The following is a 452077-nucleotide window of genomic DNA, read 5'->3' on the forward strand; positions in this document are numbered from 1 at the left end:
CTCGGTAGTCGTCGTGGTCGTCGGAGTCTCGGTCGTCGTCGGTTGTTCAGTCGTCGTGGTAGTCGGCGTCGCAGTGGTCGTCCGGGTCGTCGTGGTGTCCGGTTGCTCGGTCGTCGTGGTGGTCGTGTCGGCTTGGACTCCGGGCTGTTCGGTCGTGGTGGTGGTCGTCGGTTGCTCAGTGGTCGTCGTTGGTTGTTCGGTGGTCGTGGTAGCGGTCGTTGTCGTCTCTGTGGTCGTCGTTGTCGTCTCGGGAACCGTCGTGACGACCGGAGTCGTGGTCGGGCCGGGCGCGGTCGTCGTCTCCGTCGTCGTGGTCTCCGGTTCCGGAGCGGTCTCGACGACCTCCGCCGCCACCGCTGCGGCCGTCTCGCGGAGTTGCGCCGGGTCGGCCTCCGGTGACTCCGCGACGACCTGTGTCGCCTCCTCGGCACCCTCGGCCGCGGCCGTCACGATGAGTTGCGGGGCGGTCACGTCGGCTTCCACCGCGGCCGCGGCCGCGCCGACCGCCGCGCCCTGCGCGACGGCGAGCGTCTGGGCCGGGTCGAGCGCCGCTATCTCGCCGAGTTGCTCGACGGTCCCGGCCGAGGCACCGTTCGCGGCCGCCTGAATCTGGACCACGCTCGCGGTCTGACTCTGGGAGACGGCCCCCGTGGCCGCACCCTGCGCGGCGACCTGTATCTGGGTCACGTCCACCCGCTGGCGCTGGCTGGCGACGACCGCACCGTCGGCCGCCCCCTGCGCGGCGGCCTGAATCTGGGTGACGCTGGCGTTCTGCGACTGGACGAGCGACCCGAACGCCGCACCCCGACACGCGGCCTGCACTTGCTGGACGTTCACGCTCTGGACCTGCGTCACGCCGCCCTTGGCCGCGCCGAGCGCGGCGGCCTGCACCTGCCTGACCGAGACCGACTGGCGCTGGACGGTGGCCGCGAGCGACCCGGCGGCCGCGCCCTGCGCGGCGACCTGAATCTGGACGACGTTGACTATCTGGACCTGTATCACGGTCACTTGGACCAGCGCGCCGCGGGCCGCGCCGAGCGCGGCGGCCTGCACCTGCTGGACGGACACCTGCTGAATCTGGGTGAGTATCGCGCCCTGCGCGGCACCCTCGGCCGCCAACTGAATCTGCTCGACCGTGACGCGCTGGGTCTGGCTGACCGCGCCGGTCGCCGCGCCCCTGCATCCGGCCTCGACCTTCTCGGCGGGCACTTCCTTCGGCTCTTTCACGCCGCCCTTGGCCGCGCCGAGCGCCGCGACCTGTATCTGTTTCACGTCCGCGCGCTGGACCTGCACCAGCGCCCCGGACGCGGAGCCTCGGGCGGCGGCTTGGAGTTGCGACACCTCGACGCGCTGGCGCTGGGCGAGCGACCCGTACGCCGCGCCCTGTGCGGCCTCCTGAACTTTCCCGACCGCGTCCACGTCTCGGCGAACCGCCGAGCGCGAAGCGCCCTCGGCCGCCGCCTGCGAGGCGAACTGAATCTGGGAGACGCTGGCCTGCTGGCGCTGGGCCACCGCGCCGTGGGCCGCGCCGTAGGACGCGCCCTGAACCTGCGCGACGTTCGCCTCCTGCGTCTGTACCAGCGCACCGGCGGTGCCGCCCCGGACCGCGGCCCGGACGGGGGCGACGGTGGGGCCGCGCTCGGCCGCCTGCGACCGGAAGTGCAAGAGCGCACCGTGGGCAGCACCGCGCGCGGCGACCAGTAGTTGCGCGACGTTCACGTCGGACTTTCGCTGGGACGCCGCGACCGCCCCGCGAACCGCGGCCTGCCGACGCTCGGGCGTCACGGTCGCGCCCTGTATCTCCGCGAGTTGCGCGCCCTGACGCGCCCCGAGCGCGGCCGCCTCCCGCGGCGTGAGGTTACCAACGTCCTGACGCGAGAGCGGACCCTCGGTCACGTCGAACTGGGGACGGTCTGTTACTGTCTGAGGGAGCGTCTGCGGTGCGTCGAGTGATTCCGACGCACGGGTCCGTGACGAATCTATCCGTGAGTCGTCGGTCGCCGCTTCGTCGCCTCGACGGTCGGCGTCGGCCGGGCCGCCCACGGCGGGCGGGGCGAACCCGGCGGCGAGCAGCGAGGCGACGACGAGCAGTACCGTGAAGCGTCGGAGCGATGGCATAGGCTGTCCACAGTCGGTCCGGATTTGAATCCCGGCAACGGTTACGCTCCGTTCGCACGCCCCGAGCGGCGGCAACGAGCCGTGTCCGGACGACAACGAGGAGTACCGACCAGTATCGGGCCGTTACCGCGTGCGAATCCGCAACCACAAAGGCGCGCGGGTTCGACCCTCCCGGCATGGAGAATCGAACGCGCGTGTTCGCGGCCGTCGGGTTGACCGTCACGATGTTTCTCTTGGTCCAACTCGGCGCGCTAGTGCTGGTCGAGCCGTTCCAGCAGGCGGGGTATCAGCAGGTCGAGAACCCTTCTGACCCGACGAACAGTCTAGTCTACGTCGGGGCGGTGCTGGTCATGACCGGCATCATGCTCGCCATCATCAAACTCGACGTGCAGTGGTTGCTCCGCGGGGCGCTCATCTTCACGAGCGGTCTGCTCTCGTGGTACGTTTTCTCGGTCGTAATTCCGGGGTGGCTCGTCGTCTCGGTCGGGGGCGCGCCGGTCAACGTGGTCGCGCTGGCCGCCGCGGGCGCGGTCGCGCTGGCGCTGGCGGTCCATCCCGAGTGGTACGTCATCGACGCCGCGGGCGTCCTGATGGGGGCGGGCGCGGCCGGACTGTTCGGCATCAGTTTCGGCCTCCTCCCGGCCATCCTCCTGCTGACCGTGCTGGCGGTCTACGACGCCATCAGCGTCTACGGCACCGAACACATGCTGACGCTGGCCTCGGGCGTGATGGACCTCAAGATACCGGTCATCCTCGTGATTCCGCTCTCGGCGTCCTACTCGTTCCTCGACGACGACGGCGGGGCCGAAGCGACGGAGACCGGGGGAGAGAGCGAAGCCAGCGCGGCCGACGGCGGGCGAACGGAGGAGGAGACTGCGGCCGAGGCCGAGCGCCCGGAGATGGACGAGCGCGACGTCTTCTTCATCGGACTCGGCGACGCCGTGATGCCCTCGGTGATGGTCGCAAGCGCGGCGTTCTTCGCCCCTCCGGAACCGCTGGTCTCGGGCATCGCGCTGAACCTGCCCGCGCTGACCTCGATGGTCGGTACGATTGCGGGTCTGCTGGTCCTCCTCTGGATGGTCCTGAAGGGGCGCGCGCACGCCGGGCTTCCCCTGCTGAACGGCGGCGCTATCGGCGGCTATCTGGTCGGCGCGCTGGCCAGCGGGATGACGCTGATGCAGGCCCTGGGTCTGTAGACCGGACTGCGCGTTTCGATGCAGTTCACTCTTTCTGACCTCAGAACCGCTCGCTCACCGGCGGAATCACGCCCAGTGTCACTGCGCCGAGGTAGAGGCCGAGGGCGGTGACGAGACCTCCGAACACCGTCACGGCCGGCCCTCCAGTCCGCGTCATCGTTCCGACGCCGGCCAAGACGATTACGAGCGCGACCCCGACCAGAAGCAGCGTTCCGAGTACGCCGAGGATGGCGTCTTCTACTGCCTTGCGAACGACTCCGTAGAGCGCTGCCTCGTCGAACTCGGCGGGCGTACTGTCGTCCGATGTCGAATCCATACGGCGGGTTCGAATCTCCGGGCCAGAAAAGATGTCGCTATCCGAAGGTGTCTGGCGGGCCTCGAAACCCTTGGTGCGGTATGCCATCACAACTGATTTGCGAGCCTCTCGCAGACTCGTATGCGAAACAACATACTCAAGAGTGAGTGAACATTTTATATGTGTATGCAGTGGCAGCACCCCCGAAACATGTCCGACGCAGAGCGCAAGAAGAACGAGACCAAGGCCGGAACCGATTCGTCGTTCATCGCGGCGATGATGCTGGCGGCCTGAAGCAGTTGTCTCGCCCCCACGACTACCGGTTTCTTCGAATTACTTCCTAACTTCGCGGACGACGTACTGAGAGGTCCGCGGACGATTTTCCGTAGAATTTTCGACTACTTGCCGGTGAGCGCTTCGCTCGCGGGCGCGAACGAGATTTCGGACCCGAGACCCTCCGATTTCGCTCGCTCGTAGAGCATGTGGGCCGCGGCGACCGTCTCGATGCCCGTCCCACCGCTGTCGAAGACCGTAATTTCGTCGTCGGACTCTCGGCCCGGTGCGTTCCCGGCGACGATGTCGCCGAGTTCGGCGTGGACGTAGTCCTCCGAAATCGCGCCCTCGTCGAGCGCCGCGATGAACGACCCGGCGTCCTGCTGGACGCGTTCGCGGAGGTCCGGGACGTAGGTAGCGCGCTCGACGGTCGCCGTGTCGAGTTCGCGCTTGTTGGGGTGGTACTGGCCCATCGCGGTGACGTGCGTGCCGTCCGCGAGGAGGTCGCCGTCGAAGACCGGTTCGCTCGCGGTCGTGGCCGTAATCACGATGTCGGCTTCCTCGACCGCGGCGGCGCTGGAAGCGACCGCGGCGACCGACGGGTCGAGGCGCTCGTTCATCTCCCCGGCGAACGACTCGCGGGACTCCTTGGTCGGCGAGTAGACCCAGACGCTTTCGAGGTCGCGGACGGCCGTCACCGCTCGCAGTTGCCCACGGGCCTGCGAGCCAGCGCCGATGAGCGCGAGGGTCTCGGCGTCGTCCCGTGCCAAGACGTCGGTTCCGACCGCGCCCACCGCGCCCGTCTTGAACGGGTTCATGCTCGCGCCGTCGAGCAGGGCGAGCGGTTCGCCCGACTCGGCGTCGAACAGCGGGGACATGAACCACGCGTCCTCCTCGCCGAACCCGGCGGCGTACATGTACCCGCCCATCGCACCGGTCTCGGGCAACACGGCCGAGTAGTCGGTGAGCATCCCCGGCGGGTCCTCGTTGGTGAGTTTCGCGCGGGGTCTGGCGGGCGCGCCCTCGCCGCGCTGTCGGTAGCCTTCGCGGACCGCCTCCACGTACTCGGCGGGCGAGGCCAGTCCGGAAACGTCGTCGCTCGTCAGAAACAGTGCGTCCGTCATGGCCGGGATAACACAGTCCAGACTGAAAACGGTTGAGGTAGCCCTCGTACGTGCCATAAAATTCGAGGGACGATACCAAGAACCGCGCCGGACGTCTCGGTGACGAACGGCCGACCGCTACCGAACTGACGGCGCCGAATCGGTGTGTGACTCGACCGCTCGCCAGAAGCGTGCTACGGACGGAGAGTAACGCGGCCTCACGAAAAAAAGAGCGGGTGAACAACCCCAATCGGAGCGGTTCAGTCGGCCGGTTCGAAGGACGCCGAGGACGACGCGTCCACCGTCTCCGTCGGGGACTGGGTATCGTCGACGGGACTGTTGACGAAGAGCGCGTGTCCGATGAGCGCCACGGGAACGCTGGCAGCGAGCGGCACGGCGGCGGTTATCGAGACGCCGATGACGCTCAGCACACCGGTTACGCCGATTAACGAAAGCGGAATGAGTCCGAGGATGAGGTCGTAGTACCCAGTCATAATCTATTACAGAATATGCGGTATGGGTATATAATTCTTTCCCGTAGTTGAGCGAAGCATTTCTTATAGGCGAATTCTATCTGACTCATGGGTTTCTCATAAGTTATGGATACGCTACGAGACTGTTTCCGTGCGTAAAATGCCCGAGAGTAGCAGTACGGCAGTTCTCAGAGGACCACGAAAAATTTCTCTCAGTAATTCCATCGCGGCGAGGGACACGACAGTGAGACTCCCAAATCGAACGGGGTTGCGAGGTACGGGTCAGTGAGTGACACCGAGAGGGTGATAGTTTCGAACGTCACCGACAGTTCGCAGTCAGAGCGGTCTCGACTCGGAATCCGAACCGAAATTCGAATCGCGCGGAACGCCTCGTCGGTCGCACTTCTCGAAGGCTGGGAAGAAACGGTAGCCGAGACGAGTTAGCCGGGCGAGTATCACGACGCCGTCGGCCGCTATCAGAGACTTCCTACTCGAACTACTCCACCGCTACGCGGTCGGGTCACGGAGTAGCAACGCGGCGAGACCCGCCAGCACCGCGAGCGCGCCACCGAGTGCGAACGCCGTGGGCCAGTCGGTCCGGGTCACGAGCCATCCGGTCACGCCGCCGCCGAAGATGCCGCCCCACATCTTGCCGGAGTACAGCAGGGCGTAGTTGGCCGAGGAGTGGCGCTGGCCGTAGTAGTCGCCGACGACGCTCGGGAAGAGCGTGTACTGGGGACTCCAGAAGAACGTCGCGAGGACGACCGCGGCGAGGAACCCGAGCGCGGTGTTGGTCACGCCGAACCAGACCACCGCGAACAGGCCCAGTCCGCAGAGCGTGAACGAAATCGCCATCGCGCGCTCGCGGTCCACCCTGTCGGAGAGGTCGCCGACGACGAGGCGGCCGACGCCGCCCGCGATGGGGAGGACCGTCGCCCCGGCAGTCGCGGTCAGGGCGTTCAGTCCCACGTTCTGGGCGAACGAGACCACCTTCGCGGTCAGCATCAGTCCCGCCCCGCTGACGAAGACGAACATGACGTACATCAGCCAGAACTGCCACGTCCGGAGCATCTCACGGGACGTGTACTGGCTCTCAGTGGCGCGAGTCGATTCCGAACCGGCCTCGGTCTCTCCGTCAGCGGCCTCGGACACGTCGTCGGTAGCGACGTCCCCGCCGACCCACCCCGTCGGCGGTCTCGGAGAACCAGCGCGCCGACGAGGATGCCGACGCCGATGAGGATACCCATGTTCCGAAGCACGTCGGAGTAGCCCGTGACGGTCGCGTTCGCCCGGACGTAGGGGACGACGAGCGCGCTTCCACCGGCGAACGCCATCGTGCCGAGACCCGTGGTGAGACCCCGCCGGTCGGGGAACCACTTCAGGGCGGTGTTGACCGCGACGGTGTAGACGATGCCGACGCCGACCGCACCGACCGAGTAGAGGACGTAGAGGTGCCAGAGTTCGGTCGCGTAGGCCAGTCCGAGGTAGCCGCCGCCCGCCAGTACGCCCGCGAGAAGCGTCAGGCCGCGCGGTCCGTGACGGTCCCGGTACCACCCGACTGGGAACTGGGACCCGGCCTGAAAGATGACGAACAGGGTGAACACGAACCCGAGCGCGGTCGGGTCGAGTTCGAGCGACCGAGCGATTGGAGATTCGATGGACGACCAGACGTACTGGTACGGACTGATGAGTCCCATCATCACCGCGGCGGCCGCGACCTGCCACCACCGCGAGAACCCCAGCACGTCCCGCGCCCGAGCGGCGTAGTCAGTATCGGACTGCGACGACGCTGTCATTGGTTGGTGGTTACGGGCCGCTCCAATCAGCGTTGTGCTTTCGGCAGTCTCTCGTGGCAAGTTGGAGATGGGCTTCGCTGTCGGTCGGTGACGCCGGGCGCTCAGCGCCGCGAGAAGGGTCGCCAGTCGGTGTCCTCGCCGACGCCTCGTACTCGGAGTTCGGACTGACCGTCGTCGCCCTCCCGGACCTCTATCTGCCCGTCGAACAACTGCTTGAGGGTACTCGTCGTCTGCTGGTCGTGGGCCGTCGAGTCGATGACGAAGATGCCGAGCGCGTCGGCGCTCTGGACTCGGCCCGTGAAGACGTGGAGAAACCGGAACACGGTCTGGAGGTTCGAGTACATCAACAGCATCGAGAGCGAGTGCAACAGGATGCGGTTTCGCTTGACGCCGCCGTCCTTGTAGAACGCCTGCAGGAACTCCGAGAGCTGAATCCCGATGCCCGTCATGTCTTTGGGCGAGGAGGCGTACGTGATTTCGTCGCTCGGGGAGGGACTCATCCCCTGTTGCTTGGAGACGCAGTCCACGATGCCCAACGGACCGGTCTCGTCGCGGCCGAGTAGCTCACGGAGGCTCTCGCGGACGTCCTCGCCGCCATCCTTCGTCGTGACGACGATAGAACCGTCCCCGTGACGGCTACCGTGCGCGAGAATCTCCAGAGCGAGAGTTCGTTTGCCCGTCATCGGTGGCCCGGTCACCAGGAGATTCGTCCCCGGTTCGACCTCGACCCCCGGACAGACCTCACCCAGTCCATACATGGCAATTTCTCTCGGTGAAGTTGCGACCGGAGCGGAGCCTCGGCCGTTCTCGGCCCCGGTGTCGTCTGGCAGTAAAATATCCTGTTCCGCTTATATTCTTTTTGATTACTATCGCGGCGTTGGCATACGCCCGTTCGATTTGGACCCTCACGCGCTCAGACCCTCGATTCTGTCGAGCGACTGCTGGCGGATGTACTCGATGGCGATGCGTGTCAGGTGGTCGTCTGCGGCGGCGCAGTCGTCGGCGCGGTCGAGGTACGCTTCGACGATACGTCTGATTCGCGCCACCCCCGTCGCCCGATTCTCGGCGACGTTCAGTTCCGCGGTGACCGGCGTGAGCTGTGTCCCCCTGTCTTCGGGGTAGTCGTCGGTGTCGTCGAGTCCGATTTGTGCGCCGAGGACCATCAGCACGATGGCGCGCTTGAACCCCTCGCCCAACTCCACGCCGAGGTCGGCCTCGTACATGTTGAGCATGTCTTCGTAGAGGACGCCGACGCGGGCGTACTGGGTCGCGAAGTAGGGGAGGTCGGTCGCCTCCTCGAAGAGGTCCGCGTCCTCGGCGTCGGCGAACTTGTACTCCTCGCGGATGGCATCCACGACCGCCTCGCGCTCCTCGGACCCGGCCGCCGAGTCGTGGAATCGCTCGAGGAGTCGTCGGAACGCTTCGTCCTCGTCCTGATGCCGTTCCGAGAGTTCGACCGCGTGTTCGTAGGACGCTCGGACCGCGTCGGGAGTATCGTCGGCGTCGAACCACGCTTCGACGCCCTCCTGTAAGCTCTGCTGTGCGAGTTCGGCGACGCGCTCGCGCGGCCGGAGGTTCGTCTCGAAGTCCTCGTACTCGTCGTCGTTGATGGCGTCGCGCATGTCGCCGTCCAGCAGCGCCCGGACGACGTTTCGAGTGGTCTCGCGGCCGCGGGCGACGAACTCGCGGTCCACGTCTCGACCGACGCGCACGAGGGGAACGTCTCCCGCCTCGACGTGGATGCGGCCGAGCGTCAACATCGCGGGTAGGACGAGGCGCGTGTCGTAGTCGAATCGGGCCTGCTCGTCGGCCGCCCCGGGTGCAGAGTCGAGTTCGCCCGCCTCGCGGGCGCGTTGGAGGTCGCGCTCGACGCTCAGGAACAGGCGTTCGGTCATGGACTCGATTTCGGACTCGACCTCGTTGCGGAGCAACACCATGGCGACCACGCGCGGGTCGTAGGTCTCGGCGAGGTGAGTCGCCAGCGCTCTCGCCGCCGCCGGAATTCGTGACCGAACGCTACCCATATGGTCGGAGAGTCGCCCGCCGCGGTATATCAGGGTTGTGGAACCGTCGCCGGGGAGTCTTTCCGCTTTCGGACGTTTCCGATTCTGGGAGCGGTTCCGGTGTCTGTTCATCTCCCGTGTCTGTCCGCCTCCGCGCGCGGAAACGAGTTATTTATCTAGGTGACGCCGGGTTATGGGCCTGTATGACGAGTTTCGACGGCGTCGCGCGCCGACTCGGTCGCGTCGGTCGCGGGGTTACGTTGGCCGCTCGAACCGTGGTACCCGTGGACACGAACCCGGTTCCGGCGGACTGGACACACGTCACCAAGGTAGACCCCGAGGACGCCAAGAAAATCCCGCTGCTGTACCCCCTCTACCTGCGGCACACGAGCGCGGTGTCGGTCGGCGGGTCGGCCGACGTGACCGCACGCAACACCGAGGAGACGTTCGCCCTCCTCGGTCCCGCTTCGGTACCGGTCTTCCACGAACCCAGCGGTCCGCGCCACGTCACGCTTCGGACCCGCGAGCAGGCCGACCTGCTCGCCATCCCCGAGGTGCTGAACGGCGACTCGGAGGCGCTCGTCGGGCAGTTGGGCGAGGCCACCGAGTACGTCCGCGAGGAGATGGTGCCCGACCTACTTGCCGACCGGACCCCGTGGCTCCCCGACTTCGCGGCCGACGCGCTCGCCGACTTCGCCACCTCGTGGCTGCTCGCCGACGCTATCTTCGAGGCCTACGTCATCCAGAACCCCGACAGCGCCGCGGCCCGCGAGGCCAACGTCACCGAGACCGACCTGCTCACGCCTCGCGAATCCAAACAGCGAGCCATGGCGGCCGAGCGCCACCTCGAGAGCGAACTCGTCTACCTCGAATACTCGGGCACCTACGGCGGCGACGACGCCGCGGAGGCGTTGGCCACCATCTCCGAGGGGCTGACGTGGTCGCGACTCTGGTACGGCGGCGGAATCGACTCCCGCGAACGCGCCACCGCGATGCTCGACGCCGGCGCGGACGCCATCGTCGTCGGCGACGCCTTCCACCGCGTGGCCGACGAGGAGGCCGAACTCTGCGAGCGGGCGGCCGAGGAACTCGACCCGGCAACTCCTTCGTCTGCCGTCAGAGAGTGGGTCGACGAGAACCTCGCCGTCGCCGACTCTCACGCCGCGGCCTACCTCGCCACGATTCCGTCCGTCCCGCACCCCGAACGAGTGGCCGAGCGCTACTTGACCGCGACGGTCCGAACGTGGCTCCGCCTGCGCGAACTGGTGGCAGACGGCGCTAGCGTCCGGGCGAGTTCCACGGAGCGGTCGGAGAACGGTCTGGACCTCGGGCGGACGCTCGGCGAGGACGCGAGCGACGAACTCGGGTCGGCCGACGCCGAACTGGTCCGACGCTGTCTGCTCGCACTCGTTGCCGACCGGAGCGACGCCGACGGTGTCTCGTCTCTCGACGTTCCGACCGACCACTTCGCACTCTCGCCGTCGTCGCTGTAGTGGGTAGACGCTCGTCGTTGCTCTGAACGACGATACAACGGCTTCTGCAGGGGTTTTACGACCCGTTTATCGGCGAACGAATGAAAAGCGTCTTAACTCAGTTTGTCAAAACGGATGTTCGTGGCGGTACACTACGCATGAGTCTCGCCCGAAAACTCGCCCGTGTGGTCTGTGCTACCGACCCCGGTTCGGAGGAGACCTACGAGTGCAAGACCTGCGGTGCGACGTTCTCGCTCGACCGACAGACGTGCCCAGACTGCGGCGGTTGCACCATCGACCGCACCGACTGGGACGTCGTCGTCTCGGGATGAGGGTTCGGTACGCCAGCACACGCCCGGTCGAAACCGCGGCGTTTAAAATGGACCGGCCAGTAGGATAGGGTGCGGGCGCTTAGCTCAGTCTGGACAGAGTACTTGGCTTCGGACCAAGCTGTCGCGGGTTCAAATCCTGCAGCGCCCATTCGTTTTCCGAACGGTCTACGTTCGCGAGACGACGGTACATCGTTTTTAAATAAAACCGCCGTGCACACGTCTGATTCCGACCACAGTTCGGTATGCCCACGACGGAGTCATCATCTACGCTTCGGTAGTGGCGCCGCCGCCGAGGAAGTTCAGTGCCGCGAGTTCGTCGCCCGCCTCTGTGAGGTGGTCGCACTCCCCCTCGGCCATGTGGCCATCTTCGACGAGAACCGTTCCTCGTTCGGAGAACCGATTCCTGTAATCTGTCGTGAGAACGAAGGCCGCGTGAAACCGTGAACTGGTGGCCGTTTTCGAGTTCAATACGATACAGGTACCCTTCTCGAATCGGTTCGTCCGATGCGGGTATAGTGCCGAGACTGCACGTGGTTCGCTGAGGACGAAGGACTGATAACGTTGGTCTGGTTCCGTTCGAACAGCATGGGGATTCGCTTCATCGGTCATAAGAAAAAACTCGTTTCTGATATCGTCTCTATTATCGACTCTACTGTCGAGGACGGAACACAGGTTGGCGATTTTTTCACAGGAACCGGGAGTGTAGCTGCTTCACTCAAAAACGCCGGTTACTCGGTCGTAGCGAACGACCTCCTGACCCACTGCTGTATCTCTGCTCGCGCGCAACTTCGAAATCCTCCCCAACCGGAGTTCGAAATGCTCCTCGAGCAAGTCCCCGCAGTACAGGATGCAGGCAACCAGTTCATTCAACGGTCGGGTTACACACAGGTCTTGTCTTATCTGAATCAGCTAGATGGTGTAGAGGGTTTCATTTACTCGACCTACTCACCGGGCGGTACGTCGAATCGAGAAGAGCCTCGCCAATATTTTACCGACGAGAACGCCAAAGCAATCGACGCGTGCCGCCAGAGAATTCACCGGTGGCACGACCAAAACTATCTATCCGACGATGAACACGCACTCCTACTATACGACCTCATTCGAGCCACGAACGAGGTTGCGAACACTGCGGGAACGTACGGTGCTTATCTCAAATCTTGGTACGAACGGGCGAAGGAACCACTCGAACTCACTCCCGCCGAACTCCCGGAGGGTCCGTTAGAGCACGAGATTCAGCAACGAGATGCGAACGAGTTAGCGAGAGAAACATCGTTATCAGCAGTGTATTTGGACCCGCCGTACACTAAGAGGCAGTACGCGTCTTACTATCATCTGCCAGAGACCATCGCCAAGAAGGAGAACCCATCTGTCTCTGGTAAAACTGGCCTACCAAACTGGGAGTCGAAGAGTTCCGATTATTGCCACAAGCGAAGGGCTTCGGGTCAGTTAGACGATTTGCTGTCCGCTTTGGATGCGGAGTACGTCTTTCTCAGCTACAGCGACGAAGGGCATATTACGCCAGACGAATTAAACGAGATTCTCTCGGAACACGGGGAGGTCGAACTACACACGTTCGACCACCGGAGGTACAAGAGCAATACCGAAGCAGATTCGGGCGACCTTACCGAGGCGCTCTACGTCGTCCAGTCGACTTCCTGACCTCCTTGTCTTGGTATTATATGATAGTAGGCACTTCGAACCACCATGGATACCCGTAACGTCGACCAAGTTCTCTGGAAATATCTGACGATTACCGATTTCGGTGGGATGAACGGAATCTGGGAGGGCGATGACGGAGGCTCTGCGAAGCATATCCCGTTGTGGCCCTCCAAGCGGGACGAAATCGCCGAATTCTTCGATGTCGCTCCGTTCCCACCGGAAGACCAGGACGTCGTTGACGAGCAAATCAATCTCGAACCGGTCGAGGGAGTTCCAGATTCCGAAGGGCCAATTAAAGTTTCCTGCAAACTCGACCGACGAGAAGGAGAGTGGCGGATAGCGAACCAGCACAACGACCGCTACGTACTTTGGACTCCGGAGCACGGGTTCCCGGCCAAGAACGAACTACCAGTTGAAGATGAGGACGATTACTACGATAGTAATCCACCGATTATCTACTTCGTGAAGGACGAGCAAGGAAACTTCCACGCACGGTCGGTAAACGACAGTTCGTACGAATCCCTCGAAGAGTACCCCGCGGAACTAGTACAATACTGGGAGAACGCAGGTAAGAGTAACAGCTTCGGAATCATCGATTTCCACGAGGACTCTGTCAAATCTCTCTAACATGAGTCGGCCTTCTGTCACTACCCTCCGTGAGCGACTCGCTGCGAATCTAAACGTACTACTGTATGGGCCACCGGGAACCGGTAAAACCGACTTGATGCTAGAGTTACAGCAACAGTTGGAGACCGAATCCGAAGCTGAGAGAGGTCCGAGCAGGGAATTTGATGCATCCTCAGTCGATAACCCCTTCGCCACGGGACCCCAAACCAACCGGGATAGGGATTTCCCCGGCGAGATTAGGACGGCGTGGTTGACGTTCCACGAAAGTACAGGACACGAAGAGTTCGTCGTCGGCCTACGTCCGAAGCCCTCCGGGTCGGGGGTCGAATTACAACCTCGTGCCGGCACTCTGTTGTCATTAGCGGAGCATGCTCGTAATGGAAATACGAGCGTCCTCTTCATCGACGAGATTAACCGGGCGAACGTGTCCAAAGTATTCGGTCAATTTATCACGCTCATGGAGCCTGATAAACGTCTGGACTCGGACGGCAACGCACAGCCGACTACAGTGGGGGTTACCTTTCAACAACTGAACGATGGGCAGGACATCGAGAACCCGCTGGGTGACGATTTCAGTATCGAATTCCCTTATCGACTCCCTCGGAATCTCTACGTTGTGGCTTCGATGAACTCCCTCGACCGCTCGACTGCGCCTCTAGACTCGGCTCTCGCGCGGAGATTTGACCAAATAAGTGTCTCACCGGATTACCAAGCACTGGCAGACTATCTGGGAATCGATAGTGACCCCGCAGAGATTAATCTCCCCGATGATGCAGAACGGGCTTCACCCGAAGAGATATCGATTGCGCTACTGTGGCGCATTAACCAGTTCCTTCGGAGTATCTACGGTGACGACTTTCAGTTGGGTCCGGGATACGTTTGGTCAGTCGGTGAGACCGAAAGCGAGGAAGATGCTATCCACGCTCTCACCGAATCGTGGGATAGCCGCGTTCTTCCGAAGCTACGCGAGGTTTTCCGATCGAGAACCGACCAACTCGCTACCGTTCTGAAAGCCGGGGAGTCCCTAAACGGGGTCGAAAACCCCTACAAGCGTGACGAAATTCCTGCCGAATGGGGGAAAGTTGGAGCGGACGACCCACTTTCGTTACCGGAGTTACAGCAACAACCAGATGGGAACAAGCGAGCTATTCTTCACGGTCTAGCCGTCACTGAGTGAATCTGAAGATGGTGCTCGTTCAGGAATACGGTGATTCCGTGCAAATCGAGGGCGACCCGGGCCGCCTCGTTCAGGCCTTCGACCACGCAGAGGAACACTGGTCGGCCCGACTCGGAACAGACGCTGTTTTCGATGTGTCTGCTACTGCTAAAGGGGTTGAAGTTAGACCCCTCGGTGTAACTGGTCAGGTCACGGTTGCGGGCGAGACTATCGAAATCGTCCCGAAATATCTGTTTCCAGAGGACATCGACGACTGGCACGGAAGTATTGCGGACATACTCGCGTTCTCGCAAACAGAGAGTTTCGACTTAGTAAGTAGTGCATCAGGCGACCGAGACGTTTCTACGTTCGTCGATTTGCTTGCTGGTGCGTTTGCTGAGGAACTACGTGACAGCCTCCAGCATGGCCTTCCAACCGAGTACGTCCGGACCCGAGAAACTCGTGATACGGTCCGCGGACGACTGGTCACCGAAGAACTGTATCCACAGGTTTTGAAGGACCCTACGAAGGTCGTCTGTGAGACGGACGAACTGTCCGTAGACACTGTGTTGGGACAGACACTCCGCTGGGCGGCTTACGAATATGCGCACCTCACCACGGACCCAACTGTTCGCGGTGAACTGCTGGAATTAGAGACGCAGTTGTCAGAAGCCACACGAAGAACTCCCAGTTTAGCTGAATTAAATCGGTTATTCATCCCTCCCCAGTATCGGCGGTTTGAGCGAGCTGTCGAACTCGCCACTTGGCTTCGACGAAACGAGGGACCCACACTACGGGAGAGTGAACTCGAACTTCGGGGCGTTTTGATAAACACTCACGAGCTGTTCCAAGATTTCGTCGATGCCTGTCTGAGCTTTATAGCACACACCAGGTCGTGGGAGTTCGATTCGGAACCGTCGACTCATCTCGCTACGTCTCCTTCGAAACTAACCGCGTATCCGGACCACGTGATTCAGACGGCAGACGGTGGGATGGTCTTAGACTCGAAATACGTCGTCTCTGCGGACTGGTCGGACCCCGAATCTCGCGGGGAGGAGAGACCGAACCTGAACGAAGTGTACCAAGTCGTTGCGGCGGGACGCGCCATGGAAATCGAGGAAGTCGGCTTGGTGTATCCAGCTGTCGCAGGAGACTACGAAGGGCCATGGCAACTCGAAGGGTCGGGTCCCACCGTCAATCTCCACCTGATAGAAATAGACCCCTCGAGATTCGAGTTCGAAAATATCGAAGCGTTCACCGACAGAACTCACTCGGCCTTGCAGGCGCTCATTCGAGGTTGAGTTTCGCTTCGATATCTCTGAACGAAGAGAGGACTCGAGTTTTGTATTCGTAGTCCCCGTTCTCGTCTTCGTCTCGTCGACGAAGTGCACCGAAACTGTCGACGACGTATTCGACCTCTTCTTCGGTTAAATCGTACAGATTGAAGAACAGGCCGTCCAGCTCAGCCCGAATCTGACGTCGTCGACTGGAATCCCACTCGTATGGTTCGGACTGAAAACCCAGATTACTGCCCCACGCGTCTAAGTCCCGCGCAGTGTACGTCAACTCTGCAACGCGACTGCTTATCCAGTCCACGAGCGGTTCACCCTGAATTGTAGCGTCGTATCTCTCTGGAGGGAACACGGGAGTTTGTCGAACGATGTACCAGTTCAGGGTCACGTTCCCTATCTTTTGTCTGCACGCGAAATCGTACGCCATCGAGTTGAGATTTGCCAAGAGACAGGCGACGTAGCGGGGCGGTTCCGAGGTCAGAAGAAGGGGAAGCTTGTTCCCGACGGCCGTTCTGGGCAGGACAGAGGCAATCATCGTCCGCGAATTAGTCGCACTGGTGATATCCTTGAAGCCGATAAACCAATCGTACTGATAGCCGTCCGGAATCGCGGACTCGACCGTATCCTCGGGGAGGTAGTATCGGGCATTCACCGTGAAATCCGGGTCAGAGAGGCTATCTCTCTCCGTCGGTTCCTTCGTACCGGAGCGAAAGAGGTTACCGCTGGCGTCTTTCGCGTGTGAGGCGCGGTGGTTGTATTGATTTACCATCCGGCCTTCATATAGACGAAGGTACGCTTCATCGTCGAGTGTAATCTGGCCTTTCGAATCTCTCTGGCCCTCGGAGAGGTTCGTAATCGGCACAAATTTGTCGGAGTCCGTCGACATATCGAACATTCGCTCGTAAGAAACGTCCCACGGATTCACGTCCGCGTCAGTTCGGGATACTTCCGCATCACCGACGAGAATGGGCGCCTGCTGATGTTGCTTCTGGAGGATTTCGAGAGCGTTTTTCCCTCGGACGAGAGGTGCAGTCTTTGTTAGCGGGTTCAGTTCACCTATTTCGTCGGGGGACAGGCGAACGTGTTTAGCCGAATCGTCGATATCCGATGGCGTGTGAGCGAAGAACACGTAGTCCGCCGCTTCAGACTCGGGCCGATTTGTGAGCGTGAGCAGCGAGAATCGGGTTCTTCCGTCGACGTCGTCGAAGAGTTTCTCGCGGTTCTCGAAGTCGTAGAGTGAAACCAATTTACCTTCGGTGGTGAGGTGTTCGAAGAAGTCGCTCGTGTAGTAGTCCGTCGCGATACCGGTGGGCACGATGAGCGAGCAATACCCATCGGGTGCAGCCAGTTGGAGAGAACGTTCCACGAACAAGCTGTAGAGGTTTAACATTCCGACATTAGTCCACTGGTAGTCCGAGGAATTTCGAATCTCGTTCGCGTATGCCTTCGCCTGCTCGCGTGCCTGCTCCAAATCAGCCTGTATCTCCTCGTAATCGCCGTTCGAAATTTTGGAACCTCGTGCCGCAGACGTTGCAATTTCGGCGAGTTGAGGCTGACGGGCGGCTAAGAACTCGCGGGTTTGAACCTTCACCCGCTCCCAAGGAGGGTTCGTGATGACGATGTCGAACCCGTCGGTTGCAGAAAAGACACTGTTGAACTCCTCGCCCCAGTTAATTTGCTGGAGTTCTTCGCGATAGGTAGTTCCTTCTTCACCACCCGCAACAACGTCGGAGAGGCGTTGTTGTCTAACAGGTCCGCGGAGAGAATCACCGACCACGAACCGGTCTGGATTGGGTCCGGGAGCAGTTAGGTCAAACTGTCCCTCGAACCAGAGAGCGGCTAAACAAGCCTCCGTAGAGAGACGATTAGCGTCGGCGCCGTAGAGGGATTCCTGTATAATCTCCTGTTTCGCGCGTTTGGTCGCCTTTCTACTCGGGTTGGAAGACCCTTCGATAGATTCTGCCACTGCTGGACTCAGCGTGTCTATGACGCCGAGTAGCATACTGCCAGTTCCGCAAGCCGGGTCCACGACACTGAGTGAGGAGAGGACGTCTCGAATCTTAGAGAAGTCCGTATTCTCGAAGGAGTTGCCTTCCCCGGGCCAGCAACCATAGCGTTCGCAGCGCTCGCGGAACTTCCGTTCTACCGCTTCCGTCGCGGCGCGCGTAGCCAACTCGACTGGTGTAAGATACGTTCCAGAGACGCGACGGTCGTCGTTGGCCGGTTCGTATCTCAGACTACCATCCGAATCTACTTGCGGTTGGTACTCCGTGAACGACTCGAGGGCATCACTAACTGCTTGGAAGACCACGCGATAGTCGTCCTGCCACGTACTGGAGTGAGCCGAAAGAATCTCAGCGACAGGCAGCGACTCTAAGTCGATAGCGTCGGTGTCGAAAAGCGGGAACAGAGCGTGCTGTGGATTTGAGGAGGCTTCTCGCCGAAGACTCTCCCACGCCTCTACTGGTTCGATATCGTTCTCTCTAGCGTACCCTGCGACGAGAATCGATTGGAGAACGGCGCGTTTGCAATCGCGTTCAATCGCCTCGAAACTGTGTGTGGAACGGTCGACTTCGTCGATAGCCGTACGTACATATGTAGACAGAGCGTCGACGACAGGGGGAACAGTATTGTTTCCTACCATGTTTCCTCAGACGAAGGGTTGTCTCTAACTGGGGCGATGTCTGGCTAAAAGGTATGGTTTCTACGACGCCGGTTCGCCGGCCTATCTTCATCCAGCGCTAAATCAAAAACCGTGTTCGTCAGAAGAGTTCGCTTGTCGGAATTACTCGTTGCACTCACAACCCCGGATACAGGGTCCGAGATACCATAAGACGTCGGAACGAGTCGTTATCTCCACGACGCGACGACTGCGGGGACTGGCGAGTGTTCAATGTGGTCACCCTCCGACAGCATCGATGGGGAACTCGGACCTACTCCGAGCGTCCGTCTAGATGAATTCACGTGCCCATCTCGACTCGGTCACGGGAATCGGGTCGCGTAAGTAACCGTAGAATCCGAAGATGGTGACAACTATCCGCAAATAAAACGTGAGATGAGGGGTTTAGAAACCGACCCGGAGTCCCACGTGTCCAGTCGGAGAACTCACGCTCTCGTCTCGGGGACGACCCCCAAACGGGCTTTATACCCGGTTGTTCGATGTGGACGCTCGTTCGTACGTGTGAACGACGCGAAACGACCACCGAGGCACCGACGCGGGGTCGCGCTCACCCGCTCTCGTAGCCGCCGTCGACGACCAGACCGTGGCCGGTCACGTACGACGCGTGCTCGGAGAGGAGGAAGGCGACGCAGTCCGCGACTTCCTCGGGGTCGCCCAGTCGCTTGAGCGGGTACTGGTCGGCCATCTGCTCGCGCGCCCGGTCGGGATTCTCCCGGCCCTCGAAATACGTGTCGGTCAGCGGCGTGTCGACGAAGCCCGGACACACCGCGTTCACCCGGACGCCGTGTGGCCCGGCCTCTTGTGCAGCAGCTCGCGAGAAGTTCAGTACGGCACCTTTCGTCAGCGAGTACACCGACTGGCCGGGGAGACCGAGTTTCCCCGCGATGGAGGACATGTTGACGACGGAGCCGTGTCCCTGTTCCTTCAGGAGCGGCAGGGCGGCGTGACAGCAGTTCCAGACGCCGTTGATGTTGACGTCCATCACGAAGTCGCGGACGCTCTCCTCGACATCCTCGATGGACTCGCCGGGGTGACCCACTCCCGCGTTGTTGAAGAGTCCGTCCAGACCGTACTCTTCGTGGGCGGCCTCGATTACACTCACTACCTGCTCGGGGTCGGTCACGTCGAGTTCGTGAGCCTCCGCCTCGCCTCCGTCTCCCCGGATGGTCTCGGCGACCTCTTCGGCACCGCCGGTGTTCACGTCGGTGACGAGCACCCTCGCGCCGTACTCGCCGCACCGTTTCGCCGTCGCCGCGCCGATTCCAGACGCTGCACCCGTAACGAGCACTGTCTTGCCATCTAGTCGCATACCTTACCTACGCACTCCTGTCGTATAACTTTACAACTCGTAGCGATGGTTCGATGGACCTTCGACGGGAGTACAGTACGACTGGTCGAGGACAGGGTGTGCGTCTTCGTCGGACACCGACTCACTCGCTTACCGCCGCTCTACCCGTCCTCGGAACACGGTCCCCTCGAATCCCCGTGGTCGAGATGCTCTCGCAGCGCCGATTCGCTTCCCACGTGAATCGTGCGGGCGTTGTCTGGATTCCCCGGCGGTCTGTGACAGACCGTATACGACCCCTGCTCCTCCTCTTTCTTCCTTTCTTTCTCGCTCTGCTCCTCTTCTTTCCCTCCCTCGCTCTCCTTCCCTTCTTCCTTTTCCCCACCCTCGCTCTCGTTGCCACGCTTCTTCTCCTGCCCGCCTCCGCTCCGCTCGCAACTCCCTGTCGTGATTCGTATCGGTTCGCTCATGTCGAGCGAGACGCGGTCCGGGTCGTCCGGGAACCCCGAGAGGAACTGCCAGTCGGTGACCGTGCCATTGTAGTATTCGTCGTAGAGGGCGGCGTCCTCGTTGAAGGCCGGGTCGATGACTACCTCGAAGTCGTCGCCCAGTCCGCGGAACACGCCGCCGTCCGCGCCGCCGCCTCCCCACGTCCAATCGATGCGGTGGTCGGTTCCATCGACGTGCCACCTATCGTAGTTCTCCTGTTCCCCGCTGTTGGGGTCACGGTAGAGGTCGTCCTTGACGACCCAGTCACCGTCTTCTGGAAGTCCAGTGATTTCGAACGTCGCCGAACCCCTTCCCGAGTCTCCGGAGGACCCGTGGACGAAAACGAGACTCAGTCCTTTGGGACCCTGATAGAGGAAGACGATACTCGTCTGACGGCGCTGGAAGTCCAGCGTGCCCGCCGACGCGTACGGTGCAGTATCTCCGACGGACGCGCCGTTGGCGTCGCTGATGTACTCCTCCGGGAGTTGGTAATCGTAGAACGTCTTCACGGGCAACTGGCGGCGCATCGGTCGGACCGGGACGCACGTATCGCCCTGCACGAGGACGTATTGGGACTCCGTCCCGCGCGTCGCCACGGCCTCGGTTCCGAGTACTCCCGCGGCGAAACCGGTTCCGATGGTAGATAACAAGGTCCGCCGCGTCGGCGTCGATTTTCGCTTACCCATACCCGCCTGTAGCATCGGACAGGCTCCGCTTTGTTATCCGGTACTTACAGCCGGTTCGTTCCGTTTCGTTCCGTTCCGGGGAAAATAGAGTTGCAATGCGAACTGAGTCAGTAAACACGCGCTCCGTTTTACTCGTCGCCGCTCTAGTCCAGTCAGTGAGTGCGAGTCCCCATGAAGCGGTTAGTTCGGAGACCAGCGCTCGGTCGTCCGTGTGTCGGGAATACCGACACACGGCAGGTCCGTGAGTTAAGCCCGTCCTACGTCTGCGGTCCGAGGTAGCCCCACGCGTGGAGACGGTCGCCCTCCCCGTCCGTCCACCGCTCTCCGATGTCGTCTCGGTAGTAGAGGTTCGGGATGACGATGTCGTCGATTCGCTCGTAGCATCGCTCACGGGCCTCCTGCATCGTCTCACCCTTCCCCGTCACGACGAGGGGCATCCCGTTGTCGCCCGCGACCCGCCACTGCCCCTCGACGTTCTTGGCGTCCTCGACGTGAATCCCCTCGCGGCTCTCGGTCTCGAAGACGACGGCGGCGTTGCGCGAACTCTCGTCGTAGGTCTCCTCGTCGTCGAACGGGAACGGCGGGAGCACGATTCGAACGCCTATCTGGTAGCCCGTGTGAACCTCCAGTTCCGGGTCGTTACCGTGTGCGAGGTCGTAGAAGAACCGGCCGGTCGAGGACTCGAACGACTCCTCCTGCAGGGCGATGGTCGGGTAGCCGAACCGCGGGGTGAACTCCAGCGGATAGATGCCGGTCTCGTTGACGATGCAGTTGATGTCGATGCTCCCGACGTACCCCTCCTCGGCGAGCCAGCCGTCCAGTTTGCCGAGCGTCTCCTCGAACAGTTCGTTGTGGCCTGCCCAGAACATCGCCGTCCCCATCTCGCCGGTCGAGGGGCCGATGTTTCCGGGGAACAGCTTCTTGTGTTCGAAGTTGAAGTTCACCTCGTCGACGAACTGCTCGCCGTCGAAGAACCCGCAGACCGCGACCTCGACGCCGTCGACCTTCCGCTGGAGTTGGAACCCCTTCATGCGGTGGCCCCACGCCTTCTCGTAGGCTCTCAGCACGTCGATTACGTCGCTGCCGTCGTCCTCGGTCCCGACGTAGAGGAGGCGCTTGACGTTCTGGACCTCACCGAGCGGTTTGATAACGTAGGCGGCGGGGTTCTGCTGGACGTACTCGATTCCCTCGCCGAAGTCGTGGAACACCTGATGCTCGATGGTGTTCACTCCGTGGTCCTCCAGCACGTCCATCGCGTATCCGCGGTCCTCTTCGAGGCGGTCCTGTTCGGCGTGCCGCCGACCACGGCCGTCCCCTGTTCGCGGAGTTCCTGAGCGAGTTTCCCGGTTCCGATATCGGAACCCACCCAGATGTCGTCGAAGACGACGACGTCGGCCCACTCGACCTCCGACCGCCAGTCGTCGGTCTTCGGGACGAACCCGTCCCCGATTTCGCGGTCGCTCTCGGACTCGATGTAGTACTTGACGTCGTGACCTTCGCGGTGGACCTGCCACGCGAGGTCGGTAATCAGTGCGGCGTCGGCGGAGACGAAGAGGAAGCGCTTGGAGTTCATCGGTCTACAGTACGTACGCGCAACCGCGCCACTTGAATTACCGTGTTGACGGGTTCACCGGGTCGGTGGTTCTCGGAAGCGACTTCGGCGGCGAGAGCGACGGAGTACGGGCCGACGAGACCGCTCGGGGCCATCACGCCTAACAGAATCAGGGCCGAGAAAACCTGTTGGGGGAAACGTATGTCCGACGAAAGCCAGACCACGACAGACCACGACGAGATTCGGGAGTGGGTCGAAGAGCGCGACGGCCAACCGGCCTACGTGGAGGACACCGAGGACGGCGACAGCGGACTGCTCCGAATCGACTTCCCGGACGAGGGGGACGACGACGAGAACCTCGACGACATCTCGTGGGACGAGTTCTTCGAGACGTTCGAGGAGAACGACCTCGCGTTCCTGTATCAGGACGAGACCGACGACGGCGAGACCAGTTACTTCAGCAAGTTCGTGAGTCGGGAGGACTGATAGAGCGTGGCCACGAGCGACAGAACGACGGCCCGGACCGAAGGCGTCGAACGGGCCGCGAGCGCTATCGAGGAGCGGGCCGAACCGCTCGACGAAGAGGCGGTCTCGCGCCTCGCCGACGAAGTCGAGGACGCGGCGTTCGTCCTGCTGGGCGAGGCGAGTCACGGCACCTCCGAGTACTATCGGTGGCGGGCGCGTCTGACCGCGGAACTCGTCGAACGCGGCGAGGCGTCGTTCGTCGCCGTCGAGGGCGACTGGACAGACTGTTACGAGGTGAACCGGTACGTGCGCGGCGCGAAGCGCCGCGAAACGCGAGCGAGGAGCGACGACTCGCGAACGGGCCAGCGCGACGCCTCGCGGGCGACCGACGTCCTCGCCGAGTTCGACCGTTGGCCGACGTGGATGTGGGCCAACTGGGAAGTCGCGGCGTTCGTGGACCGCCTCCGGGGGTACAACGAGGGGCGCTCGCACGACGAACAGGTCGGGTTCTACGGACTCGACGTGTACAGTCTGTTCGAGTCGATGGAGGCGGTCGTCGAGTTCCTCGAGGAGTACGACCCGGAGGCCGCCGAGCGGGCGCGAGACGCCTACAAGTGCTTCGAACCTTACGGGGAAGACGCCCGGGAGTACGGGCGCTCGACTCGCCTCGCGCCCGACGACTGCGAGGACGAGGTGGTCGAGATTCTGGCCGACCTCGCGAGCGACGGCAGCGAGTACGACGACACCGAGGCCCGGTTCAGCGCCGAACAGAACGCCCTCGTGGCGAAGAACGCCGAGGAGTACTACCGCTCGATGGTGAAGGGGAGCGCCGAGTCGTGGAACGTCCGGGACGACCACATGATGGCGACGCTTGACCGCCTCGCCGACCACCACGGCGGCACCGCAGTCGTCTGGGCGCACAACACCCACGTCGGCGACGCCCGCGCTACGGACATGCGCGACCGCGGCAAACACAACCTCGGCCAACTCGCCCGGGAGAACCACCCGGGGGACTGCCATCTGGTCGGGTTCGGCACCCACCGCGGCGAGGTAATCGCGGGAGAGGCGTGGGACGCCGAGATGGAGGAGATGCGCGTCCCCCCGGCGAGGGAGGGGAGCGTCGGCGACGCCTTCCACCGGGCGACCGGCGACGACTGCCTGCTCGCGGACACCGACGCGCCCGCCCTCCGCGAGCGTCGGGGCCACCGCGCCATCGGCGTCGTCTACGACCCGCACCGCGAGGCGTACAACTACGTGCCGACGAACCTCGCCGAGCGCTACGACTCGTTCGTCCACGTCGAGGACTCGACCGCGCTCCACCCGCTCGGCGTCGATGCCGACTCGACGCGACCGCCGGAGTCCTATCCGTGGGGCGTGTGACCGGCCTCGAAAAACGAAATTCTGTCGTAAAATTACGGCTCAGACGCTCTGCCCGTCACGGACCCCTTCGACCTCGGCGACCGACATCGCGTAGTATCTGGCGTCGCCGGGCACGTCCACCTCCATCTCGACTCGCTCTTGGTCCCCCTCGGGGACGACGAACTCCGGCCCTCGGAGAGTCTCTATCTCGTCGCCGTCGTCGCCGTAGAAACTGACGAACGCGACCACCTCGGCGGGGTCGCCGGTGTTGGCCACGGTCGCGGCCATCGTCACCTGCCCGACCGGAAGTTCCTCGTGGGTGTCGTCGATGTCGTGCTGGCGGACGTCGGTCTCCACCACCGCGAGGTTCTCGTCGGTCTCCTCGACCGAGTCCCGGTAGATGTGGAGTCGGTTTCGAGCGGCCTGCAGTGCGCGGACGGCCTCGTCGTCGTCGCGCTGGTTCAGTCGCTCCTCGACCCGGAGCAGTTGGTTGTCCACCTCGTCTACGATGCCCTGCCGGTCGGCGACGTCCCGTTCTTCGAAGGCGTCGAGTCGGTCCAGCACCGTCTCTATCTCCTCGGCGACGGCGTCGTCCTCGCCGGTCGCCTCCAGCGCGCGGTACAGGTCGTCGCGGATGTCGAGAATTGCCGGTAGTGCCACGGTCCCCACCTGTCGGCAACTACCGGATACTGGGGGAAGTGTTCTCCGGCCGCGTGACTCGCCGTCAGGGGCACAACCGATTTCCCGGCCGTCGTCGTACCGCCGACGATGTTCGTCAGCGTCGTCCTCCCGACGTATCACCGGGCGTCCGTCCTCGGGGACGCCGTGGAGAGCGTCCTCGGCCAGACCCACGACGACCTCGAACTCCTCGTCGTGGACGACGGCGACGACGACGCCACGCCGGAACTCGTCTCGTCGTTCGACGACGACCGACTCCGGTACGTCCGCCGCGACGAGTCCGCCCGGCGCGACGACTCGGCGGGCGTCTCTTCGGCCAGAAACGAGGGCGTCCGCCGGACCGACGGCGACGTCGTCGCCTTCGTCGATTCCGACGACCGCTGGCACCCCGACAAACTCCGGCGACAGGTTCGCGCCCTCCGACAGGCGGGCGATGCGGACGACGGGCCGTCGAGCGACGAGTACGGCGTCGTCTACGCCCCCGTCACCAAGCGCGACGGCGAACCCCGGACCCGCGAGTGCGCGTCGGGCGACGTGTTCGAGGCGGTTCGCACCATGTCGGTGCCGACATACACCTCGACGCTGCTGGTCCGCCGGGAGGCGTTCGAGCAGGTCGGCGGGTTCGACGAGCGACTGGGCTGTTTCGAGGACTGGGACCTCTGCCTGCGCCTCGCCCGGGACTGGCGGTTCGAGTGCGTGGACGCGCCGCTGGTGCTGAAAGGCACCGAGGCAGGGAACGTCTCGGCCGACCCCGACCGCCTCGCGCGGTCGGTCGAGCGACTCTTCGAGGTCCACGACCTGCCCGACGAGGCCCGCGCCCGACTCCTCGCGGACGCCGGGACGACCTACTGCGAGGCGGGCCGCCTCGCCGAGGGGCGGCCCTACCTCCGGCGCGCGCTCGGACTCGACTTCCGGCCGAACGCAGCGGCGGCGCTCGCGCTCTCGCTGTCGGCGTCGCCGCGGGCGTTCGACGCCGGGATGGGCGCGGTCTACGGCGTCGAGCAGTTGCTCGCCGGTCGGGGGTGAGAGAGGACGCTCGGAGACGACGTGACAATCGGTCCTCGGGGGCGACTCACGGCGTTCTCCGACACGGTCCACAGCGTTCTCCAGCACGGCCCACAGCGTTACGGCGGAAGCCGCCGTCCCACGAGTCCATGGGGGAGCGGAAGCCGAACGTCCTACTGCTGGTTATCGACGCCTGTCGCTTCGACTACCTCCGGGGACCGAAGGCCGAGACGCCGAATTGCGACGCGCTGGCCGACGAGGGAACCGACTTCCGGCGGGCGGTCAGCGCCGCGCCGTGGACCCTCCCGAGCGTGACGAGTCTGCTGACCGGGGAGTACCCGCACGAACACGGGGCCGACTCCCGCGGGTTCGAGATGGACCGGGGCCGGACCGTCACCGCCGACCTGCGGGAGGCGGGCTATCGGTGTCTCCACCTCTCGCCGAAGACGTGGATAGGCGACTGGCTCCCGCAGGGCCGGGGGTTCCACCGCGTCGCGGAGTTCACCGGACCGGACCACCGCCACTTCGACGGCGGCGCGGACGTTCGCCGCCTCTCGGCGGGCGTGGCCCGCGGTCCCGAGTGGTACGCGACCGTCGTCCGGCGCGCGCTCGAATCCGAGAACCCGGCGCTGAGTCTCGCCAACGCCGCGATGTACAAGTACCGCGAGGCGACCGAGGACGCGTGGCTCGACGACGTGCGGGCCAGCGAGCGCGCCGCGCGAACCGCCGACGAGTGGTTCGCCGAGTTCGCTAACGCCGAGGACCCGTTCTTCGCGTACGCCCACCTGATGGACCCGCACCTGCCGTTCTACGTGCCAGGGGAGTTCCGGTCTCCGGTCCGGCCGCCCGACTGCGCCACCTACGACGAGGAACTCGACTACCTCGACGACCTGATGGACGACCTCTGGGCGATTCGACTCGGCGAGCGCCGCCTCTCGGACGCCGAACTCGACTACCTCCGACGGCGGTACGCCGACGAGGTGACGTACGCCGACGCCGTCGTCGGCCGGATTCTCGACGGCCTCGACGAGCGCGGACTCGCCGACGACACGCTGGTCGTGCTGACTGCAGACCACGGCGAACACCTCGGCGAGGGCGACGACCGGACTCTGCTCGACCACCAGACGTCGGTGGGGTTCCCGCTCCTGCGCGTTCCGCTTGTCGCGCGCTATCCCGGCGAGTTCGAGGGCGGCGAGCGTCGGGATAACCTCGTCCAGACGACCGACGTCGCCGAGACGATTCGGGCGCTCGCGGGACTGGAACACGACCCTGCGCGCTCACTGCTGGCCGCGGACGTGGAGTTCGATACCGGCGAGGGGCGCGGCGAACGCCGACCGGAGGCGGCGTCGCGGAGTACGCCGGGGTGGTCCGCTCGCATCCGCCCGACGAGGTGGCCGACGAGCGCCTCTTCCGGACCCGGCGGACCGCAATCGCCGACGAGTGGAAACTCGACTGGGTCGGCGGCGAGTTGTGCGCTCGCCGCGTCGATTGGGCCGCCAACGAGACCGAGTCCGTCCCGCTCGACGCCGTCCCCGACGCCGTGCGGGAGCGACTGACCGAGGCGATTCCGTCTGGAAGCGACGGTGTCGGCGGGGGCGACCGGAGTGACCGAGGCGAGCGCGACCGGAACGAGACCGACCCCTCGGTCCCCGCCGACGTGGAAGCGAACCTCCGCGAACTCGGGTACCGCTGATGCGCGTCGCCGTGCTCTCCGACGGCTATCCGCCGTGGGACCGCGGCGGCGCGCAGCGAATCGCGGCCCAACTCGCGGAGGGCTACGACGAACGCGGCCACGAAGTCGCGGTCGTCACCGCGGTCGAGAACCGTGCCGACGCCGGGCGGGCGACCACGAACGGAGTCGCGGTCCGCAAACTCTGGTCGCCGAAACCCCGGTCGGTCCTGCCGTATCTCACCCTCCACAACCCCTTCGTCGTCCGGAGAATCGGACGAGTCCTCGACGCGTTCGACCCCGACGCGGTCCACGCGCACAACGTCCACTACCTCTCGAACGCGGGTCTCCGGGCGGCCGCCGAGCGCGCTCCCGTGGTCGAGACGTACCACGACGCCGGGACCGTCTCCTACGGCGAACTGACGGGCTATCTCGACGACCCGCCTGCGGGCGACCGGCCGATTCCGGCCGAGGAGTACCGGGTCAGTCCGCGGCGGCAGTTCCGGCGCGAGGGGCTTCGGTACAACCCCGTCCGGAATCCGGCGAACCGACGGACACGCCGCCGCCACGTCGAGTACGGCGTGGCGGTCAGCGACGCGCTCCGGACCGCGCTCCGGGCGAACGGCGTCCCCTGTCACGAGACCATTCGGAACGGCGTGGACGCCGCGGCGGTCGCGGAGGCGGGCTACCCGGCGGCGTTTCGGGCCGACTACGGACTCGGCGACGCGCCGGTCGCGCTGTTCGGCGGTCGAACCGGCTACAACAAGGGCGGCGCGCACCTCGCGCGGGCGTTCGCCGAAGTCCTCGCGGACGTGCCCGACGCGCGACTCGTGGTGACCGGCGACGACGAGTACGTCTCGCGGATGCGCGAGATTGCAGAGAGCGAGACGAAAGGAGCCCGGAATCGCATCGTGACGACGGGGTGGCTCGACCGAGACGAACTCTGCGGGGCGCTCCGGGCCGCGACGGTAGTCGCCACGCCGTCGGTCCACCTCGACCCGTTCCCGACGCTGAATCTGGAGGCGTTCGCGGCCGGGACCCCGGTCGTGACCTCGCGGTTCGGCGGCGCGGACGAACTCGTGGCCGACGGCGAGGACGGGTTCGTCGTGAACCCCTTCGAGGTGTCGGCGCTCGCGGACGCCCTCCGGCGACTGCTCGCCGACCGGGAGACCGCGACTCGGTTCGGCCAGCGCGGTCGGCGGAAGGTGCGCCGGGAGTTCACGGTCGGGCGGCAGGTCGAGTCGTACCTCCGAGTCCTCCGGTCGGCGGCGGGTCGCGACGCGGACTCGGGGACCGAGACGACGGTGAGCGTCCGCGACTGACCCGCCATCACACTCTTTCCGATTCGCCGGGTAATGACTCCGTTGTCGGGGGCGGGACGGTCCGCGAACACTCCGGTGCGGACGGTCTCAGGGGCGAGCGCGGACGGTCCGACCGGAGCGCGGCCGAAGGCGGACTGCGGAACGCGGCGGACTCCGAGGGAACCGGAACGATGGGTCAGGGAACCGACGAACGTTCGGATGACCGCTCGACAGTGCGAGTGAGCGACGCGCTTCGCCACGAGAGCAGTTCCGGGTCGGTGTGGGAGTGGTTGCGGAGGTTCGAACTCTGGTTGTTCGTCGACGCCCACCGCTGGTCGATAATCGGACTGCTCACGGCGTCCGTGTTCTTCGCGGTCGTTCTCGGCGTGGTACTCGCCCCGCCGTCCGTGATGGAGTATCTCGTGAGAGGGACCGCGCTCGCCAAGGGGTACGTGGAGTTACAGACCATCGACGTGACCGTCATCACCATCGTCCTCTCCATCAACCAACTCGTCCTCTCGCCCGAACTCGGGACGGTGGGCGAACAGCAGTCGCGCCTCGACGAGGTGCTCGACAACCGGACGAACGCCGAGGAACTCGGCGACCGACCGACGACGCCGATGGCCCCCAACGAGTACCTCCAGTTTCTGGTCGAGACCACGCGCGGACGCGTGGAGCGACTGCGCGAGACGGTCGCCGAGGGCGGCGACCGGACTCTCCGGCGCAACGTCGAAGCGTACGCCGACGACGTGGTCCGGGAGACCGACCGCGTCGCCGCGGCGCTCGACGACCGGCAGTTCGGGACCATCGAACTCATGGGTGCCGCGATGCACTTCACCACCGCCGAGAAGATACACGCGGTACGGGACCTCCATGAGCGACACGCCGAATCGTTGTCCGACGAGGAGGCCGAGGCGTTCGACGACGTGCTGGACGCGCTCGAACTGTACACTGTCGCCCGGGAGTACTTCCGCGCGCTCTACGTCCGGTGGGAGTTCATCGACTTCAGTCGCGCGATTCTCTACCTCGGACTTCCGGCGGTCGTCGTCGCCCACGTCTCCATCGGGTTCATCGGCGCGCAGGCGTTCGCCGGGACGCTGTTCGGCCTCCCGACGTTGTTCCTGTACGAGGCCGCGGCGTTCACCGTCGCCATGGTTCCGGTCGTCGTCGTGATAAGCTACGCCGCCCGACTCAGCACGCTGGCGAAGGCCGGTATCTTCGTCAGCCCGTTCAGCCCGGAACGCGAGGGCGGTCACTGGGAGGAGTAGCCCGCCACTCGGTGGGGGCGTCTACGAGGGACGAGAACAGCCACCGTACCGATACCACGGAATCCGTTACCGCGACTATGGTGTTCGCGTTCGACGCGCTGCTCGTCGCCCAGACGTCGGGGTCCGGGGGACTGTCGGGCGGATTGCTCTCCAATCCGTGGTTCTACGCCGCCTTCTCGGCGCTCGCGCTGATAGTCGGGTCGGCGGTCGGCGTCTGGGCCGACCCCGAGCGTCGGTGGCAGGCGATACTGCTCGCGGTCGGTGGCGGGTCGCTCATCATCTCGCTGGCCTTCGAGTTGTACGACCCGGCGGTCCGCAACATCGGCAAGTGGAGCGCGTCGCTGTTCTTCGTTTGCGGCGTCCTCGCGTTCGGGGGTCTCGACATCGCCATCGACCGCGTGGCCGACGAGGAATCTAAGGAGAACGGATGGGGACTGTGGGCCAGCGTGACGACCGACGGCATCCATGAGAACGCGGCGATGGGGTCGCTGCTCGTCGGTAACGTCCACGGGGCGCTGGCCTTCCTGTTCGCGCTGGTCGTGACCAACGGTTCGCAGTCGATGATGTCGGGGACCAACATGAAGCAGAACCACAGTCGCGTCGTGACCCTCGGCGCGTGGGTCGTGACCGGGTTCGTGGTCGGCGGGGCGGTGCTGCTGGGCTACTGGTTCATCCCGCCCCTGCCGAATTACTGGCTCGGTGCCGTGCGGGCGTTCGCCGCGGGAGCCATCCTCTCGTCGCTCGCCGGAGAAATCTACCCCGACGCCTACGAGCAGGCCGGACCGTACGTCACGCTCGCCACGGCGGTCGGGTTCCTCGGCACCTTCCTCCTGTAGCCTCGTCGTCGTGTCATCGGTCCTACTACCCAATTCAGTTCCGACAGGAGACGCGCCGACGCCCGACCGCTCGGCGGACGAGTCCCGCGAATCGGCCAGCGTGTTTATCGGGATTCGTGTCGTATCGATAGAACGGATTTATAAGATGGAGTCCGCCGACGGAGTAAAGGTCGCGGACGACGCCGCGAGGGAATCAAACGGGGGAACGATGTACGGAAAAATCGCACTCGACCGGGGGTACAGCGCGAACGACAGGCCGTCCGGAGGGGGTGGTTCGACGTGACCGACGTCGGCGTCTGGCTCGTCGGCGCACGCGGGAACATCGCCACCACGGCGATGGTCGGGGCGCGCGCGGTGGCCCGGGACGAGACCGACGAAACGGGGCTCGTGACGGCACGAGAACCGTACGCCGACCTCGACCTCCCGGCCGTGGAGTCGTTCGACTTCGGCGGCCACGACGTTCGGGAGGGGAGCGTCCTCGGGTCGGCCCGGCGTCTCGCCGAGCGAAACGGGACGCCCGAGCAGTCGGTCGTGGACGCGGTGGCCGACGACCTCCGGGCGATAGACGACCGCGTCCGGCGCGGAACCGCGCTCAACTGCGGCGAGCGCATCGCCGACCTCGCCGACGTCGAACCGCTGGAGACCGACCGGAGCGCGGCCGAGGTGGTCGAGCAGTTGCGCGAGGACCTCCGGACCTTCCGGCGCGAGCGCGGCCTCGACACCGTCGTGGTCGTCAACGTGGCCTCGACCGAACCGGAGGTGTCGAACCCCGAGCGATTCGACACCCGCGACGCCGTGGCGTCCGCGGTCGAGTCGGACGAGACCGACCTCCCGGCGAGTTCGCTCTACGCCTACGCAGCGTTCGCGGAGGGGTGTCCGTACGCCAACTTCACGCCGAGCGCGGGGGCCTCCTTGGCGGGCCTCCGCGAGATGGCCCGCGAGGAGGGCGTCCCACACGCGGGCGACGACGGCAAGACCGGCGAGTCGCTGACGAAGGCGGCGCTCGCGCCGATGTTCGCGGGGCGCAACCTCCGGGTGATGTCGTGGGAGGGCCACAACATCCTCGGGAACACCGACGGCGCGGTGCTCGAAGACGAGCGCAACAAGGCCGGAAAGCTGGCGAGCAAGGGCGACATCTTGGACGGCATCCTGCCCGACATCGGCCACAACCGGGTGCGAATCGACTACACGCCGTCGCTGGGCGACTGGAAGACCGCATGGGACTACATTCACTTCGAGGGGTTCCTCGATACCGAGATGAAGATGCAGTTCACGTGGGAGGGGTCGGACTCGGCGCTGGCCGCGCCCCTCGTCCTCGACCTCGCGCGCCTGCTGACCTACGCCGACGAACGCGGCGAGGCGGGCGTCCAGCGCCACCTCGCGTCGTTCTTCAAGGCTCCGCTCGGCGTGGAGGAACACGACCTCTCCCGGCAGTTCGAGATGCTCGACGAGTACGTCCGGGAGTGTCTCGCCGACCGAGAGCGCGACGACGCCGAGACCGACCGGGGCAACGGCGCGACCGAGGACCGACGGGAGCGTGGCGACGCCGGCGACGGACCGGCCACCCCGGAAGCCACTCCCGAGACGACCGACTGACGATGCGTGTCCTTCAGGTCGCCCACGCCCTGCCGCCCGCGACTTACGGCGGAACCGAACTCTACACCCGCGACCTCGCCGAGGCGCTCGCCGGGCGCGGTCACGAGGTGGCGGTCGCCGCACCGCGAGGCGCCGACGAGTCGTCGGGGAGCGACCCGTGTTGGGAGTCCGACCGCGAGAGACCCGCCGTCGAGACGTTCGACCTCCCCGACCCCGGCGGGGAGACCGCGCCCGCGGTCGGCGAGCGACCGCTCGACGCGGTCGTGCGTCCCGCGGTGGACGACCGATTCCGGGACCTCCTCGCGGAGTGGGACCCGGACGTGGTCCACCTCCAGCACGTCAAGCACCTCTCGGCGACCCTCCCGTCTCTCTGCGAGTCGCAGGGGGTCGCCAGCGTCGCCACCCTCCACGACTTCTGGACCATCTGTCACCGCGAACAGCTCTACCGACCGGAGGAGCGACCGTGCTCCGGTCCCGCGTCGGTCGAGAAGTGCGCCGACTGCTACCGGCGGGCCGCGGTCGAGGACGGGCGCGCGACCGACGGCGGGACCGCGGGACGCGCAAGCGACGACCGCGCAGTCGATGTGGTCGCGCGCCGGGACGAAGCGCTTCGGGAGGCTCTCTCGGCGACCAACCGACTCGTCGCGCCCTCGCGGTTCCTCCGCGACACGTTCGTCGCGTTCGGCGCGTCCGCGGAGCGCGTCGAGCAGTGCCGCAACGGGATTCGGGTCGAACGCTTCGAGGACACCGGCTTCGACCCCGATAGCCGACTCCGAATCGGGTACGCGGGTCGCGTCACCGAGCGAAAGGGCGTCCACCTGCTCGCGGCGGCCGCTGGCGAGGTCGAGGCGGCGGACCTCCACATCTTCGGTCGGTTCGACCCCGAGTCCGACGACTACCACGCTCGACTGGCGGCGACGGCCGACGAGGCGACGACGTTCCACGGGTGGTACGCCGACCGGGCGACTCCCTACCGCGAGATGGACGTGCTAGTCCTCCCTTCGGTCTGGTACGAGAACAGCCCCCTCGTGATTCAGGAGGCGTTCGCTTCGGGCGTTCCGGTGGTGACCGCAGACGTGGGCGGGATGGCCGAACTGGTCCGGGACGGCGAGGACGGCCTGACGTTCCCGGTCGGCGACGCCGACGGACTCCGGGACGCGCTCTCGCGACTCGCCCGGAACGCGGACCTCGTGGCCGACCTGCGCGACGGCGTGACCGAACCGAAGCGCCTCCGCGACCACGCCGCGGAAATCGCCGACCTGTACGCCGACTGCGTCGGCGCGAGTGAGGCGGGCGCGGGTGAGGGCGGCGAGGGGAGTCGATAGCGTGGCCACCGTCCTCGTCCTCGCGCGTGAGACGCCCTCCCCCCCGAACGCGGGCGACCGGGTGGTCACTCACGGGTTCGTCCGCGGTCTGGCCGAACGCGGCCACGCGGTCCACGTCGTCGCCTACGGGGACGAGTCAGACCGCGAGCGCGCCGAATCGCTGGCGGACTTCGCGGCGTCGGTCCGACTCGTTCCGCGCGCCAAGAGCGACCTGCCGCCGCGACTGCGAAAGCTCCGGAGCTACGCGACCGGCCGGTCGGACGTGATGGCGATGTTCGAGTCGCCGTCGCTGGTCGCGGCGACCCGGGACCGGATTCGGACCCTCGCGCCCGACGCCGTCCTCGCCCAGCACCCCTACATCGGACAGGCGTTCCGAGACTCGGGAGTCCGGCGCGCGGCGGACGAGGCGGACGCGACGCTCGTGACGAACGCGCACGTCGTGGAGTTCGCGGTCCACCGCCGGTATCGCACTCTCGCCTCGGACCTCGAAACACGGGCCGAACTGGCGCTGGAAACCCCGCGACTCCGCCGGGAGGAACTCGCGGTCTACGAGGCCTCCGACCGCGTGCTGGTGCTGGGGTCGGAGGACCGCGCCGAACTCGTCGAGGCGGGCGTCTCGACGCCGATAGCGACCCAACACGTCGCGCTCGACCCCGCCGAGTACGAGGTCCGGGACCGGCGGGCGGCCCGCCGCGACTCGGACGCCACGGACCTGCTGTTCTTCGGGTCGTACGGTTGGTTCCCGAACGAGGACGCGGTCACGACGTTCGCGGCGTCGGCGTGGCCCCGGATTCGGGCCGAGCGCCCCGACGCCCGCTTCGTCGTCGCGGGCCGGGACGCGCCCGATTCGGTGCGGGAACTGGCCGCGCGACCCGGCGTCGAGTTCGCCGGCGAGATACCCGACCTCGGGCGGGCGGTCCGGGACGCCGCCGCGGTGGTCGCGCCGCTCCGAATCGGCGGGGGGACGCGGCTCAAAGTGCTGGAGTCGATGGCGTGGGGCGCGCCGGTCGTCGCGACCGCGGCGGGGTTCGAGGGCGTGGACGCCCGCCCCGGCGCGGAGGTCGCAGTGGCGGACGACTGGTCGGGGGTCGCCGCGAAGACGGTCGAACTGCTCGACTCGCCGGAGCGTCGGGCGCGCCTCGGCCGTAACGCCCGGCGTCGAATCGAGCAGGTGTACGCGCTGGATGAGGCCGCCGGGGAACTGGAGGCGAACCTCGGACTGTCGAAGGGGAGGTGATTCGGTCTCGGGACCTCGTCCCGCGTCACCCGATTTCGTAGACGGCGACGCGCCCGTTGCTCTCGACGCTGACCTCGTAGTCGCGGACCGCGAACGTGACCGACCACCCTTCGTCGGACGAGGAGTGACGATACAGGGCGTCCAGCGCCTCCGGGTCGAGGTAGTCGTAGAGTTCGAAGTCGAGGTCGGTCGGTTCGACGCCTTCCGCACCGGCGAGCGCCGCGAAGACGGTTCGGCTCAGTGGTTCGGACGCGGCGGGCGGGTGGTGTCGTTCGGCGACGGGCATCGAGTCGGGTTCTCGTGGAGGTGTCGTGATTGCCACGTCGGTAGAAGGGGCGATTCGGACAAAAAACCCTATCAGACGACCGTCAGACGGACGTGAGACGGAGTTCTCAGAATTCGAAATCGGTCGATGACTCCCGTCGCGCGCTCAGTCGGTCGCCGTGTCCTCGCGCGCTCGCTCCGCTGCGGCGTCCTCGACCCCGGTCTCTGCGGGGTCCGCCCTCGCGTCCTCGCGTACCTGCTCCATCAGTTCGAGGACCCACCGACTGTGCGCCAGCGGGACCGGCGGTTGCTCGCCGCGTTCGAGGGCCTTCGCGGCCTCGTTGAACAGGTAGTAGTGGCCGTCCACGCTGTCCTCGCGGTGGTAGTCCAGCGTCTCCTCCGCGCGGTCGAGCCCGTACTCCCGGATGGTGTCGGCGACCCCGCGGACGACGCTCCGGCCCGTGGTCGCGCTCCGGCCGAGTTGCTCGCTCAGGAGGTGGAACGGTCCCTCGTCGGCGTCGTGGGCGTCGATGGTGTTGGTCGGGATGTCCACCGTCGCAGACCGCTCGGTTCCGAGGACGCGGAGTTCGTTGTTCGGCGCGGACCCGCCGACGAACGTGACCGAGCAGAGCGCGTCGTCGTCGGTGGTCCACTGGAGGGCGGTCCCGTCGTAGTCGAACCCGTCGTAGTCGCGGACGCGCGGGTCTGGACGTCCACGCTCTCGGCGTCTCGGGGCACCCCGCCGAGCGCGAGCGTTAGATAGAGCGGGTGGGGCATCCCCTCCTCCACGTCGCCGCCGGGAAGGTCGTAGACCCACTCGCCACGGTAGGTGTCGTCCGGGCGGCCCTCCCCCGAGAAGGTGGCCTCGACGGCGCGAATCTCGCCGAACTCGCCCGCCGCGATGCGCCGCCGGAGGTCCCGGACCACGGGGTAGAACAGCCAGTTGTGGACGACCGAGACCGGGACCTCCCTCTCCGCAGCGAGGTCCCGCAGGTCGTCGAGTTCCTCGCGGGTGGTCGTCGCGGGTTTCTGGACCGTCACCGGAATCCCGCGCTCGACCGCCGCGCTGGCGAGGTCGAAGTGGCTCTGGACCGGCGTGGCGACGTGGACCCAGTCGAGGGTCTCCGCCGCGAACATCGCCTCGGCGTCCGCGTAGGCCCGTCCGCCGTACTCGCCGACTGCTCCCGGACGGCCGACTCGTCGCGGTCGCAGACCGCCGCGAGTTCGGTCCGGGGGTTGCGACTCACCGCCGGGAGGTGGTTGTTCTGGGAGACGATGCCCGCGCCGACGATTCCGGTTCGCAAGGCCATGACCGACGGAGGAACGACGGAGACGAGGAAAGGGGTTGTGGCTCCGTCGGCTATCGCGGTCGAGGGGTCGGAGTCGCGCTGGCGGTACTCACGCCAGCGCGTCGGCCACGACCGCCCGAATCTCGCGCTGGAACCGGTCGCGGCCGTACTCGCGCTCGATTTCGGCCGCGTCCCGCCGGAGGTCGTTCGCCGTATCGGGGTTCGACAGCACGCGGTCGATTCGCTCGACGGCCTCCGGAACCGTGTCGTAGGTCAGGCGGTCGCTCCCGACGATTTCGCGCTGGCCGCCGTTGTCCGGCACGAAGGGGACGGTGCCGCCCGCGACGAGTTCGGCGACCGCCATCCCGAAGTGCTCGTGGCGCTTGCCGTGGAGTCCGTAGCGGTGCCGACAGACGATTTCGACCAGTTCCTCGCGGGAACACTCTCCCTCGACGCTGACGTAGTCGCGTTCGCTGGCGGCCCGTTTCACTTCGCGGGCGTACTCGTCGTCGTACCCCGGCCCGACGAGGTGGAGGTGGACGTCGTGACCGCGCTCCCTGACCCGGTCGATTATCTCGACGTTGTCGAGGACGTTCTTGTACCGGGCGAGGCGACCGATGGTCACGAACCCCGGTTCGCGCTCGCTCCACGGTCGGTCCCCGCGCTCGGCGAACCCGCGGGTGTCCACCGGCGGGTGGACCACCTCGGGCGCGCCCCGTAGGCGTCCTGCACCACGTCGGCCATCCACTCGGAGTTCGAGAGGATGGCGCTCGACCGGATTCGCTCGGGGTCGAACCCGCCGACGCGCCAACTGAATCGGTCGTAGGCGTGGTCGGCGAAGGCGTCCTCGCCGACGCGCTTGGAGACGACGAGTCGCGCGAACCGCGGCGTGTGGACGTACTGGACCAGCGGCTGCGCGACGCTGAGTTCGTTGTCGGTCCCGACCGCGAGGTCGAACCGCTCGCGCTCGCGGGCGACGAACCGATTCAGGAGCGCGTTCCGGAGGTTGTACCGCGGATTGTCGAGCCAATCGAGGAACGCCTCGACGTACGCGGGCGTCCGGACTCGCACGTCCCGGACCTCGGTCTGAAAGTAGTCGTTCAGTTCCCGGAGGTCGGGGTCGGTCAGCGTGAGCAGGGTCAGGTCGTGGTCGTCCTGCAGGGCTTCGAGGACGTTCATGCAGACGCCTTCTCCGCCGCCCTTCGCCATCAGGTCCGTGTGCGCGACTGCTATCCGTGCCATAGTAGTATCGTCGTACCCGTTCGACGGCCTCCGTCTCGGAGCGATGCCACGGGACCCACGCCCCGGCGGAAAGTAAGCGTGTGGGCCGGTCGGTACGTTCGGTCCTCGGTCCGGCGCCAGCGGAGTCTAATCGAGGGACACGAATCGGTCTCAGAGCAGTAACGGACCGTGGCGGAACCGGAAATCAGGTTCGGAAAGCCCTCGCCCCTTTCGGTCCCGCCCCAAACTGGTCGGTCCGCCTCCGTGAGTCGCTGGCCTACCGGCTGTCCCCAGTCCTCACCGATACCCCAAGTCGGCCAGTCGGCGCTCGACCGACCGGCTCGGGGAGGCGTCGCGCTCTCGGCGGGGAGCAGTCGAATCCTCGCCCGGGAACGCGGGCAGCGCGTCGCGGAGGTCCGACTCGACTCCGGCCGGGAGTTCGACCGACTCCTCGTCGGGCACCGAGAACCCCTCGGCGTAGTCGTCGCCCCGTGACGCGACCAGTTTGTACCCTCGTGCGTAGGCGGCCTTCTTCTCGTAGCCGTACCGCGCGCTCTCGACCAGAACCGTCCGGTCCTCGGGGACGCCGTCCAGCAGGGAGACGCCGTCGGCCTCTACTCCCGCGTCGGGGTCGCGGTCGAGTCCCGCGGCGTCGGCCAGCGTCGGGGCCACATCCACCAGCGAAACCGGCGTTCGGTCTCGGTCGGAGCCGCCGGTCTGCGGACCCCCGCGGGAGGAGGAGCGCCCCGCGTCGAAGGCCTCGGACACGTCGAGACCGGAGACGAGGAGCGGGACTCGGGTCAGCACCTCGTAGGGCGCGCCGCCGTGGCCGACGCAGTAGGCCGGGCGCGAGTCCCCGAAGTGGCGGGCGGCGTGGTCGGCGCGCTCCCAGAACCCCTCGCCGTGGTCGCGACGACGATGAGCGCGACGTCGCCGGAGAGCAGGTCGGAGATACGGCGGTGGTAGGCCGCGAGGCGGTTGTTCACGTACTCGACAGCGGCGCGGTAGAGGCGGCGGCGGTGCTCGCGGTAGCGTTCCGCGGCGGGCGTGGTCTCGGTCACCGCCTCGTAGCGCCACTTGCGAATCCCCGGAATCGAGGCGTCCACGTCGTGGGCCCGCCAGTAGTCGGCGGGCGGGGCCACGGGTTCGTGGAGGTCCGCGAGGTGGAGATACGAAAGCGTCCGGCGGTCGCGCCGGGGTTCGAGCCACGAGCGGTGGTCGGACAGCACCCGGTCGGCCGAGGCGTCGGCGCGGAGTCGATGCGCGGCGAATCTGCCCGAGAGCGCGAGGAAGGGGACGAGCATGCCGAACCCGGCGTAGGTGTCGTACCCCGCTCCGGCGAACCGTCCGGCGACGCCCGTCTCGTCGCTGGTCGGCGGGAGACCGATGACGTCGGCGACCGAATCCTCGAAGTCGTCGGTCTGCCGGATTGCACCGTGATTGTGGGGGTACTGCCCGGTCAGCAGGGACGTGACCGACGGGACGGTCCACGTCGCCGGGGCGATTGCGGTACCTCCGGCCAGCGAGTCGAGGAAGGGCGTCGGCGCGCCGAGCGAGTCCGACTCCGAATCGCCCGTCACCTCGGACCACGAGTCGTCCGCCGCCCCCGCAGGTGCTTTCTCCACCGCGTCGGCGCGGAGCGCGTCCACCACGACCACGACGACGTGGTCCGGGGCGTCGCCGGTCTGGCGCTCGGTCGGGAGCGACCGCGACCGGAACCGGCGGTCGGCGCGCCGTTCGCGGTATCGGTCGGCCAGTCGCGTGTCGGCGTCGAGGCCCGTCTCGGCGACGCTATCGAGGGCCGCGAGCGCGTCCGTTTGCCACGCCATGTCCCGAGGAGGGACGACGGAGACCGCCAAAGAACTGGTGGCACAGCGGTTTAGTCGCTCTCGGTCGAACGCACTCCGAGGAGCTATGGAGGGGGAGACGGTCTCGGTCGTCGTCCCGACCTACTACCGCAACGACCGACTCCGGGCGGCGCTCGACAGCGTCGCCGACCAGACGTACCGCACGGTCGAGACCATCGTCGTGGACGGGTCCGGCGAGTCCCGCGCTCGCCCGGTGGTCGAGGCGTTCAACGCCGAGAACCCGGACTTCGACTGCACCTACGTCGCGCAGGACCGCGACGAAGGCCCGCAGGCCGCAAGAAGTCTGGGCGCGGAGCGAGCGACCGGCGGGTACGTCCAGTTTCTGGACGACGACGACCGCCTCCTGCCCGAGAAGTTCGAGGCGCAGGTGTCGCGACTCGACGCAGACGAGGACGTGGGCGTCGTTTACTGCGGACTCCGGGACGAGGAGTGGGGCGAGATTCGACCCGACGACCCGATTCGGGGCGACGCGCTCGAACGCGCGCTCCGAATCGACACCTTCCCGGCCATCCCCTCCACGATGCTCGTGGACGCCGACGTGCTGGCGGGGATGCTCCCGCTGGGCAACCGCCACGGGGCGGACGACTCCGGGATGAAAATCGAACTCGCGCGCCGGACCGACTTCGACTACGTGGACCGCGTGCTGGTCGAACGCGGTAAACCCGAGAACCCGCTGTCGTCGTCGTGGGCGCACGTCGAAGGCCGGAAACGCCTCGTGGAGAAGTACGCCGACCTCTACGACCGATTTCCGGCGGAGGTTCGCCGGACCGCGGTCCGCCAGACCTACTACCGGCAGGGCCGCAAGTATCTGGAGGAGAACTACTGGTCGCCCGCCGCCGTCGCTTCGCTCGCTCGCGCGGCCTACCACACGCCCGAGGACCGACCGGAGTACGTCGCGGACGCGCTCGCCTCGGTGTTCGGGAGACCCGGGGTTCGGATGGCCGACCGACTGAAATAGCGTCTCCGTGTGAGGAGGGTGTTCCGAGACGGGTTCGAGTATCGGCCCCGAGTCTACGTCGAGTCAGGCGACTCGACCGGCCGCTCGTCAGCGCCGTCGCCGACCTCGCCACCACTTCCTTCCCGGTCCGTCTCGCCGTCTTCGCCTGCGTCGCCGCTTCCGTCTTCGCCGCCGGTATCCCCTGCGCCGTCCTCTCCTGCGCCGCCGTCGTCCGCATCGCTGTCACCTGCGTGGTCGATTCCGTCGAGGACCGCGTCGGGGTCGTCGGGGTCCGCGGGAAGCGAAAGTCCCTCGCCGGACTCGCTCGGCAGGTCGGTCTCGTCGGCGAGCGACCGCTCGGCACTGGCGTCGGTCTCGAAGCGGTCGAGGGCCGCCGAGAGGCGTTCGGCCTGCGCGGTCAGGTCGTTGGCCGACCGCGAGACCGCAGTGAGCGCCGAGGTCTGCTCCTCGGCGGCCGCCGCGACGTTCGACGCCTCCTCGGTCGTCGCCTCGCTGATTCCGGCCACCTCGTCGAACATCGTGACCACTTCCTCGGTGGTGTCGGCCTGCTCCTCGGTCGCCTCGCTGATGCTCTGGATGCCGGTGTTAGTCTCTTGGGCGTAATCCGCAATCTCTTCGAGCGCCTCGACCGCGTGAGAAATCGAGTCGGTGTGTTCGGATATCTGGTCGCTCGCCGACTGGACCTCCTCGCCGGTGCGCTCGGTCTGGGTCTTGATTCGGTCGAGACGCTGTTCGATGTCCTCGGCCGCGATTTTGGCCTCCTCCGCGAGGTCCTTTATTTTGTTCGCCACCGCCGCGAACCCCTCGGGGTTACCCCCGCCGGTGCTGGACCGCGACACCTCGATGCTGGCGTTCAGCGCGAGCATGTTGGTCTGGGTGGCTATCTCGCGGATGAACTCGATGAGTTCGTCCACCTCCGTCACTTCGTCTTCGAGTCGCTCTATCTGGGCGACCGCCTCGTCTGACTCGGTCTCTATCCGGTCGAGACCCCGAATCGCGTCCCGCGCGGCCTCGCGGCCCTCGCGGCCGGTCTCGGCGGTCTCGGCCGCCAGTTCGGCGACCTGATTCGAGGAGGCGGCTATCTCCTCGGTCGTCGCGGACAGGCCGCTGAGTTCGTCCGCGACCGTCTGTAACTGCTCGTTCTGGCTGTCGGCGCCCGCCGAAATCTCCTGAATCGAGTCGGTGACCTGCTCGCTCGCCGAGTACACCTCCTCGGAGGAGGCGGTCACGACCTCGCTGGCCGTGGCGACCTCGTCGGCGAACGCGTTGAGGTCGGCCATCGTCGCCTCGATGTCGCCCATCATCTCGTTGAACGCCTCGGCGATGGCGGTCATCGCCTCGTTGTCGCTCTCGGGGTCCAACCGCCGGGTGAGGTCGCCGTCGGCGCACTCCGCCATCACGCCGTGGTACTCGTCGGCCTTGCGTTCGAGGTGGCGGTTGAGTCGCTCGGTGGTCTCTATCTGGTCGCGCAACTCGTCGCGCATACTGGCGAACGCCGCGTAGAGTCGGCCGAACTCGTCCTCGCGGTGGGTTTCGAGGCTCACGTCGAGTTCGCCCTGCTCCATACGCTGACTCCGTTCGCGGAGGTCCGCGAGCGGTCGGACCGTCCGACGCCCGAGGACGAGACCGACGCCCAGCAGCGAGAGCAGACTCGCGCCGACGAGCAGTCCGATGTTCCGGCCGACCGCCGTACTCAGCGCGTACGCCTCCTGCTTGCGAATCACCGTCGCCGCGACCCAGTCGGTGCCCTCGATGGGCGAGTAGGCCAGCACGTAGTCGCCGCGCTCCCGCACCTCGACCGGCGAGGTCCCGGAGCCGTCGGTGGTCTCGACGGCGGCGGACCCGTCGCCGGTCGCGGACCCGTCACTGCTCGTTTCGGCGAGGTCGCCGGTCCCGGCCAGCACACCCGACGAGGAGATGTTGGTCGCACCGCTCTTCAGCACGGTCTCGCCGTCCGTGTCCACTATCCACGTCGTCTGGTTCGTCGCCGGTTGGTGAAGTTGGCGAACCCTGTCGTCGATGCCACCGGCCACGACCAGATACGTGCCGTCGGCACCGGCGACCGGACTGGCGACCGCCATGAACTTGTGGTCGTCCGTGTACCACGGCGAATCCTCGTCGGTCCACGTCGTCGTCTTCGAGACGTAGGCGTGGGAGGTCCACACGTCGTCCCCGCTCTCGAACGACGACGCGACCGACGCGTTCGACCACGGCATCTCGACGCGGTCGAGCGACCAGCCTTCGACGTTCGGCTTCGTGCTGGCGGTGACGACGCCGCGCTCGGCGTCGACCAGATACATCGCCCGCACCCCGTTCGACGACCGATTCATGGCCGCCTCCAGTCGTTGCCGTTTCTCGGTCCGGTTGCCCGCCGCGAGCGACCGCTGGGCCGACAGCGTCCGGGTCTGCGTTCGGAGTCCCTCTATCCAGTCGCTCAGGGAGTCGGCCTGTAGCGTCACCGTGGACTCGACCTGCGCCGTCGCCTCGTCGCGAGCCATGTTCCTCGCGTCCACGTACGTCGTCGCGCCCGCCGCGCCGACGACGAGGATTATCAGCGTTATCGAGAGTGTGAACTTGGCCGCGTAGCGCCGCCGGACCGCCGCCGGCGTCACCGCGGCGACGAACCGACTCCACAGCGAGCGACTCCCCGACTCCGGCGGCTCCTGACCGGATGTCGCTTCGCTGTTACGTTCATCGTTCATGTATGTGTTCGTCTTTCCGATAGTCCCTGTATAAATCTAATTGCCGCTTAATTATCTAAAATTTCGAGAGAGTCGCCGACAGGTCGTCCGTCTATCCGTGTCTGATAGCGGTTTCCGTGTCTCCGGTCCGTGGTAGTTCCGTAGCGGTTCGTTCCCCACGCGGCGACGGACGGCTCTGTCACGGGGGTGTCAATCGCGGTTTCTCGCCGTTCTCCTGATAGTTCCTCGCCCGCGTCTTCGTTCGCGGTGGTAGCTGTCCTCCGAACCGAGTACGCGGCCGACGCGAGTTCACCCCTCCGAACGCCGAACGACGTACCCCTCCGAACGCCGGCGTGCTTCCTCTACCAGACGACGGAGTACGCACCCATCCAATGCCGGGGACCGGCTCGCCGGAACACGGTCTCTTTAGACGGTCGGCGTTCAACTCGGACGCATGGACGACCGCGACGAACTGCTGATGACGCCCGGGCCGACTGCCGTCCCGCCAGACGTGCGCGAGGCGATGAGTCGCCAGCTAATCAACCCCGACGTGGAGGCCGAGTTCTCGTCGTTCTATCGGGACCTGTTGGAGAAACTCGCGACCGTCTACGACACCGACGACGACGTCCTGGTGCTGAGCGGCGAGGGGATGCTCGGACTGGAGGCCAGCGTCGCCTCGCTGGTCGAACCCGGCGACGAGGTGCTGTGTCTCGCGAACGGCATCTTCGGCGAGGGGTTCGCGGACTTCGTGGAGATGCACGGCGGGGAGGCCGTGGTTCACGAGGCACCGTTCGACTCCGGGTTCGACGCCGATGCAGTGGCGGACCTCGTCGAGGACCGCGACTTCGCCGCCGCGACGATGGTCCACTGCGAGACGCCGACCGGGGTTCTGAACGACCTCGACGAGGTTCTGGCGACGTTGCAGGACGCGGGCGTCCTGACCATTGTCGACGCCGTCTCGTCGCTCGGCGGGACTCCGGTACCCACCGACCGCATCGACGTGTGTCTGGGGGCGTCCCAGAAGTGTTTCAGTTCCCCGCCGGGGCTGACGACGCTGTCGGTCAGCGACCGGGCGTGGGCGAAGGTCGAGGAGACCGAGCAGGGCACCTTCTACACCAGTCTCGCGCCGTGGCAGGACGTGGACCTGCCCGACGATAACCCGCCGCACCTGCCGTACACGCACGCGGTTTCGAATCTCTATGCGCTGGAGGCGTCGCTGGACCGACTGCTCGACGAGGGCGTGGAGAACGTCTACGACCGCCACGAGGAGGTCGCTCGGCAGTGCCGCGAGCGCGGCCGGGACCTCGGACTGGAACCGTTCGCCGAGTCGGAAGCGCTCTGCTCGCCGACCGTGACCGCGTTCCGAACCGAAGGGCAGGCCGAGAATCTCCAGCAGCGACTCGAAACCGACCACGGCATCGTCGTCGCGACCAGTCTCGGCGAGTTGGCGGACGACGTACTCCGGGTCGGTCACATGGGCTACAACGCCGACACACAGCGCGTCGAGCGCACGATGGACGCGCTCGCCGACGTCCTCGACTGAGCGCGAGTTCCTCGCTGGCCGACCGGACCTCGCGCGTTCAGACGAACAGCAGGACGGCCGCGTAGACCGCCGCCCCGCCGCCGAACGCCCAGAAGTTGCTCTGGCGCTCCTCGGGGAGTTCCTCCTTGACGACGTTGAGGATGATGCCACCCGCGAGGAGCGCGAACAGGGCCGACACCGCCGCTTCCGTGACCGTGGTCGCTATCCCGACGACGGTCCCCGCGAGGACGCCCCCGGCGAGCAGCCACCGACCCGTGTCGTCGTAGGCGTCGTGGTGGTGGTTGCGGAGTCCGTGGTCGTTCACGGCGAAGTGCAGGGCCATGGCGACGACGAAGAGCGCGAGACTCGCCGGTCCGCCCTCGGTCCGGTGGACGAGCAGATAACCGACGAGGACGTTGTACGCCGTGAACGACCCGACGTGAACCCAGAAGACGCCCGCGGAGGTCTCGGTCCGCTCACCGCCGACGGTCTCGGGACTCCGGGACTTCTGTGCGAGGCGTTCCAGTCCGTAGAACGCCGCGAACCCAGCCAGCGCGAGGAGGTAGACGTGGCGTTCGAGGAACGCGAACGCCGTCTCCTCGAACGCCCGCTGGTGTTCGCCCAACTCCGGGAGGACGTGGACGAACACGTAGGCCACCGAGACGCCGCCCGCCCCCGAGAGCCAGTAACTCCGCGGGACGGCCCGGAAGTGGAGGCGGCCGACGAACAGGTGGACGATTGCCAGTGCCGCGCTGAACGACCCGACCAGTATCGAGGAGAGTACCTCGGCCACGTGCCGTCTTCGGCGACGGCGTGGTAACGAGTTACGGCCCGATTCGCCACTGCTTCGACGGGTTTAAGTTCCAGATGACCCTTCTTCCGGAACGAGACAGGCCTAGCCTGTTTCACTGACCCGTAGGAGCGTCCTGCGTACTACGGAGGTGAACAATGGCAGATCAGGAGATAGAGCAAGCAGTCTCTCGCGCACTCGAGGACTCCCCCAAGCGGAACTTCCGCGAAACGGTAGACCTCGCGATTAACTTGCGCGACCTCGATTTGAACGAGCCGTCGAACCGTGTAGACGAAAGTGTCGTCCTTCCTGCCGGAACCGGACAGGAGACGAAAATCGTCGTGTTCGCGGAGGGCGAGACCGCCCTGCGCGCCGAAGACGTCGCCGACGAAGTCTTCGATGGAGACGACCTCGAAGACCTCGGTGACGACGACGACGAAGCGAAGGACCTCGCCGACGAGACCGACTTCTTCATCGCGGAAGCGTCGCTGATGCAAGACATCGGTCGGTACCTCGGTACCATCCTCGGTCCGCGAGGGAAGATGCCCGAACCGCTCCAGCCCGACGACGACGTCGTCGAGACCGTCAATCGGATGAAGAACGTGGTTCAGCTTCGGAGCGGCGACCGGCGAACCTTCCACACTCGCGTCGGCGCGGAGGACATGAGCGCGGAGGAGATTTCCGACAACATCGACGTCATTCTCCGACGCCTCGAAGCGAACTTGGAGAAGGGTCCACTCAACATCGACACGATTTACGTGAAGACGACGATGGGTCCCTCCGTGGAGGTAGCCTAAGATGTCAGCCGAAGCCGAACGCAAGACGGAGACGATTCCCCAGTGGAAGCAGGAGGAGGTTGACGACATCGTGGACCTGCTCGAGGGGTACAGCAGCGTCGGCATCGTCAAGGTTGCGGGCATTCCGTCCAAGCAGTTGCAGACGATGCGCCGCAACCTTCACGGGAGCGCCGAACTCCGCATCAGCCGGAACACGCTCGTCAACCGCGCCCTCGACGAAGTGAACGAGGGCATCGAGGAGCTGAAGCAGTACGTCTCCGGCGAAGTCGGACTCATCGGCACGAACGACAACCCCTTCGGACTGTACAAACAGCTCGAAGCGTCGAAGAGTCCGGCCCCCATCAGTGCGGGCGAAGTCGCGCCCAACGACATCCTCATCCCCGAGGGTGACACGGGCGTCGACCCGGGTCCGTTCGTGGGCGAACTCCAGAGCATCGGCGCGTCGGCGCGCATCATGGAAGGGTCCATCCACGTCACCGAGGACAGCGTCGTCGCCGAGGAAGGCGACGAGGTGTCCGAGAACTGGCCAACGTCCTCGCGGAACTCGGCATGGAGCCGAAGGAAGTGGGACTGGACCTTCAGGGCGTGTTCTCCGACGGCGTCCTCTTCGAGGCCGACGAACTGGCCATCGACGTCGAGGAGTACCGCGCGGACATCGAGTCCGCCGCGGCCCGCGCTCGGAACCTCTCGGTCAACGCGACCTACCCGACCGCCCAGACCGCGCCGACGCTCGTCCAGAAGGCCGAGGGCGAGGCCAAGAGCCTCGGTCTGCAGGCCGAAATCGAGAGTCCGGACGTCGTGCCGGACCTCGTGAGCAAGGCCGACGGACAGCTTCGCGCGCTCGCCGCGCAGATTGACGACGAGGAGGCCCTGCCCGAGGAACTCTCCGACGTGGAGGCTCCCGCCGCAGGTGCCGCCGACGAAGAATCGACTGACGAAGACACCGAATCCGAACCCGAGGACGAGGCCGACGCCGAAGAAGACGAAGCCGACGACGACGATGACGACGAAGGCGACGGTGACGCTCTCGGTGCGATGTTCGGATAACCAACTTCCCAACACTACTACCCATGGAATACGTTTACGCTGCACTCATCCTGAACGAATCGGGCGAAGAAATCAACGAAGACAACCTCACCAACGTGCTCGACGCCGCCGGCGTCGACGTCGAGGAATCCCGCGTCAAGGCGCTCGTCGCCGCGCTGGAGGATGTCGACATCGACGACGCCGTCGAGCAGGCCGCGGCCGTGCCCGCCGGCGGTGCCGCCGCAGGCGCGCTGCCGCAGAGGGCGGTGCCGAGGAAGCCGAGGAAGAGGAAGCCGCCGACGAAGAAGAGGAAGCCGCCGACGAAGACGAGGGCGACGACGAGGACGACGAGGCCAGCGGCGAGGGTCTCGGCGAACTCTTCGGTTAAGCCGTCTCGACTTCTCGGAACTCGATTCCACGGAACTCGATTTTCTTTCGCGCTCAGTTCGGGTAGCGGTAGCGATAGAAACGGTCACGATGTCCCCGACGGTAGGCCACTCGCGAGCGATGCGTACGGCCGAACCGTAATCATCTCTGAATCGCGTCGCCGAGGCGAAACGCGCCGTAGAACAGGAGACAGCCGACCGCCGTCAGTGCGAGGACATCGACGACTAACGGGAGTTCTGGGACGTATTCGCTTACCGTCTCCGCACCCCTCAGGACGAGGACGATGACCGCGATAGCGCCGACGAAGGCGAACGGGATGGCGACGACGCGACTGATGGACCCGCTCGCCTGTATGTCTTCTCCGGGGGCACCGCTATCTCCGGGCATACTTGGGTGTACCCTGTCACTGTCACGTAAGCTTTCGGTTCGCAGGAACGTCGGTAGCGGCTCCGAACGACCGATACTGCCGTCCCTACCGGCTGTGAACGGACGGGCCTCTCGCGCACGAACGTTTAAACCCGAAGCCGCGACGAAAGTGCCTCGATGGAGGCGCTCGGCGTTCGAATCGCGTTCGGTCCGGTCGCGTCGGCCACGGCGCTGGCGTTCGTGTTCGGCGGGGTCGCGCTCGGGACGCTCAGCGGACTCACGCCCGGCCTGCACGTCAACAACCTCGCGCTGTTGCTTGCGTCCGTCGCACCCGCAGTTCCCGGTCCGCCGAGGTTCGTCGGCGCGGCGATGCTCGCTGCGGGCGTCGTCCACTCGTTCCTCGACGCGGTGCCCGCCCTCGCGCTCGGGGTCCCCGACGCCGCGATGGCCGCGACCGCGTTACCGGGCCACCGCCTCGTGATTGCGGGACGGGGCCGGGAGGCGGTGCGACTCTCGGCGCTCGGGAGCGGGTTGGCCGTCGCGTTCGCGGTCCCGCTCGCGGTTCCCGTCACGCACGGAATGACGGTCGCCTACCCGGTCGTGCGCGCCCACCTCCCGGTCGTTCTCGGCGTCGTCGTCGCCGTCCTCCTGCTTACGGAAGGGTCGGTTCGGGCGTTCGTCGGCGGCGCGGCGGCCTTCCTCGGGAGCGCGACGCTCGGCCACGCGACGCTCGATTTGACCCCCGCCGCGCCGCTCGACGCCGGCGGAATGCTCACGCCGCTGTTCGCGGGTCTGTTCGGCGCACCGGTCCTGCTGGAGGCCGCCTCCGGGTCGGGCGTCCCCGAACAGGACGACGCCGCCGTCGCGGCCTCGCGGCGCACCGTCGCGGTGACCGCGCTGACCGGGAGCGTCGCCGGTGCGGTCGTGGGCTACCTGCCGGGCGTCTCCGCCGCCGTCGCCGCGGTATTGGCGCTCGCGGTCCTCCCCGGTTCCACCGAGGCCCGGGGGTTCGTGGTGGCGACCAGCGGCGTCAACACCGCCAACACCGTCTTCGCGCTCTTCGCCTTGGCGGCGCTCGGCACGCCGAGAACGGGGGTCATGGTCGCGCTCCGAGAAGCGAACGCCCCCGTGAACCTCCCGCTCCTGCTCGCCACCGCCGGAATCGCTGGCGTCGCGGGGTTCCTGCTCGTCCTCGCCCTCGGCGACCGCTACCTCCGGACGGTGGGTGCGCTCGACCAACTCCGACTCTCGGCGGGGGTCCTCGTCCTGCTGGCGGCACTCAGTTGGTCGTTCGCCGGTCTCATCGGCGTCGTCGTCCTCGGAGTGGCGACGCTGGTGGGACTCGTCCCGGCGAGGTACGGCGCGCGCCGGGTCCACCTGATGGGGGTGTTACTCGGTCCGCTGATAGTCGGAACCTGAGCGGTATCGGTGGGTTCAGCGGACGCCGGTCTCCAGAACCCGTTTGGTCCGGCGATGGCGGTCGCGGAACATCGGTTCGAATCCGAACCAACCGAGCGGACCGAGGAGGTCCCCGACCACCGGGAGTTCGTACTCCACTCGGTCCCGGACGATGGTCTCGTCGTCGCTGACAGCGTAGAAGGAGTGGGTGTGTCGCCACGTCGGAAACGGGCCGCCTTCCATCACGTCCTCGAAGACGGCGGTGCCGTCGCCCTCCTCCCGGCGGGTGATGCGCGACGTCCATCGCTGGCGGGGTCCGACGTCGAACGGCCGGAGGGACATCCGGACCTCCGTCCCCGTGTCCAGCACAGCAGTGGCGTCACGCTCGTCTCCGTCCCGTCCGCGCACCTCTTCGACTCGGAGGTGCATCCAGTCGGGCGTGAGCGCTTCCAGTCCGCCGACTCGGGAGTGAAACTCCCAGACCTCGTCGAGGGGCGCGCCGACTCGGACCTCGCGCTGATACGTAGGCATACCCGACAGTTGCGTCACCGCGACCAAAACTCTCCCGCTGGCAAATACTGACTGTCACATCGAAGCTTTATATGCCTAGTCCCGTTCTCCACTGCACATGGTATCGGAGCGCGCGACTCGGACGACCCCGTTCGCCGCGATGGACGTACTCGAACGGGCCAATCGCATGGACGACGTGGTACATCTCGAAGTAGGCGAACCCGACTTCGACACACCCGCAGCAGTCACCGATGCAGCAGTCGCGGCGCTCCGTGCAGGCGAGACGAGTTACACCTCCTCGAAGGGCAAACCGGAACTCCGACGCGCCATCGCGGACTACTACGACCGGCAGTACGGCGTGGACGTCTCGCCCGAGCGAATCGTCGTCACCTCCGGGTCCTCGCCCGCGCTCTTGCTGGCGTTCTCGACGCTGGTGGACCCCGGCGACGAAGTGGTCCTGACCGACCCCTACTACGCCTGCTATCCGAACTTCGTCCGCCAGACCGGCGGCCGCATCTCGACGGTGCCGCTGTCGGCCGAGGAGGGGTTCCGCCCGCGCGTGAGCGAGTTCGCCCGCGTGATGGACTCTGATACGGAAGCGCTGCTGCTCAACTCGCCCGCGAACCCGACCGGCGCGGTCCTCGACGGCGGAACGCTGGAGGAACTGGTGGCGCTGGCAGACGAGGCGGACGCGACCGTCATCTCCGACGAGGTGTACCACGGCCTGACCTACGAGGGCGAGGACCACACCGTGTTGGAGTACACCGACGACGCGTTCGTCCTCGACGGCTTCTCCAAGCGGTTCGCCATGACCGGGTGGCGACTCGGATGGATGGTCGCGCCGCCGGAGTACGTCGGCCACGTCAACCGAATCGCCCAGAACACGCTCATCTGCGCGCCCAACTTCGTCCAGTCGGGCGGCATTGCAGCGCTCGAATCGGGCGCGGACTTCCTCGACGAGGTTCGGGAAACCTACCGCGAGCGCCGAGACTACCTCGTGAGCGAAGTCGAGGACTGGGGCCTGAGCATGGGGTACACGCCGGGCGGCGCGTACTACCTGCTCGTGGACGTGAGCGACCTGCCGGGCGACGCCTTCGACGCCGCGGACTTCTTCCTCGAAGACGCGGGCGTGGCGATGACGCCCGGGCCGGACTTCGGGACGAACGCCGAGGAGTGTCTCCGGGTGTCGTACGCCAACAGCGCCGAACGACTGGCCGAGGCGTCCGAGCGCATCCAGCGCGCACTGGACTCCGTCGAGATTTCGGTCGCGGACTGACGGGTCCTCCCGGCGTTCGGCGAGGAGACGTATTTCGAGTTACGGGCAGACGGTATCCGTCGTACGGAACGAGAATTTTCTATCGATGGTCGGCAATCGTTGGTCCGAGAACCGGTGATATCGAGAGACGTCACGCTCGGCGTCCCGACGAACCGTTCGGCTTCGAAGCGGAACGCCCCACTTGAACGCGAAGTACACCCCCGAGTGAATCGGTTACTCTGCGGCCCTACTTCAGTCGTTCTTGGAGGAACGACGGGTGCGCGGCCGTCACGCCCTCGATGTCGAGAATCTTCTCACTGATGACGTCCCCGACCGCGTCCCCGTCCGCGGCGCGGACCTCGGCCATGAGCATGTGGTCACCCGACGAGGAGTAGAGGGTCTCGACCTCGTCCAGATTCTTCAACTCGCGGGTCGCTTCGACGTACTCCTCGCTGGCGACGTCGATTCCGACCATCGCGATGGACTTGCTGGAGAGCTTCTTCGGGTCGATTTCGGCGGAGTACCCCACGATGACCCCCTCCTCCTCGAGTTTCTCGATGTACTTTCGGACCGTGGGCTTCGAGACGTTCGCCCGGTCGGCTATCTCGGCGTAGGACGCTTGGGCGTCCTCTTCGAGGACCGACAGAATTCGGTCCTCCGTAGACTGCGTACTCATTACCAGTCTATTTCGGATACGGGAAAAAATACCTTCCGAATGGGAAAACGGTTTGCGTTCCGACCGAACGCCCGTTCGACTCGGTTGGTTTGGGCCTAATTCGCCAGTGAACACCGGAATGTCTCGTTACGGCGAGCGAACGACCGCAATCCATCGAACGGTGCGGGACGGTGCGGTCCTTTTTCGGAGTCCGGGACCGAAGCGGTCGCATGGCACGACGCTCGCGCCGACGATTCCTTCAGGTCTCGCTCGCTGGACTCGCCGCCGGTCTCGCCGGATGCGGAATGCCCGGCGGCGGCGAGGAAGGAGGTGGCGGCGAAGAAGGCGGAGAGGAGGAAGGTGGCGGCGAAGAAGGCGGAGAAGAGGAAGGGAGCAGAGACGCACCCGTCGGCCCTGCAGAGTGAGGCAGTCGCTGTCGGCGTTTCGGTATTCGCAGAAAAATCGGTGAAACGGCGGTTCGGACGATTCGACGTTACTTGTGGCGGTCGAGCAGGTCGTAGCTACGCTCCCACTCGTAGTCCTCGTCGAAGTACCGCTCGGCCAGCGGTTCCTCGGGCATGTCGCCCGTGGCCTGCTTCTCCTGCTGGTAAGAGGGCCGGTCCTCGTCGTGGTAGAACCGACCGGTCAGGACCTCGCCCTCGTAGAGCGCGTCCTCGGCCTTCTGCATCATCTCCGAGGCCTCGCCGCGGTCGGTGATGTCGAAGTCGTAGTCGTCGCTGTCCTGCACGTCGATGTACGGGACGTACTGCTTGGCGTCCTTGTTCCACGTCGGGCACTGCGTGAGGAAGTCCACGTGGGCGAACCCGTCGTGTTCCATCGCCTCCGTGAGAATCTCCTTGGCCTGATTCGGGTTGACCGCCGCGGTCCGGGCGACGTAGGACGCACCCGAGGTCAGCGCGAGCGACAGCGGTCGAATCGGCTGTTTGGCGCTGCCGTGAGGCTGGGTCTTCGACTTGTGACCCTTCGGACTGGTCGGGGAGGTCTGGCCCTTCGTCAGCCCGAAGATTTCGTTGTCGAAGACGATGTAGGTCATGTCGTGGTTCTCGCGGGCGGTGTGCATGAAGTGGTTCCCGCCGATGCCGTAGCCGTCACCGTCGCCACCTGCGGCGACGACTTCGAGGTCGGGGTTGGCCATCTTGGCCGCGCGAGCGACCGGCAGGGCGCGGCCGTGGATGGAGTGGAAGCCGTAGCTCCGGAAGTAGCTCGACAGCTTCCCCGAACAGCCGATGCCCGTCACGAGGAGCGTCTCCTCGGGGTTACGACCGACTTCCGGCATGGCCTGTTTCAGCGCCTTCAGCACGCCGAAGTCGCCACAGCCCGGACACCACGTCGCCTGCGGTTCGATTTCCGGGGTGAACTCGTCTCGGTCTATCTCGCGGTCCTCGCCGATTGCGTTGAATACACTCATGGTTAATCACCCGTTGCGGATTCGATGCGAACGTTGTACTGGCTCAGGTCGGTCCCCTCGCCGATGCGGCTCTCGAAGCCGGAGACGACCTCTTCCGGTTCGAAGGGGTTGCCGTCGTACTTGAGCAGGCTGTACAGCTTCTCGCCGAACCGACCGAGTTGGCCCTGAATGTGTCGGCGGAACTGGGCCGTCGCGTTCATCTCGACGACCAGCGCCTCGTCCACGCTCTCGAGGAACTCGGTCACTTCGTCCTTGGCGAACGGCATGATGTCGCTGACGTTCATCGCCTTGACCGAGTGACCGGCCTCGTTCAGTCGGTCCACCGCCTCCTCGGCGACGCCCTTCGTGGAACCGAAGCTGAGGATACCGTAGTCGGCGTCCTCCGGACCGTAGACCGGTTGGTGGTCCGCGTTCTCCGCGAGTTCCTCGCGGATGGAGTCGAGCTTGGACATCCGTCGGTTCATCTGGAGGACGCGGTTGGTCGGGTCCTCGCTGATGTGGCCGACTTCGTTGTGTTCGTTACCCGAGGCGAGGTAGTTCCCGCCCTTCTGGCCGGGGAGCGAGCGCGGACTGACGCCGCCGCGCTCGCCGTCGTCGTCGTACATGTACCGCTTGAACCGACCGGCTTCCTGCACGGCCGCTTCGAGGTCTTCCTCGGTGACGACGCTGCCGATGTCGGGGTTCGGCTCTTCGTCGAAGACTCTCTCGGGGACGGTCTGGTGGCCGCCCGAGAGTTTCTGGTCGTAGAGGACGATAGCCGGAATCTGGTACTCGTAGGCGATTTCGAACGCCTTGCGGGTCTGTTCGTAACACTCGGCCGCGTCGCCGGGTGCGAACACGACGCGGTTGGAGTCGCCCTGACTCGTGTACAGGACGTGTTCGAGGTCGCCCTGTTCGGGCTTGGTCGGCATCCCGGTCGAACCGCCCGCGCGCATCGACTCCACGAGCACGATGGGCGTCTCGGTCATCTCCGCGAGACCGAGCGGTTCGGACATCAGCGCGAACCCGCCGCCCGACGACCCGGACATCGCCTTCACGCCGGAGTGGCTCGCACCGATGGCCAGCGACGCCGCGGCGATTTCGTCCTCGACCTGCTCGGAGATACCGCCCATGTCCGGCAGGTGCTGGGTCATGATGGTGAACACGTCGGTCCACGGCGTCATGGGGTAACCCGAGATGAACCGACAGCCCTCGTCGAGGGCACCGTACGCGATACCGTGGGACCCCGAGACGAGGACCTGCTCCTCGTCCTGCGTCCCGGTCGGAGCGCGCAGGTCGTGGCTGTGGTCGTAGTCGTCCTGGACGGACTCGTAGGCCTCTTCGAGAATCTGGAGGTTCGCTTCGAGCACGTCGCCGCTCATCGCGTCCTCCATCAGGTCCTCGATGTACTGGAGGTCCATGTCGAGCAGCGCCGCGGTGGCACCGACGCCCGCGGTGTTACGCATGACCTCTCGACCGTGTTCCTTGGCGAGTCCTCGGAGGTCGAGGTCGTAGACGTGCCAGTCGTTCTCCTCGACGCGCTCGTCGAAGTTCTCGATTTCGTCGGTGTCGAGCAGGCCCGTGTCGTACACGATGATGCCGCCCTCGCGGAGTTCGTCGAGGTTCTCGCTCAGCGGCTTTATCTCCTCGTTGCCGTAGTAGGCCTCCTCCTGCGGGTTCCGGGCGAAACTGTCGCCCAGCGCGAGCAGGAAATTGTAGCCGTCTCCCCGCGACTTTACCTCCTCGTCGCTCGCCCGAATCTCTACGTACGTGTGGCCGCCGCGGATGCGCGACGGGTAGTGTCGGTGCGTGAAGACGTTCAGGCCCGAGCGCATCAGCGCTTTGGCGAAGTTCTGGCTCGTCGAGTCGATTCCGTCTCCGGAACCGCCCGCGATTCGCCAGATGAGTTCGTCGTTAGTCATATTGGTCTCTCACGGCCGTTAGGCCCAGTGATTGAAGATAAATCGGGGAATCAGTAAAGCCTTTGCTATAGATTAGCAAGGATTGTTCATGAGGGTTACCCAGTAATGTCTAGTTTACCACCGTTTTCGTCCGCGTGTGACCCTCTCGTCTCGTCCGTGTTTTCGAATACTCACCCCCATTAATTGGCAAATCTCCAAACACTTAGTTTATATGTAAAAGGGTGGCAAACAACCCGCATGTCGAAGTGGATGCTGGTCGCCCTCGTCGTGCTACTCGTCGTGACGCCAGTCACTTCCGGAACACTCCGTCCAAAGGACAGTGCGTCTCCCAACGAAACTCCGCTCGCAGATGCTGGACTCGACCAAGAGGTGAAGAAGGGTGCGACGGTGCTGTTCGACGGTACTGGCTCTCGTGATTCGGACGGACGAATTAAACGGTACAACTGGTCGATTCGGACGCCGGGTAACGAGACACTTGGCCCCGACTGTCCGACCTGCGCTCGAACGCGGTTCACGCCGAACGAAATCGGTCGGTACCGCGTCACGCTCACGGTAACCGACGATAGCGGTACCACGAGTTCTGATACGCTCTACGTCGATGTCGCGTCCGGTACAGGTCCGACAATCTCCCTCTCCGGGCCGGACCGCCCGGACGTTGGTTCTACGGTGAACTACACTGCGAACCTCGACTCGGGGGCCGCTTCGCTCGGGTACGTCGTCTGGACCGCCGATGGTATCGTGATTGCCAATCACACCCTCTCGGCGGACCAACAGTCTGACACGGCGAGCAAGCACTTCCCGACCGCGGGCGAACGCACGATTACGGCGACCGTCTACGACACCGATAATCGTTCGAGTACGGCGTCGATATCGGTCGATGTACGGACGGACCCCCCGGATGAATCGCCGGGAACGAACCCTTCCATCGCAAACCGGAGTTCACCGACGGTAACTGGCGATAAAATCGTCACGGGGGGAGAACCGCTCCGAGGTGAGTACTCTGTTCGCCTCGATGCGGCCACTGACTCAATCGATTCCATTCGGTGGCGAAACGCGGCCGGTCGCGTCGGAACTGGGCGGTCGATAACTCGAACGTGGGAACCCGGTGACCACGAACTGTACGCTGTCGTAACGTACACCGACGGGTCGGAGAGCGTCGCGACGTTCGCCGACGGAACGACCACGGTCGTAGCCGACCCCCGACCGAACGTCTCAGTCACGTCGCTCGACGGACACGGTTCCATCTCGGGCAGTGTAACCGGTATCGACGAGTATCGAAATCTCGACGCACTCGCCGTCCAAATCGACGGGGAGACCGTCGCAACTGCGCGCCCGACCCGCCGTGGTCACCGCCGGTTCGATTTCGACCGTCGGCGACAGGTCCACTTCTCACACACTGACTTTACGCCCGGTGAACGTCACTCGGTGACGGTCGTCGCTACCGACGAGCGCGGACAGACGACACGCGTAAGTCGAGACCTCGTTCCCGTCAAGCAACCGGAAGTCGTCCGGTCCGAGTTCGTCAACGACCCCGTTGATTCGTACCACTCACGTATTGACCCGAAACGGTACGCAGCGCATCACGTGTTGGAGATTAATCTAAATGGTGTCGAACCTAGTAATCTGAGTATAAGTACCGACCACGAGGACGAGTTTATAAAGGTTCTCGAAGATGGTGCGTATACGAGAGAAAGAGAGTACAGCAATGGGAATCTTCTCGTACATACGTACTGGGCCGGCGAGAAGCCTAAGGAATACGACCTGAGTATTCATCTATCTGCACTTTCACCAAGTAAAGAAACGAATTGGTCAAGTAGATACTCCGATAGCTTCAAAGTCACACCTAGTAAACCCGAACTGAGACTGAACATCGTCAACGATGGGACGAAGAAATACATCACTAGGGAACACGGTATCCTAGTCGATGCGACCCGGTCGTTCGACCCCGACGGGACGAACCTCAAGTACATCTGGAAGTACGGCGCTGAACCGACGAAACCCGACAACACGACGGCCAAGTTCAGTGCTTACGAGCGAGCAGCGAGTATCGTCGAGGACCAGTACGACCTCAGAACGAAGCGGAACTTCGACTTCCTGAACTACTTCGTACCCGATATATCGGAGAGTACCGCTCTCGGTGACGGGCCGCACTATCAGAACGAGACGGTACGCGTCCGAGTGCAGACGGAACCGTACCACTTCTCCAAACAGACGTACTACCGCGATTTCTCGCTGGGTATCTCCGTGTCGAATCCCGCTGCGAGCGTTGTCGAGTGGAAAACCGTCGAGGCATCGAATAGTCGCCATTCCGAACCGACTGAAGACGCGTATCGATACGTCGGAATCGTCGAGATTCCTGCCGAGATACTCTCGACCGCTTCTGGGAGACCGACAGTAACCATCTACAACGAGCAGAATACGAGAAAGAGAGTCCGTACGCAAATCCCCGAAATCGGTATTCTGGTCGAAGACGAGCGGTACTGGTCCAACGTCTCCGTACGGAATCTCACGTACTTGGTGGAGAAGCATCGCGTGCGCGAAGTCAAGGTCAACGACGAGCAACGACGTGATGAACTCCTCGAAGATGGGTACCGCGTGCAGGAAGTGGATAACAATACGAAATACGTCCTCGAAGAGTGGACCAAGGTTCGAGACGCGAAGTACGAGAAAGTAACAAAGACGTTCTCGGACAGACGTCAGCGGAACATGTTCCTCTCGTCGTCACCATCTTGGTATCGTGACGGGACGGTCCGAAAGGAGGAGACGCGGACGAGGGAGTACTCCAAGTGGTTCGACTCTTCGACGACGCCGTCCCCAAGACGGTGGTTCGATTCGAGTTTAGAGAACGGCGAACGGACTGGAGCGACGCGTCGGGTCCAAGTCGAATCCGCCGAGTACAGAACGTTACGCCAGTACCGATACGATTACGAAGTCCAACGGACGGGAACCAGAACGGAAACCCGCTGTAGCCTCCGATTTGGATGCCGTGATGTAACCGTGAGGTACACGTACACGGTCACGAAGTCATCGACGTACTGGGCTAGTTCTAGTTACGGTGCGGGTCACACCTTTACGGGCAAAACGAAGCGGCGGAAGGTCGAGGACGCAGTGTACGAAACACGGTTCGAGGTGCGGTATCAGACACAGTTTACCGAACTGGTCACGTACTTCAACGTGGCGCGAGACGAACAAGTGCAACCGGCCCAGTACGAGTGGAAAGCGAAAGCATCGACGATGGACTACGTGGCCGCTCGGAAGCAAGCGAGAACCAGCGATAGTTGGCGAATCGCTACGGAGACCGTGAAGAGATGGACTCTCGTTCGTAACGAGAGTACGTCGTCCTTCTGGACCTCTGTCTACTCGAACGAGAGTGAAGTGGTGAAGACGAAGGCGGTAGTCGCCGGTGAGTTCTCGAAGCAGTACTACAACTCGAAGACGGGGGAAACAGTCGAAAAAAGCGGCTATCGTTCGGTGGAACTCGTATATCCGACAGCGTGGCGGAGTGAAGCCATAATAGAAAAACTAACTAAAGAACAAGAAACTAATGAGTGGTGTGAAATAAAGCCTGCTTGCTCAGAGCAGGGGAGCTAGCCACTGGCATGAACTGGAAGACCTCGTACGTCGTCGCGTTGATGGTACTCGCTCTACTGACTTGCTTACAAGTCGGTGCAATCGACACTAGATACGCGAACAATGCCGAGACTCCGGCAGAAGTTTCGTCGTCTGGTGGCGTCGAATATCGCGTCTCACTCGATACTAACGCCTCCACAGTGTTGGTCGAGTACGAGAATCCGTCTGACGATGAAATTGAACATGCAGGATATGTTGTAACAGTAGATAGACAGCAAGTATATGAGTCAGAATTCAACCTCTCGGAAGAGGAACACCGAACAAAGAGGATAAACATCACGTCTGGAATAAATGTTAATCAGGACGAACACACCGTCACGTTCTCGACGTTCGGCGGACATGCGTATCTCAATTTCACCCGGAGTATCGACTCCGCCGACTCGGGTCAGATACCGACCCCGTACATCTCGGACGTGAACCTCACGAAGGGAACAGTCGATGGTGCGCCGTCAGCAGTCGCAAACGTGACCCTCGTGAATCCCTCGAAACAACTCTACGGGACCAAACTCATGGTCCACACCACCGGGACCGACGGAAGTTACTATCCCGCGTCGGTCCGACCGGGTGACTCGCGGACCATCACGGTCGAACTCCTCGACAATCGCGGTGCGAAAATCGCGGGCGAGGCGCGCCTCTACACTGGCAACATGACGACGAGAGAGGGTGCTATCGACCAAGTCGAGTTCGCCGGGCAAACGAGAACGGAGACTCGCGTATGGAATAGTTCGTACGAGCCTGTCAAACCGACGTGGATGGACGACCACTACCAGTATCACAACGACAGTTACGCTCGAAGCCGCGCCGAGAAAATCAGCGGCGGTCACGAAGTGGCTGGCGTACCACTGGCGTATTTCGCTGTGGCGGTTTTCGTCGGGTTGGTAGTTCTCCGAAGACTCCGCTGAAACGACCTACGACTCCTTCGTGCGGATAATCTCCCGCATGTTGACGTAGATGTCCCGCGGCGACGTTTCCTCGTCAGGGTCGTAGAGGTCACTCACGCGGTAGAGCATCGCGGCGACTAGCTTGCTCTCCGAACTCTCGCCGCGAATCTCCTCGCCGATTTCACGGAGCGTCTCTGCACGCTCTTCGTCCGGTCCGTAGGTGCCTTCGTCGTGCGACATGGTTCAGCGTTGTTGGCGTCGCCTGATAACGCCGACGTTGTTGGCGACGTTCTCGGTCAGCACGCGGAAGGCGTCGCCGGTCTCGCTGTCCTCGTCCAACACGATGGGTTTGCCCTCGTCCCCGCCGGTCCGAACCGACGGGTCGATGGGGATGGACCCGAGGAACGGCATGTCGTTCTCCTCGGCGAACTTCGCACCGCCGCCCCGACCGAAGATGTCGTGTTCGGACCCGCAGTCGGGGCACCGGAACGTGGACATGTTCTCGGCGATGCCGAGGACGTTGGTGTCGTGCTTGCCGAACATCCGGAGACCTTTGCGAGCGTCGTCGATGGCGACTTCTTGAGGCGTCGTCACGATGACCGCGCCGGTGACCGGGACGCTCTGGAGGAGCGTGAGCTGGGCGTCGCCGGTCCCCGGCGGGAGGTCCACGACCATGTAGTCGAGGTGGCCCCACTCCACGTCCTCCCAGAGTTGGGTGAGGACCTTGTGGACCATCGGACCGCGCCAGATGACGGGGTCGTCCTCGCCGACGAGGAACGCCATGCTCATGAGTTTCACGCCGAACTGCTCGGGCGGAATCATGGTCTCGTCTTCGGTGGCCTTCGGTACCTCGTCGGCGTCCACCATCCGGGGGACGTTCGGGCCGTACACGTCGGCGTCGAACAGTCCGACGCGCGCGCCGAGTTGCGAGAGACCCGCCGCGATGTTGACCGCGACGGTCGATTTGCCGACGCCGCCTTTCCCGGAGGCGACCGCGATGATGTTCTTGACGTTCGGTAGAACCTGCTCATCCGCGGAGACGTCCTCGTCAACGCGGGCCGAGAGTTCGACCTCGACGCCGTGGTCCGAGAGGACTTCTCTGACGCGGTTGGCGATTTGGGTTTCGTTAGGCGAGTACGGTGCACCCAGCGCCAGCGATACAGTGACGGTGTCGTCGTCGACCGACACGTCGTTGACGAGACCCAGCGAGACGATGTCGTCCCGGAGGTCGGGGTCTTCGACCTCTCGCAGCAAGTCACGTACCTCTGATTCGTCCATGCCGGGATATTTGGAGCGAGGAGTCGATAAGCCTTGTCAACTCTCGGGTTGGTTGCGGCGACCCGCGTAATCGAAATCGGTTACGTCAGTCCCGTTTTCGACAGCGATTTTAAGGACTCTCACGCGAAACCTCCAAGAGTGATGTTGGAGGACGATTTCGGGCGTGAGGTCTCGGGCGTTCGGGTCTCGCTCACCGACCGGTGTAACTTCGACTGCGTCTACTGCCACAACGAGGGATTAGGCGACACGCGCGGTCCGATGGACGCCCAAGACGACGAGATGACCGCCGACGAAGTCGTCCGATTCCTCGAGGTCGCCAGCGAGTTCGACGTGGGGAAGGTCAAGTTCACCGGCGGCGAACCGATGCTGCGGCAGGACCTCGAAGAGATTATCCGACGAACGCCCGACGAAATGGAGGTCTCGCTCACGACCAACGGGACGTTCCTCCCCGGTCGCGCGCCCGACCTCGTGGAGGCCGGGTTAGAACGTGTGAACGTCTCCCAGGACGCGCTCGACCCCGAGGCGTTCGCGGAGGTCACGCAGAGCGGAGCCTACGACAAGGTCATCGAAGGAGTCCACGCCGCGGTGGACGCCGGACTCGACCCGGTCAAACTGAACATGGTCGTGTTCGAGCACACGGCGGGCTACGTCGAAGAGATGGTCGAACACGTCGCCGAGAACGACGGTCTCCAACTGCAACTCATCCAGTACATGCCGGAACTCACCGGGAAGCCCGAGTGGAACATCGACATCCAGCGTGTCCACGACTGGCTCGGCGATATCGCCGACGAAGTGGAGACCCGCGAGATGCACAACCGCCGCCGGTACTGGGTGGGCGGAACCGCGTCCGACGGTGGCATGGTCGAAATCGTAGACCCCGTCGAGAACCCGCAGTTCTGTGCGAACTGCCATCGGGTGCGCGTCACGCACGAAGGATATCTAAAAGGGTGTCTGAATCGCAACGACGACCTCCGCTCGATGGGCGAGATGACCAAAGACGAGATACGGGACACGTTCCGCGAAACCGTGGCCAACCGCGTGCCGTACTACGGCGAGTACATGGTGCGGGGCGACGACGACGAGTGGGAAATCAACGACGAGTACGTCGGTAACGCCGAGGCTTGACCCTTCTCGCGTCCGGATTGTCCCTCTTGTAGAGGCCCCAACGTTACGACCGACCGGCCCGCACACTTAACCTCGGCTTTGGTGATATTCGAATTATGAGCGAAACCGACCTCGTCACGCCGTTCGCCGAGGCCGAACAGAACGACTACGTTCGCGTCACGCTCTCGGATGGGACTACCTTCGAGGGTCCCGCGAGTCCCATCGACTACGTGCCCGAGGAGTCGCTCAGGGTCGAAGTCCGACCGGAGGGCGGCACGACCGAACGATACGAGATATCTGGCGAATACGACGACGACTGGAGCGAATTGACGGTTCGAGGCGTCTCGATGGAGGGCGAGGACTCCGAGTGGGAAGACCTCGGCGAGGTCGAATCGGTCGAGTTCGCTGACGAGAACGACAACTAAAACTGCGACACGGCGGACGAGTGAGACGCCGACCCAGAGCAACCGCGTTTCGTTGTATTTATATACCCGTCGCCGGTACGTTTACTCGCAAACCTGTAGGGGCGTCGGGTCCCGAGTCCGGAAGGGCGACAGTGAATGCAAGCGTGTCGAGGTAGCCTAGTCTGGCCCACGGCGCAGGGTTGCTAACTCTGTGGCGTCAAGCCTCGAGGGTTCAAATCCCTCCCTCGACGCTTTCCAGAATCCAAACTATGAGCACGGAAGAACCACAGGAGGAAGACGAGGACCTCCAGTACTTCGTCCGCATCGGGCAAACGGACCTCGATGGGACGAAGTCGGTCGAACGGTCCCTGAGCGAACTGAACGGGATCGGTCGCCGAGCGGCGCGGATTATCGCCGACGAAACCGGCGTAGACCGCACGGCGACGTTCGGCCGTCTCGACGACGACGTAATCGAACGCGTCGTCGAGGCCGTCGAGAACTTCGGCGACGAGGTCCCTGAATGGCTCGCGAACCACCGAAACGAGTACTTCTCCGGCGAGACGACCCACCAGACGGGCAACGACCTGAACATGACCCGTCGGCAGGACATCAACCGGATGAAGATGATCGACTCGTACAAGGGCGTCCGCCACAAGCGCGGCCAGAAGGTCCGCGGTCAGCGGACCCGCTCGACGGGCCGTACCGAAGGCACCATCGGCGTCAACGTCGAGGAGATTAAAGAAGAGCAGGCGGCCGAAGAGGCCGCCGAAGAAGAGGGTGGTGAGGAATAATGGCGCTCGGCGAGAACACCAAGTTCTACGAGACGCCCAACCATCCGTTCCAGGGCGAACGTATCTCCGAGGAGCGCAGCCTCGTGGACCGCTACGGCCTGCAGAACAAGCAGGAACTCTGGCGCGCCCAGAGCCAACTTCGCGGCTACCGCCGTGAAGCCCGGAACGTCCTCGCGCAGCAAGCGCAGGGTGAGGACGAGGTCACGGGTGGCGAGGAGTTCGTCGCCCACCTCCAGCGAATCGGCGTCCTCGACGACGGCGACGAACTGGACGACGTGCTGCTGCTCGACGTGACCGACGTGCTGGAGCGCCGTCTCCAGACCGTCGCCTACCGGAAGGGTCTGGGCAACACGCCGAATCAGGCGCGACAGTTCGTCGTCCACGGACACGTTACCGTGGACGGCCAGCGCGTGCAGGCTCCCTCGTACAAGGTCGAAGTGGACGAGGAAGCGACCGTCGCGTTCGACGAGAACAGTCCCCTCGCGGACGAACTGCACCCCGAACGAGCGGAGGGTAACGAATGAGCGCAAACGACGACGAAAAATGGGGCGTAGCCCACGTTCACGCATCGTTCAACAACACCATCATCACGGTCACTGACCTGACCGGTGCGGAGACCATCGCCAAGTCCAGCGGCGGGACGGTCGTCAAGCAGAACCGCGACGAGTCCTCGCCGTACGCCGCGATGCAGATGGCCGAGACGGTCGCCGAGGAGGTCAAGGCCGCGGGCATCGACGGCGTTCACGTCAACGTTCGCGGTCCCGGCGGCAATCTCCAGCAGAACCCCGGCCCGGGTGCGCAGGCGACTATCCGCGCCCTCGCACGTGCTGGACTCGAAATCGGTCGCATCGAGGACGTGACCCCCATCCCGCACGACGGTACCCGCGCCCCCAAGGGCAAGAGTGGATTCTAACCCATGACAGGAGAGTACGAGGTCGAGTTCGTCGAACGCGGGGACCGAAAGGCTCGGTTCCTCGTTCGAGGCGTGACCCCGGCGTTCGCCAACGGGATTCGTCGGGCCATCGTCGCCGACGTGCCGACCCTCTCCATCGAGACGGTTCGGATGGTGGAGAACTCGTCGGTGATGTTCGACGAGCAGATTGGTCTGCGACTCGGTCTCGTCCCTCTCAGTACGCCGCTCGGCGAGTTCGAGGAGGGCGACACCGTTACGCTCAGTCTCGACGTGTCGGGACCGAGTACCGCCTACTCGGGCGACCTCGTGAGTTCCGACGAGATGGTCCAACCGGCGGACGACAACGTTCCCATCATCGACCTCAAAGACGACCAGCGGCTCGAACTCGAAGCCGACGCCGTCCTCTCGACGGGGAAGGACCACGCCAAACATCAGGGCGGCGTGGCCGTCGGCTACCGACACCTCCAGCGCGTGGAGGTCGCCGGCGACCGAGACGAGTACGACGAGGAGGAGACGAACATCCTCCGCGGCGTCATCGAGGACGACGGCGAACTGATTCCGACCGAGGAGTTCGACCACGACCTCACGAACCGCTACCCCGGTAAGGAGGTCGAGGTCCACGACGTGCCGAACGCATTCGTGTTCCACGTCGAGACCGACGGGTCGCTGTCAATCGACGACCTCGTGACGGCGGCCGCCGCCTCGATTGGCGAGCGCGCGGACGAACTCGAAGAAGCTGTACAGCTATAGAATCATGCAAGGCACTTCAGACCACGTTTCGGCGTTCGCGGGCCTCCGAAAGTCGCAAGACTCCGTGACGGCAGGGGCCGAAGACGCCAGTCGTTTCGAAACTGGTTTGAAGGGCCACCCACAACACACAGTTGCCCGCGAAGGGTTGCACGTGTGTTCTACGTGCAGGGATAGCCAAGTCAGGCCAACGGCGCAGCGTTCAGGGCGCTGTCTCGTAGGAGTCCGCAGGTTCAAATCCTGCTCCCTGCACTTCAGTTCTTATTCCCATCAGGAGGAAGTATTATGAGCAAGACGAATCCGAGGCTCACCAGTCTCATCGCTGACCTGAAGTCGGTGTCCCGCGATTCGGACGCCGATGTGTGGAGTACTGTCGCGGACCGCCTCGAGAAGCCACGGAGTACGCACGCGGAAGTCAACCTCGGTCGCATCGAGCGATATGCCGAGGAAGACGAGACCGTCATCGTACCCGGTAAGGTTCTCGGTAGTGGGGTCCTGCAGAAGACGGTAACCGTCGCCGCAGTGGACTTCTCGTCCAGCGCGGAGACCAAGATTCAGCAAGCGGACGGTGAGGCTCTCGAACTCGAACAGGCTATCGAACAGAATCCAGACGGCTCGAACGTGCGGGTGATTCGATGAGTCTCGCAGAATTCGACGCAGACGTAGTGGTCGACGCGCGCGACTGTATCCTCGGTCGCGTGGCGAGCCAAGTTGCACAGCGTGCGCTCGACGGCGAACGCGTCGCGGTGGTCAACGCCGAAGACGCGGTCATCACCGGAAGCGAAGACGACGTGATGGAGACCTACGAGACGCGCGCCGAACTGGGGTCGGACAGCGGTCCGTACTACCCCAAGCGCCCCGACATGATTTTCAAGCGCGCCATCCGCGGGATGGTCCCGTACAAAGAGGACCGCGGCCGCGAGGCGTTCGAGAACATCCGAGTCTACGTCGGCAACCCGTTCGACGAGGACGGCGACGTCCTCGACGGCACGTCGCTGGACCGGCTATCGAACATTCGCTTCGTCCAACTGGGCGACGTCAGTGAAAATCTGGGTGCTAACGTCACATGGTAACCAACACGAGCGGAAAGAAGAAGACGGCCATCGCCCGCGCCACGGTCACGGACGGCGAGGGCCGCGTGCGAATCAACTCCCAGCCCGTCGAGCTGTCGAACCGGAGACGGCACAGCTGAAGATGCTGGAGCCGTTCCGCATCGCGGGCGACGAGGCTCGCGATGACGTGGACGTGGAAGTCGACGTGCAGGGCGGCGGCATCAGCGGACAGGCCGACGCGGTCCGCACCGCCATCGCCCGCGGACTCGTCCAGTACACCAACGACGCCGAGCTTCGGGACGCGTTCATCGAGTTCGACCGGTCGCTGCTGGTCAACGACTCGCGGCGTTCCGAACCCAAGAAGTGGGGCGGTCCCGGCGCTCGCGCCCGCTACCAGAAGTCCTACCGTTGATTACCATGACAGGAAACCCGCGGTTCCGAACGGAGACACGATAACCCATGATGGTACCAGTCCGCTGTTTCACGTGCGGCATGGTCGTCGGGGAGTACTGGGAAGAGTTCAAAGCACGGTCGGCGACGAAAGAGGGCGACGAGGACCCGGAGAAGGTCCTCGACGAACTCGGCGTCGAACGGCAGTGCTGTCGCCGGATGCTCGTCTCGCACAAGGACCTCGTCGATATCGTCGCTCCCTACCAGTAATGGCTCGACAACGCTACTCCCGATACGAGAAGGCTCGAATTATCGGGGCACGCGCCTTGCAGGTGTCGTACGGCGCACCCGTGCTGACCGACACCGACCGGACCGAGCCGATACTCATCGCGGCCGACGAGTACGACGCTGGCGTCCTGCCGTTCACGGTGCGCCGAGGTGAGAAATGACGCTCGTCAGCGAGGTTCGACTCCGACAGATTCTCGACTCCCGAGGCAATCGGACGGTCGAGGCCGACGTCGTCACCGAGAGCGGTGGGTTCGGTCGGGCGGCCGCACCGAGCGGTGCCTCGACCGGGGAGTACGAAGCCATCGAACTCGACCCGAGCGAGGCCATCGCCTCGGCTCGCGAACACGCCGTCCCGCGACTCGAAGGGTCGTCTTCGTCGGCGACCAGCGCGACGTGGACCGCACGCTGCGAGCGGCCGACGGGACCGACGACTTCTCGGAGATTGGTGCCAACAGCGCCGTCGCCATCAGCATGGCGGCCGCGAAGGCCGCGGCCGACGTCATCGGTGCGCCGCTGTACCAGCACCTCGGCGGAGCGTTCCGCGGCGAGGAGTTCCCGACCCCGCTGGGCAACGTCGTCGGCGGCGGCGAACACGCCGCGGACGCGACCGCGATTCAGGAGTTCCTCTCCGTGCCGGTCGGCGCTCCGAGCGTGCAGGACGCGGTGTTCGCCAACGCCGCGGTCCATAGCGCGGTCCACGACCTCCTCACGGAACGCGACATCGCCGCCGGAAAAGGCGACGAAGGTGCGTGGGCACCGTCCATCGACGACGACGAGGCGTTCGAAATCGTCGCGGAGGCCACCGACACCGTCGCCGACGAGTTCGGCTTCGACGTGAGATTCGGGTTGGACGTGGCGGCCTCGGAGATGTACGACGACGACGCCGAGGAGTACGCCTACCGCGACACGACTCGCTCGGCCGACGAGCAAATCGATTACATCGCGGACCTCGTGGACGAGTACGACCTCGCCTACGTGGAGGACCCGCTGGACGAGAACGACTACGAGGGCTTCGCCGAACTGACCGAACGAGTCGGCGACCGGACGCTCGTCTGCGGTGACGACCTGTTCGTCACCAACGTCGAGCGACTCCGGACCGGAATCGAGCAGGGTGCCGGTAACAGTATCCTGGTCAAACCCAATCAGATTGGGACGCTCTCGGACGCCGTGGACGCCGTGGAACTCGCGGTCGAGAACGGCTACGAGCCGGTCATCTCTCACCGGAGCGGAGAGACCGAAGACACGACCATCGCACACCTCGCCGTGGCGACCGGCGCGCCGTACATCAAGACGGGCGCGGTCGGCGGCGAGCGAACTGCCAAACTGAACGAACTCATTCGCATCGAGCAAAACGTTTCGAGATTATGAGCGAGAACGAATCCGAACAGGTAGACGACGAAGGACTCGACGCCGCGGAATCGGAGATTGACTCCGAACCCGAGGGCGCTGGCGGCGCGGAGCCGGCAGAGCAGCCCGACGAGGACGTGGCGGCGCAGGCCGACGACGAACAGGCAACCGAAGACGTGGAAGACGAGGGACCGAACCTCGACGAAAACGTGATGGACAACCAGGAGGAGGCCGACCTCCTCATCCCCGTCGAGGACTACCTCGGCGCCGGTGTCCACATCGGTACCCAACAGAAGACGCAGGACATGGAGCGGTTCATCCACCGCGTCCGCACGGACGGACTGTACGTCCTCGACGTGTCCCAGACCGACCAGCGCATCCGGACGGCGGCGGACTTCCTCGCCAACTACAACCCGGAGCAGATTCTGGTGACGAGTTCGCGACAGTACGGTCGCTTCCCCGCCGAGAAGTTCGCGGAAGCGGTCGGTGCGCGTGCCCGGACGGGTCGGTTCATCCCCGGTACGCTCACCAACCCCAAGTACGAGGGCTACATCGAACCCGACGTGCTGGTCGTCACGGACCCCATCGGTGACGCGCAGGCCGTCAAGGAGGCCATCACGGTGGGCATCCCGGTCATCGCGATGTGCGACTCCAACAACAACACCAGTAACGTGGACCTCGTGGTCCCGACGAACAACAAGGGTCGAAAGGCGCTGTCGGTCGTCTACTGGCTACTCGCCAACGAGACGCTCGACCGCCGCGGTGCCGAACCGACGTACGGTCTCGACGACTTCGAGAGCGAGATTTAAGCGACGTTTTTGGGTTTCGTTTTGCGGGGTTTTCGGTTCACAACGGTCCGTAGCTACGCGTCCGAAATACGCGTAGAGCGCCTGTCGAACCGGAAGACGCGACGCGCGGTGTGTCGGCGCGGTGGAGTTGGCCATCCAACTTTTGCGTCACGAGATGGTGGTCGCCACGTGGAGACCAATGAGTAACGACGACATCGTCTCACGACTCACCGGCGGCGAGTCGCGACGTCGGTTCCTGAAGAACGGAACGCTCGCAACCCTCGGAGCGAGCATCGTCGGTTCCGGACACGTCGCCGGACAGGACGGCGACGGGGGCGACGACGAGAACATCAACGTGGACGACGAGGTGTTCAAGGTCGGGACGTTCCAAAACGACTTCCGTCCGCAGGCGAAGTTCGTCATCGTGTCGGACGTCATCGACTGGACGCCCGACGTTCCCGAGAACCTCGGCACGTCGCTGAACGAGTACAACACCCACATGGTGGTGTACCTGAACACCGGCGAGCGCGTTCCGATGTTCATCATCGAACAAGCCGAACTCACTGCCGAGTACGCGTCCGAACAGGGCTACTTCGTGGACCCGAACGACGACGCGACCGACGGGTTCCACCAGCCACAGGTGTACGAGACGAGTAACGAGTTCTCGCTGTACGAACAGACCGACCGAATCGTCACGCTGCTGGCCAGTCCGCTGGAGGAGGACGCGGAGAATCGTCTCTTCTCGGGCGAAGGACTGGATAGCCGCGAGGAGTTCCAGCAGTTCCTCTTCTGACGCGGGGGCGCGGGCCGACCCGTCGTCAGTCTTCGAGACAGTCTTCGATGGGTTCGAGTATCTCGTCGGCGACCGAGTAGGGGTCGGTCTCGCGCCGCCGGACGCTCTCGACAAGGTCGTCCATACCGCCGTGACGCTCGATTTCCTCCTCCAGCAGACCGCCCACGTCGTCGCGCAGCAGGTTCCGAATCTCCTCGGCGTAGCGCATCCGCTCTTTCCCTTCGAGCAGTCCCGACTCCTCCAGATACGCCCGGTGGTCGGCGAGCGTCTCGACCAGTTCTTCGACGCCCTCGCCGTCCTTGGCGACCGTCTCGACGATTCGGGGTTCCCACCCGTCCTCGTCGTCCCCGTCGTCGTGACCGTGGTCGGCGTCGGTCGCGCCCGCGCCGTGGTGGCCGGTGGCGAGACCCGCGGTGTGGTCGTTCTGCATGTGAATCATCTCGCGCAGTTCTTGGGCCGTCCGGTCGGCCCCAGCGAGGTCGGCCTTGTTGACGACGAACACGTCGCCGATTTCGAGGATTCCGGCCTTGAGCATCTGCACGTCGTCGCCGCTCCCCGGCGGGACCAGCACCGCCACCGTGTCGGCGGACTTCACGATGTCTATCTCGTTCTGGCCCGCGCCGACGGTCTCGATGAGTATCTTGTCCTTGCCGAAGGCGTCGAGGGCCTTCACCGCGTCCGTGGTCGCCGTCGAGAGACCGCCGAGGGTGCCTCGGGCCGACATCGACCGGAAGAACACGTCCATGTCGCCGACGTTGCTCGCCATGCGGATGCGGTCGCCCAGCACCGCACCGCCGGTGAACGGCGAGGAGGGGTCCACCGCGATGACGCCGACTGTCTCGCCGCGCTCGCGGTAGTAGTTGGCCATCTTGTCCACGAGCGTGGACTTGCCCGCGCCCGGACTCCCCGTGATGCCGACGACTTCGGCGTGGCCGGTGTGTCTGTGGAGTCGAGAGACGAGGTCCCGGTACCCCGGCGCGCGGTTCTCGATTTTGGTGATGGTCCGGGCCAGCGCGCGGTGTTCGCCCGCCAGCAGGTCCTCGACCAGTTCGGCGTGGTCTGACTCCGCGCTCATCGCTTCGGAGCGTTTTCGCGGACGAACTCGATGGTCTCCTCCATCGGCGTGCCGGGACCGAACACCTCGGCGACGCCCATCTCCTTGAGTTCGGCCTTGTCGTCGTCGGGCACGACCCCGCCGACGAGGATGAGGGTGTCCTCGAACGCGCCGTACTCTTTGAGTCCGTCGATGACCTTGGGCACGAGGGTGTTGTGCGCCCCCGAGAGGATGGAGATGCCGAGGACGTTCACGTCCTCTTGGACGGCCGCCTGCACGATTTCGTCGGGCGCGTTGTGCAGGCCCGAGTAGATGACCTCGAACCCGGCGTCGCGGAAGGCGCGGGCGATGACGTGTGCACCCCGGTCGTGTCCGTCGAGTCCGACCTTGGCGACGAGGCAGCGAATCGACTGCTGTTCCTGGTCTGCGCTCATATCCGTCGTTTCGACACGTTCGGCTTTGACAGTTACGGAAATCTTGCCGAAAGTTCGTTTTAGTTCGTGCAAGCGGGCTTGATGAACGAGGAGTTACGCGAGAGTCGGGACGAACACCAAGCGCGCTCGGTCTCAGGGGTCAACGGGCAAGCAGTAGATAGCTCGGTTCGCTCCTCTTCCTCTCCATTCTCTGCTCTTTCTCCCCGTTCTGACCTCTTTCATCGCTTCCCGTCTATCGACTCCGACGTTCGTGCCAACTAGCGTCGAGCGGTTGGTCGAGACAGCCGTCCAACCGTCAGGACACGACGTCCTGCACGTCCGGATGGTCGGCGTACTCCCGCAGTTCGCCGGACAGTTCCGAGACCGACCGTCCGCTCATCTCGTCGCGCTTGCGCTGCCACTCCTCGTATCTCCGGACCACGTACACCGGGATTTCATCGACGCCCAGAATCGAGGAGAGTAGCAGCCTGTGGTAGCCCTCGTTCCACCGAATATCGCCCGAGCGACCGACGACGACGAGTGGCTCCAAATCGCTCACGCGCTCGACCTCGCTCGGGTCGTCGTACAGCGTCTCGTCGTTCGGCCTGTAGCCGTCACGTCGGATGCTGTCGTACAGGTCGTCGATGGCCGTCAATCGCTCGTCTCGGAACTGCTCCAGCGTCTCGTGTCCCCGGACAGCGTTGCCCTCGCCAGTCTCGTCCCCTTCCTCGAACTTCCCTTTCGCCCACTCGTAGTAGACCGTCTCCTCCCACGCTCGGCCCTCCTCGAATCGCTGGCGGAGGCCCCTCGCGGTCACCGTTTCGTCCAACTCCTCGCAGTTCTCCGGGCGGTCCCACTCACCGCCGCGGACCCTGCCGAGGCCCCACTTTAGCGAGACGGTCACGTAGTACTCCACCTCGGAGGGGTCCACCAACACGACGTTCCACGGGTCGGCGGGCGCGGCGTAGCGACGCCGGTTGGCGGCGTGGTTCCAGCGCGTGTAGTACCGGAAGTAGTCGAGGGACACGCCGGATGAGTTGTCCGAGCGTCGATAAAAGCGTTCGTGGTTTCCCGGACGGATACGCTGGACCTACTGGCTGACTCCTCGTAGACAGCAACACACTTGGGACGATAGTTCCAAACGTCCGTACATGGCCACTGCAACCGCGAAGCGCCGGGTCAAGGATAACCCGCGGGCCGCCACCGCGGTCCTCTCGATACTCGGATACGTGCTCGTCCTCGGGACGTTCGCCGGACTCATCCCCATCTACCCGGAGATATCCCGAAGCACCGTGGACTTACTGAGCCACGCCATCGCGGTCGTCAACACCGTCGCGCTCACGTCGCTCCTGCTCGGGTGGCGCTGGATTCGCCGCGGCGAGGTCCGCAAGCACCGCGCCGCGATGCTGACCGCGTTCGTGATGATTCTGACCTTCCTCGCGCTCTATCTCGTGAAGATAGGCGGGGGCGGCGAGAAGTCAATCGCGGTCGAGGGACTGGTTTACTACGCCTACCTCGTGATGCTGGCGATACACATCGCTCTCTCGGTAATCGCCGTGCCCGTGGTCGTCTACGCCGTGGTCCTCGGACTGACCCACACGCCCGCGGAACTCCGGAACACGCCCCACGCCAGAGTCGGGCGCTGGGCGGCGGGAGCGTGGGGACTCAGCCTCGCGCTCGGCATCGTCACCTACCTGATGTTGAACCACGTCTACGGAGTCGACGAGTACATGGCCGCGCTCGTTCCCCTCGTACTCGTTCGGCGACGATGAGCGACCGGCGAACCGAACCGTCGATTCGAACGCAGGTCGCCGACGCGCTCGGGGTCGGGGTCGAATCTGCCACCGAACTCGACGGCGGCGAGGTCGGACGCGTCGAACGAGTGTCGCTCGCCGACGGCCGGACCGTGGCGGCCAAGACCGGCGAGACGCCCCTCGACGTCGAGGCGTTCATGCTCTCGGTTCTCGCCGACCGCGGCCTACCGGTTCCGGAAGTACTCCACTGGAGCGACGACCTGCTGGTGATGGAGTACGTCGAGGGCGACGGCGAGTTCACCCCGGCCGCCGAACGCGACGTGGCTCGGCACCTCGCCGCGCTCCACGAGCGACGACCGAGGGAGTCCAGCGGAGAGATGCGGGACGCCGCGGACGGTCGGTTCGGCTTTCCGCGCGACACCCTGACCGGACCGTATCGGCAACCCAACTCGTGGACCGAGTCGTGGGTGGCGTTCTTCCGGGACCGCCGTCTCCGCCACTTCGCCGGGATGGCCGCCGAAGCGGGCGTCCTCTCCCCGGAACTCGCCGACCGCATCGACGCGCTCGCCGCGGACCTCGACTCGTGGCTCCCCGATTCTCCGGCGCCCTCGTTGCTCCACGGCGACGCGTGGGCGAACAACATCGTCGTGCGCGACGGCCGCGTCCGGGCGTTCCTCGACCCGGCGTCGTCGTTCGGCCACGCGGAGGTCGAACTCGCCTACGTCGATTTCGTCGGGTCGTTCGGCGACGCTTTCTTCGAGACCTACCGCGACGAGCGCGGTATCGACGCCGGGTTCGAGGAGGGTCGCCGGGATGTGTACCAACTCGTGCCGCTACTCGAACATCTGCTCTACTTCGAAGACGACGGATACGCCGCGGGAATCCGGCAGCGACTAACCGAACTCGGCTACTGACCGACGGCCGGTGCGGCCGGCCGTACCGCTGGGTCTAAGGGACGTGACGGCGGATTGTCACTCGTGACCGACGAGTGGACGTTTCGGACGGCGACGGGGACCGCGACCGCCACCGACGGCGAACTCCGCGTCTCGGGGTCGGTTCGGCGAGTGGTCGTCGAGAAGTGGCGCGACGGCTGGGAGCGCAACGACCGGGACCGGCGGTTGCTGTTCGTCGTCTCGGTTCTCGGTTCCGGAGGGTTCGTGGCTCGTACGATTGCGAGCGCCCGCGACGTGCTGACGGGGAACGCCGACGCGCTGTCGCTGTTGGTTCTCGCCTGCGCCGCCTTCATCGTCGGTCTAGTGGCGTACCGGGACGTCCGGAATCGGACGGTTTCTCTGCGACAGGTCGAGGCGGTCCGACGTGTGGACGAAGACGAACTCCGAGTCGTGTGCGAGGGCGACCGTGACGACCTCGAAATCGAGACCCCGACGGAGGCCGACGCCGACGAGGCGGTCGAGATACTCCGCCTCCGCGGGGTCTCGGTCGGAGAGACCGCGGATACGGACGACGACCCCGGGTTCCGAGAGCGCCTCCGCGCGAAAATCGAGTGAGACGACCGACAAGCCACGGTCTCGGCGGTCGGTCTTGTTCTGCAGAAGGCGAGGCGCGCGTTCCGTGACGGTTCGAGGTCAGTCCGTCCGCGGAATCGCGTAGGTCCCCGCGGCGAAGAAGACCACCGTGAGGACCGCCAGCACCGCGAGGTTGGACTCCCACCCGGCGAGCGCCGCCTCCGCGAGCGGTTCCGCGCCCGACGCCGACATTCGGTAGGTCAGTTCCCGAACGCCGCGCGCGAAGTAGGTCAGCGGCGAGAGGTTCATCGCGGGTCGGAACCACGCCGGGAGCAGGCCGGGCGTGACGAAGGTGTCCGAGAGGAACAGCAGCGGCAGCGCGATGGTGTTGCTCGCGGCGATGACGCCGTCTTGGGAGTCGGCGAGTCCGCCGAGGACCGCGCCGAGACCGCAGAACAGCGCGACCGCGAATCCGACGAACGCCGCCACCAGCGCGAGGTTCGCCGGGCCGAGCGCGAGCGACGCCGTCCCCGTCACCAGCGCCATCAGTCCGAGGATGAGCAGACCGGCGATGCCGATGATGGCGACGTTGACCAGCGTGTGGGCCAGGAGCCACTCGGCGCGCGACAGCGGCGTCGTCGCCAGTTTCTCGAAGCGGTTGCCCTCGCGGTGGCGTGCGACCTCCGACCCCACTCGCGAGAGCGGTGTGAAGAGGACGACCACGGCGAGATACCCCGGCAGGTAGTAGCCCGGCGGTTCCGCGAACAGTCCGCCGCCGGTCGGGTTCGTCTGGACCAGCACCGCGAAGATGAGGATGAGGATGACCGGGAAGAAGAACGTGAAGAACACCGCGGTCCGCCGCCGGACGAACGAGCGCCACGCCGCACTCGCTTCCGACCGGACCCGGCCGGTGGCGCTCATCGCTCGCCCCCCGCGAAGGCGGGTTCGCCCTCGCGGTTGGTCCCGACCGAGATGCCTTCCCCGCCCGCGACCGACTTCCCGGTCACCCGGAGGAAGGCGTCTTCGAGCGTGGGTTGCTTCCACGCCAGCGACTCGTAGGCGACCCCGCGGTCGTTCAGCGCCGAAACCACGTCGCCGATGTCCTCGGGTTCGACCCCACCGACGACCAGTCGGCCCTCGCTCGACTCGACTTCGAAGTCGGTCCCGGCGAAGGCGTCGGCGACCGCACTCACGTCGGCGTCGGTCTCGACCACGATTCGCGTCCGGCCGCCGTGTTCGGCCACGAGCGCCGACGGGGACCCCGCCGCGGCGACTTCGCCGTCGGCGAGCAGTGCCACCCGGTCGGCGAGTCGCTCGGCCTCCGCCATGTAGTGGGTCGTCAGGAAGACGGTCGTCCCGCGGTCGGCCAACTCCTCTATGAGCGACCAGAGCGCCCGCCGCCCGGCCGGGTCGATGCCCGTGGTCGGTTCGTCGAGGAACAGCAGGTCGGGGTCGTTGACCAGCGCCGTACCGACGCAAGCGCGGCGTCGCTGGCCGCCAGAGAGGTTCTCGTACCACGTCTCGTCGGCGTCCGCCATCCCGACCTCCGCGAGGACCGCCTCCGGGTCGCGGGCCTCGTCGTAGAGTCCGGCGTAGTACTCGACCAGTTCGCGCGCGGTCAGTCGCTCCGGCGGGTCGAACGCCTGCGGGAGGAGTCCCAGACGCTGGGGGTCGGCCGACTCCGGGTCGGTCCCGAACACCGACACCGACCCCGAGTCCGGGTCGGTCGTCCCGGTCAGCGCCCGGACGAGGGTGGTCTTGCCCGCGCCGTTAGGACCGATGAGCGCGAACACCTCGCCCTCGCCGACCGACAGCGACACGCCGGCCAGCGCCGCGGTGTCGCCGTAGGTCTTCCGGAGGTCCTCGGCGACCAGTACGTCGTTCATGGTCCGGGATTGTGGCGGTTCGCTGGTAAGCGGTTCGATTCCGACGCCAGTAGGTATTTGTGTCATCGGTCGGATACGGCCGATATGACCGACGCCACCGACCGCTTTCGGAGGGAAGTCGAGACCAGAATCGCCGCCGAGTTCGGGTCGGAACGCGACGCCGAACGAGTCGCCGACGCGGCGGTTCGACTCCGGGAGTCCGAGGGCGTCGAGTGGAGTCCGCCGTTCGTCGCCGAGCGTATGGCCGACGCGCCCGGCGACCGGAGCGTCCCCGAGAAGTGGAACTGGTTGCTCGGATACGTCGGCACTGAGGTCGAGAATATCGACGAGTACAGACTGCGCGGCGGACCGTGATTTACGGCCCTCGAACGCCCAGATTCACTCGTCCAGTAGGTCCTCCTTGCGACGCTGGAACTCCTCCTCGTCGATGAGTCCGCGCGACTTGGCGTCGCCGAGTCGTTCGAGTCGGTCGCGCAGACTCTGGGGTTCGTCCGGCGACGCCGACCCGCCACCCCCGGTGTCGGGCGACTCGGCTTTGGAACGGTAGGTCACGTACTCGGCGGCGCGGGCCACGTCGTCGGCGTCGAGTGCGGCCGGAAGCCAGAGGAAGTACTTGGCGTCCGCGACCGCGAGGTCGATGCGGTGGCGTCGAACTCCGTCACGCGAGCGAACGCCGACGATATCGCCGTAGGGGAGACTCACCGACTCGTCTCCACCCTCGACGCCCAACTGGAGGTACACCCGGCGGTCGGTGAACAGGTAGACGCCGCCCCGTTCGGGGGTCACGGTGGACTCCGGGTCGTCGAACCCGACGCCCTCGTCGCCGCACTCGAAGCAGAACTCGGGTTCCTCGCCGGCGACGAGGCGGGTCACGAGCGCCGATTCGAGGTCACTGACGGCGTCGGCCGTCCCCGCCAGTCGGTCGGCCGTGACCGACGGGTGGTCGGCGCGGTCGGCGAGCATCGACGCGAACCGTCGGTCGTCGCCGGTCGGTGACATGACTGTCAGACGAACGTCTGACGCGAACCCGGTTATACTTGCCGACTATTATCACGGAAAATAACTCGCATCAGCGCGCCGTCAGAATCGACCGCCGACGGTGGGCCGCCACCGCAACAGCGCGACGGTCAGGACGAACGCGAGTGTCCCGAGCGTGTACGACCATTCGCTGGCCGCGGCCGCCACCCCGGTTCCGGTCCCCGCCACTCCGGCCGCGAGCGTGGCGACGACCGGCCACGCGCAACTGACGCAGGAGACCAACCCGACGAGACCCGACACCGCCGACCCCGCCGTGTCCAGCACTGTGTCGTAGACGAGATACGCGAGGGTCAGGTAGCCCACGAGTTTGTACGGCATCAGCGAGAGGTTCACCGCCGACCCGGTGTAGAGGACGGCGGGACCCCATCCCGGCGGGAGCCACGCGATTCGCCACCCGAGGGCGTGGCTCCCGCCGGGTTCGACGAGACCGCCGACGTACGCCAGCAGGAGGAAGTAGCCGACCGCCACGGCCGCACCGATGGAGCGAGTGCGCCGCGAGTCGGCCACCGGGTCGGCCCGCAGCAGCGCCCACGCGCTGACGTTTATCCAGACGAACGGGAAGACGAGGAAGCGCCACTCGGTCACCGTCACGTCCGCGAGCAACAGATACGCGAACGTCAGGACGAGTTCGGTGTTGACCAGCAGGCCGGTCCACAGCAGGGCGTCGCGACTCGGCCGAAGTCGGTCCAGCGAGAGGTCGAGAGTCCGTGTCATAGTTGGTCGTTTCGGGTGTCAGAACACGAGCGCGTCCACGACGACCGCGAGCAACAGCGCGCCGAGGTACGCGTTCGAGGCGTGGAACGACCGGAACGCCGCCTGCTCGGTTCGCTCGTGGTGGAGGCGGACGACCGCCCACAGGAAGAGCGCGCCGAACGCGACGCTGGTCCCTGCGTAGACCAGTCCGAGCGTCGTGACCGCGGAGAGCAGACCCGCCGCGAGCAGGGTCGCACCGAGGTAGAGCAGAATGTGCTTGCGGGTGACCGCCTCGCCTCGGACCACGGGCATCATCGGGAACCCGCCGCGGGCGTAGTCGTCCTTGTACGCCAGCGCGAGGTTGTAGAAGTGAGCGGGGGTCCAGAGGAAGATGACGCCCGCCAGCACGACTGCGGGCAGGCCGATTCTGCCCGTGACGGCGGCCCCGCCGATGAGCGCCGGGAGCGCCCCGGCGAAACCGCCGATGACCGTGTTCTGGACGGTGTTGGGCTTGAGCAACAGCGTGTAGATGACGCTGTAGAACAGGATGGCGAACATCCCCAGCGCGGCCGCCAACACGTTCACCGTCAGGAACGCACCCAGTGAGAGCGCGACCAGCAGGACGCCGAACGCCACGGCGTTCCGGACCGGAATCTGGTCGGTCGCCGCGGGGCGGTCTGCGGTCCGGTTCATCTTCTTGTCCACGTCGCGTTCGAGGACGTGATTGAAGGTCCCCGACGCGCCGATGGAGAGGACGCCGCCCGTGAGAGTGGCGACCACCGTCTCGACCTGTAGGGCCGACGACGACCCGGCAGCGAGCGCCATCGCCGCCGACGCGACGAGACAGAGCAGCCACATCAGTCGGGGCTTCATCAGTCGGAAGTAGGCGAACCCGGTCCGCTTGGCTCGCGCGAGGAGGCCGTCGGGTCGGGCCGCGGTCGGTGCCGGAGACGGTTCGTGCGCGTCGGGTACCTCCTCGGGGTCCTCGACACCGGTGGGTTCGTCGAACGTCTCGGGTTCGAGCGTCCACGCGAGCGCGACGACGATGCCGCCGAAGATGGCCATGCCGACGACGAGGTGGACCGCCGACAGCAGGGCGGGCGTGGCGGTGGTCGCCGCGAACGCGCCGAGTCCGACCTGCGCCGGGTAGAGGACCGCCGAGGTGGTGAGCGCGGCCCGGACTCTCCCTTCGGTGTCCGTCGCCCACGCGAGGGCGGTCGTCGCCGCGAGCGCGAGGGCGACGCCGAGCGCGGCGACCCGGTGGCCCCACGCGACTGCGAGTTTCGGCCGGTCCAGCGGGACCAGCCAGCGACCGTGACACGCGGGCCACGTCGGGCAGGCGGCAGCGGCGTCGGTCAGTGCCGTGGTCGCACCGACGACCACCAGCAGGTAGACGCCGATGGCGGTGCCAGCGAGCATCGAGACGAACCGACGAGATGGGTGTCCGGTCACGCGAATCTCCTAGCTAACGTTGCGGACTCGTCGTATTTAGAAGAACCGAATCGAGGGGAACGCAGACCGTCTAACCCGCTGACCCGAACAGGGAAGTCAGTAGGTATTTATGAGTCTCGTCCTAATTCGCAACCAGCATGAGTTCAAAGCGGACAGCGTTCGCAACGCTACTGGGGGTCGCGGCGCTCGCCCTGTTCGCGGACCCGGTACTTGCGCAGGGATACGACTCCACCACGGAGGCGCTGATACAGTCGCTGAACACCCAGCTGCTGTACATGGCGATTCCCATCACGGTGCTGGTCGAGGGCATCCTCATCTACACCGTGTGGAAGTACCGCAACAACGACGACCCCAAACCGACCAAGGAGAACCGCCGCCTCGAAATCTCGTGGACCATCGCCACGGCGCTGGTCCTGCTGGTCGTCGGCTACGCCTCCTACGGCGTGATGGCCAACGAGTACGTCTCGCAGGCGAGTGGCGAAATCGAACCCGAAAACTCGAACGCCGTGACGGTAGACGTCTACGGCCAGAAGTACCTCTGGGAGTACAACTACACCGGCCAGAACGTCACGACGACGGGCACTCTCGTCCTGCCGAAGGGGAAGGACGTCATCCTCAGGATAACCTCGCGGGACTGGCTCCACTCCTTCCACGTCCCCGAACTCGGACTGAAACAGGACGCGCTCCCCGGACAGTACGAGACCATCAAGACGAAACCGACCGAGACGGGAACCTATCAACTCTACTGCGCCGAGTACTGCGGCGTCGGTCACTCCAAGATGCTCGGTGAAGTTCGTATCGTGAGCCAGCAGGAGTACCAGAACTGGCTCGACGAACAGCAGGGCAACAGTTCGAGCTAACTCGCGTTCCCCGCTTTTTCCGCCCGGCACCGACCGCCTAGCCGCGTCGTCGCCGAGCGCGTGCGAACCACCCCCACGGGACCACACGATTTTTCGACAAGGTGTTCGAACCGTCCCGGTATGCCGACGCCCCCGGACTGGACTGCCGACCCGCCGCCGACCCGCCGCGAACCCGTCACCGAGGAGTTCCACGGAACCGAAGTCGCCGACCCCTACCGATGGCTGGAGCGCGACGACGAGGCGGTCCGCGAGTGGACCGCCGCGCAGAACGAGTACGCCGACACGCTCCTCGCCGCACCCGTGCGGGACCGCCTCCGGTCGGAGATGCGCTCGCTGACCGCTGTCTCGGAGTACGGTACCGTCGAGGCCGCGAACGGCCGGTACTTCCGGACCGTCCGCGACCCCGGCGACGACCACGCGCGACTCGTGGTCAGTGAGTCCCCGGACGGCGACTGGACGCGACTCGTGGACCCCGACGAGACCGGAGACGCGCCCACCCGCTCGATGGCGTGGTTCCTGCCAGCACCGGACGGCGAACACGTCGCCTACGGCGTCGCGGGCGGCGACGAGCGCGTGGACATTCGCGTCGCGAGCGTACCCGACGGCGAGGACGTGGCCGTGTTGGACGACTGCGGGCGGGTCAGTCGCGCGTTCGTGGGATACGACCCCGCGAGTCCCGGCACGGTCGCGTGGGACGCCGACAGCGAGGGGTTGTACTACGTCGCCACCGAACCGGCGTCGGGCGGCGGTACCGAGACGGAACTGCGCCGCTGGCGCTTCGACGGGAGCGAGGAGGTCCTCTTCGCTCCGGACGACCCGGACGGGTGGCCGCTGGTCAGGACCGACCCCGCCTCCGGGACGCTGGCGGTGGCGGTCCACGACGCGTCGGGCACCGACTGGTGGGTCCGGGCGGACGGCGAGTTCCGGCCCGTCCTCACCGACAGCGACGCCGAGACGTTCGCGGTGTTCGGCGACGGACGCGTCTTCGTTCAGACCGACCACGAGGCCCCCCGCAAGCGCGTGGTGGCCTGCTCGCTGTCGCGGTTCCGCGCGGGCGACCTCTCGCTGGCCGACTGCGAGACAATCCTCCCCGAGCGAGAGGCGGTCCTCCAGTCGGTCGCCGCGACGCCCGACTCCCTCGTCGCCCAGTACTCCGAGGACGCCTGCGCCCGCCTCGCGGTCTACGACCACGAGGGCGGCCACCGCCGGGACCTCCCACTTCCGGAGTTCTCGTCGGTGTCGAAACTCCGGACCGACTCCGATGCCGAGGCGGCGTTCTATCTGGTCGAAGGCTTCGACCGGCCGCCGACGCTGGTCCGCGCCGACCTCGGGACGGGCGACCGCCGGGAACTGGCGAGCGTCGAGGTGGCGACGCCCGACGACCTCGTGGTTCGCCGGACGTTCGTGGAGTCGTCGGGCGGCGTCGAGGTGCCGGTGTTCGTCTGCCACCGAGCGAGCGTCGAGTGCGACGGCGATAACCCGGCGGTGCTCCACGGCTACGGCGGGTTCCGCTCCAGCAGGCCGCCGGACTTCGACCGGTTCCGACTGCCGTTTCTCGCGGACGGCGGCGTGTACGCGCGCGTCTGTGCGCGCGGCGGTCACGAGTACGGCGAGGAGTGGCACGAGGACGGGATGGGCGCGGCGAAACGGCACACCTTCGACGACTTCGTTGCGGCGGGCGAGTACCTCTGTTCGGCGGGGTACACCAGTCCCGACCGACTCGCGGTCACCGGACGGTCGAACGGCGGTCTGTCGGTCGGCGCGGTCGTGACTCGGCGACCGGACCTCTGGGCCGCGGCGCGGTGTTCGGTACCGCTACTGGACCTGCTCCGGTTCCACCGATTGGGGATGGGCGCGGCGTGGACGCCCGAGTACGGCGACCCGGACGACCCCGAGGCGTTCGACTACCTCCGGGCGTACTCGCCGTACCACGACGTCGAGGAGGGCGTCGAGTATCCGCCGGTCCTGTTCGCGACCGGCGAGAGCGACACGCGCGTCCACCCGGGTCACGCCCGGAAGATGGCCGCTCGGATGCAGGCGGAGGCCGACGGCGGCCCGTTCCTCCTGCGGACGACCGCCGACGCCGGTCACGGCGGCGGCGAGACCGCCGAGACCGTTGCGACAGAGCAGACCGACAAGTGGACGTTCCTCTACGAGGCGCTGGGAGTGGACGAGTAAAAAGGACGGAACCGCTCAGACCGTGATTTCCGCGCCGGCGTACAGCACGACGACGAGGAATATCCAGACTGCGTCCACGAAGTGCCAGTACATCGAGACCGTCGTGACCGAGACGTGGCGGTCGGCGGAGTACTGTCCGTAGAGCGCGCGGACGAACACGATGCCGATGAGGACCGCGCCCATCGAGACGTGGAGTCCGTGCAGGCCGGTCAGGCCGTAGAACGCGGACGCGAAGATGCCCGAGGTGAGGGTGAAGCCCTCGTGCTGGATGAACTCGTAGTACTCCAGCACCTGCCCGCCGATGAAGACGACGCCGAGCAGGAGCGTGGCCGCGAGACCGACGAGGAAGTTCTTCCGGTTACCCTTCCGGAGTTCGACGTGGCCCCAGTGGAGCGTGAAACTCGACAGTATCAGGAGTGCGGTGTTGATGAGGACCAGCGACCCGAGCAGGTGCGGGAGTCCCTCGGTGGACCAAGTGCCGACGCGGATGAAGAAGTAGTAGACGAACCCGGCGCTGAACGTGGCTATCTCCGAACCGAGGAACAGCGTCATTCCCCATCTGAGCGCGCTGTCGCCGTGGCCGTCACTCGACCAGAACGCCTTGACGAAGGCGTGGTAGACCCACCCGTACAGGCCCGCGAGGAACAGGCCGACCGACCCGATGAAGACGACGGGACCGAAGATTGGGTCGACTATCGGTTGCTGGCCCTGCGCGAGCAGGAACAGTGCGGCCCCGACGTAGATGCCCGCACCGCCGAGGGCGGTGACGAAGGGCCACCAACTCGCCTCGCCGAACCCTCGCGGCCAGTCTTCGACGGCCGGAAGGTGATGGCCGTGCTCTTCCGTTGAATCGTCCGCTACTGTCATACGAGACGATTGCGGGTCGAATAGTAAAAAGGCACCTGAACGCGTCCGCGAAGCGAGTGGACTCCGGCGGTATTTCCGGAGCTAACGTGTCTCCGTTCTGGACCGATAGCGTATCGAACGTCCCGCCAGAGGCTACCCCTCGCGACGTACGCAGAACGCCCCAGGATGTGGGCGACCCCGGTCCGCGGAGTCGCGCCTGCGGCTATCGCTCGACTTCCGGGTCGTCGACGACCTGCTGGCGCTGTCGTTCGAGCGACTCGGGCGTCCGCGCGTAGACGTGTTCGAAAATGTCGTCCACGTCGAGACCTGTTCGGTCCTTGACGCCCTCGACGGCGTCGGCGACCCGGTCGTCGGCCCACGAGCGGAGTTGGCGCTCGTCCTCGTCGGTCCAGTCGTGAGTCTCCGCGAGATACTCCCGAGTCCGTTCGACCGGGTCCTCCTTCCGCCACTCCTCGACCTCCTCGTCGTCGCGGTACTTCGACGGGTCGTCGGTGGTCGTGTGGGCACCCCGCCGGTAGGTGACGGCTTCGATGAGTCGGGGACCCTCGCCGTCTTTCGCGGCTTCGAGCGCGTCTTCGACCGCGCCGTACACTGCCAGCACGTCGTTGCCGTCCACGCGGACGCCCTCGAACCCGTAGGCGTCGGCCTTCTGGGCGATGGTCGCGGAGGCAGTCTGGCGCTCGCGGGGCACCGAAATGGCCCACTGGTTGTTCTGGCAGAAGAACACCGTCGGCGTCTCGAACACGCCCGCGAAGTTCATCCCCTCGTGGAAGTCGCCTTCGCTGGTCGCGCCGTCGCCGAAACTCACCAGCGTGGCGCAGTCGTCGCCCCGGTAGTCTGCCGCCATGCTCGTCCCGACCGCGTGGGGGAGTTGGGTGGCGATGGGTATCGTCGGCGGGAAGGTCCGGAGTCCGTCGGGGTCCTCGCGGTCCACGTAGTTGCCCTCCCCGAGCAGGTATACCAACACGTCTTCGAGGTCGAGACCACGCGTCAGATACATCGCGTGGTCGCGGTACGTCGGGAAGCAGTAGTCCGACTCCGAGAGCGCGTAGGCCGCGCCGACCTGCGCGGCCTCCTGTCCTTGGAGGGGCGCGTACGTTCCGATGCGTCCCTGCCGGTGGAGTTTTACCGCCTTCTCGTCGAACGTCCGGGCGAGTACCTGTAGCCGGTACAGGTCGGTTACCGCCGACGCCGAGAGGTCGGGGTCCGTCCGTTCGTCGATGGTACCGTCCGGGTCGACCACGCGGGTAACGTCTGGTGCCTGTATTGCCATTGTCGTCAATCACCGACCGTCTGTTAGAAAATGAACATCCAGCGTTATAAAGTATCGTTGGGCAACTGAAATGCCGAAAATCGGTCACGAGATTTAAAAGCAGAGTTGCGATTCGTCTACGCGAAGCCCTCAGAACCGCCCGTCGAGTGACGAATCGTCGGAACTTTCGATTCGAAAAGCTTACGCCGCCGCCGGAGTCATGCGGTGGTATGACACAGTGGATAGGTCGGACGTTCACCAGCGACGCTGGATGGAACCACTTGGAGGAACTCGTGGACATCGGCGACCGTATGGCGGGAACTGACGGCGAGCGAGAGGCCGCCGAGTCCACTCGGGACGCGCTCGAACGCGTCGGCGCGCGGGACGCCCGAATCGAGGAGTTCGACGTGCAGGGCTGGACTCGCGGCGACAGCGAGATTCGGGCGGGCGACGGCGTTCAGTCGTCCATCGCGCTCCCGCGAAGCCCCGACGCGACCGCGGCGGGCGAACTCGTGGACCTCGGCTACGGCCTGCCCGAGGACTTCGAGGAGACCGACATCGAGGGGAAGGTCGTGATGGCCGCCTCGAACGTCCCCGACTACTACGACCGGTTCATCCACCGACGCGAGAAGTACTACTACGCCGTCGAGGGCGGCGCGGCCGCGTTCGTCTTCCGCAACCACGTCGAAGGCTGTCTCCCGCCGACCGGAAGCGTCGGAACCGACGAGGACCCCATCGGCGACGTCCCCGCGGTGGGCGTCTCGAAGGAGGTCGGGTCCCGACTCTCGCGGCGCTGGGAGGGCGAGGAGGTCGAGGTGGCGGTGGACGCGGACGTCTACGACGCGACGAGCCAGAACGTCCACGCCGAACTCGGCCCCGACACCGACGAGGAAGTCCTCGTCACGAGCCACGTGGACGCCCACGACATCGCGGAGGGCGCCATGGACAACGGCGCGGGCACCGCGATGGTCGTGGAGATGGCCCGCGCGCTCGCGGAGCGCGAGGACGAACTCGACACGAAGATTCACTTCGTCGCGTACGGTGCCGAGGAGGTCGGTCTCGTCGGGTCGAACGTCGACGCCGAGAACCGCGACCTCGACTCTATCGCGGCCATCGTCAACAACGACGGCGTGGTCCGCGGGCGCACGCTCTCGTTCTACACCCACGGGTTCGACGCGCTGGCGGACGCGGCCGAGGAGGTGGGTGACGACCTCGGCCACCCCGTGAAGACGATTCCCGAGCAGGGTCCCCACAGCGACCACTGGCCCTACGTCGAGTGGGGCGTCCCCGGCTACCACGTCATGAGCGAGACCGGCGACGAGGGCCGCGGGTGGGGCCACACCTACGCGGACACGCTCGACAAACTCGAAGTCCGGGACCTCCGCGAGCAGGCGATTCTGCTGACCGAACTGACCGTCCGTCTCGCTGGCGAGGAGTTCGAAGCCGAACGCAAGGACCCAGAGGAGATTGCCGCGGCGCTCGAAGCCGAGGACCAAGCCGAAGGCATGAAGATAATCGGCGACTGGCCCTACGACGAGTAGCGCCAGCCGAACCGCCGGCTTTCTTTCGCACGGAGCGCGACCGACGACCGCGACCGGCGGGTTCTCAGGACCGCCGCCGACCCTCCGCGACCGACGTTGCGGAGTCGGAACCCGGTCTACCGTACCGCGGTCGTCCGACTCCGTACCCTTTTCACGGATGGCGCTCCAAGGGCAGTTCGATGGGTAGCGCGAACGTCGAGGGGGTCGGAAGCGTATGACGCTCGGAATCGTGGGCGAGAGTGCGCTCGCGGACTGGATTCGCGACGCCGCCGAACCCGAGGCGGACGTGGCTCACGCCTCGGCGAGCGAAGTCGTCGCCGCCGACCCCGAGTCGGTCGTCGCGGTTGGCGAGTCGGCCCTGCTCGCGGTCGGCCGCGAAGGTCCGGACGCGCCCGTCCTCCCCGTGAACGCCGGTCCCGGCTACGGCGGCGTCTCGCTCGACGCGAGCGACTCCGACATCAGCGGCGACGATTCGGACTCCACGGACAGCTCGACCCCGACGAAGGCCGAACGAGAGCGACTGTCGAGCGCGCTCGACGCCCTGCTCGCGCGGGAGTTCGAGACCGACTCGCGGACGCTCCTCGCGGTCACGGTCGACGGCGAGCGCGTAGGTCCCGCGCTGGCAGACGTGATGCTGGTCACCGCCGAACCCGCGCGAATCTCCGAATACGCCGTCCGCTCCCGCGGGGAACGGGTAGCTCGATTCCGCGCGGACGGCGTGGTCGTCTCGACGCCGACCGGAAGCCACGGGTACGGTCGGAGCGCGGGCGGTCCCCTGCTCGAACCCGGGTCGGGCGTCGTCGGCGTCGTCCCGGTCGCCCCGTTCGCCGTGAACGTGGACCACTGGGTACTGTCGGCCGACCGGCCGGTGACGCTGACGGTCGAACGTGACGAGGGCGAGGTCTCGCTGCTGCTCGACGACCGAACGGTCCGCCGCGTCTCACCGCATACGGCCGTCGAGGTGGTCGAAGACGGGTCGCTCGACGTGGTCCGAGTGACCGAGAGTCGCCCCTTCTTCGAGCGGTAGTCGGCGGGTCGTGGGCGAACGCGACGTTGGTTACGGAAAGCGACCGACGGACTCGGAAATCAAGGTTTAATACGCCGCCTTCCCGATTATCGGGTATGGAACCGCTGTCACTGCTCGGACCGATTGACACGCTCTTCGCGGACGTCATCGAGTACGTGGTGTTCGCCCTCGTGTTGGTCAACATGGGCACGCGCTGGTGGGCGTACCGCGACTACCGAAAGCAAGCACGGAGCGACGAGTACGACGAGGAACTCGACCGTAACGTGCTCCACGAGGTGTCGAACGTCGTCCTCGTCCTCGGGTCGTTCTACCTGCTCACGCTCCACCACCACGCCGGTATCGTCCTCTCGACGCTCGTCCTCGGACTGTTCATCACGGACTTCTTCGAGTTCGAGGCCAAGGAGGTCGAACTCCGTCAGGACGAGAACCTCTCCAGCCCCAAAGGCTCGGTGACCGCCTCGTTCGTGGTGTTCCTCTACGCGGGCTATATCAGTCTGTTCTACGTCATCGAACCGCTCTGGAACTCCGTCGTCTGACGGCCGCGGTCGTTTTTCTCGCTCGGCTCTCGGTTCGAGCGCCGTCGCCGTTCGCGGCGCTCCGACGGTAGGCCGATGTCGCTCTCGTCAGGGTGACTTGCACTCGTCGTGAAGCCGGTTCATTCACCATCGTGGACCGCGGCACTCGTCGGCGAGGTGCGTCTACGTGCTCCGCTTTCTGACGTCGTTACCACGCGAGTCGGGCGACGCGTCGGTTCCAAAAGAGCATCAACAGGACGAACGACTGCAGGCGTTCGAGCGCCGGACCGGAAACTCGGACGGGTCGGTCTCGCTATCGCTCGCGGACCAAGGACGAGAGACGGACGAGTGCCGTCGCTCCAACGCAGGCGTCGAAAGGAAGAGGCGACTGTCGGTTCTACGCGGACGATTTCCGGAGCTCTTCGACGACCGGGATGACGACCCAGAACGTCAGGACGCCGACGACCACGAACCAGAACATCACTTCCCGGAGCATGATGGCGGCCTGCCCGTACGCATCGAGGTTACCGGGAATCTCGCCGACGAGTTGCGCGTCCTCGAAGCCCGGCGTGGTGAACCATCCCGACAGTACCATCCAGATGAGACCGCCACCCGTCAGGATACCGAATCCCTTTGCGAATTCGTCAGCCATTGTTCGATTGTTCGTCGGCGTCGTCTTTAGGTTTTCCCATTCCTTCGGCGCGGAACCGGGTCGCGAAGGCGTATATCGTCGCGCCCCCGGCTATCATCGCCACGCCGAGGACGGCGAGAGGCAGGTCTATCTCCGAGAGGGAGAGTTCCGCGCGCTGGGTCGCCGTGTCGAGCACGATGAACCCGCCCACGACGAACGCCACCGCGAACATGGTCGAGAACACGGTGACGACCTTGTACAGTCGGAGCGGCACCTCGACTTCGCGAGCGCCAGACTCCCCACCGGCGTCGGTGTCGTTGGTACGTGAATCCATGAAAAGAGAACCCTCGGCGTTACTTCGGCGGTCGGAGCCGATAGTACCGCCGGTTAAGGTCGAACATGTACCCCTCGCGCATCGACCGCAGGACGGCGTACGTGATGGTCCCGACGACGATGGGCAGGAGGAACGCGAGGTCGAACAGCAGGTGCGAGTCGATGGGGATGAGGTTCTTGATGGACACCGCGCTGATGGTCCACGCGAACGTGAACCCTGCCATCCCGACTGCGGCCCAGAACGGCTGCTCGACAGGACGGCGCGCGCTCCCCTTGTTCAGGAACGGCACCATGGCGATGAACCCGACCACGATGATGTTGGCGATGACGCCGTACGTCCGGTCGGCCGTCAGCTTCTGGCCGCCAAGAATCGCCAGTTCGGGGTTGAGCGGACCGAGCTTCAGTAGCCCGAACGACCAGTAGAGGTACCAGTCGGGCAGGATGACCGCCGGGGTCGAACTCGGGTCGGCGGGTGCCCCGAGGTGGGGCGGGAGCGTCGCCGCCAAGAAGATAATCATCCCGACGAAGAAACTCGTCAGCGAGAGGTTTCGAATCATCTCGTGGGGCCACACCGGGAACGCCAGCACGTCGCGCTCGACGTAACTGGACTCCTGTCGGAGGTCTTGGTCCTCGCGGCGTGCGCGCTCGAAGTACTCGTACGTCAACCGCGAGAGACCCTCGGTGCGCTGCTTGCGCTCGCTCCACGTCGGGGTCTCGTCGTCCGGCGGAACGATACCCGTTCCACCGCCGTCGGTCTGTGCTTCTCCGCTGCCGTCGGTTTTCGTTTGTTCGTCAGACATGGTTTAGTGGGGTTCCGCGATGCCCTGAATCCACACGATGGCGATGTGGACCGCGATGAGCGTCGTGACGACGAACGGGAGCAGGAACACGTGCATGATGTACATGCGCTGGAGCGTCGCCGCTCCCGGGCTGAACCCGCCGAACACCAACTGTGCGACCCATTCGCCGATGAGCGGTATCGAGAGGCTCATCTCGACGCCAATCTGACTGGCCCAGAACGCTAGCTGGTCCCAGGTGAGCAGGTATCCGGAGTAACCGAACACCATCGTCAGACTGATGAGGATGATACCGAGTATCCAGTTCAGTTCGCGGGGTTCCTTGTACGCTCCGGTGAAGTACACGCGGAGCATGTGGAGGAACACCGCCGCCACCATGACCTGCGCGGCCCATCGGTGGATGGACCGGAGCATGAACCCGAAGTTCAAGTCGGTCATGATGAACACCAACTGGTTGTACGCTAACGACGCGTCGCCCGTCGCCGAAACCGTTCCCGGGGCGTAGTAGAACCCGAGCAACGCGCCACTCAGCGCCGCGACGACGTAGGCGATGGTCGAGAAGCTACCGAGCGCGTACAGCGGGTACCAGTACCAGAACTTGTTGTCGAGGTTGTACTGCTCGGTGTGGCTCTTCGGCATCTGCATGTTGACCCTGTAGTAGAGGGTCTCCAGTATCTCGAGGTAGTCCACGATGCGGAAGCGCTTGTCCATCCAGATGAGCGCCGTCAGGAACGTCGTCTCTACCGGCGTGAGTTCCTTCTTCTGCATCCACTCGCCGTGGTCGTATTCGTCTTTGCGTTCGATACTCATTGATTATTCCTCCGGGCGCGGGAGCGCCACGAACGATTTCTTGACGATGTTGAACGGGTCGTACACCGACTGGTGGCACTGACAGTATATCTTGTCCTGTGCGCTCGCGACCGCCGACCCCGCCAACCCCTTGAACGACGGCACGCAACAAAAGTGCGTGCATTTGTTCAGGTTGGCGATGAATCCTTCCGACGTGCTGGCCGAGAGCCACTCGTCGTTCTGGGCCATCTTCTCGATGCGCTTGCTCCGGATGACCTGAATCGGCATCGTGCCGCTCGGCGGCACGTCCTGCGAGCGCCACGACCCTTGCGCGGGCTTCCCGAGACCGCTCTGGCCGATGCCGTTGCCCCAAGTCTCGTAGTCGCTGAAGTCGTCGACGTGCATCTTGTCGCCTTCGCTCACCGCGTCGTTTTGCCACTCGAACTTGGAGTTACCGCTGTAGCGGAAGTAGTTGTCTTGGTCGGCCTTCGGTTGGACGCCGGGGTAGGTCTGGACGCCGCAGTACTGGAACCACTCGCTGGAGTACGTGACGCCGCCCAGTTCCATCTCGGCGACCGTTATCTCGCGGCCCTGCTGGGTCTTGGTCTTCACTTCGGGCCAGATGCCCTTGAGATACCCTTCCGAGTCCACTTCGACCGGAATCTGGGGCATCCCGCGCGGCGCGGGACCGGCCGTGTTCTCCATCGCCATGAACTGTCGGATACCACCGCCGGCACCGCTCGGTGCGGTGGCCGAGTTGATACCTGCCGCCGTCGCGGTACCGACTCCGGCGAGCGATGCGCTGCCGACGACGCCCTTGACGAAGCGTCGGCGACCTGTGCTTTCCGGATACTTGTCGTCTTCTTCTGGCATAGTTATCGTTTGTAGTACGGGTAGACTGCCTGCTTGAACTGGTCCCACGCGTTACCGAGGGTCTCGGTACCGTATTGCTGGTCTTCGCGAATGTAGAGGTCTTCCCACTTGCGACGACGCTTCTTGACAATCATCACGTCGGGGAGGAACTCCTTGCGATACAACAGGAGGATGAACGCGAGGTCGATGAAGATGACCGCGAGGACGAACCCGAGGTACATGTTCCCAATCTCGCTGTACCCCCAACCGCTCACCAGTCCGTAGGTGAAGAGACCGACGAACACGACTTCGACCACCGTCAGGAGGACGATGGCGATGGCCGCGGCGGTGCTCTCTCGGGCGGGTTCGTAGCGATGAATGTCGCCGTACGTTGAGCCTGTGGATGACATGGTTATCGGTTACCCCCACTCGCGTGCGGTGATTCGCCGTACTTCAGGAGGAAGAACGTGTAGACGAGCGAGACGGCCATCATCAGGAGGGTCGCCAGACCGACGAAGTGGGCCTGAAACGGCACGCCCATGTGTTCGGGGTCGGCCTCCGCTTGTCCACCGCCGCCGCCAGACGAAATGTTCTCTTTGACGACGACAGTGCCGACCATCCCGGCGGTCTTGTGGGGCTGGCAGAAGTACTCGTACGTCCCCAGCGTGTCGAAGGTGTGGGAGTACTCGTAGCCAGTGTTGTAGGTCTTGCTCGGGGCACCGGGCGTCCCCTCCCAGTTCGCCTCTTCTGGTTGACTCTCGGGGACGACGTTGTGGTTGTCCGACTCCCAGACCCACTTGATAGTGGTTCCGGGAGTGATGGTTATCTCGGCGGGTTCGAACACCAGACTCCCGCCGGGACCGACTATCACCTCTTCCGTCGGACCGCCACCGCCGGACGAACCTCCGCTCGTCGTCGTCCCGTTGGTGGCGGTCGTGGTCTCGTTTCCGGAGGCAGTGGCGTTGCCGGACGACGTGGTGGTCGTCTCCTGTGCCGCGGCGGCCGTTACGCCCGCCCCAGCGCCGCCCGCAACACCGGTTGCTGCCGTCAGAAAGTCCCGCCTCTTCATACGGTAGAAAGTCAGGACAGGAATTGCTTAAAGCCACCGATGCCGCCGTAGCGGGGTTTCCGACGCCGACGCGCCGAGTGAGGTCCTAATTCGCACTGTCGGACGCCGACGAAACGCCGGTTCCGGTCGCCCCGTCACCCTCCTCGTCGGGCGACGAGTCGCTGGTCTCGGCGTCGTCCGGGAGTCGGTCGCCGTCGTCGAGGAGGAACTCGGGGCGCTCGTCGTCTTCCAACCCAACCGCACGGAGTCGGTTGCGGTACTCCTCGGCGCGGAATCGGTCGGAGAGTCGAGCGTTCGCCACCAGCAGGAAGACGAACACGCCGAAGAACAGGAATCCGAGCGCGGCCACGGCCGCCACGATGGGGAGTCCCACGGCGACCCACGACGCGAGCAGCGCGACGCCGGCGAGGACGTGGACGGCCGCGATAATCTGCATCAACTGGTTGCCGAGTTTCCCCGAGCCTTCGGGCACCTCGGCGGGGTCGGGTAGCACGTCGCCCTCCGGGGATTCAGGTACCTCGTAGCTCTCCATCGACGCCAGCGCGACCGAGGGTTTCACGTCCCGGAGGACCGTCCCGCTCCCCTCGACTGACCCGTCGGGGTAGACCACGGCGTACCCCTCGTCGGAGTACGCCAGCAGTTGGGGTTCGCCCTCGCGCTCGATGCGCTCGACCACGGCGAACACGTCGCGGTCGGCGACGCGACTGTTGAGGTCGGTCTCCACCCTGTCGAGGAGTTGCTCGCCGGTAATCCACGAGTCGTGGTCGAACGCGACCTGCCACTCCTCGTAGCTCATCTCGGCCATGTCTCGCGGACCGAAGTCCTCGAAGTCGTACTTCTCCTCGACTTCCTCGGGAGTCGGCCCGTCGCCGTCCTCGTCGGCGGCGGCCACCTGCTCGTCACGCTCCTCGTCGGGCGAGGAGTCGGTCCGCCTCTCGGGGCTACCCTCACCCCGCGTCGCCGTCGCGTCCGCGGGTGATTCGCCCGCCGGGTCGTCCGAGGCGTCGGTCATCGTCCGAAACTCAGACCTGAAGCCGCATAAACACCCCGACGTCGCGTCGCACCCCGAGTTCGCGGTCAGAACGGCGTCCACTCTCGGGGTTGGTCGGCGAGTCCCCGAACTCGCATTTCCCGCGTACCGTCGCCGCGCACCCGAACGTCCACCCGGCCGTCGCAGAGTTGCGTGATGGTGTTGACCACGCGCTCGTCCTGCGTGGACGGGTCGATGAGGAACACGCCGAGACCGTCCGTCGCCCCGATGCGACCGGCGACGGTGTGGACGAACCGGGAGACGGTCTGGAACTCGGTGTACATCAGCAGCGTCGAGAGCGAGAACAGTCCCGCCCGGACGCGCTCGGTCGTCTCCCGATGGACGCTCTGATACAGTCCCGAGAACTCGATGCCGATGCCCGTCAGGTCGCCGGGACTCGACACCGTCTCGATGCGCTCCGACGTCTGCTCGCGTCCCTGCTTCTTGCTGACGCAGTCCACGACGCCGAAGGTACTCTGCTGGAGGCCAGTACACAGTTTGTCGCACTCCGACAGGATTTTCCCGCCGCTCTTGGTCGTCGTGACCAGTACTAACCCCTCCTCCCGGTCGCTCCCGGCGGTGACGAGACGGAGCGCGAGGTCTCTGGCACCGCCCATCGTCGGCCCGGCCACGAGGAGGTTCGACCCGGGTTCGACGCCCTCTATCGGCAGGTCGTCGGCGAACTCGTACGCGCTCGTCTGGCGCTGAGTCACGTCGGACCACCGTCCCCTTCGGCCGCCTCCCGGACGTCGCGCTCGTCAGAGTGGTCCTCCGCTCGGTCTTCTCTCAGTTGCGCGACTTCGAGGTGCAGGTCGAGGACGTTGACCGTCACGTCCGCGAGCGTGCTGAGGTACTCCCTGTCGCCGTCCGTGAACGTCCGGGGTTCCTCGTCGTACGCGCAGAGGGTTCCGATAGTGAGTCCGTCGGGGGTCGTCAGGTCGGCCCCCACGTACGAACGGATGTTCATGTCGTCGAGGCTCTCGTTGTGTTCGAATCGCGGGTCGGCCTTCACGTCCTCTATCACGGTCACGTCGCCGTCTTCGACTATCGCGTACGTGCAGATGGAGTCCTCGCGGGGCGTCGGCGTCCAGTCCGCGCCGTGGCACACGAGGAACTGCTGACTGTGTTCCCGTATCATGTTCACCGACGCCATCGGCACGTCGAGGTACTGGGCCGCGAGGTCGGTGATTCGCTCGACGTCGGTCTGCAGCGCCGCCCCGTCCACGTCGTACGCGTCGAGCGCGTCGAGTCGGTCTTCCTCGTCCTGCGGCAGCGGGTACGGAGTCTGGGGCCGGAACGCCGACGTGAAATCCACGAGGTTCCACAGCGTTTCCCCGGCGTTCGCCGCATCCTTGGCGACGTACTCGGTGACGGTTTCGGTGGTCTCGTCGGTGTCGAGCGCCGCGCGGTCGGTCGCGGTGTAGAGGACGCACCCGATGTCCGGTCGAACGTCGCGGGCGCGTGCCGCGAGTTCGAGTCCGGTCCCGTCGGGCAGTTCGTACTCCGTCACGACGCAGTCGACGTCCTCGTCGTTCAGTTCGCCCACGGCGTCCGCGAGCGAGGCCGCCCGAAGGACGCGCAGGTCCGGCGCTTCGGTCCGGAGCAGTTCGGCGGTTTCCGCTCGGGCCGACTCGTCGGGGTCCACGCACAGTACAGTTCTCATCTGAGTCGCTCGTCCGGAGCGTCACGACTCCGTGTGCATTAGTTTTGGCAATACAAGTCGGGGAACTGTCTGTTCGATTTCGAACCGGTCGGTCCCGAACCGCTTTCGGGTTCCTTATCCACCAGCGCTCCTAACCGCCGCGCATGGCGAGTGAGACGCTGGTCGCGGCCGTGGTCGCCCTCGTCGTCACTGCCAGCTTTCCGTTCTACCTCTACGGCGCGTGGTACATCCTCGACCAGGAGGTCGTGACGTGGGACGTGCTGATGCACCACCTCAAGTTCATCGTGGTCGGACTCCTGCTGACGACGATACCGATGCTGACGTGGATGGTCCCCCGATTCCTCGACCAACTCGGCGGGTTCGCGGCACTGCACGCCTTTCTTGGGTTGCAGGCCTACGCGATGCTGCTGGTCGCGCTGACGGGTATCGTCCGCATCTTTCAGGTCAAGTACCAGCACGACATGTACGACTCGGACGCGCGCGAGGAGGACGTGGACATCGGCGAACTCCACGAGAACATGGGCGCGTGGCGGGGTCGCCTCCGCATCGGCGTCGTCGGGTACGTCCTCTTCTGGCTTCTCGCGTGGCTGGTCGGGATGATTCGGTTCGTCATGGACTACGTGCTGTACTGACCGCCCGCTCCAGTCGCGGTCCCGGGTCTCGGTGGCATCGGCGGCTCTGCCTACCCCGCTCTTCGGTGGGAGTGTCGGCGATATTCGAGCGGGCGGTCAGTCCCACTCCTCGCCGCTGGCGAGGTCCACGTCGTGGTCGAGTTTCGAGGACGGACAGAGGTCCTCGACCACGCAGTCGCCGCAGTCGGGGTTCCGCGCGGTGCAGGTCGCCCGGCCGTGACTGATGCACAGGTGGGTGTACTGCTGCCAGTGCTCCTCGGGGACGACGCCCATCAGGTCCTCCTCGATGGTCTCCGGGCGCTCGTCCTCAGTGATACCGAGGCGACGGGAGAGGCGCTGGACGTGGGTGTCCACGACGATGCCCTCCACGATGTCGTGGCCGTGCTGGAGGACGACGTTGGCGGTCTTGCGGCCGACGCCCTTCAGTTCGGTCAGTTCGTCCATCGTGTCGGGGACCTCGCCGTCGTGTTCCGCCAGCATGGTCTGTGCCGAGGAAACGATGTAGTCGGCCTTGCTGTTGTGGTAGGTGATAGAGCCGATGTCCTCCGAGAGTTCGTCTACGTCGGCGTTCGCGTAGTCCTCGACGGTCTCGTACTTCTCGAAGAGGTCGGCGGTCTCCTCGTTCACGCGCTCGTCAGTACACTGGGCCGACAGCATCACGGCGATGAGGAGTTCGAGTCGGTTCGAGAAGTTGAGCGAGATAGTCGAATCGGGATACTCGTCGTAGAGTCTGTCGATGACTTCCTCCACTTGGGCGTCGCGCGAGTCGAGTGGCTCTCCCATGTTCGTGACGTTGCACGGGAGGGGTTTGAGCTATTCGGCTCCGACTTCACGCCGCGGGTCAACAGGCGCGGTTGTCCTCGAACGCGTTACCTCTCGGTTGTTCGGGCCTGACGATGGCCCGCCGGTTCCCGCAGAACGCGTTGTCCGAGACCACGTTATTGTTGGAGTTCGACACGGCCACGCCCAGTCGATTGTCCCGAATCACGTTCCCGACGACACGGTTCGCCCTGCTCCCGGTCGTGAGACTGATGCCCACTTGGTTGTCCGCGACCACGTTGTCGGCGACGACGCTCTCGCGCGTGGTCGAGACGTCGATTCCGGCGTCTGAGTTGTTCGTCGCGTTCGACCCGGCGATGCGAACCGCCCGCGAACTCCGGACCGTGATTCCGAAGTCGCTGTCGTTCACGCTGACGTTTCGCACCCGCGACTCGGTGACTCCCCGGAGGTAGACGCCCGCGTACCCCCAGTCGGTGAGCGTCACGTTCGACACGACCACGTCACTCGCGCCGGTCGCTCGGATTCCGGTGTGCCGTGCGAACCGCGAGTCCGACCCGTCGAGGGTGTGGCCCGCCCCGCGGAGGCGAACGCGGTCGGCCTTGATTTCGATGCACGTCTCCGACGCGTTCTCGACGTCCGCGACCAGTACGTACTCGCCCGGTTCGGTGATGGTCGTACACGAGCGCACCTCGGTCGCACCGTCGGTCTGCTGGGTGGTCGCGCCTATACCGCTCGGAGCGACTGCGGGCGTCGCTCCCGCGACTCCCGACGCGGCCAACAGCAGGACGGCGGCGAGGACGACCAGTCGAAACGAGGCGGGGTCACCGCCGGTTCGACGCGCTGATTCTGCCCTCATCCTGCGTGGTGTCAGCACGCCGGGCGTGTAAGTCGTTCCGGCCGTCGAGACCGCTCGTGCGACGGGTTGCGGGGAGGCGTTCGACGGGGAGCGGCGTGGTCGGTTTCGGGGAATTTAAGCGGGCATCGCTCTCCCTTCCACCCATGAAAACGACCGCGAAGGCTCACCCGATTCAGGGACTCGTCAAGTATCACGGGATGCGCGACGAGAAACTCCGCTTGCCCTACCACGATTCCATCAGCGTCTGCACCGCGCCGAGTCACACCAAGACCACCGTCGAGTTCGACCCCGACCTCGACTCGGACACCTTCGTCGTCGGCGGCGAGCGACTGGCCGACCACGAGGCCGACCGCGTCGCCAACGTCGTCGCTCGCGTGCGAGAGTTGGCCGACGCCGACTACGTCGAGAACCCCGTCCGACTGGAGAGCGAGAACTCGTTCCCGTCGAACGTAGGACTCGGGTCTTCCTCGTCCGGGTTCGCCGCCGCGGCGATGGCACTCGCCGAGGCCGCGGACCTCGGTCTCTCCCGACCGGAGATTTCGACCATCGCCCGCCGGGGGTCGTCGTCGGCCGCCCGCGCCGTGACGGGCGGGTTCTCCGACCTCCACGCCGGTCTCAACGACGAGGACTGTCGCTCCGAGCGCCTCGACTCGCCGCTCGAAGACGACCTGCGCATCGTGGCGGGACTCGTGCCCGCTTACAAGGAGACCGAACACGCCCACCGCGAGGCCGCCGACAGTCACATGTTCGAGGCGCGACTCGCGCACATCCACGACCAACTCGCCGAGGTGCGCGACGCGCTCCGCGAGGGCGACTTCCAGCGCGTCTTCGAGACCGCCGAACACGACTCGCTGTCACTGGCCGCGACGACCATGACCGGCCCGTCCGGGTGGGTCTACTGGAAGCCCGACACGCTGGAGGTCTTCAACGCGGTTCGGGACCTCCGCGAGGAGGGCGTTCCGGTCTACTTCTCGACCGACACGGGCGCGAGCGTCTACGTCAACACGACGGCCGAACACGTCGAGCGCGTCGAGGAAGTCGTCGCGGAGTGCGGCGTCGAGACGATGGTCTGGGAGGTCGGCGGTCCCGCCGAAGTCCTTCCGGAGAACGAGGCCCTGTTCTAACTACCGCGTTACTTCGCACTCGGCGCTCGGGACCCGCCTTCGACGCCCGAGAATTCGAAGCGCGCCCCGCCCGACTCGCTCTCGGTCACGGTACAGTCCCACTCGTACGTCTCGGCGAGCTGCGCGACGAAGGTCAACCCGAGACCGATGCCGGCGTCGTCGGTGGTGTGTCCGGCCTCGAAGACGGCGTCGCGGTCCGCCGCCGGGATGCCCGGCCCGTCGTCGGCCACGTAGAACCCGCCGGAAGACTCGCTCTGCTCGTCTTCCGAGCCTCCGCTCGCTTCGTCTTCTCGCGGGCTTTGCCCGCTCGAACGGTCCGAGGGACTTCGTCCCTCGCTACTCGAGGAGACGTCTTCGAGGTCGCCGACGCGGACGGTCACGTCGTCCCCGCCATGCTCGACCGCGTTCCGGAGCAGATTTTCGAGGAGATGCCAGATGTGGACCGGGTCGGTCCGAATCGTGCGGTCGGCCTCGACGACGAGGTCTGCGCTCTCGGGCGCCACTTCCGCCCACGCCTCCGCGGCGGCGGTCGCGAGCGCCACCGACTCGCACTCGGCGTTCGAGTCGCTTCCCCGGGCCGTGACGAGCAACACGTCTATCATCTCCTCGATGCGGTCGAGCGCGGTATCGACCTTCTCGGTGGCGGTCTCGTCGCCCTCGACCGCCGACTGGAGGTATATCTGGGCGATGGTGAGCGGGTTGCGGAGTTCGTGGGCCAGCATGCTCGCGAACGATTCGAGGCGGTCGTTCTGGCGCTGGAGTTCGCGTTCGCGCTCGCGGAGACTCACGGTCGCGGTCGTTCGGTCCCGGAGCGAGTCGAGCATCCGGTCCACCTCGCGGGCGGGCCGGTCGGGACCGAAGAACTCCTCGGGCGGCGTGTAGTAGGCGTTGTGACAGACCGTGTTGTCGTAGACGAGGTGCGGGTGCGTGCGGACGACGTCTCGCAGGACCTCGGCCGGGAACCTGTTCCGGTTGTACTGGCAGAGCGCGATGCCGTTCTCGTCGGGGAGGAGGCGGTTGAGTTTCCCCTCGTACTCCACGAGGTCGGCGATTTCCGGGTCGTCGCCGAAAATCCACGTCATCTCGCCCGTGACCCGGAGCGCCTCGTACTCCTCGGTGGCCGCCTCGATTTCGGCCGCGAGGAACGCAATCATGTCGTCGGGGTCGAACCCGCCGTTCCGACAGTACGTGTCCTGCTTGGTGTGGAGGGTCAGCGCGCCCGACTCGCGGGCCGCGTCCGCGTCCACGCCCGCGTCGCGCATCGCCGCCAACACTTCCGTCTTCGAGTTCTCGTCGGCGATGTAGAGGCATCGCTCGTTCCGGTCGAGTCCCTGTTCCACGAAGGGAATCGCGGCCGAGAACTGCTCCTCGGTGGTCTCGTAGACCAGCGCGAGGTGGTCGTGGGAGTCGTGGTCGCCCAGCGGTTCGACCGGCCCGCGGAACGTCGGACTGTTGCGTAACGCCTCCAGTCCGCTCTCCAGTCCGAGTGTCTTCCCCTCGTCGGAGGGCGTGAGTGTGTGTTGGCTCATGATAGTTCAGGGCGCTTCCGGAGGCGGTCGGCGTGCGTCGCCGAACTCGTCGCGACGAACCACGCGTCGCTGTCGGGCCGTCGTATCGAACGTCACCAGTACAGTCTCCCCCGAAACGTACCTTCGAAGAGGCAGGGAAGACACTTAAACACGATAGGACTGCAGGAGAAACAACACCGTCCGCTGATACGTGAGTCCCCGTGCCGCGGGGACCGACCGCACTTCTAAACCCCCTCGGTCCCTACGTCCGGCCGAATGCGAATCTGCGTCCTCGGCGCGGGTTACGCCGGACTGACCCTCGCCCGAAAACTGGAGCGCACCGTCCCCGACGACGTCGAGATTCTTGTGATTGAACGGACCGGGAGCCACCTCGTCCAGCACGAACTCCACCGGGTCGTCCGCCGACCGTCGCTCGCGGACGAAATCGTGGTGGACCTCGAAGACGTGCTGGACCGCGCGACGGTCCGGCAGGCCGAAGTCGCCGGGGTGGACCCGGAGACGGGCGTCGTCTCGCTCGACTCGGGCGAGACCATCGACTACGACTACGGTGCGGTCTGCCTCGGGGCCGAGACCGCCTTCTACGACCTGCCGGGCGTCGAGGAGCACGCCACGCCCCTGAAGACGCTCGACCACGCCGAGCGCATCCGGGCCGACTTCCTCGACGCGGTCGAAGCCGGGAGTCCCGATTCGCCGGCTAACGTGGTCGTCGGCGGTGCGGGCCTGTCGGGCGTGCAGGTCGCCGGCGAACTCGCGGCGTTCGCTCGCGAAGAGGAGTCCCGCGAGTCCGTCACCGTCACCCTCCTCGAACAGTTCGAGAGCGTCGCGCCCGCGTTCCCCGAGAACTTTCAGGCCGCGGTCCGCGACCAACTCGAAGCCCGCGACGTGGAGATACGGACGGGAACCGCGGTCGCCTCGGCGGACGAGTCGGCCGTCGAACTCGACTCGGGCGAGCGACTCGACTACGACCAGTTCGTCTGGACCGGGGGTATCCGCGGTCCCGCGGCGCTGGACGGCGAGCGCCCCGAGGTCGAGAACACCCTTCGACTCGGCGACGGCACGTTCGTCGTCGGCGACGCGGCGCGCGTGGTGGACGCAGACGGGGAACCCGTCCCCGCTAGCGCGCAGGCCGCGGTCCGAGAGGCCCGTGCGGTCGCCGAGAACGTCGCCAGCCTCGTGGAGTACGACCGCGAGGGCGACGACATCTTCGAACCCCGACTCGAACCGTTCGCGTTCGACTCGCCGGGGTGGCTGGTATCGGTCGGTGACGGCGCGGTCGCTCAGGTCGGCCCGACGGTTCTCACGGGGACCGCCGCGAAGGCGCTGAAGACGACCGTCGGGGCCGGATACCTCTCGTCGGTCGGTGCGATACGCAACGCCGCGGACCTCGTGAGCGAAGAACTAGGGTACGAGCGGTAGTCAGAGCGGGGTGCGTGCGGTAGTTCGGAACGAGAGTCCGACCGGGAATCAGAAACCGGGGATGCCGAGCGCACCGGCCGCGATGATTTCGAGGCTTTCCAGCACGACGAGGACGACCCAGACGGCGAGCCACGCGACCACGCCGATGCCGATAGCGTTGCCCCAACCGCCCGGATACCGGGCGTTGATGACGTACACCCACGCGACGAGTCCGAAGACCGCGCCGACGAGTCCGCCGACGAACGGAATCAGGCCGAACAGTCCGGTGATTAGCCACCAGACGAACGCGCCGACGAGCGCGGTGAGAATGGCGTACTCGTAGTCGTCCCTGTCGGCGATGACGCGCGCACCGACGTAGATGCCGAACGCGCCGATGAGGAGGCTCACGACGAATCCGATGACGTAGTTCAGGAACCCTACCATGTAGTCGTATTTGCTTCGACTGGGCATTTATAGGTGGCGTCTGTCCGTCGGCCGACGCGCCCACGGAACCAACGACGCCTGTCACGTGTTCTCGTCCGTCTCGAAGGTCGCGTCGTCAGCGTCGCGGGTATTCCGCGACCTGCTCCGCCTTTCGACGTGGTCGCGCGCGCTCTCGGGCGTCTCGGTTTCGAGGAGGGCCTCGACCTTCCGCTCGAACTCCGCCTCGGTGAGGTCGCCGCGGGCGTACCGGTCCCGGAGCGTGTCGAGCGCGTCCTGCTTCGAATCGGATTCGTCGGCGCTCCGGGTCTCGGGTCGTTGGTCGCGTTCGTCCGGGACCGCGTCGTCGCCGAACCGGTTGGTGAGGACATCCACCATCGGGAGGAGGACGCCGAAACCGAGGACGAACGCCATCCAGAACCACTCGTACCCCAGAAACAGCGCGGTGAGTCCGACGCCCAGGACGACGAACACGGTGAGGTTCACGAGCACGTTATCGTCGTCGTCGAGCGAGTCGTCCATGCGACTGGCTACCGGCGACGGTGACAAAAAGGTTTCATCTTCTCCGACTCGTCGTGATTCTGTTGGTCTCCCGCCGTCAATGGGTTTAAGTTTGTGGGCCAACCTCCCGAGCGCATGGCACGCGACACTGGGTTGCTAGACAAGGCGCTCGCGGGGGCGGTCGGTCTCGCCGCCGGAGCGGTAATCGGAAGGCACGCGCTGCGGCGGTACCGCAGCACCGACGATACGACCATCGTCTGTACCGAATGCGGGGAAGCGATGCCGGTCGGTGACGTTCTCGACCCTGCAGTGACCTGCAACTGCGTCGCACCGCGCGACTCTCACGACTTCTGGTAGCGAGGCGTTTACCCTCGTTGCACCGTAACACCACCTATGGACGACGAGCGCACGGACGGCGAGGCGGCATTGGACGACGACGACCTCCGCGAACGACTCGAACAGCGCCTGATGAGCCACGGCGTCTACGTAACCGACCTCGAAACCGAGGCGGGGACGCTCCGGGTGAACTACGAGACGGCGACGCCGGGCACCGGGGTCCCCCACCGAGAGGTGGGTCGCGTCCTCAATCGCCTGCTGGCGCTGCAGGACGAGGGGTGGTCCCCCACCGACGTGCGGGGCACCGTCGCCGACATCGACGGCGGTCGCCGCGGAACGTGGCGGGCCGACGAAGAGTGGCTGGCGGCCCACGCACGCGGCGACCTCTCTGACGTGGACCTCTCTCAGCGAGTTCTCGACACTATCGAGGAGGCGTGAGAAAGCGACCACCCGCACGGATTCTCCTCCTCTTAGCCTTCGGCCCCGAGTCGGTGGTTACTCTCGGCTCTCGGTTCTGAGTCGGTCGCGTTCCTCTCAGTCGCCGAGCGACCGGCACCGATTTCGAACCCCAAGCCAGCCCCCTCCGCCGACTCGAATACGTCGCTCGCGACTGCCCGCGCTCGACTGAACACCACCGTGAGCGCGTCCGCCGGAAGTTTTACGCCGCGTTCGTTCCAAATCCGACACCGTGGACAGCGTCGAACTCAGCACCGTCGTCTACGTGTCGCCCGAGGAAGCCTACGAGTTCCTCGCGGACTTTCAGGGGTACGCCAACTACTCCGAGTATCTCGACCGGGTGACGCGTCACGGCGAGGGCGGTCCCGGCACGGAGTACGACATCCACCTCCAGTGGTGGAAACTGAACTACGTCGTCCGGTCGGAGGTGACGGACTTCGACCCGCCAGAGCGAATCGCGTGGCGCGTCGTCAAGGACCTCCGCGCGAACGGCGAGTGGCTGGTCGAACCCGACCCCGAGGCGGCCCCGCCCGAACGGGAGACGGCCTCGCGGGTTCGACTGGTCATCGAGTTCGACGCCGACTCGGCGAGTTCCGACATGCTCGACCTGCCGCGCCTCGTCTCGCTCGACTGGGTAATCGGCAAGGTCAGACCGCTCGTGCTGAAGGAGGCCGAGAAGGTCGTCGCGCGCATCGTCGAGGACCTCGAAGGCGAGCGCCGCGACGTCGAACTGACGCTCCACGACTCGCCCGATACGATATAGCCGACGCTTCGACGCGCCGGACCGGCCGCTCCGTCGCCGAGAGACCGAAAGAAGTCGCGAACCGCGCTACTACTCTGCCTGTCCGTAGTCGCCGCCGTACTTCATGAAGAAGTAGGCGAGACCGAGGGTGAACACCAGCGCCGCCGTCGTGGCGATGCCGAGCGTCTTGGCGCTGCTCGGAATCGCGGGACCGCTACTGCCGGTCTTTGCGCCGCCCTCTTGGACGACGACGGTGCCGACCATCCCGGCGGTCTTGTGGGGCTGGCAGAAGTACTCGTAGGTGCCGGTGGTTTCGAAGGTGTGAGAGTACTCGTAGCCGGTGTTGTACGTCTTGCTCGCGCCGCCGGGCGTCCCCTCCCAGTTCGCGCCGTCCGGTTGGCTCTCGGGGACGACGTTGTGGTTGTCCGACTCCCAGACCCACTTGACCGTGGTTCCGGGGGCGACGGTTACCTCGGCCGGTTCGAAGACGAGGCTACCGCCGGGACCGACGATGACTTCCTTTGTCCCGCCGCCTCCGCCGCTCTCACCGGAGGTCGTCTCCTTGCTCTCGGCCGATGCGGTCCCCGCCGCACCTGCGGCGCCGCGGTCCCCGTGGCGGCACGCATGAATCCACGCCGCGTGACCGACTCGCTTCCTTCCGTGCTCATAGTCGGGGCTAGCGGTGGTGGGTACTCTATACTTTCGATACGACCCCACATTCTTCGTCGTCGGGTGTCCCCGCCCGCTCCCTCCGGTCGCTCGCAGCAGAGATATCGAAATCGGGATAGAAGACGAGGGAGAGCGCGAGAATCCGGTTTTCGCGGGGCTACAGGCTGTAGTCGTGGTCGCCCGTCTCGGTTTCGAGGAAGGCGGTCAGGAGGTCGATGGTCGCCTCCACGTCGGCGTGGTGGGCGCTCTCGGTGACGGTGTGGAGGTAGCGAGTCGGCACTGAGATGGCTCCCACCGGTTTCGCGCCGTGGGTGTTCTGGAATCCCGAGGTGTCGGTGGCCCCCGAGGGAAGGACCTCCAGTTGGTGGTCGATGCCCCGCTCCTCGGCGACCGAGCGCATCCGGCGGTGGACCTTCGGCGTCGTCACGACGCTGGAGTCCTTGAGCTTTATCGCCGCGCCCTCGCCGAGTTCGGTGACGTACCCGCTCTCGTTCTCCACCGCGGGGATGTCGTTGGCGACCGTCACGTCGAGCGCGACGGCGAGGTCCGGGTCGAGGTCCACGCCGAGCGCGGGCGCGCCGCGGACGCCGAGTTCCTCCTGTGCGGTCGCACAGAAGTGAATCGTCACGTCGGGGTCCTCGATGCGTCGGGCCGCTTCGAGCATGGCCAGCAGGCAGACGCGGTCGTCCAGCGCCTTGCCGGTCACGTTGTCGCCGATTCGGGTCGTCGTCTGTTCCATGCTCACGAGGTCGCCGACAGAGACGCGCTCGGCGGCGTCCTCGGCGGGGAGTCCGAGGTCGATGGCCACGTCGTCGATGGAGAACTCCTCGTCGTCGTCCTGCACGTGGGTCGGGACGGACCCGATGACGCCGGTGAGGTCCTCGGCGTCCGTGTGGACCGTCACGCGCTGGGCGCGGAGCACGTCGGGGTCCCACCCGCCGAGGGTGTCGATTTCGAGGAATCCGTCGTCGGTGACGTGCTTTACCATAAAGCCAATTTCGTCCATGTGCGCGGCGACGGCCACCTCGTAGTCGCTCGACCCCTCCACCGTCCCGACGACGTTGCCCATCGCGTCGGTGTGGACCGAGTCCGCGACGCCGTCGAGTTCCCGACGAACGACGTCGCGTACCCGGTCTTCGTACCCCGGCACGCCGTCCGTCTCTGTGAGTTCGCGTAGCAGTTCGAAGTCGAAATCCATGCGAGTTACTGACGACCCGCCGGGCTTAAACCCCGTCTTTTCAGTCTCCCGGCAGAACCCGCCTCGCCGTTCGGACTCCCCGCCGTTCGGGATGGTTAACTCGGCGGTTGGTTGCGTATACCGACCCGACGGCGACGCTTGTTCCGGGTTACACTAACCCGTCGAATCGGCAGACGGCGTATAACAAAACCCGTTAGAGGGCTATTACGCATCGACGCGGCCGTGCGAGGAGCCGAATTGCGCGGTCAGCAACCTCCAGCGTGACACCGAACATGTACAACGGAAACACAGTCGGCGTCGTCGTACCGGCGTACAACGAGCGAGGATTCGTCGGCGAGGTCATCGACACGCTCCCCGAATTCGTGGACCGCGCGTACGTCGTGGACGACCAATCGACCGACGGGACGTGGCAGGAGATACAGGAACACGCGGAAGCGGCCAATCGCGCCGCGGCGGAACCCGAAGGCGAACCGAGACTCGCGGACGGCGGCGTCGGTTTCACCCGAAAGGTCGTGCCGATTCGCCACGAGACGAACCGGGGCGTCGGCGGCGCGATAAAGACCGGGTATCGCCGGGCGTACGCCGACGGGATGGACGTGACGGCGGTGATGGCGGGAGACGGCCAGATGGACCCCGACTCGCTCCCCCGACTCCTCGACCCAATCGTGGACGGGGACGCGGATTACGCCAAGAGTACTCGACTCCTCGACGCCGAGTACCGCGAGGAGATGCCGCCGTTCCGGCTGTTCGGCAATCGACTGCTCTCGGTACTCACCAAGATAGCGAGCGGCTACTGGCAGACGACCGACCCGCAGAACGGTTACACTGCCATCTCGCGCGAAGCCCTCGCCGACCTCGACATCGACAGCCTCTACGACGACTACGGCTTCGCCAACGAACTCCTCGTCCGCCTGAACTGCCACGGGATGACCGTCGCCGACGTGGCGGTTCCGGCCGTCTACGGCGACGAGGAGAGTACAATCCGGTACCGTAGCTTCGTCCCGAAACTGTCGTGGCTCCTCCTCACCAACTTCCTCCACCGACAGCGGGCGCAGTTCGCCGAGTCGGGCGCTCGCGCAACGCCGCTCTGCTACGCGCTCGGCCTGTCGGGAATTCTCGCCGCCGTCGCCGCCGGACTAATCGGCGACGCGGACCTCCTCGCCGCGCTCGTCGTCGGGAGCTATCTGTCGCTCGGGTTCGCAATTCACCGGGACCGCCAAGGCGACGAGGGATTGGAGATGCGGGTGACCGACGACGAGTAGTCGGAAGGGCCTCCTCTTTCTCGGGTCGAGTCGGCGATAGACTCCCCCTCCTTTTTAGCCGAACCGGCGTTCGCCGGGGTTCGACCGACGCGTCGTCGAACGTCGGGAGAGACGCGTCGGCGGCGGTCAGATGGGCGTTTCCGTCGGCATCAGATTGTAGGTCCGCTTGGTCGGGAGCGACCTGAGCATCGTCTGGTCGGTCGCCACTCGTACCACGAGGTCGGTGAGGTTCACCTTGTCGTCGAGGAACTCCTCGCGCTTGCGCGCCCACTCGTCGGCGACGCCCGGCCGCGCGAGCAGGTCGGTCGCCCTGTCCAGCACCGCGTCGAACGCCCGGAGGTTGTAAATCAGGCCCTCGCGTTCGAGTTCGGCGAAGTTGCCCATGTCGCCGTCGCCGACGAAGGAGTTCGAGCGAATCGCGGGGGTACCGAGGAGCGCGGCCTCCGTCACCATCGTCTGGGTATCGGCGACCAGCAGGGACGCCTCGGCCAGCGCGTCGTGGAGCAGCGCCGGATGGAGGTCGAACGGTCGGGCGGGGACCGACGAGAAGTCCATCGCGTCGCCCTCGTCGGAGACGAAGACCGTCACGTCCTCGGCGAGGCGCTCGACGAGTTCACGGCGCTTCTCGGGCGTGAACCCGTCGTGTCCCACGTCGTGATGCGACCCGAAGGCGTTCAACCGGACGATGGCGAACTCCTCGTCCGGGCCGACGCCCAACTCCTCGCGGACGTCGGTCTGTGGCTCCCACTCTTCGGGGTGGAGGTAGGCGCACTCCTTGAACCCGCGGAAGACGTGGTGGTCCTCGCCGAGGTCTTTGTCGAAGGTGTGAGGTGTGAGGTAGGCGTCGGCGAAGGGCCGCGAGATGGCGTGGTCGAGGTGGGTGTTCTCTGAGTCCGTGATGAGAACGACCGGCGCGTCGGTCACGGTCCCCGCGTGGGCGGCGTACGCGCCGACGCCGAATATCTTGTCGGGGTCGTACTCTCGGGTCTTCCGGAGGATGGTGAGGTAGTGACTCGGGAGTTGGCGAGCCAACGAGGACTTGCTGGTCGCCAGTTCGCCGTAGACGACGTGAGGCAGGTCGTAGTAGTCGAGCAGGTCGAGGGTACACCCGTAGTCGCGGGCCAATATCAAGGCTCCGTGACCGCGCTCTTGCAGCTCCGCGATGGCGTTACGATAGAGATGGACGTGTGCCGGCGTGTTCGTGAAGAACAGGTAATCCATGTCTCGAACGCGTATCGGGTCTGCGAGCGTATTGTTCTGCGCCGCGTTCCCCCGCGGTAGTCCGAATCAACCGACTACTCGGGAGAGAGTACGTCCGGGTTGACCTGTCGGTAACTGTCCCCTGTCGCTGCTTCCTTCCAGAAACGGCGACCGCCGTCGGTCGAGACGCGTCGAATCACGGTCGAAGAACCGCATGACCGTCAGCAAAATTCGGAAACGGAGCCTTCGTCTGCGGAACCGGTTCAGGACCCGTCTTCGACGTTCACGGTCGCGGGGCCGTCGAGTCGGAAGGCCGTAATCTCGCCGGAGAACCGGAAGCCGTCCTTCCCGCCGATGACGCGTCCGGATATCTGACCGTCCGAGACGGTGTCGCGGTCGTTGACCGACCCGAGCGCCGCGCTCTTGCGTGCCTCTCCGCTGACCTCGAACGTGTAGGTGCTGGCCACGCCGGGCGCGTTGCTCCCGTCGATGACGAGTTTGTTCGGCAGGACGAGGTCCGAGACCGAGACCTCCTGCCCGCCCCACCGGAGCGTCCAGTCGCTCTCGTCGAGGCTCACCGACACCACGTCGCCGTCCACGAGGAACGAGTCGCCGTAGCCGTTGCCCGCGACGCCGGAGACGGTCACCGTGCCGTCGCCGTTGTCGGTGGCGCTGTCGTTGCCCTCGGCCGCCACGTCGCCCGCCGACGTGCGCTTCGTGACGCTTCCCTCGACCGTGAACTCGTAGGAGACGCTCGACGTGTTCAACCCCGCGACCAGTTCCAGCACCGTCCCGGAGGCGTCCGAGTCGGAGTCACTGGTCGTCGATTCGGAGCCGGAACCGCCGCTACTCGCGCTGGAGGTGCCGCTGGCGGCCTCTTCGGCCGTCATGGGGACGCCCGACGGGACCCTGCTGGTGTCGGCCTCCGACCCCCAGCGCGTGTTCTTCGAGATAATCTCGGGGTTGCCCGCTCGATTGTCCTGTTCGCGCCGCGCGGGGGAACTCCCGATGTCGGAGTTGCTCACTTCGACCGGTCCCCACCACGCCCAGACGCCGCGGCTGTTGGTCGCGCCCGGACTCGAACACCCGACGTCGCACGGGCGCGTGGTCCCGCCCTTCACGACGCAGTTATCGACGTAGCAGGTCCGACCGTCGATGGACCCGACGCGGATGTTGGCGATGTTGTTGCTGTCGAAGTAGCTGTCGTAGACGTTCACCACGCCGCCGTGGCTCCCGTGGTACGAGTACCCGGAGTCGGTGCCGTACAGACCGTTGTCGATGAAGTGCGCGATGTGGACGTTGCGGAAGTTCAGCGTCCCGTAGTGGTCGTTACCGTTGACCCAGATACCGCCCTTGCCCGACCCCGCGGTCTGACCGTCGCCCATGTAGAGGTTCTCGACGGTGGCGGTGCCGCCCTTCGAGACGGCAGGAGTGAACAGGTAGTGTCCGCCGGGGTGGTTCCCCTTGAACGCGACGTTGCGGACCGTCCACCCGTCGCCGTTCGCGTAAATCTTCGCCGACGCGCCGTCGGCGGTCATGTCGATGAGGAGGTTCTCCAGCGTCTCTCCACTCCCCACACTGAAGGTTCGGGTGTTTCCGGCCGAGACCGTGACCGTCCGGTACTCCGCCGCGTCGCTCGCGCTCGATAGTGTCCCGACGCCGAGGGCGGCGGTGACGCCGGCACCGGCGACTCCGAGGAAGGAGCGTCGGTCCACCGTTGCGTCTCGCTGTTCGGATTCGCGTGCTGTTTCGTCGCGTGCCATGCCACCTTCAAGGCTTCACTACTATATTACAAGCTTTCCGGTTTCGCTTCAATGGTAGATTAACGATTTATACCTATTGTTGGTCGTGTCGATTCGGTATCAGCCCGAGACGAGGAACGGCCAATCACCGCAAACGCGCTACGCGGCGACTACCAGACGCCAGAACGGGGTTCAACGACCGGTTAACGCGACCATTCTACCGGTAATTCGGGCTTGTAACGGTCGGAAGGCGGCCGGGTCGGCTACGGCGCCTCGACGAGAACGGCCGAAGCGAATCGTCAGCAACCTCTCCTTCGACCGGACGGTCGCCGGACGTGGAACCCGGTCCGACGATGGAAAAACAGTCCACGAGTTCTGTGTTGTTCCGGAACGCTTTTGCCCGGACCGCTATACAACAACGGATATGGCAGACGAACAAGCAGAAGCCGAACTCCGCGACCAGTTCACCGAAGCGTTCGAAGGCGCAGACTTCCCGGTCACCAACCCGATGGACCTCGTGCCCGCGCTTCCTGACGGGCCGGGCACGCGCTTCGAGGCGGGCGACGTCAACTTCACCGCGATGGAACTCTCGACGAAGCTCTCGGACATTCAGGACTTCCCCTACGAGGACGTCGAGAGCCTCGTGGACGACCTCATCGAGGGTCTGAAACAGAAGGATATGCTGTAACTACTCGTCTTCCTCTTCTTCCTCGTCCTCTTCGCCCGGAAGCGCGACCAGCAGGACCTCCCACACGTCGTACTGCTCGTTGAAGTGGCTGTCGAGCACCCGGTCCTTCTCGCCGATGGGAATCGGCTGCTGCGGATGGGACACTTCGAGCCACGTCACGGTCGGTTCGGTGATGTCCATCTCGGCGATGTCGTCCGGTTGCTGGGCGGCGTCGGTCGGTTCGCCCGTGCCGCGCTCTCCTGACCCTATCGGCGTGTCTTGGCGTTCCACGATAATCTCCCCCGAGGCTCGGTACCACAGCGTTCTATAAAACGCTGCTGGCGAGGGACCGAGTCCGGAAACGACAAGTCCCGACCGCGCCAACGTCCGGTGATGAGACGGTCGAACGTCCGGACGCTCGCAGTGGCGGGCAACGCACTGCTCGCTACGACGCTACTCGCCGGAACCGCGCTCGCCCACGGCGGCGGTCTCCGCGCGGCCGCAGGTACCCTCTCAGTCCCGACGTGGCTGTTCCTGCTGACCGGCGGCGGCGTCGTCGGCGCGTCGTTCCTGCTCGCCAGTTTCGTCACCGACCGGGCGTTCATCCGCGCGGTCCACGGCTGGCGGCGGGTCGCAGGGATGCGATTCGACGGCGTGGCGACGCTCACCCGCGTCCTCTCGGTCGCGGCCCTGCTCGGGGTCGTCGTCGTCGGTCTCGAAGGCCCGCAGTCGATGTTCCGGAACGCCGCGATTCTGTTCGTCTGGGTGGGCTGGTGGGCCGGATACGTCGCCACGGTCTACCTCGTGGGCAACAGTTGGCCCGCGCTCAACCCGTGGCGGGCCGTGAGCGAGTGGGTGCCCTCGCTCGACCGCGCCTACCCCGAGCGACTGGGCGCGTGGCCCAGCGTGGTCGGTCTCCTCGCGTTGGTTTGGTTAGAAGTCGTGAGTCCGCTGGCCGACGACCCGCGGCTACTGGCGTGGGTCGTGGTGGGCTACTCGGTTATCACGCTGGCGGGGGCGCACGTCTTCGGTCCGGACCGATGGTTCGGGAGCGTGGACCCCGTGGCGCGACTGTTCCGGTACTACGGCCGGGTCGCGCCGATTCAGCGCGGCGAAGACGGGTTGGCCGTCGGGCCGCCGGGCGCGGCGCTGACCGACGCTCGACTCGCGGACGGCCGCGACGAAGTGGCCTTCGTGGTGGCGATTCTGTGGGTCACGACGTACGACGGGTTCGTCGGGACGCCCCTCTGGGTGGACATGGCGCAGACTGCGGTCGGCGTCGGCGTCCCCGCGGTCGTCCTCTACCCGGCCGCACTGCTCGCCGGATACGCCCTCTTTCTGGGCGTCTACTGGCTCGCGGCCCGGTCGGCCCGCGAGACCGCCGAGACGTACCTGACGCCGGACGCCATCGCCCGACGGTTCGCGCCGTCGCTGTTGCCCATCGCGGCCGGATACCACCTCGCGCACTTCCTCGGCCTGTTCGTCTCGCTGTCACCCGCGCTGCTCGCGGCGCTGTCGAACCCCCTGAACCCGCCGATAAACCCCTCGGTGGTCGTCCTGCCGAGTTGGTTCGGGATGCTCGCGGTGGCGTTCGTCCTGCTCGGACACCTGCTGGCGGTCTGGGTCGCGCACACGAGCGCGTACGAGGTGTTCCCCGGCCGGTTGCAGGCGGTCCGGAGTCAGTACCCCTTCGTGGTCGTCATGGTGCTGTACACCATGACGAGCCTCTGGATAGTGTCCGCACCGAGTGCCGAACCGCCGTTCGTCTGAGTATGACCGGAGAGACCACCACCGACGAGACCGAGGTACCGCCCGGCGAATCGCCAGCGGAGTGTCCGTACTGCGGTCGCCCGCTGGAAAGCGAGGAGTTGCTGGTCCTCCACGAGGGCATCGACCACTGGGACCGACTCGACGACGACCGGCGCGAGGCGTTCCGCGAGACCTACCAGCGGGAGAACGACGACCTGCGCACCTTCCGGCTGAAACTGCTCGGCCTGTTGGTGCTGGTGTACTTCGTCTTCCTGTTCGTCTACTCGGTGGAGACCACGGACCCCTACAGCGTCGTCGCGGTGATACCAGTTTGAGGGGCGTTCCGGCGTCGCGAGTCCGGTCGGACGCGAAGACGTTCGGACGACGCCTGAAGGCCCCCTGATTCGGGAACGGTGCCCTTTAGTCGTTACTCCCCCGAGTCGTAGCTATGGACGAACAACCCGGATTGAGTGACGAATACCGCAAAGCGAGTCCGTGGCCGCTGTTCGTCGCCTTCGGACTCGCCATCTTCGAGGTCGGCATCGTGTGGCCGCTCTTCCCCGTGGCGGTCGGCGGTCTCCTGCTGTTCGTCGGGAGCGTCGTCGGCATCCTCCGCGAGTCGGGGTACATCGCCGACCCGTGGAAGGGACTGGTCACCGCGTCGGTCTTCTGTCTCGCGGCCGGCGGCGTCATCACCTACGCGACGTCGGGGTCGATACACCTCCGCGGTCTCGCCATCCTCGTCGGCGGCGTCATCATCCTCTTCGGCGGCGTCTTCGGGTCGTTCTGGCAACCCCAGAGCGTCTGACTCGACGCGCCCGGCCCGAACGCACGGGTCGGCCGAGACGAATCGGCAACCTATTTGGGACCCCCGTGGTTACCGTCGTACATGGCAACCCCCATCTTCGACCGGGAGACGTGGCTCGACATTTCGGTCAACATCATCCCGCTCTGCATCATCGGCTTCTTCGTCGTGCTGTTCACCGTCGCGTCGCCGTGGGCCATCGAGGGGCTGACCTCGTCCATCGGGTTCGCACTGCTGGTCGTCCCCTTCGCACTGCTGGCGTACCTGACCTACTTCTCGGCGAAACTCATCGAGGACGCCGAGTCGGAGTAACCCGTCGATTCTGCCTCGGTCGTCTCGGTAACTGCCGGGCAAGCGTCGCACTCCCGATAGTGAATCGTGACTGACTCGTCGCGCTAATCTTTGGCAGTCGTTCGCACGAAACTCCCCGATGCAGTCGGGTCGTATCCTAACCTTTCTTTACCTTGTAGTCCTGACCTCGGCGTATGGTAGAAGCCGGACAAATAGCACTCACCGTCGTCATGGGGGTACTCCTCTTTGGAGTCGCCGCGTTCCTCTCGAGACTCGAGGACTGGCGCTCCTACACGCCCCTCACGACCGGCGGCGGGTACGTCGGCGAACAGACGGGGCAGGTACATCACGAGAAGCCTGCCGGAATCGTGCGTTGGTTGACCACCGTGGACCACAAGGACATCGGCATCCTCTACGGTATCTACGGGCTGTTCGCGTTCGCGTGGGGCGGCATCGCGGTCCTGCTGATGCGGGCCGAACTGGCCGCGCCCGCCGAGAACTTCATCGGCGCGAACTTCTACAACGCCCTGCTGACGACCCACGGCATCACGATGCTGTTCCTGTTCGGAACGCCCATCATCGCGGCGTTCGGGAACTACTTCGTCCCGCTGCTCATCGACGCGGACGACATGGCGTTCCCCCGAATCAACGCCATCGCGTTCTGGCTCCTCCCGCCCGCGGCGGTTCTCATCTGGGCCGGGTTCCCGCTGGCGACGCTGACCAGCGGCGATGTCCAACCCGCCCAGACCTCGTGGACGATGTACACGCCGCTCTCGGTCGAGCAGACCAACCCCGGCGTGGACCTGATGTTGCTCGGTCTCCACCTCTCGGGGGTCTCGGCGACGATGGGTGCGATAAACTTCATCGCGACAATCTTCACCGAGCGCGGCGACGACGTCGGCTGGGAGAACCTCGACATCTTCTCGTGGACGATGATTACCCAGTCGGGCCTCATCCTGTTCTCGTTCCCGCTGCTCGGGAGCGCGCTCGTGATGCTCCTGCTCGACCGGAACTTCGGTACCCTGTTCTTCGCCGCGGAGGGTGGCGGTCCCATCCTCTGGCAACACCTGTTCTGGTTCTTCGGCCACCCGGAGGTGTACATCCTCGTGCTGCCGCCGATGGGACTGGTAAGTCTCATCCTGCCGCGGTTCTCGGGCCGGAAGCTGTTCGGGTTTAAGTTCGTGGTCTACTCGACGCTGGCAATCGGGGTCCTGAGTTTCGGCGTCTGGGCGCACCACATGTTCGCCACCGGTATCGACCCGCGCATCCGAGCGAGCTTCATGGCGGTGTCACTCGCCATCGCGGTACCCAGCGCGGTCAAGACGTTCAACTGGATAACGACCATGTGGAACGGTCGGCTCCGACTGACCGCGCCGATGCTGTTCTGCATCGGGTTCGTCCAGAACTTCATCATCGGTGGCGTCACGGGGGTCTTCCTCGCGTCCATCCCGGTTGACCTCGTCCTCCACGACACCTACTACGTGGTCGGACACTTCCACTTCATCGTGATGGGTGCCATCGCCGTCGCCGGGTTCGCGGGCATCTACTACTGGTTCCCGCTCGTCACGGGCCGGATGTACCAGCGCACTCTCGCCAAGTGGCACTTCTGGCTCACCATGATTGGCAGCAACGTGACGTTCATCGCCATGCTCCTGCTCGGCTACGGCGGGATGCCCCGGCGCTACGCCACCTACGTCTTCGGTAACTCGGAGTTGGTATCGATGTTCACCAACCTCCACGTCATCGCGACGGTCGGCGCGTTCATCATGGGCTTCGGCCAACTCATCTTCGTCTACAACATCGTCACGTCGTGGCTCGAAGGTGCCCGCGTCCGCAGCGGCGACCCGTGGGACCTCGAAGACGACGGCATGAAGACCAAGGAGTGGACGTGGTTCGAGCGCAAGCGTGAGACCGCACTCGCAGACGGCGGTGAGGAAGTCGCCACCGACGGCGGCGAAGCGGTCGAAGAAGACGAGTAGAAGGCGTTCGCCTCCGCAGTTCTCGATTCGGTTCGATTCTTCGTTTTTCGGTTCTTCGTATCGGACAGCGCTAGCTACGGAAACTCGTCGGGTAGTCGGGGAGGTACGCCCGGCGTATCCGGGGAAGACGGTCCAACGTGCGCGACGCGTCGTCGGTCACGTCACCGCCAGTACGATTCCCATCGTGAACATGAGGATGGCGATGCCGCCGAGGATGTAAGCCAGCATGTCCTTCTCGGTCATAGTGGAGGTAGGGCGCGAGCGGATGAAAAGGCTAATCCTTCCGCCGTCCCGACTTGCGACCGTGAGCGAGACGTTCGGCGGACGGTCGTTCGTGGTCGCGTTCTACGCGCTCATCGTCGCCATCACCGGCGTCGTCGGCGCGGTGCTGGGCGTGGCCGGTCCCGACGACCTCACACCGGTCACACTCCTCGGACTGGTCGAACTCCAACCGACGCCGCTCGGTCTCGCGGTGTACGGCATGGTCACGGTCGGACTGGCGCTCGGCGTCCCGCTTGCGCTGGTCGTCGTCGTCTCGAAGCGCGCCGACGCCGAGCGCCCCGGCGAGAACCCCTGAACGCGGCGGCCTGCGCGCGAACGCGAGTCCGATGCTCCGGGACGGAGCGGACGACGGTTCGAGGACGAACTACTTCTGCGGTGCGTATCGAACCGAAAGAGAACGCTCTCGAACGTCCGATTTCCAAGGCCAACACCTAAGGTCGCCTTCGTCGTCGTTGGAAACATGTATCACGTCGTCATCGCCGTGGACGAAGAGTCAGACCGTGCGCGCAGACAGGCCCGAGCAGTCGCCGACCTCCCCAGCGCGGCCGACGAGGTGCGAGCGACCTTGCTCCACGTCTTCACCGAGAACCCCGGCGGCGCGTCGGCGACGCAGGTCGGGTCGGTCCGTCGCGCCGAGGAGATGCTCGACGAGGCGGGCGTCGAGGTCGAGGTCGCGGAGCGCAGCGGCGAACCCGCCGCGACCGTCCTCGACTTCGCCCAGAGCGAGGACGCCGACTGCATCTGCGTCGGCGGGCGGAGTCGCTCGCCCGCCGGAAAGGCCATCTTCGGGAGCGTCTCCCAGTCGGTCATCCTGCAGTCCGACCGGCCGGTCATCGTATCGGGTTCGACTGAGGAGTAGGCAGGCGGCAGACGAGATGGCTATGCCCGGTCGCGGAGGACCGCCTGCAGGCGCTCGGCCACCGCGTCGGCGTCGCTCTCGCGGACCGTCGAACGGTCGTCGCCGTCCACGACGACGAACCCCGGTGCCGACGCCACGTCGTGGTTCCGGCAGAACTCGACCGCCACCTCGCCGTCGATGCCGGCGACCGCGACCCCGTCGGGTACCGCGTCCAGAATCGTCTCGAGGTCGGCCTTCGTCGCTTCGCAGGGGTCGCAGAAGCGCTTCCAGACCGACACCACCGCTCGGTCGCGTCCGGCGAGGAACGCGTCGGGGTCGTCGGTCACGTCCGCGATTGTTGACGGGACCGGCGAGTCCGGGACCGCCTCGTGGACCATTCCGGCCATCGCGGCGAGGTCGGTCGCGGAACGCGACTCGGCGTCGTCGAGGTGGGACTGCACGGCGAGGTAGCAGACGAACTCCGAGCGAGTCACCTCGCGTTCGGCGATGAGGTCCGCCGCGGCGTCGGCGTCCGGCAGGCCGAACGTCGCGGCCACCGCCTCGTGGAACTCGGCGTCGCTCACTCCGACGTAGGAGTCGTGGTAGACGGCGCGGGTGTCGTCGAACGCGTCGGTCGTCCGGACCCCGGCCTCGCCGACCGCGAGTACGTCCGCCGCGACCAGCGCGTCGAACAGCGCCTCCGCTTCGTCGGTCGTCACCGCCGTTCGAGTTCGTTCGTCGCTCGCTGCCTCAGACGCCGAGGTATCGGTCTCTCGTTTCGTCATCCTCACGTAGTGCGGCCGCGGTTCCCTCGAAGACGATGCTCCCCTGGTCGACGACGTAACACCGGTCGGCGATGTCCATCGCGGCGACCGCGTTCTGCTCGACCAGCAGAATCGTGGTGCCCGAGTCGCGGATGCGCCGGATGGCGTCCTCCACGTCCGCGATAATCTGGGGTGCCAGTCCTTCGTACGGTTCGTCGAGCAGGAGCAGGTCGGTGTTCTGCTTCAGCGCGCGGGCGATGGCGAGCATCTGCTGTTCGCCGCCCGACAGCGTCCCGGCTTTCTGGGTCTTGCGCTCGCGCAGGCGCGGGAACTCCTCGTACACCTGCTCGGTCGTCATGCCGACGTGTTCGACCTGCACCTGCCCGAGCGACCGCCCGACGGTGTTCGAGCGGTTCTCCGAGACCTCCGCGAGGTGGAGGTTCTCGGCCACGGTGAGGTTCGGGAAGACGCGCCGCTCCTCGGGCACCAGCGAGATGCCCCGCGCCGAGATGTCCTCGGGGTCCATCGCGGTGACGTCCTCGCCCTTGAACGAGATGCGACCCGCTCGAACGTCGGGCGGGCGCGCCCCCGAGATGGACCGTAAGGTGGTGGTCTTGCCCGCGCCGTTCCGCCCGAGGAGCGCGCAGACCTCTCCCTCCTCGACGCTCAGCGACACGTCCCGGAGGATGTGGCTCTCGCCGTAGTAGGCGTCGACGCCGTCGAGTTCGAGCAGACTCATCGTAAGTCCTCCCTCACGCCTCGACACCTCCGAGGTACGCCTCCTGCACGTCGGGGTCGCCCTGAACTTCTTCGGGAGACCCCTCGGCGATGACGCTCCCGCGGTTCAGCACGACGATGCGGTCCGAGACGTTGAACACAACCTCCATGTCGTGTTCGACCAGCAGGATGGTCAGGCCGAGTTCCTCCTTGACCTCCTCTATCAGTGCCACCGTGTCGGCGGTCTCCTCGGGCGACATCCCCGCGGTTGGTTCGTCCATCAGCAGCAGGTCCGGTTCGCTCGCCAGCGCGATGCCAATCTCCAAGCGGCGCTTGTCGCCGTACGGCAGGTCCGCGGCCGCCACGTCGCGCTGACCGAGCAGTCCCACCGCGTCCAGCGTCCGGCGGGCCAGCGCGTCCACCTCGCCGTAGTTGTCGCGGTGCCGGAGGAAGTTGAAACGGAACGAGCCGTGTTCGGCCGCTAGCGCCGCGATTTGGGCGTTCTCCTCGACCGAGAGTTCCGGGAAGATGGAGGCGGTCTGGAACGACCGGCTCACCCCCTTCTGGACCACCTCGTGGGGGTCGTCGCGGAGTATCGACTCGCCCTTGAACGAGATGTCGCCCTCGGTCGCGTCGAGCATCCGCGTCACGAGGTTGATGAACGTGGACTTGCCCGCGCCGTTCGGCCCGATGACCGAGATGGACTCGCCCTGCTCGATGGAGAGGTCCACGTCGTCCACCGCCACGAGTCCGCCGAACGACTTGGTGAGACCCCGGGTCTCCAGCAGCGCCATCACCGACCACCTCCCAGCCGCCTGAGGGCGCTCCCCGCGTCCTCTAACAGTCCCCAGATGCCCCGCGGGAACAGGACGACGACCGCGACGAACACCAGTCCGAGGATGAGGTGCCAGTACGCCCCGAAACCGTCGAGCAGGACGATGGGTTCTTCGACCAGCGTCAGATACTCCGAAGGACCCGTGAACGGCACGGTCAGCTTCTGGACCCCGCTGACGATGTTCTCGACGTAGAGGTACACCCCCGCGCCGAGTATCGGGCCGAACAGCGACCCGACGCCGCCCAGCACCGACATGATGACCACCTCGCCGCTGGTCGTCCAGTAGAACGACGACAACGGGACGTACGCGCTGTAGATGGTGAACAGGCTCCCCGCGACGCCCGCGAAGGTGCCCGAGATGACGAACGCCATCAGTTTGTAGCGCCAGACGTTCAGGCCGACGAACTCGGCGCGCTGGTCGTTCTCCCGGATGGCTCGGAACACCATCCCGTACGGCGAGTGGAGGATGCGGTTGGCGGCCGCCACGCACAGAATCGCGACCGCCCCGACCAGCACGTACTTCCACGTCCCGACCAACCAACCGAGTCCCGGCACCGGATACCGGAGGTGGAACACCCCCAGTAACTTCCCGAGTTGGACGCCCGTGAAGCCGTTCTCCCCGCCCGTAATCCACGCCAGCGGCGACAGCGCCATGTAGTAGGCCATCTGGCCGAACGCCAGCGTCAGGATGGCGAAGTAGATGCCGCCGCGCCGGAGCGAGACGAACCCCAGCACCCACGCCGACAGCGCCGCGAACGTCGTGCCCGCGAGGATGACGAGAATCGGACTCGACGACACCTGCGCGCTGAACACGCCCGCGGCGTAGGCCGCCCCGCCCCAGAACGCGGCGTGGCCGAACGACAGCAGGCCGGTGTAGCCCAGCAGGAGGTTGAACCCCATGGCGAAGATACCCCAGATGAGGATGAGCGTGGCGAGGTCCTGATACCCCCGCAGGACGCCGCTGACTACCGGCGCGCGGGCGAACAACCACGGGAAGAGCGCGACCGCGACCGTGGTCACGCCGACGACGAACCACTCGCTCTCGGTGACGCGTTCCCACGAGGGGAGTTCGCGGTCGGTCCGCTCGACGACGGTCCCGGCGTCCTCGGCGGCGTCGGCCGTCTCGGTCGGTTCGTCGCTCACGGGGCCACCTCCTCGGTCCCGAGCAGCCCCTGCGGCCGGGCCAACAGGACGACCGCGGCCAGCACGTAGATGCCGACCTGCGACCACTGGGGCGCGACGGCGACCATGACCGCCAGCGTCTCGCCGATGAGGATGCCCCCGAGGACCGCGCCTGTGATGGAACCGACCCCGCCGATGACCACGACGAGGAACGAGGGCACCAGCACCTCGGTCCCGATGTTGGGGTTGACGGCGTACAGCGGCCCGCCGACCACGCCAGCGACGCCCGCCAGCGCCGCGCCGACGCCGAACACCATCAGGTAGGGTCGCGAGAGTTTGATGCCCAGTAGTTCGACCATCTCGGCGTCGCGCGTCCCCGCGCGCACGACCAGACCGAAGTCGGTGTACTCGATGAGACCGTAGACCAGTACGACGACCCCGGCCGTGATGGCGATGATGTACAGTCGCCACTCGGGGAAGGTGCCCACGATGGGGAGGTTGACTTGTCCGCTGGCCCACGCCGGTCGGGCGAAGTTGTAGCTCTGGCCGCCGAACAGGATTTTGAACACCTCCTGCACCACGATGGCCAACCCGAACGTGAGCAGAATCTGGTCGGTGTCGGGCCGGTCGTAGAACGGTCGGGCGACGAATCGCTCCATCAACAGGCCGAGGGCGAACACGAGTATCGGGACGAGAACCAGCGCCGGGAGGAACCCCCACCCGAGACCCAGCGTCGTGTACCCCCAGTCGGCGAGTTTCCCGCCGGTCGGAGTGATTTTGAGTGTGATGAGCAGTCCGGCGTAGGTCCCGACGAGGTAGAGCGCCCCGTGGGCGAAGTTGACGAACTTCAGCGTCCCGAGAATGATGGACAGTCCGATTGCGACGAGGACGTAGATAGCGCCCTGCTGTAGCCCGTTCAGGAACGTCTCTACCACCGCCTCGACGAACAGCGGCCCGCCGACGAGCGTCACGGTCTCACCCCCGCTCGGCCTTCGACTCTCGAACCACGATACGTTCTCCCCACCATGTCTGTGTGATATCCTCTCGCAAGCATAAAGGTTAGTTCCTTCATTTGAACCCCGAGGAGGGGTCGGACTACGTCACTGGTACGGTCCGAGGTCGCACTCGGCGGCAGGTCCTTGGTCGCAGGCGTAGCCGAGTTGTCCTTTCGGCGTGAGGTTGACTATCTCGTAGAACTGGCCCTGCTGTTGCTCGTCCGCGGACAGGCCCTTCACGACCGGAACGGCGCGCTGGGCCTGATGGTCGCACTTCCGCATGGTCTCCTCGCCCATCCCGATGTTGCTGTACTGGTAGCCCTCCAACTGCTTGATGACCTCCGGCGGGTAGAAGGTGCCAGCGCGCTCCACCGCGGCGGCGTACTGGAGCGTCTGGGCGTAGGCCAACTGGGCGACCCCCGACGGGACGCGGTTGTACTTCTGCTGGAAGGCCTGCGAAAACTGGTTCGACGGCGGGTTGTCTATCTGGGAGTCCCACGCGACGGTGCCGTACACGCCCTCGATGGCCCCGCCCGCGGCCTGCGCCATCGGGCGGTTGTACAGCGGGACGATTATCTCCATGTCTTGGTCCAGTCCCATCTCCTTGGCCTGCGTCAGCGAGTTCGACCCGTCCAGACCGTAGTGGTCGAGGAACAGCACGTCGGTCTTCTCTCGGGGCACCTGCGAGAGGTACGACGAGAAGTCCTTGGTTCCCAGCGGCGTTGCGACGCTGTTCAGTTCGGTCCACCCCGCCTCGCCGAAGAACTTGCTCATCGACGATTGGACGGTCTGGCCCCACGTGTAGTCGGCGTACAACTGGTAGAAGTTGTTGTTCTGGCCGTACTCCTGCGTGACCGGCGGGACGAGCGCCTGCGCGGTCATGTAGGCGTTGAACATCTCCCGGAAGGAGTAGCGGACGCAGGACTTGCCCGTGGTGTCGTTCGAGTGGGTCAGACAGCACATGTACTGGACCTTCTCGCGCTGGGCCAACTCCTGAATCGCGATGGCCACCGCGCTCGAGGACCCGCCCGAGAGCATGATGGCTTGGTCGCGTTGAATCATCCGGCGGGCGGTCTGTCGGGCGGTGTCGGCGTCGGTCGCGGTGTCCCCCGTGACGAACTCGACTTGGTCGCCCAGAACCCCGTCGCCCGACAGGTCGCTCCAGTTGTCCACCCAACCGCCCCCGTTGTTGAGGTGTTCGACCGCTAACTTGTACGCCCGAAGCTCGTCCTGTCCCTCCGACGAGTACGGTCCGGACTGCGGGACCGTGAACCCGAACGTCGGTTGGCCCTGAACCGGGAAGTTCCCGATGGGCGGATACTCCTGTGCGCTCGCGCTCCCGGCTACTCCCGCGATTCCGGCGAGACCGGACGCTCCGGCCATCTTCACCACGTCTCTGCGCGACACGTCGATTTTGTCTCCCCGTGCCATGCTATCACAGGACGAGAACATCATTAATAATTATACGGGAATATTCCGGCGGAACAGATGTAAAATATCGGTGGAATCGGCAGGTAGCGAAGATGTGGCGCCGGTTCTCGTAATACTTGCCCGAACCCAACAATTATTACGTAGAATAGAGTTTCTGTCGGGGAGTATACAGGATGCCGAGGCAGTTACGCGATAGATAGTCGCGTCCGAGTCAGCGAACCGCCCGTCGCTCCGCGAGTTACCCCTGCCCGACCATGCGGTCCTCGTCGTCCCATTCGCGCTCGCGGAGTTCGTACTTCTGTATCTTCCCCGTCGCGGTCGCGGGGAGGTCCTCGACGAACTCCACGCGGCGGACCGCCTTGTAGGAGGCCATGCGTTCCCTCGTGAACTCGCGTATCTCCTGCTCGGTCACGCCGGGGTCGTCGGGGTCGCCCGACGCCGGAACCACGAACGCCTTGGGCGTCTCGCCCCACTCGTCGCTCGGGGCCGGGATGACCGCGACGTCCGAGACCGCCTCGTGGTCGAACAGCGTGTCCTCGATTTCGATGCTGGAGATGTTCTCGCCGCCCGAGACGATGATGTCCTTCTTGCGGTCCTGAATCGAGACCGTGCCGTGGTCGTCGATGACCGCGAGGTCGCCGGTGTGGAACCACCCCTCGCGGCGCTCGTTGAACGCCCGCTGGGTCGCCTCGGGTTTGTTCCAGTAGCCGTCCATCACCTGATTGCCCCGGACCACGATTTCGCCGATGGTCGAGTCGTCGCGGGGAACGTCCTCGCCGTCTTCGTCTACGACGGCGACCTCCGTGCCCAGCACGCCCATTCCTTGGCGCTTCTTGAGGGCGAAGCGACTGTCGTCCTCGGCGCCCATCAGGCGGCGGGCGTCCGAGATGGTGACCAGCGGGCCGGTCTCGGTCAGTCCGTAGAGGTGCTTGAGGTACCACCCGAACTCGTCCTCGACGGCCCGTATCGTCGCCTCCGGCGGGGCCGACCCCGCGGTCGTGACCCGAACGTCGTTGTCGCCGGTCATCTCGGGTCGGTCGTTCCCCTCGTAGTAATCGACGAGCATGTTGAGGACGGTCGGTGCGCCACAGAGGAACGATACGTCTTCGGTCCGAATCGCCTCGACGACGCCCTCGGCGTCCACCCCGCGTGTACAGACGTGCTTGGCTCCCATCCCGGTAATCGCGTAGATATGGCCCCACCCGTTGACGTGGAACATCGGCAGGGTCCAGAGGTAGACGTCGTCGTCGTAGAGTTCGTGGTGGACCGAGAGGACGTACGCGTGGAGCGTCTCGGTCCGGTGGGTCCGCATCACGCCCTTCGGGTCGCCCGTGGTCCCGGAGGTGTAGTTGATGGTGACGACCTCGTCCTCGGCCATCTCCGGCCGCCGGAAGCCGTCGGGGTCGGCGTCGGCGACCACTTCGTCGAACTCCTCCCAATCGCCCTCCGTCGCGTCGGCGTCGTTGCTGATGAAGACCTCCGTGGGCACGTCGTCGCGCACGGTCTCTATCTTGTCGGCGTACTCGTAGTCGGCGACCACGGCGTCGACCTCGGCGTCGTTCAGGATGTACTCGTAGTCGTCCGGCGTCAGTCGGTAGTTCAGCGGGGTGTGGACCGCACCCAACTCGAAGGCCGCGTAGGCCGATTCGAGGTGGTAGTGCGTGTTGGGGTCCAGCACGGCCACCCGGTCGCCCTTCTCGACGCCCCGGTCGGCCAGCGCGGCCGCGAGTCGGTCCACCCGGTCGCCCAACTCGTCGTAGGTGTAGCGCTCGCCGGTCGTCGCCACGACGGCCTCTTGGTCGCCGTAGTGGGTCCGCGCTCTGTCGAGGAAGTCCGTCACCAGCAGGGGTTTGTGCATGCGGCATCGTTCATCAACTTTCACGATATAAATTGGGGTGGCGGTAAGTAATTCGACGGACGACGAGACTGCGGACGACACCTCGCTGTACTTTCGCCGGTGATAGAACGCGCCGGGGTGAACATCCGGCCTCCGTACAACTGCGACGTGACCTCGACGCCCGGGAACGCCCATCAAGTATTCCCCCGCGAACCGACAAACTCTGCCGTGAGCATCACGCAATCGATGCGCGATATCGACCGCGCCGTCGAGGACGCCGTCGGAACTCGCGAGCGCTACGAGTCCGAGCGAAGAGGTCGCTCTCGCCGCCGCGTCTACGAGAAGTCCATCGAGGAAGTGCGCAGGACCGCGGGCGAGACCGAGGCCGAGCGATTGGCGCAGTGGATAGAGACGAGGATTCGAGACAGGAGGGAACTGCCGTCGAGTCGCAGAGTGCGCAAGAAGGGCGCGGAGTTCTGCCGCGACGTGGGCGAGTCTGTCTCCGCGAACGACTGGCTCGGGACGTGAACCCGCAACCCGTTCTCAGTCGTCATTCTGAGGCGGCCGGTCGCCCGTCCGCATCCGGCGGAGTTCGGCTTCGAGTCGCTCCGCGTCCCCGTCGAGGGTCTCCCGCGCGAAGTACCAGACCCCCTGATTGAACGCGACGGGACAGACCCCGTTCTCGGCGCACGCCTCGACGATTCGTTTCGCCAGCGTCTCGTCGTCGGCGTCTCCGAGTTCCGGCCAAAGCAGTCGGGCGGTCCGCGCCACCCACGTGGTCGTCGGTTGGAGTCGGTGGCGGTCTTCACGCCTGAGGTCGGACGCCGCGCCCGAGAGCCACACGGCGTCCCGGAGGAAGAACCTCGCGATGCCCGGTCCGACGCCGCGAATCGACGTGAGTCGTCGTAGGGAACGGTCAACCGACCGTGGTCGCCGAGTTCCCTCCCGACCCACCGGAACAGGTTGCCCTCGCGGTTGGCGAGTCGCGCGGCGTCCGTGACGACGCCGCGGTTGAGTCGCTCGTAGACGCCCGTGTCGGTGCGTTCGCACTCCCGTCGGAAGTTGTCCCACAGTTCGTCCGGGTCGATTTCGCCCCCGGGGTCCGTCCGTTCGAGGGCCGACACTGCGCGGTGCTGGTACCCGGCTTTCATCGCACCGGCGCGGTTGAACCCGTACATCCGGAAGAAGAGTTTCAGACTCGTCCGTGCGTCGGCGGAGGCGGCGGTGGCCCGGTCTATCTCGAAATCGCTGACCAACTCGTCGAACGTCCGCCGCCGGTACTGCTCCGAGAATCTCGCCAGTCGGCATACCGCAGGGTCGGTTTCGACCATACCAGCGAGTTCGTGCGCGTCGGCGAAAAGTAAAACCCGATTACCCCGAGCGTAGCCGGTCTCTACCCCCGCCCTCTGAGGGGCCGCGCCGGTCGCGGTCAGTCGCCGCTGACCTTCCGCTGGATGTCCTCGACCACGTCCGGGTTCCGGAGCGTGGAGGTGTTGCCCAGTTCCTCGTCGTTGGCGATGTCTTCGAGGAGTCGGCGCATGATTTTGCCCGAGCGGGTCTTGGGGAGTTCTGGGGTGAAGATAACGGCCTCGGGTCGCGCGATAGGACCGATGGCGTCTTCGACACCCTCGACGATGCGGTCGCGCATCTCGTCGTCTTCCTCGTAGCCGTCCTCGGTGATGACGTAGGCGTAGACCGCTTCGCCTTTCACGTCGTGCTTGCCGCCGACGACGGCGGCCTCGGCGACGCCTTCGACGCCGACGATGGCCGACTCGATTTCCATCGTGCCGAGGCGGTGGCCCGAGACGTTCAGTACGTCGTCCACGCGCCCGAGGACCGTGATGTAGCCGTCCTCGTCGATTTTCGCACCGTCTTCCGGGAAGTAGACCCAGTCGTCGGGGTCGTCGCTGTCGGTGTCGGAGTACTCCGCCCAGTACTCCTGCACGTAGCGCTCGTCGTTCCGGTAGAGCGTCCGGAGCATCCCCGGCCACGGCTTCTGGACCGTCAGATATCCGGCCCGCCCGGCCTCAACCTGCTCACCCTCGGTGTCCACCACTTGCGCGTCTACGCCCGGCAATGGCGGTCCCGCGCTCCCGGGTTTCATCGTGTTGACGCCCGGCAGAGTCGTGACCATCATGCCGCCGGTCTCGGTCTGCCACCACGTGTCCACGATGGGACAGCTCTCGCCGCCGACGTGCTTGTAGTACCATTTCCAAGCCTTGGGGTTGATTGGCTCGCCGACCGTCCCGAGCAGGCGCAGACTCGACAGGTCGTGCTGGTCGGGGTAGTCGGTGCCCCACTTCATGAACGCTCGAATCGCGGTCGGCGCGGTGTAGAGTTGCGTCGCCTCGTACTCCTCGATAATCTCCCAGAGGCGGTCGCGTTCGGGGTGGTCGGGCGTCCCCTCGTACATCATCGTGGTCGTCCCGAGCGTGAGCGGGCCGTAGACGATGTAGGAGTGGCCGGTAATCCAGCCGATGTCCGCCGAGCAGAAGTACGTGTCTTCGGCCTTCACGTCCAGCACGGCCTGCGACGTCCACGCCGTCCACGCCAGATAACCGCCGGTGGTGTGTTTGACGCCCTTCGGTTGTCCGGTGGTTCCCGAAGTGTACATCAGGAACAGCATGTCCTCCGCGTCGCGTGAGACGGGGTCGACTTCCGCGCCCTGCTGTTCCTCGACGAGGTCCTGATAGTAGTGCTCGTTGTCTTCGAGGTCGTGGCCGTGACCGTGTTCGCCGAGTCGGTCTACGACCACCACGTCACTGACTTCGTGGCCCACGTCGGCGAGACCCTCGCGGGTCTTCTCGTAGTGGTCGAGCGCGTCGCCCCGCCGGAAGTAGCCGTTGGCGGTCACCAGATACTCGGAGTCCGCGCTCTCCATCCGAGTGGCGAGGGCGTCCGCGGAGAAGCCCGCGAAGACGACGCTGTGGGGTGCGCCGATGCGGGCGCACGCCAGCATGGCGATGGGGAGTTCCGGAATCATCGGCATGTACATCGTCACCACGTCGTCCTCGCCGACGCCCATCTCCTGTAGCGCGGCCGCGAACTCGTTGACCTCGCGGTGGAGTTCCTCGTAGGTGTAGGTACGATTCTCCTCGTCGGTGGGTTCGCCGACCCACTCGATTGCGGCCTCGTCGCCCCGGTCGTCGAGGTGGCGGTCGAGGCAGTTCGCCGAGGCGTTCAGCTTCCCGCCGGTGAACCACTCGTAGAACGGCGGATTCGAGTCGTCCAGCACCGTGTCGTACTCCTCGTCCCAGTCGAGGAGTTCGGCCGCCCGCTCCCAGCACTCGGGCCACTCCTCCTCGAACGTCTCGTAGACGGAGGCGTCCGAGACGTTCGCCTGCGAGACGAACTCCTCGGGCGGCTCGAACTCGTCCTGTTCTTCGAGCCGTGCTTCGAGTTCGGCGGTATCGTCTGGCATAGGTCAGTTCGAATACTCACTCAGGAGAGCAATAAATGTTGGCGAGAGTTAGCACACCTGATGGCGGGGAACGCGACGTTCCCGAACGCAGGTCCCGAGACTTCGCGATTGCGTACCGCCCGCGTGACTTGGTTCGACCTCGCGTCGTCCACCCACTCGACTCACGTCGCTCAGTTCAGCGCGTCCACTTCGTCGGTGAGGTCTCCGGGTTCGTCCACCGGTCCCCTGACGAACAGGCTGTGGGCGATGACCAGCGCGGCGACCACGCCCGCGATTATCACGGCGGTCGGGAGCGCGAGCGAGGTCAGCACGCCGACGACAGCGCCGACTCCCATCGTGGCGAAGATGGCGACCAACACGAGGTCGTAGTACTGCACGGTGTAGTCCATACAGAGTTATCGGGGGCGACCCTGAAGAGGATTCGGTGCGTTCTAGCAGGTTCCCCGCGAGTGAGTTAGAATCACCCCTTCGCTATTGTCCTGTACGCGGATAATGACGCTCAGACAGTCGCTTTCTTCGGGATTTTCGAGCGTTCGTTGTCGCCATTGCCCATCGTCTACTTTCACCGCGATAGTGTGCTTCCCAGGTTCCTTCTCCCATCCCTCAGATACGACGTACCCTCCCGTAACCTCGTCTTCCTGTGCACTTGCGGTCCGCTGGTCGGAGAAGACGACCGAATTCTGTTTCAGAAGGACGATACGTACCTCGTGTCGTCTCTGGTCCGAGTTGATGACCCGTACCGACCGAATGCGTGTCTCGTCCGTCCTCTCGGCGAACGACGCGCAACCGCTAAGTGCGAGAACAGTTGCGAGACCCGTCGTGAGAAACTCCCGTCTCGTTTTCATGGTGTGGTATTTGTGTCATCTCTCGGTGAGACGGGAAGTAAGATGTGTCTACTGCTTCTTCGACAGCACGTCCCAAAGGCTTCTACCCTTCGAGCAGAAGTAACCGACCGCGTTCAGTTCAGTTCGGTTTCGGCGAGAGGTTCGTCGGCTTCGACGGGACTCGTACCCTCCGCAGTGGCACACTCGACGCAGTAGACGTTGTGGTTCTCCGAGAGCGTGAAGACCGGTACTCCGGCGACGTACCACTCCTCACGATACCGCCGAACGGCCCCCTGATTCGACTGTCCTCCGCAAACGACGCAATCGTCCGTTAGCTCCTCTTCGGAGTGAAGGACCCGAGTATCGACCTCTCGGGTCCGCCCGAACTGAGTGGGTGATTGCCGACGGTCCACTCGACGACGGAGGCGAGGAGTCACGAGGATGCCCAGAGTGAGAGACGACAACGAGAATAGAACGACGACCACCGATAGCGTGGGGTCAGACGGTACTGATTCACGGACTATTCGGAGAGCCGTTACGACGAGTCCGAAACCACCCAATCCGAGCAACAGTCCGCCAGCGATAGTGTAGAGAAGTTCCGAAACGGTGTCCGCGAGTCTGACGAGTTTGGAGGGACCCGTGGTCATATCTCAAGACAACCGTTACACCTACGCCAAATTAACGGTCTCCTGATAGCTCCCGTACTCGGTCTCGAACACCTGCATGATTTCGCCCATCGTCGCGTAGGCCTTCACCGCGTCGACGATGGCGGGCATCACGTTCTCGCCGTCGTCGATGGCGTCCTGCAGGTCGTCCAACGCGGTCTCGACCGCGGCGTCGTCGCGCTCCTCCTTGACCTCGGCGAGGCGGTCGAGTTGGCGCTGTTGGGTCTCCTCGTCCACCTTGAGGATGTCGGGTCGGGTGTCTTCCTCCATCTCGTACTTGTTGACGCCGACGACCGTCTCCTCGCCCGCCTCGACGCGCTCCTGATACTCGTAGGAGGCGTCCTGAATCTCTCGGTGGAAGTAGCCCTGCTCGATGCCTTCGAGGACGCCGTCGCGGACCGACCCGTCGCCCATCTCCTTTATCTCCTCGATGTAGGTCATCGCCTTCTCCTCGACCTCGTCGGTCAGGCTCTCGACGGCGAACGACCCGCCGAGCGGGTCGGCGATGTCGGCCGCGCCCGACTCGTCGGCGATTATCTGCTGGGTGCGGAGCGCGACCCGAACGGCCTTCTCGGAGGGGAGCGCGAGCGCCTCGTCGAAGCTGTTGGTGTGGAGGCTCTGGGTGCCGCCGAGGACCCCGGCGAGCGCCTGAATCGTCACTCGGACCACGTTGTTCAGGGGCTGCTGGGCGGTCAGGCTCTGGCCCGCGGTCTGGGTGTGGAACTTGAGTTGCTTGCTGGCCTCGGCCTCGGCACCGTACCACTCGTCCATGACGTTGGCGTAGATGCGCCGGGCCGCGCGGAACTTGGCGACCTCCTCGAAGATGGAGTTGTGGGAGTTGAAGAAGAAAGAGAGTTGCGGGGCGAACTCGTCCACGTCGAGACCCCGCTCCATCACGTCCTCGACGTAGGCGAACCCGTCGGCGAGCGTGAACGCGAGTTCCTGCACTGCGGTCGAACCGGCCTCGCGGATGTGGTAGCCCGAGATGGAGACCGGCTTGAACTTGGGGGTCTCCTCGACGGCGAACTCGATGGTGTCGGTGACGATGTCGAGGCTGGGTTCGGGCGGAATCACCCACTCCTTCTGGGCGATGAACTCCTTGAGCATGTCGTTCTGGAGGGTGCCTCGAATCTCCTCGCGGGGGACGCCCTGTTTGTCGGCCAGCGCGATGTACATCGCGTAGATGACCGGCGCGGAGGGGTTGATAGTGAAGGAGGTTGAGACTTCGGCGAGGTCGATGCCGTCGAACAGAATCTCCATGTCACGGAGGGTGTCCACCGCCACGCCCTCCTTGCCGACCTCGCCGTCCGAGAGGGGGTCGTCGCTGTCCTTGCCCATCAGACTCGGCATGTCGAACGCGGTAGAGAGACCGGTCTGGCCCTCGTCGATGAGGTAGTGGAAGCGCTCGTTGGTCTCCTCGGCCGTGCCGAACCCGGCGAACTGGCGCATCGTCCACGTCCGCCCGCGGTACATCGTGGGGTAGACCCCGCGGGTGTAGGGGTCCTCGCCGGGGAAGCCGAGGTCCTCCTCGTAGTCGATGTCGGCCACGTCGTCGGGGGTGTACAGCCGGTCTACTTCGAGGTTCGACACCGTGGCGAACCGGTCCTTGCGCTCGCCGTAGGCGTCGAGTACGGGACCGAGGGTCTCTTCCTCCCACTCCTCCTTCGCGTCGCGTATCTCCGCGAGGTCGTCCTCGTCGTACATGCGTTCAAGTATTGCCCGAAGGATAATGAAGTTGCGTGAATCGCGGTGCTTCAGGCGACGCGGCGACGGCGCACGAACAGTGCGAGACCGAGGAGTAGGACCGCCGCGACTCCGTAGCTGGCGACCGTGTGCGGCGGCGCGCTCGTGACCCCGGAGTAGTCTATCGCCGTCGTCCGGTTCGCGGGACCGAGATACCACAGCAGGAGATAGCCGATTTCGAAGAGTCGCGACGACTTCGAGACGACGCCCGCGGCGAGCGCCAGCGATGGGACGAAGACGACGCCGACCGCCAGTGCGGCCAATCGCGTTGCTTCTCCGGTCAGCGCGAGTCCGGCCGCGGCCGGGGCCACGAAGAGTACGGCGACGACGACGCCCGCCAGCCACGTCGCGGCGAGTTGCGCGACCGGGTAGTTCGACGAGAACACCAGCGACTCGGTGCGGTAGCGGTGTTCGCGCGCACCGAGTCCCGACCAGACGAACATCGGCCACACCCACGCGACGACGAGGAGGCCGCCGGTCGCGGCCTGGGGTCCAGCGACGAGACCGCCGCCGACGAGGACGGCCGCCCCGAGATACCAGAGCTTCGACCGGCCCCGAACCGCCATCCGGAGTTCGGCCCCGAGCAGTCGGAGCGGTCGCATCGATTGTGCGGCTCCGTCGAACTCGGGAAGATTCGCGACCGAGTCGCCGGTCGAACCGGCGGTCGCCGTCTCCTCGTCGCCGGTGGGGTCGGCCACAGAGCGGTCGTCCGCGGGCGAGTCGCCGCCGGTCGCGTCGCCGCGTCCGAGGAGCGCCGACAGTCGGGACGCACCCGGCAGGGTCGGCCCCGCGGCGGGGTCGAATCGGCGGAAGGGAACCGCCGCGATGGCGATGAGCGCGACGGCGACCGTCAGATAGGCGACGCGGTGGACCAGCAGTTCGCGAGTCACGTCGAGACCGCTCCACCGGAAGGTTCCGACCGACCCGGCGACCTGTCCGAACACGTAGCCGCTCCCGTCGTAGGCCGGATGTTGGGCGACGAGTGCGGTCTCCATGCTCTCTTTGACCAGCGTCCCGCCGAGCGGGTCGACCGGCGACTGGACGACGAGGACGACGAGGCCGAAGAAGTAGACGACGTTCCCCAGCGACCCGCGGAGGACGGGCGTCGTCTCGAAGAGGACGGCCACCGCGGCGACCAACGCGGCGACCGGAAACGCGACGAAGACGAACGGCACGACGACGTCCGAGACGACCACGGGTCCGGTGCCCCGAAGCCAGAGGAGCGCGACGACCGACCCGGCCATGACGACCATCAGCGACGCGAGGACCGCGAGGTTGCTCGCCCATTTCCCGAAGAGGTACTCAAGGTCGCTAATCGACGACGAGGCGACGAGCTGGCCGGGACCGTCGCCTTCGTCGCGGGCGACCGCGTCTTTGACGAGGTAGAAGCCGAACACCGCCATCGCGGCGCTCGCGGTGAGCGCCATCACCGTCCCAATCCACGCGGCGTTGTAGACACCGCGATACCGGGGGTCGCCGAGGACGAGTTGGACGTCCCCGACCGTCGTCAGGTGACCGAGATAGACGCTTGCCACGACGACGGCGAACAGTCGTCGGTCGCGGACGCGCGCGAGGAAGTCGGCCTTGGCGACGTGGTAGCACTTCCGAAACACGTCAGACCGCTCCTCGACCTCCGAGTACCGAGAGGTACGCATCTTCGAGCGACGGGTCGACCGGCGTCGCGTCGGACGCGGGCGCGGTCGGCGACACCGCGCGGACCCGTATCCCGCCGTCGCTCCGGGCGGTCTTCGTCACCGAGTACTCGGCCTTGACTGCGTCGAGGTCGTCGGTCGACACCGTCCACTGCCACACGTCGCCCTCGACCTGCTCGATTAGGCCTTCCGGTGTCGTCTGCGTCTGGAGTCGGCCCTCGTCGAGAATCACGAGGTCCGTCGCGGTCGCCTCGATGTCGGAGACGATGTGAGTCGAGAGCAACACGATTCGGTCCTCGGACAGGTCGGCGACGACGTTCCGGAACCGGACGCGCTCCTCGGGGTCGAGACCCACCGTCGGTTCGTCCACGACCAGCAGGTCCGGGTCGTTCAACAGCGCCTGCGCGATGCCGACGCGTTGGCGCATCCCGCCCGAGTACGTCTCCAAACGTCGGTCGCGCACGTCTTCTAGGTTCGTAAGCGCGAGGAGCGCGTCGATGCGGTCGGTCGCGACGTCCGAGGGCATCCCTTTCAGCGCGGCGACGTATTCGAGGAACTCCTCGGCGGTCAGGCTGGGATAGACGCCGAAGTCCTGTGGGAGGTATCCCAACACCGACCGCAACTGGTCGGGGGACTCCGTCACGTCGGTTCCGTTCCACCGAATCTCACCCTTCGTCGGTTTCGTGACGGTAGTTATCATCTGCATGAGCGTCGACTTGCCGGCGCCGTTCGGCCCGAGGAGTCCGAAGACGCCCGGTTCCAACTCGATGCTCACGTCTCGAAGCCCCCATACATCGGGACCCCAACGCTTTCCAAGGTTCGAAAGGGATAGATGCATCGTTCCTTCCATCGATTTTATCGCGGATTGTATTTGTTGTTCATGTTTCCGTGGGTGAATTACCGGTCTCGAATCGCGTCGATGGTCTCTCGGCAGGTCTCGGTGGTCGGAGAGAGTAGTTGTTCCGCGAAGCTCTCCTCGTCGTGGTCTTCGTCCATCGAGAGATACACTCGCTTCTCGTCGGTCCAGAAGCCGAACTCGCCGTCCGGGCGTTGCTGGGCTTCGAGGAATTCGACCGCGAACTCGAAGACGTCGGGGTAGGCCGCCGCTGTCGGTGTGTCCGCGAGGTCGCGGAGTCGGTCCGCGCTCTCTCGCAGGTCGTAGTCCGCCAGCGAGTCGAACACCGCGCCGAGTTCGTAGAGGTTCTCGGCCTCCTCGTCGTAGTTGAGGTCGCGTCGGTTCTCCTCGCGGTCGATTTCGGGCCACGCCTCGCCGAGGATGCGACCCATCGACGCCGCGACCAGCGTCGGGTGATAGTGTCGTCCCCACTTCGCGCTTTCGTCGTCCCACGTGCCCATATCTAGGTCCGTGAGTCCGTCCGACTCGGCAACCGCGCTGATGGGAAGGCCGTCGGCGGGACTCGGCACGTACCCCTCGTCCGCGACCTGTTCGAGGAGCCATCCGAGGGCGAACCGAGCGAGTCCCGGCGGGAGTTGACGCTGGAGCGCCGCGGAGTAGAGGAGTTCGCCCACTAGGTCACAGTCGTCGGCCGCGATGAAGCGCAGAAGCAGCCCGTGGAGCGTCTCGGGGTGGTCGTACGACACCGCGTCGCCGGGGAACCCGTCTCCGGGGTTCCCGAAGTTGTGGTAGAACAGGAAGTTGTGAGTCAGCGCGTACACCTCGCGCCGAGTCATCTCGACCGGATTCAGCCGATAGCTCGCACAGCTCTGGTCCACGAGAGCGTCGAAGTCAGGCGTGTCGTACGGGACGTCGTAGCCGTACATCCGTGCGAGGTGTTGGAGGTCGAGCTTTCGGAACGGCGGGAGTTCGGTCGCCCACACCGTCTGACGGTCGAGGGTCCGGTGTAGCATCTCGCGGGCCTCGTCCGAGAGTTCGCCGTGGGTCGATGCGTAGACGAGGGGATACCCGAACTTGTGGACCTCCTGAGGGTTGCGCGCCAATAGCTGCTGGTACTCGAAGTCGTTCGACCGCTCTATCAGTAACTGCTTCAGCCGTTCTGCTCTCGGTTCGCCCTCACGCTCGGCGACGTGGAGGTAGAGCGCCGACTCGCCGAAGGCCTTGCGGCGAACGCTCCGCTGCTCGATGTCGCCCCAGTTCATCGGGTCGAACTGGTCGGCGTGGGCCTCAATCCACTCGTCCGCCCGGACCGTGAGGTCTCGAAGTTCGGACTCGAACTTCGAGGCGGGGACGGGGTCGGGCATAGGGGTCGTTTCGGCTTTCATACAACTATTCTAATACCCACATCATATTTAATCTTCGATATTTGCGAATACGTATTATGTGGAGGTCCCGCGATTCTACCCACGGAGTATCGCGAAAAATTTTGCGGTTACGTCGCTGAAGTGCTACGAATCCGCCGGTTCAGTTCTTGACGTCGTAAACGTAGCTGCCACCGACGAAGGTGTAGTCTTCGGGGTTGGTGATGGTGCTGGTCTGTGCGACTTCGGTCAGGTCACTGAGGGAGATGTTGTTACTCATTGGTTAGTCCTTGACGTAGAGCGTGTGGTTGTCGCCCGAGTAGATGTAGTCCTGCGGGTTGGTGATGCTGGTCTGTGCGACTTCGGTCAGGTCGCTGAGGGAAACGTGTTCAGACATTGGTTGTCCACGGCGGTGAGTGTCACCGCCATATCATTACCTGTTCTGTTATATGTTAAATCTTTCTGTTATAAAATATTTTATTCATGTGGACAGAAGAAAACCTAGTCGTCGCTCTCGTCGAGAACGCGGTCTATCGGTCGCTGCCGGTCGTACTTGATTATGAACGCGCCTTTCTGGCCGTTGAACACGTACGACCGCGAAAAGGGGATTTTCACGTGGAGTTTCTCGGTCAGACTCTTGAGCGTAACGTCGTCCGGTTCGCTCACTCGCTCCTCGTCGCTCATTGATATATCTATGTTATTATAATAACTTAAAATTTGCCAAAATTTTAGTATTCGCCCAGTACGCCTCGCTCACGCGCCGTCCGCTGGACGAACCGAAACGCGCCGTACCCGATTCCGAGGTAGACGACGCCCACGGCGACGAGGAGTCCGAGGTCAGCGGCCGGGAGCTCCAGCAGGCTCTTTTGCTGACCCATCGCCTCGCGGAGCAGGTAGCTACCGAGCGAGAACGGCGCGAACTTGAACAGCGGGAACTGCTCGACGGGAGCCGCAACGAGACCGACGAACGCGAACTGCATGAGTTGGAACGCGCTCTCGACCCGTTTGTACAGGAGGGCGAGACCGCCGAAGATGTACCCCAGTCCGACCGCGGGGGCCAGCGTCAGGACGACTATCGGGACGACGGTGAGGGGGTCGAGGCTCAGCGCGACACCGCCCGACACCACCTCCATCGTCGCGAGCATCAAGACGAGCAGCGTCGTCGAGACGAGCAGGCTCACGGCGACGTTGACCACTGTCTTGACGCCGACGACTCGGTCGAATCCGAGCGGTGACATGTAGAGCTGTTCGAGCGTCCCCCACTGGGCTTCGTTCGTGATGTTACCTGCGATGGACGAGTAGGCGCTCATGATGAGCATCCAGAGGAAGTATCCCACGATGATGCCGTCTATCGACTCGGTGATGGCCGCGCCAGCGACCTGTTGGCCGCCGAAGAACATGACCGCGAACAGCATGTACATGCTGACGATTTGGGCGACCGTGTTGAAGAGGTAGCGCCGCATCAGGATGAGCGACTTGAACAGCGACGCTCGCGTGAAGAGGTAGAGATGTCCCGCGCTCATGCTCGGGTCTCCACCATCTCGGGCGCGTCGTCCGTTCTGGTCTCGTCGGCGCCGTCGGCGGTCACTTCGAGGAAGACCTCTTCGAGGTCGGGTTGGACGACCGACACCGACCGGGGCGTCAGGTCGAACTCCTCGAGAACGGCCATCAGGTCGTGGACCCGCTCGCGTTCGGTCATCGAAACCTCACAGACCATCCAGTCGCCGCGCTCGCGCCACTCGTTCACGTCGAACTCACGTTCGAGCGCTCGCTGCGCCGCCGTCGGAGCGTCGTCTTCGACCACGACTTCGTACGATTCGGTCTGGAACAGGTCTACGAGTTCCGAGACGGACTCGTCGGTCACGATTTCCCCGTCGTCCATGATGATGACGCGGTCACAGAGGTCCTGCACCACGTCCATGTCGTGGCTGCTCAGGATGACCGTCCGATTCTCCTGAGTAACGAGTCGGTCGAGTTCCTGCCGTAGGTCGTGAGACGCCTCCACGTCGAGTCCGAGCGTCGGTTCGTCCAGAAAGAGGACCGGCGTCTGGCGGACGAGCGCACAGGCCAGTGCAGTCTTCTGTTTCATGCCCCGCGAGAGGTTCTTGACCACCTCGTCGGCCTTGTGGTCGATGTTCAGTAATTCCAGCAACTCCTCGTGCTCCTCGCGGTGGTCTCGCGGGTCGATGCCCTGTAGCTGCGAGAAGAACGAGAGGTTCTCCTTGACTGTCAACCGCCAGTAGACGTTTCGAGCGCCTTCGAGGACGGCGCTCACTTTCCGGTAGGTCTCGCTGCTCTCGTCGTGGACGTTCACGCCATCGACTTCGACGTCACCCTCTTCTGGAAGGACGATACCGAGGATGGATTTGATGGTCGAGGTCTTTCCGGCTCCGTTCGGTCCGAGGAGTCCGACGACGGAGCCGCGTTCGACGGAGAACGACACGTCGTCGACGGCGACCACACTGCCGTCGCCGTACGTCTTTCGGAGTCCATCGACCGAGAGGACTGGATTTTCCTGTCTGTGTTCTGGTGAATCCATGCTTATGGAAATAGGGCAGGGACGTGTAAAATTTTCCCATCCGACCGTTCGACTCTCCAGTGAACGTCGGCGGTCGCTTCGTCACGTCGGAAAACGCAGGGCGTACGAAACTCGTCCCGACTCGACCCCGCCGCGGCAGAGAAAAGAGCTATTGCAATCGCTTCGTCGTCTCCACGAGGGGGTGGCGAGCGTAGTCCACGACCGTCACGTCGTCCAGCGAGTCGAGACCCTCCTTCTCGGCGGTCTTCTCCATCCCGAGTTCCACGTCCTCGTCCACGAGGATGACGTAGGCGTCCATCTCCTCGACGTCGAGTCTGTCGGCCGCCATCACGCGGTGGTGGCCGTCGGCCAGCAGGAAGTCGCCGCCGGCGCTGTTCGGCGCGGCGTCTATCACGACGAGCGGTTCGGCCAGTCCGCGTTCGAGTTCGTAGGTCCGGCCCTCCAACTCGTCGGCGTAGACCTTCCCCTGCGTCGGGGTGAGGTCGTCTAGCGGGACCTCCTTGCGGGTCTGTTCGACCTCGGTGTCGTGGATGGATTCGAGGGTCCGCATGAGTTTACCGACCTTCTCGGGCGTCGCTCGCTCTATCTGGGAGCGAATCACGTCGGTGTTGGAGATGATGCCCACGAGGTTGCCCGCGTCGTCCACCACGGGGAGTTTCTGGATGCCCGACCGGAGGATGACGCGCGCGGCGTCGTTCACGTTCATGTCGGGGTGGGCCACGATGAGGTCCTTGCTCATCACCTTGAATATCGGTTCGCGGTCGTCGGCGAGCAGGAGGTCGCGCGCGCTGACGAATCCCTCGACCCGCCGTCCGTCACAGACGGGGTAGCCGTTGTGTTCGTCGCTCTCGACGATGCGACGCGCGACCTCGTCCACGGTGGCGTCGGGCGATACCGTCGCCACGTCGCGGGTCATGTAGTCTTTGACCTTCGGCTTGCCGTCGGCAGTCCCGCCGTCCGCTACGGCCACGTCCATGACTGGTTGGATGCGGTCGCGGGTCAAAAGGATTCCCGCTTCACGTCCCGTCCGAGACCCCTCCCGGTGCCGTCAGTCCTCGCGTTCGACGACGGTCGTTTCGAAACTCGCCTCGCCGCCCCGGGCGTACTCGCTGTCGGTCTCTGGCGACGACTGAATCGTCTCGAAGAAGCGGTCCGTAATCACGTCGCTGACGATGTCGGTCAGCGAGGACTCCTCTTCCTTCTCGACTTCGCCGAGCAGACCGAGCGAAATCTGAGCACCCGCCATGTCGGCGTGGCCGCCCGCGCTCCCGATTTGGCCGAACGCCGCCCGCACCGTCTCGCCGAGGTCGATGGCGGTTCCGCGGGCGCGCGCGGAGACGAACACCGTCCCGTCGCGGAACCCGTACACCAGCGTCGTGGTTATCCCTTCCATGTCGAGGAGTTGGTCGGCCGCCTGCGCGAGCGCGTCGCGGTCCGAGAGCTTTCCGACGCAGGTCGCCAGCACGGTGCCTTCGACCCGGCGGTTGTCGATGGCCCGCGCCATCGTCTCGAACGTGTCGGCACTGACCGACGGACTCTCGACGCGCTCCAGTGTCCCAACGTCGGCGTGGGGAAGCAGGAAAGAGGCGGCCTCGAAGTCGGCCGTCGAGACTTCCCGGGAGAAGTCCTTCGTATCGACGCGGATACCGTAGAGGAGACCGGTCGCCACCGACTCCGAGAGGTCGATACCGAGCCGTTGGATGTGCTCGGACAACAGGGTGGAAGTCGCACCGACGTCGCTCCGGAGGTCCACGAACCCCGCTTCGACCGGTTCCTTCGGCGGGTGGTGGTCCACCACGATGTCCACGACGGTGTCGGTCGGGAGTTGGTCGTTGACGCCGGGGCGAGAGTGGTCCACCAGCGCGATGCCCCCGAACTCCGAGAGGTCGAGTTCGGGTCCCGCCTCGAGATTCCGGAGGTCCAGTTCGAGCAGGTTGACGAACGCCCGGTTCTCCTGATGGGATATCTCGCCGAAGTAGCAGGGAACCGCATCGACGCCGACCTCCTCCGCGATGCGACAGAGCGCCACCGCGCTGGCGATGGCGTCGGGGTCGGGGTTGTCGTGCATGAAGACGGCCAGCGTCCCGTCTATCGACCGGAGCGTCCGCTGGAGGTTCGCCGTCAGGTCCGCGTGTTCGCCGAGCGAGACCCCCAACACCTGCTGGACGATGGCCTCGTTCGGGTCGATGACCCGGTCGGCCAGCGCGACGATGCGCTCGCGCTGGTCGGAGTCGTAGTCTCTGCCGAGGTAACTGACGACGTACGCGTCGGGGAACAACTCGACCGCGAGTTCCGTGGCTCGCCGATTGGTCTCGGAGTCGCAGTCCGCGACGACGACCATGTCGGGTTCGTCAGCGCTCGCTCGCACCGTCTCGCGGTCGGTCGGGTCGCCGAGCGTCGCCGACACGCCCTCCTCGCGGAGCGCCTCGATGCGGTTCTCGGCGTCGTCGACGACCAACAGACTCCCGGGACCGTCGGCTAACGCCTCTACGATGTTCTGACCGACGGTTCCACACCCCAACACCAACCGGGAGACCATCCTAATCCGCGCTTTCTGTTGCGCGGCCTAAAGTCTACCGTCTAGCGGCTAAAATCGGTACTCGCTCGCGGTTCCTCGGTTGCGTCAGTGGGTTCCCGTGGTCGCAGGCGGTGTCGTTCGGTTCCGGCACTGGGCGATTCTCCGGGTAGACGAGCGTTACACTGCGGGACCCGCCGTCCCGCGACTGCACGACAGTTCGGTCGCGACGGGCGGTTCAGTCGTGCCGTAGCGTCCGAGTCCTGCGGCTACGTCGAAACAGCGTCAAAAAACGATAACGGTTCGACGTCGTTCTACGCCACGAGCGCCGCCGCGGCGTCGGTGGCGTACTGCCAGACCGGACCGAACCCGGGGAGCAGCAGCACCGTCACGACCGCGGCCGCGGCCAGCGCGGCGTAGAGACCCACGGGCTTGGACTCGATGTCGAACTCGCCCGAGGAGTCCTCTATCCACATCGCCTTCACGACCCGCGAGTAGTAGTACAGCGACAGCGCGCTGTTGATGGCACCCACGGCGGCGAGCCACCAGAAGCCCGCGCCCACGGCGGCCGCGAACAGGAAGTACTTGCTCACGAAGCCGCCGAACGGCGGGAGTCCCGCGAGGCTGAACATGAAGACGGTCATGGCCACGCAGGCGAACGGCGCTTGCGTGGCGAGACCGTTGTAGTCCTCGAACGTCCGGCCGACAGACCAGTACTCGGCGAGGGCGATGAACAGGAACGCGCCCGTGTTCATGAACCCGTAGACGAGCAGGTGGGCCATGCTCGCGCCGAGGACGAACTGGTCGTTACCGCCCGACAGCGCCGCGAGACCGATGAGCGCGTAGCCCGCGTGCCCGATGGACGAGTACGCGAGCATGCGCTTGACCTCGTCTTGGGTCGCGGCCGCGAAGTTACCGAGCGTCATCGTCACGACAGCGAGAATCTGGGCCGCGAGGACCCAGTCCACGCCCGCGGTCGCGCCCGTGACGAGTTCCTCGACCGGGAACGCGACAGTGAACACGCGGAACGCAACGGCGAACCCGGCGGCCTTCGAAGCCGACGAGAGGAACGCCGAGACGGGCGCGGGTGCACCCTCGTACGCCTCGGGTGCCCAGAAGTGGAACGGGACCGACGCGGTCTTGTACGCGAACCCGCCCAGCATCATCAACACGCCGAGACCGAGGACGCCCGTCAGCTCCGTCCCGCCGACGCCGCTGGCGATTTCGGGCAGCAGCAGCGAGCCGGTGACGCCGTAGACGAGGCTGACGCCGTAGACGAAGATGGCCGACGAGAGCGCGCCGATGAGGAAGTACTTCAACCCGGCTTCGACGCTCCCGCGGTTCTTCTTCAGGATGGCGACCAGCGCGAACGACGGCAGGCTGGAGAGTTCGAGGCTGACGAACACCACCGCGAGACTGTTCGCGGCGGCCATCAGCGTCATGCCCGTCGCCGCGAGGGTGACGAGCGCGTAGTACTCCGCCTGATACGTGTGGTCGCGCATGTAGTCGTAGCTGGCGACGCAGACCAGCGTGGTCACGCTGGCGAACACGAACGCGAAGAACAGGCTCATCGTGTCCACGACGAGCGAGTTCTGGTAGAGCCGAATCGGCTCCGCGCCCGTGCCGGCGAACAGGTACCACGCCGAGAGACCGACCGCGACGAGCGACCCGAGGGTCGCCGTTCCGGCCAGCAGCCCGCGGTTAGTCGAGTCCGAGAAACTGTCGATGACCAACAGGAGCAGTCCCGTCAGTGCGAACGCCAGCGTCGGACCGAGCGCCATCCACGTCGGAAGTTGGAACGCCATCTATACACCACCTCCGGCCGCCGGAACCAGCGGATTCACTGCGTCCTGAATCATCGTGTAGAAGATGCTCGGTTCGACGCCCAGCAGGATGACCAGCAGGATGAGGACCACGAGGGGGGCCACGTCGTGGAACGAGGCCGGACCGACCTCGTAGTCGGTCTCCAACTCGAACGGACCGAACAGCGTGCGCTGCATGGCGAACAGCAGGTAGCCCGCGACCACGACGATGCCGAACATCGCGGCGGCCGTGAACCACACCGAGCCGGCGAACGCGCCGAATGAGCCGAGGAAGATGAACAGCTCCGCGGCGAATCCGGCCATCAGCGGCAGGCCCATGTAACCGAACGCGCCCGCGACGAACACGGCCACGGTGATGGGCATCTTGCTCGCCAGTCCGGACATGTCCGAGACCATCCGGGTGTGAGTCGTGTTGTAGATGACGCCGACCGACATGAACATCAGTCCCGAGATGAGACCGTGGGCGACCATCTGGAAGGTCGCACCGCCCATGCCGTACAGCGTGTAGGCGACGAGACCGAGGATGACGTACCCCATCGAAGAGACCGAGGAGTACGCCACGATGCGCTTGAGGTCCGACTGAGCCAGCGCCAGCATCGCGCCGTAGATGACGCTAATCACCGCGAACAGCGCGATGATGGGCGCGTTGTTCTGCGCGACCTCCGGCAGCATCGTGAAGTTGAACCGGAGCAGGGCGTACGTACCCATCTTCAGCAGGACCCCGGCAAGCATGATGGAGACCGGCGTCGGGGCCTCGACGTGGGCGTCCGGCAGCCACGTGTGGAACGGAACGACCGGGACCTTCACCGCGAATCCGGCGAACATGGCGACGAACGCCACCGTCTTCAGGGTACCCGCGCCGACCGGTCCCAGACTACCGAGTTCGCCCGCGCGTAGCGCCTGCGCGACGGCGGGCAGGTCGAGGGTCGTCACCGAGTCGCCGAGACCGAACACCAGCGCGATGAACCCGATGAACATCACGAGCGAGGCGATGTTCGTGTAGACGAACATCTTGATGGCCGCGTACTTGCGGCGCGGACCGCCCCAGACGCCGATGAGGACGTACATCGGCACCAGCACCATCTCCCAGAAGACGAACCACTGGAAGAAGTCGAGCGCCGAGAAGACGCCCAGCAGGCTGGCTTCGAGGAAGAGCATCAGGCCGTAGAACTGGCTCTGACGCTCGTCGATGGGTGTCCACGACGCCAGCAGCGCCAGCGACGTGAGTACCGTGGTCAGCGCGACCAGCGGCATGCTGATACCGTCGAGACCGACGTGCCAGTTGAGCGCGTACGGTCCCGCCGTGACCCACGTGAAGCTCTCTTCGAAGGCCAGTTCGCTACCCTCCAAGAGGGCGTTACCGCTGGCCTCGTACGTGCTGTACATCCAGAGGCTCCCGGCGAGCGGGAGCAGACTGAGCGCGAACGCGAGCTTCTCCGCCACCTTGTTCGGGGCGACGAACACCACGAGCGCGCTCAGCATCGTGACCGCGATAAGTGCTTCAATCCACATTCAGAACCAACCTCCCACGAGACCGATGGCGACGAGCAGCACGACGAAACTCGCCGTCAGCAGGAAGGCGTAGTTCGACACCACGCCGGTCTGGATTCGCCTGATGCGACTCCCGCCGAACAGGCTCACGCTGGAGACGCCGTCGACCACGCCGTCGATGACGCCTTGGTCGAACTTGTCCGCGGCGCGGGCCAGCGGCAGGGTGAGACCCTCCGCGAGCCAGACCTGATACTCGTCTTGATAGTAGTTGTTGAACAGCACCGTCTTCGCACCGCCGAGTTTGTCGGTGTGCTCCTCGGGCGAGGGAACGGCGTAGAGCTTCCACGCGAGTCCCGCGCCGGCCAGCGCGAGCGCCAGCGAGACGAGACCCGGAACGATGGGCGACAGTTCTGCGTGATGGACGCCCGCCTCTTCGAGGATGTGCGTGTAGGTGTGGACCGACGTCGCTTCGAGCGAACCGCCGAGCCAGTTGTGCAGATACTCGATGTGGAGTCCCGTCACGTCGGCGACCGGGGTCATGTTGACCAGACCGGCCACCGCCGCCAGAATCCCGAGGACGGCGAGCGGGAACTTGACGTTCCAGCGCACGCCGTGGGGGTCGCGGGCGGTGTCGGTCCGGGGTTCACCGTGGAAGGTCAGCGCGACCATCCGGAAGGTGTAGAACCCGGTGAAGAACACCGCGAGCAGTCCCATCGCGTAGGCCGCCAGTAGGATGGGGTTCTCCATCCCGCGGGCGAGCGCCTCGTAGAGAATCTCGTCTTTCGACCAGAAGCCGGAGAACGGGACGATGCCCGCGAGCGCGAGCGACCCCGAGAGGAACGTGTAGTAGGTCACGGGCATCCGGTCTTTGAGACCGCCCATGTCCCACATGTCCTCGTTGTGGTGCATCGCGATGATGACCGACCCGGCACCGAGGAACAGCAGCGCCTTGAAGAACGCGTGGGTCATCAGGTGGAAGGTCGCGGCGACGTACCCGCCAGCGCCCAGTCCGAGCATCATGTACCCGTACTGGGAGATGGTCGAGTACGCCAGCACCTGCTTTATCTCCTTCTTGACGACGCCCATCGTCGCCGCGAACAGGGCTGTGAAGCCGCCGACGAACGCGATGAGCGCCAGCACCTGCGGCAGGAGGGCGTAGAACCCGTAGATGCGCGCGACGAGGTAGACGCCCGCCGCGACCATCGTCGCCGCGTGAATAAGCGCGGAGACCGGGGTCGGACCCTCCATGGCGTCGGGCAGCCACGTGTGCAGCGGGAACTGCGCGGACTTACCGACGACGCCGCCGAGGATGAGCAGACCCAGAACCGCGAACCAAGCCTGCGGGTCGAGACCGAGATACGTGGTTATCTCGCCCGTGTGGCCTTCGAGCAACGCCTGTTCGGCCATGTGGGGGAACGAGTGGACCGCGTGTTCGCCCTCGCCGCCGACGAACATCGACGTGCCGAAGGTGGCGAAGACGCCGACGAGGCCGACGAGGAAGAAGTAGTCACCGAAGCGGGTGACGAGGAACGCCTTCTTCGCCGCGCTCGGCGGCGCGTCGTCGCGGAACCAGAAGCCGATGAGGAGCCACGAACACAGGCCCACCAGCTCGAAGAACATGAACGCCATCAGGAGGTTGTCCGCGAACACGAACGAGAGCATGCTCGCGGTGAACAGACCGAGTCCGGCGTAGTACCGGGGCAGGCCCGTCTCTCCTTCGTCGTTCATGTACCCGAGGCTGAAGATGTGGACGAGGAACGCCACCAGCGAGACGATGATGAGCATCATCGACGACAGCGGGTCGACGAGGACGCCCAGATGGAGGTCGAACGTCGCTTCGCCAGCGCCCGCGACCCACGTGATGTACTCGTGGTAGGTCTCGCCGCCCGACACCGTGAGGAAGACCCACAGCGACAGGAGTAGCGAGCCACCCGTGGCGAGGATGCCGGGAATCGCGCCGCCCTTGGGGAGCAGTCGCGGGGCGAACGCGCCGACGAACAACGCGATTAGGAACGATACGAACGGCAGGGCCGCGATGGCCGGAGTCAGTTCGAATGGGAGTGCTGCCATCGTTTCACCACCTCATCGTTGCCGCTTCAGTTACGTCCACGTCTGCGAAGTTGCGATACAGGACGAGGATGATGCCGAGACCGACCGCGACTTCGGCGGCCGCCAGCGCCAGCGTGAACAGGCTGAACGTCTGGCCCGTCAGGTTACCGTGGAACCGCGAGAACGCGACGAGGTTGATGTTCGCCGCGTTCAGCATCAGCTCCACGCTCATCAGGAACAACAGCGCGTTCCGACGGGTCAGGATGCCGAAGATACCGATTGCGAAGATAGCGGCCGAGAGCAGGAGGTAGTACTGTATCGGAACCATCACTGCTCACCTCCGTCCGCTTTGCCCCCGTCCGCGACGACGTCCTGCGTGGAGGTCTCTTGCTCGACCGCGTCCGAGCGAAGCGCCGTCGTTATCTCGCCGCCTTCCTCGCGTCGCGCCAGCATGACCGCGCCGACGAGCGCCGCGACCAGCACGAGGTCGATAATCTCGAACGGAATCAGGAATCCCTCGCTCGGGATTGCGTTCTCCGCCGGGATGTTGAACATCGCGTACCCGATGCTGGCGGTAATCGACGCGCCGTCCGGGAAGCCAGCGGCCTCGCTGAACTCGGCACCGACGAAGACCCACGCCAGCACTCCGAACAGCGCCACCGCGGCCACGCCGGGCCACTTTCGACCTCTGTCGTCGATGCCGACCTCGGGTTCGGTACTTACTTCGCGCCGGTCCCTATCGTCGTCGTACTTACTCATACGTTCGATACCTCCTCTGTCTTGGCCTGGCGCGTCAGCATCACGGCGAACGTGATGAGGACGAGTACCCCGCCCACGTAGACGAGGACCTGCATCGCTGCGAGGAACTCCGCCTGCAGCATCACGTAGTGGACCGCGACGGAGAGTAACGCGACACCCAGCAGTAACGCCGAGTGCCAAATGTCCCGCACCAGGACGACGCCCAGACTGCTCGCTATCGTGACGAGAGCGAACAGCCCGAACGTGAGTGTCTCGTATGCCATTTCAGTCACCTTGAAGTTCTCGTAATCGGCCTTTTAACGTTTCGAGACGGACTTACTGGTAGTCCACCTCACCCTCGCCTTCGCCAATCCACGCACCACGGTCGGGTTCGCGGGATTCGAGGGGGTCGATGTCCTTGTACCACGGGACGTTCTTCAACTGTTCTTTGTTGTACACGAGGTCGTCTTTGGTGTCGCCCGTGAACTCGAAGTTCTCCGTCAGGAGGATGGCGTCTACCGGGCAGACCTCCTCGCACAACCGACAGTAGACGCACTGTCCGATGTGGAGGTTGTACTGCTCGCCGTTGCGCTGGTCGTCCTGAACGATTTGAATCGTGTCGTTCGGACAGACGTTCTCGCACTGGCGACACCAGATGCAACGCTCCTGACTGAACTTGTGGACCCCGCGGAATCGGGGGCTTACTTCGGGAGCCACGTCGGGGTACTCGACCGTGAACGTGGACCCGTCCAGTGCGTGCTTCAGCGTCGTCGCCATTGATTTGAGGACTCCAATCATTAGAGCATCACTCCAACGATGATGGCCGTCAGGACGAGGTTAGCGAAGCTCAGCACCAGCATGCCCTTCCAGCCGACTTCGATGAGTTGGTCGATGCGAAGACGCGGGACCGCCGAGCGCGCCCACTGCGTGAACAGGAAGACGGCCCATATCTTGACCACGAACCAGACGAAGTTCAGCGACTCCGGCAGGAACGGGCCGCTCGGACCGCCGAGGAAGAGGGTCGCGATGATTGCGCCCCCGAGGAAGATGTGGAGGAACTCGCCGAGGTAGAACAGCACGAAGTACACCGACGAGTACTCCGTCTGGTACCCGGCGACGATTTCGGTCGGGGCCTCCGGGATGTCGAACGGGTTCCGACGACCTCCGCGAGGTTCGCGACCACGAACAGCACGAACGCGAACGGGTTCACGAATGCGAACCACGACGGAATCGTGATGCCCGCGAGCGTGAACAGCGGTTCCTGCTGTGCCGCGACAATCTGGCTCATCTGCAGCGAGTCGGTGAACAGCACGACCGACGCCGCGGTCACGACCAGCGGAATCTCGTAGGCGATGTTCTGCGCGATGGCGCGGAGACCGCCCATCAGCGAGTACTTGTTGTTCGAGGCGTAGCCGGCCATCGCCAGCGCGAGCGTGGCGATGGAGGCCACCGCGAAGACGTAGGCCATCCCGATTTCGGGGTCGGCGAGGTGGAGATTGACGCCGAAGATGTGACCCATCGGGATGACCGCGAAGCCGAGCAGTGCCGACCCCGCCATCACGATGGGCGCGAGGTCGAAGGCCGGACGGTCGACCCCGTCCGGGATGATGAGTTCCTTGCTCAGCAGGCGGACCGCGTCGGCCACGATGATGAGCAGACCGGCGGGACCGACCCGGTTGACCGCGATGCGGTCGGTGAACGCTGCGGTTATCTTCCGCTTCGCCCACGGACCGGCGACGCCCGTCATCGCCAGCATGATGTTGCCGATGACGAACGCCGCGAGGAACGCCGCGACGGCCTCCTGCCACGGAGCCATGTTCGCGCCGAACAGGAACTTGCCGATGGTCTCGGGGAGCAGCGGTTCCGCCTGTCCCTGGAGGGGGACCAGCGCCGTCATCAGCGGTCCACCTCCCCGAGAATCACGTCGAGGCTACCCAGTGCGGCCACGAGGTCGGGCACGTACTCGCCCTCGGCCATCGCCTCCAGCGAGTGGAGGTTGTTGAAGCACGGACTCCGAATCTTGAACCGGCCGGGCTTGTCGGTGCCGTCCGACCGGATGTAGATGCCGAGTTCGCCCTTCGCGCCCTCGACCGCCCGGTAGACTTCGGTGTCCGGGTCGGGCTTGAGGGTCCGCGGGACGTTGCTCTGGATGTTGCGCTCGTCCTCGGGCCAGTCTTCGAGCAGGTCGACACACTGGCTGATTATCTTGGCCGACTCCTCGACCTCGCGCATCCGGACGAGCAGTCGAGCGAAGTTGTCACACCCGTCCTCGGTCACGACGTCCCAGTCGAGTTCGTCGTAGTAGCCGTAGGGGTCGTCGCGACGCAGGTCGTAGTCGATGCCCGACGCGCGAGCGACCGGTCCCGTACAGCCGTACTGCTTGGCCGTCTCGGGTTCGAGGACGCCGGTGTCGATGGTCCGCTTCTGGAATATCTCGTTGCTCGTGATGAGGTCGTGGTACTCCTCCAGCGTCTCGGGCAGGTCGTCGATGAAGTCCCGGACCTTCCCGAAGAACTCCTCGCGGGGTTCGGGCAGGTCCCAGACGACCCCGCCGAGGCGGAAGTAGTTGAACATCATGCGCTGGCCCGTCAGGTCCTCCAGAATGTTCTGGACCTTCTCGCGGTCGCGCATGGCGTACATGAAGATGGCCGTGAAGTCGCCGTAGATGTCCAGACAGAACGTCCCGAGCGCCAGCATGTGCGCCGCGATGCGGCAGAGTTCGGCGCTCATCGTCCGGATTATCTGGGCGTACTCGGGCACCTCGATGTCGTTGAGGTCCTCCGCCACGCGAGCGTAGGCCCACTCGTTGAGCAGGCCCGCTGAGGAGTAGTCCCACCGGTCGGGGTACGGCATAATCTGGTGGCGGTAGGTGCCCTGCTGGCACATCTGCTCCTCGCAGCGGTGGAGGTAGCCGATGTCGGGTTCCACGTCCGCGACCTGCTCGCCGTCCAGCACCGTCTTGACGTGGAGCACGCCGTGGGTCGCCGGGTGGTGCGGACCGATGTTCAGGAACATCGTGTCCGACTCGCTGTCCTCCTGACTCTCGGCAAGCGGATTGACGTGCTCGTCCAGCGTGACGAGCTGGGGCTTATCTTGGTCGTAGTCCGAACTCAGCGGGTGACCCTGCCACGTCTCGGGCAACAGGATGCGCCGCAGGTCCGGGTGGTTCTCGTAGTCGATACCGACGAGGTCGTAGGCCTCACGTTCGTGCCACTCCGCCGTCTTGTACACCGACGCGGCCGACTCGCTGGTCGGATTCTCCGGGTCGGTCGGCACGACCACGCTGACCTCCTGGGTCCGGTCGTCGTACTTGGTCAGGTGGTAGATGCTCTCGTAGCGGTCCTCGTAGTCTTGGGCCGTGAGCATCGAGAGGTGGTCGAACCCGGCCTCGTCGCGGAGGAGTTCGAGCGTCTCCTCGACCTCGTCGGGGCGGACGACGAACCCCTCGGCGTTGAGGTGGGTCTCGCGTCGAATCACGCGGTCGCCGAGCAGGTCCTCGATAGCGTCGTAATCGACGCCCGCGACCTGCATCTCCTCGGTCTGCACTGACTCTTCCTGCGAACTCATGGTGAATCAGCCCAGTTGTACCGCATCACGAGGGTGTCCTCGTCGATGTCGTCGGCGAGTTTGTCGATGAGTTCGTCGCGTTCGAGGTCGCCGAACTGTTCGAGTTCGTAGGGCTTGACCGTCACCGGACTCGTCTCGCCGTTGGCGATGCGCTCCTGCATCTTCACGACGCCGTAGATGAGCGCCTCGGGACGGGGCGGGCAACCGGGGACGTGGATGTCCACCGGGATGACCTCCTCCGCGCCCTTGATGACGTTGTAGCCCTCTTGGAACGGGCCGCCGGAGATTGCGCACGACCCCATGTTGACGACGAACTTGGGTTCGGGCATCTGGTCGTAGACGCGCTTCATCCGAGGGGCGAACTTCGAGACGATTGTCCCCGGAACAATCATCACGTCTGCCTGTCTCGGGGACGCGCGCGGGACGCCCGACCCGAAGCGGTCGAGGTCGTGCTTGACCGCGTAAGTGTGCATCATCTCGATGCTGCAGCACGCGATACCGAACTGCAGCATGAACATCGAGGACCCCCGCACCCAGTTCATGAACTTGTCGAACTTCGTGAGGATGAACGGCGTCGAGCCGAACGCCTCCCGAAGCTTCGAGTTGAACCGACTGTCCACACCCTCCATCCGGGCCTCGCGGGTCTTGGTCTGCGGGTCTGTGCTACCGTGAATCGTCTCCCGTGGTTCGTTACTCATTATCGTTTCACGCTCCGTTGCGAACGGTCGGGATTGCGGACCCACCGTACGGCACCGTTACGCCACGCCCAGCCGAGACCGACGACGAGGACGCCGATGAACACCAGCATCGGCAACAGGGTCTTGGCCAGTCCGACGCCCTCCATCGAGACCGCGCTCCGGTAGATAACCGTCCAAGGGAAGATGAGGACGGTCTCGATGTCGAAGACGACGAACAGCAACGCGACCATGTAGTACTGGATGTTGAAGCGGATACGCGTCCCGCCCGTCGGCACCTCGCCGCTCTCGTAGGTGGCGGTTTTTCCTTTCTCGGGCACGGTAGGCCGGAGCAGGCTGGAGACCGCCATCATTCCGAGCGGTATCAACAGCCCCACCAGCGCCAACGCGCCAATCGCTATCCATGGATTCATGCCGATATTCTCCTACCATCCCGAGATTATGAGCGCACCCCTATAAGCGTTGATTCTTGCGATTCCAACGAATCTGGCCGCCTCACGCGCCTTTCGACGGCTTGACGGTTCCTGTCGAGAAACGGAATGTTTCCCTCCGAATCCGGAACCTCGCGAGTTTCACCGACGCTACACCGCGGTTATCAGCGCCTCGGACTGACAATAAGCAGAGTAAACCGAGGAAACCCGGGAGAAAACGGCCGCTAAGCGGAGACGTACCTCATCTTTCGTCCGGAATAACGGGGCTGTTCGACGGGAGAGAGATGGGGTGGCGACAGACAGTTTGCACCGCCAGAGGTCCCGGCCGTGCGAACGCTTCGCGGCTACTCCTCCTCGTCACGGAACCCCGGCGTCCCCCGTTCGTGGAGACGCCGAGAGACGGTAGCCACGTCCTCCTGCAGTTCGTCGTGATACGTCACGAGGCGGTCTCGGAGGTCGCCGTGCTGGCGCGCGAGAATCTGGACCGCCGACAGCGCCGCGTTGAACGACTTGCCCGCGTCCACCGCGACGATAGGGGCGCCCGTGGGCATCCCGACCACCGAGGGCAGTGACTTCTCCTGCACCGGCACGCCGACCACGGGCAGCGGGTACGCCAACGAGGCGGTCATGTTCGGCAGGTCCGCCGACTTCCCGCCGGCACCCGCGATTATCACGTCGAGACCTCTCTCCTCGGCGGTCTCGGCGTAGGCGTACATCAGTTCGGGAGTGCGGTGGGCCGATACCACGTACGTCTCGAACGTGAATCGGGCCTCGGGCGGGTCGTCGTAATCGGTGATTTCCTCGAATCCTACCTCCGTGAGGGCGTCGTAGGCCCCCTCGGAGTCGTCCGACCCGGCCATCACGTCGAGGTCCGAGTCGCTCCCCATCACGATGCCGATTTCGGGGGTGTCCTCGGGGTCTCTGTCGCGCTGTGCCTCCGCTCGCAGGTCGTCGATGAGTCGCTGGAGTTCGCTCATTCGAAAGTCACCTCGTCGCGCAGGTCGCGGGCGGTGCGAAGCAGGTCGTCCACGTCGTCGTCGCGCGAGTCGCGGCCGCCGACGACGGTCAGGTGGCCCATCTTGCGCAGGGGGTACACCTCGTGTTTACCGTACCAGTGGAGACTCGCGTCCGGGTGGGACAGAACCGCGTCGTCGCCGGAGTGGTCGGCGGGCCGGCGCTCCTCGCCGCCGCCCAAGAGGTTGGCCGACGCCACGGGACTCCGGAGGTCGGTCGCGCCGAGCGGTCGCCCCGTCACGGCGCGGGCGTGCTGTTCGAACTGGGAGGTCAACGCGCCTTCGATGGTGTAGTGGCCCGAGTTGTGGGGTCGCGGGGCGATTTCGTTCACCAGAATCTCACCCTCGCTCGTCTCGAACATCTCGATGCCGTAGACGCCCCGACCGGAGAGCAGGTCGAGTACGTCCTCGGCGACTTCCCCGGCGCGCTCGGCGACCGCGTCGTCGGTCCGGGCCGGAACGACCGTCTCGCGCAGAATCTCCTCGCGGTGGACGTTCTCGCCGAGCGGGAACGTGGCGCTCTCGTCGGTCCCCTCGACGCCGATTACCGAGACTTCGCGCTCGAAGTCCACGAACTCCTCGACCACCGCGTGGACGCCGTCGGCGTCGATTTCGGCCAGCGCCTCGTCCACGTCGGTCTCGTCTTCGACGGGGACGTTGCCGCGGCCGTCGTACCCGCCCTCTCGGGCTTTGAGCATGACGGGGTAGCCGAACTCGTCGAGCGCCGCCTCTAAGTCCGCCCGGTCGTCCACCCGGCGGAACTCGGGCACGGGGACCCCCGCCTCGGCCAGCGTCTGGTTCTGGACGAGTTTGTCCTGTATCGTCCGGAGCGTCCCGGGGTCGGGGTTCACGGGGACGCCGTACTCGGCTTCCACGGTCTCCAGCAGGTCGGGGTCGGCCAACTCGATTTCGTACGTCAGGTAGTCCGACCGCGCGGCCAGTTCCCGGACGGCCTCCTCGTCGGTGAACTCGCCGACTATCTGGTCGCGGGCGACCGGCGAGGCCGGGCAGTTCGGCGTCGGGTCGAGGACGACAACTTCCACGCCGAGCGGGGCGGCCGCCTCCGCCAGCATCCGGCCGAGTTGGCCACCGCCGACGACGCCGAGCGTCTCTGTGTCGGTCATCTGCGCGTCAATTGTGGACGCCCCTGCATAAGATTTGCCAACTCGGACGGGCGTTGTCCAAGAACGTGGGTACTCGGAGTTCCTACGCGTCGGTCACGTTGCCCCCGCCGCTCGCCGACGGGAGGTAGTCCTCGTCCACGAAGAACACCGTCTCGCTCCCCCAGAGGGTCAGTTCCTCCTCGAAGGCGCGGTAGCCGTCGAGTCGCTCGGCGACCTGCGAGCGGTCCCCGGCGCGCGCCACGACCACGGGCGGCGGGTTCGACCCGACTACGTCGAGTTCCGTGGTGCTATCGACCGCCGCGCCGTACATCTCGGTGTACCACGGTATCGGCAACCGGTCGTACCAGCCACCGCCCGCGGCCCAGCGGTCGTTCTCGGACTCGTTGGCGACGTAGAAGTCCGACCCGTAGTAGAGCACGTCGGTACCGTCGTTGTGCGCCGCGGCGTAGCGCACCCGTTCGAGGGTCGGCCGGATGCCCGCCGCGGGTTGGCCGTACTGGACCAGTCGATTCTCGTCCTGTTCGGCGTCGTCCACGTAGTGGTCGGCCGGGTGCAGGTAGGTGGAGTTGACCGCGGTGGCTCCGACCTGCCCGGCGAGCAGCAACACGAGCAGGGCCGCGAACGTGGCGCTCACGGCGTCCCCGTCGGCGACGGCCTCCGAACCCCACCGGACGAGGATGGCGAGACCGACGCCCGCGGGAATCGCCAGCGGGACCACGGCGTGGACGACCTCCCACGGGAAGGCGTTCTCCACGATGACCGGGTAGCCGAGGACGCTGACGAACCCCCAGTAACTGGCGAACGACACCACGTCTCGCGGCCGGTCACCGACGTATCGGTCCGCGACGAAGCCGACCACCGACAGCGCGAGGAGGACGGCCGCGCCCTCCCAGAGAACCGCGCCGAGCGACTTGAACGTCGAGAGGTACGACGACTCGTTGCCGCCGCCCCACTTATCGACGAACGACTCCCACGACCCCACGGTGGCTTCTTCGATGACTGCGGGGAACAGCCCCGGATTCGAGAACGCCTTCCAGAGACCGGGGTCGGAGGTGGGTCCGGCCCGCGGCGCGTAGAAGAAGATGACGACTGCGAAGAAGAAGACGAGGGCGAGGACGAGGTGGAGCGCCCACCAGTCGTGCCAGAGAGCGTCCCACGCCCTGCGGGCGCGGTCGCGGAGGAACGCCTTCCGGTCGTCGGCGCGCGCGGCCAGCACGAGACGATGGTCGAACAACAGGACCGCCGCGCCGACCCACGTCACGACGTAGACCAGCACGTTCTCCTTGGTGGTGAACGCCAGCGCGAGCATCAGCGTCCCGATGTAGAGGTATCGCGGCTTCCGGGTGTCGAACAGCCGGGTGTAGAACGCCAGCGCGTACACCATGAACGCCGCCAGCAACACGTCGTTGCGCATGAACCGCGAGTAGTAGAGGACGACGGGGTTGACGGCGAGGAACAGGCCGACCGCAATCATCTCGACCCGACGGAGTCGCTCGCGGAACAGCCACGCGGTCAGCGGGAGCAGGCCCGAGACCACGGCGATGGGGACGCGGGCCACGAAGTCGCTCGCGCCGAACAACTGGAACAGGTACTTGTTCACGTGGTAGAGGAACGGGCCGTGGATGACGGCGTGATACTCCCAAATGCCGTTCTCCGCGTAGCGCAGAATCCAGTAGCCGACCCTGCCCTCGTCCCAGTGGAACACCCGGGAACCGAGCGCGAAGAACCGGAGCGACAGCGACAGGAGGGTCACGCCGAGGACGGCGGCCGCGGTCCGCGCGCCGACCGTCCGACCGAACGCGTTCACGGAATCGGGGAGCCATCGCCGAGCGTCCGCGGACTTCTCGTCTGCGGTCATCACTTCCGGAATCCATCCGGAGGGATACAAGTTTTCCGGAGAACGGTAGTTCTTTTACTCGCCCAGACTTCGGACCCAACATGGTTTCCCTCGGTCTCGTCGTCTCGCGGTTCAACCGCGAGGTCACCGAACAGATGGAAGAACGCGCCAACGAGGCCGCCGCCGACCGCGGTGCCGAGGTGGTCGAGACGCTGCGCGTCCCCGGCGCGTACGACGCGCCGCTGGCGGCCGACCGCCTCGCCAGACGCGACGAAATCGACGCCGTGGCGGTGGTCGGGACCATCGTGACCGGCGACACGGACCACGATAAAGTCATCGCCGACGCCGCCGCGAAGGGCCTGACCGACGTGAGCCTCGACCGGGACACGCCGGTCACCTTCGGCGTGAGCGGTCCGGGCATGTCCGGAGCGGAGGCCCGCGAGCGCGTGGACAAAGGCACGGAAGCGGTAGACGCGGCAGTCGAACTTGCGGAGGAACTCTAAGATGCACTTCTCAGACCGAATTCAGCGAGTCGAACCGAGCGCGACCCTCGCCATCAGCAACCTCGCGGCCGAACTGGAGGCCGATGGCGCGGACGTCGTGGACCTGAGCGTCGGCGAACCCGACTTCCCGACGCCCGAGAACATCGTCGACGCGGGACAGGAGGCGATGGACGCGGGCCACACCGGCTACACGTCCTCGAACGGCATCCCGGAACTCCGCGAGGCCATCGCCGAGAACCTTCGAGGCGACGGACTCGACTACGAGGCGGAGAACGTCATCGTCACCCCGGGCGCGAAGCAGGCGCTCTACGAGACTGTCCAGACCCTCGTGGACGACGGCGACGAAGTCGTCCTGCTCGACCCCGCGTGGGTCTCCTACGAGGCGATGGTCAAACTCGCGGGCGGAAGCCTGAACCGCGTGGACCTCGCGCCCCACGACTTCCAACTCGAACCCGCGCTGGACGACCTCGGCGAGGCCGTCTCGGACGAGACCGAACTGCTCGTCGTCAACTCGCCGAGCAACCCCACGGGCGCGGTCTACTCCGACGCCGCGCTGGAGGGCGTCCGCGACCTCGCGGTCGAACACGACGTGACCGTCATCAGCGACGAAATCTACCAGCAGATAACCTACGGCGCGGAACCGACCAGCCTCGGCACCTTCGACGGAATGGCCGAGCGCACGGTCACGGTCAACGGCTTCTCGAAGGCCTACTCGATGACCGGGTGGCGACTCGGCTACTTCGCCGGGCCGGAAGAGCTGATTTCGGAGGCCGGAAAGCTCCACTCCCACTCGGTCTCCTGCGCCACCAACTTCGTCCAGCACGCGGGCGTCGAGGCCCTGGAAAACACCGACGACGCGATAGACGAGATGGTCGAGGCGTTCGCCGAGCGCCGCGAGTTCCTGCTCGACCGCCTCGGCGAGGAGGGCGTCGAGGCCCCCGAACCTGACGGCGCGTTCTACCTCATGATGCCGGTCGCAGACGACGACCAGCAGTGGTGCGAGGACGCGCTGGAAGAGGCCCACGTCGCCACCGTCCCCGGCAGCGCCTTCGGCGCGCAGGGCTACGCCCGCATCTCCTACGCCAACAGCAAGGAGCGTATCGGCGAAGCCGTGGACAGACTCGTGGACGCAGACCTGCTGTAATCGAGCGAACTCCGTTTTGCGGTCGGGGATTCCGTTCTCCGGTTTTGTTCTTCGACCCGATAGCTACGTCAAGTGATGCCAGTCGTACAGCTAATAGGCTATTCTCCGACGACGAAATACGGTTCCCTCATGCGAAAATCCATAACGAACGAGCATTAACTACAACCGTAGTAATAAATTCAAAAGCTTCGTTACCGACCGACCGGAACAGTCCGAATTGGTCCTTCCATGTCCACAACCGATACATCGGGTGCCGGCGGCGCTGGCCGTAACCGATTCATCTACGTCACCGCCGCGCTGGCCGCCCTCAACGGACTGTTGTTCGGATTCGACACGGGAATCATCTCCGGCGCGTTCCTGTACATCAAACAGACGTTCGTCATGTCGCCGCTGGTCCGCGGCATCGTGGTCAGTGGCGCGATGGCGGGTGCCGCGGCCGGGGCGGCGCTCGGCGGGAAACTCGCCGACCGCATCGGTCGCCGCCGACTCATCCTGCTCGGCGCGGCCGTGTTCTTCGTCGGGTCGTTCACGATGGCCGTCGCGCCGAACGTCCCGGTGCTCGTGCTGGGCCGACTCATCGACGGGGTCGCCATCGGCTTCGCGTCCATCGTCGGTCCGCTCTACATCTCCGAAATCGCGCCGCCGAAGATTCGGGGCGCGCTCACCTCGCTCAACCAACTCATGGTCACGGTGGGTATCCTCGTCTCCTACTTCGTGAACTACGCGTTCGCCGACGCGGGCGCGTGGCGCTGGATGCTCGGGGCCGGGATGGTTCCGGCGGTCGTCCTCGCTGTGGGGATGGTCAAGATGCCCGAGAGTCCACGCTGGCTCTTCGAACACGGTCGCCGCGACGAGGCCCGCGAGGTCCTCGAACGCACCCGCGAGGGGAGCGTCGAGGCGGAACTGTCCGAAATCTCCGAGACCGTCGAGAAACAGTCGGGCACGGGACTCGGCGACCTGCTGCAACCGTGGCTTCGCCCGGCGCTGGTCGTCGGTCTCGGACTCGCGGTGTTCCAGCAGGTCACTGGCATCAACGCCGTCATGTACTACGCGCCGACGGTCCTCGAATCGACCGGGTTCGGCAGCGCGACATCGATTCTGGCGACCGTGGGTATCGGCGTCATCAACGTCGTCATGACCGTCGTTGCCATCGCGCTCATCGACCGCGTCGGGCGGCGCGTCCTCCTGCTCGTCGGGGTCGGCGGGATGGTCGTCACGCTCGCCGTCCTCGGTGCCGTGTTCTATCTGCCCGGGTTCTCCGGGGCGCTGGGGTGGTTCGCCACCGGCAGTCTCATGCTGTACGTCGCGTTCTTCGCCATCGGTCTCGGGCCGGTGTTCTGGCTCCTCATCTCCGAGATTTACCCGCTGTCGGCCCGCGGTACCGCGATGGGGGCGGTGACGGTCGCCAACTGGGGTGCCAACCTCGTGGTCTCGCTGACGTTCCCGATGCTGACCGCCAACGTCGGCACCTCCGTCACGTTCTGGCTGTTCGGCGCGTTCAGTCTCGCCGCGCTGGTGTTCACCTACTACGTCGTCCCTGAGACCAAGGGTCGCTCGCTCGAAGCGATAGAGGCCGACCTCCGCGAGAACGTCGCCACCACGTCGGTCGGTGACGCGGCGAGCGAGTCGCCGGAAACCGGCGACGACTGACGCCCGGGTTCAGTCGGACTCAGCCTACGGTGCCACCGCTCGACGCCTACCTCGTCCGTTCCCACGTTTTTACTTCGTCGGGTGTTCTCACGTCCTCGCTTCACTCGGACGTTGGGGGTACCCCTCTCTGCTCACGGCTCCGCCGTTCGCACGGTACGAGGGGCTTAACCCCTCGCTACTTGTAAAAACGTGGATGAAAACGGGACGCTCGCTCCCGCCGGTCGCTCGCGTCTCGACAGTCGGAGTGTTACTCCAGACTCAGGCCCGGGTGCCACCGCTCGACGCCCGCCTCTTCTTTCACCTCGTCCATCTGCGCCAGAAGCTTCACCGCGAGGCTGGCCGTCTCGGCGGCCCGGTTCTCGCCCTCGGTCAGGAACTCGCCCGTCTCGCGGTTGGCGAACACCGAGCAGACCGCTCCCGCCCGCAGCCCGTAGATGTTGGCGAGGGTCATGATGGCGCTGGCCTCCATCTCGATGTTCTTGACGTTCGCGTTCTTGAGACCCTCGACGAGTTCGTCGCTCCCGGCGGCCTCGAACCCCTCGAACCCGGGGCGTCCCTGTCCGGCGTAGAAACTGTCGGCGCTCATCGTGATGCCGGTGTGATACTCGTAGTCGAGGCGTTCGGCGGCCGCGACCAGCGCCGAGACGACTTCGTAGTCGGCGACCGCGGGGTAGTCCTCGCGGACGTACGCGTCGCTCGTGCCCTCTTGGCGGACGCCGCCGGTCGTGATGACGAGGTCCCCGACCTCCATGTCGGGTTGAATCGCGCCGCAGGACCCGACGCGGAGGAAGGTGTCCGCGCCGACGCGGGCCAACTCCTCGACCGCGATTGCGGCCGAGGGGCTTCCGATGCCGGTCGAAGCGACGCTGATGGGCGTCCCGTCGTAGTCGCCCGTGACGGTCCGGTACTCGCGGTGGTGACCCATCTCCTCGGCAGAGTCCCAGAACTGGGTTATCTTCTCGATGCGCTCGGGGTTGCCGGGCAGGAGGACGGCGTCGGCCACGTCTCCTTCGCCGACTTCGAGGTGGTACTGCACGTCGTCGTTCGGGTCTTCGCTGTCGCCGGTCATGCCGTTGGCTGACTCGGCGGCGCGGCTTAAAGGGTTCGTCGCGGCCTCGAATTCGGGGCGGGCCGACGGAAGCGAGAGGCTTTTCTCCGACGCGGTCCGAGCGCACGGCGTGTCGCGCTATCGAGACGCCGCGTTGTTCGTGTTCCTCGCAGTCGCGTGGGGCGGGTCGTTCGTCGCCATCGAGGTGGGACTGGACTCGCTGCCGCCCCTGTTGTTCGCCGCGCTCCGGTACGACGTCGGTGCGGCCATACTCGTCGTCTACGCCGCGGTCGCTCGCGACCGATGGCTGCCCCGGACCCGAGACGACTACCTCGCGGTCCTCGTCGTCGGCGTGTTCCTCATCACGGCGGCGAACGGATTCCTCTTCGTCGGTCAGCAGTACACGACCGGCGGGGTCGCGGCGATTCTGTACAGCCTGAATCCGGTGCTCACGACCGGATTCGCCCGGAGCTTACTCCCCGGCGACCGACTGTCCCCGCTCGGACTCCTCGGACTCGTCGTCGGACTCGGCGGCGTCGCGTTGGTCGTTCGACCCGACCCGGCGAACCTGCTCGCGGGCGTAACCGGGAAGCTGCTGGTCGTCGCCTCCGCGACCAGCGTCGCGCTCGGGAGCGTCCTGCTCCGACGGCTGAGACCCACTACCGACAGCACCGCGACGACCGCGTGGGGGATGCTGGTCGGTGCGATACTGATGCACGGAGCGAGTCTCGCCGGGGGCGAACCGCCGCGACTCGCCGAGGCGCTCGGCCCGCAGGTAGTCGTCCCGCTGGCGTACCTCGGAGTTGTCGCCACTGCGGGAGCGTACGCCGCCTACTTCGGACTGCTGGAGCGTCACAGCCCGGTCCAAGTGAATCTCGTCTCCTACCTCGTGCCGATGGTCACGGCGGTGGTGGGGTGGGTCCTGCTCGGCGAATCGCTGACCCCGGCGACGATAGTCGGCTTTCTGGTCATCCTCACCGGGTTCGCACTGGTGAAACGCGAGGCGCTGGTCGCGTTCGCAGGTCGGTACTCGGTCGGAGCCACGCCGCCGACCCGAAACGAATAGTACCGCACTGCCTGCGGAGCGACCGTTTTCTCGTTACTCCAGCATCTCCTCGGTGATGGTGTCGGGCAGGAGTTGGCCGAGCGTGTAGGTCGTCGTATCGTCGCCCTCGTCACAGACCACCGGCAGGTCGTCGTCGCAGAACTCGGCGAGCGTCTGTCTGCACATCCCGCAGGGAGTCACGCCGTCGCGCCGCGCGGAACTCACCGCCAGCGCGTCGAACTCACGGTGGCCCTCCTTGACGGCCTCGGCGATGGCGACCTCCTCGGCGTGGAGCGAGTTGCTGTAGTTGGCGTTCTCGATGTTGCACCCGACGTAGACGCTTCCGTCTGCGGTCCGGAGCGCCGCGCCGACCGGATAGTCCGAGTAGGGGACGTGTGCGTCGTCCTGCACCTCGCGAGCGGCGTCGATGAGTTCGTCCATAGCGGCGGAGATTGGGTGTCGGCGGTGAAATATCTCCCGCTCGGCGCTCGCGCGCGAAGGTTCAAGTACGAAGCCGGGACGAATCCCGCACGGACGTTCCGTGCGGTTCCAGAACGGTAGTTCGCGCGCACTGCGGAACCGCCAGTCCGACTAACCGGAGACGGCTGAGCCAGTAGCGCCGAGTTACATCCTCCTCGTCTCGTTCGAGGGTCTCGACCGTCTCGCCAGCGCGGGCGGAACTCCGTCGCCACACACGGGAGGAAGGAGTCGCAACTTCGAGAGGACGAACGAACCGCTACTCCTCGCCGGACTCGTAGTGGTCGCCCGCGGCGTCGGGAATCCGGGTGTGACCGACGAACGCCAGCACGACGACCACCGTCACGTACGGGATGATGCCGATGAGTTCGCTCGGGACGTTGTAGCCGAGTTGCTGGAGTCGAATCTGGAGCGCGTCCAGACTGGCGAAGAGGAACGACGCGCCGAACGCGCCCAGCGGGTTGTAGTTGCCGAACAGGTAGGCCGTGATGCCTATCCAGCCGCGACCGTTGACCATCGTCGCGCCGCCCCCGATGAACTGCCCGACGCGGCCCAGCGCCAGTCCGGCACCGCCGAGGCCCGAGAAGAACCCCGACAGCAGGACGCCCGAGTAGCGAATCTTCCGGACGTCCACGCCCACGGTATCGAGCGCCTTCGGGTTCTCGCCGCTGGCCTCTATCCAGCGTCCGAACGCGGTCCGGTTCAGCACGTACCACCCGGCGGGGACGGCGACGAGCATCATGACGACCGGCGGACTCGCCGTGAAGAAGGTGATATCCGTGAACGGAATCCCGAACGTCCAGTCGTTCAGCGTGGCGACCGGCGGACTGTTGACCTGCCCCCAGATGACCTTGCTGGCGAACGGTGCGAGACCGAGTGCGATGAGCCACACGGCGAGTCCCGCGATAATCTGGTCGGCCTTGAACTCGATGCAGATAATCGCGAACAGCAGCGCGAACAGGACGCTCGCGAGTACGGCGACCGAGAACCCGAGCCAAAGCTGGAACTGGGTGGGACTGCCGCCGCTTATCGTTCCGGCCACCGCGATGGAGGTGAACGCCGAGATGATGAGCAGGCCTTCGAGACCGATGTTGATGACGCCGCTCTTCTCGGCGAAGATGCCGCCGAGCGCGGCGAACGCGATGGGCACCGTGAGCCGAAGCACCGACCTGACGTAGTTGGCGTCCACGATGCGGACGATTTCGGAGACCGGACTCTCGGGGAAGAACAGTTCGACCGCGACCAACGCGAGGGCGGCCAGAACCGCGATACCTCCGAGCCACCGTCGCTTCTGCGAGGGGTCGGCGTAACTCATCTATCGTCACCTCCTTGGTCGCCGTCGGCACTTCCGCCTGTCGTCTCGCCCGCACCGTCGGTGGCGACCGAGGGTCGCTCGTCGCCGAACCGGAACCGCGCGCCGACCATCCGGAAGAACTCGGGCATGGCGACGAACAGGATGATGAGACCGCGCAGGACCCCGACCAACTGCTTGGGGACCGAAAGCTGGAACTCGATGGCTAAACTGCCGGTCTTGAGCGCACCGAACAGCAGTGCGGCCGGAATCACCCCGAGCGGGTTGTTCCCCGCGAGGATGGAGACGGTGATGCCGTCGAAACCCAACGACGGGATGCCCGTCCGCCAGCGCGAGGCGACCATCAGGACGTACACCGCGCCGCCGATACCGCCGATTGCGCCCGACAGCGCCATGCTCGACACCATCGTCCGCTTGGCGTCGACACCGCCGTACTCGGCGGCCTCGGGTTGGACGCCGCTCGTTCGGAGGTCGTACCCGAACGCGGTCCCGTTGAGCATCCAGTAGATGCCGCCAGCGAGGGCGAGCGCGCCGACCAGCGCGACCATCGAGAACACCGTCGTATCGAAGAACACCGGGCGAAGTTGCGCGAAGGCCGGAATCGCCCGCGTCTGGACGGTCTGGCTGTCCGGGTCCTTGAACACCTCCGAGACGAGCGTGAACGCGATGCCGGACGCCACGAAGTTGAGCATGATGGTCGTGATGACCTCGTTCGCACCGGCGTAGGCCTTCAGTGCGCCCGGAATCGCACCCCAAATTCCGCCGACGAGCGCGCCCGCGAGCAGGCCGACCGAGACGAGAATCAGCGCGCCCGCGATGCCCGCGGGGACGACGGCGCGACCCAGAGGACCGCCAGCGCGGTTCCGAGCGCGCCCAACACGAGTTGCCCCTGCGTCCCGATGTTGAACATCCCGGCCCGGAACGACACCGCGACTGCCAGCCCCGTGAACAGGAGCAGCGTCGTCTCCTTGAGCGTGATGGCGACGTTGTACGGCGGCCACACCGCGCCGACGAGCAGGACCCGATACACCGCGACCGGGTCGTAACAGAACGACCGACGCCCGACGCGGCGAAGAACGGACTTTCACAAGTCGCCACCCAACCGGAGACGAGGATGACCAGCGCGCCGACGACCACCGACAGCACGAGCGCCGCGAGGCTGATGAGGATGCGCTCGGCCGCGGAGGCGTCCACGAGTCGCGCCAGCGCCCGGTCGGCCCGGCCCTGCCACGAGTCGTCGGGGTTCGGGTCGGCGCGTTTGTCGTCGGAGTCGCTCATCGCTCACCCCCGACAGCGTCGGCGATGCTGGGCGCGTTCTCGGGGTGTTCGCCCGCCATCAGCAGGCCGAGTTCCTCCTCGGTCACGCGGTCGGGGTCGACCACGTCCATGATTTCACCCTCGTACATCACGCCGAGGCGGTCCGAGAGCTGTTGGACCTCGTCCAACTTCGAGGAGACGAGCAGGATGGTCTTGCCCTCGCGCCGCAAGTCGAGGATGCGCTCGTGGATGAACTCGATGCTCCCCACGTCCACTCCGCGGGTCGGATGCGAGGCGACTACCACTTCGGGGTCGCGGGCGAACTCCCGTCCGACCACGAACTTCTGCTGGTTGCCGCCCGACAGCGACTCGGACTCCGCGTCCGGGTTCGGCGGGCGTACGTCGTACTCCTCAATGATTTCCTCGGCGTGGTCGCGGGTGTGCCCCCAGTCGATGCGACCTTTCTCGGCGAACTCGGACGTGTGTTGGCTCCCGAGCAGGCCGTTCTCCACGAGGTCGAACTCCATCACGAGACCGCGCTCCTGCCGGTCCTCGGGGACGTACGCCATCCCCGCGTCGATTCGCTCGCGCCGCGAGAGGTCGGTCACGTCCCGTCCGTAGAGCGAGACCGACCCCGATTCGGGCGTGGCGAGACCGGTAATCGCCTCGACGAGTTCCGACTGGCCGTTGCCGTCCACACCGGCGATGCCGAACACTTCGCCCTCCCGGGCGGTGATATCGACGCCGCTGACCTGCTCGACGCCCCGGTCGTCGGTGACCCGCAGGTTCGACACCGACAGTCCCACCTCGCCCGGTTCGACCGGTTCCTTGTCGGCCTCCAGCAGGACCTCCCGCCCGACCATCAGTTCCGCGAGTTCCTCTCGACTCGTCGCGTCGGCGTCCACCGTCCCGACGTTCCTGCCGTCTCGGAGGACCGTGATGTCGTCGGCCGACTCCATCGCCTCGCCGAGTTTGTGCGTGATGAAGATGATGGTCTTGTCCTCGGCGGCGAGTTCGTCGAACACCTCGAAGAGGTCCTCGACCTCCTGCGGCGTGAGGACAGCAGTCGGTTCGTCCAGAATCAACACGTCGGCACCGCCGTACAGAGCTTTCAGGATTTCGACTCGCTGTTGCACGCCCACGCTCACGTCCTCGATGCGGGCGGTGGGGTCGACGTCGAACCCGTAGCGCTCGCTCAGTTCCCTGACGTCTCGCTCCGCCTGCGCGCGGTCCATGGCCAGTCCGCCCCACTTCCGGGGTTCGTGGCCGAGGACGATGTTCTCGGCCGTGGTCAGGGTGTCGACTAGCATGAAGTGCTGATGAATCATCCCGACGCCCGCGTCGATAGCGTCGCGCGGCGTGTCGAACGTACGAGGCTCCCCGTGGAGATGGACGGTACCCCCCTCGGGCTGGTAGAGACCGTACAGGACGTTCATCAGCGTCGTTTTCCCCGCGCCGTTCTCGCCGAGCAGGGCGTGGACAGTTCCCTCCTCGACTTCGAGGTCGACCTCGTCGTTGGCGACGACCCCGGGGAATCGCTTGGTGATTCCCTCGAGATGGACGGCTACGCTCATTCTTAGTCGGTGTTCTCGGCCTTCCCGCTTAAGATGCGCGGATTGCCGGAGGAACCCTTAGATAAAATACGTGTTCGGGCGGACGGTCCCGTGTTCTCACAGTGGCTACTGCGTGGTCGTGGTCGCCTGCCCGACTTGGGACGGCTTGGTCGGGACCGTAATCTCGCCGCTCACTATTCGCTGCTTGGACTGTTCGAGCGCCGACTTGACGTCCTGTGGAATCTCCGACGCGAGTTGCGACCCGTACACTGCTTCGACGCCGTTCTGTTGGAGTCCGAGTCTGTTGACGGCACCGCCTTGGAAATTACCGTTGACGACTCGCTTGACCGACTGGAACACCGCTTGGTCGACGTGTTTGACCATGCTGGCCAGAATCACGTCGGCGTAGTCCGGCAGGCTCTCGGACTGGTCGGCGTCCACGCCGATGGCGTACCGTCCCCTGCTCTGGGCCGCCTTGAACACGCCGGTCCCCGTCCCGCCCGCGGCGTGATAGATGATGTCCGCGCCGTTGTCGTACATCGAGTTGGCGATAGACTGGCCCTTCGCGGGGTCGCTCCACGCGCCCGCGTAGGCCGAGAGGACGTTTATGTCGGGGTTTGCGTGCTTGACTCCGGCGAGATACCCCGCTTCGAACTTCTTGATGAGCGGGACCTCCTTCCCGCCGACGAAGCCGACGGTCAGGTCGTCGTTGGTCTCGCCCGCACCGGCGCTGAAGTCCATGTCGGTCATCAGCCCCGCGAGGTGACCGACCTGAAACGACCCCTGATGTTCCTTGAACACGTAACTGGCGACGTTCGGCTGTTCGACCACGGTGTCCACGACCATGAACCGCTGGTCGGAGAAGCGCTGGGCGTTGCGCTGGAGTGCCTCGGCCTGTACGAAGCCGATACAGCAGATGAGTTCATAGTCCGGATTCTGGGACCGCGCGAACCGTCGCTGGAGCGTCGCCACGTCGCTCGGACTGCTCGGTTCGGCGTTCTGGAACTCGACTGCGAACTCGTCGGCCGCGCGCTGGACCCCTCTGTGGGCCATGTCGTTGAACGAGTTGTCCCCCAGTCCGCCGGTGGCGTACACCATCCCGATGTTGGTCGTGTCGTCCTGCAGGAACCCGGTCGTTCCGAAGGCGGCCGCCCCACCCAGTAGCTGCAAGAATCGTCGTCTGCGTTCGTGTTTCCCCCGCATACCCCTCACGTTCATCATCGACCGTGATATAATCGGCGCTTTGTTGCCCGTCGGGTCGCGTGAAACCGAGATAGAGAGAGCGAACCGCAGAAGGAGGGTGTTTTCGACGGCGAAAATTCAGACGTTTTCGGGCTTGGTGGGCACTTCGATGTCGCCGGCCACGACCTTCTTTCGGGAGGACTTGAGCGCGACTTGACGGAGTCGGGAATCTGGGAGGCGAGGTCCTTGCCGTAGACCGCCGCGACGCCGTTCTCTTCGAGTCCGAGTCGCTGGACGGACCCACCTTGGAAGTTGCCGTTAGCGGTGCGCTCGACCGAGCGGTAGACCGCTTCGTTCACGTACTTGACCATGCTGGCGAGGATGACGTCGCTGTACTTCGGCAGGCTCTTGGACTGGTCGGAGTCCACGCCGAGCGCGTACCGACCCTTCTTCTGAGCCGCCTTGAACACGCCGTTACCGGTGCCGCCCGCGGCGTGGTAGATGATGTCCGCGCCCTTGTTGTACATCGAGTTGGCGATGGACTGACCCTTTCCGGGGTCGCTCCACGTGCCCGCGTAGGCCGACCGGACCGAAACGTCGGCGTTGGCGTGCTTGACGCCGGCCTTGAATCCGGCCTCGAACTTCTTGATGAGCGGGACCTCCTTCCCGCCGACGAAGCCGACGGTCAGGTCGTCGTTGGTCTCGCCCGCACCGGCGCTGAAGTCCGTGTCGGTCATCAGGCCCGCGAGGTGCCCGACTTGGAAGGAGCCTTGGTGTTCCTTGAACGTGTAACTCGACACGTTGTCCTGCTCGACGACGGTGTCCACGACCATGAACTTCTGGTCGGAGAAGCGTTTGGCGTTCTCCTTCAGGCCGCTGGACTGCACGAAGCCGATGCAACTGATGAGGTCGTACTCGGGGTTCTGGGACCGCGCGAACTTGCGCTGGAGCGACGCCACGTCGCTCGGACTGCTCGGTTCGGCGTTCTTGAAGGAGATGCCGAAGTCGGACTCGGCCTTCTTGATGCCCTTGTGGGCCATGTCGTTGAACGAGTTGTCACCGAGACCGCCGGTGGCGTACACCATCCCGACGTTCATCGGGTCGGAGGACGTGGTGGTCTGGGACTCGGTCGTCCCGTCGTCGGACTCGGTCGTGGTGGTCTCGGTGCTACCGCCGCCGCCGAGACACCCGGCGAGTCCGGTTCCGAGGAGGCCCGCACCGCTTATCTTGAGCATCTTTCGCTTCCGTTTGTCAATTTTCGCCATCTTGTCCGATGTAGCTCATCAGCGAGCTATAAAGCCGTCGCTTCAAATCAAAAACCATGGAAAATACCGGGGCTGGTGGTTCTGGACCGACACGCCGGCGGCGAGACGAACCGGGTCAGGACTCGGCCGCGACGGCCTCTTCCACGACGTCCGTCGCCTCCGAGACGAGCGCGTCCACGTCGTCGCTCTCGGCGTAGATGCGGACGTAGGGTTCGGTGCCGCTCGGGCGGACCAGTACCCACGACCCGTCCGGGAAGGTCGCCCGGACGCCGTACTCGGTCTCGACCGACGCCTCGGGGAATCGGTCGGGAATCGCGCTCTCCAGTTTGGCCATCGCGCCTGTCTTGGCGTCGTCGGGACAGGAGACGCTGACCTTCCGGTACGGTCGCTCGGTGACGGGGTCTCGAAGCGGTGCGAGTCCCCCGGCCTCTGCGACGAGTCGGGGAATCACCGCGGCGCTGACGACACCGTCTATCCACCCGCCGAACTGGGTGTGGACGTGCTTCCACGGTTCGGCCGCGAAGACGACCTCCGTGTCGTCGTCGCCTTCTTCGCGCGCCGCGGCGATGCCCTCGTGGAGCGCGCCGAGGCGGACCCGCTCGACGCGACCCCCGGCGGCCTCCACCTGCTCGTCGATGCGTCCGGACGCGTTGGGGGTCGTCACGACCACGGGGTCCGCAGTTTCACTGCGCTCGGTGTAGTGGGCGGCGAGAACCGCGACTACGGTGTCCTCGTGGACCACCTCGCCCTCGCCGTCCACGACGACGATGCGGTCTGCGTCGCCGTCGTGGCCGATACCGAGGTCGGCGTTGGGGTCCTCGCGGAGGAACTCCCGGAGGTCTTCGAGCGTCTCGGGCGTCGGCTTGCTCTCCCGACCGGGGAAGTGACCGTCCACGTTGGCGTTGAGGGCGACGACCTCCGCGCCGAGCGCGCGAAGGACTTGGGGCGTCGCCACGGCCGCCATCCCGTTGCCGCAGTCCACCACGACGCGCAGGCCGTCGAGGGGCGCGCCGTGCCCCTGCGCGTACTCCACGACAGCGTCGCGGTACGCGTCGAGGACGCTCGTGCGTTCACCGTCGCCCCACTTGTCCCACTCGACCGGCGGGTCGTCGGCCTCGACGCGGCGCTCGACGGTCCGCTCGGTCTCCCGGTCGTACTCCTCGCCGTCCGCGAAGAGCTTGATTCCGTTGTCGGTCGGCGGGTTGTGGCTGGCGGTCAGCATCGCGCCGCGCCGCCCCTGCGAGGCGAACGCGAGCGCGGGGGTCGGGAGTTGCCCCGCCCGGCGCACGTCGGCCCCGGCGCTCTCCAGTCCGGCCTCCATCGCGGCCGCCAACGCCGGACCGGTCTCCCGGCCGTCGCGCGCGACGACGAACTCTCGGCCGTCTCGTCCGGCGGCCCGGCCGACCGACAGCGCGAGTTCCGGTGTCACCGTCTCGACTGCGCTCCCGCGGATACCCGCGGTTCCGAAGAGGTTCATGCCGGGAGTTCGGGGAGCCGGACACTTAGCTTTCCGCGGTTCGACGCGAGCGCGAACTGCCCGTCGTCCGCCGGGGCACGGCGGTCGGACTCGTTCGAGACGAGCGATGCCATGACGAAGGGACGGTATTCGACCGCCTCCGTGTTCGAGACGCCCGTGAAGCCTAAGCCGTCAGTCGTCGTATCTGCGGCTATGAAACTGAGTATCACCGAGATTGTCACCGACCCGGAGGAACTGTTCGACGCCGTCATCGCGGGCATCATCCTGATGGCGGCGGTCGTCCTCGCGTACCTGTTGCTGTTCGGCGTGTTCTAGCTACGTCTCGGCGCGCACTGTGAGGAGTCGTTCGTGTCGCGGCGGTGCGGCCAGATGGGCTGGTGGAGGGTCGTCGACGAGCGGCGGGGTCAGAGTTCGACGCCGCTCGGGATGAGACTGTGCTTGCGCAGGAGATTCCCCTCGTCGTTGTAGACGAGGAACGTGCTCTTGTCGTACTCGACGAGGTCGTCCCCGTTGATGCTGATTTCGACGTGGTAACGCCCGTCCATGTCCCCGGCCGATTTTCCGTACTCGCGGGCCGCGGTGATGAACTTGAGGACGTCGTCGGCGTCCTGATTGAGTTCGAGGACGAAGTCTCCCGTGATTCGGTTGGTGACGCTGACGACGCCGGTGGTGTCGTCCTCCTCCACCGGCCCTTGGAGTCGTAGCGCCACGTCGGTCTCCCCGGCGTCGAGCAGTTCGTCGTCTGTCCCCGTGAGGCGCTCGCGGAGCGTCGAAGATGGACCCTCGAAGTCGATGATTACCGTCGGCTTCTTGGCTTCGGCGTCCTCCTCGACCCAATCGACGTTTCGGACCTCCAGCGTGAAGTAGTCGCGCCTCATTCCGTACGCCCCACTACGGTCCGGCGCGGTATGAACGTAACGCCGCTTCCGGGAAACAATTCGGTCGCGAGAACTCGCACCTACCCGGACTCGGACTGGTCCCGCGGTAGACATCGCGGCACGGGTGAACGTCGAGTGGCGAGTCGCCCCCGGACCCAATCGGCTAACCGCTTCCGCGACGGGGTCCGGCCGTCCCGGTAGCTTTTACTCCCCGGGTTTCGGTGTCCACCGCATGGTCTGGGTTCGGTCCGAGTACGCGGGCGAGTTGGCCGTGGTGCTGGCGTGGCTGTCGGCGCTGCTGCCGTGGAACGTCACCTATTCGACGCTCTCGGGCGTCGGGAGCGTGCTGTTCGTTCGCTTCCCGTTCGTTCAGGTCCGGTACGTCTCCGGTCTCTCCATCTCGAAGGGGCTGGCGTTCTCGACGCCGCTGGGCGCGCTGGCGTATCAGGAGGGACAGACAATCGCCGTCGCCTACGCCGCGTGGGCCGTCGGCGCGGCGGTGGTCGGCGCGGCCGTCGTTCTGAGTTTCCTGCTCTACCTGTACGAGGAGCGCGTCGAGGCGACCGTCGACGCGGTGCGGGCCATGGGCGCGCTCCTCACGCTCGCGGGCGTCGTCCTCACCGCCGCGACGTGGCTCCTCTGGACTCGCGGGCTTCCGGGGCTGCCGATTCCGGTCGGGGTCGTCCTGCTCTACCTGTTCGGCGGGACGCTGCTAGTCGCCCGTCGGGAGTAACGGTTCCGTAGTCGCGTTCTCTGATTCGGTTGTTCGGTCCCCGCCGACTCGTGATAGCGCCGTAGAACGACGGTAGCGAGAAGCCGAGTCCGCGTCGCCTGTCCGGTGATTTAAGTACCACCGCTGTGATGTGGCGCGTAAACTGTCACGGGCGGTCTCTGCGACCCGACCGCCCGCGACTCCCGACACACCATGTCAGAGTCACCTTTGTCCGAGTGGACCGACGACGTGCGGATTCGAATCCGGGAGTTCCAGCGCACCCTCCAGCGGACCGCGGAGGTGCTTCGCGGGTCGTCCATCTCGCCGACGAGTACGCCCCCGGCGAACACGGACCGCTGGTCTCGTTCTCGGGACTCGACGGCTACGAGGAGATAGACCGCTACTGGGTCGATGCCCCGTTCGCCTTCGTCTCCATCAACTACGACGACGTGGAGAACGAACACCGCTATCAGGTCGTCGAACCCGAACTGGACGACCTCGAAACCGAGTTGCTGGACCGCCTCTTCTCGGACATCCGCAACTCGCTCATCCACCGCCGGGAGACCCGCGAGGACGCCGACGCGGCCACCGCGGAGACCGTGCTGAAGGAGGAACTCCGGGAACTCCTCTCGATGTACGGCGTCGAGGTGGGCGTCGCCAGCTTCTACCGCCTGTTCTACTACCTCTTCCGGACGTTCCGCGGGTTCGGCAAACTGAGTCCCTTGATGGCCGACCCCCACATCGAGGACGTCTCGTGCGACGGCTACGACCTCCCGCTGTTCGTCTACCACGACGAGTACACCGACATCGAGACCAGCGTGGTGTACGACCGTGAGGAACTCGACAACCTCGTCGTCCGCCTCGCCCAGCAGTCCGGTCGCCACGTCAGCATCGGCGACCCGGTGGTCGAGACCACCCTGCCCGACGGGTCGCGCGCCGAACTCGCGCTGGGCGAGGAGGTCACGCCCCGCGGGTCGGCGTTCACTATCCGGAAGTACGCCGACGAACCGTTCACGCCCATCGACCTCGTGGAGTACGGCACGTTTAGTCTGGACCAGATGGCGTACCTCTGGCTCGCCATCGAGTCGAACAAGTCGCTCATCTTCGCGGGCGGAACCGCCTCGGGGAAGACCACCTCGATGAACGCCATCTCGATGTTCATCCCGCCGCGCTCCAAGGTGCTGACCATCGAGGACACTCGCGAGTTGGCGCTCTACCACGACAACTGGCTCTCGTCGGTCACGCGCGAGCGCCGGGGCGAGAGCGCGGACATCACGATGTACGACCTCCTGCGCTCGGCCCTGCGCCACCGCCCCGAGTACATCGTGGTGGGCGAGGTCCGCGGCGAGGAGGCGATGACGCTGTTTCAGGCGATGAACACGGGCCACACGACCTACTCCACGATGCACGCCGACTCGGTCCAGACCGTCATCAACCGTCTGGAGAACGACCCCATCAACGTCCCGCGGGCGATGATTCAGAGCCTCGACATCCTCTCGGTCCAGACCCTGACCTACGTCAGCGACGAGCGCGTCCGCCGTAACCGGGTCATCGCCGAAATCGACGGCATCGACCAGCGGACCGGGGACCTCGACTACTCGACGGCCTTCTCGTGGGACGCCAACGAAGACGCTTTCCGGCGCAACGACAGCAACGTGCTGGACGAGATTCAGAACGAGAAGGGGTGGTCGCGGAGCGAACTCCTCGAAGAACTCCGCGACCGGAAGCGCGTCCTCCAGTACCTCCGCGAGCGAGGGGTCTCGGACTACCGGCGGTTCACCGCGATGATAAACGAGTACTACGCTCACCCGGACCGCGTGCTGGACACCATCGAACTCGACGCCGAGGTTTCGACCGGGTTCGACTGATGTGGGGGTTCTTGCCGCTCGCGCTGGTCGTCGTCCTCGCCGCCCCGGTGGCGGTGGTCTCCGTCTCGCGCCGGGCCGACCACTTCGTCACGCGGGTCGCGCTGACGGCGTTCGGCGAGTGGGTCACCGACTACGGCAGGCGACAGTCAGAGCGCCGGAGCCTCCTGCAGGCGGTCCACGTCGGCGAGACCTACCAGATGTACGCCGCGAAGACCCTGCTGTACGCCGGGGTCGCCGCGGTCGTCGGAAGCGTGCTGGGCGTCTATCTCGTCGCGGCCGCGTTGGCGCTGCTGCGCGTCTCGCCGGAGGCGATGCGGGCGACGCTCCCGACCGGACTCCACTTCCTCGCTGGCCTGCTGGTGTTCCCCGACCTGTCGCTCGGACAGTTGTTCGCCCTCCTGCTCGCCAGCAGCGCGACGCTCGGCGTGGCGTCCGGCGGCCTGACCTACTGGCTCCGGTGGGAGAACCTCTCGTACTGGGCGAACGCCCGCGAACGCAAGATAGACGAGAGCATCGCTCGGAACGTGGCGTTCGTCTACGCGCTGTCGCGCAGCGGGATGGCGTTCCCCGAAATCCTCCGGACGCTGGCCCGAAATCAGTCGGTCTACGGCGAGGCCGCCGAGGAGGTCGGGGTCGCGGTCAAGGCGATGGACTACGCCGGACTGGATATGCTGTCGGCCATCGAACGACTCGCCGACCAGACGCCGAGCGACAAGTTCGGCGAGTTCGCCGACAACCTCGCCAGCGTCCTCCAGAGCGGACAGAGCATCTCGGCGTATCTGGACGGCCAGTACGAGCGCTATCAGGAGGACGCCGAGGCCCAGCAGGAGGCGTTCCTCGAACTGCTCGCCACCCTCGCGGAGGGGTACGTCTCGGTGTTCGTGGTCGCGCCCCTGCTGTTCATCACCGTTCTCGTCATCATGGGGTTGATGGCGCTCGGCGACACCCTCCCGCTGCTCCGGGCGCTGACCTACCTCGCCGTCCCGCTGGCGAACGTCGGATTCGTGGTCTACCTCGACAGCGTGACCGAGTCGCTCCGGGCGACGCGCGAGGACCGCGACGTGGACCTCGCGGCCGCGGCGCTGGCGAGCGTCAGGCGCACGGACGCGCCCACCGCCGAACGGACGGGCGTCCAGCGCCCGGACGACGCGGTCCCCGCACCCGAGACCGTCCGGGGCGACGGCGGGCGTCCCGCGGGTGACCCCGCCACGAACTTCGAGCGCCTCCGTGCCTTCGAGAACGTCCGGTGGATGCGCGAGGCGCTGGCCGACCCGGTGGGGACGCTCCGGGACGACCCGGTCGCGGTGCTCTACGCGACGGTCCCGCTCGGACTGCTCTCGGTTCTCGTCCGGGCGTGGCCCCACTTCAGCGACGGGACGCTCACGCTCCAAGTCGCCGACGACTTCGTGGTGCAGGCCGCGCTGTTCGTCGTCGGCACGTTCGCCGTCGTACAGGAACTCCACCGGCGACGAATCGCGGCCATCGAGGCGGCCGTCCCCGACTTCCTCGACCGACTCGCCAGCGTCAACGAGGCGGGCATGTCGGTGGTCGAGAGCTTCGAGCGCGTCTCCGGGAGCAACCTCGGCGCGTTGAACGCCGAGGTCCGGCGACTATGGACCGACATCGAGTGGGGCGTGGACGCCGAGACCGCCCTCTACAGGTTCGAGGACCGCCTCGACACGCCCACGATAACCCGGACCGTGACGCTCATCGCTAACGCGATGCACGCCAGCGGCGACATCGCGCGGGTCCTCCGCATCGCGGCCGACGACGCGCAGGACACTCGCCGCCTCAAGCAGAAGCGCCGACAGGAGATGCTGACCTACGTCGTCATCATCTACCTCTCGTTCGCGGTGTTCCTCGTCATCGTCGCCGCGCTGAACAGCATCCTGATTCCGAATCTGCCGACGGAGGCGGCCTCGGCGGGCGCGAGCGCGGGGAGTCCGGTCGGGGGCGGCGGTCCCCTCTCGGACATCTCGAACGTCGATACCGAGGCGTACACGCTGCTGTTCTTCCACGCCTCGCTGGTGCAGGCGGTCTGCTCGGGGCTGGTCGCCGGACAGATGGGCGAGGGGAGCGTCCGGAACGGCGCGAAGCACGCGACGATTCTGCTCGGGGTCGCCTACGTCGTATTCCTGTTCCTCTGAGCGTCGGCGTTCTCCCGTCTGGCCGCCCGACACGGACAGGTCCACTGTCGCGGGGGAACCCGGAGGCGTTTTCACGTCCCACGGTCCAATCGGACACGTATGGACGAGGCGGACCGAGACCTCCGGGATGACGGGCGCGCCGCGGTGCGAGCGACGTACGACTACATCGCCGACCACTTCGCCGAGACCCGCGAGTACGCGTGGCCGGAGGTCGAGGAGTTCGTCTCGGAGTCGCCGGACGCGTCGGTGGCGCTGGACCTCGGCTGTGGCAACGGCCGCCACGCCGAACTCCTCGCGGAGCGCGCCGACCGCGTGGTCGCCGCGGACCTCAGTCGCGGGCTGCTCGAAACCGCCCGCGAGCGCGCCGCCGACCGGGGGTTCGACGCCGACCTCGTGCAGGCCGACGCGGCGCGCCTGCCCCTTCGGGACGCGACGGTGGGAGTGGCGGTGTACGTCGCCACGCTCCACCACCTACCGAGTCGGACCGCCCGCGTCGGGAGTCTGGACGAACTGGCGCGCGTCCTCTCGCCGGGTGGCCGCGCGCTCGTCAGCGCGTGGAGCACCGAACACGACCGCTTCGACCGGGAGGAGAGCGAGGCGCGCGCCTCGGACAGTCGAGCGGGTGACGGCCGCGAAACGGGGTTCGACACCGCGGTCGATTGGACGCTCCCCGGCGGCGAGACGGTCGAACGGTTCTACCACATCTACTCGCCCGCGGAGTTCGAGGCCGACGTGGCCGCGAGCGGACTGGAACTCGCGGAGTTCGAGGTGTCGAGCGGGAACTGTTACGGCGTGGTCCGCGCGGCGAAACAGTAAGGCCCTTAATGCCGGGCGGCAAAGTGGGAAATGTAGACGCAAGCGCCGATGGTCTAGTGGTAGGACCTGAGCCTTCCAAGCTCATGGCCCGGGTTCAAATCCCGGTCGGCGCACTTCTGCGGTGAGCAATACGGTGAGCAGTCCGTCTGCTCGCCACCCCGCGAACCGGAACATCGCTCTGGGGGATTCGAACCCTGCAAGTCGCAGGCCACACAGGGAGCGTCGCGACAGAGTCGGACTGTCTCGCTCCGGTTCAAATCTCGGTCACGATTCGTGAGCGACCCCTGCGGTCGGGGAATCCTCGACGGCGTGGACCGGACTATCCTCTACGAACACAGGTGCCGGAACTGCGAGGAGGCGTAGTCGGTCTCCCGGCGACCGTCTCCGCTTGTGGCGTCCCGCCACAACCCTTAATCTCGGACCTGTCGTGGCTCCATCCCAGCGATGCCCGACAATCCAGCCAAGCAGACGAGCGAAGAGGTGGACCAGACCCAACTCGACCTCGCACAGCAGGCGGGCGACGCCTATCAGGAAGCGCTCGACTACATGGCGAACGAGGTGGCTCACACCGGGGGCAAGACCGAAGTCGGCGACTACGTGGTCGGATTCGCACAGGAGAAGGCCGAGGGGATGTACGTCCTGAAGGACGAGGGACGGTCCGAGTGGATGGAACCGGACGACGAGAACTGTCACCTCGAAGTCGCGGTCGCCGACGCCGAGGACGGCCGGTTCGTCCCGGGGTGTACCGTCGTCGCGACGCTGACCACCGAGGACGGTGAGCAAGTCGGTCCGACGACGGTACCGCTAGTCTGGCACCCCGGTCTCTACCACTACGGCAAGAACCTGACGGTGCCCGAGGGCGGAACGTACACCATCGACGTGCGCGTCGAACCGCCGACGTTCAAGCGCCACGACGAGAAGAACGGCGACCGATACGGCGAGACGGTCGAAGCCGTGTTCGAGAACGTCGATATCGAGACGGGACAGGGATAATCGGGTGCAGTAGCGCGATTTCTGCGAGAAGACGTATCGAACCGCGACGTTCCGGAGGGTTCTCTCCGGACGCAAAGTGTGAATATCTAACAGGTTGGGCCGTGTTGTTTTTCTACCGGAACGGAGTATCTAATGACGAATACGTATCCCCGCCGACTGCGTACACTCACGCTACGACAGATACCTGCTCAGTGATGAACGTATTTCGCACTCCGACGCAACGATGAGCGGCCGGGTACGCGTCCTCTACGTCACCCCGCGTCGAGTGGTCGGGAGACTCCTCGAATCGCTCTTCGCGGCCGAACGTCCCGATGTGTCGTTCTCGTTCGTCACCGGCGTCGATGCTGCGCGCACCGCGGTCCGCGCCGAGCGAATCGACCGCGTCGTCCTCGACCCGGCGGTCGGTGGTCCGGAGTCCGCGAGCGAACTCCGGCGCGAGAACTCCGACGTGAGAGTCACCACTATTGCGAATACCGGCGTCGGGAGACCACCCGACGGAACCGGCGGTCAGTTGCCGAGAGGGGAACCCGACCCCGTCCGCGCGCTCTCGCGACGAATCGAGGACGCCGCCGCGCCTGGGGCAGTCACCGACGGCGGCGTCGAGACCGACCACTTCTATGCGCTCGCCGAGGAACTCTCGGACGGCGTCATCGTCATCGACACCGACAGCGTCGTCCAGTTCGCCAACCCTGCCGTCGAGGAGATATTCGGCTACTCGCCCGACGAACTCGTCGGGGAGTCGTTGACGAAACTCATGTCCGATGACCTCGCCGAGCGACACCGCGAGGGAATCGAGAGCTACCTCCGAGACGGGGAGCGTCACGTCGATTGGAACTACCTCGAACTCACCGGCCGACACCGCGACGGGAGCGACGTGGTGCTCAGCGTCTCCTTCAGCGAGCACGCCGTGGACGACGAGGTGCTGTTCACCGGCGTCGTCCGAGACATCTCCGACCGCAAGCGTCGGGAGTCCGAACTCCACGACCGGATTCGCCAACAGCGAGCGCTCTCGACGTTCTCCCGGCACGCGCTCGGCGACGAACCGCTCGACGACCTGATGGACGAGGCGGTCGAACTCGTCGCCGAGGCGCTCGGACAGGAGTACGCCGGAGTGCTGGAGTATCGCCCCGACTCGGACGACCTGCTGACCCGAGCGGTCGCGGGGTGGCCCGACGACATCGTAGACTCGGCCGCGATAGGGACCGAGCGCGACTCGCAGGCCGGGTACACCCTCTTGACTGAGGACCCCGTCGTGACCGAGGACCTGACGACGGAGGAGCGATTCTCCCGCGACGAACTCCTCGAATCGGCCGACGCGACCGGCGGTATCTCCGCGTTGATAGGCTCTCCCGACGACCCGTGGGGCGTCCTCGGGAGTCACGACCCCGAACCGCAGTCCTACGCCGACCACGACGTGCAGTTCGTCCAGAGCATGGCCCACATCCTCGCCACCGTCATCCAGCGCCGCGAGCGCGAGCGGCGACTCGAACGCTCCGAGGCGATGCTCGACGCGGTCGGCGACGGGGTGTACGCCCTCGACGCCGACTCCCAGTTCGTCGCGGTCAACGACGCCTACGTCGAACTGACGGGGTACGACCGCGAGGAACTGCTGGGCGAACACGCCTCGAAGGTGACGGGCCCGTCGCTCTACGAGGACTCCAAGCAGATACAGGCCGCCCTCGAAGGCGGCGAGGACGTGGTGACGACGGAGGTGACGTTGCCCACCGCCGACGGCGAGTCGATACCCGTCGAAGTCCGCATCACGCCGCTCGCGCTCGGCGACGAGACCGGTCGGGTCGGCGTCGTCCGCGACGTCTCCGAGCGGAAACACCGCGAGGAGAAACTCACCTCGCTCAACGAGATGTTCCGGTCGCTGGCGGACGCCGAGACCCGGACCGAAATCTGCCAGTGCGGGGTTGACACCGCGGTCGAAGTTCTCGGCTTCCCGAACGCGGCCGTGGCGCTCTACGACGACGACGCGAACTCGCTCGTTCCGACTGTTCGGCGGTGGGACGGGGAGGACATCGACGACGCGCTCCTCGGGAGTCGCGCGGAGGGCGTGGCGTGGCAGACGTTCGTCGAGAGCGAGACCAAGCAGTACGACGAACTCCGTTCCGAACTCGACGCCGACGCCGAACTGCAGAGCGCGCTTACGGTTCCGCTCGGAAAGTACGGCGTGTTCATCGCGGCGTCCCCGGACCGAAACGCGTTCGACGCGACCGACCGGTCGCTCGCCGACATGCTGAGTTCGAACCTGCGGTCGGCGTTCGACCGGTCCGAGCGCGAGGAGACGCTTCGGGAGCAACGCAACGACCTGCAGGCGAAGAATCGGGAACTCGAACGGGTCAACCGCCTCAACAGCGTGATTCGGGAGATAACCAAGGCGCTGACGCAGGCGTCGTCGAAGGAGGACGTGATGCAGGCGGTGTGCAGTCGGTTGACGGAGTCGGGACCGTACCGGTTCGCGTGGTTCGGCACGCACGACACGGCGACCGACGAGGTCCGGCCCGAGGCGTGGGCCGGGGTGGAGGAGGGGTATCTGGACACCATCGACGTGAACGCCGACAGCGACGAACCGGAGGGTCGCGGCCCGTCCGGTCGGGCGATTCGCACGAGGGAGATACAGGTCCAGAACGACCTGCTCGGCGACCCGCCGTTCGACCCGTGGCGCGAGCAGGCGCTGAAGCGGGGGTATCGGTCCAGCGCGTCGGTTCCGGTCGTCTACGGCGGGACACTTCGGGGCGTCCTCAACCTCTACGCGGGCGAACCCGGTATCTTCGACGAGTTGGAGCGGGCGGTGCTGTCCGAACTCGGCGAGACCATCGGCTACGCGCTGAACGCGCTCGAACAGAAGCAGGCGCTCGTCAGCGAGCGGTCGGTGGAACTCGACTTCCGGATTCGGGGGACCGGGAACCCGATTCTGGAGTTCGTGGACCAGACCGACGCCGAGTTCGAGTTCGAGAACGCGGTCCAGCGCAGCGACGGCCGACTCCACGTCTTCTTCACCATCCGCGACCGGTCGCCGGAGGAGACGCTGGAGTTCCTGCGGAACATCCCGTGGATAGAGTCCGTCCGACTCGTGACCGAGCGCGACGACGAGTACCTCTACGAGTGCGCGCTGTCCGACCGGTCGTTCCTCCGGTCGCTGATGGACCGGGGGGCGATGCCGAAGACGATAACCGCGACAGAGGGCGAAGGCCGGTTCGTGATTCGCCTCCCGCAGAGCGCGGACGTGCGGACGTTCGTGGACCTGTTCGAGGACTACTACGACGACGTGGACTTGGTCGCTCGACGGGAACACGACGAACCGGTGATGACCCGGCAGGACTTCGAGTCCGAACTCGACGAACGACTCACCGAACGACAGGCAGAAGTGCTCCGGACCGCGTTCTTCAGCGGGTTCTTCGAGTGGCCCCGCGAGAGCACGGCCGAGGAGATAGCCGAGGCGCTCGGGGTGTCCCAACCGACCGTGAGCAGGCACATTCGGGGTGCCGAGCGCACGCTGTTCGGTCTCCTGTTCGAGGAGTAGCCAGTCGGCGATTCCTCCGCCCGATTTAGATGTATACCCCCCGGAACGAGAGACCGATTATACATCTATCGCTAACTGGTATCCCCGACGCACCCCACTGAACGAGTATAGAATGAGTCAGAGTGTAAGTGGGGATACCCTCGAGAAGTGTTCGACCAGCCACCGCGTCATCACCGCCGTCGCCGAAGAGACCGGCAACGACCCGACCGAGGTGGGACCGCTGTACCACGTCATCGACCCGGACGCACTCGACCGCCTGTTCACCGCGACCGGTGCCGGCGGACGAAATCGGGGTCACGTGGAGTTCACCTTCGCGGGGTGCGACGTGGTCGTACACGGGAACGGCGAGGTCGAGGTTTCCGAGCGCGACGCGACGACCGAACTCGACGACGGGAGCGAGGACGTTCACCGTCTCGGAACCGATTTCGAAGATAGCTCCTGAGTCACTCCCGACGATGACGGACGAGCGACACCGAAGACAGAGGGCCGATGCAACGTAGTTGTGATTCGTCTCGAACCACGACCGACGAGCGACCGAGTGACGCCGACGCTATGAGCGACGAGTGTGCCCGATGCGGTGCCGTCGTCCCCTCCGGGGAGTGGCATCCGGTCAAGACCGTCCGCGACGACGAGGGGCGGGTCGTGATTCACGACTTCTGTTGCGAGGCGTGTCGTTCGGCGTGGCTCGCCGAGCGGAACGCCGACGACTGACGGGACGGACGACGAATCGTTCTCCGTGACCGAGACCGATTCTCGTGATGCTAACTATTCGTCGTATTGGTGACCGTTCTTCGTGAATCAGGGTCTCCAGAACGCTGTCGGCTGCTTTTCGCAGTGCGTGACGGTACTCCTCGTTGACCCGGGCCGCCAGTCCGTCGAGAGTCGGTCGCCCGCAGTGATTCGATGCAGCGGTCGCCTCAGAGGTCCGACTGGTTGACGCGATATATCTTCACGTCGCCTTCGTCGAACGCGGGTTCGATACCCGGATACTGCCCGAACTGGAGGTTCTCGTCGGCGTACTGCTCGCGGGCGCGGGGACCGACGTAGATGTACTTCACGTCGTGTTTCCGGAGCAGTTCGGCCCGGTCGGCCCACGTTCCGGTGTAGATGAGGTCCACCGTCTCGGCGCGGAACTTCGCAGTGTCGTGGCCGCGGTAGATACCCTCGTGGTAGACCCACCCGATGACCGTCGGCAGGCCGGTCAGCGACGAGGCGGGACTGCTCCACGCGTACACCTCGCGACCGGGCGGCGAGACGATGTGCGGTTGACCCTCCTTGTCGTCGAGCCACGCGATAGCGGCGGCCTCACCGGGGTGGTGGTCCTCGACGTACGCCTTCCCGGCCAGCGTAGGGTCGTCGGTCCGGTGCTGGTCGGCGGTGAAGTGACCGCCCAGCGCGAATCCGCCGTAGAGCGCGGTCGAAGCCACGAGGACCGCCGCCAGCGCGCCCATGACCTGCGAGCGCTCGATGCCGACGCCGGGGAGCGTCCAGTCGGTCGGTCCCGTCGACGCGACGAGCGCCGCCAGCGCGGTCCCCGCGGCGGTCGCCCAGAGGACCCACACCTGCATGTACACCTTGAAGACCGTGTTGAACCGACCGCCAGCGGCGCTGTCTTTCACGTAGACGAACTCGACCAGCGTGACGAGTCCGGCCCCCGCCACCAGCAGGACCGTCTCGTAGCCGACACCGCCCTCGGCCTCGGCGACGTCGCCGATTGTCCGGAGCAGTACCCATCCGACAACCAGCAGGGGGACGACCAGTACCAGCACCGCGTAGTTCATCGCCCACGCGGCCGCGGCCAGCGCCGCGGCCAACAGTCCGAACCGAACGCCGTCCACGTCGAACGCCGCGCGCGCTCTGGGCCAGAGGTAGGCCGCGAACACGACGAGGAACGCCCCGTGGACGAGCAGGAGACCGACCGCACTGGCGGGGTCCGGGAGGAAGGCGATACTCCGGTTACCGGTCGAGCGCAGGAGGATGCCGAAGACGAACGGTGCGACCCACGCGACCGCCACGACGGCGACGACGGCGGTGGCGGCGAACGAACCGGCGATTCGGCGGGTCTCGGTGAGCACTCGAACCGTCGCCCCGGACGCGGTACCGCCGCCGTCGGCGACCGGCTCGGCCGCGTCGTCGGTCGCGACGCCGGGGAACAGCGTCACGGGGTCGGCGGGCGAGAACACGAGCGCGAGCCACACCACGCCGAGTCCGGTCGGAAAGCTCCAGACGTTGACGAGTCCGAGCAGGCCGACCGTGACCGGGAGGACGCCGAACGCGAGGGCGCGTCGTCGCCGGAGCGCGCCGGGACCGGACTGGTAGTAGGCGAATCCGAGCGCGGCGACCAACAGCAGGAACGGCGTGCTGACCATGTGAGCGTGGAGGTCGCCGTTGACGAACGAGAACAGCGGAAACTCGTTGATTGTTCCCGGTATCACCCGGCTCGGTCCCCAGTAGCCGAACGAGTCCAGCCCTTCGGTCACGAGTTCGCCCGAGGTCGATTCCGCGATGGGTCGGGCAACCCAGTCGGCGACCCCCTGTGCTATCGAGTCAGGGAGGAGCCAGACGAGACCCGTCACCGCCGTGACGAGGTTGGCCGCGAACCCGACGAAGAACGCCCCGAACGCGCCCGCGGTCCGGCGCGGGACGCCGCGAGCGTCGGCCATCGCTCCGGCGAGTCCGTAGGCCGCGGTGACGAGCGTGGCGTAGAACCCCGACAGCGCGAGGTTGTAGGCGAACTCGCCCTCGGTACCCGTGAGTTGCGCGAGGACGGCCGTCGCGAGGTGGCCGCCGTAGTAATAGAGGACGTGTTCGCCAGCCCACCACATGTCCTCGGGCGGCAGCGCGTCGGCCCGTAACAGCGACTTGAGGATGCCGAAGTCGAGGAACTTCTCGCCGCCGCCGGGATGTATCGACGGGTCCACGGCCCGGACGGCGACGAGGAGTGCGAACGCAATACCGAATACTATCATCGTTTCCGCGTACGCGCGCGGACGGATTCCGGTTCCGCGGTGAGCGTCGCGGTCGGGCCGTAGCGACCGGTCGCTCCAGAGAAGCAACCCCGAAATCCCGGCGACGACTGCGACCGCGAGGAACGCGGTCCACCGGCCGAACGCGACGTGCCCCACCCAGTAGGCGACGGTGGTCGTGACGACCAGCGCGACCGGGAGGGCGAAGGCCGCGCCCCGGTCGGGGAACCTCGGGAACAGTCGGGCGGCGAGCGGCAGCGTGACGAACGCGAGCGCCTGAAAGACGGCGAACCACAGCAGGACGAGCGCGTACTCCATTCGGTTTGTAGGCGTGCGACCGAGCGATAAACCTCTTGGGGTTCGTACCAACCCCGATTCGGTAAGTCAGCGGGGTAAGGAGGGCGTACACTGCCGACTGTGGAAGAGCCACCCCGAGCGTTCCACGCGGTGCCACCGCTCCGGCACGACGAAGAGATGCCGACGCGACGCCGCATCCTTCCCCCGAAGTTACGCCCCCGAAAACACCGTCCACAACGAACCTCGGCATCGGCATAAATTCACATACGGCGCAGGAATCACAATTCTTATCCGTGGGACGGCTCTACGAGATAGTAGCGGGATGGGATAGCCAGGAGATTCCGGCGGGCTCATAACCCGCAGATCGGTAGTTCAAATCTACCTCCCGCTATGTTTCGCCGAACGTAATTCTACGGTCCATTTCTCACTCGGTCGAGTCGTAAATCCGCCAAACCGGCACCGAGTAGATTCGAACGATACACGCGCAGCACAGCGAGTATCTTCTGCGTAGTTCGAATCCACTTCGTGAAAGCGTAACCGACGAAAGGCTCCGTTTCCGATTCCGGTTTGTGCCCGAGAGTACTGCAGATTATATATTCTACCTCCGGTTGCATAGCCAACAGTATATTTAATTCACCGGTGGTATGGTTATGAAATTTCGATGGTGCGTCGAACCGGACCTGACGGTGCGGAAAACGGGGAATCGTCGCCCGTGGACTCCGATTCGCAGCAGGGACTCTTACAATTACTTTTGTTCAATCTCGTCCGAGCAGCCGTTGCGCACTCGCGCGCCGCGTCCGGTGCGGCCACGCATTTATAGAACGTCGCGAGCTACTAGGGTACGATGACGTCCGTACTGTTCGTAGTGAGCGAGGAAGGGTACTGGGGCGAAGAGTGCGTGGACCCGCTAGAGACGCTCTCGGAAACGGAAGCTAGCGTGGACGTGGCGACCCCGAGCGGGGGTAAACCCGTCGTGGACGACCGGTCCATCGACCCAGAGAACGTGGGCGAGGAGACTGCCGAGTGGGTCAAAGATGTCCACGCCAACGACCAGCGACTACAGAACCCGATGCCGATAGCCAACGCCGACGCGGACCAGTACGACGCCGTGGTGTTCCCGGGCGGACACGGCACCGAGTGGGACGTGAATCAGGACAAACACGCTCGTCAACTGCTCCGCGAGACCGTCGAGGGCGACGGCGGGAAGGCGTTGGTCCTGTGTCACGCGGTGGGGCTGCTCGCGTTCACCCGTGACAGTGACGGTGACTTTCTGGTAGACGGGAGAGACGTGACCGGCTTCCCCAACGAGTGGGAGGAGGGAATCGTGGACGACCACGACCGGATGCCAGACGGCCGAAAGCTCCCGTATTGGGTCGAAGACGAGGTGAAAGCCGCGGGCGGGAACTGGGACGCCGAACTCGACGCCGACGAGAGCGTCACCGTGGACGGAGACCTGCTCACCGCAAGAGGGCCAGAATCGTCACACGCAGGCGCGACGGCGCTCGTCGAAGCGCTCGGAGTCACCAGAACCGCGTAGCACCGAAAGCACACTTTTATCAGTTTCGTCTCCCCACTGATACGCTAAGAGAGATGGCGTTAGACACTCGCGGCGTGTTCGCAATCATCGCTGGTCTCCTGATGACGGCGGCGCTCCTCGCCGCACGAACCGAGAGACGGCTACTCGGTACGTGGATAATGACGCTCGGGTTCGCCGTCGCCTTGCTGTGGTCGGTGATGAGCATCTTCTGGGCGCAGTCGAACCCGAGCGCACTCACGCCGAAACTCTGGATAACGATGGCGTCGATGGCGGCGGCCTCTACCGTCTACTTCGGCTACATGGGTCTCCACGGTGAGGGGTTAGGGGAGTAGTACGACGGTTCAAGCTCCGCGTACCGATGGAATCGCCCGACTGAATCGCCCACTTCAGCCTCCGTTACTCCGTTTCCCGCTTCGTTATCGATTGTTCATACGGTAATCAGTAGATTTAAATGCATGATTGCATACCAATGTGGTATGCCACACCGGCGCAACCGATCGGATGGTGCGAACGATAGCCGACGAAAGTTCCTGAAAGCGAGTGGTGCTGGTGCCGTCGCCCTCTCTCTTGCAGGCTGTAGCGGTGGCGGTGACCAGACGACTACGGCCGACTCCACGACCGAAGAGACGACGAATTCCGAACCGAAAACGGTCACGGGGTCCTCCGAGGATATCCCGCAAGGTGGGACGCTCACCTACGGGATGTCCGCGAAACCTGACTCGTCGAACGTCCTCGTGGCGAGTTCGGTCTACTCCGGCGTCGCCCTGTTCCGCGTCTACGAGTCCGGCGTCGCCCTCGACCCCATCGCCAACGAGGTCAAACCGTGGGTCTTCAGCGACTGGACCATCGAGAAGTCCGACAAGCCGACCATCTACTTCAACATGCAGAAGGGGCTGAAGTGGAACGACGGCGAGGACTTCACCAAGGAAGACGTCCTGTTCACGTTCCGTTACTGCATGGAGAACGTGCCGGGCCAGTACGCGAGTACCATCGAACCGATGGAGAGCATCAAGGAGTCCTCGAAGAGCGACTGGGACTTCGCCCTCAAACTCAACAAGCCAATCGGCTACTGGGAGTACGACACCCTCGGGACGCTTCCCCTGCTCCCCAAGCACAAGTGGGAAGGGAAGGACTTCAAGAAGTACGACCCGATGAAGGCCAACCCGGACCACGGTCCGGTCGGTCTCGGCCCGGGTCGGCTCACGAAGTTCCAGCCCGACACCTCGATGCAGCTCGTTCTCGACAACGAGCACTACTACGACACGCTCAGTCAACTCGACTGGCGGAAGGAACACGAACAGATAATCGCTGGCGGGCCGTTCCTCGACAAGGTCAACTTCAAGATTTACGGCAGCAAGACCGCGATGACCCAAGCGTTCCTGCAGGGCGAAATCGACACCCACTACGGGAGCATGAAGACCTCGAAGCTCTCGAAGGTCAAGAACAACGACGGGATGGGTCTCGTCAAGGGTATCGGGAGTGGCTTCTCCTACTTCGGGTTCAACGGTCGCCGCAAGCCGCTCGACGACGTCGCGTTCAAGCAGACGATGTCGTTCCTGTTCGACGAGTACTTCTGGATTCAACGGCTGCTCCAGAACAACGCCATCAAAGGCGACTTCGCCCAGACGCCGGGGTATCCCGCACCGCGTCCGGACTACCAGTTCGCCAGCGAGGACGAGATGCTGACCCATCCGGCTACCAACGCCTTCGACTTCCGGTCGGCAGAGGCGGCGGTGCCCGACGTGGAGGCTATCCGCAAGTTCATCACCGACGGAAAAGTCATCGACGGCTCCTCGGGAACGTACGCCGGCAAGGACTACCCCGGCAGCCTCTCGGGCATCAAAGCCAGCCAGTCGGAAGCGAAGTACGACTACACCTTCGGGAAGGTCAAATCGTCGGTCCTCAAGGACCACCAGAGCGCCGACAAGGAGATTCGCGTGGACGGCAAGACCATCCCCGAGGTCATGGACGGCGAACCGATTACCATCTTCATCGACCCGCCGAAGAAGACGCCGAAGGAGGCGAAGGCCATCCAGCGCTGGACGGACAACCTGAAGACCGTCGGTATCCCGGTGAAGACCCAGACGCTGTCGTTCAACACCATGCTGTCGAAGGTGTACCAGCAGGAGGACTTCGACATCTACCCGATGGGCTGGGGCGGCACCGGTCCGTTCGGCAGTTCCGCCTACGCCTTCTTCCACTCGGACAACGCCGACGACCTCTCGAAGAAGGACCACAAATCGGACAAACTCAACGTCGAATCGACGCTGTACAACGCGGTCGGATACGGTCTCTCCGGCGGCAGTGCCGACAAACTGCTCTCGGACGCGCGGACCGAACTGAACCCCGACAAGCGTGACAAACTCAGCGCGAAGGCCCTAGAGCGCATCTACCTCGACATGCCGTACTTCCTCATGGACTACGAGAAGATGAAGTGGCCGGTCAACACCGAGAAGTTCGGCGGATTCATCGACGGACTCGTGGACCCGCCGTACGCGAGTTTCGGCACCGCGCTGAACAACATCCACCTGAAGGAGTAGCGACCTCGGCTCTCCCTCTCGCGGCGTTTTCGTACGGGATGCACTCCTAGTAACTCGTCGGCCTGAGAGGGGTCCGTGACGTGCTAAATCATCACATTCATAACGAACCTGCTCCATGAACAGCACGTATTTGCCGGAGTCACAATCGAAAGAAGAAACCACAACGTAATCGAAGTAAACAATGACACGAATTAGTGCAAGATACTTGGGCAAGCGATTGGTCGTGTCCTATCTGACCTTGCTTGTCATCATGTCGCTCCTCTTCGTCCTCATCAGGAGTATGCCGGGTTCGTTCATCGGTTCGATGATTACCCCGGAACTCGACCAGGACGACATCATGAGGCTGCGAGAGACTTGGGGCCTAAACGAACCGCTTTGGAGACAGTACGTCGATTTCATGATTAACTACCAGACCGGCCAGTTCGGACGGTCGCCGACGTACAAAGAGCCAGTTTGGGACATCATCATCCGACGGCTTCCGCGCACGATGATACTGTTCGGCAGCGCGTTCATCGTCCAGTTCATCGTCGGTCCGCTCGTCGGGATGTACCTCGGCTGGTGGCGTGGCACGCGGAAGGACAAGAGCATCTTCACGACGAGCCTCGCCGTCTACTCGATGCCGGCGTTCTGGATTTCGTGGTTGTTCATCTGGTTGTTCAACTACGAACTCGGCTGGTTACCGAGCACGTACATGTTCACCAAGTTCGCCAACTTCGAGTGGACGACGATGTCGATAATCGTGGACGTGCTCAAACACATCACCCTCCCGCTCGTCAGCATCGCGTTCGTCTCGTGGGTCGGTGCCATGTTGGTCATGCGACCCGCGATGAACAACGTGACCAGCGAGGATTACGTGTTCCTCGCGCAGGCGAAGGGACTCAGCGAACGGACGGTCATGATAAAGCACGCCGCGCGAAACGCGTTAATTCCGGTCGCGACACAGGCTATTGTCGGACTCGCGTTCCTGCTCGACGGCAGTGTCATCATCGAGAACGTGTTCAGTTGGCCGGGTCTCGGGCAGGTCATCGTCACGTCGGTGCTGAGCAGAGACTACCCCGTCTCGCAGGCGGCGTTCTTCATGCTCGCCGTCCTCATCGTCGTCATGCGACTCGCGACGGACATCGCGTACACGTATCTCGACCCGCGCATCAAGTTCGGGGGTGATTCCTGATGGCCGCCGAAACCGAGAGCAGTTCGCAGTTCGACTCGCTGAAGGAGCGCTGGCGACCCCGAATCGAGCGGTTCCGCCGAGGATGGGACCGGTTCACCGAGGAGAAGATGGGTGTCCTCGGTATCGTCATCATGGTCGTGTTCGTCACTTGGGCGCTGTTCCCCGACGTGTTCGCTCCCCATTCACTGGAGTGGCGAGCGTATCTAGGAACCGAACCCGGACGACTGACGGCCGAACAGGCCGAGTCGCTTCCCCACCCGCCGGCGTTCGGCGACCCGTTCTTCGCCCCGCTCGGGACGAACTACCTCGGGGAGGGTATCCTGACGCTGATAATCCACGCCGCCGACGACGCGCTGTACATCGGCTTCGCCGCGGGACTCCTGTCGAGTCTCGTCGGCGTTCCGCTCGGACTCGTCAGCGGCTTCTACGGGAACACGTGGATAGACGAGATGATTCAGCGCATCGTCGACGTGATGTACGGCCTGCCGTTCCTTCCGTTCCTCATCGTCCTCGTGGCGATTCGAGGTATCACGACGACGAACATCATCCTCGGCATCGCGGTCACCTCGTGGCTCAACAACTGCATCATCATCCGCGGGGAGACGCTCTCGCTGAAGGAACGCTCGTACGTCGAGTCTGCGAAGGTCGCGGGCGCGAGCGACACGCGAATCGTGTTCCGACACATCATGCCCAACGTCCTGCCGTTGGCGTTCGTCTTCCTCGCGCAGGACGCCGCCATCGCCATCCTGTCGCAGGCGTCGCTGGCGTACCTCGGACTGGCGGACTTCACCGCCAACTCGTGGGGCCTGATGCTCCAGAACATCAAGTCGAACGGATACGTCTTCGACGCGTGGTGGTGGCTCGTTCCGCCGGGGGCCTGCATCATGCTCGTCGCGGCCGCGTTCTACTTCGTCGGCTTCTCGATGGAGGACGTGACCAACCCGCAGGAGGACAGCTAAGATGTCACTACTCGAAGTCAACGACCTTTCGGTGCGGTACGACGCCGGAGAATCGCAGGTTCACGCCGTGGACGGCGTGAGCTTCAGCGTCGAACACGGCGAAACGTTCGGTCTCGTCGGCGAGTCGGGATGCGGAAAGACGACGCTCGGCAAATCGCTCGTCCACCTCCTCGACGCCAACGGGTACGTGGAGCGAGGCGAAGTGTGGTTCGACGGGACGCTCCCGAGGTGGGAGGACCAGAACGGCGAACCGCGTCGGGAGATAATCGATGACGACCAGTATCCCGTCCGCGAAGACGGGAAGACCGACCTCACCGAACTCGACGACCAAGACATCCGCGACGTGCGGTGGCGCGACATCGCGCTCATCCCCCAGAGCGCGATGAACGCGCTGAATCCGGTCTACAAGGTGGGTGACCAGATAATCGAGGCCATCCTCCGCCACGAACCGGACACGACGAAGGCGGAGGCCGACGAGCGCGCACGCGACCTGCTGGAACGGGTCGGTATCGAACCCAATCGGGCGGACGACTACGCCCACGAGTACTCCGGCGGGATGAAGCAGCGTGCGGTTATCGCCATGGCGATGGCATGCAACCCCGACATGCTCATCGCCGACGAACCGACCACCGCGCTCGACGTCATCATTCAGGACCGCATCCTCGAGGAGATAGAGGAGCTACAGGACGAGTTCGACGTGTCCATCCTCGTCATCAGCCACGACATCAGCGTGATGGCCGAAATTTGTGACAAACTCGGGGTGATGTACGGCGGTAAGATGATGGAGAGCGGGCCGAAAGAGGACGTGCTGGAGTCGTCCGCGAACCCGTACACGCTCGGACTGAAGAACTCGTTCCCGACGGTCAAACAGGAACAACAGCAGTTGGTCTCGATTCCGGGGTCGCCGCCGACCCTGCTCGACCCCAGTGACGGCTGTCGGTTCGCGGACCGATGTCCGTTCGTCGTAGACGAGTGCCACACGTCGCATCCGCCGATGTACGACGTGGAGGCCGCCGAGATGGGGACGCGGACCGAAGCGAGCGACCGCCACGCCCACCGTTCGGCGTGTTACCGGGTCGACGACCTCGAACAGATGCGCGAAGACGCAGCCAAGGAGGAAACATGGACCGAAACGAAGACCCACTGATAGAAGTCGAGAACGTCTCGAAGTGGTTCGACATGTCTCAGGGGGTCATGGACCGCCTGATGGGCAAAGAGCCGAACCCCGTGAAGGCAGTGGACGACGTGTCGTTCACTATCAACGAAGGCGACATTATGGGCATCGCGGGCGAGTCCGGGTGCGGGAAGACCACGCTCGGCAAACTGCTCGTGCAACTCCACGAACCCACCTCGGGAAGCATCCGGTTCGACGGCAACGACATCACCGACATGTCCAACGAGGAGGAGAAGGAGTTCCGCAAGCGGGTCCAGATGATATTTCAGGACCCCTTCGAGAGCCTCAACCCCCGGATGACGGTGTTCCAGTCGGTCGTGGAACCGCTCCGAATCAACGACATGCACGACGGGTACAACGAGCGCCGCGACCGCGTCATCGAGGTGCTGAACGAGGTGGGCCTGTCGCCCGCCGAGGCGTACCTCAACGAGTTCCCGAAGGAACTCTCCGGCGGCGAACTCCAGCGAGTCGCCATCGCGCGGGCGCTGGTGGTCAATCCGGACTTCGTCGTCTGTGACGAACCCGTCTCGATGCTCGACGTGTCCATCCGGGCGGGCGTCCTGAACCTGATGAAGGAGTTGCAGGACGAGTACGGCCTGACCTACGTCTTCATCAGCCACGACCTCTCGCTCATCCGGTACATGTGCGACCGGACTGCCATCATGTACCTGGGCGACCTCATCGAGCAGGGGCCGACCGACGACGTGGTGATGGACCCGAAACACCCCTACACAGAGGCGCTGTTCGACGCGGTGCCAGAAGTGGACCCCGAGTCCAAGCGCCACCGCGCCAACGTCACGGGCGAGGTTCCGAATCCGCGGAACCCGCCGTCGGGGTGCCGGTTCCATCCCCGTTGTTCGGAGATAATCCCGCCGGAGAACTGGACCGGCGACCAACCCGCCTTCCGCCGCGTGTTCAAGTTCAAACGACAAGTGGTCACCGAGCAACTCGACCCGGAAGATGTCGGAATCGGTCCGGGGACACCGCCGGACCGGGCCGCAGACGAGTTGCTCGAACACGGACTCGCGCTCGAACTCCCCGAGGAACACAAATCCGAGGGCGAGAGGGGAACCACTATCGAGTGGCAGCGACTCGACATCCCGCAGGACGCCGAGCAGACCTTGCGGGAGACCGCCAGACGAGTCGTGGACGGCGACTACGACGCGGCCCGGGAGATACTCGACGGCGAGTTCGAGACTATCTGTGCACGGGAGCACCCCGACCTGCGGACGGCGGGCGACCAGATAACCGCGTGCCACCTCTACGAGGGTGAGCACCAAGAGACGAGGAGAGCGCGGTCGAACGCCGACGACTGACGCACGCTCACCTTTCTCTCGTCCTGACGAATCGGTCGAAGCTATCGGACAACGTTTATGTTGTTACGGCAACCCGTCTTTGACAGTATATGACAGGCCGCATTCCCTTCAGTCCGCAGAAACCCGTCGCAGTGGGGTCGTTTCTGCTGGTGGCGCTCGTGGCGACGATGCTGTTCGTACCGACGTTCTCCGCCCACGTCGCAGTGATGAACAAGGTCAGCATCGACGCGACGGCGACCGACGTCGCCACCTCGGACGACGGGAGCCAACTCGTCGTCGAGATTCGAGTCCACAACCCGACCGGAAGCGCGTTCACCGCGTCGTACGGTCGATTGTACGGGAAGGTCGGTAACCGGACGCTGACGACCCCCGGGGTCGAACTCGACGGGGGAACCATCGGTGCGGGCGAAACCGGGACCGTTACCGCCCGTATCGACATAGAGGACGGCTCCGGCGAGGAAGCCGCGGCCGCCATCGAATCCGGACGGCTCCGCATCGTCGGCCAACTCGAAGGGACCATTCAGGACGTGGACGTCAGAATCGACGTGACGGAGGACGAAGTCGATGGCTGAGCGCACGCGTACGACGTCCGGGTTCGACCTCGACGGCGTCCGTACGAACCTCCGTCTCCTCGCGTTCACCCTGTTCATCGGGTCGGTTGCCGGGATGGGAGCGTTCATGTCGGTCAAGCACACGCTCATGCCGCTGGGAGTCTCCCAGACGTGGGCGTACGTCGTCATCGTGCTCGGCGGCGCGTACAACCATCTCCTCGCGAGAGACCTCACCGAGAGCATCACGCTGGCGTTGGGATCGTTCCTCGTCGGACTCGCCTTCCACGTTGCGATGTGGATTGCGCCACTCTGGCTGCTGCCGTATCCCCCGCTCGCGCGGGACGTCCTCCTCCCGAAGATGCTGGGTCAGGCGATAGCCGGTGCACTCTTCACGTATCTGGTGACGTTCTACGGGGCGTACTTTGCGACGGCGCTCGTCGGCGGCTATCTCGAAGGCTAACCGAGGCGTTTTTGGGCCGGCGCGCGCAACGTGAACTCGTGTCGAAGGACACCCCGAATCCCGAGAAGTCGGTGCGCGAACGGGGGACGTTCGCGAGCCACAACGACGACCCCACCCTCGCCAGTTACCTCTCGTCGCTGTTTCTGGTCCTGTCGGTCCCGGGGTTCATCGTGGCGGCCTACGCCGGACACTGGGCCGGACTCTACGGGTACGGTTCCATCGTCCCCGCGTTCGCCGGACTGCTCATCGCCTCGCTCGCCGTCGCCTTCTCCCTGATGCACTGGCTGACGGGTCGATAATCGACGACTGTGGACGCTGGTGGCCGGTCTCAGTAGGTGTTGGTCCGTAGGGTCATGTAGAACACCACGACCATCGCGGCGACGAGGAGGGAGAACTCGGTCCGCGTCGGCGACCCCGACGTTCCGTCGAAGAAGAAGGCCAAACTGGCGAGCCCGAGTCCGACCGCCAGCGCGAAGAGGAGGATAGTCCTGTTACCCTCGTCGGTCAACCAGACGAATATCGTCTCCTTCGGGTCGTCCATATCGACTGCTCAGTACCAGACGTCTTTGTAGTCGCAGTTGACGGGTTCGTTCGTGACGTTCTGTGCGAGCGCCATCGACGTGAGCGCGACGGTCGAGTCGGCGGTGAACGCCTCCTCCTCGTCGCGCCACTCGCAGACGCCGACGCCGACTTCGAGTTCCCAGTCTCGAATCGTCAGGAGCCACTCGTCCGGGAGTTCCTCCGCGTCGTCTCGGACCTCCACGCGGAAGAGGTACTTGTACGTCGTCTCGTAACGGTCGCTGATGTCCTCGCCAGCCATGTACTCGGGAAACGGCGGCGTGCCGAACAACTGGACGAGTCGATAGAGCGCCGTGCCGACGTCACCTTCGGCGACCTCGCCGGGTTCGTCGGTCAGCGGTGCCCGAACGTCGAGGTCGTCGCGGTCGTTTATCACGTCTTCGACGAGGACTTGGCCGTCCTCGCGGCGGCGACGAATCTCGTCCTGCGGAATCGGTTCGAGCACCAGATTCTGTAACTGTTCGAGGTCGGGCGCGTCGGGGTGAGTGCGAACGTCTATCGGCATGTTAGTAAGCGAAATAGTTGAAGCCGCGCCATCCGAGATAGCCCGCCACGAACGCGCCGATGCCGACGGCGGTCACGCCGATAGCCTCGACGCTGCTGACGGCCCCCTGCTGAATGGGGTCGAGACCGAGGTACAGCGTGATGCCCACCATGGTGAGGATGTATCCGACGACGATGCCGAGCAGCATGACTGCTAACGACGCAAAACCCGCCGGACCGCGGAGGGGTTTGGGTACTTGTTCGCGTATCGCCATGGTTTGTGGTATTATTCGCCAAGGTTAAAAGTTCCGCACTTTCAACGTGACGCGGTTCGCCGACGTCTGCCGGTTCCCCGCGACCCGCCCGACTCAGTTGCGGACGTCGTCCGAGGGTTCGTCGCTCTTCCGCGCGTCCGACTCGACGTGTTCGAGACCGTCACCGCCCAGCGGCGACATCTCGGGGTCGAACTCCCCGGTCCGGTCCGGGTCGGTCGATTCGTCGGGCGTCCCGCCGGACCGGTCGGGTTCGTCGGACGGCATGGCGACGTACTCCTCGGTCGGGGTCCGGAAGCGGTAGCCGAGGACGATGAAGAGTCCGCCGAGGACGACCCGAAGGACGACCCACGGCGAAGTGACTGCGTACTCTCCGGTCACCACCCCGCCGTGGAGGGCCTCTCCCACGAGGAGCGCCCCGACCACGAGCAGGAACGTACTCAGCATCGCCAAGAACCGTACTGAAAGCACGCACGGTGGTTGCTAGTGGCACGATTTACGCCTTCCGATTTCACGTCGAAGCGATGATACGCCGAGTCGGGGACGCGACTGACGGCCGAATTCGGTTGGTCGCCACTTTTCGACGTATTGTCACGATAACAAATCATATCCCCCGACTATAACGCCACCTGTCAAAATTATTTGTACTCTGGGCGTGCCGCGGTCGTGTCAGGAAATCCGGCACGAACCCCGGGGCAGGGTGTCAATTCGCCGTCCTGTCGGCCACAATTTTCATTATGCCTCCATTGACCATGTAAAGTAAAGTATGAGGACGTATCTCTTCTCTGTTACGAGGTTTTTTGCGTCATTAGGCGAGGGGAATAGCCAATGAGCGACGAACGAGACGCTGGGGACGACGCCCCAGACGAAAAACGACGGCAGGCCGAGGAGAGTTCGTCCGGCGGTCACGACGCCGACGCGCCGACACGAGACGGGTCGAACGCGCGGCCGACGGACGACGTCTCGGAGGCGGCCGAGGCGGGAGAATCCGACACCCGGAACTCCGATACGGAAGCGACCGATTCGGAGGGCGCGGCGGATGACGTGGGGTCGGGCGCCGCCGCCGACCAGACGGTAACCGGTGACGGAGACGACGCGGAGTCCGGAAGTGACGTCGAGTCAGGAAACGAAGCCGACGCCGAATCCGACGAGGACACCGAACCGGTGGACTTCGGGGACGAATCGACGGACAGTATCGAAGGTGAATCCGAAGACGACACCGAGGACGAATCGGTGGACGACACCGAGAACGAAACGCTAGACAGCGCCGAGAGCGAACTGGTGGACGATACAGAGGGCGAATCCGACGCCGACGCGGACTCGTCGGAAGACGGGCCGGACGCACTCGACATCAGCGACGAGGAGTTAGCCAGCGCGGACGTCACGGTCGGCGAGTATGACTGGGAGGCGTTCAAGGAGGAGTACTTCTACGAGGACGGGAGTCCCCCGACCAACTGGCGCGGGAAGCCGCGCCCCTTCGACGCCGCGGAGTATCTCGGCTACGAGGCCGACGAGACCGACTCGCGCGTCGAAGACGCCGCCGGGACCGCCGCGGGTCTCAGCGCCTACTTCGAGGACTTCCTCGACCCGGACGAGACGCCGGTCGCGCTCGGCGAGTACCTCTGGGAACACTTCCGGTACGAGTACTACTACGACGACGCCGAGAACGGGATGGCGCTCCCCCGGGACGAGTCGGGCGAGGTCGTCCCCTTCGACCGGGGCGAGTGGCTCGGTCACGACGACTTCCCGGCCAGCGTCTTCGAGGGCGGTCTCGCCGTCACCGACCTGAGCGCGAGTTTCGAGGAGTGGCTCGACCCGGCGACCACGCCCGTCACGAAGGGCGAGTACTACTGGGAGCACTTCAAGTACGAGTACTACTACGAGGACACCAGCGTCACCGCCCCCGAGCGCCCGCGAGACGAGGAGGGCGACATCGACCGCTTCGAGAAGGAGGAGTGGCTGGGCTTCCCCGAAGAGGACCTCGAAGAACTCCTCGCCGAGGGCGCACACGACGCCCGGAAACTCCGGAAAATCGAGGACGAGCGCACCCTCGACGTGCCCGAGGAACTCGACGAGGACGCCTTCTTCTCGACGGTTGAGGGCCACACCACGCTGGTGAACCGCTACGATTTGGAAAAGGAGGTCGCGCTCCCGAAGAAACAGCACTTCAGGGAGGTGGACCGCTACTGGGTCAACAAACCCTACTCGTTCGTCGTCATCTTCCACTCCGAGAAGGAGAACGAGACCAAGTACTACATGGTGGAGCCGTACTGCACGCCCATCGAGGACGACCTGCAGGAGTTCCTGACCCAGAAGCTCCGGTCGTCCATCAAGTACTCCAGCGACGACGTCGTCGTCGACGCGGAGGAAGAAGAACGCGGGGAGGTCATCGAGCGCGAGGCGCTCCAACTGCTCGCCCGCTACGACCTCTACGCCGAGAACGACGGCGAGCGCGCCCGACAGTTCCGTGAACTGCTCGACCGCTACGACGAGACCAGAGACGCCGTCTCGGCGTACGTGGACCGGATTCGGACCGAGACCGACGCCGCCTTCGACCCGATTCGAGAGGCGCTCGAACGACGGGACGGCGATACCGACGCGACGCCCGGAACCGCCGAGGGAGACTCGGACGAAGACGTCGGCGATGCAGATGCCGACGCTCCCGGGGCGGACGACGATTCCACGGACGACGCCGAACCGTCGCCGGACGCCGACGCCGCAACCGACGAGGTCGCGGCCGACGGCGGTGAGCGAACCGACAGTTCGCGACCCTCGTCGGGCGTTGCGTCTGACGGCGGCGCGGTCAGCGACGACCCGGACGCTGAGACCGGAACCCCGGTCGAGACGACCGAGGAACCGGCGTCTCCCGACTCGACAGGGACGTCCGGAGACGGCGACGATGAGACCGACTTACCCGCGACTCCCAACGACGCGGGCGAGAGCGACCTGCCCGAGACGGCAGACTCCGACGACGAACCCCGAATCCGCCTCGACGAGTACCTCGACCTCGACTTCGAGGCCGAGGGGACCCTGCGCGAGCAGGTTCGGACCGCGGTGGAGACCAAAATCGAGGACCTCGAACCCGACGACTCCGGCGGTCTCGACGGTATCTCGGTCCGGCCGGAACCGGTCCTCATCGAGGAGGACGACGAGACCCTTTCGGAGTATCAGGCCGAGAAGTTGCTCTACTACCTCCGGCGGGACTTCGTGGGCTACGAGCGCATCGACGGCATCAAGCACGACATCAACGTCGAGGACATCTCGGTGGACGGCTACAACTCGCCGGTGTTCGTCTACCACACCGACCACGAGCAGGTCATCTCCAACGTCTACCACGGCGAGGACGAACTCGACGACTTCGTGGTCAAGATGGCCCAGCGCTCGGGCAAGGGCATCTCCAAGCGCCAACCGCAGGTGGACGCCACCCTGCCCGACGGGTCGCGCGCCCAGTTGACCCTGGGAAGGGAGGTTTCGGACCACGGGACAAATTACACCATCCGGCAGTTCAAGGACGTGCCGTTCACGCCGGTGGACCTCGTGAACTGGAACACGTTCTCGCTGGAGGAGATGGCGTTCATGTGGCTCGCCATCGAGAACCACAAGTCGCTCATCTTCGCCGGGGGCACCGCGTCCGGGAAGACCACCAGCCTCAACGCGGTGTCGCTGTTCATCCCGAGCAACTCCAAAATCGTCTCCATCGAGGACACCCGCGAGGTCGAACTGCCCCAGCGCAACTGGATTGCCAGCGTCACCCGGCCGTCGTTCTCCGACGACGACAAGGGCGACGTGGACGAGTTCGACCTGCTGGAGGCCGCGCTCCGCCAGCGCCCCGACTACATCGTGATGGGCGAGATTCGGGGCGAGGAGGGTCGGACGCTCTTTCAGGTCATGTCCACGGGGCACACGACCTACACCACCTTCCACGCCGACACCGTGGGCGAGGTGCTGAAGCGGTTCACGACCGAACCCATCAACGTCTCGAAGACGCTGTTCACCGCGCTGGACTTGGTCTCCATCCAGACCCAGACCCGCGTGCAGGGGAGCAAGGTGCGCCGGAACAAGTCGCTCACCGAAATCAACGAGTACAACGCCGAGAACGACGAGATAAACGTTCAGGACATCTTCCAGTGGCGCGCCGAGGACGACGAGTTCATGCGCCTGTCGGGGTCGAACACCATGGAGGACATCATGTTCGACCGCGGGTGGGACCACGACAGACTGGAGCGCGAAATCCTCAAGCGCCGGGTCATCCTCGCGTACCTCATCAAGAACGGTCTCAACGAGTACACGCAGGTCGCCGCCACGGTGCAGGCGTTCATCAACGACCCCGACACCATCCTGACGCTCGTGGCCAACGAGCAGCTCGAGGAGAGCCTCGAAGACCTCCGGGAGATGGAGAGCGTCCAAATCGACGTGGACCCCAAGAAGGAGGAGATGGTGCCCCGACCCGACCCCGGCGAGGAGACCTACGAACTCGCCAAGGGCATCCTCGCGGAGGCCGAGGACCGACTCCTCGACGACTACCGCGGCGCGGACGCCGACGTGGAGGGTCTCGCGGTCGCGCTCGCGGAGTCCGCCGAACCCACCGACGCGCCCGCCGAAGTCGAGGTGGACCCCGACGCCGAATCCGACCCCGAGTCGGACAACCCGTTCGGGGACATTCTCGGCGGTGACTCGGGCCGGGGCGGCCCGTTTCAGGACACGGAGTCGGTCGGCCCGGAGGACAGCGTCCGGAACGTCAACGACGCCGGGGAACTGGGAAGCTTCCCCGAGGTCTACGACGAGGACGCGGCCGAGAGCAGCGAGGGGGACGACGAGTGGCCGAACGGACTCCCAGCAGACCGGGACGACGAAGACGAGTCGGGCGAGGACGGTTCGTTCGGCGACTTCGAGGCGGCCTTCGACGCCGACGACGAGGAGGACGAGCGATGAGTCACGGGAACCCGGGCAGTTCAGGCCGGTCGGCCGACGCGCTGGCCGACGCGTTCTACCCCCTCTTCGACTACCTGTTCGACGAGGACGGCGACTTCGTGGACGACGTGGAGACGAAACTCGCCGAGGCCCGGATGCCCGACACCGTGGAACTCTACCTCTCGCGAGGGCTGGCAATCGGCGTCCTCGCGGGCGTCGTCCTCTGGTTGCTCGGAACGTTCGTCGGTTACGTGCTGTTCGTGACCGGCGTCGTGGAGGTGGGCATCCTCATCGGCGTGCCGGTCCCCAACCAGACGGTGGCGTGGATAATCAAGACGTTCAAGATTCCGTCGCTGGTCGCGGTCAGCGGACTGGTCTTCGGCGCTATCGGCTTCGGCATCGGGTTCGGGTTCGTCGTCGGGATTCCCTACATGCGGGCCAGCGAGCGCGAACGCGAGATAAACATGCTGCTGCCCGACGCCATCTCGTTCATGTACGCCCTCTCCATCGGGGGTCTCAACCAACTCGAAATTCTGGAGGCGATGGCGATGGCCGACGACACCTACGGCGAGGTGGCCCGCGAGTTCCAATCCATCGTGCAGGAGACCGAGTACTTCGACACCGACTACCGGACCGCGATTCGCAAGCGGTCGCTGGAGACGCCCAGCGACGAACTCGGCCAGTTTCTGACCGACATGCTCTCCATCGTCAACTCCGGCGGGGACATGAGCGACTTCCTCGACGACAAGAAGGACAAGCACATGCGGACCGCCAAGCAGCAACAGGAGATGACGCTGGAGACCCTCGAACTGTTCGGCGAGATGTACATGACCCTCTCGCTGTTCCCCCTGCTGCTCATCATCATCCTCGTCATCATGTCGATGCTCGGGCAGGCCAAGGAGTCGATGCTGTACGCGACGGTCTACGGGCTGATTCCGCTGACCGGCGTCGGGTTCCTCGTGCTGGTCTCGACCGTCAAGCAGGACGACCCCGGCGACGGCTACCTCAACCCCGCCGACGGCGGCGACCGACTCGAAGCCACGACCGGCGCGGGCCTGCTGCACCTCGGCCTCGTCGAGAAGTACGTGGGCGATTTCTCGGTCTTCGACCGCATCAAGAGCCGCGAGGGGACCTTCGAGACCGTGGCCCTGCTGAAGCGACCGCACGTCTTCTTCCGGGACCACCCCCTGTTCATCCTCGGACTGACGTTCCCCGCCTCGCTGGTGCTCGTCGGGAACGCGGTCTGGACCGGCGCGGCTCCGCGCAGTTTCAAGGAGATGGTCGCCAACCCCATCTGGGGAACGTTCATCTACGTCTACGTCCCGGTGTACGTCAACTTCCTGCCGCTGGCGATATTCCACACGTGGAACGTCCGGTCGCGACAGGCGGTCATCAGCAAACTCTCGGACAACCTGCGAAAGCTGTCGTCGGCCAACGACACCGGCCTGACCCTGCTCGAATCCATCCGGACCGTCGCCGACACCTCGACCGGGAAGCTCGCCGACGAGTTCGACGTGATTCACGCCAAGGTCGAGTACGGGATGAGCCTGAAGGCCGCGCTCATCGAGTTCAACAACCGGTATCACATCCCGCGCCTCGCCCGGACGGTCAAACTGGTCTCGAAGGCACAGGAGGCCTCCAGCCAGATTACGGACGTCCTCTCGACCGCGGCGCAGGCCAGCGAGAATCAGGACGACATCGACCGCGAGCGCAAGTCCCGCTCGCGGATGCAGGTCGTCATCATCATCATGACCTACCTGACGCTGCTCGCGGTGATGGCCATTCTGAAGGTCAAGTTCCTCGACGTGATGGCCGGACTCGCCGGACAGGCCTCCTCGTCGGGCGGGGCGGGTGCGAGCCAGTTCGGCGGCGGCGTGGACACCACGCTCCTCTCGATGTTGTTCTTCCACGCCGTGACCCTGCAGGCCATCCTCTCGGGGTTCATCGCGGGCTACATCCGGGACGCATCGCTGCTGTCGGGCGTGAAGTTCGCGGTGATACTGCCGACCGTCGCGCTCGTCACCTTCTCGTTCATCTAACCATGCACGCACGAACCGACACCCCGAACGAGAACGCCGCCCGCGGCGGTACGCGAGGCCAGACCAGCGTCGATTTCGTCGTCGGGATGAGCGTCTTCCTGCTGACGGTCGTGTTCGTCGTCGCGTTCCTCCCCGGCGTCTTCGACCCGTTCACCGCCAGCGGCGAGGGCGACGTGCTGGCGGCCGACCGGACCGCGACGCTGCTGGCCGAGCAGTTGCTCGCCGACCCGTCCTCGCCGTCGGTCTTCGACTCGGCGTGTACCGCCGAGTTCTTCGACGCCGCGGGCGACGGCGCGGGTGGCGTGGCCGGGTGCCAGTTCACCACCGACGCCGCGGACCTTAGCGCCGCGCTCGGAGTCGGCCCGGCGGTGGCGGTCAACGTCACCGTCGAGGAGAACGGCACCGTGCGGTCGGTCAGTCCGGGCGGGACGTCGGTCTCGCTCGACGCCGGACCGACCCCGCCCGAGTCCGAGAGCGTGGTCGTCTCTCGCCGGGTGGTACTGCTCGGCGGCGAACAGAGCGACCTCTACGTGAGGGTGTGGTAGCGTGAGCGACGACGCGCCCCGCGGACAGGTCCACACGCTGGAGGCGTTCACCGCCGCCCTGCTGGTCGTCTCGGGCGTGCTGTTCGCGCTCCAGACGACCGCGGTGACGCCGCTCACCGCCAGCACGTCGAACCAGCACATCGAGAACCAACACCAGAGCGCGGCCGGAGACCTGCTGGCGACCGCGGCCGAGAACGGGACGCTCCGACCGGCCGTGACGTTCTGGGACCCCGGGAACGGCAAGTTCGTCGGCGCGACCAGTCGGGGGTTCTACGCGAACGGCGGCCCGCCCAACGCCCTCGGAGCGGCGTTGAACCAGACGTTCGGCAACTTCTCGACGTCCGGGCGGCGCATCGCGTACAACGTCTACGTCAGGTATCGGACCGCCGGGAACGCGACCCGGCGACAGACGATGGTGTACATGGGGTCGCCCAGCGACAACGCCGCGACCGCGACCCGGACGGTCGCGGTGTACGACGGGTCCCCGCTGGCCGGGCCGGGCGACGGGAACGTCTCGTCGGCGAACTTCTACGCGCCGGACGCCGCGCCGAACGCGTCGCTGTACAACGTCATGGAGGTGCGAATCGTCGTATGGCAGATGTAAGACCGAAACCGAACCGAGAGAGCGACGACGACGGCCGCCGCGAGCGCGGCCAGTTGATACTCGTGACCGGCCTCGCCATCGCGGTGATGCTGGTCGCGCTGGTCCTGTTGTTGAACACCGTCATCTACACGCAGAACCTCGCCACGCGCGGGGCCGGAATAGACGACAGCGGGGCCGTCTCCTACCGACAGGAGGTCGTGAGCGGCGTCGGCGGCGTCGTGGACGCCGAGAACCGGGAGGGCTACGACTCCCGAGCGAAGGTAGAGCGGAACGTCACCGCGGCTATCGGCCGGTTCGACGACTTGACCGCCGGATATCGGGCCGAGCGAGCCACCGTCGCGCGGGTCGAGACCGACTCGGTCTCGTTCACCGACGGGACTCTGCTCTACCAGACCAACGCCTCGCGGACCCTCACGAGCGACGGCGGGTCGGACGACTGGACGCTGGCCGAGAACGTCGGCGAGGGAGGCGGGCCGGGCGTGCGCCACGTCACGGTGACGGTCTCCCGCGAGAACCTGAGTACGAGCGTCTCGACGGCGTTCGCGGTGCGGACGCGCACCGCCTCGGACGAGTGGCGGGTCCACCTCTACGACGACGGGTCGGCGGTGGCGGTCGCGGTCCAGAACGCCAGCGAGTCCTCGCCTCACCGGGTCTGCTCGACGTCCGGTCCGGAAGCGACGGTGGACCTCACGGCGGGAACCGTCAACGGGACGCGGTGTCCCGCCCTCGACTGGGCGACGGGCGTCTCCGCGCCCTACGACCTCGCGTTCGAGAACGGAACCGAGGCCACCGGGACCTACGGCGTGACGGTCGCCAAACCACCCTCCGACGGCGACGTGCGCTCGGGGAACTTCGCCGGGCCGGACGCCGAGGAGTCGCCGCGGGCGGTCCCCGCGGTCTACGACGCCGAGTTCGACGTCCACTTCGAGACGTCGGACCTCTCGTTCCACACGACCGTCCGGGTCGCGCGGGGTGAGCCAGCGTGACCCGACCGCGTCCGCGACGCGGGGGACAGGACGAGGACCGCGGCGGCATACGTCGGAGACTCCGCGCGGACGACCGCGGGGTCTCGGTCACCGTCAACTACGCGCTCAACCTCGTGGTGGCGACGCTGCTCATCGGGGGCGTCCTGACCGCCACCGGCGGGATGGTGGACGACCGGCGGGAGTCGGCCGCGCGGACGGAACTGTCGGTCCTCGGCGAGCGCGTCGCCACGGACCTGATGGCGGCCGACAGACTCGCCGAAGTCGGGCGGGGCGACGAGACGGTCGCCGTCTCCGTGACCCTCCCCGAACGGGTCGCCGGGGCGCGCTACGAGGTGGAAATCGACGCGACTGCGTCCGGTTCTACGATACTCCTCCGGTCTGACCATCCGGAGGTGACGGTCAGGGTCGGGTTCCGTAACGCCACCGCGGTCGAATCGACCACGGTTCGTGGCGGCGACCTCCGAATCGAGTTGAACACCGGTGGCTCGCCGGACCGACTGGAGGTGTCCAGCGCGTGATGGACCGCCGCGGGGTCAGCGAGACCATCGGCTTCGTGTTCGTCTTCGCGCTCGTGACCGCCTCCATCGGCGTGGTCTACACCACCGGCATCGGCGGACTGGAGGACGCCCGCGAGGACGAGCAACTCACCAACACGGTCCGGGCGTTCGACGTGCTGGCCGACAACGTCGCCGACGTGACCCACGAGGGCGCGCCCAGCAGGGCGACCGAACTCAAACTGTCGGGCGCGACGCTCGGGTTCGGCGACCCGGTGCGCGTCGAAGTGCAGGCCAACGACACCGACAGCGACGCCAACCTGACCGTCGGGCGGACCGCCCGACCGCTGGTCTACGACGCTCCGTCCGGAGAGGTGGTGTACTCGATGGGTGCGACCTTCCGAGTGGACGACGGGAACGCCGCGATGCGGACCGAACCCGGTCTGGTCGTGGACGAGCGGCGGTCGGTCGTCCCGCTAGTCGTCACCTACCCCAGGTCCGACTCGGGCGGCGTGGGCGGGAGTTCTACGGTCTTACTCGTCGCCTACCGCCAGTCGGTCGGCGTCGGCGGCCAGTTGGACACGGGGTCCGACGCCGCGGACGAGGTCCGGGTCAACGTCACGGTCGAGTCGCCGCGGGCGGCGGCGTGGGGGCGGTACTTCGAGTCGATGGGGATGACGCCCCCCGACTCGAACCCGGCCGCGGCAGACGCCGCCGACGGCGAGGTGACTTACCAGTTCTACACCGACGGCCTGCTCGTGTCCGACTCGGTGGTCGAGTTCTCGATTTCGGGCTGAGGGGGTCCGTGTTTCGGTCGGGAGTAAAATAGCGACGGATTCCCGAAGTTCGTTGCCGGAAGTCTTCTCGGCCGGTCGTTCTCAGACGCTGGTGACGTTCACGCGGGCGACGCTGATGTGGAGGTAGGTCAGTCGCGGAACGTTCTCGGACGCGCCGATGACGGGGTCCACCGACTTGAGCGCTTGGTCGAAGTGAATCGACCCGCCCGACTTCAGGAGCGTGTTGCCGCCGCCGACGATGCCGCCGTAGAGTTCGGCCTGACTTTTGACCGTAATCGACCCCGAGTTGGTGTCGGTACCCGGCGCGTAGATGAGACCGACGAACTGGGTGTGCGTTTCGAGTCTCACGTCGAGACCCGGCCCGGCGTAGACTCGCAGCGACGGCGAGTAGTGAGTGGCGGTGTCCCCGACGGTCGAGTCCTTGAGGTGGAACTTCGACCCGCTGGTGTAGAGTTTCACCATCCCGCCGTCGGGGTCGGCCACCTCGACGTTCACGTCGTTCCAGACGATGTCGTCGTCCACGACGAGCGTGATGTCCCCGCCGGTGTTGTCGAACCTGAGCGTCTGACTCGAATCGAGGTCGTCGTTGGAGATATAGTACGCCCCCGAGGGGAGCGTCAGCGTCGATTCGGAGTCGTTCCACGTGTCCGTGCTCTCGTTGATTGCCGTCACGCCGCCGTTCTGGTTGTTCGAGGGGTCGCTGTAGGTCGCCACCTTTCCCTGCACCATGTCGCCGATGGGACTGATGTCGGGGGCGGTACCGTTGTTGGCCTGCCACCCCTCGACTGAACTACAGTCGCTGCCCGGCGAACCGCCGTTGCAGTTGACCGTCCCGCCGTACGAGAGGTTGCCGTGGACGGTGACGCCACCGCCGAAGTCGACGGTCCCCCCGCCGGTACGCAGGTCGCCGTAGATTTCGGCACCGCCGGTCAGTTCCACGCTCCCCTTGGTGACGATGGTCCCGTTGTCGGAGGCACCTCTACCCGAGTATCCCGTGCCGTCCGAGGAGTTGTAGCTGTCGGTGAACGACGACCCGCCAGCGCCTTGGATGGTCATCTGGTCGGGCGTCGTCCCGGCCAGCGCGTTCGTGACGTTCCGCGTCCGCGTGGGGACGACCAGCGAGATGGTGACGCGGTTCTCTGGGTGGTAGTACGTGACCGACCCGCCGGTTCGCTGCTCGAAGAACCGGCCCCATGCTTGGTAGTAGTCGCTCCGTACCGTGACGTTCACCTCGCCGTTCGTGAGCGGGTTCCGGAAATCGGGGTCGCTGCGTTTCGGAAACTTCGACTCGGGGTCGCCGCCGCTGGTCATCCGAACGCGGCCGTCGAGCGTCTTGCTCCCGTTGATGGCGACGAGCGGTAGCGTGAGCGTGGTGCCGCGGTAGTGGAACTCCGGCGGCGACACCATCGTACTCCCGTTGGCGGTTCGCTTCCAGACGCCGCCACCCTGATACGCGATGCTCGTGTCACCGTTTCGGTAGGATATCGCGCCGAGGGTCTGGTTCATCACGACGTGTTCGGTCGTCCCGTCGGTTCGATTGACGACCCGAACTCGCATCCATCCGGTCCGATTCTCCACCGTGGCGCTATCGACCCCCAGCGAGACGCTCTGGGCGGGCGACGGGCCGATACCGACCAAACTCGCCTTCGAGTCGAGTTGCGTCATGGCGTGTTCGGCGCTGTCTATCTCCGAAGACTGCTTGGAGTCCGACAGCGCCGACGACCCGAACGCGACGATGAGGCCCGTGCCCGTGATGGTGATGGCGAGCAGGAGAACGACGCCCAACACTTCCGACTGGCCGCGTGCCCTCCTCGCCGTTCCTGACGCCGAATCCGTCGGCGATTGGCGTCCCCCAACTGCGCCGTCGCTCGAACTCCACCGGCCGGTCATACCGACCTCATCGAACCACGGCCTTATAAACTAACCCGCCACCCCTCGGGAAAAATTCACTAGCGAACTGACGGGACGGCTGGCGCTGGCAGACTTCGGGGCGTCTCCGCGTCACGGCGTGTCTCCCCCGAGAAGTCCCCGCACACCGGCACGTTCGACCGCTCGCGCCGGAATCCCGATATCATCGGAAAGCCTTTGTACGACCCACTCTGATAGGGTGTAGCAACCGAATGAGCATGTCGAGAAACAACATCGACCCGGTGGAGATTCAATCCGCGTCCGAGGACGGCGATTTCACCTCTACGTACGTCTTCGACATCAGCGACCAGATGCTCGGTGGGGAGGTGTGTACCGGTCTCGCACTCGCGCTCGCGGAGGTACTCGACCGCGACCCCGCCCGGATGACACCGCTAAGTTCCGTGGTGGACTGCGACGCGCTCCAGATGCTCTTCCACACGCGACGGTACGGCGACCTGCGCGACGACGTCTCGGTATCGTTCCCCTACGACGTGTACGAGGTCACGGTGCATTCGAGCGGCCGAGTCGTGGTACAGGGGTAGCCGACCGACGCCCGCCGCCGACTCACGACGCTGATTCGTATCGTCGATTTCCATCGCCGAGCGACGACCAACAGTCATGTGTTCGGCCCGCGTACCTCCGCGAGATGCGGGAACTCCTCGGTCCGTCGTATCGGAACCTCGCCGCGCTGGCGGTCGTCGCGGCGGTTCTCGGTGTCGCCTATCTACTCGTGCGCCATCCGTTGGTCCAGTACGGCGCGTGGCTGGTCGCGTTCGCGGTGTGGATGGCGTGGTTCGTGGCGGTCGCTCGCGAGTGGCTATCGAAAGCGGACTTCTGAACCTCGAAGTCGATGGCCGAGTGCCGAACCGAACGTCGCCAGACCGGCGACGCTCGACGGTACGGCGACACGATTCGGAGGCAACTAGCCAATTCGCCGCACGATGAAACACTTTAAAAGGACTCACGACGTATAACAGTTGTGAGTGAAGATTCTGGGCGACGGAACCTCCGCATGCCCGACGACACGGAGCAGTTCGCTATCGTGACCGAGATGCTCGGCAAGAACCGCGTACGCCTCCGCTGTAACGACGGTGTCGAGCGCATGGGTCGGATTCCGGGCCGGATGCGAAAGCGAATCTGGATTCGACGCGACGACATCGTGCTGTGCGAACCGTGGGACTGGCAGGACGAGAAGGCCGACATCGAGTGGCGGTACGACGGGTCCGCGCAGGACCAACTCCGACGCGAAGGTCACATCAACGTCTAAAACGCTGGTTTCGGTTCTGTTCTTCTGAGCGCAGTGGTGTTGAGTGCTATCGCTCGATGTTCAGTCCCCAGCGCCGCGGCGCTGCTACTTTCGGGACGGTTCGGGTCCACCGAGAAGGCGTAAACGGAGGCCTCACCAAGAGGGCGTGAACGAGAACTGCATCGTCCTCATGAACCCCGTGCTTTTGTCGAGTGCGCGACGTGACGCACTTCTGGAACCTCCGGAAATCACCCTCTTGGCTTATGATGAGGAGCTTTCGACTTAACTCCGACAACCTCAAGTTGTCCGTGGTTACGAACGTGTACCTTCGGCGTAATAGAAACCGTTTTTGTAGTGTATTCTCTTTGCTTCGGTTTCCGCCATGATTCTTGCCATTCTTCACCGCCAGTGATTGTAATTTCCCCGGGGTTCTTCTCGACGGTTTTGTATACTTCGATGCGGACTTCTTGTTTGGGTAGTGTCAGTATTTCTTGGTCCCCGGGGTGAACCAGCGTTCGTTCGCTATCGACTTCAATGGTGACGGCCTGTCCCTGTTCTGCAACTGTTGGCTGAGGTTCTCTATATCCCTCCTTAACACTAAGAAACTCTTTCGGCCGGTAATCCTCTCGGAGTTCAGTGATTGGTGTCTCTCCCTGACACGGGTTACGCTTCGTTGGTAAAGGAACAAGCCGTGAACCTGCTACTACAGCGTTATTTTGCTTAGCCGCTTGGACTTTCTTGGGTGAATACGTCTCGTTTATGAAGACTTTAGATTGCTGGTCGTTAATGAAATATGTGCGGCCGAACTCATCTGCGTGAAAGAATGGATATTGGTACTCCTCTCCTGTCGGCAGTGAGACGTCGTGCTGTATCCCGAGTTCGCTAAAGAGGGTTGAACCGTGGGATGAGATAGCAGTGACGTTTCCAGTCACACCTAGCCCTGCAACTGCGCTAGCCGACTTGAGTATGCTTCGACGATTTATTCCCTGAGAGTTTTTCTCGCTCATGGTTTTAGTACTGGTTTGCTATTTGGTCGATTGATTCGACTGTGCAACTAGTCAAGTTGGTAGTGTATGCCTGTTCGAACACACACCCGTCACTGCAATGTCCTCTGTCGGCAGCATCGTTTTCATATCCTGTTGACATTGGTGATGTATTATTAGCAAGACCTCCACAGTAGACTTTTCCGAGATCGTGATGTGACTCGTCGATATAGGTGCTATCGTAGTCTTCTATCACTGACTTATCCAAGCAGTTGTGAAGAACTTCATGAATTCCCCCGTTTTTCCATACCTCTTTTGGGAACTCAGTACCTACGACGGCCGGTTGCCAGTTTCCATTTAGTACAGTCGAACCGTTGTTGCCCTTATTTGCGCATCCGTTTTGAATATAATCCGTTACGAGGAGGTGGGAACCAACCGGAGGATTTTTCGGGTTGAGGTAGTCGTTAAATCTGTCGAGCATTCCGTATCCGTTACAACCGGTCGTGCTATCACTATCATTTCCCAGACTGGGATGGTCGTACGTGATAGCGATTTCGTAGTAGTCAATGGCAGTGTTGTTGTACAGTTCATCGCACGCGCTTTCTAATGCGCTTTGCATCGCGTTTTCACATTCATTGTCGTCACTGCTGGTGTTTGGGTACTGATAAATGGTAGCCGATTGTTTGCCGCTATTGGGTCTCCTCTTGACGTTTGCAGGTTGTAATTAACCATGCAATATCTAAAATATACTCCATGTATTTATTCCTTTTTATCCCAGTATAATATAATTAATATATCCATTAAATGCTACGGACTTATTTCATTGATGCTAATTCTGTTCTCGTAAACTGTGACGGCTAAACCAGTACTATCTGAATCAGATGCTTCCCATTCATAGGAAGCGTTCCGGTTCTCATCTATCCAGATTTCTATTCTTTTTTTACCATCCTTTGCAAACGGACTGGCGTATTCTTTACTGGTATGAGGTTCGAGTACAAATCCTTCATCAATTACTGTGGTTCGCTCTGGAAGGGAATATATCTGGATAGAAACCTTGGTTTCTTGCTCGGTGACGTTGGTAATAGATATTTCACTGACTGGGTTGTTTAAATAGGATGAACAACCAGCAACTACAGTCGTTGTTACGGTTAAAAGCCCCCTCAAAACGCACCGTCTTGCTCTATCCATAATTTAATTAATCTTACTACCGATTGCCAAAATATCCTTCGTATGTCAAATTCTTAACTATGGTATAAAAATTTAGGGTGCGCGACATTACATAGTATGGGATTTAGTGAGCTTGCCATCGTTTAAGGTAGGGTTGGCGAAAAGGTCGGTTAGGCGTTATGTCATGGCTACTGCTCGCCATTTCTCCGTTCGTGACCTCACTCAGAAGTGGACTCGTCGGGTAATGACCTTTCGAGGGATTGCGCACAGCCGGGTTCGATTCTGTCTATCACTGGTCGGTAAGGGTGAACTGCTCGAAATCATGCGTCTTGGATGAATTCACGCCGGAGTTCCATCTTCTCACGCTCGGTTCGCTGGTCGTAATGCTGGTCGAGGACGTCACCAGAGACGTTCATCCGGTCGGTGACGATCTCCTCCGGAGTCCCGTCGCGGAGATGCTTCGTAATCGCTCCGCGACGAATCCCGTGCGGCGACCGCGACGAAGGGCACCCACTCGCGTGGTCGCGGTCAGTCTTGTACCGACACGTAGCCGGGTCCTCACCGTGTGGGCAGTCCGCTACCACGCAGGGTAGCGTCCACTCGTAAACCGTCCGACGAATCGGAGTCGCCGTGAGTCGACCCTGTGCGCTCGTGAGAAGCGGCTCGCGCCCGTACTCGTCGGTCACGTCGTGGCGATTGTGAGCGAGATAGTCCTGAAGGACCTCCGCGTAGTGTTCGCCGACCGCTATCGTCCGCTTCGCGGCTTTCCCGTTCTTGAGGGGTGTGCCCTCTTCGGGACGGTGGCGGAGTTCGAGACACGGTGCCTTCGAATCGAAGTCCCCCACGTCGAACGCGCGGAGGCTACCGAGTCGGATACCAGTGTGCCACAGCAACGCGATGATGACGTGATCGCGGCTCGCGTAGTGGAACCGATTTAAGTGATCGAGGATTCTCTCTGCCCGGTCCTCTGGTAACTGTTCCTCCTTCGCTTCCTCCTCGGGGTCGAGTTCCGGGAGGAGAACGCGCTCGCGCATTCCCTGCTCGACCGCGTCGATACCCGCGGCGAACTCCAAGAAGACGCGGAGCGTGGCGAGGTTGCTCCGGAGCGTCGTCTTCGAGACGCCGTCGTCACCGTATCCGTCGCCCTCGCCGTTCCGTCGCCAGACGCGGTACCGATGCAGGTCACGGCCGGTCAACGAGTTCAGGTTCTCGATCTCCTCCTCCTGACAGAAATCGATGAACGAGTTCAGTCGGTATCGCTGGTTCTCTATCGATTTCTCGGACAGTTCGGGTTCGCGGTGGTCGAGGTAGAGGTTCACCGCTTCCGCCGGTGGAAGCGGTTCGAGGTTCTCACTCATCGAGCATCGCCTCCTTGGCGTCGTTCACCCGGCGGAACGCGGCCTCGCTCCCGCCGTGGTCCGGGTGGACCCTCTGGACTCGCTGCCGGAACGCCTCCCGGACCTCGTCGGCGTCAGCACCGCGCTCGACGCCGAGAATCCGGTGGGGGGGGTTCCTCTGCGACGACTGCGCCGGAGTCGTCGCCCGAGGGAAGTCTCGCGTTGGCGAACTCGGACTCGCCCGTGACGACCGGGCGCTGCTCCATCTTCCGTTTCTCCCGAAGGTAGAGGTAGAGACTCCGGATGTTGTCGCGGAGTCGGGAATAGGCGTCGCAGGCGACCGCGAACTGGTCGCCGTCCATCGTCCAGCGGACGACCGCGCTCGGGTCGTCGGGGCTGGCATTCGCGTAGGGGTACTTCGGGTTCTGCTTCTGGTGGCGTGCGTCGGTCGAGAGTCGCCAGTCGTCCACGTCGAGTCGTTCGAGTTCCGATTCGAGGTCGTCGATGGAGTCGTGAAGTGATGCCTCAAATCGGTTGTTTCGTTCTCGGTTGGTGGGGTTGGTTCGGTCGAAGCCAGTCGGCCAGTCGAGGCTGCTCATTCTTCGGCCTCCATGTCGAGGTACGCGCCGCAGTCGGTACACTGACGTTCGATAACGGGGTTACCCACGGCGTCCGGGCGACCGAAGCGCCGGACGTTCTCATGGTTGCAGGTATCGCTACGGGCGTTGCTTGTTACATCCTCGACGCTCATTCAGCATCGACCTCCCGCCAGTCGTCGGCTCCGCACTTCAGACAGACCAGTTCCGGCTCACCGGGTGTCTCGAAGCTATCGCCGCAGTCGCCGCACTCCCACTCGGTCATCTCGCTCACGCAGTCTCACCTCCGTTGGTCGAGAGGCCAACCTGCTCGGCGCGGCGCTCCGTCCGTGCCTCTAAGAGGGCGCGCGCTTCGTCGGTGGTGGCGTACTCGTTGGTCCGGTCGTCCTTCTTGCCCTTCGTCAGGAGGTTGTGCGCGACGAGACCGTCGAGGTTCTGGTAGAGCCGTGAGTGGTTGATTTCCTCGTCGTACTCGGCTTCGAGGTGGTCCTTGACGGCGAGACCCTTGGGGGCGTCGCCGTCACGTTCGAGCGCGCGGACCGCGTACAGCAGGTCGCGCTCGAAGGCGTGGAGGTCCGCGAATTGGACCCCGGCGCTCGTGGAACTCACGCCGAACCCTCCCGGTGGTCGCTGCGGAGGTCCTGATACGGTCCGGCAGGGGTCACGAGTTCGAGTTGGTCGCGCTCGAAGACCTCGCCCGTCGCCCTGTTCCGAAGCTGGTCGAACTCGCCCTCAATGTCCCTGTGGCGAGCGCACGACACGCACCAGAAGTGATTGTTCGTCGGCTCCCAACTGCGGTGACCGTTCGGGCACACCCACTTCCAACGGTCTGTCTCGTCTTCGAGACGAATTTCCTCCGACATGTATGCCGGAGTGACGAACGGTCTTGTAAAAAGGCGAATCCTTATCCGGAGTGAAAGTGAAACTGTATCAGTCACTCCGGCAATATTGTTTGAATTTGTTAATTTCGGTACCAATTCGAGCCGCCGTGCGGTGGTTTCAAATCCCCGCGTCGTGTTTGCGTACATGGCTTCCGTACCGTGCTTACGGAGGCTCACGCGGACCCGCTGCCACTAACAGCGGGGTCCGCTTCGTTTTCGAGCGATGGACTCATCGGCGAGCGACGGGTCCGCGATTGTCTCCGTGATTTCTCCCTTTAGAGTAATGCGTAATAAATCTTGATACTGGTTAGTATCACAGACACACCAACAGGTATTAACAGTGGACGGGTGACATGCAATTATGAGAATTGAGCATCAAGAGCGGGGTAATGCGCCCGCTGGTGACGTGGATGACTAAGTCAGACCCTGCTATCCTCGAATTTTTCGAGGAGCAGGACATTTCTATGCCGCCAGCGGTTGTCTCCTTCAACATCGAAGGAGTATCGCATCCGACTGTAAAGCGTCGAATGCCTGAATTGGCCGACCATGGGTTACTGGAGAAAGTAGAAGGAAAGCGTGGCTATTATCGGATTACGGACCGCGGCCGTGCCTACCTCGCGGGCGACCTCGACGCCGAGGAGTTAGAGGACGAGTAATCGGAATGGTTGGTCTCTCCGGCGCTACCCCGTGATTCGCTGACCGAGTTCGAGGAACACCGCGTCCTCGCCTTCGACCTTTCCGCTCGGAGTCCACTTGATATACGCTGGGTTCTTCGCAGATGCGTCGTAGCTGACGTTCGGAAACGCGCTTTCTCCGCCTTTCACCCGGTCAGTAGCGACGAATGGCTCGTTGAGGACGCGCTTATCATCTCGGTTCCGTAGCTTTTCCCACGATACGTTGTCCGGTAGTTCGGTTAGGAGAGGGAAAGCCTCTCCAGCGACCCACAAGTTGAAGTTGGTAAGGCTGGGAACCGATTTTGACCGTTCTCCGAGATTGTTGACAGTGAGATTCACATCGTAGAACGCGCCATTCTCGGCGTCCAACAGCTTGGTTTGATCGGCGTCGGAGTCGTAGTAGCGGACCTCGTTCTTCCGGCCCCACTGACCGACCGAGACCTCGATGTTGTCCTCGCTGACCGCGGTGGAGTGGACTGGGCCGTCGGGCGTGGTCGTCGGTTCATCCGACGAGGAAGAGGTACAGCCAGCGGTAGCAGTTGTGAGAGTCACCCCAGTCGCGGCGAGGAAGCTTCGTCGGTTCATAGTCTCCGTGTCTGACAGCGCGATAATAAGACCAGCGGTGGGAAACTGGGACTCGTCTCCTTCTCAAAGGCCGTAGAGTTCCGCACGGTCCAGCGACCGATTGATGGTCGCCCGCGAGGTTTCCAACCGTTTAGCGGCCTTCCGCTTGGAGAGTTCATCTTTTCGGACCATGTCCAGAACGGCGACCACGTCGTGGTAGTTCTCGGCCTCGACGAGTCGTCCGTCGTCCTTCTCGAATCCGAGGGGAGCAGGGCCGTGGTGGTAGTCGTCCTTGGCCTGTCGAGCGGCGATTCCTTCCTTCGTCCGCTGTTGAGCCATGTTCGCCTCTAGTTCGGCAAACACTCCGAGAAGTTGGAACAGCGCCCGCTGGAACGGGTCGTCGTCGCCGGGCCGGAGCGTCAGGCCCTCGGTGACGATGTGAAGTTCGACCCCAGCGCCTTCGAGGCGAGAGGCCGTGCGTTCGAGGTCGGAGATTGACCGACAGACTCGTGAGACGCTGTGGACGACCACGGCGTCGAGGTCACCCGCGTTGGCGTTGGCGACCATCTCTTGGTAGCCCGAGCGGTCGGTGTTGGTTCCGGTACTCTTGTCGCGGTACACTTCGAGGTCGGCGAGGTCTGCGCCGAACTCGCGCTCGGCGTAGTCTCGGGTTGAGGACAGCTGCCGGTCGAGGCTTTGGTCGTCGGTGGAGACGCGACAGTAGCAGGCGATTTCGCTCATGGTCTCGTACACCCACCAACTTCACTTAAACTCGGGAAGAAACGTACAGGCTGTACGGGAACGCTGGTACTCGTTCATATTTCGGAATGAATATGTATCCTTGAGAGAGGGGTGGAAGTAGTGGACCGCACTTGCTTCATTTGTGGCGAGACAAATCAGAATGTGATGGAAGAGCATCACATTTTACCCCGAAGATACGATGGCAGTGATGAGCCTGAAAACTTAGTCACTCTCTGCTCCAATTGCCACACAGCCATCGAGAAAATATACGGAGACGACTTCTTCGACCGGCTAATTGAAAATATTAAGAACAGGGAGTTCGGTGGCGATGTGACTGAAGGCGTCGAGTGCTTCGCCGAAGAGTATCTTGGTGAGGATAATGTAAGTGTCCCCAAGGGTACTACGGATGGGAGTCGAGCGGAAATATTTCGAGCATATAAGGACTTCTGCGAACGGAGACGGTTCCCTCGCCACACGGTAAGACGCCGTTTCCTTAGAGAGTTAGAGTCCGTTATGGATGGTGAATTTTGGAGGACTGTTTGAACACAGTCAAGAGACCGGCTAACCACCGATGCGCTCCAGAATGTTCTCCGGAAGCTGTAAATCATAATAAATCAGTAGTTAGGACATGGCTAGTACTGACGTTGAGTTCGCATTGGTACTCTTACAAGTAATCGCGCTCTTATTTCCAGTCATCGCAATTTTACTCCAAGCTTATCGCAAAATTGGCATCTACAAAGAAGACCGTAGCGTTGTTCTTCCCTTTCACCCTGAATACGGTATTTGGCTCGCAGGGGGATTTTTAGCTGTTGCAGGTGTTGCAGATATTGTGTTTTTAATCCGGACAATAGATAAGACCTCTATTTTGTTGTTCCTGTCCGCAGGTATGGTCCTTCTCGTACTGATTGGTTTAGGAGTATCTGCGGCTTCCATCACATCCCGCCAAATCGATGAACTCTTTGAGGAATCGATTCCAGACGAAGAATGATATCTCCAAGTCGTTAGAAGTTAATGACACCCCGCGACTCGCCCGCTTCGACATGGCCGTCGAGACCCGACGACGTCCCGGTGAACACGGTGACCGACCCATCTTCGACCGCATCAAGAACTCCGCTTGGAGAGCACGACCCGGACATGGTCAGTCAGCAGCCTCTAACTCGGGGTCGGCGTGGTTGGGCTGGTCCAGTGGTTGGCAGTCCTCGTCGAGGATAACGAGTTCGTAGCGGCCCTCACCGTCGTAGTTGAAGTGGATGTTAGCGCTCTCGACGTTTCCGTCGTCGTCAACGAGTCCGTCGCGTTCGAGGTACTCTTTCGGCACGGTGACGATTCCACTCGTCTTATCGTCGGCTGGTGACAGTTTCCGCATACCACAGTCTGGGAGATTCTCTACCTTAAACTCGGGATGTATCCACGACGGCTACACGAACATCGTACGATAATCTTGTAGAACATCTTATGTTTTGAAGCTGGAAACCATGACGATGTTGTAGCGGCTGGCCTCCGCGGCTGGCCGTCGTGACAACTATGGGCAAGGACCCACGCGAGCCGCGTCGAACCGACGGCTCTCACGACCGTTTTCAGGAGCATCGTATCCACCGAAGCTACGAGTCCGTCCTCGACACCACCGTCGGCGACCTCGCACGCGTTGACGACGGCCTCAACGACCTCGTCGGGAGGCAGGCGTGACCGACGCCCCAGTCCGTCTGGCGGACTCAGCCGACGACACGGGCGGCGAGGTTGCCATCCGGGAGAACGGGCAGGTGACGGCGTTCGCCGCCTCGAATCTCGACGGGCAGATTTCCATCTGTCTCGACAACGAGGACCCCGAAATCGGTGTCCCGCCGCACGCTGACGTACGGTTCGAGGACCCAACCGCAGACGACGAAGTGCTCGCGGACGGCGGTGTCGCCGACCACGTCGCGGTCACGTCCCGAGGCATCGGCCTCGAAGAGGACCTCGCAGTGTTCGCACTCGTCGGGACCATCTTCTCGCTCGTCGGGGGCGGCTACCTCCTTTCGACGGCCAACTCCTTCTCGGGAATTGTGATGGTCTGTGTCGGCCTAATCCTCACGGCCATCCTCGCCCGCCAACAGGAGGAGTCCCTCGCGTGACCTCGTTTGGCGTCCTCGATTTCGGCGGCGAGCGCTGGCATCAGTACGTCCACAACCTGCGCGAGACGTGGCCACCGCGCCCCGAACTGCATCCCGCCGTAGAGGAGGTTTCACCGTGAAGCGTTGGAAGAAGGTCCTGCTGGCAATCATCGCAGGACCGGCGCTGATGACTGTCGGATTCGTGGTCGGCGGTGCGTTGTGGACGGGACTCGTCAACGTTCTCGGAAGCGTCGCCCCGAGCGTGACCGGCCTGAAGTCGTTCGGTATCGTCCCGGCAGTTCTGGGCGCTCTCGGCCTGCCATATCTGGTCTTCGCAGATGATTCGGACGACTGAGACTCTCGAAGCTGAATCGACTCGCACCAGCCACGGTGCCGAAACGACCGCAGAAGAACCCAACACATGAACTTCGGAGATTCACGATTCGCATCGGCCTTCATCGCAGTACTGCTCGTCGCGTCGTCGATTACCGGCGTCGCGGGCGTCGCCCTCGCACAAGAGGCCGACGTTCCGTCGCCCATCGACGACCCGACCGAACTCTACTACGACGCCTCGACCGTCCACAACCCCGAGATTCCCGTGACGGTCACGAAGGACGTCCACCACGTCGGCGACTGGACACCGACCCAGTACGAGAGCGACTCGGGCGAAGCCCGGACGCTCAACGCCTCGCTCAACCAATCGAAGGCGAACCCCATCGCGCTCGTCGCGACGGACATCAACGCCTCCGACTTCGGGGAGTTCCCCCGAAAGAACGAGGCCGCCAATTCGGCATCGGCGCTCGATGCCTCCGAGTGGTCGGCCGATTCGTCCGGCATCTCCACCACCGGAGCGACCTTCAGCGTCCAAGATGCAACGACTGCACCCGGCGTAGATGCCGTCCGAGTTAACACGTCGAGTCTCAGCAGCGGTGACACAGGAGTTGCGACGTACAGCAACTTCTCCATTACCAGCGACGAGGCCAAGCGCTTCGCACAGTTCGGCGTGGACATCGACACGCTTGACTCCGGCACGCACGCCGAGGTCCGCGTCGTTGACGAGGACGGCGACTACAAGGCGTTCGTCATCGACCCGAACAACGCGACCGCCGACGCCGACGTCCTCGCGAACAGCACTGGCGACGGCTACGTCACCCAGCAGCAGATGGGCGGCATCACGACCGAGGGCACCGGCGACGGCAGTTTCAACAACATCCAATCAGTCGAGGTTCGCGTTACCGACGGCGACCTTGACGCCAGTTTCTCGCTCATCAACGCCGAGAAGATGGGACAGTACACGTTCGGTGAACAGGCCTACGACGAGGACGGCGACGGCGAGAAGGACGAGACCCGGACGCTCTACGAGCCGAGCGGTCAGTACCGGATTACCAGCTACGAGTCGCTCCAGAGCAGTTTCTCCGGCGCTGAAGTCCACAACACCGAGCAGTCGCTCCAGTTCCACGCGTCGAACCTCACGCAGGAGATGGATGCGCAGGTCGAGTTCTCCTCGGCCGGGGACTTCCCGGACTTCGAGCTTATCGCGGACGTCTACTACCGGCTTCAGCTCCCGTCGGCGTACGACCTGAGCTATCAGAACGCCGAACTGGCTGACACGGTGGACCTGCCGAGCGGCCGCTACCAGTCGGTTGAGGTCGCCGAAGGCGTCGGCGACACCGGGTTCCAGAACATCAGTTCGTGGACCTCGGTCAAGAGCAAGTACGGCACGCAGGGCGCGAACGTCACGCTCGACTCGACGATTCAGCCCGGCCAGCAGATTGCCATCCACTACCAGTACCCCATCACCAGTGCCGAGCAGGGCGACATGACGTCCCAAGGCGGCGTCGCGGGCCAGTTCCGGAAGGGTGGTGGCGGTAATTGGGCGAGCGACATCCCGATTCTCGGGTCGCTCGTATCCATCGTCGGCGCAATCTTCGGCGGTAAATGGCTGATGGACCGGTAACGAGGTGTCACAGATGGCATCCTCACAACCGAATCCGATGGACCTCATCAACAGGGCGGAAGGGAAGTCCCTGACCAGCGTCACCAAACAGGGCATCGGCGGGTGGCTATTCGCGCTCAGCACCAGCGCCATCCTCGGCGTTCAGGCGCTGACCCAACTCTTGTTGATGCCGGTCCGACTCGTCAACAAAATCGGCACCAACGTCGTCGAGGGCCTCATCCTGAAGCCGCTGCTCGTGGTCATCACGGGGAGCGAGGCGTCGGCGCGCGGCGTTGACCAGATGGGGCTGTTCGGTCTCCCAATAGGGACTATCGTCCTACTCGGAACGTTCTCGATTATCGCGCTGTACCTCCGGCAGGACGTGACGTCGGACACGATTCCGGGTACGTTTACCGACTACTTCGGAACCGGTGTTGACGAAGACGCGGAGGACGGAGCGTAGCCATGCTCGGTGCGCGTCCCCCACTGGCCCGGAGGTGGTCGGCGTGAGTCCACCGGGACCAGATTTCGAGCAGGGCAGCGGAGGCGGCGGCTCGCGGGACGCGTTGATTACGTCGCTACTCACTCGGGACAATCACATCAAGTGGGGCGCGCTCGGTGTGGCGCTAACCGGGAGTACCGTCTACGCGATTTTCATTGGCGTCGTTCGGGGTGTCATCTCGGTCGGCGCGGCAATCGACCTGTTCGTCGGCGGTCTCGTCGGAACCATCGAGAGACAGACGACCCGGTACTTCGACTCGTTCACGCGACAACTCGCGGCGGCGTGGACGTTCGAGATTGACCTCGGTCTGTTCCAGCTTCCGTTCAACCTCGTGATGGTGCTGGTGGCGTTCACCATGCTCGCAATCGGGGTGAGTCAATTCACCGATGGTTAAGATAGTCGAGAAGGTGACGAAAGTCACCGTCCCCGACTGGGTTAGTGAAAATGCGAACGCACTGAAAGCGTTAGCCACCCTCTCCGCGGGTGGTATCTCGTTCTACGCTAATCCCCTCGGCTTTCTTCGGGCGAAGATTGCGCCGATGGTGGTAGGTGGCATCCTCGACATGTTCACGCCGATAATTGAGGGTATCCTGTTCCTGTTCGTCGGGTCGGAAGTCGGGTATCCGGGGTACCCGCCTGCGACGGGTGCCACGTACGGGGCGACCGACCTGTTGCCCCTCGTCGTGGACATCACCGTCAGTCCGATTCTCACACTGATGCGGATTGGCGTGGGCGGACTCATCAACATCAACCAAGCGGTCGTCCCGTCGGGGACGCCGTTCGCGGCGCTGGTCGTGTACGCGCTGCTGGTGGCCGAGACGCTGATTCTGGCGGAGTTGGCGATACGAGGGCTTCGGGCGGTGCTGGACTCGGTTCCAGTCACGTCGGGCATCGAGACGTTCCTGTTTGGAGGCGGATAGAGATATGAAAGGACTCAACCGCGTTCGTGAGGCGCTTGCGCACCCGCTGGCGGCGGCATCGACAGTTGCGGGAGTATTCGGTATCGCGCTCCATCCGGGCGTGCTGAAGGCGTTCGTGCTGGCGTTGTGGCAATCGGCACCGACGCTGTTCACCATCAGTTCCATCGGAGCGTTCACGCTTCCGAAGATTCTCCCGAAACTGGAGTTGCTGAAGCCGGTGTTCATGGCGGCGCTGGCCGTCTCGGGCGTGCTGTACCTCGCCCGTCTCGGGAAGCGGACGTACCAGAACTTCGACAACGAACTATGAGACGAAACACACGCACAGACGGCTGTATCGCACGCAAAACGAAGAGTAGGGAGGTACGCCATGCCTAAGCTGGCGTTCCTCGCGGACAACTGGACGTGGCTCGTCGGCGCACTGCTCGCGGCGCTGTTCACGTACTGGTGGTGGGACGAGCGCAACGAACACGAGCATCAAAGTCCCGGCGAGACTGTGGACCGCGTCACTTCACGGGCCGAATCCGCGACCGGTGGGGCACTGTCGGGCTTCCGGGCGCTGCTCGTCGGTCTCGCGTCCATCGGCATGACCATCGCGGTCGAGTTCCTGCAACTCGCAGGAGACTTGAACGAACTCCTCGGTGGCGTCCCGTTCATCGTGGGCTACCTGATTTACGGCGGACTGTCGTTCGTCGGCATCGAGTGGGACATTTCACCGCAGGTTCTCGGGTTCGCGTTCATCCTGATTCTGCTCGTGGCGGCGATGGCGAAGTTCGGCCAGCCGGGAGGTGACCGGGCGTGACCATGCTCGACCTCGACGTGCGCGACCGGCTTCCCGAACGGGCCGACCGCGCCCTCGACGTTGCTGAGGTCGTAGTCGGAGTGGTCCTCAACGTCGCGCTGTACTTACTCGGTGCTGCGACGACGTTCGGCTACGCGACGGGCGAACTGTCGCTGTCAGCAGCAACGTGGATTTCCGTCGGCTTCGTCGGCATAATGACGGTGTTCTACGTCGCTGGTCGAATTCGCGGAGACGACGAACAGGAAGCGGCGGCACTTGTGACAGGGGGCGAGTTCCTCGTCTACGGTGCGGTCGGCGTCGGAATCGCGCTCCTACCATCGCCCGCGAGCGAGGTCCTGTGGTGGGCCGGTGTCGTGCTGGCCGGACTGTTCTACGTCCGCTACGAGTGGGTGACGGCCCGTCTCGGGTTCGAGGGGACTGGCGAGGAGGTGGCCGCCTGATGGTGTTCAAATCACTCGTGACCGGCGGGAAAGCGCTGGCCGCGACGGTCGGCGGCTTCTTCGCCGGATTGTTCGGGTGGAGCGCGTCTCAGGAATCTTCGCGGGAGTGTTGGACGCGGTGGGTATCGTGACGCCAGCGAGCGCGTGGTTGACGCTCTCACCGTTCGTCGGGCTGGTTGTCGCCGGGACCGCAGTAACGAGGGTGACGTAGCGTGCGCCGCGCCACAGCGCTCCTGCTCGTCGTGCTGTTCGTCCTGCCGACGGTCACGGGTGTCGGTGTTTTCGCAGCGAGTGACGCCCAGAACCAGACGTCGAGTGACGAGTACACGCTCGACGAACTCCAAGAGAATGGGAAGCGCTACGAGAGCGCCCCGCCGTCGATGCGGTTCCTCGGCGATTACGGCAGTGCAACCGTCCGATACACGCCGGTCTCCCCCGGCAAAAACGGGTGGAAGTACCTCGAACCGGGGACGACGATTCACTCGAACGAAGTGGCACTTCGAGCGGTTCGGCTCGCGCCATCGGACGAAATCGACGAGTCACTGAACGTCACGGTCGTCGCGTGGCAGAAGGGCGAAAAGGAGGTCTCGACGGGGAACGGTACGGTCACGCGCCCGACGGCAACGAACGTCTCGGTCTACCACCACCAAGTCTCGCTCGGACGTGGCTACGACCTCGCGAACATCTCGTTACCCGCCCACTACGACGAGTCGTACCAGATTACGATGTGGGTCGAGGAGAACCCGGACGCGCGCTGGCGGTTCACCCACCAGAGCGTTGAGTCCAAGAAGGGACTGCCGTTTCCGGCGACATGGGGCGGCTACTGGCAGTTCACGACGACGAATCTGCTAATCTGGATTCTGGCCGCGACCGGTATCGTAGCGATTGCCGTTCCGGCGTCCATCCGACAGACGGGTCGCGGGCCGAACATGGGCCTGCTGTTCTGGGCCATCGTCCTCGGTCTCGGAAGCGCGCTCATCGGCGGTGGTGCGTACGTCTGGACGGCGAGTCTGCTGACCGCCGCGCCCCCAGTAGCAGCGTTCCTCATCGCGGGGGTAATCGGCATCGTGATGCTGGAGACGATGGAGTACGGCGTCTACCGCGTCGCGCTCATCCGGCTGTTCACCGAGGAGACGAAGAACCCGCGCGGCGACCTCGCAAACTCCGCGGAAGGTGGCGAGTTCGAGGTCGTCACGCTGGCCCAGACCGAGGAGGGACCGAAGGCGATTCGGGACGGTATCCGGCCGTGGATTGCCCGCTTGTTCAGCGGTGGGTCGCCGCTCTACGGTCTCGACCGCCTCGAACTGGAGTTCGACCTCGGAACGCCCGACGTCTCGCTGACCTCGTCGCCCGCGGACAAGCTCATCTTCGTGGACGAGGACCCCGAGCAACTCATCGACTACGAACCCGAGACGCTCTCGTTCGAGCTACCGTTGACCGAGTTTGACCCCGAGACCGGCGAGGAACGCTGGAGTTGGACCGGCGCTGTGACGGTAGCGTTCTACGCGGTCGTCAGTGGCGGCCTCGCATTCTTCGCACTCCAGAAATCGGGTATCGGCGGCGCTCGAACTGGTGCGCTCGCCTTCGCTGGGGTCGCACTCTATGCACTGTTCACGACTGCCGAAGCTGGACGAGCAGTATTCGTCCCCGCCGTGGGGTGCGCTCAAGACGCAACTGCGACAGCGATGTACCGAGAGGCCGAAATCGACGGCTACGAGACGCTGGAGGCGGCGTTGAATGCCTTGGTCGAGGAGCGCAACAGCAGCGACGAACTGCTGGACACGCTCGAAGAGATGGACGCCGAGAGCGTCGTCAAAGAGGCGTCGAGCCGAGACACGTCGCCCGGCGAGTTCGTCGGCGGGTCGGACTCGCCGACCACGACGTCGGCGGGAGGTGACGACTGATGTCGGGTATCCCGCAGATGGGCCGCGACGACCTCGCTGAGGACAGCGATGCGGCCGACCTCGTAGACCAAGCGCTTGCGAGCCACGACGGGGGTTCGGAGACGCTCGCTGCGGACGCGGCCGAGGGCGTGACCGAGACGGTCCGCCAGATTCAGGCGTTCGTCGAGGGCGACGTCGATGTCGAGCAGGTCGAGACCGCGAGCGACGAGGTCGCGGAGACCGTCCTGCCGGAGTTCGAGCCGGTCGATTCCGACGCTGATGATGAACTCCAGCCGACGCGTCCGGCGTTGGCGAACCTGAACGAACAGCAACTGGAGGCGCTCCGGGAGTTCCGCGACGAGGGCGTCGAACATCGTCCAGAACTCCTACGGTGGCTGTTACGGCTTCAGTTCCGGACGCTCGGGCGTCTACCGGACTACTGGTACCATCACGTCGCGACGGACCCGACCGCCTTAGCATGCGTGCTGACAGGCGAGAACCGCGGCGCGTACGGTGAGAAGGATGGGACGGACGTGACTCCGCAGGAGGCGTGGGCCGCACGTCGGCGTCTCGTGGCGAAGTACCTGCGGCCAGCGTGTCGCGACGCGTTCCGGACGCTCCGACCGAAGGCGACGGAGTACCTCGACGACGACAAGAACCCCGACAAGATGGCAGCGCTGGCGATGCGCCCAGCACTGGACGAACACTACCAGCGGACCGAGCGCGCACTCGCACAGTTCCATCGCGGGTTCGAGAACGAGGACGACCTCGACGAGTGGCTTCACCACCTCGACCTCGCGACGTTCGGTGCTATCAAGGCCGTCGAATCGGAGTTCGACTACGTTCTCCTCACCGACGAGAGCGCGCCCGACCTCTACCTCTCGGACGCCGAGCGGTACGTCGAGGCGCGCGAGCGTATCATGGCCCGGTTCCTGCTCCCGGCGACCAACGTCGCCGTACGCGAACTTGCGGAGCGGGCCGGTGAATCGGACGACGAAACCTCCGACCATTCGGGAGGTGTTGACGTATGAGTAAGACTGACCAGTCACTACAGACGACGCCACGGGAAATCGTGGACGCCTTCGAGGCCGAGACGCGGACTCGGACGTTCCGCGACGTATCCTACGGCGTCTACGACGCAGGGAGCATCAGACGAGACCACGGCCTCCGGCCGTTCTGGAAACAACTCTACGAGACCGACGAGGCCGCCAGAATCGACACGAGCGCGGACGCCGTGCAGTATCCCGGCGTCGTGCCGGACTGTCTCATCCACCTCCGGCGCGACGAACGCGAGCTACTCAAGCAGGACCAACCGGACCTCGCGGGCTATCCCGAGACACGACGGCACGTCCTGCGGTGGCTCGCAGCAGACGACCGTGCGCTCTCGAAGATGAGCATCGGCGGGACCGACTTCCTCGGCACCGGCCAACCCGGTTCGGGCAAATCGACGCTGGCGTGCGACCTCGCGCGACAGGTCCTCGGCATCAACCCCGAGGAGGCGGTCGTGTGGCGCGGAACGCCGTCACGGGCGGAATGGACGCCGCTGGCGAAGTGGACGAAGCTCCTGCTCCCGGCGGGCGTCGAGTCTACGGTGGCGGTCCAGCCGCCACAGCACGGCGCTGGGGGCTTCGAACTCGACGTGACGGAGGTCGCCCGCGAGGTCGAGCGCTACGAAGACGTCTTCGACCTGCTGGAGCGATTCGAGCCGGGGAAGTTCCACGTCGTCTACCCCGACCCCGAAGGCAAGGGCGTTGAGGACGTGTTCGCTCAGTCGGCACGGACGGATAGCTTCGAGTGGGTGAACACGGCGTCGATGGACGACTCTTCGGAGTACGACACGCCGACACCGCTGTCGCACTGGTGGTTCGCGTTCGTTGTCGCCATCGTCGATTTCATGGGACCGGAGTTCCTGACGCTGTTCCTCGACGAAATCGGCGACCTACTCCCGCAGGCCGCGCGGTCCGGGCCGAAGAACCACAACTGGTACGAGAAGATAGAGGCGTTCCGCGACGCGCTCGTGGACGCTCGCAAGAACAACAAGTCGATTTTCAAGTTCGGCCACAACGAGGCCGACGTCCATAGCCTCGTTCGACGGAAGCTCCGGTGGCGAATCACGATGCCGGGCTGGCCGAACCCGACGGAAGGCGACAAAGTCGTCGGCTTTCAGGACGCGCCGATGACCGAGCAGCACACCAAGTACTTCAACGTGGGCAAGGGGCTGTGGTGGACGGCCCTCCACTGGTCGGAGTTCTACTGGAGTGACGTGCCGAAGCCGACCGTCGCGAAGGTCGCTGTCGAACTCTCGAACCGAGGTGGTTCGGCGTGAGAACTGGGGCCGAACTGGCTCGTCGCGGCGAAGATTTCGATTCGCCGACACCAGACGCACGCGCGTGTTACGAATCGAGTAGTACAACCCCCCGTGGGTGGGTGCGCGCCGTTGCTCCACAGCGCTCGGCCGCAGCACTGCGCGGGCGTGGTCGCGCCTCAACCGAGGAGGTGACGACCGATGCGTGAGCGTCCTCGGTCACTCGCTCTCGTCGCGCTGCTGCTCGTCTCGACGTTGGCTGGCGTCGTACCGACGGCAACTGCTGGCGGTCCGCCCAGCGGGATGGTCGCAGTCAGTGAAACCAACATCAACGACATTCGGCCGAGCGGCGTGGCGACGAACGTCTCGGAAGCGGACCTCGACGGTGCAGTGTACGTGAGTGGACACGCCTCGACGACGGAGGTGGACCTCGTTACGGACGCCCAAGCGGACGAGATTGCTAAGGGCGCATCACCCTCGGACGTCGCGCAAGAGGCAGTCTGCTCGTCGCCCGCGGCCGGGAAGAATCCGCAGTTCGATTGTTCACGAGACGAGTCGATGTCGTTGGTCATCTCTGACGACGTTCATCACGATGGCCGTCGCGTGGCAGTCCGCGCTGGCGTCATCAAGGATGCGTTCGGGTACGTTCCGGAGTATCTCGCTATTGCGAACAACGAGACGGGCGAGACGTGGCAGTCGCCCGTGACGGTGCGCGACGGATGGATTGTCGCCGACGTCAAGCACTTCTCGTCGAACACGGTCAGCTTCGAGGGGACGGTCTCGATACAGGCGACACCGGCGCAGGACGGCGACCAGTTCAACTACCAGTTGTCTGACCTCGACGCAGTCTCGAACTTCTCTGTCGAACTCACAGGGAGTACGGCGACGGAATGGGATAACGAGTCTGCTACGGGCATCTCGGCAAACGGCGGCTCAATGAGCGTGGCGGTCGGTGGCGACCTCTCGCCGGGCGGCCCGTCAGAGACCGACAACCCGACGCTCTCGGTCACTGGTCGTACGGAGTGGGATAACGAGTTTTCGACAAAATCCGATGAGGCCGCGATTATCGCGGATTCAAAGACTGGTATCGAGGTCGGGTTTATCAACCCGCCAGAGACCGTGACCGGAATCAGCATTAACACGTCGCGAAACGACGGCGGGCCGTATCATGTGCTGGCCAAAGTTGGTGAGCTACCCGACGGGACCAAAAACGAGGGGACGGTCGTGCATTCTGAGTCGTCCTCGACCGACCTGATGAACGTCACGTTTGACCAACCTGTCGAGACGAATGGCCAGAATCTGACGTTAGAGTTCCAGACAGACGGGACAAATTACGTCGTGTCCGAACTGGACAATTCTGTGAATTACGAGCTGTTTAACACCCGGAAATCGGCGTTTAACGTGACTGTGCTAGGGAATCCACGAGAGGTCTCGGCAACCGTCGACGACGGGACCACTGCGTCGTTCGGGAATCTCTCGGGCGGCCAGACAAAGACTCAAGAGTTAGATATCTCGACATCGGCAAGTTCGCTCTCATTCGATGGCTCCGGGATGGTCGACGCGACGCTCCGGATGCGAGAACGCCAGCGAACGGAGAGTCCGACGCTCAACGTGAACGGTGATGTTATCGCGGATTACTCCGGGACATTGGCTGACAGTGAGACGGTGTCGTTCATGCCGAACGAGTCGGTTATTCAATCGGGAACGAACACGGTGAACGTCACGGTCGGTTCCTCGGTCGGGGCGGATGCGCCAACACCAGAGGTTGACGTAGCATACCAGCATGATGCGAAATCAACGTTCTCGGTTGATTACTCGGCTGAGAAGTTGAGTGTGCGCTACGAGGTCGGTCGAAACTTCTCGTCCTCACAATCCGATATCTCGATGACTATCCCGTTCGACAACACGGTGTACGGGATGAGAGACGTCGAGAAACGAGTGAACGGCGGAAGCTGGACCGCAGTCGCCTCGTCGAACTATCGTATCACCGACGCGAACGAACTCGTCGCCGACATCGGCTCGGTCTCGAAAGGTGACACCGTCGAGGTACGCGCGAACGGTTCGCGCGTCGAGACTTACAACATGAGCATCACTGTCGAACGAGCGACCGCGAAAGGGAACAAACTCGACTCGAAACTCTCCATCGACTCCATCAGCGAAAACGGTCACTTGAGGTTCGCATCGTCGGGCGAGTCGAAGAAAATCGTGTACCCCATGAACGAATCGTGGGATTCGGCCGACGGATACGCTACCATCCAATCCAACGGTCAGCAGGACCTCTCCCTGCCGAACGCGCCAGAAGGAGGTACCTTCCGAGTCCAAACGATTCCGGTGAAGGCGACCCCAAATCAAGGCGACGTCGAGGTCTCGGTCTCGGAACCACGCCAAGAGGAACCGCAGTTCTACGTTCGGCCGGGCGATGCGCCCAGCGACACGGTGGAGTTCACCTATCTGAACGCGAAACCGGATACGAAGTACCTGCTCTACTCGAAATCGAACGGAGTAGTTCGGGACTCGGGCACAGCGAACTCGCCAGTCACGTTGACCGACGACGACAGCGCCGAGCGACTCGTGTTCCGGGTTGACGACAGCGGAAGCTCCGGGCCGTCGAACAGTGACGGATGGACCGATGGCTTCCCTCCACCGGGCCAGTTCGCCAAGCAATCGGCCAGCGGTGGGAATCTCCCGGTGGTCCTGCTCGTCTCAGGTCTCGGCATTGCAGTGCTGTGGTACGCTCGGAGTCGATATCGAGGAGCGAGCGGCGTCACGGGCCTGTTCGGCCGGGCGCTCTCCTCGAACGTGGTCCTCGGAAGTCTCGTCGTCGCAGTGGTCGGCGTCGGGGGCGCGGTCGGTGGCGTTTCGCTCCCGCCGGGCGCTGGTCTCCTGCTGCTGGTGACGGGCGTCCCGCTGGCGACGTACCTCGGCCTCCGTCGGACCGGCCAGTACTCGCACGTAGCATTCGGCGCAGTGACGGCCGTCGCGCTCATCCTCGGACTCCAACTGCTCGGCGGGAACGTCGTCAGTTCGGTGCTGTCGAACCTCGGCCCGTCGATGCCTATCATCGCCATCGGTGGTCTCTACGTCGTCTACAAGGCAGTCAAGGCCTACCGACGAGGGAAGACCGTGAAACTCAGCGTTCGAGGATTCCGCCGCGGGTCCTCGAACGACGAGGACGACAAAGGAGGGCCGTAGGACGATGCCGACACCGTTGGTCATCGGAGACGTCCTCTCGATGCTGGGACTCCCCCACGTCGTGGTGGTCGCGGTGATGGCAGTCGCGGCGTTCAGTCACGGACAGGACGTGGTTCACGCGGTCTCGTTCGGACTGACGATGGCGCGACTCGGGACGTGGGTCGCGGTCGTTGTTCTCGCGCTGGGTAGTGCGGCGGTCCTCGGACTGATTCCGGGCGTCGAGGCGAGCGTGAATTTCGGAACGCTCGGCAGTGGACTCGACCGATTGGGCGACCTGCTCCCGATAATATGACGCCGGAATTCGCAGTTAGTAGCGTCCTACTGGTCATCTGGGCGTGTTCGACGGTGGCTACGAGGTTCGAGGACCGCCTACGCTCAATCTAGAGCGTGTATTTATCGAATCACTGTTCTTGCAAGAGGTGTGATTCAGTCCGCTGTACGATTACTGGAACCGCTCTCGTATAGGTTTCTCCCTCAAGTACGACTGTTGCGTGTACCGTTCGTGGTGTCACTTCAACTGTATCTGACGTTTAAAACTGAAACAACTACTAACGCGATGCAAGTACGTTAAAACCCGTTCTCGGTCCCCCCATCTCCCTTATTCGTTCAAGGCATCACGGGCGTTTGCTAATGAGCTACGGACGAACGCAACCATCGAATCTGCGGTCGCGGCGGGCTCTTTGACCTCGTCTTTCCATGTATTGAAAAACCGCATTGGGTCAAGTTTGAGAATGCCTCTATAGACCTCACGCCGAGCAGTGAAGCCACTGGGAAGTGGACGGACCGACTCGTAGCCCTCCTGAAGCGCGTCTCGGAGTTCATCGTCTTCCTCAGGGGCGTCGTACCAGTCGAAGAATTCCCGCTCGGCCCGACAGAGGTCGAACTCCCCGCTCCCGACTAGTGAGAACTCCCAGTCAAGGACTCCAACGACTCGTTCCCCGTCGAACAGGACGTTCGCTGGCTGGTAGTCACCGTGAATGAGGTCCGGGCCATCTGCATTATTGAGAGCGTCTTGGTGAGTCCGGACGAATTTACGGACGGATTGCCCGGCCTCCTCGAACTGCGTCCCTGCGAGGTCGTCACACCATCTCGACACAAGTGTTTCGAGCATTTCACTCCACGTTCCTTTCGCATCAAGGTCGAGTTGGCCATCTTGAGCGCAGAGGTAGCCGTGGGACGCGAAGTCTGCCTCTGTGTGAAGCCGCGCTAGCATTGCACCTGCATTGCGGAGTCGCCGTTCTCGAAGGTCTCGCACTTCGTTGCTTCTATACGGAGTGCCGTTAATCCATTCGAAGAGTGCATAGTCATCCTCCGCGGCAAGTAGAGCCGGTGTCGGCACTGTTGTTTGTTCTCCGACATACTGGGCCACGAATACACGCTGGCCGATATGTGCGTTGTTTTCCCGAGCTACCTTGCAGACGGCGGTCTGACCGTCAACAATCACTTCGTAAACCCCGTTCGGACCCCGTGAGGGGAGTTCCCGGCGGATTTCGTAATCATCAGTGTATGTGGCAAGCGCGTCACCCACGTCTGCTACCATCTTATAAACTATGTTCTGCTCTTGTCAGTTAGATGTTACGATAGATGCGCACCACCCATTGCGCAAAACGTCGAGTCGTTCACGAGTGATAGACTACATAAAGGACTCGTATTACCAACTACTGTTAAGAGGATGTAGAAGTATACTCTGAATAACAGAAGCAATCCACCAATAATTCCTGTCATAAGACCCAACCGAAAAGGAGGTAATCTAATTCTCTTCCTTCGATTACACACCCCTTTTCTCTATTTGCCTCGACGACTGCGAGAGACTCGCGCGCGCCACGAGCGCGCACTACCGTAGAGGCGATAGGGGTCGGATTTTCCGCGAGGCCCAGACTGTGTCCACCCTCGTTTCATACGTTCTCCCGTCTGGTTTCGGGCGGTTCGACACGTGCGGTGAGGGCCGGGCCGTTCTGGCCCGGCCCGCATTGAGTTAGCCGCCTACGGGCAACTACCGTAGGGGTGTTGGGGGTTGGCGGACCCCCAGCCCGGACCCACAGATGCCGGATAGAGGAACTGTAGATGGTGATGACGGCGGAGACGGTGGGGTGTACGGTGCGCGAGAACTGGCCGGAACTGGCGACCGCGGCGTCGAGGCAGCGATGAAAACGTGCTAAAACCATATGCAAAATAGAAATTTGTCGAACGATAAACGAATCTCTCCGTCCTCGCTCGAAATAAAGTTGAAAAAGAGAGTGTTGCCACTACGTGCCGACGTGAACCCGGTCCGAAAGGGCGCTACCCTCCGGTGAATATCGCCGGGTACGGGTCAGTCCGAATCTCGACGTGGTCGCCGTCGATGTGGTCGCGGTCGAGCGCAGCGCCCAACTGCTCGCCAGTCAGATGAACGTCGGCGAACGTCTCCCAATTGGCAGCGTCGTCGCGACCGTCGTCGTCATCCTCTGCGCTGCTGCTGTCGCCCGTCGAGGCGTCGGTATTATCCGTGGCGTCCGCGTCGGACGTGCGATTCTCGCGGGCCTGCTGGCGGTCTTCGCGGCGTTGTTCACCGCGTTCGCGGATGTCCTTGAGGTCCTCGTCAGGATGGATAGCTTCGAGTTCGTCGAGCGCGTTGAGCCGGAGTTCTTCGTTGTTGAAGACGACGAGCGTGGGCATACTAAGCCGGAGCAGCACGTCATCTTCGACGAACTCCCCAACCATCTCCTGAACGTAGTCCTCGGTGAAGCCGGTAATCTCGGCGAGTTCCTCGTAGCGAGTGCCGTTCATCGTGGCGACGGCGTAGAGAAGGTCCCACTTGCTCTGGGTCCCCGACTGGCCGTACACAGTGTTGAGGATTCGCCGGAGGCGGGTCTCGTTCGCTTCTTGGACGGCGGCCCGCCAGCCGGTCGGGACGAGCGTGTCGATGCGCTCGCGGTCGCGCGGCTCGTAGTAGTCGTCCTCACGCAGGAGGCCGAGATTCAGGCCGGACCGAACGGCGACCGTCGAGGCCATCTGGCGGAGCGTCGCGCGGAGCGCGGCCCACTCATCGGCGTGCGGGAGTTCGGTATCGTGGTCGGTACCCGCGAAGAACGCTTCCAGCTTCGGTTCGGAGAGGCGGTCGTCACGGGGACTCCCGTTGATGCGATAGACCTTCAGACCGAGTTCGATGCCCTCGCGCTGGGCGAAGGCGTTGAAACCGAGGACATTCCAGCGGTCCGAGCGGACCATCTCCTCAACGAACATCCCTTCGCGCATAGTGCTGTCGCCGTCCACGTCGCCGCGGCCACCGTACTCCAGCATCGACTTCGCCTCGCGGAGGCGCTGGACGACGGCGTCCATCATCTCGCTGGCGAACCGATGGTGGACCTCGCCCTTCCAAACCTTCCACGAATCACGGTTGAACGTACTCCAGTCAGGGCGCTCGACGCCGAGCGCGGTCGCGGCGAGGTTCGTAATCTGGACGGTGCGGACGAGCGATTCCTTGCTCCCGGCGTAGGTGGTCTGGGTTTTGAATCGCGAGCCTTCACCGTGTTGGCAGACCATCGGGTCGCCGGACGGTCGGACGAGATTCTCGTCCTGCGGCTGGACCCAGCACTGGTAGGAGACGGGTGCGCGGAGGTTGCCGTCGAGGTCGGCCGCGAGCTTGCCCGAATCCTCGTCGTAGCGCATGACCGAGAGGTTGTACTCGTAGTACTGCGAGATGAGCGCCTCCGCACCCGCGTTCGGTCCAGCGAGGTCGTCGTCCACGTCGCGACCGACCATCCAGCCCTTCGAGGAGAGGACGAGGTGGGCCGGGTAGTCATCGTGAAGCCAGTCGAATTGGTCGTGGACGTCCTCGGCGAGGACGACAGGCTCCTCCTCGGGTTCGATATCGAGGTTCTGCCAGCCCTCGAACAGCCGAGTGTAGAAGCTCTCACTGTCGTCTTCGTCCTCGTCGAGGAGGTCTTCGAGGACGGCCTGAATCCCGTGACCGTGTTCGATAGGGTCGGGATAATCGAGTTCGTCGTAATCCTTGAGGAGGACCTCGTGTTCGGCGTCCTCGTCCGGAACGGGCGCGAGGCGGCCGCTCTTGGTGTAGTCGTGCGCCATGTGGGCGCTCTGCTGTGGGTCAGCGTCATCGAGCGAGACGCTCGCCGTCTGGGTGGGCACGTCGGCGCTCATGTTGCCTCCGCGAGCGCTGGCTCAGGCGTCGCGACCGGCACGGTCTCGCCACCGAGGCGGGCCTCGGCCGTCGTGAAGTGGTCGGGTGCGGCTTCCTCGGGTGCTGGGAGGACTACATCGACGCGGCGGCACTCGCAGGACCACCCATAGACCGGAAGGTCCTCGGTGATACGCGTCTCCAACAGGTCGGCCGGAACGGTCGGCGTTCCGATGGTGCTGGTCACGTCGGCCCCGCACAGCGGACAGAACGCGGCGTCGAGGTGGGCGTCGTAGTCGGCGATGAGGACGATAGTCCGCGGTTCGACGAGGTCGCTCGCAGACTCCCGCACCGTCACGACGAGTCACCTCGCTGCTCAGTAGCCGTGCTGGACCGAGCGCGGTTCAGGTCCCATTTGAACTCGAACCACCGGACGGTTTCGCACTCGTCGCAGCGGTACATCGTCATGAACGACCGGCTCGCGAATCGCCGGATAGAGCCGCACTCCGTACACTCGAAGTTGACCGAGTGGTTTTTGTAGGCAGTTCCGTTCTCTCCGAGAGAGTACTTCAGTGAGGGGCCGGTCGCGCCACCTTCTCGGACGGACTTCGGCACGTCGTGGCCGACCGTCGAGTCCCCGTTGGACCACTCACTTCCGTCTGTAGACTGCTCGCCAGTCACGCGGTCTCACCACCCGAGAACTCGGTGAGGCTCGTGAGTTTTGGACCGTCCTGCTCGTCGGTAGGTTCCTCGAGGTCGGCCGGGTCGGGATGATGCACGACCTCGGCGTCGAGGTCGTCGGCCAGCACATCGGCAAGCACGCGTCGATGACAGTACCGCGGGTCCTTCTCCCAGCAGACGAGCCAGACGTTCCGATGTTCGGCGCGGTCGCGGAGTTCGTCGAGGACTTGCTGTTGGCCCGCACCGTCGAGATGGTCGCGGTAGCGGTCCTCGAAGTCTACCGTGCGCCATGCGGCGGCGCTCGGGTTGGCGACGCCGTCGCGGTCGCCCGCCTCTTCGACAGTCTTGAACGCATTAAGTAGGTCGTCGGGCGGTGCGACCGCAGGAACGTTCCGGTCGGTGACGCGCTGGACGAAGTCCTGCGGATACCGGACGACGCCGAGGATGAGGTCGGCATCGTCGGGGTGGACGAGGGAGTTGAGGCCACCGAAGTAGGTGGTGTAGAGCGTCACCGCTGGTCACCTCCCTTGACGTCGTCGGGGTCAATGATGCGCGACCACGTCAGTTGCCGGTACCCTCGCTCCGAGCGGTCTCCCTCGACGCTGGTCCAGCCGTCGGGAAGAATTTCGTCGAGGACAGATGCCGAGATGACGGCCATCGCGAGGACGCGCTGGTTGTGTCCGGGTCGGGGGTCGTACACTGCGACGAGATACGCGGCGTTCTCCTCCAGAAGGCGTTCGTGTTGTCGCTTCCGGACGTAGATTCGGCCGCGTTGGCCGCTGGCGAGACGGTCCTGAGCGCTCTTGATTTCGACGTGTGTTCCCTTCGCGAGCAGGTTGATTCCGCAGAAGACGACCGAGTCGGTCGTAGTCGGGGCGAGCAGCGAATCGGCCAAGGCGTCGCACCACTCGGCCTCCCGGTCGCTGACGTACGCGAGTTGCTCGACGCGCTGGACGACGTTGGCCTCGACGGACTCGCCCGCGGCCTTCGGGTGGAGGACCGCCAGAGAGTCGCTCACGGCGACGCACCTCCGTCGGCGAGAACTCGTTTCTCCGGGGCGCTGTCTGGACTAATCTCGCTGGTGTCCTCGAACAGCGGTTTCGCGGTGCCTTCGCGTATCTCGCCGAGTGGCGAAAGGCCGAAGTCCTCGGGGAGATGGTCTCTGAGGAAGTGGTCCGAGGTTTTCGTCTTCCCGGAGAGGTCTTCACCGCAGGCCGGGCATGCAGTGAGGAGTTGGCGCTCGCGCCGTTGCGTGGCGCGGTCCTGAATCGCCATCAGGGACGACACCTCCCGTTATTAAGGGCAGGACACTGTTTTTCGGGGTCCTCGATGGCGCACCCGCAGAAGGTACAAACGGCGGCGTAGTACTCGACGCTCACGCCGACCACCTCTGTCCCCTAATATGACCGCCAGAAGGCGGCGACCCGCGTTCCGGATGCGAAGCTACTCGCTTTCTATTGGGGGTGTTCGAGAACGGCGATTCTCCGTTTTCCGGGAGGAAAAGACGCTCCTCTGTCGGTTTAGTTTCCCTCGGAACGGCGGTAAAACGGGAGTGGACTCGTCGGGATTTGAACCCGAGGCCTTCCCCGTGCCAGGGGGATGATCTACCGCTGATCTACGAGCCCTCGAACGCATCTCTTCGTTGTCCGGGGGTACTGATAAACCTCTCGGATTCCGACTACCACCGGGAAAGGGTGACGCATTGCTCGACGACTCGTCAGTGTCGGAGAGTCCGTGGCTTGACGCTGACAGGCTTTGGATTTAGTGGTGCAAGAACTCACTCGGGCCGGAAGGGAAGAAGAGAAAAGCCAGATATAGGCTTGAACACAGGAGTCTACAGCAACCGCACAGCACCGCGCCAGCGCGCGCCGGGGAAATTTTGTACTCTACGCCTGATGAGACGTGTGTAGACGGAATCAGATAGAAAAGCTTTACCCTCACAAAACCATTCCCCTGTGTACGGGAACAGCACAGCCGTAAATCTGACTCGTCGGGTCCGAGGCGTTCTTCGCCTCCCTACTTGCCCGACTCGGGATTACGGACGTGCGCCGCGTCAGACCGACGCATCAGCACGCCTACCTCACAATCGGCGATAGCGGCCTGTGCAGTTCCAATCCAGAAAACTATGGCACGAATGCACACCCGCCGCCGCGGCTCGTCCGACTCGGACAAGCCCGTGGCAGACGAACCGCCGAAGTGGAGCGACGTAGACGAAGACGCCATCGAAGAGCGCGTGGTCGAACTGGCCGAGCAGGGTCACAGCCCGAGCCAAATCGGCCTGAAGCTGCGCGACGAGGGCGTCAAGGGCACGCCGGTCCCCGACGTGAAGCTTGCGACCGGTAAGAAGGTCACCGAAATTCTCGAAGAGAACGACGCCGACGGCGACGTTCCGGAGGACCTCCGCAACCTGCTGAAGCGGGCCGTCCGCCTGCGCGAGCACATGGACGAGAACCCGCAGGACGCCCAGAACAAGCGGGCGCTCCAGAACACCCAGTCGAAGGTTCGACGCCTCGTGGACTACTACCGCGGCGACGAACTCGACGAGGACTTCAAGTACTCCTACGACAACGCCAAGGAACTCCTCGAGGACTAAATGTCTACTTCGGGTCGAACTGACGACGGGCCAGCCACGCCCGCCAGCGACGTGGCCGCCGGTCTGCGGGAGGCCGACTTCGTTCAAGTCCTCGCGCGCGCCGACGGTGACTGTCTCGCCGCGGCCGGACTGCTGGCTCGCGCGCTCGCCGAACGCGGCGTCCCCTACCAGATTCGGGTCGGGCGCTTCGGCGAGTCGGTGGCCGACGCCGACTCCGACGACACGACCGTCGGTATCGGTCTCGACGCCGCCGCGGGCGCCCACTTGCCGGGGGAAGCGACCCCGGCGAGCGTGACCGCCTTCGACGCGGCCAGCGAACTCAGCGGGTCGTCCGACCCGGTGCTAGCACTTGCTGGCGTCGCGGCCGCGGGCCACCCCGTGGGCGGGGGCGAGAGCGCTCACGTCCTCGAACAGGCCCGCGACGCCGGTCTCGACCGGCGACCCGGTGTCGGCGTTCCGACGGCGGACCTCGCCGACGGACTGGCCCACTCGACGCTCGCACACGCCGAGTACTCGGGCGAGGCAGACGCGGTGCAGGCCACGCTCGCCGAACTCGGCCTTCCCGCCGAACTCGACGTATCAGCCCACCGCACGATAGCCTCGGAGTTCGCGCTGGCGGTCGCCGGCGCGGACGCCGCGACCGACCGGGCCGCCGAGGCAGTCGAGCGCGCGCTCCGACCGCACGCAATTGCGGACGACTCGCCCGACGGCGAATCCGATGCTTCGGCGGGCGCGGACGCGCCCTTCGCAACGGTCGAGGGCTACGCCGACGTGCTGAACGCCGTCGCGCGCGAGCGGCCGGGCACGGGCGTCGCGCTGGCGCTCGGTCACGACGCACGCACCGACGCGCTCGACGCGTGGCGCGACCACGGCGCAGCGGCCCACCGCGTCCTCCGCGAGGCAACGACCGGCCGGTACGACGGACTGTTCGTCATCCGGACGGACGAGGCCCCCGTCGAGACGGTCGCGCGCCTCCTGCGGGACTTCCGGTCGCCCGAACCGGTCGCGCTCGTCGTGACCGAGACGGAAGCGGCCGCGACCGCAGTCGAGGACGCGAGCGTCGGCGCGGCGATGGACGAGGCCGCGCAGGCGGTCGGCGGGTCGGGCGGCGGCACGTCCGACCGCGGCTACGCGCAGTTCGACCACGAGAGAGACGCCAAGGAGTTTCTCACCGCGTTCCGGGAGGCCAGAGCGTGACGGGACGCCAGTCCGACGCGGACGGGTCCGCCGGTCGCTCGGCGACGATTCGGACCGAACTCGACGACGCCGCGATACTGGCGGCGTCGGTTCGCCCCGACAACACGCCCGAAATCGACACTCGCGCTGCAGACGGCGTCATCGAGACGTCCATCGAGCGCGAGACCACCGGCGGTCTCCGGACCACGGTGGACGACTACGTCGTGAACCTCGCGGTGGCGCAGGAAGTCGCACAGGCAGCCAGACGACACGCGAACGGCTCGCAGACGGACGCGAGCGAATCGCGAGCGAACGCAGACGACACAACCCAATCATGAGTGAACGATCCGTATCCAAGCAGAAACAGGAGAAACGGTGGTACACCATCCACGCTCCCGAGCAGTTCGACCGACAGGAGCTTGGTGGCACCCCCGCAGACGAACCGGACAAGGTCCTCGGTCGCAACATCGAGACCACGCTGGGCGAGCTGAAGGGCGACGCCAGCGAGAACAACACCAAGCTCACGTTCAAAATCAACGACGTGGGCAGCGACGCGGCGTACACCGAGTTCATCAAGCACGAACTCACCCGCGACTACCTGCGGAGCCTCGTGCGCCGCGGTGCCTCGAAGGTCGAGGCGTACGTCACGGTCCTGACGACCGACGACTACCGCGTCCAGATTCAGCCCGTCGCGTTCACGACCAAGGACGCCGACGCGAGCCAAGAGAAGGCCATCCGCAACACGATGGTGGACATCGTCGAGGAGGCCGCGGAGGACCGCACCTTCGAGGACCTCATCGACAGCGTGGTCGAGGGTCGCCTCTCGTCGGCCATCTACGGCGAGGCCAAGACCATCTACCCGCTCCGCCGCGTCGAGATTCAGAAGGCGACGATGGAGGCCCGTCCCGAAGAGGTCGCCGCCGAGGAGGAGACCTCGGTGGACGTGGACGAAGAAGAAGTCGAAGTCTGAGCGCGGACTTCCGAGTTCGATTCGACTTTCGTTTTATCGACCTGACCGAGTTACCGAGAGCAACGCCGAAACCGCCGAGGCGGCCGTCCGTCGTTCTCGGTGGGTCAGGGAAGTCGGAATACTGCGAGTAGCGTCCGGACGGGGTCTACTCCGTCACGACGATTTTCCCGACCATCCCCGTCGGTTCGTGGGGGATGCAGAAGTAGTGGTACTCGCCCGGCACGTCGAACGTCACTTCGTAGGTCGCGCCCGCGTTGATTCGCCCGCCGAAGCCGTCCGTCCATCCGTCGCGGGCGGCCTGCTCGGAGTCGAATCCGCCGGACGCGAAGTAGTCGGCGTCGTCGGGAATCTGGTCCTCGTAGGCCGTCACGGTGTGGCGGCGGTTGCCCGTGTTCCGCCAGACGACCGTCTCGCCGACGCCGATTTCGAACGTCTCCGGGCGGAAGAACGCCGACCCCATGCCGATGTCGTAGTCGGCGTCCTCGCTCTCGTTCGCGCTCGCGCTTCCGCCGCGGAGGGCGCTACACCCGGCGAGACTCAGCGACCCGACGCCAGCGGCACCCGCGAGGAACGTTCGGCGGTCCATGTCCGACCCTCGGCGCGCGAGCGATTTAGGTCATGCGGAAACCGATTCGGGGACTCCCGACGCAGCGACGAACGGACCTGTCCGGCCGCCGGTAGTAAGCCGGATATAAAGACGTATCAACGGCCGTCGCACACCCGACACGTATGGAACCCCGGTTCGTCGGTCGGCTCGGCGTCGCCGACGCGGTGACGGTCGCCAACGCCGCGCTCGGCTTTCTGGCGGCCGTCGTCGCGACCATCGACCCGGGACTGTCCGCTCGATTGGTGTTGCTGGCGGCAGTCGCGGACGGACTCGACGGCGTCGTCGCTCGCAAGTGGGGAAGTACCCCGGCGGGCGAGTACTTGGACTCGCTGGCGGACGTCGCCTCGTTCGGCGTCGCGCCCGCCGCGCTGGTGTTCGCCATTGCACGCCAGCGGTGGGGACTGGCCGACCCTTCGGCGATGGCGGTCGCCGCGTTCTGCGTCCCCGCGTTGTTCGTGGCGATGGCCGTGGTCCGGTTGGGGCTGTACACGGCGTACGACGTCGGAAACGGCCACACGGAGGGCGTCCCGAGCACGCTCGCGGCGACGATTCTGGCGACCGCCGTGTTGGCGGGCGTCGAGGACGCCGCAGTGCTGCTGGCGGCCGCAGCGGCCTTCGCGTACCTGATGGTTACACAGGTGACGTATCCGGACCTCTTCGCTCGGGACGCGCTGGCGATGGGCGGCGTGCAAGCGCTCGCCATCCTCGCTCCGACCGCGTTCGGGCGGGCGTTCCCGCGACTCCTGCTCGCGGCCGCGCTCGCCTACCTCCTGCTGGGGCCGCGGTTCTACTGGCGCGACGCCCAGTGCGAACTGGACGACCGCGAGGTGGCCCCACGCGAGGTGGAAGGGAAACGCTCTTGAGGTGTACGCACCGAGTTTTGACCATATGAGTCCGGTAAGCCTTGCGGGGTGGGACGAATGAGCGACGAGGACAACGAGACGGACGCCGAGACCGAGGCGACCGAAACCGAGGAGTCGTCGGTCGAGGCGACGCTCACCGAGGAAGAGATTGAGGCGGAACTGGACGCGGCCGAGGCGGACCTCGACGCCGCGGAGACGGAAGCGGACCTCGACGAAGTGGAGGCCCATCTCGACGAGATAGACGGCCACGTCGAGCGCGCCGACCTCCCCGAACCGGAGGACGAAGACGAGGAGAGTCCGCGCGAGCAGTTGGAAGACCGCCTCTCGACGCTCAGAAACGACCTCGAAGAGGCCCGCGGCCCCTACGCCGAGGACGTCGTGGAGGACGTGTCGGCGGCGGGGACCACCATCGAGGAGACCGAGTGGACCGAACACGGCCGCGAGGAACTGGCGGAAGCAGTGGATGCGTTCGTGACCGAGGTCGAGGAGATTCTCGGCACCACCATCTCGGTTACGGTCTCGCCGGACCTCGACGACCTCACGACCGCAGTCGAGGACACCGCGGTCCGTATTGGTGAGGCGGGACTCGACCCCGACGACGACGCCGAGACCATCGCCGAACTGGAGGCGGCGGCCGCCGACCTGCAGACGGGCGTCGAGGACGCCGAGGAGTGGGACGACCTCGAAACCCGCGAGCAGTTGCAGGTACAGGGTTTCTACGACGTTCTGGACCACCGCAAGGACTATCCGCCGGAGTGGCACGCGCTGAAGGTCTGGGAGAAGCGCGGGCGCGCCGACATGGTGCTGCTCGGACTCGACAACTTCCAGTCGAACTTCATGGAGGAACACTGTCTGGAGGCGCTCGAACGGATGGGCCACCCCGACTCGCTCGACGCGATGAAAGAGCGCGCCCAGCGCCGTGACAAACCCGCCATCAAGATAATCGGTAAAATCGGCGAGGAGGACGGACTCGATGCGGTTCTCGACTACGTCGATTCCGACCCCGGTCTCGCCAAGCCCGCGCTGAAGGCCGTCGGCGAAATCGGGAGCGAGGAGGCGACCCAAGACGTGGCGAACCAACTCGCGGCCGACGACGCCTCGGTCCGGAGTCAGGCCGCCCGCGCGCTCGGTCTCATCGGCGACACGCGCGCTATCGACCCGCTGACGGACGTCCTCGAAGACGACGAGGCAGACGAGGTCCGGGCCAGTGCGGCGTGGGCGCTCAACCAAATCGGCACCGAGCGCGCCGTCGAAGCGGTCCGCCCCTTCGCCGACGACCGGGCGTACCTCGTGCAGACCGAAGCCGAGAAAGCGGTCGAGAGCCGGTCGGAAACTCCGGCGTAATCGCTCCATACCGGTTTTTCAGTACGACATTGACCGCGATAATCGCGGAGTAGTACGACACTACCGAGCGACAGCGCCAAGTAGCCACACCATAACAAAGCGCCCCCTTTTCGTCGTATTACGTAGCCGAACTATGGCCATCGATACGCAAACGCTCGGATGCTGTCCGAACTGCGGCGAGGCGATTACCCGCGACTACCTGCTCATCGAGTACGAGTCGGAAGGTCGGCCCGAACGCTTCGCAGAATGTCCCGACTGCCGCGACGTGGTTCATCCGTCAGGCGAGTAGCGCCGCGAGGAATTGTATCGTAAACGAGACGATGAGGAGGAACGCACCGATTCGACCAATCCAGGTGTGTTCTGTCACTTCCATCGGTGAGATATCGACGCTGTAGTCGTTGTACTCCTCGCTGTACTCGACGTAACTCGGCAGTTGGAAGAACTCGAAGAAGACCAGCGCCGCACCGAGTGCGCCGAGCGCGTATCCCGCAAGTTCGAGTGCCAGCACGAAATCGACCATAGTCACACCGGCGAACCTGTCGAGCAAAAAGCCATCGGTCCCCGAGAGTTTAAATCCGGAGGCGGGACCAATCCATCGCGTGTCGCTCTCGACCGACTCCGCACCGATTCTCGTCGCCGCCGTGCTGTCCGCAGTCGTTCTCGTAGTAATTCCACCAGCAATCGCTGTAAACACGCCCGCCGAGACAGCTCTCGTCGGCGAGACGACCGCCAACGACGCTCCCGTCGATATCGGTCCGGCCGACTCGCCAGAAATCGTGGCACTCTACCCGAATCCCGTGGCCGACGGCGACACGGGGGAGTTCGTCGTCGTGCGGTTTTCCGAGCGGTCGAACCTCTCGAACTGGTCGCTCGCTGACGGTGAAACGACGGTATCGTTGCCGAACGCGACCGTTTCCGGCCGAGTCGCGGTTTCTGCCGTCCCTCAAACCGCACGGAACCTGACAGACGCCCGCGTCCTCGCGGTCGCTGGCAGTCTTTCACTGGCGAACGGGGGTGAGACCGTTCGGCTGGTCTGGGACGGAACCGCAGCGAGAACGTCAAGAACAGATGTAAACGATAGCCTCGCTGCGACCGTCACCTACGAGGACGCTCCCGAAGGAGAACGCTTTCGTCGCGTCCGGAGCGGGGACGACCTGACTGTCGAGACGAAAGGGTCCGCAGGGACGGCCGGGTGGCGGTGGACTCCGCTCGGCGCGACCGACTTCGGCGTCGCCCGAACCGGACCGACCGACGCCCGCGCCTTCGTCCTCCCGGACTCGCCCGCGGTTCCCATCGAAACCCTCCGGCGGGCCGACCGGCGCATCCTCCTCGCCGGGTACACGTTCGCCTCCGAGCGAGTCGCCGACGCGCTCGCGTCCGCGACTCGACGCGGCGTCGAAGTTCGCGTACTCGTGGACGATTCCCCGGTCGGCGGTCTCTCCCGCAGGTCGGCCGAACTGCTCGACTCGTTGGCCGCTCGCGGGGTCGAGGTCCGAGTCCTCGGCGGACCGCGCGCACGCTACGACTTCCACCACGCGAAGTACGCCGTCGCAGACGACCGGGCGCTGGTCCTGACCGAGAACTGGAAGCCGTCGGGGACCGGCGGCCACTCGAACCGCGGGTGGGGAGCGGTCGTCCGGAGCGAGGCGGTCGCGAGTCGTCTGGCCGACGTGTTCAGGGCCGACGCGGGGTGGCGCGGGGCAACTCCGTGGTCGGAGTTCAGACGCGGCCGGAGTTTCGACCCCGCGGACGGTGCGCCCGCGAACGACACCTACTCCGAGGCGGTCGCTCCCGACCGCGTAAACGTCTCTTCGAGCGGCGTCTTGATAGCGCCCGACAACGCGGAGGCGTCGCTCGTCTCGACGCTCGACGCCGCCGACGAGTCGATTCGCGTCCAACAGGTCGCCATCGGCGGGCGAAAGCACTCGCTGTTACGGGCGACGGTGCGGGCCGCCCGTCGGGGCGTCGAGGTCCGAGTCCTGCTGAGCAGCGCGTGGTACGTCGAGGAGGACAACCGGAAACTGGTCGAGTGGCTGAACCGCCGTGCCGAAGCGGAGGGCCTGCCACTGGAGGCACGCATGGCGGACCCGCGAGGACGCTATGGGAAGATTCACGCCAAGGGCGTAGTCGTGGACGGCGACGCCGCAGTCGTCGGAAGCCTCAACTGGAACAACCACTCCGCGAGGGCGAACCGCGAAGTCGCGGTCGTATTACGCGGCGAGGAGGCGGGCGGATTCTACGCCCGCGCGTTCGACGCCGACTGGCGGGCGAGCGCGAACGACGGGTTCGGAAGCGGCGGTCGAGTCCCGGTCGGTCTGCTCGGGGCAGTTGCCGTCGGAGCGCTCGTCGCCCTCCTGTACGCGAAACGCGAGGTGGTGTTCGAGAACTGAGAAACGGAGTCGAGGACTGAGAGAAGCGCCCTACGGATGTAGGCGGTCAGTCGTCCTGCTCGTGGCCGACCGTCGTGCTCTGCAACTCCTCGTCGATTTCGGCGTCGGCCATCTTCTCCACGAGCGCGTCGAGGACCTCCTCGCGCATGCCGGGGACGAACTTGATGGACCCGACGACGAGGTGGCCGCCGCCGGAGACGCCGCCGCCGACGACCTCCTCGTTGAGTTCCGTGACCATCTCGGGGATGTCGAGGCGCACGCCGTCGCTCCGGAGGACCGCGAAGTCCGGTCCGTAGCCGATGGTGATGACGGGTTCGCCGGTCTGCTGGACCTTCCGGTCGTGGATTTCGCCCGTGGTCTTGCCCGGCGCGGGGTAGGTGAACCGATGGGCGTGGTTCTCCACGTCGATGCGGTAGAGGTGGGCGTCGCTGTCGAGTCGTTCGTGTTCGACGTGGGGCATCGCCGCGTCGAGTTGGTCCTCGACCTCGGACTCGGCGGTCTCCGCGAGGAACTCGACGAGTTCGCGGTGGCGCTCCTCGCCGTCGCCGTCGTCGGCCGAACTCCGACCGCTCTTCGAGGCCGGCTCGACCGTGTTGCCCACGTTCAGCACGTCGTTGATGAGGTTGCGGCCCGCGTCGTACTTCAGCCAGTGGGCCTCGTAGTCGAGCGCCTCGCCGATTTCGCGGAGGAACGACTCGTCGTAGCCCTCCGACTCGGCGAGTTCGACGTAGTCGGTCATCACGTCGGCCTTCGAGCGGTCCGAGATGCCCGCGACCGCGGGGACGTGACGGAGTTCCTCGGTTATCGGCGGCCAAATCATCCGCGCGAGTTCGACGCACATCATCCCGGTCGTGATGCGGTAGTCCTCGTCGTAGAGGTACGGGTTGACGTGGTTGTCCACGTAGGGTTCGACCGCTTCGGGGTCGGGGTGGTGGTGGTCAACGACAACGATGGGGATGTCGTAGTGCGCGAGGTTCTTGTACGCGGGCACGTCCTCGGCGGTGCTCCCGTTGTCGAGCATCAGCAGGAGCGGGAGTTTCTGACCGTGACGGGCCTGGTCCTCCAGCGCGAAGTTGAGGTCGCGAGTCACGTCCTCCATCTCGTAGAAGGGGGCCTTGCTCGGGAGGCGCTTGAACAGGTGGCGCTTGGCCTCGGGGTCTTGGTGGGTGTCTTGGATGAACTGCTCCAGCGCGTACTGGACCGGAATCGAGGCGCACATCCCGTCGCCGTCGGCGTGGTGGCGCACCCGAATCGGCCGACTCTCGAGGACGGTCCGTCGGAGTTGCTTGGCGACCTGCTGGAGGTCGGGGAACATCTGGGTCAGCGCGGGCCACTCCACGAGCGGTTCGACCTCGTGGGGTTCCGCGCGCTCCTCGAACGCCGCCGCGAGGCGCTCGCGCACGTCCTCGGCCTCGCCGTTGGTCAGCACGTCGAGGCTATCGACTTCGACCTGCAGGGCGTTGTCGCGCTCCTCGACCTGCCCGGTGATTCGAATCACGTCGTCGATTTCGACCTCGGGGTAGGCACGGACGCCCGCTTCCTCGAACGCCGCGCACGGGATGACGCCCGTCTCGTCGCTGACGTGGAAGATGGTCGGGCCGCCGGTCTGCTTTATCTGGACGACTTCGCCTTCGAGGTGGACCGTCTCGCCGACCGCGCTGCCGAGTTCGCCCGCGTCGGCGATGTCGTAGTCGTGGTCTACCTCGACGGTCTCGTACTCGTCGAGTTCGACGGGGTCGAAACTCAGGTCGCCGTTCTCTCGGATTTCGGTCAGTTCGACCACGAGGTCCTCGCCGACCTCGTAGCTCCCGTCGTAGTTGGACTCGTGGGCGAGTCCGGAGACCGACTCGGAGAGGTCCACGAAGACGCCGTAATCGACGACGCCGTTGACCGTCGCGTGGTAGTAGTTACCCTCTTCGACGTCTTCGAGGGTGCAGTCCGGGTCGAGGTCGTAGACGACGACCCCGCCGGAGGTATCGGTAGATGTCATTCTTGGCCGTTGTTTCGGTTCGCCCGATTTTAAGGGTTTGCAACTGGGTTCGTGTCGGCGAGCGTCCCACGGGGACCGCTTTCGGTTTGTGACGGTTACCGCTCCGCTCGCCAGTCTTCCCGCAGGAGACCGTAGCAGAGCACGTCGTGATACTCCCCGCGGAACCACGCCGCCTCGCGGAGCGTCCCCTCGTGGTCGAATCCAAGCGATTCCAAGAGGCCAGCGGAAGCGTCATTGAAACTACCGACTTGGGCACTCACCCGCCGAAGGTTCCGGTCGTCGAAGGCGTACGCTACCATCGTTTCGGCGGCGTCGGAACCGTACCCCTGTCCGTGGTGTTCGGGCGCGAACCAGTAGGCGAGTTCGGCGTCGCGCGAGCGGGCGGTCTCGGTGGGACCGTACTGCGACCCGGTCAACGCCACGATTCCCAACGGCTCGTCGCCGTCGCAGGCGAGGCAGTGGACGCCGTCTTCGCCCGAGACGACGTTCTCGAAGAACTCCTCGCACTGGTCGTAGTTCGTCGGATTGACGTCGAGGGCGGGTCTCCACACCCGGGCGTCGTTCATGCACCGCTGGACGAACTCGATATCGGCCGGTTCTACCGGTCGAAGCGTTACTTCCTCACCCTCCAAAAAGACTGGTCCGGGCATATCGAACGAGACAGAGAGCGCCGACTAATGCGTTTTTGAGATGCGTGAACTAGAATCACTCAAACTCCCCTCCGCAGCGCGTCGTCTCCGTGTCGAGGTCGCGGGTAGCGGTTCGCAACCTTTAGAACGCGCCCGCCCGGAGATTTCACCATGCGGTTGTTCCGGTCGAGCGAGATACTCGGCATCGCGGAGGACGCCCTCCAGTTCGCCCTCGCGGCCTCCGAGGACGCCCATCCCCACGAGTACATGGGCTTTCTCCGCGGCGAGGACGCCCGGTCGCTGGGACTCGAACGAGACGGGACCGTCATCACCGACGTGCTGGTCATCCCGGGCACGGAGACCAACTCTGTGAGCGCGACCGTCAAGACCAGCCAGATACCCAACGACTTCAACTCCGTCGGGTCGGTCCACTCCCACCCGAACGGCGTTCTGAAGCCGAGCAAGGAGGACCTCGCCACGTTCGGGAAAGGGAAGGTCCACATCATCATCGGCTACCCCTACGACGACGAGGACTGGAAGGCGTTCGACCGGGAGGGCGAACCTCGCGAGTTGGACGTCCTCGACGTCTCGCTCCCCGAGGGCGAATCGTTCTTCGACTTCACGCAGGCCGACATCGACGCCGAGTTGGACTACGACCTCGGCGAGGATTCAGACTCACCATGACCGACGAGGACTCAGCATGACCCACGTCATCGCACAGGGAACCTTCGACCTCCTCCACCCCGGACACGTCCACTACCTCCGGGACGCCGCCGCGTTCGGCGATAGGCTCACCGTCATCGTCGCGCGCAGGGAGAACGTCACCCACAAGGACCCGCCGATTCTGCCGAACCGCCAGCGCCGCGACGTGGTGGCCGCCATCGACGTGGTAGACGACGCCCGCGTCGGTCACCCCGAGGACATCTTCGCGCCCATCGAGGAACTGGACCCCGACGTCATCGCCCTCGGCCACGACCAACACCACGACGAGACCGCCATCTCGGACGAACTCGCTCGCCGCGGTATCGACTGCGAGGTCCGTCGGGCGAGTCCCCGCGACCCGGAGTACGAGGGCGAACTGCTCTCGACGGGCCGCATCATCGACCGGATTCTCGCCGAGCGCGGCGACCGCTGACGGCCCGGCCCACAGACACTCCCGTCTCGGCGCGCAACGTCCACCGGACTCAGCATGACACGGACACGTAGCTACTCCGACGCAGAGCGCCCGGAGCGGACCGAACGGACGCCGAGCGTGACGGACTCGGTCCGGCGGTTCGGCTTCGTCCACGCGTTCGCCGGACTCGCGGGTCTCGTCGGTCCGGCGGTCGAGGGGAACGACGACGGACTCGTCAACACGGAGCCGGGACTGTTCCTCGGCGTCGTCGCTGTCAACGGTCCCCACGCGCTGTTCCACCTCCTGTGGGGACTGCTGGGCCTGAGCGCCAGTCGCGACGAGGGGTCGGCCCGGAGACACGCCCTACTGAGCGCCGTCGTCTTCGCGACGCTGGCCGCCGTCGGCTGGCGGCGATTCGGCTTCGAGCGAGGCGTCCACCGCATCGGCGTCTTCGCCGTCGATGGCTGGGGGAACCTCGGTCACGCCATCGTCTCCGTGCTCGGTCTGCGCACCGCGATGCGGTCGTGAGACCCGTTCAGGGGTCACGCCCGTCTCCAGACCCTCCTTATCCCGCCGTTATCGACGTCACTCGCCGACTATACCTGATAGTTAGATTATAACAAAGCCGTTTCCGGCCGTCCGATAGACCGACCTATGGTCTCCCCCACAGACGTGGACGACGACAGGCGACGGTTGCTGGCGGGCGTCGGCGTCGCGGCGTTCGGCGACGTCTCACTCGGCGAGCGAGGCGGGGACGGCGACGGACGCGGCGGCAGTGAACGGAACGGCGACTCGGACGACGATACCGGCGAGCGGTCCGGCGTCCACCCCGACTGGCGGACCCGCGGGTTCGACGCCGGAAACACGAGCTACAACCACGCGACGACCGGTCCGACCGAGCGGGGTCTCCCGACGTGGCACTTCTGGGAGTTCACGACCGGCCCGGTGGTCGCCGACGGTACCGTCTACGTCGGCGGCCGTGGCGGATGGGGCGACGACCGGACCAGCGACGGTGTCTACGCGGTGGACCCCGAGACCGGCGAACGGAAGTGGGAAGCGACGTTCGAGGACGCGTCGTTCGGGCGACCCACGGTCTTCGGCGGGACCGTCTACGCCTTCGGGTCCGAGGACGTGCTGTACGCGCTCGACGCGGCGACCGGCGAGGAGCGCTGGCGCTACGCCGACGCGGCGAACGTCGGAACCCCGGTGGTCGCCGACGGAACGGTCTTCCTCGGCGGCCGCGAGCGGTTGGTCGCACTCGACGCCGAGACGGGCGCGCACCGGTGGGAGTACGGCACCACCGACGGAATCGCGTACTCACCGGCGGTCCGTCGGGGACGCGTGTTCGCCAGCGAGGGCACGTGGCGCACCTCGGAACACCGACTCCACGCCTTCGACGCCGCGACCGGCGAGCGACGCTGGACGTACGAGTATCCGGACGACTGCGAGTTCGTCAGAACCGCGCCGACAGTGGGCGAGGGGACGGTCTTCGTCGGCGGCGGGTCCCACGACATCGACAAGGGTCTGGGCCGGGTCGTCGCGTTGGACGCGAACACCGGCGAGGTGGCGTGGTCGTGGGTCGGAGACGAACCCATGAACCAGACGATGGCATTGGCTCACGACACCCTGTACGTCCCCACGAAGGGCGCGTTCACGGCGCTCGACGCGACGACCGGCGAGGAGCGCTGGCAGTTCGCCGTCGATTCCGCAGACCGGAATCCGATGGCCCGCATCGACCGATTCTCACCCCCGGCGGTTGTCGGCGACACCGTGTACGTCGGCGGATACGACGCCGCGGTCTACGCGCTCGACGCCCGCGCGGGGACCTGTCGCTGGCGGTACGCCCTCGGCGAGACGTCGCGCGCGAGTTCCCAACCGGCGGTCGTCGATGGGACCGTGTACGTGGCCTGCGACCACCTCTACGCCTTTTCGGAGACCGGGGACGCGAGCGTGGAGGCGAACTTCGTCTTCGAGAACACGGGACCCGGTCCCGAACACGAGATTCGCGTCGGCAGGCGAGTCACGTTCTGGGGGCGACTCACCACGGGCCGATAGCCCGCTACGAGTGGGACTTCACGGGTGACGGGACTGCGGACGCGACCGGGCAGTTCGCCAACCACACCTACGAGGAGTCGGGGAAGAAAAGGGCGACGTTGCGGGCGGTCGGTGCGGACGGCCGCACCGACACGATGACTCGCGCGGTTCGCGTCAGACCGACGCTGGACGCGTAGTCGTCGCTACAGCGAGTCCCACGCCTTCAGCGCGCGGGGCCACGACGTGAGGTCGGCAATCCAGCGCGCGGCCACGGCCTTCTTCAGGAACTTCGCGGGGTAGGAGTTGAACGTCCGAATCGGGACCGAATCGACGTCGTGGGCGACCGCGGTCTCGCCGACCGAGATGAGCGTCCCCTTGTCGTCGTAGGTCCACGTCTTCAGCGGTTGGTCGTTGATGGCGCGGGCGATGTTCTGGCCCGCCACCTCGGCGGCCTGCCACGCCGCCTGCGCGGTCGGCGGTGCGGGGTCCTCGCCTTGGTCGATGATGGCCGAGTCGCCGATGGCGAAGACGCTCTCGTCGCTGGTCTGGAAGTTTGACTCCGTGGTGACGCGGTTGTGCTCGTTGTCGAGTTCGGTGCCGTCGAGCGCGTCCTGTCCGGTGATACCGCCGGTCCAGACGAACACGTCGTAGTCGAGGGGGTCGCCCTCGTCGAACTCGATGGCGTCCTCGGTGGCCTCCGTGATGGGGTCGTCGGTCAGGATTTCGACGTCGGCCTCTTCGAGGTGTCGCCGGACCGTCCCCTGAAGTTCGGAGTCCTGTCCGGGCATGATTTCTTCGAGCGCTTCCACGAGGTAGATGTCGATGGGCGCGCGGTGTTCGTCGCGGTACTCCGCGACCTCGCCCGCGCTCTGGATACCCGACAGGCCAGCGCCGCCGATGACGACCGTCGCGGGGTCGTTGCGCGAGGCCTGCGAGGCCGCCCGCTCGACTTGGTCGTGAATCTCGTGGGCGTCGTCGAGGTTCTTGAGCGTCAGCGCGTTCTCCTCCATCCCGGGGATGCCGTAGTAGGCGGTCTGGCTCCCGAGCGCGACGAGCAGGTAGTCGTACTCGACCGAGTCCTCGCCGTCGAGTTCGACTGTCTGGTCGTCGGTATCGACGCTCTCGACTCGCGCCTGCACGAACTCCGTGCTCGGGCTAGCGATGTCGCCGACGGGAATCGTGATGTCCTTCTCCACGCTCGGGTCGCGGATGACCCGGTGGGCCTCGTGGAGCACGAGGTGGTAGTTGTTCTCCGAAATCCACGTCAACTCGGCGTCGGCGTGGTGTAGTTCCTCTTCCAATCGCTGAACCGCGCCTGCACCGGCGTAACCGGCGCCGAGTACGACGACCTTCTCAGTCATATCGGAACCTGCGAAGGCCTCGGATACAAAGGCTTTGGAAGTCACGTACGGACGATTGGGAATGACAAGCAGGGTCAGCGAGCGGTGTCTCCCGGTCGGACGAGTTCTGCGCGGGCGAACGATTTCGGTCGGCCACCACCGGGGAGCGTCGAAGAGAAGAGAACGAGAGTTAGTGTTCGGGCGTTTCGGCGGGCGCTTCCATCGACGCTATCTTCAGGATGAGGATGTTGTTGGTGTCGTCCTTCCCGTCTACGGTCCCCTCGATGACGAGTTTGGACAGCGGCGTTGGACCGACGCGGACCGAGTCGCCCTCGTGGAACTCGCGGACCGACCCGCGGACGTGGATTTCGGCGCGGCAGAGTTCGGGGTGGTGGACGCTGGCGAGGTCTATCTCACCGACGTTCGCCTCCTCGACTTCCTCCCCCTCGTGGAACAGCGGCACTTCGGCCTCTTGGTCCATGTCCTGAACGCCGAGGGCGTCGAACGCGTTGGCGGTCGGCTTGTACCCACCCTTGGGACCGGGAACGCCTTCGACCAGTTGGAGGGCCTTCAGGCTCTGCATCTGGTTCCGGATGGTGCCGGGGTTGCGGTCCACCTCGTCGGCGATGTCCTCACCTTTGACTGCGTCTTCGGTCTCCCGATGGAGGTCTACGAGTGCGCGGAGAATTTTCTTCTGACTCGCGGTCAGTTCGATTGACGACATTACACAAACCTTGGCAATAGATTGCCTTAAATGCGGCGAACCGCACGAAAGGACCGCGGGATTTCGGGTTTCGGACCGACTACAGTTAACGGTCTCGCATCCGGACGACGGAGCGACAGCGATTTGGCAGTGGCGGCGGTGCGTCCAACTATGCAGGACAAACGCGTCATGGTGACCGGCGGTGCGGGTTTCATCGGTTCGAATCTGGCGAACTACCTCGCGGCGGACAACGACGTAATCGCGGTGGACGACCTCTACCTCGGCACGCCCGAGAATCTGGACGAGTCCGTCGAGTTCCACGACGTGAGCGTCGTGGACGACGACCTTCCGACCGAAGGCGTGGACGTGCTGTTCCACCTCGCGGCGCTGTCGTCGCTCACGATGCACGAGGACAGCATCGAGGGACTCCGCGACGGCGTCCGCGTCAACGTCGAGGGCTTCGCCAACACCGTCGAGCAGGTCCGACAGGACGGGTGCGACACCGTGGTCTACGCCTCCACTTCGTCTATCTACGGGAGTCGGACCGAACCCTCGCCCGAGAGCATGGACGTGGAGGCGCGCACGGGCTACGAGGCTTCGAAACTCGCCCGCGAGCGCTACGGCGAGTACTTCGCCAACGCCCACGACATGAACGTCGCGGGGATGCGCTTCTTCTCGGTGTATCAGGGCTACGGCGGGTCGGAAGAACACAAGGGCGAGTACGCCAACATCATCTCGCAGTTCGCACACGACATCGCCAACGGCGAGTCGCCGGTCATCTACGGCGACGGCAGTCATACCCGCGACTTCACCCACGTCTCGGACATCGTTCGGGGCCTCGAACTCGCGGCCGACCACGAACTCACGGGCGTCTACAACCTCGGTACGGGCGAGTCCTACAGCGCCAACGAGGTCGTCGAGATGCTGAAGGAGGAACTCGACTCGGACGTCGAACCGGAGCACGTCGAGAACCCCATCCCCGACGACATGTTCGTCCACGACACGATGGCCGACCGCTCGAAGATGACGGAGGCGACCGGCTGGGAACCCGAAATCAGCTTCGAGGAGGGTCTGAAAGAGGTCTGCGCGCCGTACAAGTAAGACTCGTTTCCCGCCGCGCTCGCAATATCTGCGTCGAAACGAAATCACGTCTTCTTTACCCTCGGCCCAAGACGCTTCGACCATGAACCGACAGGTGCAGATAATCGGGGTTCCGATGGACCTCGGTGCAGACCGACGGGGCGTGGACATGGGGTCGTCTACCATCCGATACGCAGGACTCGCGGACGAACTCCGAGCGGCGGGCGTCGAAACGACCGACGCCGGCGATTTGCCGGTCCCGCGGGCCGAAGAGCGCGACCCGGAGACCGTCCAACCAAGTACGGGTTCGGCCAAGTTCCTGCAAGAGACCGCCGAGGTGTGTACGGACCTCGCCGACGAAGTGGCCGAGACCCTCGACGGGGGCAAGTTCCCGCTCGTCCTCGGCGGCGACCACTCCATCGCCATCGGGACGGTGACGGGCGCTGCCCGCGACGCCGATATCGGGGTCATCTGGTTCGACGCCCACGGCGACTTCAACACGCCCGCGACCTCGCCGTCGGGCAACGTGCACGGGATGCCGTTGGCGGCGCTACTCGGAATCGGCGACTTCGCGGACACCGAGTGGGCCAACGCCCCGAACCTCAGTGAGGAGAACGTGGCCATGGTCGGTCTCCGGCGTCTGGACGACGCCGAGCGCGAGGCGATTCGGGAGAGCGACGTGACCGCCTTCACCATGTCCGACATCGACGAGCGCGGCGTCGTCCCCGTCGTGGAGGACGCACTCGACGTGGCGACCGACGGCACCGACGGTATCCACGTCAGCCTCGACATGGACTGGCTCGACCCCAAGGAAGCGCCGGGCGTCGGGACGCCGGTCCGCGGCGGCGTCAACTACCGAGAGGCTCACTCCGCGCTGGAGACCGTCGCCGAACGCGACGAGACCGAGGGCATCCTGCGGTCGCTGGAGGTCGTGGAGGTCAACGCGATTCTGGACGAGCACAACGAGACCGCGGAACTGGCGACCGAACTCGCGGCGAGCGCGCTCGGCAAGCGAATTCTTTGAACCTCGTCCGAAGTCGAATCCCGACGAGTCGGGAGGGCGGTCGCGGAGCGTGCGGCTTTTCGTTCAGGTCGCTCGGTCCACCGACTTCACGCCGCGGTACGACAGCACCGCACCGACGACGAACAGGAGGGTCGCCACGTAGATAGGTCCGAGATGCGTCAGCCAATCGTGGCCGAACAGTTCGAAGTAGTGCATCGGGAGCGCGAAACCGAGCGACACCACGGGAACGACGACAGCGGTCGCCCACGCCCACGACTGACCGCTCCGGACCCCGTACCAAGCCAGTGCCGCGACGCCGATGCCCACCCCGACGAGGAGACCCGAGACGGCGACGTGGAGGTGGTTGATGTAGTGTAACATCTCGGGGTTGCTCGAAGCGAGGTCCGCTCTCGTTACTCCCCCGAGAGTATCGACTCCTAACTCGAAGCCCGTCCCGAAGAAGGTTCTGTACAGGAACACGACTCCGTATCCGACGAATCCCAGTCCGGCCAAGGACATCAGGCGGACGCCGTTCCGGAGTCCCGCATCGGTCTCGTTCGCTCGTTCCGGTTGCCCGACCGCGGCTTTCTCTGCCATCTCACCACCAACCTTGACATACGTCCCCAATTATCATAACCGTGCCGGATACGCTCTCTTCGGTCCGGACAACGGTAATACAGAACTTCGACGAGAGCATGGGCCGAGCAACCGGAAACCATCACTACCAAGTCCGCACTCTGCGGCGTACGTGACGATGCCGGATTACGACGCGATTCTATTCGACAACGACGGCGTGCTGGTCGAACCGCCGGCCGACGCGACCCTCCGACGGGCGGCCGAATCGGCGTTCCGCGCGGTGGGCGTCCAGTCTCCCGCCGAGGAACACCTCGCCGATGTACTCCGGGGCGTCACCCCCGAGAGCCTCCGGGCGGTCTGCGGAGCCTACGATTTGAACCCCGACGAGTTCTGGACGGCCCGGGACCGCCACGCTTCGGAGGCTCAGCGCGGCGAGTTCCGCGAGGGTACGCGGGCGCGCTACGACGACGTGGCGGCGCTCGCGGACCTCGACCACGACTTCGGAATCGTGAGTTCCAACCAGCACGCGACCATCGAGTTCATCCTCGACCACTGCGAGTTCCGCGACCTGTTCGGCACCCACTACGGTCGCGAGATGGGAGTCGAGAGTCTCGACAAGAAGAAGCCGAACCCCCACTACCTCGACCGCGCGCTGGCCGACCTCGGCGCCGACTCCGCGCTCTACGTCGGCGACAGCGAGAGCGACGTGGTGGCGGCCCACCGCGCAGGTCTCGACTCGGCGTTCGTCCGGCGCGACCACTGCGAGGGCGTCGAGTTGTCGGTCGAACCGACCTACGAGGTCCGAGACCTGTGGGGAATCACAGAGATAGCTGACGGTCGGTCACGGAGATAGCCGGCGGGTGGTCCGCCGGCCGGCGGACCGTTACAGCGGCGTCTTCGTCACGTAGTCGTAGTAACCGGGCGTGCCGCCGCCGGTGTAGAACCCGACGCCACCACCCGAGTACGTCGAGTCACTGACGGCGGTGGTTTCGGCCGCGACGGACCCCGAACTGTCGTAGAGGACGGCTTTCACCGTGTCGGTTGCCAGTTCGAGCGCGAGTTCGTACTGAGTGGCCTCCTGCAGCGTGTAAGTGACCGAGTCGAGGACGGTCGAGGAGTCGCCGTCCCGGCGGATGAGTTTGAACTCGCCCGCGCTCACGTCGGGGAACGCCCAGTAGCAGTCCCGAAGCGGGTCGCTCGCGTCCTGCACGCAGGCGAGGAGACTCGGTTCCGCGCCGGTTCCGCTCCCGGCTTCGATTCGACACCGGTACTCGTGGCCGCGTTCGGTCGTGACGTCGGTGCGCGCGATTTGGGCGTACGTCGAGGTCGCTTCGAGCGACCGCGACCCTTCGAGGACCGTCGAACTCTGGACTCGGTACCCGCCCGTGTTCCCGCTGTACTCCGAGAGGTCCCCGTCCTCGAAGTCCTCCACGACGGTCGCGGACGACTCGAACCGGACATCGTCGAAGTAGACGCTCTCGCCGGACGAGAGGTAGGCGTCGTACCCCACCCCGCCCGAGGACCACGTCGAGTCGGTCATCGAGATTCGGGCAAGCTGCGTCCCACCGGCGTCGTACAGGACCGCGGTCTGCGTGCCGTCGGTGGCCCACTGTATCTCGATTTCGTACCACGTGTCCTGTGACAGCGAGAGGTGGTGTTCGTTGGAATGGCTCTGGCCGTTCCCGTTCTCGTACGTGAACAGGTAGAACTCGCCGCTACTCGGTTTCAGTTTGGCGTAGTAACGGTTGTCGTGGTCCTGAACGCCCCACGTGACGTTGAGGTTGTCCGCACCGCCGGACGCCCGGACCCAGTAACTGAACGTGTCGCCTGCGCTCGGATACGCGTTCAATCCCGACGTGCTGATGGCACCGGGACTCGCGTCCGCGAACTCAAGCGCGTACGACCCGCTGTGTGTCGGCGACGAGACGACATTCGCGTACGAACTCCCGGCTTCGAACGCGTACTCGGAGAGGTCACCGTCCTCGAAGTCATCGATGACGCCCTCGGTGCTACTCCCGCACCCGGACCCCTTGGCCGCCTCTTCGGGGGTCGTCGGGACGCAGTCGGGCGGAGTCGCGTCGGGAGTACCCTGACTGCTCCCGGAGAACTCGTTGGTCGACGTGGCCAGTACCACGTCCACGTCGTACCGACAGTTGTCCGCCGTGACCGTGGCCGTCTTGCCCTTCTCGTGGGCGTCCTCGCCGACCACGATAGGCGCTCCAGTGACGTCGCAGTTCCGTAGCTCGGTGTCCTCGTAGTAGCCCCAGTACGACCGGTGGGAACCGCCCTCCATGACGCAGTTGTCGAGGTACGAACCGGTCGTCCCGAGGCGGAAGTTCGACGTCTCGTTGTCCGCACTGTAAGAGTCGCTCACCTTGACGGTGCCGCCGTTCCCCGGGTTGGTGTGGTTCGGTCCGTTTCCGGGAGCGCTCCCGTACAGTCCGTTGTCGGCCCACCCGGCGATGTAGGCCTCTTGAATCAGGAGTTCGCCCGCGTGGTCGGGGTCCACCCAGATAGCGCCCTTGCGACTGTCGGTGACTGCTCCGTCGCCCATGTAGAGGTGGCGGATGGTGCCGGTCGCCCCCGAGGTGACCAGCGGCGCGACGTGCTTCTTCGGGTAGTTCCCCGCGTCGTCGCTTATCCCCTTGAATCCGACGTTCTCGACGGTCCAGCCACCGCCCGAGGGGTTTATCTGGGCGTTGGCGTTGGTCGCGGTGATGTCGATGAGATAGTTCGAGAGCGTGTCGCCGTCGCCCAGACTGCACACCCACTGTCCGTCTTGGCCGACGGTCACTTCGACGTAATCGCCGTGGTCGGTCGTCGAGTATCCCGACCCGGACACGGAACCGGTGTTCGTGGGTGCCGCCGCGACGGTGCCGGTGGACCCGATTCCGCCGGCGAACGCGACGGCCGAGGCCCCGGTCGCCTTGAGGTAATCGCGCCGGTCGAGGAAGCGTTCAGATTCGGCTGTGCTGTCGTCCGCATCGTTGTGTTCGTGGTTCATTGGTTCCTCTCGAACGTCTGGCGGGTCAGTGCCGACGTTCGGTGGGACGTATTCGGGCACCGGATTTAGTTAATAACCTTATACCAAGGAGTAAAAAGAAGAACTAAGCTAGATGCTTTAGTGTGGATGAGGTAAAAATAATGCTTCGTTCCGGGGAAGAATAAAGGCGAACGTCGCCGCGGCCGGGGGACGTCCGAACCGTCGTGGTTGGCTACTGTTCGTCCGTGTCAGGGACCACGTCCACGCTGGCGACTTGGTCCGCACCTTCGAGTTCCATCACTTTCACGCCCATCGTGTTCCGGCCGACTTCCGAGATGTCGTCGGCCCGAATCCGCATAATCTGACCGGCCTGGCTCATGATGATGAGGTCGTCGTCGGGCGCAACCGCCTTCACCGACGTGACCGACCCGTTGCGGTCGCCGGTCTTGATGTCCATCAGCCCGTAGCCGTTGCGCGACTGTCGGCGGTACTCGGTGAGCGGCGTGCGCTTGCCGTATCCGCGCTCGGTGACGGTGAGCAAGTTCTCGTCGGTGTCGTCGGCCGCCGCGACCATACCGACTACCTCGTCGTCGCCGCGGAGTTCGATGCCGTGGACCCCGCGGGCGTTGCGGCCCATCGCGCGGGCCTCGGACTCGTCGAACCGAATCGACATGCCGTTGGCGGTGGCGATGAGCAGGTCCTTCGTCCCGTCGGTCACCTTCACGTCTACGAGTTCGTCGCCGTCCTCCAGTTTCGCGGCGATGATGCCGGTCGAGAGGATGTTGTCGAACTCTTCGGTGTCGGTCCGCTTGACGTAGCCGTCGCGAGTGACCATGCTCAGACACTCGTCGTCCTCGAAGTCGTCGGTGTTGACGACCGCGGTAATCTCCTCGCCGTCGTCGAGGTCGAGGAGGTTTATCGCAGACTTGCCCCGGGCGGTGCGGGACATCTCCGGAATCTCGTACGCTTTCAGCCGGTAGACCTGCCCGTGGTTGGTGAAACAGAGCAGGTAGTCGTGGGTGTTTGCGCGGAACACCTTCGACACCCGGTCGCCCTCCTTGATGTCGCCGCCGATGATGCCCTTGCCGCCGCGGTTCTGGGCGTCGAACTGCGAGACGGGCATCCGCTTGACGTAGTCCTGCTCGGTCACGACCACGACCACGTCCTCCTCGGCGATGAGGTCCTCGCGGGTCACCTCGTCGGTGTTCTCGATGAAGGAGGTCCGTCGGTCGTCGTCGTACTCCTCCTTGACTTCCAGTAGCTCCTCCTTGATGACCGAGAGGAGTTCGGACTCGGAGCCGAGGATGGTCTCAAGGCGCTCGATGCGGGCCTGCACGTCCTCGTACTCGTCCTCGATTTCGGCGGCCTCCATCGACGTGAGGCTACCGAGTTGCATCCGGACGATGTGGTCCACCTGCTCGTCCGAGAAGTCGTAGGCGGTCTGGAGGTCGGCCTTCGCCTCGTCGCGGTCCTCGGCGTCTTGGATGATATCGACCACGTCGTCGGCGTTCTCCAGCGCCGTGAGTCGGCCTTCGAGGATGTGGGCGCGGTCCTCGGCCTCGGCGAGTTCGTGCTGGCTCCGACGCCGGACGACGTCCTTGCGGTGGTCGAGGTAGTGCCGGAGCGTCTCCTTGAGCGACAGCACCTTGGGTTCGCCGTTCACCAGCGCGAGGTTGATGACGCCGAACGTCTTCTCGAGGTACCCCTCGATGAGTTGGTTCTTGACGACCTCGGCCATCGCGTTCTGCTTCAGTTCGACCACGACGCGGATGCCGTCGCGGTCGGACTCGTCGCGGAGGTCCCGGATGCCCTCGATGCTCCCCTCGTTGACGGCGTCGGCTATCTTCTCGACCATCCGAGCCTTGTTGGTCTGGTAGGGGAGTTCCGTGATGACGATGCGGTCGCTCCCGTTCTCGCGCTCCTCGACCTCGAACTCCGCGCGGACGCGGATGCGGCCCCGGCCGGTCTTGTACGCGGCGTGGACCGCGTTCCTGCCGACGATGTTCGCGCCGGTCGGGAAGTCCGGACCCTTGACGTGTTCCATCAGGTCCTCGACGGTCGCGTCGGGGTTCTCGATGAGTTCCACCGTCGCGTCGATGACCTCGCCGAGGTTGTGGGGCGGGATGTTCGTACTCATCCCGACCGCGATACCCGACGACCCGTTCACCAGCAGGTTCGGGAACGCGGACGGCAGCACCTCCGGTTCCTGAAGTCGGTCGTCGTAGTTGGACTGCCAATCGACGGTGTCCATGTCGATGTCCGCCAGCAACTCCTCGGCGATGGGGGCCATTCGGGCCTCCGTGTACCGCATCGCCGCCGGCGGGTCGCCGTCCACGGACCCGAAGTTACCCTGCCCGTCCACCAGCGGGTACCGCATCGAGAACTCCTGTGCCATCCGCGCCAGCGCGTCGTAGATGGACTTGTCGCCGTGCGGGTGGAAGTCACCCATCGTGTCGCCCACGATGTTCGAGGACTTCCGGTGACTCGCGCCGCTGGTGATGCCCGACCGGTGCATCGCGTAGAGGATGCGCCGGTGGACGGGCTTCAACCCGTCTCGAACGTCGGGCAGGGCCCGTCCCGCGATGACCGACATCGCGTAGTCGATGTAACTCTGCTCCATCTCGTCTTCGACGCGCACGTTGCGTACGCGCTCTGCGACCTCGTTCGGGAGGTCGGACGTGTCCGAACTCATATCAGATGTCAACCCACTCTGCTTCCGTAGCGTGTTCTTTGATGAACTGCTTGCGCGGTTCGACTGCGTCGCCCATCAGCACCGAGAACATCTTGTCCGCGGTGGCGGCGTCCTCGACGTTGATTTGCTTGAGGATGCGGTTGTCGGGGTTCATCGTCGTGTCCCACAACTGCTCGGGGTTCATCTCGCCGAGTCCCTTGAACCGCTGGACCTGCGAGGGCTTGCCGTCGCACTCCTCCTCGATGATGCGGTCGCGCTCCTCCTCGGTCATGGCGTCGTACGTTTCGCCGCGGTGTCGGATGCGGTAGAGCGGCGGTTGGGCCGCGTAGACGTACCCCGCTTCGAGCAGCGGCCGCATGTACCGATACAGCAGCGTCAGGTACAGCGTCCGGATGTGCGCGCCGTCCACGTCGGCGTCGGTCATGATGATTATCTTGTGGTAGCGCGCGTCGTCGATGTCGAACTCGTCGCCGACGCCGGTGCCGATGGCGGTGATGAAGTTCCGAATCTTGTCGTTCTCCAGCACCCGGTCGAGGCGGTGCTTCTCGACGTTGAGGACCTTGCCGAACAGCGGGAGGATGGCTTGGAACTCGCGGTCCCGGGCCTGCTTGGCCGACCCTCCTGCGGAGTCGCCCTCGACCACGAACAGTTCGGACTTGGACGGGTCTCGCGACTGGCAGTCGGCCAGTTTCCCGGGGAGGGCGGTCGACGCCAGCGCGTTCTTCCGCCGGGTCAACTCCTCGGCCTTCTTCGCGGCCTTCCGGGCCTTCGCGGCCTCGACGGCCTTCGAGACGATGGACTCGGCGGTGTCGGGGTTCTCCTCGAAGTAGGTCGAGAGTCCCTCGTGAATCGCCGACTCCACGATGCCCCGGACCTCGCTGTTGCCGAGTTTGGTCTTGGTCTGGCCCTCGAACTGCGGGTCGGGGTGCTTGACCGAGATGACGGCCGTCAGGCCCTCGCGCACGTCCTCGCCCTTCAGGTTCTCGTCCAAGTCGGCCAACAGGTCGTTCTCGTTGGCGTAGTCGTTGACGAACCGCGTCAGGGCGGTCTTGAACCCGGTGAGGTGGGTGCCGCCTTCGCGGGTGTTGATGTTGTTGGCGAAGGCGTGAATCGACCCCTGCAGTTCGTCGGTGGCCTGCATCGCCACCTCCACTTGGATGTTCTGGTCCTCGTCTTCGAAGTAGATGACCTCCCGGTGGAGGGGCGTCTTGGTCTCGTTGAGATATTCGACGAACTCCCGGATGCCGCCCTCGTACTCGAAGGTGTCCGATTGGCCGTCCTCCTCGCGCCGGTCCGACAGCGAGATGGCCACCCCGGAGTTGAGGAAGGCGAGTTCGCGCAGGCGACTCTCCAGCGTCGAGTAGGCGAACTCGGTGGTCTCGAATATCTCGCTGTCGGGCCAGAACCGAATCTCGGTGCCCGTCTCCTCGTCGGGTTCGAGGTCCCGGACGCGTTCCAGCGAGGTGGTCGGTTCGCCCTGTTCGAACTCCTGATGCCAGAGCGCACCGTCGCGCTTGACCTCGACTTCGAAGTGTTCCGAGAGGGCGTTGACCACCGAGACGCCGACGCCGTGGAGACCGCCGGAGACCTGATAGGACTTGTTGTCGAACTTCCCGCCGGCGTGGAGGACGGTCAGAATGACCTCGACGGCGGGCTTGTCGTACTCCTCGTGGGTGTCCACGGGGATGCCCCGGCCGTCGTCGGCGATGCTGACCGAGCCATCGTCGTGGATACTCACATCAATGGAGTCACAGTAACCGGCGAGGGCTTCGTCGATAGAATTGTCAACGACTTCGAACACGAGGTGGTGTAACCCTCGTGCGTCGGTAGAACCGATATACATCGCCGGGCGTTTCCGAACCGCTTGTAGGCCTTCGAGAACCTGGATTTGCCCGGCCCCGTATTCACTTTCCTGACTCATAAAACCTGATTCAGAGTAGCAGTTCCGTCCTGATAAATCCCTCGCACGCGCGCGCACGAAATCCGTGTCAGATACCGAGAATATCCGGCTGCGAGTGGGATAGGCCTCGGAAACGACGCTCGGACCGCGCCGGTCAGTCGCCGGTGACGTTCACTCGGTCGAGACCCGAGACCTCCTCGATGGAGATGCCGCCAGTGAGTTCGCGGTAGGGGTAGGGCATCTCGATGCCCTCGGCGTCGAACCGCTCTTTGACGCCGGTGACGTGGTCCGAGAGCACCTCCTTGAACTTGCCGCGGCCGGGGTCCTCAATCCAGATTCGGGATTCGAGTCCGACGTAGGAGTCGGCGAGTTCGGTCGTCCTGACCGACGGTTCGGGGTCGTCGAGCACGTCTGGGTTGGCCCGCGCGTCGTCGAGGATGATGTCGGTCGCCTCGCCGATGTCGTCGTCGTAGCCGATACCGAAGACGAACTGGAGGCGGAGTCGCTCGTTCGCCATCGCGTTCGTGACCGCGTTGTTGGCTAACTCCGAGTTGGGTACCGTGATGACCTCGTTGTTGAACGTCTCGACCTTCGTCACCCGGAGGTCTATCTCCCGGACCACGCCCGACATGTCGTTCCACTCTATCCAGTCGTCCACCTGGAAGGGCTTGTCCTTGAGGATGAACACCCCGGAGACGAAGTTGGCCACGAGGTCCTGCGCCGCGAACCCGAGCGCCAGCGCCAGCGCGCCCCCGAGCGTGGCGAACGCCGCCAGAAAGCTTCCGAACCCCGCGACGGTGAAGGCGACTGCGACGGCGACGAAGAAGACCACCGCGCCCGCGGTGGTCGTCGCCAACTGGACCACCGTCCGGTCGAACCCGCGCGCCGACAGCGACCGGCGGACGAGTTTCACCATCACGTACTTGCCGACGACGTAGACCACCGCGAAGGCGAGGACGAACGCCACCACGTCCCAGAGCAGACCGGCGTACTGCGCGAGAACCTCCCCGAGAGAGGTCGGCCAGTCGAACTGCTGTAGCGGTACCATGCTCCTACCAATTCGTCGATACACGGTAAATGAGTTCGGGTCGAGCGACCGATTACGGTCGGCACGGCCGCGAGACGGCTGCTTCTGGCCGGTCCGGGAGTGCAATCTTGCGACCTCCGGTCGAACCTCCTGTCAATTCGTTTCGAGTCGACCGAGCGCCGCCGCGCACCGTCTGAAGAACGACGCGTCACCCGACGGAGTCGGAACGGAACGCCGCGAACTACGCCGATTCGACGGTCGTCCCCACACCGCCCGTCGCGTTCTCGCCCGTCGTCGCCGTCTCGTTCGGGACGGAGACGCGGACCGACTCGACCGCGCTCACGCTCGCATTCCCGACCGTGATGTCCGGCGACGAGGCGTTCACCTGCGCGTCGCCCGTCACGGCGGCCGGAACCGAGAGCGACAGGCCGCTGGCGTTCCGGACCGTGAGGTTCCCGATTACCGCACCGTCGAGCGTCTGATTTCTGATGCGGACGATTTGGGCCGACTGCCCCGTGATGTTCGGCCCGCGTGCGAAGGGAACGCCGAACTCCGACAGCAGGTCCCTGCTGCGTATCGTCGCGCTCCGGACGGTCACGTTCGAGAGTCGCGCGCGCTCGACGACGATTCGCCGGAGCGAGACGTTCCGGAACGTCAGGTTGCGACGTTGGTCCATCCGACGGACCGTCAGGTTCCGCACCACCACGTCGGTCGCCGTGACGTTCCGGAGCGTCACCGACTCGGCCGAGAGGTTCTGGACCCCGACCGACGTGCCGTCCTCCTGCTCGCGTACCGATTCGTCTCCGTCGGTCCGCACGTCCACCGACTGGTCGAACGCTTCGCCGACCGGCGACCCGTCGTCTTGTGCGACCGAGGCCGTCGTCCCGACTGCCAGCGGCGCGACGACAGCGAGTGCGATTACGGCGACTGTGACCGCCGCGTGTTCGGTGTCGAACATCACTGGCAACGCCACGCAGGCGTCCTTAAATCACCCGACCGTTCCGAGCGCGTCGCGCGCCGACCCGCCGGTAGCGCGACGTTCTTCCCGGACGACGCAGGCGCGACGCGAGGACGCTCCGCATTTCGTCTCGACGCCCGAACGATTATACCCCAGACCGTCGTGACATCTGACGGAAAATGGGGGAGACACGACGACAGTTCCTTCGAGCGACGGGTGCCAGCGCGGTCGGACTGACGGCAGCGGTCGGCACTACCGCGGCGCAGTCCGGGGGTGTCGGCCTGCTGCTGAACTGGAAGCCGAACGGGCTTCACGTTCCCTACTACGCCGCGAAGGCGAAGGGGTACTACGACGAACAGGGCGTCAAACTGAACGGCATCGAGAGCGGGCAGGGGTCGGACTTCGCGGCCAAACAGGTAGGGCTGGGCAACACCGAGTTCGCTATCACGAGCGCCGACCAGATGCTGAACGTCAACACACGCGGTCTCTCGCCGCGGTCGGTCGGTGTCGTGATGCAGCGGAGTCCGGTCGTGGTGTTCACCACGCCGGACGCCTTCGGCGGTGAGTTGACCGGTGCGGACGAGTTGGCGGGCAAGACGGTCGGCACGGGACCCGGCATGGTCAAGATTCTCACGAAACTCCTGTTGGAGGAGAAGGGCGTCCTCTCGGAGGTGGAACTCGTGGACACCGGGTTCGACACGGTCCAGCAGTTGCTCGGCGGGAAGATAGACGCCGCGGGCGGCGTGTTCGCCGACGCGGTGGTCGCGCGCCAGAAGGCGGGGTCGGTCTCGTCGATTCCGGTGGCCGAGACCGTCCCCTCCTACGGCCACGTCGTCGGCGCGAACGCCGACTTCGCCGCCGGAAACCCCGAGACTGTCCGGGGATTCCTGAGGGCGACCGCCCGCGGCGCGGCGTGGGCGACGAACAACCCCGAGCGGGCGACCCGGTTGCTGGTCGAGGCGAACCCGGCCATCTCCGAGACCGCCGACACCCAGCGAGCCAAGTGGGTCGAGATGGCCAGTAACTACGTGCTCTCGGAGGCGGTCCGCCAGCACGCGTGGGGGTGGAGCGAGGCCCGTCCGTGGGAGACGACGTACCGCGCGCTCCGCGACGCCGACCTGCTCGGGGGCGAGACCGACCCGTCGTCGGTCTGGACCAACGAGTATCTCGACACCGACTACCGGTACGTCGGCGAGTACGCTCGGACCGTCTCGCCGCCCGAAGCGACCGCGTCGGGCGAAACCGCGTCCGGGACGACGACCACAGGCGGACGGAACTGATGAGTAGTCCGAGACCGAGGGAGTCCGAAGAATCGGGGTCGAGCGCGGCGGGCGCGCGAGACAGCGAGTCGCCCGACTCCCGACCGCCCGCACCCCTATCAGGTGCGAGTCAGCGTCCCTCGGTTTCGACCGCACCGCGGGCGGTCGCGTCCCGCGCGTCCGGTGTCGTCCCGAGAGTCTGGCCGCCGGTCGCCGTGACGGTTCTCGGTCTGCTGGCGTGGTCCGTGGCCGCCCGGACCGCCGGGGTGCCGGACGTGATTCTCCCGGGTCCGAGCGACGTGGCCGCGGCGCTCGCGGAGAATTGGCTCGCGCTCGTCGAGGCCGCCGGAGTCACGGCGCTCACGGCGGGCCTCGGCGTCGTCGCCGGTGCGGTCGTCGGCGCGTCGCTGGCGGTGGCGATGGCGGCCTCCGAGACGACTCGCGCCGCGGTCCGGCCCTACGTAATCGCGCTCCGGGTCGTCCCGGTAATCGCGGTCGCGCCGCTGCTCTTCCGGTGGTTCGGCGACGGCGTGGGCGCGCGGGCCGCGCTGGCGGGCACGCTGGCGATTTTCCCGGTGACGATAGCGACCTATCAGGGAGTTACCGCGACGCCCGAGGAGTTCGTCGCTCTCGCGCGCTCGGTCGGCGCGTCGCCCGCCGCCCGGTACCTCCGGGTTCGACTCCCGGCCGCGGCCCCGCAGGCGTTCGCCGGACTGCGAATCGCGGCCGCCGCGGGGGTCGTCGGTGCCGTGGTCGCCGAGTTCCTGACGCTGAAGGCCGGTATCGGTTACCGAGTGTTCCGGGCCTCGACCAGACTCCAGACCGCCCGGATGGTCGCCGCGCTCGGCGTGCTGGCGCTGCTGGGCGTCGGGTTCTATCTGGTCCCGGCGCTGGTCGAGCGTCGGATGGACTGGGGGTAGCGACGACCGCCGCCGGAGAGGCAGAAAGACTACAGTTCTCACACCGAAACGCATTCGGCGTGAACTCCCGGCTCTCACCCCCGGAAGTCGCGTCGTTCGTCGGTTTGGGACTCCTCGCAGTCGGGTCGTACCTCCCGTGGGTCCGCACGAACGCGGCCGGTCCCGTACCGGCAGTCTACCTTCCGGGGATGAACACCGGACTGGACCTGTGGGGCCTCGTAATCGTCCCCCTCGCCGTAGCGGCGGCGGTCGCACTGCTCTGGCGGCCGGGTCGGCGGGCGAGTAGGGTCGCCACCGCGGCGGCGGGCGGTGTCGCCTGCCTCCTCGCGCTCGTCGAACTCTCGTCGTACCCGCGCCTCGACGCGAGTCCGTTCGCGCCCGCAGTTGGCGTGTACGTCACGCTGGCGGGCGGCGTCGTCGCGCTCGCCGCGACCGGATGGTCGGCCATGGCGTTCGAGCCATGAGCGCCCTCACTTCCACGAGACCCGCCGCTCGACCGCTGCGACCGCGCCGTACACCGCCATCCCCTCGACGAAGAGAACGACCACCGCCGCCAGCACCGCGTCGGTCTGGACGTTCTCCGCGCCCACGAGGACGAGATAGCCGAGACCCTCGTCGGTCAGAATCCACTCGGCGACCACCGCGCCGACCGCCGCGAGCGCGGCCGACTGCTTCAGGCCGGCGAACACCGCCGGAAGCGCGGCCGGAATCCGGACGAAGAGGAAGGTCCGGAGCGGTCCGGCGTCCACCGACCGGAGCAGGTCGAGGTACTCCTCGGGCGTCTCCCGGAGTCCCGCCATCGAACTCACGAACGTCGGGAAGAACGCTATTAGCGCGACGAACGAGAGCGCGGTCCCCGCGCCGGTGCCGAGGTAGACCAGCAGCAGCGGCGCGACCGCTATCTTCGGCAGGACGCGCGCCGTGACGAGGTAGGGGTAGAGCGCCCGGCGAAGGACCGTCGAGTGGACCGCCACCGCGGCCGCGCCGAACCCGGCGAGGACTCCGACCGCCCCGCCCGCGAGGACGGTCCGGAGGGTGACCGCGCCGTTTCGGAGGTAGAGACCCGGCCGCGCCGCGAGTCGGTCGGCGACCGCGGCGGGCGTCGGGAGCAGGTATGGCGGAATCCCGAGCAGGACGACCGCCGCCCACCACGCGAGGACGCCGACCGCGAGCGCGCCGACCGGGAGCGAGAGTCCCGCGGCCGGAATCCGGTCGGCGTAGCTCATGGGTCGGCCGTCGGGATTCTCTGTCGTCGGGTCATCGCAGTTCGTACCCCTCGTGGAGCGCGGTTCGGACGCGCGCGACCTGCTCCTGAAACGCGGTCGTTCCGTACACCGACTCGTCGCGGGGTCTGGGCAGTTCCACGTCGAAGACGGCCGCGATTTCGCCCGGTTGGTCGCTCATCACGACGCACCTGTCGGCGAGGAACACCGCCTCGGGGACGCTGTGGGTGACGAACAGCACCGTCTTGTTCCGGTCGCGCCAGACGCGTCGCACCTCGACGCCCATCTCCTCGCGGGTGAGTTCGTCGAGTTCGCCGAACGGTTCGTCCATCAGCAGGACCGAGGCCCCGAGGTGGAGCGCCCGCGCGATGGCGACGCGCTGGCGCATCCCGCCCGAGAGTTCGGCGGGCCGCGACTCCTCGAACCCCGCGAGTCCGACAGTCTCCAGCAGGTCGCGGGCCGCCTCGCGGTCGGGCGGCTTCCCGGCCATCTCCCGGAGGAAGACGACGTTGTCGAGTGCCGACTTCCACGGCAGGAGGGCGTGGCGCTGGAAGACGAAGCCGAACTCCCCGCCTTGCCGGGCGGCGTCGGGCGAGTCGCCCCCGACCCGGACGGTGCCAGCAGTCGGGTCCTGTAGCCCGCCGACCGTCCGGAGAAGCGTGGTCTTTCCGCATCCGGAGGGACCGATGACCGTGACGAACTCGCCCTCGTCAACCCGCAGGTTCACGCTCTCCAAGGCGCATACGCCCTCGAAATCCACCGTCACGCCGTCGAGGCGGATGGCGGTCGCTCGGTCGGTTCGGGTCGTCTCCTCCGCGCTCGTCTCGTCTCTCACCATCGAGTTCGTGGAACGTAACGGTACGGAGCCATAGGTGGCTTACGCCCGTGAGCGCCGCTCGTCGTCCGCGTGGGCCGGGTTAGCGATTCGGGGAGAACTCGGTCGTCTTCGAGTCGTGGGCGTGTCGAGTGATTGGCAGTCGGTTCGTACGACAGCGTCCTGCCGAAGAGGTTGCCAGCAACAACATCGGGGGGTTTGACCCCCGCGGAGGGTGATGCACGGCCTTCGACAGCCGCCCCGTTCCTCGCCTCTCCTCCGACTCTATTTCGACTCTTCGGGCGTGAACCAGCCAGCGACGCCGCTCGGGTTCTCTCGGTGTCGGGCGCGGAACGACGACCACTCGACGGTCAGTTTCCCGAGAACGACGAGCGTGGCGATTCCGATATCGAAGAGGACTCTCGTGTCGAACAGTCCCGCCAGCGGCAACGTCAGTAGCGGTAACACGAACTCCGCAACCGGCGTCAGCAGAAACCAGAACACCATCCGACGGACCGGTATTTCGACCGTCATCGGTGCCGAGAGTTGCTCGTACCGCGCCTCACCGAGGAACTGCCGACGGGTGGAATCGAGTTGAGAGACGAGCAGTGCGAGCGCACTGAGGAGGATTTCGGGCGAGAGAACGGACGCGAATATGGAGGCGTACTCGTATATTGCCTCGGAGTTACTGTACGGGTTCTCGACGACGACTGGCGACGGGAGGACGACCATCAGTACGCTCAGACACAGCCAGAATCCGAGACCCCAGACGAGCAGTCCGGCGGCGTAGCTAACGTTTCGGTAGTAAATCGGCGGCAACCACTCGACCGGTCGCGTCGTTCCGGAGCGCGAGGACAGGAACGGCACGGACACCGTCATGGGGCTGACCGTCCGACTCTCGGGGTTCGGCTTTCGCTCCGCGAACAGCGTCAACCCGCCGTAGATGACGACCACCAAGCCGATTTCGAGCCAGTAGAGAAACAGGACGTTCTGTACCCGCCAACCGAGGAACGCGATTCCGGCGAGCGGGACCAGATTGGAGGCGAGGAGCGGAAGAAACGTCTCGGTGGTCCGTGACTCTTTTCTGTCGTTCATCCTACCGGTGATGTTGTTCGAAGACGGCCTTAAATCAAGTGCAATACTGTCGCTCTACCGGCACGAGGCGACGGCTCGATACCGAGTATTTCTAGCCGGTTGGAAATCGCAAGCCGATACCGGCGGTCACTCTCGGGAGGATACGGCCGCATTCCGGGTAGCCGTTACCGTATCTATTCTGTCACTTTAATATAGAAAGAATTAAATATTTTTCTTATTATTTAATCTTGTGGACGATAAAGATAGAAATACGATTCCGCGAAGGAAAGCTATTCTGACCACCGCCGGCATCGGCAGCGCCCTTCTCGGTGTACCCGGTGCGGCGTCGGCCGGTGACGGCTCCGACTCGTTCGACCCGGACGAACACTCCAAGTACATCCTGGACGAGGATTACTGGCGGAACGAGGACGGCGAGGTCGTGTTCGACCACGCGAACTTCGAGAAGTGGAAAATCGTGCCAACGGGCACGCAGAGTCAGTCCGCTGGGGTTCAGACAGCCGACGCGTCCGCTACCCCCGAAATTTATCTCGGGACTCACAAGAACGCGACCCGGCGGACCGGTCCGGCCGTCGTGAACGTCGGCGACGCGATGACGAACGGACAGGTCTCGACGATGGGTTCGGACACGAGAGTGACCCTCGTTAGCGGGAGTATCCCCGATTACGTGCCCGGCATCGGCGGCACTACGTGGGGCATCAACGCGGGTGTGACGTTCAACATCTCGGCCCTGTCGGTGGACATCAGTATCAATCTCCGAGTCGGGAACACCCAAATCGTACTCTGGGGTTGGAGTCTCGGTCCGGAGGGCGACAGGGGTACCTGCATGTCGGTCACTCCGTCGCAGTTCCCCGTCGAAGTCGAACCGTGCATCGACGTGACGTTCGACGGTGACACGATTAGGTTCGGCGGTTCCGTGAGCCTCTGTGCTCCGCCGACCGACCCCTGTCCCGGCTTCAACTGCCAGTACTGCATCACGGGCGTCAGCGTCTCCGCCCCGCCCATCGAAGCACCGTGGTAATCGGATAGCCGGTCGTCGGTTTCCGATTACGGTTCTTTCTCGTTCCACGACGGACGGCATTTCATATACCGAAACGTAGTTTGTTAACGGTTTTTACTTTCACTTTGGCACCGAGAAGCCTTTAACATCTACGCGGCTACGACGTACTACAGAATGCCATCTATCCAGTCGACGCTCGGCGAGGAGGAGGGGATCGCCGAGGAACTGGCCGAAAGCCAGCGCCAGATTTCCATCGCCGAGTTCTTCGAGAAGAACAAGCACATGCTCGGGTTCGACAGCGGTGCCCGAGCGCTGGTGACGGCGGTGAAGGAGGCCGTAGACAACGCGCTGGACGCGACCGAGGAGGCCGGTATCAAGCCGGACATCTACATCGAAATCGACGACACCGGCGATTACTACACCCTCGTCGTCGAGGACAACGGACCCGGCATCACCAAGGAACAGGTCCCCAAGGTGTTCGGGAAACTCCTCTACGGGTCGCGGTTCCACGCGCGCGAACAGTCGCGGGGTCAGCAGGGTATCGGTATCTCGGCGGCGGTGCTCTACTCCCAACTGACCTCCGGCAAGCCCGCCAAGATTACGAGCAAGACCGAGGGCGGCAAGGAGCAGTACTTCGAACTCATCATCGACACAGACGAGAACGAACCCGAAATCAAGGACGAGGCTGACTCGCCGCCTACGGGCAAGCACGTCAACGACACCCACGGCACCCGCATCGAACTGGAGATGGAGGCCAACATGCGCGCCCGCCAGCAACTCCAGCGCTACGTCAAGCACACGGCGGTCGTCAACCCTCACGCTCGACTCGAATACCGCGAACCGGGCATGGACGAACCCCAGCAGTTCCGGCGCGCCGAGCGCGCTGACCTCCCGGCCGAGACCGAGGAGATTCGACCCCATCCCCACGGGGTGGAACTCGGCACGCTGTTGAAGATGCTGGCGAGCACGGACTCCCACAGCGTCTCCGGGTTCGTTCAGGAGGAGTTCACCCGCGTCGGCCGCAAGACCGCCGACTCCATCATCGACAACTTCCGCGACCGCCACTTCGGCCGGGAGGCCTCGTGGCGACCGCCCGAGGACCACGAACAGGCCGACCTCGCGCGTGCGGTCGCGAACGCGGTCTCGAACAAGAGCAAGGAAGGGACCGCCGCGTTCGGCGACGAAGTGGCCGAGCGAGTCTCCGGTCGGGACCGGGTCGCTCACCACGAACTGGTCGAAATCGTTGCCGAAACCGCCGACGAAGTGGGTAGCGACCACGACGAGACGTTCGGCGACACGGTCCAAGAGAACGCGGTCGAGGCCGCGTGGGCCGAACTCACCGACGACCGGCGCAGCGACCTCTACCGGTTGGCCGACAAGGCGACCAGCACTCGAAAGGACGACGAGACCGTCCACGGGTTCGCCGAGCGCCTCGCCAAGCGGTTCGAGAAGGGTCCCGAGCACGACCGGGCGACCCACGACGAGTTGCGCGAGTACGTGGACCGGGCCGCCGACCAGACAGAGGAGTACGACGACGCGACGTTCGGCGACACCGCCCGCGAGAACGTCGTGATGGAGGTCTGGAACCGGATGGGGACCGTTCCCGACGCGGTGCCCAAGGTCTCGGCGTTCGCCGACGACCGCGACATGTCCAGCGACCTGCTGGAGGCGATGAAGGAGACCGACATCATCTCCCCGCCGACGAACTGCCTGTCGCCCATTACCGACGAACTCGTGGAGGCGGGTCTCCGAAAGGAGTACGACGCCGACTTCTACGCGGCCTCGACCCGCGACGCCGACGTTCACGGCGGCGACCCGTTCATCGTGGAAGCCGGTATCGCCTACGGCGGCGAACTCGAAGAGGAGGGCAAGGCCGAGGTCCTGCGCTTCGCGAACCGGGTCCCGCTGGTCTACCAGCGCGGCGCGTGTGCGACGACCGACGTGGTCAAGTCCATCGGCTGGCGCAACTACAACCTCAGCCAACCCGGCGGGTCGGGCATTCCGAACGGCCCGGCGGTCATCATGGTTCACGTCGCCTCCACGAACGTCCCGTTCACGAGCGAGAGCAAGGACGCGGTGGCCAACGTCCCGGAAATCGAGGACGAGATAGAACTCGCGATTCGGGAGGCCGCCCGCGAACTGAAGTCCTACCTCAACAAGCGCAAGTCACTGGAGAAGCGAAAGAAGAAGCAGAACGTCATCGCCTCCATCCTGCCGGAGATGGCCGAGAAGTTGGCCGACGTGACCGGACAGAGCGAACCCGAGTACGAGGACGCGCTGGCCCGAATCATGAACAACGTCCTCGTCGAGCGGAGCGTGGAGGACGGCACGGTACGGCTCTCGGTCGAGAACAACTCCAGCAAGAACGAGTCGCCTGAGATAACCGACATCGTGACCGCCGAACCGCGCAACCTCTCGGACGGCGCGACCGCGGTGGACATGGACGGCGAGTGGTTCGTCAAGTGGTCGCCGACCGTCGAGAGCGGCGACGAGGCCGTCCTAGAGTACGAAATCGACGGAGAGGCAGAGTTCGACGTCAGCGTCGAAGGAATCGAGGACCCCAAACTTACCGTCAACCAATGAGCGCAGACAACGAAGCAGAAGCCCAAGAGAAACTCATCGACCTCGCCGCGCAGTTCTACGACCAGTTCGACCGGGGCGAAATCCCCGAGATGTCGGTCCCGACCCGGACCAAGAGCAACATCGTCTTCGACGAGGACGAGGACGTCTGGGTGTACGGCGACCGCAAGAGCACCCGGAGCGCCAACAGCGTCCGGGGCGCTCGTAAACTCCTGAAGGCGATATACACTATCGACTTCCTCTCCGAGCAGTTGGAGGAGGACCGCTCCTCGACCCTGCGTGAACTCTACTACCTGAGCGAGAGCTGGGATGTGAACGAGGCCCAGTTCTCCTCGCAGGACGAGTCGAACCAGTTGGTCGAGGACCTCGAAATCGTCTCGGAGGTCACCCGCGAGGACTTCCACATGCGACCCGAGGAGTCGGGCGCGACCATCATGGGACCGCTCTACCTCCGCGAGCAGACCCGGCGGGGCGAGCGCGAGATTCACTGCCAGAAGGACGTGGGCGAGGGCGGTTACCAGATTCCGAACAACCCCGACACCATCGAGTTCCTCGACAACGACGCCGACTTCGTCCTCTGCGTGGAGACCGGTGGGATGCGCGACCGACTGGTCGAGAACGGGTTCGACGAGAAGTACAACACCATCATCGTCCACCTCAAGGGCCAACCGGCGCGTGCGACCCGTCGCATCACCAAGCGCCTGCAGGACGAACTCGACCTGCCGGTCACGGTGTTCACTGACGGCGACCCGTGGTCCTACCGCATCTTCGGGTCGGTGGCGTACGGGTCCATCAAGTCCGCCCACCTCAGCGAGTACCTCGCAACGCCGGAGGCCCAGTTCATCGGCATCCAACCCGAGGACATCGTGGAGTACGACCTGCCGACCGACCCCCTGAGCGACTCCGACATCAACGCCCTCGAATCGGAACTGGAGGACCCGCGCTTCCAGACCGACTACTGGGAGGAGCAGATAGAGATTCAGTTGGACATCGAGAAGAAGTCCGAGCAGCAGTCACTCGCGTCCCACGGTCTGGACTTCGTCACCGAGACGTACCTGCCCGAGCGACTCGAAGCGATGGGCGTGCTGTAGTTCCGGTCGAAGACCCGTTTCTCACCGTCGTCTCTCGGTATGGACGACCCTCTGCGAACCCCGCGACCGAAATCCGCTACGGGGACCCCCTACAACTCCCGTTGGGGCTCGTCGGTCCATCTCTCGTCGTATGTCGCGTCGGCCACGATGTCGTCGTTCGTGAAGGGGTCGCCTCGCGCGCAGGACGGGCAGTAGCAATTGCTCCCTTTCTCCTCGACGCTGAGGGGAACCCCCGCAACGAAGAACTTCTCGGAGAACGTCCGCTCGACGCCGGTGCCGACCGGGTGAGCGCAGGCAGCGCACGGGACCTCGGGCGCTTCGACCACCGCCTCGTCTGTCACCCGCGCCCGGCCGAACTTCGTGACCGCTTCTCGGTCCTCCAGTCGCCGCTGGACCGGCGGTAACACGACCAGCGCGGCCGCGAGCAGGCTGATACCCAAGACGAGGCTCACGACGCCGGACACGTCACCGAGAATCGAGAACCCGACCAGCGCGAGGAAGACGCTGGCGACGAGGCGTCCGGGGTTAGCGAGGAGAGAGTCGTCCGACTCGGCGGGTTCGTCGTCCCCGTCGTAGCGACCCTCTGCGTCGTTGGCCGTCTCGTAGCGACCGTCGTCACCCGAGACGTGTCGCTCGGTCCCGTCCTCACGGAGTTCGACGCGGTCGGCACCCGGGCCGTAACTGTACAACGCGTAGACGATGTTACCGAATCCCCACGTCGTGAAGAGCAACAACGCGTGGACACCTATCGACCCTATCCCGCGGTCTATCATGACGACTCTGTCGCCGTAGTCGTGTTTCACGTCCCAGCCTTCGACTGTCAGGTCCTCGACGCGGCGTCGAAACGCCGAGCGGTCGCGTCTACTGGCGGTTTCGGCGTCCGAGTCGGTCGTTTCGGGGTCCGGATTGGCGGTTTCGGCGTCCGGATGTATCGGCTGGCCGTCCGATGCTGTCCCTCCGCCGACGGCGGAACCGCAGTCCGAACAGTACGCGTCGCCGGGTGACAGCGACGACCCGCACTGCGAACAGTAGTTCGGCGTGGTGCGAGAACTCACGTTCCGAATTGTTGGAGACCAAATAAGTAAATTGTGTCGGGTTTCCGAGTTTCGGACGGAGAATCGAACACACCCGCATCCCGTCGGAGTCCCTCCCGGTACGTGTTAGCGACTTCGGTACGACCGTGTCCGCAACGGGACGACCGACGATTCAGTCGTCGAACCACGCGTCGAGCATCGCTTCGACCGCCTCGTCCTGCGAACGGACGTGTTCGCGTTCGGGGTCGCTCCGGAACTCCATCGGTCGGAGGTCACCGACAGCGACCCGACGAGCGTCCAGTTGCGCGGCCGCCGCGACTTTCTCGTCGTCCAGCACGAAGGGGGCACCGCCGGTCGCTCGGGCGTCCCAATCGACGAGCGACCGGGCCTCGTGCAGGGCGTCCACGCCGCCTTCCCAGCAGTCGTGACAGCACCGGAATTCGAGCGTCCCGCCGTAGTCGCCGACTTCGGTGGGCGAGGGACCGCCTCGCATCGCCGCCCCCCAGACCAGACCGAGTGAATCGACGACGACGTACTTCTCGTCGTCGCTCCCGCAAGCGGCGCAGGCCGTCGGTTCGTCGGTGTAGGGCCAGTCGTCGATGACCGTCTCCATGTCTCGAACGTGGCGGCGTTCCAACAAATACGTACTCCTTCGAATCGAACTCGACCACGGTCGTCCGAAGCGAGGTCACCCCGCCAGAAACGCCGCCACCGCCCGGTCGAACCGTCGTTTTCGCTCCTCGAACGCGGCGTGGCCGGTGCCCTCCAAGAGGTTCAGTCGGGCGTCGGGAATCGCGTCCGCCGTCTCGCGGAGGACTCCGCTGGGGTAGAAGTGGTCCTCGGTTCCGCCGACGACGAGCGTCGGGGCCTCGACGTCGGAGAGGCGGTCGGTCGCGTCGTGGTCGAGGCACGCCCGACACGAGACCGCCACGTCAGAGACAGCGGCCGGTTCCGACATGAACGGGCGGCCCACCGTCCGAATCAGCGGGGGATAGACCCACCGCCGGTAGTCGGTGTAGGTGACCGGAATCGAATCGAGGTAGACGTCGAACCACCGGCCCCGGTCGGCCCAGTCGGCCCACCGCCGGAGGGTGTGTCTCCCCGCCGTCCCGACCCGGCGTCCGGAGACCCCGAGGACGAGTCGTCGGACCAGTTCCGGGGCGTCGGCCGCGAGGTGCTGGGCGACGAGACCGCCGAGCGAGACGCCGAGGACGTCGGCGGGCGCGAGGTCGAACTCCCGCAACACGTCGGCGTACTCGGCGGCCATCTCCCGCGTCGTGGTACCCTCCGGCAGGTCGCGTCGGCGACCGACGACGTAGACCGCGTGGTCCTCCGCGAACGACCGGTAGTAGTAGCGTTCGAGCAGGAGACCGAAGTACCGGGGCGGCCGGTCCGGTTGGAAGGCGTCGGTCAGTCCCGCGAAGACGACCAGCGTCCGGGGTCCGTCGCCGAACGTGACGTACGGATACCGCCCCGCCGACCCGGCCAGAACGCCGCGTTCCCGTCCCATGGAGCGTGTCACGACAGCGCGACGAAAAGAAGTTCGGGTGGGTGCTTCGTCGGACCCTACGGGAGCAACACCGCCAGTCCGACGAGATTCCAGACGACCAGTCCGAGACCGTAGAAGAGCAGTTTGGCCCGGACCGAGTAGTTCGAACTCGACCCCGGTAGGAGTTCCATCCCCTCCACCATGTTTCCCGAGTCGGCGCTCTCGGCGCCGCCGACTCCGGCGGCGGGCGCGGCACCCGCCTCGCCCGCCCCGAGGACGACGAACAGGACGCCTGCCCCGGCGAGGAGCAGGAGAGTGAGACCGGTGCTGAAGACGAGGTAAGCGACCCCGACAGTCGCGACCGCGGCGAGGAGGGTGTAGCGGAGGACGGGGACGAGCAGGGCGTTCCAGTCCATACCCGAAAGTTGGGTATCTCCGACAATAAACGTTCGTTCGGTCGCGGCGGGGAGGTTACTCGTCGGTTCGCTCGTCCAGCACGACGGGGACCCCGCGCTCGGCCACGTCGGCGGCGAACGCGCCCGAGTCGGTCTCCAGCGCCGCGAAGGTGTCGTAGTGAACCGGGAGCACGAGGTCGGGGTCCATCTCCTCGGCGAGGGCCGCGGCCTCGTGGCGGTCCATCGTGAACGACCCGCCGATGGGCGGACAGAACAGCGACACGTCGAGTTCGGCGTGGCCCGGGAGCGCGTCGGAGTCGCCCGGCCAGAAGACCGTCACGTCCTCGCCTCCCCGTCCGGGGAGCGTGAGGTGGTAGCCGACGCCGAAACCCTCGGGGTGGTAGGGGTCGCCGCTCGCGTCGGTGTGCGGGCCGTCGGGGTCGTTGTAGCCCGCGACCGACCGCACGATGACGTCGCCGAACAGTCGGTCGTCGGCCTCGTCCACCCTGACGAACTCGTACGGGAGGTCGCGCAGGTCCTCGACGTCGCGGTCGATTTTCGGGGGGTAGACCGCCTCGTAGACGACCAGCGTGGCGTCGTCGCCCGCCACCCGACGAATCGCGTCCGAGTCGTAGTGGTGGTCGTGGGTCACGAGGACGAGGTCGCCGTCCTCCGGGCGGTAATCGCGAGCGTCCGGGTGGCCCGCGTCGGGCGAGTCGGGTCGCCACTCGCCGGTGAGGGTCCCGTACCGGCCGGGGTCCGCGTAGACGACCGTGCCGTCGGGGGATTCGAGTCGGAGACCGGCGTATCCGAGCCACGTCGCGAGGAGTCCGTCGTGTCGAACCGTCATGGCCGGGAGTTGGCGTGGCCGGTCCTAAATCGTTCGGCATCGGTGCGAGGGCGGGGGACCACGAGCAGGTCGTACCGATTCTCACGGGGAGTTTACTCGGACCGTCGAATCAACCGACGAATAACCCCGCGCACGGAGTCCCGGAAGAACGAGAAACGTTACATTCTTGACTGTAACGGGTGGTTTCGAGAACGTGCCCTCCCAGCTATCGTCGGTCGCACCGAAAGAGGTCGCAGGTGGCGTCGTCGTCGTACTCGTCGCCGTCGCCCTCGTGGCGTTCGATTACTATCAGCCTTCCCTCCCGGTCGCCGCCTCGATTGTGCTACTGGCTGGCGTCACGGCCGTGAGCGGTCTGAAACCGTTCGGCGACACGGTCGCGTACCACCTCCTTCAGGCGGGCGCGTTCGCCGTCTACGGACTCGTAGTGGTCGTCACGGAGGGATTATCGGTCCTCCCCGCCCTCTTCGTGGTCGTCGGTCTGGTCGGCGTCTCGAACTACGCGTGGAAAGCGGCACGTCGGGGTATCTGGAGGACTGTCGGGCGATAGGTCGCGGTCGGCCAGCGTCAGTCAGTCGCCGTCACTCCGAAACGCCCGGAGCATGTCGCGCTTGGTCGATTGGCACTCGACCTCGGTGAGACCGCGCTCGGTGAAGATGCGGTTCCAGTTCCGGTAGTAGAGCGGGAACTCACCGTCCACGTAGTTGACGCCGCGCCGCGCCGCCAGTTCGCCGTCGGAGTCGCGGTCTCCCGGTTCGGCGTCGTTCCCGGTGTCGCTGCCCTCGGCGCGGTCCGACTGGCTCTCGATGTTTCGGTCCGACTCCGCCTCGCCGTCGCGGTTCTCGTTCTCCACAGTGACGAGCAGGTCGCCGGTAATCCGGGCCAGTTCGCCGAACACCGCCTCGTCCTCGGGATGGATGTGCTGGAGCGTCTCCACCGAGAAGACGGCGTCGAAGCGGTCGTCCTCGAACGCCGCGACGGCGTTCTCGATGGCGTCGTTGTAGAAGGTTCCGTCTGCCGCGAGGTCGGGGTAGGTCTCGGCCATCACGTCGAAGGCCTCGTCGTTGATTTCGACGCCGTGGAGGTCGTCGTAGCCGTTGTCGCGGAGGTGGGCGAGGTGTCGGCCCGAACTGCACCCCAACTCCACGACGGCCGCGTCCGACCCGACGAACGAGTCGAGCAGGTCCAGAATCAGTTCGCTCGTCTCGTCGGGTCCGTAGTAGGCGTAGTAGCTCGGCGAGTACTCCCCCGAACGCTCCGCCCACTCCTTACGGACTTCGTTAGAATCCACTGGTATCGAGACGGACTGTGAGCGTAAAGCCTCACTGGTATCCGGACGCCCCGGCCCCGCTTTCTCACTGCCGAGCGCACCGCAGTCGGCATGCTCGTCGCGTCGCTCGGGGGCTACGCCGTCCGACCGGCGGTCTTATCCGACTCCCCGGTGAATTTCGGGGGCACATGGTCGCCTCGCCGCTGGTTCCGGTCGTCGTCTTTCTGGTCGGCATCGGGGTCGTCGTCTGGAGCGTCGAGGAGTTCGTCGAACACGTCGCGGAGGCCGCGGTGGACCTCGGCGTCTCTGCGTTCCTGCTCACCGTGGTGCTGGCCGGAATCGACCTCGAAAACGCCGTGCTGGGGGTCGCGGCCGCGGCGGGCGACCTGCCGGACGTGGCGCTGGGCACCGTCTTCGGCGAGGCGCTGTTCATCCTCGGCGCGGCGGTCGGACTCGCGGGCGTCGCGATTCCCTTCGAGACCGAGACGCCGCGGGAGTATCTGGCGCTGACGGCCGTCTCGCCCGCGCTCCTCGGCCTGCTCTCGCTCGACGGCCGACTGTCGCGCCTCGACGGACTCCTGCTACTCGTCGGCTTCGCGCCGCTGCTCTGGGTGGTCTACCGACGCGAGGCGAGGCGGACGACCCGATATCTGGAAGCCGAGGAGGCCGACGAAATCGAGGCGGAGGTCCGAGAGGGTTCGGACGCGGCCGGCGGGGACGACCGCGAACTGGTCGAACTCGGCGTCCTCCTGCTCACCGTCGTCGGCATGACCGCGGGGTCGGAGTTGGCGGTGATGGGCGCCCGCGACGTGCTCGCCGCCTTCGACATCGCGGGACTCGCGTTCGGCGCGACCGTGATGAGTTTCGTCGCCAGTCTGGAGGAGATTCTGCTCACGGTCGAACCCGTCCGGGACGGCCGCCCGGAGGTCGGCGTCGGCAACGTCGTCGGAAGCACGCTCTTCTTCGTCACGGCCAACGCGGGCGTCGTCGCGCTCGTCCACCCGCTGGCGCTGTCGAGGACGGTGTTCGCGGTCCACTGGCCGTTCTTCCTCGGGTCGCTGGCGCTCGTGTTGGCGTTCCTCTCCCGAGGCCGCGTCGGTCGTCCGGAGGGTGCGCTACTGCTCGCGGTGTACGCCGGGTACTGGGCGGCGAACTACCTGCTGTGACGTGAGCGGGGTTTTCGGGTCCGTAGCGGTTTTCGGAGATGGCTCAGGGTCGGTCCTCTCTGCCGAGTGTTGGAGCAGTTAGACCGCGCCCGCACCCCGAAAGACCAGTTGGACCGCGACTGCACCGCGAATCCGGACGGAACCCAGAAGCCAGCTAGTGACTGCTTGAACAACTGAGGACCGCACCGCGACTGAACCGCAACCGCACTGCAACGTCACCACGACCGCACTTGGGCCGCGGGCCTCACGCCTCCCCAGCCTCCTCGTTCACTCCCCCACTACGTTCGGTCGTTTTACTTGTCCCTCGCGCGACGGCGGCGTGCCACGAGGCCACGCAAGCGCGCGCCGAACTGGAGGCAGGCCGGTCGCGTTTCGTCGGAGGGACTCCCCGGCACTCACTGCTCGTCGGCCAGTCGCTCGACGCGCTCCAGCGAGTCGGCGTTCTCGGGGTCCTTGTCCTCCCGCACGCCGAGGAATCTGGGGAACCGCAGGGCGTACCCCGACGAGTAGGTCGGCGACGCCTGAATCTCCTCGTAGCCCACCTCGAAGACGACCTTCGGAGCGATTTCGACCTCCTGACCGTCTTGAGTCCGGACGTGAGGTTCGAGGAGTTCGGTCAGGTCCGCGAGTTCCTCGTCGGTGATTCCGGTGGCGACCTTGCCCAGCGTCTCGAACTCCTCGCCCGCATCGTCTGCGCGCGCCGAGAGCAGGAACGTCCCGAGGAAACTCGCTCTCCGCCCCTCGCCCCACTCCGCGCCCGTGACCACGAGGTCCAGCGTCTCCACGTCGGGCTTGCGCTTGAGCCAGTTCTTCCCCCGGCGGCCCGGCGAGTAGGTCGAGTCTGGGTTCTTGAGCATGATGCCCTCGTGGCCCGCGTCGAGCGCCTCGGCCTCTATCTCGGCGATTTCCTCGGGGTCGCCGCTGACCCAGAGTTCGGAAACTCCCGCCTCCAGAACCGCTTCGAGTCGGTCGTGGCGCTCGGTCAAGGGTGCGCGGAGCAGGTCGTCTCCCTCCGCGTGGAGACAGTCGAAGGCGAACAGGTCGAGTTCGACCTCCTCGCGGGCGCGCTCGACGTCGTGCTTCCGACGGAAGCGCCGCAGAACTTCCTGAAACGGCAGCGGCTCGCCGTCCTCCGTGGCGACGACCTCGCCGTCGAGAATCGCGGGCGCGTCGAGGTGGCGCTCGACGTGTTCCACGACTTCGGGGAGCGCGTCGGTCACGTCCTCCATGTTTCGCGAGAAGACGGCGACGTCGCGGTCGGTCGAATCGTCTCGCTCGCTCGCGCCGGTCGCGCTCGCGTCCGCACCGCCCCACGCGAGACCGTCGGGGTCGTAGTGAATCTGGACGCGAGCGCCGTCGTACTTCCACTCCACCGCGACCTCGTCCCAGTCGTCGAGCGCGTCGCCGACCGTCCCGGCCTGCGCCAGCATCGCCTGCACCGGACGGCCGAGTTCGAGGTCCATCGCGTCGAGACCGGCCTCGCCTTCGTCGCGGGCCACGCGGGCCACCTCGCCGTAGTCGTTCGACACCTGTAGCGCGCGCTCGACCGACTCGACCGACACGTCGAACGCTCGCGCGGTGGCGTCCCGGACGGTGCCCTCGCCGACGCCGATGCGCATCTCCGAGAGGACGAGGCGCGCGAGGTAGCGGGCTTCCTCGTTGCTCGCCCGGTTGAACAGGCCGAACAGGACGTCTATCTTCTTGTCCTGACTGCCGGAGCCTTCGGCGGCCGCGAGCGCGTCGAGTTCGTCTGCGACTTCCGCGACAGTGAGGTCGTTCGTTCCGCCGCTGGCGTCTCCGCCGCCCCCGCCGCCGGAGGTGAAGGCACCGAGTCCCTGCTGGCCGCCGAAGTCGTAGCTCGCGGCCACCTCGCCCACGTCGCCCACGTCGGCGAGACGGTCCTCCACGTCGTCGGCCGAGACGTTGGTCCCGGCGGCCCGTGCGATGGCCTCGTAGCAGTAACTCGGCCCGATGTCGAGGGTCCGCGAGGACCACGCCGGGAACACCCGGCCCTGCACGAACCGGGCTAACACGGGGAGGTCGTCGTTCGCGTCTTCGAAGAGCGTCGTCACTCGCTCGACGATGTCGGTGTCGGCGCTCAGCGCTTCGATTTCGGCGGCCGTCTCGGCGAACTCCCCGAACTTCATCGAGCGAAGGTAGTCGGCACCTCGGATTAAACGGTTCGACTCCGCGTGCCGGACTCCGGGCGTGATGGTGGTGGTAGAACTCCCGTCGGCGGACGGTGGTCGAGACTCGGGCTGCAATAGTTTCTATAGGGTAACACTTTTCGCGCCGGAGCGTGCCAGTCACGGGCGATGCCCTCCACCGACGACGCGCCCGACGCTCCGACCGACTCGCGGTCCTTCGGGACCCGACTTCAGGTCGGATGGGAGCGAGCGACCCGCAACCTCCCGCTCGCGTTCGTTCCGCTGTTGTCCAGTCTACTCGCACCCGACAACCTCCGGCGAGTCCGCTCGTACGAGGGGAACTACTTCGGTCTGGCCCTGCAGCTCCCCTCGTCGCTTCCCGACCTCTGGACGTTCGTGAGCCTCCCGAATGGGGAACCCGGAATCCACGTATCGCCGACGCTCTGGCTCCTGCCCGTACTGGTTCCGTTACAGGCCGCACTGGTCGCCGGTCTGCTCGGGAGCGCTCACGAGTTCACCCGGACCGGCGGGTACGACTTCGCGGCGAACGTCCGCCGGTACTTCGTCCCGGTGCTGGTTTTCGTCGCGCTCGTCAGGGCCGTTGCGCTCGGCACCGGCGCTCTCGCCACCGCCGCGCTCCCGGTCGTCTTCCTCGTTGTCCCCCTCCTCCTCCTCGTGCTGTCGTACGTCTTCTACGCGACGCCGTACCTGCTGGTGGTCGAGGACGCCTCGGTGGGCGAGGCGCTGGCCACGAGCTACGACTGGGCGACCGAAGGCGGCCCGTACCTCGCCTACGCCGCTGGCTATCTGCTCGTCGTCTTCGCCGTCTCTGCCGTCGGTTCGGCTTTCGTCGTGAACCTCGGCGTACTCGGCGCCGCGGTCGGCGCGGTGGTTTCGGCCCCGCTCGCGCTCGCACTGACGTTCACCACCGTCGAGTTCGTCGCCGACATGGGCGTCGGGCGCGGTGCCGGAGGGGACACGCGGCCCGGGAGCGGAGGCGGCGGCCGCGGTGCCGGAGACGGCGACGGAAGCGAACCAGACGCTGACCGCAGCTTCTACCGTGACCTCGAAGGGGAGTCCGACCGAGACGACCGATGGTCGGTCGAGTACCGAGACGAACGAGCGGCAGACAGAGACCGAGACGAACCGGGAACTGACTGGAACCCACGGGAGGGCTGGTAGATGCTGGCGGTCAGACTGCTCCACGTCCTCGGCATGGCGCTCGCGCTCGGCGGTGCGACCCTGACGTGGTGGCTGTTCCGGCGGGACGCCGCGTCGGAATCGCCCACGCTCGACGTCGCGGCGGCCTACGAGCGGGGATTCTGGGCGGCGACGGGCGTCATCGTGATGACCGGCGTGGGTAATCTCGGGAGCCTCGCGCCCTTCGTCCCGACCGCGGGGACGCGCTGGGGGGCTGCGTTCACGGCGAAGTTATTGGTCGTGCTACTCGTCCTCGCGCTCTCGGTGGTCCGAACGCTCGTCGTCGCGCGGTGTCGCCGAACTGCGAGGCGGTGTACGAGAGTCGGAGCCGATTCTGAATCCACGACAGAACAGTCGGGCCAGAGCACCGAGATTTCGAGTGGGGATACCGAGATGCCGAGTCGGAGAGCGGAGTGGTCGGACCGGGGAACCGAAACGCTCCGAGTCGCCTACGGCGCGACCGCGCTATCGCTGGCGCTGCTCGTCGCGCTGGCGGAGGTGTTGGCGCATGGGTGAGGGGACTGACGGGACCACGTCGGACGAGGGGCCGCCAACCGAAACCAGCGCGTCGAACGCGCCGGGAATATCTAGCGAGTCCGGCGCGTCCGCGGACGAGTTCGACACGTCCGCCGACGACTCGGACACGTCTTCCGAGGACTCGGACGCGCTCGTGGCTGACGACCCTCTCGTGGACGACGACCCTCTCGTCGTCTGGGCGCTCGCGTCGTTCCACGTCGCCGCACTCGTCGCGGTCCTCGTCGTCGGTCTCTACACCGCGGGGTCGCTCGGCGACCTTCTCGGCGGTCTCGACACGGTCGTCGGTCTCGCGCTCTACCTCGCGCTCTGGGCGAGTACGTGGTGGACGACCCGGCGCGTCCTCGGCGCGGTGGCAGACGCAGGTACCGACGCTTCGGCGCTCACCGTGGTCGGCGCTGGCGGCCGGTGGGGCGGCGTCAACGGCGTCTGCTTCCTCTGGGTGCTGCTGTTCGTCGCCGCGGTTCCCGGGGCCGACGTCACCCTCGCTGGCGTCCTCTACTTCCTCGCCTTCGGCGGTATCGGGTCGATACTCGCGCTCGGCGTCGGCGGTATCGTGGGCGTGCTGTTCGCTGTCCTCGACCTCGCGCTGTTCCGGGCGGCGCGAGGTCTCACCCCCGCGTCTGCGTCCCCGCCTGCAGCCGACTCGAACTCGCAGCACAGGAATCGGGACGACGACACCTGATGGACAGCAGGCCCGTGGATTCAAGGGAATCCCGTGTGTCGTACCCCGTATGCCCGAGTCCGACCTCGCGGCGCAGGTCGAAGACGTGCTCTCGGTGGACCCCGACGAGTTCCAAGCGCAGGTCGAAGCGGACGCCGAGGTCATCGTCGAGGAGATAGACGCGGGAACGTTCGACAATCCGCAGGCCATCATCGGCTTCGAGTACGAGTTCTACGCCGTGAACGCCGAGACGTCCGCGCTCCAGCGCGTCCCGCGGCGACTCCTCGAACTCATCGGCTTCGAGAAGGAACTGGGTCTGCACAACGCCGAGATGTCCACGAGTCCGCAACCGCTGAACCCGCACGGACTCGCCGCACAGGAGGCCGAGGTGAAGGCCCGCCTGTCGGCCGCCGAGGACCGGACCGGTTCCGAGGGGATGCGACTGGTCAGCGACGCCATGTGGACCATCCCGCCCGAGGGCGAGACCGCACGACGGTATCTGACCGACAGCGTCGAGGACCGCGGGGTCCGCATCGCCTCGAACATGAGCGACTCGGTGCGCTACCACGCGATGGCCAACTCCGAGGCCAGCGTCGGGATGCGGTTGGAGGCTCCCCACGTGGACCTCGAAGCCGACACCGTGATGCCCGAGAGCCTCATCACCTCGATTCAGCCCCACTATCAGGTGCCCCACGCCCGGGACCTGCCGACCTACTTCCAGTACGCGATTCGCATCGCCGCTCCCCTGCTCGCGCTCGGGGTCAACTCGCCGTTCTTCCCGCCGGACCTCTACGCCCCGGACGCCGACCCCGAAGAGATACTGGCCGACGGGGTGGACGAACACCGCATCAGCGTCTTCGAGACGGTCCTGAATCGAGACGGCGACGACCCCGACAAGGTTCGGTTCCCGCGCGACGTGGAGAGCGTCGAGGAGGCCGTCGAGCGCGTCGTCGAGGACCGGACCATCGTCCCGATGCCTGTGGCGACCAGCGACCGATTCGACGACGAGTTCGCCCACTTCAGGCTGAAACACGGCACCTACTGGCGGTGGGTCCGGCCGGTGTTCGGCGGAGCCACCCGGTCGGACGCCAACGCCCGCATCGAGTTCCGACCCATCGCGGCCCAACCGACGGTCAGGGACTCCATCGCGTTTCAGGCGGCGTTCGCGGGTCTCGTGGAGTCGATGTTCCGGCGCGAACACCCGGTCCGACATCTCGACTGGGTGGTCGCCAAGGACAACTTCTACGGCGCGGCGAAGGACGGTCTCGACGCCGACATCTACTGGATTACCAACAGCGGCGAGGAGACGACCGACCACGAAGCGGTGTACGAGGACATCTTCGCCCACGCGAAGGACGGTCTCCAGTCGCGAGGTCTCAGCGACGAGGAGGCCGCCAAGTACCTCTACCCGCTCCGCCAGCGCGCCCGCCACCGGTTAACTCCCGCGAGTTGGAAACGCGGGCGGGTCCGCGAGCGACTCGACGACGGCGAGCGCTTCGAGGACGCGGTGTACGGGATGCAGGCCGAGTACATCGAGAGGCAGGCCGAGACGCTCATCGACGGGACGTTCGCCGACTGGGTCGGCCGCGGCGACACCGAACTCGAACGCGAGGAGTAATCCGTAAGCGGGAGTTTCTTGTCGGATAGCTACCACTCCGACGTATGGTCTCCGCTCTCTCCAGACGGTCCGCCCTCCTCGGAGTCGCGTCGGGCCTGCTCGGTTTCGGCGCGGTCCGGGCCGCCGACTCTGACGACTCGCACGGTGAGGACCCCGGTGGCCGGGCCGCCGGAACCGACGCCGACCTCGACTGGCCGATGGCGCGATACGACGCCGCGGGCACCGGCTACGACCCCGATGCGTCCGGGCCGAAAGACGGCGTCCGGGTGAAGTGGCGTCGAGAACCGGAGGCGTTCTTCGGCGGAACCGAGTCGCCGATTCTGTCCGGCGACACGCTCTACGCCACCGGACGGTCTCTCCTCGCGCTCGACGCGACGACGGGCGAGACGCGCTTCGCTCACGAGGGGTCCTACCGGTCGAGTCCGCGCGCGCCGACGCCGAGGCGTACACCACCGACACGCTGGCAGTCACCGCTCCGGCGGGCGTGTTCGGCCTGAACGCGGGCGGTGGCATCCGACTGTTCGACAGGGAGTTCGGCGTCGAGCGGTGGCACGGTCCCGGCCACGAGTCGCGGTTCGGCGTCTTCGGCCCGCCGACCGCGGTTCCGCCGGTCGCCGCCGACGGGACGATTTACGCCGCGATTCCGGGCACCGAACACGTAGTGGCGCTCAACGCGAGCAGCGGGCGCGAGCGCTGGCGACGGTCGCCCGGCGACGAACTCCACCGCCCGGCCGTCAGGGGCGGACGACTGTTCGCGGTCAACTGGCCCCACCGCGCGAGCGCCTACGTCGCCGAGACCGGCGAGCGACTGTGGCAGGCCGAACTCCCCGAGCAGATGGTCCTCCCGCCGACCGCGACGAGCGACGGCGTGGTCGTCCCCGAGCGAACTGGCATCACGGCGCTGAACGCGAGCGACGGCAGTGTGCGCTGGCGGTTCGACCACGACGGGAACGCGACCGAGGGTGCCGCCGCGGTCGCTGAGGGGCGGGTGTTCGTTCAGTCGGCCGGGGGCGACGGGGCGCTACACGCTCTCGACCTCGAAACCGGCGAGGAGTACTGGTCGGCCCCGGTCCGGGGCGAGGGGACGCCCGTGGTCGCCGACGGCGTGGTCTACGCCGGAGCGCACGACGAACTCGTCGCGGTCGATGCCGCGGACGGGAGGGTTCGCTGGCGCTACGACTCTCGCCTGCCGCTCTCGACGCCCGCCGTCGGCGATGGCGTGCTGTACGCCGTGGCTCACGACCGAATCGTCGCGCTGGAGGAGGACCGATGAGCGCCGACGCGTCCGCGGGAAATCCCAGTGAACCGCCCGCGGAGAACGTCGCCCACGAACGTTTTCCGGGTACGTCGTTCTCGGGCGTCCTCGGGAAGTCGGTCGCCCGCATCGTCACCGACCCCCGACTCCCGCTCCCGTTCGTCGTCGCAGGTCTCGTGCTGACCGCGGTCGGCCGCCTCCGCGCCCGCGACTCGATTCCGACGACCACGCCCGACCTCGCGGGCGACACGACCGTCCGCATCGCGTACCATTTCTACCCCACCGGGCTTCGAGTGACGGGGACGCGTCTCGCGGCGCTGGTGGACCTCGAACCCGGCTATCTGGCGTGGGTGGTGGGGTCGGAACTCGCGGCCTTCTTCGCGGTGAGCGTCGCGGGGTGGCTCACCCTCTCGCGGGCCACGGACGCCGGTTCGGGGGACCGTCTCCCCCGCGAGCGACTCGCCACCTACCTCGGACTCGTCGTCGCCGCTAGACTCCTCTTTCAGTCGTTCGCGGTGTTCGACGGACTCGGCTTGTTCGCTGTCGTCGGACTCGTCGCGTTCGCAGTGGTCTCGGTCCGACTGTTCGCCGCGCCAGCGCTGGTCGTCACGGGTCTCGGTCTCCGCGCGGCGGTTCGAGAGAGCGCCCGGCGGTCGGTCGGCGAGGGCGCGACGGTGTTCGGTCTCGTCGTCCTCTTCGGACTCTCGGCGTGGCTCCTCGGGAGCGTTCCGGTCGTCGGGACCCTCCTTAGCACCGCAGTCGTGGCACCGATTCACGCGGTCGCTGCGGTCGTCTTCGCGGAATCGACCGGATAGCGGCACCGCTAGCGTACTCCTATCCCCGGAGAAAATTACGGTGAAAAGCGTCCCGAACGTCGAGAGAAACGCCGCCAGTTACAGCGCGGCGTCGTAGTCTTCGTAGTCGGAGATTTCGACGCCTTCCTCGTCGATTTCGGCGAGCCACATACCGTTACCGGAGGCGGTGTCGCGTTCGACCGCGCTCTTCAGTGCACGGATGGCGACCTCGCGGGCGTCGTCCTGACTGAGGTCCTCGTGGTAGTCCTGTTCGAGGACACCGAGCGCGAACTGCGACCCGGACCCGGAGACGCTGTAGGTCTCCTCGGTCACGCCGCCGAGCGCGTCGTAGGAGTAGATGTGGCCGCCTTCCTCGTCCACGCCGCCGAGAACCGGGACCGTGATGAGGAACGCGCCCGAGCGCAGGAGGTTGCTCGTCAGCGTCGAGAGCGCCTCCATGCTCATGTCCTCGCCGCGGCGGGTCTCGTAGAGGTTGTTCTCGACTTCGAGGTTCCGAATGAGCGACTGGGCCGCAGAGACCGACCCCGAGATGGTGAGCGCGCCGGTCGGGTGGACCGCTTCCACCTTCTGAGCGGTCTTCGAGGAGACCATGTGGCCGAGACTCGCTCGCTGGTCGGTGACCATCACGACGCCGTCGGCGGTCGTCAGACCGATGGTCGTGGTACCGGTCTTCAGTTCTTGGATGTCCTCGGTATCGACCGAACGGTCCGGAATAGAGCCGATTTCGGGGGCGTACGGGTTGGTGTCGTCGGGTTCGAGACGTGCGGCGTTCTGGGAGAACTCTGAACCGTGCATTGGGCTACGCATTGGCTGTTTGTAGTTCGCCTGCACTGATAAAACCCACTCTTCAGGTGAACGACGCCGCCGCGTCGCCGCCAGCCGAATGCAGTCGCTGGGCGGGCGAGTACGACGTCGAAAAATTCGGTCTTTACGTCGTCGTTTCGTAGGTCTGTTCGAGTTTGTTCACCACTCTGTGGGCCGGGAGCGTGAAGCCGACCTGTCGGGTGGCGATGGCGAACGGCAGCAGGAGGATGCTGGCCGCGACGCTGAACTGGTACAGGGCGAACAGTATCGCGTTGTGGAACCGAGTGGGCATCGGAGTTCGTACCTCGAGCGAGGGTCGGCCGACCGTATATAAAAGAGTTTCTGAAATATAAATTTCATAATGGTCTATGCTGTCGTTTCATGGCGTCGCCCTCTTGCGATTCAATTCTGGTTGCGTTACGTCCAACTGAGGCGGGACGCCGAACCGCGCGGACGTAGGCGTCGGCTTGGCGACGGTCGGTGTACGCATAACTTACGAGAATTATCCGGTTCACGTGCGCGGTCGGCGCGCGGCCGACACGCCGGTCTGGCGCGGAGCGCTGGCCGTCGCGAAACCGAAAGACACGAACCCTCACGGGACGACTCCCCGATATGAGCAACTATCTCGTTGCGATGGAGGCGGCTTGGTTGGTACGCGACGTAGAGGACATCGACGACGCCATCGGCGTCGCGGTCAGCGAGGCCGGAAAGCGACTGAACGACCAGAGCATGGACTACGTCGAGGTCGAAGTCGGCGCGACCGGATGCCCGGCCTGCGGGGAACCGTTCGACTCGGCGTTCATCGCCGCGGGTACCGCGCTCGTCGGACTCCTGTTGGAGATGAAGGTCTTCAACGCCGAGGGCGAGGAACACGCCCAGCGCATCGCCAAGAGCGAGGTCGGCGGCGCGCTCCGAGACGTGCCCCTCGAAGTCGTCGAGACCATCGAGTACGAGGAGGACGAGGAAATCGAACTCGGGAAGGACGAGTAGGCGACTCCCGCAACTCGACCCGTCCTCGCTCCGACTCTCCCCACGCGAAGCGACCCTCATAAGAGGAAGCGCGGACGCCGCGACGCGAACCGTGTTCGAATTCCGGACGGGAGAACGCGGCGTTATCGAATCTGCTTTTCGAGGACGATTTCGTCGTAGTCGCGATACTCCAGCGGATACGTACCCGTCCGTTCGTATCCGCGCCGACGATAGAACTCGGGGAGGTACGGGTGGTCTTCCGGCGTCGTGAGCCAGACGGTGGCGTAGCCACAGTCTCGCGCGGTTCGCTCCGCGCGGTCCAGCAACAGACTCCCGACGCCCTCTCCCTTTTGTCGCTCGCGAACGCCGAGACGGCTGAGTTTGACGCGCTCCGGGTCGGTCTCTTCGAGGCGCACACCACCGACGAGTTCGCCCTCGGTCACGGCGACGAGGACTCGGTTCTCCCGAACCCACTCCGAGACTTCGTCCTCGGTTACGGATTCCGCTTTCGCCGGGAAGCCGAGTCGTCGGTTCTCCCGATACGCGCTCCGGTACACCTGCGCGAGTTCCCCGGCGTCTGTGACCGTCGCTCGCTCGACCTGACACCCGTTCATTCACTTCACGAGTGCATCGGAGATGACGTGAAGATTTCGACACTTCGAGGCGTGAGACCGCGTAGCCGAGGCGGTCGGCCTCCGCCAGGCGGTAGTCCGAAGCTTTATTTATAACCCGTGGTTATCCCCGAACATGGAACTGCCGACGCCCCAAGACCTCCGGGAACGCCGGACCGAACTCGGTCTGACTCAGAGCGAGTTGGCCGACCGCGCGGGCGTCTCTCAGCCGCTCATCGCCCGCATCGAAGGCGGCGACGTGGACCCCAGACTCTCGACGCTCCGCCACATCGTGGACGCGCTCGAAGAGTCCGAGGGCGACATCGTCCGCGCGGGCGACCTGATGCACGAGGACGTCGTCAGCGTGGCTCCCGACGACCCGGTGAACCGAGCGGTCTCGAAGATGCAGGAGGAGGGCTTCTCGCAGATGCCGGTCATCGAAGACGGCGTGCCGGTCGGCTCTATCAGTTTCGAGGACCTGATGAGCGTCGGCGAGGACGCCCGCGACCAGCCCGTCAGCGAGTTCATGGGCGAGAGCTTCCCGACCAAGTCCCGAAACGCCACGCTCGACGAACTCAGCACCGACCTCGGCCACAACAAGGCGGTCGTCGTGACCGAGCGCGGCAACACTGTCGGCATCATCACCGAGGCCGACATCGCGGCGCGACTGTCGTAACCGGCCGACTGTCTCCCCCGAACCCACTTTTCTCTCCGACCGACCGCCGCAGTAGTCGCTCCGGTCGTCGTTCTCATCGACACGTTCTCGTCGTCGTCCGCCGCTTCTCTCGAAAAGAGTTCGTATCGCGTCGCCGACTTACAGGCCGCTGTAGTCCTTCTGAATCGCACCGAGGGCGCTGACGCTCTGGTAGTTGTCGCCGGGGATTGGCTTGGGGCTGTTGTTCTGCTCGATGCCGAAGTGGAGGTGCGGTCCGGTGGAGTTGCCGGAGTTGCCCATGCCGCCGATTTTGTCGCCTCGGCTGACCTGCTCGCCGTCGGAGACCGCGAAGCTGTTGAGGTGGCCGTACTCCGTCTCGTAGCCGTTCTCGTGGACGATGTAGACGTAGTTGCCGTAACCGTCCGAGTCGTAGGCGGTGTAGGCGGTTCCGGCCCGCGCGGCGTAGACGGGCGTTCCAACGCCGGTGTCGTTGTTGTCGATGTCAACGCCGCCGTGGAACCCGCTGGAGCGCTGGCCGTAGTCCGACGAGATGATACCGTCCATCGGCCAGACGATGTCCGTCCCGGCGCTACCGCTGCCCGCGGAGTTCAGGTACCGCTCGACCGACCAGCCCCACACGTCACGGTCGAGCCAGTGGATTCCCCACCACGTGTACCCGTCCTCGTCGGTCGGCCCGTTGACGATTTCGCCGACCTCACCGGCATTCACCGTGGCGACGACGGACGACTCCGTCCCGGGTCGCTTTCGCGTGTTCAGGTCGGTGGTGGCTTCGACTCGTTCCCCCTCCGCGAACGCGCTCACGGTCCCGCTCAGTGCGGCGGTGCCGGTGATTCCCGTCGCGGCGATTCCGAGCGACTTGACGACCGTACGCCGGTTAAATTTCTGTGGCATCTCAGTTTCCAATTCCTTACTATCAGTATTAAATTATTTCTATCTTCCTTTATTACCTTATTTTATTGTCTTTTTGTAAGTACATTTCAGTTGCGTGAGTTGGTCGCCGGTTGCGACCGACCGGACCCGTCCCGGCCGCGCGAAAAGCCGAGTCGCCGGCGAACATTGAAACTTGCTCACATCCCCCACACCAAGAATTATCCGGACCGATTCCGTGGGTTCGCGGTATGACAGGCTTCTCCGACAGGGTCGAGCAGGTCTCCATCAGCGGCATCCGCGAAGTGTTCGAGGCGGCGGGCGAGGACGCCATCAACCTCGGACTCGGACAACCGGACTTCCCGACGCCGGAACACGCCCGGCAGGCCGCGGTCGAGGCCATCGAGGCCGGGAAGGCCGACGCCTACACCTCCAACAAAGGGACGCGCGAACTCCGGGAGGCCATCAGCGCGAAGCACGACCGGGACAACGACTTCTCGGTCCCGCCCGAGAACCTCGTCGCCACGTCGGGCGGGAGCGAGGCGCTCCACATCGCGCTGGAGGCCCACGTGAACGCGGGCGAGGAGGTCGTCTTCCCCGACCCCGGGTTCGTCTCCTACGACGCGCTGACCCGCCTCGCGGGCGGTGACCCCAAGCCCGTTCCCCTGCGCGAAGACCTGACCTTGGACCCCGCGACAGTCGAGGACGCCATCACCGAGGACACCGCGGCGTTCGTCGTCAACAGTCCCGCGAACCCGACCGGTGCGGTCCAGAGCGAGGACGACATGCGGGAGTTCGCACGCATCGCCGACGAACACGACGTGCTGTGCATCTCCGACGAGGTGTACGAACACATCGTCTTCGACGGCGACCACCACTCGCCGATGGCCTACGCCGAGTCGGACAACGTGGTCGTCGTCAACGCCTGCTCGAAGACCTACTCGATGACCGGGTGGCGTCTCGGGTGGGTCGCCGCCAGCGAGCGCCGCATCGAGCGCATGCTCCGGGTCCACCAGTACGGGCAGGCCTGCGCCAGCGCCCCGGCCCAGTTCGCCGCGGAGGCCGCGCTCTCCGGACCGCAGGACCAAGTCGAGGAGATGGTGACCGCCTTCGAGGAGCGCCGGGACGTCCTCCTCGACGGACTGGCCGACATGGGCATCGACTGCCCGACGCCACGCGGCGCGTTCTACGCCATGCCGAAAGTCCCCGACGGGTGGGTGGACGAGGTCATCGACCGCGGCGTCGTTGTCGTGCCCGGCGACGCCTTCGGCGACCACGGCGACGGGTACGCCCGCATCTCCTACGCGACGGACATGGAGACGCTGAAGGAGGCCATCGAGGTCATGCGCGAGGCGACGAACGCGGTCCGATAGGGACGGAACTCCTCGGTTCGTGGGGGAACTGGCTCCGTGGTACTTTCCGACTCGGTGAAATTCGGGAGTCGAGGGGTCCGTCGTGTCGGTTCCGGGTTGAGAGTCGTCTCGTTATCGCCCTGAGATTTTATCCCTTTCCCGACCGTCACGATGTATCATGCCTATCTCGCGCCGGGAGTCCGGCATCGCGCCCGCGGTCCGCGCACTGGCGTCACAGGTCCATCCCGTGTTCATGCTGCCCCCGGTCGCCTGCTCGCTGTTCGGCGGCGTGCTGGCGGGGGCGTTCGCTCCGCTGGCGGGGGCGCTTCACACGACGGCCATCTTCGCGGCGGTCTACACCGCCCACATCAAGGACGGCTACGTCGATTTCTACCTCCGCGACGAGGACGACGACCACCCGCTCTCCGAGCGCGGGTGTAAGGCCGCGCTCGCCGGTTCGACCGCGCTGTTCGCCGCCTGTCTGGCGGGCCTTTGGCTCACGGTCGGTGTCGGCGCGGTCCTGCTGACGCTCCCGACGTGGCTGGTCGCCTACCACCACGCCCCCCAATTGGACACCAACCCCGTGACCGCCACGACCGGCTACCCCCTCGGCATCGCGCTCGCCATCCTCGGGGGTTACTTCGTGCAGGCCGGGACGCTCGCGCCAATCGCGGTCGCCTTCGCGGCGGTGTTCCTCATCCTGCTCTCGGGCGTGAAGGTCATCGACGACGCGCAGGACTTCGACTACGACCGGTCCATCAGCAAGCGGACCGTCGCGGTGACGGTGGGTCCGCGACGCGCTCGGACCGCGGCCTACGCGCTGATGGCGACCGCGCTCGTCCTCGTCGTCGCGCTGGCCGCGCTCTCGGTCTTTCCGCCGAGCAGCGTGGCGCGGTCGCCGGATTCGGCGCGGTGGCGGGCGTCGCCCGCCGCGCAGACGCGGAACTGGCGACGATGCTCCTCGTCCGCGGGTCCTACGTCTTCCTCGCGCTGTTGCTGGTAGCAGTGTGGTTCCGACCGTTCACGTGAGGTTCTGTTTTCGAGGGATTGGAAAGGTCGCCGGTCTCGACGTTGTTCCGAAACCAACCGACAGAGGCGATGATTCTGGGATTCGTCAACCGCAGAACTGGGTCGAAATCCGCGTTTTGACGCCGACTGGGGGAAGTAATCCGCAACTCGCTGGAGAAACGTTCCTGTGCGCCTCCGGAAACCCGAGTTACGACGGGTTAGACCCGTCTTAGTTCGGGAGAAGTCCATCGTTCAGCGCTGAACGATAGCCGCGTTTCTTTCCGAACTCGGTAGTGGCTCCGACGAGGTGTTTCGATGACACGAAAGCTAACCATCGTAGCGATAGTAGCAATGCTCGCAATGGGAACGTCGGCGGCGCTGGCGCTGGGTGCCAGTCCGCAGGCGACCACGGACGCGGCCGCAGAACAGGAGACGACCACGCCAGTCGGCCAGACGACGGTGGCTCAGACAGCGAACGTCACCTTCACGAACCAGAGTTCGAACGGTAGCGTCGTCGTCGTCGAGCGTGTGGTCGTCCCCGAGGGCGGCTTCATCGCGATTCACGAGGCCGAGAGCGCGGGTCAGGCGACCGAGACCGGTACCGAAACGGAGACGCCCACCGAGACGGCCATCGAGACCGAAATCCAAACGCCGACCGCCGCGGCCGGTGAGGCCGCCCAGCGGTACACCGCCGGTGCGGTCATCGGGAACTCCACGTACCTCGAACCCGGCGTCCACGAGAACGTGACGATTCGGCTCGACCAGCCGCTCGAAGAGGGTCAGATACTCATCGCGATGGCCCACCGCGACACGAACAACAACCAGCAGTACGACTTCCCCGAGGCCGACGAACCCTACACGCAGGCGGGTCAGCCCGTCACTGACTGGGCCAACGTGACCGTCGAAGTGGGCGCGGCCGTGACGACGACTCCGGCGGGTGCCCAGACCACGACGACCGAAGCGATGTAATCCGAATACTGGTCGGCGATACCATTCGCCTTTTTTCGACGACTGACACCGTGTCCGTGTGCAGTAAAGCGACGTTCACAGCGAGTATCGAGTCGTTCCACGCTGAACGATTGATACGCACTTCCCTCCGACCGGCGTGTGTCTGCGTGGAGCGACACATGACACGAAAGATAGCGATTCTGGCGGTCGTCGCGCTGGTCGTCGCGGGAACGTCGGCGGCGCTCGCGGCGAGCGGCGGACCGTCCGCCGCGACCGGCGACGCATCGCTCGCTCAGGAGACCACGACGGTAGCGGACGACAACGAGACCACGGCGGAAGAGACGATGGCCGAACAGGAGACGACGACGGCGGAGGGGCAGGTCGGTGCCGAGAGCGCGCGCATCACCTTCCTGAACCAGAGCGCGGGCTTCACCTTCACCGGGGGAGAGCCGAACCAGACGACGGTGCTGATAGAGCGCGTCGTCGTCCCCGAGGGCGGTTTCGTCGCGATTCACGAGGCGACGAACGTCTCGGGCGTGTACGCGACGGAGGGACAGGTCTCGGTCGGGGCCGTGGTCGGTAACTCCACGTACCTCGAACCGGGCGTCCACAGCAACGTCGTCGTGGAGTTGAACGAGACCGTCAACGAGAGCAAGACGCTCGTTGCGATGGCTCACCGCGACACCAACGACAACCAGCAGTACGACTTCCCGGGGGCCGACGAACCGTACACCCGTAACGGGTCGCCCGTCATCGACACGGGGTACATCATCGTCGAGTACGACGTGATAGACCTCACGTTCGGCGAGACGACGACCGAGGCAGCGAACGAGACGACGACCGAGGCGTGAGGAGACCGGACGCGAACGGACGGTGAAAGGAGACCGGACGCGGACGGACGACTCGCACGCTGATTCTTTCGGTCGTTTTGGTCCGGTGTTCAGGCGAGCGCCTCAACGACGACTCCGAGGACGGAGAAGACGGCACCGAGAATCGCTCCGAGGACGGCGTACGCCGGAATCGCCGACTCCTCCGGGTCTCTCGCGAAAACGGTGTACATCGACGCGACGGCCAGTCCGCCGCCGCCGAGAGCCATCAGAACGATGGGGGCATCGACCCCGTCCGCGGCGGCGGACAGGAGCGCCTTCGAACCGATTGCCGCGCCGATAATCGCCATCGAACCGTGGTAGAGATGGAACCGATGCACGGACACCATTCACGACAGACTGATTAGGTATCGTTCTTTCGGTGGCGCGTTGCCGACGCTTCACTCGTCGGCGATTGCCCGACACCGCGCGACCCACTTCTCGTCGAAGTCGTCGTCGTTCAGCACCCGACCCGCGAGGTCCGCGATTTCGGTGACGCCCGCTTCGTCGCACCACCGGACGCACTCCCGGTAAACGTCCATCGGCAGGTCGTCGGTGTCCCGGACGACTCGAAGTTCCTCGGTCCCAGAGAGATAGGCGGCGAACGCGCGAGTGTGGCCGTCGGTCAGCGTCCAGTCGCCGCCGATTTTTCGGACCGGCAGGGGGTCGTAGTTCGGGTCCGCGAAGTCGAACCACTGGGTCACGAAGGAGAGTTTCAGGCCGTTCAGGTAGAGTTGGCTCGGTCGCGGGCGGTCGATGGCGACCGAGAAGGGTTCGGGACTCTCACACGTGTCGTCGGTGTCGTCGGACTCGGACCCGTCAGCGTCGGTCACGTCGAACGCTCGGACGCCTCAAGATTTAATCGTTTGTCACTCACACGTTCGGTATGGCAACGGAGAGTCGCGACTCCGAGGAGACACCGATTGACCCGGAGGGACCGTGGACGCACGAACAGGCCGTCGTCGGCGACGTGCGACTCCACTACGTCGCGGCGGGCGACGAGGACGACCCGTTGGTGGTCCTCCTCCACGGCTTCCCGGAGTTCTGGTACTCGTGGCGACACCAGATTTCGGCGCTGGCCGACGCCGGGTACCGAGTCGTCGCGCCCGACATGCGGGGGTACAATCGGTCCGAGAAGCCCCACGGGGTCCGAAGCTACCGGACCGAAGAACTGGTCGGCGACGTGGTCGGACTGGTCGAACACTTTGGCCGGGAGCGCGCCCGCGTCGTCGGCCACGACTGGGGCGGCGTGGTGGCGTGGGAGACGGCGATTCGCCACCCCGAGGTGGTCTCCCAACTTGCGGTCCTGAACGCGCCCCACCCCGAGCGGTATCGGGAGGAACTCCGGCGCAACCCCGAGCAGTGGAGTCGGTCGTCGTACGCCCTCTACTTCCAACTCCCGTGGCTTCCGGAGCGGACCCTCGGTGCCCGCAACTGTGCGGGGGTCGCGGAGATGTTGCGGGAGACGGCGGGTCCAGACACCTTCAGCGAGACCGACCTCCGGCGGTATCGACGGGCGGCGTGTCGGCCGGGCGCGCTCACGTCGGCCCTCGACTACTACCGGGCGTTCTTCCGCGAGAACCTGCGCCGGGAGGCGCGGAGACTGTTCGGCGGCGGGACCCGCGAGCGCGGGGTTCGAGCGCCGACGCTCCTCGTCTGGGGCGAACGCGACCCCGCGCTCGGCGTGGAACTGTCGGAGGGACTGGAGCGATGGGTCCCGGACCTCAGAGTCGAGCGACTGCCCGAAGCGACCCACTGGGTCCAGAACGACCGCCCGGACGAGGTGTCCGACCTGCTGGTCGAGTTCTTCGGGGAGGCGTGACTCAGTCGGTCGTCTCCTCGGGCAGTCGGACCAGTTCCTCCGGATTCTGGAACGCCCAGAGGACGAGGTTGCCTTCCAATCGCTGACTCCGAAGGAGTTCGCGGGCGCTCCCGCGGTCGATTCCCCCGATTATCTCGACCGCGGTCAGGAGTGCCTCCTGGGAGACGCCGAGGTCGCTCTGGTCGATTTCGACTCCCTCGGGCGCTCGCACGCTCTCCAGCATGACCTCGACGTAGTTCGGGAGGTCGGTGGTTCCCGCGAGTTGTTCGTGCCACGACGGCGGATAGATACTGACGTTCCCGTCGATATTGTAGAGTCGTTCGCCCGATTGCCACGTCCGGGCGTCGGTCTGGCGGTCGTCCAGCGAGGTCCGGAGGCGGTCGAGGTCGTACTCCAGTTCCTCGGCGTAGGCCTCCACGAGGTCGCGGGGGACGCCCGGACCCTCGACCGCGTGGTGACGTTCGAGGAACCGGACCAGTTCCTTCGCCGTGAAGTACTCGTCGTGGTGAGAGAGGCGTTCTACGAGGTCGGCATCGACGGCTGGCATACGAACTCTGGCAACGGGGAGCGGGAAAAACGCCGCGTAAGGTTTCAGAGGGTCCGGGGAGGGAGAGAAGGGCGGTCCCGGTCCGAACCGTTCGGCCCACCGCTCCCGGCCGACGACGCCGACCTCACTTCGCGGTACTCACTATCTTCACCACGTCACCCTCCTCCAGTTCGTAGTCGTCGCTTATCTCGCGGTTGGTCTTACCGTTGACGGCGTGGAGGTAGCCGTCGCCGATGTCGCTGTGGACCGCGTAGGCGAGGTCCTTGGGCGTCGAACCGCGCCGCAGGAGGAAGGCGTCGGGCAGGACGTTTCCCTTCGCGTCGGTCCACTTGGTCTCGTTCTGGACCGGGTAGGCCGTAATCCGGTCGAGCAGGTCGTACACCGCGTAGTTCAGTGATTCTTGGACGCCCGTGCCGCCCCACTCGTGCATGACCTCTCGAATCTTCTCCAGTCCGGCCTGCTGGTCGTCGCTCAGGTCGCCGACTATCTCGAAGTCGTCGTCGCCGGGGTCGTAGTCGATAGCGCCCGCCTTCTCGGCCTGCCGGAGCGCCAGTTCGCCCTCCGCGGTGGCCGGAATCACGGGCTTGCCGGTCTCCTTCAGGCGCTCGATGTTCTCGGGCGGTGCGACGTCGGCCTTGTTCGCGACGAGGATGATGGGTTTCGTCCGGGCGCGCACGTCGCGGGCCAGCGCCTCGCGGTGGTCGTCGGTCCACTGGATGGGGTCCTCCGGATAGTCCACCTCGCGGAGACTGGCGGCCACGTCGGCCTCCGTCGCGCCGAACCCGGTCAGCATGTCGGCCAGCGCGTCGTCGATGTCGAAGTCGGGCGAACGCGACTTGCGCTCGACGCTCTCCCAGTTGCGCTCGACGATGCTGGCGAGCCACTGGTCCATCTCCTCCTCGATGAAGTCCACCTCCTCGACGGGGTCGTAGCTCCCGACCTCGACGGGTTCGCCCTCCTCGTTCGTCCCGCCGGAGGCGTCCACGACGTTGACGATGGCGTCGGCATTGGTCAACTCGTCGAGGAACTGGTTGCCGAGACCGCGGCCCTCGTGCGCGCCCGGGACGAGTCCGGCCACGTCGAGGAGTTCGATGGGGACGTAGCGTTTCCCGTCGTGACAGTGTTCGTCGCCGCAGCGCTCGTCTCGTTCGAGGCAGGGGCACTCCGTCCGGACGTGGCTGACGCCGCGGTTGGCGTCGATGGTCGTGAACGGGTAGTTGGCCACGTCCACGTCGGCCATCGTCGCGGCCTTGTAGAAGGTGGACTTGCCCGCGTTGGGCTTGCCCGCCAAGGCGATGGAAATCATGCCAGAGACTACCGGCGTGTCGGGGATTTGCCTTTCGGTTCCGCGGATTCGTCGGCGAAAGCGGGGCGCGGAATCGACGTCGAAGCGACGCGGAGTCTCGAAGCGCGGGTTGGCCACAAGACGCTACACGAGTCCCGTCGTACCGCCTGTGGCCATGACCGCAGTGAAAATCGTCAAGATAACCGGTTCGGCGGAGGAATCGTGGCAGGCCGCCGCCGAGGAGGCGTTCCGAGAAGCGAGCAAGACTATCGACGACATCTCCGGCGTCGAAGTCGAGGACTGGACCGCGGACGTCGAGGACGGCGAGATTTCGGAGTACCGCGCGACCGTCGAGGTGGCGTTCCCGGTCCACGACCAACAGCGCCAGCAGAATCAGTAACTGGACTCGTCTTTTCGGTGGAATCCCGACTCCCGCCCGGACGAGTCCGGACTGGAACCCGTCTGATACGGATTACTCGAACTATCCCGGGAGTGCAGAGGTCCCGGTTAGCCGCTCGTCGTCTGGTTGTCGGCGGTCGTAGTCGCCTCTTCTTCGGCCATCGTGGTCGTCTCCTCGGCCTCTGACTCCGTCGCGGTCTCTTCGGCCTCAGTGGTCTCGGTCGCTGCACCCCCACTAATCATCTCCTCGGGGGTGTAGACGTAGAGGCAGTCGTTGGGGAACGACCGGCCGTACTGGTCGGCGTCCTCACAGCAGAGGACTCGCCCGTCGTCCATCACGAACACGTTGTCGATGTTCAGCAGGGCGTCGTTGGCGACGTCGGCCGGGTCGGTCGCGTCCGGGCCGACGATGACGGGTTCGAGCGTCGAGATGTTGTAGTCGTCTTCGAGTTCCGCTCGGTAGACGAGACCGCCGTCCACCCGGTCGAGGTTGACGTCGCCCGCGTCGTCTGACATCCCGTCGTTGACCTCCGAGATGCCGACGTAGACGTAGTCGCCGGGTCCTGCGCCGTCTCTGCTGTCGATGCCCTCGCTCTTGCGGAACTCGACGGTCGCGCCGATTTCCTTGGCGGCCGCACGAGTTTCGAGGAACGGGACGCGCCGGAGTTCCTCGTCGACGTTGCTCGGTCCCTTCTGCTCGTACTGGCGCGCCCACCGGACGACGTCCCGGTCCGGGATGTAGTTCTGGTTCCCCTGCTCGACGACGGTCTTGTCGGCCTCCTCCAGCGCCTTCTGGACGTCCTCCTGCCAGTCGGTGTCCGCGTGGGTTTCGAGGTAGTCCACCTGATCGACGTCGTCGTACTCGGCTATCCACGACTCGACCTCCGCGTTGGTCGCGCTCCCCATCTCCAACCACTCGACTTCGAGCGGGACTTCGGCGGGCGGGTTGTCCGCGGCGGCCTGCTGGTTGGTCACCTTCGCGGCGTAGAGGGTCCCAGAGAGCTTCATCGGGTCGTCGTAACTCGGAATCGGCTGGTCGGCCACGAACTTGTACAGCCCCTTGTTGTCGCCGTCCGAGGTGAGATACACCGTCTTCTCGTCGCCCTGCACGTCGGGACACTCCCACGCCGCCCGTCCCATCACGTGGTACTTCACGGGCTGGGGCGTCTCGGCGGTGGGCTGCCGGAAATCGACGATGTGACCGTATCGGTACGGGTTCGGGTACGGGCTTCCGACGGGCTGCAGGCTCGTCTCCGGGTCCACGTCGGCCGCCAGTTCCTCGTTCTCGTCGGCGGCGTCGGCACCGAGGTAGTACGCCTGTATCTCCAGACCCGCCAGCGCCCAGTACCCCTGGACGAACCACGCGTCGTCCCCGTAGTACTTCTCGACGGCCTCCTGAATGTCGCTGGGGTTCGGCCGGTTGTAGAACTGGGCCGCGCCCCGGTGGTCCGGTCCCTCCGAGTCGCCGACGACGTCGCTCACGTTGGTCGTCAGTGCGACCCGCGGGTGGGCGTAGTCCTCCTCGGCCGAGAGGTACGTTCCCCACGGGCTGAGGTCGCCGTAGCAGTTGATTCGGGTCCCGCCGATGCTCCGCAGCGCCTCGGTGTTGGCGAGGTTGACCGCGTTCTCGAGGTTGGCCTCCCACCGTCCCTGCCCCTTCCGACTGACGGGGATGCGGGTCACGTTGCCCGGACTCTCCTCCCAGTTGGTGAAGAGGTAGCCCCGCGTCTCGGCCTCGTTTGTCGGCACCAGTCGGTTACAGTCCGGGTTGTACCCGAAGTTGCCGTACCGAGCGCCGGGGTACTCCTCGACTGCGAGGTCGTCGGGCGTGACCGGCATCCCGAGCGTCCCGTTGCCGCCGATGTTGTCACCCTCCTGCGCCAGCAGTTCGTAGGTACCTCCGGCGACGCGGACCTCGCCCTGAGCCTCCTTCGAGGTGGGGACGCCGAGTACGTCGAACTCGCTGCCCTCGCTGAAGTTGTACCCCCGCACGTACCCGATACCGGCCTTGTTGAACGGTGCCGGGTTCTTCCGACTCGGATGCTGCAGACTGAAGAACAGCGTCCCGTTCGCGCTGACCTCGGGCCCGGTCACCTCCGCCCCCAGCGCCGTCGTCGCGAATCGTTTTATCTCCCCCTTCACGTGCGGTGCCTTCGGCGTGTCCGCGTCCTCGTCCTGAGCGACTCCGGACGCGGCGGACACGCTGGCACCTAGCGTCGCTGCGACCGACGTGGCCATCAGCTTTCGTCGAGTGAACTCGACCATGCGAACTCAACTCTCGACCTGCCATTGAAAATAATTTTCTAGTAGCAACCAATACGTCTCCGGAGAAAATGAACCGTCACGCCGCGTCGGTAGCGACTCCCGACTCCCGTTTCGTCCGGTTCCGGACCTCGTCGCCGATGTGGAATGGATGTCCCGTTGATGTGTTTGCGGGCTGCGAGCTACCGGTCACTCGTCGTCGCGAGAACGACGGCGACGCCGGACGTCACTCCAAGTCGCGCTCCGCGACGCCCTCGCGTATCTCCTCGGCCCGGTCGCGGACCCACGAGACGTATCGGTCTATCTTCGTCGGTTTGACGCCGTAGAACGACGCCATCCAGTTGTGGTCGACGCCGGGTCGCGTGAGGAAGTACGCCGCCACGGTGTCCTTCCCGGCCTGAATGACCTCCGGCGGAACGCCGCGCTCGCCGGTTCCCTCCTCCTGAAATCCGTTGGTATCGAAGTAGACGTCGGCGTAGAGTTCGGCGGTGTCCGGGTCGTCGAACTCCGCGCCGACGTGTTCCGGGGCCTCGAACCGGTATCGGGAATCGGAGTCGCCCGTTCGTTCGACCGAGACGATGCGCACGTCGAGGACGTAGTCTCTGTACACCGACCGTTCGCCGTCACTGGTGTCTGGTTGCTCTGATTCTGCCATGGTTCGGCTATCGTTCGCTTCCCGCCGCGGAGGTGACGGCCGACGACTCGCGTCGTCGGTCGGAAGCCACGTACGGTGTCCCGGGTGTTCAACGTATCGGTGGTCCGAGTAGAAGCGAGGGGAGAAACGCGACGCGAGGCTCTTCGACCGAACTGGGGAACGCGCAGTCCCCGTCCTCGTCCCGATTCGGCCGCGGACCGGTTACAGTTCCACGGCCATCATCACTTCGTCCACGTAATCGTCGTCTATCCTGTAGTGGTTCTCGCGGACCGCCTCGGTCTCCCAGCCGTGTTCCTCGAGGAAGGCGATGGCGTCGTCGTTCGCGGAGGGGACGCTCTGGTAGACCTTCTCGTACCCGTTCGACGCCGCCCACTCAAGACCGCGTTCGAGCAGGTGACTCCCGACGCCGTGGCCGCGGTAGTCGGCCAGCACGCCGACGGTCAGTTCGGCGGTGTGGGACAACTTGTCGAGTTCCGGGGCGTAGAGGTGGACCCAGCCCACGACTTCGTCTCCGACCGTGGCGACGAAGAACATCCGGGACTCTATCTCGTTGTGTCGGAGCAGGGCCTCGTCGTGGTCTATCTCGTCGGCGACGCTCTCGGCGACGATGTAACTCCCCTGCTCGGCGACTCGGCGTATCGCGCCGACGATGCCCGAGAGGTCCTCCTGTCGCGCGGGCCGGATAGTGAACTCGAAGTCGTCCACGTCGTACTCCTCGGCGGCACCCTCGTCGAACGAGGCCCGCAACTTCCCGTCGCGCTCCTCCAGATAGCCGTCGCGTTTCAGGATGGCGACGTGGTGACGGAAGCCGCCGGGGTCGATGTGGAGTCGGTCGCGGACGTCCGCGGCGTCCACTTCGCCGTGGCTCTCGACGTACTCGTAGATGCGTTTCCGGTCCTCGTGTTCGAACTCGATGGCCTCGGAAAACTCCATGGTTAATGATAACACCCTCCGAGGTAACTTAATTGTTTCTCGCGGGCCAGCAGACGCTTGGGCCAGTGTGACGTAGTGTCGATGGGGGGAGAGAATGAACTACGACGACTTCACCGGCGAAGTCCAGCACCGAATCGACACGGGTACCAAGGGAGAGACGGTGCGAGCGACTCGCGCCGTCCTGACGACGCTCGGTGAACGACTCCAAGAGGGCGAGGCGACAGACCTCGCGGGACCGCTCCCGATGGAGATAGACTACTACCTCGAATCGGCCGACCACGGTCAGCGGTTCGACTTCGACGAATTCGTCTCGCGGGTCGCCGAACGCGAGCGGATGGACCCCGACTCCGACGACGACCGGCCCGACGCCGCGTTCCACGCGAAGGCGGTCACGTCGCTCGTCGCGGACGTCGTACCCGAGAGCGAACTGGAGCAGGTCCGCGACCAACTGCCCGACGACGAGGACTGGGACGAACTGTTCGAACTCGTCGGTGCGGACGACGCCGCCTTCGAAGACGGCCGATAGCGAACCAGTAATTATCGCTCCGGAACGCCGGTCAGCAGTCGCGCGGTGTCGGCGATGTCGTAGGTATCCACGACCAGTTCGGCCACCTCGCGCACCGTGAACTCGGCGTCGATGTTCCGACCGTAACACCGGGCGTAGAGTTCGAGCCAATCGTTGGCGGCCCGTTCCAGACGGTCCATCTCCTCGACGTCGAGGGGAGCGAACTCGCCGGTCCGGGCCTCGACGTACACCGACACCGCGTCGCCGACCCCGTCGCGCAGGTAGCGCAGGGCGCGCTCCTCGTCCGGCGGGTCGGCGGGCGGGTCGAACGCCCGTCGGTCGCCGCGGGCGCGCTCGGCGAGCGCGTCGATTCGGTCGCGGTAGTCGCTCATAACTGGGGCAGAGGCACAGGAGCGGGCGCTGTCATCCGATTATCCCTCCCTGAACTCGACGCCCTTGCCGCCCCGCGGATGTTCCCAGTCGGTGTCGGCGACCACGGCGCAGGTACCGCACTCGACGCACGGTTGGGTGTCGAGACTGACGCGTTTCTCCTCGTTCCCGTTGGTTTTGACCGTCTCTTCGCGGTAGCATCCGCCGCCGAAGTCCGCCGCGCTGACCGGGCAGGCGTGCACCGCCGCTCCGCTGGCCGCCATCGAGTCGTCCCGGAGTTCGATGTGGGGGTTACCCACGTCGGTGTCGTAGGTCAGGTCGCCGATGCGCGCGGCGAGGTCCTTCGGTTCGTAGTCGGCCTCGCCGGAGACGCGCTCGCCGAGTTCCTCGGCGATGACGGTCGGAAGGGTGACGTAGGGCGTCCGGGTGTCGGGCACGACTTGGGAGAGCGTCGGCGATGAGTAGAGTTTCTCCAGCGTCCCGCCGAACAGCGAGACGGCGGTCCGGCCGACCGACGAGGTGAGTATCGAGTCGGTCAGGTCCGTCACCGGTTCGCGCTCGCCGAGCGCGCTGGCGACCCGGTACCCCTTCGGCCGGAGTTTGCCCATCACGCCCTCGTCGCGGAGTTTCCGCTCGTATAGGTCGCCCGCCTTCTCCGGACTCCCCCGCAACTTGGCCTCGGCGAAGGCCTCGCCCGCCAGCGCACCCGCGGTGACCGCGTGGTTCATCCCCTTGATGATGGGGCCTTGGGCCTGCATCTGCCCGGCGGCGTCGCCGACGACGAGGAGGCGACCGCGGTGGGGCGCGGGGTGGGCGGCCTTCTTCGAGTCTGGGACGAGTTTCGCGCTGTACTCCACCTCGTCGTAGTGGCCCTCCAACCAGTCGGCCATCAGGGGATGGGTGAGCAGGTTGTCGAGCAGTCGGTGGGGGTCGGCCTCCTCCGCGACGATGCTGTCGAGGTGGAACACCGACCCGACCGACAGCGAGTCCTCGTTGGTGTAGACGAACCCGCCGCCGCGGACGTCCTCGAACAGGTCGCCCGAGAAGAGGTGGGCCTCGCCCTCGTCCGGACCGACGCCGAACCGGTCGGCGATGACGTCCTCCGGCACGTCCACGACCGCCTTGACGCCTTGGAACCACTCCTCGGGGTCCTCCCAGTCCATCAGGCCCGCGTCGCGGGCGAGTTCGGAGTTCACGCCGTCGGCCGCGACCACGATGTCGGCCCGGATGGGGTCAAGTTCGTCGCAAGTCACGCCCGCGATTTCGCCCTCCTCGCGGAGCAGACCGTTGACGCGCACGTCCGTCAGGAGACCGCCGCCAGTCTCGCTCGCCATCTCGTGGACCCGGTCGGCAACCCACGAGTCCATCTTCCGGCGAAGCACGGCGTCGGACCACTCGGTGTCGTGTTCGTGGAGGTCGGTGATGTCGAAGGTCTTGACCTTCTGGCCCGCCACGTTGTGGAGGTAGTAGTCGGTGACCGGGCGCTCCGTGGCTTCCTCGCGGAAGTCCGGGAACAGGCCGTCTATCGTGTAGGGCGCGGACTCCTCGGCGTAGACGAGGCCGCCGGTCACGTTCTTCGACCCGGCTTCGACCCCGCGTTCGAGCACGAGGGTCTCCACGTCGTTGCGCGCCAGTACCGCCGCCGCCGCGGCCCCGCCGGGTCCGGCCCCGACGACGACCGCCTCGTAGTGTTCGTAGTCGTCAGTCATCGCTCGCCTCCGCTTTCGTCGTCAGTTCGCCCGCCTCGACGGATTCGGTGAGGCGGGGAAGCACCTCGAACAGGTCGCCCTCGACGAAGTAGTCGCTGAAGTCCCGGATGCGGGCGTCGGGGTCGGTGTTGATGGCGATTATCGTGTCGGACTCGTCCATCCCGACCTTGTGCTGGACCGCCCCGGAGATGCCCGCGGCGACGTAGAGGGTCGGTTCGACCACCTGCCCGGTCTCGCCTATCTGGCGCTCCTCGGCCACGTAGTCGGCGACGTGGCGTCCACGTCGTAGGAGGCCGTGACCACGCCCCGCGAGAGTCCGAGCGCGGCGTCGTCGAAGGCGTCCACGAGGTCCAATCCCAGTTCGATGCCCCTCGTCGGGTCGTCGCCGATGCCGCGGCCGAGCGCCACGACGACCTCGTGGCCGGTCAAATCGACGCCCTCGTCGAGGCGGTCGAACTCGGTCACGTCCACCCGGAACCAGTCGTCGGGCAGGTCGAGGTCGTGTTCGATTACCTCGCCCCCGCGCTCGTAGTCGGGGTCGATGGGGTCGAAGCTCCCCGGAATCACCGAACAGCCCTGCGGGTGGAACTCCCGGCCGGGGTTGTCCAGACACAGAATCGTGGAGTACTCGAACCCCGAGAAGTCGGGGCGCTTCATGTGAAGCACGCGGTCGAACTCCACCTTCTCGCCGGGTTCGCCCGTCTTCACGGGGTTGGAGACGAGTTCCTCCTCGATGGTCAGCCCCGAGCAGTCGCTGGCGAGGCCGGAGTCGAGTTCGCCCTGCACCTGCGCCGAGAGGTCCCGACCGTTGTTGGTCGCCGGGAACAGGAAGTAACGGGGCTTGTCGTAGTCGCGCCACTCCGCCGTGGGTTCAGTGCCGGGGTCGCCGGTCTCCCAGTTCGGCGGGTCCGCGCCGCCCCTCGCCATGTCGGCGACGATTTCGGTGTACGGTTTGTGGCGGAACCGCTCCAGTCGGTCGTCCTCGTGGTAAATCGCCACGTCCGCGCCGTAGGCGACGACTTCGTCGGTGAGGTCGGCGACCGTCTCGTCGCCGACGAGGACGCCGACCACGCGCTCGGTCTCGTACTCCTCGTTGTAGGTGTCCATCAGGTCGCGGGCCTTCCCGAGCATCTCCTTGGACACGTCGAGGAGTTGCCCGCCCTGCGTCTCGCAGTAGACCCACATGTCGCGGTAGTCGCCGCCCTTCAGCGCCCGGACGTGCTTCTTGTCGCGAGTCCGGTTTTCGACCTCGTAACTGACTTCCGCCTCGCTCTCACCTTCCGGTTCCTCGCTACCCGTCGCTTCCTCGGGGGCGTCCGTGCCGCCCTCTGCCGCGTACTCCTCCTCGTGGTCGGTGTCGGCCGGTTCGACTCCGGTCTCCTCCTCCAGTCGGTCGATGCGGCGCTGGATTGCCTCTCTGGCGGTCTTGCGGTCCTTTCCCTCCCGCTCGGCCGCCAGCACGGCGTCGAGTTCCGAGGGGTTCTCGACCGCCGCGAGTTCGTCCTTCAGTTCGTCCACCGTGAACTCGGTCGGGTCGAGGTCCGCGTCGGTGTCGTCGTTCGCGTCGTCGGGCACGGTCAGTCACCTCCCGCGAGGGGTCGCATCTCCTCGACGACCTCCTCCATGGCCGCCTCGTCGCCGGGTTCGACCATCGTCGCCTCGCGCTCGGAGGGAGCCTTCGGAATCGGGTCCACGCCCGAGACGATGGTGGGCGACCCGTCGAGTCCGATGAAGTCCGGGTCGAGGTCGAGGTCCTCGGCGCTCCACGTCGTGAGGTGGTCCTCGTACTCCTCGACGCGCTCCTCGGTCTCGGCCTTCAGTCGCTTGTGCCGGAGTCGATGCTCGGCCCGCCGGTAGGACGGTTCGAACTCGGGGTCGGTCACGACGAACGCGGGCAGGGGAGCCTCGACGGTCTCTATCTCGTCCACGTCGCCCTCCACGAGTCGCTTCGCGCGGAGTCGCCCCGCCGCCTCGTCTATCTCCACGGAGATGACGTGGGTCACGATGGGCCGGTCGAGACACCAACTCGTCTGGGGGCCGGTCTGGCCGGTCTCGCCGTCCGCGGTCTTGAACCCCGCGAACACGAGGTCCGGTTCGGTCTCCATCTTCTCGATGCCCGCCGAGAGGGTGATGGACGTGGACCACGTGTCGGCCGCGGCCATCTCGCGGTCCGACAGCAGGTAGAGGTCGTCTGCGTACACGCCCATCGCCTCCTCCAGTACGCTCTCGTAACCCGGTGGTCCCATGCTCATCACGCTCACGGTCCCGCCGCGCTTGACCTTGGTCTGGAGCGCGGCCTCCAGCGCGAACTCGTCGTTGGGGTTCATCACCGTGGGGGTCGCGCCGCGTTCGAGGTGGCCGTCTTCGTCGAACGACACCTGTCCCTCTCGGAAGTCGGGGACGCCTTTCGTCAACACTACCGAGTGCATTGACACCACCTGACGCGAGTGAGTCTCTCTCCCATGTTCCGTGGGACATTTCACCCTCAATGTTTATTACATTATCCCCGACAGTGTCGGTGGCCGTCCCAACGCGAAGACGAAAATGAACCCGAACGACGAGCGACGCTGCCGCGGGATTCGTCTCGGTAACAGAACTATGCCTTCGACAGACTGGGCTATCGGCGTCTGATTTTACACGATTCGCGAAGGCCCTCGCGCTCTCCCCCAACTCGGACGGAGAATCACTCGTCGGTCTCGAAGTCGAACTCGGCGGCGTCTACGCTCTCGCCGTCGGAATTAGCCTCGCTCTCCGCATCGACCGCTCTCGCAGAATCGGGTTCCTCCTCGGAGACGTTCTCTACATCCGAGTCGTCTCCGCGTTCGTCGGGTTCAGAACGGGTCTCGGTCCTGTCGGAGTCCTCGGGTTCGTTGGGGCTTTCGGGTCCATCGAGGTCCTCGGTCTCATCGGTAACGGCGTTCTCAGCCGTCTCTGTCGTATTCGTTTCGTCAGTATCGACCGTCTCTGCCCCGTCAATCTCGTCGGGACCCTCGCTCGTGTCAGAACTCCCGTCGTCGCCGTCACGGTGGCCGTCGTTCGAGATATCGTCGGTTCCCGGGCGGTCGCCGTGAAATCGCTTTCTGCCGCCGTCGCCGTCGGCGGCGATTCGCTCGTGGGTTCCGCCCTGCACCATGGACATCTGCCCGCTGGCGCGCATCGTTCCGTCTACTATCGCGCCGTCGTGGAAGTGGAGGTCCTCGCAGGAGACGTCGCCCCGAATCTCCACGTCGTCAGCGAGTTCGACCGTCCCGTTTCGGGTGGTCACGTCCCCGTGGATAACCGTCCCCTCGGCGACCGAGATGTCGCCTCGCGCTCGCAGACTGCCGAACACGTCGTTGCGCTTCCCGACCTCGATGGACTCCGCGCGGATGTTGCCGTGGAGTCGGCAGTCGTCGCCGATGGTCGCCGGCGTCGAGACGCGCCACGAGTCGTCGCTGACGTGGCCGTTTCGCGGGACGACGACGGGTTCTGCCTCGACCTCCTCGTTCTCGAGCAGTTCGGACATGACCTCTTCGGCGGCCTCCTCCTCGCCGATTCGGAGGAGTTGCTGGAGGTAGACGAAGACGAACACGATGGTCGGCATGGGGTTGCGGATGACTATCCACCCGTTCGCCTCGAACCCCTCCTCGATGTCCACGTCGTCGCCGATGTCGAGGTCGCCACTCACCATCAGGCGACCGCCGATGTGGACGCGTTCGCCGAGGTAGGCGTCGCGTCCGACGAGGACGTTGTCTTCGATGTCCGACCACATGTCGAGGCGGCAGTCGGCTTCGGCCTCGATGTGGCCGCCGAACTGCACGCGCTCGCCCGCGATGACGTTGTGACCGCGGACGCCGAACTCGACCGTACTTTGACCGCCGACGATGATGTCGCCGTCGGTCACGAGGTCGTGTTCCTCGACGGTGGTTCCGTCCGGAATCGAGAGTTCGTCCAACGGGTCCGAACCAAGCGGCACATCGGGGCGTACCGATTCAACCCTAATAAACGTCCGTCAGACAACTGACCGAAATCCGACAGTATCCGGGGGAGTTCTGATGGGTTTTTAAATGGCGCGGTCAAACGCGGGGGTATGACGACGCTCGCATTCGACGAGGACGGCGTGGACGTGGTGTACGAGGGGACGGAGTTCCGACTCTCGAAGGACCTCATCGAGGGAGCGACCGGCAAGTCCTACTTCGACGTGACCGACCACGAGGTACTCAAAATCGTCGAGAAGAACCCGGACCTGTCCGGTCAAGCCCGCCGCATCGGCGATATCATCAGGTAGCGCGGTCTCCCACTCGGGAACCCGGTCGGTCCAAGCCCTCGAATCGGGAGTTCCGCCGTCTCGAATCGGAACGGCTCGCCGCCGCAAGCGGGTCGCCTGCGACGCTATCAGGTAGCATTAAGGCGCAGGCGTCCCTCGGACCGACCATGAACCTGCCCGCCGACTTCGACCACCCCTCGTGGCTCACCGCGTTCGGAACGCTCGCCGGATACGGCGCGATTCTGCTGGCGATGTTCGTCGTCCTGTTCCTGCTGCCCTACGCCGTGTTCGTGGCGCTCGGGTGAGGGTCGGCCGCGACCGCCGACGAGCACGGGTCTGAACGAATACGTCGTGCGGACCGTTCTCCGTGCGGGGTGGAACTCGTCGTAACCCTCACGGTAGATGGGGGACGGTTTTTCTCGTGACGGAAAGCGCGTGGCAACGCGATTCCCTCTCTGCTCTCGACGGGGCGGCCACTCTGCACGGAACTGCGACGTGTTGGTCGTATTTGCCGAGGTCTGTTCGACCGACAGACATAACATCGGAAACTAGAAGGTTCGAGTAGGATGTCACGACGAGACACGACACACTCGGGGAGGGAATCCCCGTGAGCGCTCTCGACACCGTTCGCCGCGTCAGTGATTTCGCGAATCGGTACTTCGTGGTCTGGGTGTTGGCGGCCTCCGGTGTAGCGCTGGCCGTCCCGTCGGCGTTCACGTGGATAGAACCGTACATCACGCCGCTTCTGGGCGTCATCATGCTCGGGATGGGGCTGACGCTCCAACCCGACGACTTCCGGCGGTTGGTCGAACAACCGCGAGACGTCGCTATCGGGGCGGTCACGCAGTGGGTCGTCATGCCCGTGGCGGCGTACGCACTCACCGTCGCGCTGTCGCTGCCGACCGAACTCGCCATCGGCGTCGTTCTCGTCGGGGCCGCGCCGGGCGGCACCGCCTCGAACGTGATGACGTATCTCGGCAAGGGCGACGTGGCGCTCTCGGTCGCCATCACCACCGTGACCACGCTCGCCGCGCCCATCGTCATGCCGGCGTGGGTGGTCTTCCTCGCGGGCGAGCAGTTGAACGTCACCTTCGCACAGATGTTCTCCAGCATCGTGCAGGTGGTGTTCCTGCCGGTCGTCGCCGGGTTCGCGCTCCGGTACGTCCTCGACCGGGAGGCACCCGATATCGCCGAGGCCGGTCTCGACGTGTTCCCGGCGGTCAGCGTCGTCGCCATCGTGGCCATCGTCGCGGCGGTCGTGGGTCTGAGCAAGGCGACCATCCTCACCGCGGGCGCGGCGGTCGCGGTGGCGGTGGTCGCGCACAACGCTATCGGTCTCGGTACCGGTTACGGCGTGGGACGGCTTACCGGGATGTCGGAGGACCGCACACGGACCTGCGCGTTCGAGGTCGGTCTCCAGAACAGCGGTCTCGCCGTGGCACTGGCGACTTCGTTCTTCTCGCCCGCCGCGGCGCTCCCGCCAGCGCTGTTCAGCGTCTGGCACAACGTGACCGGTCCGGCGCTGGCCTCGTACTTCTCGCGCAACGAACCGGCGTCGAACGAGTCTGTCGCCCGCGTCCCGGGCGACGACTGACCCTCGCGGTCAAGACGCTTCTCGACGGTCGCGGTCACGTGAAAATCGGTTCCGTCGTCGGTAATCGACCGGAAAACGACGAGGAGAAGCGTCGTCAGTAAGAGCGCCGAATCAGGCGAACGTCTTCGAGATTTCCTCGTCCTCGTCCTCGGCGTCTATCTTCGCCTTGGCGTTCTCGAAGTCCTCCATCCGGATTTCGGTCCGGTCGTCGCGGATGGCGAACATCCCGGCCTCGGTACAGATGGCCTTGATGTCCGCGCCCGAAGCGTCCTCGGCGTCCTTGGCCAACTTGTCGAAGTCCACGTCGTCGCTGACGTTCATGTCGCGAGTGTGGATGCGGAATATCTTCTCGCGGCCTTCGAGGTTGGGCTTGGGCACTTCGATGAGACGGTCGAACCGGCCGGGGCGGAGGATGGCGCGGTCGAGCATGTCGAAGCGGTTGGTCGCGGCGATGATGCGGATGTCACCGCGCTCCTCGAAGCCGTCCATCTCGCTGAGGAGTTGCATCATCGTACGCTGGACCTCGGCGTCGCCCGAAGTCTTCGAGTCGGTGCGCTTGGCCGCGATGGCGTCGATTTCGTCGATGAAGAGCACGGCGGGTTCGTGCTGGCGAGCGACCTCGAAGAGGTCACGAACGAGTTTCGCGCCCTCGCCGATGAACTTGTGGACCAGTTCCGACCCGGCCATCTTGATGAAGGTGGCGTCGGTCTGGTTGGCGACGGCCTTCGCCAGCATCGTCTTGCCGGTCCCCGGCGGACCGTAGAGCAGGACACCGCTCGGCGGGTCGATACCGACCTCGCCGAACATCTCGGGACTCTCGAGGGGCATCTCGACCGTCTCGCGAACCTCCTTCATCTGCTCTTCGAGACCACCGATGTCCTCGTAGGTGACCTCGGGACTCTCCTCGACCTGCATGACGCGAGCGCGGACGTCGGTCTCGTTCTCCAGCGTCTTCACGATGGACAGCGAGTTGTTGACCGCGACCCGGTCGTCGGGTTCGAGGTCCTCGCGCATCTCGTCGGTCACTTCGGTGACCGCCTCTTGATTGTTGCCGTGCTGTTTGATAATGACGCCGTCGTCGGTGAGTTCCTGCACCGTGGCGACGAACAGCGGCGACTGCTTGAGTTTCTTGTTCTCGTGCGTCAGCCGTTCGAGCTTCTGCTGGTACTTGTTGTTCTCGGCGTTCGCATCCAGAAGCTTGTCACGCATCTCTTCGTTTTGCGACTCCAGAACCTCCAACCGCTCTTGAAGGGCTTCGATTTTGTCCTGCTGGGACGCGCTCTCCTCGTCGTAGGGGAGTTCGACGTCTTCCACAGTGTCGGTCATCACGACGCTCTAGGTCCCACCCTCATAAGAGGCTTCGGGTGATAGTGCCTATTGCCAACTAGTGGCGCGGTTCTTGGGCGGCGTGCTCTCACGTGTCGGTGCCGAATCATGCCTTCTAGTAATATACTGGAATGGGAAATATTATTACCCTGTATCCAAAAGTGGGGGTATAGCATGAGTGCGTCAGAAACTGCTCGACCCGAGGAAGGTCGCCTGACGGGGGAGAACGTGACCGAAGAGATACGCGACCTGCCGCCGAGCGCCAAACTCGTCGCCAAGGTCTTGGAGTACAACGACACGATGACCCAGAGCCAAATCGCCGAGGAGTCGCTGCTGCCCGACCGGACGGTCCGGTACGCGCTGAACCGACTGGACGACGAGGGAATCGTCACCTCCCGGTTCTCCTTCTCTGACGCTCGGAAACGCCTCTACACCCTAGACCTCGAATAAACCGCGTTACGGACCCCGACGGTCGGGAGCTTCGGGGTTATCGTACGTCGGTCTGTCGAGCGAATGTCCGATGTTTCGCCGTTCTGTGTTACTCGATTTCGTCTTCGTACCTTCCACAGAGAAGTGTCTCCGTCTGACCACCCATCAGACGTTTCTGTCTACTGGTTCCGTTCGTCTGCATCGATACTCCGCCGTCCGCCATCCACACGCATTTCACCTCCCCACACCTACGCGACCGTATGGACGCCGAAGACGTAGCCCGACTCATCGAACGGAACCTCGAAGACGCCGACGCGACGGTCAGTCATCCGCGCGGCCCCGAAGACGAGGACCACCTCGCGGCCACCGTCGTCTCGCCCGCGTTCGAGGGCGAGCGACTCGTTCAGCAACACGAGATGGTCTACGACGCGCTCGGCGACCACATGACCGAGGACATCCACGCGCTGGAACTGACGACCTCACGCCCGAGGAGTACGCCGAGCGCGAGGAGTGACCCGCCGGGAACGACGTGACCGCCGCCGTCCGCAACGAGGACCGTTCGCCGACCCGAGAGACCAAGGGTCCGGGCGGACGTAACGGAAGTATGGCACACCGAACGACCGACTCCCCCCGACGCGGTGGCGAGCGACTGCACAGTGCCGAACCGTTCTGCACTCCCTTCGACGCCAGCGCCGCCGGTACAGTGACGCCTCGACTATCTCCGCCTCTCGGGACGACTCATGCCGACGTTCGTTGAGCGGATTCAGACGGTCGAGGACGGTAACGTCGCCGAGTTCGGCCGACAGTTGGCCGACCGCATCGAGACGCTCGGCGACGCGCTCGAACTGCTCGAAGAGTGGACCGAAGCGAGTCGTGAGACCCGCGCCGAACTCTCTTCGAAGTACGACACGGCCAAGACCCTCGCCAGAGACGAGATTCGAGACGCCACCGACGAGGACGCCGACAGCCTCCCGGCCGAGGACCTGCTCGACCACCCCGCAGTGAACGACCAGACGAAACAGCGACTCCGCGAGTACAGCACGAAGCTCTTCGTCTACGTGAACGAGGAGCAGTCCTACGGCGAAGCGCGCACGGAAGTCGTCCGGTCGCTCGACGCCGAACTCGACCTCTACAAGCATCTACTGCCGGAACTACAGAGCGGAGCGACTAGCGTGGCGGACGCCCAGCAGAAGATAGCGCGGTTCGCGCGCGAGGATATCGGCCCGCCGAACCGGACCGCCGCGGACGTACTCCTCGAATCGGCAGTCGAGACCGACGAGTGAAAAAGAGTCGAGTGAACCGCGGTTAGAAGTTCGCCTGTGCGACTTCGGTCCGCTCTAACTCGCGGTTGTGCAACGCCTCACCCGTGTCGCGGTCGAAGACGTGAATCGCCTCCTCGGGGATTCGCGCGACGACTTCCTGTCCGCTCTCGACGTTCCGCATCCCGGAGACGGTGGCGATGAACGTCTCTACGTCGTCGTCCGGTGACTCCCCGCCGACTGCGCTGGAGAACGACAGGTAGACGTTGTTCTCGTTGCCCATCGGTTCGACGACGTCCACCTGCGTCCGGAAGTCGTGGGGACCGTCGCCCTCGCCGACGAGTTCGATGTCCTCGGGTCGGATGCCGAGGACGAGTCGGTCGTGGCCCTCCACGTCGGCGAGAACGTCGTCCGAGAGGGCGTACTCGAACTCCTCGGCGACGAGGCTGTCGCCCTCCAGGTCCACGTCGAAGAAGTTCATCGACGGTTCGCCGATGAACCCCGCGACGAAGACGTTCTCCGGTTCGTGGTAACACTCCAGCGGCGTACCGACCTGCTGGAGTTCGCCGTCGTTGAGGATGGCGATGCGGTCGCCCATGGTCATCGCCTCTGTCTGGTCGTGAGTGACGTACATCGTCGTCACGTCCAGTTCCTCCTGTAACCGCTGGAGTTCCGTCCGCATCTGTGAGCGGAGTTTCGCGTCCAGATTCGAGAGGGGTTCGTCCATCAGGAACACCTCGGGGTCGCGCACGATGGCGCGTCCGAGGGCGACCCGCTGTTGCTGACCGCCCGACAACTCGCCGGGTTTGCGGTCGAGCAACTCGGCGATGCCCATCATCGCGGCGGTCTGCTCGACCTGCGCGGCGATTTCGTCGTCGGGCATGTCGGTGGACTCCTCCAGCCCGAAGCTCATGTTCTCCCGCACGGTCATGTGGGGGTAGAGCGCGTACGACTGGAACACCATGGCGATGTCCCTCGCCGTCGGCGGTTCGTTGGTAATCGAGTGACCGCCGAGTCGGATGTCGCCCTGCGAGACCGTCTCCAGTCCGGCGACCATCCTGAGCGTCGTGGACTTGCCACAGCCCGAGGGACCGACCAGCACGAGGAACTCGCCGTCCTCGATTTCGACGGTGGCGTCGTTGACCGCGACGATACGGTCGCCGCCGTCGTCGAACCACTTCGTTACCCCGTCTAGGGTCAGTTCCGCCATCGTTCCGTCCTCCGTTGTAGAGTAGTGTAAAGCTTTGTTACGTGCATTGCTACGTTTCTCCCGCGACTCCTTTCGCGAACTGTTCGCCAAACATGACGTACACCAGCAGCGTCGGCAGGGCCGCGACGAACGCGCCCGCCATCTGCGTGTTGAACGACTCCACGATACCGCCCGTGAGGCTGTTGAGTGCGATAGTCACCGGGGCGGCCGCGCCGCCGCCCGACGGCAGGATGACCAGCGCGAACAGCAGGTCGTTCCATATCTGGGTGAACTGGTAGATGAGCGTCACCGCGAACATCGGCTTCGAGAGCGGCAGGACGATGTTGCGGTAGATGCTGAACACGCTGGCACCGTCGAGTCTCGCCGCCTCTATCATGTCGTCCGAGAGCGACCGGTAGTACCCCCGGAACAGCAGGAACGTGATGGGAATCCCGTACGCGACGTGTGTCACGATGAGGTTGATGATGCTCGCGTAGTGGTCGTGCATCAGCGGGAGTCCCCAGAGGAACGACAGCAGTTCCTGCGTGTTCACGATGGCGTAGAGCCTCGACAGCGGCACTAGCACCGCCTGATACGGGATGAAGATGCCCGCGACGAACAGCGCGACCAGCGGCATCTGGTACTTCCAGTCGATGGTCGTCAGTCCGTACGCGGCGATGCTCCCGAGACCCGCCGAGAGGACGGTTCCCGGAATCGCCAGCAGGAGGCTGTTTATCAGCGCGCCGGACATCGCGTCGAACGCTATCTGCCACGGTTCGAACGTGAACCCGCCGAAGATGGGCGGGAGGAACGGGACCGTCCGGTTGAACGCTTCGGTCGTCTTGAAGGCGGTCATCAGCCCCGCTTCCAGCGGTGCGAGGTAGAACCCGACCAGACCGGCGAGAACGGCGTAGAGCGCCACTCTGTTTCGGTCGGTCTCTCGCATCGCACGCTCGATTCGCTCCCTGCGCGTGTGGTCCTCCGGATTCGGATTGGCTGGCGGACTGCTCATAGCTCACCTCGTCGGTATTCGCTGTAGAGGTACGGTGTCACCACGGCCAGCGCCATGCCGAACAGCACGATGGCGATGGCGGACCCGTACGCCCAGTTGTTCGACCCGAACGCCTCCCGGAACATCAGCGTCGCGAGGATGTCCGCGGCCGGACCGGGGTTGTTGCCGAACATCACGTAGAGGAAGTCGAACGCCTTGAGCGCGAACACCATCAGCACCACCGCGGCGCTCATGGTGGACGCGCGAAGTTGCGGCAGGATGACTCGCCAGTACATCTTGACGGTACTCGCACCGTCCACCTTCGCGGCCTCGTAGTGAGAGGTCGGAATCGCGCGGAGTCCCGCGAGGTACACGACCATCGCGTACCCCGAGAACTGCCAGATGAGCGCGAAGATGACTGCCGCCAACTTGGTGTCGGGGTTCGAAATCCACTGCATCGTCAGGAAGTCGAGACCGAACTGGCGGAGCGTGACGTTTACCAACCCGATTTCCGGGTTGTACATCCACGCCCAGAACTTCGCCGTCACGACGAACGACAGGCTCATCGGCAGCAGATAGATTGTTCTGAAGGTGTTCTCGAACCGAATCTCTTGGTCCACGAGGATGGCCAGCAGCAGGCCGACGAGCAGGCAGACCGCGGTGAACGCCACCAACAGGACCAGCGTGTTCTGGGCCGCGGTCCAGAACGACGGGTCCGAGAACGCCTGACGGTACATCTCGAGGTCGAACTCCGAAATCGCGTACTCCGGCAGCAGTAGCCCCTCGAAGTCGGTCAGCGAGATGACGAGGTTCCACCCGATAGCTCCGTAGACGAAGAAACCCATCAACAGGAACGGCGGCAACCAGAACGGTAACGACTGGACGAAGTCGCTCGACAGGAGCGACCGCCCGGTCCGTGACTCGGATTCGGTCGGTTCGCCGCTGACGGTCGCTCCGCCGTCGGTGCGAAGCGCCGACGAACCGCCGGAATCCGCGGTCTGCTCGCCGCCTCCGGGATTGCGTTCTGACGAGGGTCGCGGACCGTGAGTCGGCTCACCGCCGTCCGTCCGAGGCTCCCCGCTCGTATCGTTTTCTCCGGGGGTTGTCCGTCGGAGTACGTCTCTGAGTCGTTGCATGTGAAAAAGGGACAGTTGAGGCTTCCTTCAGTTAAACGCCTGCTTCAGCTGCTCGTAGGTCTTGTCTACGTTCCAGTTCGACGTGAACGTGGACATCGCGTCGCCGTAGTTGCTCTTGATTTCCGGCGGGAGTGCGAGACCGTGTTCGATGGACTTGACCTGCGCCTCGGAGTTGGCGAACTCGTCCATCTGTCGGCTGAGGAACGGCCCGAACTTGTCCTTGGGGACGTCGGTCCGCGGCGGGATGGACCCCTTCTTGGGGTTGAACCGCTCCTGAGCGTCTACCGAGCCACAGTACTGCAGGAACTTCTTCGTGGCCTTCGGCGAAGGGTTGTTCTTCGGGAAGGGGAACGAGTCCATGTTGAGCGCGTAGATACCGTCGGTGCCGGGGAACGGTACCTGACCCCACTCGGACTCGAACTCGAAGCCGTCCTGCGAGCGGTACATGCCCGCGGCCCAGTCGCCCTGGTGGAAGAAGGCGGCTTCGCCGTTGATGATTTTCTTGTTCGCTTCGGTCCACGAGATGGAACCGGCGTCGTCGTTGAAGTAGTTCTTGTACTTCTTGACGATGCTGAGCGAGTCCTTGATGGCCTCCTTGTTCTCCTCGACCTTGCCCTCGGTGAAGGCGACGTAGGTGTCCTTCCCGTACTCGCCGAGCAGGACCTGCGCCCAGAGCTGAGAGGTGGACCACGCGGACTTGGTCTGGTGGGCCATCCCGACCGCGTCGGTGTTGTTCTCGACCTTCTTCATCGCCGCCACGACGTCGCTGGGTTTCGAGATGGACAACGGGTCCACACCCGCTTCTTCGACGACGCTCTTGTTGAAGAAGAGGTTGTTGAGGCGGTGGATGTTGAGGGGGACCGTGACGAACTTCCCGCCGGGCTTGGCGGCGTCCTTCGGTCCCTGCTTGTACGCGCTCTTCATGCCGTTCTTCGACCAGACCGAGTCGCCGATGTCCTTGAGTTTGTCGGCATCGACGAACGGCTGGAGGTGCGCGCCGGGCCACGCCTGCCACGAACTCGGCGGGTCGTTGTTCAGCACCCGCTTCTTGATGACCGTCTTGAGGTTCTGACCGCCACCGCCGGGGACGGGATTCTGGTTGACCTCGATGTCGGGGTGCTTCTCCTTGAAGCCCTCGAACAGCGCGGTCACGGCCTTGTTACCGTCGCCGCCGGTCCACCAGTGCTGAACCTCGAGCTTGTTGTAGTCGGTCGCCTGCTCGGTCGTCGTTTCCTCGTCGGACCCGTCCGACTCGGTCGTCGATTCGTCCTCCGTCGTCGTCGCTTCGCCGTCGCCGCCGCCACCCATGCAACCGGCCAGTCCGGTGACACCGATGGTACCAGCACCGGCTACTTTGAGATAGTCGCGTCGAGAAACGTCGGAACCTTCGTTGGCATCTGTCATACTGTAGGCCTAGATGTGTGCATCAGCCAGAAGCCACTTAAAGGTTGTTAAAATTAATGCAGTATCGAGTAAACATCGGACCAGTAACAGCTAGCACTCTGCTTTCTGCCGGTTATCGAAAAAAAGGAGACCGTCCGCTTAACAGACGTCGTCCGAACAGGCGCAATCGGTGGAGTACACGTAGCAATCCGTGCAGTTTTGGTCGCAGTTGTACGTGTTCTGCTTCTTGTAGTTCTCCGAACAACACTCCTCGACGCAGCTCGTGTAACTACACCCCTGCGGGGTCACTCCCGAGTCGGTGACGATGAACCGCTTGTCGCCGTTCTTCGGTTCGACGAGCGCGTAGGCTTCGTCGCGCTCCGGTTGGACGTACAGGCCGATGTCGTGGGTGTCGCTACTCGTGGACGCCATACCCAGCGCGGTCACCGTCCCCTCCTCCACGGTACCGGTAACGCCAGCGAGTCGGTCTTCCGCGGTCGGTTCCAGTCCGGTCACGTCCGGGTCGATGCCGAGGCTCACCTCGTCGAAGTCGAATCCTTTGCTGACGAACCCGGCGTCCACCAACTGTTGACGAACTCCTTCGCCGTGTTGTTCGAACGCGACTCGCAGTCTGCGCTCGTTGCCGTAGTTACGGGCGAGTCGGTCGGATTCGGCGACGACGGTTCCGGTCGTCGTGGTCAGTCCGGTCCCGACGACGGCAGTCGCACCGATAGTCTTGAGGACGCTTCGCCGGTCGAGCCGCTTGTTATCACCCTGCATGCACACGTGGTTATGCTCCCCGAGAGTTTAAATCTATGCTAGGATACTAGAAATAAAAATTGGCGAGTCTTTACAGACACTCTATCACGAGATAGCCAGTTTACCGTCGTCTATATCAGTACGCGGAGTCCAACCGTCACGGTCCCAGTCAGTACGGTACCGGCGTCGCCAACAGTCGTCGAACGAAGATACGCTTCCTCTCGGAGGGCCTCCGGACTGCCGTCGCGCTCCCGAGCGCGTTCCGGAGGGTTTTACGCCCGGAGGGGACCAACTTCGACGCGTATGACTAACGACGAGGACTACCGGATAGAGGAGGACAGTCTCGGAGAGATGCAGGTCCCGACGGACGCCTACTGGGGCGCACAGACCCAGCGCGCGCTCCAGAACTTCCCCATCTCGGGAATCACGTTCGGTCGCCGGTTCGTCCGCGCGCTCGGAGTCGTCAAGAAGGCCGCCGCGCAGGCCAACCGGGACCTCGAACTGATTCCCGAGGACAAGGCCGACGCCATCGTGGAGGCCGCCGACGAGGTCATCGAGGGCCGCCACGACGACCAGTTCCCGGTGGACGTGTTCCAGACCGGGTCGGGCACCTCCACGAACATGAACGCCAACGAGGTCATCGCCAACCGCGCCACCGAAATCTACGGCGGTGAGGTCGGGACCCGCGAGATTCACCCCAACGACCACGTCAACTTCGGCCAGTCCAGCAACGACGTGATTCCCACCGCGATGCACGTCGCGTCGCTGGAAGCCGTCGAGAAGGACCTGCTCCCGGCGCTCGACGCGCTCCGCGAGGCGCTCGAAGCCAAGGAAGAGGAGTTCGACGGCGTGGTCAAGACCGGTCGCACTCACCTGCAGGACGCCACGCCGGTCCGCCTCGGACAGGAGTTCGGCGGCTACCGGACGCAGGTCGAGAAGGGTCTCTCCCGAATCGATTACGTGCGCGACCACCTCTCGGAACTCGCGCTCGGGGGCACCGCGGTCGGGACGGGTCTCAACACCCATCCGGACTTCCCGGAGAAGGCGGCCGAGTACATCTCCGAGGAGACCGGCGTCGAGTTCCGCGAGGCCGACAACCACTTCGAGGCGCAGGCCGCCCACGACGCGATGTCCGAGGCCCACGGCGCGCTCCGGACCATCGCGGGGTCGCTCAACAAGATAGCCAACGACCTCCGCCTGCTGGCCTCCGGCCCGCGGAACGGTCTCGGCGAACTCGAACAACCCGAGAACCAGCCCGGGAGTTCCATCATGCCCGGCAAAATCAACCCCGTGGTCGCCGAGGCGGTCAATCAGGTCCACAAGCAGGTCGTGGGCAACGACGCCGCCGTGAGCGCCGGGGCCGCCGAGGGCCAGATAGACCTCAACCTCTACAAACCGGTCCTCGCCCACAACTTCCTCCAGTCCGCGGAGATGCTCGCCAACGCCTCGGAGGTGTTCGGCGAGAAGTTCGTCCGGAAACTGGAGGCCAACGAGGAACACTGCGAGGAGCAGGTCGAACAGAGCATGGCACTGGCCACCGCGCTCAACCCCCACATCGGCTACGACAAGGCCAGCGACGCCGCCAAGACCGCCCTGAAGGAGGGCAAGACGGTCAAGCAAGTCGTCGTCGAGAAGGGCTACCTCAGCGAGGAGGAAGCCGAGGAGGTCATCGACCCCGAGGCGATGACCCATCGCGGCATCCTCGGTCGCGACGACTGAGGACCCCCGCCACCAGTTACCCCGTTTTTCTTTCTGAAACCGAACTCGAAGACGACACGGGGACCAGTTCGACGGCGACACCTCCGATTCCGAATCGGCGGACGACGACAGGGACTCGCGGCTTCGAAACGCCCGCCACTCGTATCAGTCAGGCGACCGTGTCATCACGCATGAGCGACCGGGATACCGCTTCCTTCAAAATGACGCGGAACGAGGCACGAGTGGTCATCGCCGCGCTGTCCGACGAGGAGATGACCGCATCCGGCGACCGCGGCATGCGAATCCAGAACGTGCAGGACCACCTCGCGGCCGAGTTCGACTTCGACGAACACCGCGGCGTCGAGAAGGGCGAGATGGCGGCGGGCGACGACACCGGATGGCTCGACAACGACGCTATCTTCGGTAGTAACGACCCCGACGACACCGAGCGACTCGAACTCTCCCGCGCGGAGGCCACCGCGGTGACCGACGCGCTCGCCGCCTTCGAGTTAGACGAAGACCACGAGAACGCCGGGACCGCCGAGAACGTGCGCGAGCGAATCGAGAACGCGTTCGAGGGGCGGTAGCTCAGACCGGGAGCGCGGCCGTAATCGCGCCGGCGACCGTCCCGACCGCGGTCTCCCAGACCGAGAACCCGGTGAGGATGGACAACACGGTGTCGAGACCGAAGAACAGGAACAGCAACGCGCCGCCGTAGTGGGCCTTCCGCACGTCGAACTTGCCCGAGAACTTGTGGAAGAAGAACGCGTTGGCGATGCTGACCGGGATGATGGCCAACATCTCGCCCGCCCAAATCGCGGGTTCGGCCCCGAACCGGACCGCCAGTCCGATGGTGACGAGTTGGGTCTTGTCGCCGAACTCCCCCGCCGCCATCATGGCGAAGATGGGGAGGTAGCCGCCGACGACGTTCGGAACCTCGCGGCCCATCACCGACACGTCGAGTTCGTTCGCGGCCGCGACGCCCCCGTCGGTCTCCGCGACGGACTCGCCCGGTTCCGGGGCGGACCGAACGAGGAGGACGGCGAACGTGAGGAACAGGACGGCGGTGAACACGTCGAGGTAGACGGTGGGGAGCGCACCCTTCAGCGCGCTACCCAGCCAGATTTCCAGCGCGGTCCACCCGGCGAACGCGCTCCCGGCCGCGGCGACGACGCCCCACGGGTTGTAGCGCGTGGAGAGTCCCGCGATGATGAACTGGACCTTCTCGCCGGGGAGGACGGCCAACTGCGCGGTGAACGCCACCACGAGGATTTCGAGCCATCCGGTCATCGAGTTGGCACCTCCGCAGGAGGGTCGGGCGGTCGGTAGCGAGAGGGAACCGCAGTTCCAGAGACCATCGTTGGGAGGAATTAGACGAGTCTAAAGTAAAAGTCCTTCCCTTCTAAATAGTATTTTGGCCGCGAAACGGTGGGCGAAGTCGGGCGAACAAGACTGGGGCGAAACTGCACGGGGACCGAACTACCAGTTCCGACTGCTTTCGAGGTAGAGGTGGCCGAATGCGAGACCGAACAGCGGAATCGCGCCCGCGGCGAGTCCGGCGGAGACGACCCCGCTCGCCAGCGTTCCCCGGCCGAACAGGCCGGACAGCACGTTCGACGCGCCGACGAGCGCGAGGTAGGTGAACGCGACCGCGAACAGTTTCCCCACGTTCCCGCGACTCGCGCGCCAACTCGCTCTGAGGCTGGCGAGCGGTCCCTTCCCGTCGATGACGCAGGCCGGGTACGCCAACACGAGTCGGTGAAAGAGATAGACGCCGGGCAGGACGAGAAGCAGGAACCCGACCGCCGTGACCAGCCACATCAGGACCGCCGTGACGATTAACGCCGGGAGGCGGGTCGCGGTGCTGGTGATGCTATCGACCAGCGACGTCGGACGCTCCTCGACGGCGGCGTCGGCGTTCGCGTAGGTGACGCCCCAGACGAGCGCGACAGCGAGAGCGAGCGCGACGTACACCGGCCACGCCCAGTCGGCGACCTGAGGGGGTTCGCCGACTGCGGTCCGCGAGACGCCGTCCGGCGTGACGACAGTGAGGACCGAGACGACGAACACGAGACCGACGAGTTCGGGCCTGTCGGTCAACGCGTGCCACGACCACCGGAGGGTATCGACCGCGTCGAGTTTCCGGACGTGAACCCGGCGTGACGAGGCGGACCGCTCGGTGGAAGAACCCCGGTCCGGCGAGGTATCTCGGCCAGCCGAGGTGTCGCGGTCCTTCGAAGTATCTCCCTCGGTCGGAGTATCCCGGTCCGGCGAGACACTCCGGTCGGTCGAGAGACTATCCTCGCGCTCGCTTCCCATACGTTGAGCTTCACGAACGGCCGACATAAATCTCCGGGAGGTCAGTCGGTCGGCTCCCCGCTTCCGATTCCCTCCCGCGCGACGCGGACGCTGGCCCGCTCGACGAACTCGTCGGGCAGTCGGTCTATCTCACCTGCCTGCACCCGCCGGAGGTTGGCGTAGAGACAGTCCGCCGCGAGCACTTCCTCGTGCGTTCCCTGCTGGACGATGCGCCCGTCTTCGACGACGAGAATCGCGTCGGCGTCACGCACCGTCGAGAGGCGGTGGGCGACGACGAACATCGTGCGGTCGGCCGCGATTTCGTCGATGGACCGCTGGATGAGCATCTCGGTCTCGGTGTCCACCGCGGGCCTTGGCGAATCAGCAGCAGTGTCCGGGAGTGTTCTGCGACACCGCCAGTTGCTTTCTTCCGACTGGCCGTCGTCCTGACAGGCGATGTTGTTCGGTGGACTGCTCGGCCTCCTCAAATTCGCCCTGCTCCTGATAGCCGCGGTCCTCGTCGTCGTCGCAGTCACGCTCGTCGGACTACTGTTGGGCGTCCGCCGAGCGGCGACGGCGGGCCACCTCCGGGCCGTCGCCGAGTAGACGGTCTTCCTGTTGTTCGTCGCCGGAATCGAACTGGTGGTCGCGTTCGTCGTTCCCGCGCTCCTCTTCTCCGTCGTGGACTCGCTTCTCTGGTGAAGTCGGGTCGTGACCTGAACCGGGGACGAGACTGCTCGGAGCGTACCCGCCGCCGTTGCGAGCGCAGACGGGGAACTTATCGGACGCGAGGGAGTTTCCCCATGCATGGAAGTGTTGAATCCGCGCGTCCGCCTCGCCTGGGGCGTCGGCGCAGTAGTGACCGCAGTCGTCGTGGGTGTCGTCGCGACAGTGATAGACCGATTCGCACTCGGCGTCGGCGTCTGGGTCGGACTGGCCGTCGCGGCCGTGGCGCTCGCGCTGGGGGTGTTCTTCGCGGTCCTCAGGTATCGCGTCTGGCGATTCGAGGTGCGCGAGGACGACCTCTACCTCGAACGCGGCGTCCTAACGCGGGTGAACACGGTCGTCCCCTTCGTCCGCGTCCAGCACGTCGATACCCAGCGCGGTCCGGTCGAGCGCACGCTCGGACTGGCGAGCGTCGTGGTCTACACCGCCGGGTCCCGCGGCGCGGACGTGACGATTCCGGGGCTGACGCCCGAACGCGCCGACGACCTGCAGGAGCAACTCCGTCGCCTCGCCATCGAGAGCGAGCGCGAGTCCGACGCGGTATGAAGCTTCACCCGATATCCATTCCCTACCGGGCGCTCTCGCGGGGCATCAGCGTCGGCATCATGCTGTTCTTCGTCGGCCAATCGCTGACGGGGACCGACGTCCTCCCCTTCCCGCTGGCGGGACCGGCGCTGGTCGGTCTCGCGGCCCTCGGCGTCGTCGCCGCCGCGCTCTGGCAGGTCGCCTACTACCGCCGGTTCGAGTACGAACTCACCGACGAGGGTCTCGAAATCGCCTCGGGAGTCGTCTCGCGGCGCAACCGCGAGATTCCGCTCGGTCGCATCCAGAACGTGGACATCTCGCGTAACGTGGTCCAGCGCGCGCTCGGCGTCTCGGTCCTCGACCTCGAGACAGCGGGCGGCGGCGGGACCGAGGCCAGCCTCCGGTACGTCGGCTACGACGAGGCCAAGCGCCTCCAGCGCGAGATTCAGCGCCGCAAGCGGGGCGAGGAATCAGAAGACGGACCCGACGCCGCGACTGCCGACGAGCGCGACGAGACCGAGGAACTCTTCGAACTCCGGACCGAGGAACTGGCCCTGTTGAGCGCGCTCTCGTTCGACTTCCGGTACGTCTCGCTGCTCGCGTTCGGCCCGGCCGCGCTCCCGTTCGTGCCCGGCGTGGCGGAACTCGCGGTGTTCGGCGGTCTCGTGCTGGCGGCGTTCCTCACGGTCGCGCTCTGGGCGGTCAGCGCCGCGGTCACGTTCGCCCGATACTACGGCTTCCGACTCACGCGCGTCGGCGACGAACTCCGGTACGAGCGCGGCCTGCTCCAGCGATACGACGGGTCGATTCCGCTGGCCAAAGTCCAGACGCTCACGCTCGACGCCAACCTCCTGATGCGGCGGTTCGGCTACGCCACGCTCGCCGTCGAGACGGCGGGCTACGGGCCGGGACAGTCGCCCTCGCAGGGGTCCGAGGCCGCGATTCCGCTGGCGACCCGCGAGCGAGTGCTTCGACTCGCCCGCGAGGTGGAGACGTTCGACCTGCCGGCGTTCGAGCGCCCGCCCGAGCGAGCGCGGACCCGGTACGCGATTCGGTTCGCGCTGGGCGTCGCTGCACTGGTCGGCGTGCTGGCGGTCCTCTGGCTAATCACCGGGCAATCGGTCGCGTGGTACGTCCCGTTCACCCCGCTCGCACTCGTCCTCCTCGCCCCCGTGGCGGCCCACCTCAAGTGGCGCAACCGCGGCTACGCGACGGGCGAAGACCACGTCTTCACGCGAAACGGGTTCTGGACGCGGACGACGAAGGTGGTGCCCTACTACCGGGTCCAAACCGTCATCCAGACCCAGACGCTCTTCCAGCGACGGAAACGGTGGCAGTTGGCCGACGTCGTAATCGACACCGCGAGTTCTGCGGGCGGCGCGGCCGCGGCGGTGGACCTGAACGCCGCGGACGCGACGGCGTTGCGGGAGTTCGTCGGCGAGAAGCTACAGGACCGTCTGGCGGAACGGCGGACCGAAGACGCCGGGTTGGGCGGTCGCTCCGACCCGGAGTGACCGTCGGGCACACGCGGCGACCGAGTCACCTCCGAAACACACTTGTCATACCGATACCACTTCTCCGCCGTGAGTCGGTCAAGACGTGACTTGCTCGCGACGCTAACCACCGCGGTCGGCGTCGGTCTCGGCGGATGCGCGTCCCCCGAGCAGTCTGAACCCGAGGTGACGACTGGTTTCGACTCGACGGAGACAGTTCCGACAGCAACGTCCCCGGCAGAGACATCTGAGACGCAAGGACTCCGAACCGAGACGCGGACCGCGTCCGAATCGACGGAAGCACGCTCCGAGACGGCGGAGCGACGGTCAGAATCCTCGAAGAGCGCGACGACCGCGCCCACGTCGGCGAAACTTCGGCGCGTCTCGGTCGCTGACGTCGCGGCCGCACCGGACGGAACGGACCTGTCGTTCGCGGTCGAGGTGGTCGAGCAGACCGTCACCACCGAATCGACCGCGGTCGTCCGCGTGTCCGTGACGAACGAGGCGGCGGACGCGCGACAGGTCGGGTCGGGCCACCGGCCCGCGTTTTCGGCCGTCTACAGCGAGAATCAGGACCCCGGTCTCGCCCTGCTCGCTCCGGGGTCGTTCTACGAGCGTCCCCGGGACTACGAGCGCGTCGCGTCCGACTGCTGGCGGCCGGACGTCACCGTCTCGATTGCTGCGGTGATGGAACACGTGACGCTCGACCCCGGAGAGACCGCGTCGGTCGAGGTCCGCGTCTGGGGGAGTCCGCTGAACGAGGGCGACTGTCTCCCGAGGGGGACGTATCGTTTCGCGGAGAGCTACGAAATAGAGAATCGAACCGAACCGCCGGTAACCACCTTCGAGTGGGACGGGTTCACGCTTCGCGTCGAGTCGCCGTAGCGGTCGTCGGTTCGACGCTCGCCGAGACTGAACGGTTTTTTACCCTTCGCGGTCCCAGTGGCGAGTAATGACCGAACACGACTACGAGGAACTCGGCCTCGTCGCGGGACTGGAGATTCACCAGCAACTCGACACCGAGACCAAACTGTTCTGCAACTGTCCGACCGAACTCCGGGAAACCGAGGAGGCCGACCACCGGTTCACGCGCTTCCTCCACCCGACCAAGAGCGAACTGGGCGAGATAGACGAGGCGGCGCTCGAAGAGAGCCGCGTGGACCGCGAGTTCGAGTACCTCTCGTACGACACCACCTGCCTGGTCGAGGAGGACGACGAACCGCCACACCGACTGGACGACGAGGCCCAAGAGGTCGTGCTCGAAATCGCGCAACTGCTGGACATGGACGTGGTGGACCAAGCCCACGTCATGCGCAAAATCGTCGTGGACGGGTCGAACACGTCGGGGTTCCAGCGCTCGACGCTGATGGCCTCCGACGGCGAGATTTCGACCAGCGACGGCGCGGTCGGCATCGAGGACCTGATGCTCGAAGAGGAGAGCGCCCAGCGCGTCGAGGAGCGCGAGGACGGCGTCCTATACAGCCTCGACCGCCTCGGTATCCCGCTGGTCGAAATCGGCACCAAGCCCGACATCCGGTCGCCCGCGCAGGCCCGCGAGGCCGCCGAGACCATCGGGATGCTCCTGCGCTCGACCGGCAAGGTCAAGCGCGGTCTGGGCACCATCCGGCAGGACGTGAACATCTCCATCGAGGAGGGCGCTCGCGTGGAGGTCAAAGGCGTCCAGAGCCTCGACGACATCGACGACCTCGTCGAGAACGAGGTCCACCGGCAGGTCCGCCTGCTCGAACTCCGCGACGAACTCCGCGAGCGCGACGCCAGCGTGGGCGACGTGCAGGACGTGACCGACGCCTTCGCAGACACCGACTCGGGCGTCATCCGCGGCGCGCTGGACTCTGGCGGGAAGGTCACGGCGGTCCCCCTCTACGGCTTCGACGGACTGGTCGGCGCGGAGATTCAACCGGACCGCCGCCTCGGCACGGAACTCTCCGACCACGCTAAGCGCCACGGCGCTGGCGGCATCTTCCACACCGACGAACTCCCGGCCTACGGCGTGACCGAGGAGGAGGTCGCGGCCCTCCGCGAGGCGGTCGGCGCGGGCGAACAGGACGCGGTGGCCATCGTCGCCGCCGACCCCGAGACCGCCGACCTCGCCATCGACGCCGCCGCGGAGCGGGCCGAGACCGCCCTCGACGGTGTTCCCGAGGAGACCCGCGGCGCGAACGAGGACGGCACCACGCGCTACCTCCGCCCGCTTCCCGGTGCGGCCCGGATGTACCCCGAGACCGACGTGCCGCCGGTCGAACCCGACCCGAGCGAGGTCGAGACGCCCGAACTCCTGACCGAGAAGGTCGAGCGCTATCAGGACGAGTACGGTCTCGACGCCGGACTCGCCGAGCAGGTCGCGTACGGCCAGCGCATGCCCCTCTTCGAACGCGCCGTCGCGGAATTGGGCGCGGACGCCACGCTCGCCGCCCAGACCGTCGAGAGCACGGTCACGGAACTCCGGCGCGACGACGTGCCCGTCGAGAACCTGTCCGAGGACCACTTCCTCGGGACGCTCGAACTGGTCGCCGCGGGCGAGACGGCGAAGGGGAACGTCGGCGAGGTGCTGACCGCGCTCGCCGAGAACCCGGACCTGACCGCCGCGGAAGCCGTCGAGCAGGAGGGCCTCGGCAGCGCGGCCGAGGACGAGGTCCGCGAGTCCGTGGTCGAGGTCGTGGAGCGCAACGAGGGACAGGTCGAAGAGCAGGGCATGCAGGCGTTCTCGGGACTGATGGGCGAGGCGATGGGCGCGCTCGGCGGCAAGGCCGACGGCGACCTCGTGAGCGAGATTCTCCGCGAGGAGATTCAGAAGCGCGCCTGAGACCTATCCACGGCTTTGACTCCGGTCGTCCCGTGAGAGAGTACCCTAACTCCGCACCCTCTGTTGACTACTCTACTCTCCCAACGACGAACTGACGACGAGTCGAGGAGCCTCACCGACGATTTCGATTGCTAACTGAGTACCACCAGTTCCACAGATTCGATTCGGGATACCGGATGGAGTCCGTGATATCATCATCTGCGTTCGGCGTTCGTAACGTACGACTGCAACGGTTCCCACCACCGCCACCGCACGACGAACAGGACTCCACCGAATACCGAACCGTAGAAAACGTAGGCCACTTGGTCCGTCGTCAACCCGTAAACCGGCAGGACGAATCCGACGAAGACCAACAGTAGGAGACGAACGGGAACGAACTCACCACGGGACATAGTCCATATTTCGACGTGGTCGGTCAAGAATATTATGACGGGGTAAACACGGACGACAGGTCCGGTCAGAGATGCGGCCGAGTCTCGAACGGGGACGACGTCGGACGCGTGGTGTTCGGAGTTACAGCGGGGCGTACCGCCGAACGCCCGAGACGAACTCGCGGGAGACGACCGACCATCGGGGGTCGCTGACCCGGCGCGAGAGCTTGTAGGCCACCCAGACCAGCAGGACCGCGAAGGCGGCGTCGGTCACCCAGTGGACGCCGAGGTAGAGCGTCGAGAACACGATGGCGACCGCGAGCACCGTCGCGGTGTAAGCGTACCGGGTGTCGGCTTTCTGGGCGTAGAGCGCGGCCAGCACCGACAGGCCGGTGTGGAGGCTCGGGAACGCCTTCACGAGCGTGTCCGTCGAGAAGATGCCGTACTGGATGGCGGGGCTGAGTTCGTACATCAGGGGTTCGACCGTCGAGAGGTACAGCGACGACACCTTCACCGGGAACAGGAGGAAGAACGGCACCGCCGTCACGACGACGATGATGTACGCCAGCGCGTAGCGGTGGGCCTCCTCCTCGTCGTGAGCCTTCAGCTTGAAGTACGTGAACAGCACGATGAACGGGAATCCGACGAGGTACACGCCGGTCGCCAGCACCGTGAGCGGGACGACCGCGAAGGCTTGGAACGCCGCGACGGTCGCGCCCTCGACGGCGTAGATGGCCCCGGTGAACGTCCGGGCGACGTGGAAGTGGAGCGCGAGCGTGTTCACGATTTCCGTGACGACCCACGCCACGCCGAGATACTTCCAGTCGGTCTTCAGGAAGTCCACGAGGAGCGTGCGGAAGCGCTCGTCCGGGAGGAAGAGTCGCTTGCCCACGAGCATGGCCGCGATGCTCGGGACCGCGACGAGGAGGGTGAACTGCGTACCGAGAGGCAGGGAGGCAAACATAGTCGTGGATAGGTTACGAACCGATAGGATAAAAGATTTGACTTTCTGCCCGGGAACGCGACGTAGACCGTGTTATGTGATAGTTTAGCACTACTCGAACCCCCCGCTGTTCTCACTGCAGAAAGTATCGTGAGCGAGGGTGAAAACCGTTCGGGCGAAACGCCTACTCGTGGTCCGGAGTCGCAGGATTCTCGTCTGATTTCTTACCGTCGGCGGCGTGGTAGATGGCTCGCCGGAGGACGCCCCGAAGCGTCCGGACCTCCCGGCCCGTCGGGTGGGCGCGACCGAAGAGTCGTCGGACGAGTCGGAGCGTCTTCGCACGCTTCTCCTCGGGGTGGTCGATTGCGTTCAGGAACTCGCCGAAGTGGTCGTAGAACCCCTCGATTTCGGTCTCGTCGGCGCGCTCGCGCACCACGTCGGGGAGTTGCGTCTCCTCGACGGTGAGGTCCCGGAGTTCGTAGAGGGTGACGGTCGCTGCCTGTCCCAGATTCAGCGACGAATAGTCGGAACTGGCGGGTATCGAACACACCTCGTCCACGCGAGCCATCTCGTCGTTGGTCAGGCCGTTGTCCTCGCGGCCGAAGACGAGGACGGTCGGGGCCTCGACGTCCCGGAGGCTGTCGGCCAACTCGTCGGGGGTCTTGAAGGGGAAGCGCCGGTGCTTGCGAGCGTCCTCGTTGGTCGTCGCGGTCAGACCGACCGTGTGGTAGTTCTCCACGAGGTGGTCGAACGTCACGTCGTCGTAGTTCGGGAGGATGTCCTCGCGGGCCTGCCCGGCGAAGCCGTACGCCTCGCTGTCGCGGCCGAACTCCGGCGGGTTCACCAGTTTGAGGTCGTGCATGCCGAAGTTCTTCATGGCCCGCGCGATGGTCCCGATGTTACCGGGCGTCTTCGGTTCCACGACGGCGACTGCGGGCGGCTTCATGAAGGGTAGTCCCGGCCCAAGTCGAGGTCGTCGAGGTCCTCGTCGCCTCCTTCGGCGCTTTCGTCGGCGGTTTCGCTTCCGTCCCCGCTCTCGCCCTCGTCCATGTTCCGGAGGTCGATACGCTTCTGCTCGTCCTCAGGGACGTCGACGTTCAGTTCCTCCTGGTCGGGTTCGGGCGGTTCCGGAACGTCCTCGGGGTCGGTCTCGACGTGCTCGACGCCGCCGTACCCATCCGGCGCGCGTCCCCCGTCGAGGAACCACTCGTGGAACTCGTCCTGTAGCTCCTGTTCGCCCTTGAACTGACTGCCGCCCGCCTCGCTGAACCAGTAGAGGAAGTCGGGTTCGTGGTCCGCGCAGAGGACCACCTCGCCGAGCGCCTCGCCGTAGACGACCTCCGCGACGTTGCACTCGTGAACGTTCTCGTCGCCGTGGATGAGCCAACAGGCGTCGCACGGCGCGTTGACCAGCGCCTGCAACCGAATCAGTCGCTTGCGGGGACCCTTCGGAATCTCGTCCATCGGCCGGAACTCGCCGTCCTCGGTGAACACCTCGTCCTCGTCGAACCGCCAGCCGCGAAGCCCGATGCTGACTTTGCCCATTTGCTCGGTAGGTTGGGGTTCGGAGGTGAAAAAGAGCGCGTTCTACGCGCGTCTCGTCAGTCTCGGAGTGCGGTCGTCACGTGCCCGAGCAGTAGCTAGCTACTCCTTGAGCCGAGGAGTTACCGCACAGCGCCGCGACCGCACCGCGACAGCCTCGCACCTCCCTAACCGCTTGCGCTTCTCAGTCGCTACGCTCCTCGCGATGCTCACCCTCGCGCGGTAGACGCGATGGGGGCGCGCCAGCGCACGCCGACGTAGAGGTCTGTCAGTCTCTAAGCAACCCACCCATACGAAAGGTATCCAACAGGTTTCGTGGAGAACGGAATACCTCAATCGGCGAACTGGTCGATGGTCGTCGCTTGCGAGCCGTCGTCCATCTCGCGTTCGAGGTCGTCGGGGTGAGGGGCGGGGAACGTGAGGGCCGGGTCGAACCACGAGACCTGTCTGGTGATGTCCTCGATTTCGTGGAAGACGGGTTCGTCGTCGCCCGTCCCGGTGACGGTACACCACGCCTCGGTCCGGGTGATAGCGACGAACGCCTCGTTGCGCCGCTGGACGAGGTCCGCGCGCCGCGAGTCGTCTTCGACGTGTTCGACGCCGAGGACGTACACCATCGCGGCCTGATTCCCCTTCGCGCGGTTGACCCGCGAGACGGTGACCGCGCCCTCCTCGGCGAACACGTCCTTGCTCCCCTCCCAGACGAGGTTCGCGGTCACGCCGCGGGCGTCGAGCGCGTCGGCCAGACGCTCGCCGGTCTGCTTGGAGGTCCAGTACTCGCCGAGGGGGACCGCCATGATTCGCTCGGGGGCGAGAGCGTGGTCGGCCACGTCCTCGGCGATGCGGTCGGCCACCCACTCGATTTCGTCGTCGCGGTCGGCGAACGACTGGAACGTGGCGAACGGACTGGCCGCCGTCTCGTCAGCGAGGGGATGGGGCGAGTGTTCCGACGGCCGGACCAGTTCGACCGGTTCGCCGTACTTCCGGAAGTCACCGGATTCGACCTCGTAGCCGACGTTCTCCCAGCCCTCCTTGGTCGTGATGGCCTGCACCGCGCCGCCGTCGCGGAGGAGACCCATCCCGAGCGCGTGGGCCAGCATCAGGACCGACCGCGGGGTCCGGTAGGCCTTCCGCATAATCTGGCTCTTCTGGACGCCGCCCTCGTAGGACCCCCGCAGGTCCACGACCGGGTCGCCCGCCTCGTCGGTGCCGAAGACGTTCGTCGGACTCGGCGCGGAGAGCGTCTGGAGGTTCTGGGCCTCGTCGTACGCCCAGACGAGTCGCTTGGGCAGGCGGAGCGCGGCCCGACAGAGCTTGTAGAAACCGGGGTCGAAGTCCTGTGCCTCGTCGATGAGGATGGCGTCGTAGGACTCCTGCACGACGCCCTCCTCCAGCACTTCGAGACAGCACGAGTGGAGCAGGTTGCCGTCCTCGTCGTCGAACTCGTCCTGCGCGTCGCCGTAGGTCCGGGGCGTGACGCCCGCCTCCTGCGCGATGCGGTAGTAGAGACCGTGGCGCTTCCGGCCGCCCCACCCGTGGAAGACGTGGAACTTCTCCCAGTTCGGGTCGGCGTCGTCGGACGTGAAGAACGCGTAGTAGCGCTCTACCTTCTCGGTGATGGTCTCGTAGAGGCTCCGGGTCTGGAACGTGAGCGCGATGTCCCACTCGGGGTGGGCGGCGTGCATCCGGGCGGCCTTCTTCGCCATCAGCACCGTCTTGCCCGACCCCGCGATGCCACGAATCTGTTGGGGACCGTCGGGAATCTGGAGGCCGACCTCCTCTTGCTTCTCGTCCAACCTGTTCAGTCCCTTCTTGACGCGCTCGTACAGGCCGCCCTTGGTCGCCTCGTCCTTGAGGTTCGGACTTCGCTCGCCGCTGATTGGCTGGCCGCCGCTCAGGACGGCGCGGGCCGCCTCGTACTCGTCGTCGGTGAGACCGTCGCCCGGGAGCGACCGGATTCGCTCGCGGAGCGCGGTCGGCGTGAGGTCGTCGGCGGTCAGGACCGGCGGCGCGCTCGGTCCCTCGTGGAATCCGCGGGCCTCCCACTCCTCCCGAGTGATGTTCGGGAGCGCGACGAGGGGGTTCATCGACACCTTGTGGTTGTGTCGTTCGTCCATCAGGTCAGGTTCCTTGGTGAAGTGCGAGAGCAGTTTGAACCCTTGGTCGCGGGCCTGCGAGTACGGCGCGGCGCTCGACTGGGCGGTCCCGCGGAGAATCCACTTCTCGCCCTCGATAGCCCGAACGTGGTCCATCTGGTAGCCCTTGCACTCGATTACCACCGCGCCAGCGTCCCGCAGAAAGAGGAGGAAGTCCATCTCGCGGTCGTACTCCCCGGCGGTCCGGTCCACGATGGGGTACCGATGGTAGGCGATGCCCGCGTCGCCCGGACCGAACGCCGACTTGAGCCGATTCCAGACCTCGCGCTCGGCGTCGGCCCCCGAGTGGTCGGCCCGATAGCCCGACGAGACGAAGTTCATGTTCTATTCCGCTGTGTAACGATAAGTTAAACGTTGAGGTTTCCGCCGGAGGGCGATTTCGCCGCAGTGCGTCGGCGATACCACCTCAGTCTTCCGGCCCGGTCTGTCCGCCGCCCCTCCGTCTTCGGTCCCGATTGTCGGTCGCGTCGAGCACGTCCGAACGCTTAGGCGGACTTGGGCCGTAGCGACCCGCATGACCGACTGTCGGCGCGGTAAACCGGGGCGAGCCGCCTCCGTTTCGGTCGAAGGTGAGGTCGAACCGCCCGCTGGTACCGAGTACCTGCCGGACGACCACGCCATTCGGTACGTGGCGTATCTGTCGCCCGACGACGCGGACCCGCCCGAGCGCGACTCGGCCTACAGGACGATGCCGTTCGAGAGATGGGCGAAGACCGAGTGCGCGAACCTCGGACAGCAACGAGTCGCCGAGGCGGTCGAGTCCCGACTCGACGAGGACCAGAGCGCCGGATACGCGGTGGGCCAACACCCCGACGACGGTCTCGCGGTGAAAGTTAGAATTTCCACCATGCGCAACAGGGACGGAACCGTCGTCTCGGAGCCGACCGTCGAGTACGACGACCTGCGCGACGTGACTCCCGAATCCGTGACGGCGACGATTCAGTACGCCGGACAGGAGTGCACCGAAACGTTCCCAGTCGTGGTCAGCGAGTTGGAGGGGCAGTACCTGTAATCGTCGCCGAAACGCCCGGCTTTTTAGGCTGCGTCCCCCGCGTTCCGGACATGCAGAACGTCACCGCCGCGGGGCTGGGCATCGGCGACGACTACCCGCCGCGGATAATGGGCGTGCTGAACGTCAGCGAGGAGTCACCCTACGACCCGAGCGTCTACGACGACCCGGGCGAGGCCGCCGAGTACGTCGATTCGGAACTCATCGCGGAGGGCGCGGACATCGTGGACGTCGGCCTCGAATCGGCCAACAAACGCTTCGAGGTCCTCTCGGCCGAACAGGAACTCGACCGCCTCGACACCGCGGTCGAGACCATCGAGAGCGTCTCGGGCGACGCCGTCTTCTCCATCGAGACTCGGTACGCCGAAGTCGCCGACGAGGCGCTCTCGCGGGGGTTCGACATGGTCAACGACATCTGCGGCTTCGCCGACCCCCGGATGCCCGACGTGTGCCGGGACCACGACGCCGCGGTCGCCAAGATGGCGAGTCCGCCGGACCTCGAACGCCCCGGTGCGATAGAGAAACCGGACGACATCTACGAGGCGCTGAAACGCGAGGGGCTGACCGACAAGACCATCGTGGACCCCGCGTTCGGCGGGTGGTCCGAGGCCAAGACGCTGGACGACGACCGCGAGACCTTCCGTCGCCTCCGGGAGTTCCGCGGTCTCGGCCAGCCGATTCTGGTCTCCATCAACCGGAAGAACTTCCTCCGGGACCTCGCGGGCCGGTCCACCGAGGAGGCCCTGCCGGTCTCGCTGGCCGCGACCTCGATGGCGGTCGAGCGCGGCGCGCACGTCGTCCGGACCCACGACGTGGCCGAGACCAGAGACGCCGCCCGAATCGGCGCGGCGTTCGCCCGCGACCGTCTGGCCGACGGGACCGACGGCGTCGGCGTGGAGGAACTGGACGTGTCCACCGCCCGCGAAGCGTCGCGCCACCTCGAACGCATCGGGGCGGACGCCGAGTTCGCCGACGAGACGACGACCCGGCTCTTCGAACTCTCGGGACTCTCCGACGCCGAACGAGAGACTCTCGCGGCGGTCGCGGCCGACACCGGAGTCGTCTTCGCGTCCGGTGCCGCGGGCAGTCTGCTCGCGGGGACGCCCGCCGCGCTCGCTCGCCTCCGGTCGTACGCGGGCGAGACCGGCGAGGTCACCGACCGCCTCGCGGCGGTCCTCGATGCCGTCAGTGAGCCGGAACGTTAAGAGAAAACTTATGCCGGGGGAGGGAGAATCCGCGACTGGGAAGCCGGAAGGGCGCTCGCGGGTAGGGGTACTTGCCAGCGAACTTCCGGCTCAGACGGTTCTATGATGAACTACGAAACGTGGAGACCCGTCTACGAGTCGATACTGGACGACTTCGGATTCGACCGCGAGGCCGACGAACGCGCCCGCGACGCGCTGGCCGACCTGACCCGCGAGTTCGACCGCTCGCGTCTCGACGTGTCGGGCGAGACGGTCGCCGTCGCGGGGGCCGGTCCCTCGCTGACCGACCCGGACGACCCCCGTCGCCCGGACGAACTCGACCGCGCCCGCGAGGCGGACGCCGTGTTCGCGGCCTCGACCGCCGCCGACGACCTCCGTGAGGCGGACGTCCGAGTGGACTGCATGGTCACGGACCTCGACAAGAACCCCGAGACCGCCCGCGAGTTGACCGAGGCGGGCACGCCCGTCGCGGCCCACGCCCACGGCGACAACGTCCCCGCGGTCCGCGAGTGGGTTCCGGAGTTCGACGCCGAGAGCGTCCTGCCGACCACGCAGGCCCGACCGGTCGCCCACGTCCGGAACTTCGGCGGGTTCACCGACGGCGACCGGGCCGCGTTCCTCGCGGACGCGCTCGGTGCGGACCGACTCGTCTTCGTCGGGTGGGACTTCGAGGACCCGGACGTGGACGAGATGAAGGCGAAGAAGTTGGAGTGGGCCGAGCGCCTGCTCCGCTGGCTCGAACGCAGGCGCGACGAGCGGTTCGAGGTGCTGGACGGTCGCCGCGAGGGAATCGACGTCAGCGAGTTCCCGGGGTGAAGGGATAGCGCAGGTTACCGACGCGAGAAGACGTGCGGGACTCCGACTTGGGAGGAACAGGTTCCGATACGGCCCGTTCCCCGACGCCGAATCGGCGCGGACAGTTTTGTCGCTGCGTCCCGTTCCCCGAGTAGAGCTGACCCGAAATGAGCGTCTTGGCGGAGCTAACCGTTCCAGCGAGCGAGTTCGTACTGGCCGATACCCTCACGAACGTGCCGGGTATGCGAATCGAAATCAAGCGAGTCGTCGCGGGGACCGAGCGCATCACCCCGTACTTCTGGGCCACCGGCGGGGAGTTCGATGCGTTCGAGCGGGGTCTCCGCGAGGACCCGACGATTCAGGACATCCTGACGCTCGAAGAGCAAGACGGCGACGAGCGGTTCTACCGCGTCACGTGGCAGTCGGGCAGAGCGAACCTCCTGACTGCCGCCTCCGACGCGAAGGCGACGATTCTGGAGGCGGTGAGCGACGAGGAGTCGTGGCAGCTCAAAGTCCTGTTTCCGAGCCGAGACGCGCTCTCGGAGTTCCACGACTTCTGCGTCTCGAACGACTTCTCGTTCCGACTCGAACGCGTGTACCACGCGGAGAACCCGCAGGAGAGGGCCGAATACGACGTTACGGACGAACAGCAGGAGGCGCTCACTGCGGCGTACGACGCGGGTTACTTCGAGGTGCCGCGACGGACGACGCTGACCGAACTGGCAGACGGACTCGACATCTCGCGCAACGCCCTGTCCGCCCGCCTCCGCCGCGGCCACCGGAATCTGCTCGCCAACACGCTCGTCCACGACGAGTGACCCCCTCGGTGACCCCATAAAACGGTGGTAGTGCTACCACCCCGGACCTTTCGGTGAGACGGAACAAGTACCGAAGGCGGTTTCAGTGGTACGATGAATCTCAACGACGAACGAACGACTAGCGACGCCGCAGAGTCAGCCAACGACCCCGCGGGCGTTTACCAGCAGCGCGAGGGCGAGACGACGACCGAAGCCGTCGTTCGGGCGATGAGTTCGGTCGTGGGGCGTCGGGAGACCGAACTGAAACCGATTTACGCGGCGGTAGACCCCGACGCGCTGGACGCGCTCTTCGACGGGAGGTGGTGCGGGACGTCGGACGACGGTGGAGGGTACATCGTCTTCGACTACGAAGGCCATCGCGTCTGTGTCGAGAAGGACGGAACAGTGGCCGTTTACGAACCGGAGTGATGCCGAACTGACGACTTCCGATGTGGCCTGCACACGTGGCGACGCGATGGTCGTCCCTCTCTCGAGATAATACGAAAGAACGGAGGAGGGCGCACCGCTGAGAAGGTCGTGTAGCCGCGTCCGGACTCAGGGTTCCAAGACGACCTTGCCGACCGTCTGGCGGTTCTCGATGGCGGTGTGGGCCTCGGCGGCGTCTTCGAGCGGGAACGTCTCGCCGACCACGACCTCCAACTCGCCCGCGGCGAGCATCTGCTGGAGTTCGGGCACCGACTGCAGGATGCGCTGGGGGTCGCGCTGGGTCGCGTTACCGAGGTGGAAGCCGACGACGGACTTGTTCTCGAAGAGGAGTCGAGTCGTATTGACCTCACCGGGTTCGCCGCTGGCCGCGCCGTAGGCCACGACTCGCCCGAAGTGCGAGAGCGCGTCGATGCTCCGCGCGAACGTCTCGCCGCCCACGCCGTCGAGGACGAGGTCCACGCCCTCGCCGTCGGTCTCTGCCTCGACGACCTCCCGGAAGTCCTCCTCTTCGTAGTTGATGGGGTGGTCGCAGCCGAGTCGCTCGGCGAGTTCGAGTTTCTCGTCGGTGCTGGCGGTGCCGAACACCTCCGCGCCCGCCGCGCTGGCGAGTTGGACCGCCGCGGTGCCGACCCCGCCCGCCGCGGCGTGGACGAGGACGCGTTCGCCCTCCTCCAGTTCGCCCCACTCGTGGAGGACCGCGTGGGCGGTCAGGAACTGGACCGGGAACCCGGCGGCCTCGGCGAACGACATCGCCTCGGGCACCTCGAACAGCGAGTCGGCGTCGGCGAGCGCGTAGTCCGCGTAGGCTCCTCGGCCGGTCATGGCGACGACTCGGTCGCCCTCCTCGTGCTGGACCCCTTCGCCCACCGCGTCGATAGTCCCCGCGGCCTCCATGCCCGGGACGTAGGTCGGTTCCGGGCCGCCGACGTAGTGGCCTCGACGCTGCATGATGTCGGCGAAGTTGACGCCCGCGGCCTCGACTTCGAGGCGGACCTCGCCCTCGGCCGGTTCCGGTTTCTCCGCGTCCGTGAGTTCCAGTACGTCGCTGTCGCCGAACTCGGTCACTTCGACTGTACGCATGGGTTCGGCTTCGAGCGCGAGCCGGATAAACTCTCACATCGTGGTCTGTTTTTTCCGGTTCGTCTTCGGTCCCGACGAAGTTCCCGACGCCACCAAAACGGCCTATCGAGGTCGATTCGAGTCGTGCGAGCGCCCCTCGCGGACCGCCAGCACCCGGTCGTGGACCCGGGGAACGAACGCGAGAAAGAGGAGAACCTGCACGGCGATTCCCGCGGCCAACAGTCCCCAGTTCCACGCCGGGTCGCCGGGGTGCATCACGCCGAGCGCGACCGTCTGCTGGGAGAACGGCCAGAGAGGTTCCACCGGGTTGTCGGCGATGGGTATCATCAACAGGTCCGCGAACAGGTGGCTGGCGAGACCGGCGAGCGCCCCCGCGAACCCGAGGGCGAACGCGGCCCGCGGTCTGAACGCGGGCACGCTCTCGATACGCCGGGCGGCCCACGAGACGTTCGCCGAGACGAACGCGAGTGCGAGTCCGACCGCGAGACTCCCAACGAGTGCGAACAGCACGGTGTGCGGGCCGCCGTGGTGGTGCGAGAACGGAATCTTGCCGTCCACGTCGGGCAGGAGCGCGGTGGCGAGCGCCAGCGCCGCGACCGGCGGGTACCGACGCCTGCGGTCGAGCGCGAGGGCGACCGGCGCGACGAACAGCAGTGCCATGCCGACGTGCCCCAGCGGATACATACGGTTCGTAGTTCGGGGACGCCATTAAGCCCGACGGCGGGCATCCGAACGTAGCGTTCTCGCTCGCCACGCAGCGAAAGTGTTACCGGACTGGTCTGTGAGGGTCGCGTATGCGTGGCCTCAAGACGATGCTGTTCGGCATCGCGGTCATCTGCGCCAGCGGTTTCTTCGTCGTGGCGGAAGCCGTCCGTGGCGTCTCGGATAATCCGTTTACTTTAGGACTCTTCGTGGGTCTGCTTCTCAGTTTCCTCGGACTGCTGATGAGCGACGGGAGCGGCGCCAGTACCGGAGACGGGACGGACGAGGCGCGCGGCGACGGGAACGGCGTAGACGGTGCAGACGGCGACGAGAAGGGAACAACCGATGCGGACGACCCCGACACCACCAGCGACCCGGACCGCTACTCTCCCAATCGCTTCCCGCCGATGTAGAGTCGCTCGGGGTCGGGCCGACCCTCGGTGAAGGGACCGCGGTACTCCATCAACTGGAGGAGGACCCCGGTCGGATTCCGCGGCGAGACGAACGCCTCGGCCCACCCCTCGTAGTCGGTCCGGTCCACGACGCGGACCTCTTCGGCTTCGAGCGCGGCTATCGCGGCGTTCAGGTCGGCGACTTCGAGCGTGACGTGGTGCATCCCCGGCCCGTTCTCGGCGAGGAAGTCGGTGAGGAACGACGCCTCCCCCTCGACCGGTTCGACGAGTTCGATTCGGGAGGCGTCGCCCAGCAGGTAGTAGGCCCACCGGAACGCGCCGGTCGGGTCCGTCTCGTGGACGAGTTTCTCGGCCCCGAGCAGTTCCAGCAGGGGTTCGGCGTCGGCCACGGAGCGGACCGCGATGCCGACGTGGTCCACGCGTACGTCGGGCATCTCGGTCTCGACCGAGTCGGTCTCGTTCGGGTCAGTTTCGGTGGAGTCCGTTTCGATAGGGTCGGTCTCGACGGAATCGGTCACGGTTCCCGTCTGCGACCTCGACCCGGATAGGCTTTACGCGGCTTCTCCGGTTCTCTCGGCAGCGAAAATCGCAGAATAGTAACGACGGTCGGTCAGGGTGTGCCGCGTGGACTGAGTCCGGAACTACTCCTCTGGGGCGAGCGCGTCGATGGTGGCTTCCAATTCGTCCTGCTCCGCGCCGCGGGGGAACGACACCGCGACCCGGTCCAGACCGTCGATGTTCTCGAACTTCCGGAGTTGCGCGCGGGCCTCCTCGGGGGTCCCCACCGCGCCGAGGTCAGAGAGCAGGTCGTCGTCGATGGCCGCGCTGGCGGCCTCCGGGTCGCCGTTACCCCACGCCGTGGCGACCGCTTCGGCGGTCTCCTCGTAGCCCTGCCGCGCGAGGGCTTCCCGGTAGAAGGTGCCCATTGCGCCGACGTAGAACGCGAGGTGCTGGCGCGCGAGTTCTCGGGCGCGCTCGCCGTCCTCGGAGACCGCGCAGGTCATCGAGAGCGTGGCGCGGACGTCGTCGGGGTCCCTGTCGCCGAGTTCGGCCCCCCGTCGGAGGTCTTCGAGGCGGTCCCGAATCCCGTCGGGCGTGAGCATCAGGGCGTGCCACCCGTCCGCGAAGCGCCCGGCGAGTTCGACCGACTTGGGACCCATCCCGGCCGCGTCGATGGCGACGGGCGTCTCCGGCGGGTCGCTCCGAAGACGGAACCCGCCGAGCGTGAACTCCTCGCCAGCGTAATCGACGGTCTCGCCCGAGAGGACCTTCCGGACGATGTCGATGTACTCGCGGGTCCGACGGAGGGGTCGCTCGAAGCTCTGGCCGTGCCACCCCTCGATGACGGCGGGACCGGAGGGACCGATGCCGAGGCGCATCCGACCGTCGGAGAGTTCCTGCAGGGTGGCGGCGGTCTGGCCCACGAGCGCCGGGGACCGCGAGTAGACGTTCAGAATCGACGGCCCGATACCGATGTCCTCGGTGCGCTCGGCCATGGCCGAGAGGACTGTCGCGGCGTCCCGGCCCCACGTCTCGGGGAGCCACGCCCGTCGGTAGCCGCGGTCTTCGGCCCGCTGGGTCAGCGAGACGATGTCGTCGATACTCGGTTGCGCGGCGACGGGCAGGTGGACGGTTCGGTCGGTCATGGGCGAGACCACGGAACCGGACCCCATAGTTCCCATGCCAACTGTCGGGACCGGGAACGAGGTTTATCGAGCGACCGGTTTGGCTCCTCGAGTCGAGACCGCCGCGAATCCCGCCACCCTGCACACTCTAGACAGAAGGTTGATACGACTGCCGGCGATAGCTCAGAGTCGATGAGCGACGACACCTCGCCCGATAGCCTGCGCGACTGGCTGACGTGCTCCGGGAGACGGACCACGTCGTCGAACTCCTCCGTGAAGCCGGGAGCAGCGCCGCTATCGTCCTCGTAATCGGTCTCGTCCTGTTCGGTGCGAGCGGCGTCTGGCCGCCGATGGTCGCCGTCGAGAGCGGAAGCATGGAACTGCACATGCAGCGCGGTGACCTCGTATTTCTGATGGACGAACAGCGATTCGCGCCCGACGTCGCTACCCGAAGGACCGGCGTCGTCACCTATCGAACCGGCTAGACCGAGGGCTACCGGAAGTCGGGCGACTCCGGCGACGTCGTGGTGTTCCAGCGAAACGGCAGAGAGCGGACGACACCCATCATCCACCGGGCGCGGTTCTGGGTGAACGAGTCGGAGAACTGGTACGACGAGGCGAATCCGAACCACGTGCCTGGTGACAGTTGCGCCGACGTTACCAACTGTCCGGCACCGAACGCCGGGTTCGTCACGCTGGGCGACGCCAACCGGTACTACGACCAAGCGGTCGGACGGAGTCGCCCGGTCCGACCGTCGTGGATTCGCGGGACCGCGGAGGTCCGGGTTCCGTACCTCGGCCACATCCGTCTCGCGCTCCAGTAACTGGAACCGGTTACAAAACTCGCGTTCGAACCGATATTCGGTTTCTCAGTAAACCTAAGTCAGTTACGGCGCTGTGTGTCACCCATGGAGCGTCCGGTCGCCGAGATACGGGGGAGAGCGGTCGAACTCTCGACCGGCGAGGTGACCGGCGCGGTCGGCGACTCCGTGACGGTCCTGCCGGTCGTGGTCGCGGTGTCGTCGCTGACCGACCTCCGACTTCCCGTCCTCCTGCTGTGGTTCGGCGCGTTTCAGGTCGTCTGGGGCGTCCGGTACGGTGCGCCCGTCTCGGTCGAACCGATGAAGGCGCTCGCGGCGCTGGTCATCGCCGGGTCGCTGACGGTGCCCGAACTCGCGGCGGCCGGGACGCTCGCCGGCGGGGTTCTGCTCGCGCTCGGAACGGCGGGCGCACTCGGTGCACTCGCCGAGCGCATCGACCCGTCCGTCATCCGCGGCGTCCAGTTGGCCGTCGCGCTGGTCCTCCTCCGGACCGGCTTCGAACTCGGTGCCGGGGCACCGAAGACCGCGCTCGCGGCCGGAGCCGTCGGGGTCGCGGTCGTCGCACTGGGCCGTCCGCGGGCCAGCGCGCTGGTCGTCCTCGCGTTCGGGGTCGCGCTCGCCGCCGCCGAGACGGGCGCGCCGAGTTTCGCGGTGCCGGAGTTCGGCGGGAGCGCCGGTGCGCTCGCACTGGGACTGGCCGAGTTCGACCCGACGACGAACGCGCTCACCGCGACCGGCGCGCAACTGGCGATGACGATAGGCAACGCCGCGGTGGCTACCTCGCTCCTGCTGGGCGACCTCTACGACGCCGACGTGTCGCCCGACGAACTGGCGACGAGCATGGGTGCGATGAACTTGGTCGCGGTTCCGCTGGGCGCGCTCCCGATGTGCCACGGGAGCGGCGGCGTGGCGGGCAAGCACGCCTTCGGTGCCAGAACCGCGGGCGCGAATCTGGTCCTCGGCGGACTCTACGCGGCGGCCGCGCTGGTCGCAGTCGATTTGGTCGCGGCGTTCCCGATGGCCGCGCTCGGGGTCGTTCTCGCGCTGGTCGCGGTGGAGTTGGGCAAAGCGAGTCTGACCACCGACACGCTCGCGCTTACCGTCGGCGTCGGCGTCCTCGGCGCGGCGACGAACGTCGGATTGGCGTTCGTGGTGGGCATCGCGGTGTCCGTGGTGGTGAGACGGACTCGATTCCGGCGTTTCCTCGATAAGTTATAACAACCCACACTCCGACCTCCCACCATGGACGACCCCTCAGAGGCCTACGGTCCGAATCGCCAGCGCGAGGTGTACGCCGGCGGGATGCTCGCAGACCGGCGGCCCGAACTCCCGACCGACCCGGAGGAACTCCGCGCGGAGGCCATGGACGCGCTCTCGGAGGAGGCCTCCGCCTACGTCGTCGGGAGCGCGGGCGGCGAGGACACCGCCGACCAGAACCGCGAGGCGTTCCGACGGTGGCGCATCGTGCCCCGAATGCTGCGGGACGTGGCCGAACGCGACCTCTCGGTCGAAGTTCTGGACCAACGACTCCCCGTGCCGGTCCTGCTCGCGCCGGTCGGCGTCCAGTCCATCATCCACGAGGGCGGCGAACTCGCCAGCGCCCGGGCCGCCAGCGACGTCGGCGTCCCGTTCGTCTCCAGTTCCGCGGCGTCGGCCACGATGGAGGACGTGGCCGAGGAGTTGGACGACGCGACCGGGTGGTTCCAACTCTACCCGAGCGCCGACTCCGAGGTGACCGAGAGCTTCGTGAATCGCGCGGAAGACGCGGGCTACGAGGCCATCGTAATCACCCTCGACACGCCGACGATGGGGTGGCGCGAGCGCGACGTTGCCAACGCCTACCTGCCGTTCCTCGACGGCGAGGGCGTGGCGAACTACCTCTCGGACCCGGCGTTCCGCGATTCGCTCGATGCCCCGCCGGAGGAGGACGAACAGGGCGCGCTCTGGCAGTTCATCGAGCAGTTCGGTGACCTCTCGATGGACTGGGAGACCGTGGAGCGCGTCCGGGAAGCGACCGACCTCCCGGTGATTCTGAAGGGCATCCTCCATCCAGAGGACGCCCGCGAAGCGGTCCGCCGGGGCGTGGACGGCGTGGTCGTCTCGAATCACGGCGGCCGACAGGTGGACGGCGCACTCTCGGCCATCGAGGCGTTGCCTCGGGTCGTGTCCGCAGTCGAAGACGCGCGGGCCGCGAGCGACGCCGCCGGGGACGAACGGCCGGACGGCGACGAGTTCGCAGTCCTGTTCGACAGCGGAATCCGGCGCGGTGCGGACGCCATCAAGGCCATCGCGCTGGGCGCGGACGCGGTCCTGCTCGGGCGGCCGTACGTCTACGGACTGGCAATCGACGGCGAGGACGGGGTTCGGGAGGTTGTCCGGAACTTCCTCGCGGACTTCGACCTTACGCTGGCGCTGAGTGGTCGAGATAGCGTATCTGAACTCAGCAAATCCGTGGTCTCGAGATGGATAGCTGACTGATTTCATCACTTTGAAACCGACTGTAACTTCCTTGATCGCCGCTGGTAGCGTTTGTACGTTCGCTTGCCCCAATCGAGGGCGAGTCGGTGATGAGAAGTCAGCAACGTGCTAACACCATCGTAACTTTGTAGCAGAACGGCTACTCGCGATCGATTGTTCTTTTGTAATAGAAACAGAGCAAATGGTATTTCCGAGGGGGCCTCACAGACAGTTACGAATCGTTTGTTTATTATTTCAGAAAATTTAGCACGATCGGTAGACAACAAACGCTTTATACACGGTGATGTGAGGGTGAACTCCGCAGAAAGATCGTCTTCAGTTATTGCCTCGTAATAGAACTGAATGGATTGGTCGAGAATCAATGGCGACATTACTTCGATGGTGTCTGCACCACAAATATAGTTACGTAGATGACGAAGTGGTGCGTCCGGCTCGCTCTTCTTCGGTCGGACGACAGTTACATTTTGAAAGAATGCAGTCGAAAGCTCATCTGTATTTCTTCCTGTTTGAAGTGAATCACCGCATTCAATGATGCCCTCGATTTGCTGTCGCGTCTGGACGAGTTCTCGGTAAGCGAGTCGTCCGAGTGCCGTGGCCCCATATCCCTCACTGGTCCGTTTAGCTGCACGTACCGTTTCTAACTCTCGTACTGCTCTGTCTACCGTTGAACGTGGTGACCCTGTTCTTTCAATTAGTTCCGCCTTTGACTTCCGCTCACCGAGAAGTGAGTTTAGATACCGTTGTCGCTTGATTAGGGTAAGAAGGACGTCATCTGTATTTGTCGGGACCATAGGAAAGGATAATACATTGACATCACTTAATTCCACTGACTTAAATAGTGCAAGGTTTTAAGTAATATGACTTGCCCCCAGATAATTTGGCCACTAGTTTAGCAAAAATATATCGGGAGGTAAGGTATGGCTGGGTATCTAAACCCATGAACAACGAGAATAATAGCAGTCGACGGGAAGTTCTGCGAACCGTTGGTGTCGCTACGGTTGGGCTCGCTGCCACCGTTCCTGCAAGTGCTCGGAAGGTTACCGAATCGGACTCACCGCCCTTGTCGCCCAACTACTACGATGGCCAACGCGTCACAGACGGAAACGACGACGGGTACGTCTCCATCTACAACCAACCCGACACGGACACCTTCGACCAGACTCACGACGGAGACGCGTACAACGACCCATTCGGAACTGCACAGGGAAGTGCAGTTACTGACTCCGAATCCGGCGTTGAGTTCGTAGAAGTTGACTGGGATGCCGGTCTAAGCGGGTGGACACCGAAAAACGGACTGTCTCCAGTTAACACCTACTAGATAGTAGGCCTAACACTTCATTATATTTTGGTAAGGACTGCATAGGCGCCGCTATGTTTGTGTAAAATTGCCATATTTTTAGGCCATATTTCCTCCCTGTATGCTAAGTTTAGCAACTGTTTTATGGTAGGAATTGAAACCTATGTCGTATGCAGAAGCGCACTACGACGCTGTATGTGGCATTCTTTTTGCTTGTAGCTACTGCAGCGTTCACCGTTCTTTCGGTTACAGCTCAACCGACTGCATCGATTGAGAATCCCGACTATACAGTGACAGAAGGGGACCAATTCTCGGTTGATGGTCAGACATACAATGTGACCGATGTCTCGGCACGGATCTCCAAAGGTGAACTCGTCCGTTCAGCAACGGCAAAGTGGGTGAACGCATCCGCACGATACACCGAGACGTGGGCAAACAATTCCACAATTTCGTACCAAAACAACTCGTACCGTGTGTTGATTCCCAACCAGTCGAAACCGTCTGCGGTGACGCTCCGCGAGATTCAGCAACTCGGTAACGATACGACGACGGTGGAGCAGGAGGGGCAAACGTTCGTCATTACCAATGGTAGCGATGGTAATAGAACGCTAGTTCCCATAAAGGAGTACAAGCGCCAGCAGTTCGGTGAACCCGAAACAAAGCGACTGACCACCGGCGGTACGATACAGTATAAAGACAACAGCACCTCTGTCACGAACATCACCCGCGATAGCGTCAAAATCGTGTGGACTGCACCACGAACGAATACTGTGAAGTTCGGTGAGACAACGGCGGTGAAGACGACACTTATCCGCGGTGGCGTGCCCACAGAGATGCAGTTCCCTGCAGGAGGGAATAACGTAACCCTAAACGGAAAGACGTACACATCCCACTACCCGAACAACAGCACGCTCGTACTCTCCGACCAACCGTCAAAGTACCAATCGGCACTCAACGCTGTTAATCACAGGAACGAACGTATTGCCGGTATCTGGGGCGTACTTATCCTCAGTATGCTTGCCACGATACTTCTCACGGGTCTTGCGTTCCTTCCAAACAAATAACTCACACTTCTGCGGTCCTTCGTCGCACGGCTTCTGCGAGAATCAGACCACCCACGACCCCACCCGCATGAGCAAAGATGTTCGTGTTAGTGGTGACCGGACTCGGCGGAAAGAGGAGGTTCGCGAACCCGATACAAAATGCACCGATAAGAACGATGAGAACTACGTCCGGAGATGTATTTGGCCACGTCTGCGAAGCAAGGCCGACCAAGGAAAAGCAAAGTCCGAAGACAGGCACTCCGAGCAACATCAAGTCCGAGCGACGACCGTATCGGACAGCGAGAAGCATTACAATGCTGGACACTATGAGTGTAATGATATAAGCAGCCGCCTCGTCGCTAAAACGATTGCTCACCATTTCCGACAGAATAGCGAGGAGAAAGCCGAGGAACCCTGCGACGATACTTGAGAAGCCGTACGTAACGACGTGACGGCCCGGAAGAAATAGGTAAAACGTAGCGATGTTCACGCTGGACGTGAATAGCGGAAGCACGAAGAGAAGAAGAACGTAAGTCCTCCGAAACCACGTCAGGTTGTCGGAACGGCGACAAAGCAAATAGGTCACCAGCGCTCCGAAGGAGTACCCGAGGAGATTAGCAAAGAGGTGTTCATTGGAGAGGTGGACGAAAGACGAGGTGAAAATGGGTATTGGTCGCGGATGCTGAACAAAGAGGACGAGCGAGTACCGGAGTTGCTTGGTAAACAAATGGTGAACGACGAGGAGTGCTGCCGGGACAGCTAGTAGCATCGTGACATTTACTACCTTGCTCAGCCGCATTTCTACATTATACTAACAGCTCTACAATAAACATATTTTCCTGTTTCTGTTACGGCTATATCTGGTAACCGAGAGTCACCCTTTGGAACGAGAAGAGATCGGACAGGATTCGGTCGCGGAATTGGACGAATCGGTGCTGGTCGAGCGCGATTGACCGACTGTGAACTACGTCCCGAATACCGACCGACGACCCATTGTTTGACGGTCCGCCGGTCCTTCGTCCCGAACATGAACCTTCACTGGCACCGACGGGACCTCCGGGTCGCGGACAACCGCGCGCTGGCCGAGGCAGTCGCCGGTGGCGAGTCCGTACTGCCGGTGTTCGTCTTCGACCCCCAGATTCTCGCCCACGCGAGTCCGCCGCGCGTGGCCGTCCTGCTCGACGCGCTCGAATCGCTCCGGGCCGACTACCGCGAGTTGGGCGGCGACCTGCTCGTGACTCGCGGTGACCCACGCGAGGAACTCCCCCGACTCGCCGACGAGTACGACGCCGACGCCGTCTTCTGGAACCGCGACTACTCCGGGTTGGCGGCCGAACGCGACAGCGAGGTCCGTCTCGCGCTCGACGACGCCGGGGTCTCGCGGGCGGCCTACCACGACGAACTCCTCCACGAACCCGGCACGATTCGGACGAACGAGGGCGAACATTACTCGGTGTTCACGTACTTCTGGAAGAAGTGGCGCGACCGGGAGAAAGACGCGCCGTTCGCCCCGCCCGAGGCGGGGCAAGTCGTCGGTTCTGAGCGAATCGACGCAGCGGAGCGAGTGACCGACCTCCCGTCGCTGGCCGACCTCGGCTTCGAGGAACCGGAGGCCGGGGTTCCTTCCGCCGGGACCGAGGCCGCTCGCGACCGACTCCGGGAGTTCTGCGAGGAGACCATCTTCGGGTACGCCGAGGACCGCGACTACCCCGCGAAGGACGCGACTTCGCGGCTCTCGGTCCACCTCAAGTGGGGGACTATCGGCGTCCGGGAGGTCTGGGAAGCGACCGAGGAGGCCGCCCAGCGCGCGGACGGCGACCCCGACGAGGAGGGGAGCGAGGCCGCGTCGGTCGAGGAGTTCCAGCGCCAACTCGCGTGGCGGGAGTTCTACGCGCACGTCCTCTCGGCCCGCCCGGACGTGGTGACTCGAAACTACAGGGAGTACGAGAACGACATCGACTGGCGGGACGACGACGAGGCCCTGCGAGCGTGGAAGGAGGGCCGGACGGGCTACCCCATCGTGGACGCCGCGATGCGCCAACTCCGGGAGGAAGCGTGGATGCACAACCGCCTCCGGATGGTCGTCGCCTCGTTCCTCACGAAGGACCTGTTGCTCGACTGGCGCGAAGGGTACGACTGGTTCCGCGAGAGACTCGCGGACCACGACACCGCCAACGACACCGGCGGGTGGCAGTGGGCCGCCTCGACCGGAACCGACGCCCAACCGTACTTCCGCGTGTTCAACCCCATGACACAGGGTGAACGGTACGACCCCGACGCGGAGTTCATCGAGCGCTACGTCCCCGAACTCGCCGACGCGAGCGCCGAGGAGGTTCACGGCTGGCACGAACTCGACCCGGACGAGCGCGAACGAGTCGCGTCCGAGTACCCCGCGCCGGTCGTGGACCACGCCGAGCGACGGGAGGCGGCGATTGCGATGTTCGAGGACGCGCGCGGCGACGAGTGAGCGTCGCTGCTCGCCGGAGGGTCCGTGTTCGCCGGAGGAACCTCACTCGCCGAAGGGGTCCTCGAAGTCGTTCCGGACGAAGTACCGGACCCAGTTGCCGTAGGTGCGGTCGCTCACGTCGCCCGCCACCTGCTCGTACCGGACCTGCCCGTCGGTGTCCACGACGTAGGTACCGGCGACGCCGGTCAGACCGTGACTGGTCTGCTCGGTCCCGCTGTACTGCTCGGCGACGTCGCCGTCCGGGTCGGCGAGCAACTGGAAGTTGTAGTCGAACCGGTCGCGCATCTCGACCAGTTTCGGTAGCTCGCTCGTCACAACGGGGAGGACGTCCACGCCCTCGTTGAACCGGAGGTCCTCGTACACCCTGCTGAAGGTCGCCAACTGCTCGGCGCAGAAACTACACCAGTAGCCGCGGTTTATCAGGACTATCGTCGGGCCGGTTTCGAGCGTCTCTTCGAGCGATACCTCGCCGCCGGACGTGCTTTCGAGTGTGAACTCGGGCGCCTCGGAGCCTTCGAGTGGCATGGGTGCAGGTAGGACACTCGATTCAAAGCGACTTGCGGCCGCGGTCGGACTGACCGGCAGCGGACTGTCGCCGTCGGAAGTACGGACCGGCGGCGACGAATCGCCTCGATGCGCTCAGTCGCCGAGCGAAAGGACGAACCGGAGTCCGATAGAGGCGACGACCGCGGCGGCCTTGAACAAAAGGAGGGCGGTCAGTACCGCCGCGACGGGGAGCAGGAGGGTCTCGATTCGCTGCCAGTCGCGACCGAGCGCCATGGACGCGAACGCGAGACCGAGGAGACAGACCACGAGTATCGCCAACGCGAGACGGACGAAGCCGGGGTTGTTGCGGAGATATCGTCTCATACTCGTCCGCTCTCTGCGGGAGCATAAAAATATTGTCTCCTTTACCATTCTGGCCGACGGACCGGCATCGAGTGCCGGGAATAGGGGTCCCACTAGCGTCCGGAATGTCTGTCTGCGAACCCGCATATCGCCGATTCGACCACTCGCTTAAAGCTTAACCCCGTGGCCGTTGCCGCGAGAGACGGGGGAAAGCAGATGGCTACTTACGAACTACCGGAACTGCCGTACGACTACGACGCGCTCGAACCGGCGATAGACCAGCGCATCATGGAACTCCACCACGACAAGCACCATCAGGGGTACGTGGACGGTGCGAACGCCGCCCTCGACCAACTCGAAGAGATGCGTAACAGCGGCGACTTCGGCGACGTGCGCGCGGTCAAGCGGAGCCTCGCGTTCAATCTCTCGGGGCACGTCAACCACACCGTCTTCTGGCAGAACATGCATCCGGACGGCGGCGGCGAACCTGGCGGGGAGTTGGCCGACGCCTTCGACGAACACTTCGGCGGCTACGACCAGTTCAAGCAGGATTTCTCGCAGGCCGCGAAGGGCGTCGAAGGCTCCGGGTGGGGCATGCTGGTCTACGACCACATCGCCGACAAGCCCATCGTCGCGGCGGCCGAGAATCACCAGAACCAGCATCCGCAGGGCGCGACGCCGCTCCTCGTCTGCGACGTGTGGGAACACGCCTACTACCTCCAGTACGAGAACAACCGCGGGGAGTACGTGGACAACTTCTGGGACGTGGTGAACTGGGACGACGTGGAACAGCGCTACCAGCAGGCCCAGCAGGCCGACACGATTCCCAAGCAGACCGGGAGTCAGTAGCCGCCGGTCGCCGCGGCCCGGAACTGGCCGAGAAGTGACAGTGTATATACTGTAATAATTTTCATCGACCGCCCCCGAAATCCGGTCGAGAAGGCTCGATAGCGACGTTCGAGTCGTCGCTAGAGTATTGTTACCAATCGACTTCTCAAGGTTTAAGACCAAAAAGAGACATATACCTGTACGAGGTTCAATTATGTCTGAGCGATCCAACCCCGAACTACCACCGCTTCCGTACGACTACGACGCACTCGAACCGCACATCAGCGAACAGGTCCTCACGTGGCATCACGACACCCACCATCAGGGCTACGTCAACGGACTCGACAGCGCCGAGGAGACGCTGGCGGAGAACCGCGAGAGCGGTGACTTCGGCGGCACCGCGGGCGCGCTCGGCGACGTGACCCACAACGGTTCGGGTCACTACCTGCACACGCTGTTCTGGGAGAACATGTCCCCGAACGGCGGCGGCGAACCCGAGGGCGACCTACTCGACCGCATCGAGGAGGACTTCGGCTCCTACGAGGGCTGGAAGGGCGAGTTCGAGACCGCAGCGAGCGCCGCCGGTGGCTGGGCGCTCCTCGTCTACGACCCGGTCGCCAAGCAACTCCGCAACGTCGCCGTAGACAAGCACGACCAAGGCGCGCTCTGGGGTGCACACCCCATCCTCGCGCTCGACGTGTGGGAGCACTCCTACTACTACGACTACGGTCCGGACCGCGGCGACTTCGTGGAGAACTTCTTCGAGGTCGTCGACTGGGACCACGTCGCCGAGCAGTACGAGAAGACCGTCGGCAACCACGAGTAAGCTCCCGAGCTATCGCTTTTCTTTCGGTCGATTCGCCCAGTAGCCGCGGCTATCGCGTGCGTCACGGGCGGTCTACCGCCAGCGTGCGTCTCGCAAGGAGGAGTTCGACAGCAGCGTGTGTCCGACGACGGTGTATGCATCCACGATTACGGCCGTGAACTGTTCCCAAACCCGACGGTATCATTGAGAAACGGGGTCAATGGAGAGCAATATATAGTTATCGATAAAATATATATTTTGTTCGGAGGGTTTATGTGGTAGACGAGAGTTTCACCACGTGATGACAGAGAAACCGACTCGTCGGACGTTCCTGACCGCGGCCGGAGCAAGCGCGACCCTCGGACTCGCCGGATGCATCGGCGGGACCGGTGGCAGCGGGACGAACGGAGGCGGCGCGCAGGGTGGTTCCGGTTCGCAGTCGAAGGATTCCGGGCAGTCCACCGGAAAACTGAAGGCCGGCGGTTCCTCGACGGTGTACCCCATCACGAGTACGGCGGGGTCGGTCTGGTCCTCGAACCCGAAGGCCAGCGATAAAGAGTACTGGGGTCCGAACCAGTACGGAATCGACACCGAGAAACGCCTCGCGGACTACTGGGCGGGCCTGTACGGGTTCGAGGCCACCGGGAGCGCCGCGCCGCCGTTCGACGTGTCGGTCGGCCTGAGCCACTCGGGAACCGGCTTGGAGAAACTCAAGGAGGGTCTCGTGGACATCGGCGACGCCAGTGCACCCGTGAAGGCCGAACTCCCCGACGCCAGCGAGTCGGAACTGGAGAAGTACACCGACCACGTCGTCGGTGTGGACGCCCAACCCCTCGTGGTCAGCAAGGAGATTCGGGAGGCGGGCGTGGACAAACTGACCGCCGAGCAGGTGCGGAAAATCTACAGGGGCGAGATAGAGAACTGGTCGGGGATAGACGCCTACAGCGGTGAGGACCGCGAGATTCAGGTGGTCGGTCGTTCAGAAGGGTCGGGGACCGACACCGCGTTCCGGGTGAACATGCTCGGCGGCCCCGACGCGAAGATGTCGGGCGTGGACGTGCGGAAAGGCCAGAATCAACAGGTCAAGACCCTCGTCTCGAAGTCCGACAACGCCATCGCGTACATGGCGCTGGCGTTCGTCACCAGCGAGGTTCCCGCCATCAAACTGGAGTTCGACGGCAAGGTGTACGAACCGGGCAAGAACCTCGCCGACGAGAACTATCCCCTCTCGCGGGACCTCCACTGCTACACCTACGAGGGCACCTCGAAGAAGGAGGCCGCGTACCTCCGGATGATAATCAGCGACTTCGGTCAGGAGAACTACGTGAAGACGCAGGGCTACGCGACGCTGACCGACGAGCGCCAGAAGAACCAACTCGGCAACCTTCCCGAACCGGAACAGTAACTCGGTCGGGCGACCTGCCCGAAGACTCGTCGGCCAATCGCACGTCACCGCTCCCGTATTTCGGCACCTTCCGCGTTTCTCGGCCCTCGCTGTCGGCCGTGACCCTCGGTCCTCGCCGTCGCCCGCAGTTCTATTTCTCGACCCCCGACCGCGCCACTCACTCCGGCGAGAACGACTCTATGGGGCGGTCGGCGACGACTGCCGCAATCTCGTCGTGCAGCGCGCCGAAGTCGTAGCCACCCTTGCGGCGGTCGAAACTGGCGAACACGCCCACTCGCTCGTCGCCGTCGCCGAGGAAGGTCCTGAACTGCTCGAACTCGTCGAACCCCCGGACCGTGTACGCGTAGGAGGCGTAGTAGAGGTCACCGTAGGTGTCGCGGGTGACGTAGCCGTACCGCTCGTTGTCCACGAACCGCGGAACGTCGAGGTCGGTTATCTTTCGCTCCACGTCCTCGCGGACGTACAGTCCCTCGTGGGCGTTCTGGTCGAACAGCCACACGTCGCGGAGACCGTCGCTCCCGAACGTCGAGAACGCCTCGACGAGCGCTGACGTGGCGTCTCGACCCTGCCCATCGTTCTCATCTCCCATCGTCGGTGAATCTGCGTCGCCGGGCGACATAAAAATTAGGACGGCCGCGGCGTTGGTACTCCGGGTCGGCGGCTACCGCGCGGTCGAGAACGAAGGACTGTCTGTCCAAGCGCGGCACCCGCGGTCGCCGACGCAACCGCGGCCGGAAGACGAACGATTTACCCCGTTCTCGGCCGTACGGCCGGTCATGCCCCGACCAAAGTCGGACTTCGAACAGCTACACCCCTGTGACTTCTACACTGCCGAGGAACTGCTCGACGCGGACCGGATGTACACCGTCTACGAGATAGCCCGTCTCCTGCAGGAACTGGACCCCGACGCCGAACTGGAGGCCGGAACCGAGGACATCCTGCTCGACTGGGCCATCCCGTGGGTGATGAACAACGCCGACGACCTCGTCGTCGCCGAACCGACCGCCGAGGACGAACCGGGCTACTACGGCCTGAAGACAGACGACGAGCGATGAGGCTCCTCGTCGCGGGCGGCGACCGCGTGGACGCCGGGAAGACGACGTTCACCACCGGCCTGCTCTCGCGCCTCGGCGGAGTCGGGTTCAAGCCCCGCGCCGGTAACGACTACTGGTTCGACCACGACGACTATCGCCGCGCGGTAGACGAGGGGCGACTCTACGGTAAGGACGCCAAGCGACTCGCCGACGCCAGTTCCGGCGACTTCGCGCCCGAGGACCTGAACCCGGTCCACCGACTCTGGCGCCCCTCGCCCGGCCCGGACACCGGCCTCGTCGGGCAGGCCCACCGGGAGTTCGTCCTCGACAGAGTCGGCGAGTCGTTCGTTGTGAACGACCGCGCCGACGTCCCGGAGTCGGCCCGCCGGAACCTCCCGCTGGCCGACTCGCCGAGGGTCGGGACCGTCGAGCGACTCGACGAGATTACCCGACAGTTACACCTGCCGATGTTCGAGGGGTTCGCCGACCGCATCCGGAGCGTTCAGACCGAGACCGACGGTCCGGCGGTCGTGGAGTCGTACGGCGACGTGGCGGTCCCGATTCACGGCCTCTCGTTCGACGCGGTGGCCGTGGTCGAACCCGGCCGGATGCGGGCCTACGACGGCGACCGCTTCCTGAAGGCGTGCGAGGTGGCGGGCGGGAGTCCACGTGAGGGCCGACTGGAGGTCCACACGCCCGACGTGACCGAACTCGCCGACCCGAAGGCGACCGCCGCGCTACCGGCGCTCCCCGACGCCGACCGGCGCGACCCCGGCGCGGTCGCGCGGGCATACGACGGGGCGTACGAGGAACTGCTCGCCGTCGCCGAGTAGCGCCAGTCCGAAAAACGGTGGGGTCGGTCAGACGCCGCGGTCCTCCAACGGTGCGACGTGGTCCTCGGCCTCGTCCTCGCCCATCCCGTGTTCGCTGACGACGTGTTCGCGAACGTCTTCGTGTTCGCCGCGATACTCACCGCAGACGTCGCACTGGTGTGTTTCCACTGGCATCGTATCAGAGCCTTCCGGCCCGCCGGAGGTTCGGCCCTCGACGGCTTGAACGCCGTGGCCGGAGGCCTCGCGTTCCGGCGTCGGGCCACCCGGGCCCCTCGCCGACCGCGGCGTCAGAACCCGATGTGCGAGGTCGAACTCGGCATGTCGTCGCCGCTCCCGTCATCGTCGTCCGTATCGCTGCTCCCGTCACCGTCTTCTCCGCCTCGCTCGTCGCCGTCCTCGATGGCCCCCTCGTGGGAGAAGTCGTAATCGTCGTCGGTGAGGTAGACCGCCCCGTCCTCGACGGCGACTTCGACCGAGACGAGGGTCGTGTCCGCGGCCTCGCCGTTGTCGCAGTACCCCGAGCAGGTGTCGAACATCGACCCGTGCTTGGGACAGATTATCTGGCCGTCGCGCATCGCCGCTCCGAACCCCCGGTCGAGTCGCTGGGCCTCGTGGGTACAGCGGTTGACCCACGCCTCGACGCTCGGGGTGGTCTCGTCGGCGTCGGTCCGACCGTCCTCGCAGGGGACGAGGACGACTTCGTCGGGTTCGTCGTACTGGTCTCGTACCGTGAACAGCCACGACCGCTGGTCGCAGACCGTCTCGACGGTCGTCAGTCGCGTGCGCTCGGTCACGGCGCGAGGAACGAACCGGCGGCGGATAAAACTGGCTGCCGGGTCATCCCATGCGGGCCGCGCGCCCCGCCAGTTCCACGTCCTGATACGGGTCCGTGGTGACGCTCGGGCCGTGGCCGACGTGCATCTCCGCGAGGTGTTCGTCCACGGTGTCGCGCACCCGGTCGATGCTCTCGACGAGTCGCCGACGGTCGCCCTCTTCGAGGTCGGTCCGGCCGAAGCTTCCGTTTTGGAAGATGAGGTCGCCAGCGAACAGGACGCTCGCGGCCGACGAGTAGAAGCAGAGGTGGTCGTTCTTGTGGCCGGGCGTGTGGAGCGCCGTGTACGCGTGGTCGCCGAGTCGGACCGTCTCCTCGTCGGCGATGGCGTTGTCCACCCCGGGTTGGTCGGTGTCGAAACCCCACGTCTCGACCCCGAAGGCGTCTTCGACCGACTGGAGGTTACCGACGTGGTCGTGGTGGGTGTGCGTGAGGACGACGGCGTCGAGGTCGGCGTCGCGCTCGCGGATTCGACCCACCGCGTCGAAGTTCGACCCGGTGTCTACCAGTACGGTCCGCTCGCCCTCTACGAGGAAGGCGTTGCTGGTGAACGCCTGCACGCCCTGCGCGAGGTTCGTAATCATGGTGAGCAGTTAGAGCGGTGGGGGTTTGTGAGTATCGTTGTCAGTTGGGGGACCGAACCGAAGGGGTCGTCTTTTTGTAGCCCCGCGATACTCGTCACACGCATGGAGGTCAAACTGCTGGAGGCCACGGACGACCCGGAGGAGGTCATCTGTTCGGCGGCGCGAAACGACTACATGGCGGAGTTCGTCGGCGAGCAGTCGTTCGAGGACATCATGGAGTCCATCGAGGGCGACGGTATCGAGGAGAAGAAGGAGACTCTTATCGGCCAACTTCTCAACCACGGTCACTTCGGTCCCTTCGAACACGCACAGGCCACCTTCGCGGTGAAGGGTATCAGTCGGTCCTGTATGGCACAGATAACTCGCCACAGACACGTCAGTTTCGACGTCCAGAGCATGCGCTACGTCGCGTTCGACGACGTGGACCCCGAGAACGTCGCCGAGGGCGAGATGGTCGTCACCCCGCCCTCCGCGAACGACCCAGATTGGATAGGTCGGAACCAGAAAGGCGGCGCGGTGGACGACGAGACGGTCGAGAAGCGAGAGGAAATCTTCCGGGAGTCCGTCAAGCGGTCGGTCGAGGACTATCAGGAACTGCTCGACCTCGGAATGCCGCCGGAAGACGCCCGGTTCGTCCTCCCCATCGGGACCGAGGTCAACATGGTGATGTCGATGAACGCCCGGATGCTCATGCACGTCGCCGACATGCGCGCCGCGGCCGACGCCCAGTGGGAGATAAGAGAGATGACCGAACAGGTCCTCGACTTGGCGAAGGAGTGGTGTCCCCTCACGTTCGAGTACTACGAGGAGAACATGAAGAACCGGAAGAACCGGCTCGCCCCCTGACCCGTCGCTTCGTCACTCGTCTCTCTTCGTCGCCGTCTCCGCGCTCCTACTCGTCGGCTAGTTGTTCGACCAGCGTCTCTAGACTGTAACTCTCCAGCGGATTGTCCGTGTCGCGGAGCGACGAGATGACGAACGTGGAGTTCGTGCGCTCGACGCCCTCGACGGCCTCGAAGTCGCTGATGAGACGCTCGACCGCGTCGCTGTCGGGGAGGCGCGCGACCACGATGAAGTCGGTCTCGCCCATGGCGAAGTACGCCTGCGTGACCCCCTCGACCTCTAACAGTTTCTCGCCGAACTCCTCGTAGGAGTCGGTGTAATCGGCCAGCACCTCCACGACGACGGTCACGCCGAGACCCGCCTCCTCCAGATTGATGTCGTAGAGGTCGTTCTCGATGATGCCCTCCTCGCGCAGGTTGTTGAGGCGGTAGTGGATGGTCGAGACCGGGATGTCGGTCTCCTCACTCAGTTTCTCGGGGCTTCCGGTTCCGAGGTCGGCGATGGCCTTCAGGATGGTCACGTCGCGCTCGTCCATTGTCGATGACGTTGCGTCCCCGTCTACTTAACCTCGGTTCTGTCGGTAAAACGGCGTCAGATACGTGTCGAGAATCCACCACCACAGGTCGGCGAGAGGAAGAATCATTAACGATTCAGCCGAATCGTGGAAGTATATTCGACTTTGTTTCGAGTATCCGGCGAGTCTTTGTAGAAGGACTTAAGAGTCGGAGACTCCGACGATTGAAACAGAATCATGATTTCGCGTTATCTTGGAAGCAGAATCTCACTGCCGTTCGTGATGTTCGTACTACTTGCAACGCTTTGGGGCGGGTCGTTCGTCGCTATCGAAGTCGGTCTTCACTACTTTCCGCCGCTGGTGTTCGCCGGTATCCGGTACGCCGTCGCCGGCGCGGTCATCCTCGGCTACGCCGTCGTGGCGACCGACCGCTGGCGGCCTCGCGCACGCGGCGAGTACCTCGCAGTGACCATCGTCGGCGCGTTCGTCATCGCGGGATACCACGGTCTCCTCTACCTCGGCGAGCGTCACGTCTCGGGCGCGATAGCGGCGGTCGTCGTCAGTCTCTCGCCAGTTCTGACGGCCGTATTCGCCGCCATCGTACTGGACGAGCGCCTCTCTCTCACCAAAGGATTCGGCTTCGCGCTCGGCATCGGTGGCGTGGCCGTCGTCGCTGGCCTGAACCCCGCGAACGCGCTCTCGGCGGACGTGTTCGGCATCGGTCTCGTGTTCCTCGGCACGGCCTGTTTCGCGGTCAGCGCGGTCCTGACCCGACCGCTCCGGAACGAACTGCCCGCTGCCTCGTTACAGGCGTGGGCGATGCTCGGCGGGTCGGGTCTGCTCCTCGCTGCGGGCGCGGCGCGAGGCGAGTCGCTGTCGGCGATTCATCTCACGCCCACCGCGCTCGCGTCGTTCGCCTACCTGACGCTCCTGTCGGGCGTCGTGGCGTTCCTGCTGTACTTCCGACTCCTCGAGCGAATCGGTCCGACGAAACTCCACCTCGTCGGCTACCTCGAACCCGTCGTGGCGACGCTCGCGAGTTGGGCCGTGCTGGGCGAACTGGTGTCGTCCACGACGCTGGTCGGTTTCGCCGCCATCTTCGCCGGATTCGCGGTCCTCCACCGCAACGCGTTCCGGTCGCTCGCGGTGTCGATTGGGGACTCGGTCGTTGCGGCGTCGATTCGGTCGTCGCTGGGCCACGGCCCTGATTCGACGGACGACGCCGACGTGAACGAGGACGCGTGGTCGGGGACGGCGGGTCCTGCGGACGACTGATTTCGCGGCGAGACCGGTGTACCGGGAAGTCGAATCGTTGTCACGTCCCCGAATTACCCGAACGAGCGTACCACTTTTCGGCCCCCCGTACGTATGCCGCGGTATGGCTACACACGACGCGGGAGACCCGGCGCGCGACGCCCGCGCTGACTACGACTACCAGTCCGACGAGGTGTCGCGAACGGGGTTGGTTTCGGACCTCCAGCAGGTCGTCGACGGCGACGTGCGCTTCGACAGCTACTCTCGACAGCTCTACGCGACCGACGCCAGCGCCTACGAGGTGACGCCCATCGGCGTCGTCTTCCCGACCGACACCGACGACGTGGCGGCGGTGATGTCCTACTGCGCCGACCGCGAGATTCCGGTCCTCCCCCGCGGCGGCGGGACGAGTCTGGCGGGACAGGCCGTCAACGAGGCGGTCGTGTTGGACTTCACCCGGTACATGGACGAGGTGCTGTCGGTGGCCCCCGACGCGGAGGACCCGACCGCGCGCGCCCAACCCGGCGCGGTGCTGGGCGAACTCAACGCGGAACTCGCGCCCCACGGCCTGAAGTTCGCGCCCGACCCTGCATGGGGTGACAAGTCCGCGCTGGGCGGCGCTATCGGCAACAACTCCACCGGCTCGCACTCGCTGAAGTACGGCAAGACCGACGCCTACGTCGAGGAGTGTGAGGTCGTCCTCGCCGACGGCACCGTGACGACCTTCGGCGAGACGACCGTCGCCGAACTCCGCGAGGCGGCCGACCCGGACGGCGACCTCGAAGCCAGAATCTACGCGGAAGTCGCCCGGATTATCGACGAGGAGCGCGACGCCATCGACGAGGCGTACCCGCAACTCAAGCGCAACGTCTCGGGATACAACCTCGATAGATTGGTGGACGAGGCCGAGGAGGGGACCGTCAACCTCGCCCGACTGCTCGCGGGGAGCGAGGGCACCCTCGCCATCGTGACCGAAGCGGAGGTCGGACTAGAACCCGTCCCGGAGACCAAGTCGATGGCGCTGTTCGCCTACGAGGACCTGCTCGACGCGATGGAGGACGTGGCCCCCATCCTCGAACACGACCCGTCCGCGGTCGAGGTGCTGGACGACGTTCTCATCGACCTCGCGCGCGACACCGAGGAGTTCGCCGACGTGGTGGGGATGCTCCCCGAAGGCACTAACTCGGTCCTGCTCGTGGAGTTCTACGCCGAGGACGACGAGGACGGCCGAAAGAAGGTCGAGGCGCTGCGCGAGGACCGCGAGGGCGAAATCTCGTTCGGCGCGATGGAGGCCCACGACGAGGCCGAGCGCGCCAGATTCTGGAAGCTCCGGAAGTCCGGGCTTCCCATCCTGCTGTCCAGAACGTCGGACGCCAAGCACATCTCGTTCATCGAGGACGCCGCGGTCCCGCCGGAGAACCTCGCCGACTACGTGGCCGACTTCCAGCAGGTCCTCGAGGACAACGACACCTTCGCCAGTTTCTACGCCCACGCCGGACCCGGGTGCCTCCACATCCGACCGCTGGTGGACACCAAGAGTCCCGCCGGAGTCAACCAGATGGAGCAGATAGCGGACGAGGCCACCGACCTCGTCGTGAAGTACGGCGGGTCGGTGTCGGGCGAACACGGCGACGGCCGCGCGCGGACCCAGTGGAACCGGAAGCTCTACGGCGAGGACGTCTGGCAGGTGTTCCGGGACCTCAAGACCGCGTTCGACCCCGACTGGCTCCTGAACCCGGGCAACGTCTGCGGCGACCACGACATGACCGAGAACCTGCGATTCGACCCGGACTACGAGTTCTCGGCGGGGTTCGCGCCCGAACTGAACTGGGAGAACGAGAACGGCTTTCAGGGGATGGTCGAACTCTGTCACGGCTGCGGCGGCTGTCGCGGCGGACAGGACACCACCGGCGGCGTGATGTGTCCGACCTACCGCGCCGCCGACGAGGAGGTCACGGCCACCCGCGGCCGGGCGAACATGCTCCGGCAGGCGATGAGCGGCGAGTTGCCGGAGGGAGAGCAGACGGACACCGAGTTCATGGCCGAGGTGATGGACCTCTGCATCGGGTGTAAGGGCTGTGCCCGCGACTGCCCGAGCGAGGTGGACATGGCCAAACTGAAGGCCGAAGTCGAACACGCCCACCACGAGGAACACGGCGCGAGCCTCCGCGAGCGTCTCTTCGCCAATATCGGGACGCTCTCGAAGGTCGGGAGCGCGCTCGCGCCCCTCTCGAACGTGGCGAGCGAGGTGCCGGGCGCACGCATCCTGATGGAGAAGACCCTCGGCATCGCCAGCGAGCGAAGCCTCCCGACGTTCCACAGCGAGAGCCTCGAAGAGTGGTTCGAGAACCGGGGCGGCCCGCGCGTCCCCGAGTCGGACGCTACGCGGAAGGTCGCGCTCTTCCCCGACGCGTACACCAACTACAACCACCCGGAGGCGGGCAAGGCCGCGGTCCGCGTCCTCGAAGCCGCGGGCGTCCACGTCCGAGTCGTAGACGACGTGACCGACAGCGGGCGGCCCGCCCACTCGAAGGGCTTCTTGGACGTCTCTCGGGAGCGCGCACGGACGAACGTGGAGGCGCTCGCGCCCCGCGTGCGAGACGGGTGGGACGTGGTGGTCGTGGAACCGAGCGACGCCGTGATGATTCAGTCGGACTACCTCGACCTGCTCGGCGGAGCGAAGGGTCCCGAGGCCAGTCGGTCGGGCGAGCAGTACACCGAACCGCGGACCGCCGACCCGGAGGCGGGCCTGCGGGCGGACGGCTCCGACTCGCTGGCCACCGCCGTCGAGCGCGTGGCCGCCAACACCTACGCCATCTGCGAGTATCTGGACACCTTCGACTTCGACCTGTCGTACGACGCCCCCGACGAGACGCTGACCTACCACGGTCACTGCCACCAGAAAGCCACCAAGAAGGAGAGCCACGCCGCCAGCGTCCTCCGCGACGCGGGCTACGAGGTGGACGCGCTCGATTCGGGGTGTTGCGGCATGGCCGGGAGCTTCGGGTACGAGGCCGAACACTACTCGATGAGCCGGAAAATCGGCGAAATTCTCTTCGAGCAGGTCGCCGACAGCGACGGCGAGACGGTGGTCGCGCCCGGCGCGTCCTGTCGGGCGCAACTCGGCGACTGGGAGGGGCTTCGGAGCGAACCGCCCCATCCCATCGAGAAGGTAGCCGAGTCACTCGACTGACTCCCCCGACTGCGACTGTCGGCCCTCCGCGGGCGACAGTCAGAACCCGCTGAACTTGTCGCGCCGGTAGATGTCGAGTTCGCTGACGGTGGACTTCTCCTGTTTCGCGGCGAACGCGATGGCCTCGGCGACCTCCTCGGGTTCGGTCACTTCGCCCTCGTCGAATCGCTCGGCGAAGGACTCGCCGTAGGCCGCGCCGAAATCGGTCCGGACCTCGGAGGGGTTGACCACCGTAACGGCCACGCCGTCCGCGCCGACGTTGCCCTCGACGCTGTGGGCGAACCCGCGGACCCACCACTTGCTCGCGGCGTAGATGGGGTTGAACGGTCGGGGGTACTGCCCGGCGAAACTCCCGACGAACACGAGGTTGCCTCCGGTCTCGCGGAGGTGGGGAATCGCCGCGCGCGTCGCGTAGAACACGCCGTCCACGTTGGTCTCCATCATCGTCTCGTACTGTTCGGTCCGCATGTCCTCGACCGACTCGCCCCGGGCGAGACCCGCGTTGTTCACCAGCACGTCCAACTGTCCGAACTCCGAGACCACCGTCTCGACCGTCCCCTCCACCGAGTCCTCGTCGCGAACGTTGGTCGGGACGACCAGCGTCTCGGCGTCCCACTCGCGCTCTAGGTCGTTCGCCACCTCGTTCAGGACCTTCTCGCGGCGGGCGGCCAGTGCGACCCGCGCACCGTCGCGCGCCAGCGCGTGGGCCGTCGCCTCGCCGATGCCGGAACTCGCGCCCGTTACCAGTGCCGTCTTCCCGTCGAGTGGGTCGTCTGCCATGGCGAGACCTGTAACCGCGACCGAGTTGGGTCTTTCGCCGGGGGCACCCATTCGGGGTCCGGAACCGTTCCTCCGCCTCGAAAGCCGATTTTCCGCTGTCTCTCCTCAGGCAGACTCTCCGTCGAGCAGGAACGACCGGAGTTCCTCGACGTAGCGTTCGGGCCGGTCTTGGAGTACCCAGTGGTTGGCGTCGTCCAGTCCGACGACTTGGGCCGACTCGATATCGCCTTCGAGTCGCTCTGCGGATTCGATGGGTTGGAACTCGTCGTCGGCGCCCCACAGTAGCAGCGTGTCGGCCGTGATTTCGCTCGGGTCGATTTCGGTCGTGTGATTGGTGTTCGTCGCGGCCGCGTCCCGGACGAGCGAGACCATCCCCCGCTCGGAGTTCCACGGGGCCTTCATCCCCTCGACGAACTCGTCGCTCGGGTCGTCGGACGCGAGGCTCTGGCGGAACATCCCGTCGAGGGTCTCCTGAATCTCTTCGACGCTCTTCTCCTTCGCGGTGGACGGCAGGCCGATGTTCACGATAGGTTCGACGGGCCACGCGTCGTAGGCGATAGCGTTCGACAGCACGAGTTTGTCCACGGCGTCCGGGCGGTGGACCGCGTACCGGAGTCCGACACCGCCGCCCAAGTCGTGACCGACGAACGAGACGGTGTCGAGACCGAGACCGTCGAGCAGGTCGGCGACCGCGAGTTCTTGGGCGCGTATCGAGCGGTCGAATTCGTCGTGCATCGCCGAGTTGCCGTACCCCACCATGTCGGGGACGACGACGCGCCGGTCGTCGGTCAGCGCCTCGGCGACGTCGCGCCAGAGGTACGACCACGTCGGGATGCCGTGGAGGAGGACCACGGGGTCGCCCTCGCCCTCGTCGTAGTAGGCCATATCGAGGTCCTTCCCGTCTACCGTGACGTCTCGATGCTGTTGGGCGTTCGTCCACTCCTCGTGACTCGCCATAGACCAGACAGAGTTTGCACGTCAATAGGTCCTATCGCCCGTACCTGACAGGAGTTCTCACCGGCACTCGGACCGATTACCAACTGGTTCGCCGCGACCCCGAGATTTACGGCGTCGGGGCCGAAGAGCCAGATATGTTCGTATTTCGAGGCGGAACCGTCGTGGACGCGTCGGGCGTCCGGGACGCCGACGTCGCGGTCGAAGGCGGCGAAATCGTCGCCGTCGGCGAGGTACCCGACGACCCCGACGAGGAAATCGACGTGAGCGGACAGTTCGTCGCACCGGGACTCGTGGACGCGCACGTCCACCTCATGATGGACGGTCGGCCCGACCCGGGCGAGGTCAGTGGCGACAGTGAGACCACGCTGGCCTACCGCGCGACGGCCACCCTCCGGGACGCGCTCTCGGCGGGCGTGACGACCGTCCGGGACCTCGGTGCGCCGGGCACGCTGGCGCTCGACGCGAGGGATGCAGTCGAAGAGGGCGTGCTGGAAGGACCCCGGGTCCTCGCCTGCGGCCAGAACGTCGTGATGACCGGCGGTCACGGCCACTGGTTCGGCCGGGAGGCCGACGGCGTGGCGGAGGTCAAGAAGGCGGTCCGCGAACAACTCAAGCGCGGTGCCGATGTGGTCAAGTGCATGGCGACCGGCGGCGTCCTCACAGAGGGCGCGCTGACCGGCGCGCCCGAGTTGGACGAGGACGAACTCGAAGCGCTCGTGGCCACCGCCGACGCCAAGCGGGTACCGACGGCGGCCCACGCCCACGGCACTACGGGCATCAAGAACGCCGTCAGAGCCGGCGTTTCGAGCGTCGAACACGGTACGTTCATGGACCGCGAGGCGGCCGAACTCATGGCCGAACGGGGCACGTACTGGGTGCCGACCGCGAAGGCGCTCTACGGCATCGTGGACGCCGGGACCGAGGCAGGGATTCCGGAGTTCGCCGTCGAGAAGGCCGAAGAAGCCGTGGACGCGTGGGCCGAAGCATTCGAGCACGCGCTCGACGCCGGCGTCCCGATTGCGATGGGTACGGACGCCGGAACGCCGTTCAACTACCACGCCGACATCCCCGAGGAGTTGGAACTGATGGTCGAACACGGTCTCTCCGAGGAGGTGGCGCTGGAAGCCGCGACGGTCAACGCCGCCGACCTGCTCGGACTCGACGGGACGGTCGGACGGGTCGCAGAGGGCATGTACGCCGACCTCGTGGTCCTCGACGACGACCCGCTGGATGACGTAACCTCGTGGCAATCGCCAACACACGTCGTGAGTCGTGGAACCGTGGTTCGGTGACAGCCCCACGTCAAAAGGTCTTTTATACCGGGCAATGGAGGATTAAGGTACATGAGACGGCTGCTGGCTGTCGCCCTTGTAGTCCTGTTACTCGTCGGGACGGCCCCCGTAGCGACGGTGTCGGGCACTCACTCCGTCCGCGAGATGCCCAACCGAACGCAGACGCTGGCCGCGACCGACAACTTCGACAGTGTCGAGTTCCACATCACGGTCTACGAGAACGGGACGGCGGAGTGGACGTTCACGTACCAGCGAACGCTCAACAACGACACCGAACGCCAGCAGTTCGAGCGGTTCGCCGACGAGTTCAACAACAACTCGACGGCGCTGTACACCAACTTCAAGCAACAGGCCCGGCAGTTGACCAGCGCCGGCCACAACGCGACCGACCGCGTCATGAAGGCCGAAAGTTTCTCGAAGAAGGCCTACGTCGGCGGACTCGTCAACAACAATCGGGGTATCGTCAAGATGTCCTTCCAGTGGACCGGATTCGGTTACTCCGGGGACGACAGCGGAAACATCATCATCGGCGACGTGTTCGAGGGAGGTCTCTACATCGGGCCGAATCAGTCGCTAGTCGTCCACTCCGGGCCGGGACTCGCGTTCGAGTCGGTCCAACCGAACGACTCCGCCCAACCGTCGGGCGAGACGCTCGCTTCGAGCGAGTCGGTGACGTGGCAGGGCGAACAGGACTTCATCGACCAGCGACCCCGGGTGAAGTTCAACCCGGTCAAGGGGACGACCACGACGACCACGACAACGACGACGAACGGGTCCGGCGACGGCGGCCCGACGACCGGGACGCCCGTCAACGGGACCGAACCTCCGGGCGGCGGTGGTGACGACTGGTCGCCCCTGATGATGTTCATCCTCGCGGTGGTCGTCCTACTCGGTCTCTCCGCTGCGTTCGCGTGGCGGCAGGGCGACTTCGGGTCGTTCACTAGCGGCACCGACGACCACGGCGGCGACGGCGGCGACGGCGGTAACGCACCGGCGGCGAACGGAAACGGACCGACGACGACCGAACCGTCCGTTAGTGACGAGGAACTGCTCACCGACGAGGCGAGAGTGAAGAAACTGCTGGACGAGAACGGCGGTCGGATGAAACAGGTCAACATCGTAGAGGAGACTGGGTGGTCGAAGTCGAAGGTGAGTATGCTACTCTCGGAGATGGAGGAGGACGGCGACATCAGTAAACTCCGGGTCGGCAGAGAGAACATCATCAGCCTCGAAGGCCACGAACCCGACGCCGCAGGGTCACCGCTAGAAGGTGAGTAACGCCCGTCGGTCAGTTTCCGCAGTTCGGTAGCCGACCACGACACGCGACGTTTTCTACGCCGTTGGTTCCTGCCTGATTTCTCTTCGGCGAGCGGCGGCGACGGTGTATCGTTCACCTTCGTTCACGTGGACTGGTAATTCGGAGTGTTCGAAGTCCGACGAGTGTAAAGCCGTGATTTCGCTGGATTGAACAGTTCGCGGCCGGGACCTCGGTTTGTGGAACCGGAACACGGCGGTGCGAAAGCGCAACTGTTAAACAGTCCGTCCGACTACGATTGAGTGCAGACGCGCTCCGTTGGTGTAGTCCGGCCAATCATCTTGCCCTCTCACGGCAAGGACCAGGGTTCAAATCCCTGACGGAGCACTCCCTTCTTTCCGTCGTCACCCGATTTTGAGCTGTGGCAATGGAGAATAACCATGCCGCCACAGGGCAATTACGAAACTCAGAACACTCGATTAGCCCGCAGTCTGGCGATTTTCGCTTGTTGTCCGGCACGTCAACTCGCCGGATTCAGCACACCCTCACGTCCCGTTCAGCAATGGGGTAGAAGAGGGCAGTGGATACATGCTCCTGAAGATTCGGAAGGGGTCGCTCAAACCGGGAATCTAGATAGGACATCCAGTAACGGTTTGCAACGTAGGACGTCGAGAGTTGAGTTGCTGTACCAGGTCGGTTGTTTGGTGGAAGATTGTTGGTTGTTGGGTGCTTGGTCTCGCCGGAGAGCAGACAAGTGCTTCTCAACCGTACTCGTGGGCGTCTCCGAGAACCCGTACCGTTCAACCCGTTAAGGAGGAGTGCATCCTTTCCCCGTCTTTCCCGCGGTCACTCTGTAGGTCGACGCCTTGACACCGGTTAGTCCGAGTGAACAGGTTGATGGCAAAATCTTCTAAAGGCCCATCGTCGATTTCCGTGAGTGTCATAATTTTTGGAACGTCGCGGTTATCCACTCATCAAGACGTACTCTTCCCGATTTGGCCCTCGTGTAGCAACTCGCACCAAAGAGCATAATAAAATAATTTATTCCCAATTTTTATAAATCTATCTTATTCTTTTACTATATTTCTGTATCTCATTCATAAGATTAATATGAAGAGTATTATTTCTATCATTTGTGGTTGAAAAGTCAAATCCCGATAGTTCAGTTAGAAGACGAGACGTTCTAAAAACGGCGGCTACGACAGGCGCAGCGGCGTTTGGTTTCTCAGGTCAAGCCATCGCGTCTGACACTAACCCCGAAGACGTGACCGCCTACCGGATGCAGGACCCGGCTACCGAGACCGGCAACCGAACGGTCCGGATTCAAACGAAGCAAAGTGCCGACTATCGCTTCGGTGTGACCGGCCTGCTTTCGGCCACTGACGCACCGACCGACGCCGTTGACGCCGGAAAGGCGTCGGCGACCCTTGAGCGTGGTGTTCACGAATTCCAGTTCTCCGGAGAGTTTACCGAGTTTGAACTCAACGGAGAAGCGAAGGTTACCGTCAACGGCGAGCCGTTCGACGTCGCGGCGTTCCCCCACAATACCCTAAAGATTATTCCGAGTGGAAAGGTCGAGTTCGACGTGTCCGCCAGCGGTGGGCTGGAGGTTACCGGCGGTTCTGTAGAGCGTCCCTCAACGCGACGCGCTACGGGATACGCCAGTGGAAAAGTCACCGTCGCCTACGAAGGTGAACTAACGTATTTCGATATCGACGGCGACGCGGAGCTGACCAAGAACGGCACTTCCGTCACGAGCGAGACAGTGCTACCGTCGACTCAACCTCACGTCGCTCACATCGAGACGACTCGTGGCAGCCACGAGTTCGACCTCGTCGTCGGCGACGACGCGTCTGTCACCGATTCGGTCACGGGTACTACCGCCGAAGGTGGTACCGTCAGCGGGCGCGCAGTGAACAAGCCCACACAAGTTAGCTACTCCGGTCAGACCACACAGTTCCAACGTGACGACGGGGCAAAAATGGTATTCGATGACCCCTCGAATAAGGTCAAACTCCACGCCCCGACTGACGACAGTGCGGAGTTCACGCCACGAGCGACGGAAGGTATCGCCTATGAAAGCGAAGTCAGGGAAGCCCCGACGGTCACAGTGCCTGCCGGAGAGATGCGCCAGCTAAAGTACTTCGGAGACATTTTGGGTGGTGACATCGGGTCGCTCCGACTGTCACTGTCCCACGACGAATACCCGGCCGCGGCAGACTCCGCGCTTCTGCAACTCTCTGCGGAAGTACAGCGTCACAGCGCCTTCTCGGAGCTGACCACAAATGCCGCACAAGACGGCCGCGTCCGGTACGACGTCGGCGGTATTTCCGGGGGACGGATTCGCCCCTCCGATTCCGGGAAAGACCTGACCTTCGCGTCACACGCATTGACCGACCTCGAACGAGGAACCAAGGGTAACCTAGTCCTCTCCGTGACGAATGACGGGAGTGTTGAGCAGGCAGAGAACACCCTTAAATGGGAAAATGATCGTGGAACGATACAAAAGATGGAGGTCAGGGAACTCCAGCGTGGCGCAAGCACGTCTGCGACCGGAAGTTCCTTCGAGACTGACGAACACAACTTCAATATCCCGAAGCAACCACGGCGAGCCGAAACCCAAGGGTGGGTTCCCGACCCGAGCGATTGGCTCGACCCTCTATGGGACGGGCTGGACGCTCTGGCAGATAGTTTCGGTGTTGCGGCTGATTTGCTCAAGAGCGGAATTCAGAACGCTATCGACAACGTCCAGTCACTAACGAAGGAGGATATTATCCTCAAATCCGGCGAGATAGTTATTGATAACCTCCGAGGAGCTGCCCAAATGGCATGGAGTCTGATTGATGAACTCTCGAATTCGGTGACGGAGAGGAGACTTGGTAAGGTCCTGATGGGACTCAACATCGTCGGGTCCTTCGGTGTCGCGGCGTTCGTCGGCACAGACGTGTTCGGGGCACTGGACAGAGGTGACCACGACTGTGCTGCATGTATCGCAGCAGTTAAAATAGCGTTTGAAGTGATGTGTGGCCTCGTCGGGAAAGGAGTGTGTGCCGCTGTCGGTGCGTTCACTGCACTCGTCGGTGGAGCGGCCTGTCAAATTGTTGTTGAGGCCGCTTGTGCGTACGCCACATTGGCGCTCCCGGACGCACAGAAGATCTGTAGTGGAGATGCCGTCGTGCTAGACGACCCGGTTTGTACTCCATAAGAGGATTAACCAACCACCGGGAAATCTTCACGATACGATGGAGAACAGACTACAGACATGGCGGCGCACGTTGGCTGGAGTAGCCTTAGCTAACGCACTCCCGCTTATCGGAATCGTTCTATTTGACTGGGGTCTCGAACACCTCTTGGTAGTCTACTGGATCGAGATCACAACCAGTGGTCTCCGACGGACGCTGGAGGCAACGTTCGCGGGGAAGCGCGGCGCTGTAGAGGACTGGGCAGCCGCTGATTCACGATGGGGATGGCGCTCACCGTTCCGCTCGCTCCGGGAGAAGCGTGGCGGATTCCAACTCCACGGGGCACTGCCGCCGACGTACCCACGGTCGTTCCCACGCGTGTTCGACCTTGGACGAGTAATCCTCGGTCTCTCACTCTTCAGCGGTGCTGGACTCTGGCTTGCAACCGCCGGGAGCGGCGTGTTCGTCGAGAGTCTCCTCGTCGCGGGCGCGACGACGCTCGCCCGCGAAGGGACAACACTCGCGGACCACATCCGCTCGCGTGACTACCACGAACTCGTCCCACAATCGATCCTTACTCCGCGATTAATCCTCGGGGTCGTTGCGCTCGCAGTAATCGTCGTCTGGGGCGTCGCGCTCGGACCATCACCGACCGAAAGCACAGGGGTCCTCTTCACGCTCGTCTACCTCGCTCGCGTCGGGTTCGACGTGTACAGCGTGGTCGGGCAGAGCGAACGGTTCAATCCTCTCAACCCGAGCGAGGCCAACTTCGAGGCCGCAGATAACGATCAGTGGGAACCGGTCGTCGCCCCCGAAGGGGACCCGACGGACGTATTCCACACGAACCGCCGAGCGGTGTGGATTAGCGCGGTCGTCGACGGACTCCTCGGAATGCTGAACCCCCGACGCTTCGCCGCGGCGGCCGTCACCGCCTTCCTCGGGTACGTTGTCGCCGGGACGACGGAGGCAGTCGTCGGTGCGAGCGCGGTCGTGATAGTGATCGTCGTGTACACGCTCGTGGAGAGAGACCTCCAATGGGGCCATGTGGAGTATCGGGTGTACGAGGACGTCGTCGTCTGTTACGACTGTCTGCTGGACGAACCGCAGTGGCGCGTCGAACGCGGATGGATCACGGATGTGACGGACCGGTCCGGACTGCTCGGACGACTTTTGGATGTCTCTTCGGTCTCGCTGGAACAGCGTAGCGACGGTAGTACTCGTACACTCCGGTACGTTAGCACTGCCGACTCACCGGTCTCGGAACTCGGTCGACGATCCTCCAAGGTCTAAAATCATGAATATTTTGACTAGGGTGTGGGTATCGACTGAAACAGCGTAACGGTGTTTCAGATTGAGTATCGCATTGATTCCGATGAATTGTCTCGTGGACGGTTTACTCTAAAGAAAATCAACTCACTATCGTCTCTCTGCAGAGAGATTCAGCGAGTCCAAATTGCCTAGATGGCAATGAACAGGTGTTTTATAAGCATCCACAACGAATTCCAGTTCGTCACCAGTTCATACTGAGGGATTCGGGAGAGTTGCGTAGAAGCGTCGGTTGAGTGTGGCGAGTCGGATTGGCCTCTCACGGCAAGGAGCAGGGTTCGAATCCCTGACGGAGCATCCTTCCGTCGTCACCCAATTTTGAGCTGTGGCGTTCGGTCCCCGGTCTTTCTTTCGATGTCGAGCGTTCATCATCTCGCTCTCACCGGACTCGATAACCTTCTGAGAATCCTCGGTTGTCCTTTCAGTGTTCGATACCGTAACTGGCTGCAACTTCGGCTCCGACGGTCTCCTCTCGTTATCTGATTTCCGCCAAGCGTTCTAGTCGGCTACTGCTCTCCAATGTGGCTCCATTTCGGTTGTCATTACGCAGACACCACCTATCTAATCGAGGAGTCCCCTCCCTCCAGTGGCGTCTCGGAAGTCGACCCCCACTGAGCAGAGCGGCACCGACTGACGACAGTCTTTTTTAGCCGAGCAGAAACCAACAAATATGGGCGCTGATACGTTTCGTCGCGCTGGCGTGTTATCGGTCGATATCGTCGCGCTCGTCGCGGTTCTGTTTCATCCGTTTTCGTTGTACCTCGTGTCGTTGCTCTACTGGGGGGACCTAATCGGAGGGACTGGGCGACAGTTCTGCCAGACGGTGGTTGCAGCCCCACGCGAGCGATACTCCCCGACGGAACCACCGGCAATGCGGCGAAACGGCGACCCGAACCCGTTCAGGTTTCTGACCCCGAAGCTCGGGACCGTCCAGCCGGTCGATTGGCTACCGCCGGTCGCAGTTCACAACCTCAAGCCAGCGGTGATGGGACTCTTCGTTGCAGTACCGCTGACCGCCTTCGCCGTCGGTCTGACGACGACGTTTCTCAATCCGCCGTTCAGTGTTCGCTCGTGGCCGACGCTCGGGATACTGATTGCTGGTGGTTTGGCCATCGTCGTGAAACACGGCTGGACGTTCCGGCGGTTCGTCCGCTCGAATCGGCCACCCGCCGAGAGAGTCCTCCCGAGTATACGATGGCTCGGACCGATTCTGATAGCACTTCCGGTCGTCGCTGTCGATAGCGTCTACGCCGAAGCCGACTTCGACCCGTCGGCCGGGTTCGCGGCGATAGCGGTCGTCCTCGTCGTGGGGCGATTCGCGTCCGAGACGCGCCGAGACGCACCGCCGACCGGGGCGGACTCGTTCGACCTTTCGACGCCGACGGGACGACCGAACGAACGGTTTCGGACCGACCCGCAGGCGGTTCGGATTGCAGGTATCATCGACGGACTCGTTCCTCGGGTCGAATGGGAGGTACTCAACGTCGTTTCTCGACTCACAGCCCTCTTTCTAGTGGTTGTTGTGGGATTCGTCGTGGCTTCCGTTGTTGGGCCGACGGCGGCGGTCGCCGCGAGCGGCGTCGCACTCGCGGTAGTCGTAATCAGCTTCGTACTCGTGGGCATTGCGCACTTCGAGTTGGCGTTCGGGGCGATGGAATACCGACTGTACGACGACGAGTTGGTCGCGTACGATACGCGACTCGACGCCGTTCAGTGGCGTGTCCCGCTCGACGCGATTCGCACCGTTTCCGTCCGACGGGGTCTCTGGAGGGGACCGCCCGGCACGGACGGGGGGGACGGTCACGCTCGACCGGACCGATTTGGCTGTCGAACAGTCGCCGTACGGATTCTACCGACAAGCACTCCCTTACGTCGAGACACCCGAACGCGTCGCCGACCGACTCCGCCAGATAACGACGCAATGAGAGGTTCGAGTCCGAGCGGTACCGGCCGGCGTCGCCCCACAGCAACTCGATAGTCCACGCAGCACGATTACCAACTTTGGTGGGTTTCGACAGCGGTTTCGCTGCCTTCCGTTATCCATAGAGATAGTGCCGACGAAGTCACGACAATTTGCTCATGTATTTTCCCTCTTATCAGATTTAGTGTTGTGTAGAATATTGGAGAAGTCCGGCCTGACTCTGTTGGAGTTTCCGAATTTCGTCGTTCTTTCACCATCTTCTGGGGCTTTCAAACGCGGTGTTCGAAATATTCGATTTTACCTCGTACTGTTGAGGTCCGAGCACCTATAATAAATACAATAATCGAAGAATTTAATAATAATCATTATTATGTAGGTAATTGCATGACTAAAGAAGGAAGTAATAAAGACATGCAGCGACGTAAAGTTATCAAATCTCTCGGTGTAGCCGGCGGTGCGGTCGCTACCGGAGTCGGTGGCACCCTCGCCATTCCCGGGACGGCTGCCGCCGAAGAGAAGGAGTTAGATACCAGCGACTGGATTGTCGACCTCGACGTCAAGAAGGGTCGTCTTCGTCCGTCGATACGAGGACGGGACCCCCCGAGACGGAAGTGTACGTGGGTCGAAACAAGAACGCCGACCCGAGTACGTCCACCATCGAGAGCCGTTCCGTCGGGAGTTCCGACGGGATGAGCACTCAGAACTTCTCCGTCAGCGCGTCGGCGACGCTACTCACTTGGAACATTCCGGAGGAAGTCCCGATTATCGGTGGCGACGAGCTCACGTTCAGCATCTCTGCTAGCGTCGGTCTCGGCGGCGTCTCGGCCAGTTTCGACGTCTGTGTCGGTGGCGAGTGCATCAGCCTCGCCGGAGTCAACGTCGGTCTCGGGACGAACACGGTGGACGTCAGCACGAAGGGGACGTTCTACGGCGTGCCGTTCGAACTGACGGTCTCGGTCACCCTGACCGCGAGCATCGGCAGTATCACCAACCCCGACGCGTCGCTCGACGTCGGTGCCAGCGGTGAGGTCTGCCTCGGACGGGACCTCTGCGACGCGAACCCGAGCGGATGGGAGAACGTTACCTGCATGCTCTGTGCGTCCGCAGGAACATCGGTCACGGTCATCGACTAACCCGGACGACAGCGGAGCGAGTCAACCGAACAGGGAGACGGCCGGACGTGCGAGTCCGGACGCGTACCCTGCTCACCCGTCAGACGACTTTTTTCGGAGAACGACCCGTCTCAGGTTCGGACGACGGTGGTGTTCCCGATTCTGTCACCTAATCGTTGATTCCGACCCGAGAGGACGATTAGGACGACACCGAACGCGTAGAACAACGGGAGGAAGTCGGCGAGTCGGAGAACGTTCCGGACCAACGACGAACCCAGAGTAAGCGACGAACCGTCGTCTCGCGCGACCCGAACGTTTACTAACTGCTTGCCGATGGTCTTGCCGTATCGCCACTCGAGAACGGTGTGATAGCCAACAGAGAGTCCCAGCCACAGGACGAGCGCCACGAGCGCGGGCGTCCCCGTCAAGTCTGCGTCCACCCCCGTACTGCTAGATACCACCTCGCCGGTGAACGTGGCGACGAGGAACGTGGCGACGAAGAACAACGTGAACCAAACGAACGCGTCGATGGCCATCGCCACACCCCGACTACCGATACCAGCGGGTGAGAGGCTCTCTGCGTTTCTCATATCGGGTGACAACGAATAGCCAGCATGTATATTTTATCATTTTGTGAATTCGAGGAAAGAAACCGGCTCGATTTCGTTCGCTGTCCTTCTGGTCGAACGGTCGATTCGATTCTCCGGATAACTGCGGGTCGAGGATAACCTCGTTCCTCCAGCGCGTTATCCCCGATTCGAACACTAGAAGAGTACGTGCCGTATGCGGGTATTCCCCCACGTACTCTCATGATAAATCTCTACTCTCATCCGAGTGCCACCAGATACTCCCGACAGGTCGTTTCAGAGACGACTCTAGATACTATGGACGTAGAGACATTCACTGGAAGTCGTCCGCCGAAGGCGACATCACCGGATTCCTTGAGGACGCCGTGACGAACGAACGCCACCGCCGAGGTCTCGCGATATTCTTTCACCCGGTCGTCGTGCGCATCGATGGAACGGAGTCAAGTCGCGTGGCGTCGTGTGTCCGTTCGATGAATCTTCGCGTCCTCCCGTCGCGCCGAGTCGCCGCGTCGACGCTTCTCCTCGTCGTCGTACTCGCGGGGTGTTCGGGCGGATTCGGTGCTCTCGGCGACCCGGCCGCAGAGACCACTTCCCCCGACGACTCGTCGGCGGGCGCGAACGCCTCGGACTCTGCCGCGGCGCTGCCGGAGTCCGCCACGACGTTCTCTACGTCCGACGGAACCCTCTCGGTCCACTTCATCCATGTCGGGCAGGGGACGAGCGTCCTCGTCGTGGGACCGACGGGCGAGACGCTGCTCTACGACACCGGCAACTGGAACGACGACGGCGAACACGTCCTGAACTACCTCCGGGAGCACGACGTCTCCCGAATCGACTACCTCGTCACGTCCCACGCCGACGCCGACCACGTCGGCGGTCACGCCGAGGTCATCGACTACTACGAGACCGAGGCCGACGGCGTCGGCGCGATATACGACCCCGGTATCGCCGCGGCCAGTCGGACCTACGAGGCGTACCTCGACGCGGTGGAGCGACACGACGTGACCCTCTACCGGACGCAGGCGGGCGACTCGATACCGATGGCGGGCGCGTCGGTCCGCGTCCTCGCGCCGCCGGAGGGCTACCTCGCCGACCGCGACCGCAACGAGAACAGCCTCGTCCTCAGGGTCGCCCGCGGGAACGCCAGCGTCCTCCTGACCGGCGACGCCGAGCGCAGGGCCGAAGAGTACCTGACCGGGAGGTACGACCACGCCCTGAACGCCACGGTTCTCGCGGCGGGCCACCACGGGAGCAACACCAGCACCGGCCCGGCCCTGCTCAAAGAGACGACGCCGCGCGCAGTCGTCGTCCAGAGCGCCTACGACTCGCCGTACGGCCACCCGCACCGCGAGGTGTTGGGTCGCCTCGCCGAGCGGGCGATTCCGACGTACTGGACCGGCGTCCACGGCACCGTGGTCTTCGAGACCGACGGCGAACGGGTCGCGGTCCGGACCCAGCGCGACGCGCCGACCGACCCGCTCGAACTCCGGACTGCGCCTCGGGTCGAACCGAGCGCGGATGGTCCCCTCGAACGCCGGGCGACGTTCTCGGTCGGCGGTGACCCCGTCGAACCCTCCGACTCGGCCACGGTTCCGTCGCCCACAGTCGCTCCCGACGGCGGGACGAAGACCACGTCCGCATCCGGGTCGCTGACGGTCGCGACGGTCCACGCCGACGCGCGCGGCGACGAGGACGCGAATCTGAACGACGAGTACGTCGTCCTCCGGAACGCGGGCGACCGGACGCTCGACCTCTCGGGGTGGACCGTCGCCGACGAGGCGGGCCACACCTACGCGTTCCCCGACGGGACCACCCTCGCCGCGGGCGAGACGCTGACGCTCCGTACTGGGAGCGGTCGCGACGGCGGCGACTACTACTGGAACGCCGGGCGGCCGGTCTGGAACAACGCGGGCGACACGGTTTTCGTCCGGACCGACGAAGGCCGACTCGTACTGGAGGTCGAGTACGATGGGTGACGACGCCAGAGACGGTACTGCTAACAGGGACGAGGTGGACAGAGACGGCGTGGACAACGACGCCCCCGCGGGCGAGGGCGACCCCGCAGACGAGACGCCCCCCGAAGCCGAGACGAAACTCGCGGACGGCCGGTATACCGCGGTCCTCGACCGCTTCGAGCGGACGGACCCCGAGAGCGGCGGCGAGGAGTTGGCCGTCCTGCTCGTCGAATCGGGCGACAGGGTAGTCGCAGAGCGGACGGTTCCGCGGTGGCGACTCCCCGAGGACGCCCGCCACCCGGACGCTGTCGTGGAAGTAGTCGCAAAGAACGGGTTCGTGGTGTCGATGGAGTACGACGCCGAGGTAACCGAGCGAAGGACCGAGGAGGCCCAGTCGCGGTTCGACAGGTTGGCCGAGCGGCCGGACGGCGATTCTGACGGCACGTAGGTGGTCGTCCGACTATCCGGTGGACCGCAGTCGGGTCGTTTGCGTGAACTTAAGTGCGCGCTCGATAATCTTGGGATATGTCTCAGCGAACACCTGAATCTCCTACCGCGGCGTCCGGCCAGCGCACCCTCTACGTCGGACGCGACCGGCCGATTCGCATCAGCGCCGGGCACCGCATCCTTCACCACGACGGCAAGTGCAGTCGTCCACACGGTCACAACTACGAGATAGCAGTGAAGGTCGTCGGCGAGTTGCGCGAAGAGGGATGGGTCGTAGACAAAGGGGATATTACCTCGGTGCTCTCCGAGTGGGACCACAAGTTCCTGCTGGAGGACGGCGACCCCCTCGTGGACGCCTTCGAGCAGAGCGGCGACGGCGACGCGGTGGTCGTGCTGGACGACCCGCCGACCGCCGAGGTCATGAGCGCGATACTGGAGCGCCGCCTCGCCGAGGAACTGCCCGACACCGTCTCGGAGGTCGCGGTGCAGGTGAGCGAGACGGCCGAACTCTGCGGCGGGGCCACGTTCTGACGATGCCGGTTTCGAGCGACGTCGAGGCCGGAGGGTCCTCGTCAGGAGACGAGTCTCGGTCCGAGAGCGGCGAGGACTCGACCGCGAGCGGCGGCGACCGACTTCCCGTCAACGAACTGTTCGAGTCGCTGCAGGGCGAGGGTCGCCTCGCGGGCGTGCCGAGCGTGTTCGTCCGCACCTCGGGGTGTAACCTCCGGTGCTGGTTCTGCGACTCCTACCACACCTCGTGGGAACCGACTCACGCGACGATGAGCGTCGAGGAGATTCTGGCGGAAGTCGAGTCCCACGACGCCGACCACGTGGTCGTCACGGGCGGCGAACCCCTGCTCCACGACCCCGTGGTCTCGCTCCTCGACGAACTCGACGCGCGGGGCTACCACACCACCGTCGAGACGAACGGAACCATCTACCGCGACGCGCCCATCGACCTCGCCAGCGTGAGTCCAAAACTCGCGTCCAGCACGCCGACGCCCGAGCGCGACCCCACGCCCGAGGACGGGCCGACGGACGCGGGCGAGTGGGCCGAGCGCCACGAGGAGCGGCGCATCGACCTCGACGCCCTCGCCGCGCTCGTGGAGGACTACGACTTCCAACTCAAGTTCGTCGTGAGCGAGCGCGACGACGTGGAAGAGATTACCGACCTGCTGGCCCGGATTCGAGACGCCGCCGCGGTCCCGATTCGGGACACCGACGTGCTGCTGATGCCCGAGGGCGCGACGACGGACCGAATCGAGGAGACGCGTCCCGTCACCGCCGAACTCGCCCGGGAGTACGGCTTCCGGTACACGCCGCGACTCCACGTCAACCTCTGGAACGACGCGCCCGAGACGTAACCGAGCGAGTCGCTGAAGCGGTACGTGAGTCGGCGGAACAGTAGGTGAGTCGGCAGAGCAGTAAGCGAACCGTCGAAACAGCGGGCGAGTCGGCGGAACGATAACAGCGGTCAGGCTCCGGTTGCGGACCTGTCCTCGGCTTCGTCCTCGGTTTCGGACAGACACTCCCGATAGAACGCGACCTGATAGACGTAGAAGAACGTGCTCGTCACGGTTCCAAGCACGGCGGTCGCCGCGACGTACGGAACGACGACTTCGGGCGAGAGACCAGCCAGCGGATACCCCGTCTGAGTCGTCGTTCCCGTCGCCAGCGACCCCGCGTACCGGGCGTAGAGCAGGATGATTGGCAGGCTTCCGACCACCGTCACCACGGCCAGCACCGCATCGAACCCGAGCGTCGAGAGGAGGTTCCGTCTCACCAGTCGGTAACTCTGCTTGAGCGAGTCCGCGGGCGACTCGTCGGACACGACGACCGCCGGGAGGTAGAACTGGAGGAAGAACATCGGTACCAGCGCGAGCAGGTAGGTCCCGCCCATCACGAGCACCAGTATCACGGGCGAGTTACCGCCGCCGTTACTGCTTATCACGGCGAAGAGACCAATCAGACCGACGACTATCGCCACCACGAACACCGCGACGGCGGCGACGACGAGCAGGAGCGTGGCGGCCAGCGCGTCCGCGAAGTTGGCCTTCCCTTCCGAGAGGATAGTGCCGAGTCGAGGCGTCCCGTCGAACGCCTCTGCGACCATGCCGTACGCTCCCGCGACGAAGACCAGCGACGCGAGTTGGACCACGAACGTCCCGAAACTCCACGCGATTCTCGCCGGTCCGGACGAGAGCATCTGCCCGCCCGCGACGACGGCGTTCAGGAACGCGACGACCGCACCGGCGACGAACAGCACCGGGTTGCGCCGAAGCGTCTCGACTGCAATCGAAAGTGACGAAACGACAGCCATACCGACAGGTCAAACGTTCGACTCATAATCCTATCGGTCGGCCGATACGCCACGGGGCGAGTCGGCCGGGCGGGGTCGGACGGTTCGGCCGGAGCAGTCGGCTCGACAGAGTCGGTCGGACCGACCCGTACCGGGACGGTGCGCGACCGGAGCGACTCCGGACCGCACGACTCATGAGTTCGGCGACGCAGTTGTCGGACATGAGCGACACCGAGAAACGCGCAGTCGTCCTCGCCTCTGGCGGGATGGACAGCGCCACGGCGGCCTACGTCGCCGCCGAAGAAGGCTACGACCTCTACCTGCTCCACACGTCTTACGGGCAGGAGACCGAAGGCAAGGAGTACGAGTGCGCCCGCCGACTCGCCGACGAAATCGACGCCGCGGACTTCCTCCGCGTCGAGACGGGCCACCTCGCGACCATCGGGAACTCCAGTCTCACCGACGACGAGATGGCGGTCGAGGACGCGGACCTCGACAGCGAGGAGGTGCCGACCTCGTACGTCCCGTTCCGGAACGCCAACCTGCTGGCGATGGCGACCTCCTACGCCGAGGCCAACGACTGCGAGGCCGTCTTCATCGGCGCGCACTCCGAGGACTTCTCGGGGTACCCCGACTGTCGTCCGGCCTTCTTCGAGGCTTTCCAGCACGTCGTCGATACCGGGACGAAGGACGACACCGACATCGAAATTCGCGCCCCGTTCGTGGAGTGGAGCAAGACCGACGTCGCCGAGCGCGGGACCGAACTCGGGGTCCCCTACGAGCACACGTGGAGTTGTTACCGCGCGGAGGCCCCGGCCTGCGGGACCTGCGACGCCTGCGCGTTCCGACTGCAGGCGTTCCGGAACGTCGGCGTCCGCGACCCCATCGAGTACGAGGAGCGACCGGAGTACGCCGACTGAGTTCGGTCTCCGCGACCCTCTGTTCGCCTCTCGCTAGCCGCGATTTCGGGCGGCCAGCAGCGCCGCTCCGAGCAGCGCCGCCACCGCCGCGCCGACGCCGAACCCGGACACCGGAACCCGCGGCGCGGTCTGACCGTCCCCGTCGCCACCGGACCCGTCATCGCCGACCACCTCCAGCGTCGCCGAGGTGTTGCCGACCGTCGCGGTGTAGTTCCCGGCCGCCTCGACCTCGCGGACGAACGTCACCTCCGCGGTGTCGTGGGCCGGAACCCGGACCGCCTCGTTCGCCACCTGCTGGCCGAACAGGGTCAGCGCGACCGCTCGCTCGCCCGCCTCGCTCCCGGTGTTCTCGACGGTGGCCGTAATCTCGACCCGTCCGCCCGCCGAGACGGTCGAACTGTTCAGCGACACGTCGGCGACGCCGATGTCGGCCGTGGGTTCGGCCACGGTGACGTTACCCACCCGCGTCTGGCCGAGCGCGATTCGGTGGCGTCCGGGCGCGAGCGTCGCCTCGACGATAATCCGCTTCGTCTCACCCGCGGGCACCGTGACCGTCTCGGTCGCCGCCACCTCGCCGTCGGCCGTGAGGTTCGCCGCGAACTCGGCGGCCGACTCGCCCTCGTTGCGGAGCGTCGCCGTCACCGAGACCGGTTCGTCGGCCGCCACCCGCGTCGCGCCGAGTTCAGCGTCGGCGACCGTCACCGACCGCTCGCCCCCGACCGCAATCGAGGACAGCGCGTCGGTCTCGACCCGGAGGACGACCGTCTCGCGGCGCGACGTGACCGTTGCGTTAGTTCGCTCCCACGCGTCGCCCGCGCGGCGGTACGCGGTCAGGTCCGCAGGCGCGAGACCGGCGTCGGCGAGGCGCGAGCGCTCGACTACCACCTCGTAGGTCACGCGCTCGATTTGCTCGGACCGAACGTAGTTCGCACCGACCGAGAGCGACCCGAGAGCCACGTCCGCCGGGAGCGCGGGGTCGGCGATTCGCTCGCCGGACCGTGACGTTTCGACCGCGAAGTGCGGGTCGTCGCCGGCGAGGTTCACGGCCATCGACCGAAACGCGACGCCCGTCTTTTCGGCGGCCGCGGCCGCGGGTAGGTCGGCGCGAACCGTCTCGTCGCCCCGAGCGTTGCGCACGTCCACGACCCCGGCGTTCGGGCCGCGCTTCTGGGTCTCGGTGACGACCGGCGGCGGTCCGAGACTTGTCGAACCGCCTCCGCCGCCACCCCCGCCGCTGGAGTGGGCCTGTTCGGCGGGTTCGACCTCCATCCGGACGGTCGCGTTAGCGGTGTTGTTCCCAAAATCGACCACCGCGACGGTGGCGTTGTAGGTGCCCGCCGAACCGTAGGCGTGTTCGACCGTCGCGTCCGTCGTGACCTCGTCGGTCTCGCCGTCGCCGTCGAAGTCCCATCGGTACTCGGTGATAGTGGTCTGGCCGTCGCTCGCGTTACTCGCGTCGAAGGTGACTGCGGCGTCGGTCTCGGTCGTGTTGGCCGCTACCGAGAGGCGCGCGGTCGGCGCTGTCCCGTCCTCGGGGAAGACTCGAACCGTCACGTTGTCGCTGGCGGCGTTCCCCCCGTTATCGACGACGGTGACCGTGGCGTCGTAGGTCCCCGTCGAACCGTAGGCGCGTTCGACGGTCGGGTTCGCCGTGACTTCGTCGGTCTCGCCGTCGCCGTCGAAGTCCCACCGGTACTCCGAAACTCCCCGGTCGTCGTCCGAGCCACTGGCGTCGAGACCGACGACTCCGCCCGCCTCGGTTCGACTCGCGTTCGCCGAGACTGTCGCGTTCGGTGCGGTCTCGTCGGGCGGAAGGACCTCGATTTCGGTCGTCGCGGTCGCGTTGTTGCCGCCCTCGTCCACGACTTCGAGCGTGACGGGGAAGGTACCGTTGCCGTCGAAGGTGTAGGCCACGCGCTCGCCGGTCGCGGTCGCGTTTCCGGCCAGCGACCAGCGGTACTCGGCGATTCCGGTGTCGTCTGTCGAGTTGCCAGCGTCGAGGACCACCTGTTCGCCCTCGACGGGCGTCGCGGGCGAGGCGACGCGAATCGCCGGGTCCGGCGGACTGTCCTCGGACACCGAGACGGTCCGAGTCGTCGTCGCGTTGTTTCCGCCCCCGTCTACCACGGTAAGGCCGACCTCGTAGTCACCCGCCTCGTCGTAGGTCCGGGTGACGGTCGGGTCGGTGGTGTTCCGCTCGACCGCACCGTCGCCGTCGAAGTCCCAGCGGTACTCCGTGACGCCTACGTCGTCGCTCGCGTTCCGCGCGTCGAAGGTGACGGGGAACCCCTGCGTCGGCGAGTCGCCGGTCCGGAACGCGGCGCTCGGCGGGTCGTCGGACTCGACGCTGACGCTGACCCGCTCGCGGTCGGCGTTGCCCGCCGCGTCCACCACGGTCACGGTGGCGTTGTAGGTCCCGGCGGCGGCGAACTCGCGGGTCACCGTCGGGTCGTCGGTCGTGCGTTCGACCTCGCCGTCGCCGTCGAAGTCCCAGCGGTACTCCGCGACGCCGCGGTTGTCCGAGGAGTCACTGGCGTTGAATCCGACCGGGTAGCCGGCTACTCCGTCCTCGCCCGAGAGCGCGGCGTTCGGGGCGCTCTCGTCCGGACCGCAGTAGCCGGTCCGAATCGTCACCGGGTCGTTCATGTCGAGTCCGACCGCGCTCGGGTCGCCGACGCTGCCGGTGAGGAACTGCCACGCTCGGGTGTCGCCCGACCGGTCCACCGGAGAGTCGTAGAGGGCGGCCTGCTCGTCGAACGCCGGGACGACGGTGACCTCGGTCCCGTCGCGGTCGAGACCCCGGAAGACCGCACCGTCGGTCCGGTCGCCGTACCACGACCAGTCGATACGGTCGCGCGAGAAGCGGTCGTCCTGTCTGGCGTAGTCGTCGTCCTCGACCACCCAGTTTCCGCCGCTCGGGAGTCCGCGGAACCGGAACGTCGCGGCGCTCCCGTCGCCCTCGTCGCCGCCGAGGGCGTTGTGAACCATCACGAGGCTCACGCCGTCGGGTCCGTCGTAGAGGAAGAGACGACTCGTGTCCTCCTGCGGGAGGTTACGGGGCATGTACGAACTGTACGTGTACTGGTCGTCTCCGCCGTCGTTCTCGATGTTGCGGTAGTCGTAGAACGACGCGACGCCTTCGCTACCGTCGAGGGGCGACACCTCGTAGCACTGAGAACCCTGCTCGACGACGAAGGTGTGTTCCGCGGCCGCGGCGGTCCCTGCGGAGGGCGGCAGTGGGACCGCCGCCGCGACCGACAGGAGAGCGATACCGACGATAGCGAGTCTCGTTCGTGTCCGAGTCATGTGGAGCGGGGAGAGGGTGTGCGAGCGACGGGCGACGCCGTCCGCCCGCGTTTCGTGTCGTTCGACCGCCTGCGAACCGGCGGCACGCCCCGACGTTCCCCGGAGACGGCCTTTGTTATACGTCGTCTGTGCGGGGGTAGCCGAGTCCGGACCCGCGGCGTCGTCCGTGCTTAATCGGTGACAGTTCCGGCTTAGGTCCAGACCGCCCGGCGATACTCGGTGACGGACGACCGCCGAAAACGACGGGCTGGCGCGGTCGGTGGACCGGCAGAAAGCACTTGTCGGACGGTCCGAACCGTGTCACCGTGCCCTCCACTCACTCCCGACGGACCCTCCTGCGGTCCTGCGGTCTGGCTCTCGGTACCGGCACCGCTGGCTGTCTCGGCGGATTCCAGAACGGAGACCCGTCGAGCGACCCTGACGCGCCCGGCGACGACGCGACTCGGAAGAACGAGTCCACGGCGCGAAGTACTACCGCGTCGAACGGTTCGACCGCGAACGACACAGCGACGCCGCGAACGACCGCTGAGGCGACGCTGTCCCCGGACGTAGTGAGCGACGAGGCGGCGAAGGAGCGCGCGCTTGCGGCCGAGGAGGCGTTCCTCACCGAACGCCTCGGGAACGCGAGTTGCCTCGACAACTGGGGGACGTACCCGACGACGGCGCACAAGCGCGCGACGGTCGTCGAGCGGACCGCCGACGGCGTTCGCGTCGAGGTCTCTCACCCCTTCTCGTACTCGACGAGGCGAACTGAGGCCGACGGCGCTTCGCGCGCGGTCTACCTCGTCACCGCCGACGACGCTCGGCGCGTCAGCGGCGACACGATTTCGCCGTGCTGAACCGCGCTGTGAACTACGGAACGCTTCGCGTGCCCGTCTTCACTCGCGTCAGAAGAAGGAAAGAGAACAGCGTCGGGTAGCGAGTCGCGTTAGCTCCGCCGGAGGGCGACGAGCGCGGCCGCGAGGAGCGCGACCAGCGAGACGCCGACGCCGAATCCGGGGACGCTCGACGAGTTGTCGGTCGTCTCGGACTCGGTAGTTGACTCCCCGCCGGAGTCGCTGGTCGTCGTCTCGACGCTCTTCACGGTGATTTCGGCGGTCTCGTCGCCGACGCCGACCTCGTAGACGCCCGCGGCGTCGAACGCGTGCGAGAAGGCGACGTCGGTCGCGCCGTCCGCCTCGACCGAGACGGTCTTGGTGGCGACGACTTCGCCGTCCACGGTCAGTTCGACTCGGTGAGTCCCGTCGGCGCGACCCGTGTTCTCGACGGTCGCGCTCACGCGGACGGAGTCGCCGGGTTCGACCCGCTGGCTCCCGACCGAGGCGTCCGCGACGCTCGTGACGGGTTGGCCGACGCCGACCGCGTAGGTGCCGTCGGAGACGTTCGCGCGGAACTCGTAGGCGTCTGCCGTCGCGTTACGCTGAACCGTCTCGACTGTTGCCCACGTCCCGTTCTCGTAGCGGAACAGACTCACCGCGTTCGGCCCCGCGCCGGTCGCGTTCAGTCGGGCCTTCGAGACGGTGACCGTGACCTGCTCCGCGCCGCTGACGTTCGCGTACGAGAGCGGGACGAAGCCGGCGTCCTCGACGGTCGGCGCAGCGATGCCCTCGGGAGCGGAGTCGGTCACGCGGACCGCGGGGTCGGCGTTCGGTCCGCTCGACGAGACGACGACCGTGCCGACGCGGCCGTCAGCGTCTCGGAGAGGTGCGGAGACGGTACTGTCGGACTCGTCGTTCGAGTCCTCCGGGTCGGCCGGTCCGATGCCGCCGGTTCTGCTGTCGGTGTTGTCGCCGCCGTCGTAGCCGCCCTGTCCGTCGTCGCCGTCGTTACCGTCGTCAGAACCGTCGTTACCGTCGTCCGCCGCGGTGACGGTGACCGTCTCGGTCACGACGTTTTCGGCACCGGCGCGGGTCCGCAGGACCAACTCGACCGTGTGCTGGCCGGGTTCGTCGAAGGAGGTGGTCCACGTCGTCGCTCGCTCCGGACCGGACTTCCACGCGAAGTGCCGGAGGTGCTCGAAATGCTGGTTGGGGTCCGTCGCGGTGAAGGTGACGTTCTCGCCCACCGAGACCGTCTCCGCGGAGGCGCTGACGGTCGCGTTAGGCACGACCTTCTCGACGGTGTAGGTCACCGTGGCGGTGTCGGTCTGACCGCTGGTGTCCTCGACTATCACGGTCGCTTGATACGTGCCGGGTCCGTCGAGGTGGATGTACGGCTTGAAGGAGGTCGTGTTGTCGTCGTACCACTCGACCTCCCCGTCGCCGTCGATGTCCCAGCGGTACGACTCGATGCCTTCGTCGTCGGTCGACGCCGAGGCGTCGAGCGGGTAGAACAGCAGGCTCATCTTCCCCGTATCGGGAGCCGTGAGCCGTGCCGTCGGCGCGTCGTCCGTGGACCGCTCGCGGACGACCACGCTCTCGGTCGCGGTGTCGGACTGCCCCGACTCGTCCACGACCGTCACGGTGACGTGGTACGTTCCCGCGGCGGAGAACGCGTGGTCCACCGTCGCCTCGTCGGTGGTCAGGTCGGTCGTCCCGTCGCCGTCGAAGTCCCACTCGTAGGCGGTCACGTTGCTGTCGTCCGACGATTCAGCGGCGTCGAAGCTGACGGTCTCGCCGGGCGCGACCGCGGTCGGGTCGGCGGTCAGCCTCGCGGTCGGCGGCATCTCGCCGTCCGTTATCTGGTCCGGCGTGGGACTCGTCGCGGTCTGGGTACCGAGACCGAAGTTCGAGAAGTCGGTCTCCCAGACGAGGTTCGAGTCGTTGCTCGCCGGGTTCCACGTCGCGGTGAACGTGTGGCGTCCGGTCTCGAACTCGACCGGCGGTTCGGTGGCAGTGTTTCCGGCGGCGAACTCGCTACCGCCGGCGCGCATCGCTTCGTCGTTCGGGTTGACGTAGCCGAACGTGACCTTGTACGCCCCGTCGTCTACCTTCGTCGCGTTCTCGACGAACGTGTTCGGACGGTCCGGTCGGGCCGCGTCGTACTGGGCCTCGAAGTCGGGGTTCTCCTCGGTCACCACCGCGGGTTCGGACATGTTGCCTTCGTAGAGTGCCACGTCGACAACGACGGGACCCCACTGGCCCTCGTCGGTGACGCGGAAGACCTTCGACCCGTTCACCGAACCGAGGGGGTAGTTCGATTCCCCGGGTCCGCTGGACGTGTAGTACGCCGAGTCGACCCACACGGTCCCGTAGTCGCCGTTGACCCGGAACGCTGTCGCGTTGATGAACTCGACGGGGTCGGGTACCGAGACCGTCTTCGTCGCGGTGTCGGTGTTGCCGGCGGCGTCTTCGACCGTCAGCGCGACGGTGTGTTTGCCGCTCTGGGCGAACTGGTACTCGACCTGTTCGCCGTGCTTCGTCTCGCTGCCGTCGAACGTCCAGGTGTAGTTGACGACGCCGCTATCGTCGGTCGAGTTGCCGGCGTCGAAGGCCGCGGTGACGTTCACGGACGCCGAGTCAGGGCCGCTGATGGCGGCCGTCGGCCCGGTGTCGCCGCCGTCGCTGCCGTTCAGTTCGCCCGCGGTCTTCGTCTGTGCGCTCACGTCGCTCTGGTCGAAGTTGCTCCGGTTGAGCGTCCACGTCGCGCGCTCACCGTCGCTGTCGGGCGTCCACGTCACCGTGAACGTGTGGTCGCCCGACGCGACCTCTTGGGGCGCGTCACCGGAGACGTTCCCCGAGAGCGTGCTGTCCATGAACAGCGCCTCGTCGTTCGGGTTGTGGTAGCCGAACGTCACCTCGTACGTCCCGTTACCGACCGCCGCGACGTTCTCGACCGAGACGTTCACCGGACGCGGTTCGATGAGTTCGGCGTAGTAGTCGAGACGCGGGTTCTCCTTCCGGAGTTCGGTCTCGGCGTCGTCGAAGTCCTTGTCCGCGGTGGCGACGTTTATCATCGACCCGTTGACGCCCGACTCGGACGCGGTGATGACGGTCGTCCCGGAGACGTTGTCCTCGTAGACCTGCGACTGGCCGTAGCCGGACGGTCCGTAGAACCCGACCGAGATGCCGACCCGCTCGAAGGTGCCGTTCACCCTGATGGCCGAACCGTTGATGTACGTGATGTCGCCGTCCACGGGACCGACAATCGTCGAACCGTTCTGGCCCGACGCGGCGTCGTCGCCGTCGGAGTCGGCGGCCTTCAGGAGCGTCGCGGTGTAGGTGCCGTTGGACGCGACGGTCACGTTGCCGTCGTAGAAGTCAGGGTCGCCGCCGTCGCTCACGTTGAAGTCGCCCTCCGTCAGCGTGGCGACTCGATTACCGCCCTCGTCGGTGACGCCGACCTCGATGTCGCTTATCGACGGGGACCCCCAGAAGTAGACGCGGACCGTCTTCTGCTCGGAGTTCGTCACCTCGAAGCCCGACACGCTCGGCGAGGTGTCGCCGCCGTCGTTCTTTACCGCTTCTATCGTGAACTCGCGAGAGTCGGTCTCGCCGTCGGACTCGGTCCACGTGACCGTCACGTTGTGTTCGCCCGCTTCAGCGTAGCTATGCGTGACGGTGCTGCCGGATTTAGTCGTGGAACCGAACTCCCACGTGTAGCCCTCGACCTTGCTCTCGTCGGTCGCGTTGGCCGAGACCTCGAACGTCTCGCTGACGTTGACAGTCTTCGGGTGGGTCACGGTCACGACCGGACCGCCGGAGTCGGCCTCCTCGACCCGAACCGTGACGTTCGCGGAGTCGGCGTTCCCCGCGCCGTCCTCGACCGTCACGGAAGCGGTGTGGTTTCCGGTGGTCGTATACGTGTGGTTCACCGCCGCGTCGCCGGTGGTCCGGTCGGTCTCGCCGTCACCGTCGAAGTCCCAGCGGTACTCGGCGATGCCGGAGCCACCGTCGTCGGTGGAGTTGCTCGCGTCGAGCGTGACCGCTTCGTCGTTAGCGACCGGGTTCGGCGACGCCGAGAGCGCGGCGTCCGGACTGGTGGTGTCGGGGCAACTCCCCTTCCGTACCGTCAGGTTCTGCTGCATGTCGAGCGAGACGTTCTCGCCGCCGGCGTCGAGGAGTCGCCACGCGTCGGTGCGGTTGGCGCTGTCACCGGAGTAGTCCCACGTACCCCAGTGGTCGGCCGCGTCGTTGAACTGCGGGTCGATAGTGACGCCCTCGCCGATGCCGGTGAAGGCACCGCCGTCGGTCCGGTGGGACGCCCACATCCAGTCAACCTCGTGGGTCGGCCCGTCGGTGTCCCAGTTGTCGTCCTGCGGGTCGCCCTGCTGGTCGGTGTAGTTGTCGTCGCGGACCTCCCACGTCGCGCCGCCCATGTTCGAGAGCGTGAACGTGATGGTGCTGGCGTTCGGTCCGTTCTGCTCGTTCTGGTCGAGTTTGTCGTGGAGCAGGACCACGCTGTACCCGTCGGACCCGTGGTAGAAGAACAGGTTACTCACTTGGTTCTTCTGGAGGTGTTTCGTCCCGTGCGAGGAGTACGTGTACACGGACGGGTCGGTGTTGTTCGGTTTCCGGTAGTCGTAGAACTCCTCGACGGTCTTGTCGCCGTTGCCGTAGGCCGCGACGTCGTAACACTGTCCGGCCTGCGTGACGTGGAACGACGTCTGCGAGGTGGCTGCCGTCGCGGACGCCGCGCCGACGCCGACAGTCGAGAACGTCGAGACGACGAGCAGGAGGGTCAACAGGACGCTACGAGCGCGTTGGCTCACGACGACTCACCTCCGGGGCGTAGGCCACTGTCGCGTATCCGATACGTTTCGGTTGGCTTATCGATGCTAGCGTGAGCGTATCGCCACGTCGGCGGCGTTTCGCGGCGTCTTCTTCGGGTTTTCGAATCGGGCATTCGTGTAGATTTTCGGGGGTAGTTTCGGGATTCCGGTGCGTTCTGGCCATCGTAACTGCGAAGTCGTTCGTCAGCGCATCGTTACCCCAAGCTTCCGCCAGAATGACCCTTTGTTATCCCTCAGCTGTAGAATCGGAAGCAAGCGCCTGAGGAAGAGGAAATCGGCGTCTACTCGAAAACGAAGCTGCGTTTGGTCGGGTATACCCTTCGGTTAACGCGGCCTGTACGTCGTCGCCGACCCGATAAACAGTCCCTACGCTCCGCTCGGTCGGGCGCGCGCGGTGACGTAGATGCCCGCGAGGACGACTGCACCGCCGGTCACGGTGAACACGTCGGGCGCTTCGCTGAGGAGGACGAGCGCGAGCAGGGTCGAACCGACGGGTTCTCCGAGCAGGGTGACGCTCACGACGCTCGACTCGACGTACTTCAGCGCCCAGTTGATGACCGTGTGGCCGAAGATGCCCGGCCCGACGGCCATGGCGAGAAACAGCAGCCACTCCTCGGGCGGGTACGCGGTCGGCGCGACGGTGACTCCCTCGGCCAGTGCGACCGCGAGCAGCGCGACCGCACAGACCGAATAGACCACGGTGACGTACGGGACGAGCGCGACGCGCTGTCGAAGCGACCGCCCGGCGAGCACGTACCCGGCGGCCATGACCGCGCCGACGAGCGCCAGCGCGTCGCCGTAGAGGGGGCGCGCCCCGGCGAGCGCGGCCCCCGACAGCAGGCCGCCCAGCGACATGAACGCGACGCCCGCCACGGAGACGACGATACCGGCGACCATCCGGCGGTTGATGGTCTCGTCGAGCAGGAGCGCCGCGCCCAGCGCGACGAACAGCGGTTGGGACTGGACGAGCGTCACGCTGGCGGCGACGGTGGTCCATTCCAGACTCTCGAACCACGCCGCGAAGTGGGCCGCGAGCGCCACGCCGGTCACGACGGCCACGAGCGCGTCACTGACCGACAGTGCGCGGAGGTCGTCGCGGTAGTGCGTGACGGTGAACGGCGCGAGCAGGAGCGTGGTGAACACCACGCGGTAGAGCGCCTTGACGACGCTGGGCGCGTCGCTGAACCGGACGAGGATGGCGCTGGTGCTAATCGCGACCACGGAGACCGCGAGCGCGGCCATCGGAGGCGTTCGCTCTTCGAGCGTCGCCAACCACGTCATCGTGAGCGACGTTACGCGACGGACGCTTATGCGAATCGGTTTTGTGCCGGTGTCTCCGAAGCCACCGTATGGACCGGGTCGGAACCGGGCTAGTGCTGGTCTCGGCGGCCGGATTCGCCACGCTCGGCGTCTTCGGCGAGTTAGCGGCGGCCGCGGGGCTGTCGATTCCGACCGTGTTGACCTTCCGGTTCCTGCTCGCGACGCTGGTGGTGTGGCTCTTGCTGGGCGCTCGCGGTGAACTGCGCCCGCTTCGCGGTCGGCCGCTGGCGGTCGGCGTCCTGCTCGGCGGAGTCGGCTACGCGGCTATGAGCGGGCTGTTCTTCTGGGGATTGACGTTCATGACCGCCGGACTAGTCGGCATCGTCCTCTATACATACCCGGTCTTCGTCGTCGGCGCGGCGGCGGTGGGTCTGGACGAACCGGTAACTCGGCGGACGGTAACTGCGCTCGTCGCCGCCCTCGCGGGCGTGGCGCTCGTGACCGGAGCGGACCCCGCCGGGGCGGACCCGCGCGGCGTCGCGGTGGTGCTCGCGGCCGCGCTGGTGTACGCGGGCTACATCACCGCGAGTCGGTCGGCGCTGGCGACGGTGGACCCGCAGGTCCTCACGGCCCACGTTCTCCCCGCGGCCGCGATATCGTACCTCGCGTTCGGCACTGCGACCGGCCGCCTCGCGGTCCCGGCGACCGGATACGAGTGGGCGCTGGTCGTCGCCATCGCCGTCGTCGCCACTGCGGTTCCCATCTTCGCGTTCTTCGCCGGACTCCGGCGAATCGGCGCGAGCGAGGCCAGCATCGTCAGTACCGCCGAGCCGGTGCTGACGCTGTTGCTCGGCGCGGCGGTGTTGGGCGAACCGATTACGCCCGCGACGGTGGTGGGGGGTGCGCTCGTCCTCGGTGGCGTCCTGCTGGTGCAGACCGGCGCGGAGTGACGACTCTGGATGCACCATAGCTCAGCCCTCTCGGGGTAGTCGGACTGGCGGTCACAGGGGGCGGCTTCGCCGCCACCGCGAGGCGGTGACACCGCCGAGCGACGGTGCCGACTGACTCGCCGGCTATCTGTCTGGGACCGCGCGAGGCGTCCGGTCGGAGTTGGTCCCGGCTTCGCATTTCAACCTTCGTACCGCTTGAGCGCAGCGTCAGTCGTCCGTGGCAGTCGGGCCTGCCGTCGAGAGTGAGAACGTGCTTCGAGTGACGACCGAATCGTCCGAACGAGTTAAATCGCAATCACGCATATCGAAGCTATGGCAGGGGGAAGCTGGCGTTCGGTGCTGGGGGGCAACCGGACCATCTCGGCGCTCGGGGGTCTGTACGTCGTGATAGCGACGGCTCGGGCGCTCTTCGTCTTGGCTCGACCAGCGTCGCTTCTCACCGCCCTCGTCGATTTCGCACTCGTCGGCGTTCCCGGTCTCGTTCTGCTCTACGGCGGTTATCGGCTACCGGAGACCGATATCGACCCGGACACGTATCCGCGTATCTTCGGCTGGTGTCTCGCCGGGTTCGGTGCCGTCCTCGTTCTCATCGAACTGCTCATGCTCGAACCGGGCGTCGTCGTCGCGTACCCGCGCTGGTCGCTCACGTTCGTCACCGCGCTCGGGAGCGCCGGTGGCTTCCTCGTGGGTGCGTACGACGCTCGCGCGTTGACTCGCAAGCGCCGACTGCAGGAGCAGCGTCGGCAACTCCAGCGACAGCGACAGGAACTACAGAAACGGAGCGACCAACTCCAGCGCCAGAACGAGCGCCTCGACAACTTCGCGAACCTCCTCGCGCACGAGCTTCGCAGTCCGCTGGCAGTCGCCCAGATATACCTCCAGCAGACCGCCGAGGGCGACCGCACCGCCGCCGAGCAGGTCACGACGGCGCTCACCCGCATCGAGGAGATGGTCGAAATCATCCTCGTCATCGCCCGAGGGTCGGACGCGGATATCGACCGAGAGTCGGTGGCGCTCGCCGAGGTGGCCGAGGACGCGTGGACCGCCCTCGACGTTCCGAACGCGGACCTCGTCGTGGAGACCGACCACACGCTGGTGGTGAATCCCGTCCACCTCCGTCACCTTCTGGAGAATCTGTTCACGAACGCGGTCGAACACGCCGACGGGTGCGCCACCGTTCGCGTCGGGGGACTTCCCTCGGGATTCTACGTCGAGGACGACGGACCCGGGATTCCCGAGTCCGAGCGCGAGCAGGTGTTCGAAGCGGGGTACACCACGGACGGTATCGGCTTCGGTCTGGTGTTCGTCGCCGAACTCGCCGACACGTACGGGTGGGAGTACGCGATTACGGACGGCCCGGACGGCGGCGCGCGGTTCGAGTTCACCGACGTCGACCTCGTCTCGACGAAGGAAGGCCAGCGACACTGAGACCGGTCGCTCACACGTAACCTTCCTCGCGGAAGTACGCAACCAGAATCGCCGTCACCGCGAGCATCCCGAGCATGACCGCGGGGTAACCGTAGGTCCAACCGAGTTCCGGCATGTTGTAGGGACTGTCGGCGAAGTTCATCCCGTAGACGCCGACCACGAAGGTCAGCGGGAGGACGATGGTCGCCACGACGGTCAGTTTCTTCATCACCTCGTTGGTCGAGAGCGAGAGGGTGTTGAGGTAGATGTCGCGGGCACCGTTGGCGAGGTCCCGGTACGTCTCGGTCAGGTCCACGAGTTGGACGAGGTGGTCGTACACGTCCCGGTAGTACTTCTCGGTGTCCTCCTGAATCTGGTCCGGGTCCCCCCGTGCGAGGTAGCCGGTGGCCTCGCGCGTGGGCCACAGCAGTTTCCGGAACGAGAGCAGTTCCCGCCGGACGTTGTTGATGGTCTCCAGCGTCTCGATGTCGGTCGAGGTCGTCACCTCGTCCTCGACGCGCTCTATCTGGTCCTCGATTTCGTCCAGCACGTCGAAGTAGGCGTCCACGATGCCGTCGATGGTCCGGTATGCAGTGAAGTCGGGACCGCGTCGCAGGATGCGACCTTCCTCGCGCACCACCATCTCCCAGATTCGTTCGACGGCGTCAACCGACTCCATCGACATCGTGACCAACCAGTCGTCACCGACGAAGAACCCGACCGACCGCTGGCGAATCTCCTCCTCGAACGAGGTCTCGCCCCGGCGCAGGGTAGCCGTCTTCAGCAGGACGAACACGTGGTCGTCGAACTCCTCGGTCTTCGGCCGGACGCCGTTGCGCACGTCCTCCACCGACAGCGAGTGGACGTCGAACACCGACGCGACCGCTGCCATCTCGTCGGCCGTCGCGTCGGACGCTCTGACCCACGTAGTTCCGGTCGCGTCGCGGGCGTCCTGCAGGTCGGCGTAGGTCGTGGTCCCGTCGGTCGTGTAGACGGTCGCCTCGACGGTCACGCCGAATCGCCCTCCCGTCCGATGGCAACCAGGGTGATGCCGACCATCACGCTCGTCACCGAGAAGGCCCGTCCCGGGTACTGCGCCGCGAGACCGACCAGATAGCCGACCAGTCCGGCGGCCGTGAACGCGACGCCAGCCACCAGCGTGGTATTCATAGGATTCAGTGAGACACCGGACCGAGAAAAGCGTTGTTAGACGGTCCGCGCGAGGGGTCTCGCGTTACTCGCCGTGCTGGACGCCGCGCAGGAGTCGCGACACCGCGTCGCTCTGCCCGGGAAGTTTCTGGGGGTAGACAGCGAGCGCGACCACGAAGTCGCCCTCGTGTTTCACCTTCGTGACGTGGACGTAAGCGTCGAACTCGACGCCCGTGGCGGTCGTCACGGTGGCCTCGAACTTCGTCACCCTCGTCGATTTGCCGAGCATCGTCCGGTTCTGTGCGCCGACCTGTCGGACGTTGTTCACGCTCCGCAGTTGGGAAGTGAACTGCTGGGCCAACTGTCGGTTGTCGTACTTGTCCAGCGGGTTGAGCGACTTGCCGAGGACCTCGACCTGCGGACTGGAGAACGTGACGAAGACCGCGGCCTTCTGCTCGCCGACGCCCGGGAGGCCGACCGTCTTGTGGTACTCCGAAATCCAGTTTGTCACTTCGACCTCCTTGCTCTGGCCCGCCGCCGAGACCGTTCGGGAGAGTTCCATCTTCTCGGTGCTGTTGTGCTCGTACCCCGTCTCTTCGAGGGCGGCGTCGCTGACCGTCGCCTCCGTCGCCGAGAACGTGACCGGTCCCGAGAGGACACCGGTACATCCGCTGGAGACGACGAGTACAGCGACCAGAACGCCAGCCACTACTCTGCGTGCCATGTACTCGCCGAGTTGACGGGCAGGGGTTATGAACCTCGTGGCTTCCGGCAGGTCCTGTCAAGGGACTCGGGATACGTCTGGTTCGGGAACTGACACGCCCACCGTCGGCGTCCGGCGAGTCGTTCCGTCGGCGGTCTCCAAAAAGACTATAGCCCGTCCTCGAAAGACGGTGAACGAGACGTGATTGGGGGAGAACCAGTGAAAAACGGAGTGTCAGACGACCAAGATGTGTTCTTGCAGATGGCGAGCGAGTTCCCGGTTCGGACCGGTATCTACACGTTCGGGCTTCCGGTGTTCGCGCTACTGCAGTTGATAAACGGGTTCGTCCACGAGGGTTCGCTCGGCTACATCGGTCTGTTCGCCGTACTGATGGTCGCGTTCTCGGTGAAACTCACGCTGTATCAAATCGCGGTGTATCGTCGGCAAAAAGTCGCCAACTGGTAGCGCGGGACGAACGACGGTGTGAGCGTGATTCTACCTGCATCACGTTCCGCGTCCGAGTCGCTGGGCCTCTTGCTTCTGGTCGCGTGCCGCGTACGCGCTGAACGCACCGACGACTAGCGCGACGAGACCCACGACGATGTCGTTCCAGAACGCGGCGTCGTTGACCGCCTCGGTGGCCCCACCGCCAGCACCGAACAGGAACGGCGCCGCCACGAGCCACAGTCCGAGGAGCGCGGCAATCGCTGCGGCACCGACACTTCCGACCTTGTCGCTCCCGCGTCGCGAGTAGTTGTACGCCCCCACGGCGAGCAGGAGTGCGCCGACGATGACGTCGTTCCAGAACTGCGACGCGACGACGTCGAACAGGAAGGCCTCCGCGAGCATCCACGCCCCGAGCAGGGCGATGATGCCCGAGAGCCACTTCCCGCGTTCGTGCGGATTCGGGTCGATGTCGTTATCGACCGCTTCGTCCATCTCGTATTCGGCGTCAGTGTCGCGGTTGCTCATCGTTTCTCCCCCGTGTCGTCGTATGGTCGTGGGTTCAAAGAGTCTGCTGGCCCCGTTCTCGGAGCGTTACATGTAGGCCCAATTACTGTCCCCGAGAGGCACAGATAGCTCGTTTCTGTATCCGAACCGAGTTACTCACGCTGTCCGCCAGAGGTGACAGAACCACGCGGCCATTCTGCTTAACCTCGAAGAGATTCCAACTGTAGACGGGGGAGTACTTATGGCGAATTCGAGAATGACAGTAGACCGCGACGAGATAGAAACGTGGGCCGACGAACACGACGCAGTACCGGTCCGCGAGGGCGACGAGGTACGACTCGTCCCCGAAGACGAGATGATGGGAGAACACGAGCGTCTCGACTGGGAGACGTTCCACCGAGAGGTAGACGAAAGCGACCGCGTCGTGACCTATCACGGCGACGCAGGCGACCGACAACTGTTCGAGGTGACCCACCGCGACGACGCGCTCGAACGCGTGACGACCGAGTCCGAGGAGTTCGACCGCGACGAGGCCGAACAGCGACTGATGGAGGGCGAGACCATAACCGGAACCGTCACCGAGACGACGGTCGTCGAAGAGACCATCGTCGAGGAGGCCACCCTCGAAAGCGAAGTCGTCGACCGCGAGACCATCGAGCGGAACGTGGTGGACGTCGACCTGATGGACCGCGAGTGCCAGACCTGCGACATCACCACCGAGGAGGCCGACTTCGACTACCTCGGGACGTACGGGACCGACCGGTTCGTCGGCGACGACGTGACGACGATGGAGACGGGACGGTACGACGAGTATCCGTTCGACGTCACCGTGGAGGTCCGCGAGGACTGGGCGGTCACGATGGAGGACGTCGACCGCTACACCGTCGAGACGCGCATCACCGACGTGGACGTCACCGAGACCGACGAGGTCGAGACCCGGGACCTCGAAGCCCGGATAGACGTGGAGTCCGTCCACCGACAGCTGCTGGACAGCGACGTCATCGACTTCGACGCCGGTCTGGACGAGGGCGAGATTGTCGATACCGAGACCTACGACATCGAGAGCGAGTTCACGGACGACGACATCCTCACCACGTATCTCACCTCTCGGCGACGATTCGAGCGCGAACTCTCGGACCGGACCCGACTCACGACCGACGTCGTCGAGGGCGAACTCCTCGACCGCGAGATGGTGCGGGAGGAGGACATCGAGGCGGGCCTCGCCGAGCGCGACGCGTACGAGACGGAAACGGAGGTCGAGACTGAAACGGTTACCGAGACCGAAACGGAAATCGAGACCGACGAAGAGATTCGAGTCATCCCCGAGGAGAGCGACGAGGGCAAACCGGTCGTCAACGCCCACGGCGACCAAATCGGTGAGGTCGTGGAGGCCGAACACGGCGTCGCCTACGTCGACCCGCATCCGAGTCTGACAGAGAAGATTATGGCGCGACTCGGGGCCGACGAGGACGACGAGGACTACCGACTCCGCGAGGACAAAATCGAACGCATCACCGACGACGAGGTCGTGGTCACGACCGGCGTGATGGACGAAGAACTCGACGATAGCAGGTAGTTCCGTAGTTCGCCTCTCGTTCCTCGCTTTCGAGTGCCCGCACGCGTCCGACTGCCAAAGCCGAGCGGAGTCGAGCGGACAGTATTCTGCGGTCAGAATCCGACCCTCTCAGCCGCCGGACTATTCGACGCGGAACTCGGGTCCCGAGTCGGTGTCCTGCACTTCGACGCCCAGCGCTTCGAGTTCGTCGCGGAGGTCGTCGGCCCGTTCGTAGTTGCCCGACTCGCGCTCGCGTTCGCGAAGGTCGAGGACGAGTTCCACAACTTCGTCGAGCAGTTCGACGTTCCCCTCGCCGTCGCCCGTCAGCGCCAACCCGAGAACGTCCTCGCCGAAGGTCTCGAACGTCTCGACGGCGTCCCGGAGCGCGCGGTAGTCGTGCTCCTCGCGGGAATCGACGTGCTTGTTGACTGCGCTGACGAGTTCCAGCAGCGCCGTGATGGCCTCGCGGGTGTTGAAGTCGTCGTTCATCGCGGCCTCGAACTCCTCGCGGGTCGCGGCCACGGCGTCCCGCAGGTCCGCGTCCTCGACTTTCGTCCGGGCGTCAGCGCTGTCGGCGGCCTCGGCCGCTCGCTCGTAGCCCCGTGCCAGTCGCTCCCAGCGTTCGACCGCCTCGTCCAGCGTCTCCTCGCTGTAGGTCTGGCGGTTGTTGTACGCGGTCGAGAGCAGGAACATCCGGATGGCGTCGGCCCCGAACTCCGAGACGGCGTTGCGGACCGTGAAGTAGTTCTGGAGCGACGAGGACATCTTCTCGCCGCCGGTCTCCAGCAGGCGGACGTGGAGCCAGTAGTTGACGAACTGCTGGCCGGTCGCGGCCTCGCTCTGGGCGATTTCGTTCTCGTGGTGGGGGAAGACGAGGTCCTGCCCGCCGACGTGGAGGTCGAGCGTCTCGCCGAGGTGGCTCATGCTCATCGCGGAGCACTCGATGTGCCACCCCGGACGGCCCTCGCCCCACGGCGAGTCCCACGTCTCGCCACCCGACTCGCCGTCGTCCGGATGCGCTTCGCCGGCCTTCCAGAGTGCGAAGTCGGCGGCGTTGCGCTTCTCGGACAGTTCGTCTTCCTCGCCCTGCGCTTCCATCTCCTCGACGTTCTGGTTCGAGAGTTTGCCGTACTCCTCGAACTGGGTCACGTCGAAGTAGACCGACCCGTTCGACTCGTAGGCGTACCCCTTCTCGACGAGGGTCTCCACGAGGTCGATTATCTCGGGGACGTGTTCGCTGACGCGAGGGTAGACCTCCGCGCGCTTGAGGTTGAGCGACCGCATGTCCGCGATGACCTCCGAGACGAAGTGGCGAGCCACCTCGCTCTCGCTGTCGCCCAGTCCCTCCTCGCCGACGCGCGCGACGATTTTCTCGTTCACGTCGGTGAAGTTCTCGACGTGGCGCACGTCGTAGCCGAGGTGTTCGAGCCACCGATGCATCACGTCGACGTGGACCCACGACCGGGCGTGCCCGAGGTGGGCGAGGTCCGAGACCGTGAGTCCGCAGTAGTAGAGGAGGACGGAGTCGGGGTCCTGCGGTTCGAACGGTTCCGGCTCCCCGGTGAGGGTGTTCGTCACTTGGAGCGTCATTGCCGACTAGTAGCCGGAGCGACCGTTTTAAAGCGTCGATAGAAACACTACGCGCCGCTGTCGTCGTGTTCGAATCTCTCCCCGGCGTCGAGTCACTCCGACTCGGGAACCGCGTCCAGCGCGTCCTCGACGACTCGAACCGTATCGGGTCCGTCGCGGCGCTCGACCGCGAGGACGATTGCGTCGTCCGCGACGCCCGCCGCCCGGACGCCGACGCCCGCCGCGTCCAAGCGCCCGAGGACGTGCCTAAGCGCGCTCGCGTCCGCGTCGCCCGACGCGACCACCCCGGTCAGTGACCCCTCGCCCGGAGCGAGCGCGGTTCCGCCGACCACCAGCAACGCGTCGTCCGGGTCGTCGGTTTCACCCAGTCCGCTCTCCATCGAGACGTGGGCGGTTCGGGCCGCCGTCTCGTAGTCGGGGAGCGACTCGGCGAACCGCCGGAGCGCCGTGGCTATCGACTCGGCGTCGCCGTCCACGTCGTCCGACAGGAAGCGGGCCGCCGCGGTGTAGTTGACGACATTCGCCCGGAGTGAAGCGAAGAGGAAGGGCCGACGCCGGACCGCGTCGCGGGCATCCTCGGCGAGTGACATGCGCGAAGCGACGCAGGCGACGGGCAAAAGCGATACGATAGCCTCCCTGGTCGACGCACCCGTACCTCGATAGAGCAGTCGGCCTATCGCTCACCCGACCGCAGGAGAAGATAACCAGCGGCCACGACGCTTCCGAGGACGGCGAGCGCACCGACCAATACCGCCACGCTGTCCGAGAGGGTGGCCGACCCCACCGCCACCGTGATAGCGAGAACACCGAGAACGGCGACCGGCGCGTTCCGACCCAGCGAGAGGTCGGACAGTTCGTATCCCTCGTCCGCGTCCTCGTCGCCCTCGTCGCGAACCGGGGCGGCGAGGGTCTCGTCGATGTCCACGGCGTCCTCGCCTTCCTCGGACTCGACTATCGAGACCGTAACGTAGTCAGTCTCCGCACCGTGTCCGGTGACTATCTTGACCTGCCCCTCGACCGGCCGGGGGCCGTCCCCGACTTCGACGTTCACCTGCTGGGTCGAGTTGGCGTCCACGAAGTGGTTGTTCGCCGGGATGGACGCCACCGACGAGAGCGCGTCATCCAGATGCAGGTGGACGTGGACCGGCGCGTCGCCGTTGTGTAACAGAATCGGGAACGAGTCCGTCGCCTCGAACGACGCCCGCGTCTGAATGTCGTGTAGTCGGTCGTCGTTGAGACGGACGGGGAGACTGTCTGGCACGCTATCGTCACCTCTAACCGAGGGTAGAAAAAACTACGCCTCCACCTCGCGCATGTCCGGCGGCAGGAGGTTGGGGATGCCGTCCTCGATAGGGTAGGTCTCGCCGCACTCGGTGCAGGTCAGCGTCCCGGTGATGACCTCCTCGTCGTCGGTTTCGGTGGCGTCGAGTTCGAGTTCCTGCTTGTCCAGCGGACAACAGATGATGTCCATCAGCGACTGCTTCATGATAGTGCCTGTGAGTGGGCGGGGCAAAAGCGTGACGGGTTCGACGGTAGCGGTCAGGACTACGTATCTAAACCAATCGGGATTTCGAATGGCTCGCCGTGACCGGACGCAGTGGAAGTGACGAGACAATGTTCGACTTCAGTCCCCTGTACTACCGCGGTCTCGAAGGCTTCTAACCGCAGTTACAGTTGACGGTTGCATCGAGCGGTGACGAGTAATCGTTCCCGATGTCGGGGTGTCTGTGGGCAGACGGGTCGGGAACCGCTTCATCGAAGTACTCACCGGTGACACAGTGGTAGTTCGTCACGAAGAGCGGCGTCGAAGCCCGATGGGCGTTCGACGGCCACCGACCTGCGGAGGTCCGTCACGGTTCCGGAACTTCGAGTTCTCGTTCGTCGTCAGCGACTTCGTCGGCGAGTCGCTCGGCGAGCAGTCGGGTCGCCGACTCGTGGTCCTCTTTCCGGCGCTGAATCTGGTACGGCCCGATTTCGTCGGTCTCGTACTCGTCGAACCTCTCCGGCAGGTCGTGGCGGGCCGCGAGGTAATCGTGGGTCTTTGCGAGCAGCGCGTGAAGGTAGATGAGTTCGACTTTGCGCATAGGTGCGCGAGAGGCGTAGTCGTGGAGTTCGGCGTAGCCATCTCTCTCCGGTTTGCACGACACGTTACGACTAGCCTTCGATACCAGTATGCCTCCACACGGTCTTAAGCCTGACCGCCAACGCGTCCGTCGGTATCTCGAAGGCGAAAAATCGCTCTCCGTCGTTATTCGAGTGGGTTCTCCACCACGACGGTCTCCTCGCGGCCCGGTCCGACGCCGACCGCGTAGATGGCGGCGTCGAGTTCGTCGCTGACGTACTCGAGGTACGTCCGGGCGTTCTCCGGAATCGCGTCGTACCCCTCCTCGGCGATGCGGCTCCAATCGACGTCGTCCCACCCGTCGAACGTGCGGTAGTTGGGTTCGCACTCGGCCCATCGCTCGGTGGTGGCGGGGACGGTGTATCTCTCCTCACCGTCGAGGTCGTAGCTGTGGGCGACTTTCACTTCGTCGAGGCCCGAGAGCACGTCGATGTGGTTGACGGCGAGTCCCGTGAAACCGTTGGTGCGCGCGGAGTGGCGAAGCATCGGCACGTCGAGCCATCCGACGCGGCGCGGGCGACCGGTGACGGTCCCGTACTCGCCGCCCTCCTCGCGGATGTACTCGGCCAGTTCCTCGTTCTCGCCCTCGCCCTGCTCGTCGTAGCCGGGCGTGTCACCCTCGACGCCGCCGAGTTCGGTCGGGAGCGGACCGCTTCCGACGCGGGTGAGGTACGCTTTGACGATGCCGACGATGTCGCCGCCGCCGACGACGCCGGGGCTGAGACCGGTACCGGTGGCGGCCCCGCCCGCCGTGGGGTTCGAGGACGTGACGTACGGGTAGTTCCCGTGGTCGATGTCGATGAGGGTGCCCTGCGCGCCCTCGAACATCAACTGGTCGCCGGACTCGATGCGGTCGGTGAGGAACTCGCCGGAATCGACGGTCATGTCCTCGTCCGCCAGACGCTCGCCGTAGCGCTTGTACTCCTCGAAGAGACTGGCGATGTCGAACTCTTCGCCCGTCTCGACGCCGAACACGTCCTCGGCGAGTCGCTGTTTCTGCGGCACGACGTACTCCAACTTCTCCCGGAGCAGTTCGGGGTCGAGCAGGTCGCCGACGCGGATGCCGCGCCGACCCGCTTTGTCCTCGTACGTCGGGCCGATACCCCGCCCCGTCGTCCCGACCTCTTGGTCGGACTCGCTCTTGACGTCTTCCTCGATACCGTCGAGCACGCGGTGGTACGGGAAGATGACGTGCGCGCGCCGGGCCACGCGCACGTCGGGGTCGAGACCCCGCTCTCGCAGGTCGTCTATCTCCTCGAACAGCGTCGCGGGATTGACGACGCACCCGTTGCCGAGGACGCCGACCTTCCCGCGGACTGCACCGCTCGGAACGAGCGAGAGTTTGTACTCGGTGCCGTCCTCGACGACGGTGTGGCCAGCGTTGTCCCCGCCCTGATAGCGGGCGACCACGTCGACGGCGTCGCCCCAGAGGTCCACGACGCCGCCTTTTCCCTCGTCGCCGAGTTGCGAACCGACGATGGTTACGGTCATTACGCGGAACGGTTGTCGGCCATTCGGTAAACCGATTACGGTCCGTTCCCCGTATTTATGCACGTACATGGATAGATATGGTGGCTCGGCGGCGGAAAGCCACAGTATCGAGGACATCCGAATTTCTTGCGGACCGACAACGCTATATGACTCGACGCCAGAGCTGTTAACTACTCGCACCAGACTGCGACGGGTCGGTCGTGTGGCGGGTCCGGACGGACAGCAACTTTTAAAAGTCTCTAAGACAAGTTAACACGTGCCATGATAGATAGACTTGAGAAAGAAGTCGATATGTTGGAGCGCCATCTGCAGGTCCTCAAGATGGTTATCGAGAGCGAACCGATTGGCATCGTGAAGATGTCGAACGAGACCGGCTACCCGCACCACAAGGTCCGATACTCCCTCCGCGTCCTCGAAGAGGAGAACCTCATCGAACCCTCGAGTCAGGGAGCCATCACGACCGAACGCACCCAAGAGTTCGTCGACGAACTCGACGACAAAATCGACGAAATCTCGGCCAGTCTGGCCGAAATGAAGATTAGCGAGACCGCGGAAGCCGAAAACTAGAGTTCCGGAACGTTCAGGTGGAAGCCACCGCTCCGTGATTCCACGAGACAGAGGTGGTATCCCCGCTTGCGGGAGAGTTTTACGAAGCTCTCTCTCTTTTCCCGACTCAGGAACCCGCCCGAAGTCGCGGACTCGGCCGTTTCGAGAGCCTCGGGTTCGAAGAAGCTCTCGGTGACTTGGAACGCGCCGGAGAGTTCGTCGTGGGCCTGCGCGACGCCCGTGGCGGCGTCCACGAGCGACCCCATCATCTCGCCGGTCGTGGGGTCGCGCGACCCGTTGAGGTCGGCGAGGACGAGCGGGTTACCCATCCGGTCACGCATGATGACGTCGAACGACTCCTGCCGGGTGTCGTCGTCGGCACCGCCGGCGCTCACCGACCCGTGGAGGTCCACCCGGTCGATTTTGGGAATCGACTCGTAGAGGTCCTTCAGACTGGCTCGGTGGCCGGTGTCTCGAATCTCGTACAGCAGTTCCTCGACGACCCACGAGGCGAACTGATACTCGAACGAACTCGTCAGGAACTCCTCGAACGGCTCGCCGTCCACGTCCACGTCGTCGGCCTCGAACTGAGTGTGGTGTTCGAGTCTGAGGTTCGCGTTCACGTCGCTCGCGTCGGCGGCGTCGTTCGCGGCCTCGTCGAGCGTTGCCTTCCCCTTCGACTCGTAGCGGACGAACAGGTTGGTTCCGTCGAACGCCTGCGACCGGTCGAGTTGTCGATTGGTACTCCCCGACCCGGTTCCGCCGGTGGTCTCCAGTTTGGCTTCGAGTCGCTCGACCTCTTGGCGGAGGGCGTCGCGCTCGCGCTTGTACTCGTTGCGCTCGGACTCGACGTTCGAGAGTCGCTGTTTCAGCTGCTCGACCTGCTGTTTGCGCTGTTCGAGTTGCGACCGAAGTTTGCGGACGCGGGCTTGGGATTCCCCGCCGGTCTCGTCGGCCGGTTCGCTCGACGTGCTCGACGCGCCCGGCCCGGACGTCGGCGTGGACTGGCCCGACGACGCTCCGGACCCGCCGGAGGTCCCACCCGCAGACGTTCGCGTCGCGCTCGCTCCGTCCTCGGACCCGGACTGCGTGGACGACGGGGACTCCGACGTAGAACTTGTGCGCCCCGGGGACGAGGTATCGTCGGCTGACAGTGCCGTCTCGGACGACGCGCTCGCGGTATCGTCGGGACCCTCGCTCCGGTCGGGGTCCAGCGACGGAATCGTCGTGGTCTCGCGCCACTCCTCCTCGTCCTCGAACGCGCTCGCGGCGTCCGCCTCGTCGTCGCCCTCGGTCGAGTCGGGTCGACCGCGTCGGCGCTGGACTCCGATTGCGCGTCCACTGCCTCGCCGGTCGCGTCCGGACTCGTCCCAGCCCCCGACTGCTCGGTCACGCCTGCGCCCGCCTCGGTCGCCACCGCGTCGGAATCGCCAGTTTGCACCCCGGACGTCCGCGCGTCGAGTGCCTCTGCGTCCGACGCGGTCGGTTCGGGGTCGGTCTGGCGTGCGCCGGAGTCGGTCTCGGCCGGTGCGGATTCGCGCTGGTCGGGTGACTCGGGGGGGACGGTCCGCGCCCGACTCGTCCGCCCCGGAGCGACGTTCCGAGACCGACCGGTCCCGAGACGACCCGGAGTCGGCCGACGGGACTTCGGAGGGCGTCGCGCCCGTCGGGTCGGACTCGGTCACTCCGCCGGTCCCGGACCCTCCCGCGCCGGTCGTCGCGCCCGCTCCGCCGGATACGCCACCTCTCGTGGCGGACGACTCGGACGGTCCACCGGTACCGCCGGAATCTACGTTCGATTCGTCGACCGTGCTCCCTGACGCGCCCGATGCGCCGGTTCCCACGCCTGATGCGCCACCCGCACCGCCGGGAGTGCTATCCGCTCCGGCCGTCGCCGCGCCGGGCGACTCGTCCGGTTCGTCGGGTTCCGGAACGTCGGTCACTTCCACGTCTACGTCCCGAACTTCGTAGATACCTACTTCGTCGTTGGCGCGCTCGAAGGCCTCGTCGCCGGTCACGACCTGTTCGCTCTGGCCGACGAACGCGACGCTCATCGAGCGCCCGCCGTAGTAGGCCACGTAGTAGTCCCCGCTCAGGACGTTCTCGCTGAGTTCGACGTACCCCGTGAAGTTCCCGCTGGTCAGGGTGGAATCGACCTCCGACAGCGGCGTCTTGTTCGTGTAGTACTTTGCTTGCGTCTCGCCACCCTGCTCCTGCATACTGAACAGCAGCGGTAGCGACGGATGGGGCGCGGCGTAGGCGGTGCCGTCGGCGTCTTCGAAGTCGTCGAGACTCCCCTCGTAGACGCCTATTATCCGCCCGTTGAGCATGAACAACCACGCGCCACCGGCCCTGACTGCCCCCGAGAACTCCCCGTCTGAGAGTTCGCGCAGGCCGGCAAACCCGTCGTCGAACGAACGGGACTGCCAACTTTCGACCTGCTCGACCGTGCGCGTTTCCATGTTACGAGGAAGCCACAAGTCTCTCAAATATCTTGCGGCCCGAGCTTCTACCGCGAGTGCGACAGGAGCGTCGCACACTCACAGACCGTCGACGAGAAACCGGCGTCGACTCTTCAGTCGAAGGTCCGGCCACACGAGGCTTCGGGCGTTCCCTGCCTGCTCGCTCGTCGCTGACGCTCTTGGCGGTGTTCCAGTCGGAGAGTGAGGCGCGCTACGTGGGAGAACTGTTTCGATTCGGATACTGCCGTGTTCCACGGAACGGCGAGCGGGAGAGCAGGTGACGCAGCGTTCTCCCGACGTTTTTCTAACGAAAGAGCGTAAGCTTGCAGCTCGCGCGACCGAGTATAGCACAAAGCGGCCTCAAATCTTGGATTCGGCGTCTTCCGCGAGTTCCTTCATCCGCTTGCCGATGCGGCCCGCCTCGCTGAACTCGTCGTCGCTCATGGCGGTCGCCAGCGCGTTTCCGAGGACGAAGACCGCGTGCTTGTGTTCGCTCTTGGACTTGTGGACGTGCGAGGGGTCCACGTCGAGTTCCTCGTACGGGTCGAACAGACCGTCGGTCACGCGCTCCTTTTCCTGAAAGTACTCCATGATGAGTACCATCTCCTCGTGGAGTTCGAGAAGTTCGTCCTTGTGCATAACCGTGGATAAGGAACTATCCGATTTAAGGGTTTCTGAGAACACTTCGCACGCACTTCGAAAAAGGAGGGTTAGAAGACGTACTCGTCCTCGTGACCCATCATTCCTTCGTCTTCGATACCGGGTTCGCGGTCGTCGTCGTCCATCGGACCGCTCGTTTTGTAGGCTTTCAGCCCGGTAGAGAGGAGGTCTTCGATAGCTTCCTCTCGGTTGACGAACTCGCCCTGTTCTACCATCTGGGCGATCTGCATTTCGAGATGTTCCGGAATAGTTATCTCTACCTTCGGCATTGGAACGTTGGTGGCTTCGGGAGGGGTGTTGATAAGTCTGACGGGGACGAGTCTGGGTGATGGCGAACGATTTCGTTCGTTTCTGGAAGAATGATTGACCGAGACGAAACCCAGAATAGGTGTTTCCGAACAGATGTTATTAGAGGCGATACTCGCCGGTGCTGGGTGAAACCCGAAAAAAGCGTATTCCGTGTTTTCAGCGGCTACTGAGCATCTGCTCGATGGAGCTGACGATGCGTCCCGGTCCCATCGCACTCAGTTTCTCTTCCATTCTCTTTTGGTTGAAGTAGCTCGCGAACGCAAGAATCGTCGGCGGCCACAGGCCGATGAACAGCCCCTGCATCTTGTTTCCGCGCCCGAAGAACTGATACCACGACAGTGCGACCGACGCCGCCGACGCGAGAATCGCGAGGTCCGTCGTCGATTCCTCCGCGGCCTCCATCGTGGCCTTCTCGCCCATCTGCTGCTGTTGGCCTTGCATTGACATTGCAACTCGACTTTAGCACAGCGCGTCCTTTGTTATTCAGTGGATGCCCGGGAGTATCGACGGACAGTTGCGGGAGTTTATTCGGTTTTTCGCATAATGGCTCCGTTACTGGCCGACCGTAACCGCAGTACGGAATCGGAAATCGGCGATTGGCGGTATCGTCTTGCGGCGGAATCCGGCCGCAGTCGTTAGACCTACTTAGATTCGCCGCCGACTACGACCCATGAGCGTTACCGACGTGACCGACATCCACGAGGAGTTCGACGGCGAACGCCTACCGCCGGGCCAGCGCAAGACCAGCAAGTTTCCGGTCCTCTCCAAGAGCGGGACGCCGGACTGGGACCCCGAGACGTGGGAGTTCACGGTCACCGGAGCGGTGGACGAGGAACTCACCTTCTCGTGGGAGGAGTTTCAGGACCTGCCGAGCGAGACACAGAATCAGGACTTCCACTGCGTGACGGGGTGGAGCAAGTTCGACTGCGAGTTCTCGGGCGTTACGTTCCCGGACCTCGCCGAGATGGCTGGCGTCCAAGACGACGCGGTCCACGTGATGTTCTCCGCGCTCGACGGCTACACGACCAACCTCCCGCTCGAAGACTGCATGCGCGAGGAGGTGCTGTTCACCGACGAGTTCGACGGTGACTCGCTCCCGCCCGAACACGGCGGCCCCCTGCGGGTCGTCACGCCCCACAAGTACGCCTACAAGGGCGCGAAGTGGGTGAACGGCGTCGAGTTCCTGACCGAACCCGAGCGGGGCTACTGGGAGAAGCGCGGCTACTCCAACACGGCCAACCCGTGGAACGAGGAGCGATACAGCTAGTCGGCGAGGCCCGACCGAGGACTCTCCTGCGAGCGCTCGACCCGACGTACGACTGTTGTGCCCCCGCGCGAGCGGAACCACGAGTAATTCAGTTAGACTAAAGGCTCCCCAATCCTCAGTTCGACTGAATGGAGTCTCCGCCCCGCGACGGACAGGTGTCGGCCGAACCGACCGGCTCCAACCTCGTGAGCCGGGCTAGCAAGCTACCGGACTGCGACCCTCGGGCTTTTCTCGCCGGGCGGGACGCACCCCGGACGTACTGGACCAGCCCCTACGGACCCGAGTTCGCCGGCGGCGGGACCGCGGCCCGCGTCACTGCCGACGGTTCGGACCGCTTCGACGCGGTCCGCGAGGCCGCCGAGGAACTGTTCGACGGGCACGATTTCGACGGACCGGACCGAGCGCGCCCCCGACTGTTCGGCGGCTTCTCGTTCCACGACGACCACAGACCGGCCCCGCCGTGGCTGGGGTTCGGGGCCGCGGAGTTCGTCCTGCCCCGGACGCAGTTGACCCGCGCGAACGACGAGACGTGGCTGACGGTCTCGGCCCGCGACGCCTCACCGGAGGCGGTCGAGCGCGAACTCAGTGAGGTCAGCGAGGCGCTGGCCTTGACCGACGACGAGTCGGCGACCGATTCCCGTCGCAAGGGACCGCCGGGCGTCGTCGCCACGAACTCGACGACGACCCGAGAGGAGTGGGCCGAGCAGGTCGCCGCCGCCGTCTCCCGCATCGAGGCGGGCGACCTCCGGAAGGTCGTGCTGGCGCAGGCGCTCGCGGTCGAGTTGGCCGACGACGTGTCGGTCCCCGACGCGCTCGCGGGCCTCGGCGAGTCGTACCCCGACTGCTTCCGGTTCTGTTTCGAACCCACCACCGAGGCGGCCTTCTTCGGCGCGACCCCCGAACGACTGGCCACCCTCCGCGGCCGGACCGTCGAGACCGACGCGCTCGCCGGGTCGGTCGGCCGGGGCGACACCCCCGAGGAGGACGCCGAACTCGAAGCCAGCATCGAGAACAGTGAGAAGATGGCCCACGAACACGGACTCGTCGTCGAGACTATCCGCGACCAGCTGTCGCCCGTGTCGGGCGAGGTCCGGGTCGCCGACCGCCGCGTCCGAAAGCTGGCGACCATCCAGCACCTCTGGACGCCCATCGAGGCCGACCTGACCGACGGCGGCCACGTCCTCTCCATCGTGGAGGCCCTGCACCCGACCCCCGCGGTCGGCGGCCTGCCCCCGGAGAAGGCGCTCCGGACCATCCGCGAGACCGAGACCTTCGACCGCGGGTGGTACGCCGCCCCCATCGGCTGGTTCGACGCCGAGGGCGACGGCACGTTCGCGGTCGGTCTCCGGTCGGCGGTCACCGACGGAAGCACTGCGACGCTGTTCGCCGGGAACGGCATCGTCGCCGACAGCGACCCGGACGAGGAGTACGAGGAGGTTCAGTTGAAGTACCGGCCGATTCTGGACGAACTCGAAGATGACTGACCGCGACGACGCCGACCGGCCGGACCCGGACGCCGGGACCGCGCCGAACCGCAACACGCTCTGGGCGCGGACGCTGGTCGCCGAACTCGACGCCGCCGGAGTCGATGCGGTCTGCGTCGCCCCCGGCAGTCGTTCGACGCCGCTGACCGTCGCGTTCGCCGAGCGCCCCGGCATCGAGGTGTTCTCCCACCTCGACGAGCGCTCGGCCGCGTTCTTCGCGCTCGGCCGAGCCAAGCGGACTGGCAAACCGACGCCGCTGGTCTGTACGTCCGGCACCGCCGCCGCGAACTTCCATCCCGCGGTCATCGAGGCGAATCAGGCCCGCGTTCCGATGCTGGTTCTCACCGCCGACCGGCCCCCCGAACTCCGCGACTCGGGCGCGAACCAGACCATCGACCAGCAGAAGCTCTACGGCGACGCCGTCAGGTGGTACGCCGACCTCCCGGAACCCGAACCCGAGGCTCGGAAACTCCGGTCGCTCCGCACGACCGCCGACCGCGCCCTCGCGGAATCGACCGGGACGCCGCCGGGACCGGTCCACCTCAACGTCCCCTTCCGGAAACCGCTCGAACCCGTCGAGGTGCCCGGCGACGTTCCCGCCGACTTCGCGGCGGAGGCACCGCTCGGCGTCGAAGGCCGGACGGGGAGCGACGAGCGCGACCGGCCGTTCGTCCGGACCGCGCGGGGCCGCCCGGAGTTGGACGGGACCGACTTCCGGACGGTCCGACGGGCCGTCGAGAGCGCGTCGAGGGGACTCGTCGTCGTGGGTCCGGCGGACTCCCCCGTCCACGGGGGCGACGCGGTCACGCCCGACCGCGAGGTCCTCTCGGCGCTCGCCGAGGCGACGGGGTTCCCCGTCCTCGCCGACCCGCTCTCCGGTCACCGATTCGGCCACGACGACGGACTCCTGTCGGGCGACGGGACCGACGCCGGGGACGCGCTCCTCGCGGGCGGGTACGACGGCTACCTCGACGCGGTGGCCGGGTCGTGGCCCGACCCGGAAGTCGTGGTTCGGTTCGGCGCGTCGCCGACCTCGAAGGTCCTCCGACAGTACCTCGAAGCCAGCGACGCCCGGCAGTTCCTCGTGGACCCCGCAGGCGGGTGGCGCGAAGCGTCGTTTACCGCGACCGACCTGCTCGCGGCCGACCCGACGCGACTCGCACGGAATCTCGCCGAGCGCGTCGAGTCCTCCGGGAGCGACGACTGGCGCGGGAGGTTCGCCGACGCCGAGCGTCGCTACTGGAATCTGGTCGCGTCGGCGCGCGACGAGCGACTGTTCGAGGGCGGCGTCCTCTCGGCGGTCGCCGCGGACGCGCCCGACCCGGCGACGTGATGGTCTCGAACAGCATGCCGATTCGAGACGTGGACCGGTTCGGCGAACCCCGGTCGGCCGACCTGACGGTGCTGGGCAACCGCGGCGCGAGCGGTATCGACGGTATCGCGAGCACCGGGTTGGGCGCGGGGAGCGCGACCGACGACCCGCTCGTAATCGTCACGGGGGACTTGGCCTACTACCACGACATGAACGGCCTGCTCGCGGTGGAGCGGTGTGAGGTCGACGCCACCATCGTGGAGGTGAACAACGACGGCGGCGGCATCTTCCACATGCTCCCCATCGAGGAGTTCGACCCGCCGTTCACCGACCAGTTCCGGACGCCCCACGGTCTCGACTACGAGACCACGGGCGACCTCTACGGACTCGACTTCGAGCGCGTCGGCGAACTGGACGCGTTCCGGTCGGCGTTCCGCGAATCGGTCGAGGGTGCGGGGACGCAGGTCATCGAAGTCACGACGGACGCCGAGGCGAGCCACCGATTCCGGGAGCAGGTGGCCGACCGAGTCGCCGACAAGCTGGGTCGACTATAGGTCGGCGACTGTATCGCCCTCTCGTTATAAACGGTGAGAATCTCGGCAAGATTAATGTCTCAGCAGTGGCGATTCTATCCAAGTAGAATGCCAGTGACTTCCGCCGAAGCCCTGACTGAATTCCTCCGAGACCGCGTCGGCGACCACCTGCGGAGCGTCATCTACTACGACGACTCCGGCGGTGACGTGCTGTACGTCCGCGACGACGTCGAAGACGAGTACACCGACGAGGACATCGAACAGGTCGTGCGCGACGTGCGACTGGAGGCCGTCGAGAAACCCCATCAGGAGAGCCTCTACGAACACGGGCCGCTGAACGCGACGATTCGATGCTTCGGCGAAGCCGTGGAGATGCACTTTCCCCACGACGAGACCAGCGGGACCGCGGTCGCGCTGGACGGCGAGGTGTTCGCCATCCACAACACGTTCATCGGGCAGTGCATGGACGTGATGGACGACTAGTCCCCGGTCGTCGCGGGGTCGTGTCGCTCGAACCAGTCGGTGAGCGTCCGCAGGCGGTGAATCGCCCGGTCGGGGTCGCCGACGTTGTGGTGTTCGCCGGGGTAGACGACGAGTTTGGAGGGGACGCCGCGCTTCTTGAGTCGGACGTACAGTTGCTCGGCCTGCCACGGCGGACACCGCCAGTCCTCCTCGCCCGCCGTGACCAGCGTGGGCGTCTCCACCTCGTCCACGTCCTGAATGGTCGAGATGTCGCGGTAGTTCTCGGGGTTCTCCCACGGTAGGCCGAGGTCGTTCTCGTACCAGAGTTGGGTGTCGGCCGTCCCGTAGAGACCGTGGAAGTCGTAGATGCCGTGTTCGGGCGCTGCCGCCGCGAACTCGTCGGTCCGCGTGATTACGTAGAGGCTGTTGATACCGCCCTGCGAGAACCCCGTGACGAACAATCGGTCGGGGTCGGCCACGCCCCGCTCGACTAGTTCCCGAGCGCCCGAGACGATGTCGTCGGTCTCTCGCGGTCCCCACTCGCCCCGAATCTGCTCGCTGAACGCCTGTCCGTAGGACGACGACCCGCGGTAGTTGACTTCGAGGACCGCGTACCCCTGCCCGGTCCAGTAGGTCTCGGAGAACCCGAACCCCGGGGAGTCGAAGGCCATCGGGCCGCCGTGGACGTTGACGACGAGCGGGAGTCTGTCGCGCTCGTCATTCTCGACATCATCCGCTTCCTCCGCGTCCGCCGCGTCCACCGACTCGAAGTCGGCGGGCAGGTACGCGATGGCCTCTATCTCCTCGCCGTCGGAGTTCTCGAAGCGAACGCGCTCGCAGGTCGGCGTCTCGACATCGCCGAGCAGGTCGGCGTTCAGGGCCGAAATCCGACGTGCTGGGTCGTCGTCCGCCGGTCCGGCGTCTACTTCCTCGCTCGGGAGCGCGTACACCTCAGAGGGTCGGTCCGGCGACGAGAGCGCGAGCGCGACCGTCCCGCCCGCCGCGTCGAATCCCGTAATCGTGCGGTACTCGCCCTGCCGGTCGTAGACGCGCTCGGGGTCGCCGCCGACGCGGAGTTGGACCAGACGGGTCCGCCCCTCGTCGGCGAACGGCGCGAGCAGGGTGTCGTCGTCCACCCACGCGGGCGCTCCGGCCCGCGAGAGCGTCCGGTCGAGCGCGGCCGAGACGGTCGTCCAGTCGGCCTCGTCGGGGTCGGCCACCAGCACGTCGGTGGTGTCGTACCAGTTCTCGGCGTCGCGGGCCGCAATCGCCATCCGCTCGCCGTCGGGCCGCCACCGGACGTCACTCACGAACAGGCCGCCGTCGGTGAGTCGGCGGAGGTCCGAACCGTCCGGCGAAATCGTGTACACGTCCATCGCACCGGAGTCGTCCGGGCGTTCAGTCCGGTTCGACAGGAAGGCGATGCGGCTACCGTCGGACGAGTCCGACGAGTCGTCGGTCGATTCGGTCCCGGCGACACCGTCCGACGACCACGCCGGGCTCAGGCCTGTCCCGGGTTCCATCGCGCCGCCGCCGTACGCGTCGTCGAGTCGGGTCACTTCGCGGGTCTCGCGGTCCACCACGAACAGGTAGGTCGTCACGTCGTCCAGCCAGCCGGCACCGTCGAACTTGTGCTGGAGGCGCTCGGTCACGACCGGACCGTCGTCCTCCCGGCGGCCTTCGAGGTACTCGCGCTGGTCCTCGGTCGGGTCGCGGGCGGAGACGACGAGGCGGTCGCCGCGGGGTCCCCAGTCGAATTCTCGCACGCCCTCCTCGAAGTCGGTGAGTTGGCGGGCGTCCCCGCCGCGTTCGAGGTCGAACGCCCAGACCTGCGGGCGGTCCTCGCCGGTCCTGTCTACGTCATCGTCGGACCCGTCTGCGCCGTCGTCAGTTTCGTCGGCGTCGTCCGTATTTTCGTCTCTCCCGGTCTCGCTCCCGGCCTCGTCGTCGCTGTCGTCGCTCCTGCCCACGCGGAACTCGAGGTCCCGCTCGCGGTTGGCGACGAACGCGAGGGCGCTCCCGTCGGGACTCCACTTCGGGGACCCCGCGCCGGGGAGTCGGGTCAGACGGTGGGGGTCGCGACTCCCGTCGGTCGGGGCGACGAACAGCGATTTGCGGTGGGTCTCCTCGTTCTCGTCGGCCTCCATGACCGCGAACGCGACGCGCTTGCCGTCCGGGGAGACGACGGGGTTGCCGACGCGGCGCAGGTCGTAAAGGTCATCTAGTTCGAGTTGGCGAGCTTCCATGACTCCGGTTTCAGAGTCCTCGAAAATAATTCCTTACCTTCGATGCGAACAGTTCGCATGGCCGAACCGCTACGTCTCGTCGCGCACGAACGCCTCGATGCGGTCGAGTCCCTCCTCGATGCGGTCGAGGCTGTTGGCGAAACTGATTCGGAGGTAACCCTCTCCGGCGTCGCCGAACCCGTCGCCGGGGGCCGTGACGACGCCGCGTTCAGAGAGGAGTCGCTTGGCGACGTCGAAGCTCCCGCCCGGTAGGTCGCTCACGTCGAGGAAGGCGTAGAAGGCTCCCTCGGGCCGGGGACAGGAGACCACCGGCATCTCGGCCACGCGCTCGACCACGAAGTCCCGGCGCTCCTCGAACGCGGCCTTCATGTCGGCGACAGGTTCCTGCGGTCCGGTGAACGCGGCCAGCGCGGCCTGCTGGCTCACGCTCGACGGGCAGGCGGTCGTGCTCTCGCCGATGTGCGAAACCGCGTCCACCACCGATTGGGGTCCCGCGAGCCACCCGAGTCGCCACCCCGTCATGGCGTAGGTCTTCGAGCAGGAACCGACCGTCAGCACGTTCTCGGGCGAATCGACGTAGGACGCCGCGCCGCGGAACTCGCGGTCGTAGGTCAGGCGACCGTACACCTCGTCGGCGACCACGTAGGCGTCGTGGGCCGCGGCGGCATCCACGACCTCAGCCACCGCGTCCTCGTCGTAGACCCGGCCGGTGGGATTCGACGGGGAGGTCAGAATCACGGCCGCGGTGTCGTCGCCGATGCGGTCGGTCACGCGCTCGGGGTCGAGGTCGAACCCGGAGTCGGCGGGCAGCGGGACCGTCACCGGGGTCGCTCCGGCCAACTGGACCTGATTCACGTAGTTGGGCCATGCCGGCGTCGGCACGACCACCTCGTCGCCGGGACCGGCGAGCGCCATCATCGAGAGCGAGAGCGCCTCCATCGCGCCGGTGGTGACCGTCACCTGCTCGGGGGAGTACTCGACGCCGCTCTCGCGGGCCATCGTCTCGGCGATTGCCTCCCGGAGCGGCGGGATACCGGCGTTCTCGGTGTACCGGGTCGCGCCCTCGCGCGCCGCGTCGGCCGCGGCGTCGACGATGTGCTCGGGCGTGTCGAAGTCGGGTTCGCCGACTTCGAGGCGGACCAGTTCGCGGTCGGACTCGCGTCGGGCCTCCTCGGCGAGACCGAACATCACCCGAATCTTCGAGCGTTCGAGGCTCCGGGTCCTGTCGGCGAGTCGGGCGGACGCGGCCTGCTGGCTGGCGTCGGACATGGACGTAGGTCACGGAGCGGTGGGTGAAGTAAGTTCGCTCCGCGGAAATGACGACTCGAAAGCGTCGCTCTGGGCAGGTGACACAGACTACCGAGCGGTGGCCGACCGACGAACCGCCTCGGGCGGATAAAGGGGCCGGTCGCTCGCGGGCCGCAGGCCCGTGGTCGTCTGAGTCGGCTACTATTCGAGGCGAGCGAAGCGCTGCCGAGAATATCCGACTCAGACGACCGCGAGCGACCGGGGGCTTTCTAAACCCTCTCCCCCACTCCGCTGTCGTTTGTGCTGGCGATTTGACGACCCGAGTGTGGTGCAAAACTACTCGAATCCCGCTACCGACACCCCGAACAAGCAATCTTTTTCCTCGCACCGACCCCACGCCGACACATGGTATCCGAGATTTTCGACCCCGAGGCGTGGGAGTCCGCGGGACCGAAGTTCGACGACATCACCTACCACCGGGCGGTCGATTCCGGCACCGTCCGCATCGGCTTCGACAGGCCGGAGGTCCGCAACGCCTTCCGGCCGAAGACGGTGGACGAACTCTACGACGCCCTCGACCACGCCAAGCGCCAGACCGACGTGGGATGCGTCCTGCTCACGGGCAACGGTCCCTCGCCGAAGGACGGCGGGTGGGCGTTCTGCTCGGGCGGCGACCAGACCGTCCGCGGCGAGGAGGGGTACGAGTATCGCGGCGAGGACGGTAAAACGGACCAAGCCGCGAAGGGCGGCCGCCTCCACATCCTCGAAGTCCAGCGCCTGATTCGCCATATCCCCAAGCCGGTCCTCTGCGTCGTGCCGGGGTGGGCGGTGGGCGGCGGCCACAGTCTCCACGTCGTCTGCGACATGACCATCGCGAGCGAGGAACACGCCGTGTTCAAGCAGACGGACCCCGACGTGGCGTCGTTCGACGGCGGGTTCGGGTCGGCGTACCTCGCCAAGCAGGTCGGCCAGAAGAAGGCCCGCGAAATCTTCTTCCTCGGGCGGAACTACGACGCCGAGGAGGCCGCGGACATGGGCATGGTCAACGAGGTGGTACCCCACGAGGAGTTGGAGGAAGTCGCGCTGGAGTGGGCCGAGGAGATGAACGCGAAGAGTCCGACCGCGATGCGGATGCTCAAGTACGCCTTCAACGCCACCGACGACGGGATGGTCGGCCAACAGGTGTTCGCGGGAGAGGCCACCCGACTGGCGTACATGACCGACGAGGCTCAGGAGGGCCGCGACGCCTTCGTGGAGGGTCGGGACCCCGAGTTCGACGAGTTCGATTGGCACTACTGAGTGCGTCCGTGTGCGTCGGTCTCGAAGGCGTCTGAACGCGCTCGAAGCTGAGTATGCCGGGGCGCGGAGTTCGTATCGACTCTGACTGGTAAGAAAATTTTTATTCTAGAAGGTCTAAATTTCTTCCGCGATGAGAAGACGAAAACTCCTCCGAGGTATCGCGTCGGGTACCGCGGTCGCGTTCGGCGCTTCGGCCGCGGCCACCGCGTCTGCGACCGAGGTCGAACCGGCTAGCGAACTGAGCGTCGAGGAACTCGACGACGACGCCCGCGTGACGACGTGGGAAGACGGCGAACGCGTCGATAGGCGAGTCGGCGACATCGACGGCGACATCGAAGACGTCGTCGCCGACCCGCAGGCCGACTGCTGTAAGGCGTTCTGTCATTCGGACTGTCCCATGATGTGTGTCTGTTGCGTCTGGGTGTCCGACTGCTGACGGGAACGCGACGCGTCTCCATCGGTTAGCTCGGCGTCCGTCGGCGGGTCTCCCGTTCCCGGTTCGGTCGGCCGCCGTCGACGGTCCGGCCGAACCCCGTCCACGGCCGAACTCGCCCTCGCCCGCCGACTTAAGGCTCTTAAGTCCTAACAGTCGCACATGACCGACAGTTCTCGGGAGTACGAGGTCGCGGTGGTCGGGGGCGGACCCGCGGGTCTCACGACCGCGTTGTACACGACCCGACTGAGTCACGACACTGTCGTCGTGAACCGCGGCGGCGGGAGGGCCGCGATGATGGCCGACACGCACAACGTCATCGGCGTCACCGAGGACGTCTCGGGGAAGGAACTGCTCAAGACCGCCCGCGAGCAGATTCAGCGGTACGGGGCCGACTACGTCAAGGGCTTCGTGGAGTCGGTCGAACGCGGAGCGGACGGCCGTTTCCGGCTCTCGACCGGCGAGGGGAACCCGGATTTCGTGGCCGACCGGGTCGTCCTCGCGACCGGATTCAACGACGTGCGGCCCGACCCGCCGCTCCCGCCGACCGGCCGCGGACTCCACTGGTGTCTCCACTGCGACGCCTACATGTTCGTGGACGAACCGGTGTACGTGATGGGAACCGGCGAGTCGGCCGCCCGCGTGGCGATGATAATGCTCAACTTCACCGACGAGGTGGACCTGCTGACCCGCGGCGACGACACCGAGTGGAGCGACCGGACCGACCGCCAGCTCCGCGCCCACCCCGTCGAAATCGTCGAGGAGGAGGTCGTCGGGATGGAGAAGGGCGATGACGGGTGGCTGGCCGGGTTCGAGTTCGAGGACGGGACCTTCCGCGAGTACCGCGGCGGGTTCCCGATGTACGGGTCGGACTACAACGCGGAACTGGCCGACCAATTGGGGTGCGAGCGCACCGACGACGGGAACGTGGCCGTCGGCGAGTCGGGCGAGACCAGCGTCTCCGGCGTCTACGCGGTCGGCGACCTCACGCCGGGCCACAACCAGATTCCCGTGGCGATGGGAGAAGGCGCGAAGGCCGGAATCGACATCCACTACGGTCTCCGGGAGTTCCCGAAGTCCGTCGAAGAGATAGAGACCGAGGGCGGAGTCTCGACCGACGAGGTGCCGAGCATCTCCGAGGAACTGCGCGAGGCGGCCCGCGACTTCCGGGCCGCGGGCGACGACTGACGGTTTCGGACGGTGAGGTCTTCGCGTTCTCGTCCGCTACTCCACGTCGCTCGCGGTCACGCCGTGGAGGACCGCATTGAGCGTGGCACCCACGAGGAGGATGAACCCGCCGAAGTAGAGGAACGTCGCCAGCAGCAGGACTCCGCTTATCACGCCGAACGCCTCGGAGCGGGCCACGAACTCGACGTAGAACTGGAATACCACCTGAAGGAGCGTCCACCCGACCGCGGTGAGGACCACGCCCGGGAGTACTTCGACCCAGCCGAGCGGCACCTCGGGGAACACGTAGAACATCGGGTAGAACGCGACAGTGAGACCGACGACGAGCGCGACAGGCCGGAGGACTCCGCCAAACGGCAGACCTCCGGGAAGGATGACCGCCGACCACGTCGCGGCGATGACGATGACCGCGACTCCGAGCGCCGCGAGCACGACGAACGCGTCGCGCATCTGGTTCGGGAGGTTCGCGCCACGCTCGGCGCCGTAGATGTCGGTGAACGCCTTGTCGAGACCGTTGAACACCGCGAACGCGCCGAATCCGAGGACGGCGACACCGACGACGGAGCTACCGGTGTTCGACACCGCGGTCTGGACCGCGTCGCGGACGATGCCGCGAGCGTCGCCCGGAAGCTGTCCCGCGGTGACGTCGAGCAGGTGGTCGGTCAGCACCCCGTGAGTCAGGACGGCCGCCACCACCACGAGCAGGAACAACAGCGGCATGATGGAGACGAACGCCTGATAGGCTATCGCGCCCGCCATGAACGGAACGTCCGTCGCCAGCGCGTGCCGGACGACGGCCTTCGCCAACTCGTAGGGTCGGCCGAAGGAGGCGGTCCGAGCACCGGTGTCGCTCATACCGGGTGACTACGTGCGCTCGCTCCTTTCGCGTTGTGACCGCGGGACGGTTCACGTCGTAACCGTAGGGAGGGTGAGAAACTGCGTGTCCCGCATCTCCGTTTAAGTACTTCTGGCGACAAGGAGTAGATACGAGCGAAGACGGCTTCTCAGGGCGCGTAACTTCGGACAGCGACGGGTTTCTCGCTCACAGGGATTTGCGGTACCGTCGCTTCCGCCCAAACCACAGATGCTATTGTTCGGTCGCCGTAACTGCCGACAATGAGCGACATGGCTACCGAACACTCCCGCCGCGAGGCGTGGCTGATGGCCGCCCGGCCCCACACGCTTCCGGCGGCCGCGGCACCCGTCGTCGTCGGCGTCGGTCTCGCCGTCCACGAGGGCCTGTTCGCGCCGCTCCCGGCGCTGGCGGCGTTCGTCGGCGCGGCACTCATCCAGATTGGCACCAACTTCGCGAACGACTACTACGACGCCGTGAAGGGCGTGGACACCGACGAGCGCGAGGGGTTCACCCGCGTCACCCAGTCGGGACTTATCCCGCCGAACGAGGTCAAGCGTGCGATGTACGCCACGTTCGGGTTAGCGATACTGGTCGGCGTGTATCTGGTCGCGGTCGGCGGTCTCCCCATCCTCGTCGTCGGTCTCGCCAGCGTGGTCTCCGGCATCGCTTACGCCGGGGGACCGTACCCCCTCGGGTCGCACGGTCTCGGCGACCTGTTCGTCTTCGTCTTCTTCGGCGTCGTCGCGGTGACGGGCACGTTCTACGTGCAGGCCGCCAGCCTGCTCGCCGGGCCGTTCCCGATGGGAATTCCGGAGGAGACGGTCACGTTCGGCGCGTTCCTCGCCAGTCTCCCGGTCGCGGCCATCTCCACGAACATCCTCGTGGTGAACAACGTCCGGGACCTCGAAACCGACCGCGAGGCGGGCAAGCAGACCCTCGCCGTCCTGCTCGGCTACCGGGCGAGCAGGGCCGAGTTCGTCGGCCTGCTGGCGCTCTCCTACGCGATTCCGGTCTGGTTCTGGCTGGCGCGGGGTCACTCGCTCGCGGTCCTCCTCCCGCTCGCGACCCTGCCCTACGCCGCGTCGGTCGCCCGGACCGTCATCACCGACAGTTCGGGCGAGGCGCTGAACCCCGCGTTGGAGCGTACCGGGAAACTGCTGGCCGGACACTCGGTACTGTTCGCGCTGGGCCTGATAGCGTGACACCCATGAACGCCGAACTCCGGCCCTTCTCGCTCCCGCTCTCGGACCCGCTCGACACGGCCCGGGGGACAATCGAGCGCCGCGACGGCCTGCTGCTCCGGTTGGAAGCGACGGAGACCGACTCCGGGTCGGCGTCCGAGGGCGTCACGGTCGGCGTCGGCGAGGCGACGCCGCTCCCGGGGTGGACCGAACACTACGACGAGTGCGAGTCCGTTCTCGCGGACACCGCCGAGGCGGTGGACGGCGGAGCAGACCCCGCCGACCTGCTCGCAGACCTCGATTCGACTCCGGCCGCGCGCCACGCGCTCGACCTCGCGCTCGCGGACCTGCACGCCTCGCGCGACGGCGTCCCGCTCTACCGATACCTCGCCGAGTGCGGCCGGAGCGCGTCCGACCGAGGCGCGACCGACCCCGAAACGACGGACCCCGAGACGCCCGACCGCGACGCACCCCCACTCGTGAAGAGCGTCCCGGTCAACGCGACGGCCGGCGACGCGCCCGCCGAGGAGACCGTCGCGGAGGCCGAACGCGCCGCGGAGGCCGGGTTCGACTGCCTGAAACTGAAAGTGGGCGCTCGTCCGCTGTCGGCCGACGTGGAGCGAGTCGAAGCCGTGAGCGAGGCGCTGCCCGAGGTAGAACTCCGGGCCGACGCGAACGCCGCGTGGGACCGCCAGCAGGCCCAGCAGTTCCTCGACGCAACGGGCGACCGACTCGCCTACGTCGAACAACCCCTGCCCGCGACCGACCTCGCGGGTCTCGCCGCGCTCTCCGGGCCGGTGGCGCTGGACGAGACGCTGGCGGCGGTCGAGTTCGACGACGCCCTCGACGCGAACCCGGAGGCGGTCGTCCTGAAACCGATGGCGCTGGGCGGTCCCCGTCGGGCGGTCGAAGTCGCCGAGCGCGCCCGCGAGGAGGGAATCACGCCGGTCGTGACGACCACCATCGACGGCACCGTCGCCCGGACCGCGGCGGTCCACGTCGCGGCCGCGATTCCGGGCGTTCCGGCCTGCGGACTGGCGACGCGCAAACTGCTCGAATCGGACCTCGGTCCCGACATCGCGCCGGTCGCCGACGGCCGGGCGGTGGTCCCGCAGGGCGCGGGCAACGGCACCGCGGACACGTGGGGGTACCATGACTGAGCGCGGGAGTTCGGACGGTTTCGGCGCGGAGACGGACGACTGGCTGGCGGAGCGCGCGCGGACCGCACCGGAGGCGGTGGCGCTCGTGGAGGCCGACGACGGCACCGAGTGGACCTACGCCGAACTGGACGCGGCGGTCGAGGAGACCGCTGGCCGACTCGCGGCGCTCGGCGTGCGGGCGGGCGACCACCTCGGCGTGCTGATGGAGACCCGGGTCGCGTTCGTCCGCCTCGTCCACGCCGCGATGCGCCTCGGCGGGGTGCTGGTACCGCTGAACGCCCGCCTCGCTCGGCCGGAACTCCGTCGGCAGGCCGCGGTCGCGGACCTGACCCTGCTGGTCTGCGAGACCGCGACGGAGAGCGACGCGGCCGCGATTTCCGAGGCGCCGGTCGCGTCGGTCGATTCGCCCGAACGAGCGGGCGGGGACGCCGTGGCGGCCCTGCGCGAGCGCGACCCCGCCGACTTCGAACCGGCGTCGTGGTCGCGCGCGGACCCGCAGGCGATGCTGTTCACGTCCGGGACCACGGGCGACCCGAAGGCGGTCGAACTCGCGATGGGCAACTTCCGGGCGAGCGCGACCGCGTCGGCCTTCCGACTCGGCGTGACGCCCGACGATAGCTGGCTGCTCTGCCTGTCGATGTACCACATGGGCGGCCTGTCGGTGGTCCTGCGGTCCGCGCTCTACGGGACCACCGTCGTCCTGCAGGAGGGGTTCGACGCCGGGGCGGCCGCCGACGCCGTCGCCGAGTACGGCGTCACGGGCGTCTCGCTCGTGCCGACGATGCTCCGACGGATGCTGGACGCCCGCGAGTCGCTCGCCAACTCGCTCCGGTTCGTCCTGCTGGGCGGTGCGCCCGCGCCCGACGAACTGATTTCGCGGTGCGAGGCGCGGGGCGTGCCGGTCCACCCGACCTACGGCATGACTGAGACCGCCTCCCAAATCGCCACGGCCCGGCCCCGCGAGGCGTTCGGGCACCGCGGGACCGTGGGCCGACCGCTCCTCGGAACCGACCTGACCGTGGTCGGCGCGGACGGTGACCCCCAACCCGCGGGCGAGACCGGGGAACTCGTCGTCTCCGGGCCGACCGTGATGCGGGGCTACTACGGCGACCCGGAGGCCACCGCCGAGGCGTTCGGCGAGTACGGTCTCCACACTGGCGACGTAGGCTACCGCGACGAGGCGGGCCGGGTCTGGGTGCTGAACCGCCGGACCGACCGCATCATCACCGGCGGCGAGAACGTCCACCCCGGCGAGGTGGTCGAGGTCCTGCGCGACCACGACGCGGTCCGGGACGCCGCGGTCGTGGGTCTCGACGACGAGGAGTGGGGCGAGCGCGTCGCCGCGCTCGTCGTGCCCGAAGCGGGCGAGAATCTCGCTGTCGAGGACGTGGTCGCCCACTGCGAGGACCGACTCGCGGGCTACAAGCGACCGCGGACCGTCGCGTTCGCCGACGAACTCCCTCGGACGGCCTCGGGGACGGTCGAACGCGAGGCGGTCCGGGAGCGACTCCGGGACGTGAGGGACCCGGACGCCGAGAACTGAGAGGTTCGCGGACTGTCGCCAACTACCGGACCCACTGGGCGACGATTCGAAGTAACGCACTCGGTGAAACCGCTACGGGAGCGCCCGCTGACATCCCTACAGGATGCGCCCGACGACACCGCCACAGGATGCGCCCGACGACACCGCCACAGGATGCGCCGCGAGGGCCTCGTGCCCGAGCACGCGGGGAGGGACGGGGCGCGGTGGCAGTGCAGTGCTGTGCGGTTGCGGTCTGATTTGCTCGAGCAGTAGCTAGCTTTTCTCGACGATTCTTCGGTTCGACGGCCGAGACCAGAACACGACGAGACCGCCACACGGCCATCACAGAACCACTCAGGCAGAGTCGAGCTATCGACCCGCGACTTTTTAGCCTGACAGGTCCGTAGCAGTAGTCGTGTGCACCCTCATCCTCGCGTGGCAGGTGTTCGACGCGACGCCGGTCGCCGCGGCGGCGAACCGTGACGAGGCGCTCGGCCGCCCTTCGCGGCCGCCGGGAGTACTTGACCGCGACCCGACCGTGGTCGCGCCGAGCGACGAAGAGGCGGGCGGAACGTGGATAGGATACAACGAGGCGGGCGTGTTCGTCGCGGTGACCAACCGCCGGACGGACATCGACGGCGAGCGCTCGCGCGGCCTGCTCGTGCGCGACGCCCTCGCCCGAGAGAGCGCGAGCGACGCCGTCTCCCACGTGGAGGCGGAACTCGCCGAGCGCGAGTACGCCGGGTTCAACCTCGTCGTCGCCGACGCCGACGAGGCGGCCCTGCTGGAGTGGGACGGCGTCCTCAGGACGACCCACTTCGACCCCGGCGTCCACGTCGTGGTCAACGACGGCTACGACGACGCCGCGACGAAGTCCGCTCGCATCCGCGAGGCCCTCCGCCCTGATGCCGCCGGGACCGCCGAGCGCCCCGACGCCGATGTTGGCGTCGAAGCGTGGTTCGAGCGCGCGAAGGAGGTCCTGCGCGACCACGACATGGAAGTCTGCGTCCACGGCGACGGCTACGGCACTCGGTCGTCGTCGCTGGTCGCGGTCGATTCGACCGGGGAGGGCCGCTACTGGTTCGCCGATGGCAGACCCTGCGAGACCGAGTACGAGGTCGTCACGCCGCGCGACGAGGACGGTCAGTTTTAAACGGCTCGGGGACCGTGTTTCGGGTATGGCAGTATCCGAGGAGGACCTCACCGAGGAGGAGCGCGCGGGTCTGGAACTCGTCCGGCAGTCCGGCGGCATCCACCAGAGCGACTTCTGGAAGGAGTTGGACGTCGATTCCCGGAAGGGAAGCCGCATCGTGGACTCGCTGGACGACAAGGGTCTCGTCCAGCGCGAGGAGACGGTCTACGACGGACACAACACCTACCTCATCACGCCGGCGGCGCGCGACCTCGACTTCTCGCTGCTGATGGCGGGCGACATGCTCTCGCCGTTCATCGGCGAAGAGGAGGTAGACGCCGAGAGCGACGCCTTCTCGCAGTGGATTATGAACCTCGCGTACAGCGAGTAATCGGACCCGCCTGCGAGTGATTCGGCCGGACCGGGTGAATCGGCCGAGCGCGTTCGTTTTTCGACGTTCTTACGCCGTTCAGTGGGTTTTTCCTGTCAGCAGTGAAACGACCGTCCATGTCCGATTGGCACGGCGACCACCCGGTTACCGTACTCGGCGAGGCCGACCCGCACCTCGCGCACGTCCAGTACTTCCCCGTCAAGTCGCTCGACGCGGAACTCCGCGAGCGAGCGACGCTCTCGACAGACGGTGCGCTCGCGGGCGACCGCGAGTGGGCCGTACTCGACCGCCCCGCCGACGCGCCCTACGACCCCGACGCGGCCGACGTCGGCGGGAGCGGCGACTACGTCAACGGGAAGAAGACCGACGCGGTCCACCGCCTCCGCTCGGAGTTTCACCCCCGTGACGAGGGCGGCCCGGCGGTCACGCTCCGGGAACAGGGTGACCGCGAGGGCGAGGCCCGGCGCTTCGACCTCGCCGAGACCGGGGACGACGAGGCCGCGGTCCACGCCGACCTGAACGCGTGGCTCTCGGACTACTTCGGCCGGGAGGTCAGCGTCCGGCGCGACGAGACCGGCCAGCACGACGACCGAAAGCGCCACGGGCCGACCGTCGTCTCGACGGCGACGCTCCGGGAGGTCGCGGCGTGGTTCGACTTCGACCTCGACTCGGCACGGAGACGGTTCCGCGCCAACCTCGAAATCGGTGGCGTGCCGCCGTTCTGGGAGGACCGCCTGTTCGGTGACACCGGCGAAGTCGTCCGGTTCCGCGTCGGCGACGCCGAACTCACCGGTGTCCACCCCTGCCAGCGCTGCGTCGTCCCCGGCCGCGACCCGGACACGGGCGCGGAGACGCCCGACTTCCGGGAGACGTTCGTGCGCCGACGCGAGGAGACGATGCCCGCGTGGACCGCGGGCGACCGATTCGACCACGCGTTCCGATTGATGGTCAACACCCACGTCCCCGAGGCGTCCGACGGGGCGAGCATCGAGGTCGGCGACTCGGTGGAGCGACTCGACGTGCGGTCGGTGTGAACAGTCGCAGACGGTCCGCCGGCACCTTCCGCCGATGTTCACTACTTCCCTCGTGCCGTAGGTGGTCGAGATGGCGTTCCGACTCGTTCGGTCGTGGGTGTCGGCGGAGTGTGCCCTTCATCGCCGGGTCGAGACGAAACTGAGTTCGACGCACGCGAGGGACGAGAGGAGTGATAGTGCGTGTCGCTGTTGATGGCGACGCTCGTCGGAGTGGCGGCGTCGAGCGCGCTGGTCGTCGGCGCGGTGTTGGGGACCTACTGGCGACCGCCGACGGAGGTAGTCGCTGCCGCGCTCGCGTTCTCCGCCGGCGCGCTCATCACCGCAGTCGCCTACGACCTCTTCGAGGACGCGTTCAAAACCGGGGGAATCTGGCTCGCTGGCGGCGGTCTGTTGGTCGGCGCGGCGGCGTTCATCGTCGCCGACGCCAAACTCGAAGCCGAGTACGACGAGGAGTCGTCGGGGTGGGCGCTCGTGGCCGCGGTGACGCTCGACGGCGTCCCCGAGAACCTCGCGCTCGGGGTGGCGCTCATCGGGAGTTCCGTGGGGCAGATTCTGGCGCTCCTCGGGGCCATCTTCGCCTCGAACCTGCCGGAGGCGCTCGGCGGCGCGCAGAACATGAAGGAGAACGGTCGGTCGAATCGGTTCGCCGTCGGCGTCTGGGTCGCCACCGGCGTCGTGTTGGCGGCGTCGGTCGTCGTCGGCAACGTCGTGTTCGCGCAGTTCGGCAAGACTCCGCTGGCGGCGGTCCGGGCGTTCGCGGGCGGGGCGGTGCTCGCCTCGGTCGCCGACGAGGTGATGCCGGACGCGTACGAGGCGGGCGGTCCCTACGTCGCCTTCGGCACGGTAGCCGGGTTCCTGACGACGTTCGTACTGTCGTGAGAACGGGCGGTGGTCGCGGTACCGACCGGAACCGCAGGTCGGTCCGTCGAGACGTCGGCTACTGTTCGACGGCGCTGCCGACCCGGATAATCTCCTCCTCGCCGAACGCCGGACCGACGAACTGGATTCCGACCGGCAGGTCGTCGGTCTCGCCCGCGGGCACCGAAATTGCGGGCAAGTCGGCCAGATTCACCGGCACCGTGTTGGCGTCGGCGAGGTACATCTGGAGCGGGTCCTCCAGACTGTCGCCGACCTCGAAGGGCGTGGTCGGCATCGTCGGACTCGCCAACACGTCCACCGACTCGAACGCCTCGTCGAAGTCCTGCTTGACCCACGCGCGGGCGTCCTGCGCCTTCTCGTAGTACTTGTCGTGGTACCCCGCGGAGAGGGCGTAGGTCCCGAGCAGGATGCGGCGCTTGACTTCCTCGCCGAACGCTTCGCGCGACTCGCTGAACGCCTCGTTCCAGTTGCCCTCGAACCCGCCGGAGTTGCCGTAGCGCACGCCGTCGAAGCGCGCGAGGTTCGAGGAAGCCTCCGACATGGCGATGACGTAGTAGGCCTCGACCGCGTGTTCGACCGAGGGCAGCGAAACTTCCTCGACAGTCGCCCCCTGCTCGCGGAGGTCGTCGAGCGTCGCCTCGAAGCGCTCGCGGACACCGTCGTCCGCGCCCGCCACGAGTTCGGTCGGGACGCCGATGGTCGTGCCCTCCACGTCGCCGGTCGCGGCGCTGGCGTAATCGGAGTCCGCGCCTTCCTCTCGGGTCGTGGCGTCGTTCTCGTCCGGGCCGCTGATGACGTCGAGCAGTTCGGCGGCCTCTTCGACGGTCGGGGCGAGCGGACCTATCTGTTCGAGACTGTTGGCGTAGGCGACCAGACCGTAGCGCGAGACGAGTCCGTAGGTGGGCTTGATGCCGACGACACCGCAGAACGCCGCCGGATTGCGGATGGAACCGCCGGTGTCGCTCCCGAGCGCCAAGTCGGCCTCGCCCGCGGCGACCGCGGCCGCGCTCCCGCCCGACGACCCGCCGGGAACGCGGCCCGGTGCCACCGGATTCTCGGCCGGGCCGAACGCCGAGGTCTCGGTCGTCGAACCCATGCCGAACTCGTCCATGTTGGCCTTGCCGACGATGGTCGCGCCCGCGTCCGTGAGACGCTCGACGACCGTGGCGTCGTAAGGCGGGACGTAGTCGTCCAGCATCTCGGACCCGCAGGTCGTCCTGACGCCCTCGGTGCTGATGTTGTCCTTGACGGCGACGGTTCTTTCGGCGAGGGGACCGTCGGACTCGCCCTCGATGGTCTCCTCGGTGATGAATACGTTGTAATCTGCGCTCATGGTTACGTAGTAGTAGTAGTTCGTCGTGGGGAAGTTACGAGACGTTCGGTCCCTTGAAGTAGCCGTCCTCGGTCTCCGGTGCGTTCGCCAGCGCCTCCTCCTGACTCAGACACTCGCGGACTTCGTCCTCGCGCATGACGTTCACGAGGTCGGTCTCGCGTTCGACCTCGGGCACCTCGTCGAGGGTCTCGAAGTAGTCGAGGATATCCGCGAACTGGTGGGTGAACCGCTCGACCTCGTCGTCGTCGAGTCCGACGCGGGCGAGGTCGGCGATGCGACGGACCTCCTCGGGACCGGGAGACGTGTCGCTCATGTTCGTCACAACCCGTGGGCCAGCGGTAAGGGTTTCGATAGCGGACCCTCGAACCAAGTATTAAAGATTGGTGAATGCTGGTGTCAGAAGAAAACCCAGAGAACTGCGGCTAGAGGCCCGAGACCACCGGAGACGCGACGAACGATGAATCGGAGAAACCGGTCGTTGCCACAGTCTTTAAGTAGCAATGGCCACAACTAGGAGACGTCTTCTGAATCCCGTTATCCGGCCGTCCCGTCTGCGGAGTACCGACCTATCTACCCACGGCTATCTCACCAGAAATCCAACATGACTGAAACACGCACCCGACCACACACCGACGAACGAGCGAACGAGGAATCCGAGCAAGAGTCCGAGGAACACCGCTGTCCCGAGTGCAGCGGTAACTTGGTCACCGACGACGAGCGGGGGGAGACGGTCTGTGCCGAATGCGGACTCGTCGTGGACGAGGACCAAATCGACCCCGGTCCGGAGTGGCGTGCGTTCGACGCCAGCGAGAAGGACCAGAAGAGTCGGGTCGGCGCGCCGACGACGAACACGATGCACGACAAGGGTCTCTCGACCAACATCGGCTGGCAGGACAAGGACGCCTACGGTAACTCGCTCGGGAGTCGCCAGCGAGAGAAGATGCAGCGTCTCCGCAAGTGGAACGAGCGCTTCCGCACCCGCGACTCCAAGGAGCGCAACCTCAAGCAGGCGCTCGGCGAAATCGACCGCATGGCCTCCGCGCTCGGCCTGCCCGACAACGTCCGGGAGACCGCCTCGGTCATCTATCGCCGCGCGCTCGACGAGGACCTCCTGCCCGGCCGCTCCATCGAAGGCGTCGCCACTAGCGCGCTCTACGCCGCGGCCCGGAAGGCGGGCACGCCGCGCAGTCTGGACGAAATCACCAACGTCTCGCGGGTCGAGAAAGACGAAATCGCCCGAACCTACCGCTACGTCGTCCGGGAACTCAACCTCCAGATTCAGCCCGCCGACCCCAAGAGCTACGTCCCGCGGTTCGTCTCGGACCTCGGTGTGAGCGAGGAGGTCGAACGCCGCGCCCGAGACCTGCTGGACACCGCGACGGAGAAGGGAATCCACAGCGGCAAGTCGCCGGTCGGTCTCGCCGCCGCGGCCGTCTACGCCGCCGCGCTACTCAGCAACGAGAAGGTGACTCAGAGCGAAGTCAGCGACGTGTCCGACATCAGCGAGGTCACGATTCGGAACCGCTACCACGAACTACTCGAAGCGAAGGAAGACGGCATCGCCCTGTAATTCTCTTTCGTGGCGTACGTGGTAAGTCACCCCGCAGAGACGGGGGTAACTCTCTCGGAGACCGAAGTGGCGCTCACAGCGGCCGAAGTCGCTCACACAGACGTTCGAGCGTCGGGTCTGTTTCTGAATCCCGGTCCGAACTAGAACTCCGACCGTAATTCACATGCGTCACCTCTCCGTTCGGCCGGTCATGGAGACGACCCGTCACTTCACCGCGACAGTCTACGTCGTCCACGACGGCGCTATCGCCCTGCATCACCACGACAGACTCGACATGTGGCTCTCGCCGGGCGGTCACGTGGACCGCGACGAACTCCCCCGGGAGACCGCCCGACGGGAAGTCCGCGAGGAGACCGGTCTCGACGTGGACCTGCTGGAACCCGAGACCGGCGTCGAAGTCGAGGCTGGCCGGGAACTCGCACCCGCCGAACACGTCATGCTGTTCGACATCGATGTCTATCCTGACGGCGAAGTCGGCCATCAGCACATCGACCACGTCTACTTCGCCCGAGCGGCGGACCGCGACATCGACCCCGAGGGCGACGACGAGGCCGACGCCGAGGCGTGGGAGTGGTTCACCCGTGAGGACCTCAGAGCGGCCGACGAACTCACCAGCGAGGTCGTGGAAATCGGTCTGGAGGCCATCGAGAAGGTGGAGGAGCGGTCCGAGTAGTCGCCACTCGGTTCGGTCTACGACTCGTCGATGTCCAGCGTGACCGTCAGCGGCCCGCTGGCCTCCTCGAACGAGAAGGCCCCCGAGTAGCGGTACGTGTCCACCGGGTCCTCGTTGCCTTCGACGGTCCCGCCGACCTCGCCGCGGACGACGTTGCCCTCGACGGTATCGACGCCGAGCGTTCCGGCCTTCGGTCCCTTCTCGACCCGGCCGGAGACCCGGAACTTGTACGAGACCTTCTCCTCGGCTTCCAGCGTAATCGTGTTTGGCAGTTCCTCGTCCTCGGTCGTGTCCTCGACCACTTCGCCGTTAATCAGCACCCTGCCCGGACCGCTAAGTTTCAGCTCCGTGATTTCGCCGGTGAAGAGCCAATCGTCGTAGCGGCCCTTGCTGACCGCACCTTCGGCGGTGTTCTCGTCGACGAGGGTGTCGTAGCCGTCGCGGTTGGCCTCGCGCTTGAGTTCGCCGCTGACGCTGACGCGGTACTCGAACGTCGCGTCGCCCGCGGCCTCGAATCGCAGGCGATTCCACTCGTCCGCGCTCGCGGTTCCGGCCATCCCCGCGCCGAGGAGTCCGGCGGCGGTCGTGCCTTTCAACATCGTTCGGCGGTCCATCCCGTCGGTCGCTTCTGATTCTCGGATTTCGTCAGTCATCGTCTGAACCCGTTTCCCGCATCGACTCCAAATCGTTTAATCGGGGACGTTGCTCAATCCCGATTAAACTGCTTTTAGCTCCGTTTAGACAGGATTTTCAGGAGAAACACAGCATTTCCCAAACGTTCGTCGGTAGTCTGACGGCGGGACGGTCCTCGGCCGGAGGCGAACGGAGGCGAGAGCGAGAACAAGCGCGGCCTGACTCGGAGTACCGACTCCCTAAGCGCGGGACATGGTGGGTAGAACAAAAGCCGTCTCAGTCCATGATACCGCCAACATGAGTTGGTCGGTCCAGGGCCTCCGAGACGTATCTAGCCTCGCCGCGAGTCGGAGAATCGACGTGACCGCGGACTGCTCGACGGAGGGGGAAGCGTGGCCGTAAAGGACAGTCTCGCGCGCGGTCTGAAGATGACGTTCTTGGCGCGGAGCGTCCACGTACTGTCGAACGCGGTACTGATGGTCCTGCTGACTCGGTTCCTCCTCAGCCCCGAAGAGTACGGCATCCTGTTTCTCGCGCTCTCGATTATCGGCGTCGCGCGCCTGTTCAGCGACCTCGGTCTCGCGAAGTCCGCGGCGCGCTACGTGACGGAGTTCAAGGAGTCGGACTCCTCGCAAGTACCCTACGTCTTCGAGACGGCGCTCAAGTACCGACTGTTGTTCATCGGCATCGTCGGATGCGGACTCGCGCTGGGTCGGCACTACGTCGCCGACCTCGTCGGAGAACCCGCGGTCGCCCCGCTGTTGCTCGTCGGCTCGGTGTATCTCGGATTCCACTCGCTCAGCGTGTTCAACGCGCTGCTGTTTCAGGGGTTCAATTGCGTCTCGTGGAGCGCACTCGTGCAGGTCGTCAACAACGTCAACCGAATCGTCTTCGCGGTCTTGTTCGTCTTCGTCCTCGGGTTCGGCGCGTTAGGTGCCCTTCTGGGCTATTTAGTCGGTGCGGCGCTGGGGATGTGCGTCGGCTTCGTCGTCCTCTACAAGTACTTCTACAGTAACTACGAGAAGGCCGACGAACGCGAGGAGGGACTCTCCCGCCGGATTCTCGAATACAGCGCGCCGATGACGATAACCCGCGGTGCGGGCGTCCTCAACACGAAAATCGACACCATCCTCATCGGCGTCCTCCTCAATCCGGCCGCTGTGGGCTTTTACACACTCGCGAAGCAGATATCCTCGTCTCTCACGGTTCTGGCCGGGTCGCTCGGGTTCAGCATCTCGCCGACCTACGGCGAACAGAAGGTGAACGAACGACTCGACCAGGCTTCGCGGATGTACCGCAAGACCCTCGAATACACGCTCTTGCTCTACCTCCCCGGCGCTGTCGGCGTCATTATCGTGGCCGAACCGACGATTCGCATCGTCTTCGGCGAGGCGTATCTGTCCGCCGCGCCGGTTCTGCAGGTGCTGGGAATTTACGTGGTCCTACGAGCGATAAACGAGACGACGACGAAGGCCCTCGACTTCCTCGGCCGGGCGCGCGTTCGGGCCGTCGCCAAAGGTTCGACTGCGGTCGCCAACTTCCTCCTGAATCTGGTTCTCATCCCGATGCTCGGTGTCATCGGGGCCGCGGTGGCGACCGTGATTACCTTCGGAATATACACGCTCGTCAACGTGTTCGTGATGTACTCCGAACTCCCGTTGGACTCGAAGCGACTGCTCCGACCGGTCGGACTCATCGGCGTCATCACTGCCGGGATGGGAGTTCCGGTCCTCGTCGCCACCCAGTACGTCTCCGACGTGTTCTCGCTGGTCGGAGTCGTCCTGTTCGGTGTCGCCATCTGGTCCGCGCTGGCGATTCAGACAGGACTGTTAGATATCGGCTCGACGAAATCCTTCCTGTCGAGTGAGTAGTATCCGCGTGTTTTCCCTGACAGAGTGCTTCGCGCCGGGAGCGAGTGGATTCCTCTTTCGGTGTCACATTCACGGAATCGGAAAATACTTAAAAGATGGGTTAAGCATTGAAAGTGGCATGGCACGCGACGAAACGACACGCGAACCATCGGAAGAGGCATCGAACGTCAACAGACGGAACTACCTGCGATTGGCTGCGGCGACGGCGGCGTCCGTCACGGCATTCGGCACGGGCGTCACCGCCACGGCGGACTTCGAGACGATTACCGTCCCTGCGGGAGAGGTTCGAAGTTTCAGTCTCGGCGACGGCGACACGCTGGAAAACACGCTCATCGACATCTCCGCCGACGGTGCGGGCTACCGCATCTCGGCCAACGGCGACGGGTGGGCGATTCGCAACGTCGGCGTTCGCGGGTACTTCGATGCCAACGTCGACGACCCAATCGTGGTGCTCTGTCCGAACGGCGGGACGGGGACCATCGAGAACGTCTACCTCGGCGACGGCGGGTACGACGCCCCCGCCGGACTGACTACCGGCATCTTCGTCCACGCCTATCACTCGGGTCACATCGACATCGACCGGGTGAACGTGCAGGGCTGGGCCGGAAACGGTGTCTACGCCAGCGGTCCCGGTAACCACGACGACCACCCCAACCCCGGTGGGGACGGGACGGTCCAGATTACCAACTCGTACGCGGCCGACAACCCGACTGCCGACTTCCGACTCGGAACCGACGGTTCGTACTGTAAAAACTGTGTGTGTGAAGGTTCGGGGCGAGGTTACTGGGGATTCTACAATACCACGAAGCTCATCGACTGCGACGTTCACAACGGAATCTACGCAAGCGACGGTGCGTGGGAGTCGCCCGCAGTGGTGCAATTGGAGAACACCCGGTTCTCCGGCGGGACCCACACTTACGTCGACAGCGCCGACATCTCCGGAAGTTCGGCCGGTACTCCCCGCGACCGGATGCCCGACGGCGTGCCGACGACGGCGGAGGCGGCCGCGAGCGCGACCAGCGGTACCGATAGCAGTGGCTCGGACTCGACGACGAGCGAATCTGACGACTCGGCCCCGGCCGGAACGCTCTTCGAACTCGTCGCAGGGTCGGACACCTCGAACGTCGAGTACGAGTTCACGGTCGAGGGGAGCGTCCAGAAGCGGACCGCCTCGGGCGACGTGACCGCCGAAAGCAACGACACCCTCTCGGACAACGGCGACGGGACGGTCACGATTTCAGGCCTCTCGGGCAACGGCTACGGCGACGCCTTCTTCGTGGATGGCGACATCGTTTCGATGAACCTCGACGAGTCGAAGTGGACGCTCCGGTACGGCGGCGAGGAGGTCAGCGTGGGCGACCTCGTGCTACCGAACAAGTTGGTCATCGACGGGAGCGATACGCCCCGACAATCCAGCGAGTACACGGTGGAGTTCAGCGGCACGGCCCGCAAGAGCGCCGCGCTCGGGTCGGTTAACTCCCACGACGCGATTTCGGACGGCACGATTTCCGGGCGCGTCATCGGCGGGAAGGACGGCTATCGGTTCTCTGGCGAGATTACCGGCTTCCGACTCGACGGTCCCGCGAGGGTCAGCGTCGAGGACGACGCCTAATCGCCGCGCACTCTTTTGGGCGGTCGGCCACGCTATTAGTCTCTCTTCAAGCGTTCAGGGTGGGCCTGAAACCGTTTCGCGGGCGGAACCGCGACGCCGAGACCAGCGGACGCTCTCGGACCAAATAGTCCGTCGGCTTCTGCGGCGAACGTTGCGACAGAGCGGAGGTCGCGCCGCTCTCCACGGGCGACTTAAGCACCGTATTCGGGTGTCCTGACCGCCGACGAGACCTCTGACCGGTTCGGGGATGCCCTCGCGTTATTCGTCGGATAGCTCGGCGGTAACTGCGTCGTAATTATGACACTCCTGTCGGGTTTCAGTACTTAGTTGTCGCTCCGAGCGCCCGCGGGATTCAGTCACAATCACAATATAACAATACACGAACGGATTCTGGACTAACTCACAATGCCCGGCGTTTCATTCGTTCAGGGGCAGACCGCCGTTGGAGAGGCTGCCTCGGCCTTGCTACGCACCGTCTGTTTCCGCGACGATTACGACCGAACGGTCCACGTAGAGGACAGTACCGCGTTTCTGGGGTCTACGGGGTATTCGGAGTACCCCGTAAAGACGGTTGAAACCTCGGACGCTGTTTTTGTACTCGAAGGCCACCTCTACGATACCGACGACGAGGAACGCGAACTTCGGTCCCTCGGTCCCAAACTACTCGAAGAGCGCCTTGAAGCCGTTCGGTCGTGGGTCGCCGACCGTGACGGCGACTTCCTCGTGCTGGCCTACGATAAGGAAACCGGGGCCGTCTCGGTCGTGAACGACACCTTCGCTCGACTTCCGGTCTACTACGCGACCGTCGGCGACGACGTCGTTTTCTCTCGCGAACTCAAATTCGTCCGCAGTCTCGCCCGAGACCGCGGCGACCTGCTCGAACCGGACGTGGTCGCGTTCGCTCAGACGCTCGTCTTCGGATACCAACTCGGGAACCGAACGCTCTTCGACTCGGTCCGCCGCGTCCCGCCGGGGTCTTACGTTCGCATCGACGGCGACGTGAACGTCCAGAGCCTCCACAGCCACGACTTCCAGCAGAAGTCCTACGCCGGTCGGAGCGTCCGGGAGAACGCCCGCGAACTGGCGTCCCGGTTCGAGGAGGCCTGCGCGAATCGAGACGTGGACGACCTGCCGAACGTGGTTTCGCTGAGCGGCGGTCTCGACTCTCGTGCCGTCGCGGGCGGATACGACGCCGTTGGCGTCCCGTATCTCACGGCGACCTTCGAGAAACCGAACGACGCGAACGTCTCGGACGTTCGACTCGCCGAACGCATCGCCGACGCGCTCGACGCAGACTGGGAGCGGTACGCCGTGGAGCGGACCGAGCGCCACCGGGAGGACCTGCTGGAGATGAAGCAGGGGCTGAACTTTCTCGCGATGTCGTTTCTGCTCGATTTCCTCGAACAGTTGGAGGCGCGCCACGGCAAGTTCACGTACGTCACGGGCGACGGCGGCGACAAGGCGCTACCGGACCTGACCCCGCCGCGGGAGTTCGACGGTCGGCGCGACCTCGCGGAGTACGTCGTGGACGCTCACAGCATCTTCGACCCGGAGGAAGTGGCAGACTTGACCGGGGTGTCGCGCGAGCGACTCGTCCGGTCGGTAGAGACCCGGTTGGACTCGTACCCGGAGTCGGCCTGCGACGCTCAGTACGTCCACTTCCTCGTTCGGGAACGGGGGATGAACTGGCTCAACCACGGCGAGGACCGGAATCGCTACTACTGTTGGAGCGTCTCGCCGTTCTACGCGACGGGATTCTTCGATTACGCGATGAGCGTGCCCGCCGACCAGAAGCGACGGAGCAAGTTGCAGGCCGCCTTCCTCGAGGAGTTGGACCCGACGCTGTGCGACATCGAGGACGCGAACTACGACGCGCCGGTGAGTTCCGTCACGCACGAGCTAAAGACGCTCGGTGTCAACCTCGTCAGTCGGTATCCCGGTCTCAAGGACGCCATCACCTCCTTCCTGAACGGGGGTGCGAGCGACGAACTCACCGACGCGCTGGCGAACGAGGTCCGACGCGCGGGGGAAACGCCGTTCGACGACGCGGCGGTCGCAGACGTCGTTCGCAACGGCGGTGACTACCGCGGGCAGGAACTCTACAACCTGCTGACGTTGCTGGCGACCACCAACTACACGCCCGCCCGCCCCGTCCGAACCGACCAGACCGCGGTGATTACCGACGGGGAAGGGTACGGTGAAGAGAAGTAAACGTCGGACTGCGACGGTTTAGTAGCCGGTGACCGGTGCGTGCTGGGACATCTCCGCGAAGGAGTCCTCCGAGAGTGTTTCCGGAGCGACGAGCACCAGCGCCAACAGCATCACAGCGACGACCGGCAGTAGCAGTCTGTCACGCCATCCCATCTCGGCGACGTTGTTGGAGAAGTACCGCACCGAGGACACCCCCACGGCGCGTGCCGCGCTCGTCCGGCGAAGGATTTCCGCGATAGGTGCACGTTCTCGGACCTCGTTCTGCATGTCGGAATCCACGACGCATCCCACAATAAACATACGGAGGTTAGCCGTCGCTAAGTCCGTATTATGCCGGATGAAGACGGGAGCAGACTCGTCGGTTTCGGTCGGGCCGAATTCGGCGACGCGCTGGAAACGATACCCGACTCTACGCTACCTCTCTTTCAAATACTCGGGCGTTTTTATCATCTAGGAAGGTTGATTAATCTCGGCTCCGAATAGGACCGCCATATGAGCACCAGTCGGCTCGATGGCGAGCAGGTTCCAGACGAGCGCGACACGCCGTTTCGAGACCGGTTGGAGTCCACCGAGGAGATTCGTCTGTCGTGGACCGGGTCCGACGTTCGCTGGGTGAACCAGTGGCGGATGGCCTCCGACTCGCCGACCGCCTTCGCCGCGACCGACCGTCGCGTCCTCTTCGAGACCGGCGAGACTACCGCCTCCATCGGCTACAATCACGTTCGGGCCGTGAAAATCGACCCCGCGGGCGAACGACTCGACCTCTCGACGGCGTTCCTCGCGTGCGGTGGTCTCTGCCTCGTCGTCGGACTGCTGGCCGCGATTAACGACGTCACCAGCGGGGTCGCGCTGATTCTGCTCGCGGTTATGCTACTCCTCGCGGGGAACGCGGTCGAGACGGGACCCGACTGCGCGACCGTCACCGTCGTCATCGACAACGAGCGCCAGCGACTCTCGTTCTCGGCCCGGGAGGAAGTGGGCGAGGAACTGGCGGAACTGGCCGAGGCGGTGTGAACCGAACGCCCGCTACAGAATCCGCATCTCCTCGAACCGAAGCGTCTCGTCGGTCAGTTCGGCGGTCAGCGATTCGAGTCCCTCTTCGATTTCCCACCGATACCCCTCCGTAGAGACCGAAATCCCGTAGGTCTCTCCCACCGCAGCTTCGAAGACGCGGAGTAGTTCGTCGCCTTCGATAATCACCGTCCCGCCGACCGGGGTATCGGCCACGTCGAACGTGAAGGGTCTAGTCTCGCTCGCCGCGTCGTGGAGCGAGAGCCACAGTGCTTCGCACCTCGTCGCGGGGCCATGCGGAGAAGTCCGACGAGTAGTCGAGAAGTCTGACGCGAACTCGACTCCGCGTCCCCGAGTGCGGTTACTCCGCCTCGACTAGCGACTCGACGTACTGCGAGACGTGGTCGTCCATCCGGCGTTTGAACCCGGCCTGTCGCGCGAGGCGGTCTAACTCGCGGGCGACCAGACTCCCGTACTGAACCGCCTTCTTCTCGCGGAACGCCACGCGGTCGGGGACGAACTCGCGGGCCGCGAGTCGGAACGCCTTCTTGCGCTCGCCGCGGGAATCGACCAGCAAATCTCCCGGTAGTCGGAGGGCGGTCCGCACCACTCTGTCGTCCAGCAGCGGCGCGACCGGTTCGACGCCCGCGGCGCGCAACCCCAGCAGGTCGCGTTCCAGTTGGTCCGGCAAGGTACGAATCACCTCTCGGGCCGCGCCACGGACGTCTCGGCCGTGACGCGGGGGTCCTCGGGCGCGCGAGCGACCTTGGCGTAGCCACCGAACAGTTCGTCGGCACCCTGCCCGACCGCGAGTCGGTCGTACCCGTCGGCCGCCGCGCGCTCTCCGGCGAGGTAGAGCGGGAGCGCGATTTGCACGTCCATCGCATTGGTCCGGCCGGTCGCGCGGGCGACGCCGGAGACCGCCTGCTCGACGTCAGATACGTCGAGTTCCACGACTCGGAGGTCGTCCTCGCGGCCCATCAGTCGGGCGGCGCGCCGGGCCGCCGCCACGTCGTGACTGTCGGGGAAGCCGACGACGTAGAGGGGTGCGTCGAGCGCGCTGGCCACGACGGCCGAGTCCACGCCGCCCGAGAACGCGACGGCCACTCCCTCCGAGGGGACCGAACCCAACGATTCGCCGAGCGCGCGCCGGAGGTCCGCGACCGCCTCGCGGTCGTCCGCGGCGGGCGCGGGGTCGGGAATCGAGAAGACGCGCTCGGGGTCGTTGTCCTCCAGAGAGACCGTGTGGCCCGCCGGAATCGGTTCGGGGTCGGCGAGATTGTCGGGCGAGAACGCCCAGCCGTCCGCATTGCGGAGCGGGCGTTCGCGTCGCTCCACGAAGATTGGTTGCCGACCGAGAACGTCGCGGACCAGGCGGCCGTCCGGCAGTCGTCCGGCGAACCCGCGGGTCCCGGAGAGCGACTCCCCGGCCGCGACCGCCTCCGCGACGGCGTTCGGCGACGCACCGCGCATGGGCGACTCCTCGCGAGTCATTCCAACATCTCGCCGAGGCGGTTCTTCACCCGGCGCTTTGCCCCGCCCGCGGCCTGTCGAAAACTGACGTGCCACGGGGTACGCTTACCCTCGACGCTGGTCCGACCGTCGAGGATGGCGTCGAGAATCGCCTCCGCGCTTCGGTCGTCCGCGCCGATTCGGGTGACCGCCTGCCCGACCATCTCGCTGATGTGCGCGTCGCTCCCCGCGGTCTGGGGTAACCCGTGGCGCTCGGCGAATCGCCTCGCCTTCCGGTTTCCGCGCCCCGTCAGCAGTCGAGAGTTGTACACCTCGATGGCGTCGGCCGCTGTGAGTTCTTGTTCGGTAATCTTCGCCATCACGCCGCTACGAGATTTCTGGTACGGATGAGGAACCACGGCGACGCCGTCCAGTTCGTGGATGCGGTCGAGCGTCTCGCCGAACGACAGACCGGCGGGGACGCGCTCTCGGATGCCCAGTCCGAGGACGTGGCCCGCGGCGGAACTAATCTCCATGCCCGGGATGCCGACCAGTCCGTACTCGTCGGCCTTCTCTACGGCTTCGAGACTGGCCGCAATTTCGTCGTGGTCGGTGATGGCCAGCGCGTCGAGACCGACCGCCGCGGCCTGCTCCAACAGGAGGTCGACCGAATCGCGACCGTCGTACGAGAGCGACGAGTGGGCGTGTAGCTCGACCGATAGCACGGGTGGCCGTTCGCAGGGAAGTGGCAAAAACGACTCGGTCCGCTTCGCGCGCGGCGTCTGGCCTCAATCTCGCGTTCGTCCTTCGTAACGAGTCGGCGAAGTACTCGTAACTCGGGTTACTCAAACGACAGTTTGCAGTAACGACAGGTGGACCGCGAACACTCTCGGTTTCGGGACGCGATGAACCGCCTCTGCGGGACGGGTATCGAGAGAGACGAGTCATCGCCGCTACTGCGCCGACACGTCGTGGGTATTCAGGAACGGAACCGTGTCTCGGTACGTTTGACTGAATGATGATTCTCAAGACACTCTGTAGATATGCGAGGACCGTCTATATATGGTCGTAACATTCTTGATGGTGTCTTTCTGCGGTTACGCGACTCGCTTCGTTCCTCGTCCGAGACTGGCGGCCCCACACGAAATTTCATATATCGATATATGCTTTACAAGTCTGAAACTGCGCGAAGGGAATGGTAGAAAAATGAATACTAATCTGAAGCGAACCCCAGAAAAAGGGGGAGTTCGGCCGACTCCGACGACAGACGACGCCCGTCCGAAGTGGGCGCTGACGTCGGCCACCCGGAACTCCAGCGGTGCTACAGGTCGCACTCGCGGCATCCGCAGAAGTATGCACGCACCTGCACATAGAAAGGCATTAATTCGCCGTGTCTGTACAGACAGGTGAATGAGTCTCTCCGAGCCAGACCGCGAACTCGTCGTCACCGAACTCGGCCGGGAGCCGACCGCGGCGGAGGCAGTGCTGTTCGAGAACCTCTGGAGCGAACACTGCGCGTACCGTTCGTCCCGACCGCTACTGTCGGCGTTCGATAGCGAAGGCGAACAGGTCGTCGTCGGGCCGGGCGACGACGCAGCAGTCGTGGAAGTCGCTGACGACGTGTACATCACGATGGGTATCGAGAGCCACAACCACCCCTCGTTCGTGGACCCCTACGACGGCGCGGCCACCGGCGTCGGCGGTATCGTCCGTGACACGCTCTCGATGGGTGCCTACCCCATCGCGCTCGCGGATTCGCTGTACTTCGGCGATTTCGACCGCGAACACTCCCGCTACCTGCTGGAGGGCGTCGTGGAGGGCATCTCGGACTACGGCAACTCCATCGGCGTCCCCACGGTCGCCGGAAGCACGGCGTTCCACGCCGACTACGAGGGCAACCCACTGGTCAACGTGGCTTGCGTGGGTCTGCTTTCGCCGGACCGACTCGTCACGGCCGACGCGAAGGAACCCGGCAATAAACTGGTGCTGGTCGGCAACGCGACCGGCCGGGACGTCTCGGCGGCGCGAGTTTCGCCAGCGAGGACCTCTCGGAGGACGCCGAGACCGAAGACCGCCCGGCAGTGCAAGTCGGCGACCCCTACACCGAGAAGTTGCTCGTCGAGGCCAGCGAGGCCCTGCTAGACCGGGATTTGGTCGAGGCGGCGCGAGACCTCGGCGCGGCCGGACTCGGCGGCGCGTCCAGCGAGATGGTCGCCAAGGGCGGTCTCGGCGCGGAGATTCGACTGGAGGAGGTCCACCAGCGCGAACCGAACATGAACGCGCTGGAAATCCTGCTCGCCGAGTCCCAAGAGCGGATGTGCTACGAGGTCCGGCCGGAGAACGTCGACGCGGTCGAGCAGGTCGCCGAGAAGTACGACCTCGGCTGTTCGGTCATCGGCGAGGTCACGGAGGGCAACTACGTCTGTACCTTCGAGGGCGAGACCGTCGTGGACGTGGACGCCGAGTTCCTCGGCGACGGCGCGCCGATGAACGACCTCGAATCCGAAGCGCCGACCCAGCCCGAGCGCGACCTGCCGGACGCCGACCTCGCCGAGGCGTTCGAGGCGGTCGTCGGGAACCCCAACACCGCGAGCAAGCGGTGGGTCTACCGCCAGTACGACCACGAAGTGCAGGTCCGGACCGCGACCGGGCCGGGCGACGACGCGGCGGTGCTCGCGCTCCGAGAGGCGGAGAAGGGACTCGCCGTCTCTTCTGGCGCGGACCCCAACTGGACCGCGGCCGCGCCCTACGACGGCGCTCGCGCAGTTGCACTGGAGAACGCCACCAACCTCGCCGCGAAGGGCGCGACGCCCCTCGCGGCGGTGGACTGCCTCAACGGCGGCAACCCCGAGAAGCCCGACGTGTACGGTGGATTCGAGGGAATCGTGGACGGTCTCGCCGACATGTGCGCGGCGCTCGACGCGCCGGTCGTCGGCGGGAACGTCTCGCTGTACAACGACTCGCCCTCGGGACCGATTCCGCCGACGCCCACGCTGGCGATGACCGGGACGAAAGACGGGTACGGTGCGCCGCCCGCCGCCCTTTCTGGCGAGGGCACGCTACTCGTCGTCGGCGACTCGGGCGGGGCGCGACTCGGTGGCTCGGAGTACCTCGCCCAGACGGGCGGGAGCGACCGCTTCCCGACGCTCCCGGAGAACCCCCGCGAGGTCGTGGAGACGCTCGCCGAAGTCGCCGACGCGCCCGACACGCTCGCGGTCCACGACGTGAGCCACGGCGGTCTCGCGGTCGCGCTCGCCGAGATGGTCGCGGCGGACGCTGGCGCGGCGGTCGAAGTCGAGGACCTCGAAGCGCTCTTCGCCGAGACGCCGGGGCGCGCCGTCGTGGAGACGACCGACCCCGAGGCGGTCCGCGAGACGTTCGAGGGCGTCGCACCGGTGTCTCGAATCGGCGACGCAGACGATTCGGGGACGCTCGACCTGACCGTGGACGGTGAGTCGCTATCGTACGACGCCGCAGACATCGCCGACCTCCGGGACGTGCTGGCCCGCGAACTCGACTGACGACCGACAGCGTTCCGACGACTCACTGATTCTCGCATCGCTCTAGAGGGATACTACCGCTCAAGCACGTCGAGAGACCGGTCTACGTAGCAGCAGAGTAGAAGCGATTCGGACGCGTTTTGGACCGCCGGTTCAGGCCAGAAGCAGGGGGAGCGCGAACGCCACGACCAGTCCGACCGCGAGGACCGCGAAGCCGATGCCGACCTGCGACGTCGAGAACTCCTGCATCGGCGACGTGACCCGGTCCATGTCTCGGGCTTCGTGGCCGTGAATGTCGTCGGTGTGGTCGTCCATCTCCGCGTAGTCTTCGTGGTCCACGTCTAGATTCTCGCTGTCGTCGGCGTCCACGTGTTCGTCGTCGTGGTCGGTCATGTTCGCACCTTCCCGGCCCTCCCACTTAAGCGCAACCAAACCTAAGCCGACTGAACCCGAAGGAGTGTCCCGATGGACGCGCACGACAGTCGAGCGTCGGAAAGCGCGAACGGAGAGACCGCGCGGCGACCGGCGTGGGACGCTCTCGACGCGGACCGCGAGTGGTGGAGGGAGGCGGTCGTCTACCAGATTTACCCCCGGAGCTTCTTCGACTCCGACGGCGACGGCGTCGGCGACCTGCCGGGCGTCGAAGCCAAACTGGACTACCTCGACGCGCTCGGGGTGGACGTGGTGTGGCTCAACCCGGTCTACGACTCGCCCAACGCCGACAACGGCTACGACATCCGCGACTACCGGGCCATCATGGACGAGTTCGGGACGATGGACGACTTCCGGCGTCTCCTCTCGGGCCTCCACGACCGCGACATCCGACTCATCATGGACCTCGTGGTCAACCACACCTCCGACGAACACGAGTGGTTCCGGCGGTCCCGCGAGTCGAAGGACAGCGAGTTCCGGGACTTCTACATCTGGCGCGACGGCCGGGGCGACGGCCCGGGCGGGAGAGGCGTCCCGCCGAACAACTGGGAGTCGGCGTTCGGCGGGTCGGCGTGGACGTACGACGAGCGCACCGAGCAGTACTACCTCCACCTGTTCGACGAGAAGCAACCCGACCTGAACTGGGAGAATCCCGAGGTCCGAGAGCGAATCTACGACATGATGACGTGGTGGCTCGACGAGGGCATCGACGGCTTCCGGATGGACGTCATCGACCTCATCTCGAAGGCCGAGGGCCTCCCGGACGGCGACCCCGAGTCGGGGTGGACCGGCGCGAAGCACTTCATGACCGGCCCGAACGCCCACGACTACATCGCCGAGATGTACGACGAGGTGCTGTCGGGCGGGACGTGATGACCGTCGGCGAGATGCCGGGCGCGACTGTCGAGGAGGCACAGCAGTACCTCCTGCCGGACGGCGACGGTCTCGACATGATATTCCATTTCCAACACGTCAGCCTCGACTACGGCGAGAGCGGCGACCGATGGACCGTCGGAGAGTTCCCGCTCGCCGAGTTCAAGCAGGTGCTGACCAAGTGGCAGGAGGGACTCAACGGCGAGGGCTGGAACAGCGTCTACCTCGGCAACCACGACTGGCCGCGGATGGTCTCGCGGTTCGGCGACGACGGTCTCTACCGCATCGAGTCGGCCAAGATGCTCGCGACCATGCTGTTCACCCTCCGCGGGACGCCCTACGTCTATCAAGGCGACGAAATCGGCATGACCAACTTCCCGTTCGAGTGCGAGTCACAGATTCGAGACGTGAGCGCCAAGAACTTCGTCGAGCGCAAGCGCGAACAGGGGATGGCGATGGACGAGATTCTCGAACTCGTGAGTCACCGGGGTCGGGACAACGCCCGGACGCCGATGCAGTGGTCCGACGACGAACACGCCGGGTTCACCGACGGGGAGCCGTGGATGCCGGTGAACCCGAACTACGACGCCGTGAACGTCGCCGACGCGACGGCGCGCGAGGACTCGATTTGGCAGTACTACCGCGAACTGATTCGATTCAGGAAATCGACGCCCGTGGCCATCTACGGCGAGTACGAACTCCTCCTGCCCGACGACCCGGACATCTACGCGTACCTCCGGACGCTCGGCGACGACCGACTGCTCGCTGTCCTCAACTTCTCGGAGGCCACGCCGACGTTCTCGCTCCCCCAGAGCGTCGAGTACGAGGACGCGGAATGCGTCCTGCAGAACTACGCGGTGGACGCCGCGGACCCTCGGTCGTTCGAGATGCGGCCCTACGAGGCTCGCGTGTACGAACTGGACTGAGGGACTGGACCGAGAGACCGTCTCTGGAGGGTCTGGCCATCTATTCCGATTCTCGGCGCGTGCTGGCGGACCCTCGTGGTCCGCCAAGCGTGCGAGGGCTGAGGACCGCAGGGAACGGAGTGACCGAGGACCGCAGGCGGTTGGGGAGGAGTGAGGCCGTCGCGGTCGCGATGCGGTAGCGGTATGATTTGCTCAAGCCTGAAGCTAGCTTCTTCCGTACACCGGACTTTGCTGTGTCGCGAAAGACCGCTCAGAATCGCTAGACGCTAACTTGACCGTCCTCCGGAACCAGAATCGCACGGTTTTGAGACCGAGATACCGACTTCGTTCCGAAGTCACTCCGCCTCGTAGTGGGTCGTCTCGTTCGCGGCCGGAATCATCTTCGTCGCCTCCATGTCGAGGAACGTCGTCGCGTCCTCCTGCACTTCCGCGCCGGTCTCGGACTCGAAGGCCTCGTTCATCTCCTCGGGACTCTCGAACCAGAGCTGGGCCACGTAGTCGTAGCCCGCCTTCTCCGGGTCGGTGGGGACCGAGGAGGTGTAGCGCCGGAGGTTGGGCAGGTCGTTCACCAGCGGCGCGTGTTCCTCGTGCATGTACTCGATGCACTCGTCGTGGGTGGTGTCGTCGGCTCGGGCGGCCAGAATCACCATCTTGCAGGACATGGTAGTCGAAAAGTTCGGGGCGCTGAATCGTCAAAGTTGGGATTGAACGCGTCCTCGCTCGCGGAGAGTGCGTGAGCGTCGTGGCTACTACACGGCGCTACCGTCCGAACGCGACAGCTACGCACCGAAAACCGCGTCTCCGGTCGGGACGACCTGCCGCAGTCGAAACCGTGAAACGACGTTCGTACCAAGGGTCGGCCAAGAGATGACTCTCACCAAGCGCATCATCCCGTGCATCGACGTGGACTTAGACGAGGACGGGAACCCCGCGGTCTACACGGGCGTCAACTTCGAGAATCTCGAATACACCGGCGACCCCGTGGAGATGGCCCGCGCGTACAACGAGTCCGGGGCCGACGAGTTCGTCTTCCTCGACATCACCGCGAGCGCCGACGGGCGCGAGACCATGCTGGGCGTCGTCGAGGACGTGGCCGACGAGATTTTCATCCCGCTGACCGTCGGCGGCGGCATCCGAACGACCGAGGACATCAAGGAGACGCTCCGGGCCGGGGCCGACAAGGTGTCCATCAACTCCGGCGCGATAGCGAACCCGAGTCTCATCGAGGACGGCGCGAGGGCCTTCGGCAACCAGTGCATCGTCATCTCGGTGGACGCCAAGCGCCGGTACGACGAACGGGGCGAACACTACGTCGAGGTGGACGGCGAGTCCTGCTGGTTCGAGTGTACCGTCAAGGGCGGCCGGGAGGGCACCGACCTCGACGTGGTGGAGTGGGCCGAGGAAGCCGAGTCGCGGGGCGCGGGCGAACTGTTCGTCAACTCCATCGACATGGACGGCACCGAGGAGGGGTACGACATCCCGCTGACCAAGGCGGTCTGCGACGCGGTGGACACCCCTGTCATCGCCTCCTCCGGGTGCGGCGGTCCCGAGGACATGTACGAGGTGTTCACCGAGGCCGGTGCCGACGCCGGACTCGCGGCCTCCATCTTCCACTACGGCGACTACTCGATTCGGGAGACCAAGGAGTATCTCGACGAGCGCGGTGTGCCGGTTCGACTCTGAAGCGGCGACTCCGCGCTGGACTCTCGACCCACAAGAATCGGTGAGTACCGACCGCTCGGGCTACAGGTCGGGTGCCCGGAGCGCGCCTGTCTCGTTGCCGTCGGTTCCGTTCGTCGTTTCGCCGCCTGCGCCACCGGCCGCCGTGGTCTCCTCGCCGCCGATACCGCCGCCGAGGATGCCGATACCGACCGAAGCGTTCTCGACGCTGATACTGTCGGCTTCGACGCTGTCGAGGACGGCGGTGCCGACCAGCATGCGCCCGACTTCGACGGTGGGTTGGCCCTCGATTCGGGTCGCTTCACCCGTGCCGCCGGGCGAGATGGCCGCGCTCACGTCGTTGACCTCGACGTCGCCGACGCTGCTCTCGTTCACGACCAGCGAGTCGATGGTGAGTTCGGACAGCGTGGCGTTCTCGATGGTGGCGTTCGCGCCCTCGGGCGGCGCGTCGCCGCCGAACAACTGGTCGGCGACGGTCTGGTTCCGAATCGTGACGTTCAGCAGCGTCACGTTGTAGAGCGTCCCGTTGACGACGGTGAGGTTCGACGCCGTGGCGGTGCCGAAGGAGTCGGCCCCGGCGATTTCGGTCGCGTTCGCTTCCGCCGCAGTCGTTTCACCCGTCTCCGTTCCCGCTTGGGTCGTCTCGTTCTGACTCAGCGCCGTCTCGTTCAGCACCACCTGTCGAACGGTGGCGTTCGTGAGGTTCAACCGCTCGATGGTCAGGTTCTCGTAGGTCAGTACGGTCTCGTTCTGCGCGTCGGTCTGGGCCGCGACGGCGTCGGCGGAGGGTGCCGACGCGGTCTGTGCGTTCGGGGACGCCGCGAGCGCCGAGGAGGCACCGGCGAGCAGTACGAGGGTCGCGAGGACTACTGCGCGTGTTCTCATGCGCGGGTACCTTTTCCGACGGTCCCAATAAACGGGCGCAACCGTTCGGAGGTTCCGCGCCCGATTACGCCGATTAGTCCGGGCTTATTCGCGGTGGGCCGCGGCCGTCTGGGGTCCACGCCCGGAACCGGTCGTCCGTGGGCGATGAACGAAGTTGAACGGTGCGGTAACCGAGCAGTCCGCGCGAGTCGGTGACGACGCGTCGCTCGGTGACCCGAGATATCGGAGAGAGAAAGACGGAGAGTGCCGCGTCGAACGCGGGACTCGGCGGGGCAGTCCGAGGCGGTTACACCGCGCTCTCGTAGGCGTCGCGGAACGAGGCGGTCTTGTCCTTGATGTCGCCCGCCGCGTCCTCCAGCGTGTCGAGGGGGTCGGCCCCGCCCTCGGTCTTGATGGTCAGAATCGGTTCGGTCTGGCCGCCGGACTGCTCGGGGTTCACGTCGTACGTCGCAGCACCGACGTCCTCCTGTTCGAGGAGCGTACCCTTCAGCACGTTCATGAAGGTGTGGTCCTCGCCCGCGATTTCGATGGAGAGTTCGTTGTCGGACTTCTCGATGACCCGTAGTTCCATACCCGTCTCTTTTGGCTTTGCGCGTTTCAACATTACGGAACCGGGATTCGGCCGGGACGACGGGGCCGCACGTCGAATCCCGAGCGCCGCGCCCGAAGCTGAAACAATCACGACACCTCATCGAGACTATCACGGACCGATAAGTGCGTGGCTGGCGTGGCCGTGGAAGTATGGGGGACGGCGAACCGGTGGAGATGCCGCGACAGGTGTACTGCGAGTTCGAGACGCTGGGCCAGATGGGAGTTGACGTGACCGACCCGGACGCTGTCGTCGCCGAACTGGACGCGTACGACTTCGAGTCGGCGCTCGAATGGCTCCTCGACAATCCGGAGCAGTACGTGCGGGCAGTTCGAGGAGGGATAGCGGACGAGACGACCGCCGACCCGTAGTCCGCGGTGCGATTTCTGCCATCCATTTATACGTCGGTGGCCGAATACACCCGATATGGTTCAGTCGCCTCCGTGGTTGCCTGCGCCGGAGCAGGTCGCCATCCCGCTCGCGCTTCTGGTGTCGCTCGCGCTCGTCCGGCGACTCGACGGACCGGACGGACGATGGGGACGGCGACTCCGCTCGCGGTTCCTGCTCGGCGTGCCGTGGGGCACCCTCGTCTCGGTGCTGGGCGTCCTCGCGGTGTACCTGTTCGTCCAGCAGGGGTGGGGTAACTGGCGCAACCCCGTGACGCTTCCCTTCTCGTCGTGGTCGTACCTCTACCCCGTCGGGTGGCTCCTCTCGCCGTTCTCCCACACCGGACCGGGTCACCTCGTCGGCAACCTCACCACCACCCTCGCGGTCGCACCGCTCGCGGAGTACTTCTTCGGCCACTTCCCGTCGGAGCGGGGCGAGAACCCCCTCTTCTCTCGCACCTCGAACCCGTGGGTTCGCGCCTTCGTCGTCTTCCCGGCGGGCGTGGCGCTGGTCGGGGTCGCCACCAGCGTCTTCGCGTGGGGTCCCATCATCGGCTTCTCGGGGGTCGCCTTCGCGTTCGTCGGTTTCGCGCTGGTGCGCTACCCACTGATGACCGTGGTCGCCGTCTCGGCGCAGGGAGCCATCCGGACCGTCTACCACGCGATGCGCGACCCCGTGATTCAGGGGCAGGCCTCGCGGAACTTCGGCAACCCTTGGTGGTTCGGCATCGCGGTGCAGGGCCACGCCCTCGGTCTCGTACTCGGTGTCCTGCTCGGGGTCGTGGTCCTCTACCGGCGGCGCGAGCGCGTCGGCGCGCTCCGACTCTGGACCGGCGCGGTCGTCGTCGGGATGTCGATGACGCTCTGGGCGCTCTGGTGGTACCGCGGCGAGAGTACTTACGTCCTCTACCGGGGACTGGGCGTCCTCTTCGTGGTGACCCTCGCGGGACTCACGACCGTCGCGGCGACCGCAGACCGCAGACCGCTCTTCGGCGACGTGTCGCGCCAGCAGGTGGGACTGCTCGCGCTTCTGCTCCCACTCGCGATTATGGTCGGCGTCGCGATTCCGGTCAACCTCACCACGGTCGGCGATGCCAGCGTCCCCGGCGGCGGTCCCGCAATCGAAGTGCAGGGCTACAACGTCACCTACGCCGAGAGCGTCCAGAACCAGAAGGTCTCGGCCATCGACGTGTCGATGTTCGGCGAGACGACGGACGTGACGACCAGCGGCGTCATCGTGGTCAACGAGGACCGCGAAATCTGGACGCAGGCCGTCTCGAAGGGCCGCCTCGCGTTCCGGGGCCGGACTAGCGTCCGGGTCGGCGGCGTCGGGTGGGCGGCCGACGTGCAGGTCAAGCGGGAGGGCTGGTCGGCGCTCGGCGGCGGCACTGCGTATCAGGTCTGGCTCCGCGGCCCGGACGACGACGAGTGGACCCACACCTTCGCCTCGGAACCGGCCGTCGCGGGTCCGACGCTCGCCAATCGGTCGGTCGCCATCGTCCCGAACGAGGGCGAGTTCGACCTCCACCTCACCCGGAACAACTCCACCGTCGCCGACGCGCCGATTCCGCCGAAGGGCGAGTCCGTGACCCTTGACGGCATCCGATTCGAGCGGAACGGTCGGAAACTGGTCGCGGTCTACGACGGCACCCGGATACAGGTCGCGGCGCGCGAGGCGTACAACTGAACGGTTACACGACGCCCCAACCGGTGAAGAACGTTCCCGCGACGACGAGCAGGAGACCGAATTCGCCGAACCGGAACGCCGCGAAACCGCCGAGTAACGTCAACTGAACGCCGACCCCGACGAATCGTATCCGCATCTCTTCGTCCATGCGCTGTGACACGAACCCCGAGACGAAAAGCCTGCGCTACTCCCACCGAATCCGGAAGACTTCGGTGTCGATGACCGCCCGCTCGCTGGTCTGGTGGGCGAACTGCCGTTCGACGTCGAGGTCCGCGCTGAAGGCGTGGGTCACCTCGCCGCCCTCGTCGTCGGCGAAGGCCTCCACGAACTCCCGACTCCCGGCGTTGTGAATCGAATAGGAGACCGACGCGATTTCGCTCGCGGTCGTCAGAAACGCCCGGTCGGCGTGTTCGTTGCCCGTCTGCGCGCCGAACGGCGGGTTCATCAGGACGGTCGCCTCCTCGCGGGACGGGGCGTCCTCGGAGACGCAGAGCGGCGCGCGTGTCGCGTCGGCGAGGAGCCACGAGACCGGAACGTCCGGCGCGACTTCGCGCTCGTTCTGGCGGGCCTGCGCGAGCGCCGCGGGGTCGCGGTCGAGCGCGAGGACCCGTGTCGGACCCCGAAAGGCCGCGCCGAGCGCCAGCATCCCGGTCCCCGTGCCGAGGTCCACGACCGTCTTTCCGGCGAGGTCTCGCTGCACGTCGGCGAGGTGGACGAGGTGGGCCGCGAGGTCCGCCGGCGTCGGGTACTGCTCTAACTCGACGCTGGGGTCTTCGAAGCCGGCGACCCGCGAGAGACGG

The 452077-nt window shown here is 65.2% G+C and carries 446 protein-coding genes, 7 tRNA genes and 18 pseudogenes (1 of these 471 cut by a window edge); 243 read left to right on the forward strand and 228 right to left on the reverse strand.

Annotated elements, in window-relative coordinates; genetic code table 11:
• Positions 1–2118 (reverse strand): hypothetical protein (locus tag FXF75_RS07140; RefSeq protein ID WP_163521164.1); only part of this gene is annotated, 2118 nt, incomplete at its 3' end.
• A gap of 176 nt (positions 2119–2294) precedes the next feature.
• Here FXF75_RS07140 and FXF75_RS07145 point away from each other — a divergent pair.
• Positions 2295–3314: a presenilin family intramembrane aspartyl protease PSH gene (locus tag FXF75_RS07145; RefSeq protein WP_163521166.1), complete on the forward strand. Its 1020-nt coding sequence runs from the start codon at positions 2295–2297 to the stop codon at positions 3312–3314.
• A 40-nt stretch (positions 3315–3354) separates the two neighbouring features.
• Here the strand turns inward: FXF75_RS07145 and FXF75_RS07150 are convergent, their stop codons facing one another.
• The 6 genes and pseudogenes from FXF75_RS07150 to FXF75_RS07175 all read right to left on the reverse strand — a co-directional run bounded on the left by FXF75_RS07150 (position 3355) and on the right by FXF75_RS07175 (position 9278).
• Complete coding sequence (locus tag FXF75_RS07150; protein ID WP_205427360.1) at positions 3355–3630, reverse strand: hypothetical protein; 276 nt, start codon at positions 3628–3630, stop codon at positions 3355–3357.
• Positions 3631–4007: 377 nt separating this feature from the next.
• Positions 4008–5006, reverse strand: coding sequence for an ornithine cyclodeaminase family protein (locus FXF75_RS07155; protein WP_163521168.1), 999 nt, complete (start codon positions 5004–5006; stop codon positions 4008–4010).
• Positions 5007–5245: 239 nt separating this feature from the next.
• Positions 5246–5479 (reverse strand): hypothetical protein, encoded by a 234-nt coding sequence (locus FXF75_RS07160; RefSeq protein ID WP_163521170.1) that lies wholly within the window; start codon positions 5477–5479, stop codon positions 5246–5248.
• A 486-nt stretch (positions 5480–5965) separates the two neighbouring features.
• Positions 5966–7254 (reverse strand): annotated as a pseudogene (locus FXF75_RS07165) (OFA family MFS transporter).
• Positions 7255–7355: 101 nt separating this feature from the next.
• The gene (locus FXF75_RS07170) at positions 7356–8012 is read right to left on the reverse strand and encodes an ATPase domain-containing protein (protein WP_163521172.1); all 657 of its coding nucleotides are present in this window, start codon (positions 8010–8012) and stop codon (positions 7356–7358) included.
• A gap of 147 nt (positions 8013–8159) precedes the next feature.
• Positions 8160–9278, reverse strand: a complete 1119-nt coding sequence (locus FXF75_RS07175) for a hypothetical protein (protein WP_163521175.1) — start codon at positions 9276–9278, stop codon at positions 8160–8162.
• 182 nt (positions 9279–9460) lie between these two features.
• Here FXF75_RS07175 and FXF75_RS07180 point away from each other — a divergent pair, with 182 nt between their 5' ends.
• The 3 genes from FXF75_RS07180 (at position 9461) to FXF75_RS07185 (ending at position 11209) form a co-directional block, all read left to right on the forward strand.
• A complete protein-coding gene (locus FXF75_RS07180) occupies positions 9461–10750 on the forward strand; it encodes a heptaprenylglyceryl phosphate synthase (RefSeq protein ID WP_163521177.1) in 1290 nt (429 codons plus the stop codon).
• Between the two features lie 137 nt (positions 10751–10887).
• A complete protein-coding gene (locus tag FXF75_RS22035; protein WP_205427362.1) occupies positions 10888–11061 on the forward strand; it encodes a hypothetical protein in 174 nt (57 codons plus the stop codon).
• Between the two features lie 73 nt (positions 11062–11134).
• Positions 11135–11209: transfer RNA gene (locus FXF75_RS07185), tRNA-Arg, on the forward strand.
• Between the two features lie 116 nt (positions 11210–11325).
• Here the strand turns inward: FXF75_RS07185 and FXF75_RS07190 are convergent.
• On the reverse strand, positions 11326–11529 hold the full coding sequence (locus tag FXF75_RS07190) for a hypothetical protein (RefSeq protein ID WP_205427365.1): 204 nt from the start codon (positions 11527–11529) through the stop codon (positions 11326–11328).
• A gap of 117 nt (positions 11530–11646) precedes the next feature.
• Here FXF75_RS07190 and FXF75_RS07195 point away from each other — a divergent pair, with 117 nt between their 5' ends.
• The 4 genes from FXF75_RS07195 to FXF75_RS07210 are packed head-to-tail and all read left to right on the forward strand — an operon-like array spanning position 11647 to position 15804.
• The gene (locus FXF75_RS07195; protein ID WP_163521178.1) at positions 11647–12720 is read left to right on the forward strand and encodes a DNA adenine methylase; all 1074 of its coding nucleotides are present in this window, start codon (positions 11647–11649) and stop codon (positions 12718–12720) included.
• A 45-nt stretch (positions 12721–12765) separates the two neighbouring features.
• Positions 12766–13347, forward strand: coding sequence for a hypothetical protein (locus FXF75_RS07200; RefSeq protein WP_163521181.1), 582 nt, complete (start codon positions 12766–12768; stop codon positions 13345–13347).
• A 1-nt stretch (position 13348) separates the two neighbouring features.
• Positions 13349–14524, forward strand: coding sequence for an AAA family ATPase (locus FXF75_RS07205; RefSeq protein ID WP_275897394.1), 1176 nt, complete (start codon positions 13349–13351; stop codon positions 14522–14524).
• On the forward strand, positions 14521–15804 hold the full coding sequence (locus FXF75_RS07210) for a hypothetical protein (protein ID WP_163521185.1): 1284 nt from the start codon (positions 14521–14523) through the stop codon (positions 15802–15804). Before FXF75_RS07205 ends, FXF75_RS07210 begins: the two co-directional genes overlap by 4 nt.
• On the opposite strand, the gene FXF75_RS07215 is transcribed toward FXF75_RS07210, so the two are convergent.
• The 4 genes and pseudogenes from FXF75_RS07215 to FXF75_RS07230 form a co-directional block, all read right to left on the reverse strand.
• A complete protein-coding gene (locus FXF75_RS07215) occupies positions 15791–18439 on the reverse strand; it encodes an Eco57I restriction-modification methylase domain-containing protein (RefSeq protein ID WP_163521187.1) in 2649 nt (882 codons plus the stop codon). The genes FXF75_RS07210 and FXF75_RS07215 overlap by 14 nt on opposite strands.
• 583 nt (positions 18440–19022) lie before the next feature.
• Positions 19023–19784, reverse strand: coding sequence for an SDR family NAD(P)-dependent oxidoreductase (locus tag FXF75_RS07220; protein ID WP_163521189.1), 762 nt, complete (start codon positions 19782–19784; stop codon positions 19023–19025).
• Between the two features lie 140 nt (positions 19785–19924).
• Positions 19925–20899 carry a hypothetical protein gene (locus FXF75_RS07225; protein WP_163521191.1) on the reverse strand — a complete coding sequence of 325 codons (975 nt, stop codon included), beginning with the start codon at positions 20897–20899 and terminating at the stop codon, positions 19925–19927.
• 293 nt (positions 20900–21192) lie between these two features.
• Positions 21193–22508 (reverse strand): annotated as a pseudogene (locus FXF75_RS07230) (phosphoribosylamine--glycine ligase).
• A gap of 180 nt (positions 22509–22688) precedes the next feature.
• Here FXF75_RS07230 and FXF75_RS07235 point away from each other — a divergent pair.
• Together FXF75_RS07235 and FXF75_RS07240 are read left to right on the forward strand one after the other, a co-directional pair.
• Complete coding sequence (locus tag FXF75_RS07235; RefSeq protein WP_163521193.1) at positions 22689–22973, forward strand: hypothetical protein; 285 nt, start codon at positions 22689–22691, stop codon at positions 22971–22973.
• A gap of 6 nt (positions 22974–22979) precedes the next feature.
• Complete coding sequence (locus FXF75_RS07240; RefSeq protein WP_205427367.1) at positions 22980–24332, forward strand: erythromycin esterase family protein; 1353 nt, start codon at positions 22980–22982, stop codon at positions 24330–24332.
• Between the two features lie 39 nt (positions 24333–24371).
• On the opposite strand, the gene FXF75_RS07245 is transcribed toward FXF75_RS07240, so the two are convergent.
• Positions 24372–24971, reverse strand: coding sequence for a hypothetical protein (locus tag FXF75_RS07245; RefSeq protein WP_163521195.1), 600 nt, complete (start codon positions 24969–24971; stop codon positions 24372–24374).
• Between the two features lie 108 nt (positions 24972–25079).
• Here FXF75_RS07245 and FXF75_RS07250 point away from each other — a divergent pair, with 108 nt between their 5' ends.
• From FXF75_RS07250 to FXF75_RS23300, 10 genes are all read left to right on the forward strand, one after another.
• Entirely contained in the window at positions 25080–26015 is a 936-nt protein-coding gene (locus FXF75_RS07250) for a glycosyltransferase family A protein (protein ID WP_163521197.1), read from the forward strand.
• A gap of 128 nt (positions 26016–26143) precedes the next feature.
• Positions 26144–27550, forward strand: coding sequence for a sulfatase (locus FXF75_RS07255; protein WP_163521199.1), 1407 nt, complete (start codon positions 26144–26146; stop codon positions 27548–27550).
• Positions 27535–27687, forward strand: coding sequence for a hypothetical protein (locus FXF75_RS07260; protein WP_163521201.1), 153 nt, complete (start codon positions 27535–27537; stop codon positions 27685–27687). Before FXF75_RS07255 ends, FXF75_RS07260 begins: the two co-directional genes overlap by 16 nt.
• Positions 27687–28985: a glycosyltransferase family 4 protein gene (locus tag FXF75_RS07265; RefSeq protein WP_163521203.1), complete on the forward strand. Its 1299-nt coding sequence runs from the start codon at positions 27687–27689 to the stop codon at positions 28983–28985. The genes FXF75_RS07260 and FXF75_RS07265 overlap by 1 nt, the downstream gene beginning before the upstream one ends.
• Positions 28986–29155: 170 nt before the next feature.
• Positions 29156–30232, forward strand: coding sequence for a hypothetical protein (locus FXF75_RS07270; RefSeq protein ID WP_163521205.1), 1077 nt, complete (start codon positions 29156–29158; stop codon positions 30230–30232).
• Between the two features lie 80 nt (positions 30233–30312).
• Entirely contained in the window at positions 30313–31068 is a 756-nt protein-coding gene (locus FXF75_RS07275) for a ZIP family metal transporter (protein WP_163521207.1), read from the forward strand.
• Between the two features lie 145 nt (positions 31069–31213).
• Positions 31214–31351, forward strand: coding sequence for a hypothetical protein (locus tag FXF75_RS07280; protein ID WP_163521209.1), 138 nt, complete (start codon positions 31214–31216; stop codon positions 31349–31351).
• The gene (locus tag FXF75_RS07285; RefSeq protein ID WP_309221774.1) at positions 31348–32664 is read left to right on the forward strand and encodes an inositol-3-phosphate synthase; all 1317 of its coding nucleotides are present in this window, start codon (positions 31348–31350) and stop codon (positions 32662–32664) included. Before FXF75_RS07280 ends, FXF75_RS07285 begins: the two co-directional genes overlap by 4 nt.
• A gap of 2 nt (positions 32665–32666) precedes the next feature.
• Positions 32667–33989, forward strand: coding sequence for a glycosyltransferase family 4 protein (locus tag FXF75_RS07290; protein WP_163521211.1), 1323 nt, complete (start codon positions 32667–32669; stop codon positions 33987–33989).
• A 1-nt stretch (position 33990) separates the two neighbouring features.
• On the forward strand, positions 33991–35226 hold the full coding sequence (locus tag FXF75_RS23300; RefSeq protein ID WP_163521213.1) for a glycosyltransferase family 4 protein: 1236 nt from the start codon (positions 33991–33993) through the stop codon (positions 35224–35226).
• A 25-nt stretch (positions 35227–35251) separates the two neighbouring features.
• Here FXF75_RS23300 and FXF75_RS07300 read toward each other — a convergent pair whose 3' ends face one another.
• The 8 genes from FXF75_RS07300 to FXF75_RS07335 all read right to left on the reverse strand — a co-directional run bounded on the left by FXF75_RS07300 (position 35252) and on the right by FXF75_RS07335 (position 39829).
• The gene (locus FXF75_RS07300) at positions 35252–35548 is read right to left on the reverse strand and encodes a HalOD1 output domain-containing protein (protein ID WP_163521215.1); all 297 of its coding nucleotides are present in this window, start codon (positions 35546–35548) and stop codon (positions 35252–35254) included.
• A 108-nt stretch (positions 35549–35656) separates the two neighbouring features.
• Positions 35657–36043 carry a hypothetical protein gene (locus tag FXF75_RS07305; protein ID WP_163521217.1) on the reverse strand — a complete coding sequence of 129 codons (387 nt, stop codon included), beginning with the start codon at positions 36041–36043 and terminating at the stop codon, positions 35657–35659.
• Positions 35980–36627, reverse strand: a complete 648-nt coding sequence (locus tag FXF75_RS07310; protein WP_163521219.1) for a Gfo/Idh/MocA family protein — start codon at positions 36625–36627, stop codon at positions 35980–35982. The genes FXF75_RS07305 and FXF75_RS07310 overlap by 64 nt, the downstream gene beginning before the upstream one ends.
• The gene (locus FXF75_RS07315) at positions 36528–36800 is read right to left on the reverse strand and encodes a hypothetical protein (protein ID WP_163521221.1); all 273 of its coding nucleotides are present in this window, start codon (positions 36798–36800) and stop codon (positions 36528–36530) included. Before FXF75_RS07315 ends, FXF75_RS07310 begins: the two co-directional genes overlap by 100 nt.
• 88 nt (positions 36801–36888) lie before the next feature.
• A complete protein-coding gene (locus tag FXF75_RS07320; RefSeq protein WP_163521223.1) occupies positions 36889–37467 on the reverse strand; it encodes a glycosyltransferase in 579 nt (192 codons plus the stop codon).
• On the reverse strand, positions 37401–38021 hold the full coding sequence (locus FXF75_RS07325; protein ID WP_163521225.1) for a glycosyltransferase family 4 protein: 621 nt from the start codon (positions 38019–38021) through the stop codon (positions 37401–37403). Before FXF75_RS07325 ends, FXF75_RS07320 begins: the two co-directional genes overlap by 67 nt.
• Positions 38022–38297: 276 nt before the next feature.
• Positions 38298–38807: a hypothetical protein gene (locus FXF75_RS07330; protein ID WP_163521227.1), complete on the reverse strand. Its 510-nt coding sequence runs from the start codon at positions 38805–38807 to the stop codon at positions 38298–38300.
• The gene (locus FXF75_RS07335; RefSeq protein ID WP_163521229.1) at positions 38801–39829 is read right to left on the reverse strand and encodes a sulfatase-like hydrolase/transferase; all 1029 of its coding nucleotides are present in this window, start codon (positions 39827–39829) and stop codon (positions 38801–38803) included. The genes FXF75_RS07330 and FXF75_RS07335 overlap by 7 nt, the downstream gene beginning before the upstream one ends.
• A gap of 85 nt (positions 39830–39914) precedes the next feature.
• On the opposite strand from FXF75_RS07335, the gene FXF75_RS07340 reads away from it, so the two are divergent.
• Entirely contained in the window at positions 39915–40826 is a 912-nt protein-coding gene (locus FXF75_RS07340; protein ID WP_163521231.1) for a glycosyltransferase family 2 protein, read from the forward strand.
• Positions 40827–40879: 53 nt separating this feature from the next.
• Here the strand turns inward: FXF75_RS07340 and FXF75_RS07345 are convergent, their stop codons facing one another.
• Positions 40880–43528: a methyl-accepting chemotaxis protein gene (locus FXF75_RS07345; protein WP_163521233.1), complete on the reverse strand. Its 2649-nt coding sequence runs from the start codon at positions 43526–43528 to the stop codon at positions 40880–40882.
• 433 nt (positions 43529–43961) lie between these two features.
• On the opposite strand from FXF75_RS07345, the gene FXF75_RS07350 reads away from it, so the two are divergent.
• The gene (locus tag FXF75_RS07350; protein ID WP_163521235.1) at positions 43962–45050 is read left to right on the forward strand and encodes an alanine--glyoxylate aminotransferase family protein; all 1089 of its coding nucleotides are present in this window, start codon (positions 43962–43964) and stop codon (positions 45048–45050) included.
• A 37-nt stretch (positions 45051–45087) separates the two neighbouring features.
• Here the strand turns inward: FXF75_RS07350 and FXF75_RS07355 are convergent, their stop codons facing one another.
• A complete protein-coding gene (locus tag FXF75_RS07355; protein ID WP_309221775.1) occupies positions 45088–45822 on the reverse strand; it encodes a hypothetical protein in 735 nt (244 codons plus the stop codon).
• Positions 45823–45977: 155 nt separating this feature from the next.
• Between FXF75_RS07355 and FXF75_RS07360 the strand changes: the two genes are divergently transcribed.
• From FXF75_RS07360 to rpl12p, 3 genes and pseudogenes are all read left to right on the forward strand, one after another.
• Positions 45978–46616 (forward strand): 50S ribosomal protein L1, encoded by a 639-nt coding sequence (locus FXF75_RS07360; RefSeq protein WP_163521236.1) that lies wholly within the window; start codon positions 45978–45980, stop codon positions 46614–46616.
• Between the two features lies 1 nt (position 46617).
• Positions 46618–47663 (forward strand): annotated as a pseudogene (locus tag FXF75_RS07365) (50S ribosomal protein L10).
• Between the two features lie 23 nt (positions 47664–47686).
• Positions 47687–48030 (forward strand): annotated as a pseudogene (gene rpl12p, locus FXF75_RS07370) (50S ribosomal protein P1).
• Between the two features lie 140 nt (positions 48031–48170).
• On the opposite strand, the gene FXF75_RS07375 reads toward rpl12p, so the two are convergent.
• Positions 48171–48416 carry a hypothetical protein gene (locus FXF75_RS07375; protein ID WP_163521239.1) on the reverse strand — a complete coding sequence of 82 codons (246 nt, stop codon included), beginning with the start codon at positions 48414–48416 and terminating at the stop codon, positions 48171–48173.
• A gap of 156 nt (positions 48417–48572) precedes the next feature.
• On the opposite strand from FXF75_RS07375, the gene FXF75_RS07380 reads away from it, so the two are divergent.
• Positions 48573–49814, forward strand: coding sequence for a tripartite tricarboxylate transporter permease (locus tag FXF75_RS07380; RefSeq protein ID WP_163521241.1), 1242 nt, complete (start codon positions 48573–48575; stop codon positions 49812–49814).
• Between the two features lie 15 nt (positions 49815–49829).
• Here the strand turns inward: FXF75_RS07380 and FXF75_RS07385 are convergent, their stop codons facing one another.
• A complete protein-coding gene (locus FXF75_RS07385) occupies positions 49830–50324 on the reverse strand; it encodes an SRPBCC family protein (protein WP_163521243.1) in 495 nt (164 codons plus the stop codon).
• 97 nt (positions 50325–50421) lie between these two features.
• Between FXF75_RS07385 and FXF75_RS07390 the strand changes: the two genes are divergently transcribed.
• Complete coding sequence (locus tag FXF75_RS07390) at positions 50422–51579, forward strand: pyridoxal phosphate-dependent aminotransferase (RefSeq protein ID WP_163521245.1); 1158 nt, start codon at positions 50422–50424, stop codon at positions 51577–51579.
• A 226-nt stretch (positions 51580–51805) separates the two neighbouring features.
• On the opposite strand, the gene lrpA1 is transcribed toward FXF75_RS07390, so the two are convergent.
• Positions 51806–52234: an HTH-type transcriptional regulator LrpA1 gene (lrpA1, locus tag FXF75_RS07395; RefSeq protein WP_163521247.1), complete on the reverse strand. Its 429-nt coding sequence runs from the start codon at positions 52232–52234 to the stop codon at positions 51806–51808.
• A 209-nt stretch (positions 52235–52443) separates the two neighbouring features.
• Here lrpA1 and FXF75_RS07400 point away from each other — a divergent pair, with 209 nt between their 5' ends.
• The gene (locus FXF75_RS07400) at positions 52444–52638 is read left to right on the forward strand and encodes a hypothetical protein (RefSeq protein WP_163521249.1); all 195 of its coding nucleotides are present in this window, start codon (positions 52444–52446) and stop codon (positions 52636–52638) included.
• Between the two features lie 68 nt (positions 52639–52706).
• On the opposite strand, the gene FXF75_RS07405 is transcribed toward FXF75_RS07400, so the two are convergent.
• Complete coding sequence (locus FXF75_RS07405; RefSeq protein ID WP_163521250.1) at positions 52707–53642, reverse strand: thiamine pyrophosphate-dependent enzyme; 936 nt, start codon at positions 53640–53642, stop codon at positions 52707–52709.
• A gap of 2 nt (positions 53643–53644) precedes the next feature.
• Complete coding sequence (locus FXF75_RS07410) at positions 53645–55543, reverse strand: 2-oxoacid:acceptor oxidoreductase subunit alpha (protein ID WP_163521252.1); 1899 nt, start codon at positions 55541–55543, stop codon at positions 53645–53647.
• Between the two features lie 237 nt (positions 55544–55780).
• On the opposite strand from FXF75_RS07410, the gene FXF75_RS07415 reads away from it, so the two are divergent.
• On the forward strand, positions 55781–59134 hold the full coding sequence (locus tag FXF75_RS07415) for a PKD domain-containing protein (RefSeq protein ID WP_163521254.1): 3354 nt from the start codon (positions 55781–55783) through the stop codon (positions 59132–59134).
• An 8-nt stretch (positions 59135–59142) separates the two neighbouring features.
• On the forward strand, positions 59143–60075 hold the full coding sequence (locus tag FXF75_RS22510; RefSeq protein WP_240334573.1) for a hypothetical protein: 933 nt from the start codon (positions 59143–59145) through the stop codon (positions 60073–60075).
• A gap of 6 nt (positions 60076–60081) precedes the next feature.
• Here FXF75_RS22510 and FXF75_RS07425 read toward each other — a convergent pair whose 3' ends face one another.
• Positions 60082–60294: a hypothetical protein gene (locus FXF75_RS07425; protein WP_163521256.1), complete on the reverse strand. Its 213-nt coding sequence runs from the start codon at positions 60292–60294 to the stop codon at positions 60082–60084.
• A 3-nt stretch (positions 60295–60297) separates the two neighbouring features.
• Positions 60298–61332, reverse strand: coding sequence for an Mrp/NBP35 family ATP-binding protein (locus tag FXF75_RS07430; RefSeq protein ID WP_163521258.1), 1035 nt, complete (start codon positions 61330–61332; stop codon positions 60298–60300).
• 141 nt (positions 61333–61473) lie between these two features.
• Between FXF75_RS07430 and moaA the strand changes: the two genes are divergently transcribed.
• From moaA to FXF75_RS07510, 16 genes and pseudogenes are all read left to right on the forward strand, one after another.
• Positions 61474–62457 carry a GTP 3',8-cyclase MoaA gene (gene moaA / locus FXF75_RS07435; protein WP_163521260.1) on the forward strand — a complete coding sequence of 328 codons (984 nt, stop codon included), beginning with the start codon at positions 61474–61476 and terminating at the stop codon, positions 62455–62457.
• A gap of 95 nt (positions 62458–62552) precedes the next feature.
• Positions 62553–62861, forward strand: a complete 309-nt coding sequence (locus tag FXF75_RS07440) for a hypothetical protein (RefSeq protein WP_163521261.1) — start codon at positions 62553–62555, stop codon at positions 62859–62861.
• 145 nt (positions 62862–63006) lie between these two features.
• Positions 63007–63091: transfer RNA gene (locus FXF75_RS07445), tRNA-Ser, on the forward strand.
• An 18-nt stretch (positions 63092–63109) separates the two neighbouring features.
• A complete protein-coding gene (locus tag FXF75_RS07450) occupies positions 63110–63631 on the forward strand; it encodes a 30S ribosomal protein S13 (protein WP_163521263.1) in 522 nt (173 codons plus the stop codon).
• The gene (locus FXF75_RS07455) at positions 63631–64155 is read left to right on the forward strand and encodes a 30S ribosomal protein S4 (protein WP_163521265.1); all 525 of its coding nucleotides are present in this window, start codon (positions 63631–63633) and stop codon (positions 64153–64155) included. Before FXF75_RS07450 ends, FXF75_RS07455 begins: the two co-directional genes overlap by 1 nt.
• The gene (locus FXF75_RS07460) at positions 64152–64544 is read left to right on the forward strand and encodes a 30S ribosomal protein S11 (RefSeq protein WP_128477869.1); all 393 of its coding nucleotides are present in this window, start codon (positions 64152–64154) and stop codon (positions 64542–64544) included. The genes FXF75_RS07455 and FXF75_RS07460 overlap by 4 nt, the downstream gene beginning before the upstream one ends.
• Positions 64545–64547: 3 nt before the next feature.
• Positions 64548–65294, forward strand: coding sequence for a DNA-directed RNA polymerase subunit D (locus tag FXF75_RS07465; protein WP_163521267.1), 747 nt, complete (start codon positions 64548–64550; stop codon positions 65292–65294).
• Between the two features lie 164 nt (positions 65295–65458).
• Positions 65459–65543: transfer RNA gene (locus FXF75_RS07470), tRNA-Leu, on the forward strand.
• Positions 65544–65576: 33 nt separating this feature from the next.
• On the forward strand, positions 65577–65930 hold the full coding sequence (locus FXF75_RS07475) for a 50S ribosomal protein L18e (RefSeq protein WP_205427369.1): 354 nt from the start codon (positions 65577–65579) through the stop codon (positions 65928–65930).
• Complete coding sequence (locus FXF75_RS07480; RefSeq protein WP_163521269.1) at positions 65927–66364, forward strand: 50S ribosomal protein L13; 438 nt, start codon at positions 65927–65929, stop codon at positions 66362–66364. The genes FXF75_RS07475 and FXF75_RS07480 overlap by 4 nt, the downstream gene beginning before the upstream one ends.
• Positions 66345–66755 (forward strand): 30S ribosomal protein S9, encoded by a 411-nt coding sequence (locus tag FXF75_RS07485; protein WP_309221776.1) that lies wholly within the window; start codon positions 66345–66347, stop codon positions 66753–66755. Before FXF75_RS07480 ends, FXF75_RS07485 begins: the two co-directional genes overlap by 20 nt.
• Before the next feature lie 47 nt (positions 66756–66802).
• Positions 66803–67003 (forward strand): DNA-directed RNA polymerase subunit N, encoded by a 201-nt coding sequence (locus FXF75_RS07490; RefSeq protein WP_163521271.1) that lies wholly within the window; start codon positions 66803–66805, stop codon positions 67001–67003.
• On the forward strand, positions 67003–67182 hold the full coding sequence (locus FXF75_RS07495; protein WP_163521272.1) for a DNA-directed RNA polymerase subunit K: 180 nt from the start codon (positions 67003–67005) through the stop codon (positions 67180–67182). Before FXF75_RS07490 ends, FXF75_RS07495 begins: the two co-directional genes overlap by 1 nt.
• Positions 67179–68389: pseudogene (gene eno, locus FXF75_RS07500) on the forward strand (phosphopyruvate hydratase). The gene FXF75_RS07495 and the pseudogene eno overlap by 4 nt, the downstream one beginning before the upstream one ends.
• Positions 68386–69177, forward strand: coding sequence for a 30S ribosomal protein S2 (gene rpsB, locus FXF75_RS07505; protein ID WP_163521274.1), 792 nt, complete (start codon positions 68386–68388; stop codon positions 69175–69177). Before eno ends, rpsB begins: the two are co-directional and overlap by 4 nt.
• A 178-nt stretch (positions 69178–69355) precedes the next feature.
• Complete coding sequence (locus FXF75_RS07510) at positions 69356–69949, forward strand: hypothetical protein (RefSeq protein ID WP_163521276.1); 594 nt, start codon at positions 69356–69358, stop codon at positions 69947–69949.
• A 25-nt stretch (positions 69950–69974) separates the two neighbouring features.
• Here FXF75_RS07510 and meaB read toward each other — a convergent pair whose 3' ends face one another.
• From meaB to FXF75_RS07525, 3 genes are all read right to left on the reverse strand, one after another.
• Positions 69975–71024: a methylmalonyl Co-A mutase-associated GTPase MeaB gene (meaB, locus tag FXF75_RS07515; protein ID WP_163521277.1), complete on the reverse strand. Its 1050-nt coding sequence runs from the start codon at positions 71022–71024 to the stop codon at positions 69975–69977.
• Positions 71021–71437: a cobalamin B12-binding domain-containing protein gene (locus tag FXF75_RS07520; protein ID WP_163521279.1), complete on the reverse strand. Its 417-nt coding sequence runs from the start codon at positions 71435–71437 to the stop codon at positions 71021–71023. Before FXF75_RS07520 ends, meaB begins: the two co-directional genes overlap by 4 nt.
• A gap of 295 nt (positions 71438–71732) precedes the next feature.
• Positions 71733–72443 (reverse strand): hypothetical protein, encoded by a 711-nt coding sequence (locus tag FXF75_RS07525; RefSeq protein ID WP_163521281.1) that lies wholly within the window; start codon positions 72441–72443, stop codon positions 71733–71735.
• A gap of 124 nt (positions 72444–72567) precedes the next feature.
• Between FXF75_RS07525 and FXF75_RS07530 the strand changes: the two genes are divergently transcribed.
• The 3 genes from FXF75_RS07530 (at position 72568) to FXF75_RS07540 (ending at position 74678) form a co-directional block, all read left to right on the forward strand.
• Positions 72568–73188, forward strand: a complete 621-nt coding sequence (locus FXF75_RS07530) for a DUF420 domain-containing protein (protein WP_163521283.1) — start codon at positions 72568–72570, stop codon at positions 73186–73188.
• A complete protein-coding gene (locus FXF75_RS07535) occupies positions 73185–74084 on the forward strand; it encodes a fructosamine kinase family protein (RefSeq protein ID WP_163521285.1) in 900 nt (299 codons plus the stop codon). The genes FXF75_RS07530 and FXF75_RS07535 overlap by 4 nt, the downstream gene beginning before the upstream one ends.
• 63 nt (positions 74085–74147) lie before the next feature.
• Positions 74148–74678: a hypothetical protein gene (locus FXF75_RS07540; protein WP_163521287.1), complete on the forward strand. Its 531-nt coding sequence runs from the start codon at positions 74148–74150 to the stop codon at positions 74676–74678.
• Positions 74679–74756: 78 nt separating this feature from the next.
• Here FXF75_RS07540 and FXF75_RS07545 read toward each other — a convergent pair whose 3' ends face one another.
• A complete protein-coding gene (locus FXF75_RS07545) occupies positions 74757–75557 on the reverse strand; it encodes an ABC transporter permease (protein ID WP_163521289.1) in 801 nt (266 codons plus the stop codon).
• Complete coding sequence (locus FXF75_RS07550) at positions 75554–76522, reverse strand: ABC transporter ATP-binding protein (protein ID WP_163521292.1); 969 nt, start codon at positions 76520–76522, stop codon at positions 75554–75556. The genes FXF75_RS07545 and FXF75_RS07550 overlap by 4 nt, the downstream gene beginning before the upstream one ends.
• Before the next feature lie 84 nt (positions 76523–76606).
• Between FXF75_RS07550 and FXF75_RS07555 the strand changes: the two genes are divergently transcribed.
• The gene (locus FXF75_RS07555; protein ID WP_163521293.1) at positions 76607–76876 is read left to right on the forward strand and encodes a hypothetical protein; all 270 of its coding nucleotides are present in this window, start codon (positions 76607–76609) and stop codon (positions 76874–76876) included.
• Positions 76877–76900: 24 nt separating this feature from the next.
• Here FXF75_RS07555 and FXF75_RS07560 read toward each other — a convergent pair whose 3' ends face one another.
• The 3 genes from FXF75_RS07560 to cyoE form a co-directional block, all read right to left on the reverse strand.
• Positions 76901–77521, reverse strand: coding sequence for an SHOCT domain-containing protein (locus tag FXF75_RS07560; RefSeq protein ID WP_163521295.1), 621 nt, complete (start codon positions 77519–77521; stop codon positions 76901–76903).
• An 81-nt stretch (positions 77522–77602) separates the two neighbouring features.
• Entirely contained in the window at positions 77603–78274 is a 672-nt protein-coding gene (locus FXF75_RS07565) for a hypothetical protein (RefSeq protein WP_163521297.1), read from the reverse strand.
• Between the two features lie 18 nt (positions 78275–78292).
• Complete coding sequence (gene cyoE / locus FXF75_RS07570; RefSeq protein WP_163521953.1) at positions 78293–79672, reverse strand: heme o synthase; 1380 nt, start codon at positions 79670–79672, stop codon at positions 78293–78295.
• Between the two features lie 170 nt (positions 79673–79842).
• Here cyoE and coxB point away from each other — a divergent pair, with 170 nt between their 5' ends.
• Together coxB and FXF75_RS07580 are read left to right on the forward strand one after the other, a co-directional pair.
• Complete coding sequence (gene coxB, locus FXF75_RS07575) at positions 79843–80565, forward strand: cytochrome c oxidase subunit II (protein ID WP_163521300.1); 723 nt, start codon at positions 79843–79845, stop codon at positions 80563–80565.
• Positions 80566–80685: 120 nt separating this feature from the next.
• Positions 80686–82743 carry a prolyl oligopeptidase family protein gene (locus FXF75_RS07580; protein WP_163521301.1) on the forward strand — a complete coding sequence of 686 codons (2058 nt, stop codon included), beginning with the start codon at positions 80686–80688 and terminating at the stop codon, positions 82741–82743.
• A gap of 15 nt (positions 82744–82758) precedes the next feature.
• On the opposite strand, the gene FXF75_RS07585 is transcribed toward FXF75_RS07580, so the two are convergent.
• Positions 82759–83610 (reverse strand): heme-copper oxidase subunit III, encoded by an 852-nt coding sequence (locus tag FXF75_RS07585; RefSeq protein ID WP_163521302.1) that lies wholly within the window; start codon positions 83608–83610, stop codon positions 82759–82761.
• Between the two features lie 202 nt (positions 83611–83812).
• Positions 83813–84892, reverse strand: a complete 1080-nt coding sequence (gene pdhA / locus FXF75_RS07590; RefSeq protein WP_375335531.1) for a pyruvate dehydrogenase (acetyl-transferring) E1 component subunit alpha — start codon at positions 84890–84892, stop codon at positions 83813–83815.
• A 200-nt stretch (positions 84893–85092) separates the two neighbouring features.
• On the opposite strand from pdhA, the gene FXF75_RS07595 reads away from it, so the two are divergent.
• From FXF75_RS07595 to FXF75_RS07605, 3 genes are all read left to right on the forward strand, one after another.
• Positions 85093–86403 carry a M28 family peptidase gene (locus FXF75_RS07595; RefSeq protein ID WP_163521304.1) on the forward strand — a complete coding sequence of 437 codons (1311 nt, stop codon included), beginning with the start codon at positions 85093–85095 and terminating at the stop codon, positions 86401–86403.
• Positions 86404–86617: 214 nt separating this feature from the next.
• The gene (locus tag FXF75_RS07600) at positions 86618–87430 is read left to right on the forward strand and encodes an NAD(+)/NADH kinase (RefSeq protein WP_163521305.1); all 813 of its coding nucleotides are present in this window, start codon (positions 86618–86620) and stop codon (positions 87428–87430) included.
• Positions 87431–87525: 95 nt separating this feature from the next.
• A complete protein-coding gene (locus FXF75_RS07605) occupies positions 87526–87966 on the forward strand; it encodes a hypothetical protein (RefSeq protein ID WP_163521306.1) in 441 nt (146 codons plus the stop codon).
• 376 nt (positions 87967–88342) lie between these two features.
• On the opposite strand, the gene FXF75_RS07610 is transcribed toward FXF75_RS07605, so the two are convergent.
• The 10 genes from FXF75_RS07610 to FXF75_RS07655 form a co-directional block, all read right to left on the reverse strand.
• Positions 88343–88597 carry a hypothetical protein gene (locus FXF75_RS07610; RefSeq protein WP_163521307.1) on the reverse strand — a complete coding sequence of 85 codons (255 nt, stop codon included), beginning with the start codon at positions 88595–88597 and terminating at the stop codon, positions 88343–88345.
• Positions 88590–88910: a hypothetical protein gene (locus FXF75_RS07615; RefSeq protein ID WP_163521308.1), complete on the reverse strand. Its 321-nt coding sequence runs from the start codon at positions 88908–88910 to the stop codon at positions 88590–88592. The genes FXF75_RS07610 and FXF75_RS07615 overlap by 8 nt, the downstream gene beginning before the upstream one ends.
• Positions 88911–88929: 19 nt before the next feature.
• Positions 88930–89709 carry a cytochrome bc complex cytochrome b subunit gene (locus FXF75_RS07620; protein WP_163521309.1) on the reverse strand — a complete coding sequence of 260 codons (780 nt, stop codon included), beginning with the start codon at positions 89707–89709 and terminating at the stop codon, positions 88930–88932.
• A gap of 3 nt (positions 89710–89712) precedes the next feature.
• On the reverse strand, positions 89713–90516 hold the full coding sequence (locus tag FXF75_RS07625) for a cytochrome bc complex cytochrome b subunit (RefSeq protein WP_163521310.1): 804 nt from the start codon (positions 90514–90516) through the stop codon (positions 89713–89715).
• 3 nt (positions 90517–90519) lie between these two features.
• Positions 90520–91368 (reverse strand): ubiquinol-cytochrome c reductase iron-sulfur subunit, encoded by an 849-nt coding sequence (locus FXF75_RS07630; protein WP_163521311.1) that lies wholly within the window; start codon positions 91366–91368, stop codon positions 90520–90522.
• Between the two features lie 2 nt (positions 91369–91370).
• Complete coding sequence (locus FXF75_RS07635) at positions 91371–91757, reverse strand: hypothetical protein (RefSeq protein WP_163521312.1); 387 nt, start codon at positions 91755–91757, stop codon at positions 91371–91373.
• Positions 91758–91759: 2 nt separating this feature from the next.
• Entirely contained in the window at positions 91760–92416 is a 657-nt protein-coding gene (locus FXF75_RS07640; RefSeq protein ID WP_163521313.1) for a plastocyanin/azurin family copper-binding protein, read from the reverse strand.
• An 85-nt stretch (positions 92417–92501) separates the two neighbouring features.
• Complete coding sequence (locus FXF75_RS07645) at positions 92502–93428, reverse strand: hypothetical protein (protein WP_163521314.1); 927 nt, start codon at positions 93426–93428, stop codon at positions 92502–92504.
• 65 nt (positions 93429–93493) lie between these two features.
• Positions 93494–94159 (reverse strand): hypothetical protein, encoded by a 666-nt coding sequence (locus FXF75_RS07650; protein ID WP_163521315.1) that lies wholly within the window; start codon positions 94157–94159, stop codon positions 93494–93496.
• Positions 94156–95109, reverse strand: a complete 954-nt coding sequence (locus tag FXF75_RS07655; RefSeq protein ID WP_163521316.1) for a GAF domain-containing protein — start codon at positions 95107–95109, stop codon at positions 94156–94158. The genes FXF75_RS07650 and FXF75_RS07655 overlap by 4 nt, the downstream gene beginning before the upstream one ends.
• A gap of 143 nt (positions 95110–95252) precedes the next feature.
• On the opposite strand from FXF75_RS07655, the gene FXF75_RS07660 reads away from it, so the two are divergent.
• Positions 95253–95741: a hypothetical protein gene (locus FXF75_RS07660; protein ID WP_163521317.1), complete on the forward strand. Its 489-nt coding sequence runs from the start codon at positions 95253–95255 to the stop codon at positions 95739–95741.
• A 96-nt stretch (positions 95742–95837) separates the two neighbouring features.
• Here the strand turns inward: FXF75_RS07660 and nth are convergent, their stop codons facing one another.
• Both nth and FXF75_RS07670 read right to left on the reverse strand, forming a co-directional pair.
• Positions 95838–96524: an endonuclease III gene (gene nth, locus FXF75_RS07665; protein WP_163521318.1), complete on the reverse strand. Its 687-nt coding sequence runs from the start codon at positions 96522–96524 to the stop codon at positions 95838–95840.
• A 58-nt stretch (positions 96525–96582) separates the two neighbouring features.
• On the reverse strand, positions 96583–97377 hold the full coding sequence (locus tag FXF75_RS07670) for a right-handed parallel beta-helix repeat-containing protein (protein ID WP_163521319.1): 795 nt from the start codon (positions 97375–97377) through the stop codon (positions 96583–96585).
• Between the two features lie 143 nt (positions 97378–97520).
• Between FXF75_RS07670 and mvaD the strand changes: the two genes are divergently transcribed.
• Positions 97521–98501: a phosphomevalonate decarboxylase MvaD gene (gene mvaD, locus FXF75_RS07675; RefSeq protein WP_163521320.1), complete on the forward strand. Its 981-nt coding sequence runs from the start codon at positions 97521–97523 to the stop codon at positions 98499–98501.
• 8 nt (positions 98502–98509) lie between these two features.
• Here mvaD and FXF75_RS07680 read toward each other — a convergent pair whose 3' ends face one another.
• Entirely contained in the window at positions 98510–100030 is a 1521-nt protein-coding gene (locus FXF75_RS07680) for an MEDS domain-containing protein (protein WP_163521321.1), read from the reverse strand.
• 255 nt (positions 100031–100285) lie between these two features.
• Between FXF75_RS07680 and FXF75_RS07685 the strand changes: the two genes are divergently transcribed.
• Positions 100286–101446: an NAD(P)/FAD-dependent oxidoreductase gene (locus tag FXF75_RS07685; protein WP_163521322.1), complete on the forward strand. Its 1161-nt coding sequence runs from the start codon at positions 100286–100288 to the stop codon at positions 101444–101446.
• 48 nt (positions 101447–101494) lie between these two features.
• Here FXF75_RS07685 and FXF75_RS07690 read toward each other — a convergent pair whose 3' ends face one another.
• Positions 101495–101869, reverse strand: a complete 375-nt coding sequence (locus FXF75_RS07690; RefSeq protein WP_163521323.1) for a hypothetical protein — start codon at positions 101867–101869, stop codon at positions 101495–101497.
• 81 nt (positions 101870–101950) lie between these two features.
• A complete protein-coding gene (locus tag FXF75_RS07695) occupies positions 101951–102388 on the reverse strand; it encodes an SHOCT domain-containing protein (RefSeq protein ID WP_163521324.1) in 438 nt (145 codons plus the stop codon).
• 114 nt (positions 102389–102502) lie between these two features.
• Between FXF75_RS07695 and FXF75_RS07700 the strand changes: the two genes are divergently transcribed.
• The 3 genes from FXF75_RS07700 to FXF75_RS07710 all read left to right on the forward strand — a co-directional run bounded on the left by FXF75_RS07700 (position 102503) and on the right by FXF75_RS07710 (position 103922).
• Positions 102503–102724, forward strand: coding sequence for a hypothetical protein (locus FXF75_RS07700; protein ID WP_163521325.1), 222 nt, complete (start codon positions 102503–102505; stop codon positions 102722–102724).
• Positions 102725–102760: 36 nt separating this feature from the next.
• On the forward strand, positions 102761–103141 hold the full coding sequence (locus FXF75_RS07705) for a hypothetical protein (protein WP_163521326.1): 381 nt from the start codon (positions 102761–102763) through the stop codon (positions 103139–103141).
• A 250-nt stretch (positions 103142–103391) separates the two neighbouring features.
• Positions 103392–103922 (forward strand): type II toxin-antitoxin system RatA family toxin, encoded by a 531-nt coding sequence (locus tag FXF75_RS07710; RefSeq protein ID WP_163521327.1) that lies wholly within the window; start codon positions 103392–103394, stop codon positions 103920–103922.
• Between the two features lie 69 nt (positions 103923–103991).
• On the opposite strand, the pseudogene FXF75_RS07715 reads toward FXF75_RS07710, so the two are convergent.
• Together FXF75_RS07715 and FXF75_RS07720 are read right to left on the reverse strand one after the other, a co-directional pair.
• A pseudogene (locus tag FXF75_RS07715) lies at positions 103992–104569 on the reverse strand (plastocyanin/azurin family copper-binding protein).
• A 158-nt stretch (positions 104570–104727) separates the two neighbouring features.
• Entirely contained in the window at positions 104728–105768 is a 1041-nt protein-coding gene (locus FXF75_RS07720; protein ID WP_163521328.1) for a M42 family metallopeptidase, read from the reverse strand.
• A 272-nt stretch (positions 105769–106040) separates the two neighbouring features.
• On the opposite strand from FXF75_RS07720, the gene FXF75_RS07725 reads away from it, so the two are divergent.
• Positions 106041–107030 carry a glycosyltransferase family 2 protein gene (locus FXF75_RS07725; RefSeq protein ID WP_163521329.1) on the forward strand — a complete coding sequence of 330 codons (990 nt, stop codon included), beginning with the start codon at positions 106041–106043 and terminating at the stop codon, positions 107028–107030.
• 126 nt (positions 107031–107156) lie between these two features.
• Here FXF75_RS07725 and FXF75_RS07730 read toward each other — a convergent pair whose 3' ends face one another.
• Together FXF75_RS07730 and FXF75_RS07735 are read right to left on the reverse strand one after the other, a co-directional pair.
• Positions 107157–108251: a DUF354 domain-containing protein gene (locus tag FXF75_RS07730; RefSeq protein ID WP_163521330.1), complete on the reverse strand. Its 1095-nt coding sequence runs from the start codon at positions 108249–108251 to the stop codon at positions 107157–107159.
• Positions 108252–108493: 242 nt separating this feature from the next.
• Positions 108494–109993 (reverse strand): hypothetical protein, encoded by a 1500-nt coding sequence (locus FXF75_RS07735; RefSeq protein ID WP_163521331.1) that lies wholly within the window; start codon positions 109991–109993, stop codon positions 108494–108496.
• A 403-nt stretch (positions 109994–110396) separates the two neighbouring features.
• Between FXF75_RS07735 and FXF75_RS07740 the strand changes: the two genes are divergently transcribed.
• A complete protein-coding gene (locus tag FXF75_RS07740; RefSeq protein ID WP_163521332.1) occupies positions 110397–110660 on the forward strand; it encodes an MTH865 family protein in 264 nt (87 codons plus the stop codon).
• Here the strand turns inward: FXF75_RS07740 and FXF75_RS07745 are convergent, their stop codons facing one another.
• Complete coding sequence (locus tag FXF75_RS07745; protein WP_240334574.1) at positions 110661–110930, reverse strand: hypothetical protein; 270 nt, start codon at positions 110928–110930, stop codon at positions 110661–110663.
• Between the two features lie 102 nt (positions 110931–111032).
• Here FXF75_RS07745 and FXF75_RS07750 point away from each other — a divergent pair, with 102 nt between their 5' ends.
• The 7 genes from FXF75_RS07750 (at position 111033) to FXF75_RS07780 (ending at position 116604) form a co-directional block, all read left to right on the forward strand.
• Positions 111033–112409 (forward strand): hypothetical protein, encoded by a 1377-nt coding sequence (locus FXF75_RS07750; RefSeq protein ID WP_163521333.1) that lies wholly within the window; start codon positions 111033–111035, stop codon positions 112407–112409.
• A 2-nt stretch (positions 112410–112411) separates the two neighbouring features.
• A complete protein-coding gene (locus FXF75_RS07755) occupies positions 112412–112723 on the forward strand; it encodes a C2H2-type zinc finger protein (RefSeq protein ID WP_163521334.1) in 312 nt (103 codons plus the stop codon).
• 113 nt (positions 112724–112836) lie between these two features.
• The gene (locus FXF75_RS07760) at positions 112837–113196 is read left to right on the forward strand and encodes a hypothetical protein (RefSeq protein ID WP_163521335.1); all 360 of its coding nucleotides are present in this window, start codon (positions 112837–112839) and stop codon (positions 113194–113196) included.
• Positions 113197–113277: 81 nt separating this feature from the next.
• Positions 113278–113505, forward strand: a complete 228-nt coding sequence (locus tag FXF75_RS07765; RefSeq protein WP_163521336.1) for a DUF6684 family protein — start codon at positions 113278–113280, stop codon at positions 113503–113505.
• A gap of 173 nt (positions 113506–113678) precedes the next feature.
• Complete coding sequence (locus FXF75_RS07770) at positions 113679–115463, forward strand: cytochrome c oxidase subunit I (protein WP_240334575.1); 1785 nt, start codon at positions 113679–113681, stop codon at positions 115461–115463.
• A gap of 304 nt (positions 115464–115767) precedes the next feature.
• Positions 115768–116040: a cox cluster protein gene (locus FXF75_RS22520; RefSeq protein WP_309221778.1), complete on the forward strand. Its 273-nt coding sequence runs from the start codon at positions 115768–115770 to the stop codon at positions 116038–116040.
• A gap of 165 nt (positions 116041–116205) precedes the next feature.
• Positions 116206–116604, forward strand: coding sequence for a universal stress protein (locus tag FXF75_RS07780; RefSeq protein ID WP_163521337.1), 399 nt, complete (start codon positions 116206–116208; stop codon positions 116602–116604).
• Positions 116605–116624: 20 nt separating this feature from the next.
• Here the strand turns inward: FXF75_RS07780 and FXF75_RS07785 are convergent, their stop codons facing one another.
• From FXF75_RS07785 to FXF75_RS07815, 7 genes are all read right to left on the reverse strand, one after another.
• Positions 116625–117368, reverse strand: a complete 744-nt coding sequence (locus FXF75_RS07785) for a thioredoxin domain-containing protein (RefSeq protein WP_163521338.1) — start codon at positions 117366–117368, stop codon at positions 116625–116627.
• On the reverse strand, positions 117334–118086 hold the full coding sequence (locus tag FXF75_RS07790) for an ABC transporter ATP-binding protein (RefSeq protein WP_163521339.1): 753 nt from the start codon (positions 118084–118086) through the stop codon (positions 117334–117336). The genes FXF75_RS07785 and FXF75_RS07790 overlap by 35 nt, the downstream gene beginning before the upstream one ends.
• A gap of 13 nt (positions 118087–118099) precedes the next feature.
• On the reverse strand, positions 118100–118858 hold the full coding sequence (locus tag FXF75_RS07795) for an ABC transporter ATP-binding protein (protein WP_163521340.1): 759 nt from the start codon (positions 118856–118858) through the stop codon (positions 118100–118102).
• Complete coding sequence (locus FXF75_RS07800; RefSeq protein WP_163521341.1) at positions 118858–120042, reverse strand: branched-chain amino acid ABC transporter permease; 1185 nt, start codon at positions 120040–120042, stop codon at positions 118858–118860. The genes FXF75_RS07795 and FXF75_RS07800 overlap by 1 nt, the downstream gene beginning before the upstream one ends.
• On the reverse strand, positions 120039–120992 hold the full coding sequence (locus FXF75_RS07805) for a branched-chain amino acid ABC transporter permease (RefSeq protein WP_309221779.1): 954 nt from the start codon (positions 120990–120992) through the stop codon (positions 120039–120041). Before FXF75_RS07805 ends, FXF75_RS07800 begins: the two co-directional genes overlap by 4 nt.
• 129 nt (positions 120993–121121) lie before the next feature.
• Positions 121122–122447 carry a substrate-binding protein gene (locus FXF75_RS07810; protein WP_163521342.1) on the reverse strand — a complete coding sequence of 442 codons (1326 nt, stop codon included), beginning with the start codon at positions 122445–122447 and terminating at the stop codon, positions 121122–121124.
• A gap of 238 nt (positions 122448–122685) precedes the next feature.
• The gene (locus tag FXF75_RS07815; RefSeq protein WP_163521343.1) at positions 122686–124305 is read right to left on the reverse strand and encodes a long-chain-fatty-acid--CoA ligase; all 1620 of its coding nucleotides are present in this window, start codon (positions 124303–124305) and stop codon (positions 122686–122688) included.
• A gap of 207 nt (positions 124306–124512) precedes the next feature.
• Between FXF75_RS07815 and FXF75_RS07820 the strand changes: the two genes are divergently transcribed.
• Positions 124513–124812 (forward strand): hypothetical protein, encoded by a 300-nt coding sequence (locus tag FXF75_RS07820; protein WP_163521344.1) that lies wholly within the window; start codon positions 124513–124515, stop codon positions 124810–124812.
• Positions 124813–124827: 15 nt separating this feature from the next.
• Here FXF75_RS07820 and FXF75_RS07825 read toward each other — a convergent pair whose 3' ends face one another.
• The 26 genes and pseudogenes from FXF75_RS07825 to FXF75_RS07950 form a co-directional block, all read right to left on the reverse strand.
• Positions 124828–125238, reverse strand: a complete 411-nt coding sequence (locus FXF75_RS07825; RefSeq protein ID WP_163521345.1) for a hypothetical protein — start codon at positions 125236–125238, stop codon at positions 124828–124830.
• A 475-nt stretch (positions 125239–125713) separates the two neighbouring features.
• Positions 125714–127705 carry an acetate--CoA ligase gene (acs, locus tag FXF75_RS07830; RefSeq protein ID WP_163521346.1) on the reverse strand — a complete coding sequence of 664 codons (1992 nt, stop codon included), beginning with the start codon at positions 127703–127705 and terminating at the stop codon, positions 125714–125716.
• Between the two features lie 170 nt (positions 127706–127875).
• Positions 127876–128094, reverse strand: a complete 219-nt coding sequence (locus tag FXF75_RS07835) for a hypothetical protein (protein WP_163521347.1) — start codon at positions 128092–128094, stop codon at positions 127876–127878.
• A 1103-nt stretch (positions 128095–129197) separates the two neighbouring features.
• The gene (locus FXF75_RS07840) at positions 129198–130898 is read right to left on the reverse strand and encodes a methylmalonyl-CoA mutase (protein WP_163521348.1); all 1701 of its coding nucleotides are present in this window, start codon (positions 130896–130898) and stop codon (positions 129198–129200) included.
• Positions 130899–130948: 50 nt separating this feature from the next.
• Complete coding sequence (locus FXF75_RS07845; RefSeq protein WP_163521349.1) at positions 130949–132592, reverse strand: ABC transporter permease; 1644 nt, start codon at positions 132590–132592, stop codon at positions 130949–130951.
• Positions 132552–133427 carry an ABC transporter ATP-binding protein gene (locus FXF75_RS07850; protein WP_163521350.1) on the reverse strand — a complete coding sequence of 292 codons (876 nt, stop codon included), beginning with the start codon at positions 133425–133427 and terminating at the stop codon, positions 132552–132554. Before FXF75_RS07850 ends, FXF75_RS07845 begins: the two co-directional genes overlap by 41 nt.
• Positions 133428–133486: 59 nt before the next feature.
• Positions 133487–134830, reverse strand: coding sequence for a DUF6895 family protein (locus FXF75_RS07855; protein ID WP_163521351.1), 1344 nt, complete (start codon positions 134828–134830; stop codon positions 133487–133489).
• A gap of 477 nt (positions 134831–135307) precedes the next feature.
• On the reverse strand, positions 135308–135490 hold the full coding sequence (locus FXF75_RS07860; protein ID WP_163521352.1) for a hypothetical protein: 183 nt from the start codon (positions 135488–135490) through the stop codon (positions 135308–135310).
• 44 nt (positions 135491–135534) lie between these two features.
• A complete protein-coding gene (locus FXF75_RS07865) occupies positions 135535–136329 on the reverse strand; it encodes an ABC transporter permease (RefSeq protein ID WP_163521353.1) in 795 nt (264 codons plus the stop codon).
• Entirely contained in the window at positions 136326–137345 is a 1020-nt protein-coding gene (locus FXF75_RS07870; protein ID WP_163521354.1) for an ABC transporter ATP-binding protein, read from the reverse strand. Before FXF75_RS07870 ends, FXF75_RS07865 begins: the two co-directional genes overlap by 4 nt.
• 148 nt (positions 137346–137493) lie before the next feature.
• Positions 137494–138321, reverse strand: coding sequence for a CBS domain-containing protein (locus FXF75_RS07875; protein ID WP_163521355.1), 828 nt, complete (start codon positions 138319–138321; stop codon positions 137494–137496).
• A gap of 72 nt (positions 138322–138393) precedes the next feature.
• Positions 138394–139884, reverse strand: coding sequence for a DHH family phosphoesterase (locus FXF75_RS07880; RefSeq protein WP_163521356.1), 1491 nt, complete (start codon positions 139882–139884; stop codon positions 138394–138396).
• Positions 139885–140174: 290 nt separating this feature from the next.
• On the reverse strand, positions 140175–141665 hold the full coding sequence (locus FXF75_RS07885; protein ID WP_163521357.1) for an NADH-quinone oxidoreductase subunit N: 1491 nt from the start codon (positions 141663–141665) through the stop codon (positions 140175–140177).
• Positions 141666–143195: a NuoM family protein gene (locus FXF75_RS07890; RefSeq protein ID WP_163521358.1), complete on the reverse strand. Its 1530-nt coding sequence runs from the start codon at positions 143193–143195 to the stop codon at positions 141666–141668.
• Positions 143196–145244 carry an NADH-quinone oxidoreductase subunit L gene (gene nuoL / locus FXF75_RS07895; RefSeq protein ID WP_163521359.1) on the reverse strand — a complete coding sequence of 683 codons (2049 nt, stop codon included), beginning with the start codon at positions 145242–145244 and terminating at the stop codon, positions 143196–143198.
• Between the two features lie 4 nt (positions 145245–145248).
• Complete coding sequence (nuoK, locus tag FXF75_RS07900; protein WP_163521360.1) at positions 145249–145551, reverse strand: NADH-quinone oxidoreductase subunit NuoK; 303 nt, start codon at positions 145549–145551, stop codon at positions 145249–145251.
• Entirely contained in the window at positions 145551–145982 is a 432-nt protein-coding gene (locus tag FXF75_RS07905) for an NADH-quinone oxidoreductase subunit J (protein WP_240334576.1), read from the reverse strand. Before FXF75_RS07905 ends, nuoK begins: the two co-directional genes overlap by 1 nt.
• Complete coding sequence (locus tag FXF75_RS07910) at positions 145979–146245, reverse strand: NADH-quinone oxidoreductase subunit J (protein WP_163521361.1); 267 nt, start codon at positions 146243–146245, stop codon at positions 145979–145981. Before FXF75_RS07910 ends, FXF75_RS07905 begins: the two co-directional genes overlap by 4 nt.
• 52 nt (positions 146246–146297) lie before the next feature.
• Positions 146298–146759, reverse strand: coding sequence for an NADH-quinone oxidoreductase subunit I (locus FXF75_RS07915; protein WP_163521362.1), 462 nt, complete (start codon positions 146757–146759; stop codon positions 146298–146300).
• A pseudogene (locus FXF75_RS07920) lies at positions 146759–147777 on the reverse strand (NADH-quinone oxidoreductase subunit H). Before FXF75_RS07920 ends, FXF75_RS07915 begins: the two are co-directional and overlap by 1 nt.
• A gap of 80 nt (positions 147778–147857) precedes the next feature.
• Positions 147858–149492, reverse strand: coding sequence for an NADH-quinone oxidoreductase subunit D (locus FXF75_RS07925; RefSeq protein ID WP_375335535.1), 1635 nt, complete (start codon positions 149490–149492; stop codon positions 147858–147860).
• Positions 149493–149524: 32 nt separating this feature from the next.
• Positions 149525–150229 carry an NADH-quinone oxidoreductase subunit B gene (locus FXF75_RS07930; RefSeq protein WP_163521958.1) on the reverse strand — a complete coding sequence of 235 codons (705 nt, stop codon included), beginning with the start codon at positions 150227–150229 and terminating at the stop codon, positions 149525–149527.
• Positions 150226–150636: an NADH-quinone oxidoreductase subunit A gene (locus FXF75_RS07935; RefSeq protein ID WP_163521364.1), complete on the reverse strand. Its 411-nt coding sequence runs from the start codon at positions 150634–150636 to the stop codon at positions 150226–150228. Before FXF75_RS07935 ends, FXF75_RS07930 begins: the two co-directional genes overlap by 4 nt.
• 362 nt (positions 150637–150998) lie before the next feature.
• Positions 150999–151631, reverse strand: a complete 633-nt coding sequence (gene purE, locus FXF75_RS07940; RefSeq protein WP_163521365.1) for a 5-(carboxyamino)imidazole ribonucleotide mutase — start codon at positions 151629–151631, stop codon at positions 150999–151001.
• Positions 151628–152803 (reverse strand): 5-(carboxyamino)imidazole ribonucleotide synthase, encoded by a 1176-nt coding sequence (locus FXF75_RS07945; RefSeq protein ID WP_309221795.1) that lies wholly within the window; start codon positions 152801–152803, stop codon positions 151628–151630. The genes purE and FXF75_RS07945 overlap by 4 nt, the downstream gene beginning before the upstream one ends.
• Positions 152804–152873: 70 nt before the next feature.
• Positions 152874–154649: a flippase activity-associated protein Agl23 gene (locus tag FXF75_RS07950; protein ID WP_163521367.1), complete on the reverse strand. Its 1776-nt coding sequence runs from the start codon at positions 154647–154649 to the stop codon at positions 152874–152876.
• Positions 154650–154729: 80 nt separating this feature from the next.
• On the opposite strand from FXF75_RS07950, the gene ribH reads away from it, so the two are divergent.
• The 3 genes from ribH (at position 154730) to FXF75_RS07965 (ending at position 157925) form a co-directional block, all read left to right on the forward strand.
• Positions 154730–155131, forward strand: coding sequence for a 6,7-dimethyl-8-ribityllumazine synthase (gene ribH / locus FXF75_RS07955; RefSeq protein WP_163521368.1), 402 nt, complete (start codon positions 154730–154732; stop codon positions 155129–155131).
• Between the two features lies 1 nt (position 155132).
• A complete protein-coding gene (locus tag FXF75_RS07960; protein ID WP_163521369.1) occupies positions 155133–156275 on the forward strand; it encodes a pyridoxal phosphate-dependent aminotransferase in 1143 nt (380 codons plus the stop codon).
• Positions 156276–156503: 228 nt separating this feature from the next.
• Positions 156504–157925: a sugar porter family MFS transporter gene (locus tag FXF75_RS07965; RefSeq protein WP_163521370.1), complete on the forward strand. Its 1422-nt coding sequence runs from the start codon at positions 156504–156506 to the stop codon at positions 157923–157925.
• 247 nt (positions 157926–158172) lie between these two features.
• On the opposite strand, the gene FXF75_RS07970 is transcribed toward FXF75_RS07965, so the two are convergent.
• Positions 158173–158994 (reverse strand): nucleoside phosphorylase, encoded by an 822-nt coding sequence (locus tag FXF75_RS07970; protein WP_163521371.1) that lies wholly within the window; start codon positions 158992–158994, stop codon positions 158173–158175.
• Positions 158995–159103: 109 nt separating this feature from the next.
• Here FXF75_RS07970 and FXF75_RS07975 point away from each other — a divergent pair, with 109 nt between their 5' ends.
• The gene (locus FXF75_RS07975) at positions 159104–160039 is read left to right on the forward strand and encodes a DMT family transporter (protein ID WP_163521372.1); all 936 of its coding nucleotides are present in this window, start codon (positions 159104–159106) and stop codon (positions 160037–160039) included.
• A 33-nt stretch (positions 160040–160072) separates the two neighbouring features.
• On the opposite strand, the gene cdd is transcribed toward FXF75_RS07975, so the two are convergent.
• From cdd to FXF75_RS08010, 7 genes and pseudogenes are all read right to left on the reverse strand, one after another.
• A complete protein-coding gene (gene cdd, locus FXF75_RS07980) occupies positions 160073–160459 on the reverse strand; it encodes a cytidine deaminase (RefSeq protein ID WP_163521373.1) in 387 nt (128 codons plus the stop codon).
• Positions 160460–160754: 295 nt separating this feature from the next.
• Complete coding sequence (locus tag FXF75_RS07985) at positions 160755–161810, reverse strand: ABC transporter permease (protein ID WP_163521374.1); 1056 nt, start codon at positions 161808–161810, stop codon at positions 160755–160757.
• Positions 161807–163085, reverse strand: a pseudogene (locus FXF75_RS07990) (ABC transporter permease). The gene FXF75_RS07985 and the pseudogene FXF75_RS07990 overlap by 4 nt, the downstream one beginning before the upstream one ends.
• A complete protein-coding gene (locus FXF75_RS07995) occupies positions 163082–164638 on the reverse strand; it encodes an ABC transporter ATP-binding protein (protein WP_163521375.1) in 1557 nt (518 codons plus the stop codon). Before FXF75_RS07995 ends, FXF75_RS07990 begins: the two are co-directional and overlap by 4 nt.
• A gap of 105 nt (positions 164639–164743) precedes the next feature.
• Positions 164744–165820: a BMP family protein gene (locus FXF75_RS08000; protein WP_163521376.1), complete on the reverse strand. Its 1077-nt coding sequence runs from the start codon at positions 165818–165820 to the stop codon at positions 164744–164746.
• 117 nt (positions 165821–165937) lie between these two features.
• Positions 165938–167064 (reverse strand): annotated as a pseudogene (locus tag FXF75_RS08005) (BMP family protein).
• Positions 167065–167179: 115 nt separating this feature from the next.
• Positions 167180–168541, reverse strand: a complete 1362-nt coding sequence (locus FXF75_RS08010) for a phosphomannomutase (protein ID WP_163521377.1) — start codon at positions 168539–168541, stop codon at positions 167180–167182.
• 192 nt (positions 168542–168733) lie between these two features.
• Here FXF75_RS08010 and FXF75_RS23060 point away from each other — a divergent pair, with 192 nt between their 5' ends.
• A complete protein-coding gene (locus FXF75_RS23060; RefSeq protein ID WP_275897395.1) occupies positions 168734–168856 on the forward strand; it encodes a hypothetical protein in 123 nt (40 codons plus the stop codon).
• A gap of 89 nt (positions 168857–168945) precedes the next feature.
• On the opposite strand, the gene FXF75_RS08015 is transcribed toward FXF75_RS23060, so the two are convergent.
• Complete coding sequence (locus tag FXF75_RS08015) at positions 168946–169419, reverse strand: DUF5793 family protein (RefSeq protein WP_163521378.1); 474 nt, start codon at positions 169417–169419, stop codon at positions 168946–168948.
• 232 nt (positions 169420–169651) lie between these two features.
• Here FXF75_RS08015 and FXF75_RS08020 point away from each other — a divergent pair, with 232 nt between their 5' ends.
• The 9 genes and pseudogenes from FXF75_RS08020 to FXF75_RS08060 all read left to right on the forward strand — a co-directional run bounded on the left by FXF75_RS08020 (position 169652) and on the right by FXF75_RS08060 (position 180195).
• Complete coding sequence (locus FXF75_RS08020) at positions 169652–170152, forward strand: hypothetical protein (protein WP_163521379.1); 501 nt, start codon at positions 169652–169654, stop codon at positions 170150–170152.
• A 192-nt stretch (positions 170153–170344) separates the two neighbouring features.
• Positions 170345–171999: pseudogene (locus FXF75_RS08025) on the forward strand (type II/IV secretion system ATPase subunit).
• Entirely contained in the window at positions 171999–174146 is a 2148-nt protein-coding gene (locus FXF75_RS08030; RefSeq protein ID WP_163521380.1) for a type II secretion system F family protein, read from the forward strand. The pseudogene FXF75_RS08025 and the gene FXF75_RS08030 overlap by 1 nt, the downstream one beginning before the upstream one ends.
• A gap of 99 nt (positions 174147–174245) precedes the next feature.
• Positions 174246–174962, forward strand: coding sequence for a class I SAM-dependent methyltransferase (locus FXF75_RS08035; protein WP_163521381.1), 717 nt, complete (start codon positions 174246–174248; stop codon positions 174960–174962).
• A 42-nt stretch (positions 174963–175004) separates the two neighbouring features.
• Positions 175005–175075: transfer RNA gene (locus tag FXF75_RS08040), tRNA-Gly, on the forward strand.
• A gap of 331 nt (positions 175076–175406) precedes the next feature.
• A complete protein-coding gene (locus tag FXF75_RS08045; protein WP_163521382.1) occupies positions 175407–175955 on the forward strand; it encodes an iron transporter in 549 nt (182 codons plus the stop codon).
• Positions 175956–176178: 223 nt separating this feature from the next.
• A complete protein-coding gene (locus tag FXF75_RS08050; protein WP_163521383.1) occupies positions 176179–179484 on the forward strand; it encodes a PAS domain S-box protein in 3306 nt (1101 codons plus the stop codon).
• Between the two features lie 112 nt (positions 179485–179596).
• Positions 179597–179926, forward strand: coding sequence for a HalOD1 output domain-containing protein (locus FXF75_RS08055; RefSeq protein WP_163521384.1), 330 nt, complete (start codon positions 179597–179599; stop codon positions 179924–179926).
• Between the two features lie 110 nt (positions 179927–180036).
• Entirely contained in the window at positions 180037–180195 is a 159-nt protein-coding gene (locus FXF75_RS08060; RefSeq protein WP_163521385.1) for a hypothetical protein, read from the forward strand.
• A 206-nt stretch (positions 180196–180401) separates the two neighbouring features.
• Here the strand turns inward: FXF75_RS08060 and FXF75_RS08065 are convergent, their stop codons facing one another.
• A complete protein-coding gene (locus FXF75_RS08065) occupies positions 180402–182768 on the reverse strand; it encodes a DUF2298 domain-containing protein (protein WP_163521386.1) in 2367 nt (788 codons plus the stop codon).
• Between the two features lie 295 nt (positions 182769–183063).
• On the opposite strand from FXF75_RS08065, the gene FXF75_RS08070 reads away from it, so the two are divergent.
• From FXF75_RS08070 to FXF75_RS08120, 11 genes are all read left to right on the forward strand, one after another.
• A tRNA-Met gene (locus FXF75_RS08070) sits at positions 183064–183138 on the forward strand.
• 453 nt (positions 183139–183591) lie between these two features.
• Positions 183592–184284 carry a type 1 glutamine amidotransferase domain-containing protein gene (locus FXF75_RS08075; protein WP_163521387.1) on the forward strand — a complete coding sequence of 231 codons (693 nt, stop codon included), beginning with the start codon at positions 183592–183594 and terminating at the stop codon, positions 184282–184284.
• Positions 184285–184337: 53 nt separating this feature from the next.
• Entirely contained in the window at positions 184338–184616 is a 279-nt protein-coding gene (locus FXF75_RS08080) for a hypothetical protein (RefSeq protein WP_163521388.1), read from the forward strand.
• 144 nt (positions 184617–184760) lie between these two features.
• On the forward strand, positions 184761–186824 hold the full coding sequence (locus FXF75_RS08085) for an ABC transporter substrate-binding protein (RefSeq protein ID WP_240334578.1): 2064 nt from the start codon (positions 184761–184763) through the stop codon (positions 186822–186824).
• 181 nt (positions 186825–187005) lie between these two features.
• Complete coding sequence (locus FXF75_RS08090; protein WP_240334579.1) at positions 187006–187995, forward strand: ABC transporter permease; 990 nt, start codon at positions 187006–187008, stop codon at positions 187993–187995.
• Complete coding sequence (locus FXF75_RS08095; protein WP_240334580.1) at positions 187995–188954, forward strand: ABC transporter permease; 960 nt, start codon at positions 187995–187997, stop codon at positions 188952–188954. Before FXF75_RS08090 ends, FXF75_RS08095 begins: the two co-directional genes overlap by 1 nt.
• Before the next feature lies 1 nt (position 188955).
• Positions 188956–190101 carry an ABC transporter ATP-binding protein gene (locus FXF75_RS08100; protein ID WP_163521389.1) on the forward strand — a complete coding sequence of 382 codons (1146 nt, stop codon included), beginning with the start codon at positions 188956–188958 and terminating at the stop codon, positions 190099–190101.
• Positions 190077–191444, forward strand: a complete 1368-nt coding sequence (locus FXF75_RS08105) for an ABC transporter ATP-binding protein (protein ID WP_163521390.1) — start codon at positions 190077–190079, stop codon at positions 191442–191444. The genes FXF75_RS08100 and FXF75_RS08105 overlap by 25 nt, the downstream gene beginning before the upstream one ends.
• 89 nt (positions 191445–191533) lie before the next feature.
• The gene (locus tag FXF75_RS08110) at positions 191534–192016 is read left to right on the forward strand and encodes a hypothetical protein (protein ID WP_163521391.1); all 483 of its coding nucleotides are present in this window, start codon (positions 191534–191536) and stop codon (positions 192014–192016) included.
• Positions 192009–192455, forward strand: a complete 447-nt coding sequence (locus FXF75_RS08115) for a hypothetical protein (RefSeq protein WP_163521392.1) — start codon at positions 192009–192011, stop codon at positions 192453–192455. The genes FXF75_RS08110 and FXF75_RS08115 overlap by 8 nt, the downstream gene beginning before the upstream one ends.
• A gap of 38 nt (positions 192456–192493) precedes the next feature.
• Complete coding sequence (locus FXF75_RS08120; RefSeq protein WP_163521393.1) at positions 192494–192754, forward strand: hypothetical protein; 261 nt, start codon at positions 192494–192496, stop codon at positions 192752–192754.
• Positions 192755–192783: 29 nt separating this feature from the next.
• Here FXF75_RS08120 and FXF75_RS08125 read toward each other — a convergent pair whose 3' ends face one another.
• From FXF75_RS08125 to FXF75_RS08140, 4 genes are all read right to left on the reverse strand, one after another.
• Positions 192784–192996: a hypothetical protein gene (locus FXF75_RS08125; RefSeq protein WP_163521394.1), complete on the reverse strand. Its 213-nt coding sequence runs from the start codon at positions 192994–192996 to the stop codon at positions 192784–192786.
• Positions 192997–193005: 9 nt separating this feature from the next.
• The gene (locus tag FXF75_RS08130; RefSeq protein WP_205427378.1) at positions 193006–193539 is read right to left on the reverse strand and encodes a hypothetical protein; all 534 of its coding nucleotides are present in this window, start codon (positions 193537–193539) and stop codon (positions 193006–193008) included.
• Between the two features lies 1 nt (position 193540).
• A complete protein-coding gene (locus tag FXF75_RS08135; RefSeq protein WP_163521395.1) occupies positions 193541–193792 on the reverse strand; it encodes a hypothetical protein in 252 nt (83 codons plus the stop codon).
• A gap of 93 nt (positions 193793–193885) precedes the next feature.
• Positions 193886–194260 carry a hypothetical protein gene (locus tag FXF75_RS08140; protein ID WP_163521396.1) on the reverse strand — a complete coding sequence of 125 codons (375 nt, stop codon included), beginning with the start codon at positions 194258–194260 and terminating at the stop codon, positions 193886–193888.
• A 357-nt stretch (positions 194261–194617) separates the two neighbouring features.
• Here FXF75_RS08140 and FXF75_RS23465 point away from each other — a divergent pair, with 357 nt between their 5' ends.
• The 7 genes from FXF75_RS23465 to FXF75_RS08175 are packed head-to-tail and all read left to right on the forward strand — an operon-like array spanning position 194618 to position 204165.
• Entirely contained in the window at positions 194618–198721 is a 4104-nt protein-coding gene (locus tag FXF75_RS23465) for an ATPase, T2SS/T4P/T4SS family (protein WP_375335532.1), read from the forward strand.
• Positions 198718–200739 (forward strand): type II secretion system F family protein, encoded by a 2022-nt coding sequence (locus FXF75_RS08150; protein ID WP_163521397.1) that lies wholly within the window; start codon positions 198718–198720, stop codon positions 200737–200739. The genes FXF75_RS23465 and FXF75_RS08150 overlap by 4 nt, the downstream gene beginning before the upstream one ends.
• Before the next feature lie 2 nt (positions 200740–200741).
• The gene (locus tag FXF75_RS08155; protein ID WP_163521398.1) at positions 200742–201284 is read left to right on the forward strand and encodes a hypothetical protein; all 543 of its coding nucleotides are present in this window, start codon (positions 200742–200744) and stop codon (positions 201282–201284) included.
• Between the two features lies 1 nt (position 201285).
• On the forward strand, positions 201286–201888 hold the full coding sequence (locus FXF75_RS08160) for a hypothetical protein (protein WP_163521399.1): 603 nt from the start codon (positions 201286–201288) through the stop codon (positions 201886–201888).
• Positions 201876–202874: a hypothetical protein gene (locus FXF75_RS08165; protein WP_163521400.1), complete on the forward strand. Its 999-nt coding sequence runs from the start codon at positions 201876–201878 to the stop codon at positions 202872–202874. Before FXF75_RS08160 ends, FXF75_RS08165 begins: the two co-directional genes overlap by 13 nt.
• Positions 202871–203392: a hypothetical protein gene (locus FXF75_RS08170; RefSeq protein ID WP_163521401.1), complete on the forward strand. Its 522-nt coding sequence runs from the start codon at positions 202871–202873 to the stop codon at positions 203390–203392. The genes FXF75_RS08165 and FXF75_RS08170 overlap by 4 nt, the downstream gene beginning before the upstream one ends.
• A complete protein-coding gene (locus tag FXF75_RS08175) occupies positions 203392–204165 on the forward strand; it encodes a hypothetical protein (protein WP_163521402.1) in 774 nt (257 codons plus the stop codon). The genes FXF75_RS08170 and FXF75_RS08175 overlap by 1 nt, the downstream gene beginning before the upstream one ends.
• Before the next feature lie 81 nt (positions 204166–204246).
• Here the strand turns inward: FXF75_RS08175 and FXF75_RS08180 are convergent, their stop codons facing one another.
• Positions 204247–206055, reverse strand: coding sequence for an archaellin/type IV pilin N-terminal domain-containing protein (locus FXF75_RS08180; protein ID WP_163521403.1), 1809 nt, complete (start codon positions 206053–206055; stop codon positions 204247–204249).
• Between the two features lie 230 nt (positions 206056–206285).
• Between FXF75_RS08180 and FXF75_RS08185 the strand changes: the two genes are divergently transcribed.
• The 3 genes from FXF75_RS08185 to eif1A all read left to right on the forward strand — a co-directional run bounded on the left by FXF75_RS08185 (position 206286) and on the right by eif1A (position 207340).
• Complete coding sequence (locus FXF75_RS08185; RefSeq protein ID WP_240334581.1) at positions 206286–206615, forward strand: HalOD1 output domain-containing protein; 330 nt, start codon at positions 206286–206288, stop codon at positions 206613–206615.
• 104 nt (positions 206616–206719) lie between these two features.
• A complete protein-coding gene (locus FXF75_RS08190) occupies positions 206720–206911 on the forward strand; it encodes a hypothetical protein (protein ID WP_163521404.1) in 192 nt (63 codons plus the stop codon).
• Positions 206912–207052: 141 nt separating this feature from the next.
• Entirely contained in the window at positions 207053–207340 is a 288-nt protein-coding gene (eif1A, locus tag FXF75_RS08195; RefSeq protein WP_163521405.1) for a translation initiation factor eIF-1A, read from the forward strand.
• A gap of 227 nt (positions 207341–207567) precedes the next feature.
• Here eif1A and FXF75_RS08200 read toward each other — a convergent pair whose 3' ends face one another.
• The 10 genes from FXF75_RS08200 to FXF75_RS08235 all read right to left on the reverse strand — a co-directional run bounded on the left by FXF75_RS08200 (position 207568) and on the right by FXF75_RS08235 (position 212265).
• Entirely contained in the window at positions 207568–208326 is a 759-nt protein-coding gene (locus FXF75_RS08200; protein ID WP_163521406.1) for a hypothetical protein, read from the reverse strand.
• Between the two features lie 4 nt (positions 208327–208330).
• A complete protein-coding gene (locus tag FXF75_RS08205; protein WP_163521407.1) occupies positions 208331–208921 on the reverse strand; it encodes a hypothetical protein in 591 nt (196 codons plus the stop codon).
• Positions 208922–209109: 188 nt separating this feature from the next.
• Entirely contained in the window at positions 209110–209490 is a 381-nt protein-coding gene (locus FXF75_RS08210; protein ID WP_163521408.1) for a hypothetical protein, read from the reverse strand.
• A 299-nt stretch (positions 209491–209789) separates the two neighbouring features.
• Entirely contained in the window at positions 209790–210827 is a 1038-nt protein-coding gene (locus FXF75_RS08215) for a site-specific integrase (RefSeq protein WP_163521409.1), read from the reverse strand.
• Positions 210820–210966 carry a J domain-containing protein gene (locus FXF75_RS23305; protein ID WP_309221796.1) on the reverse strand — a complete coding sequence of 49 codons (147 nt, stop codon included), beginning with the start codon at positions 210964–210966 and terminating at the stop codon, positions 210820–210822. Before FXF75_RS23305 ends, FXF75_RS08215 begins: the two co-directional genes overlap by 8 nt.
• Positions 210941–211405, reverse strand: coding sequence for a J domain-containing protein (locus FXF75_RS08220; RefSeq protein WP_240334633.1), 465 nt, complete (start codon positions 211403–211405; stop codon positions 210941–210943). Before FXF75_RS08220 ends, FXF75_RS23305 begins: the two co-directional genes overlap by 26 nt.
• A complete protein-coding gene (locus FXF75_RS08225; protein ID WP_163521410.1) occupies positions 211402–211557 on the reverse strand; it encodes a hypothetical protein in 156 nt (51 codons plus the stop codon). The genes FXF75_RS08220 and FXF75_RS08225 overlap by 4 nt, the downstream gene beginning before the upstream one ends.
• Positions 211554–211676, reverse strand: a complete 123-nt coding sequence (locus FXF75_RS23065; protein ID WP_275897396.1) for a hypothetical protein — start codon at positions 211674–211676, stop codon at positions 211554–211556. The genes FXF75_RS08225 and FXF75_RS23065 overlap by 4 nt, the downstream gene beginning before the upstream one ends.
• Entirely contained in the window at positions 211673–212011 is a 339-nt protein-coding gene (locus FXF75_RS08230; protein ID WP_163521411.1) for a helix-turn-helix transcriptional regulator, read from the reverse strand. Before FXF75_RS08230 ends, FXF75_RS23065 begins: the two co-directional genes overlap by 4 nt.
• Positions 212008–212265, reverse strand: a complete 258-nt coding sequence (locus FXF75_RS08235; protein ID WP_163521412.1) for a hypothetical protein — start codon at positions 212263–212265, stop codon at positions 212008–212010. Before FXF75_RS08235 ends, FXF75_RS08230 begins: the two co-directional genes overlap by 4 nt.
• Before the next feature lie 407 nt (positions 212266–212672).
• On the opposite strand from FXF75_RS08235, the gene FXF75_RS08240 reads away from it, so the two are divergent.
• On the forward strand, positions 212673–212939 hold the full coding sequence (locus FXF75_RS08240; protein ID WP_163521964.1) for an ArsR family transcriptional regulator: 267 nt from the start codon (positions 212673–212675) through the stop codon (positions 212937–212939).
• A gap of 24 nt (positions 212940–212963) precedes the next feature.
• On the opposite strand, the gene FXF75_RS08245 is transcribed toward FXF75_RS08240, so the two are convergent.
• Together FXF75_RS08245 and FXF75_RS08250 are read right to left on the reverse strand one after the other, a co-directional pair.
• Positions 212964–213542, reverse strand: a complete 579-nt coding sequence (locus tag FXF75_RS08245) for a hypothetical protein (RefSeq protein ID WP_163521413.1) — start codon at positions 213540–213542, stop codon at positions 212964–212966.
• Between the two features lie 63 nt (positions 213543–213605).
• Positions 213606–214262, reverse strand: a complete 657-nt coding sequence (locus tag FXF75_RS08250; RefSeq protein ID WP_163521414.1) for a recombinase family protein — start codon at positions 214260–214262, stop codon at positions 213606–213608.
• A 120-nt stretch (positions 214263–214382) separates the two neighbouring features.
• On the opposite strand from FXF75_RS08250, the gene FXF75_RS08255 reads away from it, so the two are divergent.
• On the forward strand, positions 214383–214805 hold the full coding sequence (locus FXF75_RS08255; RefSeq protein WP_309221781.1) for an HNH endonuclease: 423 nt from the start codon (positions 214383–214385) through the stop codon (positions 214803–214805).
• An 85-nt stretch (positions 214806–214890) separates the two neighbouring features.
• The gene (locus tag FXF75_RS08260; RefSeq protein WP_163521416.1) at positions 214891–215250 is read left to right on the forward strand and encodes a hypothetical protein; all 360 of its coding nucleotides are present in this window, start codon (positions 214891–214893) and stop codon (positions 215248–215250) included.
• A gap of 150 nt (positions 215251–215400) precedes the next feature.
• Here the strand turns inward: FXF75_RS08260 and FXF75_RS08265 are convergent, their stop codons facing one another.
• Positions 215401–215628: a hypothetical protein gene (locus FXF75_RS08265; protein ID WP_163521417.1), complete on the reverse strand. Its 228-nt coding sequence runs from the start codon at positions 215626–215628 to the stop codon at positions 215401–215403.
• 158 nt (positions 215629–215786) lie between these two features.
• Here FXF75_RS08265 and FXF75_RS08270 point away from each other — a divergent pair, with 158 nt between their 5' ends.
• The 17 genes from FXF75_RS08270 to FXF75_RS08340 all read left to right on the forward strand — a co-directional run bounded on the left by FXF75_RS08270 (position 215787) and on the right by FXF75_RS08340 (position 228621).
• Positions 215787–215948, forward strand: coding sequence for a hypothetical protein (locus FXF75_RS08270; protein ID WP_163521418.1), 162 nt, complete (start codon positions 215787–215789; stop codon positions 215946–215948).
• Positions 215945–216373 (forward strand): hypothetical protein, encoded by a 429-nt coding sequence (locus FXF75_RS08275; protein ID WP_163521419.1) that lies wholly within the window; start codon positions 215945–215947, stop codon positions 216371–216373. Before FXF75_RS08270 ends, FXF75_RS08275 begins: the two co-directional genes overlap by 4 nt.
• Positions 216370–216492, forward strand: a complete 123-nt coding sequence (locus FXF75_RS23070; protein WP_275897397.1) for a hypothetical protein — start codon at positions 216370–216372, stop codon at positions 216490–216492. The genes FXF75_RS08275 and FXF75_RS23070 overlap by 4 nt, the downstream gene beginning before the upstream one ends.
• The gene (locus FXF75_RS08280; protein ID WP_163521420.1) at positions 216489–216707 is read left to right on the forward strand and encodes a hypothetical protein; all 219 of its coding nucleotides are present in this window, start codon (positions 216489–216491) and stop codon (positions 216705–216707) included. Before FXF75_RS23070 ends, FXF75_RS08280 begins: the two co-directional genes overlap by 4 nt.
• A gap of 66 nt (positions 216708–216773) precedes the next feature.
• Positions 216774–218309 carry a hypothetical protein gene (locus FXF75_RS08285; RefSeq protein ID WP_163521421.1) on the forward strand — a complete coding sequence of 512 codons (1536 nt, stop codon included), beginning with the start codon at positions 216774–216776 and terminating at the stop codon, positions 218307–218309.
• Between the two features lie 13 nt (positions 218310–218322).
• Entirely contained in the window at positions 218323–218751 is a 429-nt protein-coding gene (locus FXF75_RS08290) for a hypothetical protein (RefSeq protein ID WP_163521422.1), read from the forward strand.
• Between the two features lie 43 nt (positions 218752–218794).
• Entirely contained in the window at positions 218795–219184 is a 390-nt protein-coding gene (locus FXF75_RS08295; RefSeq protein ID WP_163521423.1) for a hypothetical protein, read from the forward strand.
• Entirely contained in the window at positions 219177–219710 is a 534-nt protein-coding gene (locus FXF75_RS08300; RefSeq protein ID WP_163521424.1) for a hypothetical protein, read from the forward strand. Before FXF75_RS08295 ends, FXF75_RS08300 begins: the two co-directional genes overlap by 8 nt.
• 4 nt (positions 219711–219714) lie before the next feature.
• On the forward strand, positions 219715–220017 hold the full coding sequence (locus tag FXF75_RS08305) for a hypothetical protein (RefSeq protein WP_163521425.1): 303 nt from the start codon (positions 219715–219717) through the stop codon (positions 220015–220017).
• Between the two features lie 60 nt (positions 220018–220077).
• On the forward strand, positions 220078–220509 hold the full coding sequence (locus FXF75_RS08310; protein ID WP_163521426.1) for a hypothetical protein: 432 nt from the start codon (positions 220078–220080) through the stop codon (positions 220507–220509).
• A complete protein-coding gene (locus FXF75_RS08315) occupies positions 220506–220949 on the forward strand; it encodes a hypothetical protein (RefSeq protein WP_163521427.1) in 444 nt (147 codons plus the stop codon). The genes FXF75_RS08310 and FXF75_RS08315 overlap by 4 nt, the downstream gene beginning before the upstream one ends.
• Positions 220949–221080, forward strand: coding sequence for a hypothetical protein (locus FXF75_RS23075; protein ID WP_275897398.1), 132 nt, complete (start codon positions 220949–220951; stop codon positions 221078–221080). Before FXF75_RS08315 ends, FXF75_RS23075 begins: the two co-directional genes overlap by 1 nt.
• Positions 221081–221161: 81 nt before the next feature.
• Positions 221162–222853, forward strand: coding sequence for a hypothetical protein (locus FXF75_RS08320; RefSeq protein ID WP_163521428.1), 1692 nt, complete (start codon positions 221162–221164; stop codon positions 222851–222853).
• Positions 222853–223863, forward strand: a complete 1011-nt coding sequence (locus FXF75_RS08325; RefSeq protein WP_163521429.1) for a hypothetical protein — start codon at positions 222853–222855, stop codon at positions 223861–223863. Before FXF75_RS08320 ends, FXF75_RS08325 begins: the two co-directional genes overlap by 1 nt.
• Positions 223860–225158, forward strand: coding sequence for a hypothetical protein (locus FXF75_RS08330; RefSeq protein WP_163521430.1), 1299 nt, complete (start codon positions 223860–223862; stop codon positions 225156–225158). Before FXF75_RS08325 ends, FXF75_RS08330 begins: the two co-directional genes overlap by 4 nt.
• A 180-nt stretch (positions 225159–225338) precedes the next feature.
• Entirely contained in the window at positions 225339–228329 is a 2991-nt protein-coding gene (locus tag FXF75_RS08335) for a hypothetical protein (RefSeq protein ID WP_163521431.1), read from the forward strand.
• A 4-nt stretch (positions 228330–228333) separates the two neighbouring features.
• Complete coding sequence (locus tag FXF75_RS08340; RefSeq protein ID WP_163521432.1) at positions 228334–228621, forward strand: hypothetical protein; 288 nt, start codon at positions 228334–228336, stop codon at positions 228619–228621.
• Between the two features lie 306 nt (positions 228622–228927).
• On the opposite strand, the gene FXF75_RS08345 is transcribed toward FXF75_RS08340, so the two are convergent.
• The 7 genes from FXF75_RS08345 to FXF75_RS08375 form a co-directional block, all read right to left on the reverse strand.
• Positions 228928–229869, reverse strand: coding sequence for a phosphotransferase (locus FXF75_RS08345; protein WP_163521433.1), 942 nt, complete (start codon positions 229867–229869; stop codon positions 228928–228930).
• A gap of 740 nt (positions 229870–230609) precedes the next feature.
• Positions 230610–232469 carry a hypothetical protein gene (locus tag FXF75_RS08350; RefSeq protein WP_163521434.1) on the reverse strand — a complete coding sequence of 620 codons (1860 nt, stop codon included), beginning with the start codon at positions 232467–232469 and terminating at the stop codon, positions 230610–230612.
• Positions 232466–232804 (reverse strand): hypothetical protein, encoded by a 339-nt coding sequence (locus FXF75_RS08355; protein WP_163521435.1) that lies wholly within the window; start codon positions 232802–232804, stop codon positions 232466–232468. Before FXF75_RS08355 ends, FXF75_RS08350 begins: the two co-directional genes overlap by 4 nt.
• 319 nt (positions 232805–233123) lie before the next feature.
• A complete protein-coding gene (locus tag FXF75_RS23310) occupies positions 233124–233639 on the reverse strand; it encodes a DUF488 domain-containing protein (RefSeq protein ID WP_163521436.1) in 516 nt (171 codons plus the stop codon).
• On the reverse strand, positions 233636–234145 hold the full coding sequence (locus FXF75_RS08365; protein ID WP_163521437.1) for a hypothetical protein: 510 nt from the start codon (positions 234143–234145) through the stop codon (positions 233636–233638). Before FXF75_RS08365 ends, FXF75_RS23310 begins: the two co-directional genes overlap by 4 nt.
• A complete protein-coding gene (locus FXF75_RS08370) occupies positions 234142–234402 on the reverse strand; it encodes a hypothetical protein (RefSeq protein ID WP_163521438.1) in 261 nt (86 codons plus the stop codon). The genes FXF75_RS08365 and FXF75_RS08370 overlap by 4 nt, the downstream gene beginning before the upstream one ends.
• Before the next feature lie 278 nt (positions 234403–234680).
• A tRNA-Ala gene (locus tag FXF75_RS08375) sits at positions 234681–234752 on the reverse strand.
• 500 nt (positions 234753–235252) lie between these two features.
• Here FXF75_RS08375 and FXF75_RS08380 point away from each other — a divergent pair.
• The 4 genes from FXF75_RS08380 to FXF75_RS08395 are packed head-to-tail and all read left to right on the forward strand — an operon-like array spanning position 235253 to position 237866.
• The gene (locus tag FXF75_RS08380; protein ID WP_163521439.1) at positions 235253–235720 is read left to right on the forward strand and encodes a 30S ribosomal protein S15; all 468 of its coding nucleotides are present in this window, start codon (positions 235253–235255) and stop codon (positions 235718–235720) included.
• Complete coding sequence (locus FXF75_RS08385) at positions 235721–236917, forward strand: exonuclease RecJ (RefSeq protein ID WP_163521440.1); 1197 nt, start codon at positions 235721–235723, stop codon at positions 236915–236917.
• Complete coding sequence (locus FXF75_RS08390) at positions 236914–237234, forward strand: KEOPS complex subunit Pcc1 (RefSeq protein ID WP_163521441.1); 321 nt, start codon at positions 236914–236916, stop codon at positions 237232–237234. Before FXF75_RS08385 ends, FXF75_RS08390 begins: the two co-directional genes overlap by 4 nt.
• Positions 237231–237866 carry a 30S ribosomal protein S3ae gene (locus tag FXF75_RS08395; RefSeq protein ID WP_163521442.1) on the forward strand — a complete coding sequence of 212 codons (636 nt, stop codon included), beginning with the start codon at positions 237231–237233 and terminating at the stop codon, positions 237864–237866. Before FXF75_RS08390 ends, FXF75_RS08395 begins: the two co-directional genes overlap by 4 nt.
• Before the next feature lie 145 nt (positions 237867–238011).
• On the opposite strand, the gene FXF75_RS08400 is transcribed toward FXF75_RS08395, so the two are convergent.
• A complete protein-coding gene (locus FXF75_RS08400) occupies positions 238012–238452 on the reverse strand; it encodes a plastocyanin/azurin family copper-binding protein (RefSeq protein WP_163521443.1) in 441 nt (146 codons plus the stop codon).
• 143 nt (positions 238453–238595) lie between these two features.
• Here FXF75_RS08400 and FXF75_RS08405 point away from each other — a divergent pair, with 143 nt between their 5' ends.
• The 3 genes from FXF75_RS08405 (at position 238596) to FXF75_RS22040 (ending at position 240969) form a co-directional block, all read left to right on the forward strand.
• Entirely contained in the window at positions 238596–239336 is a 741-nt protein-coding gene (locus FXF75_RS08405; protein ID WP_163521444.1) for a protein sorting system archaetidylserine synthase, read from the forward strand.
• Positions 239337–239393: 57 nt separating this feature from the next.
• Positions 239394–240680, forward strand: coding sequence for a HEAT repeat domain-containing protein (locus FXF75_RS08410; RefSeq protein ID WP_163521445.1), 1287 nt, complete (start codon positions 239394–239396; stop codon positions 240678–240680).
• Positions 240681–240813: 133 nt separating this feature from the next.
• Positions 240814–240969 carry a hypothetical protein gene (locus tag FXF75_RS22040; protein WP_205427381.1) on the forward strand — a complete coding sequence of 52 codons (156 nt, stop codon included), beginning with the start codon at positions 240814–240816 and terminating at the stop codon, positions 240967–240969.
• Here the strand turns inward: FXF75_RS22040 and FXF75_RS08415 are convergent.
• The gene (locus FXF75_RS08415; RefSeq protein WP_163521446.1) at positions 240958–241200 is read right to left on the reverse strand and encodes a hypothetical protein; all 243 of its coding nucleotides are present in this window, start codon (positions 241198–241200) and stop codon (positions 240958–240960) included. The two genes, FXF75_RS22040 and FXF75_RS08415, sit on opposite strands and share 12 nt — an antisense overlap.
• Before the next feature lie 79 nt (positions 241201–241279).
• On the opposite strand from FXF75_RS08415, the gene FXF75_RS08420 reads away from it, so the two are divergent.
• Entirely contained in the window at positions 241280–243070 is a 1791-nt protein-coding gene (locus FXF75_RS08420) for a phospholipase D-like domain-containing protein (RefSeq protein WP_309221782.1), read from the forward strand.
• Positions 243071–243116: 46 nt separating this feature from the next.
• Here the strand turns inward: FXF75_RS08420 and FXF75_RS08425 are convergent, their stop codons facing one another.
• A complete protein-coding gene (locus tag FXF75_RS08425) occupies positions 243117–245060 on the reverse strand; it encodes a DHH family phosphoesterase (RefSeq protein ID WP_163521447.1) in 1944 nt (647 codons plus the stop codon).
• A 95-nt stretch (positions 245061–245155) separates the two neighbouring features.
• Complete coding sequence (locus FXF75_RS08430; RefSeq protein ID WP_163521448.1) at positions 245156–245710, reverse strand: GNAT family N-acetyltransferase; 555 nt, start codon at positions 245708–245710, stop codon at positions 245156–245158.
• A 150-nt stretch (positions 245711–245860) separates the two neighbouring features.
• On the opposite strand from FXF75_RS08430, the gene FXF75_RS08435 reads away from it, so the two are divergent.
• From FXF75_RS08435 to FXF75_RS22535, 5 genes are all read left to right on the forward strand, one after another.
• On the forward strand, positions 245861–246373 hold the full coding sequence (locus tag FXF75_RS08435) for a Mov34/MPN/PAD-1 family protein (RefSeq protein ID WP_163521449.1): 513 nt from the start codon (positions 245861–245863) through the stop codon (positions 246371–246373).
• A gap of 16 nt (positions 246374–246389) precedes the next feature.
• A complete protein-coding gene (locus FXF75_RS08440; protein ID WP_163521450.1) occupies positions 246390–246824 on the forward strand; it encodes an adenylyltransferase/cytidyltransferase family protein in 435 nt (144 codons plus the stop codon).
• Between the two features lie 54 nt (positions 246825–246878).
• On the forward strand, positions 246879–247331 hold the full coding sequence (locus FXF75_RS08445; RefSeq protein WP_163521451.1) for a DUF4383 domain-containing protein: 453 nt from the start codon (positions 246879–246881) through the stop codon (positions 247329–247331).
• Between the two features lie 126 nt (positions 247332–247457).
• Positions 247458–248858 carry a PQQ-binding-like beta-propeller repeat protein gene (locus FXF75_RS08450; protein WP_163521452.1) on the forward strand — a complete coding sequence of 467 codons (1401 nt, stop codon included), beginning with the start codon at positions 247458–247460 and terminating at the stop codon, positions 248856–248858.
• Positions 248855–249034: a PKD domain-containing protein gene (locus FXF75_RS22535; protein WP_309221797.1), complete on the forward strand. Its 180-nt coding sequence runs from the start codon at positions 248855–248857 to the stop codon at positions 249032–249034. Before FXF75_RS08450 ends, FXF75_RS22535 begins: the two co-directional genes overlap by 4 nt.
• A gap of 6 nt (positions 249035–249040) precedes the next feature.
• On the opposite strand, the gene FXF75_RS08455 is transcribed toward FXF75_RS22535, so the two are convergent.
• Both FXF75_RS08455 and FXF75_RS08460 read right to left on the reverse strand, forming a co-directional pair.
• Complete coding sequence (locus FXF75_RS08455) at positions 249041–250198, reverse strand: NAD(P)/FAD-dependent oxidoreductase (RefSeq protein WP_163521453.1); 1158 nt, start codon at positions 250196–250198, stop codon at positions 249041–249043.
• Positions 250199–250367: 169 nt separating this feature from the next.
• Positions 250368–250901 carry an Rrf2 family transcriptional regulator gene (locus FXF75_RS08460; RefSeq protein WP_163521454.1) on the reverse strand — a complete coding sequence of 178 codons (534 nt, stop codon included), beginning with the start codon at positions 250899–250901 and terminating at the stop codon, positions 250368–250370.
• A gap of 150 nt (positions 250902–251051) precedes the next feature.
• Here FXF75_RS08460 and FXF75_RS08465 point away from each other — a divergent pair, with 150 nt between their 5' ends.
• Positions 251052–251981 (forward strand): NAD-dependent epimerase/dehydratase family protein, encoded by a 930-nt coding sequence (locus FXF75_RS08465; protein ID WP_163521455.1) that lies wholly within the window; start codon positions 251052–251054, stop codon positions 251979–251981.
• Between the two features lie 82 nt (positions 251982–252063).
• Positions 252064–252984, forward strand: a complete 921-nt coding sequence (gene rocF / locus FXF75_RS08470) for an arginase (protein ID WP_163521456.1) — start codon at positions 252064–252066, stop codon at positions 252982–252984.
• 63 nt (positions 252985–253047) lie between these two features.
• Here the strand turns inward: rocF and FXF75_RS08475 are convergent, their stop codons facing one another.
• Positions 253048–253560: a hypothetical protein gene (locus tag FXF75_RS08475; protein WP_163521457.1), complete on the reverse strand. Its 513-nt coding sequence runs from the start codon at positions 253558–253560 to the stop codon at positions 253048–253050.
• A 157-nt stretch (positions 253561–253717) separates the two neighbouring features.
• Between FXF75_RS08475 and FXF75_RS08480 the strand changes: the two genes are divergently transcribed.
• Positions 253718–254392: an HAD family hydrolase gene (locus FXF75_RS08480; protein WP_163521458.1), complete on the forward strand. Its 675-nt coding sequence runs from the start codon at positions 253718–253720 to the stop codon at positions 254390–254392.
• 30 nt (positions 254393–254422) lie between these two features.
• On the opposite strand, the gene FXF75_RS08485 is transcribed toward FXF75_RS08480, so the two are convergent.
• The 5 genes from FXF75_RS08485 to FXF75_RS08505 form a co-directional block, all read right to left on the reverse strand.
• Positions 254423–256543 (reverse strand): hypothetical protein, encoded by a 2121-nt coding sequence (locus FXF75_RS08485; RefSeq protein ID WP_163521459.1) that lies wholly within the window; start codon positions 256541–256543, stop codon positions 254423–254425.
• Between the two features lie 211 nt (positions 256544–256754).
• Complete coding sequence (gyrA, locus tag FXF75_RS08490) at positions 256755–259214, reverse strand: DNA gyrase subunit A (RefSeq protein WP_163521460.1); 2460 nt, start codon at positions 259212–259214, stop codon at positions 256755–256757.
• A 1-nt stretch (position 259215) separates the two neighbouring features.
• Positions 259216–261135: a DNA topoisomerase (ATP-hydrolyzing) subunit B gene (gene gyrB / locus FXF75_RS08495; protein WP_163521461.1), complete on the reverse strand. Its 1920-nt coding sequence runs from the start codon at positions 261133–261135 to the stop codon at positions 259216–259218.
• Positions 261136–261268: 133 nt separating this feature from the next.
• The gene (locus FXF75_RS08500; protein WP_163521462.1) at positions 261269–262162 is read right to left on the reverse strand and encodes a mechanosensitive ion channel family protein; all 894 of its coding nucleotides are present in this window, start codon (positions 262160–262162) and stop codon (positions 261269–261271) included.
• A gap of 220 nt (positions 262163–262382) precedes the next feature.
• Positions 262383–263099 carry a hypothetical protein gene (locus tag FXF75_RS08505; RefSeq protein WP_163521463.1) on the reverse strand — a complete coding sequence of 239 codons (717 nt, stop codon included), beginning with the start codon at positions 263097–263099 and terminating at the stop codon, positions 262383–262385.
• A 179-nt stretch (positions 263100–263278) separates the two neighbouring features.
• Here FXF75_RS08505 and FXF75_RS08510 point away from each other — a divergent pair, with 179 nt between their 5' ends.
• From FXF75_RS08510 to FXF75_RS08520, 3 genes are read left to right on the forward strand one after another with little or no spacing between them, the layout of a single operon-like run.
• Positions 263279–264379: an ABC transporter substrate-binding protein gene (locus tag FXF75_RS08510; protein ID WP_163521464.1), complete on the forward strand. Its 1101-nt coding sequence runs from the start codon at positions 263279–263281 to the stop codon at positions 264377–264379.
• The gene (locus FXF75_RS08515) at positions 264379–265278 is read left to right on the forward strand and encodes an ABC transporter permease (protein ID WP_163521465.1); all 900 of its coding nucleotides are present in this window, start codon (positions 264379–264381) and stop codon (positions 265276–265278) included. The genes FXF75_RS08510 and FXF75_RS08515 overlap by 1 nt, the downstream gene beginning before the upstream one ends.
• A gap of 59 nt (positions 265279–265337) precedes the next feature.
• Positions 265338–265742 (forward strand): hypothetical protein, encoded by a 405-nt coding sequence (locus FXF75_RS08520; protein WP_163521466.1) that lies wholly within the window; start codon positions 265338–265340, stop codon positions 265740–265742.
• Between the two features lie 6 nt (positions 265743–265748).
• Here FXF75_RS08520 and FXF75_RS08525 read toward each other — a convergent pair whose 3' ends face one another.
• The 3 genes from FXF75_RS08525 to FXF75_RS08535 form a co-directional block, all read right to left on the reverse strand.
• The gene (locus FXF75_RS08525; protein ID WP_163521467.1) at positions 265749–266504 is read right to left on the reverse strand and encodes an ABC transporter permease; all 756 of its coding nucleotides are present in this window, start codon (positions 266502–266504) and stop codon (positions 265749–265751) included.
• A gap of 31 nt (positions 266505–266535) precedes the next feature.
• Complete coding sequence (locus FXF75_RS08530; RefSeq protein ID WP_163521468.1) at positions 266536–267339, reverse strand: ABC transporter ATP-binding protein; 804 nt, start codon at positions 267337–267339, stop codon at positions 266536–266538.
• 261 nt (positions 267340–267600) lie between these two features.
• Positions 267601–268410 carry a DUF6498-containing protein gene (locus FXF75_RS08535; RefSeq protein ID WP_163521469.1) on the reverse strand — a complete coding sequence of 270 codons (810 nt, stop codon included), beginning with the start codon at positions 268408–268410 and terminating at the stop codon, positions 267601–267603.
• Positions 268411–268639: 229 nt separating this feature from the next.
• On the opposite strand from FXF75_RS08535, the gene FXF75_RS08540 reads away from it, so the two are divergent.
• From FXF75_RS08540 to FXF75_RS08550, 3 genes are all read left to right on the forward strand, one after another.
• Complete coding sequence (locus FXF75_RS08540; protein ID WP_163521470.1) at positions 268640–269428, forward strand: hypothetical protein; 789 nt, start codon at positions 268640–268642, stop codon at positions 269426–269428.
• A gap of 153 nt (positions 269429–269581) precedes the next feature.
• Positions 269582–271990: a DNA topoisomerase VI subunit B gene (locus tag FXF75_RS08545; protein WP_163521471.1), complete on the forward strand. Its 2409-nt coding sequence runs from the start codon at positions 269582–269584 to the stop codon at positions 271988–271990.
• Positions 271987–273078: a DNA topoisomerase IV subunit A gene (locus FXF75_RS08550; RefSeq protein ID WP_163521472.1), complete on the forward strand. Its 1092-nt coding sequence runs from the start codon at positions 271987–271989 to the stop codon at positions 273076–273078. The genes FXF75_RS08545 and FXF75_RS08550 overlap by 4 nt, the downstream gene beginning before the upstream one ends.
• Before the next feature lie 89 nt (positions 273079–273167).
• Here FXF75_RS08550 and FXF75_RS08555 read toward each other — a convergent pair whose 3' ends face one another.
• The 5 genes from FXF75_RS08555 to FXF75_RS08575 form a co-directional block, all read right to left on the reverse strand.
• Positions 273168–274133 (reverse strand): zinc ribbon domain-containing protein, encoded by a 966-nt coding sequence (locus FXF75_RS08555; RefSeq protein ID WP_163521473.1) that lies wholly within the window; start codon positions 274131–274133, stop codon positions 273168–273170.
• A 151-nt stretch (positions 274134–274284) separates the two neighbouring features.
• Positions 274285–274725 (reverse strand): hypothetical protein, encoded by a 441-nt coding sequence (locus tag FXF75_RS08560; protein ID WP_163521474.1) that lies wholly within the window; start codon positions 274723–274725, stop codon positions 274285–274287.
• Positions 274726–274800: 75 nt separating this feature from the next.
• Positions 274801–275622 carry an alpha/beta fold hydrolase gene (locus tag FXF75_RS08565; RefSeq protein ID WP_163521475.1) on the reverse strand — a complete coding sequence of 274 codons (822 nt, stop codon included), beginning with the start codon at positions 275620–275622 and terminating at the stop codon, positions 274801–274803.
• A gap of 56 nt (positions 275623–275678) precedes the next feature.
• Complete coding sequence (locus FXF75_RS08570) at positions 275679–276017, reverse strand: hypothetical protein (RefSeq protein WP_163521476.1); 339 nt, start codon at positions 276015–276017, stop codon at positions 275679–275681.
• 55 nt (positions 276018–276072) lie between these two features.
• Positions 276073–276846: an MBL fold metallo-hydrolase gene (locus FXF75_RS08575; protein WP_163521477.1), complete on the reverse strand. Its 774-nt coding sequence runs from the start codon at positions 276844–276846 to the stop codon at positions 276073–276075.
• Between the two features lie 193 nt (positions 276847–277039).
• Between FXF75_RS08575 and FXF75_RS08580 the strand changes: the two genes are divergently transcribed.
• A complete protein-coding gene (locus FXF75_RS08580) occupies positions 277040–277393 on the forward strand; it encodes a hypothetical protein (RefSeq protein WP_163521478.1) in 354 nt (117 codons plus the stop codon).
• A gap of 21 nt (positions 277394–277414) precedes the next feature.
• Here FXF75_RS08580 and FXF75_RS08585 read toward each other — a convergent pair whose 3' ends face one another.
• Positions 277415–278134, reverse strand: coding sequence for a bifunctional 2-polyprenyl-6-hydroxyphenol methylase/3-demethylubiquinol 3-O-methyltransferase UbiG (locus tag FXF75_RS08585; protein WP_163521479.1), 720 nt, complete (start codon positions 278132–278134; stop codon positions 277415–277417).
• Between the two features lie 167 nt (positions 278135–278301).
• Between FXF75_RS08585 and FXF75_RS08590 the strand changes: the two genes are divergently transcribed.
• Entirely contained in the window at positions 278302–279279 is a 978-nt protein-coding gene (locus tag FXF75_RS08590) for a sodium:calcium antiporter (protein ID WP_163521480.1), read from the forward strand.
• 395 nt (positions 279280–279674) lie between these two features.
• Here the strand turns inward: FXF75_RS08590 and ligA are convergent, their stop codons facing one another.
• Positions 279675–281426 carry an ATP-dependent DNA ligase LigA gene (gene ligA, locus FXF75_RS08595; protein WP_163521481.1) on the reverse strand — a complete coding sequence of 584 codons (1752 nt, stop codon included), beginning with the start codon at positions 281424–281426 and terminating at the stop codon, positions 279675–279677.
• Positions 281427–281594: 168 nt separating this feature from the next.
• Here ligA and FXF75_RS08600 point away from each other — a divergent pair, with 168 nt between their 5' ends.
• Genes FXF75_RS08600 through FXF75_RS08625 form a run of 7 tightly spaced genes read left to right on the forward strand, consistent with a single transcriptional unit; the run spans position 281595 to position 287512 of the window.
• Positions 281595–282608, forward strand: coding sequence for a hypothetical protein (locus FXF75_RS08600; protein ID WP_163521482.1), 1014 nt, complete (start codon positions 281595–281597; stop codon positions 282606–282608).
• Complete coding sequence (locus FXF75_RS08605; protein WP_163521483.1) at positions 282609–283142, forward strand: hypothetical protein; 534 nt, start codon at positions 282609–282611, stop codon at positions 283140–283142.
• Complete coding sequence (locus FXF75_RS08610) at positions 283135–283845, forward strand: hypothetical protein (RefSeq protein ID WP_163521484.1); 711 nt, start codon at positions 283135–283137, stop codon at positions 283843–283845. Before FXF75_RS08605 ends, FXF75_RS08610 begins: the two co-directional genes overlap by 8 nt.
• A gap of 49 nt (positions 283846–283894) precedes the next feature.
• On the forward strand, positions 283895–285442 hold the full coding sequence (locus FXF75_RS08615) for a hypothetical protein (protein ID WP_163521485.1): 1548 nt from the start codon (positions 283895–283897) through the stop codon (positions 285440–285442).
• 44 nt (positions 285443–285486) lie between these two features.
• Entirely contained in the window at positions 285487–285939 is a 453-nt protein-coding gene (locus FXF75_RS22045; protein WP_205427382.1) for a hypothetical protein, read from the forward strand.
• A complete protein-coding gene (locus tag FXF75_RS22050; protein WP_205427384.1) occupies positions 285927–286715 on the forward strand; it encodes a PQQ-binding-like beta-propeller repeat protein in 789 nt (262 codons plus the stop codon). The genes FXF75_RS22045 and FXF75_RS22050 overlap by 13 nt, the downstream gene beginning before the upstream one ends.
• On the forward strand, positions 286712–287512 hold the full coding sequence (locus FXF75_RS08625; RefSeq protein ID WP_163521486.1) for a hypothetical protein: 801 nt from the start codon (positions 286712–286714) through the stop codon (positions 287510–287512). Before FXF75_RS22050 ends, FXF75_RS08625 begins: the two co-directional genes overlap by 4 nt.
• 78 nt (positions 287513–287590) lie before the next feature.
• On the opposite strand, the gene psmB is transcribed toward FXF75_RS08625, so the two are convergent.
• Both psmB and FXF75_RS22055 read right to left on the reverse strand, forming a co-directional pair.
• Entirely contained in the window at positions 287591–288319 is a 729-nt protein-coding gene (gene psmB, locus FXF75_RS08630; protein WP_163521487.1) for an archaeal proteasome endopeptidase complex subunit beta, read from the reverse strand.
• A 121-nt stretch (positions 288320–288440) separates the two neighbouring features.
• Entirely contained in the window at positions 288441–288608 is a 168-nt protein-coding gene (locus tag FXF75_RS22055; protein WP_205427386.1) for a hypothetical protein, read from the reverse strand.
• A gap of 320 nt (positions 288609–288928) precedes the next feature.
• Between FXF75_RS22055 and FXF75_RS08635 the strand changes: the two genes are divergently transcribed.
• Positions 288929–289306, forward strand: a complete 378-nt coding sequence (locus tag FXF75_RS08635) for a DUF555 domain-containing protein (protein WP_163521488.1) — start codon at positions 288929–288931, stop codon at positions 289304–289306.
• Positions 289307–289428: 122 nt separating this feature from the next.
• Here FXF75_RS08635 and FXF75_RS08640 read toward each other — a convergent pair whose 3' ends face one another.
• Entirely contained in the window at positions 289429–289899 is a 471-nt protein-coding gene (locus FXF75_RS08640; protein WP_163521489.1) for a GNAT family N-acetyltransferase, read from the reverse strand.
• Between the two features lie 133 nt (positions 289900–290032).
• Between FXF75_RS08640 and FXF75_RS08645 the strand changes: the two genes are divergently transcribed.
• Positions 290033–290572 (forward strand): CBS domain-containing protein, encoded by a 540-nt coding sequence (locus tag FXF75_RS08645; RefSeq protein ID WP_163521490.1) that lies wholly within the window; start codon positions 290033–290035, stop codon positions 290570–290572.
• 138 nt (positions 290573–290710) lie between these two features.
• Here FXF75_RS08645 and FXF75_RS08650 read toward each other — a convergent pair whose 3' ends face one another.
• The gene (locus FXF75_RS08650) at positions 290711–291463 is read right to left on the reverse strand and encodes a peptidoglycan DD-metalloendopeptidase family protein (protein WP_163521491.1); all 753 of its coding nucleotides are present in this window, start codon (positions 291461–291463) and stop codon (positions 290711–290713) included.
• A gap of 227 nt (positions 291464–291690) precedes the next feature.
• Here FXF75_RS08650 and FXF75_RS08655 point away from each other — a divergent pair, with 227 nt between their 5' ends.
• The 4 genes and pseudogenes from FXF75_RS08655 to FXF75_RS08670 all read left to right on the forward strand — a co-directional run bounded on the left by FXF75_RS08655 (position 291691) and on the right by FXF75_RS08670 (position 295598).
• Positions 291691–292812, forward strand: coding sequence for a pyridoxal phosphate-dependent aminotransferase (locus tag FXF75_RS08655; protein ID WP_163521492.1), 1122 nt, complete (start codon positions 291691–291693; stop codon positions 292810–292812).
• Between the two features lie 157 nt (positions 292813–292969).
• Positions 292970–293820, forward strand: a pseudogene (locus FXF75_RS08660) (UbiA family prenyltransferase).
• A 294-nt stretch (positions 293821–294114) separates the two neighbouring features.
• Positions 294115–294768: a hypothetical protein gene (locus tag FXF75_RS08665; RefSeq protein WP_205427388.1), complete on the forward strand. Its 654-nt coding sequence runs from the start codon at positions 294115–294117 to the stop codon at positions 294766–294768.
• Between the two features lie 158 nt (positions 294769–294926).
• Complete coding sequence (locus tag FXF75_RS08670) at positions 294927–295598, forward strand: hypothetical protein (protein WP_163521493.1); 672 nt, start codon at positions 294927–294929, stop codon at positions 295596–295598.
• A gap of 89 nt (positions 295599–295687) precedes the next feature.
• On the opposite strand, the gene FXF75_RS08675 is transcribed toward FXF75_RS08670, so the two are convergent.
• Positions 295688–295954, reverse strand: a complete 267-nt coding sequence (locus FXF75_RS08675) for a hypothetical protein (protein ID WP_163521494.1) — start codon at positions 295952–295954, stop codon at positions 295688–295690.
• 60 nt (positions 295955–296014) lie between these two features.
• A complete protein-coding gene (locus tag FXF75_RS08680) occupies positions 296015–296446 on the reverse strand; it encodes a histone acetyltransferase (RefSeq protein WP_163521495.1) in 432 nt (143 codons plus the stop codon).
• A gap of 53 nt (positions 296447–296499) precedes the next feature.
• Between FXF75_RS08680 and FXF75_RS08685 the strand changes: the two genes are divergently transcribed.
• Positions 296500–297435, forward strand: coding sequence for an alpha/beta fold hydrolase (locus FXF75_RS08685; RefSeq protein WP_163521496.1), 936 nt, complete (start codon positions 296500–296502; stop codon positions 297433–297435).
• Position 297436: 1 nt separating this feature from the next.
• On the opposite strand, the gene FXF75_RS08690 is transcribed toward FXF75_RS08685, so the two are convergent.
• Positions 297437–297982, reverse strand: coding sequence for a hypothetical protein (locus FXF75_RS08690; protein WP_163521497.1), 546 nt, complete (start codon positions 297980–297982; stop codon positions 297437–297439).
• Positions 297983–298106: 124 nt separating this feature from the next.
• The gene (locus tag FXF75_RS08695) at positions 298107–299288 is read right to left on the reverse strand and encodes a redox-regulated ATPase YchF (RefSeq protein WP_163521498.1); all 1182 of its coding nucleotides are present in this window, start codon (positions 299286–299288) and stop codon (positions 298107–298109) included.
• Positions 299289–299442: 154 nt separating this feature from the next.
• Between FXF75_RS08695 and FXF75_RS08700 the strand changes: the two genes are divergently transcribed.
• Entirely contained in the window at positions 299443–299667 is a 225-nt protein-coding gene (locus FXF75_RS08700) for a dodecin family protein (protein ID WP_163521499.1), read from the forward strand.
• Between the two features lie 107 nt (positions 299668–299774).
• Here FXF75_RS08700 and FXF75_RS08705 read toward each other — a convergent pair whose 3' ends face one another.
• From FXF75_RS08705 to FXF75_RS08715, 3 genes are all read right to left on the reverse strand, one after another.
• Positions 299775–301931, reverse strand: coding sequence for an alkaline phosphatase PhoX (locus FXF75_RS08705; RefSeq protein ID WP_163521500.1), 2157 nt, complete (start codon positions 301929–301931; stop codon positions 299775–299777).
• A 223-nt stretch (positions 301932–302154) separates the two neighbouring features.
• Positions 302155–302583, reverse strand: a complete 429-nt coding sequence (locus FXF75_RS08710; RefSeq protein WP_163521501.1) for a hypothetical protein — start codon at positions 302581–302583, stop codon at positions 302155–302157.
• A 201-nt stretch (positions 302584–302784) separates the two neighbouring features.
• Entirely contained in the window at positions 302785–303516 is a 732-nt protein-coding gene (locus FXF75_RS08715) for a helix-turn-helix domain-containing GNAT family N-acetyltransferase (RefSeq protein WP_163521502.1), read from the reverse strand.
• Between the two features lie 94 nt (positions 303517–303610).
• Here FXF75_RS08715 and FXF75_RS08720 point away from each other — a divergent pair, with 94 nt between their 5' ends.
• A complete protein-coding gene (locus FXF75_RS08720) occupies positions 303611–304042 on the forward strand; it encodes a DUF2267 domain-containing protein (protein WP_163521503.1) in 432 nt (143 codons plus the stop codon).
• An 11-nt stretch (positions 304043–304053) separates the two neighbouring features.
• Here the strand turns inward: FXF75_RS08720 and FXF75_RS08725 are convergent, their stop codons facing one another.
• The 5 genes and pseudogenes from FXF75_RS08725 to FXF75_RS08745 all read right to left on the reverse strand — a co-directional run bounded on the left by FXF75_RS08725 (position 304054) and on the right by FXF75_RS08745 (position 310075).
• Entirely contained in the window at positions 304054–304413 is a 360-nt protein-coding gene (locus FXF75_RS08725; RefSeq protein ID WP_163521504.1) for a hypothetical protein, read from the reverse strand.
• Between the two features lie 39 nt (positions 304414–304452).
• Positions 304453–306120, reverse strand: a complete 1668-nt coding sequence (locus FXF75_RS08730) for an FAD-dependent monooxygenase (RefSeq protein WP_163521505.1) — start codon at positions 306118–306120, stop codon at positions 304453–304455.
• Positions 306113–307695 (reverse strand): annotated as a pseudogene (locus tag FXF75_RS08735) (electron transfer flavoprotein subunit alpha/FixB family protein). Before FXF75_RS08735 ends, FXF75_RS08730 begins: the two are co-directional and overlap by 8 nt.
• A 2-nt stretch (positions 307696–307697) precedes the next feature.
• A complete protein-coding gene (locus FXF75_RS08740) occupies positions 307698–308549 on the reverse strand; it encodes an electron transfer flavoprotein subunit beta/FixA family protein (RefSeq protein WP_163521506.1) in 852 nt (283 codons plus the stop codon).
• Between the two features lie 254 nt (positions 308550–308803).
• A complete protein-coding gene (locus FXF75_RS08745) occupies positions 308804–310075 on the reverse strand; it encodes a polymer-forming cytoskeletal protein (RefSeq protein WP_163521507.1) in 1272 nt (423 codons plus the stop codon).
• A 114-nt stretch (positions 310076–310189) separates the two neighbouring features.
• Between FXF75_RS08745 and FXF75_RS08750 the strand changes: the two genes are divergently transcribed.
• From FXF75_RS08750 to FXF75_RS08755, 3 genes are all read left to right on the forward strand, one after another.
• Positions 310190–310387, forward strand: a complete 198-nt coding sequence (locus FXF75_RS08750) for a DUF5800 family protein (protein ID WP_163521508.1) — start codon at positions 310190–310192, stop codon at positions 310385–310387.
• Positions 310388–310533: 146 nt separating this feature from the next.
• Positions 310534–310671: a hypothetical protein gene (locus FXF75_RS22060; protein ID WP_170977446.1), complete on the forward strand. Its 138-nt coding sequence runs from the start codon at positions 310534–310536 to the stop codon at positions 310669–310671.
• Between the two features lie 302 nt (positions 310672–310973).
• On the forward strand, positions 310974–311960 hold the full coding sequence (locus FXF75_RS08755; protein WP_163521509.1) for a bile acid:sodium symporter family protein: 987 nt from the start codon (positions 310974–310976) through the stop codon (positions 311958–311960).
• 111 nt (positions 311961–312071) lie between these two features.
• Here FXF75_RS08755 and FXF75_RS08760 read toward each other — a convergent pair whose 3' ends face one another.
• Positions 312072–313286 (reverse strand): proteasome-activating nucleotidase, encoded by a 1215-nt coding sequence (locus FXF75_RS08760; protein WP_163521510.1) that lies wholly within the window; start codon positions 313284–313286, stop codon positions 312072–312074.
• Between the two features lie 174 nt (positions 313287–313460).
• On the opposite strand from FXF75_RS08760, the gene FXF75_RS08765 reads away from it, so the two are divergent.
• From FXF75_RS08765 to FXF75_RS08775, 3 genes and pseudogenes are all read left to right on the forward strand, one after another.
• The gene (locus FXF75_RS08765; RefSeq protein WP_163521511.1) at positions 313461–313736 is read left to right on the forward strand and encodes a helix-turn-helix domain-containing protein; all 276 of its coding nucleotides are present in this window, start codon (positions 313461–313463) and stop codon (positions 313734–313736) included.
• 239 nt (positions 313737–313975) lie between these two features.
• Positions 313976–314229: pseudogene (locus tag FXF75_RS08770) on the forward strand (BolA family protein).
• Between the two features lie 226 nt (positions 314230–314455).
• The gene (locus tag FXF75_RS08775; RefSeq protein ID WP_163521513.1) at positions 314456–314998 is read left to right on the forward strand and encodes a hypothetical protein; all 543 of its coding nucleotides are present in this window, start codon (positions 314456–314458) and stop codon (positions 314996–314998) included.
• 22 nt (positions 314999–315020) lie between these two features.
• Here FXF75_RS08775 and FXF75_RS08780 read toward each other — a convergent pair whose 3' ends face one another.
• The 5 genes from FXF75_RS08780 to FXF75_RS08800 form a co-directional block, all read right to left on the reverse strand.
• The gene (locus FXF75_RS08780) at positions 315021–316184 is read right to left on the reverse strand and encodes an ABC transporter ATP-binding protein (RefSeq protein ID WP_163521514.1); all 1164 of its coding nucleotides are present in this window, start codon (positions 316182–316184) and stop codon (positions 315021–315023) included.
• Between the two features lie 49 nt (positions 316185–316233).
• On the reverse strand, positions 316234–317175 hold the full coding sequence (locus FXF75_RS08785; RefSeq protein ID WP_163521515.1) for a carbohydrate ABC transporter permease: 942 nt from the start codon (positions 317173–317175) through the stop codon (positions 316234–316236).
• Entirely contained in the window at positions 317172–318290 is a 1119-nt protein-coding gene (locus FXF75_RS08790; RefSeq protein ID WP_163521516.1) for a carbohydrate ABC transporter permease, read from the reverse strand. The genes FXF75_RS08785 and FXF75_RS08790 overlap by 4 nt, the downstream gene beginning before the upstream one ends.
• Before the next feature lie 27 nt (positions 318291–318317).
• Positions 318318–319694: an ABC transporter substrate-binding protein gene (locus FXF75_RS08795; protein ID WP_163521517.1), complete on the reverse strand. Its 1377-nt coding sequence runs from the start codon at positions 319692–319694 to the stop codon at positions 318318–318320.
• Between the two features lie 138 nt (positions 319695–319832).
• Positions 319833–320453, reverse strand: a complete 621-nt coding sequence (locus FXF75_RS08800; protein WP_163521518.1) for a hypothetical protein — start codon at positions 320451–320453, stop codon at positions 319833–319835.
• A 282-nt stretch (positions 320454–320735) separates the two neighbouring features.
• Here FXF75_RS08800 and FXF75_RS08805 point away from each other — a divergent pair, with 282 nt between their 5' ends.
• Positions 320736–322151: an aspartate ammonia-lyase gene (locus FXF75_RS08805; RefSeq protein ID WP_163521519.1), complete on the forward strand. Its 1416-nt coding sequence runs from the start codon at positions 320736–320738 to the stop codon at positions 322149–322151.
• A gap of 170 nt (positions 322152–322321) precedes the next feature.
• Positions 322322–322717 carry a hypothetical protein gene (locus FXF75_RS08810; RefSeq protein WP_163521520.1) on the forward strand — a complete coding sequence of 132 codons (396 nt, stop codon included), beginning with the start codon at positions 322322–322324 and terminating at the stop codon, positions 322715–322717.
• A gap of 1 nt (position 322718) precedes the next feature.
• Here FXF75_RS08810 and FXF75_RS08815 read toward each other — a convergent pair whose 3' ends face one another.
• The 3 genes and pseudogenes from FXF75_RS08815 to FXF75_RS08825 form a co-directional block, all read right to left on the reverse strand.
• Positions 322719–323420 (reverse strand): TMEM165/GDT1 family protein, encoded by a 702-nt coding sequence (locus FXF75_RS08815; RefSeq protein ID WP_163521521.1) that lies wholly within the window; start codon positions 323418–323420, stop codon positions 322719–322721.
• A 189-nt stretch (positions 323421–323609) separates the two neighbouring features.
• Positions 323610–324449 carry a hypothetical protein gene (locus FXF75_RS08820; RefSeq protein WP_163521522.1) on the reverse strand — a complete coding sequence of 280 codons (840 nt, stop codon included), beginning with the start codon at positions 324447–324449 and terminating at the stop codon, positions 323610–323612.
• Positions 324450–324490: 41 nt separating this feature from the next.
• Positions 324491–324796: pseudogene (locus FXF75_RS08825) on the reverse strand (ABC transporter ATP-binding protein); the annotation flags it as partial.
• 88 nt (positions 324797–324884) lie between these two features.
• Between FXF75_RS08825 and FXF75_RS08830 the strand changes: the two are divergent.
• The 5 genes from FXF75_RS08830 (at position 324885) to gatE (ending at position 329996) form a co-directional block, all read left to right on the forward strand.
• Positions 324885–325034 (forward strand): hypothetical protein, encoded by a 150-nt coding sequence (locus tag FXF75_RS08830; RefSeq protein WP_163521523.1) that lies wholly within the window; start codon positions 324885–324887, stop codon positions 325032–325034.
• A 201-nt stretch (positions 325035–325235) separates the two neighbouring features.
• Positions 325236–325700: a PH domain-containing protein gene (locus FXF75_RS08835; protein ID WP_163521524.1), complete on the forward strand. Its 465-nt coding sequence runs from the start codon at positions 325236–325238 to the stop codon at positions 325698–325700.
• Positions 325697–327193 (forward strand): PH domain-containing protein, encoded by a 1497-nt coding sequence (locus tag FXF75_RS08840; protein WP_163521525.1) that lies wholly within the window; start codon positions 325697–325699, stop codon positions 327191–327193. The genes FXF75_RS08835 and FXF75_RS08840 overlap by 4 nt, the downstream gene beginning before the upstream one ends.
• 69 nt (positions 327194–327262) lie before the next feature.
• The gene (locus FXF75_RS08845; protein WP_163521526.1) at positions 327263–328057 is read left to right on the forward strand and encodes a hypothetical protein; all 795 of its coding nucleotides are present in this window, start codon (positions 327263–327265) and stop codon (positions 328055–328057) included.
• Between the two features lie 67 nt (positions 328058–328124).
• Positions 328125–329996 (forward strand): Glu-tRNA(Gln) amidotransferase subunit GatE, encoded by a 1872-nt coding sequence (gene gatE, locus FXF75_RS08850; protein ID WP_163521527.1) that lies wholly within the window; start codon positions 328125–328127, stop codon positions 329994–329996.
• Between the two features lie 513 nt (positions 329997–330509).
• Here gatE and FXF75_RS08855 read toward each other — a convergent pair.
• The 4 genes from FXF75_RS08855 to FXF75_RS08870 all read right to left on the reverse strand — a co-directional run bounded on the left by FXF75_RS08855 (position 330510) and on the right by FXF75_RS08870 (position 335329).
• The gene (locus FXF75_RS08855) at positions 330510–331331 is read right to left on the reverse strand and encodes a phosphatase PAP2 family protein (RefSeq protein ID WP_163521528.1); all 822 of its coding nucleotides are present in this window, start codon (positions 331329–331331) and stop codon (positions 330510–330512) included.
• A gap of 163 nt (positions 331332–331494) precedes the next feature.
• The gene (locus tag FXF75_RS08860) at positions 331495–332256 is read right to left on the reverse strand and encodes an RNA methyltransferase (RefSeq protein ID WP_163521529.1); all 762 of its coding nucleotides are present in this window, start codon (positions 332254–332256) and stop codon (positions 331495–331497) included.
• Positions 332253–332855, reverse strand: a complete 603-nt coding sequence (locus FXF75_RS08865; RefSeq protein ID WP_163521530.1) for a hypothetical protein — start codon at positions 332853–332855, stop codon at positions 332253–332255. Before FXF75_RS08865 ends, FXF75_RS08860 begins: the two co-directional genes overlap by 4 nt.
• 329 nt (positions 332856–333184) lie before the next feature.
• Complete coding sequence (locus FXF75_RS08870) at positions 333185–335329, reverse strand: NERD domain-containing protein (protein ID WP_163521531.1); 2145 nt, start codon at positions 335327–335329, stop codon at positions 333185–333187.
• Between the two features lie 193 nt (positions 335330–335522).
• On the opposite strand from FXF75_RS08870, the gene FXF75_RS08875 reads away from it, so the two are divergent.
• The 5 genes from FXF75_RS08875 (at position 335523) to FXF75_RS08895 (ending at position 339243) form a co-directional block, all read left to right on the forward strand.
• A complete protein-coding gene (locus FXF75_RS08875; RefSeq protein ID WP_163521532.1) occupies positions 335523–336020 on the forward strand; it encodes a hypothetical protein in 498 nt (165 codons plus the stop codon).
• Positions 336021–336070: 50 nt separating this feature from the next.
• On the forward strand, positions 336071–337222 hold the full coding sequence (gene folP / locus FXF75_RS08880) for a dihydropteroate synthase (RefSeq protein ID WP_163521533.1): 1152 nt from the start codon (positions 336071–336073) through the stop codon (positions 337220–337222).
• Between the two features lie 105 nt (positions 337223–337327).
• Positions 337328–338038, forward strand: coding sequence for a 6-hydroxymethylpterin diphosphokinase MptE-like protein (locus FXF75_RS08885; protein ID WP_163521966.1), 711 nt, complete (start codon positions 337328–337330; stop codon positions 338036–338038).
• A 146-nt stretch (positions 338039–338184) separates the two neighbouring features.
• Positions 338185–338835 carry a helix-turn-helix domain-containing protein gene (locus tag FXF75_RS08890; RefSeq protein WP_163521534.1) on the forward strand — a complete coding sequence of 217 codons (651 nt, stop codon included), beginning with the start codon at positions 338185–338187 and terminating at the stop codon, positions 338833–338835.
• A 93-nt stretch (positions 338836–338928) separates the two neighbouring features.
• Positions 338929–339243 (forward strand): HalOD1 output domain-containing protein, encoded by a 315-nt coding sequence (locus FXF75_RS08895; RefSeq protein ID WP_163521535.1) that lies wholly within the window; start codon positions 338929–338931, stop codon positions 339241–339243.
• A 126-nt stretch (positions 339244–339369) separates the two neighbouring features.
• On the opposite strand, the gene FXF75_RS08900 is transcribed toward FXF75_RS08895, so the two are convergent.
• Together FXF75_RS08900 and FXF75_RS08905 are read right to left on the reverse strand one after the other, a co-directional pair.
• Positions 339370–340341: an NADPH:quinone oxidoreductase family protein gene (locus tag FXF75_RS08900; RefSeq protein ID WP_163521536.1), complete on the reverse strand. Its 972-nt coding sequence runs from the start codon at positions 340339–340341 to the stop codon at positions 339370–339372.
• A gap of 102 nt (positions 340342–340443) precedes the next feature.
• Positions 340444–341025, reverse strand: coding sequence for a metal-dependent hydrolase (locus FXF75_RS08905; protein WP_163521537.1), 582 nt, complete (start codon positions 341023–341025; stop codon positions 340444–340446).
• Positions 341026–341135: 110 nt separating this feature from the next.
• On the opposite strand from FXF75_RS08905, the gene FXF75_RS08910 reads away from it, so the two are divergent.
• On the forward strand, positions 341136–341456 hold the full coding sequence (locus tag FXF75_RS08910) for a hypothetical protein (RefSeq protein WP_163521538.1): 321 nt from the start codon (positions 341136–341138) through the stop codon (positions 341454–341456).
• Here the strand turns inward: FXF75_RS08910 and FXF75_RS08915 are convergent.
• Entirely contained in the window at positions 341426–341890 is a 465-nt protein-coding gene (locus tag FXF75_RS08915) for a VOC family protein (protein WP_163521967.1), read from the reverse strand. The two genes, FXF75_RS08910 and FXF75_RS08915, sit on opposite strands and share 31 nt — an antisense overlap.
• 207 nt (positions 341891–342097) lie before the next feature.
• Positions 342098–343102, reverse strand: a complete 1005-nt coding sequence (locus tag FXF75_RS08920) for a TIGR04024 family LLM class F420-dependent oxidoreductase (protein WP_163521539.1) — start codon at positions 343100–343102, stop codon at positions 342098–342100.
• A gap of 215 nt (positions 343103–343317) precedes the next feature.
• On the opposite strand from FXF75_RS08920, the gene FXF75_RS22540 reads away from it, so the two are divergent.
• The 6 genes from FXF75_RS22540 to FXF75_RS08945 all read left to right on the forward strand — a co-directional run bounded on the left by FXF75_RS22540 (position 343318) and on the right by FXF75_RS08945 (position 348741).
• A complete protein-coding gene (locus tag FXF75_RS22540) occupies positions 343318–343566 on the forward strand; it encodes a S26 family signal peptidase (protein WP_240334583.1) in 249 nt (82 codons plus the stop codon).
• A gap of 42 nt (positions 343567–343608) precedes the next feature.
• Positions 343609–343905, forward strand: a complete 297-nt coding sequence (locus tag FXF75_RS22545) for a S26 family signal peptidase (protein ID WP_240334584.1) — start codon at positions 343609–343611, stop codon at positions 343903–343905.
• 84 nt (positions 343906–343989) lie between these two features.
• Positions 343990–345120, forward strand: coding sequence for a putative sulfate/molybdate transporter (locus FXF75_RS08930; RefSeq protein WP_163521540.1), 1131 nt, complete (start codon positions 343990–343992; stop codon positions 345118–345120).
• A 24-nt stretch (positions 345121–345144) separates the two neighbouring features.
• Positions 345145–346380 carry an alpha-hydroxy-acid oxidizing protein gene (locus FXF75_RS08935; protein ID WP_163521541.1) on the forward strand — a complete coding sequence of 412 codons (1236 nt, stop codon included), beginning with the start codon at positions 345145–345147 and terminating at the stop codon, positions 346378–346380.
• Between the two features lie 937 nt (positions 346381–347317).
• On the forward strand, positions 347318–347698 hold the full coding sequence (locus FXF75_RS08940) for a hypothetical protein (RefSeq protein ID WP_163521542.1): 381 nt from the start codon (positions 347318–347320) through the stop codon (positions 347696–347698).
• A 149-nt stretch (positions 347699–347847) separates the two neighbouring features.
• The gene (locus FXF75_RS08945; RefSeq protein ID WP_163521543.1) at positions 347848–348741 is read left to right on the forward strand and encodes a hypothetical protein; all 894 of its coding nucleotides are present in this window, start codon (positions 347848–347850) and stop codon (positions 348739–348741) included.
• Between the two features lies 1 nt (position 348742).
• Here the strand turns inward: FXF75_RS08945 and FXF75_RS08950 are convergent, their stop codons facing one another.
• Positions 348743–349519, reverse strand: a complete 777-nt coding sequence (locus FXF75_RS08950) for a rhomboid family intramembrane serine protease (RefSeq protein ID WP_163521544.1) — start codon at positions 349517–349519, stop codon at positions 348743–348745.
• 228 nt (positions 349520–349747) lie between these two features.
• Here FXF75_RS08950 and FXF75_RS08955 point away from each other — a divergent pair, with 228 nt between their 5' ends.
• Positions 349748–351187 carry a deoxyribodipyrimidine photo-lyase gene (locus FXF75_RS08955; RefSeq protein ID WP_163521545.1) on the forward strand — a complete coding sequence of 480 codons (1440 nt, stop codon included), beginning with the start codon at positions 349748–349750 and terminating at the stop codon, positions 351185–351187.
• Between the two features lie 42 nt (positions 351188–351229).
• Here the strand turns inward: FXF75_RS08955 and FXF75_RS08960 are convergent, their stop codons facing one another.
• Positions 351230–351712, reverse strand: a complete 483-nt coding sequence (locus tag FXF75_RS08960) for a peroxiredoxin (protein ID WP_163521546.1) — start codon at positions 351710–351712, stop codon at positions 351230–351232.
• A gap of 114 nt (positions 351713–351826) precedes the next feature.
• The gene (locus tag FXF75_RS08965) at positions 351827–352057 is read right to left on the reverse strand and encodes a hypothetical protein (protein ID WP_163521547.1); all 231 of its coding nucleotides are present in this window, start codon (positions 352055–352057) and stop codon (positions 351827–351829) included.
• Between the two features lie 195 nt (positions 352058–352252).
• Between FXF75_RS08965 and FXF75_RS08970 the strand changes: the two genes are divergently transcribed.
• From FXF75_RS08970 to FXF75_RS08980, 3 genes are all read left to right on the forward strand, one after another.
• A complete protein-coding gene (locus FXF75_RS08970) occupies positions 352253–352885 on the forward strand; it encodes a superoxide dismutase (protein ID WP_163521548.1) in 633 nt (210 codons plus the stop codon).
• A 193-nt stretch (positions 352886–353078) separates the two neighbouring features.
• Positions 353079–353690, forward strand: a complete 612-nt coding sequence (sod, locus tag FXF75_RS08975; protein WP_163521549.1) for a superoxide dismutase — start codon at positions 353079–353081, stop codon at positions 353688–353690.
• A 280-nt stretch (positions 353691–353970) separates the two neighbouring features.
• Entirely contained in the window at positions 353971–355074 is a 1104-nt protein-coding gene (locus FXF75_RS08980; protein ID WP_163521550.1) for a PstS family phosphate ABC transporter substrate-binding protein, read from the forward strand.
• Between the two features lie 157 nt (positions 355075–355231).
• On the opposite strand, the gene FXF75_RS08985 is transcribed toward FXF75_RS08980, so the two are convergent.
• Positions 355232–355663 (reverse strand): hypothetical protein, encoded by a 432-nt coding sequence (locus FXF75_RS08985; protein WP_163521551.1) that lies wholly within the window; start codon positions 355661–355663, stop codon positions 355232–355234.
• Positions 355664–355850: 187 nt separating this feature from the next.
• On the opposite strand from FXF75_RS08985, the gene FXF75_RS08990 reads away from it, so the two are divergent.
• Complete coding sequence (locus FXF75_RS08990; protein WP_163521552.1) at positions 355851–356129, forward strand: DUF5827 family protein; 279 nt, start codon at positions 355851–355853, stop codon at positions 356127–356129.
• Positions 356126–356941, forward strand: a complete 816-nt coding sequence (locus tag FXF75_RS08995; protein ID WP_163521553.1) for an ATPase — start codon at positions 356126–356128, stop codon at positions 356939–356941. Before FXF75_RS08990 ends, FXF75_RS08995 begins: the two co-directional genes overlap by 4 nt.
• A gap of 27 nt (positions 356942–356968) precedes the next feature.
• Here FXF75_RS08995 and FXF75_RS09000 read toward each other — a convergent pair whose 3' ends face one another.
• The 3 genes from FXF75_RS09000 to FXF75_RS09010 all read right to left on the reverse strand — a co-directional run bounded on the left by FXF75_RS09000 (position 356969) and on the right by FXF75_RS09010 (position 358357).
• Positions 356969–357115, reverse strand: coding sequence for a hypothetical protein (locus tag FXF75_RS09000; RefSeq protein WP_163521554.1), 147 nt, complete (start codon positions 357113–357115; stop codon positions 356969–356971).
• A gap of 113 nt (positions 357116–357228) precedes the next feature.
• Positions 357229–357735: a Rieske 2Fe-2S domain-containing protein gene (locus tag FXF75_RS09005; RefSeq protein WP_163521555.1), complete on the reverse strand. Its 507-nt coding sequence runs from the start codon at positions 357733–357735 to the stop codon at positions 357229–357231.
• Positions 357736–357778: 43 nt separating this feature from the next.
• The gene (locus tag FXF75_RS09010) at positions 357779–358357 is read right to left on the reverse strand and encodes an MBL fold metallo-hydrolase (RefSeq protein WP_163521556.1); all 579 of its coding nucleotides are present in this window, start codon (positions 358355–358357) and stop codon (positions 357779–357781) included.
• A 102-nt stretch (positions 358358–358459) separates the two neighbouring features.
• Here FXF75_RS09010 and thyX point away from each other — a divergent pair, with 102 nt between their 5' ends.
• Entirely contained in the window at positions 358460–359203 is a 744-nt protein-coding gene (gene thyX / locus FXF75_RS09015; RefSeq protein WP_163521557.1) for an FAD-dependent thymidylate synthase, read from the forward strand.
• Between the two features lie 46 nt (positions 359204–359249).
• Here thyX and FXF75_RS09020 read toward each other — a convergent pair whose 3' ends face one another.
• Positions 359250–359735 (reverse strand): Lrp/AsnC family transcriptional regulator, encoded by a 486-nt coding sequence (locus tag FXF75_RS09020; RefSeq protein ID WP_163521558.1) that lies wholly within the window; start codon positions 359733–359735, stop codon positions 359250–359252.
• A 261-nt stretch (positions 359736–359996) separates the two neighbouring features.
• Here FXF75_RS09020 and FXF75_RS09025 point away from each other — a divergent pair, with 261 nt between their 5' ends.
• The gene (locus FXF75_RS09025; RefSeq protein WP_240334585.1) at positions 359997–360989 is read left to right on the forward strand and encodes a DMT family transporter; all 993 of its coding nucleotides are present in this window, start codon (positions 359997–359999) and stop codon (positions 360987–360989) included.
• A gap of 103 nt (positions 360990–361092) precedes the next feature.
• Complete coding sequence (locus FXF75_RS09030) at positions 361093–364161, forward strand: FAD-binding and (Fe-S)-binding domain-containing protein (RefSeq protein WP_163521560.1); 3069 nt, start codon at positions 361093–361095, stop codon at positions 364159–364161.
• 39 nt (positions 364162–364200) lie between these two features.
• Here the strand turns inward: FXF75_RS09030 and FXF75_RS09035 are convergent, their stop codons facing one another.
• Both FXF75_RS09035 and FXF75_RS09040 read right to left on the reverse strand, forming a co-directional pair.
• Positions 364201–364941 (reverse strand): SDR family oxidoreductase, encoded by a 741-nt coding sequence (locus FXF75_RS09035; protein WP_163521561.1) that lies wholly within the window; start codon positions 364939–364941, stop codon positions 364201–364203.
• A gap of 105 nt (positions 364942–365046) precedes the next feature.
• Positions 365047–365898 carry an alpha/beta fold hydrolase gene (locus tag FXF75_RS09040; RefSeq protein WP_163521562.1) on the reverse strand — a complete coding sequence of 284 codons (852 nt, stop codon included), beginning with the start codon at positions 365896–365898 and terminating at the stop codon, positions 365047–365049.
• 134 nt (positions 365899–366032) lie between these two features.
• On the opposite strand from FXF75_RS09040, the gene FXF75_RS09045 reads away from it, so the two are divergent.
• The 7 genes from FXF75_RS09045 to FXF75_RS09075 all read left to right on the forward strand — a co-directional run bounded on the left by FXF75_RS09045 (position 366033) and on the right by FXF75_RS09075 (position 376007).
• Entirely contained in the window at positions 366033–367190 is a 1158-nt protein-coding gene (locus FXF75_RS09045; protein WP_163521563.1) for an amidohydrolase family protein, read from the forward strand.
• Positions 367191–367241: 51 nt separating this feature from the next.
• Positions 367242–368468: a hypothetical protein gene (locus tag FXF75_RS09050; protein WP_163521564.1), complete on the forward strand. Its 1227-nt coding sequence runs from the start codon at positions 367242–367244 to the stop codon at positions 368466–368468.
• A 289-nt stretch (positions 368469–368757) separates the two neighbouring features.
• A tRNA-Glu gene (locus FXF75_RS09055) sits at positions 368758–368832 on the forward strand.
• Between the two features lie 748 nt (positions 368833–369580).
• Entirely contained in the window at positions 369581–371650 is a 2070-nt protein-coding gene (locus FXF75_RS09060) for a hypothetical protein (RefSeq protein ID WP_163521565.1), read from the forward strand.
• Between the two features lie 37 nt (positions 371651–371687).
• Positions 371688–372917 carry a DUF6498-containing protein gene (locus FXF75_RS09065; RefSeq protein WP_163521566.1) on the forward strand — a complete coding sequence of 410 codons (1230 nt, stop codon included), beginning with the start codon at positions 371688–371690 and terminating at the stop codon, positions 372915–372917.
• Positions 372918–373824: 907 nt separating this feature from the next.
• On the forward strand, positions 373825–374931 hold the full coding sequence (locus tag FXF75_RS09070; protein WP_163521567.1) for a hypothetical protein: 1107 nt from the start codon (positions 373825–373827) through the stop codon (positions 374929–374931).
• A 560-nt stretch (positions 374932–375491) separates the two neighbouring features.
• Positions 375492–376007 carry a hypothetical protein gene (locus FXF75_RS09075; RefSeq protein WP_163521568.1) on the forward strand — a complete coding sequence of 172 codons (516 nt, stop codon included), beginning with the start codon at positions 375492–375494 and terminating at the stop codon, positions 376005–376007.
• A 110-nt stretch (positions 376008–376117) separates the two neighbouring features.
• Here FXF75_RS09075 and FXF75_RS09080 read toward each other — a convergent pair whose 3' ends face one another.
• Positions 376118–376576 (reverse strand): RDD family protein, encoded by a 459-nt coding sequence (locus tag FXF75_RS09080; protein ID WP_163521569.1) that lies wholly within the window; start codon positions 376574–376576, stop codon positions 376118–376120.
• A gap of 467 nt (positions 376577–377043) precedes the next feature.
• Between FXF75_RS09080 and FXF75_RS09085 the strand changes: the two genes are divergently transcribed.
• The 4 genes from FXF75_RS09085 to FXF75_RS09100 all read left to right on the forward strand — a co-directional run bounded on the left by FXF75_RS09085 (position 377044) and on the right by FXF75_RS09100 (position 380339).
• Positions 377044–378549 carry a lamin tail domain-containing protein gene (locus FXF75_RS09085; protein ID WP_163521570.1) on the forward strand — a complete coding sequence of 502 codons (1506 nt, stop codon included), beginning with the start codon at positions 377044–377046 and terminating at the stop codon, positions 378547–378549.
• Positions 378542–378976, forward strand: a complete 435-nt coding sequence (locus FXF75_RS09090) for a DUF3006 domain-containing protein (protein WP_163521571.1) — start codon at positions 378542–378544, stop codon at positions 378974–378976. Before FXF75_RS09085 ends, FXF75_RS09090 begins: the two co-directional genes overlap by 8 nt.
• Before the next feature lie 77 nt (positions 378977–379053).
• Positions 379054–379506 carry a 6-pyruvoyl tetrahydropterin synthase family protein gene (locus tag FXF75_RS09095; protein ID WP_163521572.1) on the forward strand — a complete coding sequence of 151 codons (453 nt, stop codon included), beginning with the start codon at positions 379054–379056 and terminating at the stop codon, positions 379504–379506.
• A 2-nt stretch (positions 379507–379508) separates the two neighbouring features.
• Positions 379509–380339, forward strand: coding sequence for a 7-carboxy-7-deazaguanine synthase QueE (locus tag FXF75_RS09100; RefSeq protein WP_163521573.1), 831 nt, complete (start codon positions 379509–379511; stop codon positions 380337–380339).
• Positions 380340–380449: 110 nt separating this feature from the next.
• Here the strand turns inward: FXF75_RS09100 and FXF75_RS09105 are convergent, their stop codons facing one another.
• Positions 380450–381295 carry a hypothetical protein gene (locus tag FXF75_RS09105; protein ID WP_163521574.1) on the reverse strand — a complete coding sequence of 282 codons (846 nt, stop codon included), beginning with the start codon at positions 381293–381295 and terminating at the stop codon, positions 380450–380452.
• Between the two features lie 200 nt (positions 381296–381495).
• Between FXF75_RS09105 and queC the strand changes: the two genes are divergently transcribed.
• Positions 381496–382194 carry a 7-cyano-7-deazaguanine synthase QueC gene (queC, locus tag FXF75_RS09110; RefSeq protein WP_205427390.1) on the forward strand — a complete coding sequence of 233 codons (699 nt, stop codon included), beginning with the start codon at positions 381496–381498 and terminating at the stop codon, positions 382192–382194.
• Positions 382195–382227: 33 nt separating this feature from the next.
• On the opposite strand, the gene FXF75_RS09115 is transcribed toward queC, so the two are convergent.
• Positions 382228–385500, reverse strand: coding sequence for a PKD domain-containing protein (locus tag FXF75_RS09115; RefSeq protein WP_163521576.1), 3273 nt, complete (start codon positions 385498–385500; stop codon positions 382228–382230).
• A gap of 305 nt (positions 385501–385805) precedes the next feature.
• On the opposite strand from FXF75_RS09115, the gene FXF75_RS09120 reads away from it, so the two are divergent.
• Positions 385806–386339 carry a hypothetical protein gene (locus FXF75_RS09120; protein ID WP_163521577.1) on the forward strand — a complete coding sequence of 178 codons (534 nt, stop codon included), beginning with the start codon at positions 385806–385808 and terminating at the stop codon, positions 386337–386339.
• Between the two features lie 89 nt (positions 386340–386428).
• Here FXF75_RS09120 and FXF75_RS09125 read toward each other — a convergent pair whose 3' ends face one another.
• The gene (locus FXF75_RS09125; RefSeq protein WP_163521578.1) at positions 386429–391150 is read right to left on the reverse strand and encodes a PKD domain-containing protein; all 4722 of its coding nucleotides are present in this window, start codon (positions 391148–391150) and stop codon (positions 386429–386431) included.
• A gap of 387 nt (positions 391151–391537) precedes the next feature.
• Complete coding sequence (locus tag FXF75_RS09130) at positions 391538–392452, reverse strand: DMT family transporter (protein WP_163521579.1); 915 nt, start codon at positions 392450–392452, stop codon at positions 391538–391540.
• A 68-nt stretch (positions 392453–392520) separates the two neighbouring features.
• Between FXF75_RS09130 and FXF75_RS09135 the strand changes: the two genes are divergently transcribed.
• Positions 392521–393381, forward strand: coding sequence for a DMT family transporter (locus FXF75_RS09135; protein WP_163521580.1), 861 nt, complete (start codon positions 392521–392523; stop codon positions 393379–393381).
• A 312-nt stretch (positions 393382–393693) separates the two neighbouring features.
• Positions 393694–394809, forward strand: coding sequence for a HAMP domain-containing sensor histidine kinase (locus FXF75_RS09140; protein WP_163521581.1), 1116 nt, complete (start codon positions 393694–393696; stop codon positions 394807–394809).
• A gap of 10 nt (positions 394810–394819) precedes the next feature.
• Here FXF75_RS09140 and corA read toward each other — a convergent pair whose 3' ends face one another.
• From corA to FXF75_RS09150, 3 genes are all read right to left on the reverse strand, one after another.
• Positions 394820–395800 carry a magnesium/cobalt transporter CorA gene (gene corA, locus FXF75_RS09145; RefSeq protein WP_163521582.1) on the reverse strand — a complete coding sequence of 327 codons (981 nt, stop codon included), beginning with the start codon at positions 395798–395800 and terminating at the stop codon, positions 394820–394822.
• Positions 395797–395958, reverse strand: coding sequence for a hypothetical protein (locus tag FXF75_RS22065; RefSeq protein WP_205427392.1), 162 nt, complete (start codon positions 395956–395958; stop codon positions 395797–395799). Before FXF75_RS22065 ends, corA begins: the two co-directional genes overlap by 4 nt.
• A gap of 64 nt (positions 395959–396022) precedes the next feature.
• Positions 396023–396661 (reverse strand): DUF6517 family protein, encoded by a 639-nt coding sequence (locus FXF75_RS09150; RefSeq protein ID WP_163521583.1) that lies wholly within the window; start codon positions 396659–396661, stop codon positions 396023–396025.
• Between the two features lie 210 nt (positions 396662–396871).
• Between FXF75_RS09150 and FXF75_RS09155 the strand changes: the two genes are divergently transcribed.
• Positions 396872–397105 (forward strand): hypothetical protein, encoded by a 234-nt coding sequence (locus FXF75_RS09155; RefSeq protein WP_163521584.1) that lies wholly within the window; start codon positions 396872–396874, stop codon positions 397103–397105.
• Between the two features lie 39 nt (positions 397106–397144).
• On the opposite strand, the gene FXF75_RS09160 is transcribed toward FXF75_RS09155, so the two are convergent.
• Positions 397145–397612, reverse strand: coding sequence for a hypothetical protein (locus FXF75_RS09160; RefSeq protein ID WP_240334586.1), 468 nt, complete (start codon positions 397610–397612; stop codon positions 397145–397147).
• A 235-nt stretch (positions 397613–397847) separates the two neighbouring features.
• Between FXF75_RS09160 and FXF75_RS09165 the strand changes: the two genes are divergently transcribed.
• Entirely contained in the window at positions 397848–399167 is a 1320-nt protein-coding gene (locus tag FXF75_RS09165) for a hypothetical protein (protein WP_163521585.1), read from the forward strand.
• 120 nt (positions 399168–399287) lie between these two features.
• Here FXF75_RS09165 and cysS read toward each other — a convergent pair whose 3' ends face one another.
• The 6 genes from cysS to FXF75_RS09195 form a co-directional block, all read right to left on the reverse strand.
• Positions 399288–400736, reverse strand: coding sequence for a cysteine--tRNA ligase (cysS, locus tag FXF75_RS09170; RefSeq protein ID WP_163521586.1), 1449 nt, complete (start codon positions 400734–400736; stop codon positions 399288–399290).
• Positions 400737–400828: 92 nt separating this feature from the next.
• Positions 400829–401326 (reverse strand): hypothetical protein, encoded by a 498-nt coding sequence (locus FXF75_RS09175; protein WP_163521587.1) that lies wholly within the window; start codon positions 401324–401326, stop codon positions 400829–400831.
• A gap of 83 nt (positions 401327–401409) precedes the next feature.
• Entirely contained in the window at positions 401410–401997 is a 588-nt protein-coding gene (locus FXF75_RS09180; protein WP_163521588.1) for a hypothetical protein, read from the reverse strand.
• 33 nt (positions 401998–402030) lie between these two features.
• Positions 402031–402222, reverse strand: a complete 192-nt coding sequence (locus tag FXF75_RS09185) for a methytransferase partner Trm112 (RefSeq protein ID WP_163521589.1) — start codon at positions 402220–402222, stop codon at positions 402031–402033.
• 364 nt (positions 402223–402586) lie between these two features.
• Positions 402587–402820: a UPF0058 family protein gene (locus tag FXF75_RS09190; RefSeq protein ID WP_163521590.1), complete on the reverse strand. Its 234-nt coding sequence runs from the start codon at positions 402818–402820 to the stop codon at positions 402587–402589.
• A 164-nt stretch (positions 402821–402984) separates the two neighbouring features.
• Positions 402985–404349, reverse strand: coding sequence for an adenylosuccinate synthase (locus FXF75_RS09195; RefSeq protein WP_163521591.1), 1365 nt, complete (start codon positions 404347–404349; stop codon positions 402985–402987).
• Between the two features lie 261 nt (positions 404350–404610).
• On the opposite strand from FXF75_RS09195, the gene FXF75_RS09200 reads away from it, so the two are divergent.
• The gene (locus FXF75_RS09200) at positions 404611–404916 is read left to right on the forward strand and encodes a hypothetical protein (RefSeq protein ID WP_163521592.1); all 306 of its coding nucleotides are present in this window, start codon (positions 404611–404613) and stop codon (positions 404914–404916) included.
• Here FXF75_RS09200 and FXF75_RS09205 read toward each other — a convergent pair.
• The 4 genes from FXF75_RS09205 to FXF75_RS09220 form a co-directional block, all read right to left on the reverse strand.
• The gene (locus tag FXF75_RS09205; RefSeq protein ID WP_163521593.1) at positions 404913–407357 is read right to left on the reverse strand and encodes a transcriptional regulator; all 2445 of its coding nucleotides are present in this window, start codon (positions 407355–407357) and stop codon (positions 404913–404915) included. The two genes, FXF75_RS09200 and FXF75_RS09205, sit on opposite strands and share 4 nt — an antisense overlap.
• Positions 407358–407717: 360 nt before the next feature.
• Entirely contained in the window at positions 407718–407996 is a 279-nt protein-coding gene (locus tag FXF75_RS09210; RefSeq protein ID WP_163521594.1) for a UPF0058 family protein, read from the reverse strand.
• A gap of 71 nt (positions 407997–408067) precedes the next feature.
• Positions 408068–408286 (reverse strand): ribbon-helix-helix domain-containing protein, encoded by a 219-nt coding sequence (locus tag FXF75_RS09215; protein ID WP_115795808.1) that lies wholly within the window; start codon positions 408284–408286, stop codon positions 408068–408070.
• Between the two features lie 196 nt (positions 408287–408482).
• Entirely contained in the window at positions 408483–408767 is a 285-nt protein-coding gene (locus FXF75_RS09220; RefSeq protein ID WP_240334587.1) for a hypothetical protein, read from the reverse strand.
• A gap of 229 nt (positions 408768–408996) precedes the next feature.
• Here FXF75_RS09220 and FXF75_RS09225 point away from each other — a divergent pair, with 229 nt between their 5' ends.
• From FXF75_RS09225 to FXF75_RS09240, 4 genes and pseudogenes are all read left to right on the forward strand, one after another.
• Entirely contained in the window at positions 408997–409593 is a 597-nt protein-coding gene (locus FXF75_RS09225) for a sulfite oxidase-like oxidoreductase (RefSeq protein WP_163521595.1), read from the forward strand.
• 128 nt (positions 409594–409721) lie between these two features.
• A complete protein-coding gene (locus FXF75_RS09230; RefSeq protein ID WP_163521596.1) occupies positions 409722–411077 on the forward strand; it encodes an isochorismate synthase MenF in 1356 nt (451 codons plus the stop codon).
• Positions 411070–412943 (forward strand): annotated as a pseudogene (gene menD, locus FXF75_RS09235) (2-succinyl-5-enolpyruvyl-6-hydroxy-3-cyclohexene-1-carboxylic-acid synthase). The gene FXF75_RS09230 and the pseudogene menD overlap by 8 nt, the downstream one beginning before the upstream one ends.
• Before the next feature lie 87 nt (positions 412944–413030).
• Positions 413031–413405, forward strand: a complete 375-nt coding sequence (locus FXF75_RS09240; protein WP_163521597.1) for a hypothetical protein — start codon at positions 413031–413033, stop codon at positions 413403–413405.
• On the opposite strand, the gene FXF75_RS09245 is transcribed toward FXF75_RS09240, so the two are convergent.
• Together FXF75_RS09245 and FXF75_RS09250 are read right to left on the reverse strand one after the other, a co-directional pair.
• Entirely contained in the window at positions 413402–415630 is a 2229-nt protein-coding gene (locus FXF75_RS09245) for a S9 family peptidase (RefSeq protein WP_163521598.1), read from the reverse strand. The genes FXF75_RS09240 and FXF75_RS09245 overlap by 4 nt on opposite strands.
• A 69-nt stretch (positions 415631–415699) precedes the next feature.
• A complete protein-coding gene (locus FXF75_RS09250; protein WP_205427394.1) occupies positions 415700–416899 on the reverse strand; it encodes a pyridoxal phosphate-dependent aminotransferase in 1200 nt (399 codons plus the stop codon).
• A 384-nt stretch (positions 416900–417283) separates the two neighbouring features.
• On the opposite strand from FXF75_RS09250, the gene FXF75_RS09255 reads away from it, so the two are divergent.
• From FXF75_RS09255 to FXF75_RS09265, 3 genes are all read left to right on the forward strand, one after another.
• The gene (locus FXF75_RS09255; RefSeq protein WP_163521599.1) at positions 417284–418177 is read left to right on the forward strand and encodes a 1,4-dihydroxy-2-naphthoyl-CoA synthase; all 894 of its coding nucleotides are present in this window, start codon (positions 417284–417286) and stop codon (positions 418175–418177) included.
• 130 nt (positions 418178–418307) lie between these two features.
• Positions 418308–418613 carry a hypothetical protein gene (locus tag FXF75_RS09260; protein ID WP_163521600.1) on the forward strand — a complete coding sequence of 102 codons (306 nt, stop codon included), beginning with the start codon at positions 418308–418310 and terminating at the stop codon, positions 418611–418613.
• A 159-nt stretch (positions 418614–418772) separates the two neighbouring features.
• A complete protein-coding gene (locus FXF75_RS09265; RefSeq protein WP_163521601.1) occupies positions 418773–419798 on the forward strand; it encodes an NAD(P)/FAD-dependent oxidoreductase in 1026 nt (341 codons plus the stop codon).
• 36 nt (positions 419799–419834) lie between these two features.
• On the opposite strand, the gene FXF75_RS09270 is transcribed toward FXF75_RS09265, so the two are convergent.
• Entirely contained in the window at positions 419835–420653 is an 819-nt protein-coding gene (locus FXF75_RS09270) for a YihY/virulence factor BrkB family protein (protein WP_163521602.1), read from the reverse strand.
• 261 nt (positions 420654–420914) lie between these two features.
• On the opposite strand from FXF75_RS09270, the gene FXF75_RS09275 reads away from it, so the two are divergent.
• The 7 genes from FXF75_RS09275 (at position 420915) to FXF75_RS09305 (ending at position 427953) form a co-directional block, all read left to right on the forward strand.
• Positions 420915–421856 (forward strand): 1,4-dihydroxy-2-naphthoate polyprenyltransferase, encoded by a 942-nt coding sequence (locus tag FXF75_RS09275; RefSeq protein WP_205427397.1) that lies wholly within the window; start codon positions 420915–420917, stop codon positions 421854–421856.
• 5 nt (positions 421857–421861) lie between these two features.
• Complete coding sequence (locus FXF75_RS09280) at positions 421862–422995, forward strand: mandelate racemase/muconate lactonizing enzyme family protein (RefSeq protein WP_163521604.1); 1134 nt, start codon at positions 421862–421864, stop codon at positions 422993–422995.
• On the forward strand, positions 422988–424538 hold the full coding sequence (menE, locus tag FXF75_RS09285; protein ID WP_163521605.1) for an o-succinylbenzoate--CoA ligase: 1551 nt from the start codon (positions 422988–422990) through the stop codon (positions 424536–424538). Before FXF75_RS09280 ends, menE begins: the two co-directional genes overlap by 8 nt.
• Before the next feature lie 394 nt (positions 424539–424932).
• On the forward strand, positions 424933–425670 hold the full coding sequence (locus tag FXF75_RS09290; RefSeq protein ID WP_163521606.1) for an NRDE family protein: 738 nt from the start codon (positions 424933–424935) through the stop codon (positions 425668–425670).
• A 25-nt stretch (positions 425671–425695) separates the two neighbouring features.
• Positions 425696–426040: a MarR family transcriptional regulator gene (locus FXF75_RS09295; RefSeq protein ID WP_163521607.1), complete on the forward strand. Its 345-nt coding sequence runs from the start codon at positions 425696–425698 to the stop codon at positions 426038–426040.
• A gap of 116 nt (positions 426041–426156) precedes the next feature.
• Positions 426157–427074, forward strand: coding sequence for an MOSC domain-containing protein (locus FXF75_RS09300; RefSeq protein ID WP_163521608.1), 918 nt, complete (start codon positions 426157–426159; stop codon positions 427072–427074).
• Between the two features lie 192 nt (positions 427075–427266).
• Positions 427267–427953, forward strand: coding sequence for a ZIP family metal transporter (locus FXF75_RS09305; protein WP_163521609.1), 687 nt, complete (start codon positions 427267–427269; stop codon positions 427951–427953).
• Between the two features lie 58 nt (positions 427954–428011).
• Here FXF75_RS09305 and gatA read toward each other — a convergent pair whose 3' ends face one another.
• On the reverse strand, positions 428012–429286 hold the full coding sequence (gene gatA, locus FXF75_RS09310; protein WP_163521610.1) for an Asp-tRNA(Asn)/Glu-tRNA(Gln) amidotransferase subunit GatA: 1275 nt from the start codon (positions 429284–429286) through the stop codon (positions 428012–428014).
• Positions 429287–429320: 34 nt separating this feature from the next.
• Positions 429321–429599: an Asp-tRNA(Asn)/Glu-tRNA(Gln) amidotransferase subunit GatC gene (gene gatC / locus FXF75_RS09315; protein WP_163521611.1), complete on the reverse strand. Its 279-nt coding sequence runs from the start codon at positions 429597–429599 to the stop codon at positions 429321–429323.
• Positions 429600–429887: 288 nt separating this feature from the next.
• Here gatC and FXF75_RS09320 point away from each other — a divergent pair, with 288 nt between their 5' ends.
• Together FXF75_RS09320 and FXF75_RS09325 are read left to right on the forward strand one after the other, a co-directional pair.
• Entirely contained in the window at positions 429888–430856 is a 969-nt protein-coding gene (locus FXF75_RS09320) for a transcription initiation factor IIB family protein (protein WP_163521612.1), read from the forward strand.
• Between the two features lie 190 nt (positions 430857–431046).
• Positions 431047–431529 carry an NUDIX hydrolase gene (locus FXF75_RS09325; protein ID WP_163521613.1) on the forward strand — a complete coding sequence of 161 codons (483 nt, stop codon included), beginning with the start codon at positions 431047–431049 and terminating at the stop codon, positions 431527–431529.
• Between the two features lie 17 nt (positions 431530–431546).
• Here FXF75_RS09325 and FXF75_RS09330 read toward each other — a convergent pair whose 3' ends face one another.
• Positions 431547–432182: a hypothetical protein gene (locus FXF75_RS09330; RefSeq protein WP_163521614.1), complete on the reverse strand. Its 636-nt coding sequence runs from the start codon at positions 432180–432182 to the stop codon at positions 431547–431549.
• 372 nt (positions 432183–432554) lie between these two features.
• Between FXF75_RS09330 and FXF75_RS09335 the strand changes: the two genes are divergently transcribed.
• The 3 genes from FXF75_RS09335 to FXF75_RS09345 all read left to right on the forward strand — a co-directional run bounded on the left by FXF75_RS09335 (position 432555) and on the right by FXF75_RS09345 (position 437856).
• Complete coding sequence (locus tag FXF75_RS09335) at positions 432555–434033, forward strand: flippase (protein WP_309221784.1); 1479 nt, start codon at positions 432555–432557, stop codon at positions 434031–434033.
• A 118-nt stretch (positions 434034–434151) separates the two neighbouring features.
• The gene (locus tag FXF75_RS09340) at positions 434152–435645 is read left to right on the forward strand and encodes a hypothetical protein (protein WP_163521615.1); all 1494 of its coding nucleotides are present in this window, start codon (positions 434152–434154) and stop codon (positions 435643–435645) included.
• A gap of 462 nt (positions 435646–436107) precedes the next feature.
• Entirely contained in the window at positions 436108–437856 is a 1749-nt protein-coding gene (locus FXF75_RS09345; protein ID WP_163521616.1) for an asparagine synthase-related protein, read from the forward strand.
• A gap of 18 nt (positions 437857–437874) precedes the next feature.
• Here the strand turns inward: FXF75_RS09345 and FXF75_RS09350 are convergent, their stop codons facing one another.
• A complete protein-coding gene (locus FXF75_RS09350) occupies positions 437875–438123 on the reverse strand; it encodes a hypothetical protein (RefSeq protein WP_163521617.1) in 249 nt (82 codons plus the stop codon).
• 225 nt (positions 438124–438348) lie between these two features.
• On the opposite strand from FXF75_RS09350, the gene FXF75_RS09355 reads away from it, so the two are divergent.
• Positions 438349–438870 carry a hypothetical protein gene (locus FXF75_RS09355; protein WP_163521618.1) on the forward strand — a complete coding sequence of 174 codons (522 nt, stop codon included), beginning with the start codon at positions 438349–438351 and terminating at the stop codon, positions 438868–438870.
• Positions 438871–438882: 12 nt separating this feature from the next.
• Here the strand turns inward: FXF75_RS09355 and FXF75_RS09360 are convergent, their stop codons facing one another.
• From FXF75_RS09360 to FXF75_RS09370, 3 genes and pseudogenes are all read right to left on the reverse strand, one after another.
• A complete protein-coding gene (locus FXF75_RS09360) occupies positions 438883–439083 on the reverse strand; it encodes a hypothetical protein (protein WP_163521619.1) in 201 nt (66 codons plus the stop codon).
• Between the two features lie 145 nt (positions 439084–439228).
• Positions 439229–440340: pseudogene (locus FXF75_RS09365) on the reverse strand (asparagine synthase C-terminal domain-containing protein).
• A 17-nt stretch (positions 440341–440357) separates the two neighbouring features.
• The gene (locus FXF75_RS09370) at positions 440358–441044 is read right to left on the reverse strand and encodes a PHP domain-containing protein (protein ID WP_163521620.1); all 687 of its coding nucleotides are present in this window, start codon (positions 441042–441044) and stop codon (positions 440358–440360) included.
• Positions 441045–441729: 685 nt separating this feature from the next.
• Here FXF75_RS09370 and purL point away from each other — a divergent pair.
• Positions 441730–443840, forward strand: a pseudogene (gene purL, locus FXF75_RS09375) (phosphoribosylformylglycinamidine synthase subunit PurL).
• A gap of 132 nt (positions 443841–443972) precedes the next feature.
• Here purL and FXF75_RS09380 read toward each other — a convergent pair.
• Entirely contained in the window at positions 443973–444212 is a 240-nt protein-coding gene (locus tag FXF75_RS09380) for a hypothetical protein (RefSeq protein ID WP_163521157.1), read from the reverse strand.
• Positions 444213–444284: 72 nt separating this feature from the next.
• Between FXF75_RS09380 and FXF75_RS09385 the strand changes: the two are divergent.
• Positions 444285–446050 (forward strand): annotated as a pseudogene (locus tag FXF75_RS09385) (alpha-glucosidase).
• 335 nt (positions 446051–446385) lie between these two features.
• Here the strand turns inward: FXF75_RS09385 and FXF75_RS09390 are convergent.
• Entirely contained in the window at positions 446386–446712 is a 327-nt protein-coding gene (locus FXF75_RS09390) for an EthD family reductase (RefSeq protein WP_163521621.1), read from the reverse strand.
• A 205-nt stretch (positions 446713–446917) separates the two neighbouring features.
• Here FXF75_RS09390 and hisF point away from each other — a divergent pair, with 205 nt between their 5' ends.
• Positions 446918–447733, forward strand: a complete 816-nt coding sequence (gene hisF / locus FXF75_RS09395) for an imidazole glycerol phosphate synthase subunit HisF (protein WP_163521622.1) — start codon at positions 446918–446920, stop codon at positions 447731–447733.
• A 60-nt stretch (positions 447734–447793) separates the two neighbouring features.
• On the opposite strand, the gene FXF75_RS09400 is transcribed toward hisF, so the two are convergent.
• Both FXF75_RS09400 and FXF75_RS09405 read right to left on the reverse strand, forming a co-directional pair.
• On the reverse strand, positions 447794–448615 hold the full coding sequence (locus FXF75_RS09400; RefSeq protein ID WP_163521623.1) for a hypothetical protein: 822 nt from the start codon (positions 448613–448615) through the stop codon (positions 447794–447796).
• A gap of 286 nt (positions 448616–448901) precedes the next feature.
• Positions 448902–449186 (reverse strand): DNA-directed RNA polymerase subunit L, encoded by a 285-nt coding sequence (locus FXF75_RS09405; RefSeq protein WP_163521624.1) that lies wholly within the window; start codon positions 449184–449186, stop codon positions 448902–448904.
• A 170-nt stretch (positions 449187–449356) separates the two neighbouring features.
• On the opposite strand from FXF75_RS09405, the gene FXF75_RS09410 reads away from it, so the two are divergent.
• Positions 449357–449575 (forward strand): hypothetical protein, encoded by a 219-nt coding sequence (locus FXF75_RS09410; RefSeq protein ID WP_163521625.1) that lies wholly within the window; start codon positions 449357–449359, stop codon positions 449573–449575.
• A gap of 55 nt (positions 449576–449630) precedes the next feature.
• Positions 449631–451277 (forward strand): rhomboid-like intramembrane serine protease, encoded by a 1647-nt coding sequence (locus tag FXF75_RS09415; protein ID WP_163521626.1) that lies wholly within the window; start codon positions 449631–449633, stop codon positions 451275–451277.
• A gap of 4 nt (positions 451278–451281) precedes the next feature.
• Here FXF75_RS09415 and FXF75_RS09420 read toward each other — a convergent pair whose 3' ends face one another.
• On the reverse strand, positions 451282–451425 hold the full coding sequence (locus tag FXF75_RS09420) for a hypothetical protein (protein WP_163521627.1): 144 nt from the start codon (positions 451423–451425) through the stop codon (positions 451282–451284).
• Between the two features lie 36 nt (positions 451426–451461).
• On the reverse strand, positions 451462–452077 hold the 3' portion of the coding sequence (locus tag FXF75_RS09425; protein ID WP_163521628.1) for an METTL5 family protein. It continues 23 nt past the right edge of the window; only the last 616 of its 639 coding nucleotides appear in the window; its start codon lies off the right edge, out of view; the stop codon is at positions 451462–451464.

Source organism: Halorussus sp. MSC15.2 (assembly GCF_010747475.1).
Taxonomy (GTDB): Archaea; Halobacteriota; Halobacteria; order Halobacteriales; family Haladaptataceae; genus Halorussus.

Coding starts and splice junctions, on each gene's coding strand:
- FXF75_RS07145 (WP_163521166.1), top strand. CDS start 2,295: ATGGAGAATCGAACGCGCGTGTTCGCGGCCGTCGGGTTGACCGTCACG.
- FXF75_RS07150 (WP_205427360.1), bottom strand. CDS start 3,630: ATGGATTCGACATCGGACGACAGTACGCCCGCCGAGTTCGACGAGGCA.
- FXF75_RS07155 (WP_163521168.1), bottom strand. CDS start 5,006: ATGACGGACGCACTGTTTCTGACGAGCGACGACGTTTCCGGACTGGCC.
- FXF75_RS07160 (WP_163521170.1), bottom strand. CDS start 5,479: ATGACTGGGTACTACGACCTCATCCTCGGACTCATTCCGCTTTCGTTA.
- FXF75_RS07170 (WP_163521172.1), bottom strand. CDS start 8,012: ATGTATGGACTGGGTGAGGTCTGTCCGGGGGTCGAGGTCGAACCGGGG.
- FXF75_RS07175 (WP_163521175.1), bottom strand. CDS start 9,278: ATGGGTAGCGTTCGGTCACGAATTCCGGCGGCGGCGAGAGCGCTGGCG.
- FXF75_RS07180 (WP_163521177.1), top strand. CDS start 9,461: ATGACGAGTTTCGACGGCGTCGCGCGCCGACTCGGTCGCGTCGGTCGC.
- FXF75_RS22035 (WP_205427362.1), top strand. CDS start 10,888: ATGAGTCTCGCCCGAAAACTCGCCCGTGTGGTCTGTGCTACCGACCCC.
- FXF75_RS07195 (WP_163521178.1), top strand. CDS start 11,647: ATGGGGATTCGCTTCATCGGTCATAAGAAAAAACTCGTTTCTGATATC.
- FXF75_RS07200 (WP_163521181.1), top strand. CDS start 12,766: ATGGATACCCGTAACGTCGACCAAGTTCTCTGGAAATATCTGACGATT.
- FXF75_RS07205 (WP_275897394.1), top strand. CDS start 13,349: ATGAGTCGGCCTTCTGTCACTACCCTCCGTGAGCGACTCGCTGCGAAT.
- FXF75_RS07215 (WP_163521187.1), bottom strand. CDS start 18,439: ATGGTAGGAAACAATACTGTTCCCCCTGTCGTCGACGCTCTGTCTACA.
- FXF75_RS07220 (WP_163521189.1), bottom strand. CDS start 19,784: ATGCGACTAGATGGCAAGACAGTGCTCGTTACGGGTGCAGCGTCTGGA.
- FXF75_RS07235 (WP_163521193.1), top strand. CDS start 22,689: ATGTCCGACGAAAGCCAGACCACGACAGACCACGACGAGATTCGGGAG.
- FXF75_RS07250 (WP_163521197.1), top strand. CDS start 25,080: ATGTTCGTCAGCGTCGTCCTCCCGACGTATCACCGGGCGTCCGTCCTC.
- FXF75_RS07255 (WP_163521199.1), top strand. CDS start 26,144: ATGGGGGAGCGGAAGCCGAACGTCCTACTGCTGGTTATCGACGCCTGT.
- FXF75_RS07265 (WP_163521203.1), top strand. CDS start 27,687: ATGCGCGTCGCCGTGCTCTCCGACGGCTATCCGCCGTGGGACCGCGGC.
- FXF75_RS07270 (WP_163521205.1), top strand. CDS start 29,156: ATGGGTCAGGGAACCGACGAACGTTCGGATGACCGCTCGACAGTGCGA.
- FXF75_RS07280 (WP_163521209.1), top strand. CDS start 31,214: ATGGAGTCCGCCGACGGAGTAAAGGTCGCGGACGACGCCGCGAGGGAA.
- FXF75_RS07290 (WP_163521211.1), top strand. CDS start 32,667: ATGCGTGTCCTTCAGGTCGCCCACGCCCTGCCGCCCGCGACTTACGGC.
- FXF75_RS07310 (WP_163521219.1), bottom strand. CDS start 36,627: ATGTTCGCGGCGGAGACCCTCGACTGGGTCCACGTCGCCACGCCGGTC.
- FXF75_RS07315 (WP_163521221.1), bottom strand. CDS start 36,800: ATGGCCTTGCGAACCGGAATCGTCGGCGCGGGCATCGTCTCCCAGAAC.
- FXF75_RS07325 (WP_163521225.1), bottom strand. CDS start 38,021: ATGGCACGGATAGCAGTCGCGCACACGGACCTGATGGCGAAGGGCGGC.
- FXF75_RS07335 (WP_163521229.1), bottom strand. CDS start 39,829: ATGGCGTGGCAAACGGACGCGCTCGCGGCCCTCGATAGCGTCGCCGAG.
- FXF75_RS07340 (WP_163521231.1), top strand. CDS start 39,915: ATGGAGGGGGAGACGGTCTCGGTCGTCGTCCCGACCTACTACCGCAAC.
- FXF75_RS07345 (WP_163521233.1), bottom strand. CDS start 43,528: ATGAACGATGAACGTAACAGCGAAGCGACATCCGGTCAGGAGCCGCCG.
- FXF75_RS07350 (WP_163521235.1), top strand. CDS start 43,962: ATGGACGACCGCGACGAACTGCTGATGACGCCCGGGCCGACTGCCGTC.
- FXF75_RS07360 (WP_163521236.1), top strand. CDS start 45,978: ATGGCAGATCAGGAGATAGAGCAAGCAGTCTCTCGCGCACTCGAGGAC.
- FXF75_RS07375 (WP_163521239.1), bottom strand. CDS start 48,416: ATGCCCGGAGATAGCGGTGCCCCCGGAGAAGACATACAGGCGAGCGGG.
- FXF75_RS07380 (WP_163521241.1), top strand. CDS start 48,573: ATGGAGGCGCTCGGCGTTCGAATCGCGTTCGGTCCGGTCGCGTCGGCC.
- FXF75_RS07385 (WP_163521243.1), bottom strand. CDS start 50,324: ATGCCTACGTATCAGCGCGAGGTCCGAGTCGGCGCGCCCCTCGACGAG.
- FXF75_RS07390 (WP_163521245.1), top strand. CDS start 50,422: ATGGTATCGGAGCGCGCGACTCGGACGACCCCGTTCGCCGCGATGGAC.
- lrpA1 (WP_163521247.1), bottom strand. CDS start 52,234: ATGAGTACGCAGTCTACGGAGGACCGAATTCTGTCGGTCCTCGAAGAG.
- FXF75_RS07400 (WP_163521249.1), top strand. CDS start 52,444: ATGGCACGACGCTCGCGCCGACGATTCCTTCAGGTCTCGCTCGCTGGA.
- FXF75_RS07405 (WP_163521250.1), bottom strand. CDS start 53,642: ATGAGTGTATTCAACGCAATCGGCGAGGACCGCGAGATAGACCGAGAC.
- FXF75_RS07410 (WP_163521252.1), bottom strand. CDS start 55,543: ATGACTAACGACGAACTCATCTGGCGAATCGCGGGCGGTTCCGGAGAC.
- FXF75_RS07415 (WP_163521254.1), top strand. CDS start 55,781: ATGTCGAAGTGGATGCTGGTCGCCCTCGTCGTGCTACTCGTCGTGACG.
- FXF75_RS22510 (WP_240334573.1), top strand. CDS start 59,143: ATGAACTGGAAGACCTCGTACGTCGTCGCGTTGATGGTACTCGCTCTA.
- FXF75_RS07425 (WP_163521256.1), bottom strand. CDS start 60,294: ATGTCGCACGACGAAGGCACCTACGGACCGGACGAAGAGCGTGCAGAG.
- FXF75_RS07430 (WP_163521258.1), bottom strand. CDS start 61,332: ATGGACGAATCAGAGGTACGTGACTTGCTGCGAGAGGTCGAAGACCCC.
- moaA (WP_163521260.1), top strand. CDS start 61,474: ATGTTGGAGGACGATTTCGGGCGTGAGGTCTCGGGCGTTCGGGTCTCG.
- FXF75_RS07440 (WP_163521261.1), top strand. CDS start 62,553: ATGAGCGAAACCGACCTCGTCACGCCGTTCGCCGAGGCCGAACAGAAC.
- FXF75_RS07450 (WP_163521263.1), top strand. CDS start 63,110: ATGAGCACGGAAGAACCACAGGAGGAAGACGAGGACCTCCAGTACTTC.
- FXF75_RS07455 (WP_163521265.1), top strand. CDS start 63,631: ATGGCGCTCGGCGAGAACACCAAGTTCTACGAGACGCCCAACCATCCG.
- FXF75_RS07460 (WP_128477869.1), top strand. CDS start 64,152: ATGAGCGCAAACGACGACGAAAAATGGGGCGTAGCCCACGTTCACGCA.
- FXF75_RS07465 (WP_163521267.1), top strand. CDS start 64,548: ATGACAGGAGAGTACGAGGTCGAGTTCGTCGAACGCGGGGACCGAAAG.
- FXF75_RS07475 (WP_205427369.1), top strand. CDS start 65,577: ATGAGCAAGACGAATCCGAGGCTCACCAGTCTCATCGCTGACCTGAAG.
- FXF75_RS07480 (WP_163521269.1), top strand. CDS start 65,927: ATGAGTCTCGCAGAATTCGACGCAGACGTAGTGGTCGACGCGCGCGAC.
- FXF75_RS07490 (WP_163521271.1), top strand. CDS start 66,803: ATGATGGTACCAGTCCGCTGTTTCACGTGCGGCATGGTCGTCGGGGAG.
- FXF75_RS07495 (WP_163521272.1), top strand. CDS start 67,003: ATGGCTCGACAACGCTACTCCCGATACGAGAAGGCTCGAATTATCGGG.
- rpsB (WP_163521274.1), top strand. CDS start 68,386: ATGAGCGAGAACGAATCCGAACAGGTAGACGACGAAGGACTCGACGCC.
- FXF75_RS07510 (WP_163521276.1), top strand. CDS start 69,356: ATGAGTAACGACGACATCGTCTCACGACTCACCGGCGGCGAGTCGCGA.
- meaB (WP_163521277.1), bottom strand. CDS start 71,024: ATGAGCGCGGAGTCAGACCACGCCGAACTGGTCGAGGACCTGCTGGCG.
- FXF75_RS07520 (WP_163521279.1), bottom strand. CDS start 71,437: ATGAGCGCAGACCAGGAACAGCAGTCGATTCGCTGCCTCGTCGCCAAG.
- FXF75_RS07530 (WP_163521283.1), top strand. CDS start 72,568: ATGGCCACTGCAACCGCGAAGCGCCGGGTCAAGGATAACCCGCGGGCC.
- FXF75_RS07535 (WP_163521285.1), top strand. CDS start 73,185: ATGAGCGACCGGCGAACCGAACCGTCGATTCGAACGCAGGTCGCCGAC.
- FXF75_RS07545 (WP_163521289.1), bottom strand. CDS start 75,557: ATGAGCGCCACCGGCCGGGTCCGGTCGGAAGCGAGTGCGGCGTGGCGC.
- FXF75_RS07550 (WP_163521292.1), bottom strand. CDS start 76,522: ATGAACGACGTACTGGTCGCCGAGGACCTCCGGAAGACCTACGGCGAC.
- FXF75_RS07555 (WP_163521293.1), top strand. CDS start 76,607: ATGACCGACGCCACCGACCGCTTTCGGAGGGAAGTCGAGACCAGAATC.
- FXF75_RS07560 (WP_163521295.1), bottom strand. CDS start 77,521: ATGTCACCGACCGGCGACGACCGACGGTTCGCGTCGATGCTCGCCGAC.
- FXF75_RS07565 (WP_163521297.1), bottom strand. CDS start 78,274: ATGACACGGACTCTCGACCTCTCGCTGGACCGACTTCGGCCGAGTCGC.
- cyoE (WP_163521953.1), bottom strand. CDS start 79,672: ATGCTCGCTGGCACCGCCATCGGCGTCTACCTGCTGGTGGTCGTCGGT.
- coxB (WP_163521300.1), top strand. CDS start 79,843: ATGAGTTCAAAGCGGACAGCGTTCGCAACGCTACTGGGGGTCGCGGCG.
- FXF75_RS07580 (WP_163521301.1), top strand. CDS start 80,686: ATGCCGACGCCCCCGGACTGGACTGCCGACCCGCCGCCGACCCGCCGC.
- FXF75_RS07585 (WP_163521302.1), bottom strand. CDS start 83,610: ATGACAGTAGCGGACGATTCAACGGAAGAGCACGGCCATCACCTTCCG.
- FXF75_RS07595 (WP_163521304.1), top strand. CDS start 85,093: ATGACACAGTGGATAGGTCGGACGTTCACCAGCGACGCTGGATGGAAC.
- FXF75_RS07600 (WP_163521305.1), top strand. CDS start 86,618: ATGACGCTCGGAATCGTGGGCGAGAGTGCGCTCGCGGACTGGATTCGC.
- FXF75_RS07605 (WP_163521306.1), top strand. CDS start 87,526: ATGGAACCGCTGTCACTGCTCGGACCGATTGACACGCTCTTCGCGGAC.
- FXF75_RS07610 (WP_163521307.1), bottom strand. CDS start 88,597: ATGGCTGACGAATTCGCAAAGGGATTCGGTATCCTGACGGGTGGCGGT.
- FXF75_RS07615 (WP_163521308.1), bottom strand. CDS start 88,910: ATGGATTCACGTACCAACGACACCGACGCCGGTGGGGAGTCTGGCGCT.
- FXF75_RS07620 (WP_163521309.1), bottom strand. CDS start 89,709: ATGTCTGACGAACAAACGAAAACCGACGGCAGCGGAGAAGCACAGACC.
- FXF75_RS07625 (WP_163521310.1), bottom strand. CDS start 90,516: ATGAGTATCGAACGCAAAGACGAATACGACCACGGCGAGTGGATGCAG.
- FXF75_RS07630 (WP_163521311.1), bottom strand. CDS start 91,368: ATGCCAGAAGAAGACGACAAGTATCCGGAAAGCACAGGTCGCCGACGC.
- FXF75_RS07635 (WP_163521312.1), bottom strand. CDS start 91,757: ATGTCATCCACAGGCTCAACGTACGGCGACATTCATCGCTACGAACCC.
- FXF75_RS07640 (WP_163521313.1), bottom strand. CDS start 92,416: ATGAAGAGGCGGGACTTTCTGACGGCAGCAACCGGTGTTGCGGGCGGC.
- FXF75_RS07645 (WP_163521314.1), bottom strand. CDS start 93,428: ATGACCGACGCCTCGGACGACCCGGCGGGCGAATCACCCGCGGACGCG.
- FXF75_RS07655 (WP_163521316.1), bottom strand. CDS start 95,109: ATGAGAACTGTACTGTGCGTGGACCCCGACGAGTCGGCCCGAGCGGAA.
- FXF75_RS07660 (WP_163521317.1), top strand. CDS start 95,253: ATGGCGAGTGAGACGCTGGTCGCGGCCGTGGTCGCCCTCGTCGTCACT.
- nth (WP_163521318.1), bottom strand. CDS start 96,524: ATGGGAGAGCCACTCGACTCGCGCGACGCCCAAGTGGAGGAAGTCATC.
- FXF75_RS07670 (WP_163521319.1), bottom strand. CDS start 97,377: ATGAGGGCAGAATCAGCGCGTCGAACCGGCGGTGACCCCGCCTCGTTT.
- mvaD (WP_163521320.1), top strand. CDS start 97,521: ATGAAAACGACCGCGAAGGCTCACCCGATTCAGGGACTCGTCAAGTAT.
- FXF75_RS07680 (WP_163521321.1), bottom strand. CDS start 100,030: ATGAGCCAACACACACTCACGCCCTCCGACGAGGGGAAGACACTCGGA.
- FXF75_RS07685 (WP_163521322.1), top strand. CDS start 100,286: ATGCGAATCTGCGTCCTCGGCGCGGGTTACGCCGGACTGACCCTCGCC.
- FXF75_RS07690 (WP_163521323.1), bottom strand. CDS start 101,869: ATGGTAGGGTTCCTGAACTACGTCATCGGATTCGTCGTGAGCCTCCTC.
- FXF75_RS07695 (WP_163521324.1), bottom strand. CDS start 102,388: ATGGACGACTCGCTCGACGACGACGATAACGTGCTCGTGAACCTCACC.
- FXF75_RS07700 (WP_163521325.1), top strand. CDS start 102,503: ATGGCACGCGACACTGGGTTGCTAGACAAGGCGCTCGCGGGGGCGGTC.
- FXF75_RS07705 (WP_163521326.1), top strand. CDS start 102,761: ATGGACGACGAGCGCACGGACGGCGAGGCGGCATTGGACGACGACGAC.
- FXF75_RS07720 (WP_163521328.1), bottom strand. CDS start 105,768: ATGGATTTCGACTTCGAACTGCTACGCGAACTCACAGAGACGGACGGC.
- FXF75_RS07725 (WP_163521329.1), top strand. CDS start 106,041: ATGTACAACGGAAACACAGTCGGCGTCGTCGTACCGGCGTACAACGAG.
- FXF75_RS07730 (WP_163521330.1), bottom strand. CDS start 108,251: ATGGATTACCTGTTCTTCACGAACACGCCGGCACACGTCCATCTCTAT.
- FXF75_RS07735 (WP_163521331.1), bottom strand. CDS start 109,993: ATGGCACGCGACGAAACAGCACGCGAATCCGAACAGCGAGACGCAACG.
- FXF75_RS07740 (WP_163521332.1), top strand. CDS start 110,397: ATGGCAGACGAACAAGCAGAAGCCGAACTCCGCGACCAGTTCACCGAA.
- FXF75_RS07750 (WP_163521333.1), top strand. CDS start 111,033: ATGAGACGGTCGAACGTCCGGACGCTCGCAGTGGCGGGCAACGCACTG.
- FXF75_RS07755 (WP_163521334.1), top strand. CDS start 112,412: ATGACCGGAGAGACCACCACCGACGAGACCGAGGTACCGCCCGGCGAA.
- FXF75_RS07760 (WP_163521335.1), top strand. CDS start 112,837: ATGGACGAACAACCCGGATTGAGTGACGAATACCGCAAAGCGAGTCCG.
- FXF75_RS07765 (WP_163521336.1), top strand. CDS start 113,278: ATGGCAACCCCCATCTTCGACCGGGAGACGTGGCTCGACATTTCGGTC.
- FXF75_RS07770 (WP_240334575.1), top strand. CDS start 113,679: ATGGTAGAAGCCGGACAAATAGCACTCACCGTCGTCATGGGGGTACTC.
- FXF75_RS07780 (WP_163521337.1), top strand. CDS start 116,206: ATGTATCACGTCGTCATCGCCGTGGACGAAGAGTCAGACCGTGCGCGC.
- FXF75_RS07785 (WP_163521338.1), bottom strand. CDS start 117,368: ATGACGAAACGAGAGACCGATACCTCGGCGTCTGAGGCAGCGAGCGAC.
- FXF75_RS07790 (WP_163521339.1), bottom strand. CDS start 118,086: ATGAGTCTGCTCGAACTCGACGGCGTCGACGCCTACTACGGCGAGAGC.
- FXF75_RS07795 (WP_163521340.1), bottom strand. CDS start 118,858: ATGGCGCTGCTGGAGACCCGGGGTCTCACCAAGTCGTTCGGCGGACTC.
- FXF75_RS07810 (WP_163521342.1), bottom strand. CDS start 122,447: ATGGCACGGGGAGACAAAATCGACGTGTCGCGCAGAGACGTGGTGAAG.
- FXF75_RS07815 (WP_163521343.1), bottom strand. CDS start 124,305: ATGCACAAACCCCTGCTGGTGACGGACTTCCTCGACAGAGCGCGGACC.
- acs (WP_163521346.1), bottom strand. CDS start 127,705: ATGCCAGACGATACCGCCGAACTCGAAGCACGGCTCGAAGAACAGGAC.
- FXF75_RS07835 (WP_163521347.1), bottom strand. CDS start 128,094: ATGGACTACACCGTGCAGTACTACGACCTCGTGTTGGTCGCCATCTTC.
- FXF75_RS07840 (WP_163521348.1), bottom strand. CDS start 130,898: ATGTACGACGAGGACGACCTCGCGGAGATACGCGACGCGAAGGAGGAG.
- FXF75_RS07845 (WP_163521349.1), bottom strand. CDS start 132,592: ATGCGTACCTCTCGGTACTCGGAGGTCGAGGAGCGGTCTGACGTGTTT.
- FXF75_RS07850 (WP_163521350.1), bottom strand. CDS start 133,427: ATGCATCTATCCCTTTCGAACCTTGGAAAGCGTTGGGGTCCCGATGTA.
- FXF75_RS07855 (WP_163521351.1), bottom strand. CDS start 134,830: ATGAAAGCCGAAACGACCCCTATGCCCGACCCCGTCCCCGCCTCGAAG.
- FXF75_RS07860 (WP_163521352.1), bottom strand. CDS start 135,490: ATGAGCGACGAGGAGCGAGTGAGCGAACCGGACGACGTTACGCTCAAG.
- FXF75_RS07865 (WP_163521353.1), bottom strand. CDS start 136,329: ATGAGCGCGGGACATCTCTACCTCTTCACGCGAGCGTCGCTGTTCAAG.
- FXF75_RS07870 (WP_163521354.1), bottom strand. CDS start 137,345: ATGGATTCACCAGAACACAGACAGGAAAATCCAGTCCTCTCGGTCGAT.
- FXF75_RS07875 (WP_163521355.1), bottom strand. CDS start 138,321: ATGGACGTGGCCGTAGCGGACGGCGGGACTGCCGACGGCAAGCCGAAG.
- FXF75_RS07880 (WP_163521356.1), bottom strand. CDS start 139,884: ATGGTCTCCCGGTTGGTGTTGGGGTGTGGAACCGTCGGTCAGAACATC.
- FXF75_RS07885 (WP_163521357.1), bottom strand. CDS start 141,665: ATGGCGTTCCAACTTCCGACGTGGATGGCGCTCGGTCCGACGCTGGCG.
- FXF75_RS07890 (WP_163521358.1), bottom strand. CDS start 143,195: ATGTGGATTGAAGCACTTATCGCGGTCACGATGCTGAGCGCGCTCGTG.
- nuoL (WP_163521359.1), bottom strand. CDS start 145,244: ATGGCAGCACTCCCATTCGAACTGACTCCGGCCATCGCGGCCCTGCCG.
- nuoK (WP_163521360.1), bottom strand. CDS start 145,551: ATGGTTCCGATACAGTACTACCTCCTGCTCTCGGCCGCTATCTTCGCA.
- FXF75_RS07905 (WP_240334576.1), bottom strand. CDS start 145,982: ATGAGTAAGTACGACGACGATAGGGACCGGCGCGAAGTAAGTACCGAA.
- FXF75_RS07910 (WP_163521361.1), bottom strand. CDS start 146,245: ATGGCATACGAGACACTCACGTTCGGGCTGTTCGCTCTCGTCACGATA.
- FXF75_RS07915 (WP_163521362.1), bottom strand. CDS start 146,759: ATGATTGGAGTCCTCAAATCAATGGCGACGACGCTGAAGCACGCACTG.
- FXF75_RS07925 (WP_375335535.1), bottom strand. CDS start 149,492: ATGCAGGTCGCGGGCGTCGATTACGACGCTATCGAGGACCTGCTCGGC.
- FXF75_RS07935 (WP_163521364.1), bottom strand. CDS start 150,636: ATGAATCCATGGATAGCGATTGGCGCGTTGGCGCTGGTGGGGCTGTTG.
- purE (WP_163521365.1), bottom strand. CDS start 151,631: ATGAGCGAACTCCAGCGACTCATCGACGACCTGCGAGCGGAGGCACAG.
- FXF75_RS07950 (WP_163521367.1), bottom strand. CDS start 154,649: ATGACCGCAGACGAGAAGTCCGCGGACGCTCGGCGATGGCTCCCCGAT.
- ribH (WP_163521368.1), top strand. CDS start 154,730: ATGGTTTCCCTCGGTCTCGTCGTCTCGCGGTTCAACCGCGAGGTCACC.
- FXF75_RS07960 (WP_163521369.1), top strand. CDS start 155,133: ATGCACTTCTCAGACCGAATTCAGCGAGTCGAACCGAGCGCGACCCTC.
- FXF75_RS07965 (WP_163521370.1), top strand. CDS start 156,504: ATGTCCACAACCGATACATCGGGTGCCGGCGGCGCTGGCCGTAACCGA.
- FXF75_RS07970 (WP_163521371.1), bottom strand. CDS start 158,994: ATGACCGGCGACAGCGAAGACCCGAACGACGACGTGCAGTACCACCTC.
- cdd (WP_163521373.1), bottom strand. CDS start 160,459: ATGGACGAACTCATCGACGCCGCTCGCGAGGTGCAGGACGACGCACAC.
- FXF75_RS07985 (WP_163521374.1), bottom strand. CDS start 161,810: ATGAGTTACGCCGACCCCTCGCAGAAGCGACGGTGGCTCGGAGGTATC.
- FXF75_RS07995 (WP_163521375.1), bottom strand. CDS start 164,638: ATGAGCGTAGCCGTCCATCTCGAGGGAATCACCAAGCGATTCCCCGGG.
- FXF75_RS08000 (WP_163521376.1), bottom strand. CDS start 165,820: ATGCGGGGGAAACACGAACGCAGACGACGATTCTTGCAGCTACTGGGT.
- FXF75_RS08010 (WP_163521377.1), bottom strand. CDS start 168,541: ATGAACCTCTTCGGAACCGCGGGTATCCGCGGGAGCGCAGTCGAGACG.
- FXF75_RS23060 (WP_275897395.1), top strand. CDS start 168,734: ATGAAACTGAGTATCACCGAGATTGTCACCGACCCGGAGGAACTGTTC.
- FXF75_RS08015 (WP_163521378.1), bottom strand. CDS start 169,419: ATGAGGCGCGACTACTTCACGCTGGAGGTCCGAAACGTCGATTGGGTC.
- FXF75_RS08020 (WP_163521379.1), top strand. CDS start 169,652: ATGGTCTGGGTTCGGTCCGAGTACGCGGGCGAGTTGGCCGTGGTGCTG.
- FXF75_RS08030 (WP_163521380.1), top strand. CDS start 171,999: ATGTGGGGGTTCTTGCCGCTCGCGCTGGTCGTCGTCCTCGCCGCCCCG.
- FXF75_RS08035 (WP_163521381.1), top strand. CDS start 174,246: ATGGACGAGGCGGACCGAGACCTCCGGGATGACGGGCGCGCCGCGGTG.
- FXF75_RS08045 (WP_163521382.1), top strand. CDS start 175,407: ATGCCCGACAATCCAGCCAAGCAGACGAGCGAAGAGGTGGACCAGACC.
- FXF75_RS08050 (WP_163521383.1), top strand. CDS start 176,179: ATGAGCGGCCGGGTACGCGTCCTCTACGTCACCCCGCGTCGAGTGGTC.
- FXF75_RS08055 (WP_163521384.1), top strand. CDS start 179,597: ATGAGTCAGAGTGTAAGTGGGGATACCCTCGAGAAGTGTTCGACCAGC.
- FXF75_RS08060 (WP_163521385.1), top strand. CDS start 180,037: ATGAGCGACGAGTGTGCCCGATGCGGTGCCGTCGTCCCCTCCGGGGAG.
- FXF75_RS08065 (WP_163521386.1), bottom strand. CDS start 182,768: ATGGAGTACGCGCTCGTCCTGCTGTGGTTCGCCGTCTTTCAGGCGCTC.
- FXF75_RS08075 (WP_163521387.1), top strand. CDS start 183,592: ATGACGTCCGTACTGTTCGTAGTGAGCGAGGAAGGGTACTGGGGCGAA.
- FXF75_RS08080 (WP_163521388.1), top strand. CDS start 184,338: ATGGCGTTAGACACTCGCGGCGTGTTCGCAATCATCGCTGGTCTCCTG.
- FXF75_RS08085 (WP_240334578.1), top strand. CDS start 184,761: ATGCCACACCGGCGCAACCGATCGGATGGTGCGAACGATAGCCGACGA.
- FXF75_RS08090 (WP_240334579.1), top strand. CDS start 187,006: ATGACACGAATTAGTGCAAGATACTTGGGCAAGCGATTGGTCGTGTCC.
- FXF75_RS08095 (WP_240334580.1), top strand. CDS start 187,995: ATGGCCGCCGAAACCGAGAGCAGTTCGCAGTTCGACTCGCTGAAGGAG.
- FXF75_RS08100 (WP_163521389.1), top strand. CDS start 188,956: ATGTCACTACTCGAAGTCAACGACCTTTCGGTGCGGTACGACGCCGGA.
- FXF75_RS08105 (WP_163521390.1), top strand. CDS start 190,077: ATGGACCGAAACGAAGACCCACTGATAGAAGTCGAGAACGTCTCGAAG.
- FXF75_RS08110 (WP_163521391.1), top strand. CDS start 191,534: ATGACAGGCCGCATTCCCTTCAGTCCGCAGAAACCCGTCGCAGTGGGG.
- FXF75_RS08115 (WP_163521392.1), top strand. CDS start 192,009: ATGGCTGAGCGCACGCGTACGACGTCCGGGTTCGACCTCGACGGCGTC.
- FXF75_RS08125 (WP_163521394.1), bottom strand. CDS start 192,996: ATGGACGACCCGAAGGAGACGATATTCGTCTGGTTGACCGACGAGGGT.
- FXF75_RS08130 (WP_205427378.1), bottom strand. CDS start 193,539: ATGCCGATAGACGTTCGCACTCACCCCGACGCGCCCGACCTCGAACAG.
- FXF75_RS08135 (WP_163521395.1), bottom strand. CDS start 193,792: ATGGCGATACGCGAACAAGTACCCAAACCCCTCCGCGGTCCGGCGGGT.
- FXF75_RS23465 (WP_375335532.1), top strand. CDS start 194,618: ATGAGCGACGAACGAGACGCTGGGGACGACGCCCCAGACGAAAAACGA.
- FXF75_RS08150 (WP_163521397.1), top strand. CDS start 198,718: ATGAGTCACGGGAACCCGGGCAGTTCAGGCCGGTCGGCCGACGCGCTG.
- FXF75_RS08155 (WP_163521398.1), top strand. CDS start 200,742: ATGCACGCACGAACCGACACCCCGAACGAGAACGCCGCCCGCGGCGGT.
- FXF75_RS08165 (WP_163521400.1), top strand. CDS start 201,876: ATGGCAGATGTAAGACCGAAACCGAACCGAGAGAGCGACGACGACGGC.
- FXF75_RS08175 (WP_163521402.1), top strand. CDS start 203,392: ATGGACCGCCGCGGGGTCAGCGAGACCATCGGCTTCGTGTTCGTCTTC.
- FXF75_RS08180 (WP_163521403.1), bottom strand. CDS start 206,055: ATGACCGGCCGGTGGAGTTCGAGCGACGGCGCAGTTGGGGGACGCCAA.
- FXF75_RS08185 (WP_240334581.1), top strand. CDS start 206,286: ATGAGCATGTCGAGAAACAACATCGACCCGGTGGAGATTCAATCCGCG.
- FXF75_RS08190 (WP_163521404.1), top strand. CDS start 206,720: ATGCGGGAACTCCTCGGTCCGTCGTATCGGAACCTCGCCGCGCTGGCG.
- FXF75_RS08200 (WP_163521406.1), bottom strand. CDS start 208,326: ATGAGCGAGAAAAACTCTCAGGGAATAAATCGTCGAAGCATACTCAAG.
- FXF75_RS08205 (WP_163521407.1), bottom strand. CDS start 208,921: ATGCAAAGCGCATTAGAAAGCGCGTGCGATGAACTGTACAACAACACT.
- FXF75_RS08210 (WP_163521408.1), bottom strand. CDS start 209,490: ATGGATAGAGCAAGACGGTGCGTTTTGAGGGGGCTTTTAACCGTAACA.
- FXF75_RS08215 (WP_163521409.1), bottom strand. CDS start 210,827: ATGAGTGAGAACCTCGAACCGCTTCCACCGGCGGAAGCGGTGAACCTC.
- FXF75_RS08220 (WP_240334633.1), bottom strand. CDS start 211,405: ATGAGCAGCCTCGACTGGCCGACTGGCTTCGACCGAACCAACCCCACC.
- FXF75_RS08225 (WP_163521410.1), bottom strand. CDS start 211,557: ATGAGCGTCGAGGATGTAACAAGCAACGCCCGTAGCGATACCTGCAAC.
- FXF75_RS08235 (WP_163521412.1), bottom strand. CDS start 212,265: ATGTCGGAGGAAATTCGTCTCGAAGACGAGACAGACCGTTGGAAGTGG.
- FXF75_RS08240 (WP_163521964.1), top strand. CDS start 212,673: ATGCGCCCGCTGGTGACGTGGATGACTAAGTCAGACCCTGCTATCCTC.
- FXF75_RS08245 (WP_163521413.1), bottom strand. CDS start 213,542: ATGAACCGACGAAGCTTCCTCGCCGCGACTGGGGTGACTCTCACAACT.
- FXF75_RS08250 (WP_163521414.1), bottom strand. CDS start 214,262: ATGAGCGAAATCGCCTGCTACTGTCGCGTCTCCACCGACGACCAAAGC.
- FXF75_RS08260 (WP_163521416.1), top strand. CDS start 214,891: ATGGCTAGTACTGACGTTGAGTTCGCATTGGTACTCTTACAAGTAATC.
- FXF75_RS08265 (WP_163521417.1), bottom strand. CDS start 215,628: ATGCGGAAACTGTCACCAGCCGACGATAAGACGAGTGGAATCGTCACC.
- FXF75_RS08270 (WP_163521418.1), top strand. CDS start 215,787: ATGGGCAAGGACCCACGCGAGCCGCGTCGAACCGACGGCTCTCACGAC.
- FXF75_RS08285 (WP_163521421.1), top strand. CDS start 216,774: ATGAACTTCGGAGATTCACGATTCGCATCGGCCTTCATCGCAGTACTG.
- FXF75_RS08290 (WP_163521422.1), top strand. CDS start 218,323: ATGGCATCCTCACAACCGAATCCGATGGACCTCATCAACAGGGCGGAA.
- FXF75_RS08300 (WP_163521424.1), top strand. CDS start 219,177: ATGGTTAAGATAGTCGAGAAGGTGACGAAAGTCACCGTCCCCGACTGG.
- FXF75_RS08305 (WP_163521425.1), top strand. CDS start 219,715: ATGAAAGGACTCAACCGCGTTCGTGAGGCGCTTGCGCACCCGCTGGCG.
- FXF75_RS08310 (WP_163521426.1), top strand. CDS start 220,078: ATGCCTAAGCTGGCGTTCCTCGCGGACAACTGGACGTGGCTCGTCGGC.
- FXF75_RS23075 (WP_275897398.1), top strand. CDS start 220,949: ATGGTGTTCAAATCACTCGTGACCGGCGGGAAAGCGCTGGCCGCGACG.
- FXF75_RS08325 (WP_163521429.1), top strand. CDS start 222,853: ATGTCGGGTATCCCGCAGATGGGCCGCGACGACCTCGCTGAGGACAGC.
- FXF75_RS08330 (WP_163521430.1), top strand. CDS start 223,860: ATGAGTAAGACTGACCAGTCACTACAGACGACGCCACGGGAAATCGTG.
- FXF75_RS08335 (WP_163521431.1), top strand. CDS start 225,339: ATGCGTGAGCGTCCTCGGTCACTCGCTCTCGTCGCGCTGCTGCTCGTC.
- FXF75_RS08340 (WP_163521432.1), top strand. CDS start 228,334: ATGCCGACACCGTTGGTCATCGGAGACGTCCTCTCGATGCTGGGACTC.
- FXF75_RS08345 (WP_163521433.1), bottom strand. CDS start 229,869: ATGGTAGCAGACGTGGGTGACGCGCTTGCCACATACACTGATGATTAC.
- FXF75_RS08350 (WP_163521434.1), bottom strand. CDS start 232,469: ATGAGCGCCGACGTGCCCACCCAGACGGCGAGCGTCTCGCTCGATGAC.
- FXF75_RS08370 (WP_163521438.1), bottom strand. CDS start 234,402: ATGGCGATTCAGGACCGCGCCACGCAACGGCGCGAGCGCCAACTCCTC.
- FXF75_RS08380 (WP_163521439.1), top strand. CDS start 235,253: ATGGCACGAATGCACACCCGCCGCCGCGGCTCGTCCGACTCGGACAAG.
- FXF75_RS08385 (WP_163521440.1), top strand. CDS start 235,721: ATGTCTACTTCGGGTCGAACTGACGACGGGCCAGCCACGCCCGCCAGC.
- FXF75_RS08395 (WP_163521442.1), top strand. CDS start 237,231: ATGAGTGAACGATCCGTATCCAAGCAGAAACAGGAGAAACGGTGGTAC.
- FXF75_RS08400 (WP_163521443.1), bottom strand. CDS start 238,452: ATGGACCGCCGAACGTTCCTCGCGGGTGCCGCTGGCGTCGGGTCGCTG.
- FXF75_RS08405 (WP_163521444.1), top strand. CDS start 238,596: ATGGAACCCCGGTTCGTCGGTCGGCTCGGCGTCGCCGACGCGGTGACG.
- FXF75_RS08410 (WP_163521445.1), top strand. CDS start 239,394: ATGAGCGACGAGGACAACGAGACGGACGCCGAGACCGAGGCGACCGAA.
- FXF75_RS22040 (WP_205427381.1), top strand. CDS start 240,814: ATGGCCATCGATACGCAAACGCTCGGATGCTGTCCGAACTGCGGCGAG.
- FXF75_RS08415 (WP_163521446.1), bottom strand. CDS start 241,200: ATGGTCGATTTCGTGCTGGCACTCGAACTTGCGGGATACGCGCTCGGC.
- FXF75_RS08425 (WP_163521447.1), bottom strand. CDS start 245,060: ATGACATCTACCGATACCTCCGGCGGGGTCGTCGTCTACGACCTCGAC.
- FXF75_RS08430 (WP_163521448.1), bottom strand. CDS start 245,710: ATGCCCGGACCAGTCTTTTTGGAGGGTGAGGAAGTAACGCTTCGACCG.
- FXF75_RS08435 (WP_163521449.1), top strand. CDS start 245,861: ATGCGGTTGTTCCGGTCGAGCGAGATACTCGGCATCGCGGAGGACGCC.
- FXF75_RS08440 (WP_163521450.1), top strand. CDS start 246,390: ATGACCCACGTCATCGCACAGGGAACCTTCGACCTCCTCCACCCCGGA.
- FXF75_RS08445 (WP_163521451.1), top strand. CDS start 246,879: ATGACACGGACACGTAGCTACTCCGACGCAGAGCGCCCGGAGCGGACC.
- FXF75_RS08450 (WP_163521452.1), top strand. CDS start 247,458: ATGGTCTCCCCCACAGACGTGGACGACGACAGGCGACGGTTGCTGGCG.
- FXF75_RS08455 (WP_163521453.1), bottom strand. CDS start 250,198: ATGACTGAGAAGGTCGTCGTACTCGGCGCCGGTTACGCCGGTGCAGGC.
- FXF75_RS08460 (WP_163521454.1), bottom strand. CDS start 250,901: ATGTCGTCAATCGAACTGACCGCGAGTCAGAAGAAAATTCTCCGCGCA.
- FXF75_RS08465 (WP_163521455.1), top strand. CDS start 251,052: ATGCAGGACAAACGCGTCATGGTGACCGGCGGTGCGGGTTTCATCGGT.
- rocF (WP_163521456.1), top strand. CDS start 252,064: ATGAACCGACAGGTGCAGATAATCGGGGTTCCGATGGACCTCGGTGCA.
- FXF75_RS08475 (WP_163521457.1), bottom strand. CDS start 253,560: ATGGCAGAGAAAGCCGCGGTCGGGCAACCGGAACGAGCGAACGAGACC.
- FXF75_RS08480 (WP_163521458.1), top strand. CDS start 253,718: ATGCCGGATTACGACGCGATTCTATTCGACAACGACGGCGTGCTGGTC.
- FXF75_RS08485 (WP_163521459.1), bottom strand. CDS start 256,543: ATGAACCACGAACACAACGATGCGGACGACAGCACAGCCGAATCTGAA.
- gyrA (WP_163521460.1), bottom strand. CDS start 259,214: ATGAGTTCGGACACGTCCGACCTCCCGAACGAGGTCGCAGAGCGCGTA.
- gyrB (WP_163521461.1), bottom strand. CDS start 261,135: ATGAGTCAGGAAAGTGAATACGGGGCCGGGCAAATCCAGGTTCTCGAA.
- FXF75_RS08500 (WP_163521462.1), bottom strand. CDS start 262,162: ATGGTACCGCTACAGCAGTTCGACTGGCCGACCTCTCTCGGGGAGGTT.
- FXF75_RS08505 (WP_163521463.1), bottom strand. CDS start 263,099: ATGTTCGACACCGAACACGCGGCGGTCACAGTCGCCGTAATCGCACTC.
- FXF75_RS08510 (WP_163521464.1), top strand. CDS start 263,279: ATGGGGGAGACACGACGACAGTTCCTTCGAGCGACGGGTGCCAGCGCG.
- FXF75_RS08515 (WP_163521465.1), top strand. CDS start 264,379: ATGAGTAGTCCGAGACCGAGGGAGTCCGAAGAATCGGGGTCGAGCGCG.
- FXF75_RS08525 (WP_163521467.1), bottom strand. CDS start 266,504: ATGAGCTACGCCGACCGGATTCCGGCCGCGGGACTCTCGCTCCCGGTC.
- FXF75_RS08530 (WP_163521468.1), bottom strand. CDS start 267,339: ATGGTGAGAGACGAGACGAGCGCGGAGGAGACGACCCGAACCGACCGA.
- FXF75_RS08535 (WP_163521469.1), bottom strand. CDS start 268,410: ATGAACGACAGAAAAGAGTCACGGACCACCGAGACGTTTCTTCCGCTC.
- FXF75_RS08545 (WP_163521471.1), top strand. CDS start 269,582: ATGCCATCTATCCAGTCGACGCTCGGCGAGGAGGAGGGGATCGCCGAG.
- FXF75_RS08550 (WP_163521472.1), top strand. CDS start 271,987: ATGAGCGCAGACAACGAAGCAGAAGCCCAAGAGAAACTCATCGACCTC.
- FXF75_RS08560 (WP_163521474.1), bottom strand. CDS start 274,725: ATGGAGACGGTCATCGACGACTGGCCCTACACCGACGAACCGACGGCC.
- FXF75_RS08565 (WP_163521475.1), bottom strand. CDS start 275,622: ATGGGACGGGAACGCGGCGTTCTGGCCGGGTCGGCGGGGCGGTATCCG.
- FXF75_RS08570 (WP_163521476.1), bottom strand. CDS start 276,017: ATGGACTGGAACGCCCTGCTCGTCCCCGTCCTCCGCTACACCCTCCTC.
- FXF75_RS08575 (WP_163521477.1), bottom strand. CDS start 276,846: ATGACGGTTCGACACGACGGACTCCTCGCGACGTGGCTCGGATACGCC.
- FXF75_RS08590 (WP_163521480.1), top strand. CDS start 278,302: ATGGTCGCCTCGCCGCTGGTTCCGGTCGTCGTCTTTCTGGTCGGCATC.
- ligA (WP_163521481.1), bottom strand. CDS start 281,426: ATGAAGTTCGGGGAGTTCGCCGAGACGGCCGCCGAAATCGAAGCGCTG.
- FXF75_RS08600 (WP_163521482.1), top strand. CDS start 281,595: ATGCCCTCCACCGACGACGCGCCCGACGCTCCGACCGACTCGCGGTCC.
- FXF75_RS08605 (WP_163521483.1), top strand. CDS start 282,609: ATGCTGGCGGTCAGACTGCTCCACGTCCTCGGCATGGCGCTCGCGCTC.
- FXF75_RS08610 (WP_163521484.1), top strand. CDS start 283,135: ATGGGTGAGGGGACTGACGGGACCACGTCGGACGAGGGGCCGCCAACC.
- FXF75_RS08615 (WP_163521485.1), top strand. CDS start 283,895: ATGCCCGAGTCCGACCTCGCGGCGCAGGTCGAAGACGTGCTCTCGGTG.
- FXF75_RS22045 (WP_205427382.1), top strand. CDS start 285,487: ATGGTCTCCGCTCTCTCCAGACGGTCCGCCCTCCTCGGAGTCGCGTCG.
- FXF75_RS08625 (WP_163521486.1), top strand. CDS start 286,712: ATGAGCGCCGACGCGTCCGCGGGAAATCCCAGTGAACCGCCCGCGGAG.
- psmB (WP_163521487.1), bottom strand. CDS start 288,319: ATGCGTAGCCCAATGCACGGTTCAGAGTTCTCCCAGAACGCCGCACGT.
- FXF75_RS22055 (WP_205427386.1), bottom strand. CDS start 288,608: ATGCCCACTCGGTTCCACAACGCGATACTGTTCGCCCTGTACCAGTTC.
- FXF75_RS08635 (WP_163521488.1), top strand. CDS start 288,929: ATGAGCAACTATCTCGTTGCGATGGAGGCGGCTTGGTTGGTACGCGAC.
- FXF75_RS08640 (WP_163521489.1), bottom strand. CDS start 289,899: ATGAACGGGTGTCAGGTCGAGCGAGCGACGGTCACAGACGCCGGGGAA.
- FXF75_RS08645 (WP_163521490.1), top strand. CDS start 290,033: ATGGAACTGCCGACGCCCCAAGACCTCCGGGAACGCCGGACCGAACTC.
- FXF75_RS08650 (WP_163521491.1), bottom strand. CDS start 291,463: ATGCCACAGAAATTTAACCGGCGTACGGTCGTCAAGTCGCTCGGAATC.
- FXF75_RS08655 (WP_163521492.1), top strand. CDS start 291,691: ATGACAGGCTTCTCCGACAGGGTCGAGCAGGTCTCCATCAGCGGCATC.
- FXF75_RS08665 (WP_205427388.1), top strand. CDS start 294,115: ATGACACGAAAGCTAACCATCGTAGCGATAGTAGCAATGCTCGCAATG.
- FXF75_RS08670 (WP_163521493.1), top strand. CDS start 294,927: ATGACACGAAAGATAGCGATTCTGGCGGTCGTCGCGCTGGTCGTCGCG.
- FXF75_RS08685 (WP_163521496.1), top strand. CDS start 296,500: ATGGCAACGGAGAGTCGCGACTCCGAGGAGACACCGATTGACCCGGAG.
- FXF75_RS08690 (WP_163521497.1), bottom strand. CDS start 297,982: ATGCCAGCCGTCGATGCCGACCTCGTAGAACGCCTCTCTCACCACGAC.
- FXF75_RS08695 (WP_163521498.1), bottom strand. CDS start 299,288: ATGATTTCCATCGCCTTGGCGGGCAAGCCCAACGCGGGCAAGTCCACC.
- FXF75_RS08700 (WP_163521499.1), top strand. CDS start 299,443: ATGACCGCAGTGAAAATCGTCAAGATAACCGGTTCGGCGGAGGAATCG.
- FXF75_RS08705 (WP_163521500.1), bottom strand. CDS start 301,931: ATGGTCGAGTTCACTCGACGAAAGCTGATGGCCACGTCGGTCGCAGCG.
- FXF75_RS08710 (WP_163521501.1), bottom strand. CDS start 302,583: ATGGCAGAATCAGAGCAACCAGACACCAGTGACGGCGAACGGTCGGTG.
- FXF75_RS08715 (WP_163521502.1), bottom strand. CDS start 303,516: ATGGAGTTTTCCGAGGCCATCGAGTTCGAACACGAGGACCGGAAACGC.
- FXF75_RS08720 (WP_163521503.1), top strand. CDS start 303,611: ATGAACTACGACGACTTCACCGGCGAAGTCCAGCACCGAATCGACACG.
- FXF75_RS08725 (WP_163521504.1), bottom strand. CDS start 304,413: ATGAGCGACTACCGCGACCGAATCGACGCGCTCGCCGAGCGCGCCCGC.
- FXF75_RS08730 (WP_163521505.1), bottom strand. CDS start 306,120: ATGACTGACGACTACGAACACTACGAGGCGGTCGTCGTCGGGGCCGGA.
- FXF75_RS08740 (WP_163521506.1), bottom strand. CDS start 308,549: ATGCACTCGGTAGTGTTGACGAAAGGCGTCCCCGACTTCCGAGAGGGA.
- FXF75_RS08750 (WP_163521508.1), top strand. CDS start 310,190: ATGACGACGCTCGCATTCGACGAGGACGGCGTGGACGTGGTGTACGAG.
- FXF75_RS22060 (WP_170977446.1), top strand. CDS start 310,534: ATGAACCTGCCCGCCGACTTCGACCACCCCTCGTGGCTCACCGCGTTC.
- FXF75_RS08760 (WP_163521510.1), bottom strand. CDS start 313,286: ATGACCGACACTGTGGAAGACGTCGAACTCCCCTACGACGAGGAGAGC.
- FXF75_RS08765 (WP_163521511.1), top strand. CDS start 313,461: ATGAGTGCGTCAGAAACTGCTCGACCCGAGGAAGGTCGCCTGACGGGG.
- FXF75_RS08775 (WP_163521513.1), top strand. CDS start 314,456: ATGCCGACGTTCGTTGAGCGGATTCAGACGGTCGAGGACGGTAACGTC.
- FXF75_RS08780 (WP_163521514.1), bottom strand. CDS start 316,184: ATGGCGGAACTGACCCTAGACGGGGTAACGAAGTGGTTCGACGACGGC.
- FXF75_RS08785 (WP_163521515.1), bottom strand. CDS start 317,175: ATGAGCAGTCCGCCAGCCAATCCGAATCCGGAGGACCACACGCGCAGG.
- FXF75_RS08790 (WP_163521516.1), bottom strand. CDS start 318,290: ATGCAACGACTCAGAGACGTACTCCGACGGACAACCCCCGGAGAAAAC.
- FXF75_RS08795 (WP_163521517.1), bottom strand. CDS start 319,694: ATGACAGATGCCAACGAAGGTTCCGACGTTTCTCGACGCGACTATCTC.
- FXF75_RS08800 (WP_163521518.1), bottom strand. CDS start 320,453: ATGCAGGGTGATAACAAGCGGCTCGACCGGCGAAGCGTCCTCAAGACT.
- FXF75_RS08805 (WP_163521519.1), top strand. CDS start 320,736: ATGACTAACGACGAGGACTACCGGATAGAGGAGGACAGTCTCGGAGAG.
- FXF75_RS08810 (WP_163521520.1), top strand. CDS start 322,322: ATGAGCGACCGGGATACCGCTTCCTTCAAAATGACGCGGAACGAGGCA.
- FXF75_RS08815 (WP_163521521.1), bottom strand. CDS start 323,420: ATGACCGGATGGCTCGAAATCCTCGTGGTGGCGTTCACCGCGCAGTTG.
- FXF75_RS08820 (WP_163521522.1), bottom strand. CDS start 324,449: ATGGGAAGCGAGCGCGAGGATAGTCTCTCGACCGACCGGAGTGTCTCG.
- FXF75_RS08830 (WP_163521523.1), top strand. CDS start 324,885: ATGTTGTTCGGTGGACTGCTCGGCCTCCTCAAATTCGCCCTGCTCCTG.
- FXF75_RS08835 (WP_163521524.1), top strand. CDS start 325,236: ATGGAAGTGTTGAATCCGCGCGTCCGCCTCGCCTGGGGCGTCGGCGCA.
- FXF75_RS08840 (WP_163521525.1), top strand. CDS start 325,697: ATGAAGCTTCACCCGATATCCATTCCCTACCGGGCGCTCTCGCGGGGC.
- gatE (WP_163521527.1), top strand. CDS start 328,125: ATGACCGAACACGACTACGAGGAACTCGGCCTCGTCGCGGGACTGGAG.
- FXF75_RS08855 (WP_163521528.1), bottom strand. CDS start 331,331: ATGTTTGCCTCCCTGCCTCTCGGTACGCAGTTCACCCTCCTCGTCGCG.
- FXF75_RS08860 (WP_163521529.1), bottom strand. CDS start 332,256: ATGAAGCCGCCCGCAGTCGCCGTCGTGGAACCGAAGACGCCCGGTAAC.
- FXF75_RS08865 (WP_163521530.1), bottom strand. CDS start 332,855: ATGGGCAAAGTCAGCATCGGGCTTCGCGGCTGGCGGTTCGACGAGGAC.
- FXF75_RS08870 (WP_163521531.1), bottom strand. CDS start 335,329: ATGAACTTCGTCTCGTCGGGCTATCGGGCCGACCACTCGGGGGCCGAC.
- FXF75_RS08875 (WP_163521532.1), top strand. CDS start 335,523: ATGACCGACTGTCGGCGCGGTAAACCGGGGCGAGCCGCCTCCGTTTCG.
- folP (WP_163521533.1), top strand. CDS start 336,071: ATGCAGAACGTCACCGCCGCGGGGCTGGGCATCGGCGACGACTACCCG.
- FXF75_RS08885 (WP_163521966.1), top strand. CDS start 337,328: ATGAACTACGAAACGTGGAGACCCGTCTACGAGTCGATACTGGACGAC.
- FXF75_RS08890 (WP_163521534.1), top strand. CDS start 338,185: ATGAGCGTCTTGGCGGAGCTAACCGTTCCAGCGAGCGAGTTCGTACTG.
- FXF75_RS08895 (WP_163521535.1), top strand. CDS start 338,929: ATGAATCTCAACGACGAACGAACGACTAGCGACGCCGCAGAGTCAGCC.
- FXF75_RS08900 (WP_163521536.1), bottom strand. CDS start 340,341: ATGCGTACAGTCGAAGTGACCGAGTTCGGCGACAGCGACGTACTGGAA.
- FXF75_RS08905 (WP_163521537.1), bottom strand. CDS start 341,025: ATGTATCCGCTGGGGCACGTCGGCATGGCACTGCTGTTCGTCGCGCCG.
- FXF75_RS08910 (WP_163521538.1), top strand. CDS start 341,136: ATGCGTGGCCTCAAGACGATGCTGTTCGGCATCGCGGTCATCTGCGCC.
- FXF75_RS08915 (WP_163521967.1), bottom strand. CDS start 341,890: ATGCCCGACGTACGCGTGGACCACGTCGGCATCGCGGTCCGCTCCGTG.
- FXF75_RS08920 (WP_163521539.1), bottom strand. CDS start 343,102: ATGACCGACCGAACCGTCCACCTGCCCGTCGCCGCGCAACCGAGTATC.
- FXF75_RS08930 (WP_163521540.1), top strand. CDS start 343,990: ATGGAGCGTCCGGTCGCCGAGATACGGGGGAGAGCGGTCGAACTCTCG.
- FXF75_RS08935 (WP_163521541.1), top strand. CDS start 345,145: ATGGACGACCCCTCAGAGGCCTACGGTCCGAATCGCCAGCGCGAGGTG.
- FXF75_RS08940 (WP_163521542.1), top strand. CDS start 347,318: ATGAACAACGAGAATAATAGCAGTCGACGGGAAGTTCTGCGAACCGTT.
- FXF75_RS08945 (WP_163521543.1), top strand. CDS start 347,848: ATGCAGAAGCGCACTACGACGCTGTATGTGGCATTCTTTTTGCTTGTA.
- FXF75_RS08950 (WP_163521544.1), bottom strand. CDS start 349,519: ATGCGGCTGAGCAAGGTAGTAAATGTCACGATGCTACTAGCTGTCCCG.
- FXF75_RS08955 (WP_163521545.1), top strand. CDS start 349,748: ATGAACCTTCACTGGCACCGACGGGACCTCCGGGTCGCGGACAACCGC.
- FXF75_RS08960 (WP_163521546.1), bottom strand. CDS start 351,712: ATGCCACTCGAAGGCTCCGAGGCGCCCGAGTTCACACTCGAAAGCACG.
- FXF75_RS08965 (WP_163521547.1), bottom strand. CDS start 352,057: ATGAGACGATATCTCCGCAACAACCCCGGCTTCGTCCGTCTCGCGTTG.
- FXF75_RS08970 (WP_163521548.1), top strand. CDS start 352,253: ATGGCTACTTACGAACTACCGGAACTGCCGTACGACTACGACGCGCTC.
- sod (WP_163521549.1), top strand. CDS start 353,079: ATGTCTGAGCGATCCAACCCCGAACTACCACCGCTTCCGTACGACTAC.
- FXF75_RS08980 (WP_163521550.1), top strand. CDS start 353,971: ATGACAGAGAAACCGACTCGTCGGACGTTCCTGACCGCGGCCGGAGCA.
- FXF75_RS08985 (WP_163521551.1), bottom strand. CDS start 355,663: ATGGGAGATGAGAACGATGGGCAGGGTCGAGACGCCACGTCAGCGCTC.
- FXF75_RS08990 (WP_163521552.1), top strand. CDS start 355,851: ATGCCCCGACCAAAGTCGGACTTCGAACAGCTACACCCCTGTGACTTC.
- FXF75_RS08995 (WP_163521553.1), top strand. CDS start 356,126: ATGAGGCTCCTCGTCGCGGGCGGCGACCGCGTGGACGCCGGGAAGACG.
- FXF75_RS09000 (WP_163521554.1), bottom strand. CDS start 357,115: ATGCCAGTGGAAACACACCAGTGCGACGTCTGCGGTGAGTATCGCGGC.
- FXF75_RS09010 (WP_163521556.1), bottom strand. CDS start 358,357: ATGATTACGAACCTCGCGCAGGGCGTGCAGGCGTTCACCAGCAACGCC.
- thyX (WP_163521557.1), top strand. CDS start 358,460: ATGGAGGTCAAACTGCTGGAGGCCACGGACGACCCGGAGGAGGTCATC.
- FXF75_RS09020 (WP_163521558.1), bottom strand. CDS start 359,735: ATGGACGAGCGCGACGTGACCATCCTGAAGGCCATCGCCGACCTCGGA.
- FXF75_RS09025 (WP_240334585.1), top strand. CDS start 359,997: ATGTTCGTACTACTTGCAACGCTTTGGGGCGGGTCGTTCGTCGCTATC.
- FXF75_RS09030 (WP_163521560.1), top strand. CDS start 361,093: ATGGCTACACACGACGCGGGAGACCCGGCGCGCGACGCCCGCGCTGAC.
- FXF75_RS09035 (WP_163521561.1), bottom strand. CDS start 364,941: ATGGCAGACGACCCACTCGACGGGAAGACGGCACTGGTAACGGGCGCG.
- FXF75_RS09040 (WP_163521562.1), bottom strand. CDS start 365,898: ATGGCGAGTCACGAGGAGTGGACGAACGCCCAACAGCATCGAGACGTC.
- FXF75_RS09045 (WP_163521563.1), top strand. CDS start 366,033: ATGTTCGTATTTCGAGGCGGAACCGTCGTGGACGCGTCGGGCGTCCGG.
- FXF75_RS09050 (WP_163521564.1), top strand. CDS start 367,242: ATGAGACGGCTGCTGGCTGTCGCCCTTGTAGTCCTGTTACTCGTCGGG.
- FXF75_RS09065 (WP_163521566.1), top strand. CDS start 371,688: ATGGAGAACAGACTACAGACATGGCGGCGCACGTTGGCTGGAGTAGCC.
- FXF75_RS09070 (WP_163521567.1), top strand. CDS start 373,825: ATGCGGCGAAACGGCGACCCGAACCCGTTCAGGTTTCTGACCCCGAAG.
- FXF75_RS09080 (WP_163521569.1), bottom strand. CDS start 376,576: ATGAGAAACGCAGAGAGCCTCTCACCCGCTGGTATCGGTAGTCGGGGT.
- FXF75_RS09085 (WP_163521570.1), top strand. CDS start 377,044: ATGAATCTTCGCGTCCTCCCGTCGCGCCGAGTCGCCGCGTCGACGCTT.
- FXF75_RS09090 (WP_163521571.1), top strand. CDS start 378,542: ATGGGTGACGACGCCAGAGACGGTACTGCTAACAGGGACGAGGTGGAC.
- FXF75_RS09095 (WP_163521572.1), top strand. CDS start 379,054: ATGTCTCAGCGAACACCTGAATCTCCTACCGCGGCGTCCGGCCAGCGC.
- FXF75_RS09100 (WP_163521573.1), top strand. CDS start 379,509: ATGCCGGTTTCGAGCGACGTCGAGGCCGGAGGGTCCTCGTCAGGAGAC.
- FXF75_RS09105 (WP_163521574.1), bottom strand. CDS start 381,295: ATGGCTGTCGTTTCGTCACTTTCGATTGCAGTCGAGACGCTTCGGCGC.
- queC (WP_205427390.1), top strand. CDS start 381,496: ATGAGCGACACCGAGAAACGCGCAGTCGTCCTCGCCTCTGGCGGGATG.
- FXF75_RS09115 (WP_163521576.1), bottom strand. CDS start 385,500: ATGACTCGGACACGAACGAGACTCGCTATCGTCGGTATCGCTCTCCTG.
- FXF75_RS09130 (WP_163521579.1), bottom strand. CDS start 392,452: ATGACGTGGTTGGCGACGCTCGAAGAGCGAACGCCTCCGATGGCCGCG.
- FXF75_RS09135 (WP_163521580.1), top strand. CDS start 392,521: ATGGACCGGGTCGGAACCGGGCTAGTGCTGGTCTCGGCGGCCGGATTC.
- FXF75_RS09140 (WP_163521581.1), top strand. CDS start 393,694: ATGGCAGGGGGAAGCTGGCGTTCGGTGCTGGGGGGCAACCGGACCATC.
- FXF75_RS22065 (WP_205427392.1), bottom strand. CDS start 395,958: ATGAATACCACGCTGGTGGCTGGCGTCGCGTTCACGGCCGCCGGACTG.
- FXF75_RS09150 (WP_163521583.1), bottom strand. CDS start 396,661: ATGGCACGCAGAGTAGTGGCTGGCGTTCTGGTCGCTGTACTCGTCGTC.
- FXF75_RS09160 (WP_240334586.1), bottom strand. CDS start 397,612: ATGAGCAACCGCGACACTGACGCCGAATACGAGATGGACGAAGCGGTC.
- FXF75_RS09165 (WP_163521585.1), top strand. CDS start 397,848: ATGACAGTAGACCGCGACGAGATAGAAACGTGGGCCGACGAACACGAC.
- cysS (WP_163521586.1), bottom strand. CDS start 400,736: ATGACGCTCCAAGTGACGAACACCCTCACCGGGGAGCCGGAACCGTTC.
- FXF75_RS09175 (WP_163521587.1), bottom strand. CDS start 401,326: ATGTCACTCGCCGAGGATGCCCGCGACGCGGTCCGGCGTCGGCCCTTC.
- FXF75_RS09185 (WP_163521589.1), bottom strand. CDS start 402,222: ATGAAGCAGTCGCTGATGGACATCATCTGTTGTCCGCTGGACAAGCAG.
- FXF75_RS09190 (WP_163521590.1), bottom strand. CDS start 402,820: ATGCGCAAAGTCGAACTCATCTACCTTCACGCGCTGCTCGCAAAGACC.
- FXF75_RS09195 (WP_163521591.1), bottom strand. CDS start 404,349: ATGACCGTAACCATCGTCGGTTCGCAACTCGGCGACGAGGGAAAAGGC.
- FXF75_RS09200 (WP_163521592.1), top strand. CDS start 404,611: ATGATAGATAGACTTGAGAAAGAAGTCGATATGTTGGAGCGCCATCTG.
- FXF75_RS09205 (WP_163521593.1), bottom strand. CDS start 407,357: ATGGAAACGCGCACGGTCGAGCAGGTCGAAAGTTGGCAGTCCCGTTCG.
- FXF75_RS09210 (WP_163521594.1), bottom strand. CDS start 407,996: ATGCACAAGGACGAACTTCTCGAACTCCACGAGGAGATGGTACTCATC.
- FXF75_RS09215 (WP_115795808.1), bottom strand. CDS start 408,286: ATGCCGAAGGTAGAGATAACTATTCCGGAACATCTCGAAATGCAGATC.
- FXF75_RS09220 (WP_240334587.1), bottom strand. CDS start 408,767: ATGCAAGGCCAACAGCAGCAGATGGGCGAGAAGGCCACGATGGAGGCC.
- FXF75_RS09225 (WP_163521595.1), top strand. CDS start 408,997: ATGAGCGTTACCGACGTGACCGACATCCACGAGGAGTTCGACGGCGAA.
- FXF75_RS09230 (WP_163521596.1), top strand. CDS start 409,722: ATGGAGTCTCCGCCCCGCGACGGACAGGTGTCGGCCGAACCGACCGGC.
- FXF75_RS09240 (WP_163521597.1), top strand. CDS start 413,031: ATGCCAGTGACTTCCGCCGAAGCCCTGACTGAATTCCTCCGAGACCGC.
- FXF75_RS09245 (WP_163521598.1), bottom strand. CDS start 415,630: ATGGAAGCTCGCCAACTCGAACTAGATGACCTTTACGACCTGCGCCGC.
- FXF75_RS09250 (WP_205427394.1), bottom strand. CDS start 416,899: ATGTCCGACGCCAGCCAGCAGGCCGCGTCCGCCCGACTCGCCGACAGG.
- FXF75_RS09255 (WP_163521599.1), top strand. CDS start 417,284: ATGGTATCCGAGATTTTCGACCCCGAGGCGTGGGAGTCCGCGGGACCG.
- FXF75_RS09260 (WP_163521600.1), top strand. CDS start 418,308: ATGAGAAGACGAAAACTCCTCCGAGGTATCGCGTCGGGTACCGCGGTC.
- FXF75_RS09265 (WP_163521601.1), top strand. CDS start 418,773: ATGACCGACAGTTCTCGGGAGTACGAGGTCGCGGTGGTCGGGGGCGGA.
- FXF75_RS09270 (WP_163521602.1), bottom strand. CDS start 420,653: ATGAGCGACACCGGTGCTCGGACCGCCTCCTTCGGCCGACCCTACGAG.
- FXF75_RS09275 (WP_205427397.1), top strand. CDS start 420,915: ATGAGCGACATGGCTACCGAACACTCCCGCCGCGAGGCGTGGCTGATG.
- FXF75_RS09280 (WP_163521604.1), top strand. CDS start 421,862: ATGAACGCCGAACTCCGGCCCTTCTCGCTCCCGCTCTCGGACCCGCTC.
- menE (WP_163521605.1), top strand. CDS start 422,988: ATGACTGAGCGCGGGAGTTCGGACGGTTTCGGCGCGGAGACGGACGAC.
- FXF75_RS09295 (WP_163521607.1), top strand. CDS start 425,696: ATGGCAGTATCCGAGGAGGACCTCACCGAGGAGGAGCGCGCGGGTCTG.
- FXF75_RS09300 (WP_163521608.1), top strand. CDS start 426,157: ATGTCCGATTGGCACGGCGACCACCCGGTTACCGTACTCGGCGAGGCC.
- FXF75_RS09305 (WP_163521609.1), top strand. CDS start 427,267: ATGGCGACGCTCGTCGGAGTGGCGGCGTCGAGCGCGCTGGTCGTCGGC.
- gatA (WP_163521610.1), bottom strand. CDS start 429,286: ATGAGCGCAGATTACAACGTATTCATCACCGAGGAGACCATCGAGGGC.
- gatC (WP_163521611.1), bottom strand. CDS start 429,599: ATGAGCGACACGTCTCCCGGTCCCGAGGAGGTCCGTCGCATCGCCGAC.
- FXF75_RS09320 (WP_163521612.1), top strand. CDS start 429,888: ATGACTGAAACACGCACCCGACCACACACCGACGAACGAGCGAACGAG.
- FXF75_RS09325 (WP_163521613.1), top strand. CDS start 431,047: ATGGAGACGACCCGTCACTTCACCGCGACAGTCTACGTCGTCCACGAC.
- FXF75_RS09330 (WP_163521614.1), bottom strand. CDS start 432,182: ATGACTGACGAAATCCGAGAATCAGAAGCGACCGACGGGATGGACCGC.
- FXF75_RS09340 (WP_163521615.1), top strand. CDS start 434,152: ATGGCACGCGACGAAACGACACGCGAACCATCGGAAGAGGCATCGAAC.
- FXF75_RS09350 (WP_163521617.1), bottom strand. CDS start 438,123: ATGCAGAACGAGGTCCGAGAACGTGCACCTATCGCGGAAATCCTTCGC.
- FXF75_RS09355 (WP_163521618.1), top strand. CDS start 438,349: ATGAGCACCAGTCGGCTCGATGGCGAGCAGGTTCCAGACGAGCGCGAC.
- FXF75_RS09380 (WP_163521157.1), bottom strand. CDS start 444,212: ATGACCGACCACGACGACGAACACGTGGACGCCGACGACAGCGAGAAT.
- FXF75_RS09390 (WP_163521621.1), bottom strand. CDS start 446,712: ATGTCCTGCAAGATGGTGATTCTGGCCGCCCGAGCCGACGACACCACC.
- hisF (WP_163521622.1), top strand. CDS start 446,918: ATGACTCTCACCAAGCGCATCATCCCGTGCATCGACGTGGACTTAGAC.
- FXF75_RS09400 (WP_163521623.1), bottom strand. CDS start 448,615: ATGAGAACACGCGCAGTAGTCCTCGCGACCCTCGTACTGCTCGCCGGT.
- FXF75_RS09405 (WP_163521624.1), bottom strand. CDS start 449,186: ATGGAACTACGGGTCATCGAGAAGTCCGACAACGAACTCTCCATCGAA.
- FXF75_RS09410 (WP_163521625.1), top strand. CDS start 449,357: ATGGGGGACGGCGAACCGGTGGAGATGCCGCGACAGGTGTACTGCGAG.
- FXF75_RS09415 (WP_163521626.1), top strand. CDS start 449,631: ATGGTTCAGTCGCCTCCGTGGTTGCCTGCGCCGGAGCAGGTCGCCATC.
- FXF75_RS09420 (WP_163521627.1), bottom strand. CDS start 451,425: ATGGACGAAGAGATGCGGATACGATTCGTCGGGGTCGGCGTTCAGTTG.